At 62.8% G+C, this 446,755-nt stretch carries 438 protein-coding genes, 3 tRNA genes and 1 pseudogene (1 of these 442 cut by a window edge); 195 read left to right on the top strand and 247 right to left on the bottom strand.

Annotation, left to right across the window (positions count from 1 at the left end):
• The first annotated feature begins 161 nt into the window (after positions 1-161).
• Positions 162-935: a histidinol-phosphatase gene (hisN, locus tag AC3EML_RS29120; protein WP_023671197.1), complete on the top strand. Its 774-nt coding sequence runs from the start codon at positions 162-164 to the stop codon at positions 933-935.
• 12 nt (positions 936-947) lie between these two features.
• Here hisN and AC3EML_RS29115 read toward each other — a convergent pair whose 3' ends face one another.
• The 4 genes from AC3EML_RS29115 to AC3EML_RS29100 all read right to left on the bottom strand — a co-directional run bounded on the left by AC3EML_RS29115 (position 948) and on the right by AC3EML_RS29100 (position 3,439).
• Entirely contained in the window at positions 948-1,778 is an 831-nt protein-coding gene (locus AC3EML_RS29115; protein ID WP_352521469.1) for a helix-turn-helix transcriptional regulator, read from the bottom strand.
• Between the two features lie 126 nt (positions 1,779-1,904).
• Positions 1,905-2,144: a DUF1127 domain-containing protein gene (locus tag AC3EML_RS29110; RefSeq protein WP_352521420.1), complete on the bottom strand. Its 240-nt coding sequence runs from the start codon at positions 2,142-2,144 to the stop codon at positions 1,905-1,907.
• A gap of 3 nt (positions 2,145-2,147) precedes the next feature.
• On the bottom strand, positions 2,148-2,318 hold the full coding sequence (locus AC3EML_RS29105) for a hypothetical protein (RefSeq protein ID WP_023683236.1): 171 nt from the start codon (positions 2,316-2,318) through the stop codon (positions 2,148-2,150).
• Between the two features lie 161 nt (positions 2,319-2,479).
• The gene (locus AC3EML_RS29100; RefSeq protein ID WP_023704020.1) at positions 2,480-3,439 is read right to left on the bottom strand and encodes an alpha/beta fold hydrolase; all 960 of its coding nucleotides are present in this window, start codon (positions 3,437-3,439) and stop codon (positions 2,480-2,482) included.
• Positions 3,440-3,897: 458 nt separating this feature from the next.
• Here AC3EML_RS29100 and AC3EML_RS29095 point away from each other — a divergent pair, with 458 nt between their 5' ends.
• Positions 3,898-4,365 carry an Hsp20 family protein gene (locus tag AC3EML_RS29095; RefSeq protein ID WP_023671202.1) on the top strand — a complete coding sequence of 156 codons (468 nt, stop codon included), beginning with the start codon at positions 3,898-3,900 and terminating at the stop codon, positions 4,363-4,365.
• Positions 4,366-4,522: 157 nt separating this feature from the next.
• On the top strand, positions 4,523-5,287 hold the full coding sequence (locus AC3EML_RS29090; RefSeq protein WP_023686418.1) for a sulfite exporter TauE/SafE family protein: 765 nt from the start codon (positions 4,523-4,525) through the stop codon (positions 5,285-5,287).
• Here the strand turns inward: AC3EML_RS29090 and AC3EML_RS29085 are convergent.
• Both AC3EML_RS29085 and AC3EML_RS29080 read right to left on the bottom strand, forming a co-directional pair.
• Positions 5,284-6,180 (bottom strand): MBL fold metallo-hydrolase, encoded by an 897-nt coding sequence (locus AC3EML_RS29085; RefSeq protein ID WP_023747133.1) that lies wholly within the window; start codon positions 6,178-6,180, stop codon positions 5,284-5,286. The two genes, AC3EML_RS29090 and AC3EML_RS29085, sit on opposite strands and share 4 nt — an antisense overlap.
• An 18-nt stretch (positions 6,181-6,198) precedes the next feature.
• On the bottom strand, positions 6,199-7,248 hold the full coding sequence (locus AC3EML_RS29080; RefSeq protein ID WP_023686416.1) for a threonine aldolase family protein: 1,050 nt from the start codon (positions 7,246-7,248) through the stop codon (positions 6,199-6,201).
• A 508-nt stretch (positions 7,249-7,756) separates the two neighbouring features.
• Between AC3EML_RS29080 and gltB the strand changes: the two genes are divergently transcribed.
• Both gltB and AC3EML_RS29070 read left to right on the top strand, forming a co-directional pair.
• On the top strand, positions 7,757-12,508 hold the full coding sequence (gene gltB / locus AC3EML_RS29075) for a glutamate synthase large subunit (RefSeq protein ID WP_488505371.1): 4,752 nt from the start codon (positions 7,757-7,759) through the stop codon (positions 12,506-12,508).
• Positions 12,509-12,648: 140 nt separating this feature from the next.
• Positions 12,649-14,103: a glutamate synthase subunit beta gene (locus AC3EML_RS29070; RefSeq protein ID WP_023671207.1), complete on the top strand. Its 1,455-nt coding sequence runs from the start codon at positions 12,649-12,651 to the stop codon at positions 14,101-14,103.
• On the opposite strand, the gene AC3EML_RS29065 is transcribed toward AC3EML_RS29070, so the two are convergent.
• Complete coding sequence (locus tag AC3EML_RS29065; RefSeq protein ID WP_023714037.1) at positions 14,100-15,305, bottom strand: SGNH/GDSL hydrolase family protein; 1,206 nt, start codon at positions 15,303-15,305, stop codon at positions 14,100-14,102. The genes AC3EML_RS29070 and AC3EML_RS29065 overlap by 4 nt on opposite strands.
• A gap of 103 nt (positions 15,306-15,408) precedes the next feature.
• On the bottom strand, positions 15,409-16,632 hold the full coding sequence (locus AC3EML_RS29060; RefSeq protein WP_023714036.1) for a lytic murein transglycosylase: 1,224 nt from the start codon (positions 16,630-16,632) through the stop codon (positions 15,409-15,411).
• Positions 16,633-16,839: 207 nt separating this feature from the next.
• Here AC3EML_RS29060 and galU point away from each other — a divergent pair, with 207 nt between their 5' ends.
• Complete coding sequence (gene galU, locus AC3EML_RS29055) at positions 16,840-17,745, top strand: UTP--glucose-1-phosphate uridylyltransferase GalU (RefSeq protein ID WP_023714035.1); 906 nt, start codon at positions 16,840-16,842, stop codon at positions 17,743-17,745.
• Here galU and AC3EML_RS29050 read toward each other — a convergent pair whose 3' ends face one another.
• Positions 17,746-19,530, bottom strand: coding sequence for an outer membrane beta-barrel protein (locus AC3EML_RS29050; protein WP_488505370.1), 1,785 nt, complete (start codon positions 19,528-19,530; stop codon positions 17,746-17,748).
• A 150-nt stretch (positions 19,531-19,680) separates the two neighbouring features.
• On the opposite strand from AC3EML_RS29050, the gene AC3EML_RS29045 reads away from it, so the two are divergent.
• Positions 19,681-20,676 (top strand): KpsF/GutQ family sugar-phosphate isomerase, encoded by a 996-nt coding sequence (locus tag AC3EML_RS29045; RefSeq protein WP_023683246.1) that lies wholly within the window; start codon positions 19,681-19,683, stop codon positions 20,674-20,676.
• Between the two features lie 87 nt (positions 20,677-20,763).
• On the opposite strand, the gene AC3EML_RS29040 is transcribed toward AC3EML_RS29045, so the two are convergent.
• The 12 genes from AC3EML_RS29040 to AC3EML_RS28985 all read right to left on the bottom strand — a co-directional run bounded on the left by AC3EML_RS29040 (position 20,764) and on the right by AC3EML_RS28985 (position 35,062).
• Positions 20,764-21,228, bottom strand: a complete 465-nt coding sequence (locus AC3EML_RS29040; RefSeq protein WP_023671953.1) for an NfeD family protein — start codon at positions 21,226-21,228, stop codon at positions 20,764-20,766.
• A 37-nt stretch (positions 21,229-21,265) separates the two neighbouring features.
• Complete coding sequence (locus AC3EML_RS29035) at positions 21,266-22,216, bottom strand: SPFH domain-containing protein (protein WP_023671952.1); 951 nt, start codon at positions 22,214-22,216, stop codon at positions 21,266-21,268.
• Positions 22,217-22,373: 157 nt separating this feature from the next.
• Positions 22,374-23,438 (bottom strand): ferrochelatase, encoded by a 1,065-nt coding sequence (gene hemH / locus AC3EML_RS29030; RefSeq protein ID WP_023714032.1) that lies wholly within the window; start codon positions 23,436-23,438, stop codon positions 22,374-22,376.
• 154 nt (positions 23,439-23,592) lie between these two features.
• A complete protein-coding gene (locus AC3EML_RS29025) occupies positions 23,593-25,620 on the bottom strand; it encodes a 5'-nucleotidase C-terminal domain-containing protein (RefSeq protein WP_352521419.1) in 2,028 nt (675 codons plus the stop codon).
• Between the two features lie 197 nt (positions 25,621-25,817).
• Entirely contained in the window at positions 25,818-26,195 is a 378-nt protein-coding gene (locus AC3EML_RS29020; RefSeq protein WP_023683250.1) for an Omp10 family outer membrane lipoprotein, read from the bottom strand.
• Positions 26,196-26,383: 188 nt separating this feature from the next.
• On the bottom strand, positions 26,384-27,829 hold the full coding sequence (locus tag AC3EML_RS29015; protein WP_352521417.1) for a homospermidine synthase: 1,446 nt from the start codon (positions 27,827-27,829) through the stop codon (positions 26,384-26,386).
• Between the two features lie 127 nt (positions 27,830-27,956).
• Positions 27,957-29,195 carry a hypothetical protein gene (locus AC3EML_RS29010; RefSeq protein ID WP_352521416.1) on the bottom strand — a complete coding sequence of 413 codons (1,239 nt, stop codon included), beginning with the start codon at positions 29,193-29,195 and terminating at the stop codon, positions 27,957-27,959.
• Positions 29,196-29,197: 2 nt separating this feature from the next.
• A complete protein-coding gene (locus AC3EML_RS29005; RefSeq protein ID WP_023725182.1) occupies positions 29,198-30,121 on the bottom strand; it encodes a heme-dependent oxidative N-demethylase family protein in 924 nt (307 codons plus the stop codon).
• Between the two features lie 52 nt (positions 30,122-30,173).
• Positions 30,174-30,836 carry an aminotransferase class IV family protein gene (locus AC3EML_RS29000; protein WP_352521415.1) on the bottom strand — a complete coding sequence of 221 codons (663 nt, stop codon included), beginning with the start codon at positions 30,834-30,836 and terminating at the stop codon, positions 30,174-30,176.
• Entirely contained in the window at positions 30,785-31,930 is a 1,146-nt protein-coding gene (locus AC3EML_RS28995) for an aminodeoxychorismate synthase component I (protein ID WP_352521414.1), read from the bottom strand. Before AC3EML_RS28995 ends, AC3EML_RS29000 begins: the two co-directional genes overlap by 52 nt.
• Before the next feature lie 163 nt (positions 31,931-32,093).
• Positions 32,094-32,810, bottom strand: coding sequence for a protein in NADH-ubiquinone oxidoreductase complex (locus AC3EML_RS28990; RefSeq protein ID WP_023820661.1), 717 nt, complete (start codon positions 32,808-32,810; stop codon positions 32,094-32,096).
• A 413-nt stretch (positions 32,811-33,223) separates the two neighbouring features.
• Positions 33,224-35,062, bottom strand: a complete 1,839-nt coding sequence (locus tag AC3EML_RS28985; protein ID WP_488505367.1) for a M3 family oligoendopeptidase — start codon at positions 35,060-35,062, stop codon at positions 33,224-33,226.
• Positions 35,063-35,207: 145 nt separating this feature from the next.
• Here AC3EML_RS28985 and AC3EML_RS28980 point away from each other — a divergent pair, with 145 nt between their 5' ends.
• From AC3EML_RS28980 to AC3EML_RS28970, 3 genes are all read left to right on the top strand, one after another.
• On the top strand, positions 35,208-36,746 hold the full coding sequence (locus AC3EML_RS28980; RefSeq protein ID WP_023686396.1) for a sigma-54-dependent transcriptional regulator: 1,539 nt from the start codon (positions 35,208-35,210) through the stop codon (positions 36,744-36,746).
• Between the two features lie 389 nt (positions 36,747-37,135).
• Positions 37,136-38,962: a peptidoglycan L,D-endopeptidase MepK gene (gene mepK, locus AC3EML_RS28975; protein WP_023671939.1), complete on the top strand. Its 1,827-nt coding sequence runs from the start codon at positions 37,136-37,138 to the stop codon at positions 38,960-38,962.
• A 120-nt stretch (positions 38,963-39,082) separates the two neighbouring features.
• Positions 39,083-39,156: transfer RNA gene (locus tag AC3EML_RS28970), tRNA-Gln, on the top strand.
• A 137-nt stretch (positions 39,157-39,293) separates the two neighbouring features.
• Here the strand turns inward: AC3EML_RS28970 and AC3EML_RS28965 are convergent.
• Complete coding sequence (locus AC3EML_RS28965; protein ID WP_023747148.1) at positions 39,294-39,932, bottom strand: 2-dehydro-3-deoxy-phosphogluconate aldolase; 639 nt, start codon at positions 39,930-39,932, stop codon at positions 39,294-39,296.
• 174 nt (positions 39,933-40,106) lie between these two features.
• Between AC3EML_RS28965 and trhO the strand changes: the two genes are divergently transcribed.
• Positions 40,107-41,033 carry an oxygen-dependent tRNA uridine(34) hydroxylase TrhO gene (trhO, locus tag AC3EML_RS28960; RefSeq protein WP_352521413.1) on the top strand — a complete coding sequence of 309 codons (927 nt, stop codon included), beginning with the start codon at positions 40,107-40,109 and terminating at the stop codon, positions 41,031-41,033.
• Between the two features lie 23 nt (positions 41,034-41,056).
• Here the strand turns inward: trhO and AC3EML_RS28955 are convergent, their stop codons facing one another.
• Positions 41,057-41,485 (bottom strand): YybH family protein, encoded by a 429-nt coding sequence (locus AC3EML_RS28955; RefSeq protein ID WP_280940046.1) that lies wholly within the window; start codon positions 41,483-41,485, stop codon positions 41,057-41,059.
• A gap of 137 nt (positions 41,486-41,622) precedes the next feature.
• Here AC3EML_RS28955 and AC3EML_RS28950 point away from each other — a divergent pair, with 137 nt between their 5' ends.
• Positions 41,623-42,360, top strand: coding sequence for a tellurite resistance TerB family protein (locus AC3EML_RS28950; RefSeq protein ID WP_023671935.1), 738 nt, complete (start codon positions 41,623-41,625; stop codon positions 42,358-42,360).
• A 333-nt stretch (positions 42,361-42,693) separates the two neighbouring features.
• A complete protein-coding gene (locus AC3EML_RS28945) occupies positions 42,694-43,455 on the top strand; it encodes an SDR family oxidoreductase (RefSeq protein WP_352521412.1) in 762 nt (253 codons plus the stop codon).
• Positions 43,456-43,467: 12 nt separating this feature from the next.
• On the opposite strand, the gene AC3EML_RS28940 is transcribed toward AC3EML_RS28945, so the two are convergent.
• Positions 43,468-44,652, bottom strand: coding sequence for a pyridoxal phosphate-dependent aminotransferase (locus tag AC3EML_RS28940; protein WP_352521411.1), 1,185 nt, complete (start codon positions 44,650-44,652; stop codon positions 43,468-43,470).
• A gap of 83 nt (positions 44,653-44,735) precedes the next feature.
• Between AC3EML_RS28940 and AC3EML_RS28935 the strand changes: the two genes are divergently transcribed.
• The 4 genes from AC3EML_RS28935 to denD are packed head-to-tail and all read left to right on the top strand — an operon-like array spanning position 44,736 to position 47,669.
• On the top strand, positions 44,736-45,422 hold the full coding sequence (locus tag AC3EML_RS28935) for a GNAT family N-acetyltransferase (protein WP_023701049.1): 687 nt from the start codon (positions 44,736-44,738) through the stop codon (positions 45,420-45,422).
• A 15-nt stretch (positions 45,423-45,437) separates the two neighbouring features.
• Positions 45,438-46,409 (top strand): cation diffusion facilitator family transporter, encoded by a 972-nt coding sequence (locus AC3EML_RS28930; protein ID WP_023714027.1) that lies wholly within the window; start codon positions 45,438-45,440, stop codon positions 46,407-46,409.
• A gap of 58 nt (positions 46,410-46,467) precedes the next feature.
• Complete coding sequence (locus tag AC3EML_RS28925) at positions 46,468-46,674, top strand: hypothetical protein (protein WP_023686390.1); 207 nt, start codon at positions 46,468-46,470, stop codon at positions 46,672-46,674.
• A gap of 11 nt (positions 46,675-46,685) precedes the next feature.
• Positions 46,686-47,669 carry a D-erythronate dehydrogenase gene (denD, locus tag AC3EML_RS28920; RefSeq protein ID WP_352521410.1) on the top strand — a complete coding sequence of 328 codons (984 nt, stop codon included), beginning with the start codon at positions 46,686-46,688 and terminating at the stop codon, positions 47,667-47,669.
• A gap of 10 nt (positions 47,670-47,679) precedes the next feature.
• On the opposite strand, the gene AC3EML_RS28915 is transcribed toward denD, so the two are convergent.
• The 4 genes from AC3EML_RS28915 to AC3EML_RS28900 all read right to left on the bottom strand — a co-directional run bounded on the left by AC3EML_RS28915 (position 47,680) and on the right by AC3EML_RS28900 (position 51,699).
• Positions 47,680-48,831: a nickel/cobalt transporter gene (locus tag AC3EML_RS28915; RefSeq protein ID WP_488505366.1), complete on the bottom strand. Its 1,152-nt coding sequence runs from the start codon at positions 48,829-48,831 to the stop codon at positions 47,680-47,682.
• 8 nt (positions 48,832-48,839) lie between these two features.
• Positions 48,840-49,508: a DUF1007 family protein gene (locus tag AC3EML_RS28910; protein WP_023671926.1), complete on the bottom strand. Its 669-nt coding sequence runs from the start codon at positions 49,506-49,508 to the stop codon at positions 48,840-48,842.
• Between the two features lie 89 nt (positions 49,509-49,597).
• A complete protein-coding gene (locus AC3EML_RS28905; RefSeq protein WP_023671925.1) occupies positions 49,598-50,497 on the bottom strand; it encodes a LysR family transcriptional regulator in 900 nt (299 codons plus the stop codon).
• 2 nt (positions 50,498-50,499) lie between these two features.
• Complete coding sequence (locus tag AC3EML_RS28900) at positions 50,500-51,699, bottom strand: amidase (RefSeq protein WP_023820666.1); 1,200 nt, start codon at positions 51,697-51,699, stop codon at positions 50,500-50,502.
• Between the two features lie 539 nt (positions 51,700-52,238).
• Between AC3EML_RS28900 and odc2 the strand changes: the two genes are divergently transcribed.
• Together odc2 and AC3EML_RS28890 are read left to right on the top strand one after the other, a co-directional pair.
• On the top strand, positions 52,239-53,372 hold the full coding sequence (gene odc2, locus AC3EML_RS28895; RefSeq protein WP_023671923.1) for an ornithine/lysine decarboxylase: 1,134 nt from the start codon (positions 52,239-52,241) through the stop codon (positions 53,370-53,372).
• Between the two features lie 90 nt (positions 53,373-53,462).
• Complete coding sequence (locus tag AC3EML_RS28890; protein WP_023701057.1) at positions 53,463-54,059, top strand: GNAT family N-acetyltransferase; 597 nt, start codon at positions 53,463-53,465, stop codon at positions 54,057-54,059.
• 69 nt (positions 54,060-54,128) lie between these two features.
• Here the strand turns inward: AC3EML_RS28890 and AC3EML_RS28885 are convergent, their stop codons facing one another.
• The 7 genes from AC3EML_RS28885 to flhA all read right to left on the bottom strand — a co-directional run bounded on the left by AC3EML_RS28885 (position 54,129) and on the right by flhA (position 59,700).
• The gene (locus AC3EML_RS28885; protein WP_023671921.1) at positions 54,129-54,413 is read right to left on the bottom strand and encodes an SCP2 sterol-binding domain-containing protein; all 285 of its coding nucleotides are present in this window, start codon (positions 54,411-54,413) and stop codon (positions 54,129-54,131) included.
• 195 nt (positions 54,414-54,608) lie between these two features.
• The gene (locus AC3EML_RS28880; protein WP_023683275.1) at positions 54,609-55,157 is read right to left on the bottom strand and encodes a hypothetical protein; all 549 of its coding nucleotides are present in this window, start codon (positions 55,155-55,157) and stop codon (positions 54,609-54,611) included.
• A 28-nt stretch (positions 55,158-55,185) separates the two neighbouring features.
• On the bottom strand, positions 55,186-55,602 hold the full coding sequence (locus AC3EML_RS28875) for a hypothetical protein (RefSeq protein WP_023671919.1): 417 nt from the start codon (positions 55,600-55,602) through the stop codon (positions 55,186-55,188).
• A gap of 13 nt (positions 55,603-55,615) precedes the next feature.
• On the bottom strand, positions 55,616-56,188 hold the full coding sequence (locus AC3EML_RS28870; RefSeq protein ID WP_023701058.1) for a rod-binding protein: 573 nt from the start codon (positions 56,186-56,188) through the stop codon (positions 55,616-55,618).
• A gap of 290 nt (positions 56,189-56,478) precedes the next feature.
• Entirely contained in the window at positions 56,479-56,862 is a 384-nt protein-coding gene (locus AC3EML_RS28865) for a hypothetical protein (RefSeq protein ID WP_023701060.1), read from the bottom strand.
• 1 nt (position 56,863) lies between these two features.
• Positions 56,864-57,616 (bottom strand): flagellar biosynthetic protein FliR, encoded by a 753-nt coding sequence (gene fliR / locus AC3EML_RS28860; RefSeq protein WP_023686374.1) that lies wholly within the window; start codon positions 57,614-57,616, stop codon positions 56,864-56,866.
• Positions 57,613-59,700, bottom strand: a complete 2,088-nt coding sequence (gene flhA / locus AC3EML_RS28855) for a flagellar biosynthesis protein FlhA (protein ID WP_023671908.1) — start codon at positions 59,698-59,700, stop codon at positions 57,613-57,615. Before flhA ends, fliR begins: the two co-directional genes overlap by 4 nt.
• Positions 59,701-59,823: 123 nt before the next feature.
• Here flhA and AC3EML_RS28850 point away from each other — a divergent pair, with 123 nt between their 5' ends.
• Positions 59,824-60,123, top strand: coding sequence for a putative quinol monooxygenase (locus AC3EML_RS28850; protein WP_023671907.1), 300 nt, complete (start codon positions 59,824-59,826; stop codon positions 60,121-60,123).
• A gap of 39 nt (positions 60,124-60,162) precedes the next feature.
• Here AC3EML_RS28850 and AC3EML_RS28845 read toward each other — a convergent pair whose 3' ends face one another.
• Entirely contained in the window at positions 60,163-60,477 is a 315-nt protein-coding gene (locus tag AC3EML_RS28845) for a hypothetical protein (RefSeq protein ID WP_155921527.1), read from the bottom strand.
• A 170-nt stretch (positions 60,478-60,647) separates the two neighbouring features.
• Between AC3EML_RS28845 and AC3EML_RS28840 the strand changes: the two genes are divergently transcribed.
• The 8 genes from AC3EML_RS28840 (at position 60,648) to AC3EML_RS28805 (ending at position 67,423) form a co-directional block, all read left to right on the top strand.
• Entirely contained in the window at positions 60,648-60,932 is a 285-nt protein-coding gene (locus AC3EML_RS28840) for a hypothetical protein (RefSeq protein ID WP_023671906.1), read from the top strand.
• Between the two features lie 71 nt (positions 60,933-61,003).
• Positions 61,004-61,657 carry a helix-turn-helix domain-containing protein gene (locus AC3EML_RS28835; protein ID WP_027049833.1) on the top strand — a complete coding sequence of 218 codons (654 nt, stop codon included), beginning with the start codon at positions 61,004-61,006 and terminating at the stop codon, positions 61,655-61,657.
• Positions 61,658-61,694: 37 nt separating this feature from the next.
• Positions 61,695-62,771, top strand: coding sequence for an extracellular solute-binding protein (locus AC3EML_RS28830; protein ID WP_488505365.1), 1,077 nt, complete (start codon positions 61,695-61,697; stop codon positions 62,769-62,771).
• Positions 62,772-62,793: 22 nt separating this feature from the next.
• Complete coding sequence (locus tag AC3EML_RS28825; protein WP_023671903.1) at positions 62,794-63,666, top strand: ABC transporter permease; 873 nt, start codon at positions 62,794-62,796, stop codon at positions 63,664-63,666.
• On the top strand, positions 63,666-64,463 hold the full coding sequence (locus AC3EML_RS28820) for an ABC transporter permease (protein ID WP_023671902.1): 798 nt from the start codon (positions 63,666-63,668) through the stop codon (positions 64,461-64,463). Before AC3EML_RS28825 ends, AC3EML_RS28820 begins: the two co-directional genes overlap by 1 nt.
• Positions 64,460-65,575, top strand: a complete 1,116-nt coding sequence (locus tag AC3EML_RS28815) for an ABC transporter ATP-binding protein (protein WP_023671901.1) — start codon at positions 64,460-64,462, stop codon at positions 65,573-65,575. Before AC3EML_RS28820 ends, AC3EML_RS28815 begins: the two co-directional genes overlap by 4 nt.
• 35 nt (positions 65,576-65,610) lie before the next feature.
• Positions 65,611-66,996, top strand: coding sequence for an NAD(P)/FAD-dependent oxidoreductase (locus AC3EML_RS28810; RefSeq protein WP_023710965.1), 1,386 nt, complete (start codon positions 65,611-65,613; stop codon positions 66,994-66,996).
• 58 nt (positions 66,997-67,054) lie between these two features.
• On the top strand, positions 67,055-67,423 hold the full coding sequence (locus AC3EML_RS28805) for a cupin domain-containing protein (protein ID WP_081725355.1): 369 nt from the start codon (positions 67,055-67,057) through the stop codon (positions 67,421-67,423).
• A 23-nt stretch (positions 67,424-67,446) separates the two neighbouring features.
• Here the strand turns inward: AC3EML_RS28805 and AC3EML_RS28800 are convergent, their stop codons facing one another.
• The 12 genes from AC3EML_RS28800 to fliK form a co-directional block, all read right to left on the bottom strand.
• Positions 67,447-69,090 (bottom strand): MFS transporter, encoded by a 1,644-nt coding sequence (locus AC3EML_RS28800; RefSeq protein WP_023671898.1) that lies wholly within the window; start codon positions 69,088-69,090, stop codon positions 67,447-67,449.
• Between the two features lie 223 nt (positions 69,091-69,313).
• Positions 69,314-71,182: an asparagine synthase (glutamine-hydrolyzing) gene (gene asnB / locus AC3EML_RS28795; protein ID WP_352521409.1), complete on the bottom strand. Its 1,869-nt coding sequence runs from the start codon at positions 71,180-71,182 to the stop codon at positions 69,314-69,316.
• A gap of 71 nt (positions 71,183-71,253) precedes the next feature.
• Positions 71,254-71,520: a flagellar biosynthesis protein FliQ gene (gene fliQ / locus AC3EML_RS28790; protein ID WP_023671896.1), complete on the bottom strand. Its 267-nt coding sequence runs from the start codon at positions 71,518-71,520 to the stop codon at positions 71,254-71,256.
• A 24-nt stretch (positions 71,521-71,544) separates the two neighbouring features.
• Positions 71,545-71,952, bottom strand: a complete 408-nt coding sequence (flgD, locus tag AC3EML_RS28785; RefSeq protein WP_023671895.1) for a flagellar hook assembly protein FlgD — start codon at positions 71,950-71,952, stop codon at positions 71,545-71,547.
• Entirely contained in the window at positions 71,952-72,395 is a 444-nt protein-coding gene (gene flbT, locus AC3EML_RS28780; RefSeq protein WP_023683290.1) for a flagellar biosynthesis repressor FlbT, read from the bottom strand. The genes flgD and flbT overlap by 1 nt, the downstream gene beginning before the upstream one ends.
• Complete coding sequence (gene flaF / locus AC3EML_RS28775) at positions 72,392-72,739, bottom strand: flagellar biosynthesis regulator FlaF (RefSeq protein WP_023671893.1); 348 nt, start codon at positions 72,737-72,739, stop codon at positions 72,392-72,394. Before flaF ends, flbT begins: the two co-directional genes overlap by 4 nt.
• 30 nt (positions 72,740-72,769) lie before the next feature.
• Complete coding sequence (locus AC3EML_RS28770; protein WP_488505363.1) at positions 72,770-73,813, bottom strand: flagellar hook-associated family protein; 1,044 nt, start codon at positions 73,811-73,813, stop codon at positions 72,770-72,772.
• A 3-nt stretch (positions 73,814-73,816) separates the two neighbouring features.
• On the bottom strand, positions 73,817-75,271 hold the full coding sequence (gene flgK, locus AC3EML_RS28765; protein WP_352521407.1) for a flagellar hook-associated protein FlgK: 1,455 nt from the start codon (positions 75,269-75,271) through the stop codon (positions 73,817-73,819).
• Between the two features lie 176 nt (positions 75,272-75,447).
• Entirely contained in the window at positions 75,448-76,701 is a 1,254-nt protein-coding gene (locus tag AC3EML_RS28760; RefSeq protein ID WP_023671890.1) for a flagellar hook protein FlgE, read from the bottom strand.
• 94 nt (positions 76,702-76,795) lie between these two features.
• The gene (locus AC3EML_RS28755) at positions 76,796-77,464 is read right to left on the bottom strand and encodes a response regulator transcription factor (protein ID WP_023683295.1); all 669 of its coding nucleotides are present in this window, start codon (positions 77,462-77,464) and stop codon (positions 76,796-76,798) included.
• A gap of 221 nt (positions 77,465-77,685) precedes the next feature.
• Entirely contained in the window at positions 77,686-78,228 is a 543-nt protein-coding gene (locus AC3EML_RS28750; protein ID WP_352521406.1) for a transglycosylase SLT domain-containing protein, read from the bottom strand.
• Entirely contained in the window at positions 78,206-78,619 is a 414-nt protein-coding gene (gene fliK, locus AC3EML_RS28745) for a flagellar hook-length control protein FliK (RefSeq protein WP_352557248.1), read from the bottom strand. The genes AC3EML_RS28750 and fliK overlap by 23 nt, the downstream gene beginning before the upstream one ends.
• 576 nt (positions 78,620-79,195) lie before the next feature.
• On the opposite strand from fliK, the gene AC3EML_RS28740 reads away from it, so the two are divergent.
• Positions 79,196-79,528: a hypothetical protein gene (locus AC3EML_RS28740; RefSeq protein WP_352557250.1), complete on the top strand. Its 333-nt coding sequence runs from the start codon at positions 79,196-79,198 to the stop codon at positions 79,526-79,528.
• A 59-nt stretch (positions 79,529-79,587) separates the two neighbouring features.
• On the opposite strand, the gene AC3EML_RS28735 is transcribed toward AC3EML_RS28740, so the two are convergent.
• The 20 genes from AC3EML_RS28735 to AC3EML_RS28640 all read right to left on the bottom strand — a co-directional run bounded on the left by AC3EML_RS28735 (position 79,588) and on the right by AC3EML_RS28640 (position 98,265).
• Positions 79,588-81,018 (bottom strand): chemotaxis protein MotC, encoded by a 1,431-nt coding sequence (locus AC3EML_RS28735; RefSeq protein ID WP_352521404.1) that lies wholly within the window; start codon positions 81,016-81,018, stop codon positions 79,588-79,590.
• Positions 81,015-82,361, bottom strand: coding sequence for a MotB family protein (locus tag AC3EML_RS28730; protein WP_352521403.1), 1,347 nt, complete (start codon positions 82,359-82,361; stop codon positions 81,015-81,017). Before AC3EML_RS28730 ends, AC3EML_RS28735 begins: the two co-directional genes overlap by 4 nt.
• A 31-nt stretch (positions 82,362-82,392) precedes the next feature.
• Positions 82,393-83,019, bottom strand: a complete 627-nt coding sequence (locus AC3EML_RS28725; protein WP_352499083.1) for a hypothetical protein — start codon at positions 83,017-83,019, stop codon at positions 82,393-82,395.
• A 3-nt stretch (positions 83,020-83,022) separates the two neighbouring features.
• The gene (gene fliF, locus AC3EML_RS28720; RefSeq protein ID WP_352521402.1) at positions 83,023-84,663 is read right to left on the bottom strand and encodes a flagellar basal-body MS-ring/collar protein FliF; all 1,641 of its coding nucleotides are present in this window, start codon (positions 84,661-84,663) and stop codon (positions 83,023-83,025) included.
• A 192-nt stretch (positions 84,664-84,855) separates the two neighbouring features.
• Complete coding sequence (locus AC3EML_RS28715; RefSeq protein WP_023683302.1) at positions 84,856-85,740, bottom strand: flagellin N-terminal helical domain-containing protein; 885 nt, start codon at positions 85,738-85,740, stop codon at positions 84,856-84,858.
• Positions 85,741-86,022: 282 nt separating this feature from the next.
• On the bottom strand, positions 86,023-86,907 hold the full coding sequence (locus AC3EML_RS28710) for a flagellin N-terminal helical domain-containing protein (protein WP_023683303.1): 885 nt from the start codon (positions 86,905-86,907) through the stop codon (positions 86,023-86,025).
• 210 nt (positions 86,908-87,117) lie between these two features.
• The gene (fliP, locus tag AC3EML_RS28705; RefSeq protein ID WP_023686348.1) at positions 87,118-87,849 is read right to left on the bottom strand and encodes a flagellar type III secretion system pore protein FliP; all 732 of its coding nucleotides are present in this window, start codon (positions 87,847-87,849) and stop codon (positions 87,118-87,120) included.
• Positions 87,846-88,346, bottom strand: a complete 501-nt coding sequence (locus tag AC3EML_RS28700; protein WP_023673655.1) for a flagellar basal body-associated FliL family protein — start codon at positions 88,344-88,346, stop codon at positions 87,846-87,848. The genes fliP and AC3EML_RS28700 overlap by 4 nt, the downstream gene beginning before the upstream one ends.
• A gap of 17 nt (positions 88,347-88,363) precedes the next feature.
• Complete coding sequence (gene flgH / locus AC3EML_RS28695) at positions 88,364-89,068, bottom strand: flagellar basal body L-ring protein FlgH (protein WP_023691727.1); 705 nt, start codon at positions 89,066-89,068, stop codon at positions 88,364-88,366.
• Positions 89,065-89,646 carry a MotE family protein gene (locus tag AC3EML_RS28690; RefSeq protein ID WP_027049841.1) on the bottom strand — a complete coding sequence of 194 codons (582 nt, stop codon included), beginning with the start codon at positions 89,644-89,646 and terminating at the stop codon, positions 89,065-89,067. Before AC3EML_RS28690 ends, flgH begins: the two co-directional genes overlap by 4 nt.
• A gap of 3 nt (positions 89,647-89,649) precedes the next feature.
• Positions 89,650-90,891 (bottom strand): flagellar basal body P-ring protein FlgI, encoded by a 1,242-nt coding sequence (locus AC3EML_RS28685; RefSeq protein WP_023695751.1) that lies wholly within the window; start codon positions 90,889-90,891, stop codon positions 89,650-89,652.
• Positions 90,888-91,415, bottom strand: coding sequence for a flagellar basal body P-ring formation chaperone FlgA (gene flgA, locus AC3EML_RS28680; protein ID WP_023686344.1), 528 nt, complete (start codon positions 91,413-91,415; stop codon positions 90,888-90,890). The genes AC3EML_RS28685 and flgA overlap by 4 nt, the downstream gene beginning before the upstream one ends.
• A 6-nt stretch (positions 91,416-91,421) precedes the next feature.
• Entirely contained in the window at positions 91,422-92,210 is a 789-nt protein-coding gene (flgG, locus tag AC3EML_RS28675; RefSeq protein ID WP_023686343.1) for a flagellar basal-body rod protein FlgG, read from the bottom strand.
• A gap of 11 nt (positions 92,211-92,221) precedes the next feature.
• Positions 92,222-92,557, bottom strand: a complete 336-nt coding sequence (gene fliE, locus AC3EML_RS28670) for a flagellar hook-basal body complex protein FliE (RefSeq protein ID WP_023701074.1) — start codon at positions 92,555-92,557, stop codon at positions 92,222-92,224.
• Entirely contained in the window at positions 92,557-92,973 is a 417-nt protein-coding gene (gene flgC, locus AC3EML_RS28665) for a flagellar basal body rod protein FlgC (protein WP_023686341.1), read from the bottom strand. Before flgC ends, fliE begins: the two co-directional genes overlap by 1 nt.
• A gap of 2 nt (positions 92,974-92,975) precedes the next feature.
• Positions 92,976-93,356, bottom strand: coding sequence for a flagellar basal body rod protein FlgB (flgB, locus tag AC3EML_RS28660; RefSeq protein WP_023683310.1), 381 nt, complete (start codon positions 93,354-93,356; stop codon positions 92,976-92,978).
• 85 nt (positions 93,357-93,441) lie between these two features.
• Positions 93,442-94,308, bottom strand: a complete 867-nt coding sequence (locus tag AC3EML_RS28655) for a hypothetical protein (RefSeq protein ID WP_031205100.1) — start codon at positions 94,306-94,308, stop codon at positions 93,442-93,444.
• Positions 94,295-95,716 (bottom strand): flagellar protein export ATPase FliI, encoded by a 1,422-nt coding sequence (gene fliI, locus AC3EML_RS28650; RefSeq protein ID WP_352521401.1) that lies wholly within the window; start codon positions 95,714-95,716, stop codon positions 94,295-94,297. Before fliI ends, AC3EML_RS28655 begins: the two co-directional genes overlap by 14 nt.
• 4 nt (positions 95,717-95,720) lie before the next feature.
• Complete coding sequence (gene flgF / locus AC3EML_RS28645) at positions 95,721-96,446, bottom strand: flagellar basal-body rod protein FlgF (RefSeq protein ID WP_023671749.1); 726 nt, start codon at positions 96,444-96,446, stop codon at positions 95,721-95,723.
• A gap of 7 nt (positions 96,447-96,453) precedes the next feature.
• Complete coding sequence (locus AC3EML_RS28640) at positions 96,454-98,265, bottom strand: DUF1217 domain-containing protein (protein WP_352521400.1); 1,812 nt, start codon at positions 98,263-98,265, stop codon at positions 96,454-96,456.
• Between the two features lie 144 nt (positions 98,266-98,409).
• Between AC3EML_RS28640 and motA the strand changes: the two genes are divergently transcribed.
• Genes motA through AC3EML_RS28610 form a run of 6 tightly spaced genes read left to right on the top strand, consistent with a single transcriptional unit; the run spans position 98,410 to position 103,261 of the window.
• Positions 98,410-99,285 carry a flagellar motor stator protein MotA gene (motA, locus tag AC3EML_RS28635; RefSeq protein ID WP_023671751.1) on the top strand — a complete coding sequence of 292 codons (876 nt, stop codon included), beginning with the start codon at positions 98,410-98,412 and terminating at the stop codon, positions 99,283-99,285.
• Between the two features lie 35 nt (positions 99,286-99,320).
• Positions 99,321-100,253 carry a FliM/FliN family flagellar motor switch protein gene (locus tag AC3EML_RS28630; RefSeq protein WP_023817298.1) on the top strand — a complete coding sequence of 311 codons (933 nt, stop codon included), beginning with the start codon at positions 99,321-99,323 and terminating at the stop codon, positions 100,251-100,253.
• A gap of 33 nt (positions 100,254-100,286) precedes the next feature.
• Positions 100,287-100,676, top strand: a complete 390-nt coding sequence (gene fliN / locus AC3EML_RS28625) for a flagellar motor switch protein FliN (RefSeq protein WP_023714014.1) — start codon at positions 100,287-100,289, stop codon at positions 100,674-100,676.
• A gap of 38 nt (positions 100,677-100,714) precedes the next feature.
• Positions 100,715-101,731 (top strand): flagellar motor switch protein FliG, encoded by a 1,017-nt coding sequence (locus tag AC3EML_RS28620; RefSeq protein WP_023725152.1) that lies wholly within the window; start codon positions 100,715-100,717, stop codon positions 101,729-101,731.
• Between the two features lie 13 nt (positions 101,732-101,744).
• Positions 101,745-102,827, top strand: coding sequence for a flagellar biosynthesis protein FlhB (gene flhB / locus AC3EML_RS28615; protein WP_023755000.1), 1,083 nt, complete (start codon positions 101,745-101,747; stop codon positions 102,825-102,827).
• A complete protein-coding gene (locus AC3EML_RS28610; RefSeq protein ID WP_023671756.1) occupies positions 102,824-103,261 on the top strand; it encodes a hypothetical protein in 438 nt (145 codons plus the stop codon). The genes flhB and AC3EML_RS28610 overlap by 4 nt, the downstream gene beginning before the upstream one ends.
• Before the next feature lie 37 nt (positions 103,262-103,298).
• On the opposite strand, the gene AC3EML_RS28605 is transcribed toward AC3EML_RS28610, so the two are convergent.
• Together AC3EML_RS28605 and AC3EML_RS28600 are read right to left on the bottom strand one after the other, a co-directional pair.
• Positions 103,299-104,069 carry a helix-turn-helix transcriptional regulator gene (locus tag AC3EML_RS28605; protein ID WP_352521399.1) on the bottom strand — a complete coding sequence of 257 codons (771 nt, stop codon included), beginning with the start codon at positions 104,067-104,069 and terminating at the stop codon, positions 103,299-103,301.
• Positions 104,066-104,776, bottom strand: coding sequence for a helix-turn-helix transcriptional regulator (locus tag AC3EML_RS28600; protein WP_023671758.1), 711 nt, complete (start codon positions 104,774-104,776; stop codon positions 104,066-104,068). Before AC3EML_RS28600 ends, AC3EML_RS28605 begins: the two co-directional genes overlap by 4 nt.
• A gap of 510 nt (positions 104,777-105,286) precedes the next feature.
• Here AC3EML_RS28600 and AC3EML_RS28595 point away from each other — a divergent pair.
• On the top strand, positions 105,287-108,190 hold the full coding sequence (locus AC3EML_RS28595; protein WP_488505362.1) for a M16 family metallopeptidase: 2,904 nt from the start codon (positions 105,287-105,289) through the stop codon (positions 108,188-108,190).
• Positions 108,191-108,254: 64 nt separating this feature from the next.
• On the top strand, positions 108,255-109,448 hold the full coding sequence (locus tag AC3EML_RS28590) for a TMEM43 family protein (protein ID WP_352521397.1): 1,194 nt from the start codon (positions 108,255-108,257) through the stop codon (positions 109,446-109,448).
• Between the two features lie 90 nt (positions 109,449-109,538).
• On the opposite strand, the gene AC3EML_RS28585 is transcribed toward AC3EML_RS28590, so the two are convergent.
• Both AC3EML_RS28585 and AC3EML_RS28580 read right to left on the bottom strand, forming a co-directional pair.
• Positions 109,539-110,570, bottom strand: a complete 1,032-nt coding sequence (locus AC3EML_RS28585) for a histone deacetylase family protein (RefSeq protein WP_352521396.1) — start codon at positions 110,568-110,570, stop codon at positions 109,539-109,541.
• Positions 110,571-110,594: 24 nt separating this feature from the next.
• Positions 110,595-111,248, bottom strand: coding sequence for a TetR/AcrR family transcriptional regulator (locus AC3EML_RS28580; protein ID WP_023686329.1), 654 nt, complete (start codon positions 111,246-111,248; stop codon positions 110,595-110,597).
• A gap of 277 nt (positions 111,249-111,525) precedes the next feature.
• Between AC3EML_RS28580 and AC3EML_RS28575 the strand changes: the two genes are divergently transcribed.
• The 9 genes from AC3EML_RS28575 to AC3EML_RS28535 all read left to right on the top strand — a co-directional run bounded on the left by AC3EML_RS28575 (position 111,526) and on the right by AC3EML_RS28535 (position 122,394).
• The gene (locus AC3EML_RS28575; protein WP_352521395.1) at positions 111,526-113,205 is read left to right on the top strand and encodes an amidohydrolase; all 1,680 of its coding nucleotides are present in this window, start codon (positions 111,526-111,528) and stop codon (positions 113,203-113,205) included.
• 156 nt (positions 113,206-113,361) lie between these two features.
• Entirely contained in the window at positions 113,362-114,462 is a 1,101-nt protein-coding gene (locus AC3EML_RS28570) for an ABC transporter ATP-binding protein (RefSeq protein WP_488500335.1), read from the top strand.
• A gap of 2 nt (positions 114,463-114,464) precedes the next feature.
• Entirely contained in the window at positions 114,465-115,385 is a 921-nt protein-coding gene (locus tag AC3EML_RS28565) for an ABC transporter permease (protein ID WP_023691712.1), read from the top strand.
• A complete protein-coding gene (locus AC3EML_RS28560; protein ID WP_023671766.1) occupies positions 115,378-116,178 on the top strand; it encodes an ABC transporter permease in 801 nt (266 codons plus the stop codon). The genes AC3EML_RS28565 and AC3EML_RS28560 overlap by 8 nt, the downstream gene beginning before the upstream one ends.
• Before the next feature lie 23 nt (positions 116,179-116,201).
• Complete coding sequence (locus tag AC3EML_RS28555; RefSeq protein WP_023804756.1) at positions 116,202-117,236, top strand: ABC transporter substrate-binding protein; 1,035 nt, start codon at positions 116,202-116,204, stop codon at positions 117,234-117,236.
• Between the two features lie 62 nt (positions 117,237-117,298).
• Positions 117,299-118,495 (top strand): serine hydrolase domain-containing protein, encoded by a 1,197-nt coding sequence (locus tag AC3EML_RS28550; protein WP_352521394.1) that lies wholly within the window; start codon positions 117,299-117,301, stop codon positions 118,493-118,495.
• Positions 118,496-118,528: 33 nt separating this feature from the next.
• Positions 118,529-119,710, top strand: coding sequence for a serine hydrolase domain-containing protein (locus AC3EML_RS28545; RefSeq protein ID WP_023686323.1), 1,182 nt, complete (start codon positions 118,529-118,531; stop codon positions 119,708-119,710).
• A 114-nt stretch (positions 119,711-119,824) separates the two neighbouring features.
• Positions 119,825-122,146, top strand: a complete 2,322-nt coding sequence (locus AC3EML_RS28540; RefSeq protein WP_352521393.1) for a Tex family protein — start codon at positions 119,825-119,827, stop codon at positions 122,144-122,146.
• A gap of 65 nt (positions 122,147-122,211) precedes the next feature.
• Positions 122,212-122,394, top strand: a complete 183-nt coding sequence (locus AC3EML_RS28535; protein WP_023714001.1) for a hypothetical protein — start codon at positions 122,212-122,214, stop codon at positions 122,392-122,394.
• 11 nt (positions 122,395-122,405) lie between these two features.
• Here AC3EML_RS28535 and AC3EML_RS28530 read toward each other — a convergent pair whose 3' ends face one another.
• Positions 122,406-123,317, bottom strand: coding sequence for a LysR family transcriptional regulator (locus AC3EML_RS28530; protein ID WP_352518370.1), 912 nt, complete (start codon positions 123,315-123,317; stop codon positions 122,406-122,408).
• Between the two features lie 106 nt (positions 123,318-123,423).
• Between AC3EML_RS28530 and AC3EML_RS28525 the strand changes: the two genes are divergently transcribed.
• The 11 genes from AC3EML_RS28525 (at position 123,424) to amaB (ending at position 138,780) form a co-directional block, all read left to right on the top strand.
• Complete coding sequence (locus AC3EML_RS28525; protein ID WP_352521391.1) at positions 123,424-124,620, top strand: acyl-CoA dehydrogenase; 1,197 nt, start codon at positions 123,424-123,426, stop codon at positions 124,618-124,620.
• A 248-nt stretch (positions 124,621-124,868) separates the two neighbouring features.
• Positions 124,869-128,228: a transglutaminase family protein gene (locus AC3EML_RS28520; protein ID WP_488505361.1), complete on the top strand. Its 3,360-nt coding sequence runs from the start codon at positions 124,869-124,871 to the stop codon at positions 128,226-128,228.
• 6 nt (positions 128,229-128,234) lie between these two features.
• A complete protein-coding gene (locus AC3EML_RS28515; protein ID WP_023696879.1) occupies positions 128,235-130,646 on the top strand; it encodes a circularly permuted type 2 ATP-grasp protein in 2,412 nt (803 codons plus the stop codon).
• A 1-nt stretch (position 130,647) separates the two neighbouring features.
• The gene (locus tag AC3EML_RS28510; protein ID WP_023683456.1) at positions 130,648-131,532 is read left to right on the top strand and encodes a transglutaminase family protein; all 885 of its coding nucleotides are present in this window, start codon (positions 130,648-130,650) and stop codon (positions 131,530-131,532) included.
• 101 nt (positions 131,533-131,633) lie between these two features.
• Positions 131,634-132,569: a glycosyltransferase family 2 protein gene (locus AC3EML_RS28505; protein ID WP_023686317.1), complete on the top strand. Its 936-nt coding sequence runs from the start codon at positions 131,634-131,636 to the stop codon at positions 132,567-132,569.
• Complete coding sequence (locus AC3EML_RS28500; RefSeq protein WP_023833549.1) at positions 132,562-133,440, top strand: glycosyltransferase family 2 protein; 879 nt, start codon at positions 132,562-132,564, stop codon at positions 133,438-133,440. Before AC3EML_RS28505 ends, AC3EML_RS28500 begins: the two co-directional genes overlap by 8 nt.
• Positions 133,437-134,198: a hypothetical protein gene (locus AC3EML_RS28495; protein WP_023686315.1), complete on the top strand. Its 762-nt coding sequence runs from the start codon at positions 133,437-133,439 to the stop codon at positions 134,196-134,198. The genes AC3EML_RS28500 and AC3EML_RS28495 overlap by 4 nt, the downstream gene beginning before the upstream one ends.
• A 63-nt stretch (positions 134,199-134,261) precedes the next feature.
• Positions 134,262-135,362 carry a DNA topoisomerase IB gene (locus tag AC3EML_RS28490; RefSeq protein WP_352521388.1) on the top strand — a complete coding sequence of 367 codons (1,101 nt, stop codon included), beginning with the start codon at positions 134,262-134,264 and terminating at the stop codon, positions 135,360-135,362.
• An 82-nt stretch (positions 135,363-135,444) separates the two neighbouring features.
• On the top strand, positions 135,445-135,819 hold the full coding sequence (locus tag AC3EML_RS28485) for a YciI family protein (protein ID WP_023671781.1): 375 nt from the start codon (positions 135,445-135,447) through the stop codon (positions 135,817-135,819).
• The gene (locus tag AC3EML_RS28480; RefSeq protein ID WP_023683451.1) at positions 135,816-137,090 is read left to right on the top strand and encodes an RNA polymerase sigma factor; all 1,275 of its coding nucleotides are present in this window, start codon (positions 135,816-135,818) and stop codon (positions 137,088-137,090) included. Before AC3EML_RS28485 ends, AC3EML_RS28480 begins: the two co-directional genes overlap by 4 nt.
• Before the next feature lie 175 nt (positions 137,091-137,265).
• Positions 137,266-138,780 carry an L-piperidine-6-carboxylate dehydrogenase gene (gene amaB, locus AC3EML_RS28475; protein WP_023671784.1) on the top strand — a complete coding sequence of 505 codons (1,515 nt, stop codon included), beginning with the start codon at positions 137,266-137,268 and terminating at the stop codon, positions 138,778-138,780.
• A 207-nt stretch (positions 138,781-138,987) separates the two neighbouring features.
• Here amaB and AC3EML_RS28470 read toward each other — a convergent pair whose 3' ends face one another.
• A complete protein-coding gene (locus AC3EML_RS28470; RefSeq protein ID WP_023683449.1) occupies positions 138,988-139,857 on the bottom strand; it encodes a hypothetical protein in 870 nt (289 codons plus the stop codon).
• 628 nt (positions 139,858-140,485) lie between these two features.
• Between AC3EML_RS28470 and asnB (AC3EML_RS28465) the strand changes: the two genes are divergently transcribed.
• The 4 genes from asnB (AC3EML_RS28465) to nadE are packed head-to-tail and all read left to right on the top strand — an operon-like array spanning position 140,486 to position 145,281.
• A complete protein-coding gene (gene asnB, locus AC3EML_RS28465; RefSeq protein WP_488505360.1) occupies positions 140,486-142,423 on the top strand; it encodes an asparagine synthase (glutamine-hydrolyzing) in 1,938 nt (645 codons plus the stop codon).
• A 22-nt stretch (positions 142,424-142,445) separates the two neighbouring features.
• On the top strand, positions 142,446-142,709 hold the full coding sequence (locus AC3EML_RS28460) for an acyl carrier protein (protein ID WP_023671787.1): 264 nt from the start codon (positions 142,446-142,448) through the stop codon (positions 142,707-142,709).
• A gap of 23 nt (positions 142,710-142,732) precedes the next feature.
• Positions 142,733-144,280 carry a class I adenylate-forming enzyme family protein gene (locus AC3EML_RS28455; RefSeq protein WP_023683447.1) on the top strand — a complete coding sequence of 516 codons (1,548 nt, stop codon included), beginning with the start codon at positions 142,733-142,735 and terminating at the stop codon, positions 144,278-144,280.
• Positions 144,277-145,281, top strand: a complete 1,005-nt coding sequence (nadE, locus tag AC3EML_RS28450) for an NAD(+) synthase (RefSeq protein ID WP_023751291.1) — start codon at positions 144,277-144,279, stop codon at positions 145,279-145,281. Before AC3EML_RS28455 ends, nadE begins: the two co-directional genes overlap by 4 nt.
• A 134-nt stretch (positions 145,282-145,415) precedes the next feature.
• Here nadE and AC3EML_RS28445 read toward each other — a convergent pair whose 3' ends face one another.
• The 5 genes from AC3EML_RS28445 to AC3EML_RS28425 all read right to left on the bottom strand — a co-directional run bounded on the left by AC3EML_RS28445 (position 145,416) and on the right by AC3EML_RS28425 (position 151,614).
• The gene (locus tag AC3EML_RS28445; RefSeq protein WP_023671790.1) at positions 145,416-146,531 is read right to left on the bottom strand and encodes a hypothetical protein; all 1,116 of its coding nucleotides are present in this window, start codon (positions 146,529-146,531) and stop codon (positions 145,416-145,418) included.
• Positions 146,528-147,256 carry a N5-glutamine methyltransferase family protein gene (locus AC3EML_RS28440; RefSeq protein WP_023671791.1) on the bottom strand — a complete coding sequence of 243 codons (729 nt, stop codon included), beginning with the start codon at positions 147,254-147,256 and terminating at the stop codon, positions 146,528-146,530. Before AC3EML_RS28440 ends, AC3EML_RS28445 begins: the two co-directional genes overlap by 4 nt.
• A 169-nt stretch (positions 147,257-147,425) precedes the next feature.
• Complete coding sequence (locus AC3EML_RS28435) at positions 147,426-148,532, bottom strand: glycosyltransferase (RefSeq protein ID WP_352521387.1); 1,107 nt, start codon at positions 148,530-148,532, stop codon at positions 147,426-147,428.
• A gap of 1 nt (position 148,533) precedes the next feature.
• Positions 148,534-150,132: a GumC family protein gene (locus AC3EML_RS28430; RefSeq protein ID WP_352521386.1), complete on the bottom strand. Its 1,599-nt coding sequence runs from the start codon at positions 150,130-150,132 to the stop codon at positions 148,534-148,536.
• A 219-nt stretch (positions 150,133-150,351) separates the two neighbouring features.
• Positions 150,352-151,614: a VpsF family polysaccharide biosynthesis protein gene (locus AC3EML_RS28425; protein WP_352521385.1), complete on the bottom strand. Its 1,263-nt coding sequence runs from the start codon at positions 151,612-151,614 to the stop codon at positions 150,352-150,354.
• Between the two features lie 381 nt (positions 151,615-151,995).
• Between AC3EML_RS28425 and AC3EML_RS28420 the strand changes: the two genes are divergently transcribed.
• Positions 151,996-153,099: an acyltransferase family protein gene (locus AC3EML_RS28420; RefSeq protein WP_352521384.1), complete on the top strand. Its 1,104-nt coding sequence runs from the start codon at positions 151,996-151,998 to the stop codon at positions 153,097-153,099.
• Positions 153,100-153,141: 42 nt separating this feature from the next.
• On the opposite strand, the gene AC3EML_RS28415 is transcribed toward AC3EML_RS28420, so the two are convergent.
• Entirely contained in the window at positions 153,142-154,182 is a 1,041-nt protein-coding gene (locus AC3EML_RS28415) for a glucosamine inositolphosphorylceramide transferase family protein (RefSeq protein WP_023686303.1), read from the bottom strand.
• Between the two features lie 609 nt (positions 154,183-154,791).
• Between AC3EML_RS28415 and wecB the strand changes: the two genes are divergently transcribed.
• Genes wecB through AC3EML_RS28400 form a run of 3 tightly spaced genes read left to right on the top strand, consistent with a single transcriptional unit; the run spans position 154,792 to position 158,076 of the window.
• On the top strand, positions 154,792-155,946 hold the full coding sequence (gene wecB / locus AC3EML_RS28410) for a non-hydrolyzing UDP-N-acetylglucosamine 2-epimerase (RefSeq protein ID WP_023737705.1): 1,155 nt from the start codon (positions 154,792-154,794) through the stop codon (positions 155,944-155,946).
• The gene (wecC, locus tag AC3EML_RS28405; RefSeq protein ID WP_023686301.1) at positions 155,939-157,276 is read left to right on the top strand and encodes a UDP-N-acetyl-D-mannosamine dehydrogenase; all 1,338 of its coding nucleotides are present in this window, start codon (positions 155,939-155,941) and stop codon (positions 157,274-157,276) included. Before wecB ends, wecC begins: the two co-directional genes overlap by 8 nt.
• Positions 157,273-158,076 carry a WecB/TagA/CpsF family glycosyltransferase gene (locus AC3EML_RS28400; protein WP_023725122.1) on the top strand — a complete coding sequence of 268 codons (804 nt, stop codon included), beginning with the start codon at positions 157,273-157,275 and terminating at the stop codon, positions 158,074-158,076. Before wecC ends, AC3EML_RS28400 begins: the two co-directional genes overlap by 4 nt.
• A gap of 40 nt (positions 158,077-158,116) precedes the next feature.
• Here AC3EML_RS28400 and AC3EML_RS28395 read toward each other — a convergent pair whose 3' ends face one another.
• Positions 158,117-159,556 carry a lipopolysaccharide biosynthesis protein gene (locus tag AC3EML_RS28395; RefSeq protein WP_027049859.1) on the bottom strand — a complete coding sequence of 480 codons (1,440 nt, stop codon included), beginning with the start codon at positions 159,554-159,556 and terminating at the stop codon, positions 158,117-158,119.
• A 167-nt stretch (positions 159,557-159,723) separates the two neighbouring features.
• Here AC3EML_RS28395 and AC3EML_RS28390 point away from each other — a divergent pair, with 167 nt between their 5' ends.
• Positions 159,724-160,842, top strand: coding sequence for a glycosyltransferase family 4 protein (locus AC3EML_RS28390; protein WP_023833543.1), 1,119 nt, complete (start codon positions 159,724-159,726; stop codon positions 160,840-160,842).
• An 18-nt stretch (positions 160,843-160,860) separates the two neighbouring features.
• On the opposite strand, the gene asnB (AC3EML_RS28385) is transcribed toward AC3EML_RS28390, so the two are convergent.
• Positions 160,861-162,750 (bottom strand): asparagine synthase (glutamine-hydrolyzing), encoded by a 1,890-nt coding sequence (gene asnB, locus AC3EML_RS28385; RefSeq protein WP_027049860.1) that lies wholly within the window; start codon positions 162,748-162,750, stop codon positions 160,861-160,863.
• Between the two features lie 223 nt (positions 162,751-162,973).
• Positions 162,974-164,215 (bottom strand): glycoside hydrolase family 5 protein, encoded by a 1,242-nt coding sequence (locus AC3EML_RS28380; RefSeq protein ID WP_352521383.1) that lies wholly within the window; start codon positions 164,213-164,215, stop codon positions 162,974-162,976.
• A 16-nt stretch (positions 164,216-164,231) separates the two neighbouring features.
• Here AC3EML_RS28380 and AC3EML_RS28375 point away from each other — a divergent pair, with 16 nt between their 5' ends.
• From AC3EML_RS28375 to AC3EML_RS28365, 3 genes are all read left to right on the top strand, one after another.
• The gene (locus AC3EML_RS28375) at positions 164,232-166,238 is read left to right on the top strand and encodes a heparinase II/III family protein (protein ID WP_023671805.1); all 2,007 of its coding nucleotides are present in this window, start codon (positions 164,232-164,234) and stop codon (positions 166,236-166,238) included.
• 203 nt (positions 166,239-166,441) lie between these two features.
• On the top strand, positions 166,442-167,434 hold the full coding sequence (locus AC3EML_RS28370; protein ID WP_023686296.1) for a sterol desaturase family protein: 993 nt from the start codon (positions 166,442-166,444) through the stop codon (positions 167,432-167,434).
• A complete protein-coding gene (locus tag AC3EML_RS28365) occupies positions 167,431-168,585 on the top strand; it encodes a GNAT family N-acetyltransferase (RefSeq protein WP_023696861.1) in 1,155 nt (384 codons plus the stop codon). The genes AC3EML_RS28370 and AC3EML_RS28365 overlap by 4 nt, the downstream gene beginning before the upstream one ends.
• Positions 168,586-168,895: 310 nt before the next feature.
• On the opposite strand, the gene AC3EML_RS28360 is transcribed toward AC3EML_RS28365, so the two are convergent.
• Positions 168,896-168,972: transfer RNA gene (locus AC3EML_RS28360), tRNA-Met, on the bottom strand.
• Between the two features lie 235 nt (positions 168,973-169,207).
• Between AC3EML_RS28360 and AC3EML_RS28355 the strand changes: the two genes are divergently transcribed.
• Positions 169,208-170,167, top strand: a complete 960-nt coding sequence (locus tag AC3EML_RS28355; protein ID WP_352521467.1) for a Gfo/Idh/MocA family protein — start codon at positions 169,208-169,210, stop codon at positions 170,165-170,167.
• A gap of 65 nt (positions 170,168-170,232) precedes the next feature.
• On the opposite strand, the gene mnmA is transcribed toward AC3EML_RS28355, so the two are convergent.
• Positions 170,233-171,423, bottom strand: a complete 1,191-nt coding sequence (mnmA, locus tag AC3EML_RS28350; RefSeq protein WP_023683624.1) for a tRNA 2-thiouridine(34) synthase MnmA — start codon at positions 171,421-171,423, stop codon at positions 170,233-170,235.
• 257 nt (positions 171,424-171,680) lie between these two features.
• On the opposite strand from mnmA, the gene sciP reads away from it, so the two are divergent.
• The gene (sciP, locus tag AC3EML_RS28345; protein ID WP_013529904.1) at positions 171,681-171,956 is read left to right on the top strand and encodes a CtrA inhibitor SciP; all 276 of its coding nucleotides are present in this window, start codon (positions 171,681-171,683) and stop codon (positions 171,954-171,956) included.
• A 67-nt stretch (positions 171,957-172,023) separates the two neighbouring features.
• On the opposite strand, the gene AC3EML_RS28340 is transcribed toward sciP, so the two are convergent.
• Complete coding sequence (locus AC3EML_RS28340; RefSeq protein ID WP_352521382.1) at positions 172,024-172,953, bottom strand: NADP-dependent oxidoreductase; 930 nt, start codon at positions 172,951-172,953, stop codon at positions 172,024-172,026.
• A 91-nt stretch (positions 172,954-173,044) separates the two neighbouring features.
• Between AC3EML_RS28340 and AC3EML_RS28335 the strand changes: the two genes are divergently transcribed.
• Positions 173,045-173,446: a winged helix-turn-helix transcriptional regulator gene (locus tag AC3EML_RS28335; RefSeq protein WP_027049865.1), complete on the top strand. Its 402-nt coding sequence runs from the start codon at positions 173,045-173,047 to the stop codon at positions 173,444-173,446.
• A 109-nt stretch (positions 173,447-173,555) separates the two neighbouring features.
• Here AC3EML_RS28335 and AC3EML_RS28330 read toward each other — a convergent pair whose 3' ends face one another.
• Entirely contained in the window at positions 173,556-173,933 is a 378-nt protein-coding gene (locus tag AC3EML_RS28330) for a flagellar export protein FliJ (RefSeq protein ID WP_023669945.1), read from the bottom strand.
• A gap of 449 nt (positions 173,934-174,382) precedes the next feature.
• Here AC3EML_RS28330 and ctrA point away from each other — a divergent pair, with 449 nt between their 5' ends.
• Complete coding sequence (gene ctrA, locus AC3EML_RS28325; RefSeq protein WP_006203583.1) at positions 174,383-175,078, top strand: response regulator transcription factor CtrA; 696 nt, start codon at positions 174,383-174,385, stop codon at positions 175,076-175,078.
• Positions 175,079-175,163: 85 nt separating this feature from the next.
• On the opposite strand, the gene AC3EML_RS28320 is transcribed toward ctrA, so the two are convergent.
• Positions 175,164-175,532 (bottom strand): response regulator transcription factor, encoded by a 369-nt coding sequence (locus tag AC3EML_RS28320; protein ID WP_023669946.1) that lies wholly within the window; start codon positions 175,530-175,532, stop codon positions 175,164-175,166.
• Positions 175,533-175,776: 244 nt separating this feature from the next.
• On the bottom strand, positions 175,777-176,406 hold the full coding sequence (chpT, locus tag AC3EML_RS28315; protein ID WP_023669947.1) for a histidine phosphotransferase ChpT: 630 nt from the start codon (positions 176,404-176,406) through the stop codon (positions 175,777-175,779).
• Positions 176,407-176,797: 391 nt separating this feature from the next.
• On the opposite strand from chpT, the gene AC3EML_RS28310 reads away from it, so the two are divergent.
• Together AC3EML_RS28310 and AC3EML_RS28305 are read left to right on the top strand one after the other, a co-directional pair.
• Complete coding sequence (locus AC3EML_RS28310; RefSeq protein ID WP_245259859.1) at positions 176,798-177,334, top strand: DUF1134 domain-containing protein; 537 nt, start codon at positions 176,798-176,800, stop codon at positions 177,332-177,334.
• 155 nt (positions 177,335-177,489) lie between these two features.
• Complete coding sequence (locus AC3EML_RS28305; RefSeq protein ID WP_352521381.1) at positions 177,490-178,650, top strand: coiled-coil domain-containing protein; 1,161 nt, start codon at positions 177,490-177,492, stop codon at positions 178,648-178,650.
• A 3-nt stretch (positions 178,651-178,653) separates the two neighbouring features.
• Here AC3EML_RS28305 and AC3EML_RS28300 read toward each other — a convergent pair whose 3' ends face one another.
• The 6 genes from AC3EML_RS28300 to AC3EML_RS28275 all read right to left on the bottom strand — a co-directional run bounded on the left by AC3EML_RS28300 (position 178,654) and on the right by AC3EML_RS28275 (position 183,428).
• The gene (locus AC3EML_RS28300; RefSeq protein ID WP_352521380.1) at positions 178,654-179,481 is read right to left on the bottom strand and encodes a TrmH family RNA methyltransferase; all 828 of its coding nucleotides are present in this window, start codon (positions 179,479-179,481) and stop codon (positions 178,654-178,656) included.
• Positions 179,482-179,552: 71 nt separating this feature from the next.
• Positions 179,553-179,891 carry an ArsR/SmtB family transcription factor gene (locus AC3EML_RS28295; protein ID WP_023669951.1) on the bottom strand — a complete coding sequence of 113 codons (339 nt, stop codon included), beginning with the start codon at positions 179,889-179,891 and terminating at the stop codon, positions 179,553-179,555.
• Between the two features lie 153 nt (positions 179,892-180,044).
• On the bottom strand, positions 180,045-180,815 hold the full coding sequence (locus AC3EML_RS28290) for a HugZ family pyridoxamine 5'-phosphate oxidase (RefSeq protein WP_023823373.1): 771 nt from the start codon (positions 180,813-180,815) through the stop codon (positions 180,045-180,047).
• A gap of 35 nt (positions 180,816-180,850) precedes the next feature.
• Positions 180,851-182,017, bottom strand: coding sequence for a CaiB/BaiF CoA transferase family protein (locus AC3EML_RS28285; RefSeq protein ID WP_352521379.1), 1,167 nt, complete (start codon positions 182,015-182,017; stop codon positions 180,851-180,853).
• A gap of 6 nt (positions 182,018-182,023) precedes the next feature.
• Complete coding sequence (locus AC3EML_RS28280; RefSeq protein ID WP_352521378.1) at positions 182,024-182,785, bottom strand: 3-hydroxyacyl-CoA dehydrogenase; 762 nt, start codon at positions 182,783-182,785, stop codon at positions 182,024-182,026.
• A 106-nt stretch (positions 182,786-182,891) separates the two neighbouring features.
• Entirely contained in the window at positions 182,892-183,428 is a 537-nt protein-coding gene (locus AC3EML_RS28275) for a GNAT family N-acetyltransferase (RefSeq protein ID WP_023669955.1), read from the bottom strand.
• 271 nt (positions 183,429-183,699) lie between these two features.
• Between AC3EML_RS28275 and AC3EML_RS28270 the strand changes: the two genes are divergently transcribed.
• Positions 183,700-184,686, top strand: a complete 987-nt coding sequence (locus AC3EML_RS28270; RefSeq protein ID WP_352521377.1) for a glutathione S-transferase family protein — start codon at positions 183,700-183,702, stop codon at positions 184,684-184,686.
• A 16-nt stretch (positions 184,687-184,702) separates the two neighbouring features.
• Here the strand turns inward: AC3EML_RS28270 and AC3EML_RS28265 are convergent, their stop codons facing one another.
• Complete coding sequence (locus tag AC3EML_RS28265; RefSeq protein WP_031195394.1) at positions 184,703-185,203, bottom strand: NUDIX domain-containing protein; 501 nt, start codon at positions 185,201-185,203, stop codon at positions 184,703-184,705.
• Between the two features lie 71 nt (positions 185,204-185,274).
• Here AC3EML_RS28265 and AC3EML_RS28260 point away from each other — a divergent pair, with 71 nt between their 5' ends.
• Positions 185,275-186,201, top strand: a complete 927-nt coding sequence (locus AC3EML_RS28260) for a metallophosphoesterase family protein (protein ID WP_023695843.1) — start codon at positions 185,275-185,277, stop codon at positions 186,199-186,201.
• Here AC3EML_RS28260 and AC3EML_RS28255 read toward each other — a convergent pair whose 3' ends face one another.
• The 4 genes from AC3EML_RS28255 to leuA all read right to left on the bottom strand — a co-directional run bounded on the left by AC3EML_RS28255 (position 186,202) and on the right by leuA (position 191,450).
• A complete protein-coding gene (locus AC3EML_RS28255) occupies positions 186,202-186,819 on the bottom strand; it encodes a hypothetical protein (RefSeq protein WP_023686189.1) in 618 nt (205 codons plus the stop codon).
• An 84-nt stretch (positions 186,820-186,903) separates the two neighbouring features.
• Positions 186,904-187,707 (bottom strand): alpha/beta fold hydrolase, encoded by an 804-nt coding sequence (locus AC3EML_RS28250; protein ID WP_023686188.1) that lies wholly within the window; start codon positions 187,705-187,707, stop codon positions 186,904-186,906.
• Between the two features lie 103 nt (positions 187,708-187,810).
• Positions 187,811-189,580, bottom strand: a complete 1,770-nt coding sequence (locus tag AC3EML_RS28245) for a tetratricopeptide repeat protein (protein WP_023669961.1) — start codon at positions 189,578-189,580, stop codon at positions 187,811-187,813.
• Between the two features lie 193 nt (positions 189,581-189,773).
• Positions 189,774-191,450 (bottom strand): 2-isopropylmalate synthase, encoded by a 1,677-nt coding sequence (gene leuA, locus AC3EML_RS28240; protein ID WP_352521466.1) that lies wholly within the window; start codon positions 191,448-191,450, stop codon positions 189,774-189,776.
• Positions 191,451-191,932: 482 nt separating this feature from the next.
• Here leuA and AC3EML_RS28235 point away from each other — a divergent pair, with 482 nt between their 5' ends.
• The 3 genes from AC3EML_RS28235 to AC3EML_RS28225 are packed head-to-tail and all read left to right on the top strand — an operon-like array spanning position 191,933 to position 194,195.
• Positions 191,933-193,099 (top strand): ATP-grasp domain-containing protein, encoded by a 1,167-nt coding sequence (locus tag AC3EML_RS28235; protein WP_023711108.1) that lies wholly within the window; start codon positions 191,933-191,935, stop codon positions 193,097-193,099.
• Between the two features lie 5 nt (positions 193,100-193,104).
• A complete protein-coding gene (locus AC3EML_RS28230) occupies positions 193,105-193,881 on the top strand; it encodes an esterase family protein (protein WP_352521465.1) in 777 nt (258 codons plus the stop codon).
• Entirely contained in the window at positions 193,881-194,195 is a 315-nt protein-coding gene (locus tag AC3EML_RS28225) for a nuclear transport factor 2 family protein (protein WP_031199220.1), read from the top strand. The genes AC3EML_RS28230 and AC3EML_RS28225 overlap by 1 nt, the downstream gene beginning before the upstream one ends.
• 10 nt (positions 194,196-194,205) lie before the next feature.
• Here the strand turns inward: AC3EML_RS28225 and AC3EML_RS28220 are convergent, their stop codons facing one another.
• On the bottom strand, positions 194,206-195,741 hold the full coding sequence (locus tag AC3EML_RS28220; RefSeq protein ID WP_023686183.1) for an MFS transporter: 1,536 nt from the start codon (positions 195,739-195,741) through the stop codon (positions 194,206-194,208).
• A 146-nt stretch (positions 195,742-195,887) separates the two neighbouring features.
• On the opposite strand from AC3EML_RS28220, the gene AC3EML_RS28215 reads away from it, so the two are divergent.
• Positions 195,888-196,784, top strand: coding sequence for a LysR family transcriptional regulator (locus AC3EML_RS28215; RefSeq protein WP_023669967.1), 897 nt, complete (start codon positions 195,888-195,890; stop codon positions 196,782-196,784).
• 53 nt (positions 196,785-196,837) lie between these two features.
• Here the strand turns inward: AC3EML_RS28215 and AC3EML_RS28210 are convergent, their stop codons facing one another.
• The 5 genes from AC3EML_RS28210 to AC3EML_RS28190 form a co-directional block, all read right to left on the bottom strand.
• Complete coding sequence (locus AC3EML_RS28210; RefSeq protein WP_023669968.1) at positions 196,838-197,590, bottom strand: SDR family NAD(P)-dependent oxidoreductase; 753 nt, start codon at positions 197,588-197,590, stop codon at positions 196,838-196,840.
• A gap of 45 nt (positions 197,591-197,635) precedes the next feature.
• Complete coding sequence (locus AC3EML_RS28205) at positions 197,636-198,724, bottom strand: AbrB family transcriptional regulator (RefSeq protein WP_023711109.1); 1,089 nt, start codon at positions 198,722-198,724, stop codon at positions 197,636-197,638.
• Positions 198,725-198,804: 80 nt separating this feature from the next.
• A complete protein-coding gene (locus AC3EML_RS28200) occupies positions 198,805-199,113 on the bottom strand; it encodes a putative quinol monooxygenase (protein ID WP_023691624.1) in 309 nt (102 codons plus the stop codon).
• A 79-nt stretch (positions 199,114-199,192) separates the two neighbouring features.
• The gene (locus tag AC3EML_RS28195) at positions 199,193-199,972 is read right to left on the bottom strand and encodes an SDR family NAD(P)-dependent oxidoreductase (protein ID WP_023686180.1); all 780 of its coding nucleotides are present in this window, start codon (positions 199,970-199,972) and stop codon (positions 199,193-199,195) included.
• Positions 199,973-200,045: 73 nt separating this feature from the next.
• Positions 200,046-200,474, bottom strand: coding sequence for a DsrE family protein (locus AC3EML_RS28190; RefSeq protein WP_023711111.1), 429 nt, complete (start codon positions 200,472-200,474; stop codon positions 200,046-200,048).
• A 100-nt stretch (positions 200,475-200,574) separates the two neighbouring features.
• Here AC3EML_RS28190 and AC3EML_RS28185 point away from each other — a divergent pair, with 100 nt between their 5' ends.
• The gene (locus tag AC3EML_RS28185; RefSeq protein WP_352521376.1) at positions 200,575-201,672 is read left to right on the top strand and encodes a hypothetical protein; all 1,098 of its coding nucleotides are present in this window, start codon (positions 200,575-200,577) and stop codon (positions 201,670-201,672) included.
• Positions 201,673-201,695: 23 nt separating this feature from the next.
• Positions 201,696-202,406, top strand: a complete 711-nt coding sequence (locus AC3EML_RS28180; protein ID WP_352521375.1) for a DUF4272 domain-containing protein — start codon at positions 201,696-201,698, stop codon at positions 202,404-202,406.
• 258 nt (positions 202,407-202,664) lie between these two features.
• On the opposite strand, the gene AC3EML_RS28175 is transcribed toward AC3EML_RS28180, so the two are convergent.
• Both AC3EML_RS28175 and AC3EML_RS28170 read right to left on the bottom strand, forming a co-directional pair.
• Positions 202,665-203,612, bottom strand: a complete 948-nt coding sequence (locus AC3EML_RS28175) for a cation diffusion facilitator family transporter (protein ID WP_352521374.1) — start codon at positions 203,610-203,612, stop codon at positions 202,665-202,667.
• Between the two features lie 5 nt (positions 203,613-203,617).
• Entirely contained in the window at positions 203,618-205,807 is a 2,190-nt protein-coding gene (locus AC3EML_RS28170) for an anthranilate synthase (protein ID WP_023669977.1), read from the bottom strand.
• Positions 205,808-206,128: 321 nt separating this feature from the next.
• Here AC3EML_RS28170 and AC3EML_RS28165 point away from each other — a divergent pair, with 321 nt between their 5' ends.
• Entirely contained in the window at positions 206,129-206,899 is a 771-nt protein-coding gene (locus AC3EML_RS28165) for an isocitrate lyase/PEP mutase family protein (protein ID WP_352521373.1), read from the top strand.
• 1 nt (position 206,900) lies between these two features.
• Here AC3EML_RS28165 and AC3EML_RS28160 read toward each other — a convergent pair whose 3' ends face one another.
• From AC3EML_RS28160 to AC3EML_RS28145, 4 genes are all read right to left on the bottom strand, one after another.
• On the bottom strand, positions 206,901-207,956 hold the full coding sequence (locus AC3EML_RS28160) for a succinylglutamate desuccinylase/aspartoacylase family protein (protein WP_352521372.1): 1,056 nt from the start codon (positions 207,954-207,956) through the stop codon (positions 206,901-206,903).
• Between the two features lie 91 nt (positions 207,957-208,047).
• The gene (locus tag AC3EML_RS28155; protein WP_023737782.1) at positions 208,048-209,226 is read right to left on the bottom strand and encodes an MFS transporter; all 1,179 of its coding nucleotides are present in this window, start codon (positions 209,224-209,226) and stop codon (positions 208,048-208,050) included.
• A 116-nt stretch (positions 209,227-209,342) separates the two neighbouring features.
• Positions 209,343-210,734 carry an FAD-containing oxidoreductase gene (locus AC3EML_RS28150; protein WP_352521371.1) on the bottom strand — a complete coding sequence of 464 codons (1,392 nt, stop codon included), beginning with the start codon at positions 210,732-210,734 and terminating at the stop codon, positions 209,343-209,345.
• On the bottom strand, positions 210,731-211,192 hold the full coding sequence (locus tag AC3EML_RS28145) for a membrane protein (protein WP_023669981.1): 462 nt from the start codon (positions 211,190-211,192) through the stop codon (positions 210,731-210,733). Before AC3EML_RS28145 ends, AC3EML_RS28150 begins: the two co-directional genes overlap by 4 nt.
• A 153-nt stretch (positions 211,193-211,345) precedes the next feature.
• On the opposite strand from AC3EML_RS28145, the gene AC3EML_RS28140 reads away from it, so the two are divergent.
• On the top strand, positions 211,346-211,903 hold the full coding sequence (locus AC3EML_RS28140) for a sugar O-acetyltransferase (protein WP_352521370.1): 558 nt from the start codon (positions 211,346-211,348) through the stop codon (positions 211,901-211,903).
• Positions 211,904-211,918: 15 nt separating this feature from the next.
• Here the strand turns inward: AC3EML_RS28140 and AC3EML_RS28135 are convergent, their stop codons facing one another.
• Entirely contained in the window at positions 211,919-212,914 is a 996-nt protein-coding gene (locus AC3EML_RS28135) for a helix-turn-helix domain-containing protein (RefSeq protein ID WP_352521369.1), read from the bottom strand.
• A gap of 127 nt (positions 212,915-213,041) precedes the next feature.
• On the opposite strand from AC3EML_RS28135, the gene AC3EML_RS28130 reads away from it, so the two are divergent.
• A complete protein-coding gene (locus AC3EML_RS28130) occupies positions 213,042-213,680 on the top strand; it encodes an isochorismatase family protein (protein ID WP_352521368.1) in 639 nt (212 codons plus the stop codon).
• A 520-nt stretch (positions 213,681-214,200) separates the two neighbouring features.
• A complete protein-coding gene (locus AC3EML_RS28125) occupies positions 214,201-215,517 on the top strand; it encodes a hypothetical protein (protein ID WP_352521367.1) in 1,317 nt (438 codons plus the stop codon).
• Positions 215,518-215,578: 61 nt separating this feature from the next.
• On the opposite strand, the gene AC3EML_RS28120 is transcribed toward AC3EML_RS28125, so the two are convergent.
• The 3 genes from AC3EML_RS28120 to AC3EML_RS28110 all read right to left on the bottom strand — a co-directional run bounded on the left by AC3EML_RS28120 (position 215,579) and on the right by AC3EML_RS28110 (position 220,016).
• Positions 215,579-217,258 carry a formate--tetrahydrofolate ligase gene (locus AC3EML_RS28120; RefSeq protein ID WP_023686166.1) on the bottom strand — a complete coding sequence of 560 codons (1,680 nt, stop codon included), beginning with the start codon at positions 217,256-217,258 and terminating at the stop codon, positions 215,579-215,581.
• A gap of 312 nt (positions 217,259-217,570) precedes the next feature.
• Positions 217,571-218,695, bottom strand: coding sequence for a DUF2333 family protein (locus tag AC3EML_RS28115; RefSeq protein ID WP_023686165.1), 1,125 nt, complete (start codon positions 218,693-218,695; stop codon positions 217,571-217,573).
• A 16-nt stretch (positions 218,696-218,711) separates the two neighbouring features.
• Positions 218,712-220,016 (bottom strand): DUF6638 family protein, encoded by a 1,305-nt coding sequence (locus AC3EML_RS28110; protein WP_023683664.1) that lies wholly within the window; start codon positions 220,014-220,016, stop codon positions 218,712-218,714.
• A 127-nt stretch (positions 220,017-220,143) separates the two neighbouring features.
• Here AC3EML_RS28110 and AC3EML_RS28105 point away from each other — a divergent pair, with 127 nt between their 5' ends.
• Positions 220,144-220,281: a hypothetical protein gene (locus AC3EML_RS28105; protein ID WP_023701543.1), complete on the top strand. Its 138-nt coding sequence runs from the start codon at positions 220,144-220,146 to the stop codon at positions 220,279-220,281.
• Between the two features lie 68 nt (positions 220,282-220,349).
• Here AC3EML_RS28105 and AC3EML_RS28100 read toward each other — a convergent pair whose 3' ends face one another.
• The 7 genes from AC3EML_RS28100 to AC3EML_RS28070 all read right to left on the bottom strand — a co-directional run bounded on the left by AC3EML_RS28100 (position 220,350) and on the right by AC3EML_RS28070 (position 228,062).
• Complete coding sequence (locus AC3EML_RS28100; RefSeq protein WP_352521366.1) at positions 220,350-222,260, bottom strand: AAA family ATPase; 1,911 nt, start codon at positions 222,258-222,260, stop codon at positions 220,350-220,352.
• A gap of 21 nt (positions 222,261-222,281) precedes the next feature.
• Positions 222,282-223,148, bottom strand: coding sequence for a hypothetical protein (locus AC3EML_RS28095; RefSeq protein ID WP_352521365.1), 867 nt, complete (start codon positions 223,146-223,148; stop codon positions 222,282-222,284).
• 59 nt (positions 223,149-223,207) lie between these two features.
• Entirely contained in the window at positions 223,208-224,353 is a 1,146-nt protein-coding gene (locus tag AC3EML_RS28090; RefSeq protein WP_023686161.1) for a hypothetical protein, read from the bottom strand.
• Positions 224,354-224,380: 27 nt separating this feature from the next.
• The gene (locus AC3EML_RS28085) at positions 224,381-225,469 is read right to left on the bottom strand and encodes a hypothetical protein (protein WP_023669990.1); all 1,089 of its coding nucleotides are present in this window, start codon (positions 225,467-225,469) and stop codon (positions 224,381-224,383) included.
• A 320-nt stretch (positions 225,470-225,789) separates the two neighbouring features.
• Entirely contained in the window at positions 225,790-226,173 is a 384-nt protein-coding gene (locus tag AC3EML_RS28080) for a c-type cytochrome (RefSeq protein ID WP_023817400.1), read from the bottom strand.
• Positions 226,174-226,257: 84 nt separating this feature from the next.
• On the bottom strand, positions 226,258-227,436 hold the full coding sequence (locus AC3EML_RS28075) for a glycosyltransferase (RefSeq protein WP_352521364.1): 1,179 nt from the start codon (positions 227,434-227,436) through the stop codon (positions 226,258-226,260).
• Between the two features lie 14 nt (positions 227,437-227,450).
• On the bottom strand, positions 227,451-228,062 hold the full coding sequence (locus AC3EML_RS28070) for a thymidine kinase (RefSeq protein WP_023683669.1): 612 nt from the start codon (positions 228,060-228,062) through the stop codon (positions 227,451-227,453).
• 237 nt (positions 228,063-228,299) lie between these two features.
• On the opposite strand from AC3EML_RS28070, the gene AC3EML_RS28065 reads away from it, so the two are divergent.
• The 3 genes from AC3EML_RS28065 (at position 228,300) to choV (ending at position 231,404) form a co-directional block, all read left to right on the top strand.
• Positions 228,300-229,235, top strand: a complete 936-nt coding sequence (locus tag AC3EML_RS28065) for a choline ABC transporter substrate-binding protein (protein ID WP_023686157.1) — start codon at positions 228,300-228,302, stop codon at positions 229,233-229,235.
• Between the two features lie 136 nt (positions 229,236-229,371).
• Positions 229,372-230,226, top strand: coding sequence for a choline ABC transporter permease subunit (choW, locus tag AC3EML_RS28060; protein WP_023669995.1), 855 nt, complete (start codon positions 229,372-229,374; stop codon positions 230,224-230,226).
• The gene (gene choV / locus AC3EML_RS28055) at positions 230,223-231,404 is read left to right on the top strand and encodes a choline ABC transporter ATP-binding protein (RefSeq protein WP_023669996.1); all 1,182 of its coding nucleotides are present in this window, start codon (positions 230,223-230,225) and stop codon (positions 231,402-231,404) included. Before choW ends, choV begins: the two co-directional genes overlap by 4 nt.
• A gap of 25 nt (positions 231,405-231,429) precedes the next feature.
• Here the strand turns inward: choV and AC3EML_RS28050 are convergent, their stop codons facing one another.
• On the bottom strand, positions 231,430-233,457 hold the full coding sequence (locus AC3EML_RS28050; protein ID WP_352521362.1) for a transcriptional regulator: 2,028 nt from the start codon (positions 233,455-233,457) through the stop codon (positions 231,430-231,432).
• A gap of 202 nt (positions 233,458-233,659) precedes the next feature.
• Here AC3EML_RS28050 and AC3EML_RS28045 point away from each other — a divergent pair, with 202 nt between their 5' ends.
• Both AC3EML_RS28045 and AC3EML_RS28040 read left to right on the top strand, forming a co-directional pair.
• Positions 233,660-234,745 carry a PLP-dependent cysteine synthase family protein gene (locus AC3EML_RS28045; protein WP_023724977.1) on the top strand — a complete coding sequence of 362 codons (1,086 nt, stop codon included), beginning with the start codon at positions 233,660-233,662 and terminating at the stop codon, positions 234,743-234,745.
• 19 nt (positions 234,746-234,764) lie between these two features.
• Positions 234,765-236,240, top strand: a complete 1,476-nt coding sequence (locus tag AC3EML_RS28040; protein ID WP_352521360.1) for a pyridoxal phosphate-dependent decarboxylase family protein — start codon at positions 234,765-234,767, stop codon at positions 236,238-236,240.
• A gap of 18 nt (positions 236,241-236,258) precedes the next feature.
• Here the strand turns inward: AC3EML_RS28040 and AC3EML_RS28035 are convergent, their stop codons facing one another.
• From AC3EML_RS28035 to AC3EML_RS28025, 3 genes are all read right to left on the bottom strand, one after another.
• Positions 236,259-236,663 carry a YciI family protein gene (locus tag AC3EML_RS28035; protein WP_352521359.1) on the bottom strand — a complete coding sequence of 135 codons (405 nt, stop codon included), beginning with the start codon at positions 236,661-236,663 and terminating at the stop codon, positions 236,259-236,261.
• A 93-nt stretch (positions 236,664-236,756) separates the two neighbouring features.
• Complete coding sequence (locus AC3EML_RS28030) at positions 236,757-238,166, bottom strand: ATP-binding protein (RefSeq protein ID WP_023751261.1); 1,410 nt, start codon at positions 238,164-238,166, stop codon at positions 236,757-236,759.
• Positions 238,163-238,879 (bottom strand): response regulator, encoded by a 717-nt coding sequence (locus AC3EML_RS28025; protein WP_023670002.1) that lies wholly within the window; start codon positions 238,877-238,879, stop codon positions 238,163-238,165. The genes AC3EML_RS28030 and AC3EML_RS28025 overlap by 4 nt, the downstream gene beginning before the upstream one ends.
• A 258-nt stretch (positions 238,880-239,137) precedes the next feature.
• On the opposite strand from AC3EML_RS28025, the gene AC3EML_RS28020 reads away from it, so the two are divergent.
• From AC3EML_RS28020 to clpS, 4 genes are all read left to right on the top strand, one after another.
• Entirely contained in the window at positions 239,138-239,440 is a 303-nt protein-coding gene (locus tag AC3EML_RS28020) for a hypothetical protein (protein ID WP_023683677.1), read from the top strand.
• Positions 239,441-239,479: 39 nt separating this feature from the next.
• Entirely contained in the window at positions 239,480-239,710 is a 231-nt protein-coding gene (locus AC3EML_RS28015; protein WP_023670004.1) for a hypothetical protein, read from the top strand.
• Between the two features lie 153 nt (positions 239,711-239,863).
• Positions 239,864-240,211 (top strand): hypothetical protein, encoded by a 348-nt coding sequence (locus AC3EML_RS28010; protein ID WP_023713954.1) that lies wholly within the window; start codon positions 239,864-239,866, stop codon positions 240,209-240,211.
• Positions 240,212-240,344: 133 nt separating this feature from the next.
• Positions 240,345-240,650, top strand: a complete 306-nt coding sequence (clpS, locus tag AC3EML_RS28005; RefSeq protein WP_023670006.1) for an ATP-dependent Clp protease adapter ClpS — start codon at positions 240,345-240,347, stop codon at positions 240,648-240,650.
• Between the two features lie 44 nt (positions 240,651-240,694).
• Here the strand turns inward: clpS and AC3EML_RS28000 are convergent, their stop codons facing one another.
• The 4 genes from AC3EML_RS28000 to AC3EML_RS27985 are packed head-to-tail and all read right to left on the bottom strand — an operon-like array spanning position 240,695 to position 247,524.
• Positions 240,695-242,779 (bottom strand): hypothetical protein, encoded by a 2,085-nt coding sequence (locus AC3EML_RS28000; protein ID WP_352521358.1) that lies wholly within the window; start codon positions 242,777-242,779, stop codon positions 240,695-240,697.
• 4 nt (positions 242,780-242,783) lie between these two features.
• A complete protein-coding gene (locus AC3EML_RS27995; RefSeq protein WP_352521357.1) occupies positions 242,784-245,609 on the bottom strand; it encodes a DUF4159 domain-containing protein in 2,826 nt (941 codons plus the stop codon).
• Positions 245,606-246,520, bottom strand: a complete 915-nt coding sequence (locus AC3EML_RS27990; RefSeq protein ID WP_023683683.1) for a DUF58 domain-containing protein — start codon at positions 246,518-246,520, stop codon at positions 245,606-245,608. The genes AC3EML_RS27995 and AC3EML_RS27990 overlap by 4 nt, the downstream gene beginning before the upstream one ends.
• Complete coding sequence (locus AC3EML_RS27985) at positions 246,520-247,524, bottom strand: AAA family ATPase (RefSeq protein WP_023754586.1); 1,005 nt, start codon at positions 247,522-247,524, stop codon at positions 246,520-246,522. Before AC3EML_RS27985 ends, AC3EML_RS27990 begins: the two co-directional genes overlap by 1 nt.
• Before the next feature lie 144 nt (positions 247,525-247,668).
• On the opposite strand from AC3EML_RS27985, the gene AC3EML_RS27980 reads away from it, so the two are divergent.
• Genes AC3EML_RS27980 through AC3EML_RS27970 form a run of 3 tightly spaced genes read left to right on the top strand, consistent with a single transcriptional unit; the run spans position 247,669 to position 250,198 of the window.
• Positions 247,669-248,298 (top strand): DUF1285 domain-containing protein, encoded by a 630-nt coding sequence (locus tag AC3EML_RS27980; RefSeq protein WP_023670010.1) that lies wholly within the window; start codon positions 247,669-247,671, stop codon positions 248,296-248,298.
• Positions 248,298-248,930, top strand: a complete 633-nt coding sequence (locus tag AC3EML_RS27975) for a CoA pyrophosphatase (RefSeq protein ID WP_023683684.1) — start codon at positions 248,298-248,300, stop codon at positions 248,928-248,930. The genes AC3EML_RS27980 and AC3EML_RS27975 overlap by 1 nt, the downstream gene beginning before the upstream one ends.
• Entirely contained in the window at positions 248,927-250,198 is a 1,272-nt protein-coding gene (locus AC3EML_RS27970; protein ID WP_352521356.1) for a CCA tRNA nucleotidyltransferase, read from the top strand. Before AC3EML_RS27975 ends, AC3EML_RS27970 begins: the two co-directional genes overlap by 4 nt.
• A gap of 6 nt (positions 250,199-250,204) precedes the next feature.
• Here the strand turns inward: AC3EML_RS27970 and AC3EML_RS27965 are convergent, their stop codons facing one another.
• From AC3EML_RS27965 to hemF, 3 genes are all read right to left on the bottom strand, one after another.
• Positions 250,205-250,390, bottom strand: coding sequence for a DUF1059 domain-containing protein (locus tag AC3EML_RS27965; protein ID WP_023670013.1), 186 nt, complete (start codon positions 250,388-250,390; stop codon positions 250,205-250,207).
• Positions 250,391-250,621: 231 nt separating this feature from the next.
• Entirely contained in the window at positions 250,622-250,882 is a 261-nt protein-coding gene (locus AC3EML_RS27960) for a DUF1344 domain-containing protein (protein WP_023683686.1), read from the bottom strand.
• 255 nt (positions 250,883-251,137) lie between these two features.
• Positions 251,138-252,052 carry an oxygen-dependent coproporphyrinogen oxidase gene (hemF, locus tag AC3EML_RS27955; RefSeq protein ID WP_352521355.1) on the bottom strand — a complete coding sequence of 305 codons (915 nt, stop codon included), beginning with the start codon at positions 252,050-252,052 and terminating at the stop codon, positions 251,138-251,140.
• Positions 252,053-252,327: 275 nt separating this feature from the next.
• On the opposite strand from hemF, the gene AC3EML_RS27950 reads away from it, so the two are divergent.
• Entirely contained in the window at positions 252,328-252,585 is a 258-nt protein-coding gene (locus tag AC3EML_RS27950; protein ID WP_023683688.1) for a hypothetical protein, read from the top strand.
• Here AC3EML_RS27950 and soxR read toward each other — a convergent pair.
• Complete coding sequence (soxR, locus tag AC3EML_RS27945; protein WP_023683689.1) at positions 252,582-253,028, bottom strand: redox-sensitive transcriptional activator SoxR; 447 nt, start codon at positions 253,026-253,028, stop codon at positions 252,582-252,584. The two genes, AC3EML_RS27950 and soxR, sit on opposite strands and share 4 nt — an antisense overlap.
• A gap of 146 nt (positions 253,029-253,174) precedes the next feature.
• On the bottom strand, positions 253,175-253,633 hold the full coding sequence (locus AC3EML_RS27940) for a tRNA (cytidine(34)-2'-O)-methyltransferase (RefSeq protein WP_023814986.1): 459 nt from the start codon (positions 253,631-253,633) through the stop codon (positions 253,175-253,177).
• Between the two features lie 445 nt (positions 253,634-254,078).
• On the opposite strand from AC3EML_RS27940, the gene AC3EML_RS27935 reads away from it, so the two are divergent.
• The 5 genes from AC3EML_RS27935 to AC3EML_RS27915 are packed head-to-tail and all read left to right on the top strand — an operon-like array spanning position 254,079 to position 259,093.
• Positions 254,079-254,486, top strand: a complete 408-nt coding sequence (locus AC3EML_RS27935; protein WP_352521354.1) for a hypothetical protein — start codon at positions 254,079-254,081, stop codon at positions 254,484-254,486.
• Positions 254,487-254,513: 27 nt separating this feature from the next.
• Positions 254,514-256,409, top strand: a complete 1,896-nt coding sequence (locus tag AC3EML_RS27930; protein ID WP_023825365.1) for an ABC transporter ATP-binding protein — start codon at positions 254,514-254,516, stop codon at positions 256,407-256,409.
• A gap of 10 nt (positions 256,410-256,419) precedes the next feature.
• Entirely contained in the window at positions 256,420-258,303 is a 1,884-nt protein-coding gene (locus AC3EML_RS27925) for an ABC transporter ATP-binding protein (RefSeq protein ID WP_352521353.1), read from the top strand.
• A 3-nt stretch (positions 258,304-258,306) separates the two neighbouring features.
• Positions 258,307-258,783 carry a GNAT family N-acetyltransferase gene (locus AC3EML_RS27920; RefSeq protein ID WP_023814988.1) on the top strand — a complete coding sequence of 159 codons (477 nt, stop codon included), beginning with the start codon at positions 258,307-258,309 and terminating at the stop codon, positions 258,781-258,783.
• Position 258,784: 1 nt separating this feature from the next.
• Positions 258,785-259,093: a DUF6665 family protein gene (locus AC3EML_RS27915; protein WP_023683695.1), complete on the top strand. Its 309-nt coding sequence runs from the start codon at positions 258,785-258,787 to the stop codon at positions 259,091-259,093.
• Positions 259,094-259,113: 20 nt separating this feature from the next.
• Here AC3EML_RS27915 and AC3EML_RS27910 read toward each other — a convergent pair whose 3' ends face one another.
• Genes AC3EML_RS27910 through AC3EML_RS27900 form a run of 3 tightly spaced genes read right to left on the bottom strand, consistent with a single transcriptional unit; the run spans position 259,114 to position 260,161 of the window.
• Complete coding sequence (locus AC3EML_RS27910; protein ID WP_023683696.1) at positions 259,114-259,458, bottom strand: cupin domain-containing protein; 345 nt, start codon at positions 259,456-259,458, stop codon at positions 259,114-259,116.
• A gap of 5 nt (positions 259,459-259,463) precedes the next feature.
• The gene (locus AC3EML_RS27905) at positions 259,464-259,886 is read right to left on the bottom strand and encodes a type II toxin-antitoxin system VapC family toxin (RefSeq protein ID WP_352521352.1); all 423 of its coding nucleotides are present in this window, start codon (positions 259,884-259,886) and stop codon (positions 259,464-259,466) included.
• Positions 259,886-260,161: a type II toxin-antitoxin system Phd/YefM family antitoxin gene (locus AC3EML_RS27900; RefSeq protein WP_023701566.1), complete on the bottom strand. Its 276-nt coding sequence runs from the start codon at positions 260,159-260,161 to the stop codon at positions 259,886-259,888. Before AC3EML_RS27900 ends, AC3EML_RS27905 begins: the two co-directional genes overlap by 1 nt.
• 259 nt (positions 260,162-260,420) lie before the next feature.
• Between AC3EML_RS27900 and petA the strand changes: the two genes are divergently transcribed.
• The 5 genes from petA (at position 260,421) to AC3EML_RS27875 (ending at position 265,124) form a co-directional block, all read left to right on the top strand.
• On the top strand, positions 260,421-260,981 hold the full coding sequence (petA, locus tag AC3EML_RS27895; protein WP_023670027.1) for a ubiquinol-cytochrome c reductase iron-sulfur subunit: 561 nt from the start codon (positions 260,421-260,423) through the stop codon (positions 260,979-260,981).
• Between the two features lie 16 nt (positions 260,982-260,997).
• A complete protein-coding gene (locus AC3EML_RS27890) occupies positions 260,998-262,341 on the top strand; it encodes a cytochrome b (protein WP_023724963.1) in 1,344 nt (447 codons plus the stop codon).
• A 23-nt stretch (positions 262,342-262,364) separates the two neighbouring features.
• A complete protein-coding gene (locus AC3EML_RS27885; RefSeq protein ID WP_023670029.1) occupies positions 262,365-263,237 on the top strand; it encodes a cytochrome c1 in 873 nt (290 codons plus the stop codon).
• 186 nt (positions 263,238-263,423) lie between these two features.
• A complete protein-coding gene (locus tag AC3EML_RS27880) occupies positions 263,424-264,569 on the top strand; it encodes an alpha-hydroxy acid oxidase (RefSeq protein ID WP_023691587.1) in 1,146 nt (381 codons plus the stop codon).
• 9 nt (positions 264,570-264,578) lie between these two features.
• Positions 264,579-265,124 carry an adenine phosphoribosyltransferase gene (locus AC3EML_RS27875; RefSeq protein ID WP_013529989.1) on the top strand — a complete coding sequence of 182 codons (546 nt, stop codon included), beginning with the start codon at positions 264,579-264,581 and terminating at the stop codon, positions 265,122-265,124.
• 151 nt (positions 265,125-265,275) lie between these two features.
• Here the strand turns inward: AC3EML_RS27875 and AC3EML_RS27870 are convergent, their stop codons facing one another.
• The 7 genes from AC3EML_RS27870 to AC3EML_RS27840 form a co-directional block, all read right to left on the bottom strand.
• Positions 265,276-265,740: a MaoC family dehydratase gene (locus AC3EML_RS27870; RefSeq protein WP_023814991.1), complete on the bottom strand. Its 465-nt coding sequence runs from the start codon at positions 265,738-265,740 to the stop codon at positions 265,276-265,278.
• Entirely contained in the window at positions 265,737-266,198 is a 462-nt protein-coding gene (locus AC3EML_RS27865; RefSeq protein ID WP_023670033.1) for a MaoC family dehydratase, read from the bottom strand. Before AC3EML_RS27865 ends, AC3EML_RS27870 begins: the two co-directional genes overlap by 4 nt.
• A 78-nt stretch (positions 266,199-266,276) precedes the next feature.
• Positions 266,277-267,251, bottom strand: coding sequence for a magnesium/cobalt transporter CorA (gene corA / locus AC3EML_RS27860; RefSeq protein ID WP_023683700.1), 975 nt, complete (start codon positions 267,249-267,251; stop codon positions 266,277-266,279).
• A 202-nt stretch (positions 267,252-267,453) separates the two neighbouring features.
• A complete protein-coding gene (gene ychF, locus AC3EML_RS27855; RefSeq protein ID WP_352521351.1) occupies positions 267,454-268,557 on the bottom strand; it encodes a redox-regulated ATPase YchF in 1,104 nt (367 codons plus the stop codon).
• 95 nt (positions 268,558-268,652) lie between these two features.
• The gene (gene pth / locus AC3EML_RS27850) at positions 268,653-269,393 is read right to left on the bottom strand and encodes an aminoacyl-tRNA hydrolase (protein ID WP_023711142.1); all 741 of its coding nucleotides are present in this window, start codon (positions 269,391-269,393) and stop codon (positions 268,653-268,655) included.
• Between the two features lie 21 nt (positions 269,394-269,414).
• A complete protein-coding gene (locus tag AC3EML_RS27845; RefSeq protein WP_488505357.1) occupies positions 269,415-270,059 on the bottom strand; it encodes a 50S ribosomal protein L25/general stress protein Ctc in 645 nt (214 codons plus the stop codon).
• A gap of 262 nt (positions 270,060-270,321) precedes the next feature.
• Complete coding sequence (locus AC3EML_RS27840) at positions 270,322-271,554, bottom strand: ROK family transcriptional regulator (protein WP_352521350.1); 1,233 nt, start codon at positions 271,552-271,554, stop codon at positions 270,322-270,324.
• A gap of 242 nt (positions 271,555-271,796) precedes the next feature.
• Here AC3EML_RS27840 and AC3EML_RS27835 point away from each other — a divergent pair, with 242 nt between their 5' ends.
• From AC3EML_RS27835 to AC3EML_RS27820, 4 genes are all read left to right on the top strand, one after another.
• On the top strand, positions 271,797-274,358 hold the full coding sequence (locus AC3EML_RS27835; protein ID WP_352521349.1) for an ATP-binding cassette domain-containing protein: 2,562 nt from the start codon (positions 271,797-271,799) through the stop codon (positions 274,356-274,358).
• Positions 274,355-275,344: an ABC transporter permease gene (locus AC3EML_RS27830; protein WP_352521348.1), complete on the top strand. Its 990-nt coding sequence runs from the start codon at positions 274,355-274,357 to the stop codon at positions 275,342-275,344. The genes AC3EML_RS27835 and AC3EML_RS27830 overlap by 4 nt, the downstream gene beginning before the upstream one ends.
• Before the next feature lie 46 nt (positions 275,345-275,390).
• Positions 275,391-276,392, top strand: coding sequence for a rhamnose ABC transporter substrate-binding protein (locus AC3EML_RS27825; RefSeq protein WP_023701576.1), 1,002 nt, complete (start codon positions 275,391-275,393; stop codon positions 276,390-276,392).
• Positions 276,393-276,460: 68 nt separating this feature from the next.
• A complete protein-coding gene (locus AC3EML_RS27820) occupies positions 276,461-277,222 on the top strand; it encodes a glutamine amidotransferase (RefSeq protein ID WP_352521347.1) in 762 nt (253 codons plus the stop codon).
• Between the two features lie 22 nt (positions 277,223-277,244).
• Here the strand turns inward: AC3EML_RS27820 and AC3EML_RS27815 are convergent, their stop codons facing one another.
• Positions 277,245-277,676 (bottom strand): MarR family winged helix-turn-helix transcriptional regulator, encoded by a 432-nt coding sequence (locus AC3EML_RS27815; RefSeq protein ID WP_023828119.1) that lies wholly within the window; start codon positions 277,674-277,676, stop codon positions 277,245-277,247.
• A gap of 149 nt (positions 277,677-277,825) precedes the next feature.
• Here AC3EML_RS27815 and AC3EML_RS27810 point away from each other — a divergent pair, with 149 nt between their 5' ends.
• On the top strand, positions 277,826-278,668 hold the full coding sequence (locus AC3EML_RS27810; RefSeq protein ID WP_155923731.1) for an alpha/beta fold hydrolase: 843 nt from the start codon (positions 277,826-277,828) through the stop codon (positions 278,666-278,668).
• 98 nt (positions 278,669-278,766) lie between these two features.
• On the opposite strand, the gene AC3EML_RS27805 is transcribed toward AC3EML_RS27810, so the two are convergent.
• Both AC3EML_RS27805 and AC3EML_RS27800 read right to left on the bottom strand, forming a co-directional pair.
• A complete protein-coding gene (locus AC3EML_RS27805; protein WP_352497571.1) occupies positions 278,767-279,681 on the bottom strand; it encodes an alpha/beta fold hydrolase in 915 nt (304 codons plus the stop codon).
• Between the two features lie 141 nt (positions 279,682-279,822).
• A complete protein-coding gene (locus AC3EML_RS27800) occupies positions 279,823-281,067 on the bottom strand; it encodes an MFS transporter (protein WP_023670046.1) in 1,245 nt (414 codons plus the stop codon).
• A 203-nt stretch (positions 281,068-281,270) separates the two neighbouring features.
• Between AC3EML_RS27800 and AC3EML_RS27795 the strand changes: the two genes are divergently transcribed.
• A complete protein-coding gene (locus AC3EML_RS27795; protein ID WP_023711149.1) occupies positions 281,271-282,143 on the top strand; it encodes an AraC family transcriptional regulator in 873 nt (290 codons plus the stop codon).
• A gap of 36 nt (positions 282,144-282,179) precedes the next feature.
• On the opposite strand, the gene AC3EML_RS27790 is transcribed toward AC3EML_RS27795, so the two are convergent.
• From AC3EML_RS27790 to AC3EML_RS27750, 9 genes are all read right to left on the bottom strand, one after another.
• On the bottom strand, positions 282,180-283,151 hold the full coding sequence (locus tag AC3EML_RS27790; protein WP_023691573.1) for a Bug family tripartite tricarboxylate transporter substrate binding protein: 972 nt from the start codon (positions 283,149-283,151) through the stop codon (positions 282,180-282,182).
• A 146-nt stretch (positions 283,152-283,297) separates the two neighbouring features.
• The gene (locus AC3EML_RS27785) at positions 283,298-283,813 is read right to left on the bottom strand and encodes a hypothetical protein (RefSeq protein WP_352521346.1); all 516 of its coding nucleotides are present in this window, start codon (positions 283,811-283,813) and stop codon (positions 283,298-283,300) included.
• Between the two features lie 92 nt (positions 283,814-283,905).
• Complete coding sequence (locus tag AC3EML_RS27780; protein WP_023686119.1) at positions 283,906-284,841, bottom strand: ribose-phosphate pyrophosphokinase; 936 nt, start codon at positions 284,839-284,841, stop codon at positions 283,906-283,908.
• A gap of 141 nt (positions 284,842-284,982) precedes the next feature.
• Complete coding sequence (locus AC3EML_RS27775) at positions 284,983-285,579, bottom strand: hypothetical protein (protein ID WP_023686118.1); 597 nt, start codon at positions 285,577-285,579, stop codon at positions 284,983-284,985.
• A 55-nt stretch (positions 285,580-285,634) separates the two neighbouring features.
• On the bottom strand, positions 285,635-286,786 hold the full coding sequence (locus tag AC3EML_RS27770) for a M24 family metallopeptidase (RefSeq protein WP_286488110.1): 1,152 nt from the start codon (positions 286,784-286,786) through the stop codon (positions 285,635-285,637).
• On the bottom strand, positions 286,786-287,580 hold the full coding sequence (pgeF, locus tag AC3EML_RS27765; protein WP_023695793.1) for a peptidoglycan editing factor PgeF: 795 nt from the start codon (positions 287,578-287,580) through the stop codon (positions 286,786-286,788). The genes AC3EML_RS27770 and pgeF overlap by 1 nt, the downstream gene beginning before the upstream one ends.
• 151 nt (positions 287,581-287,731) lie before the next feature.
• The gene (locus AC3EML_RS27760; RefSeq protein ID WP_352521345.1) at positions 287,732-288,796 is read right to left on the bottom strand and encodes a class I SAM-dependent methyltransferase; all 1,065 of its coding nucleotides are present in this window, start codon (positions 288,794-288,796) and stop codon (positions 287,732-287,734) included.
• A complete protein-coding gene (gene lgt / locus AC3EML_RS27755; RefSeq protein WP_352521344.1) occupies positions 288,793-289,677 on the bottom strand; it encodes a prolipoprotein diacylglyceryl transferase in 885 nt (294 codons plus the stop codon). The genes AC3EML_RS27760 and lgt overlap by 4 nt, the downstream gene beginning before the upstream one ends.
• 103 nt (positions 289,678-289,780) lie before the next feature.
• On the bottom strand, positions 289,781-290,020 hold the full coding sequence (locus AC3EML_RS27750) for a BrnA antitoxin family protein (protein ID WP_023683720.1): 240 nt from the start codon (positions 290,018-290,020) through the stop codon (positions 289,781-289,783).
• Positions 290,021-290,417: 397 nt separating this feature from the next.
• On the opposite strand from AC3EML_RS27750, the gene AC3EML_RS27745 reads away from it, so the two are divergent.
• The 3 genes from AC3EML_RS27745 (at position 290,418) to AC3EML_RS27735 (ending at position 291,903) form a co-directional block, all read left to right on the top strand.
• Positions 290,418-290,720 carry an accessory factor UbiK family protein gene (locus AC3EML_RS27745; RefSeq protein WP_023672029.1) on the top strand — a complete coding sequence of 101 codons (303 nt, stop codon included), beginning with the start codon at positions 290,418-290,420 and terminating at the stop codon, positions 290,718-290,720.
• 316 nt (positions 290,721-291,036) lie between these two features.
• Positions 291,037-291,537: a type III secretion system chaperone family protein gene (locus tag AC3EML_RS27740; protein WP_006202532.1), complete on the top strand. Its 501-nt coding sequence runs from the start codon at positions 291,037-291,039 to the stop codon at positions 291,535-291,537.
• Between the two features lie 6 nt (positions 291,538-291,543).
• On the top strand, positions 291,544-291,903 hold the full coding sequence (locus AC3EML_RS27735) for a tRNA-binding protein (protein ID WP_023672028.1): 360 nt from the start codon (positions 291,544-291,546) through the stop codon (positions 291,901-291,903).
• Positions 291,904-291,913: 10 nt separating this feature from the next.
• On the opposite strand, the gene AC3EML_RS27730 is transcribed toward AC3EML_RS27735, so the two are convergent.
• From AC3EML_RS27730 to AC3EML_RS27715, 4 genes are all read right to left on the bottom strand, one after another.
• A complete protein-coding gene (locus AC3EML_RS27730) occupies positions 291,914-292,936 on the bottom strand; it encodes a glycosyltransferase family 4 protein (RefSeq protein WP_023672027.1) in 1,023 nt (340 codons plus the stop codon).
• A gap of 221 nt (positions 292,937-293,157) precedes the next feature.
• On the bottom strand, positions 293,158-294,573 hold the full coding sequence (locus tag AC3EML_RS27725; RefSeq protein WP_352521343.1) for an ATP-binding protein: 1,416 nt from the start codon (positions 294,571-294,573) through the stop codon (positions 293,158-293,160).
• Positions 294,574-294,649: 76 nt separating this feature from the next.
• Positions 294,650-295,369 (bottom strand): response regulator, encoded by a 720-nt coding sequence (locus tag AC3EML_RS27720; RefSeq protein WP_023672025.1) that lies wholly within the window; start codon positions 295,367-295,369, stop codon positions 294,650-294,652.
• Complete coding sequence (locus AC3EML_RS27715) at positions 295,356-295,889, bottom strand: MarR family winged helix-turn-helix transcriptional regulator (protein WP_023734975.1); 534 nt, start codon at positions 295,887-295,889, stop codon at positions 295,356-295,358. The genes AC3EML_RS27720 and AC3EML_RS27715 overlap by 14 nt, the downstream gene beginning before the upstream one ends.
• Before the next feature lie 245 nt (positions 295,890-296,134).
• Here AC3EML_RS27715 and AC3EML_RS27710 point away from each other — a divergent pair, with 245 nt between their 5' ends.
• The 3 genes from AC3EML_RS27710 (at position 296,135) to AC3EML_RS27700 (ending at position 298,358) form a co-directional block, all read left to right on the top strand.
• Positions 296,135-297,028 (top strand): branched-chain amino acid aminotransferase, encoded by an 894-nt coding sequence (locus tag AC3EML_RS27710; protein ID WP_488505355.1) that lies wholly within the window; start codon positions 296,135-296,137, stop codon positions 297,026-297,028.
• Positions 297,029-297,173: 145 nt separating this feature from the next.
• Positions 297,174-297,488 carry a hypothetical protein gene (locus AC3EML_RS27705; RefSeq protein ID WP_023686110.1) on the top strand — a complete coding sequence of 105 codons (315 nt, stop codon included), beginning with the start codon at positions 297,174-297,176 and terminating at the stop codon, positions 297,486-297,488.
• Positions 297,489-297,719: 231 nt separating this feature from the next.
• Positions 297,720-298,358: an MBL fold metallo-hydrolase gene (locus tag AC3EML_RS27700; protein ID WP_352461946.1), complete on the top strand. Its 639-nt coding sequence runs from the start codon at positions 297,720-297,722 to the stop codon at positions 298,356-298,358.
• Between the two features lie 69 nt (positions 298,359-298,427).
• Here AC3EML_RS27700 and AC3EML_RS27695 read toward each other — a convergent pair whose 3' ends face one another.
• The 3 genes from AC3EML_RS27695 to AC3EML_RS27685 form a co-directional block, all read right to left on the bottom strand.
• Positions 298,428-298,853: a BA14K family protein gene (locus AC3EML_RS27695; protein ID WP_352461944.1), complete on the bottom strand. Its 426-nt coding sequence runs from the start codon at positions 298,851-298,853 to the stop codon at positions 298,428-298,430.
• A gap of 192 nt (positions 298,854-299,045) precedes the next feature.
• On the bottom strand, positions 299,046-299,258 hold the full coding sequence (locus AC3EML_RS27690) for a cold-shock protein (protein ID WP_023672019.1): 213 nt from the start codon (positions 299,256-299,258) through the stop codon (positions 299,046-299,048).
• Positions 299,259-299,610: 352 nt separating this feature from the next.
• Positions 299,611-299,823 (bottom strand): cold-shock protein, encoded by a 213-nt coding sequence (locus AC3EML_RS27685; RefSeq protein ID WP_006202520.1) that lies wholly within the window; start codon positions 299,821-299,823, stop codon positions 299,611-299,613.
• Positions 299,824-300,297: 474 nt separating this feature from the next.
• On the opposite strand from AC3EML_RS27685, the gene AC3EML_RS27680 reads away from it, so the two are divergent.
• Positions 300,298-300,714 (top strand): Kazal-type serine protease inhibitor domain-containing protein, encoded by a 417-nt coding sequence (locus tag AC3EML_RS27680; protein ID WP_023711155.1) that lies wholly within the window; start codon positions 300,298-300,300, stop codon positions 300,712-300,714.
• Between the two features lie 364 nt (positions 300,715-301,078).
• On the opposite strand, the gene AC3EML_RS27675 is transcribed toward AC3EML_RS27680, so the two are convergent.
• Genes AC3EML_RS27675 through AC3EML_RS27665 form a run of 3 tightly spaced genes read right to left on the bottom strand, consistent with a single transcriptional unit; the run spans position 301,079 to position 301,786 of the window.
• A complete protein-coding gene (locus AC3EML_RS27675; RefSeq protein WP_023683725.1) occupies positions 301,079-301,216 on the bottom strand; it encodes a hypothetical protein in 138 nt (45 codons plus the stop codon).
• 37 nt (positions 301,217-301,253) lie between these two features.
• Complete coding sequence (locus AC3EML_RS27670) at positions 301,254-301,520, bottom strand: hypothetical protein (protein ID WP_023711156.1); 267 nt, start codon at positions 301,518-301,520, stop codon at positions 301,254-301,256.
• The gene (locus tag AC3EML_RS27665) at positions 301,517-301,786 is read right to left on the bottom strand and encodes a hypothetical protein (protein WP_352521342.1); all 270 of its coding nucleotides are present in this window, start codon (positions 301,784-301,786) and stop codon (positions 301,517-301,519) included. Before AC3EML_RS27665 ends, AC3EML_RS27670 begins: the two co-directional genes overlap by 4 nt.
• A 320-nt stretch (positions 301,787-302,106) precedes the next feature.
• On the opposite strand from AC3EML_RS27665, the gene AC3EML_RS27660 reads away from it, so the two are divergent.
• Complete coding sequence (locus tag AC3EML_RS27660) at positions 302,107-302,289, top strand: hypothetical protein (protein ID WP_023695784.1); 183 nt, start codon at positions 302,107-302,109, stop codon at positions 302,287-302,289.
• Positions 302,290-302,492: 203 nt separating this feature from the next.
• On the top strand, positions 302,493-304,127 hold the full coding sequence (locus AC3EML_RS27655) for a tetratricopeptide repeat-containing sulfotransferase family protein (protein WP_352521341.1): 1,635 nt from the start codon (positions 302,493-302,495) through the stop codon (positions 304,125-304,127).
• 7 nt (positions 304,128-304,134) lie between these two features.
• Here AC3EML_RS27655 and AC3EML_RS27650 read toward each other — a convergent pair.
• Together AC3EML_RS27650 and AC3EML_RS27645 are read right to left on the bottom strand one after the other, a co-directional pair.
• A pseudogene (locus tag AC3EML_RS27650) lies at positions 304,135-304,486 on the bottom strand (DUF1428 domain-containing protein).
• A 71-nt stretch (positions 304,487-304,557) separates the two neighbouring features.
• Positions 304,558-304,986: a VOC family protein gene (locus AC3EML_RS27645; RefSeq protein ID WP_023691563.1), complete on the bottom strand. Its 429-nt coding sequence runs from the start codon at positions 304,984-304,986 to the stop codon at positions 304,558-304,560.
• A gap of 216 nt (positions 304,987-305,202) precedes the next feature.
• Here AC3EML_RS27645 and AC3EML_RS27640 point away from each other — a divergent pair, with 216 nt between their 5' ends.
• Positions 305,203-305,817 (top strand): glutathione S-transferase family protein, encoded by a 615-nt coding sequence (locus tag AC3EML_RS27640; protein ID WP_023691562.1) that lies wholly within the window; start codon positions 305,203-305,205, stop codon positions 305,815-305,817.
• Between the two features lie 49 nt (positions 305,818-305,866).
• Here the strand turns inward: AC3EML_RS27640 and AC3EML_RS27635 are convergent, their stop codons facing one another.
• From AC3EML_RS27635 to AC3EML_RS27615, 5 genes are all read right to left on the bottom strand, one after another.
• On the bottom strand, positions 305,867-306,040 hold the full coding sequence (locus AC3EML_RS27635; RefSeq protein WP_023672009.1) for a hypothetical protein: 174 nt from the start codon (positions 306,038-306,040) through the stop codon (positions 305,867-305,869).
• Positions 306,041-306,187: 147 nt separating this feature from the next.
• Positions 306,188-307,714: an ABC-F family ATP-binding cassette domain-containing protein gene (locus tag AC3EML_RS27630; protein ID WP_488505354.1), complete on the bottom strand. Its 1,527-nt coding sequence runs from the start codon at positions 307,712-307,714 to the stop codon at positions 306,188-306,190.
• A gap of 313 nt (positions 307,715-308,027) precedes the next feature.
• Positions 308,028-308,363, bottom strand: coding sequence for a hypothetical protein (locus tag AC3EML_RS27625; protein WP_023728225.1), 336 nt, complete (start codon positions 308,361-308,363; stop codon positions 308,028-308,030).
• A 215-nt stretch (positions 308,364-308,578) separates the two neighbouring features.
• Entirely contained in the window at positions 308,579-311,749 is a 3,171-nt protein-coding gene (gene uvrB / locus AC3EML_RS27620; protein ID WP_352521339.1) for an excinuclease ABC subunit UvrB, read from the bottom strand.
• A gap of 122 nt (positions 311,750-311,871) precedes the next feature.
• Entirely contained in the window at positions 311,872-313,137 is a 1,266-nt protein-coding gene (locus AC3EML_RS27615; RefSeq protein ID WP_352521338.1) for a hypothetical protein, read from the bottom strand.
• A gap of 147 nt (positions 313,138-313,284) precedes the next feature.
• On the opposite strand from AC3EML_RS27615, the gene AC3EML_RS27610 reads away from it, so the two are divergent.
• Entirely contained in the window at positions 313,285-314,331 is a 1,047-nt protein-coding gene (locus tag AC3EML_RS27610) for a CapA family protein (RefSeq protein ID WP_023672005.1), read from the top strand.
• Between the two features lie 46 nt (positions 314,332-314,377).
• The gene (locus AC3EML_RS27605) at positions 314,378-315,346 is read left to right on the top strand and encodes a DUF3137 domain-containing protein (RefSeq protein ID WP_023672004.1); all 969 of its coding nucleotides are present in this window, start codon (positions 314,378-314,380) and stop codon (positions 315,344-315,346) included.
• A gap of 117 nt (positions 315,347-315,463) precedes the next feature.
• On the opposite strand, the gene AC3EML_RS27600 is transcribed toward AC3EML_RS27605, so the two are convergent.
• Both AC3EML_RS27600 and AC3EML_RS27595 read right to left on the bottom strand, forming a co-directional pair.
• A complete protein-coding gene (locus AC3EML_RS27600) occupies positions 315,464-315,997 on the bottom strand; it encodes a YegJ family protein (RefSeq protein ID WP_023672003.1) in 534 nt (177 codons plus the stop codon).
• Between the two features lie 62 nt (positions 315,998-316,059).
• Positions 316,060-316,575, bottom strand: coding sequence for a hypothetical protein (locus AC3EML_RS27595; protein ID WP_023672002.1), 516 nt, complete (start codon positions 316,573-316,575; stop codon positions 316,060-316,062).
• A gap of 286 nt (positions 316,576-316,861) precedes the next feature.
• On the opposite strand from AC3EML_RS27595, the gene AC3EML_RS27590 reads away from it, so the two are divergent.
• Positions 316,862-317,494, top strand: a complete 633-nt coding sequence (locus tag AC3EML_RS27590) for a hypothetical protein (protein ID WP_023807272.1) — start codon at positions 316,862-316,864, stop codon at positions 317,492-317,494.
• A 37-nt stretch (positions 317,495-317,531) separates the two neighbouring features.
• Here AC3EML_RS27590 and AC3EML_RS27585 read toward each other — a convergent pair whose 3' ends face one another.
• Positions 317,532-317,732: a hypothetical protein gene (locus tag AC3EML_RS27585; protein ID WP_023672000.1), complete on the bottom strand. Its 201-nt coding sequence runs from the start codon at positions 317,730-317,732 to the stop codon at positions 317,532-317,534.
• A 774-nt stretch (positions 317,733-318,506) separates the two neighbouring features.
• On the opposite strand from AC3EML_RS27585, the gene AC3EML_RS27580 reads away from it, so the two are divergent.
• Positions 318,507-319,445 carry a diacylglycerol/lipid kinase family protein gene (locus AC3EML_RS27580; protein WP_023683740.1) on the top strand — a complete coding sequence of 313 codons (939 nt, stop codon included), beginning with the start codon at positions 318,507-318,509 and terminating at the stop codon, positions 319,443-319,445.
• 92 nt (positions 319,446-319,537) lie between these two features.
• Here the strand turns inward: AC3EML_RS27580 and AC3EML_RS27575 are convergent, their stop codons facing one another.
• From AC3EML_RS27575 to AC3EML_RS27565, 3 genes are read right to left on the bottom strand one after another with little or no spacing between them, the layout of a single operon-like run.
• Positions 319,538-320,455, bottom strand: a complete 918-nt coding sequence (locus tag AC3EML_RS27575) for an NAD(P)-dependent oxidoreductase (protein ID WP_023683741.1) — start codon at positions 320,453-320,455, stop codon at positions 319,538-319,540.
• Positions 320,452-321,666, bottom strand: a complete 1,215-nt coding sequence (locus tag AC3EML_RS27570; protein WP_023671997.1) for a mandelate racemase/muconate lactonizing enzyme family protein — start codon at positions 321,664-321,666, stop codon at positions 320,452-320,454. Before AC3EML_RS27570 ends, AC3EML_RS27575 begins: the two co-directional genes overlap by 4 nt.
• Positions 321,663-323,279, bottom strand: coding sequence for a GMC family oxidoreductase (locus AC3EML_RS27565; protein WP_023701603.1), 1,617 nt, complete (start codon positions 323,277-323,279; stop codon positions 321,663-321,665). The genes AC3EML_RS27570 and AC3EML_RS27565 overlap by 4 nt, the downstream gene beginning before the upstream one ends.
• Positions 323,280-323,502: 223 nt before the next feature.
• Here AC3EML_RS27565 and AC3EML_RS27560 point away from each other — a divergent pair, with 223 nt between their 5' ends.
• Positions 323,503-323,898 carry an acyl-CoA thioesterase gene (locus tag AC3EML_RS27560; protein ID WP_023671995.1) on the top strand — a complete coding sequence of 132 codons (396 nt, stop codon included), beginning with the start codon at positions 323,503-323,505 and terminating at the stop codon, positions 323,896-323,898.
• 500 nt (positions 323,899-324,398) lie between these two features.
• Here AC3EML_RS27560 and AC3EML_RS27555 read toward each other — a convergent pair whose 3' ends face one another.
• Positions 324,399-324,767, bottom strand: coding sequence for a winged helix-turn-helix transcriptional regulator (locus AC3EML_RS27555; RefSeq protein WP_023683744.1), 369 nt, complete (start codon positions 324,765-324,767; stop codon positions 324,399-324,401).
• Between the two features lie 90 nt (positions 324,768-324,857).
• Between AC3EML_RS27555 and AC3EML_RS27550 the strand changes: the two genes are divergently transcribed.
• The gene (locus tag AC3EML_RS27550; RefSeq protein ID WP_023671992.1) at positions 324,858-325,463 is read left to right on the top strand and encodes an NADPH-dependent FMN reductase; all 606 of its coding nucleotides are present in this window, start codon (positions 324,858-324,860) and stop codon (positions 325,461-325,463) included.
• Positions 325,464-325,628: 165 nt separating this feature from the next.
• Here AC3EML_RS27550 and AC3EML_RS27545 read toward each other — a convergent pair whose 3' ends face one another.
• Positions 325,629-326,924: a glucoamylase family protein gene (locus tag AC3EML_RS27545; RefSeq protein ID WP_352521337.1), complete on the bottom strand. Its 1,296-nt coding sequence runs from the start codon at positions 326,922-326,924 to the stop codon at positions 325,629-325,631.
• 258 nt (positions 326,925-327,182) lie between these two features.
• Here AC3EML_RS27545 and AC3EML_RS27540 point away from each other — a divergent pair, with 258 nt between their 5' ends.
• A complete protein-coding gene (locus AC3EML_RS27540; RefSeq protein ID WP_050588054.1) occupies positions 327,183-328,061 on the top strand; it encodes a DMT family transporter in 879 nt (292 codons plus the stop codon).
• Between the two features lie 28 nt (positions 328,062-328,089).
• Here AC3EML_RS27540 and AC3EML_RS27535 read toward each other — a convergent pair whose 3' ends face one another.
• Entirely contained in the window at positions 328,090-329,400 is a 1,311-nt protein-coding gene (locus AC3EML_RS27535; protein WP_023683747.1) for a hemolysin family protein, read from the bottom strand.
• 70 nt (positions 329,401-329,470) lie between these two features.
• Positions 329,471-330,178: an LssY C-terminal domain-containing protein gene (locus AC3EML_RS27530; protein WP_023711169.1), complete on the bottom strand. Its 708-nt coding sequence runs from the start codon at positions 330,176-330,178 to the stop codon at positions 329,471-329,473.
• A gap of 112 nt (positions 330,179-330,290) precedes the next feature.
• On the opposite strand from AC3EML_RS27530, the gene AC3EML_RS27525 reads away from it, so the two are divergent.
• On the top strand, positions 330,291-331,010 hold the full coding sequence (locus AC3EML_RS27525) for a gamma-glutamylcyclotransferase (RefSeq protein ID WP_023705875.1): 720 nt from the start codon (positions 330,291-330,293) through the stop codon (positions 331,008-331,010).
• A 20-nt stretch (positions 331,011-331,030) separates the two neighbouring features.
• On the opposite strand, the gene AC3EML_RS27520 is transcribed toward AC3EML_RS27525, so the two are convergent.
• From AC3EML_RS27520 to AC3EML_RS27510, 3 genes are all read right to left on the bottom strand, one after another.
• Positions 331,031-331,822 carry an extensin-like domain-containing protein gene (locus AC3EML_RS27520; RefSeq protein WP_023701608.1) on the bottom strand — a complete coding sequence of 264 codons (792 nt, stop codon included), beginning with the start codon at positions 331,820-331,822 and terminating at the stop codon, positions 331,031-331,033.
• A gap of 132 nt (positions 331,823-331,954) precedes the next feature.
• Positions 331,955-333,031 (bottom strand): extensin-like domain-containing protein, encoded by a 1,077-nt coding sequence (locus tag AC3EML_RS27515; RefSeq protein ID WP_352521464.1) that lies wholly within the window; start codon positions 333,029-333,031, stop codon positions 331,955-331,957.
• A gap of 198 nt (positions 333,032-333,229) precedes the next feature.
• Positions 333,230-333,655: a DUF3775 domain-containing protein gene (locus AC3EML_RS27510; protein WP_023683751.1), complete on the bottom strand. Its 426-nt coding sequence runs from the start codon at positions 333,653-333,655 to the stop codon at positions 333,230-333,232.
• 229 nt (positions 333,656-333,884) lie between these two features.
• Here AC3EML_RS27510 and AC3EML_RS27505 point away from each other — a divergent pair, with 229 nt between their 5' ends.
• Positions 333,885-334,421 carry a tetratricopeptide repeat protein gene (locus AC3EML_RS27505; protein WP_023683752.1) on the top strand — a complete coding sequence of 179 codons (537 nt, stop codon included), beginning with the start codon at positions 333,885-333,887 and terminating at the stop codon, positions 334,419-334,421.
• 288 nt (positions 334,422-334,709) lie between these two features.
• Positions 334,710-335,183, top strand: a complete 474-nt coding sequence (gene greA, locus AC3EML_RS27500) for a transcription elongation factor GreA (protein WP_023683753.1) — start codon at positions 334,710-334,712, stop codon at positions 335,181-335,183.
• 23 nt (positions 335,184-335,206) lie between these two features.
• On the opposite strand, the gene waaC is transcribed toward greA, so the two are convergent.
• From waaC to rfaD, 3 genes are read right to left on the bottom strand one after another with little or no spacing between them, the layout of a single operon-like run.
• The gene (waaC, locus tag AC3EML_RS27495; RefSeq protein WP_352521336.1) at positions 335,207-336,181 is read right to left on the bottom strand and encodes a lipopolysaccharide heptosyltransferase I; all 975 of its coding nucleotides are present in this window, start codon (positions 336,179-336,181) and stop codon (positions 335,207-335,209) included.
• Positions 336,178-337,185 carry a lipopolysaccharide heptosyltransferase II gene (waaF, locus tag AC3EML_RS27490; RefSeq protein ID WP_352521335.1) on the bottom strand — a complete coding sequence of 336 codons (1,008 nt, stop codon included), beginning with the start codon at positions 337,183-337,185 and terminating at the stop codon, positions 336,178-336,180. The genes waaC and waaF overlap by 4 nt, the downstream gene beginning before the upstream one ends.
• Entirely contained in the window at positions 337,158-338,108 is a 951-nt protein-coding gene (rfaD, locus tag AC3EML_RS27485) for an ADP-glyceromanno-heptose 6-epimerase (RefSeq protein ID WP_023683756.1), read from the bottom strand. The genes waaF and rfaD overlap by 28 nt, the downstream gene beginning before the upstream one ends.
• 134 nt (positions 338,109-338,242) lie before the next feature.
• Here rfaD and AC3EML_RS27480 point away from each other — a divergent pair, with 134 nt between their 5' ends.
• From AC3EML_RS27480 to AC3EML_RS27460, 5 genes are all read left to right on the top strand, one after another.
• The gene (locus AC3EML_RS27480; RefSeq protein ID WP_023671977.1) at positions 338,243-338,875 is read left to right on the top strand and encodes a LysE family translocator; all 633 of its coding nucleotides are present in this window, start codon (positions 338,243-338,245) and stop codon (positions 338,873-338,875) included.
• Positions 338,876-338,999: 124 nt separating this feature from the next.
• The gene (gene rfaE1 / locus AC3EML_RS27475) at positions 339,000-340,493 is read left to right on the top strand and encodes a D-glycero-beta-D-manno-heptose-7-phosphate kinase (protein WP_023671976.1); all 1,494 of its coding nucleotides are present in this window, start codon (positions 339,000-339,002) and stop codon (positions 340,491-340,493) included.
• 8 nt (positions 340,494-340,501) lie between these two features.
• Positions 340,502-341,074, top strand: coding sequence for a D-sedoheptulose-7-phosphate isomerase (locus tag AC3EML_RS27470; RefSeq protein ID WP_023671975.1), 573 nt, complete (start codon positions 340,502-340,504; stop codon positions 341,072-341,074).
• Positions 341,067-341,720 (top strand): D-glycero-alpha-D-manno-heptose-1,7-bisphosphate 7-phosphatase, encoded by a 654-nt coding sequence (locus AC3EML_RS27465; RefSeq protein ID WP_488505353.1) that lies wholly within the window; start codon positions 341,067-341,069, stop codon positions 341,718-341,720. The genes AC3EML_RS27470 and AC3EML_RS27465 overlap by 8 nt, the downstream gene beginning before the upstream one ends.
• A 116-nt stretch (positions 341,721-341,836) precedes the next feature.
• Positions 341,837-342,907 carry a phosphodiester glycosidase family protein gene (locus AC3EML_RS27460; protein ID WP_352521334.1) on the top strand — a complete coding sequence of 357 codons (1,071 nt, stop codon included), beginning with the start codon at positions 341,837-341,839 and terminating at the stop codon, positions 342,905-342,907.
• A gap of 422 nt (positions 342,908-343,329) precedes the next feature.
• Here the strand turns inward: AC3EML_RS27460 and AC3EML_RS27455 are convergent, their stop codons facing one another.
• Positions 343,330-343,806 carry an Lrp/AsnC family transcriptional regulator gene (locus tag AC3EML_RS27455; protein WP_023689719.1) on the bottom strand — a complete coding sequence of 159 codons (477 nt, stop codon included), beginning with the start codon at positions 343,804-343,806 and terminating at the stop codon, positions 343,330-343,332.
• 256 nt (positions 343,807-344,062) lie between these two features.
• Between AC3EML_RS27455 and trxB the strand changes: the two genes are divergently transcribed.
• A complete protein-coding gene (trxB, locus tag AC3EML_RS27450) occupies positions 344,063-345,037 on the top strand; it encodes a thioredoxin-disulfide reductase (RefSeq protein WP_023689720.1) in 975 nt (324 codons plus the stop codon).
• Positions 345,038-345,117: 80 nt separating this feature from the next.
• The gene (locus AC3EML_RS27445) at positions 345,118-346,014 is read left to right on the top strand and encodes a LysR family transcriptional regulator (RefSeq protein WP_023671970.1); all 897 of its coding nucleotides are present in this window, start codon (positions 345,118-345,120) and stop codon (positions 346,012-346,014) included.
• Positions 346,015-346,036: 22 nt separating this feature from the next.
• Here the strand turns inward: AC3EML_RS27445 and AC3EML_RS27440 are convergent, their stop codons facing one another.
• The 3 genes from AC3EML_RS27440 to AC3EML_RS27430 form a co-directional block, all read right to left on the bottom strand.
• Positions 346,037-346,534 carry a methyltransferase family protein gene (locus AC3EML_RS27440; RefSeq protein ID WP_023711177.1) on the bottom strand — a complete coding sequence of 166 codons (498 nt, stop codon included), beginning with the start codon at positions 346,532-346,534 and terminating at the stop codon, positions 346,037-346,039.
• A 725-nt stretch (positions 346,535-347,259) separates the two neighbouring features.
• Positions 347,260-349,311 (bottom strand): elongation factor G, encoded by a 2,052-nt coding sequence (locus AC3EML_RS27435; protein ID WP_023711178.1) that lies wholly within the window; start codon positions 349,309-349,311, stop codon positions 347,260-347,262.
• A 245-nt stretch (positions 349,312-349,556) separates the two neighbouring features.
• Positions 349,557-350,417 (bottom strand): alpha/beta fold hydrolase, encoded by an 861-nt coding sequence (locus AC3EML_RS27430; protein WP_023711179.1) that lies wholly within the window; start codon positions 350,415-350,417, stop codon positions 349,557-349,559.
• Between the two features lie 147 nt (positions 350,418-350,564).
• Between AC3EML_RS27430 and AC3EML_RS27425 the strand changes: the two genes are divergently transcribed.
• Positions 350,565-351,116 carry a methyltransferase family protein gene (locus AC3EML_RS27425; protein WP_023683763.1) on the top strand — a complete coding sequence of 184 codons (552 nt, stop codon included), beginning with the start codon at positions 350,565-350,567 and terminating at the stop codon, positions 351,114-351,116.
• 48 nt (positions 351,117-351,164) lie between these two features.
• Positions 351,165-351,560 (top strand): (R)-mandelonitrile lyase, encoded by a 396-nt coding sequence (locus AC3EML_RS27420; RefSeq protein WP_023711180.1) that lies wholly within the window; start codon positions 351,165-351,167, stop codon positions 351,558-351,560.
• Between the two features lie 60 nt (positions 351,561-351,620).
• Here the strand turns inward: AC3EML_RS27420 and AC3EML_RS27415 are convergent, their stop codons facing one another.
• Positions 351,621-352,823: a pyridoxal phosphate-dependent aminotransferase gene (locus AC3EML_RS27415; protein ID WP_352521332.1), complete on the bottom strand. Its 1,203-nt coding sequence runs from the start codon at positions 352,821-352,823 to the stop codon at positions 351,621-351,623.
• Between the two features lie 275 nt (positions 352,824-353,098).
• On the opposite strand from AC3EML_RS27415, the gene AC3EML_RS27410 reads away from it, so the two are divergent.
• Both AC3EML_RS27410 and AC3EML_RS27405 read left to right on the top strand, forming a co-directional pair.
• On the top strand, positions 353,099-353,998 hold the full coding sequence (locus tag AC3EML_RS27410; protein ID WP_352521331.1) for an EAL domain-containing protein: 900 nt from the start codon (positions 353,099-353,101) through the stop codon (positions 353,996-353,998).
• The gene (locus AC3EML_RS27405) at positions 353,995-354,855 is read left to right on the top strand and encodes an EAL domain-containing protein (RefSeq protein ID WP_352521330.1); all 861 of its coding nucleotides are present in this window, start codon (positions 353,995-353,997) and stop codon (positions 354,853-354,855) included. The genes AC3EML_RS27410 and AC3EML_RS27405 overlap by 4 nt, the downstream gene beginning before the upstream one ends.
• 100 nt (positions 354,856-354,955) lie before the next feature.
• On the opposite strand, the gene AC3EML_RS27400 is transcribed toward AC3EML_RS27405, so the two are convergent.
• Positions 354,956-355,156, bottom strand: a complete 201-nt coding sequence (locus tag AC3EML_RS27400; protein WP_352521329.1) for a hypothetical protein — start codon at positions 355,154-355,156, stop codon at positions 354,956-354,958.
• A gap of 230 nt (positions 355,157-355,386) precedes the next feature.
• Positions 355,387-355,599 carry a cold-shock protein gene (locus tag AC3EML_RS27395; RefSeq protein ID WP_015316174.1) on the bottom strand — a complete coding sequence of 71 codons (213 nt, stop codon included), beginning with the start codon at positions 355,597-355,599 and terminating at the stop codon, positions 355,387-355,389.
• Positions 355,600-355,897: 298 nt separating this feature from the next.
• Between AC3EML_RS27395 and AC3EML_RS27390 the strand changes: the two genes are divergently transcribed.
• Complete coding sequence (locus tag AC3EML_RS27390) at positions 355,898-356,224, top strand: hypothetical protein (RefSeq protein ID WP_023823440.1); 327 nt, start codon at positions 355,898-355,900, stop codon at positions 356,222-356,224.
• A 162-nt stretch (positions 356,225-356,386) separates the two neighbouring features.
• Here the strand turns inward: AC3EML_RS27390 and AC3EML_RS27385 are convergent, their stop codons facing one another.
• Entirely contained in the window at positions 356,387-356,965 is a 579-nt protein-coding gene (locus tag AC3EML_RS27385) for a methylated-DNA--[protein]-cysteine S-methyltransferase (RefSeq protein WP_352521328.1), read from the bottom strand.
• A 177-nt stretch (positions 356,966-357,142) separates the two neighbouring features.
• Between AC3EML_RS27385 and AC3EML_RS27380 the strand changes: the two genes are divergently transcribed.
• The gene (locus AC3EML_RS27380) at positions 357,143-358,072 is read left to right on the top strand and encodes a lytic transglycosylase domain-containing protein (protein WP_023713917.1); all 930 of its coding nucleotides are present in this window, start codon (positions 357,143-357,145) and stop codon (positions 358,070-358,072) included.
• A 5-nt stretch (positions 358,073-358,077) separates the two neighbouring features.
• Positions 358,078-358,566, top strand: a complete 489-nt coding sequence (locus AC3EML_RS27375) for a GNAT family N-acetyltransferase (RefSeq protein ID WP_352521327.1) — start codon at positions 358,078-358,080, stop codon at positions 358,564-358,566.
• Positions 358,567-358,853: 287 nt separating this feature from the next.
• On the opposite strand, the gene AC3EML_RS27370 is transcribed toward AC3EML_RS27375, so the two are convergent.
• On the bottom strand, positions 358,854-359,192 hold the full coding sequence (locus AC3EML_RS27370; protein WP_023697061.1) for a hypothetical protein: 339 nt from the start codon (positions 359,190-359,192) through the stop codon (positions 358,854-358,856).
• Between the two features lie 332 nt (positions 359,193-359,524).
• Between AC3EML_RS27370 and AC3EML_RS27365 the strand changes: the two genes are divergently transcribed.
• The 6 genes from AC3EML_RS27365 (at position 359,525) to AC3EML_RS27340 (ending at position 364,171) form a co-directional block, all read left to right on the top strand.
• Positions 359,525-360,076 carry a DUF4142 domain-containing protein gene (locus tag AC3EML_RS27365; RefSeq protein ID WP_023691533.1) on the top strand — a complete coding sequence of 184 codons (552 nt, stop codon included), beginning with the start codon at positions 359,525-359,527 and terminating at the stop codon, positions 360,074-360,076.
• Positions 360,077-360,375: 299 nt separating this feature from the next.
• The gene (locus AC3EML_RS27360; RefSeq protein ID WP_352521325.1) at positions 360,376-360,840 is read left to right on the top strand and encodes a cupin domain-containing protein; all 465 of its coding nucleotides are present in this window, start codon (positions 360,376-360,378) and stop codon (positions 360,838-360,840) included.
• A 238-nt stretch (positions 360,841-361,078) separates the two neighbouring features.
• A complete protein-coding gene (locus AC3EML_RS27355; protein WP_352521324.1) occupies positions 361,079-361,471 on the top strand; it encodes a RidA family protein in 393 nt (130 codons plus the stop codon).
• An 89-nt stretch (positions 361,472-361,560) separates the two neighbouring features.
• Positions 361,561-362,349 carry a hypothetical protein gene (locus tag AC3EML_RS27350; protein ID WP_352521323.1) on the top strand — a complete coding sequence of 263 codons (789 nt, stop codon included), beginning with the start codon at positions 361,561-361,563 and terminating at the stop codon, positions 362,347-362,349.
• A gap of 51 nt (positions 362,350-362,400) precedes the next feature.
• Positions 362,401-363,225, top strand: a complete 825-nt coding sequence (locus AC3EML_RS27345; protein ID WP_488505352.1) for a DUF2971 domain-containing protein — start codon at positions 362,401-362,403, stop codon at positions 363,223-363,225.
• A 469-nt stretch (positions 363,226-363,694) separates the two neighbouring features.
• Positions 363,695-364,171, top strand: coding sequence for a hypothetical protein (locus AC3EML_RS27340; protein ID WP_352521321.1), 477 nt, complete (start codon positions 363,695-363,697; stop codon positions 364,169-364,171).
• 156 nt (positions 364,172-364,327) lie between these two features.
• Here AC3EML_RS27340 and carB read toward each other — a convergent pair whose 3' ends face one another.
• The 3 genes from carB to AC3EML_RS27325 all read right to left on the bottom strand — a co-directional run bounded on the left by carB (position 364,328) and on the right by AC3EML_RS27325 (position 370,126).
• Positions 364,328-367,831 carry a carbamoyl-phosphate synthase large subunit gene (gene carB / locus AC3EML_RS27335; RefSeq protein WP_352521320.1) on the bottom strand — a complete coding sequence of 1,168 codons (3,504 nt, stop codon included), beginning with the start codon at positions 367,829-367,831 and terminating at the stop codon, positions 364,328-364,330.
• Between the two features lie 220 nt (positions 367,832-368,051).
• Positions 368,052-369,134, bottom strand: a complete 1,083-nt coding sequence (locus AC3EML_RS27330) for an SH3 domain-containing protein (RefSeq protein WP_352499849.1) — start codon at positions 369,132-369,134, stop codon at positions 368,052-368,054.
• A gap of 215 nt (positions 369,135-369,349) precedes the next feature.
• Positions 369,350-370,126: a metallophosphoesterase family protein gene (locus tag AC3EML_RS27325; protein WP_352499850.1), complete on the bottom strand. Its 777-nt coding sequence runs from the start codon at positions 370,124-370,126 to the stop codon at positions 369,350-369,352.
• A gap of 176 nt (positions 370,127-370,302) precedes the next feature.
• On the opposite strand from AC3EML_RS27325, the gene AC3EML_RS27320 reads away from it, so the two are divergent.
• Positions 370,303-370,773 carry a nucleoside deaminase gene (locus tag AC3EML_RS27320; RefSeq protein ID WP_352499851.1) on the top strand — a complete coding sequence of 157 codons (471 nt, stop codon included), beginning with the start codon at positions 370,303-370,305 and terminating at the stop codon, positions 370,771-370,773.
• A gap of 23 nt (positions 370,774-370,796) precedes the next feature.
• Here AC3EML_RS27320 and AC3EML_RS27315 read toward each other — a convergent pair whose 3' ends face one another.
• Positions 370,797-371,153, bottom strand: coding sequence for an ArsR/SmtB family transcription factor (locus AC3EML_RS27315; protein ID WP_023672424.1), 357 nt, complete (start codon positions 371,151-371,153; stop codon positions 370,797-370,799).
• A 199-nt stretch (positions 371,154-371,352) separates the two neighbouring features.
• Between AC3EML_RS27315 and AC3EML_RS27310 the strand changes: the two genes are divergently transcribed.
• Positions 371,353-372,531, top strand: a complete 1,179-nt coding sequence (locus AC3EML_RS27310) for an MFS transporter (RefSeq protein WP_023744337.1) — start codon at positions 371,353-371,355, stop codon at positions 372,529-372,531.
• Between the two features lie 29 nt (positions 372,532-372,560).
• Here AC3EML_RS27310 and AC3EML_RS27305 read toward each other — a convergent pair whose 3' ends face one another.
• On the bottom strand, positions 372,561-373,025 hold the full coding sequence (locus tag AC3EML_RS27305; RefSeq protein ID WP_023689742.1) for a MarR family winged helix-turn-helix transcriptional regulator: 465 nt from the start codon (positions 373,023-373,025) through the stop codon (positions 372,561-372,563).
• Positions 373,026-373,206: 181 nt separating this feature from the next.
• Here AC3EML_RS27305 and AC3EML_RS27300 point away from each other — a divergent pair, with 181 nt between their 5' ends.
• On the top strand, positions 373,207-374,001 hold the full coding sequence (locus AC3EML_RS27300) for an SDR family NAD(P)-dependent oxidoreductase (RefSeq protein WP_023689743.1): 795 nt from the start codon (positions 373,207-373,209) through the stop codon (positions 373,999-374,001).
• A 161-nt stretch (positions 374,002-374,162) separates the two neighbouring features.
• Here the strand turns inward: AC3EML_RS27300 and AC3EML_RS27295 are convergent, their stop codons facing one another.
• Positions 374,163-374,762: a LysE family translocator gene (locus AC3EML_RS27295; protein ID WP_023689744.1), complete on the bottom strand. Its 600-nt coding sequence runs from the start codon at positions 374,760-374,762 to the stop codon at positions 374,163-374,165.
• An 87-nt stretch (positions 374,763-374,849) separates the two neighbouring features.
• On the opposite strand from AC3EML_RS27295, the gene AC3EML_RS27290 reads away from it, so the two are divergent.
• Complete coding sequence (locus AC3EML_RS27290) at positions 374,850-375,728, top strand: LysR family transcriptional regulator (protein ID WP_373420136.1); 879 nt, start codon at positions 374,850-374,852, stop codon at positions 375,726-375,728.
• 63 nt (positions 375,729-375,791) lie between these two features.
• Here the strand turns inward: AC3EML_RS27290 and AC3EML_RS27285 are convergent, their stop codons facing one another.
• From AC3EML_RS27285 to AC3EML_RS27275, 3 genes are all read right to left on the bottom strand, one after another.
• Positions 375,792-376,442 (bottom strand): dihydrofolate reductase family protein, encoded by a 651-nt coding sequence (locus AC3EML_RS27285; protein ID WP_023731609.1) that lies wholly within the window; start codon positions 376,440-376,442, stop codon positions 375,792-375,794.
• Between the two features lie 116 nt (positions 376,443-376,558).
• A complete protein-coding gene (locus AC3EML_RS27280; RefSeq protein WP_352521319.1) occupies positions 376,559-377,416 on the bottom strand; it encodes a protein-L-isoaspartate O-methyltransferase family protein in 858 nt (285 codons plus the stop codon).
• Between the two features lie 53 nt (positions 377,417-377,469).
• Positions 377,470-378,828, bottom strand: a complete 1,359-nt coding sequence (locus AC3EML_RS27275; protein ID WP_023672432.1) for an Nramp family divalent metal transporter — start codon at positions 378,826-378,828, stop codon at positions 377,470-377,472.
• Between the two features lie 257 nt (positions 378,829-379,085).
• Here AC3EML_RS27275 and mntR point away from each other — a divergent pair, with 257 nt between their 5' ends.
• Together mntR and AC3EML_RS27265 are read left to right on the top strand one after the other, a co-directional pair.
• Positions 379,086-379,541, top strand: a complete 456-nt coding sequence (mntR, locus tag AC3EML_RS27270) for a manganese-binding transcriptional regulator MntR (protein WP_023672433.1) — start codon at positions 379,086-379,088, stop codon at positions 379,539-379,541.
• A gap of 91 nt (positions 379,542-379,632) precedes the next feature.
• On the top strand, positions 379,633-379,821 hold the full coding sequence (locus tag AC3EML_RS27265) for a hypothetical protein (RefSeq protein WP_023672434.1): 189 nt from the start codon (positions 379,633-379,635) through the stop codon (positions 379,819-379,821).
• Positions 379,822-379,849: 28 nt separating this feature from the next.
• Here AC3EML_RS27265 and AC3EML_RS27260 read toward each other — a convergent pair whose 3' ends face one another.
• Positions 379,850-381,916, bottom strand: coding sequence for a hypothetical protein (locus AC3EML_RS27260; RefSeq protein ID WP_031203825.1), 2,067 nt, complete (start codon positions 381,914-381,916; stop codon positions 379,850-379,852).
• A gap of 186 nt (positions 381,917-382,102) precedes the next feature.
• On the opposite strand from AC3EML_RS27260, the gene ypfJ reads away from it, so the two are divergent.
• The 3 genes from ypfJ to AC3EML_RS27245 all read left to right on the top strand — a co-directional run bounded on the left by ypfJ (position 382,103) and on the right by AC3EML_RS27245 (position 385,397).
• Positions 382,103-383,038 (top strand): KPN_02809 family neutral zinc metallopeptidase, encoded by a 936-nt coding sequence (gene ypfJ, locus AC3EML_RS27255; RefSeq protein WP_023828078.1) that lies wholly within the window; start codon positions 382,103-382,105, stop codon positions 383,036-383,038.
• Between the two features lie 176 nt (positions 383,039-383,214).
• Positions 383,215-384,480: a TCR/Tet family MFS transporter gene (locus AC3EML_RS27250; protein WP_352521318.1), complete on the top strand. Its 1,266-nt coding sequence runs from the start codon at positions 383,215-383,217 to the stop codon at positions 384,478-384,480.
• The gene (locus AC3EML_RS27245; protein ID WP_352521317.1) at positions 384,477-385,397 is read left to right on the top strand and encodes an aldo/keto reductase; all 921 of its coding nucleotides are present in this window, start codon (positions 384,477-384,479) and stop codon (positions 385,395-385,397) included. The genes AC3EML_RS27250 and AC3EML_RS27245 overlap by 4 nt, the downstream gene beginning before the upstream one ends.
• A 14-nt stretch (positions 385,398-385,411) precedes the next feature.
• Here AC3EML_RS27245 and AC3EML_RS27240 read toward each other — a convergent pair whose 3' ends face one another.
• The 3 genes from AC3EML_RS27240 to carA all read right to left on the bottom strand — a co-directional run bounded on the left by AC3EML_RS27240 (position 385,412) and on the right by carA (position 387,344).
• Positions 385,412-385,795: a helix-turn-helix domain-containing protein gene (locus AC3EML_RS27240; RefSeq protein ID WP_352521316.1), complete on the bottom strand. Its 384-nt coding sequence runs from the start codon at positions 385,793-385,795 to the stop codon at positions 385,412-385,414.
• A gap of 11 nt (positions 385,796-385,806) precedes the next feature.
• Positions 385,807-386,058, bottom strand: a complete 252-nt coding sequence (locus tag AC3EML_RS27235; RefSeq protein ID WP_352521315.1) for a type II toxin-antitoxin system RelE family toxin — start codon at positions 386,056-386,058, stop codon at positions 385,807-385,809.
• Positions 386,059-386,126: 68 nt separating this feature from the next.
• Positions 386,127-387,344 (bottom strand): glutamine-hydrolyzing carbamoyl-phosphate synthase small subunit, encoded by a 1,218-nt coding sequence (carA, locus tag AC3EML_RS27230; RefSeq protein WP_352521313.1) that lies wholly within the window; start codon positions 387,342-387,344, stop codon positions 386,127-386,129.
• A gap of 258 nt (positions 387,345-387,602) precedes the next feature.
• Between carA and AC3EML_RS27225 the strand changes: the two genes are divergently transcribed.
• Entirely contained in the window at positions 387,603-388,052 is a 450-nt protein-coding gene (locus tag AC3EML_RS27225) for a GatB/YqeY domain-containing protein (protein WP_031195862.1), read from the top strand.
• A 112-nt stretch (positions 388,053-388,164) separates the two neighbouring features.
• Positions 388,165-388,722: a GNAT family N-acetyltransferase gene (locus tag AC3EML_RS27220; RefSeq protein ID WP_023683792.1), complete on the top strand. Its 558-nt coding sequence runs from the start codon at positions 388,165-388,167 to the stop codon at positions 388,720-388,722.
• Between the two features lie 7 nt (positions 388,723-388,729).
• On the opposite strand, the gene AC3EML_RS27215 is transcribed toward AC3EML_RS27220, so the two are convergent.
• Together AC3EML_RS27215 and AC3EML_RS27210 are read right to left on the bottom strand one after the other, a co-directional pair.
• Positions 388,730-389,911, bottom strand: coding sequence for an MFS transporter (locus tag AC3EML_RS27215; protein ID WP_352521312.1), 1,182 nt, complete (start codon positions 389,909-389,911; stop codon positions 388,730-388,732).
• 95 nt (positions 389,912-390,006) lie between these two features.
• Entirely contained in the window at positions 390,007-391,671 is a 1,665-nt protein-coding gene (locus AC3EML_RS27210; RefSeq protein ID WP_352497543.1) for a Na/Pi cotransporter family protein, read from the bottom strand.
• 388 nt (positions 391,672-392,059) lie between these two features.
• Here AC3EML_RS27210 and AC3EML_RS27205 point away from each other — a divergent pair, with 388 nt between their 5' ends.
• From AC3EML_RS27205 to AC3EML_RS27185, 5 genes are all read left to right on the top strand, one after another.
• On the top strand, positions 392,060-392,428 hold the full coding sequence (locus AC3EML_RS27205) for an RcnB family protein (RefSeq protein WP_023697079.1): 369 nt from the start codon (positions 392,060-392,062) through the stop codon (positions 392,426-392,428).
• Positions 392,429-392,599: 171 nt separating this feature from the next.
• Positions 392,600-394,540, top strand: coding sequence for a DNA primase (gene dnaG / locus AC3EML_RS27200; protein WP_023683795.1), 1,941 nt, complete (start codon positions 392,600-392,602; stop codon positions 394,538-394,540).
• Positions 394,541-394,952: 412 nt separating this feature from the next.
• Entirely contained in the window at positions 394,953-396,977 is a 2,025-nt protein-coding gene (gene rpoD / locus AC3EML_RS27195) for an RNA polymerase sigma factor RpoD (RefSeq protein ID WP_023672446.1), read from the top strand.
• 190 nt (positions 396,978-397,167) lie between these two features.
• Complete coding sequence (locus AC3EML_RS27190) at positions 397,168-397,461, top strand: GYD domain-containing protein (RefSeq protein ID WP_023733294.1); 294 nt, start codon at positions 397,168-397,170, stop codon at positions 397,459-397,461.
• Positions 397,462-397,530: 69 nt separating this feature from the next.
• Positions 397,531-397,911, top strand: a complete 381-nt coding sequence (locus AC3EML_RS27185; protein ID WP_023733293.1) for a thiol-disulfide oxidoreductase DCC family protein — start codon at positions 397,531-397,533, stop codon at positions 397,909-397,911.
• Positions 397,912-397,956: 45 nt separating this feature from the next.
• On the opposite strand, the gene AC3EML_RS27180 is transcribed toward AC3EML_RS27185, so the two are convergent.
• On the bottom strand, positions 397,957-398,214 hold the full coding sequence (locus tag AC3EML_RS27180) for a DUF2798 domain-containing protein (RefSeq protein WP_023683797.1): 258 nt from the start codon (positions 398,212-398,214) through the stop codon (positions 397,957-397,959).
• Positions 398,215-398,486: 272 nt separating this feature from the next.
• Here AC3EML_RS27180 and AC3EML_RS27175 point away from each other — a divergent pair, with 272 nt between their 5' ends.
• Entirely contained in the window at positions 398,487-399,164 is a 678-nt protein-coding gene (locus AC3EML_RS27175) for a PadR family transcriptional regulator (RefSeq protein ID WP_023683798.1), read from the top strand.
• Between the two features lie 101 nt (positions 399,165-399,265).
• A complete protein-coding gene (locus AC3EML_RS27170) occupies positions 399,266-399,562 on the top strand; it encodes an HlyU family transcriptional regulator (RefSeq protein WP_352497542.1) in 297 nt (98 codons plus the stop codon).
• A 1-nt stretch (position 399,563) separates the two neighbouring features.
• Here AC3EML_RS27170 and AC3EML_RS27165 read toward each other — a convergent pair whose 3' ends face one another.
• The 3 genes from AC3EML_RS27165 to AC3EML_RS27155 all read right to left on the bottom strand — a co-directional run bounded on the left by AC3EML_RS27165 (position 399,564) and on the right by AC3EML_RS27155 (position 404,316).
• On the bottom strand, positions 399,564-402,140 hold the full coding sequence (locus AC3EML_RS27165; protein WP_023733291.1) for a polynucleotide kinase-phosphatase: 2,577 nt from the start codon (positions 402,138-402,140) through the stop codon (positions 399,564-399,566).
• Positions 402,137-403,570, bottom strand: coding sequence for a 3' terminal RNA ribose 2'-O-methyltransferase Hen1 (locus AC3EML_RS27160; RefSeq protein WP_245260775.1), 1,434 nt, complete (start codon positions 403,568-403,570; stop codon positions 402,137-402,139). The genes AC3EML_RS27165 and AC3EML_RS27160 overlap by 4 nt, the downstream gene beginning before the upstream one ends.
• Positions 403,571-403,680: 110 nt before the next feature.
• Complete coding sequence (locus tag AC3EML_RS27155) at positions 403,681-404,316, bottom strand: FMN-dependent NADH-azoreductase (protein WP_023672454.1); 636 nt, start codon at positions 404,314-404,316, stop codon at positions 403,681-403,683.
• Between the two features lie 109 nt (positions 404,317-404,425).
• Between AC3EML_RS27155 and AC3EML_RS27150 the strand changes: the two genes are divergently transcribed.
• Positions 404,426-405,382, top strand: coding sequence for a LysR family transcriptional regulator (locus AC3EML_RS27150; RefSeq protein WP_023748198.1), 957 nt, complete (start codon positions 404,426-404,428; stop codon positions 405,380-405,382).
• Here AC3EML_RS27150 and AC3EML_RS27145 read toward each other — a convergent pair.
• The gene (locus AC3EML_RS27145) at positions 405,315-405,941 is read right to left on the bottom strand and encodes a TetR/AcrR family transcriptional regulator (protein WP_023748199.1); all 627 of its coding nucleotides are present in this window, start codon (positions 405,939-405,941) and stop codon (positions 405,315-405,317) included. The genes AC3EML_RS27150 and AC3EML_RS27145 overlap by 68 nt on opposite strands.
• 66 nt (positions 405,942-406,007) lie before the next feature.
• On the opposite strand from AC3EML_RS27145, the gene AC3EML_RS27140 reads away from it, so the two are divergent.
• The gene (locus tag AC3EML_RS27140; RefSeq protein ID WP_352521310.1) at positions 406,008-406,433 is read left to right on the top strand and encodes a VOC family protein; all 426 of its coding nucleotides are present in this window, start codon (positions 406,008-406,010) and stop codon (positions 406,431-406,433) included.
• Positions 406,434-406,593: 160 nt separating this feature from the next.
• A complete protein-coding gene (locus AC3EML_RS27135) occupies positions 406,594-407,439 on the top strand; it encodes an arginase family protein (RefSeq protein ID WP_352521309.1) in 846 nt (281 codons plus the stop codon).
• Positions 407,440-407,442: 3 nt separating this feature from the next.
• On the opposite strand, the gene AC3EML_RS27130 is transcribed toward AC3EML_RS27135, so the two are convergent.
• Complete coding sequence (locus AC3EML_RS27130) at positions 407,443-408,393, bottom strand: S1C family serine protease (protein WP_023672459.1); 951 nt, start codon at positions 408,391-408,393, stop codon at positions 407,443-407,445.
• Between the two features lie 169 nt (positions 408,394-408,562).
• Here AC3EML_RS27130 and AC3EML_RS27125 point away from each other — a divergent pair, with 169 nt between their 5' ends.
• From AC3EML_RS27125 to AC3EML_RS27110, 4 genes are all read left to right on the top strand, one after another.
• A complete protein-coding gene (locus AC3EML_RS27125; RefSeq protein ID WP_352521308.1) occupies positions 408,563-409,435 on the top strand; it encodes a S1C family serine protease in 873 nt (290 codons plus the stop codon).
• A gap of 8 nt (positions 409,436-409,443) precedes the next feature.
• Positions 409,444-410,154: a helix-turn-helix transcriptional regulator gene (locus AC3EML_RS27120; RefSeq protein WP_196813812.1), complete on the top strand. Its 711-nt coding sequence runs from the start codon at positions 409,444-409,446 to the stop codon at positions 410,152-410,154.
• A 118-nt stretch (positions 410,155-410,272) separates the two neighbouring features.
• A complete protein-coding gene (locus AC3EML_RS27115; RefSeq protein WP_023744356.1) occupies positions 410,273-411,139 on the top strand; it encodes an SDR family oxidoreductase in 867 nt (288 codons plus the stop codon).
• A gap of 169 nt (positions 411,140-411,308) precedes the next feature.
• Positions 411,309-412,391 (top strand): transposase, encoded by a 1,083-nt coding sequence (locus tag AC3EML_RS27110; RefSeq protein WP_286459149.1) that lies wholly within the window; start codon positions 411,309-411,311, stop codon positions 412,389-412,391.
• A 209-nt stretch (positions 412,392-412,600) separates the two neighbouring features.
• On the opposite strand, the gene AC3EML_RS27105 is transcribed toward AC3EML_RS27110, so the two are convergent.
• Complete coding sequence (locus AC3EML_RS27105; protein WP_023672463.1) at positions 412,601-413,116, bottom strand: TIGR00645 family protein; 516 nt, start codon at positions 413,114-413,116, stop codon at positions 412,601-412,603.
• 326 nt (positions 413,117-413,442) lie between these two features.
• A complete protein-coding gene (locus AC3EML_RS27100; protein ID WP_023691506.1) occupies positions 413,443-415,638 on the bottom strand; it encodes an OmpA family protein in 2,196 nt (731 codons plus the stop codon).
• A gap of 202 nt (positions 415,639-415,840) precedes the next feature.
• Here AC3EML_RS27100 and AC3EML_RS27095 point away from each other — a divergent pair, with 202 nt between their 5' ends.
• Together AC3EML_RS27095 and AC3EML_RS27090 are read left to right on the top strand one after the other, a co-directional pair.
• Positions 415,841-416,287: a YcgN family cysteine cluster protein gene (locus AC3EML_RS27095; protein ID WP_023672465.1), complete on the top strand. Its 447-nt coding sequence runs from the start codon at positions 415,841-415,843 to the stop codon at positions 416,285-416,287.
• Between the two features lie 220 nt (positions 416,288-416,507).
• Positions 416,508-416,852, top strand: a complete 345-nt coding sequence (locus tag AC3EML_RS27090) for a hypothetical protein (protein ID WP_023672466.1) — start codon at positions 416,508-416,510, stop codon at positions 416,850-416,852.
• Between the two features lie 268 nt (positions 416,853-417,120).
• Here AC3EML_RS27090 and AC3EML_RS27085 read toward each other — a convergent pair whose 3' ends face one another.
• On the bottom strand, positions 417,121-417,831 hold the full coding sequence (locus AC3EML_RS27085) for an SIMPL domain-containing protein (protein WP_023672467.1): 711 nt from the start codon (positions 417,829-417,831) through the stop codon (positions 417,121-417,123).
• A 134-nt stretch (positions 417,832-417,965) separates the two neighbouring features.
• Between AC3EML_RS27085 and AC3EML_RS27080 the strand changes: the two genes are divergently transcribed.
• Positions 417,966-418,041, top strand: a tRNA-Ile gene (locus tag AC3EML_RS27080).
• A 170-nt stretch (positions 418,042-418,211) separates the two neighbouring features.
• On the opposite strand, the gene AC3EML_RS27075 is transcribed toward AC3EML_RS27080, so the two are convergent.
• The gene (locus AC3EML_RS27075) at positions 418,212-418,859 is read right to left on the bottom strand and encodes a helix-turn-helix domain-containing protein (protein ID WP_352521913.1); all 648 of its coding nucleotides are present in this window, start codon (positions 418,857-418,859) and stop codon (positions 418,212-418,214) included.
• Between the two features lie 148 nt (positions 418,860-419,007).
• Positions 419,008-419,454 carry a pyridoxamine 5'-phosphate oxidase family protein gene (locus tag AC3EML_RS27070; RefSeq protein WP_352521956.1) on the bottom strand — a complete coding sequence of 149 codons (447 nt, stop codon included), beginning with the start codon at positions 419,452-419,454 and terminating at the stop codon, positions 419,008-419,010.
• A 135-nt stretch (positions 419,455-419,589) separates the two neighbouring features.
• Here AC3EML_RS27070 and AC3EML_RS27065 point away from each other — a divergent pair, with 135 nt between their 5' ends.
• Positions 419,590-419,862 (top strand): hypothetical protein, encoded by a 273-nt coding sequence (locus tag AC3EML_RS27065; protein WP_023673739.1) that lies wholly within the window; start codon positions 419,590-419,592, stop codon positions 419,860-419,862.
• Here the strand turns inward: AC3EML_RS27065 and fixJ are convergent.
• Together fixJ and AC3EML_RS27055 are read right to left on the bottom strand one after the other, a co-directional pair.
• Complete coding sequence (gene fixJ / locus AC3EML_RS27060) at positions 419,859-420,473, bottom strand: response regulator FixJ (RefSeq protein WP_023673740.1); 615 nt, start codon at positions 420,471-420,473, stop codon at positions 419,859-419,861. The two genes, AC3EML_RS27065 and fixJ, sit on opposite strands and share 4 nt — an antisense overlap.
• Positions 420,463-422,016, bottom strand: a complete 1,554-nt coding sequence (locus AC3EML_RS27055; protein ID WP_352521914.1) for a PAS domain S-box protein — start codon at positions 422,014-422,016, stop codon at positions 420,463-420,465. The genes fixJ and AC3EML_RS27055 overlap by 11 nt, the downstream gene beginning before the upstream one ends.
• Positions 422,017-422,215: 199 nt before the next feature.
• On the opposite strand from AC3EML_RS27055, the gene AC3EML_RS27050 reads away from it, so the two are divergent.
• From AC3EML_RS27050 to AC3EML_RS27040, 3 genes are all read left to right on the top strand, one after another.
• Positions 422,216-423,028 (top strand): universal stress protein, encoded by an 813-nt coding sequence (locus AC3EML_RS27050; protein WP_352521915.1) that lies wholly within the window; start codon positions 422,216-422,218, stop codon positions 423,026-423,028.
• Between the two features lie 353 nt (positions 423,029-423,381).
• Positions 423,382-423,651 (top strand): DUF6455 family protein, encoded by a 270-nt coding sequence (locus AC3EML_RS27045; RefSeq protein ID WP_023806646.1) that lies wholly within the window; start codon positions 423,382-423,384, stop codon positions 423,649-423,651.
• A 112-nt stretch (positions 423,652-423,763) separates the two neighbouring features.
• Positions 423,764-424,312 carry a hypothetical protein gene (locus AC3EML_RS27040; protein ID WP_352521916.1) on the top strand — a complete coding sequence of 183 codons (549 nt, stop codon included), beginning with the start codon at positions 423,764-423,766 and terminating at the stop codon, positions 424,310-424,312.
• A 71-nt stretch (positions 424,313-424,383) separates the two neighbouring features.
• Here AC3EML_RS27040 and AC3EML_RS27035 read toward each other — a convergent pair whose 3' ends face one another.
• Positions 424,384-425,082: a CBS domain-containing protein gene (locus tag AC3EML_RS27035; RefSeq protein WP_023689274.1), complete on the bottom strand. Its 699-nt coding sequence runs from the start codon at positions 425,080-425,082 to the stop codon at positions 424,384-424,386.
• A gap of 148 nt (positions 425,083-425,230) precedes the next feature.
• On the opposite strand from AC3EML_RS27035, the gene AC3EML_RS27030 reads away from it, so the two are divergent.
• Entirely contained in the window at positions 425,231-425,446 is a 216-nt protein-coding gene (locus AC3EML_RS27030) for a DUF1858 domain-containing protein (protein WP_352521917.1), read from the top strand.
• A gap of 3 nt (positions 425,447-425,449) precedes the next feature.
• On the opposite strand, the gene AC3EML_RS27025 is transcribed toward AC3EML_RS27030, so the two are convergent.
• Positions 425,450-426,151: a Crp/Fnr family transcriptional regulator gene (locus tag AC3EML_RS27025; protein ID WP_352521918.1), complete on the bottom strand. Its 702-nt coding sequence runs from the start codon at positions 426,149-426,151 to the stop codon at positions 425,450-425,452.
• A gap of 150 nt (positions 426,152-426,301) precedes the next feature.
• On the opposite strand from AC3EML_RS27025, the gene AC3EML_RS27020 reads away from it, so the two are divergent.
• The 3 genes from AC3EML_RS27020 to AC3EML_RS27010 all read left to right on the top strand — a co-directional run bounded on the left by AC3EML_RS27020 (position 426,302) and on the right by AC3EML_RS27010 (position 428,710).
• On the top strand, positions 426,302-426,739 hold the full coding sequence (locus tag AC3EML_RS27020; RefSeq protein ID WP_352521919.1) for a pseudoazurin: 438 nt from the start codon (positions 426,302-426,304) through the stop codon (positions 426,737-426,739).
• 102 nt (positions 426,740-426,841) lie between these two features.
• A complete protein-coding gene (locus tag AC3EML_RS27015; protein WP_352521920.1) occupies positions 426,842-428,023 on the top strand; it encodes an NnrS family protein in 1,182 nt (393 codons plus the stop codon).
• A 189-nt stretch (positions 428,024-428,212) separates the two neighbouring features.
• On the top strand, positions 428,213-428,710 hold the full coding sequence (locus AC3EML_RS27010; RefSeq protein WP_352521921.1) for a cytochrome b: 498 nt from the start codon (positions 428,213-428,215) through the stop codon (positions 428,708-428,710).
• 71 nt (positions 428,711-428,781) lie between these two features.
• On the opposite strand, the gene AC3EML_RS27005 is transcribed toward AC3EML_RS27010, so the two are convergent.
• The 11 genes from AC3EML_RS27005 to ccoN form a co-directional block, all read right to left on the bottom strand.
• Positions 428,782-429,651 carry an SUMF1/EgtB/PvdO family nonheme iron enzyme gene (locus AC3EML_RS27005; protein WP_352521922.1) on the bottom strand — a complete coding sequence of 290 codons (870 nt, stop codon included), beginning with the start codon at positions 429,649-429,651 and terminating at the stop codon, positions 428,782-428,784.
• Between the two features lie 52 nt (positions 429,652-429,703).
• Entirely contained in the window at positions 429,704-430,810 is a 1,107-nt protein-coding gene (gene nirK / locus AC3EML_RS27000; protein WP_352521923.1) for a copper-containing nitrite reductase, read from the bottom strand.
• Positions 430,811-431,138: 328 nt separating this feature from the next.
• Positions 431,139-431,837 (bottom strand): CBS domain-containing protein, encoded by a 699-nt coding sequence (locus tag AC3EML_RS26995; RefSeq protein ID WP_352521924.1) that lies wholly within the window; start codon positions 431,835-431,837, stop codon positions 431,139-431,141.
• 66 nt (positions 431,838-431,903) lie between these two features.
• Positions 431,904-432,074: a cbb3-type cytochrome oxidase assembly protein CcoS gene (ccoS, locus tag AC3EML_RS26990; RefSeq protein WP_023835431.1), complete on the bottom strand. Its 171-nt coding sequence runs from the start codon at positions 432,072-432,074 to the stop codon at positions 431,904-431,906.
• Positions 432,071-434,359, bottom strand: coding sequence for a heavy metal translocating P-type ATPase (locus AC3EML_RS26985; RefSeq protein WP_352521925.1), 2,289 nt, complete (start codon positions 434,357-434,359; stop codon positions 432,071-432,073). Before AC3EML_RS26985 ends, ccoS begins: the two co-directional genes overlap by 4 nt.
• Positions 434,356-434,853, bottom strand: a complete 498-nt coding sequence (locus AC3EML_RS26980; protein ID WP_023673911.1) for a FixH family protein — start codon at positions 434,851-434,853, stop codon at positions 434,356-434,358. The genes AC3EML_RS26985 and AC3EML_RS26980 overlap by 4 nt, the downstream gene beginning before the upstream one ends.
• Positions 434,850-436,409: a cytochrome c oxidase accessory protein CcoG gene (ccoG, locus tag AC3EML_RS26975; protein ID WP_352521926.1), complete on the bottom strand. Its 1,560-nt coding sequence runs from the start codon at positions 436,407-436,409 to the stop codon at positions 434,850-434,852. Before ccoG ends, AC3EML_RS26980 begins: the two co-directional genes overlap by 4 nt.
• Positions 436,410-436,625: 216 nt before the next feature.
• The gene (gene ccoP / locus AC3EML_RS26970) at positions 436,626-437,489 is read right to left on the bottom strand and encodes a cytochrome-c oxidase, cbb3-type subunit III (RefSeq protein WP_031239774.1); all 864 of its coding nucleotides are present in this window, start codon (positions 437,487-437,489) and stop codon (positions 436,626-436,628) included.
• A 2-nt stretch (positions 437,490-437,491) separates the two neighbouring features.
• Positions 437,492-437,641, bottom strand: coding sequence for a CcoQ/FixQ family Cbb3-type cytochrome c oxidase assembly chaperone (locus tag AC3EML_RS26965; RefSeq protein WP_023673929.1), 150 nt, complete (start codon positions 437,639-437,641; stop codon positions 437,492-437,494).
• 12 nt (positions 437,642-437,653) lie between these two features.
• Entirely contained in the window at positions 437,654-438,385 is a 732-nt protein-coding gene (ccoO, locus tag AC3EML_RS26960) for a cytochrome-c oxidase, cbb3-type subunit II (RefSeq protein ID WP_031215651.1), read from the bottom strand.
• Between the two features lie 11 nt (positions 438,386-438,396).
• Positions 438,397-440,007, bottom strand: a complete 1,611-nt coding sequence (ccoN, locus tag AC3EML_RS26955) for a cytochrome-c oxidase, cbb3-type subunit I (protein ID WP_352521927.1) — start codon at positions 440,005-440,007, stop codon at positions 438,397-438,399.
• A 252-nt stretch (positions 440,008-440,259) separates the two neighbouring features.
• Between ccoN and AC3EML_RS26950 the strand changes: the two genes are divergently transcribed.
• Positions 440,260-440,676, top strand: coding sequence for a hemerythrin domain-containing protein (locus AC3EML_RS26950; RefSeq protein ID WP_023670842.1), 417 nt, complete (start codon positions 440,260-440,262; stop codon positions 440,674-440,676).
• Here the strand turns inward: AC3EML_RS26950 and AC3EML_RS26945 are convergent.
• Positions 440,673-441,401, bottom strand: a complete 729-nt coding sequence (locus tag AC3EML_RS26945; protein ID WP_023729591.1) for a Crp/Fnr family transcriptional regulator — start codon at positions 441,399-441,401, stop codon at positions 440,673-440,675. The two genes, AC3EML_RS26950 and AC3EML_RS26945, sit on opposite strands and share 4 nt — an antisense overlap.
• A gap of 156 nt (positions 441,402-441,557) precedes the next feature.
• Here AC3EML_RS26945 and hemN point away from each other — a divergent pair, with 156 nt between their 5' ends.
• Entirely contained in the window at positions 441,558-442,907 is a 1,350-nt protein-coding gene (hemN, locus tag AC3EML_RS26940) for an oxygen-independent coproporphyrinogen III oxidase (RefSeq protein WP_352521957.1), read from the top strand.
• A 13-nt stretch (positions 442,908-442,920) separates the two neighbouring features.
• On the opposite strand, the gene AC3EML_RS26935 is transcribed toward hemN, so the two are convergent.
• The 5 genes from AC3EML_RS26935 to AC3EML_RS26915 all read right to left on the bottom strand — a co-directional run.
• Positions 442,921-443,055, bottom strand: coding sequence for a hypothetical protein (locus AC3EML_RS26935; RefSeq protein ID WP_023670845.1), 135 nt, complete (start codon positions 443,053-443,055; stop codon positions 442,921-442,923).
• A gap of 148 nt (positions 443,056-443,203) precedes the next feature.
• On the bottom strand, positions 443,204-443,476 hold the full coding sequence (locus AC3EML_RS26930; protein WP_023670846.1) for a hypothetical protein: 273 nt from the start codon (positions 443,474-443,476) through the stop codon (positions 443,204-443,206).
• A 68-nt stretch (positions 443,477-443,544) separates the two neighbouring features.
• Complete coding sequence (gene adh / locus AC3EML_RS26925; RefSeq protein ID WP_023729590.1) at positions 443,545-445,062, bottom strand: aldehyde dehydrogenase; 1,518 nt, start codon at positions 445,060-445,062, stop codon at positions 443,545-443,547.
• A 145-nt stretch (positions 445,063-445,207) separates the two neighbouring features.
• A complete protein-coding gene (locus AC3EML_RS26920) occupies positions 445,208-446,176 on the bottom strand; it encodes a helix-turn-helix domain-containing protein (protein ID WP_023729589.1) in 969 nt (322 codons plus the stop codon).
• Positions 446,177-446,640: 464 nt separating this feature from the next.
• A protein-coding gene (locus AC3EML_RS26915) for a hypothetical protein (protein WP_023670849.1) crosses the window boundary here: on the bottom strand, positions 446,641-446,755 show its final stretch. It continues 185 nt past the right edge of the window; only the last 115 of its 300 coding nucleotides appear in the window; the start codon falls outside the window, past its right edge; its stop codon occupies positions 446,641-446,643.

Below are 446,755 nucleotides of genomic sequence, written 5' to 3'. Positions count from 1 at the left end.
TCCCACGCTTTTTTAATTCACTCTGATGTGAAAATGCGTTTCGATGGCGCCGATGTGTGACATTTCGGCAACGCTGATGTCTCTAAAATCGATAAACCGGCTTGTTTTGGCGGGAAAGTGCCTGCAGACCGGGTTGGCACTCTGCAATGCGGGAGAATCACGTGGACATCAGCATCGATTTCATGCGCCGGATCGCGCAAGCGGCGGCGGCTGAAACCTTGCCGCGTTTCCGCGCACAGGGCGCGGTGGCCAACAAGGAAAAAGGCAGTTTCGACCCGGTCACCGAGGCCGACCGCGAGGCCGAGCGCGCCATCCGGGCGCTGATCTCGGCTGAGTATCCCGATCACGGTATCCTTGGCGAAGAACATGGCAGCGAAAACATCTCCTCAAGGCATGTCTGGGTGATCGATCCGATCGATGGTACCCGCGCCTTCATCTCAGGCCTGCCGGTGTGGGGAACGCTGGTCGGATTGACGGTCGACGGTGACGCCGTCGCCGGTATGATGGCGCAGCCGTTCACCGGCGAGCTGTTCTACGCCAACGCTTCCGGCTCCCACTACGAAGGCCCCGGTGGGCCGCGGAAGCTGTCGACCCGCAAGAGGACGAAGCTTGACGAGGCGACCTTGTTCACCACCACGCCGGCGCTTTTCAAGGGCGAGGCGCGCACCCGCTACGACGCGTTCGAGAAACAGATCCAGCTCGCCCGCTACGGAGCCGATTGCTACGCCTTTGCCATGATCGCGTCCGGCAGCGTCGACATCGTCGCCGATCCCGGATTGAAACCCTACGACATCGTGGCGCTGATCCCGATCATCGAAAAGGCCGGCGGCGTCGTCACCACATTCGAGGGCGGTCCGGCGGAAAAGGGCGGCGACATCCTGGCCGCCGCAACGCCGGAGCTTCACGCGGCTGCAATGGCAGCCTTGCGCGGCTGATAGTCGACCCGATCAGCGCGGCTTGATCGAGCGTTGGAATTCCGCCGGCGTTCGCCCGTAGACCTGCCTGAACGCTGAGCTGAAATGACTGTGGCTGGAGAAGCCGAGGTCCAGGCCGAGCGTGGTCAGATTGTCGTAGCAGCCAAGCAGGTCCAGCGCGCGCGCCAGCCGCAGGCGCAGATGGTAGCGATAGAGCGGCATCGCCTCGACGTGCTGGAAAACCTGCGTGAGATAAACCGGTGATACCCCGACTTCAGCGGCGATCTCGGCCAGCGTCCAGCGCCGCGAAAGATCCGAGGACAGGACGAGCTTGGCGCGATCGACCAGCTTCTGCCGGCCAGCGCTGGCGCCGGCGGCATGCGAGGTGCGCTCGCCGAGGGAGCGCCGCACTAGCGTCAGCGCCAGGGTTTCGGCCTCCAGCGTTTCGGCAATGTTGCGGCTCAGGCTGTGGCGCAGCACCGCCACCAGCGCCTGAGCCCGCGGGTCGATGCGGCGGCGCTGACGACGAAACGCCACAGCGCTGCCCGAGCACAACTTCTCCTTCGGCGTCAGCTCCTGCAGTTGCGCCTCCTCGACAACGAGATCGAGGCAGGAATCGCCACCCTCGACGGGATGGCTGATCCGGTAGCCTTCGGCGTTGTTGAAGAACAACAACTGGTTGGCTTCGGCGACCGCATCGTTGCGGCCGACATGGCGCACGAAGACGCCGCGATAGGGAAACACAAGATGCGTGGCAGCGGTGCACTCTTCTTCGCTCTTGTGCCGGCATTCGCCGCTGCAGAGGACATCCCTCACCATGACGGTGCCGGTGTCCAGAAGCGTCTGTACCGTGAACTGCGACATGGTGAGCTGAGACATGGCCGTGGCATTCTACCCTTGCACCGAAAGCTGCTCCGGCACATTAGGCGATTGGCCTGTCCAAACCTGTCAGGAGACTTCACCTGTCGGGCCCTTCGTAACGGCCATGGCTCACTCCCACAAACGGCGCATGTATTCGCGGTGAGCTTGGCTGCGCGACAGGCCGATGTCCTTGAGCTGTTCGTCGGTCATTTCGAGCAAGGCAAGGCGGCTTCGGCGCCTTTCCAGTTGACGGCCGATCCAGTTGGCCGCCGCGATGCCTTGTGTCCGCAAGGACCGCCGGAACGTCGCGGTTTGAGTTGTCGGCTGATGTGCGAGGCATTGCGCCGCCGCTGCATGATCGGGGCGCATCGCTCAGGCTTCCCCGTTGCCGGCCACTGATGCGCCGGCCACTGAGGCGCCGGCTTCGTTCAGCGCAATCGCGCATTCCTCGCAGCAGACCTCGACGGTCTTGCCGCCGACCTTGACGCGGATCGGGTTGGCGTCCAGCTGGCAATCGCAGGCAGCGCAGGTTTTCTCGGTCATGATGTCATCTCCTTGGCGTTCAGTACGCGGAGAGATGAGCATTCCGGGGCGGCACCGGCTGTCAGAATCTTTAGCTGTTTGTGCGCTGCCGGCGCTGCTCCTGACAGAAGGCTGTCAGCAGGCGCAAGCTCAAGGCGCCGCAACATGCAGCGCCGGCGGCATCAGGCTGTGGGGTCGTCGTTGCCGGGGATGAAGGCGTCGAAGGCGGCGAGCAACTGCTCGCGATAGACATCGGCCTCCTGCAGGATCTCGTGTTTCGAGCCATCGATCATCAGCAGCGAGCCGAGGCGCAGACGCCTGGCGTAGGCTTCCACGGCCTTGGTCGAGACGACCTGATCGGCGCCGGCGGCGATCATCAGCAGCGGCACCTGGATCCTGGCCATGAAGTCGGGCTCGCTGATGGCTTCGCCTGCCTTGATTGCCGCCTGCAGCCAGCGGATCGTCGGCCCGCCGAGCGCCAGTTGCGGATAGTGCTCGTAGATTTTCGTGTTGCGCTGATAGCGCCCGGGGTCCGATGTCACCTTGTTGAGGGCAAAGGGCAGGGTTTCCCTGGGACGCGGACCCCAGGCGGCGTAGAGCCGACCGAGGCCGAGAAAGCACAATACCGAGCAGACGCGGCGCGCCGTTTTTGCCGACACGGGCGAGTCGGGCACCGTCAGGAAAGGCGCAATCAGCACCATTCGACGCACCCGGTTGACCATCGACGGCGCCGCGAGCAGCGCGATCACGGCGCCCATCGAATGGGCGAGGATGTAATACGGGCCGCGGCAGTCGGGCAGCACGATATCCTCGAAGAACTGTTCGAGGTCGCCGGTGTAATCGTAGAAAGAGCGGACATAGCCGCGTTGCGGATCGGCGATCAGCCGGTCGGAATCGCCCTGGCCGCGCCAGTCGAGCGTGGCGACGCCGAGGCCGCGGTCGGTCAGGTTGCGGATGGTTTCGAAATACTTCTCGATGCACTCGTTGCGGCCGGGCAGCAGCACGACGGTGCCTTTCAGCGGCCGGGTGACCGCGGCAAACAGGCCGTAGCGGATCTTCTTGCCGTCGCGCGTGGTGAAAAAGCCGCCGGCGACATTTTGCGGCGGCGGATTGCCTGGCGTGGGATGGAAGAGATCCGTCATTAGGCGCTTGCGTCTTCGTGGTGTCTCACCCGGCAGGGCGTCGGCATGGTGATAGACGCCAATGGATGAAAAGCAAAGGGAGGACGCCAAGGGGGCGGACGAACGACAAGCAAGGCCGGAAGCAGCCTGCGGCGGCGTGCTTCCGGCCTCTGTCGATCCGGGAGGAAGGGACGTTACACCCGGTCGGCCTCGTCGCGGCGCTTTCATCCGGCGCCGCCTGGTTCTTTATCCTGGGGGCACTCTAGCGCCGGCCGGCTGAACGGGCGCCGAAGCAGCGGTTCATCTGCCGTTCATCGACGCCTCGATTGGCGCTCTTCAAAAATCCTTGAAATGCGCTTTTGCGCTCCCCAAATGTCGGATGCAGCCGCCGATGTCGGGGCTGCTGGTCCACCCGAAACGCCTTTCCAGGGTTTCGCACCGGCCACACGCAAACATGTTGCTCAACAGGAGAACACCTCATGCGTCACGTTGATTTTTCCCCGCTCTATCGCTCGACCGTCGGCTTCGACCGCCTGTTCACCATGCTCGACTCGCTGGCCCAGCCCGATGGCGCGCAGACCTATCCGCCCTACAACATCGAGCGCACCGGCGAGGACGCCTATCGCATCTCGATGGCGGTTGCCGGCTTCTCGGACGAAGAGATTTCGATCGAAGCCCACCGCAACGTGCTGACCGTCAAGGGTGAGCGCAAGGAAGAGGGCAATGGCGAAGGCTCCGAGCTGCTCTACCGCGGCATTGCCTCGCGTTCGTTCGAGCGCCGCTTCCAGCTTGCCGACCATGTCGAGGTCGTCGGCGCCACCCTGAAGAACGGCCTGCTTTTCGTCGACCTTAAGCGCAACATCCCCGAGGAGCTGAAGCCGCGCAAGATCGCGATTACCGCCTCTTCGGCCAACGCCAAGCAGATCGAGGCCAAGAACGCCGCGTGATCAAGACGGCGGCGTCACAACGCCCAAGGTTGAAAGCGTCTCCTCCCGAGACGAAAGCGGCGCCGCGAGGCGCCGCTTTTTTTCGCCGCAGCCTCTGTCACCCCAACCGAAGAGTTCTGGCTCTTTTGCGGCGGGCGCCGTCTTCCCATGAAGGGCGATGTCTGATCTTTCGGCTGATTTTTCCCTGGCCCTAACGGCAACCATTGCGGTGACCTTCCTGCTGGCCGGCATCGTCAAGGGCGTTACCGGTATGGGACTGCCGACGTTGGCGATGGGGCTGCTGGGCACAATCATGCCGCCGGTCGCCGCGGCTTCGCTGCTGATCGTGCCGTCCTTCGTCACCAATATCTGGCAGCTGTTTGCCGGCCCGAGCTTCGGATGGATCCTCAGGCGGCTGTGGCTGATGATGGTCGGCATCGTCGCCGGCACGCTGGCCGGCTCATGGCTGCTGGCCAGCGACAATGTCAAATGGACGACGGCCGGCCTCGGGGCGGCGCTGATCGTCTATGCCGTCTATACGCTGCTGGCGCGGCAGTTGACGGTTCCCGCGTCAGCCGAGCGCTGGTCGTCGCCCATCGTCGGTTTCCTTACCGGCATCGTCACCGGCGGCACCGGCGTGTTCGTCGTGCCCGCTGTACCTTACATTCAGGCGCTGGGCTTGAGCCGTGACGATCTGATCCAGGCGCTCGGCCTGTCCTTCACCGTGTCGACGATCGCGCTCGCTGCCGGCCTTGCCTCGCACGGCGCGTTCCAGGTCGGGCATGTCGCCATGTCGTCGCTGGCGGTTGCGCCGGCCTTGCTCGGCATGTGGCTCGGACAGTTGCTCCGGCAGCGGATCAGCCCGGCGACCTTCCGGCGCTGGTTTCTTGTTTTCCTGATCTTGCTTGGCCTCGAGCTTTTGGCGCGGCCTTTCCTTGCTTAGCGATCGGTGCCGGTTGCGAGAACGGCCTCGACGTTTTGCCGGTGGACGGGCTCGTACAGCGCGAAGTACTCGACCGCGCCCGTGGCGAATATGTCGGCGCCGCAGGTTTTCAGATCCTGCTTCGCAAGATCAGGCTCACGCCGGCAGCGAAGCAGTTTTTGAACGTAGGCTTGCGTCGCGGCGATGAGGCCTTTGTCGTAGCCGCCTCGCTCAATCGCTTCGAGCGAGCCGTGATTGGGCAAGATGCGGTCTATCGACCAGCCGGCCATGCGTTCGAGATCGACCAGATGTTGCGCCAGCCGATCCGCCTCGCTGACATAGGTGATCGGATCCTCGAGCGTGTCGCCCGCCAGGAGCAGGCCGGTTTCGGGCATGAACAGCACCGTGCCGTCATGGCTGTGGATTTCGACCTGACGCAGTTCGACGGCGATCGATCCAACGGCGAGGTCAAGACTGCCTGCGAAGGTCCTGTTCGGCAGCACGAGAGGCTTGATCGGTGGAACACCGCTTTCGATCTCAGCCCGGTTGTTCGCGAGCGCCGAGGCGGTGAGCGTGTTGGCGATAATCTCGCAATCCTGAAACACCTCATTGCCGGCAATATGATCGTCATGCCAGTGGCTGAGCACGACCCGGATCGATGTTGCGCCCATGTCTTCGAGCGTCTGCCTGATGAAGCGCGCGTGAGGCAGCGAAATATGCGTGTCGTAGACAAGCGCCTGCGAACCATCGACGATCGCATAGGTGCAGATGCCGAGGGCATAGGCGCCGTCGTCCAGCCAGTTCGGCTCGTCCGACCAGGCGCGAACGCCGTCAACGCGGCCATCGTAGAAGCCGAGCACGTTTGGCGCCGGGCGAACCAGCCGCATGGTTGAGCCGAGAGGTGGCTTTGTCATTGGCGCGGTCTCGCGGGTTCAGGCGATCATCTGGCCGAAGCGATCGACCTCATCTGAAGTCGTGGCAAAGCTGGTGACGAAGCGATAGAGCAACTCGTCCTCGCCGACATGGCCGTCGAAGCCGTGCGGCCTGTGCCAGTCGTAAAAGGCTGCGCCGACGGATTGCAGCCTTTCGGCTTCCGCCTTTTTCATCACCGCGAACACCTCGTTGGCCTGCGGCAACCAGGCGAGCTTCGCCGTTGCCGAATCCTCGATCGCAGCCGCCAGGCGCGCGGCCATGGCATTGGCATGACGGGCCGTGTCCAGCCACAGGCCGTCTGTGAAGTAGGCGTCGAACTGCGCTGCGATGAAGCGCGACTTGGAGAACAGCTGTGCGGCGCGCTTGCGCAGGAAGGACAACTCCTTGGCGCGGTCTAGATCGAACAGCACCACCGCTTCGGCGCACCAGCAGCCGTTCTTGGTGCCGCCGAACGAGACGATGTCGACGCCGCGCTTCCAGGTCATTTCGGCCGGCGTCGTCTCAAGCGCGACCAATGCGTTGGCAAAACGGGCGCCGTCCATATGCAGCGGCAGGGAAAAGCGTTTGGCGATCTCCGAAATGGTGGAAATGTCGTCGAGCCCGTACACTGTGCCGACTTCGGTCGATTGGGTGATCGAGACGGCCGTCGGGCGTCCCCAATGGACGATTTCGGGTGCGAAACGGGCGACGGCGCGTTCAAGATTGTGCGGATCGATCTTGCCCAGGGCGCCGTCGACAGCATGGAGACGCGAGCCGCCGCTGAAATATTCCGGCGCGCCGCATTCGTCCTCGATGATGTGCGATTCGCGGTGCGCAAAGGAAATGCCGCCGGGCTTGTTGTAAGCGGCCAGGGACAGCGAGTTGGCCGCCGTGCCGGTAGCGACGAAGAACACCGCGACCTCGCGTTCGAAGATCTCGCTGAAACGCTGGTAGACGGCGCGGTCGAGATCGCCATCGCCATAGGCGGTCGAAAAGCCGCCGGCATTGGCTGACAGCCCGGCGGCAATGTTGGAATGGACGCCCGCCCAGTTGTCGGATGCAAAGAACATCAGGAAAGTCCCTGTCTGGTTGAGAAAGTCTGGTTGCGACAAGAGCGCGACCATGGCCGTTTCGGGGTTTGACGCGCAAGGGCCAAGGGCTGAAAAAGCGGTAAAGCCAAAGGCGATCACGAAGGAGCGCCGGGACCGAAATTTCGTTTCAACAGCGCCTGACGTAATTTTCTGTCGCCAAACGTCCAAGAATTGGTGAATCGGTCTTGTGTGCGCCCAGGATTTCTGCCATAAAAATTTAGGACAGTAGTGCTGTCTTATTTTGTCGCACAAGTCAGGCTGGATTGGCGTATCATTTGGGCCACTCCGGCCGTTGCCGCGAGCGACGGGTAGACGGCTCGGCTGTGGCCTGTACGATACCGGATACGAACCGGCGGTGCACCGCACGGTCCGCCAAGGATTTCGAAAAGACGTGCCGCAAGAATGAGAGCGGAAGCCAGTCGCTTCCCAAGGTAGACCAGCGCCCCAAATGCTAGACGTGCAAGGGGCCGGATCGGAGGACAGGACGATGACGGAACTGACGCCCTCTGCGATTATCGGCCAGGCCGCGCAGACGAAAGCGGCAGCCGTTAAAAATACCGTTCTGACCAAAGAAGGCCAGACCACCAACGGCCTGACCACCAATGGCATGGCCGCGCAGGGTCTCTATGATCCGCGCAACGAGCATGACGCGTGCGGCGTCGGCTTCATCGTCAACATGAAGAACGTGAAGTCGCACCAGATCGTCAAGGACGGGCTCTTCGTGCTCGAAAACCTGACGCATCGCGGCGCTGTCGGCGCCGATCCGCTGATGGGCGACGGCGCCGGCGTGCTGGTGCAGGTTCCCGATCATTTCTTCCGCGAAGAGATGGCGGCCCAGGGCGTCGAACTGCCGGCGGCAGGCCAATACGGCGTCGGCCACTGGTTCATGCCGCAGGATGCGGCACTGCGCGCCCATATCGAAGAGATCATCGCCGAATCGGCGCAGTCAGAAGGGCTGCCGCTGCTCGGCTTTCGCGACGTGCCAGTCGACAATTCATCGCTGTCGAAGGCGCCCGATATTGCGGCCTCCGAACCGTTCCATCGCCAGGTCTTCATCGGCCGCACATCGGACATTCCAGATGACGAGGAATACGAGGCCAGGCTGTACCTGCTGCGCAAGGTGATTTCCGGCCGTATCTACGCCGAGAACAACAACAAGGATATCGGCGCCTACTGTGTGTCGCTATCGGCGCGTACCATTGTCTACAAGGGCATGTTCCTGGCCTACCAGGTCGGCGCCTATTACAAGGATTTGTCGGATCCGCGTTTCGAGACCGCGCTGATCCTCGTCCACCAGCGCTTCTCGACCAACACCTTCCCGTCATGGAAGCTCGCGCACCCCTACCGCATGGTCGCGCATAATGGCGAGATCAACACGGTGCGCGGCAACAACAACTGGATGGCGGCGCGCCAAGCCTCGGTCGATTCCGAACTGTTCGGCAACAACATCTCCAAGCTGTGGCCGATCTCCTATGACGGCCAGTCCGACACGGCGTGCTTCGACAATGCGCTCGAATTCCTGTTCCAGGGCGGCTACAGCCTCAGCCACGCCATGATGATGCTGATCCCGGAAGCCTGGGCCGGCAACAAGCTGATGGATGCCGATCGCAAGGCTTTCTACGAATACCATGCAGCGCTTATGGAGCCGTGGGACGGGCCGGCCGCGGTCGCCTTCACCGACGGCCGCCAGATCGGCGCCACGCTCGACCGCAACGGGCTGCGCCCGGCGCGCTACATCGTCACCGACGACGACCGCGTCATCATGGCGTCAGAGGCCGGCGTGCTGCCGGTGCCGGAGGAGAGGATCGTCAAGAAGTGGCGGCTGCAGCCCGGCCGCATGCTTCTGATCGACCTCGCCAAGGGCCGCATCATTTCCGACGAGGAGATCAAGTCGGAGATCGCCACCAGGCATCCCTACAAGACCTGGCTCAACAACACGCAGCTGATCCTCGAGGATCTGAAGCCGGTCGAGCCGCGCGCGCTGCGCAAGGATGTCAGCCTGCTCGATCGCCAGCAGGCTTTCGGCTACACGCAGGAAGACACCAAGCTGTTGATGTCGCCGATGGCGACCACCGGCCAGGAAGCCGTGGGTTCGATGGGCACCGACACGCCGATCTCGGCGATGTCGGACAAGTCGAAGCTGCTCTACACCTATTTCAAACAGAATTTCGCCCAGGTCACCAACCCGCCGATCGACCCGATCCGCGAGGAGCTGGTGATGAGCCTTGTCTCGTTCATCGGGCCGCGGCCCAACATCTTCGACCTGGTCGGCAATTCGCGCCGCAAGCGGCTCGAAGTGCGCCAGCCGATCCTGACCAATGGCGATCTGGAAAAGATCCGCTCGATCGGCCACACCGAGGACCGTTTCGACACCAAGACCATCGACATCACCTACGGGTCGAGCGAGGGCGCGGCCGGCATGCAGGGCGCCGTCGAGCGTCTGTGCGAGCGGGCGGAAGCCGCTGTCGCCGGCGGCTACAACATCATCATCCTGTCCGACCGCCAGGTCGGTCCCGACCGTATCGCCATTCCGGCACTGCTGGCGACGGCTGCCGTGCACCACCATCTGATCCGCAAGGGTCTGCGCACCGCGGTCGGCCTGGTCGTGGAATCCGGCGAGCCACGCGAAGTGCATCATTTCTGCTGTCTCGCCGGCTACGGCGCCGAGGCGATCAACCCCTACCTTGCCTTCGATACGCTGCTCGACATGCACAAGCGTGGCGAACTGCCGGCTGAGGTTGACGCCTACGAGGTGGTCTCGCGCTACATCAAGTCGATCGGCAAGGGCATCCTCAAGGTGATGTCGAAGATGGGCATCTCCACCTATCAGTCCTATTGCGGCGCGCAGATATTCGACGCCATCGGGCTGAAGTCGGATTTCGTCGAGAAGTACTTCACCGGCACAGCGACGCTGATCGAAGGTGTCGGCCTGGACGAGGTCGCGGCCGAGACGCTCAGCCGCCACACCGACGGTTTCGGCAACGATCCGGTGCTGCGCAACAGCCTCGAGGTCGGCGGCGAGTACATGTACCGCATGCGCGGCGAAGCCCATATGTGGTCGCCCGACGCCGTCGCCACCTTGCAGCACGCCGTGCGTCAGGGCTCGTGGGAGACGTTCAAGGAGTATTCCGCGCAGATCGACAGCGAGACGGCCCGTGCTCAGACCATACGCGGCCTGTTCAGGATCAAGCTTGCGGAAGAGACCGGCCGCAAGAAGGTGGCGATAGAGGACGTGATGTCGGCGGCCGATATCGTCAAGCGCTTCTCGACCGGGGCGATGTCGTTCGGCTCGATCTCGCGCGAGGCACACACGACGCTGGCGCGCGCCATGAACCAGATCGGCGGCAAGTCGAACACCGGCGAGGGCGGCGAAGAGGCCGACCGCTATCTGCCGCTGCCCGGCGGCAGCAAGAATCCCGAACGTTCGGCGATCAAGCAGGTCGCCTCGGGGCGGTTTGGCGTCACCGCCGAGTATCTCGTCAATTCCGATGTCATGCAGATCAAGGTCGCGCAGGGCGCCAAGCCCGGTGAGGGCGGCCAGCTGCCCGGCCACAAGGTCGACGCCACCATCGCCAAGGTCCGGCACTCGACGCCTGGCGTCGGCCTGATCTCGCCGCCGCCGCATCACGACATCTATTCGATCGAGGATCTGGCGCAGCTGATCTATGATCTGAAGAACGTCAACCCGGCGGCCGACGTATCGGTCAAGCTGGTGTCGGAAGTCGGTGTCGGTACGGTTGCGGCCGGCGTCGCCAAGGCACGCGCCGACCACATCACCATATCGGGCTATGATGGCGGCACCGGCGCGTCGCCGCTGACCTCGCTCAAGCATGCCGGCAGCCCGTGGGAAATGGGCCTAGCCGAGACGCACCAGACGCTGGTGCTGAACGGGCTGCGCTCGCGCGTTGCGCTGCAGGTCGATGGTGGCTTGCGCACGGGGCGCGACGTCATCATCGGTGCGCTGCTCGGTGCCGACGAGTTCGGCTTCTCGACCGCGCCGCTGATCGCGGCCGGCTGCATCATGATGCGCAAGTGCCACTTGAACACCTGCCCGGTCGGCGTCGCGACGCAGGACCCGGTTCTGCGCAAGCGTTTCAAGGGCACGCCCGAGCATGTCATCAACTTCTTCTTCTATGTTGCGGAAGAGGTGAGGGGGCTGCTGGCCGAGATGGGCTACACCCATATCGACCAGATCATCGGCGACAGCGACCTGCTGGAAAAGCGCGAGATGATCCAGCATTGGAAGGCGCGTGGGCTCGATTTCGGCAAGATGTTCTTCAAGCCGGACGCGCCGCATGAGGCGGTGCACTGGACCGAACGGCAGAAACACCCGATCGACGATGTACTCGATCGCAAGCTGATCGAACTGGCGAAGCCCGCGCTCGAAAGCAAGCAGCCGGTCAAGATCGAGGTCGACATCCGCAATGTCGATCGCTCCACGGGCGCCATGCTGTCGGGCGAAGTCGCCAAGCGCTTCAGGCACAAGGGCCTGCGCGAGGACACGATCCAGGTGAAGCTGACCGGCACAGCCGGCCAGTCGTTCGGCGCCTTCCTGGCGCGCGGCATCTCGTTCGAACTCGTGGGTGCGGCCAACGACTATGTCGGCAAGGGCCTGTCGGGCGGACGCATCGTCATCCGGCCGCCGGAGGAGTCCAGGATCGTCGCGGCGGAATTGATCATCGTCGGCAACACCGTCCTCTATGGCGCGACCGAGGGCGAGGCCTATTTCGCCGGTGTCGCCGGCGAGCGCTTCGCGGTGCGCAATTCGGGCGTCGCCGCCGTCGTGGAAGGCGTCGGCGATCATGGCTGCGAATACATGACCGGCGGCATCGTCGTCGTCATCGGCCAGACCGGTCGCAACTTCGCTGCCGGCATGTCGGGCGGCGTGGCCTATGTTCTGGATGAGGCCGGCGATTTCGCCGCGCGCTGCAACATGGCGATGGTCGAGCTGGAGCCGGTTCCGGAAGAAGACGATCTGATGGAAAGGCTGCTGCATCATGGCGGTGACCTCGACCACAAGGGTCGCGTCGACGTCTCGGGCGACATGACCACCCATGACGAGGAACGGCTTTACCAGCTTATCTCGAACCACGTCCATTTCACCGGTTCGGTACGCGGCCGCGAGATACTCGACGACTGGACGATCTTCAGGCCGAAATTCCGCAAGATCATGCCGGTCGAATACCGCCGCGCGCTGATCGAGATGGAACGCATGCGCATGGGCGTGGCGGCGGAATAGGTTTTTCGACTTGCCGGGAGGCGCAGGCTTCCCGGCGGAACTTTCAGCGACAGTTTGACCTCGGATGCAAGGTTGCCATGGCTGCCTCAAGGGGTTAACGGGTGCGAAAACCGCACCATCTGGACAGCAGGAACTGGACTATGGGCAAGGTAACAGGCTTTCTCGAAATCGACCGGCAGGTGCACAAGTACCAGCCGGCCTCCGACCGCATCCGGCATTTCCGCGAATTCACGCTGCCGATGTCGGACAAGGAGGTCGAGAAACAGGCCGCGCGCTGCATGGATTGCGGCATCCCGTTCTGCCACGGGCCGACCGGGTGCCCGATCCACAACCAGATCCCGGACTGGAACGACCTCGTCTACAATGGCGACTGGGACAATGCGATCCGCAACCTGCATTCGACCAACAATTTCCCCGAGTTCACCGGCCGCATCTGCCCCGCGCCCTGCGAGGAAGCCTGCACGCTGAACCTCGAGGACATTCCGGTTGCCATCAAGACCGTTGAACAGGCAATCGCCGACAAGGCTTATGAAACCGGCCATATCCGGCCTTATCCGCCGGAGAAGAAGACGGGCAAGCGGGTCGCTGTCATCGGCTCCGGCCCGGCAGGGATGGCGGCGGCGCAGCAGCTTGGCCGCGCCGGCCACGAGGTCAGCGTCTATGAGCGTGAGAGCCGTCCCGGCGGGCTGATGCGCTACGGCATTCCCGACTTCAAGATCGAGAAGCACTATATCGACCGCCGCATCGAGCAGATGCAGGGCGAGGGCGTGACCTTCCATTGCGGCGTCAATGTCGGCGTCGACAAGCCGGTGGCAGAGTTGCTCGCCGGATACGATGCGGTGCTCTATTGCGGCGGTTCGGAATCGCCGCGTCCGGCCAACATTCCGGGCGACGATCTCGGCGGCGTCTATGACGCCATGCCCTATCTGGTGCAGCAGAACCGTCGCGTCGGCGGCGAGCCGATCCAGTCGGTGGCCTGGCCGTCGCATCCGATCATCGCCGGCGGCCAGCATGTCGTCGTCGTCGGCGGCGGCGATACCGCGTCCGACTGCGTCGGCACCGCCTTCCGCCAGGGCGCGGTGCGCGTCACCCAGCTCGACATCCGCCCGCAGCCGCCGGAGAAGGAAGACAAGCTTTCAGTCTGGCCCTACTGGGCGACCAAGATGCGCACCTCGTCCTCACAGGCCGAAGGTGCGGAGCGCGAATTCCAGGTGGCGACGCTCGAATTCATCGGCGAGGACGGCCAGCTGACCGGCGTCAAATGCTGCGAAGTCGACGAGAAGCGCAAGCCGATCGCCGGCACCGAATTCGTCATCCGTGCAGACCTCGCCTTCATCGCCATCGGCTTTGCCGGACCGGCTGCCGCCGGCGTGGCGAAAGAGTTGGACGGTGAGATGAAAATCACCACCGACAGCCGCCGTTCCCGCAATGTCGAAGCCAACGATCGCGACTACAAGACCAGCGTCGACAAGCTCTACGCCGCAGGTGATGTGCGCCGCGGCCAGTCGCTGGTTGTGTGGGCGATCCGCGAAGGCCGCCAGGCCGCGCGCTCGATCGATGAAGCGCTGATGGGGTCGACGGTACTCCCCCGTTAACGGTTGATCGCCGTCGTCGTATCCGTCGCGGCAGCGGCCTTGGGCGGCCAGGAGAAGTCGTCGGCGCGACCGGGCGAGGCCTCGGGCGCCTTGCCTTCGAGGATTAGTTTTTCGCCGGGCAGATCCGGATTGGCTTTCGGCGCCGCCGCCGCACCGAGAAGCTCGGTCCCGCCGTCGAGCGCCGGATCGTTGAGCAGCATCGGAACGGTGCGGTCGACCACGATCGGGGCGGCGGGCAGCGACGGCGCCTCGACCGGGGCGCCGGCCGGTGCGGCAGCCGTCACCACGCTTCCTGGCGCTGCCAGGCCGAGGATCTTGGCCAGCGGCTTTTCGGTGTAGAAGGCGAGCTTTCGCTTGCCGGCTTTCGAGACGTTGATGCCGTCGTCGGAGCGCAGCCGCACGGCCTGGCCGTTAATGTCGGGGCCGGTCGAGACAAAGGCGCCGTTCTCGTCGACGAACCCATCCCAGACATCGACGAATTCGCCGCCGTTCTTCTCGGCAGCAGAGTGGTAGATGTCGTTGAAGGCGAGCATGTCGGAGGTCATCTTCGGCGTCTTGAAGGCTGGCATGCCGACCCACAGATAAGGCACCTTGGTCGCCGCCAGTGCCTTTCCCAAGGCTTCGGTCCGGCGTTCGTATTCCTTGGTCCAGTTCTCGGAGCGCGGCTGCTCGCGCACATCGTTGACGCGCATCTGCTGGCGGTCGTTGGAGCCGAGCATGACGACGACCACGGAGGGTTTTTCGGTCTCGACCAGCGATTTGACCTGTTCGGGCCAATTGTAGACATCATCGCGCACGAAACCCGAAGAACCGTTGGCGCGCTCGACGATCCTGACGTTGGCATTGTCGGCAAAGGCTGTTTCGAGGCCTTCGGCCAGGCCGTTGGCCATGAAATCGCCGATCACCAGAACGACGCGGGCATCCGGTGTCTTCTCGACAATCGGAGCGGAAGGTTCAAGGGGTGCACGGGGCTTCTTCTTGACCTTCGGCTTTGCCTTGCGGACGTCGAGCGGCGGCTCGATGCGTTCGCTGCGGCGCGGGAACAGAAGGTCGCGCAGCGACCAGCCGCGGTTCTGCGGTTGTTCCTGCGCCAAAGCCGGTGTGTGGAAACTGCCGGCGACCCCCGTCGCCAGGACAACGATGGCCAGAACGAGGATCGGCAAGCGGAAAACGATCACACGGATACGCGCTGCCGAAACCAAGCACCCTCTCCATCCCTTGGTGCATGGCCCTCGCAGAGGATCGTGCACACATCAATGCTACGGCATCCCTTGTGCGCCGCAATGCGCGGCGCTGCCGATGGCTCTATTTCTTTCTGAGCCATTTGAGCACTTCCATGCTCGGATACCCGTCCTGGGTCAAGCCGACCGTTGCCTGATAGGTCATGATGGCGGTTTTCGTGCCGTCACCGATCTTGCCGTCGAACTTGCCGTCGTAAAGTCCGTGCTGCGAAAGCCGCTTCTGCAACTCCTGCCTTTCCTCGAAGGACAGTTTGGTGAAAGGCCGCTTCCAGTCCTGCACCAGACCATTAGAGCCGGCGATTTCGTCGGCAAGAAGGCCGACGGCCAGGGCATATTTGTCGGCGTTGTTGTAGGCCTTGATGACGGAGAAGTTCTTGATCATCAGGAAGGCCGGTCCGCCGCGGCCGTCCGGCACTTTCAGCGTCGCCTTGTCGGTTGCGTTCTTGAACGGCTTGCCATTGGCCCTGGCGACGCCGAGCGCCTGCCACTGCGCCAATGTCTTCGAGCCGGCCGGCAGTTTGCCCGCCGGAATGGTGACCTCGTAGCCCCAGGTCTTGCCGCCCTGCCAGCCATTCTTCTTCAGCAGATTGGCTGATGTCGCCAACGCATCGGGGATCGAATTCCAGATGTCGCGCTTGCCGTTGCCGTCCATGTCGACGGCATAATGCTGGTAGCTGGTCGGGATGAACTGGGTCTGGCCCATGGCGCCGGCCCAGGAGCCCATCAGGTGGCTTTCGTCGATGTCGCCGGTCTGCAGGATTTTCAGCGCGGCGACCAATTGGGTGCGGGCGAATTTCGAACGCTTCGGGTCGCCATAGGCGAGGGTTGCCAGCGAGCGGATGACATTGCGCATGATGTCGTCGCGCTTGAGGATCTCGCCATAATTCGATTCCATCGACCAGATGGCGAGCAGGATGTAGCGGTCGACGCCGAACCTCGCCTCGATCCGTTCCAGCCACGGCTTCCATTTCCTGGCCATCTGCTGGCCGACGGCAACGGACTGGTCGTGGACGCGGTTGTCGAAATAGTCCCAGGCAGGTGCGGTGAATTCGGGCTGGGTGCGTGCCTTTTCCAGCACCACCGGGTCGGGTTCATTGATGCCCCGGAACGCCCGGTCGTAGACCGCGCCGGAAACGCCGCCCGCCACGGCGGTGGCGCGGAAGCCGGCGACCCATTGCCGAAACCCGGCATCGGCGAAGGCCGGTCCGGCCGGCATCAGCAAGGCGAGCGAGAGGCTGGCCGCCGTCAGCACGCTGGTAAAGAGTTTTGCGGCACTGCGAACGGACATATTTTCCCCTTTCTTTATCTCAGGAAAGACCATTCATCGCCGAACCGGGTTAGCAATTGGTTTACCATAGGCGGCGCCTGGAACGAAAAGACACCTGGATGCTTTACCGGTTGATGTTTCCCTCAATGGCCCGATAATCCACAATTCCGGCGCGAAAATGTCGCGAGGCGGGATTGCCGGGCACGCCCTCAAACGGATAATTGACGCATGAAGCGAGTTCGCAAGGCAGTTTTCCCGGTCGCCGGTCTCGGCACACGGTTTCTCCCGGCCACAAAGGCCATCCCCAAGGAGATGCTGACCGTCGTCGACCGGCCCGTCATCCAGTATGTCGTTGATGAGGCGCGCGAGGCCGGCATCGAACATTTCATCTTTGTCACCGGCCGCAACAAGGCGGTCATAGAAGACCATTTCGATATCCAGTTCGAGCTCTATGATACGCTGGCACAGCGCGGCAAGGACGAGCAGTTGGCCCGCCTGCAGCGGCTGCAGCCGGCGCCTGGGCAGACCTCCTTCACCCGCCAGCAGGTGCCGATGGGGCTTGGCCATGCCGTCTGGTGCGCCCGTGAACTGGTCGGCGACGAACCCTTCGCGCTGTTGCTGCCCGACATGATCATGCAGTCGGAGAAGAGCTGCACGAAGGCCATGGTCGAGCTCTACGAGGAGACGGGCAACAACATCATCGCCGTGCAGGAATGCGATCCGGCCGAGACCCACAAATATGGCATTGTCGGCCGGGGCGAGGACACGCATCACGGCTTCCGCATCACCGAGATGGTCGAAAAGCCGAAGACCGGCACCGCACCGTCCAATCTCTACATCAACGGCCGCTACATCCTGCAGCCCGAGATTTTCAAGATCCTGGAAAGCCAGGAAAAGGGCGCCGGCAACGAGATCCAGCTCACCGACGCGATGCTGAAGCTGGAAAAGCAGCAGCCCTTCTTTGGCTACCACTTTCAGGGCCGCACCTTCGATTGCGGCTCGCCGGAAGGGTTCGTCGAGGCCAATGTCGCCTTCGCGCTGTGGCGCAGCGACATGAACGAGAACATGGCCGGCGTCATCCGCACGCTGCTCGATGAGATGAAGCCGTCCGAGCGTCGCGGCGCTGCTTTTTAGCTACCGCTGCAGCTTCAGCCCCAAATAGATGCTGTTGGCGGTGTAGTTGCGCCCGGGCAGATTGCTGGTCAGCTTTTCGGTGCGGGCGCGGCTGGTGAGACCGACGTAACGGTTCAGCCACCAGGTCAGCCCGGCCTCTGCACTCAGTGTCATGTCATGGCCGTCGGAGCCGGTGTAATTGCGCCAGTCGAGCCCAAGGGCTGCGTTGCCGGTCAGGTCGGCGCGGATCTGCCGCTCGCCGGTGAGGCGGCCGGAATAGAGGATGTCGCCGCTCTCACCGGCATTCGTTGTGCCTTCGACCGTGGTTCGCCCGGTGAGGCCGATGATGGTGCCGCGCTCGGGCGACCATTTGAGGTCGGCATTGATGGTGGCTCCCGAAATCGCCTCCAGGTTCTTGTCGTCGATCGCTTCCCGCAGCCAGCCGGCCGAGAACTCACCTTTGAGCTTCTCGCCCATGTCGACTTCGATACCGGCGCGTGCGCCAAGCCGGGTCGAAGAGCGCTCGAAGCCCTTGTTGTCGATCCGTTGGTCATATACCCGGCGGCCGAGCTCAATCTCGGCAAAGGGCGTCAGAGCCGGGGAAATTTCATAGCCGGTCCGCAACGTTGCGGTATAGAGCGTGTTGTCCTGGTCCTTCTGCGACAGCGAGGTGCCATCGGTAAGTTCGGCATCGCCATAGATGTCGTGGGTGACTGCGCCGGTCAGCGCAAAGCGCATCTTGCCAACGTCCTTCTCGACGCCGAGGCTGCCGTCGACCGTCTGGCGGATCGGCTGCGATTTGACGCCGGCAATGGCGTCGGGCGCGGAGGCCGATTCCGGCGCAATCTCGTAGCCGAGCTTGGCGATGGCGCGCAGTTCATTGTCGAGGTCGACATTGTACGTGCCTTGGATACGGCCGCGTGCCTCATTGATCTTCTGGCCCGAAATGGTGTTGCGGAAATTGCCGTAGCCGTCGATGACCGCCGAATTCTCGCGCCAATCGGAGGCGGCGGAGAAACGCAGCGCCGTTTCGGACAGCACCGCCGACTTGCCGCCAGCGCTGGAATCGGCGTTCGACGTGACGGCAACGCCCTGCTCGAGCGTCGGCCGCAGCAGGAACGAGCCGACCTTGATGCCGGTTGCCGCGTACGGGTCGTCCTCGAGCTTCTTCTTCTGGCCCTCGATGGCGTTGGTGCGCTCGGCGCCGGGGTCGAGCTTTCGTCGGTCGACGCCGTCGACGGTGAGGACACGGCGGTTAGCTGTGTCCTGATCGGCGTCGCCTGCCGCAGTGCCGTCCGGGGTCGTTCCGGTGGTGGTCTGGTCCGTGGCTTTGCCAGGCTTCTTCTTGTCGGCAGCCTTGGTTTTGTCCTTGGCCTTGTCTGCATCCGCGGCGGCGCGTTGCTTTGCCGTCGACGGACGGCGTGGCTGGACGGTTGGCGGCTTGTCGGCGAACGAATTGTCGATGGTCGCCGGCGGGTCGAAAATGCTGTTTGCGCCGGCCTGTGACGGGTCGGTGTCGTCAGGCAAGGCGCCATCGCTGGCCGGCACATAGGCGGTTGGCGTGTTTCCCGTGGGGGCGGTGTCGGCAGGGGCGGGCTTGACCTGCGTGTTGGCCTTGCTCAATTGCCTGGCCCGGCGCTGCTGGTCGGACAGGATCGCCGATTCCGAAACTTCACCCCGCAGCTCCGTCTCCTGGGCATGAAGCGCAGTTGGCCGCAGCAAAGCGAGCACGCTCGTCGCCAGAAGCAGAGCGCAAAAGGCTCTGCCCGTTCGACCTTTTTTCTCTTGAGGCTGGGCCCGCGACATCGTCACCACTGCTTGCGCGGCGCAAGCGCGCCATACTTACCGAACCGTAAACGGGGATGGTTAACGGAGGGTTGAAGGGCGGCCTGTCGGACATGGCTGGACGGCAATTCTGTTGGACAGGCGAACGGCAAAGCGCTAATCGCATCAGCCATGCATGCGGGATCCCAAGAAAAGAAGCCTTTGGAGGCTTCGATCGCCTCGGCGCTGAGAACGGTAGCCACGGAACAGGCCGGCGTGGCGGCATTGGCCGCCGCGCTGGAGAACGAACTGGCCGAACCTTTCGCCCGCGCCGTCGACATGGTGTCGCGCATCAATGGCCGCGTCATAGTCACCGGCGTCGGCAAAAGCGGCCATATCGGCACTAAGATCGCGGCTAGTCTGGCTTCGACCGGCACGCCTGCCTTCTTCGTCCATCCGGCGGAGGCCAATCATGGCGACCTTGGCATGATCGCCAGAGACGATGCCATCATCGCCATGTCATGGTCCGGCGAGAGCAAAGAATTGATGGGCATCGTCGCCTATTCCAGGCGCTTCTCGATCCCGCTGATTGCGATTACCGCGGGCGCGGCCTCGGCGCTGGCGCGCGCGGCCGACGTGGTGGTGCTCCTGCCGTCCGCGCCGGAAGCCTGCCCGCACGGTCTGGCGCCGACGACATCGACCCTGCTGCAACTGGTGGTCGGCGATGCGCTGGCCATAGCGCTGCTCGAAGCGCGCGGCTTCACGCCCGACCATTTCCGCACGTTCCACCCCGGCGGCCAGCTCGGCGCCAATCTCACGCAGATCCACGAGATCATGCATGTCGGCGAAAGGCTGCCGCTGGTGGCTTCCGGCACGGGCATGCGCGAGGCGATCCTCGAATTGTCGAACAAGGGCTTCGGCTGCGTGGCGATCGCGACGGCGGATGGCGCGTTGGTGGGCATCATCACCGATGGCGACATCAGGCGTCACATCGGCAGCAATCTCATGGAAATGAGCGTCGATCAGGTGATGACGAAAAAGCCGAAGACGGCCACACCGGACACGCTGGTGGCGACGGCGCTGCAGATTATCAACAATTCGGCCATTACGAGCCTGATGGTGGTCGAAGGCAGGCGGCTCGTGGGACTGGTTCATCTGCACGACCTGCTGCGCATCGGCGCCGCCTGAAAAAATCAAAGGACGCGTCGCGTTCGGGAAGCCCTAGACGACGCGGCCTGATTTTCCGGATCGAAAGCGCCATGCGCTTTCGAAATGTCAAACAGCCTCGACGGTCAGTTCCAGATCCGTGTCGGCCGAACTGACGACGCGCACCTGCGTGCCGGCCGGCAGGTCGGGACCGGAGACGCGCCACAGTGTGTCGCCGAGTTTGATGCGGCCGCGACCGTCCTTGATCGGCTCGGCCAGCGTTGCCATCCTGCCGACCAACTGCGCGCCGCGCCGGTTGAGCAGCGGCTGGTCGCTAGGGGTATTACGCCCACCAACCAGCTTCTTTCCGGCAAAGGCCGAGACCAGCGACAGGGCCAGGAAGGCGAGGACCTGGACTTCCCAGGCCCAGAAGCTTGCGTCCCAGACGAGCAGGGAAATCACACCGATCACCAATGCGGCGATGCCGATCCACAGCATGAATATTCCTGGCGCGATGACCTCCATCACCAGGAGGACGAAGCCCAGAACCATCCAATTCCACGGACCAAGTTCGGAAATGATGCGGTCGAACATGGGAGTGCGCTCCTATGATCTCAGTTCTCAGCTAGCCTCAATTCTCGCTTGGGCGAACCACCGGAGGGCGGGCGGCCTGCCTGGCGGCGCCGGCAGTGCCTTCGCTGCGGAACACCTCCCTGGCGATCTCGCTTATGCCACCGAGCGTGCCGATCAGCGCCGAGGCTTCCATCGGCATCAGCACGACCTTGCTGTTGTTGGCGGTGCCGATCTTGCCCATCGCTTCAGTGTATTTCAGCGCCACGAAGTAGTTGAGTGCCTGCACGTCGCCCTTGGAGATGGCTTCCGATACAACCTGGGTGGCTCGCGCTTCGGCTTCGGCCGAGCGTTCGCGCGCCTCGGCGTCGCGGAAGGCGGCTTCCTTGCGGCCCTCGGCCTCGAGGATCTGCGACTGCTTGAGGCCTTCGGCGGCGAGGATCTGCGCACGCTTGTTGCGTTCGGCGGTCATCTGACGGCCCATCGATTCGATGAGGTTGGCCGGCGGATTGATGTCCTTGATCTCGACGCGGGTGATCTTGATGCCCCACGGATGCGCCGCTTCGTCGACGACGCGCAGCAGCCGTTCGTTAATGGCGTCGCGGTTCGACAGCAGTTCGTCGAGGTCCATCGAACCCATGACGGTACGGATGTTGGTCATCGTCAAATTGAGGATGGCGTTCTCCAGGCCGGCGACCTGGTAGGCGGCCTGGGCCGCATTGAGGATCTGGTAGAAGGCGATGCCGTCGACGCCCACAATGGCGTTGTCGCGCGTGATGATTTCCTGGCTCGGAACGTCGAGCACCTGCTCCATCATGTTCATCTTGGCGCCGATTCGGTCGACGAACGGCACGATGAGGTTGAGGCCGGGGCTTAGTGTTTTGGTGTAACGACCAAAGCGCTCCACCGTATAATTATAGCCTTGCGGGATTGTCCGGATGCCTTTGATAAGAAGCACCAACACCAGAAAGGCAAGCGCACCAATCGCAATACCGAAACCACTGAAGTCCATTTGTATCTCCCTCAGATGCCGGCCATGGCGTTGATTCCATGCAACCGACTTCACCAAACACTTAGGTGTGTTTCAATAATGTTACAATCAGGTGATCGTTGATTATTAGTGCATGGAATAGCGCAACTGCGCGATCGATCGCCGCAACGTGGCGGCCTCAGACCCAGCCCGACAGTTCGCGCCGCACCATCGCCTCGATCACCGCCATGCCTTCTGCACTGTCGTTGAGGCACGGGATGTGGGCGAATTTCTCGCCGCCGGCGTGATGGAAGGTCTCGGCCGCCTCGCGGCCGATTTCGTCCAGCGTCTCGATGCAGTCGACGGAAAAGCCTGGGTTGACGATGGCGATCGATTGCACGCCGTCCTTCGCCAGTTTCTCGACCGTCTTGTCGGTGTAGGGCTGCAGCCATTCCTGGGCGCCGAAGCGCGACTGGAAGGTGATGATCACCTTCTTTTCATCCCACCCCAGTCGTTCACGCAACAGCCGTGTCGTCTTCTGGCAGTGGCAGTGATAGGGATCGCCCTTCTCGAAATAGGGCTTCGGGATGCCGTGATAGGAGGTGATGACCACCTCGGGCTCGAAGTCTAGCGTTGCCAGATGCCGTTCGATCGAACGGGCGAGCGCCTCGATGTAGACCGGCTCGTCATAGTAGGGCGGAACACTGCGCACGGCAGGCGCGCGGCGCATCTTCATCAAGGCGCGAAACAGCTGGTCGTTGGCGGTCGCGGTGGTGGTCGCGGAGTATTGCGGGTAGAGTGGGAACGACAGGATGCGGTCGCAGCCTTGTTCGACCAGCCTTTGAGCGACGCTCGCGGTCGAGGGGTTGCCGTAGCGCATCGCCCAGTCGACCACGACATCGGGTAGGTCGATGAGCGCTGCGGCCAGCTTTTCGCCCTGCGCGCGGGTGTAGGTGCGCAGCGGCGACTCGTTCCTCTCGCGGTTCCATATCCTGGCGTAATTGGCGCCGGACTTCTTCGGTCTGGTGGTCAGCACCAAGCCGTAGAGGATCGGATACCAGATCGCCTTGTTGAGTTCGATGACGCGCGGATCGGACAGGAATTCGCGGAGATAGCGCCACATCGGCTTGAAATCGGTACCGTCGGGCGTGCCGAGATTGACCAGCATGACGCCGATCTTGCCTGCCTTTACCGGCGGATGTCGGGCCGGTAGCGGGTCGAGCGCTTTCGCAGCTTTGGGGTCGACAGGCGTGGAAAGCGTCATGAAGGTCTCCCGACACCGCGAAACCGACGATGTCGGGCGAACCTAGCGATGTGGCGCGAGTTTTCAATGCTGCGTCTGGCCGCACCTTACCTTGAAGCCAAAAACCCGTCCGGTTACCCGGACGGGTTTTGCTGGTCGTGAGTGCGAAGCGAGGTTACTTCGCCGGAATGGTCAAGGTCGCGCCGACCGGAAGCCGGCGTGGCTCGTAGCCTTTGTTGGCCTCGGAGATCACCTTCCACTTGGCGCCGTCGCCATAGGCCTTCTTGGCGAGATCCCAATAGGTATCGCCGGCGACGATGACATGGCTGGCTTCGGCCCGGGCGGCGTCAGCCGGCTTTGCCGGAGCAGGTGCGGCTTCGGCCGGTTTTGCCGGTTCGGCCGGTGCCGGCGTTGCCGGGGCGGTTTCCGCCGGGACAGTCGGCGGCGTGGTGGTGATGTCGCCGGAGCCTGCCGGCAATGCGGGCATCGCCGGCTCCGCCGGTGCAGCCTCGGCCGGTTTTGCCGGTTCGGCTGGAGCAGGTGCCGGTTCGGCTGGTTTTGCCGGCTCGGCGGCCGGGGCAGCCGCTACGGTTGCGGCAACCTCGGTGATGCGGCCGTCGAGCTTGGGCGTGTAGGGCCGGTGCGCGGCGAGATAGTCGGCGACCACCTGTTCGAGGCCCGGGCCGTAATCATAGGCGTTCTTGGCCTTCTCGGCGAAGACCTTGTAGCCGTCGCCGCCCTGGCGGACGTAATTGTTGGTGGCGACCAGATAGTCCTTGTCCGGATTGATCGGCGCCCAGGCACCGTTCTGCATCACCTCGACCGACTTGACTCGGCCGGCATTGGGCGCGACCGACTTGTCGAAGGAGTATTTGAGACCTGCCACCTGCGGGAAGCGGCCGCCGCCGTCCTCGACCTGGCTGACGCCGTTTTCCAGCCCGGCAACCAGATCCTTGCCGGAAATCTGGAAGGTCGCCAGCGTGTTCTGGAACGGCAGCACGGTCAGCACCTCGCCCATGGTCACGGTGCCCTTGTCGATCGAAGCACGCAAGCCGCCGCCATTCGAGACGACGATCTCGACGCCCTGTCCCTTGACGCGGTCGAGGATGGCGTCGGAGACGAGGTTGCCCATCGCGCATTCCTTGGTGCGGCAGCTTTCGCGGCTGCCGTCAATGGCCTCGGTGGTCTCGGCCACTTCCTTGTTCTTCAGCGCCTCGATCGGCGCACCGAGTTCCTTGATGCGGGCAAGAACGGCCGGATCGGGAGTGATCGACTTGTCGAGGAAGATCGGGTCGCCGCTGGCTTCCTTGACGTTGCCATTGTCGTCGAACACGACCTTGAATTCGCCGAGATATTTCGAATAGGACGCGGCCTGCACGACAGGCACCTTGGAGCCGTCGGGGTTGTCGACCATCGTCGGATAGGGGCCTTCCGCCTTCGGGTCGGTGTTGGACAGAAGCGAATGGCTGTGGCCGCCGACCACCACATCGATGCCCGGGATCTTGGCGATGACATCGCGCTCGCGCCTGTAGCCGATATGGGTGACGGCAATGATCTTGTTGACGCCTTGCGCCTTCAGCTTCTCGACCTCGGCGGTGATCGACTTGACGTCGTCGGCGATGGTGATGTTGGGGCCGGGAGAGGCGAGTTCCGGCGTGTCGTTGGTCACGGCGCCGACAATGCCGATCTTCTGGCCGCCGACCTCAAGCACAATCGACGGCTTGATCTTGCCTGCGGCGCCGGACTTGTCGTTGGGCACGACATTGGCGCTGACGATCGGGAACTTCGCCTTGTCGAGATAAGGCACCAGCGCGCTCTCGCCATCGTCGAATTCGTGGTTGCCGAGCGTCACCGCGTCGGGCTTGATCTGATTGAGGAATTCCTCCTCCGCCGTGCCCTTGTAGGTGATGTAGAACAGCGATCCCTGAAAGCTGTCGCCGGCATTGAGCAGCAGCACGTTCTGGCCTTCGAGCTTCTTGCGCTCCTGTGCGATCGCGGTGACCAGCCGGCCGGCGCCGCCGATGCACTCACCCTTGGTCTCTTCCTCGGCCGAGCAGGTCGACTCGTATTTGTTGTTGCCTTCGATGCGGCTGTGCCAATCGTTGAAATGCAGGATGTTCAACGTGTAGTCGGCAAAGGATGGTGCGGCCGACAGGCCGAGTGTCGAGGCAGAGAGGGCGGCAATGGCGGCGAGCTTCTTCATCTTCGTCTCCCGGATATGATCAAAGGCGTTTAACGCTCTTGCCCGACTGCAGGATAACAGCCAGCATTTCGGGTATGTTCACATCGCGGTTGTGGCGATGCAAGAAGAATCAGGGCGGATAACCGGCATCGGTTTGCCGGCATAAAAAAGGCGGCGGCATCGCGCCGCCGCCATCCGCAAAGCCGCATGGGAAAGGTTCAGCCGCGCCTGGTCAGCACGAAGTTCTGCCCGGCGGAGCTGGTGCAATTCAGCTGGTTTATGGACACCAGCAGGCAGTTGAAAGCGATTGGCTGCTGCCGGATAAGCGAGGTTCCGTTGATCTCGACCGAGGTGGCGCCGGTCTTGGTGTAGCTGCCGTCAGCGAATTTCTCACCGGTCTCCGCCGAAACGGTGGTGAAGACGCCGCCGTTCAATGTCGAGACCGCCTTGCCTTCGGCGTTCAGCCATGAGCCTTCGACGCCTCGCGCCTGCGATGAGATCGGTGGCCCGTCGGAGCCGCCGGTGGTGCAGGCGGCAAGCATCGTCGCAAGAGCGCCCGCCGCGCCCGCAGAAAGAATTTTGCGCGCAATCGTCATATCAAATCCTCTCCTGACGCATCGGCCCAATCGTCAAACGACGTTTTGGAGAACACGATGTGCGTGGCCTCGAGTTTCCAGAGCCGTCCCTCGTGCGTCCAAATGGATGCACACTGCTCTCGTCCGCATCCCTTCAATCGCCCGATTTCCGGGCGATTGCAAGGCAGTGAGGCAGGGGTATGGAACCGCTATCGAACGAGGATGTTGCGGAATTGCCACGGGTCGCTTTTGTCGAGGTCCTCGGGAAACAGGCCCGGACGGTTATCGAGCGGCGTCCAGTCGGTGTAGTAGCCCTTGACTGGTCCGAGATACTGGGACTGCACTTCCAGGCAGCGCTTGTAGTCCATCTCGTCGGCCTCGACGATGCCGGCTTCCGGGTTTTCCAGCGCCCAGACCATGCCGGCGAGCACGGCCGAGGTGACCTGCATGCCGGTAGCGTTCTGGTAGGGCGCCAGCTTGCGGGCTTCGGCCAGCGACAGCTGCGAACCGTACCAGTAGGCGTTCTTGGCATGGCCGTAGAGCAGCACGCCAAGCTCGTCGACGCCGTCGACCAGTTCGTTTTCGTCAAGCACATGGTGGACCGGCTGCGGCTTGCCGGCAGCGCCGAACATTTCGTGCAGCGACAGCACGGCGTCGTTGCAGGGGTGATAGGCATAGTGGCAGGTCGGGCGGTATTGCACCTTGCCCTTCTTACCGCGCACGGTGAAGAAGTCGGCGATCGAGATCGCCTCATTGTGCGTCACCAGGAAACCGTATTGCGCGCCCGGCGTCGGGCACCAGGAGCGCACGCGGGTGTTGGCGCCGGGCTGTTCGAGATAGATCGCAGCCTTGGAGCCATGCTTGTGCTCCTTGCCGTTCTTCGGCATCCATCTCTCATGCGTGCCCCAGCCGAGCTCGGCCGGCTGCAGCCCTTCCGAGATGAAACCCTCGACCGACCAGGTGTTCCAGAACACGTTCATCGGCTTCGGCTTCTTGGTGCGCTGGGTGTCGCGCTCGGCGATGTGGATGCCCTTGACGCCGGCCTTTTTCATCAGCTTGGCCCAGCCGTCACGGTCGTCCTGCGCGGATTCGGAAAACTCGAGGCCGAGGTCGCCGGCAAGGTTCAGCAGCGCCTGCTTGACGAGCCACGAGACCATGCCCGGATTGGCGCCACAGGTCGAAACCGCGGTAGCGCCGCCGGGCTTGTCGTGCTTCTCCTTGATCAAGGCTTCGCGCAGCGCGTAGTTGGTGCGGCTGGCATTGTCGGCCCTGGCGTCGAAATAGAAGCCGAGCCACGGCTCGACGACGGTGTCGATGTAGAGCACGCCGAGCTTGCGGCAGAGCCGCATCAGGTCGACCGAGCCGGTATCGACCGACAGATTGATGCAAAAGCCCTGGCCGCCGCCATTGGTCAAAAGCGGCGTCAGCAGTTTCTTGTAGTTTTTCTCGGTCACGTGCTCCTGGACGAAGGCGATGCCGCGCTCGTCGAGCAGCTTGCGGTCGGTGTCGAGCGGGTCGATGACCGTCATGCGCGACTTGTCGAATTTGAAATGGCGCTCGATCAGAGGCAGCGTTCCCCGTCCGATCGAACCAAAGCCGATCATCACGACAGGGCCGGTGATTTCACCGTAAACGGGCCAGTTTTCATTCGCCATTTTATCGAGCACTCCTTCAAGCAACGCGCCAAAACGGCCGTTCGACCGCCGCGCGACAAACCATAGATCATTGTCACAATAAAGCGAAAAGCAGGGATAAGGTTAGTTCCCGACGGCGCAGATGCGCCTACGGTTCGAGCAGTTTCGCGAATTCCGGCGTGAGCAGCGCTTGTGCTTCGGAGTCCGGGATTTCAACGAGATCGCCGCCGCAAGCCTGGATGACGTTGGGCAAACCTTGCAGGCCGAAGACCAGAACCTGCCTGTCGCCATCGCGCTTCAGGCTGGCGCCGAGATAGTCGCCGATCAAATCGTCGATGCCGCATTCGGCCTCGTAATCCACCTCGGTCTGGTCGCTTGGCTTCTTGCGCTTCTCCTTGACGAAGGTGGCCAGCGAGGGGCCTGGCTTGCCGTCGACCGTATCGGAAAACATGTCCTGAAGGGTAAGCAAGGCGCCACGGCGCACGTCCATGACATAGGCGTCGGAATAGTTGTTCGGATGCGCACCGCCGCAATAGAGGCTGCCGGATTCCGACCAGCTCATCAGCTTCGGCGTCAATGACGTAACTTTGGACGTCGTGTCTTCATAGCCGCCAAGCGAATCGTCGTCCATGCCCTCCATCGGCGGCCCGTCGTGGAAACCGGCATATTGCAGCGCCGCGCACGTCAAGGCGCTGAGGCTGTCATGCCAATGGCGGTTCTGCAGCAAGGCATTGGCGGCTTCGATCGGCGCACTGCAGGCGAGATCGACGATGCGCGGCCTGGCGAATTTGGTGCGCGGATCGGTGACATAGTTGTAGGCTGCATCCGGCCAACCTTCCTTGGCGTCTGCCTTGGGCGCGAAATCCAGCTTGAGATAGTCGTAGGGCGATGCCGCCATGGTGATCGGCGCATCGTCACCCGAGAATGTCATGTCGGTGAAATCATAGAGATCGCGTGGCGTCGTCGCCGGCGTCTCCGTCTGGGCACGGCTGGCGATCCTTGTCAGCTTCAGCGGCAGGGTCTTTTTGGCCGTCCAGGTGCCTTCCAGCGTCTTGCCCTTGTCGGCGGAACTCAACCGCCAGACGGCGCCGATGGGTGGAGCCTGGCCGTCGCCGCACTTCTTGGCATCGCAGGCTTCTTCCTCGGCCAATTGAAAGGTGGCGCCCTTGCTCGACTTCGCCTGCAGAGGAATATCGACGCCCTTGGAGCGGTAAAAATAGCGGCCCGCCAGTGCCTCTCCAGCCGTCGCCGGATCACCGGTAAACTCGACGACGATGTCGATGTTGCCGAGCTTCCCCGCATAGGTCACCGGTTCCGCATGCGCTGTTGCCGGCAACGCCAGCAATGCACCGAGCAGGACGGCTAGCTTCAGAACATGTCGGATCATCGTCACTCCTGAGCCATGGTTTGCAGGCGTTGCACCAGCCGGTCACGGTCTGATGTCATCCCCTTATAGTCGAGTTGAGCCTCATCCAGCGCCTGCAATTGCGCCGCGAAAGAGGCGGCAAGCGTTGCCCGGTCGGGATGCCGCGCCAGCACTTTCAGCGGGTCGAGATGGATGCGGATGGTGAACAGGATGTCGCGCGACAGAGGCAGTTTGCGCAGCGTCTGGCGCTCCACGCGGATGAAGGCGTGGGTGTTGACGTCGCCGTCGGGAAATCGCGAGGGGCGCCTGGTGGCGCGGTCGATGCGCTCGACATTGGAGAGCGGGTGATAGAGCGCGTCGCCGGCCTGGATCGACCAGTTGAAGCGTTCGACAGCCTGACCCTGCAGGCCGTCGAACATGCGGTTGATGAGCTCGGCCGGCCTGGTGCCCGGACCGAAGCCCGGCACCGGTGCGTGGATCTGCTGCAGCGGCCGGCCGAATTTTTCGACCAGCGACCAGGATGACGGGAAGCACAGCGAGCCGGCGGCGAGTCGCCAGCCGGTGTCGTCACGGCGCATCAGGATCAGGTCTTCCTGGACGAGCAGCGACGCTGCGACCAGCGGGGCATCGGGGAAGGTGGCGTCAGAGTCGGCTTTGGCGCCAATGACCTCAACCCCGGCATTGGTGCGCCGGTACATCCCGGGAAATGTCGACAGCAGATGTGCTTCGATGAGGCCGCGCACTTCACGCTGGGTGTCGCGCGTGCCGTCTTCCTCGACAAACACCTTGTCGGGAATTTCGGCATAGAGCCGGCGCTTTTCGGCGAGATGGTCGAAGAGATACCGGTCGACCTCGATCCACTTGTCGAGCTCGAGCGGCTTCAGCCCGATGGTGAAGAGCTTTGAGGAGCCATCATAGGGCGTGTGCGTGGGCTGACGAGAATTCATGCTTCGCTAGAAAGTGTCCAATGCCGGCGGTTATTCTCGCAGCCGCTTCGTATCAGGCCAATGTTGCCGGGATCAAGCCGCGCAGAGAATTGCCGACGAACAGTGTTTTGGCGGATTTCAACTCGTCATAGCTGTAGATCGCCTCCTGGGCGCGGCCTTCGTCCAGCAGCTCGGCCCGCAATACGCCAGGCAGCAGGCCGCAGTCGAGCCTGGGTGTCATCAGCATGCCATCACCGAAATCGGCGAAGACGTTGGTGATGGTGCCTTCGCAGATTTCACTGCGCTCATTTGCGAGCAACACTTCGTCGGCCTGGGTGATCAGATATTCGGAGCGGGCGTGAGTGTAGACTTGCCGCCGGCCGGTCTTGTGGCGCAGCAGCGTGTCGGTGGAGGAGAGCCGCACCCGTGCCAGCTGCAGCCGCCAGACCTTGTCGGCGGCGAACGGCTCATAGGGCTGGACCGAGGCGGTGACTTCGCCATTGCGCTGCAGGACGAGCCGGGTGCGCAGCGCCGTCTGCTGCGCCCCGATAGTATTCGCCAGCACCTCGCCGATCCGCTGCGGATCGCAGGCAAAGCCGAGTTCTTCCGCCGAGCCGTAAAGGCGTGCGAGATGGCGTTCGAAGCGCAGAAAGCCCTGGCCGGGCTCCCAGCGCATCGTCTCGATCAGCTCGAAATCGGCGGTGTCCCCGTCGCGAAGCGCGCCTTCAGCAGACACTCCTGATACTCCCCTTGCGCCGTCGAATCGAAGACGACGCCGCCGCCGACATTGTAAACGGCCTCGCCACTGGAAAAGAGCGATATAGTGCGGATCGCCACCGAAAAGCGCATCATGCCGCCAGGCGCGATCCAGCCGATGGCGCCGCAATAGACGTCGCGCGGTGTGTCTTCCAGCTCGTGCAGGATTTCCATCGCGCGGATTTTCGGCGCACCGGTGATCGAGCCGCAGGGAAACAGCGCGCCAAAGATTTGGCGGATGCCGAGATCAGGCAGAAGCTTCGCCCGCACACGGCTCACCATCTGATGGACGGTCGGGTAGCTCTCGATGCGGAACAGTTCCGGCACTTCCAGCGTGCCGACCTCGCTGATCAGCGAGATGTCATTGCGCAGGAGATCGACGATCATTCGGTTCTCGGCCTGGTTCTTTTCGTCGCTGCGCAAGAAGGACTTCAACCGCGCGTCCTCGGCCTTGGTCGCGCCGCGCGGTGCGGTACCCTTCATCGGATGGGTTTCGATCATGCCTTCGGCATTGATCTCGAAGAACAGCTCGGGCGAACGCGACAAGACGATGGGATCGCCGAGCGAAATCAGCGCGCCATACTTAACCGGCTGGCGTCCTGTCAGTGCGTCGAAGGCAGCAAGCGGATCGCCCGACCATTGGGCACGGACCGGAAAGGTCAGGTTGCCTTGGTAGCAATCGCCCTTGCGGATGTGGTCGTGAAGGCGCGCGAAGCGTTTGGCGTAGTCCTGAGCGGACCAACTGGCCTTGGCGTCGAAGATGGGGCCATTGGTGGCCGGCGCATCGTTGCGCGGCACGGCCTCTTCGGCCGGAGCATCGAAGACACCCAGACAAACCAGTGGCGCGCGCCGGCCTTCAGGCAACAGCGGCACGAGTTTCGGTTCGAGCAGATAGCCCGCTTCGTAGGAGAAATAGCCGGCCAGCCATTTGCCGGCATCGCTCGCCGCCTGCGCGGCCGCGAGCGCCGGCAGAAAATCCTTGGCATCATAGGCAATGATGATGTCGGCCGGGTGGTCGAAGACCAACTGACGGCCGCTTTCATCGTTGCGGAAAATGGCAGAGGGCAGGGGCATGGGGCTCGGGTACTGCGGTCGATGACGCCAGAACCGCTCTATATGGGGGCCGGGCGGCGTGCAATCGAGGGAGCGGCGTCGCAGGGCGCAAAGACAGTGGCGAATGCAAAAACAAAGACGGCGCCCGAAAGCGCCGCCTTCTGGTTATGTTGCCGATGACGGATCAGCTGTTGTTGGCGGTCCCGGCGCTCGGGAATTGGCGTGCGAACTCCTTTTCGTCGCCGGTGGCAAGCAGCTTGGCCTGCTCGACCCACTTTTCGCGGGCGATGCGGCCGTCGAAATTCAGCGTGTCCTCGATGCGCTTGACGTCGGCCGCGGTCCAGCCGGCGATCTGCGCGTAGGTCGTGACGCCAAGGCCCTTGAGCAGTTTGTCGTTGACCGGGCCGATACCGATCAGGCGGCGCAGATTATCGGCCTTCCCAGCTGCCGGGGCGGCCTTCTTCGGGACGGCAGCGGGCTTTGAAGCAGCGGCTTTGGGCGCGGCCTTGGCGGCGGCAGGTTTGCTGGCCGCTGGTTTTGCGGCCGCGGATTTGGCCGCAGCTGGTTTGGCCGCGGCGGGTTTGGCGGGGGCCGGTTTCGCGGCCGGGGCGGACTTGGCCTTTGCCGCTGTCGATACCAGCGCCGCCGGCGCCGAACTGGAAGGCTTGGCGGATGGAGCCGATGTTTCACGCAGCCGGCGTTCGAGATCGGCGCGGGTCTTGCCGCAGGCGTCGAGTTCGCCAGTCAGACGATCGGCGTCGGCGCGCAGTCTGTCCCGCTCGCTGCGGGTGCGGTCGAGATCGCCGCGCAGGCTGTCAAGTTCGCCGCGCAGCCGGCCCCAGATAAACCAGCCAACCAACACACCTACAAGGAACGCCAGGACAATGTAAAAGAAGGTCATCGTCTCTCTCCAGTCGGATCCGTCCGCCGCCGTCCCAAGTCATGACCTTGGCAGATCGGATCATCCAATGTGGTTCGGCGGCTCAGGGAACAGCCGGTCTGTCGTCGAGTGTCGGCGTTCGGCTTTGCCGCCCATTGCCAACCGTCGCTGTCGCATTCGTCAGACCGCTGCCATGGGCCGGGATGCTGTCCGGCCTTAAGCCGCGCGCCCGGCTGAGCTTCGATCGGAAAGCTATCATACGGCTTCGGGAAAGCTAACGGAAATTTCGCCGGAGAGTTATTCAAGAACAGGTATTTAGAACAACAACAGCGCTGCCGTCACATGCATTCCGGCTAAACTGTTCTGCAATTCCGCAAAGTCGAGGCCGCTCCTGAACCTGTCACTCTGCGCCATCGGTCCAATGGGTGCGCGCATTAACTGTCGAGCGCTTCCAACTCGTCGATCAGGCCGCCGATCACGCCAAGCCCGATCTGCCAGAAGGCGGGGTCGGTGGCGTCGAGGCCGAAGGGGGCGAGAAGCTCCGAGTGATGCTTGGTGCCGCCGGCGCGCAACATCTCGAAATACTTGTCCTGGAAGCCATGCTCGGCGTTCTGGTAGACCGCGTAGAGCGAGTTCACCAGGCAGTCGCCAAAGGCATAGGCGTAGACGTAGAAGGGGGAGTGGACGAAGTGCGGGATGTAGGTCCAGAAGACCTCATAGCCCTCGCGCAGCTTGATCGCCGGCCCCAGGCTTTCTGCCTGCACCTCGAGCCAGAACTGGCCGAGCTTGTCGGAGGTCAGTTCGCCGTTCTTGCGCTCTGCATGCACCTTGCGCTCGAACTCGTAGAAGGCGATCTGGCGCACGACCGTGTTGATCATGTCCTCGACCTTCTGGGCGAGCATCGCCTTGCGCTCGCGCTTGTCGGTGGTCTGGTCGAGCAGCGAACGGAAGGTCAGCATCTCGCCGAATACCGAGGCCGTCTCGGCCAACGTCAGCGGCGTCGAAGCCATCAGGGCGCCCTGGCCGCCGGCCAGCACCTGATGCACGCCGTGGCCGAGTTCATGCGCCAGCGTCATCACGTCGCGCGGCTTTCCCATGTAGTTTAGCAGCACGTAAGGGTGCGCCGAAGGCACGGTCGGATGCGCGAAGGCGCCGGGCGACTTGCCGGGCCTGACCGGCGCGTCGATCCAGTTGCGGTCGAAGAAGACGCGGGCGATCTCCGCCATATCGGGGGAAAAGCGCTGATAGGCCGACAGCACGGTGTTCCTGGCGTCGTCCCAAGGGATCACGGCCTGCGGCGTCTCGGGCAAGGGGGCGTTGCGGTCCCAGTGGTTCATCACCTCCATGCCGAGCCAGCGCGCCTTCATCGCGTAGTAGCGATGCGACAGGCGCGGATAGGCTTCGCGCACGGCCGACGCCAGCGCATCGACCACGCTGCGCTCGACGCGGTTGGCGAGATGGCGTAAATCGGCGATGTCCTCGAAGCCGCGCCAGCGGTCGGAAATCTCCTTGTCCTTGGCCAGCGTGTTGGTGATCAGCGTGAAGGTGCGCAGGCTCTTGCGGAAGGTTGCGGCCAGCGCTTCGGAGGCGCGGCGGCGGACCTCCCCATCGGCGTCCTGCAGGCGGTTCAGCGCCGGCTCCAGCGTCAGTTCCTCGCCGTCTATGTCGAAGCGCAGATCGGTCATCGTCTCGTCGAACAGCCGGTTCCAGGCACCGCGTCCGGTGATCGATTTCTCATGGAACAGCTGCTCGACCCGGTCCTCGAGCTGGTAGGGCTTGTCCATTCTGAGGTCGAGCACCCAGGGGCGGTAATGGGCAAAGCCGGCGTCGGCGGCGAGGGCTGCTTCGAGCGCCTTGTCGTCGATCAGGTTCAGCTCCAGCGCGAAGAACAAAAGATGCGCGCTGGCGTCGGTCATCTTCTCCTGGATGTCGCCATAGAGCTTTGCGCGCTGCGGATCGGCGGTGTTGCCGGCATAGATCAGGCCGGCATAGGAGACGATGCGGCCGATCAGTTCCTCCAGCGCCTCATAGGCTGTCAGCGCCTCGCCAAGCCTGCCGGCGCTGCCGCGCTCGGCCTCCGCAGCCAGCGTGCCCTTCCAGCGGTTCTCGAAGGCGACGGCATCGGCCGCCGCCTTGGCAAGGTCGCGCTTCAGTTCGGGTGCTTCCATGCCGGAATAGAGGTCGGCGAGATTCCATTCCGGCAGGTCGCCGAGTTCCGCCGCGCCCTGACCGGACGCTACCGCCGCAAGCTGCCGACCGAGAATCCTGCTCATCAACAATTACCTTCTGGAATCAAGGGGAAAGGACAAGCCGGTCAAATCCTAAGGAATTCGTTCACCGGGTTTTTTGAAACCTTGTTTAGAACCCTGTGCCAAGATGATCCATGGGAATTTCCCAGGCGGGCAACTCAAATCAGTCATGACAGGTTCCATTCTTATAGTCGATGACGATCCCGTGCAGCGCCGGCTGCTCGAGGCGGCGGTGACGAAATTCGGCCACAGCGCCATCGTTGCCGATGGCGGCGAGGCCGGTCTGAGCGCGCTTGACGGACCCAATGCGAGGGATATTTCGGCAGTCATCCTCGACCTTGTCATGCCGGGCCTCGACGGCATCGGCGTGCTGAAGGCGATGCGCGAGCGCGGCATCACTGTTCCCGTCATCGTGCAGACTGCGCAGGGCGGCATCGAAACGGTGGTTTCGGCGATGCGCCACGGCGCTTTCGATTTTGTCGTCAAGCCGGCGTCTCCCGACCGGCTGCAGACCGCGATCGGCAACGCGCTCAAGGTCGAGGCCGTCGAGGACGAGGTCAAGCGCACGTCGCGGCGTCGCGGCGGCCACCTGACATTCAAGGACATGATTACGCACAGCCCGGCGATGGACCGGGTTATCCGCCTCGGCCAGAAGGCTGCGGCCTCCAACATCCCGATCCTGATCGAGGGCGAATCGGGCGTCGGCAAGGAATTGGTGGCGCGCGCCATCCAGGGCAGCGGCGAACGCCGCACAAAGCCGTTCGTCACCGTCAATTGCGGCGCCATCCCCGACAATCTGGTCGAATCGATCCTGTTCGGTCACGAAAAAGGTTCGTTCACCGGCGCCACCGAAAAGCACACCGGCAAGTTCGTCGAGGCGCATTCGGGCACCCTGTTCCTGGATGAGATCGGCGACCTGCCGCTCGACGTGCAGGTCAAGCTGTTGCGCGCCGTGCAGGATGGCGAGGTCGATCCGGTCGGCGGCCGTTCCACCGTCAGGGTCGACATCAGGCTGATCTCGGCCACGCACCGCAACCTTCTGCAGCAGGTCAAGGACGGCAAGTTTCGCGAGGACCTGTTCTACCGGCTCAACGTTTACCCGATCGTCGTGCCGCCGCTGCGCGACCGCCGCGACGACATCCCCTATCTGGTCAAGCATTTCATGGACAAGGTGGCGCCGGCGGGCAATCGCCTGCACGGCATCTCGGATGCCGCACTGGCCATGCTGCAGGCCTATGATTGGCCGGGAAACATCAGGCAGCTGGAAAACGCCGTGTTCAGGGCCTCGGTGCTTGCCGAAGGCGATGTGCTCACGACTGACGAATTTCCGCAGATCCGGGCGCAGGTCGACGGCACCGTCAATCTCGACGCCGATGCGTCCTTGTCGGACCCCGGCATGGCCTTGAGCACCGGATCGCAAGGCGATGGCGCGCAGACTGATGATGCCGGTACTGCAGCTGCCGAGCTCGCCCCTCCGGCCAGGTTGCTTCAGCGTTTCGGCACATTGAGGGCGCTGGACGAGCGTGGCAATGTGCGTGCGCTGGCCGATGTCGAACTCGAAATGATCAAGCTCGCCATCGACCATTACAACGGCCAGATGAGCGAGGTCGCACGGCGTCTCGGCATCGGCCGCTCGACGCTCTACCGCAAGCTCAAGGAATACGGCATCGACCCGGAAACCGGCCGCCTCGACCGCCTTGCCTCCTGAACGCCGAATTCCACAGCTTGCCAACGCAAGGCCGGGACCAGCTTGCCATGCCACATCCGGCGCTGCATAAGGGTTGGGGCGGGAATATGGCTGATGCGGACAGCGTTGTTCACGCATTAAGGCCAGCGGTAACAGATCGTGTAGCGGGAAAAGGCTAAATCTTGATCTAAACCAGCAGTTTACCAAGAAATCCTGTGTATTATTTTTGACGGGATATCGCCACGGTGTTACCGCATTTCGGCTTCAATAAGCGATGATTAACCATTAGGATCGATATTCGGATGTGAGAACCACGCATCCGTTTGGACAAATCCGGGGACAAACGGCAGCCTGCAAGGCCTTTTGATTTGAACAAAGTCGAACGACACAGAAACGGGCGGCGCGATCACATGGGCGTCTGGCCGAGATGGCTGGCAGCGTTGATCGTTGCGTTCGCTTTCCTCGCCGCAACTGCTGCCGGCGCCAGCGCTGAAACGCGCTCGCTCAAGCTCTATCACCTCCACACGCACGAAAAGGCCGAGATCGTCTACAAGCGCAATGGCCGCTACGATCCGGCAGGCCTCAGGAAGATCAACATCATCCTGCGCGACTGGCGTCGCAACGAACCAACCAAGATGGATCCGCGCCTGCTCGATCTGGTGTGGGAAGCTTACCGGCAGGCCGGCGCCACCGACTACATCCAGGTCGTTTGCGGCTATCGCTCGCCGTCGACCAATTCGATGCTGCGCAGCCGCAGCCGCGGTGTCGCCAAGGAAAGCCAGCATATGCTGGGCAAGGCGATGGACTTCTACATTCCGGGTGTGCCGCTGAAAAAGCTGCGCAACATCGGCCTGAAGATGCAGGGCGGCGGCGTCGGCTACTATCCGTCGTCGGGTTCGCCCTTCGTCCACATGGACGTCGGCAATGTGCGGCATTGGCCAGGCATCAGCCGCCAGGAACTGGTCAGCCTGTTCCCCAATGGCAAGACGCTGCATGTGCCGAGCGACGGCAGGCCGTTGCCGGGTTATGACCAAGCGCTCGCCTCCTACAAGGCGCGCAAGGGCGCCGGTTCTCCTGCCATCATGATGGCCAGCGCAGGCGGCAGCACCAAGAAATCCGGTGGCTTCCTGTCCGCGTTCTTTGGCGGTGGCGGTGAAGACGAAGCCGACGACAGCGCCGATGTCGCTACCGCCGCGCCGCCGCCGAGAAGCGTGAAGCCGGTGCTGGCTGCCACGAGCAACAACAACAGCAATCTGCCTGGCATCGCGATCGTGTCGCCGCAGAACGCCAAGCGCGCCAACATTCCGCAGCTTGCCGACGACAGCGCTGACGATTCGGAGCCGCAGGACACGCCGGAGACGATCATCGCCGCGCTGCCCGCCAAGGAAGTGCCGCTGCCCGCTTTCGCACCGCGGCCGAAGGCCGATGTCGGCGCGCAACAACCTGAGACCGTGCCGTTCGGCGTGGCCGATGCCACCACCGAACAGACGGTGGCGACGGCGCAGGCGCCGGCCAATGTGCCGTTCGGCACGGCCGATGCGAGCAATGCCGACCAGGGGGCCGATCAAGCTGCCGCTCCGGCGCAGGTCGCGGTCAACGTCCCGTTGCCGACCTGGCGTCCCGACCGCTCTTCGCCGCCGGCTGAGCTTGCGCCGCAGGACAAGGGCGTTCTGCTGGCGCTGGCCGATACGGCTGCCCACAAGCAGACCGCAACCGACGCGTTCTCGGTGCTGCCGTCGCAGCGTCCGGACGAGGTCAAGGCGGTTCTCGAACAGGCCAGCGCCGCCGATACAGCCGGTGCTACCGACGACTATCAGGTTGCGTCGCTCGAGCCTCGCTCGGCGTTCAACGATCCGTCAGGTGTCGATGCCGCATCGCCGCGCGGTGCTATTGCTGCCCGTCCCGCCGGTACCGATCCAGCCTCGGTGATCGGCGCCGGCGTCAAGACGACACGCAAGGAAGCAAGGGCTTCGGCTCGCGACCTGAAGCCAGGACCGAAGGCAGTGGTGGTGGCGGCCGAACCGCAGGCGACGCGCTGGGCGCTGAGCAGCGGCGACAACATCGCCACCGTTTCCAGCCCGACGACTGCGCCGCGCTATGCCTACAACATCGTGCATACGCCGCCGAGCGAGGTCTACACCGCAGGCTTCCAGGCGGACAACCAGATGGCCGATGCCAACCGCTTCACCGGCAATGCCGTAAAATTCCTTTCGGTCGCCCGCTTCCAGACGAAGTAAGGGCGTGACCGGGGCGTTATCGACTCGAAGCCGCGCTGGGCAACCCGTGCGGCTTTTGTTTTTAGCGAGATCTCGAGCACTGGCTTCCATCGCCACAGAATGCTAACCACCAAGCTGCATTCCCGCTTCGTCTAATGGTAGGACAGCGCCCTTTGAAGGCGTGAATCGAGGTTCGAGCCCTTGAGCGGGAACCAAAATCTCAACGCGTAGCAAACCCGGTCGGCGCAGCTGGCGGGTTTTTGTGCCGAGTGCAATTCCGGGAACACTGTGATTTTCCCGGGAAAGCGCGGAGCGCTTCCCTTGGGATTGCGCAAAGATAAAGTAGCGGAGGTTATTTTCCGAGCTTGCTCGCGGTCTGTGCGAGCGCCTCGATCTCATCCCACTTGCCGGCCTTGACCAACTCGTCCGGCGCCACCCACGAGCCGCCGACGCAGATAACGTTGGACAGGCTGAGATAGTCGGCGGCGTTCTTGGCCGAGATGCCGCCGGTCGGGCAGAATTTCACGTCGGCCAGCGGCGAGGCAAAGGCCTTCAGCGAGGCGATGCCGCCGGATTGTTCGGCCGGGAAGAATTTCAGGAACCGCAGGCCGGCCTCGCGGGCAGCCATGATCTCGCCGGGCGTGATGGCGCCGGGCAGCAAGGGAACGTCGCTGTCCTTGGCCGCCGCCAGCAACTCGCGCGTGATGCCGGGGCTGACGATGAACTTCGAGCCAGCCGCCGCTGCCTGGTCGAACTGCTTGGCATCGAGAATTGTGCCGGCGCCGACAATGGCGCCCTCGACCTCACCGGCCACGCGGCGGATCGCTTCCAGCGCATCGGCGGTTCTCAACGTGATCTCGATCGCCGGCAGGCCGCCGGCGGCCAGCGCCCGGGCGAGCGGGACGGCGTCCGCGACATTGGCGATCTTCAGCACCGGAATGACCGGCTGGCCATTGAGCAGCGACAGGAGCTTTTCGGTCTTGCTGGGCATTGGCTTTTCTCTCCCTGGGTGATTTCAACCGATTAGCAGAAGGCCGATTCCGAGTCCACGAAACTCGGCCTGCCGCGATGTCACATGTCGGCCAACGAGCCTGCGGGCGAATACCGACGAAGTGTCTTTAGCTCTGCCTTGAATCCGCTTTGACCACGGTCTAGTGGCTTGGCGATGACCAACCATGAACCCGTGCGCGTCGCCGCGCTCTACAAATTTGCGAGGCTGGGCGACTTCGACGCGCTGCGGGTCTTGCGCACGCCGCTTGCCGCCTTCTGCTGCGGGCGCGGCATCAAGGGCACGCTGCTTCTGGCGCAGGAGGGCATTAACGGCACGGTCGCCGGCAGCGAAACCGACATAGCCGACCTGATCGCTTATCTCGAGGCCATCGAGGGTCTTGCCGATCTCGAGGTCAAATACAGCACTGCCGCCGAAATGCCGTTCCATCGCATGAAGGTGCGGCTGAAGCGCGAGATCGTCACCATGGGCGTCGAAGACCTCGACCCGGCGACGGGTGCGGGGACCTATGTCGCGCCGGCCGACTGGAACGCGCTGATCTCGGACCCCGGCACCATCGTCATCGACACACGCAACGCGTACGAAGTGTCGATCGGCACGTTCGAGGGCGCGGTGGACCCGCGCACGTCGAGCTTTCGCGAATTCCCGGCCTGGGTGGAAAAACACCGCGACCAACTCGACGGCCGCAAGGTTGCGATGTTCTGCACCGGCGGCATCCGCTGCGAAAAGGCGACGGCCTATGTGAAGTCGCTCGGCTTGGAGGATGTGTTCCATCTCAAGGGCGGCATCCTCAGATATCTCGAAGAGGTGCCGGCCGAAGACAGCCTGTGGCAGGGCGAGTGTTTCGTCTTCGACGAGCGGGTCTCGGTGTCGCATGGGTTGACCGAAGGCGAGGCCGAACTCTGCCGCGCCTGCCGGCATCCGCTGACGCCGGAGAACCGGCTGTCGCCGCATTTTTCCACCGGCGTGTCATGCCCGCATTGCTACGAGGCACGCTCGGATGAGGATCGCACCCGCTATGCCGAGCGCCAGCGCCAGGTCGAACTTGCGCAGGCGCAGGGCAGGGGACATATCGGCAGTTAAGTGCCGCCGACGCCCTGACTGAATCACCACACGACAGAATAGCGGTCGATCACCCACAGCCATGTGCCGTCGGCCTGCCGGCGCGCGACCTCTGAGGTTATCGAGCCGTCGGCAAGCCTGGTCGACGTCAACGCGAGTTCGCCGTTAATGGCCGCCGGGCGCTGCTCGCCGCGCTGGAATTTTCGCCAGCTCGCGGCAAAGGCTTCGAACAAAGCGCGGATCGCCTCATGGCCACGCGTCAATTCGGCTGCTCCGGTGTCGATGACGGCATCGGGTTCGAACAGCGCTACCATGCCCTCAATGTCTCCCGCCCATTGCCGATCAATTAGCAGGCGCTCCAGATCCTGGGGATCTCGTGCTTGGTCGCGGTCTGGCTGATCGGTCACGGCAAAACTCCTCCCTCGCCGACGTTGCGGCGACACTAACCGAAGCCGAGGCGGGTTTCGACACATCGAATTTGATTTGCGGCATTGCCGGCGCCGATAGCAAAGCGCCGGTCCGTCATTGTAATGTCAACAATCGGGACCTACGTCTGCAACGTCCAAAACCTGCCCGTCCACGTTGGCGCGGGCCCTTTTCTGGAGGCACCATGTTCGACCCCAAGAAGCTTCTCGACGATCTGCTCGGCTCGCAAGTTCCCGGCACAACCGGCACCGTTCGCGACAAGGCCGGGCAGGCTGTGCAGATGGCCAAGGACAATCCGCTGGCCGCCGGTGCGCTGGCCGCGGTGCTGCTTGGAACCGGCACGGGACGGCAGGTCACCGGCACGGCCGTGAAGCTCGGCGGACTGGCTGCGATCGGCGGTCTCGCCTACAAGGCCTACCAGAATTACAAGGCCGGCAATGCACCCGAGCAGGCGCCGGCGGCCGGCCAGCCGGAATTGCTGCCGCCGCCCGCCGACACCGGCTTTCATCCTTCACAGGCGCCACAGGGGGAGGACGAGTTCACGCTGACCCTGGTGCGGGCGATGATCTCGGCGGCCAAGGCCGATGGCCATGTCGATGACGCGGAACGCCAAAAGATCGCCGGCAAGCTCAGTCTGGCCGGCATCGGCACGGAAGCGGAAAAGTTTCTGATGGCCGAGCTGGACAGCCCGCTCGACCTCGATACGCTGGTCGCAGGCGCCAAGACCGATGAGCAGAGGCTCGAGCTCTACACGGCGTCCCGACTGACGATCGACCCCGATACGCGCGCCGAACGCGGCTATCTCGACCTGCTCGCCGGCCGGCTCGGCCTGCCGGATGCGCTCGTCGATCATGTCGAGGCGACGGTGTCGGCGGCCAAGGTGCCGGTTCCGTCAGGCACGGCGCCGAACCCGCGCTGGTAGACAACGCAGCCGCGGCGGGAAGAGCGTTAACTTCTCGTTTACCGAGGAAGCGCATGATTTTAGTTAGTCGGATCGGCTTTTCCTCCTCCCAAGCCCGGTTCAGATCAGGGGGCGGTCGCCAATGACCGCCCTTTTTGTCGGACCGATCACATAAAGCGCGTGGCGCTTCATGTTTTTGTCCGGATGCATGTCGTTCTCTCAGAACCGGGGCCACTTTTGAGCGACATGCATTAGTGTCCGGCTTGCCATGATCGCCCTCATTTGCGATGGGTCGGTGCATTCGGATGCACCCCGATCTGTGCCGGGGATGCGCGGCGCGCAGGAGCAAAATCCATGACAGCCCTCACAGAGAAAACCGCCATCGTCACCGGCGCCGGCACCGGCATCGGCAAGAGCGTCGCCACGGCGCTGCTCAAGGCGGGCTGGAACACGGTGTTTTGCGGCCGCCGCAAAGCGGTGCTCGACGGCGCCATTACCGAAGCCGGGAAAGCGGACGCCAAGGCGCTGGCAGTTGCCTGCGACATCAGCAAGGCCGGCGAAGTCGATGACCTGTTCGAGACGGTGGCCGCAGCCTTCGGCCGCGTCGACCTGCTCTTCAACAATGCCGGCATGAGCTACAAGTCGACGCCGATTGACGAGATACCGGTCGAGGTTTGGAACGATATTGTCGGCGTCAATCTCACCGGATCCTTCCTGTGCGCCCGCGCCGCCTTCGGCGCCATGCGCAAGCAAAAGCCGATGGGCGGCCGCATCATCAACAACGGTTCGGTCTCGGCCTATGCGCCGCGGCCGGGCTCGGTGCCCTATACCGCGACCAAGCACGCCATATCGGGGCTGACCAAGACGCTGGCGCTCGACGGCCGGCCCTATGATATCGCCTGCGGCCAGATCGACATAGGCAACGCGCTGACCGATATGGCGCATGCCATGACGGTCGGCGTGCCGCAGGCCAATGGCACCATCGCCGCCGAGGCGGTGATGGACGTCCAGCGCGTCGCCGACGCCGTCGTCCACATGGCCAGCCTGCCGCTCGACGCCAACGTGCTGTTCATGACGGTGATGGCGACCAAGATGCCGTTCGTGGGGCGTGGGTGAACAGCCGAAGGCCTACTTCTTCAAAAACGCCTCGATCCGCTCCAGCGCGTGCAAGATGTTCTCTTCGGAATTGGCGTAGGAAAGCCTGATGTAGCCTTCGCCGAGAATGCCGAAATCGGGGCCGCCGATCAGCGCCACGCCGGCCTCCTCGAGCAGTGCCGAGGCGAGCTTCTTGGCCTTCCAGCCGGTCTTCGAAACATTCGGGAAGGCATAGAATGCGCCCTTGGGCGTAATGCAGGAGACGCCGGGCAGCGCGTTCAGCCCCTCGACCACGATCTTCCTGCGGTTGTCGAAGGCGCGCATCATCTTGTCGACATCGTCCTGCGGGCCGTCGATGGCGGCGATGCCGGCGAACTGGCTCGGCGCGTTGACGCAGGACCAGCAATTGACCGCCAGCTTGCGGACCTTGTCGTAGAGATGCCCGCCCTTGTCGCCATTCGGCCAGATCGACCAGCCCATGCGCCAGCCGGTCATCGCCCATGTCTTCGACCAGCCGTTGAGCACGATCAGCCGGTCGCGAATTTCCGGAAAATTGAGCAGCGAAAAATGCGTCTCGCCGTCATAGGTCATGACGTCGTAGATTTCGTCGGAGAGGATAGCGACCTGCGGATGCGCTTGCAGTCCCTTCACCAGCTTCTCGATCTCGGCGCGCGGCGTGACGCCGCCGGTCGGGTTGGCCGGTGAGTTGAGGATTAGCAGTCTGGTCTTCGACGTGATCAGCGCCAGCGTCTCTTCTGCCGAGAAGGCAAAGCCGTTCTCCTCGCGGATCGGCACCGGAATGGGCGCGGCGCCGGTGAACTCGATCATCGAGCGGTAGATCGGAAAGCCTGGGTCTGGATAGAGGATCTCGGCGCCGGGTTCGCCGAACATCAAGATGGCCGCGAACATGGTCGGCTTGCCGCCGGGCAGGATCACTACATTCTCGGGCGAGACCTCGACGCCGGTGGTGGTCAGCGTGCGCCGCACCACCGCTTCGCGCGTCGCCAGCAGGCCATTGGCCGGGGTGTAGCCATGGTGGCCGTCGCGCAGCGCCTTGATCGCGGCCTCGACAATGTGCTGCGGCGTTTTGAAGTCGGGCTGGCCGATGCCGAGATTGACGATGTCGCGGCCCTGTTGAGCCAGTGCGGTCGCCCGCGCCAGCACGGCAAAGGCGTTTTCCTCGCCGAGACGGTCGAAGGCCGAAATCGTGTGGAGCATTTTTCCCGTCCGTGTGGTTCTTGCTGTTAGGTCGCGTTTTTGTGAGCGTCTGCTCACAAAAGTCAAACGGATTGGAGTTTTGCGTGTCGGAAAATCTCAAAGATTGGCAAGCGCGTCCGCGGCCCGAGCGCAAGCCCATTGACGGCCGCTATGTCCGGCTCGAACCGCTGAGCGCCGAAAAGCACGGCGATGGGTTGTACGAGGCGTCGTCCGTGCCCGACATCGATGGACGCTTTGCCTGGCTGCCCGACTACCCGCCGCAAACCCGCGCCGATTTCCAGCCATGGCTGGACAAGGTCGAGGCGAGCGAGGATCCGCTGTTCTTCACCGTCATCGACAAGGCCAGCGGCAAGGTCGCCGGGCGACAGACGCTGATGCGCATCGATCCCACCTATGGCGTCATCGAGATCGGCAACATCTATTGGGGGCCGCTGATCTCGCGCAAGCCGGCAGCGACCGAGGCGCAGTTCCTGTTCATGAAGTACATTTTCGACGGGCTCGGCTATCGCCGCTACGAGTGGAAATGCAACAACCGCAACGAGCCGTCAAAGCGCGCGGCGGAACGGTTCGGCTTCAAGTTCGAGGGCATTTTCCGCCAGCATCTTGTGGTCAAGGGTGAAAACCGCGATACCGCATGGTACTCGATCATCGACAAGGAATGGCCGGCGCTGCGCAAAGCCTATGAGGCATGGCTCGATCCCGCCAATTTCGATGGCGAAGGCCGGCAGAAGCGGCGGCTCGAGGATTTCCGCGCCGAGTTCGGCGCGTAACAGGAGTTTTTTCCGATGGCGCACAGCCATGATCATGGTTCGCATGCTGGGCATGGCGCCGGCCACGTGCATGGCTCGACCGACAAGAAGCGTGTGCTGATCGCAGCCTGCCTGACCGCCGGCTTCATGGTGGCCGAAGTGCTTGGCGGCCTTTTGACGGGATCACTGGCGCTGCTGGCCGACGCCGGCCACATGCTCGCCGACTCGATCGCGCTTGGCCTTGCCTGGTACGCCTTCCATCTTGGCGGACGGCCGGCGACAGTGCGCCTGACCTATGGTTTCGGCCGGGTCAAGACGCTGGTCGCCTACACCAACGGCATCGCCATCTTCGCCATTGCTTTGTGGATCGTCTACGAAGCCTGGGGCCGGCTGATGACGCCGGCGCCGGTGCTGGGCGGGCCGATGCTGGTGGTGGCGATCGCCGGCCTTCTGGTAAACTTCGCCTCGTTCTTCGTGCTGCATGGCGGCGACCACGACAGCCTCAACATGCGCGGCGCCATCCTGCATGTGCTGGGCGACCTGCTCGGTTCGGCGGCGGCGATCGTGGCGGCGCTGGTCATCCTGGCCACCGGCTGGACGCCGATCGACCCGATTCTGTCGGTGCTGGTCTCGGTGCTGATCCTGTCCACCGCATGGTCGTTGATGCGCGAAGCCGCCCACGTCCTTCTCGAAGGCGTACCGGCAAGCCTCGACCGCGACCTCATCGCCAAGGACATTGCCGGCACCGTCAACGGCGTGCGCGAAGTGCATCACATGCATGTCTGGTCGCTCGACGGGTCCAGCAACATGGCGACGCTGCATGCCTGCCTCAACGATGGCGTCGATCCGCACCAGGCGGTCAGCGCCATCAAGAAGCGGCTCGCCGCCGAACACGGCATCAGCCACGCCACGGTTGAACCGGAATTCGGCCAGTGCGCCGACAGCCGTGACGAGCACGATCATGACCACGACCATGGTGCGCCACCGCATCACGGCCATTATCACTGACAGGGAATTTCATGGCATTGGCATCCGAGTTGACGAGTTCCCGCTGTGGTGGGACGGCATGATGGACCGCGACACGCGAAACGCGCTGATTGCCGCAGCCTGGATCATGCTGCTGTTCGGCATCGCGGCGTTCTATCTGCCGACCGTGATGCTGGCCGTCGGCAATGTCTCGACCGTACTTGCCGGCATCGTCGGCATCGCCTTCGTGCTGGCATTCTTTCTGGTGTTCTGGTTGCGGGGTCGCAGCCAGAACAAGGGCAAATAAGAGGCTTTGAAATGCGCATCCTGATTACTGGCGCCGCCGGCATGGTCGGCCGCAAACTTGTCGATCGGCTGGCTAAGGACGGCACGCTCAACGGCCGCAAGATCACCGGGCTCGACCTGCACGACATCGTGCCGCCGCAGGCGCCGGCGATGGACGGCGTCAGCATCGCCACGCATACCGGCGACCTTGCCGACGCCGGTGCTGCCGAGAGCCTGGTCGCCTCACGCCCTGATGTCATGTTCCATCTCGCCGGCATCGTGTCGGGTGAGGCGGAAGCCAATTTCGATCTCGGCTACCGCGTCAATCTCGACGGCACACGAGCGCTGTTCGACGCGGTGCGGCTGGCAGGCTTTGCGCCGCGTCTGGTCTTCACCTCGTCGATTGCGGTGTTCGGCGCGCCGTTCCCGGATGTGATCCCGGACGATTTCCACCCGACGCCGCTGACCTCCTACGGCACCCAGAAGCAGATGAGCGAGGCGCTGCTGGCCGACTATTCCAGGCGCGGCTTCTTCGACGGCATCGGCATAAGGCTGCCGACCATCTGTGTGCGGCCGGGCAAGCCGAACAAGGCGGCTTCGGGCTTTTTCTCCGGCATCATCCGCGAGCCGCTCGCCGGGCAGGAGGCGATCCTGCCGGTGCCTCGCTCGGTGCTACACACCCATGCCAGTCCGCGCTCGGCGGTCGGTTTCCTGATCCATGCCGCCGGGCTCGACGGTGCCGCTGTCGGGCCGCGCCGCAACCTCACAATGCCCGGCGTTGCCGTCACCGTCGGCGAGCAGATCGAGGCGCTGGAACGCATTGCAGGCGCCGAGGTGGCGAGCCTGATCCGTGAGGAGCCCGACGAAACGATTTGGGCGATCGTCAAGGGTTGGCCGACGCGCTTCGAGGCGCGCCGTGCAAGGGACCTCGGCTTCAGCGCCGAAAACAGTTTCGATGAAATCATCCGCGCTCATATCGAGGATGAGCTGGGCGGAATGATCGCGGGTCAGGCCTGACCCGCCGAGGTCACACAGCTCCGGACAGGCTCGCCGACAACAGCAACAGCCCGAACAGGAAGACGAAGGCGGCGCCGCCGATTTCGACGACTGTGTGGATGCGGTTGCCCATGCGGCCATCGCCGGCGAAATAGACCGCCCAGTTCTTGGCTGTCACCGCGATCGTCGCCAGCGCCGAGACTGTGATGGCGGTGCCGATCGACATCGCCAGCACCGAGAGCAGGCCGCCGAGCCACAGGCCGTTGAGCAGCGCGAAGCTGAGCACAATCAGCGCGCCGGAGCAGGGACGGATGCCGACGGCGGCTACTGCCGACCAGGCCGTGCGCCAGTCGAAGCGATCGCCCGACAGCAGCGCCGGATCGGGCGCATGCGAATGGCCGCATGTGTCGCAGACCTCGCCGGCTGGGTGATCGTGATGAGCGTGGTCGTGATGGGAATGATCGTGCGTGTCGTCGTCGTGCGCTGCGTGATGATCATGCGAATGGTCGTGATGCACATGCAAGGCGTGCGAATGCGCCTGCGCCGCGTGGCTGTGACCGGCATGCGAATGGCCGCTATGGGAATGACCGGCGTGGGCTGCCGACAGGCTGTAGGCGGGCGCCCTGCCGAACCAGCGCTGGACCGTGGGCCCAAGCTTGCGCCACAGCAGCCAGGCGCCGAACAAAGTGACGAAGACATAGCTCATGATCTCCATGAACCAGGCTGCGTCGGTCATCGAGATGGCGGTGCCGCGCAGGACGAAATAGGCAAGCAGCATCACCAGGATCGCGGTCAGGCCCTGCAGCAGCGCCGAGACGAAGGACAGCAGGATACCGCGCCTGAGCGCCACTTCGTTGGCCACCATGTAGGACGAGATGACCGCCTTGCCGTGGCCGGGGCCTGCGGCGTGGAAAATGCCATAGGCGAAGGACAGGCCGATCAGCAGCCACATCTTGCTGCCGTCCTCGCGCATCGCCTTCATCGCGGTGGCCAGTGCGCGGTAGAATTCCTGCTGGCGCAGATTGATCCACATCAGGATGTGGGCGAACGGGCCGGTGGTGGGCGCCATGCCGTCATTGACACCGATGCCGAGTGAACTCTGGGCATGGGCCTGCCCGAGAAAGTGCGTCATCAGCAGGGCAGCGGCCACGAGGCCGAATGCCAAACGCAGGGACGTTTTCATCACCGGATCTATCCTTCTGGCGGGCAATTCAGTTCGAGCTTGGTGGCGAAGATCTTGCTCATGTCGGTGCCTGTCGGGTCGTTGAAGAACGCGTCCGTCAGGGTCTTCTGGTTTTCCTTGATCGCCTCGTCTGGATCCGGTCGGATGACGCTCTTGGTGCAGTTCGAGGGCAGGCCTTCCACCGTGATGTTGCTATCCTCGGTGAAGTCGATCGCTGTGTAGAAGGTTGGATCGTACACGCCGAAATCGATCTTGCCGGCGAGCTTGATCGGCACCTTGGGTTCGGATTCGAACAGGATGATCAACTGGTCGTTGTCGAAATTGGCCATCAGATGCGGTGGCGGCGTCATAGGCACGTCCTTGCCGTCGACGGTGACGAGCTGGAAATAGTTGAATTCGGCCAGCGAGGCATGAACGGTGTCGGCGACATCCTTCAGCTCCTTGTCGTCAAGCTTCAGGTCGGAGTTCTTGTCGAACTCCATCATCACCGTACTCGAAAACAGATCATCGAAACGCCAGAGGTGACGCAGCGCTTTCACACTTTGGTGATCCGGCGAGAGGATCACGTCGAGGCGGGCCTCGGCGAAGACATGAGGATGCGCGCCAGCCGCTCCGACGGAGGCAAAAGTCGTCGCCAGGGCCGAAGCCAGCATGATTGCGTGCCGTTTCAGATGCATTCTCGGTCGCTGTTCCATCGGCCTCGGAGAGATTTCGAGAGGTTACCAGAAACGGGGCGAAATTGGGACCGCGGCACGGCAGGACCGGCTCAAGCGCTCTCGCGGTTCTTGAACCATTGCACCAGGAAATCGACGAAGACACGGACCTTGGCCGGCAGATAGCGGCGGTGCGGGTAGACGGCGAAAATGCCGCTGCCCGACTGGATGCGGTCGTCGAGCAACGACACCAGCAGCCCGGATGCGAGGTCGGGCGCGGCGATGAAATCCGGCAGGATGGTGAAGCCCAGACCGGACACGGCGGCGGCTCGCGCGGCCATCGGGCTGTTGACCTCGATCGGACCCGATACGTTGACACTGACTGACTCCTCGCCATCGCCCCTGAAGCGCCAGTTGGCAAGCGAGCGGCCATTGGTGTCGACGATGCAGGGCAAGTTGGCGAGATCCTGCGGGCGCGTCGGCTTGCCGTGCTTGGCGATCAGCTCCGGCGAGGCGCAAAGCTTGATCGAAAACGGCCCCAGGCGGCGGGCGATCAGCGATGAGTTCTCCAGCCGCGAGATGCGCACGGCAAGATCGAAACCTTCCTCGACCAGATCGACAAAGCGGTCGTCGAGATGGATGTCGAGGACGATGTCGGGATGCTGCTTGGCGAAGTCGATGAGCGACTGGCCAATCGGCGCATCGGCGAAGGTGCGCGCCGCCGACAGCTTGATCCTGCCGCGCACGTCGCCGGAGGATTCGCGCACGGCGTCAGCCAGGCTGTCGACCTCGCGCACGATTTCCGAAGCGCGGCTGTAATAGGTATGGCCGGCCTCGGTTAACGAGAACTGCCGCGTGGTGCGGTTGAGCAGCAGCGCGCCGAGTTCGTCCTCGAGTTCGCGCACATATTTCGACAGCAGCGCCTTGGAGCGACCGATCTTGCGCGCGGCCGCCGAAAAGCCTTCGGCCTCGACGACGTCGATGAAGGCGCGCATGCGGGTCAGTGTATCCATCATCAGGCCTTTCGTGCCGCATCGAGAATTCGCCGGCCGAGCCGTATCAGGGCAATGTCGCTGCCGGGAGGGCCGAGCAGCGAGAGGCCGAAAGGGGCACCGTCAACCGAGCCCAGCGGCAGGGTGATTTGCGGAAAGCCTGAAAGACCCGAAAGGCACAAAAGATGCAAGGCCCTTTCGCGGTAGGCCTGGAGCTGCTGCGGCTCGCTTTTGACCAGAGGTGCGGGGCCTGGAACGGTGGGCAGGACAAGAAACCCGTCCTGGCCGAGCAGCGCGGCTAGCTCGGAGCGGAAGGTCAGGCGGCGCACCGCCTCGGCCCGCGCGGTCTTTTCGTCGATCGTGCGGCCAAAACCAAAGCGCTCCTCGACGCCCGGCCCGAGATCGCGCTCGCCAGAAATGATCCAGGCGCCATGCTGCTGCCAGGCCTCGGCGGCCTGGAGGCGGCGAAAGCACCAGTAGAGCTCGTCGGGGAAGGAAGCGAAGCTGTACTCCACCGGCGCCGGCTCACCGACAAGACTGGCGGCCAGCGCTCTCATCCTGGCGTATTCGGCTGCCTCGGCGGGGCCGGCCACGAAAGCGTCCAGCCAGCGGATCGAAAGCGGCCGGGTGAGCGGATACGGATGCGGGTCGCGGCCGAGCAGCAATTTGCCGATCGTCTCATAGGTCTCGATGTCGTCGGCGAACCAGCCGAATGTGTCGAAGCTCGGCGCCAGCTTCATCGTGCCTTCAAGCGAAATGCGGCCATGCGTGGTGCGCAGCCCGATCAACCCGCAAAAGCTCGCCGGGGCACGGATCGAGCCGCCGGTGTCGGAGCCGGTGGCGATATCGGCAAGCTTGCCGGCCACCGCCGCCGCCGATCCGGAGGACGAGCCGCCGGTGACGCGATCGGGAGCGGCCGGGTTCACCGGAAACGGAAAATGCGCGTTCTGGCCCATCAGCGAGAAAGCGAACTCGTCGGTCTGCGTCTTGCCGATGAAGCGCGCGCCGGCGTCGAGAATCATCTGCACGGCCGGTGCCGTGCTGGACGCGGCATGCGCCTCGTCGAACTTCACCGGATTGCCGCAACCGGTGCGGTAGCCGGCGACGTCGTAAATGTCCTTTACCGCCAGCCTGAGCCCGGCCAGCGGCCCCAGTTCCGCATTGGCGACCGGCATGCGGCGCAGGTCGAGAAAGGCGTTGAGCGGGCCGTGCGTGCCTGGCATCGTTCGATATCCGTACACAGTAGGCCCAGCATTGTTCGATGCCGGAAATTTTACAACCTGGGATACGATTTTTATTGATTGTGAAATCTTTCGATCTTATATCGCGCTTGCCCAAAGTCGCACGTGCCTGTGGGTGTCCGCCGATCCTCGAATGGTGAGGGAAATCGGTAAGGTAACTGGAGCTAACCCCTCCAGTCGGTCTAGCGGCCAACCGCCAGCCCGAGGACACCTTGAAGCAACGACGGTGCGGGCCTTTCTGGTGTTCTGCCGGTCGTCCAAAGACCGGGGTTACTGAAGAGGCACACCTTCATTGCCGGCAGTGCGGACGGGTCTCCCATCCAAGCCAAGGCAGACAAAGCGAACCGAGGCCGGGCAAGGCCAAGGTTCACCGCCGCGAGACGGCGTTTCATGGTTCCGGGGTCTCCACCGGCTGGTTCCATGAATTTCCGTCCCGCCTTTGTTTGACCGCGCGTCGCGAGGCCGAAAGCCCCGCGTCCGCAGCCTTATTGCGCGCCGCAAGGCGTATATGGAGAGACCCCATGGCCACCCAGCGCATCCTTGACTTCCTCGCCACCCGACGTCCGTCCGGCCCCTGCCTCGTCGTCGACCTCGATGTCGTGCGCGACAATTTTCGCGCCTTCGAAAAGGCGCTGCCCGATTCCCGGATCTACTATGCGGTGAAAGCAAATCCGGCGCCGGAAATCCTGCGCCTGCTTGCTGCGATGGGCTCGTCCTTCGACACCGCTTCCGTTGCCGAGGTCGAGATGGCGATGGACGCCGGTGCGCCGGCGGACCGTATCTCCTTCGGCAACACTATCAAGAAGGAGCGTGACATTGCACGCGCCTACCAGCTCGGCATTCGGCTGTTTGCCGTCGACTGCGTCGAGGAAGTCGACAAGATCGCCCGCGTCGCTCCCGGCGCGCGCGTGTTTTGCCGCGTTTTGACCGATGGCGAAGGCGCCGAGTGGCCGCTGTCGCGCAAGTTCGGCTGCGTGCCGGCGATGGCCGTCGATGTGCTGCGCCACGCCAGGACGCTCGGCCTCGACGCCTATGGCGTGTCGTTCCATGTCGGCTCGCAGCAGACCGACCTGACGGCGTGGGACCGTGCGCTGGCCGACGCCAAGAAGGTGTTCGCCACGCTCGCCGACGAAGGCATCGTCCTCAAGATGGTCAATATGGGCGGCGGTTTCCCGACGCGCTATCTGCGTGACGTGCCGGCGGCCCAGGCCTATGGCCAGGCGATCTTCTCGGCGCTGCGCAAGCATTTCGGCAATGCGATCCCTGAGACCATCATCGAGCCGGGTCGCGGCATGGTCGGCAATGCCGGCGTCATCAAGTCGGAAGTCGTGCTGATCTCGAAGAAGGCCGAAAACGACAATGTGCGCTGGGTGTTCCTCGACATCGGCAAGTTCGGCGGTCTGGCCGAGACGATGGACGAGGCGATCCGCTATCCGATCGTCACCCGCCATGACGGTTCGGAGACCGCACCTTGCGTGCTCGCCGGCCCGACCTGCGATTCGGCCGACGTGATGTACGAGAAGACGCCGTATCCGCTGCCTCTGTCGCTGACCATCGGCGACGATGTGCTGATCGAAGGCACCGGCGCCTACACGACCACCTACTCGGCGGTCGCCTTCAACGGCTTCGAGCCTCTCCGATCCTACGTGATCTGACGGCTTCGGCCTTCAGATCACCTCAGGTGGACGTTTGCGTCCGCTCGGGTTCGCCTGTGGAACAAGCTCCGCTCGTGAAGGATCGCGGAAATGGACATTGTAAATTACATTGATGGCATTGGATTCTCCCCCTCGACGGGGGAGATTGCCGGCGCCATTCCCATCGTCGCCGAAACTGCGGCAGACATTGCATCGCGTGAAGCGTTGCTCGATCGCGCCATGGGGCCGATGCGGCGCAAGAAATCGTCGGAGAAGCTGCGGCGTGGCCGCCGGCCTTCCGAAGGCCTCGCCTTCGTGGCGCGTGATGCGGCGGGCGCGGTGATCGGCACTGTGCGGCTGTGGGATGTAAGGCTGGGCGAGGGCGGCCCGGCGGCGCTCCTGCTCGGGCCGCTCGCCGTCGATCCGGCGCTGAAGAACGCCGGCATCGGCTCGGCGCTGATGCGCCATGCTTTGGCCGAGGCCGCGCGTCTCGGCCATGCCGCGATGCTGCTAGTCGGCGATGCGCCTTACTATGGCCGCTTCGGCTTTTCGGCGGAGAAGACAGGCGCGCTCGCCATGCCTGGACCTTACGAGCGGCGCCGCTTGCTGGCGTTGGAGCTGATCGAGGGTGCGCTCGACGGCGCGCATGGCACGCTGAAGGCTGCAGGTCGCAAGCTCAAGGCACAGAGGCTGTCGCTGGCCGCCTGATTGTCCAAAAACAAACGCCGCCGGTCGTTTGCATTTCAGCGAGGGCGGCGTTTTGTTTTTGCGAAGGGCTCAGCCGATCAGTTGGCTGAGCGCCATGGCGACCGACATATCGCCTTCGACCTTTATCTTGCCGGACATGAACGCCATGGTCGGGTTGAGGTCGCCGGCGATCAGCGAATCCAGATCGTCGAGCGACAGCTTTATGGTGCAGTCGGTCGGCGCGTCGGTGGTCGAGACGGTTGCACCGTCGATGACGATGACGCCGTCACTGCCGGTATCGAACTTCACGGAATGTTCGAACCCGGCGCTCGCCACGCGCGACCTCATCTTCTCGGCAATGTCCTGAACGCTCATGACTGTTCTCCTGGTCTCGTTGCGTTTTGCCGCGCTTCAGTGACCGGCCTCCGCCGAAGTCGCTGTCTCGCGCGTGCCGCGATCCTGGTCGCTTGGCGCATATAGCTTCGAGTTGACGTAAACGTCAACGCGCGATGCGTCATCTCGTTTCAGTCGGAAGGAATGCGGCAGAGAACATTCACCCTGCGACGAAGGTTAGTGTTCAGCAGCGGGCTTCGCCGCCTCGGCCTGGGCCGATTCCGCCGGGGCCGGTTCGGTCGGCGTGGCCGGATCCTTGCGGCGGCGCATGGCGTTGTCGCGGATTTCATCCTTGGTCAGGAAGTTGACTTGGTCTATCAGCACTTCATGCACCAGGTCGGCGCCGACGCGGGCGTTGACGGTGTCGCGTATGGCCTTGCGGAAGGCATCGAGATCGATGGTTTCCTTCTTGGTGAAGTCGATCTGAGGATTGGAGTAGAGATAGGAATAGACCTGATCGGTCATCAGCGCTTCGGCCGGGATCGACATCTTCTTTATCTCGGCCGGCTCGACCGTGTAGACGAGCTTGGTGAGGAAATAGCCGTCGATCTTGGAATCGCGGATCAGCGGCACCGAGATGATGTCGGTCTTGACGTAGTCGAGGCCACCCAGCATCGGTTTCGGCGTCTCGCCGACGCCGCGCTCACCGGCCGCCTGGAACGAATAGAACACCGCGCCAAGCGTGGCGGCGCAGATCCAGATCGCGGCGGCGATGAATTTGATCACCGGTTGTTCCCGCCTGTTGCCGAGATCATCAGCTCGCCCAACCGAATTCACCGGCCGAATAGGTGCCGTCGGCTTCGGCGCGCTGAATGGCGTTCTTCAACAGCGTGGCGACTTCGTTGACCGCGTTGAGGTGGGCGAGGATTGCAGCCTCGTTTTTCGCGAGCTTCTGGCGCAGCCGCGCCAGACTGTCGCGATGCTGTTCCAGGAATTCGATCTCGTTGGCGCCCTTCATGGCGCGGGTCAGCTCATAGAGGTAGCGGCTCTTGCGGGCGTTGGAGGCCTTGAGGTCATAGCTGGTGTCGTTCTTCAAACCGGCCGTCTCTTCCTCGACCGCTTCCTCGATGCGGCCGATGATGGCGGCAAGGTTGCCCGGCCGTGCAAACGGGATCGGCGCTTCGGACGTACGCGCCGGCAGGTTGGAAGAGTATTTTGAAAAATCGGCCATTGAAAATCCTGGTCTAGATCTTGATTTCGGTTTTGATGGTCGTCTCGTCGCCGGTCATCGACCGTGCGGCCTTGCGCTGCAATTCCTCGACCAGCGAGGTGGACAGCCGCGCCTGCTGGTCGATCTCGGTCTTGTGCGGCCCGGTTGACACCGGGCCGATCGGCACGGTGCGCTTGCCGTCCTTGTAGTGGTCGGCGAGCAGCGATTTGGCAATGCCGATCCCTCCGCGCTCGGCCATGACGTCGGCGACACGCTCGGCAAGCTGCGATTTCCACATGTCGCCGGCCAGCCCCTTGCCGTAGACGCCCTCTGTGTCCTTGGGCAGCATGTTCTGGATGAAGGTCTGCAAGACCATGGCCTCGAACTTCTTGAATTTTCCCGCGGGATCGGCGCCTGCCGCGGCCTTGTCGGCCGTGGCACGCGACAAGATCGAGCCGGTATCCACCGAAGCCGCCATGTCGACCAAAAAGGCGCCGCCAACGCCGTTGGCCCGCTTGGCCAGCGCGGCACGGGCAGCCTCGATATCCGTCGGGTCGACGGCTCGGGCAACATCGAGAACGATGTCGCTGGGTGGAGAAATCGCCAAGAAAGTCCGCCTCTTTGCCGGGTTTCCTGAGCGACCATGCCGCAGCAAGCTTGTGGCAGGCTTGCCGGCTCGAAATCCTTCGCCGGATGCTAGGCATTGCTATCAGCAGCGGCAACTCCGGCTGGGTCGATGCGATCTGGTCGTTTGCGGTGGGCGCTGCCGGCGTCGCCATGGTCAGATCGTAGGTGGCGTAGGCGCAGAGGCCGAACACGGCGCCGTACACCCAACACAGCCCGCCGCACGGAACGAAACCGAACGCCGTCCGCAGGTGACCCGGCTCTAACTTCCGATTATTCCTGCCCTCGCCTCTGCGCGATCAGATCGAGCCGGTCGCGGTCGGAGCGTTCGCGTTCGTCCTGTCGGCGCACGTCCTTGTAGGCGCGCTCGACCATGTTGGTGCGCGCCGTCGCAGTGGCGATGAGCGTGACCTCCTGCCTGGCGCTTTCCAAGCTCGCTTCCTGCCGGACCAGCGCATTCGCGATGCGGCGATGGTAGAGGTCAGGGAACAGCACCGCCATCGACTGGTCGGCGTCGAAATGCTGGACTAGTTCCTTGGCCTCGGTTTCGGCGGTTGCCGCTGCCGCCAGGAAGGCCGCATGGCGCGTCTCGTGCAGGGCCTTCAGCTGCTCCTGCACCTTGACCAGTTTCTTCAGCCGTTCCTTGCGCGTGCTCATCTCACCTCGCCAGCGTCAGGTCGACAAAGCCGTCGACGAACAGCGACAGCATGGTCCCGATGGCGAAATAGAAGATGATCATGCCGCCGGCGATGACGAAAGGCAGCGAGATGAAGTAGACCGGGATTTGCGGCGTCAGCTTGTTGACGAAGCCGATCGTCAAATTGACCAGGATGGCATAGGCGATGAACGGGCTGCCGAGCCGGATGACCAGGAAGAAGGCGTCCGACACCGTGTCGGTGAGATCGACCAGGGCGGCCTGCGGATTGAAGAAGACGTTGACCGGCGCCACCGTGTAGGAGGCGACCAGAGCGCGGATGATCTCGTGGTCGAAATCGAAAACGAAGAGCAGCAGCAGCGCCGAAAACGAGATGATGGCGGCGAGCGCCGCCTGCGGTTCCGGCTCCTCGATCGCCGGTCCGCCTGTGCCGCCATAGCCGATCAGCATGGCGATGGCCGAACCCATGAAGCGCAGCGCCTCCATGTAAAGCCTGGTCATCGCGCCGATCAGCCCGCCGACCAAAAGTTCGGAGATGATCATCGGCGCCAGCACCTGCGGACGCGCATCGACGAAGGGAAAGATCTTGTCCCACAGGAAGGCGAGCAGGCCACCGGTTGCGGCGATCGACGCGAACAGCCGAACCTGGATCGGCACGCGGGCGCTGGACAGGCCCGGCATCAGCATGAAGCAGGCGCCGATGCGACAGAAGGCGAGGAAGGCGGCGATGACGACGCCTTGCGACAGTATGTTCACGAGATCGTCCCGAGCACCTTGATCTCGACGCCCTTGGCGATTTCGACATGGGAGAGAACGGGAAGCGTCGTGAACAGGCGCTCGATGATCATGCGCACATAAGGCCGCGCATCGGGCGCGGTGACGAGGACAAAACGCTCGCCGGCCTCGAGATGCTTGCGGATCGCCTTGGTCGCGTCCTGGCCGAATTCCTCCAGCTGGCGCGGGTCGATGTCGAATTCGCGCACCTCGCCCTTGGCGTCGCGCTTGAGGCTCTGGTGGAAGGCGAGGTCCCAGCGGTTGCCGAGGCGCAGCACCTTGAGCATGCCGCCCTCGGAGAGATCGCCGCAGATCTGTTGGGCCATGCGGATGCGGACATGCTCGACGATCTGCTCGGTGCGGCGCACATGCGGCGCGATCTCGGCGATGGCCTCGATGATCAAATGCAGGTTGCGGATCGATACGCGTTCGGCCAGCAGCAATTTCAGCACCGCCTGCAGGCCGGGATAGGAGATGTGCGAGGTGCAGATCTCGTCGGCGAGCTTGCGGTATTCCGGATCCTGGCGCTCGAGCAGCGCCTTCATGTCCTTGTAGGACAGAAGCTGCGGCAGGTTGTTGCGGATCACCTCGGACAAATGGGTGAGCAGCACCGACATGTTGTCGGCAAAGGTGTAGTTCTCGCGCTTCAGATCCTCGGCGAAGGTTTCGAGCACCGAGAAGGCGCGCATGCCGAAGGCCGGCTCGCGGATTTCCTCGCCGGGAACGTCGGGCAAATCCCGGTTGCCGAGCAGCACCATGATCTCGCCGACGCGCATCTGGTATTCGGCGACGACGGTGCCGTGGACCTTGATCTGGTAGCTTTTCGGCGGGATGCCGAAATCGTCGGCGACGCGCACTTCCGGCACGACGAAGCCATATTGCGTGGCAAATTTCTTGCGCATCTTGGCCATGCGGAACACCAGTTCCTGATGCGACACCAGCAGCCGCGTCGACAGCTGTTTGCCGATCAGAAGCTCGATCTCGGCGGTGGTCAGCGAAGCCTTGACCGAGTTCTTCTCTTCCTCGACCTTGTTCGCCTTCTCCAGATCCTTGATCGCTTCGGCGGCGGCAGCCTCGCGGTTGGCGCGCATCGGGATGACGTAGCCAAGGCCGGCCATGCCGGCGGCTAGCGTGAAGAACGGGAAGAACGGCAGGCCGGGCATCAGGCCGAGCAGGACGAGCAGCGAGGCCGCGACATAGAGCGCGCGCGGATGCGCACCGAGCTGGCCGAACACCGCCTGGTTGGTCGAGCCGCGCGTGCCGCCCTTGGACACAAGCAGGCCGGCGGCGAGCGAAACGATAAGCGCCGGGATCTGGGTGACGAGGCCGTCGCCGACCGACAGTTTGATGAAGACATCGGCGGCTTCGCCCATGCCCATGCCGTGCCTGATGTAACCGATGGCGATGCCGCCGACGATGTTGATGGCGGTGATGATGAGGCCGGCAATGGCGTCGCCGCGGACGAATTTCGAGGCGCCGTCCATCGAGCCGAAGAAGGAGGATTCCTCTTCCAGCTCGCGGCGGCGCAGTTGCGCTGTCTTGTCGTCGATCATGCCGGCGGACAGGTCGGCGTCGATCGACATCTGCTTGCCGGGGATCGCGTCGAGGGTGAAGCGGGCGCCGACTTCGGCAATACGGGTGGCGCCTTTGGTGATGACGATGAAGTTGACCACAATCAGGATCATGAAGACGATCAGGCCGATGACGAAATCGCTGGCCATCACAAGTTTGGAGAAGCCGGCGATGACATAGCCGGCGGCGTGCGTGCCCTCATTGCCGTGCGACAGGATCATGCGCGTGGTGGCGATGTTGAGCGATAGCCGTAGCATGGTGGCGATCAGCAGCACGGTCGGGAAGGACGAGAAATCGAGCGGCCGCTGGATCCACAGCGCCACCATCAGGATCAGCACCGACAGTGCGATCGAGAAGGCGAGGCCGATGTCGATGAGGAAGGCCGGGATCGGGAGGAACAGCACGGCCAGGATGATGACGATGCCGATGGCGAAGAAGACATCGCGGCCGTTCTTGGCCACTGTTCCTGTCGCTAAGCTTTCGCTGACGGCCATATCGTCCCCAATCACAAGCCTGCCGAGCACGCGACAGCCCTTCGAGCCTAACCGGTCAAGCTTGCGCGAGGGTGGGAGGACTGGTTACTTGCCAGGACGACAGAGGCCTTGAGGAGAGAGATCATGCTGGTGATCATCGGCACCATTCGCCTGCCTGCGCAACTGCTCGACGAGGCAAGGCCGGCCATGCGGCGCATGATACTGGGCAGCCGTGCGGAGCCCGGCTGCATCGAATACTCCTACGCGCAGGACGTGCTCGACGTCGGGCTCATCCATGTAACCGAGGTGTGGAGCGACAGGGCCGCGCTCGACGCGCATTTCCGCTCGCCTCACATCGCCGATTGGCGGGCGAGCTGGGCATCGCTCGGCATAGGCGAGCGCAACCTCATGCTCTATGAGGCCGGCGAGCCGAAGCCGATCTGAGGACCGGGCACAGTCAAGAAGGCGTGGGCCCAAGAAAATCTAGCAGGCGTTGACCTGTCTGCAGGACCATCCGCCGCCATCGGTATCGTGGCAGTCTTCATAGCTGCCGTAGCAGGTGTTCGTCGAATTGCGATACCAAGGGTAGCCGCCGGGACAGCAAACATCTTGTTGTGCAGTCTGGATAAATTCCTTTGCCGGCCGGCTTTGGTTTTCCGGATTGCCTCCCGCCAAAAAAAGAGACATCGGGTGTGACACAACAGACCTAACCGGCATATCCATGCTTGAATTGCTCACCGCAGACGAGCTCAAAAAAATCATGCCAACAGCTAATGAAAAAAATCCCCGCGCACTCATCTTCTCCTCCTTGAGGGAAATAGAGACGGCCAAAAATAACACAGCTGCGTCGATTGCGTAAGCGATCGCTCATATACCTCGACACGCTCGCGGGGAATTGAAGCGGGGCGGCAAGCCTGACTGCGCCTCAGCGCCAGAATGGCGCCGCAAGCAGCCGGCATTATGTCGGCGTGCTGATCGTCGCCGAACTGCACAGCGATCCGTCCGATGGTGAGACGCCGGTGCTGGCGCCGGCCAAATTCCGGCATGCGGTGCTGGTGCCGACCATGAACGTCCGGTCCACCGCCGAAACCATCCAGCGCGCCGTCGCCGAGGAACTGGCGGTGGTCGAGAATTTCGACAACCGGGCCGTTGTCGGGCTTTTGACCGAGGGCCATCTGATGCGGCGCTACGCGGAGGAACTCGACAAGGCGCGGCGCGACCGGGCGAAGACTAGGCCTCGGCCGGCATCTTAAATGTCCCTACTCGGCGCTTGCCACGTGTACAGTGTCACTGTACAAATTGTTCAGTGGGAGAAAAAGACGGGATGAGCACCGACCAGGCTCCGGTCAAGAATGGCGTCGCCTCGACGGCGACGCATGCCCATCAGATGCTGGGCCAGCGGCTGAAGAGCCTGCGTCTCGGCCGGCGGCTTTCGCTGCGCGAACTCGCCGAGCTGACCGGGACCAGCGCCAGCTTCATCAGCCAGCTCGAGCGCGGCCTGACCGGCGCCAGCACCGCCTCGCTCAACCAGATGGCCTCGGCGCTGGGTGTAAGCGTGGCGATGCTGTTCGAGGATAGTGCCGCCGGGCAGCGCGGGGTCTTGCTGCGCAGCGAGCGGCCGAGCCTGCCGCCCAGCGACGGCTGCCGCAAGATGCTGCTCTCGCGTCCCCCTTTAAGCGACATGGAAGTCTATGTCGGCGAGTTCGAAATCGGCGGCTCGACCGGCCCAGCGCTCTACACCCATGGCGACGCGCACGAGATGCTCGTCGTGCTGCGCGGCATCGTCGAGGTTTCGCTCGGCGATGTCAGGCATGTGCTGGAAGAGGGCGACAGCATCGAATACGCGACATCGACAGCACATCGCTCAGAGAACATCGGCAGTGGCCGAGCCGAGGTGATGTGGATCATTGCGCCACCGACTTCGGTGCGCGCCGAACTCGATCAATACAGGGCCTGGAAACCGCTCGCAGCCAGGTAGGTTCAATCCATGCGGGTCAAATGGGAGAACAATAATCATGCTGAAAACAAGACATCTTGGCCTTGGCGCCGTGCTGGCGCTCGGCGTTCTGGCAACCGCAGCGTTCGCGCAGGAAAAGCCTGTCGCGGGTGAGGTCAAGGAAGGCTCGCTCAAGGGCAAGACGCTGACGCTCGTCTCTTATGGCGGCATCTACCAGGACGGCCAGGCCGCCGCGCTCAAGGAGTTCGTCGAAAAGTCCGGCGCCACGCTGCTCAATGACGGGCCGACAGAGATCGCCAAGCTGCAGGCGCAGGTCGAATCCGGCAACGTCACCTGGGACGTCGTCGACACCGCCGACCTGCCGCCTTACGTCTATTGCGGCAAGCTGTTCCAGAAGCTTGATTTCAGCAAGCTCGACGTCTCCAAGGTGCCCGAGGGCCAGGTCGGCGAATGCTCGGTGCCGGCCATGAACTACGGCGTCGTGCTGATGTACAACAAGGAGAAGTATGGGGATAACCCGCCCAAGAACTGGGCCGATTTCTTCGACACGGCAAAATTCCCCGGCACGCGCGCGCTCGACGGTTCGGGCGACCCGACGGGCGGCCTGCTGGAGCAGGCGTTGAAGGCCTCTGGCGGCGACCCGAAGGCGATGACGGTGGCCGACATCGACAAGGCCATCGATGTCATCCGCAAGCTCGGTCCCGACACGATCTATTGGAAGACCGGCGCTGAATCGCAGCAGCTTGCCGAATTTGGCGAAGCCGACATGCTGATGATGTGGACCGGACGTGCCATGACGGCGGTGAAGAACGGCGCCAAATATGCGCCGGCCTGGCAGGACTGGCTGGTGGTGATGGACCAGATGACCATTCCGGTCGGCGTCAAGGATACGGATGCGGCTTATGCGCTGCTCAATGCCTATCTCGGCAAGGGGGCGCAGGAGATCCTGGCGCAGCAGACCTCCTATACGCCGATCAACAATGACGCGCAGCCCAAGGTCGATGCGTCGGTCGCCGCCTTCCTGACCAACACGCCCGAGCGCCAGAAGCAGGGTTACAAGCAGAACATCAAGTTCTGGGTCGAGAACTTCCCGGTGGCGCAGGAGAAGTGGTCGGCGCTGATGGCCGGCAACTGAACAGCCAAGTGAGAGCCAGGCCGTGAGCGCGTCCGAACCCATCGCCCAACCCGCCGCCCATGCGCGGTCGGGTCGGGCATGGCGGCCGTTCGCGCTCACGGCGCCGGCGCTCATCCTGCTCGTCGCGGTGATCGGGTATCCGCTGCTCACCATCGTGCTGCGCAGCCTGTCGGAACCTGAGTGGGGGCTGCAGAACTATGCCTGGTTCTTCGGCGCGCCGGTCAACCTGACAGTGCTGCAGCGGACTTTCGTCATTTCGGCCTGGGTGACGCTGGTCTGCGTCATCGCGGCCTATCCCTATGCCTATCTGATGACCGCGGTCGGGCCGCGCGTCCGGCTGGTGCTTGTGCTTTGCGTGCTGATCCCGTTCTGGGTGAGTGGTGTGGTGCGAACGCTGTCATGGGTGATCCTGCTGCAGGATTCGGGCGTCATCAATTCGTTGCTGCGCTCGGTCGGGTTCGGCGCGGTCAAGCTGATCCGCACCCAGACCGGCGTGGTCATCGGCATGGCGCAGGTGCTGTTGCCGTTCATGATCCTGCCGCTCTATTCCGTGATGCAAGGCATCGACCTCAGGCTGATGCGTGCGGCGCAAAGCCTCGGTGCGCGGCCGTCGCGCGCGTTCTTCACCGTCTATCTGCCGCTGTCGCTGCCCGGCGTCTATGCCGGCGCGGTCATCGTCTTCATCCTGTCGCTCGGCTTCTACATCACGCCGGCTTTGCTCGGCGGCCCGCGCTCGACCATGCTGTCGACGCTGGTGCAGACGCAGGTGCTGAGCCTGCTGCAATGGGGCAGGGGCGGCGCCATGGGCGTCGTTCTGCTGGTCACCACCTTCGTGCTGCTGGCGCTGGCAGCACCTGTGATGCGGTCCAGGCATCGGGAAGCGGGGCGGCGCTGATGGAGATGAAGCCGCTCACCCGCGTTCTTCTCGGGCTCGTCTGCCTGCTGGTGGCGATATGGCTGGTGGCGCCGACGCTGGTCGTGGTGCCGATGTCGTTCAACGAAAACAAATCGCTGGCGTTTCCGCCGCAAGGCTTTTCCTGGCAGTGGTACCAGAATTTCGCCACCAATCCGGACTGGTCGAACAGCTTCCTGAATTCGCTGAAGGTCGCCTCGATCGTGGCGGTGCTGGCGACGGTGCTCGGCACGCTTGCCACCTTCGGCCTCGACCGCATGAAGGCGCGGCCGGCGAACCTTTTGCGTATGCTGATGCTGACGCCGATGGTGGTGCCGGGCGTGGTGCTGGCGATCGGCATCTATGCCGTCTATCTCGACACGCAGCTCGTCGGGACGCTGCTCGGCTTCGTGCTGGCCCACACCATCCTTGCGCTGCCCTTCGTGCTGATCGCGGTCTCGGCCAGTCTCGAAGTGTTCGACCGCCGGCTGGAGACAGCCGCAGCCAGCCTGGGCGCCGGCGCACTGACCACGTTTCGCACGGTGACGCTGCCGCTGATCGCGCCGGGCGTGCTCTCGGGCCTGCTGTTCGCCTTCGCCACCTCGTTCGACGAGATTGTCGTGTCGCTGTTCATCACGAACCCCTATCTCAAGACATTGCCGGTGCAGATCTTCGCCTCGATTACGCGCGATGCCGACCCGACGGTGGCGGCCGTCGGCACGATCCTGCTTTTCGCGACCACGATCCTGATCGCCGGCGGCATGCTCCTTCTTGGCCGCGAGCGGAAAGGACGCCAATGAATCCGAAGCCGACAAGCAAGGGCGCCTCGATCGATCTCGAAGCGATCAGCAAGGCCTATGGCGGCTTCAAGGCGCTGGACGGCGTGTCGCTGCGCATCGAGCCCGGCGAGTTCATGACGCTGCTTGGCCCCAGTGGTTCGGGCAAGACGACGACGCTCAACGTGATCGCCGGTTTTACCGACGTCACCAGCGGCAAGCTTTTGGTTGGGGAAAAGAGCGTCGTCGGCGTGCCGGCGCACAAGCGCAACATCGGCGTCGTCTTCCAGCACTACGCGCTGTTCCCGCATATGAGCGTCGGCCGCAACGTCGCCTATCCGCTGACGCTGCGCGGCGTCGACCAGGCGACGCGGCAGACACGCGTGGCAAGGGCGCTCGACATGGTCAAGATGGGCGATTTTGCGCATCGCTATCCCAGCGAATTGTCGGGAGGCCAGCAGCAGCGCGTGGCGTTGGCCCGCGCCATCGTCTTCGACCCGCCGCTGCTCTTGATGGACGAGCCGCTCGGCGCGCTCGACAAGAAGCTGCGCGAATGGCTGCAGCTCGAGATCAAGCGCATCCACCGCGAGCTCGGCACCACCTTCGTCTATGTCACGCATGATCAGGAAGAGGCGCTGGTGCTGTCCGACCGCATCGCCGTGTTCAACCGCGGGCGCATCGAGCAGGTCGGCACCGGCCGTCAGCTCTATGACGAGCCGGCAACGCTGTTCGTCGGCCGCTTCATCGGCGATTCCACCGTGCTGCGCGGCAAGGCGCGCAGCGATGGCAACAGCACCGCGCTGAGCATCGCCGGCGAGACGGTGACGGTACCGCGTAAGCTGTCGGGAGAAGCCAGTCCGGTGATGCTGCTGCGTCCCGAAAAGCTCGCGATCCAAAGAGCCGGCCAAAGTGCTGCCAATGGCGCCAACCGCCTGTCGGGGACGATCGCGGAAGCCATCTATCTCGGCTCGGAATCGAAATACGAAGTTAAGCTCGCCGACGGCTCGGCCGCGATCGTGCGCTCACCGGTGACCGGCGAGAGTTTTGGCCTCGGCGACAAGGTCGAGCTCTGCTTCGACGGCAGCGACGCCAAGCTGCTGGCGGACGACGCAAGCGCCGACACCACACTCACCTGATCCCATCTGGCCTGATCCCATCTGAAAGTCATTCCATGCAAGCCAAGCGCAACGGCGACATATCGTTCTGGTATGCGGATCTGGGGGCGGTTCCCGTTCCGCGCCCGCCCTTGCCTGGAAACATCGAGGCCGATGTCGCCATTGTCGGCGCCGGCTATACCGGCCTGTGGACCGCCTACTATCTGAAAAAGGCGAAGCCATCGCTGCGCGTCGTGATCGTCGAGCGCGAAATTGCCGGCTTCGGCGCTTCGGGGCGCAATGGCGGCTGGCTGTCGGGCGGCTTCAGCTGGTCGCGCGAAAAATATCTCAAGACATCGAGCCGCCAAGGCGTGATGGCGATGCAGGCGGCGATGGCAGGCTGCGTTGATGAAGTGATCCGGGTCGCGACCGAGGAAGGCATCGACGCCGACATTCGCCGCGTCGACAATCTGACGGTGGCCACCAACGCAGCGCAGTTGGAGCGCGTGCGCGAAGAATGCGAGACGATCCGTTCCTGGGATGTCGACCCGAACCGCGTCGAGATGCTGGACGCCGCCTCAACGCGCACGCGCATCAACATCCGTAACGTCATGGGCGGCTTCGTCGTCCATGGCCAGGCGCGGGTGCAGCCGGCCAAGCTGGTGCGTGGGCTTGCCGATGCCGTCGAGCGGCTGGGCGTGCCGATCTATGAGAAGACGACGGTGACAAGCATCGCCAAGGGCAGCGTGACGACAGACCGCGGTACGGTGCAGGCGGAGACGATCATCCGCGCGACCGAGGGTTTTACATCAGGCATCCCCGGCGAGGAGCGGACCTGGCTGGCGCTCAACAGCGCGCAGATCGTGACTGAGCCGCTGCCGCCCGACCTGTGGCGCGACATCGGTTGGGAAGGGCACGAACTGCTCGGCAATGCGGCGCATGCCTATTGCTATGCCCAGCGCACGCGTGAGGGACGCATCACGATGGGCGGACGCGGCGTGCCTTATCGCTACGGCTCGCGCACCGACGTCAACGGCCAGACGCAGCAGGCCACGATCGACCAGCTGCACACGATCCTGACGACGCTCTTGCCGCAGACCAAGGGATGCCGCATCGATCACGCCTGGTGCGGCGTGCTCGGCGTGCCGCGCGACTGGTGCACCACGGTCGGCCTCGATCCCGCGACCCGCATCGGCTGGGCCGGCGGCTATGTCGGCCTCGGCGTGTCCAGCTCCAACCTTTCGGGGCGCACGCTGGCTGACCTTGTTCTCGGGGCAAACACCGAGCTGACGAAGCTGCCCTGGGTCAACCGCAAGGTCAGGCCATGGGAACCGGAGCCCTTCCGCTGGCTGGGCGTGCATTCGATGTACCAGCTTTATCGCATTGCCGATGGCCGCGAGGCGGCAGGGCTTGCGCGCACCTCGAAGCTGGCCGCGTTGGCCGACAGCATCACCGGCCACTAAAGCCATTTGTTCTCACGCAATTCCGGGGCAGACCCCTTTCCTGGAATTGCTCTTATCCATGGAGCTAGACTTGATCGATCTTTCGACCTTCCACGATCTCGCCAAGGCCGAGATCGGCGCGTTCTCTCCTAAGCCAAGCTCGATTGAAGGCGATCAGGTCGAGGCCGTGCGCTCGTTCTTTCAATCGCCTGACGGGACTGTCGATGTCGGCATCTGGGAATGCACGCCCGGCCGCTTCACCGCCGATCGTTCGGACTCGTCGGAGATCTGCCACATCATTTCGGGGCGCGTGGAACTGAGCCGCATCGATGGCGAGGTGCGGGAACTCGGTCCGGGCGATCTCCTCGTCCTGCCGCAGGGCTGGAAGGGCGAGTGGCTGATACGCGAGACCACGCGCAAGCTCTACATGATCCAGAGCGCCGGCTGACCGGCGCTACGGCTATGGCGAGCTCAGTGATCGATCGGCCCCTTCGGCGAGACCAGCGCGGTGCCGGCGGTCGTCGGGCGCTCGATCAGGCGGCGCACGCGCGGCGGTTCGTCGCCGCTGTGCAGCGCCCGCACCCGCTCGCCGACGACGGCGTCGGCATGGGTGGCGCGCCGGTTGTGGCGGATGTATTCCAGCCAGGTCGGCGTGTGGTAGTGTTCGATCCAGACTGCGGGATTTTCTAGGTCCCGAGCCAGCGTCCAGTTGCGGGCGCCGTCGCGGCGGCGGATGCGCCCGCGCTCGGCCATGGTGGCGAGGAATTCGGGTACATCTTCGTCGCGGATAATGTACTCTATCATGATGGCGATGGGGCCGCTGCGCGGCTTCAGGTCGAGGCCGAGATGCGGCTCCTTGAAGCGGTTGAGCGGGTCGAGGTTGAGAGTCGTCTGCTGCGGCAGCGGCAGGAACAGGCCGATGGCGCCGCCAACAAGCATCGCGATGGCCGCCGCAATCAGCGCGGTTTCGGCGCCATGCGCATCGGCAACGACGCCCCAGATCCAGCTGCCCAGCGCAATGCCGCCGAAGGTCGCCGTCTGGTAGACCGACAGCACCCGGCCGACGACCCAGCGCGGCGTCGACATCTGCACCGTGACGTTGAAATGCGACAGCGCGATCACCCAGCAGGCGCCGCCGATGAGCAAACCCGCCGCAGTCTGCCAGGCATTGAGGCTGATGGCGGCATTGAAGGCGCAGACGGCAAAGCCGGCGAAGGCCATCCGCACCATCGTCTCGCTGGACAGCAATTGTCTGAGACGCACGCTTATCAGCGCGCCGCCGACGGCGCCGATGCCGAAGGCGCCGAGCATGATGCCGTAGGTCAAGGCATCGCCCTTGACGACGTCGCGCGCCACCAGCGGCAGCAGCGCCAAAACCGCGCCGGCACTGAAGCCGAAGGCGGAGCCCCTGACCAGCACCTTGCCGATGTTGGGCGACATGGCGACATAGCGCAGGCCGGCGCCCATGGCGGCGCCCAGCGTCTCGCGCGGTAGCGTCGAGACCGGCAGCTCCGGCTTCCAGCGGAATAGCACGATGATGAGACCTATATAGCTCAGCGCATTGGCGGCGAACGCGGCAGCCGCACCAGCGGCGGCAACGATGATGCCGCCGATCGCCGGGCCGACGCTGCGTGTCAGGTTGAAGCCCAGTGAATTGAGTGCAACCGCGGCCGGCAGCTTGTTGCGCGGCACCATGTCGCCGACCGATGCCTGCCAGGACGGGTTGTTGAGCGCCGTGCCGCTGTCGATCAGGAAGGTGAAGGCAAGCAGCGTCCACGGCGTCATCCAGCCGTTCCAGGTGAACAGCGTTAGAAGTGCAGAGACGACCAGCATGAAGATTTGGGCGATCAGCATCACCTTGCGCCGGTTGAAGCTGTCGGCGATGGCGCCGGCGACGAGTGCAAACAGCATGATCGGCAGAGTGGCCGAGGCCTGGACCAGCGCAACCTGATAGGGCGACGTGGCGATGGTGGTCATCATCCAGGCGGCGCCGACGCCCTGGATCAGGCCACCGAAATTCGACACCAGGCTGGCCGACCAGACGGCGCGGAAGATGCCGTGCCGGAACGGCGCCAGCGCCGAAACGCGTTCGCTGTCCGGCTCGTCATCGATCATCAGACCTGTCCCACCTTAACGTGCTGGTTTCGTCCGCCGGGACGACAATCATGGCATCCGTTTGAAATAGAGCACGACATCCAAAAGGGCGAACGCGTCTTCGAAAAAGATCATGGTCCAACAACAGGATAGCAAGGCGAAAATACGTCAGCCGGGAAGGGTTCGCTACCCAGAGCGATGTTCTCATTGGTCCACTGCTCGGGACTGTCGGCCGCGCGCGAAGTCAGCTTCTGTCCCGGGCAGCGGTATGCAAGGCTTCGGTCAGCGTGCCTGTCGTCTCGCCGCCGGCGTGAAGGCGCAGGAAAAGCTCCATGCCGACAAGCCGCAGCCTGGACGGTTGCTCGCGCCGCGCCAACTGGACCATGTCCTCCAAATTCGCGGCGGGCCATTTCAAGGCATCGCGCAGGAAACCGCCGCGTAGCAAAGTCTCCGTGCCGGCCGAAAATTGCGACGACATCTCGAAGCCGATCTTGCGCGCCTGGACGTTCTGGCGCGGAATATGCTTTTCAGCGACCTTTCGCAAAAGCCATTTTCCTGTTTTGTCGCGGTATTTCTGCCGCCTCGGCAAATGGATGGCGAAGTCGATCAGGCGGTTTTCCAGGAACGGGACCCGCAGTTCCACGGACGCCGCCATGCTCAGCCGGTCGTGCCGGTGCAGTATGTCCTGCAGATGCGAATAGAGGTCGTAGAGGCAACTACCGAGAAAGGCGCGATCCGCGGGCGGCATAACCGGCTCCAGGCGGTCGAAGATCTCGGTTTGCAGGAAATTCAGCTCCGGCGACAAAGCACGCAGGACCATGCTGCGATCCATTTGTGAGTGGCTTCCAGCCGAGACCTTGTAGGGGGCATGACGCTGTTGCTCGAATCTCCGGTCGAGCGAGCGCTTCGAATGGACCAAGCGCCGGGGCCACGACCAGGAACGCCACTTCTTCATGCTCAAGGCCTGCAAGGGGTAGCCGCCAAACAATTCGTCTGCGCCTTCGCCGGTGAGCAGCACCTTGACGCCATCGGCCCGGCATCGTTCGGCAAGTGCCAGCAGTGCGACATGGCTGGCGTGCCAGCCATCGCTTTCAAGATGCCAGATTACCCTTGGCCAAAGTTCGAAAAACCGGTTCCTGTCGACCGGCACCCGGCGCAAGGGCACGCCGACATGGCGGCCGGTGCGTTCGGCGTCTTCGGCCTCGCTGTTGCCGAGCTGCGGGTCGACGACATAACCGTGGACTTCCGGCCTGAACCGCTTTGCCAGCGCCGTTATCAGGCCGGAATCGACACCGCTGCTGCAGGCGGTGGCAACGCTGGTATCGGCGATGCAGTGAAGTCCGACGCTGTCCTTGAGCAACGCCTCGAGCGTCGCCATGTGTTCAGCATCAGCGGATGCATCGCCGGTAATGCGCGCGGTCTCCAGCACGTCCAGCACATGCCAGAAGCGGCGCTTCTCGATAACGCCATCGGTGATCTTCCACAGGCCGGCGGGCGGCAGGCGCTCGATGCGGTCGAACAGGCTGTAGCTGGAATCGCGGCTCTGCCAGGCAAGCCGCAAGGTGATCTCGCGGCTGTCGATGTCGCGCGGAAAACCGTCGCAGGCGAGGATCGCCTTGTCCTCCGAGGCGAACAGGATTCGCTCCGGCGTGTCGGCCACCGACATCGGCTTGATTCCAAGACGGTCACGCGCAAGCCACAGCGCACTGCTGCGAGCGTCGAAATAGGCGAAGGAAAACATCCCGTCGAACAGCGGCACGGCTTTTTTGGGACCCCAGTGATGCAAGGCTTCGAGAACCACTTCGGCATCGCAGATGGTTCGAAAGACGACGCCTTGCGCCTGCAGCGTTTCGCGCAGCGAGCGGTAATTGTAGACCTCGCCATTGTAGACGAGAACGCCATCGCCGGAAGAAGTCAGCATCGGCTCACGGGCGGCGGGCGAGGGATCGATGATGGTCAGTCGGCGGTGACCGAGGGCCAGCCGATTGTTGTGCCAGCTGTCATGATCGTCGGGGCCGCGATGTTCCAGCGCCTGCATCATGCTGGCGACATCCGACAGGTCGTTGGCGTCGATCGGGTTTCGTTTGCGCCAGACGCCGGCTATTCCGCACATGGCCTGCCGGTGAGTTCTGCCTGAGTCATGGCCTGCAATCTAGCCGGAACACAGCCGCCCGCAAGCGCTGCCTAGAACCCGTTTTCGATGCGCTCGAAGATGACGTTGGTGAAGGCCGAGATCTGGCTGCCGATGAACGGACCGGTCAGCGCCACGACCAGCATGATGGCGACGATCTTGGGCACGAAGGTCAGGGTGATTTCCTGGATCTGGGTCAGGGCCTGGATCAGCGCGATGCCGATGCCGACTACCATGGCGACCAGCACCACCGGCGCGGACGCGACGAGCACCGTCCATACCGCGTACTGGACGATGTCGAGTGCGTCGGCCTCGTTCATGTGAGCGCGCCTCTATGGAACTGTCTAGCTGGCCGGCTTTATCGAAACGCCCGCGCCGACCGGCACTTCGGTGCCGTTCTGCAGCACGGCGATCACGCCGTTGCTTGCAAGCTTGACCGAGGCCACGACGCCGGTCGTCTTGCCGTCGGCCGAGGTGATCGAGCGGCCGATCAAGGCATCGGCCTGCGACAGCGCCGAGGACTGCATGATCTGGTCGAGCTTGGTGTTGGTCTGCACCGATTGCTCTACCTGCGAGAAGGTGGCGAGCTGGGCGACATACTGTGTCGAATCCATCGGTTTCGTCGGATCCTGGTTCTTCATCTCGGCGATCAACAGCTTCAGGAACGACTGGTAGTCGACCGCTGTCTTCGACGTCTGCTGGGTACCCTGGTTGGCGCCCGTGGGGATCGTCGTCGTCATGTCCACATTCATCAGTATTGTGCTCCCACGGCCAGCGGGCGCTTCGCACCCTGAACATCGTCATTGCCGCCAAGTGCGCGGCGTTCGAGCGGATAAAGCGCGCGGATAGCCTTCAGCGCTTCATAGATATGGTCTTCGCCGACCATGCGGTCGATCTGCTTCAGCGCGCCACTGATCTGCTCATCCTCGAAGCTTGCCAAAAGCAAGGGCAGCGAGCGGCGGAACATGGCGCGCGCCTCGATGGCGCCGGCCGGGTTCATCAGCATCACCTGCAGGATGAAATAGAGCTGCTTGAGCGGCGTCGAGGCATCGTCGGCCTGGATGACATGGTTCTCGAGCAGGAACTGTACGTCGTTCATCAGCTCGACGGTGACCTTGCGGTCGACGCGGATGACGGCGCCGTTGATGTAGATCTTCTCGTTCGGCTTCAGCGATATCTTCAGCGTGTTGGTCATTGAATGCCGTCCCGGATGATCTGGGACACTTCGATCAGCCCTTCGAAATTGTCGGTGCGGCCCTGGCGGATGTCCTCGGCCTCGCGCAGCAGCCACAGGCCGATGGAGATGAGGTTGGCGCGCAGTTCCTTGGGCAGGACATTGTCGCTGGAACCGAGATCCTCGACGAAGGTGGTCCAGACCCGGTTGGTGAAGTGCAGCGCCTCGACCGCTTCCATCGAGGTGTGGCCGACCGCCGCCGCCGCCGCCAGCATTTCGATCGAGCGGGTCAAAAGCTGCCGCTCGCGATCTTTCGCATCGGCAACGGAGTCGGTCTGGATGTCGGCGTAGGAGAATTGGTACATCGTTTGGCTCTACCGTTGCGGTTGAGATTGTCAGGTCAGGTAGTTCAGCAGGCTCATCTGCTGCAGGCGCGCGGTCAGCGCAAAGGACGTCTCGATATGCTGCGTCAGATCCGCGACGCGGGTGGCGGCCTCGGCCGGATCGACGCCCTCCAGATCGAGAATATGGCGCTCGAACAGGTCGACCTGCGTCTTCATGCGGTCGCTGGCGTCGGAGACCCGCTTCTCGGCAAGGCCGGTCTCGGCCTGCAACTGGCCGAGTCCGCCCAGCGCCTCGCCGACCATCGCCTGGGCGCGACCGACGACGGTGGTCTTCGCCGCCTGGCTGATGTTGCCGGAGAGCAGGCCGGTGATCAGGGCGGAAGCCATGGCGAGCTTGCGGATGCTGTCTTCATTGGCGCTGGCCGAGGTCTGGGTGGTTTCGCCCAGCGAAATGCGGCTGACGATCTGCTGGTCGGTGGCGTTCGACCAGTTGGCCTGCCAGCCGGCGCCCATGAACTGCGGCACGACATTGCTGGTGATGAAGCCGTCCATCTGGGCGGCGGTGATGTTGGCGGCGAGCGGATCGGTCTGCGTGAAGCCGAAATACGACGAGAAGGAAGCGTCGAACGCCGCCTTGGCCGGCGAGCCGGCGGCAGTGAAGTCATCGATCGGCTTGACGTCGGTGTTGGTGCCGGCAAACAGATATTCGCCGTTGACGCTGGCGTTGAGGATAGAGGTCATCTGCTGCACGGCGGCCTTGCCGGCTTGCTGCGTGATGGTGCTCGAGGAATTGCCGGCGGCGGTCAGTGCGGTCAGCAAATTCTGCGCAGTGTCGGAAAGCTGGCCAAGCGCAGCCTGCGTCGAGGACAGCCGAGCGGTGACCAGCGAATTGGAATCGATGATGACGTTCAACCGGTCGAGGTCGCGCGAGAAGGTGACCGCCTGCGAGGTGCGCGCGCCGAGCGCCAGACCGACATCGGCGACGGTGCCGGTCGTCAATTCCTTGGTGGCTTTGACCAGTTCGCCCTGCATGCGCATCTGCTGATAGCGCGCGGCGTTGGAGAGAGCGGCTGAGGAGACGGATGTGGCTTTCATGGCTTATCCCACGGCATCGAGCAGGGCCGACAGCATGTCGTCGACGGTTTTCATCATGCGCGCCGAGGCCTGATAGGTGTGTTCGAGGTCGAGCAGCAGCGACATCTCCTGGTCGACATTGACGCCGGTGTCGTTGGACAGCGCCTCGGCGGTGCGCGATGCCAGCGCTTCCTTGGCGTCGGCGTTGCTCGAGGCCTGCTGGCGCTGGCCTTCGAACCAGCCAATGGCATTGGCGGCGTAGTCGGACACGCTGGACGTGACGGTGATGCCGGCCGCAGCGTCGAAAGGCATCGGCTTGTCGAGCTTGTCGCCATAGCCGATCAAGAGCTGCGAATAGGAGGCGTTGCCGGCAGTGTTGGCGATATAGGCCGCACCATTGGCGCCGCCGTCGCGCAGCAGCACCGGATTGCCGCCGACGCTCGGGTCCATTGCGGCGTTGACCTTGATCGAGCCGGCAAGGCCGTCGATCAGCGTGCCGGCGGCCGGAATGGCGGGCGCACCCGACCAGGTGAACAGGCCGGTTCGGTCGGGCTGCGAAGGTGCTGTTTCGGCAAAGGCGGTGATGAGGCCGCGCGCGACTTCGTCGAGCTGGCTCTGCATCGTCGCCGCGACGCCGTCGCGCAAGGTGATGAGCCCGGCGAGCTTGCCGTCGGCGCTGGTGTTGCCGCCAGCCCCGGCGCTGACCGGCACATTGTCGATGTAGATGGTGTTGCCTGGTGTGCCGGCCGTGTAGCCCGCCGACGGGGTGAAACTTACCGAGCGCGGAATGGTCTCGAACAGTGTCGTGCCATCCCTGGTGGTGATGACCATGTCGTTGTCGCCACGCGTGAAGGTCGACACCGGCACATAGTCCGCGATCTTCTTCAGCAAAGCGTCGCGCTGGTCGAGCGCGTCGGATGCGTCGGTACCCGAACGGGTTGCGGAGATGACCGCCTTGTTGGCGTCCTGGAACTGACTAAGCAGCGAGTTGAGATCGTTAACCGCCGTTGATATCTCGCCATCGGCCTGGGTGCGGAAATCCTGGATCGCGTTGGTGCCGTCGTTCAGAGCGCGCACCACCTGCTGGGCCGCGTCGATGACGCTGGAGCCGAGGTTCTGGTTGGATGGCGTAGCGGCGTAAAGCTGCAGCGCGTTCTGCAGCTTGCCGATCGCGGTCGAGGCAGAGGAGGCGTTGTCGACGCCGTTGACTGCAACGGCGAGGCGGTCAATTCCGCTGTAAAGCGTGCTCTGGCCGCTCCATGCCGATTGCGCGCTAAGGTTCTGGCGAAACAGCAGGGCGTTGGTGGCGCGCTGGATCTCGACCGAGCGGGCGCCGGGCGCGCTGCTGACGACGACCGCCGTGCGGCGGGCATAGTCGGGGTTGCTGGCGTCGGCAATATTGCGGGAAAGGACGCTGGTCTGCTTCGATGTGGTCTGAAGCGACTGTTGGGCTATGGTCAATGCGGAAGTCAGCGACATGCGGGTCTTTCACGAGGCCAGTGGGGAGGGGATGACGTCTCTGCCCTGTCGGCGGCGTCGGCGTTCGGAAACCTGCAATTCCAGACCACCCCGGCCGGTTTGCCGGTGTGGCCTTGAATTCGAAATCCGCGCACCGCGCTGCTCTGGTTTGGGTTCATTCCCCTGGCGCCCGTCGTTTATCTCTTCAGGTTGACAAGGACATCCATGAGGTCGGAACCGGTCTGGAACACTTTCGAGTTAGCGGTGTAGCTGCGCTGCGCCGCGATCATGTTGGTCAATTCCTCGGCGATATCGACGTTGGAATTTTCCAACGCGCCGGAGATGATGCTGCCGAGCTTGCCTTCATTGGCGAAGCCGATGCGCACGGTGCCGGAGTCGGTGGACTGCGCATAGACATTGCCAGGCAGTGCGGTGAGGTTGTCGGCGCTCTGGACGTCGGCCAGTGGGATCTTGAACAGCGGCTTGGTCGAGCCGTCCTGATACTGGGCGTAAATGACTCCGTCCTCGCCGATCTGGATCTTTTCGATCGTGCTGGGCGCGTTGCCGTTGACCTTGGCTTCGGAGACCGTGAAGCCGGTGCCGAGCTGAGTCAGCTTGGACAAATCGAGGTCGAGCGACGCACCGCCCGGTACGGGGATCGTTATGCTGTCGACCGCGCCGGTTAGCTTGCCGGTGGTGGTGTCGAAGGTCAGGTTGGCCGTGGCCAGCGCGCCGCCCGTATAGGGGAAGGATGTGCCCGGCGTCGCCTGGGACTGGTCGAACACAGAGACCGACCAGGCGCCGGTGCCGGTGTTGGTGAAATAGACGTCGAGCAGCTTCTTGTTGCCGAGATTGTCGTAGGTGACCATCGAGGACTTCGACGTGTATTCGGCGGTCGGGCTGTTGGTGGAAGGCAGCGGACCGGCGGGCGGCGTGGCGCCAGCCGGCAGATTGGCATTGAAATTGCCCGTGGTGCTGGGCGTCGCGGTCATTTCCTGGTCGGAGATCTGGACCGGCACCAGCCCTTCGAAACCGTTGGCGGTGGCAGCCGGTGTGCCGTTGGCGTAGCTGTAGGCCATCAGCTGGTAGCCGGCGGCGTTGACCAGTCTGCCCTGAGCGTCGGGAACGAATGCGCCGGCGCGGGTGAGGAAAGGCGTTCCGCTGGGGTCCTGGACGACGAAGAAACCGTTGCCGTTGACCGCAAGGTCGGAAACCGAGGTCGTGTACTGCAGCACGCCCTGGGCGCTGATGGCCGAGCGGATGGTGGTGTTGACGCCGCCGGAATTATAGGCGCCGCCGACCTGCGGCATGATCAGCGTCGAAAACTCGGCCGAGGATCGCTTGTAGCCGGTGGTGTCGGAATTGGCGATGTTGTCGGCTGTCGCGGACAGGCGGTTGGCCTGGGCGTTCATGCCGGAAACGCCGGTCCGCATCATTCCGTAAAGGCTCATCGAAACGTCTCCTCAATGCCCAAGATCGTTGGGCCTATGTCTGTGGTCGCGAGGATATAATTTTTGTCTTGCGCGAGGCTGGCGCAGACCGGCATCAGAACACCAGCCGGTAGCCGAGGAAGCGCTTGGAATCTATTGGGTCCTGACCAAGCTTTTCGCGCAGTTTCTTGCGCAATTTGGAGATGTGGCTCTCGACGACGTTCTCCTCGACCTCTTCGTCGAAGATGCCGTAGATGGCGTTGAAGACCTGGGTCTTGGTGACGCGGCGTCCGCGGTTGCTCGCCAGATATTCGAGGATGCGGCGTTCGCGGCGCGGCAGAGGCAGCGGCTGGCCATCGATCTCGGGATCGCGGCCATCCATGAAGATGCGCATGGCGCCGATCTCGGTGTAGCTGACGTCCTCATGGGCGCGGCGGCGGATGGCGGTGATGCGGGCCAGGATCTCCCGAATATGGACCGGCTTGCGGATGACGTCGTCGACACCGCTCTCGAACAGCCGCAGCGTATTCTCGAGCGAGTGCTGTTCGCTCAGCGCAATGACCGGAGCGCCGGTGCGGTCGCGGATCTGGCGTGGCGAGATGGCGCCTTCGCGGCAGTCGCCGATGAGGAAGGCTCGGACTGATCGCAAATCCGTGTCGGCGGCCGATGTCACCCACTCGCCGAATTCACCGGACGCGAAGCCTGCACAGGCAACGCCCTCACGATCGAAAAGTGAATTATAGCCTTCAGTTACGAGCTCTCGCTCGTCAACGATTACAATCATCGGCCCCGCCTCCGAATCAGATCATCTGCCCCGTGGGAAGAGGCGTAACCGGTGCAGGGAATCCTGAACAACCGTCATTTCTTGTAGCTATTTTCTTGGGAGTTATTTCGAGTTTCGAAATAACCGCAATCACGAGGTTGTATCGTTGGTTGCCGAAACGGGTGACGTGGAACGTCACCCGCCGGGCATGGATTTGCAGCCGTCCGCAAAAGCTGATTCCCCTACGGGTTGCAAAAGTTGCGGGCATTCGGGGTCCATTTGCCGAAGCGGGTGGCGACCATATTGGCGATGACGCGGCAGACGTAGAATTTCTGTGCGGGGTCATTGTCGGGGCCGGCGTGGTAGCGGGCGACGGCCATCGACCAGCTGACATGACGCGCATGCAGGCTGGCCAGGAAGCGCGCGGCATAGTCGACATTCTGGCGCGGGTCGAGCATGTCGTCGACGCTGCGGAAATGCGCGGCGTGATAGTGATGGTTGATCTGCATGCAGCCGAGATCGATGAGCGTCTTACCCTCGCGCCGGGCTGCTTCGAAGGTGGCCAGGGCCTCGGTGCGGTTCCTCGGAAATACCGCTTTCCCCTCTATATTCAACGCATTAGGCTGCAGGCTTCCCTTCTTGCCGGTCTCGGTCAGTCCGACCGCATAGAGGATGCCGGCCGGCACGCCATAGCGATCGGCCGCGCGCAGGATCTCGGGCTCGCAAGGGTTGGTGGCGGCGTTGGCAGGCCCGGCGATGAGGCTAGATAAACATATCGTCGCCATCGCGCTCGCGAGCAGGCGCGCCAGCGCGGCCGAATTCCTGGGCATCGTCATTGCGGTTTCTTCCCGACTGGTGGCCGCCCGAACCCGTATTGTTGCCGCTCGAGTTTCCGGGCTGAAAAGCGGACTGGTCGCGGCCTTGCGGCATTGGCTGCGAGTTCGCTGCATCGCTGCGAACCCCTGCGTGGACTGCTATCGAAGGTTGCAGGATGGTGACCTTGTCGACATCGAAGCCGAGCCCGCGCAACGACTTCACGATGGCGTCGCTATCGGTGGCGAGACGGCGGTAAGCCTCATGGGTTTCGGGCTTCAATTCTATCGAAAGTTGTTCTCCGGAAAGCCTCAGACTGGCGGTGACCATGCCGAGCTCTGCCGGGTGAAGCTCGATCTTCAATATATGTGTCGGAACGGCAACAGAACCGGCCGTCTGGGCGGTCGTCGACGGCGTCGAAACCGCTTGCCGCAGACCGTTATCCGAAGCCAGCGCGTCGATAAGCGCCGAAGTCGTTTGGTTTATCGGACTATGCGCCGGCGCGGGGAAGCTCTGTTCGGCGACAATGTCGACGCGCGCAGCGAATGGCGGCTGTTTTCCCTGTGTGGACGATGCCGCGGAATGGGCTCCATCGACGGACTTCGCCGACGGCGCGGACCGTTTTGCCTCGGGTGCCGAAACGTCGCTTGCCGTCTGGTCCGCCGGTAGAGGAGGCGTCGGACCATCCTGGTGCGGCAGTTTGCCGGACTGGAGCCCGATCGCGGGCAGCTTTTGCCCCTGATCCTGTGCGGAAACGCTGGTACCGGGCTTGGCCCGTTCCGATCGCGTCGTCGTGTCGAGTCTGTTGTCAATGCCGGACGCTGCGCGGTGTCTCTTCAGAGGCGACGTCTGTGCAGAAATGGCCTCGCCAGCGGGCGCCGGTTGCCCAGTCTGTCCATTCGTCGCGATGCCGTTCCCGCTTGTCCGGACCGTTGAGAAATGCCTGATATCGTGCAGCGCCAGCACCAGTGGCAAATGATCCTGCAGCGATCCTGCATCCGCGTCTCGTCCGGCCACCTCAGCGTCCTTGGATGGTTTGTCCGGGCCACTATCGGCATGTTCTTTTGCGGCCTTGCCGGCAGCGGATTTCGTCCCCGTTTTGCCAGACTGGGTGTGTGGGATTTCGCTTTTGCCGGGACCGGCAGGGCTGCGTTTGGCCCAATGCAGCTCGTGCGACGCGGCCTCAATTGCTCCCTGGCCTATCGGTGTCGGCGCATCGTCGTCGCCGCGCACCATGTCGCCGAAGCTTTTGTCGCCACCTTTGGCGTTTGAGGCCGACTGCTTCGATCCGGCGTGCGCGGGAGCCGGCAGGGCCTGGCCAACATTGGTGGTCATTTCGGGGCTGCTCCAAGCATCTGGTCGATCAAATCGAGCTGGTGACGCGTCCTCGCCATGGCGGCGTCGGTGGGATCGGTAGGCTCTACTGCGGCGGGGGCCGGCACCGATGCCGGCACGACCGGAGCCGCATCGCTGGCCGAGGCGACTGCAGGCGTTTCCGCCGCCTTTGCCTCTGGCGTGCTCGGTGCCTGCGCGGCCGGCTCACTTGCCGCCTTCGGTTGGTCGGTTGCGGGCTGTTCACTCGACGTTGTGGCGGCTGGCTGTTCCGGCATCGCGCCTTCGACCGGCGGCAGCTCTGGCTCGTCGGGTCTTTCCACTGCCGCGGTCTTGACCGGCTCCTGCCTGGCCGCGGCAGGTGCGGGCTTTTCGGCAGGCAACGGCGCCGGCGGGGCGATGACTTCACCGGCCACGGCCTTCGCGGCATCGAGCAGGTCGCGGTCGCTTTGCGAAAGCTGGTTGCGATCGATCTTGTCCAGCTTGGCGCGGACCTCGCCGATGGTGCCGGACGTTACCGTGGACAGGCTGGAATAGAGCTGGGCGCGCGGATCGTCCTGATTGTGGATGCCGTCGCGGCCCCGTTCAGCCCTGGCCGAGGCAAAGGCGGAGAGATCGGCAAAGCCGTCGATCGCGGCGCGGCGGGCGATGCGCAGATAGATCACCTTCTCGCGTTCTGGATCCATCATTGCGGTGATGTCGGCGAGCTTGTCCTGGCTGATTGCCATGTGCAGCGTAATGACGCCGGAGACGAAGGCGTCGGCGAACTGGCTGGCATAGGGCGAATAGAGGTAGTCTTCGACATATTGGGTTGAGGCAAGCGCGAAACGCGCACCGTCGCCTTGCGCGGCGGCGATGCCGACCGAACGGCGCAGCGCTGCTTCCTCGACCAGCGTGCCTGGGCTGAGCAGGCGAGCATCGTCGAGCAGCGCAAGCGCGCTGACCGGTTGCTCGGTGGCGAGAAGCGAGCCCTTGACCAGCGCCAGAAAGGCACCGAGATCGGGGGGCAGGGTCATCGGATCGATCGGCTTCAGCGCCTCGATCGCAGCCGCCGGCCGGCCGTTCAGATAATCGACAATGCCCTTGGCGATGGCCAGGCTTTGCGGGTCGGCCTTGGCGCGCGACACCGCCGCCTCGACGGTGACGGGGTTGCCGCCACTCATGCCATAGACCAGCAAGGCGCGAAAATTCTTCGGGTCGCTGAAATCATCTGCGTCGGCCGCGCGCAGCCTTGTGTCGGCCATTTCGAGCAGCTTGGCCTGCATCGGCAGCGCGGCGTGATCGCCGGCGGCTATGCGGTCCTGCACAAGCTGCAGCGAGCGCACCAGCTGATAGGGCTGCAATGCGTCCTCGGCGAAGGCCGATGGCGGATGGACAGCGCTCAGCAGCAGCAGCCCGACGGCGCGGCCGATGATGGCGGCGCGCCTCATCCGTCGGTCGCCATCAGGATTTCGATGCGGCGGTTCGCTGCAGCCATCGGGTCGGCCGCGATTTTCGGCTCGCGGTCGGCGAAGCCGGCGACCTCGGTGATGCGGCGCTCGTCGACGCCGCCGCGCACCAGCATGTAGTAGGCGGAATGGGCGCGCGCCGTGGACAGCCGCCAATTGTCATAAGTGTCGCTGCGGAACGGCCGCGCGTCGGTGTGGCCGTTGATGCTGATCGTGCCTTTCTGCTCGTTGACGATGCGGCCGATCTTTTCCATCGCCAGCACCAGTTCACGCCTAGGCACCGCCGATCCGATCTCGAACATGCCGAAATCGAACTGGTCCGTGATCGAAATGACGACACCCTTGTCGGTGGCTTCGACGGAGACGCCATTATGCAATTTGTCGCCTGGCTTGAAGGCCTCGGCCAGTTCCTGCTTGACCTGCGCCGCGGCTTTAACAGTGGCGGCCGTCGGCGCCTTTTCCGCGGCTTCGGGTTTGGGTGCGGGTTGTGCTTCGGCGGCTTCGGCCTTTGCAATCTGGGCCTTCGCTGCTTCAGCCTTGGCCTCTGCCTTGGCTTCAGCCTTGGTCAGTGGCTTATCGGAAACGGATTTCGCCAGCGGCTCGAGCGGCGCCGCGGTCACTGGCGGCGCGGCCGGCACGGCCTTCACTTCCGCCACTTGCGTCTGTGCCGCCTTGGCACCCGGCTTCAGCGGATCGCCTTCGATCTTGGTGCGTTCGGCGGTGGCTTCGGCGCCTGGTGCAGCCACCTGCTGCGACCAGAAATCCGGCGCGAACGGGTCGCGGTAGGATTGGCCGCCGGATGCGCCGGTAGCCGGGCCGGACGCCTGCGCGCCGCCATCGCCCTTCTCGCTGACATTTTGCATGACGCCGGTGTCGGTGGCGATTTCCGACAGCACCGCATAGGGATCGGCAAACAGATGCTCGTCGGAAAGATCGGTCTTCGGCGCCGATTCCTTCGATTGCTTCTTGTCGGAAGTACCGGCGCCGCCGATGCCGTCCTGTCCGGCCTTGCTGGTCTTGTCCCGCGGGTCGTCGGCCGTCAGCCCGACCTTGCTCGGACCATCGCCGAGGTCTTCAAGGCCCTTGCGGCTGGCGTTGCGATCGACCAGCTTGACCGGGTTGAAATAGCTGGCAACGGCGGCCTTGGTCTGCTCGTTGGCGGCGTTGATCAGCCACATGACGAGGAAGAAGCACATCATGGCAGTCATGAAATCGGCAAAAGCAATCTTCCAGACGCCGCCGTGGTGGGCGTCGTCGTGGTCGTCGTGATTGCGCCGCACGATGATGATCTCATGCCTGGCGTCTGCGGCCTCGACAACGCTCATGACGTCCACTCGTTCGTAAGAGGGCCCTCGCTCATGACAGGGCCTCCGACAAGGCGGCCGACCATTCGGCAATGCGGGTTTCGAACACCGCCTCGTCAATGGCGACGGTAAGGTCGAAGCCGGGCGCCTCGACGAAATCGAGATTGGCCGCGCGTGGGCCGAGCGAAGCCTTCAGCGTCTCGAACAATGACAGCGGTCCGCGCACGGCGATGCGCACCGCCTCGCTGTCGCCGACGGCTTCGCGGATCGTGCCGGCAAGGGCTTCCAGCGAACGCTTCTGCAGATCGTCGCTGACAAGGCCGCCAATGATGCGCGCAATGGTGGCGCCGACGAGGTCGCTGACCTTCGCCTCCATGATCTCGATACGGGCAGTGACGACCGCGCCGAGATCGCCGCCGAAACTTTCCAGAAAGGCCTTTGCTTCATCGGCGTTGGCTTGGCTCTGCGCCTCGAGCGCTGCCTGGTGGGCGATGGCAAGGCGGGCTTCAAGGGCGGCTTCGGCATCGATGACCGCTTCGGCGATCAGCGCGCCGATGTCGGCCTGCGGCGCCGACGTCTCCGGCCTTGGCTCGGCCATGGCCGCGAGCGAGGGCTGGCCGGCACGCTGGCTGCGTGCGCCGAAATCCGGCAAAAGGTCGAAAAGCGCTGCCGAGGCCATGGTCTATACCGCTGCTTCCTGGGCCGCCCATTTGCGCAGGATCTGCGCGGTGCGCTCCTCATTGATGTCGACCATGCGGGCAAGCCGCTCCTGCGGCGCCGGCCTGATCTTCTGGCGAAGATCATCGAGTGGAGTCGGGCCGGGGCGGCTGCCGGGCAAGGCAGCCGGCGCCGGTTCGGCCCTGGCGGCTTCGGGTGTCGGCAGTGAACGCTGGACGTCGTCGAAGCTCGGACCGGCAAGTGCCGGCGTCGGCCGCGCGCTCAGCGCGGTGGCCATCGGCCTCAGGCCGAAGAAGGCGACCAGGAACACCACGACGATGAACGCGCCGGCATTGATCATCGTACCGGCATGGGTTCCGATCGACGCCATTATGCCCGGCTGCTCAACCGCCTCGCCGTCGAGCCCGTCGATGAACTCGACCGCCGAGACATCGATGATATCGCCGCGCTTGTCGTCGAAGCCGGTGGCCGAAGCCACCATCTTCTGGATGTCGGCAACGCGCTTGGCGATCTGCTCGGGCGTTGCGTCCTTGCCGAGGATGGTCATCAGCCGCTGCTGGTTGACGACGACGGCGATCGACATCTTGGTAACGGAATAGCCGTTCGATACTGTAGCGATCTTCTTGGAGTTGATCTCGTAATTGGTGATCTCCTCCTTGCGGTCGTTCGCCGATGACGTCTGCGGACCGTCGGTGCTGGTCGCCTGGGTCTCGGGCAGGTTCTGCTCGACGGTGGCCGGGGTCGAGGCCTGCCTCTGGTTGCTGTTCTCGTTGGCGCGCACCGACTGCACGGAACGCTCCACGCGCGACTCCGGATCGAAGATCGTCTCTTCGGTCTGGCGGGTGTCGGTATTGACGTTGGCTTTGACGCTGGCGCGGAAATTGTCGGGGCCGAGATAAGGCGTCAGCGCGCGGCGGATGTTGTCGCCGATCTGCGCCTCGACGGTCTGCTCGACGCCGAGCGTGCGGGCAGCACTTGTGTTGGAGGGATCGTCGCCGGCGGCGAGAAGATTGCCGTTGGAATCGAGCACGGTAACCTTGTCGGCCGACAGGCCCGGCACGGCGGCGGCGACGAGATGGCGGATCGACATGGCGCTCTTTTCAGCATCGATGCCGGAGTAGCGGATGACCACCGAGGCGGAGGGCTGCTGTTCGTCGCGGCGGAAATTGGCGCGCTCGGACATGACGATGTGAACGCGGGCGGCCTTGATGCCGGATATCGACTGGATGGTGCGGGCGATCTCGCCTTCCAGGGCGCGCACGCGGGTGATCTGCTGCATGAAGGAGGTCAGGCCAAGAGAACCGACATTGTCGAACAGTTCGTAGCCGGCATTGGCGCTGGTCGGCAGGCCCTTTTCGGCGAGCAGCATGCGCGCCTGCGCGGTGGTGCCGGCCGGCACCAGCACCGAGGTGCCGTCGGAGCCGACGTCGAAGCCGATGCCGGCTTCGCCGAGCACCAGGCCGATCTGGTTCACGTCGGAGCGATCGAGCCCGACATAGAGCGTCTCATAGGCCGGGCGGTTGAGATAGACCGAGCCGATGCCGATGACGGCCATCACCAATGCGGCAATGCCGGCCAGCATGGCAAGGCGCCTGACGCCAAATGCCCTGAGATTCGAGATGATGCTCTGGATCTGTTGCGGCACGATTCAAGCGCTCCCAGCATGATATTCCGTGGGAACACTAGACCGCGAAGCTTGTGCGAAGATGATAGAGCATGTCGCCCGGAAGTGCAGCGGTTCCGGGTCAACGACATGCGTCAAAACACAGCCACAAAGCGAAAGGGCCGCGCTGTCGGCGCGGCCCTTCAATTCAAGAAGGAGAAAGCCGGGTCAGGCTTACTGCTTGAACAGCGCCAGGATCGACTGCGAGTTGCCGTTGGCGATCGACAGCGACTGGATGCCGAGCTGCTGCTGGACCTGCAGGGCCTGCAGCCGCGTCGATTCCTTGTTCATGTCGGCGTCGACCAGCGCGCCGACGCCCTTGTCGATCGAGTCCGACAGGTTCGACAGGAAGCTCTTCTGGGTATCGATGCGCGACTTGGCGGCGCCGAGATAGGCAGCGCCCGTGGACAGCTTGGCAAGCGCCGTTTCAACGGCGCCAAGTGCGGTGTCGATGGCTGCCGGAAGGACCTGGGTTGTGCTGGGATCGAAGAAGGTCGTCGCCAGCAGAGCGCCGACGATGCCGCCGGTGCCGGGAAGATCGAGGACCTGCGTGTCGGCCGCCTTGACGTCGATGGTGTCGATGGCGACGGTCGTGCCGGTGCGGTTATAGGACGCGACGATCTTCAGGTCGGAGGTCGCGGCAGCGTCGTTCTGCAGCAGGTTCGAGCCGGCATAGGAGGCGTTGGTGACCGACGACTTGATCTGGTCCTGGATAGCCTTGATCTCAGTGGCGATCTTCTGCTGGTCGTCCTTGCTGGCGCTGCGTGCAGTGACCAGCTTGGCCTTGATCAGGTCGACCTGGTCCTTGATGTCGGTGATGGCGGTGTAGGCGGTGTCGACCTTGCCGGCGCCGAGGCCAAGCGCGTCCTGAACGGCCGAAAGCGCCTTGTTGTCGGACTTCATCGTGGTGGCGATCGACCAGTAGGCGGCGTTGTCGCTGGCGGTGGCGACGCGGTAGCCGGTCGAAATGCGTGACTGGGTGGTTTCAAGCTGCTTGTTGGTGTTGTTCAGGCTCTGCAGCGCGGTCAGAGCCGAAGCGTTCGTCATGATGCTAGCCAAGATATTTACCCCTTTTCAAACACTGGCGTGTCCCGAACACGCCGGATCAACTTCATCAAGGGGGTAGGCATAAGCCCATCGACCGTATGGTCTGCCCGCCATGGAATGGTTAACCATGACTACCGGGATATGGTTAACGGCCTGTTAAACCAAGCCATTCAGGGCGCTGGCCAAGAGCAAAAATCGGCAGCCATTTAGCAAGACAATCAACAGCCGCAAAAAGAAATCGGGCCGCGCTGTTGGCGCGGCCCGACGGATGGTGTCAGTCGTAATGTCGAGAGATCAGCCGCGGAAGAGCGACAGGATCGACTGCGAGTTGCCGTTGGCGATCGACAGCGCCTGGATGCCGAGCTGCTGCTGGACCTGCAGGGCCTGCAGACGGGTCGATTCCTTGTTCATGTCGGCGTCGACCAGCGCGCCGACGCCCTTGTCGATCGAGTCCGACAGGTTCGACAGGAAGCTCTTCTGGGTGTCAATGCGCGACTTGGCGGCGCCGAGCGAGGCAGCGCCGGTGGACAGCTTGGCAAGCGCGGTTTCAACAGTGCCGAGCGCGGTGTCGATGGCGGCGGGGGTAACCGCCGTGGTGCTCGGGTCGAAGAAGGCAGCGGCGAGCAGGCCGCCGACGATGCCGCCCGTGCCGGCGACATCGAGAACCTGCGTATCGGCTGCCTTGACGTCGATGGTGTCGATGGTGACGGTCGCGCCGGTACGGTTGTAAGCCGCAACGATCTTCAGGTCGGACGCAGCGGCAGCGTCGTTCTGCAGCAGGTTCGAGCCGGCGAAGTTGGCGTTGGCGACCGAGGACTTGATCTGCGCCTGGATGGCGTTGATTTCGGTCGCGATCTTCTGCTGGTCTTCCTTCGAGGCGCTACGGGCAGTGACCAGCTTGGTCTTGATCAGGTCGACCTGGTCCTTGACGTCGTTGATGGCGGTGTAGGCGGTGTCGACCTTGCCGGCGCCGAGGCCGAGGGCGTCCTGCACGGCCGAGTTGGCCTTGTTGTCGGACTTCATCGAGGTCGCGATCGACCAGTAAGCGGCGTTGTCGGAAGCGGTGGCAACGCGGTAGCCGGTCGAGATGCGGGCCTGCGTCTGCTCGAGGGATTTGTTGGTGTTGTTCAGGCTCTGCAGCGCGGTCAGCGCCGAGGCGTTTGTCATGATACTGGACATGGCTACTCGTACCTTGATTTTTACAGGGTGTTTTTGACATACCGGCTTTTCCGGTATGACGGAGCGGCATCATGCCAATGATCGTGAGACCCGATCACCCGCCATCTGCGAGCAATATGCGGGCAAGTCCCTACCAAAGGGCTAAACGGGACGGTTAACCGGAAATATATTGCATAAAACTTTAGCAAGGCGCCAAGGGCGCGCGGACGGTCAGGTGAAGGAGCGCACCAGGCTGCCGACAAGCAGGTTCCAGCCGTCGATGAGGACGAAGAACAGGATCTTGAAGGGCAGCGAAACGACGGTCGGCGGCAGCATCATCATGCCCATGGCCATGGTGATGGTGGCGACGATCAGGTCGATGACGAGGAACGGCAGCACGATCAGGAAGCCGATCTCGAAGCCGCGGCGGATTTCGGAGATCATGAAGGCCGGCACCAGGATGCGCAGGTCGACGGTGTCCCTGGCAACGACCTGGCCGCGTTCGCGGGCGAGATCGGCGAACAGGTCGAAGTCCTTGTCGCGGACATTGTGCAGCATGAAGGTGCGGAACGGGTCCGAAATCTTTTCGAACGCCTCGGTCTGGCTGATCTGGTTGTCCATCAGCGGCTTGACGCCGGTGTTCCAGGCCTGGTCGAAGGTCGGCGCCATGACGTAGAAGGTCATGAACAGCGACAGCGAGATCAGGATCAGATTGGCCGGCGTCGACTGCAGGCCGATGCCGGCGCGCAGGATCGAGAAGGCGATGACGAAGCGGGTGAAGCTCGTCACCATGATCAACAGGCCCGGCGCCACCGACAGCACGGTGATCAGACCGAACATCTGGATGATATAGCCGACGGTGGCGCCGTCGGCCTTGCCGATGCCGCCGAGATCGAGCTGCTGGGCGGCGGCGACAGAGGTGGCGGCGACGACGATCGCGGCGGCGAGGACGAGTTTTCTCATTCGAGCAGCAATGTCCTGATCAGAACCTGTTTGGCATGGCCACCGCTGCGGATTGCGGCGCGCTCCTCGAGATCGGCTTTCAAATGCTGGTAGCCGCTGGCGCCTTCGATCTGATGCATCTTCAGGGTGCGGACCATGGCAAGCAGGTCCTGGTGAATGCTTTCGGTAAGTTCCGGCGGCTGCGGCGCATCGTAGACCACCGACGCTTCCAGCCTTATCCAGGTGTCAGCAGGCGAAGCCAGATTGGTGGTGATCGGCGCCAGCTGGACAAGCGTCGGCCCGGTGCCGGGAGCATGTTCGGCCGCCTTGCTCGGTTGCTCGGCATTGGACTGGTTCTCCGGTGCGGCGGGCACAGGCACCGGTCCCCCGACGCCCTTCAGATAGCCGCCGGACATCCAGCCCATGCCAATCGCGGCGCCCGTCACCGCCAGCAGCATCGCAAGCTGGATGACAAGCGACGGGCCCTTTTTTTGCTGAACCTGTTCGACATTTGCCACGGCGCCGTTCTCCAGTCCTAAAAGGGGAGGACTTGGTCGAGGATCTGCTGACCGTAAGCGGGCTGCTGGATTTCGCTGACGCGGCCGCGGCCGCCATAGGAGATGCGCGCCTCGGCGATGCGTTCATAAGAGATGGTGTTTTCAGCGCCGATATCGGATGGACGCACCATGCCGGCGATGGTCAGCACCCTGAGCTCGTAATTGACGCGCACTTCCTGCGAGCCGCGGATCATCAAATTGCCGTTGGGCAGGACTTCGGTGACGACGGCGGCGACGTTGAGCTCGAGGTTCTCCGAGCGCTTGATTTCGCCGTCCGCATTGGTTTCGGTGGTGGAACTCAAGCCGGCGTCGCCCTTGCCGCTGGTGGTGGCACCTTCCCATCCGAGGTTGACGTCATAGCCGAGCTTGCGACCGGCGGTGCGGCTGCGGTCGTTCTGGTTCTTGAAGTTGGCCTTGTCGTTGAGCTTGATCCTGACGGTGAGGATGTCGCCGTCGCGCAGCGCGCGTGGGTCGGTGAACAACCGGCTCTGGCGATCATCCCACAGCGAGAATTTCTTCACCGGCGCGGCTGGCGTTTCGGGATAGGAGTAGGGCGCATTGACGCTGCCGGTGATGCCGGTGCCAACCGGCGACAGCGCCGGCTCCCTGCCGATCTCCCTGGGGTCGGAGGCGCAGCCGGCAAGTGAAGCCGTGGCGACCAGGGCGAGAATATGCGACTTCATGACGGATCTACCCTTCGGGCCGCGCTGGCCATGATGCCGGTGAGTGTGGCCGCTGCCTTCTGGTCCATCTCGTTGAGAATGACGCCGGCTTTGCGCGAATCGAGTTTCATCAGGATGGCGGCGGCGAGATCGGCGTTGACCATGGCCAGGCGCTCGGCCGCGGCATCCGGTTTCATGCCGGCATAGATCTTGACGACGCCATCCTCGGCGCGGGCCAGGAAGACTTCACGCCGCTTCAGCCATTGCTCGTATTCGGCGCGCTTGTCGTCCAGCGCCTTCATGCGGAGGTCGATGCCGGCCTGCAGCTGCTTCAGCTCTTCGGCCTGCAGCGCGTAACGGCGGTCGCGGGCGGCGTCGGCGATGTTGGAGCAGAAGCGCTGGATCTCGCTTTCATCGGGCACCTTCTCGCGGACCAGCTGCTGCACTGCCGCCGGCTGTTGCCCGCCAGGCAGAACCTGCCGCACCGCTTCTTCCGCGCGGACAGTGCCGCCGGCAAGGACGGTGGCGGCGATGACGCAAGCTGCCAAGGCTGCGCTGCGTCGGTGCTGCTTTTGGGAAAAGAAATCGATCATCGGCATGGCCTATTGGAGAACCAGATCGGCCTGCAAAGCGCCGGCCGACTTGATGGCTTGCAAAATGGCAATGATGCCGTCCGGCTTGACGCCGAGACGGTTGAGGCCCGACACCAGCGTTTCGAGGTTCGGTCCGTCGAGCACATTGACGCGGGCGTCAGGCCGCGTGGCATCGATGGTGGTGAAGGGTTCCTCCGCTGTCACGCCCTTGGAGAACGGTTCCGGCTGGACGATCTTCGGCTGTTCGGTGATGCGCACGGTGAGCGTGCCGTGGCTGATCGCCACCCGCGAGATCTTGACCTCGTTGCCGATGACGATGGTGCCGGTGCGTTCGTCGATGACGACGCGTGCCGGCGTGTCGGTCTCGACCACCAAATTCTCGATCTCGGCGTAGAAGCGCGCCGCCGAAACATTCTTCGGCCGCCTGATCTGCACGGTACGTGCATCGCGCTCCGCCGCCACGCGCATGCCGAAGCGTTGCGAGGTGTAGCCGTTGATGGCGTCGGCGATGCGAACGGCAGTGGAGAAATCGGGGTTGCGCAATTGCAAGGTGAGCAGCGCCTGGTCCTCGAATTCGGCGCGCACCGTGCGCTCGACGATGGCGCCGTTGGGCACGCGGCCGGCCGTCGGCACGCCCTGCGTCAGCTTTTCGGCATCGCCCTGGGCAGTGAAGCCGGAAACGATGACCGAGCCTTGCCCGACAGCATAGATTTCGCCATCGGCCGCCTTCAGTGGCGTCATTATCAGCGTGCCGCCGGCAAGCGATGTGGCGTCGCCCATCGAGGAGACGTCGATGTCGATGCGGGCGCCCGACTGCACGTAAGGCGGCATGTTGGCGGTGACGATGACGGCGGCGACGTTCTTGGCCCGCGCGCTGCCGCCTTCGGTGGCGATGCCGAGATTTTCGAGCATGGCGCGGATCGACTGTTCGGTGAAGGGCGAATTGCGCAGGCTGTCGCCCGATCCGGCGAGGCCGATGACGAGGCCGTAGCCGACGAGCTGGTTGTCGCGCGAAGCCTGCAGCTGCGCAATGTCCTTGATGCGCGATGCGACCTGGCCGGGTGGCAGAGAGCTTGGGCCGTTGGAGACCCTGAACATGCGGTTGGTGGTGGCCGGATCATATTCGGGATCGACAAAGGCGCCGCCATTCTGGCCGGCAAGATCGCGCTTTTGCTTCGGCGTAAGACCGTCGGCCAGCGCCGGCTGCAGGCCGACAACGGTCGCGAGCAGAAGGGCAGCTCCGCGTCTCATGACGCGCTGACCCGGACGGTGCCGTCCGCCATCACCGTGCCGGAAAAGATCTTGCCGCTGTCTGTGTTGCGGACCTTGATCAAATCGCCGGCGGCACCCGGCTGCAGCGACACCGCCGTAGCCGAAATGGTGAGGTCGCCGGCGATGAAATAGACCTGCACGGCGGCGCCCTGTTCGACCAGCCAGGCGTCGCGGATGGCGGCGGCCGGGATGTAGCGGCCGGGCAGCAGCGTGCGCTTGGCGACCTTGCCCTGGAGTTCCATGGCCTGCGTGGCGACCGCATCCGGCCTGTGCTTTCCGGGGAGCAGCGTCACCGGTTTCAGCACGCCGGTGTCGATCATCTCGCCGGGATAAATGACCCGGTTGGGGATCAGAACGATCTCGCCGGTTGCCTGACTGCTCGCGACGTGGGTGCTGGTCTGCTGGTCTGCGCTCTCCTGGGCAAACGCCGGCACACCGCCGGCTACCAGCGCGAGCATCAGCGCGGTGCGGCAAAGCGCGGAGCGGGAGGCCGGAGAGAGCATCAAACCTTACCTGATGTTCTTGGACACGACGGAGGCCATGTCGTCGGCGGCCTGGATGACCTTGGAGTTCATCTCATAGGCGCGCTGCGCCGAGATCAGCTCGGTGATTTCCTTGACAGGATCGACGTTGGAGGCCTCGAGATAACCCTGCTCGACCGAGGCGAAGCCGGGATCGCCGGGCACGCCGACATTGGCCGGGCCCGAGGCCGGCGTTTCCTGGAACAGATTATCGCCGAGCGGCGCCAGGCCGGCTTCATTGGCGAAGTTGGCGAGTTGCAGCTGGCCGAGCAGCTGGAGGTCGGTCTGGCCGTCGATGCGGGCAAAGACCTGGCCGGTCTTGTTGACCACGACTTCGATGGCATCGGTCGGCACGGTGATGGCCGGGATGACATTGGCGCCGTCGACGGTCACCAGCTGGCCGGTGGCGTTGGTGTTGAAGGCGCCGGCGCGGCTGTAGAGTGTGCCGCCGTCGGCGCCCTCGATCTGGAACCAGCCTCGGCCGGTCAGCGCCATGTCGAAACTGTTGCCGGTCGAGGTCAGTTCGCCCTGGGTATGGACGTTGCGCACCGCCGTCGTCTTGACGCCAAGGCCAATCGACACGCCTTCCGGCACCAGCGATGAATTGGAGCGGTTGGGCACGCCCTGCGTGCGGTCGACCTGGTAGAGCAGGTCGGAGAATTCGGCGCGCGCGCGCTTGTAGCCGGTGGTGTTGATGTTGGCGATGTTGTTGGCGATCACTTCCAGATTGGTCTGCTGGGCATTCATGCCGGTCGCTGCGATGGCGAGTGCTTTCACGGCAAGTCTCCTCAGATGCCCATACGGCTGATTTCGAGATAGGCGGAGACGACCTTGTCGCGGATGGCGATCGTGGTCTGCAGGGCCTGCTGGGCGCTCATGACGGCGTCGACGACCTGACGGGTATCGGCGTCGCCCTTGAGCGCCTGGATCGAGACCTGCTCGGCGTTCTGCAAGGTGTTGACGGTCTTTGAAGCAGCCTGGCTCAGCGCTTCGGCGAAGGTGGCGCCGATTTCGCTGCCGGCCATCGGCGCCCTGGTGCCCTGGAACAGGTCGGTCGTGGTATCGGCGCCACCGATCTCCGGCTTGAGGGGAAGCGATCCGATACCGCCAATGCCGCTGATCATTACTGGTTCCTCATCAGGTCGATGGTCATGGAGATCAGATCACGCGCCTGCTTGATGACCTGAAGGTTGGCTTCGTAGGAGCGGTTGGCCTCGCTCATGTCGGCCATCTCGACCAGCACGTTGACATTGGGCATCTTGACGTAGCCCTTGTCGTCGGCGGCCTCGTTGCCGGGCTGGAATTCGACGGGAAAGTCGCTGGGGTCGCGGTCGATGGAGTTGACCTCAACTGTCGTGCCACCGGAGGCACGGTCGAGTTCCGAGACGAAACTGATGGTCTTGCGGCGATAGGGGTCAGCGCCCGGGGTGTTGCCGGTCGACTGCGCGTTGGCGAGATTTTCCGAGACGACGCGCAAGCGGTCCGACTGGGCGCTGAGGCCGGACGCGGCGATCTTGAGGGCTGAGGTCAAGGCGTCCATGGTCAGCTCTTCACCGCCATCATCATCATCGAATGGAAGGCCTTGACGATCGCGGTGTTGAGTTCAAACGAGCGGCGGACCTCGCCGGCCTTCATCAGTTCGTTCTCGACCACGACCGTGTTCTTCGAGGGCATGATGGCGCCGGTCGTCTCTTCTGGCTTGACCGTGAAGCCGGCATTAGTGGCGGCAGTGCCGAGGTGGCCTGCCTGGGTGGCGGTCAGCGACACTGCCGTGCGGTCGAGCACCTTCTCAAACGGCTCGACATCGCCGGCGGTGTAGCCCGGCGTGTTGACGTTGGCGATGTTGCCGGCAATGGCCGACTGGCGCACCGACAGCCATTGCGACTGCTTGGCGGCGAGATCGAAAAGATTGACGGGCTCCATGGGGATCTCCGGGCTGGTACGTACAAGACTAGGCTGCCAGTCTTGCGCGGACCTTGCGCGGCTCGGGGGTAAATCCGGTGTGCCGCTATTTGGAGAGTTCGATCACCTGGTCGGTGCTGGTGACCATGACCCACTTGCCGCCCCGTTGCTCGATCGACGAGACGACGCTGGTATCGGGCAGCTTCGAGCCGCGCTGGACGATCCACAGGCCGGCATCGTCCTCGATCATGGCGCGGCCATTGGCGACATGAACCATGCGAAATTTGGCGTCCGCCGGGAAGGGCTGCTGGTCGACGCCGGGAGGCTGGGTCTTGTCCTCGGGGTCCTGCAGCGTGCCGGTGGCGAACAGGTCGACATCGGGAACATCGTTTGCCGTCAGCGGCTGACCGCTGTTCTCCATCTGCGAGCCGCCGCTGACCCGCCCTGCATTGGTGCCGCTGCCGCCGAACTTGATCGCCTGCACGCCGAACTGGTCCTGATTGAAGAAGATATACCAGGGAAACAGCGCGCAGATCAGGCCAAGCGTGATGCCGAGCGCGGCAAAGACGATATCGCTGCGGCGGTCGGATTTCTTGTCGAGCCTGGGATATTGCGGCCTTGGCGGCTGCGGCCATTCGGTGACCGGGAACAGCCCGTCGAGAAGCGAGCCACGACTGGTCTCGATCGCTTCTTTGGGGCCGGCGCGAGGGGTCCTTGGCAATTCAGGCTTGACGACGCTGGGCAAGGCAGGCTCGGCCAAGCGAGGCACAGTGGACTCGACTACGCTGGCTACCCTGGGCAAGAATGGCCTGGCGGCCCTGGCCAGAATGGCCTCAGCCTTGGCGGCCTTGTCGAGATCGGCCTTTGCCCTGACAGCTCTCGCTTCGTTGGCCCGGGCTTCCTCGGCGGCACTGGCCTCTGCGATCATCTCGCGCAAAAGCCGCTCGGTGTACTGAAGCTCAGTCTCCTGCATCGACACTTTGCTTGCCTTTCAGATGACGGGCGAGGTCGGAGAATGCGTCGCTCGAGGCGCGATCCCTGGGCGACTGCGTCAGCGCCTCGTAGATCAGCGGCACCTGGCGCACGGCAATATCGAGCTCGGCATCGGCGCCGCCCTGATAGGCGCCGAGCAGGCGGATGTCGCGCGTGTCCTCGAAGCGCGAGATCATCGACTTCAGCCTGGTCACCAGCATGCGTTGCTCGGGGCTCCATGCCTTGTCGGCGAGGCGCGAGATCGACGACAGCGGATTGACCGGGGGGTAGCGGCCCTGTTCGGCAATGGCGCGGTCGAGCACGACATGGCCGTCGAGAATGCCGCGTACCGAATCGGCGACCGGGTCGTTGTGGTCGTCGCCGTCGACCAGCACCGAGATGATGGCAGTGATTGATCCCTGTCCTTTGATACCGGGGCCTTCAGCGCCCGGGCCAGCGCGTTCGAGCAGCTTGGGCAGGTCGGTGAAAACCGAAGCGGGATAGCCGCGGGCGACCGGCGGCTCGCCGGTGCCGGTCGCTACCTCGCGCAGCGCATGGGCAAAGCGGGTAATCGAATCCAGCACCAGCAGCACGCGATGGCCCTGGTCGCGAAAATGTTCGGCAACGCGCATGGCGGTATCCGGCGCGCGCCGGCGCATCATGGCGCTCTCGTCGCTGGTAGCGACGACGGCGACCGTCTTGGCCATGCTCTCTGCGCCGATCGTGTCTTCGAGGAATTCGCGTACCTCGCGGCCGCGCTCGCCGATCAGCGCCACGACCACGGTGTCGAAGGCGTCGGCGCCGGCCAGCATGGCGAGCAGCGTCGACTTGCCGACGCCGGAACCGGCAAAGACGCCGAGGCGCTGGCCGAGGCAGAGCGGCGTGAAGATGTCGATGACCTTGACCCCGGTCGTGAAGGCGGTGCCGACGCGCTGCCGCGCCATGGCGCCGGGCGTTGTGCCGTCGCCGCTCGCAGCCTCGCCGATCCTGATCAGCGGCGGGCCGCCGTCGATGACGCGGGTCAGCGCGTCGATGGCGCGCCCACGCCACGAAGCATGCGGCGTTACCGTCAGCGGGCCGCGGCGAAACACGGCGTCGCCGATGCCGGCGTCGGCGCTGCGTTCGAAAGGGGCGATGACGACTTCGTCGCGGCCGATCCTGACGATCTCGCCGCGGCGCGTGCCGGCATTGCCGCGCTGTTCGACGAGGTCGCCAAGCCTGGCGACTTCAGACAGGCCGCGCACCTTGTAATGCGTTGGCGAAACCTCCGAAACACGGCCGCCGCGCCGCAGCAACGTCTCGGTGTCATCGAAGCGGCGCCAGATCCGCTCCAGCGAAGCCAGCCGGTTTTCCGGTGCTGTCTCCGGTTGCCGTTCAAGCGCGCGTATCGATGATTTGCTGCTCGACATGCTGCTACGACTTGGAGCCGAGCGTCTTGATGGCGTCGTCGGTCGAGGCATCGGTCTGGCGCATCAGCGCCGCCGTGTTCTCGAAGGCGCGCTGGACCATGATCAGGCGCGTCATCTCCAGCACCGGATTGACGTTGGATTCCTCGACATAGCCCTGCGCGACGCCGAGATCGGAACGGTCGGTGACCGGCTCCGGCGCACGCGCGGGCACGATGCCAGAATTGCCGTAGCGGACGAAATTCGGGCCGGGATCGAAATTGAACAGGCCGATGGCGCCGACGAGCTTGTCGCCCTGGCGCAGCGAGCCGTCGGCGCCCGCCTTGGGTGGGCCGTCGCGCGGGTCGAGCTGGATCGGCGCACCGCCGGCGTCGAGCACCGGATGGCCTTCGAGCGACATCAACTCGCCGTTCTCGTTCATCGAAAAGCGTCCGTCGCGCGTCATCACGGTGCCGGCCGGGGTGTCGATGCCGAACCAGGCATCGCCCTGGACGGCGAAGTCGAACGGGTTGCCGGTCTGCGTCATCGCGCCATGCGCGCCGGACAAATAGGTCTTGCCGGAGGAGGCGAAGGACACCGATTTGGGGCCGCTGCCGGAGACGACATCCTCGAACTTCACGCCGGTGGCGCGAAAGCCGATGGTCGAGGCGTTGGCGACATTATCGGCGATGGTGTCGAGACGGCGCTCAAGCGCGATCTGCGAGGAAAGGGCGACGTAAAGGCTGTCCTGCATGGTGTTCTCAGAATCTCAGTTTCTGCATGGCCATCATCAGATCGGTCGAGATGCCGACGGTGGTCGGCTGCGCAAACAGCACACCGATCGATGTCTGGGCGGTCGAGGTCGGATGATTGATTTCCCAAAGGCTGGTGAAGCGGGTGAGGAATTTCTCGAGCTTGGCCGGGTCGGTGAAATCGGTGAGGTCGAGCTTTGCGTCGAAGGCCTGCGCCTGCTTGTCGATATCTGCGGCAGCGAAGGAATCGGGCAGGCCGATGGCGGTGCGTACCACGCTGGCCAGGGCCGTGTCGGCCAGCACGTCGTACCAGTTGGTGATGGTCGAGGCCTTGCGCTCGAAATAGAGCGCCAACCGCACGCCCTCATTGGTCTTGCCGGCGTCTTCTTCCAGGGTCTGGCGCATGTATTTGTCGACCACCGGCTGCTGCGACGGGCTGCGGGTCGTTGCCGCTTCGCCGTAGGCCTCGAAATTCAACGAGGTGGCGAGCCTGGCATAGGCCTTGTTGGAGAGCTTGTTGGCGACACTGGCGGGATCGCGGACACCGCCCTCAAGGACATCACGGACGAGATCCTTGTTGGTGGTCGCCGGATCGAGCCCGCTTGCGGACAGAGCATAGTTATAAAGGCGGCTGTCGGCCATCAGGTCGTCGACCGATTTCACCTTGGTGATGTTGGCGAGGTAGTAGCTGGTCTCGGCCTGGACGGCGTCCGCATTCGGCTTGATGAGGCCAAGACTGGACTCGGTCGTGTAGAGCTTCGGCGTGGTCTTCAGCACCGCGTCGCGCGTGATCGTCTGATCGCCATACTGGGCAAAATCAAAGGCGGTGACGAAGTTGGCGTAGCTCTTGTCGGTCAACAGGTTGGCGGGACTCAACGGATCGGTGACGCCGCCATTGACCATGGTGCGGATCTGCTTCGTCGTCTGGGTCGATGCATCAAGCCCATAGGCAGCCATGGCGAAGGTCAGCAGGCGCTTGTCCTTCAGCAGGTCTTCGATGGACTTCACCTTGGAGATGTTGGCTGCGTAGTAGTCGGCCTCGCCCTTGATGTATTGCGCGGTCGGCTTGACGAGCAACAGTCCGGTTCCGCCGATCACAGCCTTCGGCACCGCCTGCTGGACGGCGTCGCGCGCCGTAGCCTGGTCGCCATATTGGGCAAAGTCGAAAGCCGCGACGAAAGCCGCATAGCCCTTGTTTGTCGACGTGTTTGCGGGGCTGTTCGGGTCGGTGACGCCGCCTTCCAGCATGGCCCGCACGGTCGCAGCCGGCTCGGCGTCGGCGTCCAGGCCGAACGCGGCCATCGCATAGGTGAGCAGGCGATCGTTGCCCATCAGGTCGTCGATCGATTTTACGTTGGAAATGTTGCTCAGGTAGTACGAGGTTTCGCCCTTGTAGTAGGTGAAGCCGTTCTGCGAAGGGCCGACCGAGACCTGGAGACCATAATTGTTGGTCACGCCCTGCTGTGCCGAATTGTAGCTCGTGGCATTAGCGCCAAGTGCGGCGAAATTGAAGGCCGACACGAACTCGGCATAACGCTTGTCGCTCAGTTTGTTGGCGAAGCTGTCGGAATCCGACACCCCTTCCTTCAGGGCTTTGACCATGAAGGCCTTGGCGTAAGCCATGTCGCCGAGACCGAAGGCTTTCATGGCATATTTGAACAGCCGGTCGTTCTTGACGAAATCGTCGATCGATTTCACGCTGCCGATGTTCGCGAGATAGTAGTCGGTGTCGCGCTTGGTGATCGGCTCCGCCTCGATGCGGTCGATCGCCTTGGGGATGTCCCTGGCGATGAGCTGGTAGCTGGTAAAAGTGCTCAACACGACATGCCTCCGGTCGCAGCTTCAAAAGCAAGACTATGCGGACTTGCTTGCGCGAGGCTGAATCGCCTCACCTTGCATGATTCAAGCCTCACACAAGGCACGGGGGCTATCGGTTAGGCCTGACGTGATGCGGAAGGATCTGGCGTGGGCATTCTGATCGGACTTGTGGTGACGCTCGGCTGTGTTCTCGGCGGCTTCATGGCGATGGGCGGCCATCTGCATGTGCTGATGCAGCCTTGGGAAGCGGTGGTCATCTGTGGCGCCGCACTTGGAACCTTTCTCGTCGCCAACCCGATGAAGACGGTCAAGGACACCGGCAGGGGTATCCTCGAAGCGTTCAAGCAGGCGGTGCCGAAAGAACGCGACTATCTGGAGACGCTGGGCGTGCTGCACAGCCTGATGCGCGAACTGCGCTCGAAGTCGCGCAGCGAGGTCGAGGCGCACATCGACAATCCGGAGGAGTCGGCGATCTTCCAGGCGTTCCCGACCGTGCTCAAGAACCACGACCTGACGAATTTCATCTGCGACTACTGCCGCATCATCATCATCGGCAATGCCCGCTCGCATGAGATCGAGGCGCTGATGGACGAGGAAATCCAGACCATCAAGTCCGACAAGATGAAGGCCTACCACGCGCTGGTGGCGGTGGGTGACGGTCTGCCGGCGCTCGGCATCGTCGCCGCCGTGCTCGGCGTGGTCAAGGCGATGGGCGCGCTCGACCAGTCGCCCGAAATCCTCGGCGGCCTGATCGGCGCCGCCCTTGTCGGAACCTTCCTCGGCATCTTCCTGTCTTATGCGGTGGTCGGACCGGTTGCCACCAAGATCAAGACGGTGCGCGAGAAGAAGAATCGCCTCTATATCATCGTCAAGCAGACGCTGCTTGCCTATATGAACGGCGCTCTGCCGCAGGTGGCGATCGAGTTCGGCCGCAAGACCATCTCGTCCTATGAGCGGCCGACGATCGACGCCGTCGAGCAAAGCACGATGAACACAGCTTCCGCCGAGAAGAAAGCGGCTTGAGCCATGCATGACGACAGACAGGACCGCACGCCGTCATGACAAGTCCTGGCAGCCCCTCGCAAGCCCGCTCGCTGATCATTGAGCGTCTGGTCGGTGACAGCGGTGAGGCCGCTCATGTCATCGGCACCGGGCGCTCGATGGGCGAGCGCGCGCTGCCGCTGCTGCAGAAGAGCCTGGCCGGCGAACTCGGCGCACCGGTCACCGTCGACCTGCGCGCGGTCGAGATCAGCCGTGTTCCCGATGCCCGCACGAATGCCGGCGATGCCTTTGCCATGGCCATCATAGCATCGCCGACGTCTTCGGATGCGATGACGCTGGTGGCAGATGCGCCGGCCATCGCCGTGATGGTGTGCGCGCTGTTCGGCGGCGATCCGGATCAGCCGGTTTCGCCGATCGAGCGCGCTCTGTCGCAGATCGAGACCGATGTTGCGACCACGGTCTTCCAGGAAGTTGCGCAGGCGTTGAACGGATCGGGCCGGCGCTCGCTCGAGCTGCGGCTGCCGGTGCCGCGGGCGCTTTCGGGCAGCGAAGCCAAGCGCCGCGTGCTGCGCGATGGCGCGGCGGTGCGCATCGTCTTCGGCATCTCGACGCCGACCGACAGCGGAACGGTCACGGTGATGATCCCGCAGCGCATCCTGCTGGCCACACGCGGTATCGCCGATGTCCACGACAGCGAAGGCACGACCTCCGACTGGCGGGCACGTTTTTCCGAAGAGGTCATGCGCTCGACGGTGACGCTCGAAGCGACCATGCCGCTGGCCCGCCTGACGCTCGGCGATCTCGCCGGTTTCGAGCCGGGCCAGATCATCGAGTTCGAGGAAACCGCGCAGTCGCACGCCAAGCTGAGCGCGCGCGACAAGACGCTGTTTGTCTGCGAGTTCGGCAAACTCGGGCAGAACTACACCGTCCGGATTAGGCATCCTTACGATGCCGGTCAGGATTTTATCGATGGGCTCATGCCGGGCTGACGCCGGGCAAGCTCAAGCATTTGGAGACGACTTATGGCCAAGACCAAGGTGGAAGCCAACATCGACCAGCCGGACGAGCAGCTCGACCGCGCCATCGAGGAATTGCGCGGCGTCCTCCAGGAGGAGGAAAAGCGCCCCGACGCCGCCTTGCGGGCTGCCACGTCCGGCGCCAATTCGAACATCATCATGAGCATCCCCGTCGATGTGCAGATCATCCTCGGCAGCACGGAAATGTCGGTGTCGGACCTGATGGCGCTGCAGAAGGGCTCGACGGTGGCGCTCAACCGGCGCATCGGCGAACCGGTCGATGTCGTGGTCAACGGCCGCAAGATCGCGCGCGGCGAAATCACCGTGCTGGAAAGCGATCCGTCGCGCTTTGGCATCAGGCTGACCGAAATTATCGCGGCGACCAAGGGCGCTTGAGCAATGAATGACATGCGGTCTCAGCAGGAGCGGATGCCATGACGACGCCGGTGACGCTCACGCGCCCGCAAAAGGCCGCCGCCATCCTGGTGGCGATGGGCAAGCCTTCGGCCAGCCGGCTGCTGAAATTCTTCAAGCAGGAAGAACTGAAGGCACTGATCGAAGGGGCGCGGCTGCTGCGCACCATTCCGCAAAGCGACCTCGAACGCATCGTTGCCGAATTCGAGGCCGAGTTCACCGAAGGTGCGGGCCTGCTCGATTCCGCCGACCGGATGGACACGATCCTCAATGAATCGCTGTCGCCCGAAGAGATGAGCGCCATCATGGGCGACAAGCGCTTCGAGGTTGCGCCGGAAGGACCACCGCCGATCTGGCCGGAGCTGGAAAAGCTCGAGCCGACGCGTCTGGGCACGTTCCTTGCCGCCGAGCATCCCCAGACCGCGGCCATGGTGCTGTCGAAGCTTGCGCCGCAAGCCGCCGCCAACATTTTGCTGACCATGGAGAAGCCGATGCGCAGCGAGATCATCAAGCGCATGGTGACGATGGCGACCATTCCGGACGCGGCCACCAGGATCATCGAGAACCAGCTGCGCGCGAGCGTGCTGGCGCAGACCGCGACCAAGGATATCTCGGCGGGACAGGCGCGCGTCGCCAGTATGCTCAACGAGATGGACAAGCCTCAGTTGGAAGAGGTCATGCAGGATCTGGAAGAGGCCGGCACGCCGGACCTCGGCGGTGTCCGCTCCAGGTTGTTTGCCTTCGACGATCTGCCGCTTTTGACGCAGAAGGCGCGGGTGCTTCTGTTCGACGGGCTGTCGACCGAACTGATTACGCTGGCGCTGCGCGGTGCACCACCCGCATTGACGGAATCGGCGCTCTCGGCGATCGGCGCACGGTCGCGGCGCATGATCGAGTCCGAGCTCGGACAGGGCTCGGAAGGCATTCAGCTTGCCGACATCATGACGGCGCGCAAGAACATCGCGGTGGCGACAATCCGGCTTTCGCGCGAGGGGGCTTTCGAACTGCCCTCATCGCAGCAGAGCGAAGCGGCTTAACGCCGAGCGCTGAATGGCTGAAGCGGCGGACAAAGACTCCAAAACCGAAGACGCGACCGAAAAGAAGATCCGCGACACCGTCGAACAGGGCAAGCTGCCCCATTCGCGAGAGGCCGCACTTCTGGCGTCCTTCATCGCCATACTGGTGTTCACCGTCTTCTACGCCAAGGACGCGGTCGTTGATCTCGGCATGTTCCTGTCGATGTTCCTGGAAAAGCCCGAGGCGTGGCCGATGGACACCGAGACCGACGTCATCGCGCTCTACAAGACCGTGATGATGGAGATCGGCCATGCCGTTGTCAGCCTGCTGGCGCTGCTGGTGGTGGCCGGCATCGGCGCCTCGGTGCTGCAGAACATGCCGCAATTCGTCGGCGAGCGGATCCGGCCGCAGCTGTCGCGCATCTCGATAGCCAAAGGCTGGACCAGGATGTTCGGCATTCAGGGCTGGGTCGAGTTCCTGAAATCGCTGGGCAAGCTCGGCTTCGCCAGTATCGTGCTCTACTTCACGCTGTCGCAGGACTACCGCCAGCTCCTGGCCGGCATGATCACCAACCCCGTCGCTTTCGGCCTCGTCATCAAAAGCATCACCGTCGACATATTGGTGGCGATCGTCTTCGTCATGGGGCTGATCGCGGCGGTCGACGTCGTCTGGTCGCGCTTCCACTGGAAGCAGGATCTGCGGATGACCAAGCAGGAGGTCAAGGACGAGTTCAAACAGTCCGAGGGCGACCCGATCATTAAGTCCCGGCTGCGCTCGCTGGCGCGTGACCGGGCGCGCAAGCGGATGATGACGGCGGTGCCGCGCGCGACGCTGATCATCGCCAATCCGACGCACTTTTCCATCGCGCTCAGATATGTCCGCGACGAGGATTCAGCACCCCTGGTGCTGGCCAAGGGCCAGGACCTGGTTGCGCTCAAGATTCGCGAGATCGCCAAGGAGCACAACATCCCGATCTTCGAGGACGTGGCGCTCGCCCGCTCCATGTACAAGCAAGTTTCGGTTGATAGCGTGATCCCGTCGCAATTCTACCAGGCCGTCGCCGAACTGGTGCGGATCGTCTACTCCAAAAAGGCTGAGCGGAGACAAATTTCATGAACCGCCAACCGCACGCAAAATCCCGCGAACTCATCGTTGCCAAGGCCATCGAGCAGGTGGTCGACGAGTTGCGGCTGATCGATGTCGCCGACTACATCGCCTTCATCCGGCTTGAGCATTTCGCTTGCCTGTCGGATCTGGTGGATTCGGCGGTGGAGCTGTTCTTCCTGCCGGGCACGCTCAGGCTCGGCCATGGCGGAGAGGCACATGTCGACTGGAGCGGCAGCCCGCGCATCGTGCTCGATCTCGAGCTTCGGCCGCCGGGCGTCACCGTCTATTTCCAGCTGACGCTGAGCGAGGAGAGGTCTTCGGTCGCGGTCAACTATGTGTCGTTCGAGAAGCCCGGCGAAGACCCCGAGCACAACACCGCCTTGCTGGAGACGGTCATCGAAGAGGCGCGCATTCGCCGGACCGAGCCGCTCGCCTATCGATGATCTTTTGTCTTATCCCAATCGCCGGACGCGGCTTTGATCACTCGATCAGACCCAGGCGCAGCGCCTTGGCCACCGCCTGGTTGCGGTTGACCGCGTTGAGCTTCTGCGTCGACTGGGTGAGATACTGGTTGGCGGTGTGGACCGACAGCTTCAGCAGCCTGGCGATCTCTTCGCTGGTGTTGCCGTTGGCGGTCAGCTTCAGGCACTCCAGTTCACGCTTGGAGATCGACCGCATCCGGCCGGCATCGTTCGGACGAATGCGGGTGACGGCGGCGAACAGCGAAAAACAGCGGGCGTGGATTTCGTAGAGCGTGTCCTCCGGCAGAGCGATCGTCGAGCCGAGGAACACCACCAGCCCGCAATGGCCGCGATCGGCATGGACGGGAAAGGCAATGCCGTTGGTGCCCGGCGCCAGCGGCGCCGTCCGCTCCGCCCAGGCGAGGTTCTGGAAGACGGCGTCCGAGCCGGCGATGCCGTCATCGGCCCACCAGCGCGGCGCTGTCGAGGCGCCGCTGTGGCGCACCATCTCCTCGCCATTGGCGCCGGCGATGAATTTGGTCGCAACAGCAGTGGCTGGATAGTCGGAATCGAAGCTCGGCACCAGGCGCGCCCGTTCCGGCGAGGGGCTGACGAAATAGAGGCCAAACGCCGACGCGTTGATGTCGACGGCGATCCAGCGGCAGCGGCGCACCGCGTCCGGGATGGTGACGGCATGGTGCGTCTCGGAACCGATGGAGAAGGCGCCGAACGGATTGCGCTGCTCGTTGAAAAGGGCTTCGGCCGCCGCCTTGATGTCAGCGTGTTTCAAATGATGCCGCTCCTGATCGCCGTGGCGATGGCCATAGCGCGGTTCGAGGCCGCGAATTTCTGGATGGCGTGGGTGATGTAGCTGTTGACGGTGTTGGACGAGACCCCGAGGATCACCGCGACCTCATCGGTGGTCTTACCTTCAGACACCCAGAACAGGCATTCGCGCTCGCGGTCGGACAGCGGGTCCTGCATGGCGGCGGCGGCGATCAATTGCGGGATGGCGGACAGCGCGTAGCAGCACTTCAACTGAGCCTTCATCAGCGCCGGCTGGTCGATACTGCCGGCCTCGGCCGCGGAGAAAAGCGCAAACAGCCGCTGGCGGCCGACATTGAGCCGCAATGAATAGACTTCGGCATGGCCAAGCACATCGAGCAGGCGCGCCTCTTCGCCGGTGAGCAGTCCGCCGGCGTCGGGCGCCGCGGCGGCGACCAGCGGCCTCGGGCGGATGCCAGGTGCAACGGTCAGCGGTCCCTGGGCAAGGCCGGCGATCAGCCGCTTGCCGATCAGTTCAATGGCGTCGAAGATCCAGTTGGATGAGACGATGCGGGCGTCGTTGCGATCCTGGTCGTGGACGATGGCGACGAGCATGTAGCTGTCGGCGCCGATCTCGGCGGCAAGCTGCATGAAAAAGGAGGTGAGATCGCCGCGCGATTCGAGGCGCGAGCCTAACGTATCGGATTGGAGAAGCGCGGCGGAACTGCTCATTGGATGCTTTGGTTGTATGTCATGGCCGGAGTCTTTTCTTGAGCCCGGACGCTGGGGTTAGCAGCGGCCGAACTTGAAGACGCATCACGTTTACGAAGCACTCACACGGCGCGGCGGTCGCGCTGATCGCCGAATCCATTCAGGGAACGCGAAGCCGTCCGCGTCTGGTGCCGGTCATTGGCCGGAACTTGAGACTTTGGGTGGTCGCCGCGCCCCCCAAGGACCGGCTGATTCGGGTCTAATCTACCCGCAGATGAATCCGACATCAAACGCGATTTGACAAAATCAATATTATTGGACTCAAGCGACTCAGGGGCGGCTTTCGCGGCCTTTTCCGCCGCAAAAGGCCTGAAACGCCGACACGAAAAAGCCAGAGGGTGTTGCGATACTGCCGTATCGAGGGCCGATCGATTCCGATAGGGTCTCGGCAGCCGGCAGGGGTGGGCATCCCTTCGGTCATACGGCGGATTTGGCGGCGCTTGCTCGCGGCCATCAGCATCGGGGGTCATGATGAAGCAGGTTTTCCTGGCGTTCACGGTGGTGCTTGCGGTTCTTGCCGGCATGGCAGCGCCCGCCAAGGCTGAGCCGACCGTTACCTATGCGCTCGACAACGGGCTGCAGGTGGTGCTGGTGCCCGACCATCGCGTGCCGAAGGTGGTGATGAACCTGCGCTACCGCGTCGGGTCGATGAATGAACCCGCGGGACGCTCGGGCTTTGCGCATCTGTTCGAACATCTGATGTTTTCCGGCACGCCGGCCTGGCCGAACGTGTTCGGTGCGCATGCCGCGCTCGGCAACGAGATCAATGCCTGGACCACCGAAGACGGCACGGTATATTACGTCGACGGGCTGTCGTCGTCACTGCCGATGATCCTGTCGCTGGAGGCCGACCGCATGGCCAATATCGGCCGCTCGGTGACTCAGGCCAAGCTCGATCTGCAGCGCTCGGTGGTCAAGAACGAGATGCGCCAGAACGTGCTCGACAAGGCCGGCGCATCCGGCTGGGAAGCTTTCTGGTCCGGGCTGTTCCCGAAGCCGCATCCCTATAGCCGCATGGTTATCGGCTCGGTCGCCGATCTCGATGCGGCGACGCTCGACGATGTCAGGGGTTTCTTCAACAGCTACTATCTGCCCAACAATGCGGTGCTGGTGCTGGTCGGCGACTTGGAGATCGACGACACCAAGGCGCTGATTGCCGACACGTTCGGCCGCGTGGCGCGCGGCGCCGATGTGGCGCGGCCCGCCGTGCCGGCACCGACGCAGGCCCGGCTCAAGCTGGTGCTCGAGGATCGCGTGCCAAGCCCCATCGTCGTGGTCGGCTTCAGTGGCCCGGTGGCGCAGTCGCCCGACAATGGTGCGCTCAGCATTGCCGCCGAACTGCTCGGCAACGGCGAATATGGGTTTTTGCGCAACCGGCTGGTTTCGCAGTTGGGCATTGCCACCTATGCCAGCGCGAGCTGGACCGGCGGTCTGCTCGGTGGCCGCTTTACCTTCGAGGCGGGTGCCGCCGAAGGTGTGGCGCCGGAAGCGCTGGAAAGCGCGATGAAAACGGCGTTTGCGGATTTCCTGAAGACCCCGCTCGATCCGGTCGATGTCGAGCGTGCGCGCACCGGCATCTTGCAGGCAGCGCGGCTCGGCAGCGAAGCACTGAAGGATCGCGCCGGCGTCGTCTCCTACAATGCCGACGTGCTCGGCGGTGCGCAGAGCGCGCTGGTCGACGACCCGCGGGTGAAGGACGCCAGCGTGGCGGATGTCGAGGCAACGATGAAGCGGCTGTTGAAACCGGAAGACGCCAGCGTGCTGGTGCTGAAGCCCGGCCCGCGCGGCGGCTATCCCGATGCACTGATCGGCTCGTCCGGCACACCGCAGCCGTTCACCGCGCCGGAGCGAGCGGCGATCGACATTCCGAAGCATGCGGCCGGGCAAGCGCCTTCGGCAACACTGCCCGCCATGGAAACGGCGACGCTCTCGAATGGCATCAAACTCGTCCACTACACAATGCCGGAAGCGCCGATGGTCTATGTCGCGGCCAGTGCCGCCGGCGGCTGGAACAGCGTGCCGGAAGGCAAGGAGGGATTGCTGGAGCTTGCAGCAAGCATGGCGACACGCGGGGCCGCCGATCGCGGCTCGGCTGATTTCGCCAAGGCGGCCAGCGACATCGGCGCCGGCGTCAGCCACCAGGCCGGAACGCTGACCACGATGATGACGCTTGGCGTGCCGCCGGAAAAGCTCGACCAGGGTATTGGCCTGCTCGCCGACGCGGTACTGAAGCCTCGTTTCGACAAGACCGAATGGACGGTGCTGATGGCGCAGACAGTCGACTGGCTAAACGGCCGCGAGGCGGATCTGCCCGACGTTGCCGGCCGCATGGCAAAGGCGACGCTGATCCCGCAGGTGCCGGGCAAGGCAGCGGTGGACTGGTCGGCAAAGGCGCTGGCCTCGATCTCGCTCGACGAGGCGAGGGACGCATTCAAGGCGGAGTTCACGCCGAAGGCGGTGACCTTCTACAGCGTCGGCCCGATGCCGGTCGCGACCGTCGCCGCCAGCCTTGAAAAAGCATTCGGCGCGTGGACAAGCGACACCGCCGGCTATGCCGTCGAGCCGTCGCCGGCGGCGCATTTCAACGGGGGACAGAAAGTGCTGCTGGTGCCCGAACCCGGCGCCAGCCAGTCGGCGCTGTTCGTGGCGCGGCCGGCGCCCGGCACCGACGAGAGCGAGCGCGCTGAATTGACCGCGGTCTCCAACCTGCTTGGCGCCGATTTCTCCAGCCGGCTGAATTCGGTGATCCGCGAGGAGAAGGGCTACTCCTATGGCGTGTCGAGCTATCTGATGAGCCCGATGAAGGCCGGCTCGGGATTGGTCGTGGCAACCACCGTCGAGCGCGCCAACACCGGGCCGGCGATTACCGAAATCCTGAAAGGATTTGCCGGCCTGACCACCTTGCCGGTGGCGCAGGACGAAGTCGACCGCACGGTGACTGTCTATCGCCGGGCGCTGGCTGGATCGGCCGAGACGTCGGCTGGTCTGTTCTCCTCGCTGATTGGCGCGGTCGGCAGCGGATCGACGCTGGAGGACCAGCAAACCCGCATGGCGGGGCGCACAAAGCTGACGCTCGATGCGGTTCAGAAACAGGCGCTGGCCCTGGCGTCGCTCGATCCGTCGCTGATCGTGGTGGCGGGCGACCCCGATGTGGTGATGCCGCAGCTTGCCGCGATCGGCCTCAAGGACGTCGAGATCGTCAAGCGTGACGAGGCTGGCGAAGAGACGGCGATGCGGGCGCTCGATCTTCTCGGGGGCAATCGGCAGGCGCCGCTGTCTGCCTCGCCGTGGCGGGTTGGCGATGGCGGCACGACACGGGCGGTGCACGCCTGCGCCGGCGACAGGGATTGCGGCGCGCAGATCCACGCCGATTGACGGGTTAAACACGCGGCCGCCGGCCGCGTTGTAATTCTGGGGTAACTTTGTTTCGGGGGAAACGATGAGCGATTCATTTCGGGAAGTCACATCCGTCTCGTGGTTCGGGCGGATCAAGCGCGCGGTCGGCGGGGTCATCTTCGGCCTTATCCTGATCGTGCTGATGGTGATCGGGCTGTTCTGGAACGAAGGCCGCGCCGTGCAGACGGCGCGCTCGCTGGCCGAAGGTTCTGGAGCGGTGGTTTCGGTCGGCGCCGACAGCGTCGATACCGCCAATGACGGCAAGCTGGTTCATGTCAGCGGACTGGTGACGGCGGACAGCGGCCTGGCGGATCCGGATTTCGGCATCGCCACGCAAGGGCTGCGGCTGTCGCGCAGTGTCGAGATGTATCAGTGGAAGGAAGAGTCCAAGTCGGAGACGACCAAGAAGCTCGGCGGTGGCGAAGAGACGGTGACCACCTACAGCTATTCCAAGGTGTGGGACGACAGCCAGATCGACTCGTCGGACTTCAAGAAGCCGGACGGCCACCAGAATCCGCCGATGGAAATCCACGGCCGGACCTTCCAGATTCCTGAGGGCAAGCTTGTCGCCTTCGATCTCAATACGCCAGTGCTGGACCGTATCGAGGGTGACAAGGACTATTCGCTCTCAGCCGACCAGTCGGCGGCGATAAAGGCTGCCTATACCGGAACGAAACCGCTCAGCATCGTCGATGGCAAGATTTTTCTCGGCAATGACAACACGACGCCCGCTTTGGGTGACTATCGAATCGGCTACGAACTGGCGCCGCTGGGCGTGATCAGTATCATCGCGCGCCAGGCCGGCAGCCGCTTCGAGCCCTACCAGACGCAAGCCGGCGATGCGCTGCTGATGGTCGATACCGGCAACGTCCCGGCCGAAAAGATGTTCGCCGACGCGGTCAGCGCCAACACGCTGATCACCTGGCTGCTGCGCGGCGCCGGCTTGCTGTTGCTGACCATAGGCTTTGCGCTGTTCCTCAGCCCGATCGGGGTGATCCTCGACGTCATACCCTTCCTCGGCAGCATGGCGCGGATGGGCACCGGCATCATCGCCTTCGTCCTGGCGATCCTGGTCGGCACGGTGACGATTGCGATTGCCTGGTTCTGGTACCGACCGTTGCTGGCGCTCGCCATCCTGGCGGCAGGCGTGATTGCGGCGGTGATTGTCTACCGTATCGGTCGGTCGCGAAGGCCAGCCGTTCCGGTGGTTGCGCCCAACCCGGCGGCGGCCGCCTAGATAGAGGTCGGGGCGGCCGGAGCCGCCCCATATCTCTTTGGCGCAATTCCGGCCGGAAAACCGCTTCACACTTGTCCTGGAATTGCTTTCCTATTTGTCCTCGAAGCCGGTGAGCACGCCGACGGCGTTGATGCCGATCTCCTCGACGGCGTAGCCGCCTTCCATCACGAACAGCGTCGGCAGGCCGAGCTTGGCGATGCGATGGCCGATCTTCGGATAGTCCGGGCTTTTCAGCTTGAACCGGCTGATCGGGTCCTTCTCGAAGGTGTCGACGCCGAGCGACACGATGACGATATCGGGGGCGTAGGCGGCGAGCTTGGCGCAAGCGTCCTCGAGCGAGGCGTTCCAGGCGTCCCAATTGGTGCCGAAGGGCATGGGATAATTGACGTTGAAACCTTCGCCGGCGCTGGCGCCGCGTTCATCGGCATGGCCGAGGAAGAACGGATACTCCACCATGGGATCGCCATGCAGGTTGAGAACCTGCACGTCGGCGCGTTCATAGAAGATCTCCTGCGTGCCATTGCCGTGGTGATAGTCGACGTCGAGGATCGAGACGCGTTTTGCGCCCTGATCGAGGAACCACTGCGCGGCGACCGCGGCATTGTTGATGTAGCAGTAGCCGCCCATGAACCCGGCACCGGCGTGATGGCCGGGCGGGCGGCAGAGCGCGAAGGCCGACCGCTCGCCACCCTTGACCAAGGCCGCCGCCGTCAGCGCCACGTCATAGGACGATTTGATCGCGGTCCATGTGCCTTCGACGAAGGTGGCGCCGGCGTCGAAGGAATAGTAGCCGAGCAAGGCGTCGACGCGCTTGGGTGGCACGTCGCCGCGCAGGCCGCGCGTCGGCCAGGTGAAGGGCATCGCCGTGCCCTCGAAGCCGGCGGCCTTCCACGCCGGCCAGACGGTCGGCAGGAAGTCGATATAGTCGGCCTTGTGGATGCGCTTGGCGGCTGTGAGATCGTGCTCGACCGGTCCGATGATCGGCCCCAGATTCTCGCTCTCGACCCGCGCCTTGATGAACTCGGCCCGCGATGGCTTTTCGAAACCCGGCACGATTGCCGACGTGACCAGTTCCATCTGGCCGGCATGGCCGGCATGAAGCGGCGAATAGACAGTCTTCATGAATTTCCTCTCGAAATAGCGAAATCAGTCAAGGTTGAGATAGGGGGTGACCAGAGCGAGCCACATTCTTTCCACATCGTCCTCGATGAGGTCGTATGTCTTGCGATCCCGCTTCAACCCCACAAGCCGGCAGGCGTGCCCGACATCCATCATCAGCACGCCGAGTCGGCTGGCGATCTTGTCTTCAAGGGCCGGGTTCACGTGCTGCAGCCACGCGGCGTAAAGCGCGATGATCTGCTCGTCATATTCGTCCTGGATCGGCCTGAGGTCGGCATTGCCGGATATCGCCTCGATCACCGGCATCAGGGTGGCGTTTTCGAGATATATTCTGGAGGTATCGATGAAGAGCTTGCGCACCTCCTGCCGAAACTCGTCGCGGTTGGTGGGTGGGGTGACCTCGATGCGCCTGGCGATCACCTCGGGAAACGACGACAGCCAGCGCCGGGCGAGGTCGAGGAGAATGGCTTCCTTGTTGGGAAAGTACTGGTAGACCGAACCGACCGACAGGCCCGCGCGCCGGGCAATGGCGAGCGTCGTCGGCGTCTTGGTTCCCTGCTCCCGCGTCAGGATCAAAGCCGCGTCGAGTATCCGGTCGACCACCTTGCTCGACCGTTCCTGCCGCGGCTGCTTGCGCGGTTCGAGCGCCATCCTGGTTTCGCGGCTGAGACTGCGCTTCACGGATTGATGCCTTCGTTCCCTGCCGGTTTCAACACAGGTCCCGGTCTCAACATTGGCGTGGTGTGTTGTCCACAATACATTCGAAATTCGGCACGTTGACAAACGCGAATAATTAGTCGCATTCTTTTATCCACGCTGTTTTGAGAGATCACAAGGGGAATTTCGAAACAGCGCACTGGCATCAGTTTTCGTCCGATAACGCCGCTCCTGCGGAGTGGCAGCTTGTCGGACAAGAGGGTTGTCGGTCTCAGCCAGTCGTCAAAAGCGCGGAGTCGCGATGTCTGTCACGGGTGCGGGTCAAAATGCTGATCTGATCGTCATCAATGGTCGCGTGCGGACCATGGACGATGACAATCCCGCCGCCGAGGCGATTGCCGTCAAGGACGGCGCCATCATCGCCATCGGCAACCACGCCGCCATCGAAAAACTCAAGGGAACGACCACAGACGTGATCGACGCCAAGGGCGGTTCGGTCCTGCCCGGTTTCATCGAAGCCCACATGCATCTGTTCTCGGGAGGGGCTGAGCTCGCGCACCTTCAACTCGGCGGTATCCATGGCTTCGAGGCGCTTCAAAGCGCCATCCGCGACTACGCCACGACGTGGCCCGAGGCGAAGATGCTTGTGGGACAGGGCGTCGACTACACCGTGCTCGGCGACGAGCGGGTGACACGCCATCATCTCGACGCCATCCTGCCCGACCGCCCCTTCTGCATGGCGGCACCCGACCACCATACGATGTGGGCCAACACCAAGGCGTTGGAGATGGCCGGCATCCTGAAGGGACGCACGCTCGGTCCGGGCAACGAGATCGTGATGGGTGACGACGGCCTGGCCGCGGGCGAATTGCGCGAGGGCGAGGCCTTCGGTCCGGTGCTCGACCTTGCCGGCGAAAGCCAGGTGCGGTTGGGGCTGTCGACCGGCGGCGAGCCGGACCCAATGCCGTCGGCCGCCGAGCGGGCCGCTGACCGTGACATCATGCGGCGCGGACTTGCCTGGTGCGCGCGCCACGGCATCACCTCGATCCAGAACATGGACGGCAATCTCTACCAACTCGAATTGCTTTCCGAGATCGAGGCCGAGGAAGGCCTGCCCTGCCGCGTCAAGATCCCGTTCCACTACAAGAATTTCATGACGCTCGACATGCTCGAGAAGGCGTCCGTCATGGCCGAGCGCTACGACAGCGAGTGGCTATCATCGGGCATGGTCAAGGTGTTCTATGACGGCGTGCTCGATTCCTGGACCGCGGTTATGGTCGAACCCTATGCGGATCGTCCCGACTGGGTCGGCGAGCCGCTGTTCACGCCGCAGCAATTTATCGATCTCGCCGTGGCTATCGACAAACGCGGGCTGCAGATCGCCGTGCACTCGATCGGTGACGGCGCCGTGCGCGCAGTGCTCGACGGTTACGAGGCGGCGCAGAAGGTCAATGGCAAGCGCGACAGCCGGCACAGGGTTGAGCACATCGAGGTCACCACAGCAGCCGACGTGCCGCGTTTTGCCGAACTCGGCGTCATCGCCTCGATGCAGCCGTCGCATCCGCCCGGCGCCATGGATTTTCCGCTGGAGCCGACGGTGTCACGCATCGGGCCGGCCCGCTGGCCGCTGAGCTATGCCTGGCGCACCCTGAAAAGCGCCGGCGCCCATGTCGTGTTCGCCTCGGACTGGCCGGTGGCAGCGATCGACCCGATCCTGAGCATTCAGGCGGCAGTGCAGCGCAAACCATGGGCAGAAGGCGATCCTGACCAGAGTTTCTCGCTGCAGGAAGCGATTGCCGCCTACACGGTCGAGGGCGCCTATGCCGAATTCGCCGAGCATCGCAAAGGCGTTCTGAAACCCGGCTACATGGCGGATCTGGTGGTTTTGTCGGCCGATATCGAGAAGACGGCGCCGGCCGATCTGCACAAGCTGCGACCGGTGACGACGGTCTGCGGTGGCAAGGTAACCTACCAGGCCTGACAATGGCATGCGGCTTGCACAGCTTGCCGCTTGCAAGACGAAATGACCGACTGAACTGTGGTTCAATGCCGGACTTGCCAACCAACCGGCCGTGTGGTCACATCGAACAGGGGAAAAACTCCGCCAGCAAGAGCGGGGTCAACAGTGAGGCGTATCGTGCCGGAAAAACCGGATCGGAATGCAATTGAAGTCGTAAACGTCAGTAAAATTTTCGGATCGGGTGAGGGGCAGGTTGCTGCCCTCGATACGGTCTCGGTATCCATCCGCGAGAATGAGTTCTTCACCCTGCTGGGACCATCCGGCTGCGGCAAGACCACGTTGCTGCGGCTGATTGCCGGCTTCGACTTTCCAACCGCCGGCGAAATCCTCCTCTACGGTCAGGACATCGCGCCGTTGCCGCCCTTCAAGCGGCCGGTCAACACCGTCTTCCAATCCTACGCGCTGTTCCCGCATATGACGGTCGCCGACAATATCGGCTTTGGCCTGGAAATGCTGGGCAAGCCGAAGGCCGAGATCAAGGCGCGCGTCGCCGAGATGCTGAAACTGGTGAAGATGGAGGCGCTGGCGGGTCGCCGAACCAGCCAGATCTCCGGCGGCCAGCAGCAGCGCGTGGCGCTCGCCCGGGCGCTGGCGCCGCAGCCCAAGGTGCTCCTGCTCGACGAACCGCTCTCGGCGCTCGACTACAAGCTGCGCAAGGAAATGCAGATCGAATTGAAGCGGCTGCAGCACGAGACCGGAATTACCTTCATCTTCGTCACCCACGACCAGGAGGAAGCGCTGACCATGTCGGACCGCATCGCGGTGATGTCGTCGGGCAAAATCCTGCAGGTCGGCTCGCCGCGCGACATCTACGACCGGCCGGCCGAGCGTTTCGTCGCCGACTTCATCGGCGAGTTGAACTTCCTCAAGGCGGATGTGGTTAGCGCGACTGGTGGCCGGGCGACGGTGAAGCTGCCGTCTGGTGTGGAAATCCCAGCCTCGCTGCCGGAAGGCTTCAGCCCCAGCGGCAAGGTCACCATCGTCGTGCGTCCAGAGCATGCGCAGTTGGGCACGGCCAGCCCGAGCGCTTCGCTGTCCGGCACCGTCGAAAACATCGTCTATCTCGGCACCGACACGCACTTCCATCTGCGCCTTGCCGGTGGCGAGCCGTTCATCGTGCGGCGTCAGAACAGCCGCGGCGCCGGTGACGGCTTCGTGCAGGGCGGCCAGATCGGCATCATGATCGGCAACGACGCCGCGCAAGTGCTGAAGGACTGATCATGGCGACCGCGGAACAAGTCGCCAAGGCAGCGGAGCGACGCGATGTGCGCGACCGGTGGCTGCTGTCAGCGCCAGCCTTGCTGGTGATCTTCCTCGCCGCGACCGGCCCCTTGCTGATCGTGCTGATCTACTCGTTCCTGACGCCTGGCCCCTATGGCGATGTGAAGTGGCAGTTTTCGCCCGATGCCTGGCTGTCGGTGTTCATGGAACGCGACATTTTCGACGATACGCTTTCGCTTGCGGCAGCGCATGTCACCATCTTCTGGCGCTCGATCAAGCTGGCGGTGATAACGACGATCGCCACTTTGGCATTGGGGTTTCCAACCGCCTATTTCATGGCGACGCGCAGCGAGAAAACCAGGGATCTCTGGCTGTTCCTGATCACCATTCCGTTCTGGACCAACCTTCTGATCCGCACCTTCGCCGTGCTGCAGATCATCCGCAACGAAGGCATCATCAACACCATCCTTATCAAGCTTGGTATCGTCTCAGCGCCGGTGCAGATCCTCTTCACCGACACGGCGATTCTGATCGGCATGGCCTATGTCTATCTGCCGCTGATGGTGCTGCCGATCTATGCCAGCATGGAGAAGCTTGATTTTCGCCTCGTCGAGGCGGGCTACGACCTCTACGCGACCCGATTCAAGGTATTGCGGAAGATCATTTTCCCGCTGGTCAAACCCGGCGTCATTGCCGGCTCCATCCTGGTCTTCATTCCAGCCCTTGGCGCCTATGTGACGCCGAGCGTGCTTGGCGGCGGCAAGAATATGATGCTGTCCAACCTGATCGAATTGCAGTTCGGCCAAGGCCGCAACTGGCCGCTCGGCTCGGCGCTGTCGATCACGGTGATGATCATCGTCATGGTGGCGCTGCTTGCCTATGTGCGCAATGCCGGCAAGTCGGGGGCGCGGCATGGCTAAGAACTTTTCCATCAAGCACCAGACCGGCTTCACGGTGATCGCTGCGACCTGTTTTATCGTGCTCTATCTGCCGATCATCGTGCTGGTCGCCTATGCCTTCAACGCGGCGAACTCGACGTCCGAATGGGGCGGCTTTTCGATGCGCTGGTTCCAGTCGGCTTGGCAGAACGTGCAAGTTATCGACGCGACGCTACGCTCGTTCCAGATCGGCGCCGTCGCTGCGGTGCTGTCGACAATCTTTGCCACCATGGCCGCGCTCGCCACCACGCGCACCGCGTCCTATCCGGGCCTCACCTTCAAATATGCGGCGATCAACCAGCCGCTGATGGTGCCCGAGATCGTCACGGGCGTGGCGCTGCTGATCTTCTTCTCGCGCATCAAGATCTTCACCGGCTATTCCGGCATTGGCTATCTGATCGCCGCGCACACGGCGTTCTGCATCCCGTTCGCCTATCTGCCGATCCGGGCGCGGCTGGAAAACATGGACCTGACGCTGGAGCGCGCGGCCGCCGATCTGTACGCGACGCCTTGGAAGACCTTCCGCCGCATCACGCTGCCGCTTTTGTGGCCCGGCATACTGGCCGGACTGATGCTGGCCTTCGTCATCTCGCTCGATGACGTCGTCATCACCGAGTTTGTCAAATCGGGCGGCCAGGATACGCTGCCCACCTACATGCTCGGCCAGATCCGCCGCGGCATCACGCCTGAGATCAACGCGATATCGACCGCCTTCCTGCTGCTTTCGGTCGCGATCGTCACGTTGTTTTTCTTCGTCAGCAGGAAAAGAGACTGAACCGACAAATGGGAGCTAAAACCATGAACTGGAAAACAACGACAGCCGCCATGGGGTTGGCGCTGCTCGCAACGACGAGCCTGGCCCGCGCCGATGGCGAGCTGAACATCTACAATTGGGGCAACTATACCAGCCCCGACGTGATCAAAAAGTTCGAAGCCAAATACAACGTCAAGGTGACCATCACCGATTACGATTCCAACGATACGGCGCTCGCCAAGGTACGCCAGGGCGGCACCGGCTTCGACATCGCCGTTCCGTCGCAAACCTACGTGCCGATCTGGATCAAGGAGGGCCTCGTGCAGGAGACCGATCCGGGCAAGATGGAGAACTTCAAGAACGTGGCGCCGGAATGGGCCAATCCAGACTTCGACCCCGGCCGCAAATATTCCGTGCCGTGGGCGCTGGGCACCGTCGGCGTCGTCGTCAACACCGATGCCTACAAGGGACCAGCCGACAGCTGGGGCATCATCTTCAACACGCCGGACGAGCTGAAGGGCAAGACCAATGTCGTTCCCGAGATGAATGACGTTATCTTCGCGGCGATCAAATATGTCGGCGGCCAGCAGTGCACCGACGACAAGACGGTGCTGAAGAAGGTGCGCGACACGCTTGTCGCGGCCAAGCCGAACTGGATCGCCATGGAATACAACACCATCGAAAAGATGGGCGCCGGCGACTTCAAGGCGACCAGCGACTGGAACGGTTCGGCGCTGCGTCAGCGGCTGGCCAATCCGGCCATCCATTACAATTATCCGAAGGAAGGCTACGGCCTGTGGAGCGATAACGTCGTCGTTCTCAAGGAAGCCAAAAATGTCGAGAACGCCAAGCTGTTCCAGAACTTCATCATGGATCCGGAAAACGCGGCCGGCCTCTCGGCCTTCCACCGTTACGCAAACGCCATTACCGGCTCGGACAAATACATGCCGGCCGATATGAAGGATGCCCCGGAAGTCGTCATTCCGGAGGCTGCGAAGGCACAAGGCGAATTCCAGAAGATGTGCGCGCCTGAGATCCAGGACATCTACACCAAGATCTGGACCGAACTGCAGAAATAACCGCAGTCTGACAGACCCGGCGGCATGCGCCGCCGGGTCTTTTCTTTTCCGGAATGGCTTTCATGGACTCCTATCGCAACAGCGATCCGCGGCCGTCGATCATGCAGGGCTCGCCGCCTCAAATGGTGCTGCCGAAGCTCGACTGGGACCGGCCGCCATGGAATCGCTGGGCCTTCCAACACATCCGCGAATTCCTGCCGACCATCGAGGTCTGGCGCGGTAATGGCCATCGCCATCGTCTTGAGCGCGCAGAGACCGATCTCGACGCGCTGCCGGTGGAAGACAGCAAGGGCCGTCCGACGACGCTCGTTGGCCTGCTCGACGAGACCTACGCGGACGGCTTCCTGGTGCTCAAAGACGGCAAGGTCGCCTATGAGCGCTATTTCAACGGCATGGCCGAGCGCACGCTGCATCTGTCGCAGTCGATGGCGAAGTCGGTAACAGGCACCGTGTTCGGTATTCTGGTTGGGCGCGGCTTGATCGACCCGGCCAAACCGGTGAGCGCCTATCTGCCGGAGCTCGGCGCGACCGGCTGGGACGGCGCCAGCGTGCAGCATGTGCTGGATATGACCACCGGCGTGCGGTTTTCCGAGGAATACACCGACCGTTACTCCGACATCGGCCAGGTTGATGTCGCCACGGGCTGGAAGCCGGTGCCGCCGGACAGCGATCCGGATTTCCAATGGCCGCCGCATCTGTTCGAGTTGATCCTGCAGCTGAAGGACAAGGTGCGGCCGCATGGCGCCGCGTTCGAGTACCGCTCGATCGAGACCGACGTGCTTGCCTTCATCATGGAGCGGGTCACCGGTAAACGTCTGGCGCAGCTGGTGTCCGAGGAGCTGTGGCAGAAGCTCGGCGCCGACGAAAGCGCTTGCTTCACGGTCGACAGCGCCGGCTATGCGCTGGCCGATGGCGGCTTCAACGCGACGCTGCGCGATTACGCCCGCTTCGGCCAGCTGATCCTCGACAAGGGCCGCGGCATCGTGCCGGCCGACTGGATCGAGGCGACGCGCAACGGCAAGCATGGGCCGGACTTCAATCCGAGCCTGCCGGAGGGCAGCTATCGCAACCAGTTCTGGATCGAGAATCCGCGCACGCGCGCTTTGATGTGCCGAGGCGTGTTCGGGCAGATGATCCATATCGACTGGGACACCGGCATGGTCGTGGTCAAGCTTTCAAGCTATCCGGATTTCAGCAATGTCGCCTATTCGGTGGCAACGCTGAAGGCGGTGCACGCCATCGCCAAGGCGCTTGGTTGACCCACAACAAACCATCCCTCTGAGGAAACGTTCATGACCGGCAAGACTGCGTTCGAGACCCGCTACGGCTTTGCCCGCAATGAGGTGCTGCTCTCCAACTGGCGCGAAAGCCCGTTCAACCGCTGGTCGTTCCAGAACCTTGGCGAGCTGGTGCCGACCGCTCCCGTGGCGGCGACGCCGGGAAGCGTCGAAGCGCCGGTGCGGGACCTGAGCGGCCTGCTCGGCGAAAAGGTTTCGATCGCCAGCGCCCCGGAAACGGTGGCCGAATTCCTCACACGTTCGAGCAGCGACGCGCTGACGGTGATGAAGGCTGGCAAGGTCATCGGCGACTGGTTCGCGCCCAATATGGATTTCGGCGCCCGTCACATCATCTTTTCGATCAGCAAATCGGTCACCGCGATCATCGCCGGAATACTGGAAGGCGAGGGCGTGTTCGACCCGGAAGCGCCGGTGACCCAGTACATTCCGGAAGCCGCCGGTTCGGCCTATGCCGATGCAAGCTGCCGGCATGTGCTCGATATGAGCGTCAGCCTCGACTTCGAGGAGGCCTATCTCGATCCCGAAAGCGCCTTTGCCCGTTACCGTCGCGCTACGCTGTGGAATCCGGGCGGCGGCACTGAAAGCTTGCGCGAATTCATTCTGACCTTGCAGCGGCTCGAAGAACCGCACGGCAAAACCTTCCGCTACCGTTCGCCCAATTCCGATCTGCTCGGCCTGTTGCTCGAACGAGCTTCCGGCCAGCGCTTCCCGGACCTCATGCGCGAGAAACTGTGGCTACCGCTGGGTGCTGTCAGCGAGGCTTCGATCGGCGTCGACATGGAAGGTACGGCGCGCACCGCCGGCGGCATTTCGGTGACGCCGCGCGACCTGGCGCGTATCGGCGAGATGATGCGGCAGGGCGGCACGGCCAATGGCCGCGGCATCGTGCCAGAAGGCTGGGTGCGCGATACGACCGTTGCCGGCGGCAGCGCGGAGGCCTGGCAGCGCGGCACAATGGTGCATCTGTTCCCAAAGGGCCGTTACCGTAACAAATGGTACCAGACGGGGGCGGCAAACGGCGCCTTCTGCGGCATCGGCATCCACGGCCAATGGCTCTACGTCAACCCGAAGACGGAAGTGGTGATTGCAAAAATGGGGTCGCAGCCGGTGCCTGAAGATTATCCGCTCGAACGCGAGATCGTTGCCTTTTTCGAGGCGCTGAGCGGGATGGTCTGAGGACGAGCCAAAGCAAGGCGCTTTCCTGTGGACCTCTTTGACGCTTGAGAACACTGCGGTTGGCGGGACGGACATCAGCGCCTATGGTCGCCGCTCTTTGCGACAGGGACCAGCATGGCAGCAGACAGCAAACGCATCGCATCCATCATCGCGGCAGAGATCGGGGCGCGGTCGGAGCAGGCATCGGCAGCTATAGGGCTGCTCGATGAGGGCGCGACGGTGCCGTTCGTGGCGCGCTACCGCAAGGAGGTCACCGGCGGGCTCGACGACACGCAATTGCGCGACCTTGCCGAGCGGCTGGCCTATCTGCGCGAGCTCGATGCGCGGCGCGATACGATCCTTGGTTCGATTCGCGAGCAGGGCAAGCTGACCGACGAACTTGAGGCCAAAATTGTGGCTGCCGCCACCAAGGCTGAACTGGAAGACATCTACCTGCCCTACAAGCCCAAGCGCCGCACCAAGGCCGAGATCGCCCGGGAGCGCAGGCTGGGGCCATTGGCGGAGGCTATTTTGGCCAACCGGTCGTTGGTGCCCGCCGAGGCGGCGCTGGCTTATGTGACCGAGGATGTGGCCGACGCCAAGGCCGCACTGGAAGGCGCACGCGACATCCTGTCGGAACAGTTTGCGGAAAATGCCGATCTGGTCGGCAAATTGCGAACCTACATGAAGGAGCGCGCTTTCATGCGTGCCCGTGTCGTCGACGGCAAGCAGGAGGCCGGGGCGAAATTCTCCGACTATTTCGACCATGTCGAGCGTTGGGCAAATGTTCCGAGCCACCGTGCGCTGGCCATGCTGCGCGGCCGCAACGAAGAGGTGTTGTCGCTCGACATCGAGGTCGATGCCGACCATGCCTCGCCGGTGAAGCCGGTCGAGCGGATGATCGCCAATGCCTACGCCATCGGCGGCAGCCTGCCGGGCGACCGCTGGCTGATGGAAGTCGCCGGCTGGACCTGGCGGATCAAGCTTTCGCTGCACCTGACGCTCGATTTGATGCGTGACCTGCGCGAGCGGGCGGAGGAAGAGGCGATCCATGTCTTTGCACGCAACCTCAAGGATTTGCTGCTGGCAGCGCCCGCAGGATCGCGTCCGACCATGGGGCTCGATCCCGGCATCCGCACCGGCGTCAAGGTCGCGGTGGTAGATGGCACCGGCAAGGTGCTGGCGACGACGACGGTCTATCCATTTCCGCCGCGGAACGATGTGCGCGGCACACAGGCGGAGCTCGCCAAGCTCATCCGCCTGCACAAGGTCGAGCTGATCTCGATTGGCAACGGCACCGGCAGCCGCGAGACTGAAAAGCTGGTCGCCGACATGCTGTCCGACATGCCTTCAGATGGTGGGCCAAAGCCGCTCAAGGTGATCGTCAGCGAAGCCGGCGCCTCGGTCTATTCGGCCTCCGCGACAGCGGCGGCTGAGTTTCCCGGGCTCGACGTGTCGCTGCGCGGTGCGGTGTCGATCGCCAGGCGCCTGCAGGACCCGCTCGCCGAACTGGTCAAGATCGAGCCGAAATCGATCGGCGTTGGCCAGTACCAGCATGATGTCGACCAGTACCGGCTTGGCCGCTCGCTGGAGGCGGTGGTGGAGGACGCGGTGAATGCTGTCGGCGTCGATCTCAACACCGCCTCGGCGCCGCTCTTGGCCCGCGTGTCAGGCCTGGGCGCGTCGCTTGCCGATGCCATTGTCGCGCATCGCGATGCGACCGGGCCGTTCGCCAGCCGCAAGGAACTGCTCAAGGTAGCGCGGCTCGGCCCGCGCGCGTTCGAACAGTCCGCAGGCTTCCTCCGCATTGCCAATGGCAGCGAGCCGCTCGACGCCTCGTCCGTCCATCCGGAAGCCTATGGCGTGGCCAAGAAGATCGTCGCTGCCTGCGGTCGCGATGTGCGCTCGCTGATGGGAGACAGTGCCGCGCTCAAGGCGCTCGATCCGCGCGTCTTCGTTGACGAACGGTTCGGCCTGCCGACGGTGCGCGACATCATTGCGGAGCTGGAAAAGCCCGGCCGCGACCCGCGCCCCGGCTTCAAGACGGCGACCTTTGCCGACGGCGTCGACGATATCAAGGATCTGAAGCCCGGCATGCTTCTCGAAGGCACCGTCACCAATGTCGCGGCCTTCGGCGCCTTCGTCGATATCGGCGTGCACCAGGACGGGCTGGTGCATGTCTCGCAACTGGCCGATCGTTTCATCAAGGACGCGCATGAGGTGGTGAAGGCGGGCGATGTGGTGAAGGTGCGGGTCGTCGATGTCGACATCAAGCGCAAGCGCATCGCGCTGTCCATGCGCAAGGACGGCGGCGAGGGCGGGACGCCGAAGGGGCCGCGCGACAATGGCGGCGGCAAGCCGGCGCAACCTTCGCCGATGCCGCAGCGTCAGCCGGAAGGACCGGCACAGCAAGGCGCGTTTGGTGCGGCGCTGGCCGATGCCTTGAAGCGGAAGTAGCCTCGAATGGTTCCTTGCAATCGCTAGAGCGTTATCTACCATCCTTGTGTGGAGATACGCGCGATATGGCAAGTTTCGAGAAAGTGAGTGTCCAAGAGTTGGGGCGTCTTTGGGACGGGGGCATGGCGAGTGGCAGTTCGGTCGATGGAGACCAGGCTTTCGCCCGGATCAAAAGCAAGCTCGATGCGAAAGTTGCCGAACGCAAGTCGCAAAAACGCTGCGCTTCCAGCCGGAAACCGAGCCGATGAAGCGGAAGTAGCTACCAGGCCAGAACGGCCGGTTCCTTCTCAACCTGGCCCAGCAGCCAGTCGCGAAAGCTGACGACGGGCGGGTGGCCGCGCTTGTCGTTCGGGACGACGAGGTAGTAGGCGCTGCGGCTTTGCATCGGCTGTCCCGGCGCCTGCACGAGCTGACCGCGCTGCAATTCGCCGGCGATAAGAACTTGCGGCAGGAGCGCGACGCCAAGCCCCGCCATGCAGGCTTGGGCAACGGTGCCGAATTGCTCGAACTGCATGCCGGGTCCGATCGGTGCGCTCAAGCCCTGTTCCTCGAACCATTCGCCCCAGGCCCCGGGACGCGTCGCCATGTGCAGCAGCGGCAGGCGGCTGATGTCGGCCGCCGTGGTGATATCGCGGCTGGCAAGGAAGTCTGGCGAGACCACCGGCATTACGGTCTCGCGCATCAGAAGCGTGGAGTCGGCGTCCGGCCAGTCGGGCTGGCCATGATGGATGGCGGCGTCGAGCCGCTCGCGGGCGAAGTCGAAGCGGCCGATGCGGGTGACAAAGTTGATGGTGATGTCAGGGTTTTCTGCGACGAAATCCGGGATCAGCGGCATCAGCCAGCGCGTGCCGAAGGTCGGCAGTATGGCGAGGTTCAGCATGCCGCTATGCCGATTGCTCATCAATCCGAGCGCGGCGTCGCGCAATTGCCCGAGTGCCGCCCGCACGGCTTCGGCATAGATTTCGCCCGCCGTGGACATCCGAACATTGCGGCTGTCGCGCTCGAACAGCCGGCGGCCGAACTGTTCCTCCAGAAGGGCTATCTGGCGGCTGACGGCCCCTTGGGTCAAATCGAGTTCCTGGGCGGCAGCGGTGAAGGAGCCAAGGCGGGCCACGGCCTCGAAGGCGGCAAGGGCGCTGGTGCTGGGCAAAAGCCGGCGTTGGACGTTCATGATCCATTACTAAACCTCATTGATCGGTGATGCAATTTTGTTTGATTTTTCCGAAGCGAAGGCGGATAAGCCCGAGCACTTCAAGATTTTGGGAGAGAGCGAAGCCATGGCCGCCGACAAGAACGCGTTCGTTTGGGAAGACCCCTTCCTGATCGAGAACCAGCTTTCCGAGGATGAGCGCATGGTGCGCGATGGCGCGGCCGCCTTTGCCGCCGACAAGCTCGCGCCGCGCATCGAGGAGGCCTATCTCGAGGAAAAGACCGATGCCGGCATCTTTCGCGAGATGGGCGAGGCCGGCCTGCTCGGCATCACCATCCCTGAGGAATATGGCGGGCTCGGCGCCAATTACGTCACCTACGGGTTGGTGGCGCGCGAGGTCGAGCGGGTCGATTCCGGCTACCGCTCGATGATGTCGGTGCAATCGTCGCTGGTGATGTACCCCATCCATGCCTATGGCACGGAAGAGCAGCGCAAGAGATACCTGCCGAAGCTGGCCTCCGGCGAATGGATCGGCTGCTTCGGCCTGACCGAACCGGATGCGGGTTCCGATCCCGGCGGTATGAAGACGCGGGCCGAGAAGACCGCGAACGGGTACAGGATTTCCGGCTCGAAAATGTGGATCTCCAACGCGCCGATCGCCGATGTGTTCGTCGTCTGGGCGAAGCTCAAGGGCGACAACGGCAAGGACGAAATCCGCGGCTTCGTGCTGGAAAAGGGCATGAAGGGGCTTTCGGCACCGAAGATCGGCGGCAAGCTCAGCCTTCGCGCGTCGATCACCGGCGAAGTGGTGATGGAAGGCGTCGAGGTTGGCGAAGATGCGCTGCTGCCCAACGCCAGGGGCCTCGGCGGTCCGTTCGGCTGCCTCAACCGCGCGCGCTACGGCATTTCCTGGGGCGCGATGGGCGCGGCCGACGATTGCTGGCGCCGGGCGCGGCAATATGGCCTCGACCGCAAGCAGTTCGGCAAGCCGCTCGCCGGCACGCAGCTGTTCCAGAAGAAGCTCGCCGACATGCAGACCGAGATCGCGCTGGGCCTGCAGGCCAGCTTGCGGGTCGGAAGGCTGATGGACGAGGGCAAGATGGCACCGGAGATGATCTCGATCGTCAAGCGCAACAATTGCGGCAAGGCGCTCGACATCGCCCGCCAGGCCCGCGACATGCATGGCGGCAACGGCATCCAGATCGGCTACCACGTCATGCGCCACGCGCAGAACCTGGAGACGGTCAACACCTATGAAGGCACGCATGACGTGCATGCGCTGATCCTTGGCAGGGCTCAGACGGGGATACAGGCGTTTTTCTAAGCTGTGCCGAATTCAAGTGAGGCCGGCCTGCAAATGGCCGATACCTGCGCTTCCGGTGCTCGCGTACCAAAAGTACGCTCTGCTCCGGTTCTCGGTATCAGCCATTTTCGACTCGGCCTGACCTGAATCTCGACACAGCGTAGCCGGCTTCGGCTGCTTAATTTAGGTGCAGCGCAACATCTCTGCTTGGAGAATGGCCAATAGATGTGTCAGGGTTCGGCTGAAGAAACGCCGATCTCCGGGGCCCCATGGCAATACTGGCAGCCGTCTACCACCTGACCCATTACAAATACGACCGGCCGGTGGTTCTCGGGCCCCAGGTCATCAGGCTGCAGCCGGCACCGCATTCCCGCACCAAGGTGCTCAGCCATTCGCTGAAGGTCGGGCCGGCGAACCACTTCGTCAATCTGCAGCAGGACCCCTACGGCAATTTCCTGGCCCGCTTCGTCTTCCCGGAGCCGGTGACGGAATTGAAGATCGAGGTCGACCTCGTCGCCGACATGACGGTCTACAATCCGTTCGATTTCTTCGTCGAGCCATCGGCCGAGACCCTCCCGTTCGAGTACCCCGAAGACATCAGGGACGATCTCGCCATCTACCGCACGCCGGAGCCGGCGGGGCCGCTGCTGTCTGCTTTCCTCGCAACCATCGACCGTAGCGCCACCAACACCGTCAATTTCGTCGTCGACCTCAATGCGCGGCTGCAGCGGGAGATCGCTTATATCGTGCGGATGGAAACCGGCGTGTTCTCGCCGGAGGAAACGCTGGCCGCGAAAAAGGGATCGTGCCGGGATTCGAGCTGGCTGCTGGTGCAAATCCTCAGGAATCTAGGCCTCGCCGCGCGTTTCGTCTCAGGCTATCTGATCCAGCTGAAGCCCGATCTGGTCGCGCTCGATGGCCCAGCCGGAACCGCCGTCGACTTCACCGACCTGCACGCCTGGTGCGAGGTCTATCTGCCGGGCGCCGGCTGGATCGGCTTCGATCCGACGTCCGGCCTGCTCACCGGCGAAAGCCATGTGCCGCTGGCGGCCACGCCGCATTTCCGCAACGCCGCGCCCATTTCCGGCATTGCGAGCTTTGCCAATGTCGAGTTCGGCTTCGACATGCGTGTCGACCGCATTGCCGAACATCCGCGCATCACCAAGCCGTTTTCGGATGAGAGTTGGCAGGCGCTGGATGCGCTGGGCAACAAGGTCGACGCCGCACTTCAAGCGGGTGATGTCAGGCTGACAATGGGCGGCGAGCCGACCTTTGTGTCGATCGACGATTTCGAGTCCGCCGAGTGGAACACCGCCGCCGTCGGCCCGACCAAGCGCGAAAAGGCCGATGCGCTGATCCGTAAATTGCGCGAACGCTTCGCGCCGGGCGGCTTCCTCCACTACGGCCAGGGCAAATGGTATCCGGGCGAAAGCCTGCCGCGCTGGACCTTTTCGCTCTATTGGCGCACCGACGGCCAGCCGGTGTGGAGCGATCCGTCGCTGATCGCACGCGAAAAGAGCGACGCAAAGGTGGGGCCGCAGCAGGCCGAGAGCTTGCTGACGGCAATCGCCGGCGAACTCGGCATCGACAAGGCGATGGTCAGCGAGGCCTATGAGGACCCGGCCGAATGGCTGCTGAAAGAAGGCAAGCTGCCCGACAATGTCGATCCGTCCAACTCCAAGCTGGAAGACCCGGAAGAGCGCAGCCGCATGGCGAAAGTGTTCGAGCGCGGGCTGACCAAGCCGTCGGGCTACGTGCTGCCGGTGCAGCGCTGGAACAGCCAGGCTTCGGACCCGCGCTGGCGCTCGGAGAAGTGGAAGACCCGGCGCGGGCGGCTGTTCCTGGTGCCGGGCGATTCCCCTGTCGGTTACCGCCTGCCGCTGGGCACGCTGCCCTATGTGCCGCCGGCGCAGTTCCCCTATATTGTGCCGGTCGATCCGTCGCTGCCGCGTGGACCGCTGCCGGCGCGGGAAGCCATACTGCCAGAACCGGCTCCGGCCGAGCTGGAAGGCGCCGACGAGATGGCACGACGCCAGCAGGCGATTTCTTTCACGGCGACGACCGGCCAGCAGGATAGGGTCGAACAGGAGATCACCGAGATCGGCGGCGCGGTGCGTACAGCACTTTCGGTCGAGCCACGCGACGGGCGGCTGTGCGTGTTCATGCCGCCGGTCGAGGCGCTGGAAGACTATCTCGAACTCGTCGCAGCCGCCGAAAACGCGGCCAAGGCGATCGGCCTTCCCGTGCATATCGAAGGCTATGGACCGCCGCACGATCCGCGCCTCAACGTCATCAGGGTGGCACCCGATCCCGGCGTCATCGAGGTCAACATCCATCCGGCTGCCAACTGGCAGGACTGCTTGGCGACGACGACGGCGATCTACGAGGAAGCACGGCAGACGCGGCTTGGCGCCGACAAGTTCATGATCGACGGCCGCCACACCGGTACCGGCGGGGGCAACCATGTCGTCGTCGGCGGCGCGACGCCCAATGACAGCCCGTTCCTGCGCCGGCCCGATCTGTTGAAGAGCCTGGTGCTGCAATGGCAGCGGCGCCCGTCGCTGTCCTATCTATTCTCCGGCCTGTTCATCGGCCCGACCAGCCAGGCGCCGCGCTTCGACGAGGCGCGGCACGATTCGCTTTACGAACTCGAGATCGCGATGGCGCAGGTGCCGCACCCGGGCCAGGGCAACCCACCGCTGCCTTGGCTGGTCGACCGACTGTTTCGCAACCTGTTGACCGATGTCACCGGCAATACGCACCGCTCGGAAATCTGCATCGACAAGCTGTTTTCGCCCGATGGCCCGACCGGCCGGCTTGGGCTTGTTGAGTTCCGCGGTTTCGAGATGCCGCCCAATGCGCGCATGTCGCTGGCGCAGCAATTGCTGGTACGCGCCATCATCGCCCGTGCGTGGAACAACCCGCTTGATGGCCGCTTCGTGCGCTGGGGCACCTCGCTCCATGACCGTTTCATGCTGCCGCATTATGTCTGGGCGGATTTCCTCGACATGCTCGACGACCTCAAGCTCAACGGTTTCGAATTCCGGCCGGAATGGTTCGATGCCCAGCTGGAGTTCCGCTTTCCGTTCTGCGGCGAAGTCCAGCATGCCGGCATCAAGCTGGAACTGCGGCAGGCGCTGGAGCCGTGGCATGTGATGGGTGAGCAAGGCGCCATCGGCGGCACCGTGCGCTTCGTCAATTCCTCGGTCGAACGGCTGCAGGTCAGGACCGAAGGCCTCAACCCGGAACGTCATGCCATTGTCTGCAATGGCCGAGTCGTGCCGATGAAGGTCACCGACAATCGCGAGGTCGCGGTGGCCGGTGTGCGCTTCAAGGCCTGGCAGCCTTCGTCGGGCCTGCATCCGGCGCTGCCGGTCAACACGCCTTTGGTCTTCGACATTTACGACCGTTGGTCGGGGCGGGCGGTGGGCGGCTGCGTCTACCATGTCGCGCATCCAGGTGGGCGCAGCTACGACACGTTCCCGGTCAACGGCAATGAGGCCGAGGCGAGGCGTCTCGCCCGCTTCGAGCCGCGCGGCCATACGCCGTCGGCCTATGTGCTGCGCAATGAAGAAGCCTCTGAAGACTTCCCCATGACCCTTGACCTCAGGCGGCCAGCAAGAGTCTGATCAGCGATGGCAAAGGGGAATCAGAAAAAGGTCCGCGGCAAGCCGCTGAGGCACAGTCTGCTGGAGCACTACCAGCCGATTGACGGCGTCGTCGACGAGATGGTCGATGCTTCGGGCCATCCGCGTCCGGCCTGGGCGCCCTTCATCGAGGCGCTGGAGGAGCTGGGTCCCGAAAAGCTGGGCCAGCGCTTTGCCCGCGCCGACCAGTATCTGCGCGACGCCGGCGTTTATTATCGCGTCTACGACAAGGCCGGCGCCAACGAGCGCGAATGGCCACTGGCGCATATCCCGCTGCTGATCGAAGACAAGGAATGGGCCGGGATCAGCGCCGGTCTCGTCCAGCGCGCCGAGCTTTTCGAGGAGATAGTCGCTGATATTTACGGGCCGAACCGGCTGATCGAGAAGGGAATCCTGCCGGCAGGCCTGATTGCCGCGAGCCCCGAATATTTGCGCCCCGTCGTCGGCACCATGCCGGCCAGCGGTCATTTCCTGCATTTTTGCGCCTTCGAGCTCGGCCGTGGACCGGATGGAAGCTGGTGGGTGCTGGGCGACCGCACGCAGGCACCGTCGGGCGCCGGCTTTGCGCTGGAAAACCGCGTCGCCACGACGCGGGCTTTGTCCGACATCTATGGCGAGATGCATGTGCATCGCCTGGCCGGTTTCTTCCGTCGCTTTCGCGATGCTCTGATCGGCATGGCGAAGGAGAATGACGGCCGCGTCGCCATTCTGACGCCGGGGCCGCTCAACGAGACCTATTACGAGCACGCCTATATCGCCCGCTATCTCGGCATCATGCTGCTCGAGGGCGAGGATCTGACCGTCGCCGGCGGCAAGCTGATGGTGCGCACGGTTTCGGGGCTGATGCCGATCAGCGTGCTGTGGCGGCGGCTCGATGCCGCCTTCGCCGATCCGCTGGAACTGCGGCCAGACTCGCATATCGGCACCCCGGGGCTGGTCGAGGCGATCCGCCGCGGCACGGTTTCGACGGTCAATGCGCTGGGTTCGGGCTTGATGGAAACCCGGGCGCTGCTCGCTTTCCTGCCGAAGATTTCGCGCGCATTGCGCGGCGAAGAACTTCTGTTGCCAAGCGTGGCGACCTGGTGGTGCGGGCAAGCAACCGAACGGGCCCATGTGCTTGCCAATATCGATCGCATGGTGATCGGTCCGGCGCTGTCGACGCGGCTGGCCTTTGAGGATGACGGCCAGACCAGGCTCGGTTCGGCACTGACGCCGGAGGAACGCATCGCGCTGATCGCGCGCATCGAGAGCGATGGCAGCGGTTTCGTCGGCCAGGAAGCGGTGACGCTGTCGACGACGCCGGTCTATGTCGGCGGCTGGCTGGAGCCACGGCCGGCAAGCCTGCGCGTTTATCTCGCGCGCACGCCCGATGGCTGGACGGTAATGCCCGGCGGTTTCGCCCGTGTCGGCCTTTCGCTCGACCCGACGGCCATCGCCATGCAGCGCGGCGGCCAGGCGGCCGACGTCTGGGTGGTCAGCGACCGGTCGGTCGAGCGCGAGACGCTGCTGCCGCAGGAGCATGACAGCTTCGTCCGCACCATGCCGGGCAGCCTGCCCAGCCGCGCGGCGGAAAACCTGACCTGGCTCGGCCGCTATATCGAGCGTTCGGAAGATACGGTGCGTATCCTGCGCGCCTATCATGTGCGGCTGGCCGAGACGTCCGATCCTGACATGCTGCTGCTCGCCGATATCAGGGACTATCTCGAACCCTTCGGCATCGATCTCGAAGCGGCCATTCCGCCCGGATTGATCGGCACGCTGGACAGCGCCGTCTACAGCGCCGGACAGATCCGCGACCGCTTTTCGCCCGATGGCTGGCTGGCGCTGAAGGACCTGTCGAAGACCATTCATCAGTTCGCCACCACGGTGGCGCCGGGTGACGACGCGACACGGGCGATGACGGTCATGCTGCGCAAGCTCGCCGGTTTCTCTGGCCTGTTGCACGAGAATATGTACCGTTTCACCGGCTGGCGTTTCCTCGAGATCGGCCGGCGGATCGAGCGCGGCATCCAGATCGCCCGTACGCTAGCCCGACTGACAAGGTCCGGTGCGCCGGACGGCTCGCTCGACATGATGCTGGAGATCGGCGACAGCGTCATGACCCACCGCCGGCAATATCCGGTGCGGGCCGGACGGCGCACGGTGATCGACCTCTTGGCGCTCGACCCACTCAACCCGCGCTCGATCCTGTTCCAGCTCGAACGGCTGAAGGCGGAGATCGGCCTGTTGCCATCGGTTGGGCCGGAGGGGCATATGTCGGTCGCGGCCAAGGAAATCCTGCAGCTCAACACGGCAATTGCCGTCATGGAGCCATCGGAGATGTCGGCGGAGGTGCTGGACGATCTCGCAACTGAGATCGGCAACCTCTATAGCAGCCTGGCTAAAGCGTATTTCGGTTAACATGCTGTACGATATCAGGCTTCATCTCAGCTACGATTATGACGCCGCGGCCGGTGGCAGCCGGCATCAGGTGCGTGTATTGCCGCCGACCATTGCCGGCGTGCAGCGCGTGATCGCGGCCTCGCTTTCGTTTGTGCCGACCCCATCGGAGCGCACGGATTTTGCCGATTTCTTCGGCAACAATGTCACCGCGATCGCCTTTCGCGACGTCCATGACGGGCTCGACATCAGAATGAGCGCGCGCGTGTCGGTGTCACGGCCGGAGCCTGGGCTCGACGTGTCGCCCGATCTGCAGCGCCTGCGGGAAGAACTCGGCGCCGTACGGTCACTGGCGCCGGATGCACCGCATCACTTTCTCGCCGCCAGCGATCATGCCGGCATCGATGCGGCGATCACCGCCTATGCCCGCGACAGCGCCGGCGGCTCGACGGTCGGCATGGCCATCGATCTGTGCAACCGCATCCACCGCGACTTCACCTATGACGGGGAAGCGACCACGGTGCGTACCGGGGCCAGCGATGCCTTCCGTTTGAAGCGGGGCGTGTGCCAGGACTTCTCCCACATCATGATCGCCGGCCTGCGCGGGCTAGGTATTCCTGCGGGTTATGTCAGCGGCTTCCTGCGCACCATTCCCCCGAAAGGGAAGCCGCGGCTCGAAGGCGCCGATGCCATGCATGCCTGGGTCAAGGTGTGGTGTGGGCGCGATGCCGGCTGGCAGGAATTCGACCCGACCAATGGCATGCGGGCCAGCAACGACCACATCACCGTTGGCTATGGCCGCGACTATTCCGACGTGGCTCCGATCGTCGGCGTGCTGAAAACCACCGGCGGCCAGGTCGGCGACCAGGCCGTCGACGTCATCCCGGTCGCGCTCGAGAAGGCCTGACAGCCTCGAAGCACAGCTTCTCAACAACGGCCATGCCCGTTATGCTCGGTCGAAACTTCGGGGAGGATCGGTCGGCAGGCATGCTGATGCGGAGTTCGGTATTGACGGCAATCAGTGTCATCATCCCGGCGCACAATGCGGCGGCAACCATTGCGGCCACGCTGGCCTCGCTTCGTTCCGAAGCCGAGGTTATCGGCGAGGTGCTGCTGGTCGACGATTCCTCCTCGGACGGGACGGCAGAAGCCGCGCTGAATGCCGCCACGCAATTCTCGTTGCCGTTGCGCGTGCTCAAGAGCAGCTGCCGGGACGCGGGCGGCTCCCGCAATGTGGCGCTGGCGCAGGCGCAATGCTCCTGGATCTACCTGATCGACGCCGACGACTTGCATCTGGAGGGCGGGCTGCGGTCGATGCTGGTCCGGGCGGGGGAGCAACCGGCCGCCGACATGGTGATCGGCGCCTACCGTCGGCGCACCGATGGCGAGAACCGGAACCTCAAGCTTCCAGCCGGCTACATAGAAGACGGTATAGCCAATGCCTCGGCCTATCTGGAAGGTCACATTCGCTCGATCGCCGTGGGCAGTGCGCTGGTTTCCCGGCGCGTCGTCGGCGACACGCGCTTCCCGACCGGGCTTGCCTATGACGAGGACACGCTGTTCTGGTCCAGGCTGATGGGCAGGGCGTCGCTTGCCCTGATCGTGCATCCCGTCATGATCTACCACGTTTCGGCAGTGCGTTCCGATGATCGCTTCATCACCAGGCCGGTGCGCCGCTTTCTCGACTGGCGGCTGGCGCTGCGCGAGCTGACTGACTGTGGCATCCCACTGTCGTCGCTAAAGACCAGGGAGGGGCTGGTCGCCCTCAAGATCGCCCGGGTTCACTATGCGCGCGGCGATCTGGAGACGGCGGCGCGGTTCCTGAGGATCGCGGCGGCGGCGCCGAAGGTGCGGTCGAACACCTGGCGTTGCAGGCGCTACCAGCTGAAGCTGGCGCTGCGGCGCTGGTTTTCCTCTCCGCGCGTCCAGTTGCAACGTGCCTGAATCAGCCCCGCCGCAGCTTGCCGTCATTGTCATCGGCTATCGCGCGCCGGCTCAAATCGTCGAGGCGGTGACATCCCTGCTGGATCAGGATGAGCCGCTCGAGATCATGGTGGTCAACTCGGGCGGAGGCGAGGTCCTGGCGCTGCTGACCGGCGCCGGGGTCAAGGTGCCAGTGATCGAGGTCGGTCGAAGGCTGTTTGTAGGCGCAGCCCGCAACCTCGGCATTGCGGCCACCAAAGCGCCTTTCGTTGCCTTTCTTGCCGATGATTGCCTCGCCTGTTCGGGCTGGGCCGAGGCACGGATGCAGCGGCATCTGGCTGGCGACCGCGCCGTGGCGAGCGCGATGGTGAATAGCCATCCGCGCAATCTGATCGCCTGTGCGGCTCATCTGATCATGTTCATGCGACGGCTTCCCGGTCTGCCGTCGGATCGTGCGCTGCGTTACGGCGTGTCGTTCGATCGGCGGCTGTTCGATGAATTTGGCTTGTTCGATGAAACCATGCCTGCTGCCGAAGACACCGAATTCCTGGGGCGGCTGCCGCAGGAACTGCAGCCGGTGTGGGAGTCTAAGGTGCAAACCGTTCATCGCAACGAAACCCGGCTGTCCAGATTGCTTGCCGATCAGTACAGGCGCGGCTGTCGCCGCGGCGATTACCTCGCAGCGTCCGCCCTGAACACTCCGTTTCGGTGTTTTCGCGACACGTTTCGCGATCGGCGGAATGCCCGCAAGCTGGCGAAGATCGGGCTTTCCGATCGGGATCGAACTTTCGCGATGATGTCGATGCCAATTGTCTGGCTTGCCCTGCTGGTCAAATCCGTGGGTGTCTATATTGGCGTGCGAAATCGCGTGAAAGCGGCAACAAGAAAATGATAACGAGCCAAATCAAGCCTCGACGCTGGCGACGGAGCCGACTGTTCTGGACGCGGCAGAGAACGGTCGCAGTTTTCAGCTATCGTTATGACGCGCATCTGGTTGCCGATCTGATCACCAATATCGATCCGGTAGTTGACGGCTGGATTGCCTATGACGATCGCGGGGCGACCGGCGTGTTCAGCAGCGAGCCGCAGCGGCGGCGGATCTTGCTCGACGCAGCGCATGAAGCTGCCGCCGACTGGATCCTGGCTATTGATCCCGATGAGCGGCTGGAACGCGGTACCGCGGAGCGGATCGGACAGCTGACGGGGGATTACAGGCGCATGGCCTGGGGGTTCCGGCTCCGCGAATTGTATTCGCCGACCGAGTACCGGGTCGACGGGCTGTGGGCCGAAAAGTTCCAGTATCGTCTGTTCAGAGCCTACGATCCGGCGAAGTACCGACCAGAGGACCTGCACGGGCTCTGGTATCCTCCCGATCTTGGTTTCAAGGCCCGCAACAGCGGGCTCAACCTCTATCATTTAAAGATGATGGAGCCGAAGCGGCGGATCGCCCGCCGCAATCTCTACCACCACCTGGATCCAAAGGGGCTCCTGCAGGATGTGGGCTATGACTACCTTGCCGATGAGGCAGGGGCCGTGTTCGAACAGATTCCGCCCGGGCGCGACTACCATCCGCCTCACGTCGACGATGGCGGCCTCTGGATGGCCGTGCCGGCTGGTGCCACCATTGGTGGACCCGACCACATTCCATAGCAACGGGGTGGAACCAGCAGTCGGCCTGGCGCTTATCTACGAGAAAAATTTCGTGGAGCGGGCATGCTTGACAAATCTGGGACGCCATCCGGCCGGTCGGCTGCCGGACGGGGGGACGATGGAGCGCCGAAGAACGGCGCGCAGACCACTGCCGAACAGGCCTCGCTCACCTATATCAGCGACAGCGAGCCGGGGATCCGGCGCCTGAAGGCGGGCGAAGGCTTTTCCTACAAGGGCGCGAAAGGACAGGCCGTCGGCGCGGCAGCCATTGCCCGCATCAAGGCGCTGGCCATTCCGCCGGCATGGACGGATGTGTGGATCTCGCCCGATCCCGCCGGCCACATCCAGGCGACCGGCCGCGACCAGCGCGGGCGCAAACAGTACCGCTACCATCCGCTGTGGGCCGCCGAGCGCGACGGCGCCAAATACTCCAGCCTTGTCGCCTTTGCCGAAAGCCTGCCGGAGCTGCGCCGCCGGATCGATGCCGATCTGCGCCGCCGTGGCCTGCCGGCCGAGCGCGTCGTGGCGGCAATTGTCTGGCTGCTCGACAACACGATGATCCGGGTCGGCAATGCCGCCTATGCCCGCGACAACAAGAGCTTTGGGCTGACGACGCTACGCGACCGCCACGTCGACATCAAGGGATCGAGCCTGCGCTTTGCCTTCAAGGGCAAGTCCGGCAAGGAATGGAAATTGAAGCTGGTCGACCGCCGCATCGCCCGGGTCGTGCGCGGCGCGCAGGATATTCCGGGGCAGCAACTGTTCCAATATCTCGACGAGGATGGCGAAAGGCATGGAGTGCGCTCCGACGATGTCAACCGCTATATCCGCGACGCGATCGGCGCCAATTTCAGCTCCAAGCATTTCCGCACCTGGGGCGGCACCATCCATGCCGCGTCGCTGTTTGCGCGGACGGAGCTTCCCGAAAGCCAGGCGCAGACCAAGCGTGTAATGAACGCCGTCATCGACAAGGTGGCCGAGCGGCTCGGCAACACACGCGCCGTCTGCCGCAAATGCTACATCCATCCACAGGTTTTCGAAGCCTGGGTGGAAGGGCGGCTGCTTAGCGAAATGACCGAGGCCAACAAGCGCAAGCGATCGATAGACGGTCTCGATGATGAAGAGGCTCTTGTGCTGAGATGGTTGAAGGCAAGCGAAGGCTGACAAAAATGGCGTAACTTTTTTGTCGACGCCATGTCGGCATAGGCCCTACTGTTTCGTCCTTTGAGACAGAAAAGGACGTCCCATGCTCTACGCTATCCTCTGCTATGCCTCCGAAGATGTCGTCTCCTCCTGGAGCAAGGCACAGGATGACGAGGTCATGGCAAAGCTCATGCATGTGCAGGAAAAATACGCTCAAGCCGGCCGGCTTGGGCCGGTGGCGCGGCTTTTGCCCACCACCGCCGCGACGACGCTGCGCAAGGTCAAGGGCGAATCGGTCGTCATCGACGGCCCGTTTGCCGAGACCAAGGAACAGTTCCTCGGCTTCTACACGCTGGAATGCGCCGATCTCGACGAAGCCGTCGACTTCGCGCGCGAGCTTTCCGAGGTCAATCCCAGCGGCGGATCCTATGAGATCCGACCGGTTTCCGTCTTCAACCCAACCAGAGTAGCCACATGACAGACCTCGCCTGGATAAGCTCGGCGATCAGCGCTGCCCGCCCGCAGGCTATGGGTGCGCTGCTGCGCTATTTCCGCAATCTCGATACGGCGGAGGAAGCTTTCCAGGACGCGTGCCTGAGGGCACTCAAGAACTGGCCGCAGAACGGGCCGCCGCGCGATCCTGCGGCCTGGCTGATCTTTGTCGGCCGCAACACCGGCATCGACGCGGTGCGCAAGCGCGCCAAGCAGGCGCCGATGCCGGAAGAGGACCAGATCTCGGACCTGGAAGATGCCGAGAGCGATATCGCCGAACGGCTGGACGGCGCGCACTACCGCGATGACATATTGCGGCTCTTGTTCATCTGCTGCCATCCGGATCTGCCGCCTACGCAGCAGATCGCGGTGGCGCTGCGCATCGTCTCCGGTCTCACCGTCAAGCAGATCGCGCGTGCGTTCCTGGTCGGCGAAAGCGCCATGGAACAGCGCATCACGCGCGCCAAGGCGCGCATTGCCGATGCCGGCGTGCCGTTCGAGACGCCCGGCGCGGTCGAGCGCTCGGAGCGGCTCGGCGCCGTTGCCGCCATGGTCTATCTGATCTTCAACGAAGGTTATTCCACCAACAGCGGCGAGGCGCCGGCGCGTGCGCCGCTTTGCGAGGAGGCGATCCGGCTGGCGCGCCTGTTGCTGCGGCTGTTCCAGACCGAGCCGGAGATCATGGGCCTGACGGCATTGCTTTTGCTGCAGCATGCGCGCGCGCCGGCCCGCTTCGACGAGAATGGCGAGATCGTGCTGCTCGACGACCAGGACCGCTCGCTGTGGAGCCGCAAGATGATCGACGAAGGCCTGGCGCTGGTCGACAAGGCCCTGCGCCACCAGAAGCCCGGACCCTACCAGGTGCAGGCGGCGATCGCCGCCCTTCATGCGCGGGCGGCAACCCCCGAGGAGACCGACTGGACAGAGATCGACCTGCTCTACAGCCTGCTGGAGGCGATGCAACCTTCGCCGGTGGTGACGCTGAACCGTGCGGTTGCGGTCGCCAAGGTGCGCGGGCCGGAAGCTGCCCTTGCCATGATCGAGCCGCTTGGCGAGAGGCTGTCCGGCTATTTCCACTTCTTCGGCCTCAAGGGCGGTCTGTTGATGCAGCTCGGCCGTGGCGAAGAGGCGCGTGTCGCCTTCGATCGCGCCATTGCGTTGGCCAACACGGCAGCGGAAGCCGCCCATATCCGCATGCATATCGACCGGCTGATGCGAGACGGAGCCGTGAAGGCGCCGGCGAAGACAGCGCACTAAGCCTGTTTCTCCTCTGGCTCAATCGTGCAATCCCGGCTTGGACCATGCCGGGGTGGCGATTTTCCCCTGAAACGAGTAATGGCACGCCATGACAGCGCCTGCGGCATGCGGGCGATAATGGCGCCAAGGCTCGACCGCCGCCCTATGACGGCGAGCGGATCTGAAAGGGATAAAAATGACGATAGCGAAGGAAACGGCCGAACTTCTGGCGAAACTGGGTGTGGCCAAGGACGCGCTGACCGGCGGCGACCTCGTCGTGCGCAGCCCGGTGACGGGTGAACAGATCGCGGCGCTGAAGACGATTTCGCCGGCCGATGCGGCCAAGACCATCGATGCCGCGCACACGGCGTTCCAGGCCTGGCGGATGGTGCCGGGTCCCCGGCGCGGCGAACTGGTGCGGCTGCTCGGCGAGGAGTTGCGCGCGCACAAAACCGAGCTTGGCCGGCTGGTGTCGATCGAGGTCGGCAAGATCCCGTCGGAAGGCCTCGGCGAAGTCCAGGAAATGATCGACATCTGCGATTTCGCCGTCGGCCTTTCCCGCCAGCTCTACGGTCTGACCATCGCCACCGAGCGTCCGGGACATCGCATGATGGAGACCTGGCATCCGCTCGGCGTCGTCGGCGTCATTTCGGCCTTCAACTTCCCGGTCGCGGTGTGGTCGTGGAACGCGGCGCTGGCGCTGGTCTGCGGCGATGCCGTGGTGTGGAAGCCCTCGGAAAAGACGCCGCTGACGGCGCTCGCCTGCGAGGCGATTTTTGCCGGCGCGGTCAAGCGCTTCGGCGCGGATGCGCCGCAGGGCCTGGCACCGGTGCTGATTGGCGACCGCTCCGTCGGCGAGATCCTGGTCGACCACCCGAAGGTGGCGCTGGTTTCGGCCACCGGCTCGACCCGCATGGGCCGGGATGTCGGCCCGCGTCTGGCCAAGCGCTTTGCCCGCGCCGTGCTCGAACTCGGCGGCAACAATGCCGGCATCGTCTGCCCGACCGCCGATCTCGACATGGCGCTGCGCGCCATCGCCTTTGGCGCCATGGGCACCGCCGGCCAGCGCTGCACGACGCTGCGGCGCCTGTTCGTGCATGACAGCGTCTATGACGCGCTGCTGCCGCGGCTGAAGAAGGCCTATGAGAGCGTCTCGGTCGGCAATCCGCTGGAGACGTCTTCGCTCGTCGGGCCGCTGATCGACAAGGCGGCCTTCGACGCCATGCAGAAGGCGCTCAAGGAAGCCACCGCTCACGGTGGCAAGCTGACCGGCGGTTCGCGGGTCGAGAATGGCCATCCCGATGCCTATTACGTGCATCCGGCGCTGGTCGAAATGCCGAAGCAGGTGGCTCCCGTCACCGAAGAAACCTTCGCGCCGATCCTCTACGTGATGAAATATTCCGATTTCGATGCCGTGCTCGACGAGCACAATGCGGTCGGCGCCGGACTGTCGTCGTCGATCTTCACCCGCGACCTGCAGGAATCCGAGCGCTTCCTCGGCGTCGATGGTTCGGATTGCGGCATCGCCAACGTCAACATCGGCACGTCGGGCGCCGAGATCGGCGGCGCGTTCGGCGGCGAGAAGGAAACCGGCGGCGGGCGCGAGAGCGGCTCCGATGCCTGGAAGGCCTATATGCGCCGCGCCACCAACACGGTGAACTATTCCAAGGCGCTGCCGCTGGCGCAGGGCGTGTCATTCGACATCGATTGAGATGCTGCGCCCGGCTTTTGACCAGTTGATCCACCCGAACCCGTCGGGCGGATCGCTGCCGCTCGCGCGGATCGTTCCGCTTTAAGGCTTCGCCCCCGCTGTCCAGATGTCCGTATCCCGACGGCGGAAAGGCCACCTCGGCCATGCGCCCGGACGGGTCCTCGCGGTCGGCACGATCGGCTGCGCAACAGCGTCTGCGCCGAACGTTCAGCCAGCGTGCGGCGACGCCGGTCGGCAGGCTTCGAACGCGGCATCGATGACGGCAAGTTTGGCGGCCTGCACGGTCATGTATTCCTGGTAGAAGCTGTTCGAGACCCACATTACGGAATGCCCGCGCCGGCCCAGCCAGCCGACGCTGCCGAGCTTTTCGGCGTCGCGCAATTTGCGCGCAAGATGGGTGCGCGAGAGTTTTAGCCAACTGGCGAATTCGCCGATCGAAACCACGCTGGTCGGGATCCGGTCGAGGGCGGCATTGTCGGGATCGATGCCGGACATCAGCCAATCCATGACGATGCCGCCATTGTTGAGCCAGATGAACAGCGAAAACGTCTGCTTGGGCTCACGCACAGGGTTGGAGGAGAGCAGGCCTTCCGCCACCATCGGCTGCAGCCTGGCAATCATGCCGTGCTGCTCGAGAAACGCGGCGAGGCGGTTGCCGCTGTCGAGACCGTCGAGCGTGCGCAGATGCGCAACCACCCAGCCATCGAATTCCTTCAGCGTCGCTGCCGTCACCTGAAAGGGATGGGCTCGTCCATCACCGGTGTGCGGCAGGTATTCGATGATGTGATAGTGCAGCATCTCCTTGATGAAGGCTTCAGCCGTGTTGCGGCTGGCGACGGAATAGTGAAGCACTGCATCGATGAAGCGGGCCAGTGTCAGTTCCGTGCGGGGATCGCGCGGGTCGCGGGCGAAATGCAGGGCTAGGCCGGTGTGAGCCAGCAGCCAGCGCTGTTGCGTGGCGAATACGGCGGCCAAGCGTGGGCTCGTTTCATAGATATGCAGCAGCGCCTTCGACTGCGCCTCGACATGACGGTGCAGCGCCGGATGGCCGGCAATATATTCGAAATTCAGCGCCATCCTCCTCGTCCTCCGGCCAGCCCCCCGGCAGCGAAGACGTGCAATCACATTTCCAGCCTTAGCCGCCCGCGTCCAGCCATGCCAACCCGGACAAAAGGCCTAGAGCGATCAACCGTTCCACAGACACGTTGAAACCCCCGTCATCTCTTGATTTCGAGGCAAATTGCTTGAGAAGCGCCGCGCGCTTCTGCAGAGAAAACCGTGTCACACTTTTTTGGAAACGCTCTGGTCCGTTCGCGCCTAGGGCGTGTCGGAAAACGCTAAGCCATTGCAACCGTTGAAAAACCTACCGCAATAATAGTCAGCCCGGCAGCCTGCGGTTGAATTTGCCTCAAGATCGCCAGCACGTTGCGCGCGGTCCGTTTGTATCCAGGGCGGTTCGCCACGTTGGAGCGCCTGGGCTATCGTTCCGGCTATTACGGCCGCACGCCCTGGAAGGGCTCGGCCTCAAAATTGTTTTCCACACACGCAACGCGAGGTGATGGAGAGCCATCGTGTCCTAGCCACGGGAGACCACATCGTGGCAAACTTCTTGTTAACCACATGCTCGGTGAAATTATCGGATTAACCTCAGATGCCACTATCGAGGTTATGTTCCGTACCTTAGCGTTCAATATGAGTTCAAGGGATGTGTGGATTCGGGGGTTATTTCGGGTCAATCCGGGATGCGGAAGCTTTGCTCACGCACATGGTAGCCGCAATTGCCCATCGTGGGCCGGATGAGCAAGGGAAATTCGTAGCACCCGATGCCGGGCTCGGGCATGCGCGGCTGTCGGTGATCGGCATCGGAGACGGCCAGCAACCGATGTCCGACGAGGCCGGCAATTTGACGATTGCGTTCAACGGCGAGATTTTCAACTACATAGAACTGCGCGAAGGGCTGATCGCCAAGGGCCGACACTTTCGGACGTCGAGCGACACAGAGGTCATCCTTCAGCTCTATGAGGAGATGGGCGAACACTGCTTGTCTCTCCTGAACGGTGATTTCGCCTTGGCGATATGGGACAATCGGCAGCGACGAATGGTGCTTGCACGAGACCGGATGGGTGTCCGGCCGCTCTTCTACACAAGTAAGGACGGGGTGCTTTACTTTGCCTCGGAGATCAAAGCTCTGTTGAAGGTCCCGGGCGTCTCCGCTGAAATTGATCCGATTGCGCTGGATCAGATCTTTACGCTGTGGGCGCCGATCGCTCCGCGCACGGCGTTCCGCAATATCCACGAGTTGGAACCGGCAAGTGTGATGATCGCGACGCAGGGGCAGGTCACGGTCAGACGGTACTGGCACCTGGACTATCCGCATCGTGATGAGCCGTCGAAGATCACGAACGAGGACCACGCGGCAGAGGAATTGCAAGCCCTTCTGACCGATGCGGTGAGGCTTCGCATGCGGGCCGACGTGCCGGTCGGTTCCTATCTTTCCGGAGGGCTCAATTCGTCGCTCGTTTCGGCGCTTGCCGCCGGCATGACTCCTCGGAGACTGGAGACATTTTCCGTAACCTTCGACAGCGCCGAGCATGACGAAAGCGCCTTTCAGACCGAAATGGCCTCGGCGCTCGGCACGCGCCACCACGCCATAGAATGCGGCGCCCGCGATATCGCCAGCGTCTTTCCTGACGTCATCCGCTTTGCCGAGCGGCCGATCATCCGCACGGCGCCAGCGCCACTCTACAAATTGTCCGCCCTGGTTCGCCAGGCCGGCCTGAAGGTGGTGCTGACGGGTGAAGGCGCCGACGAGGTCTTCGCCGGTTACGACGTCTTCAAGGAGGCGCGTGTCCGCCGGTTCTGCGGGCGGCAGCCCACATCGCGCATAAGGCCGCAGCTGTTCCGCCGGCTTTACCCGTATCTGCCGGGCCTGCAACAGCAATCGGTGGAGTATCTGGCTGCCTTCTTCGGCACCAGCAACGCTGCCCTCGACGATCCGCTGTTCTCGCATCGGCCACGCTTCAAGACCACGGCGGCGGCGAAAATCTTCTTTTCCGGCGACCTGCGCGCGACGTTGAAGGGTTATGACGCAGCTGAAGAGCTGACCAGCCGCCTACCCGAGGCGTTTTCCCTATGGCATCCGCTGCATCAGGCGCAATATCTCGAAACCCGCTTCCTCCTGCCCGGCTACATCCTCTCCAGCCAAGGCGATCGGATGGCCATGGCGCACGGCATCGAAGGGCGGTTTCCTTTCCTGGATCATCGCGTGGTAGAGTTCGCGGCAAGACTTCCGCCGGAGATGAAACTGAAAGGCTTGATGGAGAAGCACATATTGCGCAAGGTGGCCAGGCACCACCTTCCGGCGGCGATCGGTAAACGCACCAAGCAACCTTACCGCGCCCCGGAGGCCCGCTCCTTCGTCGGGGCGGAGGAACTAGACTATGTTCGTGACTGCCTGGGCGAGGCGAGCATTACCGCCGGCGGCCTGTTCAACGCCAAGGCGGTGGCCAAGCTCCACGAGAAATGCCGCATTGAGACCGCGACCGGATTTCGCGACAACGCCGCCTTCGTCGGCATTCTGTCGACGCAGCTGTGGCAGAAGAATTTCGCCGGCCAAGCGGCCGGCGCGGCAAGAGCGGCCTGAGACGGCGAGGAAAAGGAAAGACATGATGACGGCAATCAAGGACAGGGTCAGAAGCTTTATCGTCGACAACTTCCTGTTCGGCGACACCTCCTACAAACTGTCGGATTCAGCCTCGCTGATCGAGAACGACATTATCGACTCGACTGCGGTACTTGAGCTGGTGGCCTTCATCGAGGACAATTTCGGCATCGCGATGGTGGATGCCGACATCGTTCCGGCCAACCTGGACTCGCTTGACCGCATCTCGTCCTTCATCGAGGCGAGAGCACAAACGCTGGCAGCGTAAGCGCCAACGGCGAGGAACGTCCCGTGCGGATCGAGCATTTTCTGGTGGCGAAGGCTGCTGCCCACCCGGCCAAGACGGCATTGGTCACCAAGGGCAAAAGGCTGAGCTACGAAGAACTCGACGACCTTTCGAGCCGGCTGGCCACCGCTCTCTTCATGAATGGGATCAGGCGCGACGACCGCGTTCTGATCTTCATGGACAATTGCTGGGAGGCCGCCGTATCGATCTTTGCCGCACTCAAGGCAGGTGCGACCTTCAGTCCGATCAACCCCTCCACAAAGGCCGACAAGCTCGGTTACGTCATCGCCGATTGCGACGCCAGGGCGGTCCTGACGCAGGCGAAGCTGATGCCCGTGGTCACCGAAGCCTGCGCATCGCAAGGCAAGCCCGGCATCTTCGTGGCTTCCACCCCTGGGGCCGACGGGCAATGCCCGGCAGGGGCCGCGTCCCTGACTGACTGCCTGACGTTCGATGGCGCGGAGGTAAACCATCGCGGCATCGACGTCGACCTTGCGATGCTGATCTACACGTCAGGTTCGACCGGCCGGCCCAAGGGTGTGATGATGACGCATCGCAATTGCGACGCCGCCGCGGGGTCGATCGCCACCTATCTGCGCAACGCGCCGGACGACATCATCCTGAACGTCCTCCCGCTTGCCTTCGACTATGGCCTCTACCAGTTGCTGATGGCAGTCAGGCTCGGGGCCACGCTGGTGCTCGAGAAGTCCTTCGCCTTCCCGCACGAGATCTTCGAACGCATCCGCAAAGAGGGCGTCACCGGCCTTCCGCTGGTGCCTACCATGGCGGCGATGATCCTGCAGATGCGTGATCTGGCGCCGGGTTTCCTGCCCAGCCTCCGCTATATTTCCAACACCGCGGCCGCCTTGCCGCCAGCCCACATAGAACGCCTGCGCTCGCTGCTGCCCGGCGTCCGGATCTATTCGATGTATGGGCTGACCGAATGCAAGCGCTGCACCTATTTGCCACCCGAGGAACTTGACCGCCGGCCAGGGTCGGTCGGCATAGCCATCCCCAACACGGAAGCCTTTGTCGTCGACGACCTTGGACAACGCGTGCCGGCGGGCGTGGCAGGTGAGCTAGTCATCCGCGGTCCGCACGTGATGCAGGGCTATTGGCGCAACAAGGCCGCGACGGAACGAGCGCTCCGGCCGGGGCCTAACCCTTGGGAAAAGGTGCTCTATACGGGCGACCTGTTCCAGACCGACGAGGACGGCTTTCTCTATTTTGTCGGGCGTAAGGACGACATCATCAAGACGCGTGGCGAGAAGGTCGCCCCCAAGGAAGTGGAGGCCGTGCTCCACGCCCATCCAGGTATCGCGGAAGCGGTGGTCGTCGGCGTGCCGGATCCGGTGCTGGGGCATGCGATTGGCGCGCTCGTCGTGCGGTCCGATCCGGCGCTTGGCGGAAAGGACATCATTCGTCACTGCGCGCGCCACCTGGAGGATTTCATGGTCCCCAAAATCATAGAGTTCCGGAGCGAATTACCGAAGACGGAGTCGGGCAAGGTCAGCCGCCGGCTCGCGGCTGAGATGATGGAGGCCGAGCAATGAACATCGGCTCAACCCAGGATGCGCCGGCCTTCACGCAAGCCCTGGCCATCGATCCCGCCGCCGAAACGGACAGGATCGTGGCGGCCCTGCGCGAGCAGTTGCGCGGCATTCGCAAGCGCGGACTCGTGCTCGGTCTTTCGGGCGGTGTAGATTCCAGCGTTTCGGCTGCATTGGCCGCGCGGGCCGTCGGCCACCAGAATGTGCTGTGCGTCCTCATGCCGGAAAGCGATTCCGACCCCGAAAGCCTGCGGCTCGGCCATCTGGTCGCCGACACTTTCGGCGTCGAGGCCGTTGTGGAGGATATCGGGCCGACCCTGCGGGCAATGGGCTGCTATGAACGCCGCGACGCCTTCATCCGCGAATTGGTCCCGGACTATGGCAAGGGCTGGGCCTCGAAGATCGTGATCGCGAACGTGCTCGAAGGCGAGGGCTACAACATCTCGTCGCTGGTGGTGCAGGACCCGCAAGGCAAGCAGACGAAATTGCGGATGCCGGTGGCTGTCTATCTCGGCATCGTTGCCGCCACCAACATGAAGCAGCGCACCCGCAAGCAGCTCGAATATTATCATGCCGACCGGCTGAACTTCGCCGTGCTCGGCACACCGAACCGGCTGGAATACGACCAGGGGTTCTTCGTCAAGAACGGCGACGGCGCCGCCGACGTCAAGCCGATCGCGCATCTCTACAAGACGCAGGTCTATGCGCTAGCCGCCTATCTCGGCATTCCGGAAGAGGTCCGCAACCGGCCGCCGACCACCGACACCTACTCGCTGGCGCAGACGCAGGAAGAATTCTACTTCTCCCTGCCTTACGATCGGATGGATCTGTGTCTCTACGGCCTCAACAACGGCGTGTCCGCCGAGGTGGTAGGGCAAGCGGCGGGATTGACCGCCTCACAGATCGAACGCGTCTGGGCCGACATCGCCGCCAAGCGAAAGGCAACGCGCTATCTGCACCTGCGCCCGCAGCTCGTTGACGGCGTGGACGAAGTCGGCTCCTGACCTATGCATATCGAGCAAAAGTGATCCGGTCTTGCGATACGACATGCATGAAAGAAATACTAAGCTCTTGTCTTTACGCAATTCCGGACGGAAAGCCGCGCACCCTTTCCTGGAATTGCTGTAGGCGGAACGCTTCAGGTGAAGCGGCCGCCGATCAACTGGCTCCACTGCTCGCCCGCAAGCCCGTTCAGAAAGACCTGCGCGTTCTTCATGGCATCGAGAAGCTCGGGATCGCGTGAATGCACGACGGTCGAGGCGACCGGTATGAAGGCTATGCGTCTTACAAGCATGGCGTCCAGAAGCGCGGGCTGGACGCGGCCGCGCAAGCCGGAGACACCGCGCCGGGCGGCATGCTCGACCAGGCAATCGATCACCGGCCCGGCCTGGCCGGGAAGAGCGAGGACCTGCAGCACGCGGCCGATCCCGTCCGGTCGCGCGTAATAGGCGAAAGCGCCGACATTGGCGCCGTTCGGCGATGCCACCGACACGTAGACAAGCTCTCCGAAATCCGGCTTTTGCGCCGCATCGCCCAGAATATGGTTGAGCTGACCTTCCGCCCACTGCGGACGTAGCGGAAATTGGGCGCAAAGCGGCTCCAGCAGCCCCGCAAAGCTGCCGCTGTCGATCTCGGAGGCCCGAAATGCCCCCCGGCTCGATGCGTTGGCGACGACGCCGGTCCAGCGTCGTTGACTGCCCTTCATTTTGCGAAGGTAGAGCCGGTCGACGATCCGGGCGAGCGGGTTGAACATCCAGGCAAGCTTCATGTGATTGGCAAAAAGGCTGAGCATGAAGGTCGCCGGCCGCATCACGCGAACCCAGTCAAGGCTGTATTGCGGCAGCACAACGCCGCGAAGCCGCGTCCACAGTTTCACGGACGTATCATTGGCGGTTTCGCTGAAGGAGATGTCCTGCGGACCATCGAGGAAGGCCTTCAACAGGCGGGCACCGGCCATCGGATCGGTCTCGTGATCCTCGACCATCAGCGAGCTGCAGATGGCAGCGTAGAGCTGCCGGCCGTTGAATTTCATTGGCAGCGCATGAACGCCGACGAACCCGGAAACCTGGCCGGCGTCATTGACATGGACAAGCGAACGGAGCCCGCTGCCCCAGTCGGGTGCGTCCAGATAAAACCGCCTCATGTAATCGACGAGGGAGGCCGGCGCTGGCCCCCGCTTCTTGCGCAGCATGCGTTGAAACATGCCCGCGACGGCCGCAAGGTCGGCCTGATCGAGGGCGCGGACGACGCTCACGCCGGGCTCCCGGTTCCGGGAACCCGGCCACCATGTTTGCGCGCCATGGCGACACGGGGCTGGCCGTCGGCCGTCACGGCAAAGGTTGGGGTTTCGTAGGATTTCGTTCTCGATAAAAGGGTTGCTATCTGCCGATCTTGACCTTCGCCGAACTCAAATAGCAGCCATCCGCCTGGCTTGAGGAAAGCTGCGGCATCCCGGACCAGCCTTTGGAGGATCGAAATACCGTAAGGGCCGCCGTCGAAAGCTTCCCGAGGTTCGTTCTCCAACAGATGCGCGCTTTCGCTATCGAGACGGGATGAGGAAATATAGGGCGGGTTGCACACAACCATGTCGGCAGCGCCGCGGAGGCCGTCACCCTCGATCGCGGCAAATAGGTCGCCTTGCCGGACCTTGATCCTGTCCTGCAGGGCGAGGCGCACAACATTGCGGCGGGCAAGCGAAACCGTGCTGTCGGTCAGGTCCGCCGCCCATGCCCGAGCCCGAGGACATTCGCTGACGATGCCCACGGCAAGATTGCCGCTGCCGCAGCACATGTCGATCAGGATCGTTTCGTGCGCCTGTTCGCCAAGAATGGCCGCGGCCGTCCGGCCAAGCAGTTCCGTTTCGGCTCGCGGCACCAGGACGTCAGGCGCGAGTTCCAGCTCAACCCGCATGAAGCGGTGCAATCGCGGCCAATTGCGATCGTTTGCACGGCCGGCAGGAAGGCTGTGATGCTGCGGCAAGGAAAATCCCTATCCTGAGGATAAAACGCGGGTTCCCTGTTGTTACCAACTCCGGGTAAATTGATGTTAAAGATCATGATTGGATTGGGAGTAACCGGCCTATGTTGGCGGCGTCCTGTCCCATCAATGGCGAATTCCTGTGCCGCCGCAAGCCGATCCATGCGCTAATTCAGAGCAACGCCTCGTACCGGTCTCCGATCTTTTCAATTTCGAAATCCGCCGCCCTGCTTTTCAGGATCGCGGCGGTTGTCGGCTGGTCGAGCATTCCGGCCATCGCCACTGCCAGGGCCGCGGCATCGCCGACCGGCACCAGGGCGCCGAAGCGGCCGTCATCAAGTATTTCGCGCGGGCCGTGCGGCGCGTCCGTGGAGACCACCGGAATCCCCGCTGCCATGGCCTCGACCAGAACATTGCCGAAGCCCTCGCTGGTCGATGATAGGACGAACAAGTCAGCTACCGCGTAGCACGCCGCCGGATCATTGACATAGCCCGCAAACAGAACGTCTGCGCCGATACCGGATTCTTCGGCATAGGCGCGCAGCTCGTCGGCCAGCGGACCCTCGCCGAAGATGACAAGCCGAGCCCGGCGGCCGGCGCGCAGCATAGCGAAGGCCCGCAGCAACGTCCAATGATCCTTAACCGGCACCAGGCGTCCGGCGGTGATGATGACGGGGCCGTCGCCCAGCGCCGCGAGCTCTGCCTGCCAGGCGTAGGAGCGTTGCTGGGATGCCGCAACCGGCGGCAGCGGGTTGTTGATGACCACGACCTTGGATTTCGGGAAGCCTCGGGCCACAAGATCGCCGCCGACACCCTCAGAAACCGCGATGGCCCTGGTGGCGCGGGCCGCAACCAGGGCCGAAAGCCAGACCGCCATTTTCGCGCCAAGGCTGCCGGAAGGCAGTGAGGCGGCGGCGTGGAAACTCGGGAAGAACCGCGCCCTGCTTCGCGCGAGGGAAAGCGCCAGCGCCACGACCAGATTGGCGAATTCCGGGGCGCTGTAGATCGCGTCGGGAGAAAGGCGGCCAAGCAGGCCCGCGCTTCTCACGATACCTTTCAGTGTCGCCCACTTGCCATAACCCTCGCCGCGAATGAGGAGGCCGAAATCGACCAGATGTACGGCAGGCGAAAGCAGGGCGGCATTGGGCCCCTGCGCGTTCCAGGTAAAAAGCGTGACGTTGTGGCCGCGCGATGCCAGTTCATTCGCCATCAGGACGAATACACGCTCGGCGCCACCGCCCCTGAGGCTGGCAATGTGAAAGACAATCCGCTTCGCCATTTCAGGCGCGGCTGGCAATGACGTCCGGGCGGTTCGGCGGAAGACGCATGTCGCGCACGATACCCAGGGTAATGGCGAGCAACATGCCAAGGATCATGCCGCCAATTGCCCCCAGGCCGATCATCACGACGGTGCGCGGGGGCCATGAACGGCCCTTTGGCGGCACTGCGGTGGAAATCACCTGCACATTGGTGCTGTCGATCTGTTCGCGCTCGGTTATCTGGCGTGCCCGCGACAGGAAGCTCTCATAGATAGCCGTCTTCGACGCGGCGTCACGTTCAAGCTCACGCAAGGCGACCTCGGAATCGCTATCCGAGAACACGTTGCCCTTCAAGTCATTCATCTTGGCATTGAGGGAGGCCGACGAGGTTTTGGCGGCATCGAGATTGACCTTCGCCAGGCGCAGGGTGCGCGCGTATTCGGCGCTGAGTTGCGCGCTGACCGTGTTGTACTCCGTCTTCAGCCTGACGATCGACGGATGACGGGGGCCAAAGGTCATCGACTGCGAATCGATCTGCTGGCGCAGGCCGTTGGCCGTTGAGCGCAGCGCCACAAGCGCCTCCGACGTGGCGGGACCGGAATTGGTGCCGTTTGCGCCGGCGGCAAGCAGGGCGTCGTAACTTGCCTGCGCGGCGATGACGCGCGATTGCGTCTCCACGATCTGGCCGTTGAGCTGGGTCATGGTTTGCGAGGAAACAAGCTGCCCATTGCTGGTGGCCAGATTGTGGCTGCGCCTATAGGCCTCGACCTTCTCTTCGGCCGCCTGCACATCGCTCTTGAGCTGGCCCAGCCGCCCGTCCAGCGCGGCCGCGGCACGGCTGGCGCCGGAAGCCTCGGCGCTGGCCAGCTCTTCCTGGAAAGTCTTGACGATATCCTGCGAAATCAGGATCGCCTTAGCGGGGGTTTCCGCCGATACCATCAAGGTCGTGACAAACGACTTTTCATCCGCGATGCTGCTAACCCGTTCCGCCAGGTTCTTCAGGGCGGTAAGCTTTGGATCGGGTTTGGCGCCGTCCGTCCCTGTGCGGCTTCGGTCCGCGTCGAAGAACTCAGGGTCACTGGCCAGGTCAAGATCGTCTACAACACGTGAAAGCACGCTGCCCGAGGTCAAGATGCGCTCTTTGCTGCGCGCGCTGAGCAGCTGTCCATCGACCTGGGCCGATTGCGGGTAAAGATCGTTCGGAACAACCTGAAGATTGGCGGGATTGATGAGGATGTCCGTGGTCACGGTGTAGCGCTGCTTGCTCAGCAGAGCGTAGGCACCGCCGATGATCCCGCCGGCGATTGCCAGCAGGCATACCAGAGCAAGGCCGGCGCGCAGCCAGACAAACAGACGCCCGAAATCGAGTTCGAGAAAGGTTCCGATCTTGTTGAGCGTCACCGTCGTGACGGGCTCGGCTACAGGCGGCGCCACGGGTGCAGGCGACACAGGGGCCGACGTTACAGGGGCCGACGTTACAGCGGGTGCCGCCGCATGTGCCACGATCGGCGCGGTTTGTTGCGGCTTTGGCCTGCTGGCGCGCCGCGCATTTTCGATCCGTTCATAGGGGCTAATGCCGGCGGCGGCCGCGGTTGGAGGAGGACCGGAAGCGGCGGACATCATGCTAACCCTTTAATATTCAATACGCACAGCCTGCTTTACGGAAACATCGTTAACATTTCATTTTCCAGGCGTGTCAGGCGCGTTCCGGAACAGCGATCTATCCACCCTTCGTCGGTATTCTGCCACGCCCGTCGTAGCCTGGCAAAGCGTGCAGGCGTTTCAAATGGAAATACAAGAGGTCGTTGCGAGGGCACCCACAAGGAACGGGCTTTGGCGTCATGTCGATGTTGATGCTGGTTGGCCTTGAAGGGGCGTGCCGGTTTGGCGCCCATCCGGCTTTCGATAAGCGAGCAACAAGATGACGAGCAGCATGATATCCGGCGCCTTCGAAGAAAGGGCATTGTTTGACAATGCCGCGAGAATGGACGCGGCCGCTGCGATATGGGCGGCCCGAGGCGTATTGCGCAGGAGCTTGAAAAGGAACCGGAAGAAAGCAAAGGCGAAGAGCAGGGCGATCGGCAGGCCGAACAAAAGCGTAAGAACGACCGGCGTGCTTTCGATGAAGGGGAGGTTGAGCTTTTCGTTGACGATCTTCAACAACTCGTTGGGATTCATGCCAAGCAGGATGTCCCTCCATTCAACAAACTTGAATACATCGTAGATCTTGACGCGCGCGTCGTAATTTTGATCAAAGAGCGTGTTGCTGAAGCGGTTCAGCAGCCCCGCCGAAAAGAGTATCGCAATCATTATGGCGCCACCGGCCAGCGTCAGCATCAGCACCAGGAGTTTGGCCTGGCGTTGATGTCTGGGTGACAAGTCCGGCCAAGGCAGGAACACGAGCAGGAACAGGATCTCGCCGCAAGCGAGCAGCAGGGCGGTGCGCGCGCCCGAAGCGGCCGTGCCGATGAAGAGAATGAAGATGCAAAGCGCACACACCCAGATGCGCCACCGCGTCAATGCAACGAAACCTATGGCGGTGGTGCAAAGCGCGCCCAGCGCCAGCGGATGGGCCGACAGTCCGATCGGCCGAAAGTCCAGCTCAACGAGGGGATAGGGCAGGAATCGATGCTGGGTGACGGCCTCGATCGTTCCGATGATGGCGCTGAGGACAATCATGCCGACGATGACATTGCCAAGCGCCCTGCGCACATGGTCACCCAGGGCAAGCATGATCATCGCCGCGGCACAAGAGACCAGATAGGAATCGATTATGAAGCCGGCCGAGCCGGCACGGCCTATCACGAAGAGATAAGGCACCAGCCACAACAGCAGCAGCGAATATAACAATGTCGCCTTGAACAGCCTGACTTCATCGCCTTCGAGCCGAATTGGCCGGGTCGTGGCGATGACGACAAGCAGCAGAAAGATCGCATAGGTCCCGATATGCAGCTTTTCGGGAAACGACCCTCCCTCCGTCGAATAGGACATCACCATATTCATCAATTGCGGAGAGATGGTCGAGCGGAGCAGGAAAGCGAAGGCCGCGAGGAGAAAGAACAGGAGTGTGAGGGCGTCTTGGCGGCTGGCCTGCGCGGTCACGAACTGTTGCTCTGTGGGGGTGACACTCACGATTATCTGACCAGCGTTGCGGCTTGCGATTGAGATGGCAGGGGACGAACGCACCCCCGGGTACATTTTCCTGCACGAACGTAAAGGAATATGGATAACCCGATCTTAACAGTGGCGATGCCCGGCATGGGCCGCCACATGTCAGCTTTGTCGAAAAGCCGGACACCGCTCATTGAAATCTCACCAAAGTGCGCCGAGAGGGAACGAATGCACGCAATGCACTTGTTGCGCGACATGCATCGGCAGCCGAATTTACGCTATTCATGAAGTCGGTAACTCACACTTAATTGGCCGGTCGTATTGATGGCGATGCTTTGCACGGCGCCCGACGCGCTGCCTGTGGACGGCACAATGGCATCAGGCGCCGGCAAAGCGCAGGAGATCAAGGTGAAGAAATTCTATTCGATTCAGTATCTTCGCGCCTGCGCCGCCTTGCTGGTTCTGTTCGCACACGCCTTTTCCTATCAGATTGGCGTGGACAATCTGATTATTGTGACGGCGGGCCGCCTGGGCGTCGTTCTGTTCTTTGTCATCAGCGGTTTCATAATGGTCCATATTACGGGAGATGGTCCGTTTTCCGCTGCCACCTTCCTGAAACGCCGCGCAATCCGGATCATCCCCCTTTACTGGCTTTTCACCAGCCTCGCCGCGGTTCTGGCGGCGCTCGCGCCAAGTCTCTTCCAGAAGACCGTCTTTACATGGCCCCACTATCTTCAGTCGCTCCTCTTCATTGTTCACGAAGCGCCTGGACGGGATAGCGCGAGTCCAATTCTCTCACTCGGCTGGACGCTCAATTACGAGGTATTTTTCTATATCGCTTTTGCGGTGTTCGCATTCCTGTCCGTGACCTCGCGCGTATTTGTGCTGACGGTCTTTTTCATTGCGATGTGGATAGCCGGGCTGTGGCTGGCTCCCACCAACCCTGTTATCCAGTTCTATCTCAACCCTTCTCCGGTGGCATTCGTCATCGGCATGTGGATAGGGCGGCGCTATTTGGACGGTGATTTCACTTCCGACATACGCCATGCCTGGATATTCGGCGTAATGACCGCTGCAGGCGTGGTGCTTTCATTCGTCGATGACGGTACGCCGCTCTTGGGTCAGATCAGCTTCGCGGGACAAGCAATGTGGGCGGCGGGCCTGCTTCATCTCAGCCTCATTCTGGAGCCGAAACACAAGCACTGGAGCCTTCTCGAGCAGTTGGGCGACGCTTCCTACGCGCTTTATCTGTCGCATATCTTCGTGATCGGCGCTGTGGCGTACCTGGCCAGACGCACCGTCGGATACGAGCATCCGACAACGGTATTGTTGGTGTCGGTGGTCAGCATCGTGGCAGCCTGCCTCGTCAGTCTGGTGATTTACGAGATGATCGAGAAGCCGATTCTTCAGACCCTGAACGGCAAAAGGAAGACGAGAAACACACCGCTTCCTCATATTGCCACGGAGAACAAATAAGCAGGCCAAGCAACGGGACGGTCACGGCTTTCAGCGCTTCAGTCAGCCCGCGCTGTCCACGACCTCGACATTGCCGGCGCGGTTAAGCGTATGAATGCCCGTGCGTGCCCATGCCGGACCCGCGCCGATCGGCCGGGGCGAGGCAAAACGGACATCGGACGCGTCGAGTCGCTCAAGCCGCATCAGCCCCAGACCACCGCCATAGGCCCTCGATCCGTTCTGCACCGGCAGCACCAGGGCATCGTCGTGGCGGATAAAGGCGCCGCCCGGCCGGGTGGCCGAATGATCGACGGCAATGGGATTGAGCGGATGGGCGACCCATGGCCCGCGCAGCGAGGGTGCGCAATAGACCGCCATCGTGTCCGACGCGCTGCCGTAGCCGAACCGCTCCGTTCCAACCAGCCAGAAGCGACCGTCGGATTCGAGCAGCGTCGCGTCGTTGAAATCCCTGTCCGCCATCAGCACCGTGTCGCGGACCCAGCGGTCGGGAAACTGCGCGGCGCGATAGAGCACAAGTTCGCGAGCCGAACCACTTTCGGGGATCATGAAAATCTCGCCATCGTGTGCGAACACCTGCGGATAAGACAGGTGGTGCGCTTCCTCCAATACAACCCTTGGAACACCGAAAGTGCCATCGTCACCGAGCTCGGCGACGGAAATCACGCCGCGACTCGTCGCGTAGGGGAATTCCTCGACAAACAGATGATGGCGGCGGTCGGCCTCGAAGACGAACGGGTCGGCATAGAAGCGTTGGCCATCGTCCGGCAGGACTGTGAACGGTTTGCCGTCGAGTTGCCCGGTTTCGGCGATGCCTGGTCCGTCGATCACCCGATAGGCAACCTGCCAATAGAAGGGGCGTCGTCCCCGCCTGATTTTTTGCACGGCGCGATCGATCAAAGCCCTGCCGAAAAAGGGCACATAGTGTCGAACAAAACTGTCGTTCTTCAGGATCGGCACCGGGTTGTCGCTTACCGGCACAAGCTTGCCCGCAAAGAAGCGGGCGACGGTTTGCATGATCAGCGACATGGCGCCGGCGAGCAGGTCGTTGCAGCTTCGAGATAGCCAGAGCCTGTCTGCCAGCATCGGTCTAGCCTGGGCCACGACAACGCCATCGAGGCGAGCGCCAAGTTCAGGCAATTGTCCGCTCGCCAACATTGCGGCAACGCCGGCTGGAAAGCTGTTGCGACCGCAAAATTCGAGCCTCAGGACTGGCGCGTCTTGCCCCGTTGCGCTGGCAGTGAGATCTATGACGAGGTCCGGAGGGCCGCGATCGATGGGCGGCAACGGCTCGGACCGGCCCGCCAGCGAGGGACCGAAACGCCGGCTCTCGATCGCCAAGACAGTGTCCAGCCCCCGAGCGGTTGGCGCCGGCGCCGGCGCGTGGCAACTCGAGACCACATAACCTGCCGCACCCAACCGCATGAAAAGCTCATTTTCCCAGCGCCGGGATGCGACGGCGTGGCCGATGATTAAAATATTAGTCAACCCAAGTTATTCTCGTTAAAGCAAAAAATGGCTTTGCTCTGGTATCTTTCCCCACAGTTCCTGGCAAGGGTTGCCCAAGGGGGGCTGCGGACTCTAGCGTTAATCATACGTTAATTTTTTTGAATACGAAGGCGGTTCAGGGCGCTATTGTTAGGCTGAAAGCACATGTCAGCCGGGCGCCCACGCTTTCGGTGACCAGGGTCAACCATGAACGCCGTTTCACATCCGAACTTGCCCTCAAGGCGAAAACTGCTGATCGTGTTCGGCACGAGGCCGGAGGCGCTCAAATGTTTTCCGGTGGCGCGGGCCGCGCTCGCCCATCCAGGCTTCACCACGGAAATATGTGTGACGGGCCAGCATCGCGAGATGGTCAATCAGGTCATCGAACTGACGGGCCTGCCGGTGCACTACGATCTCAACATCATGCAGCCAGGTCAGACGTTGTTCGACGTGACCTCGCGCGTGCTCCTCGGAATGGCGGGGGTGCTGGAGAAGGCGAAGCCGGACATCGTCATCGTCCAGGGCGACACAACCACCGCGATGACCGCGGCTCTAGCTGCCTTCTACAAGCGCATTCCGGTTGCCCATATCGAGGCGGGATTGCGCAGCCACAACATCAACTCTCCCTTTCCGGAGGAACTGAACCGCAAGATTGCCGGCAACATCGCCACCTGGCATTTTGCGCCGACCACCGAGGCGCGCGACAATCTCATCGCCGAAGGAAAGGCTGCGAACACCATCTTCGTAACCGGCAATACCGTGATCGACACGCTGCTGCATTTCTCCAGCGAGATCGATGCCGACAAGTTGATGAACGCCAAGCTCGCCGCTCGTTTCCCCTTCATCGATCCGACCAAGAAAATGATACTCGTCACCGGTCATCGCCGTGAGAATTTCGATGGCGGCATCCAGAGAATCTGCACCGCGCTGAAGGCATTGTCGGCGCGCAGGGATGTGCAGATCATCTACCCGGTCCATCCCAACCCGAATGTGCGCTCCGTGGTCGAGGCCGAAATCGGGACGGTGCCGAACATCCACCTGATCGACCCGCAGGACTATTTGCCGTTCCTGTACCTGCAGAAACAGAGCTACCTGGTGTTGACCGACAGCGGCGGCGTGCAGGAAGAGGCGCCTTCACTCGGCAAGCCGGTGCTGGTGATGCGGGAAAACACGGAGCGACCCGAAGGGATCGCCGCTGGTACTGCCCGGCTGGTCGGCACCGATATCGAAAAAATTCTGGCCAATGCCAATAGCCTGCTCGATGATGAGAGCGTCTATCGCGGCATGGCGGAGAGGCACAATCCATACGGCAATGGCCAAGCTGCGAGCCGGATCGTTGAGGAATTGCTGAATCATGGCTGAAATCAAAACCGTTTCTGTTATCGGCATGGGCTATATCGGCCTGCCGACCTGTGCCATTTTTGCCAGCCGCGGACTCGATGTCATCGGTGTCGATATCAACGAGGCGGTGGTCGCGAAGGTCAACCGCGGCGAAATCCACATCATCGAACCGGACCTGGATGGTTTGATCCAGAAAGTTGTCGCCAATGGCAAGCTCAAGGCATTCAGCACGCCTCAGCCGGCCGATGCCTATATTATCGCCGTTCCAACTCCGATCACCCCGGACCGCAAGCCGGATGTCAGCTACGTGCTTGCGGCAGCGCGAAGCATCGCTCCGGTGCTAAAACGGGACGACCTGGTGGTGCTGGAATCAACATCGCCGGTCGGTACGACGCGTGTCATGACAGCGCTGCTCGCGGAACTGCGACCCGATCTCAAATTTCCCGTTGCGCATGGCGAGGAAGCTGACGTCCTGGTCGCCTACTCTCCCGAGCGCGTGCTGCCGGGAAAGGTGCTGACCGAGCTGATCAACAATGATCGCTCGATCGGCGGACTGTCCCGAAAGTCTTCGGAGCGGACAGCGGCACTCTATTCAAGCTTCGTCGCCGGCGACCTGTTCATAACCCAGGCCGAAAGCGCGGAACTGGTTAAGCTGACTGAAAATGCGTTCCGCGATGTCAATATCGCCTTCGCCAATGAGCTTGCGGCGGTGTGCCAGGATCTGTCGCTCAACGTCTGGGAGGTAATCGATCTCGCCAACCGGCATCCTCGCGTGAACATCCTGCAGCCGAGCCCGGGCGTGGGCGGCCACTGCATTGCGATCGATCCGTATTTTATCATCGACGCCGCACCGAACAATACGCGGCTGATCAGTTCGGCACGGCGCATCAATTCCGAGCGACCCTTGTCGGTGGTCAGGGACATCGAGGCATTGCTCGACCCGACCCGCAAGCAGACGATCGCCTGTCTTGGCCTCAGCTTCAAACCCAATATCGACGATATGCGCGAGAGCCCGGCTGTCGAGGTTGTTAAGCTTCTGTCCAAGATTCCCAATATCAAGATCGTCGCTGCCGAGCCCAATGCGCGTCAGTTGCCACACGAGCTCGAGGGCAGCGGCGTCATGTTCACCGATGCACTTTCCGCTATTGACCAATCCGATATCGTCGTCCTGCTGGTCGACCATAGACAATTCAATCTGATCGATCCCGAAGCGCTCAAGGACAAGAAGCTCGTCGACACACGGGGCCTGTGGACCTGGCGCAAGGCGCGCAAGCCCGACGCCCGCATCGAAGGCAAGAAATCCGAAATGGAACGCTCGCAGTCTCTCGCTCGCACCGGAGAAGCGGCATGAACTCGCATGACCCGGCATGGGCGCAACACTCTCTATTGGCATCACGCCGCCGCGAGTTTCTCGGTGCGACCATCCATGCGCTGACCATGGCCGAGACGCTGGCCATCGCAGACGAGGCGATGGCGACGCGGCGACCGCTTCATCATGTTGTCGTGAACGTCGCCAAGCTTGTGAACATGCGCAAGAATGCCGAACTGCGCGAGGATGTCGTCGGGGCGGATATGGTCAATGTCGACGGCAAAGGCGTGCTTTGGGGCGCGCGGCTCTGCGGCGTCGAGTTGCCGGAGCGTGTGACCGGCGTCGACGTCATGATCAACCTGCTTGCGCTGTGCGCCAAGCGTGGCTATCGCCCCTACCTTTTGGGCGCTGAACAGCACATTCTCGACGCAGTTGAAAGCCGACTTGCCAGAGATCATCCGAGCCTGGCCATTGCCGGCCGGCGCAATGGGTATTTCAAGGCGGAGGAAGAGGCCGCGATCGTCGAGGCCATCAACGCTTCAGGTGCCGACTGCCTGTTTGTGGCGATGCCGACGCCGAGCAAGGAGCGCTTTCTCAAGCGCTATCGCGACGTACTCGCTCCGAGTTTCGTCATGGGCGTGGGCGGCAGCTTCGACGTCTATGGTGGAAAGGTCGCCCGGGCACCGAAACTGGTTCAGGCGGCCGGCCTGGAGTGGCTGTTCCGCGTGGCGCAGGAGCCGCGACGCTTGTGGCGCCGCTACTACGATACCAACACCGCCTATGCACTGCTGCTGTGGCGTGAGTTCTGGTCTCGCCGGGGACGCCGAAACGTCAATCCGTAAGCTCGCGACTTTCAGACAAGCATGCCTCATAGCGCGGGATTTATGCGATCCGGAGCCGTGCCCTTAGCTTGCCGATGAAATGCGTCACGGCCGCGGGGTGAAACAACCAGGTCAGTCCCAGGAAAGCCGCAGCGCCGGCGACGCCGCCCGCCGCGAGCGGAAAGATCGCCGGCATATAGCCCAGCGCAGTGCTGGCGAGGCTGGCGGCCAATCCGGTGCAGATAGAAATTATGATTGAGACAGCGATGTCGCGCCAGGGCACCGGCACCGGCGTGAGCCTCTCGGCGATGACGATGCAGGCTGCAAGACCTGCCAGCGATCCGCCCGCCAACGCCAACGCCGCGCCAACCTCCGCCATGGTGGGAATCAACAGAAAAGACAGTGAAATCGTTGCCACCGAGCCGAAGGAATTGGCGATGATCAGCAACCACGGCCGCTTATGTGCGTGCACCACGACGCCATAAACGAAGCTTGTGAGATTGGCACAAAGAACGCTGAAGGCGATGATCGGGAACAGCAGGCCGAAGCGACCATGATATTCCGCGGGCAGCAGGAGTCGCGTGATGTCGCCGCTGAGCGCGATAAGCATTGCTGCGACCGGCAGGCAAAGGCGTATCATCAAGGCCATGAGTTGCGACAACAACCGCCCGGACGCCTCGGATCCCTCTTCGTCGAAGCGGCTGACCACTTCTGGAAATGCGCCCATGTTGATTGCGTTGGCGACCATATCGATCGGCTGCCGAGCCAATGCGTAGGCGGCTGCGAAGACGGCCACCGCGCCGGCATCGTAGTAGAGCTTGAGGAAGACGCGTTCAGCGCTGTTGAGACCGAAACCGACCAGCGCCATGATGACCAGGGGCACGCCGAGGGCAAAAAACTCCTTGTGGGTGAAGCGCGGCGGGCCGCCAATAACGCGCCCGGATGCCACCACGCACGCCACGATGCCGGCAATCAGCACGGCGAGGCTCGAGCCGAGCGATACCGTCAGAAACGAGCGTTGGAAGATAAGGATGGCGGCGATCGGCAAGGCCAGTTGCAGCAGGCCGCGCAGATATTCAAGCATCGAATAGAGGGAATGACGCTGCTGCATTTGCAGCACCGTCAACGCGAACCGGCTGATGGAGCCGGCAATCAGATAGCTGCAGACGGCGATTGCAAATTCGATCCAGCGCTCCGGCACGATCACCGCCGAGGCGATCACGGATATGATCAGGGCCAGCACCGTGGTGGCAAGCAATACCTGTCCGGCAAGCATCAGGCTGCCACGGCTGACGTCGCCTTTTCCACCAAGCCGCAGCAAGGCAATGCGCAGCCAGTTGGTAACGGCAACATCCGTCATTTCGCCCACGGTGACCACCAGGGTCAGCAGGCCATACTCGGTCTGGTCGATCAACCGCGTCATGACGACCAGCAGGAGCAGAGCGGAAACCCGCGTCAGCAGAATAGCTGGGCCATAGATGAGTGTGGAACGGAGCAGCAAAGGGTTGTCCCGGAAAATTTGCCGTCGATTAACCGTTGACCGACGGGTATTCCAGCATGATGACGGCAAAGGGTGAACGGATACAGTTTGAACCAAAAGATTTGTCGTAAACCTTTTTTGGAACCTTTGCTTTACGGTCACCCGGCATCCGCAATCCAAATGGTGTCATGTTGCAGCGTCTCGCCCACAATAGAAAAATACATGTCCTGGTCGCAACGCCCTCGGGCGTTTCGGGACAAGGCGGCATCGACCGGATCATGGGGGCGCTGAAGCAGGAGTTCGAACGGCAAGAGATCGCCGACATCGATCTGCGCTTTCTTTCCAGCCGTGGCCCGGGACATGTCGGGCTTTCGATCTTCTACATGCTTGGTTTTTGCGCGCGGATGCTTGGGGCCCGCCTCGACAGACGCGCCGACGTCATTCACATCAATATATCGGTCTCCGGCAGCACCTATCGCAAGATGATGATCGCCGCCTGCGCCAGGCTGTTGTCGATACCATATGTCCTTCATCTGCATGGGGCGCAGTATCAGACATTCTGGAAAGATGATCATAGTTTCATGAGCCGCCGTATCAGGGCTCTGTTCGAGCATGCCGGCCGGGTGATTGTCCTGGGCGGGCTTTGGCGCGATTTCGTCGCCAGCCGGGCACCGGCGAACGGCGGCAATATTGTCATCGTTCCCAACGCCACGGCAGTTCCTTCCCTGGCGCATGTCGGCGGAGGCGATCACGTGCACATCCTGTTCCTCGGCCGCATCGGCGAGCGAAAGGGCGTGCCGCAGTTGGGCGAGGCGCTGGAGCGGATGAAACATCTCAGGGGTTGGCGTGCCACGATCGCCGGCGATGGTGAGGTCGAGCCGGCACGAGCGAGGTCGGTCGCTCTAGGGATTGCCGACCGTATTGCTTTTCCGGGCTGGGTGGGACCTGACGAGGTCGCATCACTGATCGCTTCGGCCGATATTCTGGTGCTCCCCTCGTTCGCCGAAAATCTGCCAATGTCGGTGATCGAAGGCATGGCGGCCGGCCTGGCTGTCGTGGCCACCCCGGTTGGCGCGGTCGAGGACATCATCACCCACGAACAATCCGGTCTGTTGGTGCCGCCCGGCGATGTGGCGGCGTTGACCGAGGCGTTAACTCGGCTGGTCGAGGATACGGCGCTGCGCGCGCGGCTTGGCGCCGCCGCCATGGCGGTGCACCGGGAAAGGCTTGAGCTTGCACCGTTTGTCGACGCGATCTGCGATGTCTGGAGATCGGTCGCGTCCGAGGCGCGATCGGTCAAGCGCTGACGCTGTCCTTCATTGTCGTCACTGCGGCGGGCCAAGCGCGAATTCGCGGTGGAATATCTCCAGGTTCAAAAGCGCCCATATCAGTTTTTCGTGGTCCGCGGCGCGCTCGGCGTGCTCCGTGACAATCTGGTCCAGCTTCTTGGCGCTCAAATAGCTACGGATGACCGAATGGGACGAACACAGATGGTCTCGTACATAATCGCTCATCGACCCGCGGAACCATTCGGCGACGGGCACCTTGAAGCCGATCTTTGGCCGGTTGAGGGCCTCGTCGGGAACCATGCCGGCCATGCAGTCGCGCAGGATCTGTTTGCTGCCCAGGAGACCGAGCCTGTAACGATCGGGCAGCTGGCTGACGAAGGAAACCAGATCGCGATCAAGGAATGGCATTCGCCCCTCGATTGAACCGGCCATCATCATCCGGTCGCCCCGTTCCAAGAGGTTGTCGGGCAACCACGATGTCTGATCAAAAAACAACACACGGCGCAGATGGGATTCCGTCACACTCGAAGAGAACGGGAAATCGTTGCGGTCATGGCCGCAAGTGGCCAACCCACCGAGGAGCGAATCGCGTTCCCGCGCCGTCATGGCTCCAAACCAGGAGATCATCCGGGTTGCAAAGTCCCGTTCACCCGCGCTTCGGGCAAATATGTCGAACTTGGCCGATGCGCCGGGCAATGCGCGCATCAAAGGGGCGAGGAGATTGTTGTGAAGCGACGCTGGAACAAGTGACCGGTAGACACCCGCCAGAGACTCTGCGCGATGTTTGGGGTAGCCGCCGAGAATCTCGTCCGCCCCTTCGCCCGTAAGCACCATCTTGACGTCCCGCGAGGCTCGAACCGACATCAGGTAAATTGGAATGTCCGTACTTTGTGAAACAGGTGCCCCCCGATGGCGGACCATCTTAGGCAGATGATTCATCAGGTCATCCGCCTGGATGACGATTTCGCAATGATCGGTCTTGAAATGATCGGCGACGCGCCGGGCGAATGGAAGCTCGCTGTAAGCCTGTTCGCTGAAACCGACCGAAAACGTACGAATCGGGTTGTCGCTGTGCCTGGTCATCAGGGCAACGATTGCCGACGAGTCGAGCCCCCCGGATAGAAAGGCGCCAAACCGCGCATCACTGCGCATCCTGATCTCGACAGAACGGTCGAGCAATTCCAGAAATCGTCGCTTGGCGGTTCCTGGATCGATATCCGCTGTCAGATCGGTCTGATCCGGGGGCGCATAATAGCGCGTTTCCGTTACTTCCCCTTGCGACCACACAGCGTAGCTTCCCGGGTTGAGCTTACGGATCTGTTTGAAAAGCGTCCGCGGTCCAGGCACGTAACGCCAGGTCAGATACTCGCGCACTCCATCCAGATCGAGCTGCTGGCCATCTGGCTGCGCAGACAACAACGCGCTGATCTCCGAGGCAAACGACAGCAAATTTCTGCCTTGCATGAGGTAAAGGGGTTTTTTTCCAAAGGGGTCGCGAGCGAGGATCAATTCGCGCCGTTGAGCGTCCCACAGCGCAAAAGCGAACATCCCGCTCAATCGGTCGAACATGGCCAGGCGCCACTGGTCATAAGCCCTGAGCAGCACTTCCGTGTCGGAGCGTGTGCGAAAACGGTGACCGAGACCGATCAACTCCTCACGCAGCTCGATGTAGTTGTATATTTCGCCGTTGAAAATAATCCGGAGCCGTCCGTCCTCGGTCTGCATCGGCTGATTTGAATCGGCGTTTAAGTCAATAATCGCCAGGCGGCGATGCACCAATGCCAACTGGTCCCCGCCTGTATTCAGGTCCAGGAGTTCGATGCCTTCGGCATCGGGACCACGATGCTGCAAGGCATTCGACATCCCGACGGCCCGATCTTGTGGCTTCTCGACCCTGCGCCCAATCCAGCCGGCAATTCCGCACATTCTTTCCCTTGGCCCTCTTTCCCTTGTTTGCGTATGATCGAGGACACCAATCTACAGCGAATATATTAAATAGCTGCTCGGTGGAGTGATTTTAAAACTGAGCCTGATTTGGTTCGATCAGGCCCTCTCGGCTGCAACTGGAGACGACAGTCCTTGGGTTTCCACGCGATTGATCGCCAGCAACCAGGCAGACCGCTCGAACCGATCCTGACCCGATGACGAGTTATCGCAGGCCTAGTGCCCGCAACATCTCCCGGTCCGGGATCGCAGGCCCCTTGGGTTGGATAACACTCATTCCGTAAGGATTGGAGAATTCCCAGGCCGACCACGGCATCGCGAAACGTTCCGCCTCTCTGCGCACTGCCATGAGATAGCGCAGGCGATCAGCATCGAAAGCTCCCATGCGGCCATCCGCAGACATCAGGATAACGCCGAATTCGCCCACGAACAGGCGTCGGCTCGCTATGCCATGGGCTTCAGCCCAGTCGACCGCCTGACGGAAACCCGCTTCGAGCTGGCTCTGCCCCCAATTCTGCTCAAAGTATCGGGCGATCGTTTCACGCGCCGAGGCCATGTTCATCACCTCTTCGATCTGGCTCAAGCCGGCGGCGTCCATCTGCGCCTTGAGGGTTTCGGCGACCACTTCGGGCGTGCTGGCGTCGGCAGGCCAGGGAAGGCCGGAGGAGAAAGCGTTCTTGTCATCGGCCCGCTGGTGCGTGAAGCTGTGCGGATCATACATGTGGAAGCTGTAATAGACGTTGGGGTCGTCGAAGTTGGGGTCCAGGTTGACCAGTCCCGCGATGCTCCCGCCGCAGGCGCCGGTCGCGACGATGGTGAGTTCGCTGCTGACGGCGCGAATATCGCGAACCGTGCCTGCCATGATCCGCTGCCAGTCATCGCTGCCGCTTGAATCGCAAGGGTAGTAGGCGGGCTCGTTATAGGGCTCGAGGGCGACCTTGTCGGCGCCAATTTTGATCAGCATGGCAGCCACCGCCACTACCATTTTGCGATAGCGGGCAACACCCTCGCTGTCGGCCCCGCCATGGATCATTTCCATGCTGTAGGCCGGAACCTGGCTGACGCCATGCAGATCGAAAACCACCTTGAGCCCGCTTGAAACCACCCGCTGCACCGCAGCGGCAAGCATGTCCAGCGCCTGTTGTCGTTTGGCGCCCTCGCTGGCAAGCAGAGGGCCAGGGTCGACACTCAGCCGGACAAAGTCGAAGCCCATGGATCGAATGCGACCAAACTGGTCGCCGTCCGGCCAATCGGTGAGCGGCCTGCCGCCCGCAAGCCATTCCTTCTCGCTGCGATAGGGCGGCCATTTGTAGGAACCATCTTTCTCCACCGGCGACCAGTTGAGCCATTCATGGACGCCAACGCCGCGCTCAAGCGGGATCGGCGCCGCCTCGGCTGACAAAGCCATGCCAAGCGCGCACGCTATGACGTAGACAACTTTTCTCATCGCAAAACTCCGCGTCATGGCCGAAGATATTAACCGCGGGAACGGAAAAGAGGATGCCGCCACACGCTTTTTCGACGGGATGGTGTATGAGGATCAAAATCTTGGCGGAGCGCGGATGAGGGTCGGGTGGTATTTCAACCGATTGCGCAGCATGGAGTTGGCCGAGATATTGCATCGGTTGGACGAGCAGCGCCGGAGGACCGTTTCGCGCCGCCGCGACAACGGCTGGCAGCGCTATGCGTCGCCGCAGTTGCACCCGGTGCTGCACGGATTGCGGAATGCTGTGCCGGCCGCTGCGACACCAGCCCAGCGGCAAGCTATCGAGGCGGCTGCGCAAAACACTCTTCGGGGCCAGTTTTCAGCACTTGGGCAGACCTGGCCACAGCGAGACCCCTATACTCTCTTTCCACCCGAGCTCTGGCGCCTTGATCCGGTGACCGGCCGGCTTTGGCCAGGCCCCAAGACCCATACTTTCGATATCGATTTTCGCCATGCCACCGGCCGTGGCGATGTAAAATATGTCTGGGAAATCAACCGGCTGCAGCAACTGCCGCCACTGGCTGCCCATCTGCTTCTCACCGGCGATGATCAATCCCGTGCGGCCATCGAGGCGGCGATCGAGAGCTGGCATTTCGCCAACCCACCATTTCGGGGCGTTGGCTGGGCCTCGGGCATCGAGGTCGCGCTACGAGCCATCAGCCTGATTGTCACGCTCGACCTCGTCGGCGACCGGCTTGGCGCGGCGACGCGAGAAAAAGTCGGTGAAATACTGGCGGCAAGCGCCTATTGGCTGCCGCGGTTTCCCTCCCGTTTTTCGTCCGCCAACAACCATCTCGTCGCGGAATTGGCTGGCGAATATTTGATCGGTCTGGCTTTCGGGGCCGAGGTGGCTCGCGAGTCGCTCCTGGCTGAGGTGCTCAAACAGATCCTGGCCGATGGCGCCGGGGCCGAGCAGACCCCGACCTACGCCGCCTTCAGTGCCGAACTTTTCCTGCTGTGCGCTGCGGCGGCGCGCCAGGCCGGACTGCCTTTTCCCCAGCCCGTCGAAGCGCGTTTGGCCGCTTTCGCCAATTTCGCAGGCTGGCTCCCGCCGAAAACCAGCGGCTTCGGCGACAATGATGAAGGCCGCGTGATCACGCTGGGGGGCGAAACCGATTATGTCGGATCGGTCGCGGCCGCCATCCGTGGTTTTCTACGGATGCCGGGCAGCGCACCGGAGCCTGGCGATTTTCGTGCGCTTTTCTTCGGTGCGCCACCGCGGCCGGCGCCGGTGCCGAATGGATTGCATACATTCACGCAAGGCGGGCTCTCCGTCTGGCGCGGCGAGATGAATGGTCGCAACGTCCATCTGACATACGACCACGGCCCGCTGGGCTACCTTTCGATAGCGGCGCACGGTCATGCCGACGCGCTGTCGCTCACCCTGTGCATTGACGGCGATCCGGTGCTGGTCGACCCCGGCACATGGCTCTATGGTTCGGGGGGAGGCTGGCGCGACTGGTTCCGCTCGACGCCGGCGCACAACACGCTGAACCTAGAGGGTAAAAGCCAAAGCATCATCTCCGGGGCGTTCAACTGGTCGCACAAGGCGGTTGCGACATTGGTGGAGAGCGAGCCGGGGCCGCACTGGAGGCTGTGTGCCCGACATGACGGGTACAAAGGCCGCTTCGGCGTTGTGCATCAACGCGCCGTGACACGCGATGGCGACGGCATCCTCGTGACCGACCAACTGCTCGGCGGCAGCCGCGTCGCTGAGATCGTCTTCCAACTCGCCGCCGACCTCCACGCCAACAGGGATGGAAACATTGTCACGATATTGCGCGGCGCTGAACCTTTGATGACTATCCACTTTCCAGACGCAGCGATCCACATCCGTTCCGGCGGCGACACACCGGGCCAGGGCGGCTGGGTTTCGCCGCGTTTTGGTGCAAGGCAGCCAGCCGAACGCCTCGCATGGCGTGGCCAAGTAGGCGAAAAGGGAGTAGTCATCCGGCTCGCGCCAAGTCCGCCGCAGACCCGATAACGGGCAGGTTGCAGGCGCAGCGTTCGACATTAATTACGTTCAGATATTTAGCGGTTTTGACACCGTTGATCTGCTAATTTGGCCATGATTGTTCTGCCAGTCGCATCCCGATACACAGTTGCGGGCAGCATATGATAGGCCTGGCAATATGTGCTTCGCGACGAGCCGGATCACCATTTCACCACCTAGGAGCCACTGCATCGATGTTTTCGGAATTCGCCAGAGTGATCGTGGAAAAACTCTCACACATCGATCTGCTGACACTCGGTCTCCTGTTGCTCACGGCGCTGGGGAGCGCGGTGGTCGCCTACTGGCGAACGGTCGAACAGAAATCCTTCCGGGACTTTTTCGACTTCGCCTTTCCCGCGGAAGTCATCATGCACCCATCGGCGCGAGCGGACGCATTGTTCTGGATCACGAAAAGGCTGGTGATGCCCTTCCTGCTCATTCCCGCCGGTGTCACCTTCGTTGCCGCCACGGGATATGCAACAAACCAGGCAGTCGGCTGGCTCTTCAGCATCTCGCAACCGCTGATACCCGGCCCCGCCGGCCCAGTGACGATCATCCTCTTCACCGCAACCATGCTCGTTGCTTACGATATCTCCTACTACCTATATCACGTTGCCCAGCACCGTTTCCCGTTCCTGTGGGAATTGCACAAGGTGCATCATTCGGCCGAAGTGATGGTTGGGATCACCAAGGACCGGGTTCACCCCCTGGACGATCTGATGAACCGGATCTGGGACGGCGTCATACCGGGGATCAGTTTCGGCTTGTGGAGCCTGATTGCGCTTGATCCGGTCGAGATCGCCATATTTGGCATCAACGTCTATGTCATTCGCAACATTCTCATGATGGACTTTGTTCGCCACACGCATCTGAAGATTTCCTTCGGCCGGTTGAACGGCGTCATCTTGTGTCCGCACTGGCACCAGGTGCATCACAGTGTCGACCCTCGCCACTACGACAAGAATTTCGGGCTGCTTTTTTCATTCTGGGATCGCATATTCGGAACGCAGTTCATCCCGGATCCGGACGAAGACCTCAAGTTTGGACTGATAGATCGCGACGTACGCGACTATCAGTCGCTTTTCGGACTTTACGTGCTGCCGCTCAAGAAAATGGCAAACCATATCATGCGACTTTTTCAAAAGCGCATCGATGTCGCGCAGCCGCAGGACCGTCTCCAACCATGAACAAAATGGCTTCGATTGACGCTGTTGGTGCGGAGCGACTGGAAATCGTCAGTTCGACGGATCGCCTGGCCGCCATCGAAGCCGAATGGGTAGACCTATGGCATCGTACCCATGCACTGATCTTTCAGAGCCATGCCTGGGTTTCGGCATGGTGGAGCACCGTGCGTGACCGCGACCGGCGCTCGCTGCGGATCGGCCTGGTATGGAGCGATGACAGGCTGGTCGCTGTCATTCCCCTGGCGATCGGCAGACGAAAAGGACTTCGGCTCCTCGAATGGGCCGCCAATAGCTATACGGACTATGGTGATATTCTTGTCGCGCCGGAATGCTCCCTATCGGCCCTCCAGAACCTCTGGAACCGGATCTGTTCGGCGGGTGGCTTCGATCTTGCTTTTATCAATCGTCTGTCGCCGGATGCGGCAGCCCGCAGGATTTTTACACCGGGCTCTTCCAGCGGCGTCAAGCTTCGCGCCAATCACCGGGAGGAAGTCAGTTATCGCGTCGCTGGACAGTGGGCCAGCGGAGCAGCATGGCTGGCGGACCAGCCGAAAAAGATGCGCCAGAACTATCGGCGCGGCATCAAGATACTGGAAGAAACAGGCGAAGTGAAATTCCGCCTCCTGTCGGCCGACGAGCCGCTGCAGCCATTGCTGGAGCGACTGTCGGCGCTGAAGCGCAGATGGCTGGAAAAGCACACGCGTGAATCCGACCTTTTCGAAGAGGGCGAGCCGGTTCTTGCCGCCCTGGTGGACGCGCTGTCACGCGCCGGTGTGCTGCGCATTTTCGTACTTGAATGCAATGGTGCGATGGTCGCGGTTTCCATCAACATCGTCCAGCACAACGTCATGATGGCATTCGTTACCACCTACGACCCTGATTTTAGCCGAGCGTCGCCGGGTGCGGTCCTGATTACGGAGTATATACAGTGGTCGTTTGATCACGGCTTGGGATTGGTCGATTTCCTCTGTGGCGGAGAGGCCTTCAAACATAGGTTTGCAACACAGGCCGTTACCCTCCAATCCGTTCTTGGGGCACGCACTGTGCAGGGCGCGCTCGCTTCTCTCGCTGATCGTATCTGTCAGACGATCCGCGTACGCTCACGCGGATTGGCGTCGGCGAATCCAGAGCGCCCGCCCGATGAGACTGCTTAATTTAGCTGGATAACTTGGGCATAAGCCGCCGAGCGTTGAGGGCTGGCGTGCGACATGGGCGCGCCATTCGAAAATCCGCGTCGATTGCGCCTCGGAATCGGGACCGAATGGGTCCGCAGGTGCAGACTTCAGCCAATTCCCGCAAATCACGTCTCTCGAGGCGCAGTTTGTCGTCTGCGAAGCGTTGCAACACGTTCGTTGGCGTCACAACGGTAGCAGGCTAGGTCCTGAAAATCATTGAAGATTTTTTCGGACAGGGCGCTACCATAGGTCGGCGTTTTTTCTATAATTTCAGTAGCTTAAGGTAGGCTGGTAGCGGGAGAGGGACTTGAACCCCCGACCCCAGGATTATGATTCCCGTGCTCTAACCAACTGAGCTACCCCGCCAGGGCGGCGAAAGGCCCGAAATCCGCCTTAAATCGAAAGGCATTTCGAGGCGTTCGCCAAGGTCGCGCGGATATAAGGTTGGGAGGGCGAGCCTGTCAAGCATCGATGCGCGAGGGCGCCGGCATATTGTCGCCGGTAAAAGCTTTGCCGGGCTGGCATCTCCGGTAAGCCACCGGGGTTGAGTTCGACGGGGCACGCCGCTATGTCTCGGCCAAGAAATTAGAGTTTGAAGCTGATGAAGCCGCGCATTGCAGTCCTCGGTTGCGGATACTGGGGCAGCAACCACATCCGCACCCTCAAGGCGCTCGGCGCGCTACATGCGGTTTCCGATGCCAATCGGGCGCGGGCCGAAGGCTTTGCCAGCGAGCAGGACTGCCTGGCGATCGAGCCCGACCAGCTGTTCGTGCGTGATGATATCGACGCCATCGTCATGGCGCTGCCGCCGCAATTCCATGCCGATCTTGCCGTGCGCGCCGCTGAGGCCGGCAAGGACGTGCTGGTGGAAAAGCCGATTGCGTTGACCGTGCCCGACGCCGAGCGCGCCGTGCTGGCGGCCAGGGACAACGGCCGCGTGTTCATGGTCGGCCATGTCTTGCGATTCCATCCCGCCTTCGAGACGCTGAAGGCGCTGATCGACAATGGCGAGCTCGGCGAGGTTCGCTACATCCACTCGCACCGGCTCGGCCTCGGCAAATTCCACACCGAGAACGACGCACTGTGGGATCTGGCGCCGCACGATCTGTCGATGATCCTGGCCATCACCGGCACCGAGCCGATCGACGTCAGGGGCGAGGGGGCCGCACTCCTCGACAATCTCAGCGATTTCGCGCATCTGCACATGCGTTTTCCCAATGGCTTGCGCAGCCATCTCTTCACCTCGCGGCTCAATCCCTATCGCGAGCGGCGGCTGACCGTGGTCGGCACCAAGGCAATGGCGGTGTTCGACGATGTCGAGCCATGGGAGCGCAAGCTGGCCGTCTACCGCCACGCGGTGTGGCAGGACAGCGGCCAGTGGGCCTTCACCACCAACGAGCCGTCCTATGTCGCGGTCGGCCAGGGCATGCCGCTGACGCGCGAGCTCGAGCACTTCATCCAGTGTATCGAGACGCGGGCCGAGCCGCGCACCAGCGGCGAGGAAGCCATCAGGGTGCTCCGCATCCTGACGGCGGGTACAGTCACGCACACAAAGTCCTGAGACCGTTTCGAAACTCTGCCCTTAAGGCAGATCGAAACTAAAACTGTCTCCGAGAGGGGTAGTGTTTACTCTGCGGGAATCTGCGCCGGCCTGGCTGCGAGCCGGCTGAGCATGGCTTCGGCCTCGGCGCCGCGCTCGGAGCGCTCGATGAAGCCGCCGCCGAAGACGCGGGCTTCGTTGCCGTCGTCGGAATAGAGCACGCAGGCCTGTCCGGGCGCGATGCCGGACTCGCCGTCGACCAGTTCGACAAAGGTGCTGCCGGCGCGGTGATGCAGCACGGCCGGGCGCGGCGGCCGCGTCGAGCGGACCTTGGCGAACAGCTCCATGCCGGCGGCCGGAATGTCGGACAGCGCGCGATCGCCCAGCCAGTTCATGTTGCGCAGATAGATCTTGTGGGTCTCCAGCGCCTCGCGCGGGCCGACGATGACACGGGCCCGGTCGGCGTCGAGATGGACGACGTAAAGCGGCTCGCCCGAGGCGATGCCGATGCCGCGGCGCTGGCCGATCGTATAGCGCAGGATGCCGTCATGGCGACCGAGCACGCGGCCGTCGATATGGACGATGTCGCCTGGGTTGGCGGCAGCTGGCTTCAGCTTGGCGATGATGTCGGAATATTTGCCCTGCGGCACGAAGCAGATGTCCTGACTGTCCTGCTTGGCGGCAACGGTCAGCCCCATTTCTTCGGCGATGGCCCGCACCGCAGGCTTGGACAGCCCACCCAGCGGAAAGCGCAGATAGTCGATCTGCGCCTGCGTGGTGGCAAACAGGAAATAGCTCTGGTCGCGGTCGGCATCGACGGGCCGGAACAGCGCGCGGTGGGCGCCATTGGCCCCGGAGCGGATATAGTGGCCGGTGGCGAGCGCATCGGCGCCAAGGTCCTTGGCGGTGGCCAAAAGGTCGGCGAACTTCACCGTCTGATTGCAAGAGACGCACGGAATGGGCGTTTCGCCGGCGACGTAGCTTTCGGCAAACGGGTCGATGACCGCCTTACGGAAGCGCTCCTCATAGTCGAGCACGTAATGCGGAATGCCCAGTGTCTCGGAAACGCGGCGGGCATCGTCAATGTCCTGGCCGGCGCAGCACGACCCGGCCCGGTGCGTTGCGGCGCCATGGTCGTAGAGCTGCAGCGTGACGCCGACGACATCATAGCCTTCGCGCTTCAAAAGGCCGGCAACGACAGACGAATCCACACCGCCCGACATGGCGACGACGATGCGGGTGTTTTGCGGGCTGGCGGGAAGGTCGAGGCTGTTCATGGTTCTTTCGTTCTGCGCGGCGCTTCAATGGCAGTGGCGCGAATATAGGTCAACCACACCAGCGGCGCCAGCTTTGCGGCGGTGCCGATTTTGCGGGAAAATTGCGCGCCTGCCCGCCGTTGCCTCAAATGCCGACGAAAAGACTAACGCGGCGTTCATGATCCTTACCTACTCATTAGGGTTCGCTTAGGCAATTTTTAAAGCTGTGGCGGTAATGTGGTGGGGATTGGGTCTTTGAGTTTTTAGTAGAGAGTACGATGACCGATCTTGTTAGACCGCGAGTCAAATATGTTATTGGGCCTGACGGCAGCCCTCTTACGATTGCCGATCTTCCGCCGACGAATACACGTCGCTGGGTTATCCGGCGCAAGGCGGAAGTGGTTGCTGCGGTGCGCGGCGGGCTTTTGAGCCTCGACGAGGCATGCCAGCGCTACAAGCTGACCACCGAGGAATTCCTGTCCTGGCAAGCGTCGATCGACGAATACGGCCTTGCCGGGCTGCGCACGACGCGCATCCAGCAATACCGGCACTAGAGCCAGGACCACAATAGAAAAGGGCGCGGTAACCGCGCCCTTTTGCCTGTCGGTGATGCCTGCTGCTTCAGACCGTCAGCACCACCTTGCCGATCGGCCTGGTGGCGAGAAAAGCGTGCGCGGCGCCCGCCTGTTCGAGCGGAAAGCTCTTTGCCACATGGACCGCAAGCTTTCCCGCATCGACCAGTTTGCCAAGTTCGACGAGGCCTTCACGGTCGGGCACGACGGACATGCGCTCGACGCGGATCCCACGCGCAGCAGCCTTGGCTCGGGTGGTGTCGTGGACATTGAGCAGCGACACCAAGGCGCCACCGTCCTTCAGGACTGTCAGCGATTGGTCGGCATGGTCGCCGCCCATCGGCTCCAGCACCAGGTCGACGTCGCTGACCTCGGCGGTGAAATCTCGCTTGGTGTAGTCGACCACTTCATCGGCGCCGAGCGAGCGGACGAAATCGAGTTTCTTCGGGCTGGCGGTGGCGATGACATAAGCGCCGTGCGCCTTGGCGATCTGCACCGCCAGATGCCCGACGCCGCCGGCCGCAGCATGGATCAACACGCGCTGGCCGCGCTTCAGGCCGCCATGGCGGACAAGACCTTGCCAGGCGGTCAGACCGGCCAGCGGCAGCGCGCCGGCATGATTGTGGTCAATGCCTTGCGGCTTCGGTGCGATTTCATCGGCCGGGGTGACAGCGAGCTCCGCATAGGCCGCGGCCTGCTTGGGAAAATGCGGCATGCCGAACACGGCGTCACCGACCTTGAGGCCGCCATCGACGCCTGGGCCTACCGCCTCGACCGTGCCTGAAATATCCCAGCCCAAAGTGAAGGGCGGTTCGCCCAGCAAAGGATAGTAACCGGCGCGCACCGAGCCATCGACCGGATTGATGCCGGCGGCATGCACGCGCACGAGCACTTCGCCTGACTTGGGCGAGGGCGCAGGGCGATCGGCGATGACGAGGACGTCGGGTCCGCCGACGGAATTCTGGACAACGGCACGCATGGGAGGCTCCTGCTGGGGTTTCTGTGCCACTATCATTTGGATAGTAATACTCCCTTGTCCAGTATGTACCTTTTCCATATATAGGCACCTCATGGATAGTGATAATGATTGCGGCTCCGGCTATGACGCCTTCCAGCGGACGTGTCCTTCGCACGCCGTGCTCGAGATGCTGGCCAGCAAATGGGTCTATCTGACGGTTTGTGCGCTGCGCCGTGGCCGGATGCGCAACGGCGAACTGGCGCGTAAGCTCGAAGGCATCACGCCTAAAATGCTGACGCAGACGCTGCGCGTCCTCGAGCGCGACGGGCTTGTGCGGCGCGAAATCTTTCCGGTGATCCCGCCGCGGGTCGAATATGAATTGACCGAACTTGGCCAGAACCTGGCGGGGCTGCTCACCCAGATACGGTCCTGGTCGGAAGAGCATATGCCTGACATCAAGCAAGCGCGGGCGAGGGCAGCGGCGAACCTGGACAGGGATTTGGCACGGGCCTGAAGCTGCGGCCGCCTTACGGTCCGGATCAGCAGCGCCGGAGCCTTTTGGCGCGCTACACGCAAAGCAAAGCGCGGCGTCAGGCGGCGCCGGTCGGGTTAAAACCCTGCCGTCAGCCGATCATGGCGCTGCGACCGCCGAGTTCCGCGTCGCGGATCTTGGTGTCGCGCGATTCCAGCATCTCGGCCTTGGAAAGCTCCGCTTCAGCTTCGCCGAGTAATGATTCGGCAGCGCTTCGCTGCTGGGCGAGGTCGCTTTGAGAGTTTCTGAGGTTATCACGGCGCAGACGCGCCGCCTTGGCGAAGGTCGGATAGGCAAAATGATTGATGTCGGTGATGCCGGCCTTCTTCTCCTCGGCGGTGATCTGAAGCTCCAGTTCAACGGCCATGCGCTCGAACTCGGCGATCATCATGTCGAGCTGCAGCAGCTGCCGCCGCTTCTCATTCACCTGAAATTGCTTCAGCCGAACGAGGTTTTCACGTGACTTCATGATTCGGTACTCCCGGAAACGCACACCTGCACATATCGTCCAATCCGCCCGCCAGGGCCTGGCGTCGCCCGTATCCACCGGCATTCCCCGAACTATGGGAAACAAATCCCTAAAGTTTTTTGCCGGCGGTAACCATTCGTTTACGCGCATTGTTAATCATAAGGGCGAGGACTTAAGGCCGGGTAAAAATTCCGGCTCCCGATACGGAAGCCGGCCAGCGAGTCCCTTGAGTCACTTAGTCCGACTTATTAATGTGTTGCATTAGCGATTTGGTTCTGTGATTCATCATTAGATTCAAGAGGGTGTAGAAAGGGGTTAAAAAATCTGGTACCGTCCTTGGTGCGGAATTAGGTTTTGTTAACCATTCGATGGCAGCCTCTGTTCAGGCAATCACTGCTCCGGTCCCGGATGGGTCGTGACATGGTCCGGCGGCAGAAAAGGGGAATGAAATGCGCGTTCTGCTGATAGAAGACGACAGTGCAACCGCTCAGAGCATCGAGCTGATGCTCAAATCTGAAAGTTTTAATGTTTACACGACCGACCTCGGCGAAGAAGGTGTCGATCTCGGTAAACTTTATGATTACGATATCATTCTTCTCGACCTCAACCTTCCCGATATGTCCGGCTACGAAGTCTTGCGGACACTTCGCCTGTCCAAGGTGAAGACGCCGATCCTGATCCTGTCCGGCATGGCCGGTATAGAGGACAAGGTGCGCGGCCTGGGCTTCGGCGCCGACGACTATATGACCAAGCCGTTCCACAAGGACGAGCTGGTCGCCCGCATTCATGCCATCGTGCGCCGTTCCAAGGGCCATGCCCAGTCGGTCATCACCACCGGCGATCTGGTGGTCAATCTCGACGCCAAGACCGTCGAAGTCGGCGGTCAACGCGTGCATCTGACCGGCAAGGAATACCAGATGCTGGAGTTGCTCTCGCTGCGCAAGGGCACCACGCTGACCAAGGAAATGTTCCTCAACCACCTTTATGGCGGCATGGACGAACCGGAACTGAAGATCATCGACGTCTTCATTTGCAAGCTGCGCAAGAAGCTCGACGCAGCATCCGGTGGCCAGAACTACATCGAGACGGTCTGGGGTCGCGGCTATGTGCTGCGCGAGCCGGAAGACATCCGCGTCAGCGCCTGAGCGAACACCATCCGATTGAACCAATGCAAAAAACCCGGCTCAGGCCGGGTTTTTTGCTGTCCTTTTTGGCCCAAAACGAGCCGAATCAGGCGGCAACCTTCAAGGTACGAAATCGTTCGAGCAGTTGCGGCCGGTTGAACGGCTTCAACAGATAACCCTGGGCGCCGGCGCGCTTTGCCTTCATGATCGAGGCAACATCGACCTCGACCAGTGAGATCAGAATCTGCGGTTTGATCGTGCTCTCCATGGCGCGAACCTGGCGAATGACGTCGACCGCTTGCATGTCCGGCAGGGCGCCGTCGACGACAATCACATCAGGCATCTCGGCAGCGCACATCTCGACAGCATCAAGTCCAGTTGCCGCTTCGATGACCACCATGTCGGAGCCGCCAAGAATCCGTTTTGCAACCTTTCTGATGACGCTCGAATCGTCGACAAACATGCAGCGCTTCATTTCCGGGTCCTCTTTGCCATGGTGCGAACCGGCGGCATCCGGGTATCGGGATGCACACTAGGCCAATCTGGTAAAGAAGCAGAAAAGCCGTTAGGTAAAGTTTTTACAAACATGTCGTTTGCAGCCCCATTCGGCAGGGGCGTTGCCGGCAATGAAACTTGCCTGTTCTGAATTGCCGCAAATATCAGCGGGAAAAGATACTTGATTGTTCTTGATGCTCGGACGTCCTGCCGAGCGGCTTCGCTCAGGCCGCGGACAGCACGATCTCTTCGGCGGTCGCGTGAATCGAGATCGTCATGTTGGCCTCACGCGCCAGCAGCAGCGTGTAGTAGGGCTGGACGGTATGGGCGTCGATAGGCTCCTCGGGCTTGTTGCCGGAATGGAGTTCGAGGAATTTCGGCGGCACGCGCAGCATCGGGCCGCTTGCGGCAAGCGCAAAGCGCGGCTCGGTGTCGAGGTTTTCCAGCGTGACCACCAATCTGCCACCGCGCGGGATGGCGGCATTGGCGACGAGCAGCAAATTGAGCAGCAGCTTGACCTTGTTCTTGGGCAGCAGGGCGCGAACCCCGTTCCAGATCAATTCCGGCTTCTCGTTCTTCAGGAAGGCGATGGCGACGGACTCGGCATCGCCGGTGTCGATCATCATGCCCGCCGAACCGGCGGCACCGAAGGCGATGCGGGCGAATTGCAGGCGGGCCGAAGCGTTTCTGGCGCTCTGCCGGATCAGTTTCATGGCGTCTTCGTCGGCGCCGCCCTCGTCCAGGAGTTCGAGGCCGTTGTTGATGGCGCCGACCGGCGAAATGATGTCGTGGCAGACTCGGCTGCACAACAAGGCTGCGAGATCGGGTGCGGAGAGAGAGAAAAGCTCAGCCATCGGCGAAAAATCCCTGCTAAAATTCACTTCCTGGTGGCCGCGCGGCCGACAGCCACGCTCACCACCCGAATCACGCTCTCTCCCCCCAGGCATTCTGAATACACAGCGCCCGAGCGTGCAGCAACAATCCACAATTCTCGTGAAAAAAACGGCATCTTTGCACAGGATGGGAGCCCGTGCAGACAGTCAGAAACAGCCTTCGAACCGCCATGTTCATGTGGGAGGTTAATGGTTGAAAAAGGATTACGGCATAGTTTGCCCGTAACAGTCATCCTTAACGGCCGCCTAAAGAGCCGGACGGGGTGCGAGGCGTCGGCGAAGGTGCTCCCTGACGGAGATTGGAAGCATGGTTTCCCGATTCTACGACCGGACGTTTGTCCGCGTCTTCTTCATGGCGATTGCCCTCATGGGCGCTCTCGCTTTCTCAACCTCTGCGTCGCGGGCACAGGAATACACCGCTCAGGAGATCGTCGATTCCGGCCACAAGTTCTTCGGCGCGACGTCGGGCGGTCTCGCAACCGTCGTCGAGAAGATTTTTGCCTCCTACGGCCTGCCCAATGGCTATCTGCTCGGCGAAGAGGGCTCCGGCGCGCTGATCGGCGGCCTGACCTATGGCGAAGGCACGCTCTACACCAAGAATGCCGGCGACCATAAGGTGTTCTGGCAAGGGCCTTCGCTCGGCTGGGATTTCGGCGGCGAGGGATCGCGGGTGATGATGCTCGTCTATAACCTCGACGACGTCAGCAATCTCTACAATCGGTTCGGCGGCGTTGCCGGTTCGGCCTATGTCGTGGCCGGCGTCGGCTTCAACGTGCTGCAGAACAACAGGGTGCTGCTGGTGCCGATCCGCACCGGCGTCGGCGCGCGGCTTGGCGTCAATCTCGGCTATCTGAAGCTGACGCAGAGGCCGACCTGGAATCCTTTCTGAGCGATTCCGACCACACTTCGACCCGATCAACAGATTCTGACCCGGTGCAGCTGCGGCAAACCCTTGCCGCAGCGCTGGATTTGCGTCATGCGAACATGGCAAAGTCCAGACTTGGCGGTTGCCGGATAGCGGCCCGCCCGTAACGGGTAATCACCTTGGTTCAGTCGATCCTGTTCTTCGCCCTCGGCTTTCTGTGCGCAGGCTTTCTGGCGCTGCTGGTCGCGCCGGCCATCTGGCGGCGGGCGGTTGTGCTGACACGCAAGCGTGTCGAGGCGTCGGTGCCGCGAACGCTGGCCGAGATCCAGGCCGACAAGGACAGCTTGCGGGCCGAGTTCGCCATGACGACGCGCCGGCTCGAAATCAGCATCAAGACGCTGCGTGAGCAGGCGAATGAGCAACTCGTCGAAATCAATCGCGGCCGCGAGGCGCTGAAGGGCCTGGCGGTCGAGCGCAAGGACAAGAAGCAGGCGCTTTCGGAGCTCGGGGAAAAAAACGAATTGCTCCTGCATCGCGAGCAGCAGATACAACAGCTGTCTGACAGGCTTGCACAAACAGAGCGCACGATGGAAAAGCGCGCGCTCGAGCTGGAAAAGCTCGAGCATATGTACGACGACGCGTCCTTCTCCTCCAGCAATCGTCAGATCGAACTGGTGGCTCGCGAATCCGAGCTGGAAAAACTTGCCAACGACATTTCAGTGCTGCGCGGCCAGCGCAAGGAGGCCGACAGGCGCCATCAGGAAGTCGTCACCGAGGCCAAGGCCACGCGCGATGCCTTGAAGGCCGAAAAGAAAAGAACCGCCGACCTCGACAGAAAGCTCGAGCGCCTGCTTGCCACGCTTGCCGATCGCGAGGACAAGCTCGATCGCCGCGAAAAGGAACTGGCCCGGCTTCGCGAACGGGTGAAGGGCGAGGCTGCGGGAGGCGCCGCGGCTGCTGGCCTGGTTGGTGCGCAAGACAGTGCCCGCGCCAGGAACGAGGACATGGACAAGACGCTCGCCAAGCTCGAAGGCGACCGAGAGCGGCTCGAAGCCAGGCTGACGACGCTGGCCCGCGAAAACAAGCGGATGAAGGCGGAGCTTGGCGGTTCTGGATCCGCGATGCCCGGGAATGGCCCCGGCAATGGCAATGATGCCGGTTCTGCCTTGCGCGAACAGATGAACAATCTGGCGGCTGAGGTCGTCCATTTGACGGCCAAGCTCGAAGGACCTGATTCACCGATCGCCAAGGCGCTGGCGGCGCCGCAGGAAACGCGGTCGGGAACCACCAGCCTCGCCGATCGCGTGCGGGCGTTGCAGAAGGCAGATTTGCCGAGCTGAGTTTCAAGCCCCGGCTTGGAATTGCCTGACTACGCCTATCAGGGCGAAATGGTGCAGCGCAATGGCTGACGCGGCAGCAACATTCAGGCTGTCGAACCCTTCCGACATCGCGATCCGCACCGTCCGCAGGCGGGCAAGCAGGCTCTCCGGGAGGCCCTCGCCTTCGGTGCCGAGATAGAGCGCCAGTCGTTTCGGTCGCGCGGCATCACGAATGTCAGCCTCACCACGCGGCGACAAAGCGACCTGGCCGAAGCCCAACTCGCCGAGCTTCGCGATGAAAGCTTCAGTGTCGCCGAAGGACGCAAAGGGCACCTTCAACGCGGCGCCGACGGAGACGCGGATCGCCTTGCGATACAGTGGGTCGCAACAGGTGGCGTCGACGAAGACGGCATCGGCGCCGAAGGCGGCGGCATTGCGGAAGATCGATCCGATATTGTCATGGTTGGCGATGCCGATGAGAACGACGATCAACGCTTCGGCAGGCAAGGTGTCGAGCAAGGCCTCGGCGGGCTGTGGCGTGCCCTTGCTGCCGATCGCCAATATACCGCGATGCATGTGGAAGCCGGCGATCCTGTCGATGACGGCGCTTGCCGCAACGTAGACCGGCAGGTCGGCAGGGGCCTTGCGCAGGATGTCGTCGAGCCCGGCCAGCCGGTTTTCGAGGACCAGGACCGACTCCGCAGCAAAGCGTCCGGCTGACAGCAGGACGTCCAGCACCACCTTGCCTTCGGCAACGAACCGGCCATGGCGGCCGGTGAGATCGCGCTCGCGGATGTCGAGATAGGCGGCGACCCGCGGATCGCGCGCGTCGTCGATCTGGATCGGATCCATCAATACCTCGGCCGGCGAAAAATCGTCAGCGAGGTAAGGAGCGATCGGAGCCGCAGGTCAAGCCCTGCAGGTCAAGTCCCGGCGCGGCGCAGACGCGTTGCCATTTGGGACAAGTCGCCTATCCCGAAAATGCCGTCCAGCATGCGCAACAGTTCGCGCACGGCTTCGGACTTGCAGGAATAGTAGATCATCTGCCGGTCGCGGCGGGTCTCGACAAGATCGAGCGCCCTGAGCTTGGCCAGATGTTGCGACAAAGCGGACTGGCTGAGCATCACCTTTTCGGCGATGGCGCCGACCGACATTTCACCGTCGGCCAGATAGCTCATGATCAAGAGCCGCTTTTCGTTGCCCATAAGGGTCAGAAATGTCGCCGCCGATTCGGCATTGGCGATTAGTTTGGTCGAGACCATCGATGCCCCATGTTTTCCTGCTCATCCAAACGCTATGGGGGCAAATAGCGTTGGCTGCTATAATTCAGCTATGGATCACGCTGCTGATTCAGCGTCGCCTGAATCGTAGATCATTTCGCCCAAATCTCAAGACGTGCTTTTGATTCATGACGATTATCCTTGCGTAGCTGGCGCACGACCGGCTTTGGCCATGTCGACCAGAACCGGCCGCAGGTCGCGCGCGGTCTTCAATGGCTGTGGAAAATAGACCCTGCAAACGGTGTCGCCCGATGCCAGGTCGATGCCATCGGCATCGAAGCCGGTCATGGTCCAACCATCACCTTCAACCCTGGCGAAATGATGGGCATAGACGGCGATGGCGTCGAGATGGTCGGCATTCATGTGGTCGAGAGCGGATTGTTCGCTGGCGGCCAGCTCGTCGACGATCAACCCCTCGGTGATGAGATCGGCACGGTCGAGCAGGTAGGCCTTACCGAAGCCGCCATTCAGGCTGGCGCGCTCCGGCTCGAGGCGAAAGATCGAGAAATCGCCGAGCCCGGCATAGAGCTTTGCCTTGGGATTGCGGTTGAGATAGCGCCGCTCGGCGCGGGCATGCGCGCTCGACCCGCGTTCCAGCGGCTGCGCCCGGCAGACCAGCGTTATCCTGGGATGCGCCAGCGGATCGCCCTTGCCGGGTTCGCCGACAAGCAGCGAGCAGCGCGGCTCGGCAAGGATGGCGCCGGTATGGGCTGACAGCGCCGAGACAAGGATCAGAGGCGTGCCATCGATGTCGGTGGCGACTCCGACCCTGGAGGCCAGCGGTGCGCCGGTCGAAGGCTCGATCACCGCGAGGGCGCCGAAACGGGCGCTGCGGATCAGCGTTGCGGCCAGCCTGATCGCCTCGGCGTCCGTCGCGCGAATGACGTCCTTCTTCGGCTGGTCCAAAATGCCCACCAGGTAAGTTGATTTTCTAAATCCAGTTATTGGCCAATCATGCCGGCTTTGACAAGCGCTTTGATCTCGGCTGTCGAAAAGCCGAAGCGCGCCAGCACGGTCTGAGGTCGCTGATCGTCATCTTCAGGCATGCCGGCAAGCGCCGGCTGCGAGGTCGAGAAGCGTGGCGCGGGTGCGGGCCGCTCGAGCGCACCGGCTTTCACAAATGCGTGACGCGCCCGGTTGTGCGGATGATCCCTGGCTTCGGCCAGCGACAGAACCGGCGCCACGCAGGCATCGCTTGCGGCAAACAGCGCGTCCCAGCCGTCGCGTGTCTTCTGCCGGAACCGGTCGGCAATGGCCGCGCGCATGTCCGGCCACAACGCCTTGTCGTATTGGCCGCGGACAAAATCCTCGCCGAGCGGCAGCAGCCTTGCGAATGCGGCGAAGAAGCGCGGCTCAAGGCAGCCGACCGCAACGTGGCGTGCGTCCGCCGTCTCATAGGTGTCGTAGAAGGGCGCACCGGAATCGAGCAGGTTGGCGCCGCGCCGGTCGCTCCACAGACCTGCCGACATGAAGGCGTGTATGGGGGCCGCCAGCATCGAAGCGCCCTCGACCATCGCCGCGTCGATCACCTGGCCTTTGCCGGAGCGCGAGCGCTCGAACAGCGCTGCAAGCACCCCGGCGATCAGCATCATGGCGCCGCCGCCATTGTCGGCGATCAGATTCAGCGGCGGCACCGGCCGGCCTTCCTCCCGACCGATGGCATGCAACACACCGGAATAGGCGAGGTAGGTGATGTCGTGGCCGGCGCGACCTGCGAGCGGCCCGTCCTGGCCGAAGCCGGTCATGCGGCCGTAAATCAGCGCCGGATTGCGCGCCAATGCAGCATCCGGGCCGAGACCAAGCCTCTCCATCACACCGGGGCGAAAGCCTTCGACAAACAGATCGGCCTTTTCGGCAAGGCGCAGCAGCAGTTCCGTTCCTTTGGCCTGCTTGAGGTCGACGCGCAGGATGGAGCGGCCGTGACGGTCGAGATTGTACGCATCGGAGAGCGGCAGCAGGGGTTGGTCCGAACCGGTGCGCTCGATGCGCAGCACCTCGGCGCCCATCTCCGACAGCATCAGCCCGGCCAGAGGCACCGGGCCGAGCCCAGCCATCTCGATGACTTTCAGGCCGGCCAGCGGACCGGTCTTCACTGCGCCGGCCGCCATGGCCGTCTATTTCGGCGCCATGCGGATTGCCCCATCGAGGCGGATGGTTTCGCCGTTCAGCATCTGGTTTTCGACGATATGCAGGGCGAGCGCGGCATATTCGGACGGCTCGCCGAGGCGGGACGGGAAGGGCACGGCCGCGCCGAGCGAATCCTGCACCTCCTGCGGCATGCCGGCCATCATTGGCGTCTTGAAGATGCCGGGCGCGATGGTGCAGACGCGAATGCCGGAGCGCGCCAGGTCGCGGGCAACCGGCAGCGTCATGCCGACGACGCCGCCCTTGGATGCGGCATAGGCGGCCTGGCCGATCTGGCCATCATAAGCGGCCACCGACGCGGTGTTGACGATGACGCCGCGCTCGCCGCCCTGCAGCGGTTCGAGTTTGGCGGCACGGTCGGCGACGAGGCGGATCATGTTGAAGGTGCCGATCAAATTGATCTCGATCACCTTGCGGTACTGGTCGAGCGGATGTGGACCATCCTTGCCGATCGTCTTCACGCCGATGGCAATGCCCGCGCAATTGACCAGGATGCGCGCTGGCCCAAGTCTCTTTTCCACCTCGGCGACCGCGGCCGCACCGCTGTCGGCGCTGCTCACATCGCACTGGATGGCGGCGCCGCCAATGTCGCCCGCCACCTTCGATGCCCGGTCGATGCCGATATCGAGAATGGCGACGCGCGCGCCCTTGTCGGCCAGCGCGCGGGCGGTTGCCTCGCCGAGGCCGGAGCCGCCGCCGGTTACGATCGCAATCTGGCCGTTCGGGTTCATGCTGCATGCTCCGTGCTGTTCCGGGTCATGCTACGGAGGTCGCCGCCATGGTGCAACCTGACCAATGGGGATCCATCGCGACCGGTGCCGCGACCGATCCTGGAGCTCAGGCCATCACTGGTGCCTGCTCCGCGATCCTGGCAAGGCTGGCATGGCCGACCTCGCCGGAGAGCCGCGCCACGGCACCGGGCACGATCTCGTGCGACAGCAGCCGGTCGAGGTCGACCGGGCGCGGCATGGAGATCTGGCCGCGGGGGATCTTTCTGAAGCCGAGCGGGCCGTAATAAGGCTCGTCGCCGACAAGGATCACCGCCGGCGCGCCGGCCTTGGCGGCCGCCTCCAGCGCGATCGCCACGAGCCGGCGGCCGATACCGAGATTCTTGAAGGCGGGCCGCACGGCGAGCGGCCCGAGCATCAGCGCGCGTCCGGCGCCGGCGGCGATGCGGGTCATGCGCACCGAAGCAATGACAATGTCGCCATCCATGGCGACAAAGGATAGCGAGCGCTCGTGGCCGCCGGTCTCGCGGATCTTGTAGGCGGCCAGCACGAAACGGCCGGGGCCAAAGGCTTCGTCGTTGATGGCTTCGATTTCGGGATCATGCGCCGGAGTTTCCGGCAGGTATTTCACGTCGGCAAGGCTCATGGTCTTCGCGGTCCGATAAAGAGGAAAGGTTGCTGCAAGCGGCAGCGTTCGCCAGTCAGCGCTTTCTAAGCGCGGGCGCCCTTTCGTCGTCGGTCAAACCGGATCAAGCCAAGATCGAACATGCGGAGTGTCCGCTAGCATCAATTTCCGGCGGCTGCAATCGGCTGTTTTCATCCGGCGTTTCATACGAGTGACGCTCTGTTCAGCAGATGACGGCTTCGGCATTGCCGCCTTGCGACTACATTGGCCAAGGCACGCAAGGAGATTTCGTATGGGATTGCTGGTCGAAGGCAAATGGCAGGACCGTCCGGCCAATGTCGATAGCAGCGGCAGGTTCATCCGCGCCGAGACGCAGTGGCGTGACTGGATCACGCGCGACGGCGCGCCGGCGCAAGGTCGTACGCGCGGCTTCAAGGCCGAGCCCGGACGCTACCATCTTTATGTCTCGCTCGCCTGTCCGTGGGCGCACCGCACGCTGATCTTTCGCGCGCTGAAGAAGCTAGAAGACATCATCCCGGTTTCAGTCGTGCATCATTTCCTCGGTGCTGAGGGCTGGACGTTTTTGGCCGAGGATGGCGCCACCGGCGACACGCTCTACGGCCTCGAGTTCCTGCACCAAATCTACACCAAGGCCGATCCAGCCTATTCGGGCCGGGTTTCGGTGCCGGTGCTGTGGGACAAGAAGGAAGAGACCATCGTCTCCAACGAATCCGCCGAAATCATCCGCATGCTCAATTCGGCCTTCGACGAGTGGGGCGATGCCGCTCTCGATTCCTATCCGCCAGGCCTGCGCGGCGAGATCGACAAGGTCAATGCGCTGGTCTTTCCCGCCGTCAACAACGGCGTCTACCGCGCCGGCTTTGCCACCACGCAAGCGGCCTATGAAGAGGCGTTCGGCGAGCTGTTCGCGGCGCTCGACACGCTGGAGGGCCGACTGTCAAAACAGCGCTATCTCACTGGCGAGCGTGTCACCGAGGCCGATTGGCGGCTGTTCACCACGCTGGTGCGTTTCGACCCGGTCTATGTCGGCCATTTCAAATGCAATCTGCGCCGCATCGCCGACTATCCGAACCTTTCGAACTATCTGCGCGACCTCTACCAGGTGCCCGGTATCGCCGGCACGGTGAACCTGCACCACATCAAAATGCACTATTACGGCAGCCACGAGAGCATCAACCCGACGCGCATCGTGCCGGTCGGGCCTGGGCTCGACTATGGCGCGCCGCACGACCGGGCGCGGTTCAGGCAGGCGGCGTGAGCATCGGATTGACAGCCTACCAGTACGGCGATACCGGCTCGCCTTCAAAAACCTCGGCAAGCCGCCGCAGCGTCGCCGGCGTCGTGCCATGCGGCAAGCGGTCGAGCGGAAAGAAGCCTGCTTCGGCGATCTCGTGGTCCGGCAGTTTCGGCGCGGTCTGGTTGAAGGTTTCGATGAGATAGAGGCCGACATGGTCGCGGCGGCTGGAGCGGCGGTTGAAATGCATCGATTTCAGCACCGGCTGGGCTGTCAGCGCGATGTTGCCTTCCTCGGCCAGTTCGCGCACCAGCGCCTCACCGAGCGTCTCGCCGACTTCGACGCCCCCGCCCGGCAATTGCCAGCCGGGAACGTAGGTGTGGCGGATGAGGAAGACAGTGTTCGAGGCGCGATCGTGGATCAGGCCGCGCACGCCCAGCGTCATCGGCCGCCGCAGCAGGAAATAGAGATGGAACAGCCTTGCCCTGAGGCCTGCCCAGCCGGTCTGGCGAAACGCCTGCTCCGGGTCCGATATAGCCATGACTAGCGAAACCGTGGATGGGCAGGAAACAGTGAGTGGAAAGCGGGGAGCGCGTCGCCTATGAAGGAAGGATGTTCAGGCTCGCGCATATTTCCGATGTCCATCTGGGGCCGCTTCCCGGTGTAACCTATCGCGAACTCGCGTCCAAGCGCGTCGTCGGCTACGTCAACTGGCAGCGCAACCGCCGCCGCCATATGCACGATGCCGTCATCGACACCATCGTCGCCGACATGAAGGCGAGCACCCCCGACCACCTCACCGTTACCGGCGATCTGGTCAATCTGGCGCTCGACGGCGAGATCGAGATGGCCAAGCACTGGCTTGAGACGCTGGGTTCGCCGGAGGATGTCTCGGTGGTGCCGGGCAACCACGACGCCTATGTGCCGGGCGCCTTCGACAAGGTCTGCCGCTCCTGGGCGGCGTGGATGAGCGGCGACGGCGTGACTGCGCCGATCGACCGCAACGCTTTTCCCTATCTGCGCGTACGCGGCAATGTCGCGCTGATCGGCGTTTCGACGGCGCGCGCCACGGCGCCGTTCATGGCCAACGGCTTCTTCCTCGAAGGTCAGGCGCAAAGGCTGGCGACAGTGCTCGACGCAACGAACAAACGCGGCCTGTTGCGGGTGATCATGATCCATCATCCGCCGGTGCGCGGCGCCGTCGCCCAGCAAAAGCGCCTGTTCGGCATCTCCCGCTTCCACAAGACCGTTCATAGGCATGGCGCCGAACTCGTGCTGCACGGCCATTCGCATCTGCCGTCGCTGTTCTTCATCGGCGGGCGCGGCGCCAGGATTCCTGTCGTCGGCGTCGCCGCCGCCGGGCAGTCGCCAGGCAGCAAGAACCCGGCGGCACAGTACAATCTGCTCGATATTGACGGGGAGAAGGGCAATTGGCTGATTCGCCTGACGCGGCGCGGCCTGACCGGGCCGGCCTTGCCGCCATCGGACCTGCAGGTCATTGAACTCGGCGCGCAGACACCGAGGCCTTCAGATCGTTGATCAGAAGCTGATCTTCATCGCCATCAGGCGATCCCAAAACAGCGCGGCCGCCACCGCCAGGCCAACAAGCGCGCCGGCGGCGACGAAGCCCAGGCCTGCAAAGAAGGTCGACCAGCTCTTGCCTGGCGCGGCTGCTTGCAAGGGCGGCTCCGCTTCGACCACCGCAGGGCGTTTCAGGTCGGCGACGGCCGGCTCGACACCGCCCTCCATCATGCGCTGGCGCTCGACGATACGCTCCGCCACATAGCGCGTGACCTGATCGGCGACCGGTTTCATATCGGTCGATTCGGCGAGCACGACGCGGCCGATGCGGGTATCCCTGAGAAAGCGGTAGGTGCGGCGGTCGCGCCCCATGGCGACATGGCTGACGGCGTCGATCCACAGGCGGGGCTGCAGGCCGGAGGAGACGACGAAGTCGAAATTGTCCATGTCGGCGGGCACGTCGGCAAAGACCGGGGCGAGCTCGGCGGCGAGCAGATCAAGCCGCATCCGGTGCGCCTCGCGCATGTCGACCACGACATCGTCGCGATCGGCGAAGGCATTTTTCACATCGCGAACGGCGTCGGACAGTTTGCGGGAGGTGTCGATGGGGGTGATGTTTTCGCCAGTGTCCTTCATCGGCGTCGCCTCGCTGATATGGTTAATTGCGAGTTAACACAGGCGGCGGCAAAATGCACTGGCGAGATGCGGGGCGCAAGTAAGTTAGCTCGCCGCGGCCTCGAATGTCGGACGCAGGCGCCTGCCGCGGCGTGCCATGTTTCGGCGCACGGCCTGGGCGACCACATCAGGCACTTCCTCGACCAGCATATGGCCGGCATCGAGCACGTGATGAATATGAAAATGCGCCGGCAGACAATCAGCCTGGGTAAAGGGCAGCACCGGATCGTCCGTTCCCCAAACCACCATCACCGGCATGTCGAGGGTGTCCAGCTGTTCGCGGGGTATGACCCCCTGCCGCTCGTTCCTGGTCATGACGGCCGATATCTCAATCAGCTTGCGCAACTGGCCGGGGCGACGGCGTAGGTCCGCCAGGACGCCAACGATGCGTTCGGGCGGCGGGCTTCGCGGTCCCGACATGGCGGCAAGGCAGGCGCGGATTTCCCGTCTGTCGGCGGCCGCGGCGTAGCGGCGCAACAGCGGTCCGTTGATCTCGGGGCCAACACCGCCCGGCGCCAGAAGCGTCAGCGAGCCTATCCTTTCAGGCTCGGCAAGCGCCATCAGGGAGGCGACCGCGCCGCCCATCGAATGACCGGCGACATGCACCCTTGCTATCCCGCGTGCGGCGATATCGGCGAGAACCGCTCGCGCCGCTGTTTTGGCCGGGCCGCTGCCAGGAAATTCGAGAGACAGTCCGTGTCCCGGAAGATCGTAGGCCAAGGTCCTGACATCGGGCCCTAGCGACGCGGTCACCTCGCGCCAGATATCATGGCAACCACCGAAGCCATGCAGCAGGACGACCGTCTTCGGCCCGGCGCCCCGCTCGGCAACATAGAGGGATGAGACCATGAAAATGTGCGATTATTGCAAGACTGGAGAGGAAATTCGAATCGAGGCTGGATTGCTCCCAGTCCAGACCGATGGCCAGTAAAGTTTTCGCGATCCGGAAAGACTAGCTGGCGTTGCCGAGGCCCGCGGCGCGCAGCGCCTCAACCAGCCGGTCGGTCAGATCGGCGGGATATTTGCGCTCGGCGAAGGCCGCGCGCGGATCGGCGGCGAATTTCGGGAATTTGGTGGTCAGCTCATCCAGAAGCTTGGCTGCCAGCTGTTCGCGGCCGGCAGCCTTGGCGCCGATCAGCCGCGCCGCCAGATAATGCGATTTCATCGCCGTCGTGCGCAGCGACTCGCTGGCTATCGCGGCCTTGTTCATGTCGCCCAGCATGAATTGCCCGGCGAAAAGCCCAAAATCCCACCATGTCGGATGGCCGCTGAACGTCTCGACGGCATGGGTCAGGATGGGTGTTCCCTCGGCATATTTGCCGGCAAAGATCAGGCCATAGCCGTAAGCGGCAGCCATGCCGAGGTCGTAGGGGTTGAGCTCATAGGCCTTGCGCATCCAGCGGATCGATTCCTCGGTGTTGCCGAGGCGCGAATTGAGGTAGCCATAGGCGCGGTGCGCATAGGGGCTGGTCGGTCCCATCTGGATGGCGCGATGGGCGAAAGACATTGCTTGTTCGACCGTCGCGCCAGGCGGATAGGCGTAATGATCGGTGGCGGCCTCAAGGGTCAGGGAGGCCAGTTCCGAATAGACCAACGACGATTTCGCACCCTGGCCGGCGAGGTTGTCCAGGCAGCGATAGGCGGCCTCGTGCGTCCTGGTGCTCTGGTCGAGATAGTATCTGTCGTTGAGGATCAGGCAGCTCGTCAGCCCGGTCTGAATGCCGTTCTGTTCGATGTAGCTGTAGAGCGGGCCGGAGGCGGGAACGGTCGAGCTGAGGATGGCGGCGATACGATCCTCGACGGTGCCAGGTGCGCTGTCGGCGGCCGTCAGACTGCGGGACAAAAGCACGCGGCCGGTCGCCACGCTCTGCAGTTCGAGCGTCACGTCACCTGCCATTGGTCCCGGCAGGACATCGAAAACGAAGCTGGTCGGGTCGGTGCTCGGATCGCGCTTGCTGTCGGCGTCGCGGCCGATGAAGTCGATCGTGTCGAAACCGGCAAGGCCGGCGCGCAGCGAAGCGGCGACGCGGCCGGCCTCGGGGCCGGTGGCCTTCACCGCGATGTAGACGAGGGGCAGGGCCTCCATCGACGGCGATGCGATGCTGCTCGTTACGCCTGCGGTCTCGACCACCGCGGTAGGATCGCTGCTGGCAAGCAATGCGCCGCTGCCCTGGCGCAGGATGAGCACGCCCAGCATGAGAATGACCAGCGTCATGGCGACCCAGAAGAACTGGAGATGGCGCGCCAGCGAAGGCCCAGGTTCTGTAACCCCCGAAGCTGTCGCGGCAGCGGGAACGGCGTCAAGAGCCGCCTGGTCGGGCGATCCGGGCAAGGCGGCTACCGCCGCCGCAAGCGGCTCCTGCCCAACCGGCAGGCGTATGGCGTTGAGCTCATAGGACGGCACGTAGCCGCCGCGCGGAATGGCAATGCGAACCGGTTCGGCTATGCCTTCATTGGCGAAATAATGCTGGAGAAGTTCGCGCAGCCGGCCTGCCTGCACCCGGACAACGGCGTCGGTCGACGAATCGAAATCGCCGTCCTTGCCGAAGACGTCCATGGCGATGGAGAAACCCTTGAGCCTGTCGGCTTCGCCGGCCTGCTCGCGCTCAACAAGATAGCGCAGCAACTTGCGCGCGCGCTCGGAACGTCCGAACGTTTCGCTGGCGAGCAGTCGCTCCAGTGTCTCGCGCACTGCGGGGGCGGCAGGCGTGGCATGCTGCAAGTGTCGATCCTCTCGAAGTCGGCACAGGTTGAGGCGCAATCATATAGAGCCTGCACTTCCATACAAGCATGCTTATGTTATGCGATCGCGTAACACACCGGATAGTTGCCGGTGGTTGACACAAAAGACCGGAATTTCCCTCGGCAAATGGGGGATTTCCGGGCGCCGCGGACATTCGGCGCCCGGGAAAATATCAGCCGGCCTTGCGGCCGATTATCCGGTTGGCGGCCGAAACAATGGCTTCCAGCGAGGCGGCGACGATGTTGGTGTTGATGCCGGCGCCGAACAGCTTGCCGCCGGGATATTCCATCTCGACATAGGAAATCGCCGAGGCGTTCGAGCCGCGCTGGAGCGAATGTTCGGAATAATCAAGCACCGACATGTCGACGCCAACATGACGCGACAGCGCATCGACGAAGCCGTCGATCGGGCCGGTGCCGGAGCCGGCGATGGTCGTCTCCTTGCCGTTGTCGAGGATCACCGCCTCGACCACGCGCCGGCCCTTTTTCTCGGTATCGGGATAGGTGTGATGGTCGAGGAACTTCAGTCGTGCGCCGGGCTGGTCGACATAGGTTTCGATAAAGCGGTCATGGATGCGTTTTGCCGGCACTTCCTTGCCTTCGGCGTCGGTGATCGCCTGGATCTCCTGGCTGAACTCGATCTGCAGGTTGCGCGGCAGATTGAGGCCGTAATCGGCCTGCAGTACATAGGCGATGCCGCCTTTGCCTGACTGTGAGTTGATGCGGATGATCGCCTCGTAGCTGCGCCCGACATCGGCCGGATCGATCGGCAGATAGGGCACTTCCCAGACCGGCGTGTTGGCCTTCTTCAAGGCCTTCATGCCCTTGTTGATGGCGTCCTGGTGCGAGCCGGAAAAGGCGGTGTAGACCAGTTCACCGACATAAGGATGGCGTTCGGATATCTTCAGCTGGTTGGAATATTCGTAGACGTCCTTCATCCGGTTGATGTCGGAGCAATCCAGATGGGGATCGACGCCTTGCGTGTACATGTTGAGCGCCAGCGTCACGATGTCGACATTTCCGGTGCGCTCGCCATTGCCGAACAGCGTGCCTTCGACGCGGTCCGCACCCGCCATCAGGCCGAGCTCGGTGGTGGCGATGCCGGTGCCGCGATCGTTGTGGGGGTGCAGCGAGATCAGCAGGTTCTCGCGGTCGTCCAGGTTGCGGCACATCCATTCGATCCGGTCGGCATAGATGTTGGGCGTCGACATCTCGACCGTCGACGGCAGGTTGATGATCAGTCTGTTGTCGGCTGTCGGCTTCACGATCTCGGTGACGGCGTTGCATATCTCCAGCGCGACTTCGAGCTCGGTGCCGGTAAAGCTTTCGGGCGAATATTCGAAGCGATAACCGCCGCCGGCCTTGGCCGCCATGTCGGTGATCATCTTGGCCGCGTCGGTGGCGATGCGCTTGATACCGCCGACATCCTTCTCGAAGACGACGCGACGCTGCAACTCGCTGGTCGAATTGTAGAAATGCACGATCGGATTGGTAGCGCCCTTCAGCGCCTCGAAGGTGCGGGTGATCAGTTCGGGACGGCACTGCACCAGCACCTGCAGCGAGACATCGGCCGGCACATTGCCTTCCTCGATGCACCAGCGGGCGAAATCGAAATCGGTCTGCGAGGCCGAGGGGAAACCGATCTCGATCTCCTTGAAACCCATGTCGAGCAGCAGGGCGAACATGCGCGCCTTGCGCTCATGACCCATCGGATCGATCAGCGCCTGGTTGCCGTCGCGCAAATCGACCGAGCACCAGACCGGTGCCTTGTCGATGACCTTGTTGGGCCAGGTGCGGTCGGTGAGACCGACCGTCGGGTAGGGCTGGTATTTTCGGGCCGCACCCGGCATGTGGCCGGTCGCGCGTTTTACGCTTTCGGCTTCGCCGGCGCGGATGTCTTCTCGTGCGTTCATCGTCTTGTTCTCCCGGCGGCTCGCGGATCGGTCTTCGGACGGATTCCAGGGCGAGCAGCGCCTTATCAGATTTTCGTTCGCTTGATGTGAATTGCCAATTTCTGAACTGGCCAAGGAGCGTGCGCGTAAGCGGCGGTTCGACCGCCGGGCGCTCCTTCAGCGAACCCGGCGATCGCCGATAAGGCCGAGAAGAAGCAGGGTCGATGCCAGCGCGCGCACGGTCTCGCCGGCAAAGCCGGTCGGACGGGAAGCGACGGAGGAGACGCGCGTGTTCATGGCGGGGTTCATACAGGAGCCGCCATGGACAGGCAAGTGGGCTGCCATTCCACCACTCGCGAGCACTCTTCCCCATGCGCGGCAAATGCGCCAGACTTGCGTGTAGCCGAGGCCGCAATGCTTCGCCGTCGGAGGGATCATCCGTGAATTTTGTTTTCTTCTCGCCGCATTTTCCCGCCAACGGCGCCGATTTCTGCGACCGGCTGAAAAAGGCCGGCGCTACGGTGCTGGGCATTGGCGATGCGCCTTATGAGGCGCTGGACGGGAAGCTGAAGGTGGCCCTGTCGGAATATTACCGCATCGCCGACATGGAGGACTACGATCCGGTGTTCCGGGCCATGGGTCATTTCATCCACAAATGGGGCCGGATCGAGCGCTTCGAGTCACTCAACGAGCATTGGCTGGAGCTGGAAGCCAACATCCGCACCGACTTCAACATCTACGGCACCAAGCTCGATTTCGTGAAGAATTTGAAGCGCAAGAGCCGCATGCGTGCATTCTTCCGCAAGAGCGGCGTCGACACCATCGCCCAGCGCAAATGCTCCGACCGGGCCGGCGCCATGACCTTCATCCGCCGCGTCGGCTATCCCGTGGTGGTGAAGCCCGATTCCGGGTCCGGCGCCTCGAACACCTTCAAGATTTCCAACGCCAGGGAGCTTGACCAGTTTTTCAGAGACAAGCCCGAGGACGTGACCTTCGTCATGGAGCAGTTCATCGAGGGGCTCGTGGTGACCTTCGATGGGCTGGTCAACCGTGACGGCGAGGTGGTGCTGGCGGCCAGCCACCGCTACGACCAGAGCATCATGGAAGTGGTCAACAAGGACCGCCACATGAGCTACACCTGCTTTCCCAAGGTCCGACCGGCGATCGAAGAAGCCGGCCGCAAGATCCTCAAAGCGTTCGACGTGCGCGAGCGCTTCTTCCACATCGAGCTGTTCGAAACCAAGGACGACCGCGTCATCGCGCTTGAGGTCAACATGCGGCCGCCCGGCGCCTGGATGACCGATGCGATCAACTACACGTTCGACATCGACGTCTACGCGGCCTGGGCGGACATGGTGGTGAAGGATGCCGCCGGCGGGCCTTACGAGGGCAAATATTTCACCGCTTATGCCAGCCGCAAGCAGCACCTCCACTATTTGCACAGCCATGAGGACGTGCTAGCCGCGCATCGCGACAAGATCGTCCATCATCAGCCGATAGAAAAGGTTTTCAGCCGCGCCATGGGAAATTACGCCTACCAGATGCGCTCGAAGGACGAAGCAGCACTGCGCGCGGCCGTCGCCTACATCCACGCGGAAAAGGCTTGAACGCGATGGACATCTCCTATCACAAGCATTTCTCCGGCAATCTCGACCGCGACATGGAATACAAGCGCTACGGCCATGCCGGCCGGCCGGTGGTGGTGTTCCCGACGTCGCAGGGGCGGTTCTACCAATTCGAGGATTCCGGAGGGGTTGGAGCGCTGGCCGAATTCATCGATACCGGCCGCATCCAGCTGTTTGCGGTCGACGGCGTCGATTCGGAATCGTTCTTCAACAAGCATGCCGGCGCCGCCCACCGTATCGGTCGCCACGAGGCTTATTTCCGATATGTGCGCGAGGAGGCGCTGCCGGAGTTTCTGGCGACCGCCGAGCAAGCCAATGGCGGGCGCAAATTAAAGCCGCTGTTCACCGGCTGTTCGATGGGCGGTTATCATTCCACGAACTTCGTCTTTCGCTTTCCCGAACTCGCCAGCGGCGTCATCGCGCTGTCGGGCGTCTATTCGGCGGGCGACTTCTTCGGCAAGGCGCTGGAAGGTGATATCTTCTACAATTCACCGCTCGACTATCTGCCCGGCATCGTAGACCCAAAACTGCTTGCCCGGCTGAAGGCGCTGAGGATGATCTTCTGCTGCGGGCAGGGCGCCTGGGAAGAGCGGATGCTGGTCGAGACCCGCAGGCTGGAACAGATCCTGCGCGACAAATCCATTCCCGCCTGGGTCGACTATTGGGGCGGCGATGTCAGTCATGACTGGCCATGGTGGCACAAGCAACTGGTCTATTTCTTCGGCCGCTGGCTGGATGATGATCTGATGCACCGGCTCGATTGATGACCACACCCGAACCTATCCGCCGCTTTATCGAGGCCACCAATGCGGGTGATAGCGAAGCCGTTCTCCACACGTTCACAGCCGACGCGTCCCTGACCGACTGGGGGCGGTCCTTCCAAGGCCGCCAGCAGATCGCGCGCTGGAACCAGTCGGACAATATCGGCGTGAAGTCCAATCTTCGCATTGTCCGCATCGCCGAGGTCGAGGGCAGCTACCGCGTCCGCATTGCCGTGAAAGGCAATGGCCTCAACGGCGAGGGTGACATGACCTTCGTGCTGGACGGCCACCGCATAGCGAGCCTCGTCATCTCCTGACGCGGCTCAGCTACCCTTCCTGGCAAACCGGCAGAGCAATGGTCTCGTGTTCCACCGCCGATCCACGGCGCAAGCCGAGAAAGACGACAAGGGCGGTGACGATGGTGATTGCCGCCAGCACGATCAGCAGCCTGTCGAACGCGATCTCATAGGCTTGGACCAGGACCGTGGCTCCGGCACCCGGCAAGCGGGCTGCCGCTTCGCCGATGTTGCCGGTCACCAGCAGCTGCGCGGCGGCGGTTGCATCCAGGGAAGACGCCGTTCCCTGAGCCGCCAGTTGGGCTGCCGTGAAACCCGACAGGACTGCCATGACGATCGCCAGCGCCACGCCTTCGCAAGCGACGCGGGTGGTGTTGAAGATGCCGACCGCCATGCCGGCACGCTCTTTCGGCACGACGCCGACGGCAAGTCCGTCCATCAGCCCCCAGGGCAAGGCGATGCCGACGCCGATGAGGATCAGCGGCGCCACCAGCGCTGCGACGACAGGCGGTGTCAGGCTCAGCCAGACAAGGCCGCCGGCGGCCACAAGCAGGCCGACACCGCAGATCGTTGCCGGAGCGATCCAGCGCGCTACCTGGCCGGCGAGCAGTGGCAGGATCAACAGCGGTCCCGACAGGCAGATCATCAACTGCCCCGCCTTGATCTCGCTCATCCCCTCGATGCCGATGAAGCGGATAGGCAACAGCACCAGCAGGACGACGAAGCCATAGGCGGGAGCGGCCGCCAGGAACTGGACGCCGACGAAGCGGGGAAAGCGGAACAGCGAGAGATCGAGCATCGGCCGGCGCACGCGCCGCTCGACGACGACGAAAGCGGCAAAGCAAAGGGCGGCCGCCACGAGAAGCCCGATCACCAGGGGATCGGTCCAGCCGCTCTGCGGCGCTTGCAGCACGCCGTAGGTCAGCGATGCCAGCGCGATCGTAAAGGTGCCGGCTCCCGCCCAGTCGAGGCCGGTCGCATCCGGATCGCGCGATTCCCTGATGGTGCGCAGGCCGAGCAAAGCGGCTGCAATCGCGAGCACTGCCACCAAGACGAAGATCGATCGCCAGCCGAAAGCATCTATGAGCAGGCCCGACGCGATCGGCCCAAAAGCGAGGCCGATGCCGAAACTGGTGCCGAGGAAGGAGAAGGCGCGCAGCCGCAATGGCCCATCGAATTCCTGGGCAAGAGCGGAGGCGCCGCCGGCAAAGGCGGCGGCACTGCCGAGCCCTTGCGCAGCCCTGAGCACATCGAACCAGACGATATCAGGGGCAAACATCGATCCCAGCGATGCCAGCACATAGGTGGCGAGGCCAACAAGGAAGAGCCGCTTGCGGCCATGATTGTCGGCCAGCGCGCCTGATGCCATCAAGGTGGCGGCGAAGGTCAGCATGAAGGCGTTGGTCACCCAGTTGAGCGCGATCGGGCTGCCGCCGAGGTCGGCCGCAATGCGGGAAAGCGCGACGGCCGGGCCGGTGAAGGTCAAGGGCATTGTCATGGCGGCAAGGCATACCGACAACAGGACAAGCCATGGCGCGACCGCGCCGTTTGTGGTCTTCGAGGTCATGGATTTCCTATCTGAACCAGGATCCGCCGGCCTGCCGCAAGCTTGCTGCGCCGGTCGTAACGGGAAGATAGGCTCGCGACACTTCGAGAAAAATAGTGTTAAATCTCCAGATATACCGGACTGAAACGCTCGAATGGAGAGATGCGATGGAACGCCTCAATGGGCTCCTGGCCTTTGCCCGCACGGCTGAGTTCGGCAGCTTCATCGCTGCGGGCCGCACGCTCGGCATCTCGGCATCGGCCGTCGGCAAGAGCGTCGCCAGGCTCGAGCAGGATCTCGGCGTCAGGTTGCTTCAGCGCAGCACGCGCCGCATCGGCCTGACCGAAGAGGGCAAGCTGTTCAACGAGCGGGTGCGGCGCATCCTCGACGACATCGACGATGCCGAGGCGATGCTGTCGCGGAGCCGCGAAACACCGCATGGGCGGCTGCGCGTTTCGACGCCGATCGTGACCTATCATTTGCTGTTCCCGGTGCTGTCCGAGTTCATGGCGCGCTATCCCGAAATCGAACTCGACATCGACTTTAACGACCGCATCGTCGACCTCATCGACGAAGGCGTCGACATCGCGATCCGCAGCGGCGACCTGCCGGATTCGCGCCTGGTGGCGCGGCCGCTTGCACCCTTCCGGCTGCTGTTGTGTGCGGCACCCTCCTATATCGAGCAGCACGGCAACCCGAGCCGCCCGGACGATCTCGTGAACCATTACGGCATCCGCTTCCGCTTTCCCAACAGCGGCAAGCTGCAAGGCTGGCCGTTCATCGGCGGCAGCGCCGAGCCGCAGGTCCGCTCGATGCTGACCTGCAACAACACGGAGGCGCTGAAGGGCGCCACGATGGCCGGGCTCGGCATCAGCTCGATGCCCGATTTCCTGGTCCGCGAGGCGCTGCGTGACGGCCTGCTGCGCACGGTGCTGGACGATCATGTCGACGGCCGCGGCCAGTTCCGGTTGCTTTGGCCGTCCAATCGCCATTTGTCGCCAAAGGTTCGCGCCTTCGTCGACTTTCTTCCCGACCGGCTTGCCGCGACGCTGAGCGGCTCTTGAATTAGTCCTTCGCGGCCGACAGCGACGGCGACAGCAAGGAACAGCGGCGCTTCTCAGTAGGTGGCGCGGCCGCCGGAGAGATCGAACGTTGCGCCGGTGGTGAAGGAATTTTCGTCCGATAGCATGAAGGCGATCATCGCAGCCGCCTCTTCGACTTCGACGAACCGGCCTCGCGGCACCTTGCCCAGCATGTAGGCGACCTGGGCCTCAGTGAGCTGTTCGAGGATGCGGGTGCGGGCGGGCGATGGGGTCAGCGCGTTGACGGCGATGTCGTGGCCAGCCAACTCCTTACCGAGCGATTTTGTCAGCGCGAGCACGCCGGCCTTGGCGGCGGAATAGGCGGCGGCATTCGGATTGCCTTCCTTGCCTGCGACCGAGGCGATGTTGACGATGCGGCCGTAGCTGCGCGCGATCATGCCGGGCACCAGGCGCTTGCAGCAGTAGAAGACGCCGTTGAGGTCGATGTCGATTATCTGGCGCCAGGCGGCAGGATCATAATCCGCCACCGTCGCTGCCGGTCCGGCGATGCCGGCATTGTTTACCAGCAGATCGACCGGACCAAGCGAGCGCTCGGTTTCGGTCGCGGCGCTGTCGACGGCCTCCATCAGCGATTGATCGCACAGCAAACCCTCGACCCGGCCGAGCGGGGCGAGTTCGGAAACGGCCTTCGCCATGGCGGTCTCGTCCACATCCCAGATGGCGACGCTGGCACCCGATGACAGCAGTCGCCGGGCGACGGCAAGGCCGATGCCTTGCGCGCCGCCGGTCACCACGGCGACCCGGCCTGAGAGATCGACGGCATTCACACGACGTTTCATGGGCACTTTTCCTCTTCCCTGGATATTTGAATCTCAGTCCCTGACGGCTCTCGCCACCAGCCGCGCTATGCTCGGCCCGGCGATGAGCACGACCAGGAAGCGGGTCGACTGCAAGGCCATGACGAAGGATATGTCGACGTTCTGCGCGGCGGCGGCAATGATGGCGACGCTGTCCATGCCGCCGGGGCTGGTCGCGAGATAGGCGGTCAGCGGATCGATACCAAGGACGTGGCTGATCAGCCAGGCTAGCCCGCCGCAAAAGGCGATCAGCACGACGATAGAGCCGACGATCTGCGGCAGCGCCCGTGTCGCATGACGCAGGATCGCCCGGGTAAAATTCAGCCCTATCGACCAGCCGACCATCGCATAGGAGAGCGCCAGCAGCCATGGCGGCAATTGCATCGCCACGCCGAAGCCGAGATGGACGATGGTGCCGATGATGAAGGTGCCGAGGAAGAAGGGTGACGGCAGCCGGCACAACCGGCCGAGCAGGCCGCCGACCAGCGCCACGCCGAGCGTGGCGGCAAAGGCTGCCGGTTCGATCGGCGGGAACCAGACGATGGCTGGTACCTCGATGCCGGAAGTGTCGACCCACATCTTGGCGACGAGTGCTGCCGTCATCGAGACGAAGATGACGCGCAGATACTGCATGAAGGCGACGAGGCGCTGATCGGCGCCGAAGGCACCGGCCATCAGCACCATGGCAGTGGCAGCACCCGGCGACGAGCCCCAGACCGCGGTGGTGCCGGGCAGGATGCGCCAGCGGCTGATCAACCAGCCAAGCAGGCTGGACGCCGCAAGGGTCGCCAGCACCACGACAAGGACCAGCGGCCATTCCTTGTAGAACACCGAAAAAATGTCGGTGGAGATCGACGCCGCGACCAGACAGCCGACCAAGGCCTGGGCGGCGGCGAACAGCGGCCGCGGCACGCGCACCGTGGCGCCATTGGTGCCGGCAAGGATCGCCGCCAGCATCGGGCCGATCAGCAGCGCCGCCGGCAGTGCGGCGTATTCCAGCGCGCCGGCGAACAGCAGCGAGACGATCAGCAGCACCAGCCACTGCCGAACCGGACGCATGCGCGCCATGCGTTCGACGGCCGGTTGGTCTGGCGAAGAGTCCATGTTTGGGTCTTAGACCTGGAAGAGAAAAATGCGAACGCTGTCTCGGACGAAATTCACGACCCCGACCCCGCGTTGGGATGTCACTCGTTCTTGATGGCGGGCAGGCCGAAACCGCCGGCCGGATGGGTCTCGACCTGGAATTCGAAGCCGGCGATGATCGGCCGGGCCTTGGCGATCGCTGCCTGGACCTCCGGCAGCTGCAGCGAAGCCTTGTGGCTTGCGGCGTCGGTCCACACTTCGGTCACCCAGATCGCGTCGGCATCGGCCGGGTCGCGGGCGATGACATAACTCAGGCAACCCGGCATGGCGCCGGTCGAGGCGAGCAGCACATCCATGATCGCGTCGCGCTGGCCGCGCGCCGCCCGCATCTTTCCGATCAATCCGTACATTGCCTCTCCCCTTTCTTCCAACCTCAGCAAACGTGCGCACGACATGCATGGTTGCGAGACGCAGTATGCAATTGCCGGCTCACGGCATCAACTGGCCACCGTTCACCTCGATGACCTGACCGGTGATGTAGCCGCTCAAAAGATCGGAGGACAGAAACAGATAAGCGCCGACGCAGTCTTCGGCCGTGCCGGCACGCCCTTGAGGAATGGTGGCGACCATGCCCTTCATCTGCTCGTCGGTGGAATAGCGCTCATGGAAGGGTGTCGCGATGGTGCCCGGCGCCACCGCGTTGACGCGGATGCCGAAGCCGATCAGTTCCTTGGCCATGCCGCGCGTCACATTGGAGACAAAGGCCTTGGCCGAACCGTACAGCCCGGCGCCGCCGCCGGCGCCGTTGCGCGCCGCGATCGACGAGGTGTTGACGATGAAGCCGCCCTGCTTCTTCAGCCATGGCATCGCCTTGCGCGAGGCCGTCAGCACCGAGCGGGCGTTGAGGTCCATCACCGCGTCGTAGTGCGCCTCGGTCTGCTCCGCATAGGGCACGCGGCCGAGCATGCCGCCGGCATTGTTGATCAGCCCGTCGAGCCGCCCGAATGTTTCGGCGCTCTCCTCGACTACCCGCTCGACATCGGCTGCCTGTGAGAAGTCGCCCTGTGTCAGGAACACCTCACCGCCGCTGTCGCGGATGTTTTTGGCCAGCGTTTCTGCGGCCTCCCGGCTCGAATTGTAGTGCAGGGCGACCCGGCATTTCTGGGCGGCGTAGGCCAGTGCAAGGGCGGCACCGATGCCGGTCGAAGCGCCGGTGACCAGCACCGCTTTGCCGGCAAGATCGGGGATGACGAGGGTGGTCGCGGTCATGAGCACTTTCCTTCGGGCTGTTTGGCCACCCTTCGTAGGCTCTCATGGCCTTCACGTTCAAGCCCGTGGCGGCTCAGGGCCGGAGATAGGCGTAGCCCTGGCGCTGCAGTTCGGCGAGCTTGACGACGCCGCCCTTGTCGGCGGCGTGGAAGCCCTCGAGCAGGTCGGCAAGCGTGATCTCCATGCCTTGCATGGTGTTGCCGCAGGCATGCGGCTCAAGGCCCTGTTGGACAAGGCCGGCAAAGCGTCCCGAGATCGCCGCCGATATGCCTTTCGACTTGAAGCCGGCGAGGGCCGGACCATGCACGACCAACACGATGTCGACATTGCCGCCGGTGCCTTCATAGTGGTTCTTGATGTTGCCGAGCACGAAGTTGACCTTATCGAGGTCGCTGAGGTGATAGGCGACCTTCGGTCTGTCTTCAACGGCGGCGGCCCGGCTCAGCCCGAACAGGCCGGCGGCACCGGCAAGGCTGGCCCGGAACATGTCGCGTCGACGCATGGCATCCTCTCGGCTTGGCGCTCCCCGCAAATTGCGTGGCTGCGGCCATGATACTAGCATAAATTCACGTTACGTCCTGTCGATGCGAGGAGGGGGTCACATGGCGTTCAGGAAGTGGAAGGTTGTTGCCAGCGCTGGATTTGGCTGCGTGCTGCTCGGCGCGCTTGCAAGTTCGGCCCTTGCCGGCGATGCGCTTAAATTACCCGAACTCAGCCCGAATGGCGCCGATGCGTGTTTCGGCCGCGTCTATGATGCGGCGCACCTCAAGGCGCATCCAAAGCAGAAGGTGGCGCGGATCTTCTTCCTCTATGGCCATGATCCGGTGAGCCATCCGAACGAAGAGCCGATGGCAAACGCCGACACCTCCTACAACGGTTTTCTCACCACCACGGTGCGCGGCGCCAAGGCGCCGCAATGGGCCGGCGGCTGGTGCAATCACGAGTCCGAGGACGGCAAGTCAGGTCCGATCCGCTGCGGCATGGACTGCGACCGCACCATGGCGTCGCTGAAGCTCGATGACAAAGGCCGCCTGATCCTCACCGACGTCTCGTCCGATCTCTATCTCGACGCCGGATCGGAAGACGAACTGGGCGAAGCCGAATATGACCGGCAGGCGCTGGGCTCGGAGGACGATAATTTCCGCCTCGACCCGATGCCGGCCGCAACCTGCCAGGCTGAGTTCGCCAAGATCGACCCGATCGATCCGGCTCTCGGCGCGCCACTGCGCGAGCAGCTGAAGTCGGACCAGCCATTCTGCTATGGGCGCGACTACGATGCTGCGCATCTCTCCTCGCATCCCGACCAGGTGACTCAGTCGATCCGTGTCTTTCGCGGGCCGGTGGAACTGGCCTCCTTTGCCTCAGGCGGCGATGTCGCCAACTGGCCCGACGGCGCCGACATCGGCGTTTCCGTGACAACCAGGGAGAACGGGGCCAAGGTCACGCAGACCTATTCCTGCCAGGGCGAGGCGGACCAGTGGCGTTGTGCGGCGAGTTCCAAGATGAGCAACTTTGCCTGCGACATCAGCCAGAAGGAAATCTACCTCAAGCGCGGCGCCAATGGCACCATGATGCTCGCCAACCCCAACAGCAGCCTGGCCATCGTTGATCTGTGCTCGAAGGAAGCTGGCGGCAAGACGGAGTCGGATGATAAGATCTACAGGCTGGAGCCAATGCCGCAATCGGCTTGTGCGCCTTAGTCACTCTTAGCAGCCATTTGACAATGAATATGATGCGTCGCAGCTTTCTTGGTTTTCTGACTTCCTTGGCCTTCATCGGTTCCGCCAACGCTGAAGGCGAGGCTGAGGCTCGCAAGGCTGCCTCAATAGCACAGTTGAAGAAGGAGGGCGTGCCGTTCATCGACCATTTGCCGGCGATCGAAACCGCAGCCGAAAGTCGGCGACGAACGAAGGACGAGGTGGTTAAACGCGCCATCGCACTGGTAATCGTGGCCGTCACAGCGGAGACCAATGATCGAAATCTTGTAAGCAACTTGATCAGCCAGTTTGGAGCCGAAGGGTTTTTTACGCCCAAAGAGCAAGCGTTTGTCGGTAACGCCGTTGCAACCGAGCAAGATCGCGCAAATTTTAGCTGGCGCTATGAAGGGGCTTTCGTAATGTTGTGGGCGTTGCAAGTCTTCAAAAACCTTGGGCGTCCAGACAAGCCTTGCGATGTGTCACAATTGGTTTCGATGTTGCGTGACCTCGACACGGAAGGGCTGCTCAAGCGGGCCAATTTGCGCCCGCAAAGCGAGCTTCTCGATGCTGCCGATCTGATCTATCGGTACAATTGGGCTGTGATGGATGCGCGGGTGAATGGGAAAGCCGCGCCGGCAGGATTGGAACGAGACGTGGTTGTCGAACGTCATTACGCGCTCAATTGGCTGATTGGGTATATGGGGCAGGAATGGGATGACATCTCGACCGACACATGATGAGCCGATCGCAAGCGGGTGCTACCTTGGATCGGACTTCGCTTGCCGAGTTTGGATTTGACGACTTAGACGGTTCGCCTGACTACGCTTTTGCCGAGGCCGAGCTGGCGCGCGCTTGAGCAGCAGGCGCTGCCCGATTTGGAGGCAATCAACGCCTGGATGTAGCCATTGGCGGGCTACCCCACATGGCGGTAATGGCGCAATCGATCCGGCGAGGTCGGCAGATCCTCGCCCGAGGATGATGCCCTGAGTTTTTCCTCAAGCAAACGGCACAGCAGTGGTGCCTTTCGGCAGCTTCGCCTCGTCGTCCGGTTCGACATGGATGGTGACGCGCACCGAGGGGATTTCGGCCTTCAGCGCGTCCTCGATGCGGTCGCAAATGACGTGGCTGGCGCCGACCGTCATGTCGGCGTCGACGACCAGGTGGAACTCGATGAAGGTGGCGCGGCCGGCGATGCGGGTCTTGAGGTCATGAACCTCCAGCGCGCCCTTGCAATTGGCCGAGATGATGTCGCGAATGTGCATGTGTTCGGTCGTGTCCACTGCGCGGTCCATCAGCCCGTTCATCGACGAGCCGATGACGTGCCAGCCCTGCCACAGGATGTTGAGCGCGACGATGACGGCAAGCGCCGGATCAAGGATCTGCCAACCGGTCAGGATAGCGCCGACGAGGCCGCCGAAGACGCCGACCGAGGTCACGACGTCGGTCATGATGTGCCGGCCGTCGGCGACCAGCGCCGGTGATTTTGCGCTGCGCCCGGCGCGGATCAGCGTCCAGGCCCAGAAGGCGTTGATGACGGTGGCGACGCCGTTGATCGCCAAGCCCTCCCAGGGTTGTTCGAGCGGGGTCGGCGTCTGCCAGGAGCGCCAGACCTCGTTGAGGATCAAAAGCGCGGCGAGCACGATCAGCACGCCTTCCAGCACCGCCGAAAAATACTCGGCCTTGTGGTGGCCGAACGGATGGTCCTGGTCGGCCGGCTTGTAGCTGACCAGGACCGCCCAATAGGCGGCGGCCGAGGCTATGACGTTGACGATCGACTCCAGCGCATCCGAATAGAGCGCAACGGAGCCGGTGACGTACCATGCGGCAAGCTTGAGCGCGAGCACCACGCAGGCGATGACAATCGACCAGAAGGCAAGGCTGGCGATCCTTTGCCTGGCCGCTGCCTTCGCTGCGATCGCCGCCGTGTTGTCCGTTGCCGCCATCGTTTCTAAGCGGCCTTTTCCTTGGCCTTGCGCGGCAGATGCGCAACGATGTTTTCGATGATGCGCATGCCGGCATTGTGGCCGAGCGTCATGATCGATTCCGGATGGAACTGGACGGCGGCGATCGGCTCCTTGCGGTGTTCGAAGGCCATGATGATGCCATCCTCGGTCTCGGCGGTGACGATGAAATCGTCGGGCAGCCGCACCGGATCGGCGAAGATCGAGTGGTAGCGGCCGACGGTCACTTCCTTGGGCAGGCCGGAGAAGATGATTCCAGGCTTGGAGACGCGGATGCGCGACGGCTTGCCGTGCATCGGCACGTGCAACTGCCTGAGTTCGCCGCCATAGGCCTCCGCCAGCGCCTGCAGGCCAAGGCAGACACCGAAGATCGGCAGGTCGCGGGCGCGGGCGTTCTTGATGGTCGCGGCGCAGTCGAAATCCTTCGGCGTGCCCGGTCCGGGCGACAGCACGACGAGATCGGGCTTCAGCCGTTCGAAGACTTCTTCCGGCACCGGCGAACGCACGGTCGAGACATTGGCACCGGTCTGGCGGAAATAGTTGGCCAGTGTGTGGACAAAGGAGTCTTCGTGGTCGACGAGCAGGATGTTGACGCCGTCGCCGACGCGCGCGGTGGTGCGTTCGGCGCCTGCGGCATTGCCCAATTTGGCGTCGCGAATGGCGGAGAGCATGGCGGATGCCTTCAGTTCGGTTTCGGCTTCTTCTTCCTCGGGGATGCTGTCGAAGAGCAATGTGGCGCCGGCTCGCACCTCGGCAATGCCGTCCTTGATGCGGATGGTGCGGAGCGTCAGGCCGGTGTTCATGTCGCCGTTGAAATTGACCATGCCGATGGCGCCGCCATACCAGGCACGCGGGCTCTTTTCGTTCTGCTCGATGAAGCGCATGGCCCACAGTTTCGGCGCGCCGGTGACGGTGACCGCCCAGGCATGCGACAGGAAGGCGTCGAAGGCATCCATGCCTTCGCGCAGGCGCCCTTCGATGTGATCGACGGTGTGGATCAGGCGCGAATACATTTCGATCTGGCGGCGGCCGATGACGCGCACCGAGCCCGGATCGCAGACCCTGGACTTGTCGTTGCGGTCGACGTCCGAGCACATTGTCAGCTCGGATTCATCCTTCTTGGAGTTGAGCAGCTTCAGGATCTGCTCGCTATCGGAAATGGCGTCGTCGCCGCGCTTGATGGTGCCGGATATCGGGCAGGTCTCGACGCGGCGGCCATTGACGCGCACGAACATTTCGGGCGAGGCGCCGATCAGATACTCGTTTTCGCCGAGATTGATGAAGAAGGAATAGGGCGACGGGTTGATCGACTTCAGCTTGCGCGAGATTTCGGAAGGCTGCGTCTCGCAGCGTTCGTAGAACATCTGCCCGGGCACGACCTCGAACAGGTCGCCGCGCTTGAAACTGTCCATCGCCTTGCGCACCAGATTGGCATATTCGCCCGGCTCATGGTCGCCGCGCGGCGGGATGCGGTCGGCGGTCTTGAACGGTTCGGCAATTTCGTCGCGCGGCAGCCCCTCGGTTGAAAAACCGTCGCCGGAATAGTCGTAGCGGTCGGTCCAGGCCTTGGTCGAATAATGGTCGACGACCAGGATCTCGTCAGGCAGGAACAGCACGAGATCGCGCTGGCTCTGTTTGCGCTCAAGCTTGTAGTCGACTGGATCGAACTGGAAGGCGAGGTCGTAACCGAAGGCGCCGTAAAGGCCGAGATTGGCGTCTTCATCGGTCTTGAACAGAGCGGTGATGGCGCGCAGCACAGTAAACACAGAGGGGACGCGGCTGCGCTCTTCCTCTGTGAAGACGCGGCCGGGCTTGGCGACATCGAGGCGGATCAGCTTTTTCGAGGTTTCAGCAATCGTCACCTCGGCAACGCCGGCCAGCGTCTTGCCGATCACCGGCAGCAGCACTTCGCCACGGCCATTCAGCGCCTCGATGCGCATGGCGCGGCCACGCGCGGAAATCACCAGCGGCGGATCGATGATGGCCGTATCCCAGCGTGTGTAGCGGCCCGGATATTCGTAATTCGAGGAAAACACCGCACCACGGCGCGAGTTCAAGCCATCGACATAGGCATCGATCGCACCGGCGTAAGGCTTGTCGTGGCGTTCGCGGGTGATGGTGACACCACCTGCGGTCACGAAGCTTTCCGCGCCGTTTTCCAGAGCCTTCATCGTCATTGCCGTCTCCATATGGCTTGTTGGGGCAACGGACCCGGGAATGGCTTTGAAAAAACAAATGGCCGCCCGGACATTCCGTTGCGGCCACCCTCTATTTTCACGCGCACGCGTTCGAACAGGCCGCTGTCAGCGAGCCCACCACCAAATGGTCTTGATCGAGCGCATGTTCATGGGCGAAATCCATAGCGGCGAAAAGCCGGATGCGCAACAGGTTTGAAAGGCCTGTTTGTGGCCGCCGCTTCTGCAGCCCATGGCACATCGCCAAGGCTTGGGGTCCTGCCTAGACTGTTCGTCCAACATCGGAAAGACGGGAAGACAGCAATGACCGAGCAGATCGAGCGCGCACGCACGTTCCATGCCCTTCATGTCAAGGGCAACCCGATCGTTCTCTACAATGCCTGGGATCCGGGCTCGGCCAAGATCGTCGAGAGGGCGGGCGCCAAGGCGATCGCCACCGGAAGCTGGCCGGTCGCGGCTGCTTTTGGTTATGCCGATGGCGAGAAAATTCCGCTGGAGCTAGCGCTGGACAACATCAGGCGCATCGTGGCGGCAGTCGACCTGCCGGTGACCATGGACCTCGAAGGCGGCTACGGCGTCGAGCCGGAGACTGTCGCCCGGACGGTGACACGTGCCCTGCAGGCCGGCGCCATCGGTTTCAATTTCGAGGACCAGATCGTCGGCGGCGCTGGTCTGCACGACATCGCGGTACAGGTGAAGCGGATCGAGGCGGCAGCGGCGGCGGTGAAGGCTTCCGGCATTCCCGCCTACATCAACGCCCGTACCGACATTTTCCTCAAGGCCAAGCCGAATGCGCATGACAGCGTGCTGCTCGACCAGGCCATCGAGCGGGCGCACGCTTATGAAAAGGCAGGAGCTAGCGGCTTCTTTGCGCCGGGGCTCGGCAACGAGGGTCTGATCGAGGCGCTGTGCAAGGCGACGGCATTGCCGGTCAACATCATCGCGCTGGCGCATGTGCCGCCGCGCCAGCGCCTGGCCGAGCTTGGTGTCGCCCGTGTCAGCCACGGCCCGGTGCCGTACCGGCAGATGGCCGAATGGCTGGAGGCCAAGGCGCGGCTGGCGATTTCGGGTTAGCTCAGTCCTCCAGCGTGCCTGACCTCGCGTCGGCGCTCTTCTTGTCGCCGACCAGCTTCAAGAGATCCTCGCCGGCGCGGATGATGCGGCGCGACCGGCGTGTCAGGATGACGCCGTCCTGCGGTGCCAGCACTTCGGTGCGGCCGCCGGCCTCGCCCGGTGTGTGGACGATGGTGGCGAGGCGCGCGCCCTTGGCGACGCGGTCACCGGGCTTGACGTCGTAGAGGATGGCGCCGGCCCTGGGCGCCGGCATCATGTCGATGTTTTCGAGCGGCGCGACGAGGCCCTTGAACGGGCTGGGCGGGGGAAGGGCCGTGTCGGCGATGACGCCGCGCGCCACCAGCAGCCGGTAGAGGCCTGCGGCATCGGAATTTGCCAGCGTGCCGTCGACATCCAGCATGCCACGGTATTCTACCGTGGTGGCAACGCGGCGGTCGAGCTTCGCCACGTTGGCGGGGACGTTCTGGTAGGGCATGATCGTGGCGCCCTCGAAGGTGCCGTCGGTGTCCTCGCTCCACAACACCACGGCGTCGATACCCATGGCGGCGGCGCAATCGGCCATCGCCGGCCACAGGCTGGCGTGGACGTAGAGATAGGCAAGGCCCTCGTCGTCGCAATGCAGGTCGAGCACGATGTCGTGGCCGAGCGACAGCTGCACCAGACGGGTCTTCAATCGCTGGTCGGGGGTGCCAAGCGTGGTGTCGGGCAAAAGCTTGGCGTCCGGTGCTGCGAGCAACGGAAAGCCGCGGTTGAAATTGTTGCGGGTGCCGAGATGGAAGCGGCCCTGGTGCTCGCCGAAATGATATTGCGCGCGGCCGATCGGATTGGCCCAGGGCACGACCGTGATGTTGCCCTTGATGCGGCCTTCGGCTTCGGCCTTGTTCAGCGCCGGCATCAGCGCGTCGATGGCGACGACACCAGGCAATTCACCGGCGTGGAGTGCTGCCTGCAGATAGGCCGAAGGTGCTGCCTTGTCGGCGCCGGCGAAGCGGAACACCGGGAATTCGTAGGAAACGCCTTCGGTATCGCCGGCGATGCGTTCGATCGATTTCTGCATGGGATGCCTCCAGGATAAGAGGCAGAACACATGCACTTTTGCCGAGGGGCTGTCGATTGGTCCAGTTCGCGCCGCCATGGGCGCAATGGAATTATTCGGCGGCGGCCGGAACCGTCGTTATCGGCGCCGATCCTTCGAGCGCCTGCGAGACAACGGCTACGCTGACCGCCAGCAGGGCCAGCACCGCGCCGACCAGCGGCAAATGAGCATAGGAAACGCCGGCCGACAGAGCCACGCCGCCGATCCAGGCGCCGCTGGCATTGCCGATATTGAATGCGCCCTGGTTGAGCGTGGCGGCGAGGTTCGGCCCTTCCGAAGCCGCTTCGACGACGCGGATCTGCAGCGGCGGCACGACGACGAAGATCAGCAGTCCCCACAAGAAGACGACGCCGATGGCGACGCTGGCGATAGCGCCGAACTGCATGAAGCCGACAAACAGAACTGCCATCAAAAGCAGCGTGCCGATGACCGTCGGCATCAATTTCCAGTCGGCCAGCCGGCCGCCGATGATGTTGCCTATGGTCATGCCGGCGCCGAACAGCAGCAGGACCCAGGTGACCGCGGAGGTCGACAGGCCGGAGACATCGGTAAGGTAGGGCTTGATGTAGGTGAAGACGGCAAACAGGCTGGCCGAGGCCAGCGAGGCGATCAGCATGGCGAGCCAGACCTGCAGCTTGCCCAGCACGCGCAGTTCGCTGCGCAGGCCGCCGCCGCTCGGTTCGACGACATTGGATGGCACCAGCCAGGCGATGGCGGCAACAGAGATCAGGCCGATGCCGACGACGGCAAAGAAGGTGGAGCGCCAGCCGAAGGCTTCGCCAAGCGCGGTGCCGGCAGGAACGCCGAGAATGTTGGAGAGCGTCAATCCCGCGAACATCATCGCCATGGCGCTGGCGCGCTTGTTGCGCGGCACCAGGCTGGCGGCAACGACGGAACCAATGCCGAAAAAGGCGCCATGACCGAACGCGGTGAAGACGCGCGCGGCCATCAGAAGCCAGTAATTGGGCGCAATGGCGCAGAGCAGATTGCCGACGACGAACATCGCCGTCAGCGCGACCAGCACCGGCTTGCGCGGCAGATGCGCGGTGGCCATGGCGACGATGGGCGCGCCGAAGACGACGCCCAGCGCATAGCCGGTGACCAGCAGGCCGGCCGAGGGGATCGACACTCCGAGATCGGCCGCAACCTCCGGCAACAGGCCCATGATGACGAATTCGGTGGTGCCGATGCAAAAGGACGCAATGGCAAGCGCAAGGATCGGCAAAGGCATGGAAAATCCAGACTGAATCGGTTCAATTTCAGACTGAACGAGAAGCCTTGCCGCGCGCAATGCACATTGCTGCAACGCACCAATGCAGAAAGCGCTGAGCTTGACGCGGAGTCATGTCAGGCGAGCGGCTTCAGCTCCTGGGCGATGGTTGGCAACAGCTCCGAGACGTTGGGGTGGATATGCACGGCGCGCGCCAGCGTATCGACCGGCGCCTTGGCGTACATCAGGTCGAGCACGCAGTGCACCGCCTCGTCGCCGCCGGGGCCGAGCACGGAGCAGCCGAGGATTTGCCTGGTGTCGGCATCGACCAGGATCTTCATGAAACCTTGCGTCTCGCCCTTTTCGATGGCGCGGCCGACGCGGGTCATTGGCCGCTGGCCGACCAGCGCATTGCGGCCGGATTTCTTCACCGCAGCCTCGGTCATGCCGCAGCGGCCGAGCGGCGGATCGATGTAGAGCGCATAGGCCTCGATGCGGTCGCTGACCTTGCGCGGATCGTCGTCGAGCAGATTGGCGGCGACGATCTCGTAATCGTTGTAGGAGGTGTGGGTGAAGGCGCCCTTGCCGTTGCAGTCGCCCATCGCCCAGACGCCGGGCACGCTGGTGCGCAACTGGTCGTCGACGGTGACGAAGCCGCGCAGGTCGACCGCGACACCGGCCTTGTCGAGACCGAGATCGTCGGTGTTGGGGGTGCGGCCGAGCGCCAGGAGCACGTGCGAGCCGACAGCCGGCGGCTTGCCGTTCGAGAAGGTCACGGCGATGTCCTCGCCCTGTTGGGCAAAGCCGATGTTGTCGGCGCCGACATGGACCGCTACGCCTTCATTCTCGAGGACCGACAGGATGGCCGCTGAGACGTCCTCGTCCTCGCGGCCGGTCAGGCGCGGGCTCTTCTCGATGACGGTGACTTCCGAACCGAAGCGGCGGAACATCTGCGCGAATTCGAGCGAGATATAGCTGCCGCCGACGATGACGAGGTGGCGCGGCAGAATTTCGAGGTCCATCATTGAGGAGTTGGTGAGGTAGTCGACGTCGTTGACGCCGGGCAGGTCGGGCACCGAGGCGCGGCCGCCGGTGTTGAGGAAGATCTTTTCGGCAGTCAGAAGCTCGTCGCCGACGCGCACCGTGTTGGCGGATTCGAAGCGGGCATGGCCGCGATAGAGCGTGCAGCCCTTCATGCCGGCGATCCAGGTCTCCAGATTGCTGCGGGAGTCATTGGTGACCTTGTCCTTGCGCGCCTTGATCCTCTTGTAGTCCACGCCGACAGGGCCTGAGAACGTCACGCCATAGTCCGCGGCACGCCGCGCCAGATGCGCGGCATAGGCGCTGGCGACCATGGTCTTCGTCGGCATGCAGCCGGTGTTGACGCAGGTGCCGCCGACCAGCTTGCGCTCGATCAGCGCCACGCTCATGCCGGCTGACGTCAGCCGGCCGGCGAGAGGAGGGCCGGCCTGTCCGGCGCCGATGATGATGGCGTCGTATGTCTTGGCGTCTGAGGCTTGGGCAGTCATACCACCGCCGCCACGATCAGCAGGCCGCCGATGATCGCCACCGCGTCCTCGATGAGGGCGGCAGGCAAATCCTTGCCGAAGGCGGCGGCCAACCGGCCGCGCGCTTCGGCGCCGCCATAGGTGCCGATGACGGCACCGATGGCGCCGGCAATCAGGCCGCCAATGGTGGAACCGGCAGTGGCGCCGATCACCGCGCCGCTGAAGGCGCCAAGCAGGATGCGGGCGCCGAATTGCTGCGGCACCTTGCGGCTCGGCGTCGAGGGCAGCTGGTCGGTGACCAGTTCGACGATGGCGAGGATGGTGAAGATACCGACGGCGGCCCAATGGCCCATGAAACTTGCCCAGGTGCCGGCCACCGGCAGCCATCCGAGATACGCGCCCCAGGCGATCGCGCCCGGCGCGGTCATGGCGCGAAGACCGGCAATGACGCCGATCAGAAGTGCAAGCAAATAGAGCATTTAGATCCCCTCGAAAGCAGGCCCGGGACTGGCCCACGAGGCAAGCTAGCATAGGTCCTACGTTTGACGAGAGTAGGCGATGGTGCTTCTTCCATCAGTGAGCATTGTACTTTGGTAACCAGTCGAACACGACGAAGGGACGGAGTCGCTGTGATGGCCGGAAGCGAACGCACAAGGATGATTGCAGGCGAATGGTACACCTGCATCGACGACGAACTGGAGGCGCTCCGCGTGATCGCGCGAGATGCGGTGTTCGAGCACAATGCGCTGCCGCCCCAGCAACGCGGCAATATCGGCCCGACGCTATTGGCGCTGCTCGGCAGCGCGGGCGCAGGCTCCCGGATCGAGGCGCCGTTCCACTGCGCCTACGGTTTCAACATCCATCTCGGCGACGGCGCCTTCCTCAATGCCGGCTGCACCATCCTCGACCCCGCGCCGGTGCGTATCGGCAGGCGGACGCTTCTCGGCCCCAATGTGCAGATCTACTGCGCCGAGCACCACAAGGAGGCCGCGGGCCGTGAGGCGGGACTGGAGATTGCCCGGCCGGTCACCATCGGCAATGACGCCTGGATCGGCGGCAGCGCCATCATCCTCGGCGGCATCAGCATCGGCGATGGCGCCATAGTCGGCGCCGGCGCGGTGGTGACGCGCGACGTCCCTGACAACACCACGGTGGTCGGCAATCCGGCGCGGGCCGTCAAGCGGGGCTGAACTCGTCGTGGGCGGTCAGTATGAAGGCGTGCGTGCCATGCGCTCGTCCGGACCGGCTCGCCGCGAGAATTCACGCCGGTATTGGGCCGGTGACGTCTTGAGCCGTGCGGCGAAATGCTGGCGCAGCGAGGTGGCGCTGCCGAAGCCGGCTTCGAAGGCCACCATGTCCATCGATTTTTCCGTCGCCTCCAGCAGCCGTTGCGCCAGTTCGATGCGTTGGCCGGCCAACCATTCGCCAAAGCTGGTGCCGTTCGATTTCTGGAAACGGCGGGTGAAAGTGCGCCGGGTCAGGCCCGCGGCCTCCGCGACGCGGTCGAGGTTGTGCGTTTGTCCGAGCGTTGCCCGCACCGTGTCGAGCGCCAGGGTGAAGCGGTCGGTGGCCGGGGTTTTCGCCAGCGGGCGCTCGATGAACTGCGCTTGCCCACCCTGCCGGTGCGGCGACAGCACGATGTGCCTTGCCAGCCGCAGCGCTACCTCTGCGCCATAGCGCGCGCGCACAATGTGCAGGCAGCAGTCGAGCCCGGCGGCGACGCCGGCCGAGGTGACGATGTCGCCGTCGTCGACATAGAGCACGTCGGCGTCGACTTCGATGTCCGGGTACAATGCCTGCAACCGGTCGGTGGAGGCCCAATGTGTCGTCGCCCGCCGGCCCGCAAGCAGCCCGGCGGCGGCAATGGCGAAGGTGCCGAGACAGAGGCCCACGATCACCGCACCGCGCCGGTGCGCGTGGGTGAGCGCTGCCAGGAGCGGCGGCGGAAGTGGGGCCTCGAGATCCTTCCAGCTCGGAATGATGACAATGTCGGCATCGTCGAATGCGGAAAGGCCATACGGCACCGCGATGGTCAGCCCGGCATCGGTGTGGATCGCTCCATCGTCGAGCGCGCAGACGCGAAAGTCGAAACGCGGCAGGCCAAGCTTGGTGCGGTCGGTGCCGAACACCACGCACGGCACGGAGAGGTGGAACGGGCTGATGCCGTCAAAGGCGAGAACGGCAATGATCGGGTCGGCCATGCGTGTTTCCAGCAAGCGAAAAGCGGATTGTCCCAATTCTTTCGAATGATGTCAATCGGGCCACTTTTGGCAGTCGGGGGATTCGCCTATTTTCGACCTGTCCCATTCAAGCCCGAAGGAGAACACCATGTCCGCCAATATCACGCCGCGCCGCGCACTCATCGTCATCGATGTCCAGAACGATTATGATGGCGGCAACCTCGCCATCCAGTATCCGCCGTTCCGCGACAGCGTCGTCAATGTCGCGCGCGCTATGGATGCCGCCGCTGCGGCTGGCGTGAAGGTGGTGGTCGTCAAGCAGATGGCGCCCGAGACCTCGCCAGTCTTCGTCAAGGGCAGCCATGGCGGCGAACTGCATCCCGAGATCGCCCGGCGAAGCCGCGACCACTATGTCGAGAAGTCACTGCCTAGCGCCTTTGCCGGCACCGACCTCGAGGCGTGGCTGCGCGCCAATACCATCGATACGATAACGGTGATCGGCTACATGACGCATAATTGCGACCTGTCGAGCATCATCCACGCCGCGCATGTCGGCTTTGCGGTCGAGTTCCTGTCCGACGCCACCGGTTCGCTGCCTTACGCCAACAGCGCCGGCTACGCCTCGGCCGAGGAGATCCACCGCGTGGTGTCCATCATCCTGCAGTCGCGCTTTGCGGCCGTGCTCAAGACCGCCGAATGGATCGATTGCCTGAAGACCGGTGCTTTGCCCGAACGCGACACGCCCTATGCGTCCAACCAGCGCGCGCTGGCGCGCAACGCTGCATAGGCAAATTGCCGCGAAGGAACAGGGGCGCCGCAGTCTGCGGCGCCCCTTGGCGTTCCTGATCACGAACACCGGGGCGTGGCCTCGTTTGGAAGTCTTTTCGGCTGAGCCCATTCACTTTCGGGATGATGAGCCGGCCAAACGCAAGAAACTCAGATCGGGCTCTATCTCAGGATGGGGAACTGGAGAACAGAGTGAAGTCTTTCACAGACGAAGGCCTCTCTCCGAGGAACGGTATATCTGGATCAAGGGGTGGGACGGGTAGACTTCCTCGGGAGAAACAAGTGAAAGCGCGAATTGCACGAACTACAGTCGTTCTCGCCTTGGCTGGTGCCGCGGCACTCTTGCCATGGCCCGCTTTCGCCCAGGTCCCTTCGCACGCGCCGGGGACGATCTGCTTCACTCAATCCTTCTGGTGCTGGGCGCAGCCGCCCGGCCCGCCCGGATATCCGTGCGGGTGCCCGTCGCAATACGGCTATGTGCCGGGCTATCTAGGGTAGTCGTCAGGCGGGGGGATTTCACGATGACGACGACACCGGCCGACCCTCTCGTTTCTGGACTCATCGCGGACGCCAAGCTGGTCGCCAACTACGGCCGCTACGGTGTGTTCAAGGACAGTTCCCTGTTTGCGGCCATCGGCAATGCCGAAGAGCTCGACGATGCGACGGCCAGCCAGCCTGAGGTCGTCAATCTTCAGACGGTTTTCAACGATTGTTCCGGCACCGTGCCATTTGCCACCCTGGCGGCACTGCGATCGGGCTGGTCGCCCGGTGACATGTCGCGCAAGACCGCGCTGGCGACGTACTTTCTCGTGGCTCTTTCCGTGCTTTTCATGGTTGTAACCGGAAGATTGACGTACATTTACAACAAGGGAGTCGCGATAAACTCCGAACTCATAGAAATCGACAACAATGATTTCAGCGCACGGTTCGGACAGGCGATACGCCAGGTTTGGGCGACGAAGAAACAACTGAGCTCGGCATCGTCCGAGCAGGCTTCGACCACGGATCTGACGCTTCTGAAGGACGCCTATTACAATTCGGAAGATAGCCTTCACGCTCTCGACCAGCGCTTTTCCTCCCTGGTGAGAAGAGCGCAAGGGTTCATGACTGAGGACGCGCAATTCCCGATCTGGGGAATGCAATGGATGTACTGCAAGTTTTATTCAACCTCCACGGCAGATGGCGTAGCGGCGGGCCAGGCTCAGTATTCCCAGCAAGGTGCCATAGACCAGTTCTGTGACCAGCCGCTGGGGGTGAGTAAATCTACGCCTCCAGACAAGCTCAAGGAGCTCCCCAATCAGCCGGATGCCTATTGCGCGCAGATAAACATCGAAAAGAAAAACCCGAACAATCTTGAAGGTACGTCTTCGGAAAAAGTGACGGACGTGAATGCCGATTTCGACGAGGCAACGCGCAGCCTGCAGTGCGACGGAGTGATCACGATCGCGCCGAACTCGATCTACACGCTGACCGCGCAGATAAAGACGCTGGACGAGGTTCTCAGCCCATATGCCTTGTGGATACTCCCGGCCTTCTACGGCGCGCTCGGAGCCATCATGTTTCACATGCGGATGATCCTCAATCCGCTGCTGCCCAATCCACCGCTGTCGCGGCTGATCCACAGGATCGCACTGGGGGCGCTGGCCGGCATGGTGCTTGCCTGGTTTGTAGCACCGGGCACCAAGCTTGGAGAGGAGGCTTCGGGAATAGGCTTCAGCCTCTTCACCTTCTCCTTCCTGTTTGGGTTCAGTCTGGATATCTTCTTCACCATTCTCGACCAGTTCGTCAGCATGTCGGTCGCCGGGATCAAGAAGTTCGGGTCCTCGACAGTGGCGTGAGAAGCCCGGCAAGCAAAAGGGCGCCGCGTCGCTGCGGCGCCCTTGGTTTTCGAGACAAATCTCAAAACAGGCCTTCGATCTGGCCGATCTCGTTGAGGAAGATTTTTTCCGAGGACGGCGCCTTGGGCAGGCCGGGCATGGTCATGACCTCACCGCAGATGACGACGACGAAGCCGGCGCCCGCCGAAAGCCTGACCTCGCGTACCGGCACGGTGTGCCCGGTCGGCGCGCCGCGCAGGTTCGGGTCGGTCGAGAAGGAATATTGGGTCTTGGCCATGCAGACCGGCAGGTGCCCGTAGCCGGCCTGCTCCCAGGCATGCAGCTGGTCGCGCACCGACTTGTCGGCGATCGCCTCGTCGCCGCGATAGATGCGCTGGACGATGGTGTTGATCTTCTCGAACAGCGGCATTGCGTCTGGATAGAGCGGCGCGAACTGCGAGGCGCCGGATTCGGCGATCTCGACGACCTTGCGCGCCAACTCCTCAATGCCGGCAGAGCCATTGGCCCAATGCTTGCACAGGATCGCCTCGGCGCCGAGCGAGGCGACGAAATCCTTCATCGCCTGGATTTCCACCTCGGTATCGGTGGTGAAATGATTGATCGCCACGATCGCAGGCACGCCGAACTGTTTCACATTCTCGATGTGGCGGCCCAGATTGAGGCAGCCCTTCTTGACTGCCTCGATGTTTTCCTTGCCGAGGTCTTCCTTCTTGACGCCGCCATTCATCTTCATGGCGCGCACCGTGGCGACGATGACGGCAGCCGCCGGCTTCAAACCCGCCTTGCGGCACTTGATGTCGAAGAATTTTTCAGCACCGAGGTCGGCGCCGAAGCCGGCTTCGGTGACGACGTAGTCGGCGAGCTTCAGCGCCGTCGTGGTGGCGACGACCGAGTTGCAGCCATGGGCGATGTTGGCGAACGGACCGCCATGGACGAAGGCCGGGTTGTTTTCCAGCGTCTGCACCAGGTTTGGCTGCATGGCGTCCTTCAGCAGCACCGCCATGGCGCCGTCGGCCTTGAGGTCGCGGGCATAGACCGGCGTCTTGTCGCGGCGGTAGGCGACGATGATGTCGCCAAGGCGCTTTTCCAGATCCTTGAGGTCGGTGGAAAGGCACAGGATAGCCATGACTTCCGAGGCGACGGTGATGTCGAAGCCGGCCTCGCGCGGATAGCCGTTGGCGACGCCGCCGAGCGAGCAGATGATTTCGCGCAGCGCCCGGTCGTTCATGTCCATGACGCGGCGCCAGGCGACGCGGCGGGTGTCGATGCCGAGCTCATTGCCCCAGTAGATGTGGTTGTCGATCAGCGCTGACAGAAGGTTGTGCGCCGTGGTGATGGCGTGGAAGTCGCCGGTGAAGTGGAGGTTCATGTCCTCCATCGGCACGACCTGCGCGTAGCCGCCGCCGGCGGCACCGCCCTTGACGCCGAAATTCGGGCCGAGCGAAGCCTCGCGGATGCAGACGATCGCCTTCTTGCCGATGCGGTTGAGGCCATCACCGAGGCCGACGGTGGTGGTCGTCTTGCCTTCGCCGGCCGGCGTCGGGTTGATGGCGGTGACGAGGATCAGCTTGCCGTCCTTGTTGCCCTTCACCGATTTGATGAATTCGGCCGAAATCTTCGCCTTGTCGTGGCCGTAGGGCAAAAGGTGCTCGGTCGGGATGCCGATCTTGGCGCCGATCTCCTGGATCTGCTTTTTCTTGGCGCCGCGCGCGATCTCGATGTCGGACTTCACTTCGGCCATGACGGCTTTCCTTCGGATTGGACGGTGGAGGGGACGGGTTTGATCTCACTCGCAGGCATGTTGAACCAGGGCGCGGGCATGTTCTAACCCTGTCGCTCCCGCGGCGTCAACTTGCATGCAACTATGTTTCCTATGAAGAAAGTGTCTCCGCGGCCGGCCGACCTGTCGCCGGTTCTTCCTGGCTCCGTTGCCGCGCCGTATAGAAGCCAGAGGACGCGACGTTCCGCCGTCTCAAAACAGCCGCCCAATGCACGGAATGCGACAGAGGCGACGGCGCAAATTCGCCATCGCTCGCCGGGAAAGCTGTGGACGCTACTGAGTCAGGACGTTGCTGATCTCGACCATGTTGGAGCGCACGCGAAGCACGTAGAAACCCATCGTCGTCAGGTGCGTCGGCATGATCCAGCCATCCTCGCGGCCATTGGCGATGATGAAGGGCTGGATGCGCAGGGCCGAGACGAATTGCGCATCCATCGTGTCCCACAGATTGCCGAGATGCTTTTCCTTGATGACGTCCTCGAAGTCGGCCTGGGCGCCCTTCATCAGGCCGTAATAGGCATAGAGCTGGCCATAGGCGAACCAGAAGCGGTCGTCGGCGCGGAAGTCGAACCAGCCATTGTTATGGTTTTCGGCGCGCTCCTTGAGGATCGCGGAGGTGGAACCGATGTCGGAGGAGATGCGGTCGATATACTGCTTCAGATTGTCGGCGCGGGCATCGAACGTCGCCTGGCAGCTGCCGAGGCGGGCGTTGAAGGAGCGTAGCTTGGTGACGGCATCGCGATAATAGCTCGGCGTCGGCGTCTTGGGGCCGAACGGGTTGAGGCCGAAATACCAGGTCTCCTCGTCGAACTGCAGATTGCCGCGCGCATCCTGCAGGTCGCCGTCGATCTGCGATGTGGTGCGAACACGGCCGAGATTGTCGGCAAGCTCGGTGGCGGTACGCCGCACCGCCTGGTTGATGCCGCGCTGGAACGAGGCCTTGTTGTCCATGAACGGCGTGTTGTCCCAGTCGATGCCGAACAGGCCGAGTTTGTAGAGGATCATCGACGAGATCCAGGCATTCTGGTTGACGTTGAAGTCCGTCAGGTCGGCCGCCACCTGGGCGATGCCCGAATTGCCGCAGGTCTTGGCGGTGTCGGTGCCGGCGCCGGCGGCGACCTGTTCGCCGGCGGAAATGTTGCGGTTCTCGAAGGTGTATTTGTCGACGTAGTTGGGATCGAACTTGTTCCACCACTGGGTGGCGTAGAAGAAATTGGCGTAGAGGCCGATCAATACCAGAAGCGCGAGGCCGACCACAGCCTTCAGGATCCAGCCGCGCTGCGTATACCAGCGCCCAGCCCAGAGGAACGGCCACAGGATCGCGCCGATGACGAGGCCGATGCCGCGGCCGATCCATTGGAAGATGCGGGTGAAGAAATTCACGATCGGATCAAGCATGGCTCTCGTTCACCCCTCAGTCAGTCAGGCCGTAAAGGCGCGTGCGAAACGCCACTTTGTCTTTCAAATATGTGGTTTTCAGAACGTCCACAACATGCGACCGCCAGGCGTCGCTGTAGCCGTCATAGTCCTTGTAGAAGCCCGGCTTGTTGAAGACGTAACGCGAGACAAAGTCCTGCGGCACGAAATCCGAGATCAGCTGGTTGGTCAGCCAGGCGTCGGGATGGTCGGGCTTGCCACGCACGACCAGGAAGCGCTGTTGCGGAAACACATCCTCGATCTTGAGATGGCCGAGCTGGGCGATCTCACGCTTGGCGGCGTTGAGAAAGGGGAAATTGCCGTCCTTGGTGATCAGATCGGCATGGCCATGGATCCAGGTCTGCAGCCAGACCTTGTCGACCTCGGTCAAATTGCGGTTCGGCTCTGTGTCGCGGATGAGAGAGCGCACCACCATCTCGGCGCGATGCTCGAGATAGCCCGAGCTTTCGACCCATGACGCGCGCGGCAATTCGATGCGGCCGGTGCTGGCCAGGAACTTGAACACCTTGTCGGCATCGTTGATCGAGAGATAGCTGACCTGCCAGGGCCGCGAACGGCGAAAGCCGGGGGCGGCCGGGTCGCCGATGACGGTGGTCATATCAGGATCGACGAAGACGTAGACGCCGCCGAAATGGCTGGTCCAGTAGGCGTTGTGGCGGAAGATCACCTGGTCGGGCACCAGCGCATTCTCACGGATATCGCCGCAGACCTTCGCCAGCTCCACCATACGGCTCAGCATGGTGTTGTCGCGCCAGGCATCGGGCTCCTGCTTCAGCCGGTCGACTAGCTTGCCGAGTTCGGCGGCCTTGCCCAGCACGTCCTCGGCCGAAAGCACCCGGAACTCGACCTGGCTGATCGACAGCAGATCCTCGATGTCGTTGACCAGGGGAACGGAATCCTCGATCTCGCCGTAGATGACATCCTTGATGGTCAGCGCATCGATGGCGCGCTGGTTCTTGGACATGAACTCGAACATCAGCTGCGAGGTGTTGGAAAAGGCGGTGTGCACCACCGGCAGATCGATCTGCGAAGGCGTCAGGATGATGAAGCGGCGGTTGACCTCATTGGGGTCGAGATAATCGTAATCGCCGCATTCCTCGGCCACTTCGGGCGAGAAGCCGGTGCGGTCGATCTGGAAGCTCTTCAGCTTGGTGGGCTTGAGGCCGAAGGCAACAAGCGCCTTGTTGTAGCGCTGGATGAGGTGCGACTCGTCGACGGTGAGCAAGCGGCCGTAGATCAGCTCATTGTCGCGGAGAAGGTCGGGTTTTTTGGCGTGGCTCATGCAGAACGTTCCGAGCGGCGTTGCCTGTTGTGGCGAAGCGCCAACGCTGACGCCTCCCTCTCCCCGTTCTTCACGGGGAGAGGGTAAGGGTGAGGGGCAGCGCTAGCATTCAAGGACATGTCTCCCCATGGCCTTTGGCGTCAATAAATCGAAGATCATTGGTCCGGATGTCCCGATCGAGGCGCTGTTCGATAGCTGCCAGTATGGTCGGAGCGATCTCTGGTCCACGCATGCGCCGCCCCTCACCCTTGCCCTCGCCGCGTGAAGGACGGGGAGAGGGGGGCGTCAGCGTTAGCGCCAAGCCTTTCAGCACCCGCGGGCAGCGAAGGAAGTTCACGCATTCCAGAGCCCCTTCTTCTTCATCTCCTCCATCTCGCGCCCCGCCCGTTCGCGCAGGCGTGCGTCGCGCAGCAGCTTCTCCACCGCGGCGTCGTCGGATTTGTCGGAATAGCGGAACTCCGAGTCGGCGTAGCGGTTGATCTCCTGCATGACCATGTCCATCGAGAACGGCCCCCGCAGTTCCTCGATCATGGCCTTCTTTTCGTCGTAGCCCTTGTGCATGAAGACTTCCGGCTTCTCGAACCAGTCGTCGGGCAGCTCGATGTCCATGGCGCGCATCTTGATGGCGTCGGTGACGTTCTTGATGGCTCGGCCGGTGAAGCGCGGCTCGGCATCCTTGATCAGGTGCAGATAAGTGCCGATGTCGGCCATCGATTTCGGCGCGCCATTCTCCTTCATGTAGCGCTCATAGACCTTCATCAGCCCGTCTTCCTGAGGCTTCTCGTGCTCCTCATAGGCTTCGGTCACCGCGCGCTGGATCTCCTGCGCGGCGTAGAGCTTGTGGTCGCCGAGTGGGATCTTGTGGTTCTTGCCGGCAAGCAGGACGAAGATGTCGATATAGTCGTCGCGGCTCTGTGGGCCGTCGACCAGCCAGCGGGCCCCGGCGCGCTGGCGCAGCGCATCGTCGACATTTTCGGGATAGTTGGAAAACATGCCGAACGAGCAATTGCCGCGCACCACCGTGCCGGCGCCGGCAAAGGCGTCCATCAAGACGCCGGTGATTTCCTGTTGGCCGGCCGAGGCGCGGTCGTCGGAGCGGCGGGCCGCCACCTGGTCGATGTCGTCGACGGTGCCGAAACCGATGACGCGTGGGTTCAAGACATTGTTGATGAACTGGCGGCAATTCTGGCCAGATTTGCCCTGGTAGGACGAGATCTGGTCGACGCCGAAATTCTCATAGGCGAAGGGATAGCCGGCAACCTGGCAATAATTGTTGACGAGGCCGGCGATCATCTGGATCAGCGTCGTCTTGCCGGTGCCCGGCGCGCCGTCGCCGATGAAGGTGAAGAGGAAGCCCCCGAGTTCGACGAACGGGTTCAACTCGCGCTCGAAATCGTAGGCCATCAGCATCTTGGCGAGCTTGACCGACTGGTATTTGGCAATGTGGTTGCCGACGACCTCTTCCGGCTTCTTGAAGGTCATCACCAGCGGCTTGGAGCGCTTGCCGGGCGCGACGTCGAAGCCGTCGAGGGTGAAATCGTCGGCGTCGATGCGGATATGGGCGTTCTCGAACGGACCGATGCCGTCGAAGCGGCCTTTGCGGGCCAGCAGCCCATCAATGGCGACCCGTGCAAAAGCTCGCGCGCGCGTCGTCAGGTCGCCATCGTCCTTGGAGCCTGCAATCGCCTTGTCCAACCCGGCGACGATCGACTTCACCGCGTCCTGCGGCGTGTCGAACAGGAAGTCCGGTTCGGGGATATCGTTGGGCGCCTCGCCGTCGCTGTCGATCAGCTGGAACAGGTAAGAGGCGAGGCTGAAGGCTGAAACGTAAGCCGAGGCTGACAGAAGCTTCTTGAAGGTCGCCGCCTCATCGCCCTCAAGAGGCGCGCGGGTGTTCTTGGCCTGGAGGCTTTCGAGGTCGGAGCCCTCGGCGAAGACGTCGGAGATGGCGAGCGCAATCGCCAGGCCGCGGCGGGCGCGGAACAACAGCGTGTGCTGCGGGATGCTCATCAGCTGGTCGTCGGGATGGATTGCGGCGACGGTCTTGACCAGCTCGACCTCGCGTGTGCGCCGCACCGAGCCGACCGAGACTGTCGAGACAAAGCGGCGATTGGTGCCGGCAAGTGCTGTGCCGGATTCGCGCGCAGGGTCTTCCAGAACCACGACGCGGGTGATGAAGCTCTGCGCCGTGGCGCGGTGCTTTTCGATTGCGGCTTCCGGGATGGTGGTCAGGCCGGTGTCCATCGTATCAATCCTCCTCGCGACTCACTCTTGTGCCTGCCCTCGCGTGAGCAAAATTGAAAACATCCCGTCAAAGGGTTCGTGATCGGGAAAGCGTTCGGCTTGAAAGATGGCCTCTCCCGGCCCTCCAAGCTTGAAACGGCAACGCTCAGTCCGTGCAAGACAATAAGCGACAGCCTGGTACTCAGTTAGGTCCGCTAACATCGCGCTAACGCAAATCTGATTCGGTTTTCCGTTGTTAGATGGCGGTCCGAATTCAACACGGTCTTCTGGCTCAAATGCATATCTTTTCATCAATCTTGGCCAGTGATATTCGATAAGTCTTTGTCTATTGTCGCAAAAGAACTGAATCACGATTTTTACATCGTAGCTATATCTTGGTTGCCGACTCTGTCTTATTCCAACTATCGGACGGGATGAATTACGTGTTCGGACAGGTAATTTTTCGACCAGAATTAGCATGACGCCTCCGGATCGAATGTGACGGTATGCTTCATATTGATCCAATTCGTACCAATAGAAAGTACAGATCGTGTCACCGTCTGTATTTTCATCTTCAGACCGCGAAGTAACCGGTCTGTAGCCGAACCCGGAAAACCATTCGGATAAGCCGGAAATTTGTTGAAGAACAAAAAACGCGGCAAGCGCCGGGTCTGCAACATCGATGTAATTGAAAGCTTCAAGCTTCCGCACCCCATCCGGTAATCCTCGATGACGCCACCGACTTTCAACGTGAACCCGGTGTCCGAGAATGCGCTCAAGGTTACGCAATGGTCGGGCGGTCAGTTTGTGTTTCTTGTAAGCACCGAAATGCATATCGACATCCCACCAAGCGAGAACCCGGTAGGGCGATTCATTACTGCGGGAAGCAAGGTTATCCGTTTCGATCACAATCGCCTTCTGCCCCTGACCGCGCCCCGGAGATTGTCAGGCCCACCAAAAATGCCACCTCACACATCGCTGATCACCTGTCCGTTGGACAGAATATGGACCTTGTAGCCGGAAAAGATCTTTTGAGCTTCGCCGGCGGCGTAGAGTGCTTGATAGGCTTCGTGCGGGATCAGGGCGTGGTTCTCGTAGCTCGACACACCCTGGCGCGCGGCTTCGAGATCGTCGGTGTTGATAAAGAATTCCTGCGTCGTCTTATCGCTCGAAAACAGCCCCTTGCGGCCGGGTTTCTCGCCCTTGGAGTAGACCTCCTGGATGGTCCAGGTGAGCAGCCAGGCATTTTCCGGTTTGCGCACCTTGGCCAGCACCTCGGTCACGGTCGAATTGTTGTCCGTAATGCCTGCGGAATAAAAGGGGCCGAGCACGACGCGGCGCAGCTGCTTAGGGTGCAGCGGCTCGAAATCCTTGTCGAGATTGACCGCAATCGTTGCGGGCGAAAGCGTGTAGGCGGAATTCTTCTCGGTGAAATCGTCGAAGCGATGGGCGAGTTCGGGGTTGAGCAGGCCGTCCACCGGCAGCGGGATGTCGACCCGTTCATTGAGCTTGCCGCTGCTGTCAACGAGCTGCCGGATCATGCTTTCGGAGGAATCCTCCACCGTCACCATGTAGACCAGCGGCAGGTTGGCGCTGCCGTCGAAGCTCGCCCAGTGCACGAGGTAATAGGGGCGCCCGGTCTTTGGATTGACCGAGACCTTGGCCGTCTGCGCCAGCGAGAACGGGCCAAAAGTCTGTTCGCTCTTGACGTCCTCGAGATAGAGCCGCTCGGCCATCGACTTCTGCAGTGCTTCGGGGAATTCCTTGTGGCGCAGGATGAAGTCGGCCATTTCCTCGCGCAATTCGCCGGCCAGCGGAATGTTGGCCAGCCGCGCCTCGGCCTGGCGGCGGTCATTTTCCAGTTCGAGCAGGTTCTGGAAGACGGGATAGCCGCTGTCGGCGCGCGAAATGCGGAACGTGTCCATGAAGCCGAGCCGGTTGCGCCAGCAGGAAAACGATTTGTCCAGCCGGGCAATGTATTCGGCGACGATCTTGGCAACGATGCCGTGCCGGTAAAGCGGCGAGCGGTCGTCGCGCATGAACACTTCAAGGCCGCTGAGTGCCGCCGTGATGGCGGAAAAATAGCGCGCCGCCGCTTCGTTTTCGGGAGTCATGCCGGTGTGCCCGCGTGCAGCCGCTCCTTACGACTGCACGTAGTTGGCCGAATTGTGCTTCTTCATCACGTCGTCGAAACGGCGGGCGAAGGCGTCGTCGGCGAGCTTCTTGCGGCGCTGGATGTCGGAGCTGGCGACCATGTTCTTCTCGTGCATTTCGAGAAGATCGCCGATGTGCTTTTGCGAGGCGGCGCCAATGCCGGCCATGGTCTCTTCGGCGGTGTTGTCGACCTGGCTGCCCAGCGTGTTGATCTTGTGGGCGACATCCTGCTGGGCGGCGGTCTTCAAGGAATCTTCCAGTGCCTTGTAGAGCACGATGCGCTGCTCGGTATCGATGGTCAGCTTGTTGATAAGCGTCGACTGCGCTGCGATCTGATTGTTGAGCGAATCGACGAAGGTCTGGAACATCGAGGTGTAGCGTTCCAGCGTCTGGCTCTCGGCCAGAAGCTCCTGCTCCTTGGCTTGCTTTTCATTGTATTCGGTCGCCAGTTTCGAGCGCTCGCCCTCAAGCTGCGTGCGCTCCTTCTGACTGGTAGAAGCGGCGATCTTGTTTTCGATGTCGAGCAGCAGCGGATTGACCTCCTCGATGCGCTTCTGCACCGCCTCGAGGTTGGTCATGGTGACCTTGCGGCGCTCGATCACCTGCGACAGGCTGTTTTCCGAGGTCTTGTAGCGCTGGTCGAGGACCTCTTTCTGCGCTTTCAGGATGCCGACGATGGTGTCGGACTTGACCAGAAGCTCCTGCAGATTGCCGGCCAGCGACATGTTGCGGACGCGGTCGGTGCGCATACGCTGCTTGCGTTGCGCCGAGAAGACGCCGACGAAGCTTTCCCAGCCGGTGTAGTTCTTCATGCTCTCGAATTCGGTGCCGAAGACGTTGGTGGCGTCTTCCAGCCCGATGATCAGGTCGGCAATGTTGCCTTCCATCACCTTCTGCTGCTTCAGCACGTCCTCGATGCGGGCATTCTCGATGTCGAAATTGGCGTCGCCGATCTTCTTGTCGGCGGTGGCCAGCGTATCAAGCACCGTGCCCGACTGCTCGATCTTGGAGCGCATGTCCTGCACGACCTGCCTGGTCTTGGCAATTTCGGCATCGAAATTCTGCAATGTCGCCATAGGGGCCTCCCGCTTCGGCTTCCGGTCGCTGGCTGCGAACAGCGGCGAATATATGTGGGGTATCAGGGGATTGAAAGACGCAAGACAAGACCCGCCCCGAAAACAAAAAATGCCTAGTCGTCTTGAAAGGCAATGAAGGCGGGGTCATGGCGTGATTAACCAGCCGGCCAAGTATTGTTCAATTGTCATTGAACTTTGACGGCTGCGAAGAAGTCGATCTCGGACAGTGTGGGTGTGCTGAATTCGACAGAGGGCTCAATGAGTTGCAAGCGCGAGACAGCTGGCGGAAGCCGTCGCCATCAGGCTACGCATCGCGCCGTTCAAGGCTTCGGATCGGCCTTCAGATAGGCGATGACGTTGGCGATGTCCTCGTCGCTGCTCAGGCCGGAGAAGCCCATCCTGTTGCCGGGTACTTTCAGCTTGGGAGCGCCGAGATAGGCTTTGAGGTTGGCTTCGTCCCAAACGAGGCCGGCCGCGCCGGCGTCCTTCATGGCCTGCGAATAGTTGAAGTTCTGGGCGGTGCCGGCGGTGCGGCCGACGATACCGAGGAGATGCGGGCCGACCTTGTCGCGGTCGCTTGCCGCCTCGTGACAGGCCATGCAGCGGTAGAACACTTTCTTGCCAAGTGCTGCATCGCCGTCGGCCTGCGCGGCGAGGATACCGGCCAAGTAAATGACAAGGCCTGATGAAATGGCTCGAAGCATGGCGGTTCCCGGCTGGCTCTGGCTGAGGGCAAAATAGGCTGCAGGCCTTAACAAACGCCGTATGCCGGTGGATAGCAGCCGGGCTCAATCCGTGCGCGGGATCGCCGCGACCGCCTGCTTGACCTGCTTTTCAATCGCCGCCGACGAATGATTGTCGCGCACGAAAGCGCGGCCGATCTCCGCCATCTCGGCGGCCGCTTGCGGGCGTGTCGCGAGATCGATGATTTTCAATGCCAACTTGCCGGCATCGTCGCTGGACAGGAAATGCCTGCCCGCCTGCAGGCCAAGCCCTTCGACGGCCTTTTCGGTGGCGGCGACGACAAGGCCCGCCGCCATCGCCTCCAGCACCTTGATGCGGGTTCCGCCGCCGAAGCGCAGCGGGATCGGCGCATAGCCGGCACGCCCAAGCAATTCCGGCAGATGCGGTGGGTTCTCGATCAACCGCAGACCATGCCTGGTGCATAGACCGCGCACGACATCGCGCGGGTTTCTGCCGGCGACGGTGATCGACCAGGGCCGGCCGGAGGCGGCGAGGCGCGGCGCCATCGCGCGGCCGATCTGCTTGACGGCGTCGATGTTTGGGAAGTAGCCGAGATGCCCGATGAAGCACAGGCTGAGCTCACTGAAGCGCTCGGCAGCAATCGGCAGGGAAAGCACGCTCTCGTCTGGAATGGGGTTGGCGACGAACCTGACGTCGTTGAGGGGGCCGAGAGCGGACAGAAGCGCTTCGTCGGCCCGCGAACAAACCCAGACCTGGTCGGCCAGGGCAGCCGCACACCTGTCGGCTTCGCGCGCCTCTGCCTTCCTTCGCCTGTTTTGGCGCCAGTCTCGAATTTGCTGCCACAGCGTCAGGCCGGCGATCCGGTCGGACACCGTCCGGGAATCAATGTTGTGCTGGTCAAGGACGGTGCGCGCGCGATGCTTCGGCGCCAGCGTCAGCAGCTGCGAAAGCACGATCTCCTCGATTACCACGAGATCGGGCGCGAATTCCCTCCAGATGGCGTCGGCTTCGGCCAGCTCGTCGTCCGGCATCATATGCACGGTCGGGTGCGGGCTGCGCCTGCCCCAGGGCGCCCTGCCGCGCGCTGCCTCGATGATCCGGTGACGGATGTTCGGCGGTGTGGAGGGTGCCGGGGCGCCAGTCAGGCTTACCGTCAGGACCTCGCCCATCGATGCCAGGGCGCGTGCATTGGCGGCGTTCCGGATCTCTCCGCCGGAGACCGGCGGAAACGGGCAATCAACTGTGAACTGCAGAATTTTCATGTTGTCCCGGCCGTTCAGCCTCTGGTGAAGCCAATGAAATCGTCGGGCGCGGCGCGGCCCATTTCCTCTTCCCAGTGGCGGCGGCAGAGCGAGATATAGACGTCCTTGCCGATCGCCACCTGTTCGCCTTGTCTGGCCACCTTGCCGTCAGCGCCGAGACGCACGACCATCGTCGCCTTGCGGCCGCAGCGGCAGATGGTGCGCACTTCGCGCAGATCGTCTGCGATGGCGAGAAGCGCTCGCGAACCGGAAAACAGATTGCCCTGGAAATCGGTGCGCAGGCCGTAGCACATCACCGGGATGTTCAGCCGGTCGGCGATACGGGCGAGCTGCCAGACCTGCTCTTCCTCGAGAAATTGCGCCTCGTCGACAAAGATGCAATGCACCGTCGTATGTTCGTGATGCTCGGCGACGCGAGCGTAGAGATCGTCGCCGTCGCGGAACATCTCGGCCTCCGTCTCCAGGCCGATGCGCGACGAGATCAGCCCGGTGTCGCCCTTTCTGTAGTGGCCGGCGACGAACAGCATCGTCGTCATACCGCGTTCGCGATAATTGTAGGACGCCTGCAGCAGCATTGTCGTTTTGCCGGCATTCATCGTCGCATAGTGGAAGTAGAGCTTGGCCATGCCGTCCTTTTAAGCCGAGTTGGCGCGGCGCGGGGAGAGGGCACCGCTGCATTTGATGGGAAAAGCCGTCTGCAATCGAAAAAGCGGCGGGCGTGTCGCTGTTTGGCCAGTCCGCGCCGTTGATCGTGATTGTCTTAGCGCTTGAAACCACACCAGAATGGTGTTTGGCTGACGAAACAAGGCGGGCAGAGAAACCGTAACTACGCTTCGCCAAAGAATCACAATGGGAGACTGCCAATGTCGCGTATGAACACCTTCGTCGCCGGCCTCGGCCTGGCGACTTTTCTGTCCACGAGCGCTGCACTTGCCGGCGATCCGGAGAGCTGCAAGGCGGTGCGCCTTTCCGATGTCGGCTGGACCGACATCCAGGCAACCACCGGCGTCGCTTCGGTGCTGCTCACCGCGCTCGGCTACGAGCCGCAGACGATCCAGCTATCGGTACCGGTGACCATGGCGTCGCTGAAAAACAAGGATCTCGACGTCTTCCTCGGCAACTGGATGCCGTCGATGACCAACGACATCAAGGACTACACCGCCGATGGTTCGGTCGAGACGATCGGCACCAACCTGACCGGCGCCGGCTACGGCATCGTCGTACCGACCTATGTCGCGGAGGCCGGCGTCAAGTCGCTGACCGACATCGGCAAGTTCAAGGACAAGTTCAACGGCAAGATTTACGGCATCGAGGCGGGCAATGACGGCAACCGCATCATCCTCGACATGATCAAGAACCCGAAGGACAATCTCGAAGGCTTCGAGCTGGTCGAGTCCTCGGAAGCCGGCATGCTGACGCAGGCCGAGCAGTCGATCAAGAACAATGAGTGGATCGCGTTCCTCGGCTGGACGCCGCATCCGGTGATGGGCGCCATGAAGCTCACCTATCTCGACGGCATGGGCGACAGCGGCTTCGGCGCCGCCACCGTCTACACCAATGTGCGCAAGGGCTACACCACCGAATGCCCGAATGCCGGCAAGTTCATCGCCAACCTGAAATTCAACCTGGACATGGAAGGCGAGATGATGGACGCGATCCTGAAGGGCGGCGACGCCAACACGGTCGCAGCCGACTGGCTGAAGAAGCACCCTGACGCGGTTGCGCCGTGGATTGCCGGCGTCACCACCTTCGATGGCGGCGATGCGGCAGCGGCGGTCAAGACCGCGCTCGGAAGCTGAGCCGACTAATTCGGCCAAGCCGAACCAGGAAGGGCAGCCAATCTAGAAAAGGCTGCCCTTTTTCATATCCTGTGAGAAGATGACCTAATGAGAGCGGAGGCCGGAAGCAGGCGGTCTCTCGCATGAGAGGGGCGATATGGATCCGATTTCGAAATTCATGGTCGATCACAAGATACCGATCGGCGCCTGGGGAAAGGCGTTCTTCGGTTTCCTCACCGACAATTTCGACACCGTGTTCAGGGCCTTCTCGAATGGCCTCAATTTCCTGCTCGACGGGCTGGTTGGCATCCTTTTGATGGTGCCGCCGGTGCTGCTGGCGCTGATCATCGCCATCATCGCCTGGCTGCTGCAGCGCTCGCGCCCGCTGGCCATAGGCGTCTTTCTCGGCCTGATCTTCATCATCAACCAGAACCTCTGGAAGCAGACGGTGCAGACGCTGGTGCTGGTCGTGGCCGCCGCCGCCATGGCGATGGCCATCGGCGTGCCGCTCGGCATCTGGGCCGCGCACAAGCCGAAGGTCTACCGCATCATGCTGCCGGTGCTCGACCTGATGCAAACGCTGCCGACCTTCGTCTACCTGATCCCGGTTCTGACCCTGTTCGGTCTCGGCAACGCGCCCGGCCTCATCGTCACCATCATCTTTGTCATCCCGACCGCGGTCCGGCTCACCCATCTCGGCGTCGTCTCGGTGCCGAAGTCAATCATCGAGGCCGGCGAGGCGTTCGGCGCCACCAAGCAGCAGCTGCTGTGGAAGGTCGAGCTGCCCTCGGCCTTGCCGACCATCATGGCCGGGCTGACGCAATCGATCATGCTGTCGCTGTCGATGGTGGTGTTTGCAGCACTGATCGGCGCCGGCGGCCTCGGCACTGAAATCAACCGCGCGCTCGGCTCGCGCCGCATCGATCTCGGGCTCGAGGCGGGCCTGGCGATTGTCGTACTCGCCATCGTGCTCGACCGGATGACGCGTATCGGCGTTGGAGGCAAGAAATGACCGTCGCCGTCGATTTCAAAAATGTCGATATCGTCTTCGGGTCCGACCAGGCCGGTTCGCTAGCGCTGATCGATGGCGGCGCCACGCGCGCCGAAATCCTTGAAAAGACCGGCAATGTGCTGGGTTGCGCCGGCGCCAGCCTGACCGTGCATGAGGGCGAAATCTCGGTGCTGATGGGCCTGTCCGGCTCGGGCAAGTCGACGCTGCTGCGGGCGGTCAACCGGCTCAACGTGGTGTCGCGCGGCCAGGTGCTGGTCAAGGACGGCGACAATATCGTCGATGTCGTGACCTGCGATCAGGCGACGCTGCGGCGGCTGCGCCAGAAGCAGGTGGCGATGGTGTTCCAGCAGTTCGGCCTGCTGCCCTGGCGTACGGTGGAGGAGAATGTCGGCCTCGGCCTCGAACTCGCCGGCGTGCCGGAGCAAGAGCGCAAGGAGCGCGTGCAACGCCAGCTGAAACTGGTCAATCTCGACCAGTGGTCGAAGAAATACGCGCATGAGCTGTCCGGCGGCATGCAGCAGCGCGTCGGCCTGGCCCGTGCCTTCGCCACCGAGGCGCCGATCCTGCTGATGGACGAGCCGTTCTCGGCGCTCGATCCGCTGATCCGCACCAAGCTGCAGGACGAATTGCTGCAGCTGCAGGCGGAGCTGAAGAAGACCATCATCTTCGTCAGCCATGATCTGGAAGAGGCGCTGAAGATCGGCACCCACATCACCATCATGGAGGGCGGTCGCATCGTGCAGACCGGGGCGCCGGAAGACATCGTGCTCAAGCCCGCCAACGACTATGTCCGCGACTTCATCGCCAATGTGAATCCGTTGTCGGTGCTGACCGCCTGGAACGTCATGCGCGACAGCCGCGACCTCGAGCACGGCGATAATGGCTGGGTGTGGCTCGACCGGCGCAAGACGACGCGCTTCAAGATCGACGAGCACGGGCTGGTGGCGGCGGCGGAACGCGACGGCAAACCGGCGGTATGGGTTTCATGCGCCGATGTCGAGGCGCAGCCGGAGGAGACGGCGCAGGTGTTCTGGGCCAACCCCGGCACGTCGCTGAAGACGGTGATGCTGGCCATGCACCGCTCGCAGACGGCACCCGTGGCGCTGTTCGACGACCAGTCCCGCTTTGTCGGCGCCATCGGCATACGCGATGTGCTGAGCGCAGTGTTGCGGCGCTAGGGTTCCTACCAGGCATCGGGCTGAATTAGCTCAGCCCGATGCGCTTGGCGCCGAGCTTGAACAGGGCTGTGGCATCCGGATCGAAGCGGAAGGCGTCGATGAAGTCGTCGGTGCGGTAGCCCGGAAGCGTCTTGCGGATGGCTGCAGCGAAGTTTTTCCCCTCGTCAAGCCGTCCGGCCAGCGCCAGGCAGTGGGCGGCGATCGACAAGATGATGACATGGGCGTTGGGGCGGGCGGCCGCCTTCAGTGCCCAATCGGCTGCCTCGTCGAACTGGCCGAGGCGGACATGGGCCATGGCGCGCGCGCCCAACATGCCGAACAGCATCGGATCGAACGGTGACAAATGGCGCGAATGATCCGACGATCCGATCGCCGCTTGCGGATCGCCCGACTGCGACTGCACGAAAGACAGCGCATAGTGGCCGAGGGCGAAGTTGGGGCTGAGGTCGACGGCTCTCTCCAGTTCGAGCAGGGATTGGTCGCCTTCGCCGCGCAGCCACAGCGCCCGGCCCATCGCCCAGTGCGCGGCCGGATTGTGGTCGTCGACCAGCAGGCTTTGGCCGGCCGCCTCAAAGGCGAGCGCGCTGTCCTGGTCGCGGTCGCCCCAGCGCTGGAAAGCACTTTGCCAATGGGTGAAGGACAGGCCGGCATAGGCGCGGGTGAAGGTCGGATCCTGCCTGACAGCAATGTCGAAGAAATGCCGTGCGAGGTAGTTCTCGCTGCGGGTGAAGCGATACATGTGCCAGAGGCCGCGATGGTAAGCCTCCCAGGCGTTGAGCGAATTGGGCGCCTTCAGCATGGCGCGGTTGCGCTCGACCATCTCTATCTCGGATGAGATAGAGGCCACGATGCTGTTGCCGATGTCGTCGAGGACAATGAAGATGTCCTCGGGCTTGCGCTCGAAGGTCTCGGCCCAGACGATCCTGGCCGTGCGAACCTCGACAAGCTCGACGGTGACGGTCAGCCGGCCCGCCAGACTGCGCACCGAGCCGGTGGCGACATAGTCGACATTCAGCCGGCGGCCGGCATCCTCCGGCGCGATGTTCTTTTCCGCCAGGGCAAAGACCGAGCCGCGGGCAATGACGAAAAAATCCCTGAGCTTGGCGAGGCGGGTAATGATGTCATGGGTCAAGCCGTCGGCCAGCCCACCACGAACGCCGCCGGCATCTTCGGCGAACGGCATGACGGCAAGCGAAGCCTTGTGCGGTGTCGCGGCTTCGGTGGGGGCACGCGCGATCGGGCTGTGGCCCGCCACCGGCGCCACCGCAGGCTGTGCCGGCAAAGTCGCGCAGTGACGTTCCGCGCGAATGGCAAGCCACGCCTGGCGCACAGGGCCGAAATCCAGCTCTTCCGATTGGAAGAGCGATGCCGTAGCGGCAAGATGGTCTTCGCAGGCGCCGAACTGGCCGCGCCGCGCCAGCCTCACCAGGAGTGCGACATGGGCGCTGCTGTCGAACGGGGTCAATTCCAGCCATTTTTCGAGATGGGCGGAGACGTCTTCGGAATCGGCCGGCAGCGTCTTGACCAGATGTTCCAGTATAGCAGCTTGGCAGGAACCGAAACGGCGGCGCTGCGCGGTCAGCCAGCTGTTGAAGAGAGGGCTGCGGTCGATCTCCAGCCCTTCGAGGAAGTCGCCGACGAACAGGCCGGAGAGCAACTGCAGTCGCGTCGGCTCGAGCGTTTCGATGCCTGCGGCAGTTGCCGCGCCAACATCCAGCACGTCGACCGAGATACCGTCGAGATCAAGCACGATCGTATCATGCACGGTTACGATCCGGCCGCGGCCCGGTTCGTCGAGCGCGGCCCGCAGCTTGCTCAGGCACCAGCGAAGCTCACCCCTGGGATCATTTGGAACGTCCCACAGCAACTCGCAGAGCTTGCCACGTCCGACCGGATGGGGCGCCAGCGCCAGATAGGCCAGCAGCGCGCGCAGCTTGCGCGATGCCGGCAAGACCACCGGGACGCCGTCGCGCGCAATCGTCGGCGGCCCAAACAGGCGCACGACAACACCTTGATGGCTGCTCGCCAGGCTCGATTCCACGCCAGATACCACGCCTGCTCCCACGCTGACCTGCCGGCCCCTGCTTTACCACCGAGCACGACAAAGTGCACCCGGCTCGCAAAATTTGTGCGCCGAATGTGGTGTTTACCACACTGCCGCACGTCAAGGACCTGTAGTGCGGCAAGGTGTCGAAATCTCGCCGCCCAAACCGCCGGTGTGTAACCGGCCCGTGAGCAAGAACCAGGAGTCTACCATGTTGCATCAGCAGAAAATCAGAACCACGGCCGGCCGCGGCCGCCTGTTCGACAGCATTCTCGACACCATCGGCGACACGCCGGTCATCCGCGTCAATAATCTCGGACCGGCGCACGCCACCATCTACGTCAAGGCCGAGTTCTTCAATCCGGCGGCGTCGGTGAAGGACCGGCTGGCGCTCAACATCATCGAGGAAGGTGAACGCACCGGCGCGCTCAAGCCGGGACAGACCATCGTCGAGGCGACCAGCGGCAACACCGGCATCGGTCTTGCCATGGTCTGTGCGCAGAAGGGCTACAAGCTGGTGGTGACGATGGCCGACAGTTTCTCGGTCGAGCGCCGCAAGCTGATGCGGATGCTGGGCGCCAAGGTGGTGCTGACGCCGCGCGCCGAGAAAGGCTTCGGCATGTACAAGAAGGCGGTGGAACTGGCCGAAGCCAATGGCTGGTTCCTGGCCCGCCAGTTCGAGACCAAGGCCAACGCCGACATCCATGAAGCAACTACGGGACGCGAGATCGTCAACGATTTCGCCGGCTCGCGGCTCGACTATTTCGTCACCGGCTACGGCACCGGCGGCACCGTCGCCGGCGTGGCGCGGGTGCTGCGCCGCGAGCGGCCTGAGACCCGGATCGTGCTCACCGAACCGGCCAACGCGCAGCTTGTCGGCAGCGGCAAGCCGCAGATGCGTGGCGCCGGCGGAGCGCCGGCCGCCAGCCATCCGGCTTTCGAACCGCACCCGATCCAGGGCTGGACGCCGGATTTCATCCCGCACGTCCTGCAGGAGGCCATCGATGGCAACTTCTATGACGAGGTGATGCCGATCGCCGGGCCGGAGGGCATGAAATGGGCCAAGGCGCTGGCGCAGCAGGAAGGCATCTTCACCGGCATTTCCGGCGGTTCGGCTTTTGCCGTGGCGCGCCAGATCGCCGGCACGGCACCGGCCGGATCGGTGATCCTGTGCATGCTTCCCGATACCGGTGAACGCTACATGACCACGCCTTTGTTCGACGGCATCGAGGCCGAGATGAATGCGGAAGAGCTTGCTCTCTCGCTCTCGACGCCCGGTTGCCAGTTCCCGGCATGATGACGCGGGAGCAAATTGCATGGACGCGATGCCTGGACACTCGGCTACCAGTACCGAGGAAACGCTTGACCCCTCGGACTGGGCCGATATGCAAAGCCTGTCGCATCGGATCGTTGACGATGCCGTCGCTTACCTGCGCGATGTCAGGCAACGGCCGGTGTGGCAGGAGATGCCTGGAGATGTGAGGGATTTCTTCACCGCCTCGCTGCCGCAATCGCCGACCCCGCTTGCCGACATCTATGGCGATGTCGTGGACAAGGTGATGCCCTATCCGATGGGCAACATCCATCCGCGCTTCTGGTCCTGGTATATGGGGTCGAGCAATTTTACCGGCGCGATCGGCGATTTCCTGGCGGCAATCCAGGGCTCCAATCTCGGCGGCGGCAACCATGCCGCCGCCCTGATGGACGGCCAGGTGGTCGACTGGTGCAAGCAGATGATGGGCATGCCGGCTTCGGCCAGCGGCACGCTGGTCAGCGGCGGTTCGATGGCCAACATCATCGGGCTGACCGTGGCGCGCAACACCAAGGCCGGCATCAACGTGCGCGAGCACGGCGTTGCCGCCATCGAAAAGCCGTTGCGTTTCTATGGCTCGGACCAGGTCCATTCCTGTCACCGCAAGGGGATGGAAGCGCTCGGTCTCGGCAACAAGGCGCTGCGCCGCATTGCCAGCGACACCGGCCTGCGCATCGACATTGAAGGTTTGAGGACTGCGATATCGGAAGATCGCGCGGCCGGGTTCAAGCCGGCCTGCATCATCGGCAATGCCGGCACTGTCAACACCGGCGCCATCGACGATCTGCAGGCACTGGCCAAGCTGGCGCATGAGGAGGATCTCTGGTTCCATGTCGACGGCTGCATCGGCGCGCTGATCGCGATCGCGCCCGAGAATGCGCGTCGTGTCGCCGGCATCGAATGGGCCGATTCCATCGCGCTCGACCCCCACAAATGGCTGCATGCGCCTTTCGAGGCAGGCTGCGCGCTGGTGCGGGATGCCTTGGCGCATCGCAAGACCTTCGCGGTGACGCCGGAATATCTGGAGTCGACACCGCGCGGCCTCGCCTCCGGCCAATGGCTGCACGACTATGGCCTGCAGACGACACGTGGCTTCAAGGCACTCAAAGTGTGGATGGCGTTGCGAGAACACGGTGTCGAAAAATTCGGCCGCCTGATCGACCAGAACATTGCGCAGGGGCAGTATCTCTCAGGGCTGATCGCGGCCGAGCCAGCGCTCGAACTGACGGCGCCGACCAGCATCAACATCGTCTGCTTCCGCTATCGCGCGGATGGTCTCGATGGCGAGCGCGCGAAAGCGCTCAACACCGAGATCATGCTGAGGCTGCAGGAAGACGGAACCGCCGCCATTTCCGATACCACGGTGCAAGGCCGGCATTGCCTCAGGGTGGCGATCAACAACCACCGGACCCGGCGCGAGGATCTCGACCTTCTCGTCGCCGAAACGGTCCGCCTCGGCAACGAGATCGCTTCTGCCTGACCGGCCATGGGGTAGTTCTCAGCCGCTGGCGGCCTCCTTTAAATCGCCCTCCGTAGCGGGAAACGTCACGCCGGGAAGGTAAAATGTGATCGGCCGGATCTCGTACACTGCCGAGGGGTTCACGCGGCGCAAGTCGCGCGCGGCTGCAATCGCCGCCTCCTGCGTGGCGCAGTCGAGGACATAAAGACCCAGCAATTGTTCCTTGGTCTCGGCAAACGGCCCGTCGATGACGATGCCTTCGCCCGGACCGCGCAGCGTGACGGCCTCGGCGGTCGCGCCCAGTCTTGCCGCCGGCCCAAGCTTGCCTTCGCGGGTCAATCTGGCATTGACCTCGAGCAGGTCGTGCATCAGCGCCGCGTCCTGCTGCGGCGTCAGGGACTGGATGGTCTGTTCGACGTGATAGGCCAGGATGGCGTAAAGCATGCGGCGATCTCCTCCTGTTCGAGCGGCCGCACTATTGCAAGGTTGGGTTGGTTGATCCACCCCCGGTGCCCATCGAGACGCTAGTCTGCTGCCTTATGCCGCCAGCGGCAGGCTGAGCTCCGTCAGCAGGCCGCCGCGAGGATGGTTGGACAGGTTGACATCGCCGCCGGCGGCACGCGCAATGTTGCGGGCAATGGTCAGGCCTAGCCCGAGACCGCCGGTCTGGCGGTTGCGCGATTGCTCCAGCCGCACGAAGGAACCGAACACCTGGTCGAGCTGCGCCTGCGGTATGCCCGGCCCCTCGTCGCGGATAACCAGCGTGACCGCGCCGTCCGACTGCCGCAGGCTGACATGGGCTTTCTTGCCGTAGGTCACGGCATTCTGGACCAGATTGTTGACGCAGCGCTTGAGCGCCACCGGCCGCGCCATGCAGATCATGCCACGCGGCCTGGCGCCGTCATGGTCGAACGTGACGTCCTCGAAACTGTCGGCGATCGATTCCACCAGCGACCAGAAATCGATCCGCTCGCTCTTCTCCTCGGTGACTTCGAAGGTGGCGAAGTCGATGACGGAGCTGGCGATGCTCTCGATGTCGGCGAGGTCGTGGGCGAGCGCCTCGCGCGCCGTCGATCTGCGCAACAGCTCGAGGCGCAGCCGCATGCGGGTCAGCGGCGTGCGCAGATCGTGGGCGAGCGCGGCGGCCAGATGTTCGCGGTCCTCGACATAGTCGCGCAGCCGGACCTGCATGGCGTTCACGGCTTTGGCCGCGGCGCGGATTTCGCGGCTGCCGGTCTCGGCGATCGGCGGGCTCTTCAGGTCCGTGCCGATCCGGTTGACCGCCGTTTCCATCATCCGATAGGGCGCCGTCAGCCGGCGCAGCGACCAGATCGACATGATCACCACCAGGGCCGCGATCAGCGAATAGAGCGGCAGGCTGTCGAAGCTCAATATCGGTCCGACCGGCGTGTTGGGCTCGGTGAAATTCAGCCATTGGCCGTCGGCGAAGCGGACAGATGCCGTCAGCTTGTCGCTCTGGGCGAAGCTGGCCGCCAGCGATAACAGGTCACGCTCCACCGCGCCGACATCCTTGGTCACGGCCACACCGCCAGGCGCGTTGGCTGCCTGGGTTGCCGGATCGCGCCGGACGCGGGCGTCGGTGATGCCGAATTTCGACAGCCGCCCGACCAGGATGTCCTCGAGTTCGGCCAGTTCGTCGTCGCCGGCGATCGACGAGGTGACCGCGGGCGTGTCCGAAACGGTGAGCGCATAGGTGGCGTTGAACAGACCGGAGGCCGTCAGCTTGCGCTGCTCCGGCGTGTCGTCATGCATCAGCTGCACCAGCGAATAGGCGCGGTCGTTAAGCCGGTAGAGATCGACCTCGTCATTGGCGACGGCACGATCGCGCGAGACGATGTAGAGCGTGGCGACCTGGCTGATCAGCAGGCCGGCAATGACGATGAGCAAAACCCAGACCGGCAGGGTTTGCGGCAGGAAACGTCTCATTCGGAGGTGGTCTCGGGCAGGAACTGGTAGCCGCCGCTGCGCACAGTCAGGATCAGTTTCGGCGTCTTGGGGTCGTCTTCCATCTTGCGCCTGAGACGGCTGACCAGGATGTCGATGCTGCGGTCGAAGGAATAGTCGCTGTCACCGCCGGAAAGCTCGATGAGCTGGTCACGGGTGAGGACGCGCTGCGCGCTTTTGACGAAGGTCTGCAACAGGTTGAACTCCGCCATCGTCAGTTCGACCCTGACGTCGCCCGGCGCCATCAGCCGGCGGCGCGAGCAGTCCATCGTCCAGCCGGCAAAATGATAGATCTGCTTGGTGGTGGCCCGCTTCGGCTCGGCAGCACCATTGCGCCTCAAAACGGCGCGGATACGGGCCAGCAGCTCGCGCGGATCGAAGGGTTTGGGCACATAATCGTCGGCGCCCATTTCCAGGCCGACGACGCGGTCGGTGGTCTCGGTGACCGCCGTCAGCATGATGATCGGCGTCGAGTAGCTGGCGCGCAGGTCGCGGCAGAGCTCCAGCCCGCTCTTTCCCGGCAGCATCACATCAAGCACGATCAGGTCTACCTGCGTGCGGCGCAGTATGTCTTCCATCTCGACGCCGTCGGCGGCAACCGTGGTGCGCAGGCCGCGCTTCTGGAAGAATTCCTGAAGCAGGTCGCGAATGCCCTTGTCGTCGTCGACGATCAGTATGTGCGCATCGGATTTCACGGCGATCCTGTCATTGCTGGCGGCCGGTCGGCGGCTGCCTTCTGAGTCTGCTTCTGTGGCGTCACCCACACGATAGAATTCTGGCCACATGTTGGCCAGCGGCGATGATCGCCCGCAAAGCCGATTTGCCAGAAACAATTCAGAAACAAAATTCTATAGTCCGGAAAAACTCCCGAAAAAAATCAAGGGCATAAAGGGTGCCGTGGCGGTCAGGACATCGGCTGCGACGCGAAGTCTCCGGAGTAACGGACATCACCAATGCACAGGTTCACGATCAGCTTGATGGGTGCGCTGCTCAGCATTCCGCTCGTCACAGCCGCGGTCGGAGCCACAACCGCAAAGGTGACGCCGATCACAAGGAGCGAGCGCTGCATCGATCTCAATCGCCAGGTAGACGAAGCCCTTGAGACCCATGCCGCGGCAACGCAGGTCACCGCGGCGAAAGCACTGCAAAGAAAGGGAAACCGGTTCTGCGCCAACAAGAAACAGGCACAGGGTATCCGGATGCTCGCGAACGCTTTGAAGCTGCTTGGAGTGACACCGATCGACCCGGTTCAGTGACACTCGAAACACGACCCGCACAAAGAAGGAAATGAAGCCATGAAAAAGTCCATCCTCTCCGCCACCGGTCTCGCCGTCGCTCTCGCTTTCGCAATGCCGGCTCTGGGCAATGCCGCTGCCACCACGACCGCTGCTCCGGCTGCTTCCACGACCACCGCTCCGGCGACCACGACCGCCAAGCCCCCGGTGAAGAAGGTCGTCGCCAAGAAGCCCGTCAAGAAGCACAAGAAGGCGAAGAAGGTCGTCAAGACGGACGCCCCGAAGGCCTGATCCAGACAGCCAACAGGCTTGTCTGTAACAAGGCCGCTCCAGCACCCCCCCGGCTGGAGCGGCCTTGTCGTGTGAGCATGATTACCCGTTGATGGGTGCCGGCCACCCAGGACTTTAACCCGTTTGCAATGCCGGTCCGGTAGGATAGCCCGCATGAAGAAGCGGCTTTCATCCATTCTGCGCTCGATGGCCATCGGCGGCCTTGTGGCCTCGGCAATGGTCAGGGTGCTGATCCAGTTCACCGCCAGCCCGGTGCCCGATCCGGTGAGCGGGCGCACAGAGCCGTCGCTGTTTGCACCGGCAATCTCCAGCAGCTGGCAATACATCACACCATGGCAAAGCCTGCTGCTTACCGTGATCACCGGCGCGGCGCTGGCCTGCTTCTTCGGCTGGCTCGCGGTCGCCTGGGTCGAATACAAGGCGGCCGGATCAAGGCCGGATGCGGCATCCAGCGCACGGCAATTCCAGGCTCGTCGCGTCGCCAATCGCCAGGGCCGTTGAACCGCAGCATACACTTCCTAAATTTGTGAACGGCAGCACTTCCGGGAAGCCGGTTTGGCGCGCCGATCAAAATGGACGACGGCTTTCCCCCATGACAAAGTGAGAGCGACCCCTCGCGCGATACCGGTTCCCGATGCCTGAAATCAGTTCCAAACCCCGCACCAAGACCAAGCCGCGGACCGAGCGGCCGAAGCTCTACAAGGTCATCCTCATCAATGACGATTTTACGCCGCGCGAATTCGTGGTGACGGTGCTGAAGGGCGAGTTCAAGCTCAGCGAAGACCAGGCTAACCGGGTGATGATCACCGCGCACCGGCTCGGCGTTTGCGTCGTTGCCGTCTTCACCAGGGATGTCGCCGAGACCAAGGCGACACGGGCCGTCGACGCGGCCAAGGCCAAGGGGTACCCGCTGCTGTTTACGACGGAGCCGGAGGAGTAGGTTGAGCGTCTTTCTCCCCGTATAGTGACGGGGAGAAGGGATCCTTACCTTCCCTCTCTGTACCACATCGCGCCCATGGCCAGCAGCAGCAGGCAAAGGCCGAGGAAGCCGCCGAACAGGGGTACGCGCGAGACGGCTTTGAGCACGCTGTCGTCGGTGCTGCGCAGGCCGATCCAGTCTGCGCCCGAGGCCGCACCGGAGGCGCGGACCGGGACGATGGAGGGCAGGGTGACGCTGCCGGTGAGCTGGCCAAGGGTGGAGGAGGCCGCCAGCCGGCGCACGCTGCCGCCGGTGGCCTCAGTCGCAGCCTTCAACCGGTCCTCGGTAGAGACGACGTCGGAGAATTCCGGCGCGTTGACCGGGCCGACATGGGCGAGTGCGGTCAGGTCACCATTGCCGATCTGGTAGAGGCCGATCTCCTTGGTCTCGATGCTGCCCAGGAAAACGCCGGGTTCGGACTTCTCCAGCTTGACGATCAGCGCCTTGCCCGAAGGGGTGATCACCTGCGCCGGGCCGGGATCGTCGCTCATCGTCTGGCGGCGGATTTCCAGCATCATGCCGCGGCCGTCGGCGGTCAGCCGCTCTTCCTCGAGTTCAGGTTCCTTCATCAGCCAGTGGGCGATGCGGCGGTAAAGCTGGACATGCGGCCCGCCACCCTCGAAGCCGCGCGCCCATAGCCAGCCCTGATCGGACAGAAGCATGCCGACGCGGCCTTCGCCCTTATGATCGAGCAGAAGCAGCGGGCGGTTGTCGGCGCCCTTCATCACCACTTCGCCTTCGGGGTTCTGCACGCCGATGGTGCGGAACCAGCGGCTCCAGCGCGGCGGCTCGGTCGCCGAGCCGTCGAGGCCGCGCGTCACCGGATGGCGCTGGCCGAGATCGGTGAGGCGCGGATAGAAGGCCTTGTCGATGACTTCGCCGGTCGGCATTGCCGGCAGCGACGACATTAGCGGGGTGCGGGCGATCGAGGAGTCGCCGGCATATTCCGGCCCGGCGGCGATCAGCAGCGCGCCGCCCTTTTCGACGTATTCGGAGATGTAGTCGTAATAGAGGATCGGCAGCACGTCGCGGTGCTGGTAGCGGTCGAAGATGATGAGATCGAAATCCTTGATCTTCTCGACGAACAACTCGCGGGTCGGGAAGGCGATCAGCGACAGTTCGTTGATCGGCGTGCCGTCCTGCTTTTCCGGCGGCCGCAGAATGGTGAAATGGACGAGATCGACCGAGGCGTCGGATTTCAGCAGATTGCGCCACGTGCGCTCGCCGGCATGCGGTTCGCCGGAAACCAAAAGCACGCGCAAGTTCTCGCGGATGCCGTCGATCAGCGCGATGGCGCGGTTGTTGGCGTCGGTCAGTTCGCCCGGCTCGCGGTCAATAGAGAGTTCGACGATGTTGCGGCCGGCGCCGGGGATGGTCACCTGCAGCGGCATCGCCTGGCCGATGGTCGCTTCTTCGACCGCGACCTGCTCTCCATTGACCGAGACGCGGACATCGACCGGGCCGGTTTCGCCGTCGGTGGCGATGACGCGGTAGGTCATGTCGAGCGGCTTGCCGACGAGGCCGAAGCGTGGCGCGTTCTCGAAGCGGATGCGGCGGTCCTTCTCGTGCTCGTTGCCGGTGATCAGCGCGTGCAGCGGCGCATTGAAGTCGGGGGCGGCCGGTGCGTCATGCACCTCGCCATCGGTGATCATGATGGCGCCACCGATGCGCGAGGGCGGCACGTCGCGGAAAGCGCCTTCAAGCGCTGCAAAAAGCTTGGTCTCGGTGCGCTCGTCGGCGGCTTCCGACTTGCCGGCCTCGACGACGCGGACGTCGAACTGCTTGAAGCGGCCAAGGCGCTGCTGCAAACCGGCAAGCGCTTCGTCGGTCTGTTTGGTCCGGTCGCCGATATCCTGGCTCTGGCTGCGGTCGACGATGACGGCAACGACGCTCTTCAGCGCCTCGCGCTCCTCATCGAGGAAGACCGGATTGAGGAGTGCTGCGCCCAGCGCAATCAGCGCCGCGAAGCGGAAGATCGCGCCGCGCTGGCGAAACCACAAGCCGACAGCCGCCAGCACCAGCAGCGGTGCGAGCACCAAAGCCAGCAAGGGCCAGGACAGCAGCGGTTCGAAGGAAATCGACCAGTTCATAGGCTTACTGCCCCAGCCGTTCGAGCAGGATCGGCACGTGCACCTGGTCGGATTTGTAGTTGCCGGTCAGCATGTACATCATGATGTTGACGCCGGCGCGCAGCGCATAGATGCGCTGCATCGGATCCGATGGCACGGTCGGCAAAAGCGGGTCACCATTCTCGTCGACGGCCCAGGCGCCGGCAAAATCATTGGCGGTGATCAGGATCGGCGAGACGCCGTCGCCGACGCGTACCGGCCGATTCTCGGCATTGCTGGCCTCGAGCGAGGCTTCCACCCAGAGCGGGCTGCCGGAGAAGCGGCCGGGAAATTCGGGCAGGATGAAGAAGGATTTGGTCAGCACATGGTCGGCGGGCACCGGCTCCAGCGGCGGCACGTTGAGATTGCCGAGAATGTCGCGCAACCGTTCCGTCGCCGGGCTCGCCGAATCCGCACCGATGCCGTTGGCGAACTGGTCGCGCGTGTCGAACAGCACCGTGCCGCCCTGCTGCATATAGGCGTCGATGCGGGCGATCGCGGCTTGACTCGGCATCGGCGCGGAGGGATCGATCGGCCAGTAGATCAGCGGATAGAAGGAAAGCTCGTCCTTCGAGATATCGACGCCCGCCGGCGCGCCCGGCTCGAGCGCGGTCTTCTCGATCAGGAAGCGGGTCAAGCCTTCGAGCCCTGCGCGGCTGATCGAATCGTCACCGGGCACACCGGTCAGCACATAGGCGATGCGGGTCTTGGCAATGTCCTCGATAGCGGCGGCATCGCCGGGCTTGGCGTCGTCGGCGCGGGCGAGGTCGGCATGGCCAAACAGCATGCCGAGGCCAAGCAGCAGCGCAGCCGTCGTTGCCGCGGCCGATCGGGCGCGGCGCGGTCGGCGCGACATCAGCCCGCCCACCCAGAACACCGCCAGCGTGTCGAGCAGCATAAGCACAAGTGCCGCTGTGACCAGCGATCCCTTGAGGTCGCGCGATTCATCGAAAGCGTACTGGATATTGGTCACCGGCACTGTGAATTGCGGGCGCACCAGCGGCGCGAAGGCGGTGGCCGGGTCGAGCAGATTGTGGGCGAAAACGCCGGTTTCCGAGCCATAGAGGCCGGGCGGGTTCTCGAACGTCACCGGCAGCGAGCCGGCGCCAGGGACCAGCGGTCGTGCGTCCGGCGTCGGCGGCACCAAAGTGCCGTCGGCGGCTATCATGCGATAAGGCGCCAGCGACGTAGCAGCGGCTTCGGCGTTGGCAACCGCCGCACCCTGGTTGCGCGACAGCTGCACGATGCGCCGCAGCATCTCGACGAAGCTGCCGGAGATCGGCAGCGTCGACCATGTCGCTTCCGGGGTGATATGGAACAGCACCAGCGTGCCCTTGCCCTTCTTCAACCCGGTCACCAGCGGGGTGCCATCGGCAAGGGTTGCCCAGGTGCGCTCGACGATGTCCGGCGTCGGTTCGGCCAACACCTGCCGGCTCACCGTGACTTCGGCCGGCGGTGCGAGGTCGGCGAACGGGCCGTTCTTCGGGAATTCGGTCACCGCTTGCGGCGTCGTCCATGACAGCGCGCCGCCAAGCGAGCGCTCGCCGGTGCGCAGCCTGACCGGCAACAGATCATCGTCATTGCCGGCGGCGGCCAGCCGCGAACCGGCAAAGCGCACCAGCGTGCCGCCATTGTCGACCCAGTCGACCAGCCGCTGATGGACCTGCGGCGGAATGGTACCGATATCGGCCATGACGATCATCGCCGGCTTCTGGTCGAGAAGCTGCGGGATGGCGTCGGCGAGATCGACGCTCGACGGTTCGACCAGATCGGCGAAAGGCTGCAGCGCGCGCCTGATGTAATAGAGCGGCGACAGAAGCGGCTGCGCCTGGTCGGCCTCGGCCTGCGATAAAAGTCCGACGCGGCGGCGCTTGGAGCTTTCGTCGAGCACGCGCACAGCACCTGCCTGGCGTTCGCCGTCGAGCGCGATCGAGGCGAAGTCGTTGCGCAGTTCGAACGGCACCGCCATCGTGCCGGTGGCGGTAGTCTCACCCGGCGCGAAGGTCAGCGTCGCGTCGGCGATGCGGCGGCCCTTGTCGTCGAAGGCGCCGGCGGTGACTTGTGCCGGCGCCGGATCGCCGGGCGCGCGGATGGCGGTCAGGGCGAAGCCGTCGACCTGATTTTCGGCGCCAGTGAGCCCAGTCAGCGCCAGCCGGTCGGAATAGGCCCAGACGACACGGGCGGCGTTTTTCGACAGCAGTGTGTTGAAGGCGGCCTCGTCGCCCTTTGCCGCAAGGCCGTCGGCGAGAACGGCAACGCTGGCGCCGGGCAAGGTTTCCAGCACGCCGGCGACGCGGGCATAGACAGCGGGTCGGTCGGTCGGGATCGGCCTCGGCTTGGCGGCGCGCAGCCGGTCGAGGGCAGCCGCCGCATCGAAGGGGCCGATCTCGGCGTTCGGCTTTTCGGCGGTGAAGGCGATGACGACCGGTACGCCGTTCGAACCGGCATCGGCGATCAGCCGCTGGGCGGTGGCGACGCGCTTGCCCCAGTCGGCAGCACTCGCCCAGTCATTGTCGATGACGAGCGCCAGGGCGGCGCCCTCGGCCGGCAATTTTTCGCGCGGATTGAAAACGGGTTCGGCTAATGCCGCGACGACAAGGGCTGCCATCAACAGCCGCAGCAGCGTCAGCCACCACGGGCTCTGCTGCGGCGTTTCCTCGCGCTTCAGCACGCGAGCGAGGATCTTCAGCGGCGGAAACATTTCGGACTGCGGCTTGGGCGGTGTGAGCCTGAGCAGCCACCAGATCACCGGCAGCGCGAGCAGGCCCCACAACACCATGGGAGCGCCAAAGGAGAGCGGCAGCCAGCTCATGCGCCGGCCCTTCCCACGAATGCGCCATCGGCGGTCATCGCCATGTGGATGCGCACCAGCGCCTCGGAAGCGAGGCGATCGGTGTGGTTGACGGTGTAGCTCCAGCCGAGGCGCTTGCACCAGCTGGCCATCTCCTGGCGGCGGGCGGTGTAGAGCAGGCGGTATTCGTCGCCGAGCATTTCGGCGCGGCCGGCGGTCAACTTGTCGCCGGTCTCGGGATCGGTGAATTCGGTGCGGCCGGCATAAGGAAAGGTCTCCTCCGCCGGATCGGCAACCTCGATCAGATGCGCACGCACGCCATGCCGCGCCAGCACATCGAGCCATTCCATGGTCTCCTCGACCGGGTCGAGGAAATCGCTCACGACGACGATGTCGCAGAAGCGGCGGATGGCGGACAGGTCAGGCTTTGCTGGCAGGTCCGCGGCGTGCATCAACTGCGCTGCGATGCGCTCGGCGCCGTTGCGGGCGGTGAACGGATCTGTCAGGCCGGGCCATGCGATGCGCTCGCCGCTGCGCGACAAAAGTTCGGCCATGGCCAGTGCCAGCACCAGCGCGCGCGATTCCTTGGAAACGCTGGCGCCAGTCGATTTGTAGAGCATGGAGGGCGATGGGTCGGCCCAAAGCCACACCGTGTGGGCTGCTTCCCATTCGCGGTCGCGCACATAGGTGTGGTCGTCGCGGGCCGAACGGCGCCAGTCGATGCGCGAGGAATCGCCTTCGACATAGGGGCGGAACTGCCAGAAATTCTCGCCGATGCCGCGCTTGCGGCGGCCATGCCAGCCGGCAATTACCGTATTGACGATACGGCGTGCCTCGACCAGCAGGTCCGGCACCAGCGAAGCCCGCAACCGGCCCCTGGCGAGCGCGTCGCGCGTCGCTGCCGGTGCCTGGACTTCGCCGATACGCGCCATCAGATTCCTTTGGCCAGTTTCGCTACCACGTCGCGCACGGTCGTGCCCTCGGCGCGGGCGGCAAAGGTCAGCGCCATGCGGTGCTGCAGCACCGGTTCGGCCAGCGCGCGGATATCGTCCACCGACGGCGCCAGCCGCCCGTCATAAAGCGCGCGCGCACGGGCGCACAGCGTCAGCGCCTGGCTGGCGCGCGGGCCGGGACCCCAGGCGACATGCTTGTCGGTCTCGGCATTGCCCTGGCCGGGACGCGCCGAACGCACCAGTTTGAGGATGGCGTCGACGACGGTTTCGGGCACCGGCATACGGCGGATCAGCGTCTGGATTTCCCTCAGCCGCGCCGGCTGCAGCACGTTTTGCGCCTTGGCGTCCTCGATGCCGGTGGTTTCGAGCAGGATGCGCCGCTCGGCCTCGATTTCGGGATAAAGGATGTCGACCTGCATCAGGAAGCGGTCGAGCTGCGCTTCGGGCAGGGGATAGGTGCCTTCCTGCTCCAGCGGGTTTTGCGTCGCCAGTACATGGAAGGGCGCGGGCAGGTCGTGGCGAATGCCGGCGATGGTGACGTGATATTCCTGCATCGCCTGCAGCAGCGCCGACTGGGTGCGCGGCGAGGCGCGGTTGATCTCGTCGGCCATCAGCAATTGCGCGAAGATCGGGCCAGAGATGAAGCGGAAGGAGCGCTTGCCGGCCTCGTCCTGTTCCATCACCTCTGAGCCGAGAATGTCCGACGGCATCAGGTCGGGTGTGAACTGGATGCGGCGCGAATCGAGGCCGAGCACGACACCGAGCGTTTCGACCAGCTTGGTCTTGGCAAGGCCGGGCACGCCGACCAGCAGCGCATGGCCGCCGGCAAGCAGCGCCACCAGCGTGCGCTCGACCACCACTTCCTGGCCGAAAATGACACGGCCGACGCCGTCGCGCACCCTGGAAATATCGGCCAGCGCCGTCTCGGCCTGGGCGATCATGTCCTTTTCGCTGATTGGGCTTTCCTTGACCATTACGCTCATGCCGCATCGATCCTTGTGCTGGAAGTACCGGCTTGCACTGTAGTGCCTTAGAATGCCGCGATTCGGCTTCGCCTGGCGCCTACGAATGAATTTAAATCACAGACTTAGGCTGACAAGCGGAACAACAGTGACTATTTCGTGACCATGACGGAACGCTCCGAACATCGCGAACACAGCCTTGCTGCCGCAACCGAGGCGCGCGGTCTCGAAGCGTTGATCTCGCGTGCGGCTCGCGCCGGCAAGGGCGCGGCGCCGGTGGAGCGCTGGAATCCCGACTTCTGCGGCGATCTCGACATGGAGATCAAACAGGACGGAACGTGGTTCTATCTCGGTACGCCGATCGGCCGCATGCCGCTGGTGCAGCTGTTTTCCAGCGTGCTGCGCAAGGACGAGGATGGCAGGACCTATCTGGTGACGCCGGTCGAACGGGTCGGCATCCGCGTCGTGGACGCGCCTTTCATCGCGGTTGAAATGGATGTTTCCGGCGCCGGCGCCGAGCAGACCATCACTTTCCGCACTAATGTCGGCGATGTCGTCGAGGCCGGGCCTGGCCATCCGCTGCGCTTCGTCGACGAGAACGAGACCGGCGGGCTAAAACCCTATGTGCTGGTGCGCGGGCGGCTGGAAGCGCTGGTGGCGCGGCCGGTGATGTACGAACTGGTCGAGCATGGCGAGGAGATCGATATCGGCGGCAAGACGATGTTTGCCGTGCGCTCGAAAGGCGAAATCTATCCGATCATGCCGGCGGAAAAACTGAAGCGGCTGAGCGCATGATGGATCAGGTGAGGCCGCCGCCGTTTTCCACAGCGGATTTTCGCGCGCGGGTCGCGGCGCAAGCTGAAGCCCATGCCGGCGACGATTATGGCGATCATCGCTTCAACCCCGGCCATCCACGGTTGACGCAGCTCAAAGCGCTGCGCGACGCCGCGGTGCTGATCCCGGTCGTCGATCATGGACGCGATGCGACCGTGCTTTTGACCAAGCGGGCGGAAAAACTGCGCAGCCATTCCGGGCAGGTGGCTTTTCCTGGCGGCACCATTGATCCCACCGATGCGACCCCGGAAGCAGCGGCCTTGCGCGAGACCTTCGAGGAGATCGGCCTCGGCCATGACCGCATCGAGATCATCGGCCGCATGCCCGATTATGTCGCCGGCAGCGGCTATCGCATCGCGCCGGTGCTGGCGATCGTCGAGCCCGGTTTTACGCTGTCGCTCAATTCCGACGAGGTCGACGCCGCCTTCGAAGTGCCGCTTTCGTTCCTGATGGATCCGGCCAACCACACCAGGGACAGCCGCATGTGGAACGATCTGGAATGGTTCTTCTACGATATGCCCTATGGCGGCCAGCGCATCTGGGGCGTCACCGCCGGCATCATCCGCACGCTCTATGAAAGGCTCTATGCTTGAGTGATCCGATATCGCTGGCGGGCAGAGCCGACTGGCTGGGTGAAAAGCATCTGCAGCGGCTGCTTGCCGTGCTGGCGCAGGGCGGCGAGGAAGCCCGCATCGCGGGCGGCGCGGTGCGCAATGCGCTGATTGGGCAGCCGGTCGCCGATATCGACGTTGCTACCACTTGCCTGCCCGAGGAAACCGTTCGCCGCGCCGAGGCGGCGGGCTTCAAGGCGGTGCCGACCGGCATCGAGCACGGCACGATCACGGTGATTGCCGGCGGCGCGCCCTATGAGGTCACCACGCTGCGCGCCGACATCGAGACCGATGGCCGCCGCGCCAAAGTGTCGTTCGGCCGCGACTGGAAGGCCGACGCCGAACGGCGCGATTTCACCATCAACGCGCTCTATGCGGAGGCTGACGGGACGGTCGTGGACCTGGTCGGCGGCGCCGGCGATATCGAGGCACGAAGGCTGCGCTTCATTGGCGATGCCGAGCAGCGGATCCGCGAAGACTATCTGCGCATCCTGCGTTTCTTCCGCTTTTTCGCCTGGTATGGCGAGGGTCGGCCCGATGCCGAGGGATTGAAGGCCTGCGCCCGGCTCAAGGACGGTCTCGCCTATCTCTCGGCCGAACGCATCTGGTCCGAGCTGAAGAAGTTGTTATCGGCCCCAGATCCGTCGCGCGCCTTGCTGTGGATGCGCCAGGCCGGCGTGCTCACCAGCGCCCTGCCGGAAAGCGAGAAATGGGGCATCGATGCCATTCATGGGCTGACCAAGACAGAGAAGGATCTGGGCTGGGCGCCGGAGCCGCTGCTCAGGCTGGAGGCGATCGTGCCGCCCGATGCGGCGCGGATGAAGACACTGGCCGAGCGGCTGAAACTTTCGACCACTGAGGCGGAGCGCCTGCGCCACTGGGCGCTGACGGCTGCCGTCGAGCCCAAGACAAGCGAAGCGGAACTGGCCAAGAAACTCTATTCCGGCGAGCGCCAGGGTTTTCTCGATCGCCTGCGGCTGTCGCTGGCGTCGGCGCGAGCGCGGGCTCTCGAGGACAATGACGCGCTGGTTCAGGCCGGCGGGTTTTCGCGCCTGCTCGCTTTTGCGCTGAAATGGGAAAAACCGGTGTTCCCAGTCAAGGGCGGCGATCTGACGGCGCTTGGCGCGTCGCCGGGGCCAATACTCGGTGCGATCCTGAAAAACCTGGAAAAGGAATGGATCGGGTCCGGCTTTGCGCTCGATCGCGACGCGCTGCTGGAGCGCGCCGCGGAAGCCTTGAAGGCCAGATAGGACTGCTCAGGCCGCGTCGCGAACTTTCTCGATGCGCGAGCGGATCGCCTCGATCATCGTCTCGCGAATGACCGTTTCGCCATGTGTCTCGCGCATATGGTCGACGGCGCGGCGCATGACCTCGGCTTCCTCACCGGCACGGGTGTGCCACTCACAGCCGGGAACCAGCGAGCCGCAATGGAATTCCTTCATGGGGTTTTCTCCTTTTCCTCCTTGGAGCCTGTGCCTCTCATGGGCACACGAAGCTCCGCCATCTCTGTTCCGCGCCCTGTCACAGCAGTCGGTTTCGGGGGCACGCACGGGGGAGCTAGCATAACACGGTTCGACGGTTTTGGTTGCCGTGGGTGCGAAAAGGCGGAGCAGCGCTGCTCCGCCCCCTCTTGTCAGGCTAAGCCAAGGCAAGACCGTTCGGTCTTGTCCCCATCACTTCACGATCTTGACGGACTCGGCAACCTTGTTCTTGCCGCTCATGTCCCAGGAAACGCGGACCTTTTCGCCGGCCTTCAAGCCTGGATCCTTGAAGGTCTGGGGCAGCGTGAAGGTGGATCCATCGTCCAGAACAAGGCTCATGGCCGTGCCATCATAGGTCTTGACCGTGCCCGTGGTGTGCTTGACCGCGGCAAAGGCAATCGAGCCGGAAGCGAGAAGTGCAGCGGCGGTTGCCGATACAATGAGCTTTCGCATGGTAAGTACTCCTGGAGAATGCGGGCATTCGTTTGGGAAAATGCTCCGCCTTGTTCAGGGCCGTCCGGTAGCGTCGTGTCGCGACACCCTTCATTGCTCTCAAGGGAACCGCCGGCGCTTCCCGGCCCGGAAACGACAAATAGTCGTTTTATTCCAACTGCCTATTAGACGAAAAAGATAGTCGCTGCGCCACATTCCATCCCAAGATTCGGCGAATGGGACGCCATTGTGGCTCACGTTGCGCTCACCGATAGTTTACGGCCACCTGACCTCCGGCGGCAGGCTGGACAGGATCGAGGCGACATTGCCCCCGGTCTTCAGGCCGAAAATGGTGCCGCGATCGTGAAGCAAGTTGAATTCTGCGTAACGGCCGCGGCGAATGAGCTGCTCGTCGCGGTCGTCGTCGGTCCAGTTCTCGTTGAAATGGGCGCGAACCAGGTGTCCGTAGACGACAAGGAAAGAACGCCCGACATCCTGGACGAAGTTCAAATCGGCATTCCAGCCGCCTTTCTCCTCCCCCGAATGCAGCCAGTCGAAAAAGATGCCGCCGACGCCGCGCGGCTCGTGGCGGTGCGGCAGATAGAAATACTCGTCGCACCAGGCCTTGAATTTGGGGTGGTCGGCGATCGCAGCGTTCTTCTCGCAGGCGAACTGCATGGCTCGATGGAAGGCGACCGTGTCGGGGTGATCTTCCGTGCGGTTGCGGTCGAGCACCGGCGTCAGATCGGCGCCGCCGCCAAACCAGTGGCGCGACGTCACGACCATGCGGGTGTTCATGTGCACGGCCGGCACGTTGGGGTTCCAGGGATGCGCGATCAACGAAATGCCTGATGCCCAGAAGCTCGGGTCTTCCTCGGCGCCGGGCATCTGCTTCCTGAATTCGGGCGAGAATTCGCCATAGACGGTCGAAGTATGGACGCCGACCTTCTCGAAGACGCGGCCGCGCATCATCGACATGGCGCCGCCGCCGCCCTTGCCATGGTCTCGTTCCCACGGCGTCTTTTCGAAGCGGCCGGGCGACCATTCGGCCAGCGGACCGGTCAAGTCCTGCTCGATCTGCTCGAAGGTGGTGCAGATGCGCTCCCGCAGCGTCTCGAACCAGAGCCTGGCCTTCATTTTCTTCTGTTCGATGTCGGGTGGCAGGCCTGCCGGTATTTCTGGTCGTTCCAAAATGCTGTCTCCGGTCGCGGCCGACAAAGGACCTAGTGGAGTGAATTTGACATTTGCACACAGCGTGGCGCAGGGCACGATGCAAATGTCAAATTCGAAAACTCCACCAGAAACATAAACTTGCTAGCGGTCCTTGTGATTCCAACATTCGCAACGGCGCCTGGGGATTAGGGAGGCGAATGTTGGAATCGGACCACTAGCCTTTTCCGGGCGCGATCCCTAATCTCTTAGGGGCAAGGGTCAAGTGTCATCTGGTTCGGCCCAGGAGTTCTTTCATGCGCACGCCGGCAAGACCGCCGCTGCATGGCCTGAAGAAAAGGCTCGATCGTTCACGCGCCGAGCGCGAGCGCATGCCGCGTGACGGGTTTTTGCGCGAGACCTTCGTCCTGCCGCGCCCGGATGCGCGGCTCAAGGCCAAGGAATGGTTCGAGCGTTTTCCCAAGCAGGCCTACTGGACCGAGATCGAAAGCTGGTTCGAGCGGCCGGGCGATGTCATAGAATTCACCATACGGCGGCTGCCGGCGGCGGATTAGGATCCCACCAGCAGTCGCCTTGCGCCCGGCCCTTGCGCACTCAAGCGATCTTCCCTGTTTCGCAGCGGGCATTTGTCGATCGACATGCAGCCGCAGCCGATGCAGTCGGTCAGGCCGTCGCGCAGCTTCTTTAGCTGAGTGATCTTGCGATCGAGGTCGTCGCGCCAGCCGGTCGACAACAGGTTCCAGTCCTCGCGCGTCGGGGTGCGGCCTTCTGGGAGCGATTCAAGTGCGGCGCCGATCTCGGCCAGCGAAATGCCGACCTCCTGGGCGATCCGGATGATCGCCACCCGCCGCAGCACGTCGCGGCCATAGCGCCGCTGGTTGCCCGACGTGCGGTGGCTGCGGATCAGCCCGCGCGCCTCGTAGAAATGCAGCGCCGACACCGCCACGCCGCTGCGCATCGCCACCTGGCCGACCGTCAATTCCTTTACCGGAGCCATCTCGATTTTCCGCTTGACCTCAACTTAAGTTGAGCTTGTAGCCAGGAAACGTCGATAGGGCAATTGAGGAGAAGGCGATGTGCGCCTGGGTGAGAATGATGCAAGACGCAACGGCCGTTGGCGATGACGACAACGCGCTGAAGGGTCTAGCCGAGCTGCCGGATGGCTTCACCGGCGACCATGGCGACCGACAGCGCGACGTTGATGCTGCGCGTGCCCGGCTGCATCGGGATCGTCAGCCGCGCATCCGCCGCCTGATGGACAGGATCCGGCACGCCGGCGGATTCGCGGCCGAACAGCAGGATGTCGCCTTGGGCGAAGCTGAAGCCCGCATAGGGGGTCGCGGCTTTGGTGGTGAGCAGCACCAGCCGGCAGGCTTCGCCCTTGCGCCAATCCTCGAAGGCGTTCCAGTCGACATGGCGGGTCAGGGCAGCCATTTCGAGGTAGTCCATCCCGGCACGCTTGAGCGCTTTGTCGGAGAGCGGAAACCCGGCTGGTTCGATGATGTCGACGCCAAGGCCGAGGCAGGCGGCGAAGCGCAGGATAGTTCCGGTGTTGCCGGCGATGTCAGGCTGGTAGAGGGCGATGCGGAGACGGTGGTTCATTTCCGCGTCTTTCTAATAAGTGGCAGATCGGCCACAGCGGGTGGCTGGTTTTGGAAATTGCTGGACCTGCGGGTGGCCATTTTCTGCGAAGTCGATTATACCGCACGCATTGTCAACCCGAACCGATGGAGGGGTATTTCATGATGACCATGCACATCCAGCGCCCCTCCCGTGGGCTTACCTGCCTTCCGGCGGTTTCGGTACGACGATTTACCTGATTTCTTAGATCTGATCGCACCGATTCCCGCCGAACCCAATTTTCGGCTCTCGAAGGAATCCTGCGATGTTTTTCAACCGGTTAAAGGGGCCAAGCGCCCCAGCTGAGCATGTCGCGACCGAGGCCTATCCTCGTGTCCCGACGGATGCAATCCGTGCCTCCGGCCGAACGCCGGCGCACGACATTGCTTCGCCTTTTTATGTCTATTTTCACACGGAGGACGGACCGATGTTCGATCCCTATAAGATACCGGGTTCAAGAAGCCTGCACGAACGCAAGACGGCGACCTGGGCGTTGCTGGTCGGCGAGACCTATTCGTCGGCGGTTCACGCCCAGACGCGCCGGCGTCCGCATCGCGGCATGTTGCCGGATGTCGGTTTCTCGCGTGCGGTTCCCGACCACAGCCGGCCGTCGCTGGTGCGCCGGATCATCCGGCTGATCCGGCCGGGCGCGAAAAACCGGACTGGCGGCGGCGTGCCGTCAGCTCAGTCGAAGGCTTCTGTCGGTGAAAAGCCCGCAAGTCCCTATATTGCGCGAAGCAGGACCGATGGCCCGGGTGATTCCGGGCCGTCGGTCCCCGCCGACGTACGGTCTGGGGACGCGGAGCGCCCCGGGGATTTTTCCCGCGCCGCATGAGCGGACAAAAGTTTTGTGAGCATCACTATGTTTAGCTGGTTTGAAAGAAGGCTCGATCCGTTCCCCGCAGCGGAACCGGTCGAGCCGCCGAAGACGCTGGTTGCCTTCTGCGTGCATTATACCCGCGGCGCCTGGCCATACATCATCCTCGACGCGGTGCTGGTGACGGCGATTGCCATCGCGGAAGTGTGGATGTTCGGCTTCATGGGCCACATCGTCGACTGGCTGTCCGGGCAGAACCGCGAAACCTTCCTGCAGACCGAGAGCTGGAAGCTCGCCGGCATGGCCTTCGTCGTGCTGTTCGCGCTGCCAGGTACAGTATGGCTGCATTCTTTGCTCAACCAGCAGACGCTGATGGGCAACTACCCCATGCGCATCCGATGGCAGGTGCATCGTTATCTCTTGAAGCAGTCGATGAGCTTCTACCAGGACGAATTCGCCGGCCGCATCGCCACCAAGCTGATGCAGACGGCACTCGCCGTGCGCGAATGCGTCATCAAGGTGATCGAGGTGCTCAATTACGTAATCGTCTATTTCCTCGGCATGCTGTTCATCGTCGGCTCGGCCGACTTGCGGCTGGCGGCACCTCTCGGCGTCTGGCTGCTCGGCTATATCGGGTTGTTGCGCTATATCATCCCGAAGCTGGGCAAGGTCGGGGAGGCGCAGGCCAATGCGCGCTCGACTATGACCGGCCGCGTCGTTGACAGCTACACCAACATCCAGACGGTCAAGTTGTTTTCCCATGCACGGCGCGAAGCAACGTTCGCGAGAGAAGGCATGGCAGGCTTCCTCGACACGGTCTACCGGTCGATGCGGCTGGTGACGGTGCTTTACGGCCTGCTCTATATCCTCAACGCGCTGCTCCTGTTTTCGGTGACGGCGACGGCGCTGTGGCTGTGGCTCGGCCAGGCGGTGACGATCGGCGCCGTCGCCGTGGTCATCGGCCTCGTGCTCCGTATGTGGGGCATGTCGCAGTGGATCATGTGGGAAATGTCGAGCCTGTTCGAAAACATCGGCACGGTGCAAGACGGCATCGCCTCGATCTCGCTGCCGCGCCTGGTCGAAGACCGGCCGGGGGCGAAGGACATTGCCGTCACCAAGGGCGAGATCCGCTTCGACGACATTCGTTTCCACTATGGCAAGCAGAAGGGCGTCATCGAGAACCTGTCGCTGACGGTGAAGCCCGGCGAGAAAGTCGGCATTGTCGGGCGCTCGGGTGCGGGCAAGTCGACGCTGGTCAATCTCCTGTTGCGGTTCTACGACCTCGAGAACGGCCGGATTCTGATCGACGACCAGGAGATCGCCTCGGTGACGCAGGATTCGCTGCGCGCGCAGATCGGCATGGTGACGCAGGACACCTCGCTGCTGCATCGTTCGGTGCGCGACAACATTCTTTACGGGCGGCCCGATGCCACGGAGGAAATGCTTGTCGAGGCAGCCGGGCGGGCCGAGGCGCTGGAGTTTATCGGCAGGCTTTCGGATCACACAGGACGTAAAGGGCTCGACGCTCATGTCGGCGACCGCGGCGTCAAATTGTCCGGCGGCCAGCGGCAACGCATCGCCATTGCTCGCGTTATGTTGAAGGACGCACCGATACTTATCCTTGACGAAGCGACGTCGGCGCTGGATTCCGAAGCCGAGGCCGCCATCCAGGAGAATCTCTACAAGCTCATGCAAGGCAAGACCGTCATCGCCATTGCGCACCGGCTGTCGACCATCGCGGCGATGGACAGGCTCGTCGTCCTCGACAAGGGCCGTGTCATCGAGGAGGGGTCGCACGAGGAACTCGTCGCCAGCGGCGGGCTCTACGCGCAGCTCTGGCAGCGCCAGTCGGGCGGGTTCCTGCTCGATGACGGTCCGGTCGATGCCGCCAATGACGCTGTTGCCAACGACATCGGCGTGAAGGGTGAAGCCGCAGAGTGATGGCGTCAGCATGATGACAGCCGTCTATCGCTGGTTCGAGGACTGGGTCTATCCGTTCAGGGAGCCGGCGGACCTTCGGCCACCGTCAAGCGTCGGCGGCTTCCTCTGGCACTATGTCGGCCAGGCGAAGTTCGCCTTCTTCGCCATGCTTGTCATCGGCGGCATCGCGCCGCTGATCGAGGCCGGGCTTTTCTACTTCGTCGGGCGGCTGGTCGATATTCTCGATCAGCTTCCCGGTGAACGCAGCTGGGACGCGCTGTGGACCGCCGCCGGGCCTGAGCTTGTCTTCATGATCGCAGTGGTGCTGGTCATCCGCACCATCGTCGTCGGCCTGTCGGCGCTGGTCAACGAACAGACGATCACGCCGGGGTTCTACAATCTGGTGCGCTGGCAGGCGCACCGGCACGTATCGCGCCAGTCCTACACCTTCTTCCAGAACGATTTCGCCGGCCGTATCGCGACAAAAGTCTGGCAGGCGGGGCAGGCGACCGGCGACCTGATGGAGAGCTTCATCGAGGTCATCTGGTTCATGCTCATCTATACGGTGACGACCTTGGCGCTGGTCGCCGGGCTGGATCTGCGCCTGGCCGTGCTGGTGGTGATCTGGATCCTCGCGTTCGCCTGGCTGGCCAAGCTCTATCTGCCCTCGATCCGCAGGCATGCCGAGGCCACGGCTGAAGCTGGCTCGATGATCAATGGGCGCATCATCGATTCCTATTCCAACGTGCAGACGCTGAAGCTGTTCTCGGCCGACGGCGACGACCGCTACATCAAGAACGGCTTCGACATCTATCTCGATGCACTACGGCCCTTCACCCGCCGGCTGACCGGCGTGCGCATGGCGCTGACGACGCTGTCGGGCATCATGATCACCGCGATTGGCTGCTTTGCCGTCTATCTCTGGGTCGAAGGGTCGATCACCGTCGGCGCCGTCGCGTTCACGCTGTCTCTGGTCTTGCGGCTCAACATGCTGCTCGGGCGCGTGATGATGCAGCTCAACGGCATATTGCGAAATCTCGGCGTGCTGGAGAACTCCAAGGCGCTGATCTCGCAGCCGCTTGGCCTTGTCGATGCGCCGGATGCGAAGGAGCTTGTCGTCGCCGGCGGCCGCATCGAGGTGAAGAATGTCGAGTTCCACTACGGCAAGGGTTTTGGCGTGCTGAATGGCATCGACCTTGTGGTCAAGCCTGGCGAGAAGGTCGGGCTGGTCGGGCCGTCCGGTGCGGGCAAGACGACCTTAGCCAATCTCATCCTGCGCCTCTACGACCTCGAGAGCGGGAAAATCCTGATCGACGGGCAAGACGTCGCCGAGGTGACGCAGAACTCGCTGCGCGCCAATATCGGCGTGGTCAGCCAGGACACGGCGCTGTTCCACCGCTCGCTACGCGACAACATCAAGCTCGGCATGCCGGATGCAACTGACGCCGAGGTGATCGCGGCGGCGAAGAAGGCCGAGGCGCACGTGTTCATATTGGGCCTGCGCGACAACCGGGACCGTACCGGCTACGAGGCTTTTGTCGGCGAGCGCGGCGTGAAACTGTCGGGCGGCCAGCGCCAGCGCGTCGCGATCGCCCGCGTCTTCCTCAAGGATGCGCCGATCCTGATCCTCGACGAGGCGACCTCGGCGCTCGATTCCGACATCGAGGCGGCGATCCAGGAGAACCTGGCCAGGCTGATGGAGAACAAGACGGTCATCGCCATAGCGCACCGGCTGTCGACCATCGCCGCGCTCGACCGTCTTGTGGTGCTGGACGGAGGCCGCATCGTCGAACAGGGCACGCATGACGAGCTGGTGGCGCTCGACGGGCTCTATGCGCGGCTGTGGAAGCGGCAGTCCGGCGGCTTCCTCTACCACGAGGAAAGCGTGCTGGAAGAGACACGGCCGGCGGAGTAGGGCATGGCAGTGTCGCCTGATGTCGGCTACGTCCTCAAGCGGCTGCGGCCAACCGCGCCGGCCTTCGACGCGCTGAAGGAGGAGAGCCGGCTGGAGGGCTACTGGATGCTGGTGCGGCTGGCGGATGGCTGGGCAGGCGGCTGCAACAAGTTCCTGAAACGAGGCGAGGCGCTGTTTGGCGCATGGCATGGCCGAGAACTCGCTGGTGTGTGCGGGTTGAACATCGATCCCTATTTCGAAGGCAGGGACCACGGCCGGGTCAGGCACCTGTTCGTCAGCGCGCGTCATCGCCGCAGCGGCGTTGGCCGCATGCTGGTCGAGACCGTCATTGACAGGGCACGTCAGCATTTTGCCGTGCTGAACACCCGCGCGCCACAAGGAGCCTTTGGGTTCTATGAACGGCTTGGCTTCCAGCCGGTGGTGGGCGAAGAATTCGTCACGCACCGCATGATGCTCTCTCAAGACAGAAAAGGAGGCTGAGATGTCACTGCGTCCGCCATCCCTAGGCGCCTCGGCTGCCGAAGCCGCGTTCGACGCCCTCGGCCATGAGATACTGGCTGAAAAGGCCGCAGCGCTCGGCCGTGCCGGCCAACGGGTCGAGGAAACGCTGGCCAAGCTCCGTCAGAACAACGACGACGAGGAGCAGCGACCGCGGCTGCTCAAGGAGGCTGCCGCAGCGGTGCACGCCTATTTCATCCAGCGTGAACTCTGCGGCCTGCGCCGGCATGAGTCGGTCATCCGCGAATACGATATCCCAAGGGCCGTGCTGGTCAGGCTCGGTGCAAGCTAGAGGTCACCAGCCGGCAACAATCATTCCAGCCATTCGGTGATGAAGCTGCCGTTTTCGTGGATGTCGGTCGTTTCGAGCGGGCCTGGGCCAAGATTGGTGAATTTGTGCGGCGTATCGGGCGGCACGATCAGGATCTGGCCGGCCGTGGCCTCGATCTGCTGGTCGCCGATCGTGAACAGGCCGGTGCCTTGCCGGATGATGAAGATTTCACAATAGGGATGCGTGTGCAGGCGCGGGCCGCCGCCAATCTCTTCCTGATAGTTGAAAATCAGGCAGGAGTTGGAGTCGTAGGCGCCGCATTGCAGTTCGCCCTGCCAGCGGCCGGGCGTCCTGGTCCAGGTCTCGCGGTCGATAATATGTGCCATAGCCTCTAACCCTTCGTCGATATCCAGGGGTTGAAAAGCTTCACGCCGGTGCCTTCAAAATCCTTGGTGTTGCGGGTCACGACTGTCAAGTTTTTGACGAGCGCGGTAGCGGCTATGAGGGCGTCGCGCTCCGGCTTTGGATCGGGAACGTGGAGGTTTGCGCAACGCACGACAACAGCCGTGTCTATGCTCAATATCCGGTCGTCAAACTGTGGAATGAGTGTCTGATCCAACCACTCACGGTACATGGTGGCCTGGCGAGTATCCTTCCTCGACAAGAGCAATGTTCCGATTTCGAGTTCCAGGATCGAAATGACCGACATGAAAAAGCTGGCGATGTCGTGGGTCTCTGACCAGGCCAAAACGTTGCGATCGGCCTTGTCCCGACGACGCAGATTCGAAACGACATTGGTGTCAAGAATGAACATCAGTCGAGTTCGGGAATCTTGAAAAACGGTCCTTCCAGGCGAGGTGGTTCCCAGTCGAAATCTGCTTCCGGGCGATCATCGGCAATCGCGTCCGCGAGGCTTCTCGGCTTCTTCTCTAAACGCTGATATTCCTCCATCGACATCAGCACATGGGAGGGCTTGCCGCGGTCGGTAATGATGACCGGCCCGTTCTTGGCTGCCCGTTTGGCATGCGCCGTGTCCTGGTTGAATTCACGGCTCGACATGATGGTTATCGTCTTCGTCGAGATATTCATATCAACACCTCCATCCGGAAGATGTAGACATATTGCTACATTCGGCCAAGCTCGTCAAATTTCTCTTCGTGCGGAACGCCCGCGACAATCTGCCCTTGTGGCCTCAGCCCGCTGGACAAAAACGGGCTTCACGCATAAACCGAAATCCAAATGCCGGAGGAATTCGCTAGCTTGTTCGCCATGCGCTGTCGGGCCGGCGCGATGGAGCGGGGACAAAGCTCGGCCGCCGGCTCGGAAGAGGCGAAAGGATCAGGCACCCGTGAGCGCAACCGACACCCAGGATCCCAACCGTCGTGATTTTCTCTACGTCGCCACCGGCATGGCCGCAGTGGTTGGCGCAGGCGCCGTTGCCTGGCCGTTCATCGACCAGATGCGCCCCGATGCCTCGACGCTTGCGCTGGCCTCGGTCGAGGTCGATGTCGCCTCGCTGACGCCTGGCATGTCCCTGATCGTCAAATGGCGCGGCAAGCCGGTCGTGGTGCGCAATCGCACCGAGCAGGAGATGAAGGACGGCGAGGCCGTGAACCTTGCCGACCTCAAGGATCCTATTGCCCGCAACGCCAATCTGCCCGCCGATGCGCCGGCGACCGACGCCAACCGCACCACGCCCGGCAAGGAAGCCTGGATGGTGATGGTGCAGGTCTGCACGCATCTGGGGTGCATTCCGCTTGGCCAGGAAGGCGATTTCGGCGGCTGGTTCTGCCCGTGCCACGGTTCGGTGTACGATACCGCCGGCCGCATCCGCAAAGGCCCGGCGCCGGAAAACATGGCCGTGCCGGTATTCAAGTTCATTTCCGATACCAAAATCCTTATCGGTTGAGGCAGGGGATAATTCGATGAGCGAGGGACACTCGACCTATACGCCCAAGACCGGTATCGAACGCTGGTTCGACGCCCGCATGCCGCTGCCGCGCATGGTCTATGACAGCTTCATCGCCTATCCGGTGCCGCGCAACCTCAACTATGCGTGGACCTTCGGCGGCATCCTCACGATCATGCTGGTGGCGCAGATCCTGACCGGTATCGTGCTCGCCATGCACTATACCGCCGACACCAATCTCGCCTTCAATTCGGTCGAGAAGATCATGCGCGACGTCAATTCCGGTTGGCTGTTGCGCTACATGCATTCCAACGGCGCCTCGTTCTTCTTCGTCGCTGTCTACATCCACATCTTCCGCGGGCTTTATTACGGCTCCTACAAGGCGCCGCGCGAGTTGCTGTGGATCCTCGGCTGCATCATCTACCTGCTGATGATGGCGACCGGCTTCATGGGCTATGTGCTGCCTTGGGGTCAGATGAGCTTCTGGGGCGCCACCGTCATCACCGGCTTCTTCAGCGCCATTCCGCTGGTCGGAAACTGGATCCAGGAACTGCTGCTCGGCGGTTTCGCCGTCGACAACCCGACGCTCAACCGCTTCTTTGCGCTGCACTATTTGCTGCCGTTCATGATAGCCGGCGTTGTCGTGCTGCACATCTGGGCGCTGCATGTGGTCGGCCAGTCGAACCCGACCGGCATCGAGGTGAAATCGAAGACCGACACCGTTGCCTTTACGCCCTATGCGACCATCAAGGATGCATTCGGCATGATCGTGTTCCTGTTCTTCTTCGCCTATTTCGTCTTCTACCTGCCGAACTTTCTCGGCCATCCGGACAATTACACGATCGCCAACCCGCTGAAGACGCCGGCCCACATCGTGCCGGAATGGTACTTCCTGCCGTTCTACGCGATCCTGCGCGCCATCACCTTCAACATCGGGCCGATCAACTCCAAGCTCGGTGGCGTGCTGTGCATGTTCGGCGCCATCGTCATGCTGTTCCTGGTGCCGTGGCTCGACACCTCCAAGGTGCGCTCGGCGGTCTACCGGCCCTGGTACAAGCTGTTCTTCTGGCTGTTCGTCGCAGACGCTGTCCTGCTTGGCTGGCTTGGCTCGCAGCCGGCGGAAGGCGGCGGTCTGTTGACCCTCCTGATAGGTGAGGTCTCGGGCAACTATGTTGGCTACGCTCAAGCGGCGACACTGTTCTACTTCGCCTTCTTCCTCGTCATCCTGCCGGTGCTTGGCCTGATCGAGACGCCACGCAGACTGCCGAATTCGATCACCGAGGCGGTGCTGGAGAAGAACAAGGGTGCCGGAGGGGGACATCCGGCCGGTGCGACCGCGGCGCCGGAAACCAAAGGCTGAATGAGAATCTAAGGGGATTTGGCATGAAAAAGATTCTCACCTCGCTCGCCCTGCTAGGCGTGTTTGCCGCTGGCATCGGAGCCGTCGGCAGTGTGGCGATCGCCGCTGAAGAGGCGCACAACGCGGCGGCACCGACGCATTTCCCGATCCACGAGCCGAAGGAGATGGACTGGACTTTTGCCGGTCCGTTCGGCACCTACGACAAGGCGCAGCTGCAGCGTGGCCTGAAGGTCTACAAGGAAGTCTGCTCGGCCTGCCACTCGATGAATTTGGTGGCGTTCCGCACGCTGGAGGACCTCGGCTATTCGGAAGCGCAGATCAAGTCGCTGTCGGCCGAGTACACCATCCATGATGGACCCAACGATGCCGGCGACATGTTCGACCGGCCGGGCAAGCCGTCAGACCATTTCCCGGCGCCGTTCGCCAATGAGGAGGCGGCTGCCGCTTCCAACGGCGGCGCTGCCCCACCGGATATGTCGCTGCTGGCCAAGGCGCGCGGCGTCGAGCGCGGCTTCCCGCGCTTCGTCTTCGACATCTTCACGCAATATGCGCAGGGCGGCCCGGACTACATCCATTCGCTGCTGACCGGCTACGACGAGACGCCACCTGCCGGCATGGTGATCCCCGAAGGCACCCACTATAATCCATACTTCATGTCCGGCGTGTCGCTGAAGATGCCCAAGCCGCTCTCCGACGGCCAGGTGACCTACGATGACGGTTCGCCGCAGACGATCGACCAGTATTCGCGCGACGTCTCGGCGTTCCTGATGTGGGCGGCCGAGCCGCATATGGAAGACCGCAAGAAGACCGGCTTCCGCGTGCTGGTGTTTCTGCTTCTGTTCGGGGCGCTGATGTATCTGACCAAGCGCAAGGTGTGGGAAGGCGTGGCGCACTAAGCCGCATCTTATTCCTCGGAAATGGAAAGGGCGTCTTCGGACGCCCTTTTTGCTTGCCAAACCGGACATGGTTCGCATCTTGGCGCAGCAGCCGTCCAGTAAGAAGTCCGTTGGCACGCCGCCATGCGATTGGTATTGCACGCGCGCCCGGCGGATCGCCGGCTAAAGGGGCATTTGGGATCGATGATGCGGCTACGCGACTGTCACAACTTTTCCGATTTCCGGCGCATGGCCCAGCAGCGGTTGCCGGGGCCAATCTTCAACTACATCGATGGCGCGGCCGACGATGAGGTCACCTACCGCCGCAACACCGAGAGCTTCGAGCGCTGCGACCTCGTTCCCAACGTGCTGCGCGGGGTAAGCGAGATCGACATGTCGGTGACGGTGATGGGCCAGAAGCTGGCCATGCCCGTCTATTGCTCGCCGACCGCCTTGCAGCGGCTGTTCCATCATCAAGGCGAGCGCGCGGTGGCCAAGGCTTCGGCCAAATTCGGCACGATGTTCGGCGTGTCCTCGCTCGGCACTGTCAGTCTTGAGGAAGCGCGCAAGATCAGCAGCAGCCCGCAGGTCTACCAGTTCTATTTCCACCGGGATCGCGGCCTCAACCGGGCGATGATGCAGCGGGCGAAAGCGGTTGGAGTCGAAGTGATGATGCTGACCGTCGACAGCATCACCGGAGGCAACCGCGAGCGCGACAAGCGCACCGGCTTTGCCATCCCCTTCAAGCTCAACCTTGCCGGCATGCTGCAGTTCGCGCTGAAGCCGGGCTGGGCGATCAACTATTTCACCCATGAGGGGTTCAAGCTGCCGCAGCTCGACGAGCATGTCGACATGGGCGGCGGCACGATGTCGATCAGCCGCTACTTCACCGAGATGCTCGATCCGTCGATGACCTGGGACGATGTTGCCGAGATGGTCAGACTGTGGGGAGGTCCGTTCTGTCTCAAGGGCGTCATGTCCGTGGAGGATGCCAAGCGCGCCGTCGAGATCGGCTGCAGCGGCATTGTGCTGTCCAACCATGGCGGCCGGCAGCTGGACGGCTCGCGGGCGGCGTTCGACCAACTGGCCGAGATCGTCGATGCCGTCGGCGACAGAATAGACGTCATCATGGATGGCGGCGTGCAGCGCGGCACCCATGTGCTGAAGGCGCTGTCGCTCGGCGCCAAGGCTGTTGGCGTCGGCCGCTACTATCTGTTCCCCTTGGCGGCGGCCGGACAGCCGGGCGTCGAGCGGGCGCTGGAGCAGATGCGGGTCGAGATCGAGCGCGGCATGAAGCTGATGGGCTGCAGTTCGATCGAACAATTGTCGCGCAACAACCTCCGTTTCAGGTAATCTCGACCCATGAAATCCTCGCTCGAAGACACGCTGCTCGCCGCGATCCGCACCATTCCGGACTACCCCAAGCCCGGCATCCTGTTTCGCGACATCACCACTTTGCTCGGCAATGCGCGCGCCTTCCGCCGCGCCATCGACGAGCTGGTGCATCCCTATGCCGGGCAGAAGATCGACAAGATCGCCGGCATCGAGGCACGCGGCTTCATCCTCGGCGGTGCGGTCGCGCACCAGCTTTCGGCCGGTTTCGTGCCGATCCGGAAGAAGGGCAAGCTGCCTTACGAGACGGTACGCGTCGCCTACAGCCTGGAGTACGGGCTGGACGAGATGGAGATGCACAAGGACGGCGTTGCGCCGGGCGAGAAGGTGATCCTGGTTGACGACCTGATAGCGACCGGCGGCACGGCGGAGGCGGCGGTCAAGCTGCTGAGGCAGATCGGCGCCGATATTCTTGCCGCGTGCTTCGTCATCGACCTGCCGGATCTCGGCGGACGGGCGAAGCTCGAAGCGCTGGGCGTGCCGGTGCGGACGTTGATCGGGTTTGAGGGGCATTAGGGAGTAGGGAGTAGGGAGTAGGGAGTAGGGAGTAGGGAGTAGGGAGTAGGGAGTAGGGAGTAGGGAGTAGGGAGTAGGGAGGGAAGCTCCGCATTCCGTGCAAGGCGCAGCACCCACTGCTGCCTAATCCCTACTGCCTAAAACCTACCCCCTACCCAGCCTTCACCAGCACGGCGCTGTCGAACTCCAGCACCTTGTCGCCTGCCGAATCGGAACCTTCCGAGCGCAGCGCCAGCAGGCGCCAGCCGGGGCGGGTGGCAAGCGGGCGGTGGGACAGGGCCGTGCGCATGAAGGTGACGGTTTCTCCGGCATAGACCGGCTTTGGCCATTTCAGGTTCCTGAAGCCGGGGGAGGGGCCGAATTCTGGTACCGGGCCGGGTCCGGTCCATTGAGAAGCGTCCATAGGATTTTTGAGATTGAGCTTCATCCAGGTGGCCGCGGTGTGCCAGCCTGAGGCGCAGAGGCGGCCGAACACGCTTTTCTTCGCCGCCTCCTCGTCGACATGAAAGACCTGTGGATCGTATTTGCAGGCGAACGCCTTGATCGCCTCGGTTTCGAATGTGTGCGAACCGAGGTTGATGGTATCGCCGATGCGGAAGAACGCGTCGAGGCTCATGCGCCGGCCTCGCGGGTCAAGAACATGACAGTGTTCTCAAGTTCGAAGACGCTTTCACCGCGCTGGTTGAACAGTTCGCTGCGCAAGGTGACGAGGCCGAGTTGAGGCCTGGATTTCGACAGGCGCCTGGCAAGCACGCTGGTGCTGCCGGCCAGTGTGTCGCCGGCCAGCACCGGCTTCTTCCATTTGACCTGGTCGATGCCGGGCGCGCCTTGCGCGGTCGAGTCGAGCAGGAAGGCGTCGCACAGCATGCGCATGAAGATCGCGCAGGTGTGCCAGCCGGAGGCGGCCAAGCCGCCAAGGATGCTGGCCTTGCCGGCGGCTTCGTCGAGATGCATCGGCTGCGGGTCGAATTCGGTGGCGAATTCGATGATTTCGGCCGCACTCACCTGCTTGGCGCCGAGGTCGATCGATGCGCCCTCGGTGAAATCCTCGTAGGCCCAGCTTTTTGCGGTCATGATCCCAATCCGGTTGTACGATCACCGGGCATCCGGATGCCGTCCGGGCGGCGTTTGGTCAAGCAAATTCTATTGGGCCTACAACCAGCCGCGGCGGCGGAAATACCAGAACGGCAGGATCGCCGACAGGATCATCAGGCCGATGGCGAAGGGATAGCCGAGCTCCCATTTCAGCTCCGGGATGACGTCGAAATTCATGCCGTAGATCGAAGCCACCAGCGTCGGCGGCAGGAAGATGACGGCGGCGACCGAGAAGATCTTGATTATGGCGTTCTGCTCGATCGAGATCATGCCGAGCGTCGCGTCGAGCAGGAACGAGATCTTCTGCGACAGGAAGGTGGCGTGGTCGGCGAGCGACAGCACGTCGCGCGATACTGTCTTGATGCGGGCGCGGACGTCCTTGCTCATCTTGATCTGGGTCGCGACATGGGCAAGGAAGCCGGTGAGGCGCTGCAGCGAGATAAGGCTGTCGCGGATCGAGGAGGCAATGTCCTCCTTGCGGCCGATGGCCTTGAGCAGTTCCTGGAAGTCGCGATTGCGCTTGTTCACCTTGGTCGACCGCGCTTCGAAGATATCGCGCGAGATCGTCTCGATGTCACGGCCAGCGCGTTCGAGAATATCGGCTAGGCGATCGACGATCGCCTCCAGCAGGCCGATCAGGATGGTGTTGCCGGTGGTGCAGCCTGTCGCCACCTTCTCGGCGCGCAGGGGAAAGGTCTTGAACGCCTTCGGCTCATGATAGCGGATGGTGACCAGTCTCGGGCCGGCAAGCACAAAGGTAACCGGTGACATCAAGGGATCATCGATTTCGGTCTGCGCCGGCAAGGTGGCGGTCATGAAGTAGGCGCCGTCCTCGATGTAGAGGCGGCTCGAAATCTCGATCTCCTCCATCTCCTCGCGCGTCGGGATGGCAACGCCGAGCCAGGTCTCGATCGCTGTTTCTTCTTCCTTGGTCGGGTTGAGAAGGTCGGCCCAGACGACGTGATCGCCATTGGCCACGAGATCGTCGGCGAGGCGCAGGCGATCATTGTCGACGACGAAGGCCTTGATCATCGCCGAATCTCCGTTGGTTGAGCCCAAGAGGTTTCGTTTGATAGCGATGGGTCTTGCACGCTCCGCCGCTCCCACGGGGACGGCCAAGTCGCATGCAAACGGCCATAGACCCGGTGCCAAGGGCAGTCAAGCGACGCGGCATGCCGGCTCTCCACTTGACGAAGCCGTGATCGGCCGCGGTCAGCGCGCCAGCCGCGGCGCCTCAGGTATTGAACTTGAACAGCAGGACATCGCCGTCCTGGACGACATATTCCTTGCCTTCGTCGCGCGCCTTGCCGGCTTCCTTGGCCGCCACTTCGCCGCCCAGTGTGACGTAGTCGTTATAGGCGATGGTCTGGGCGCGGATGAAGCCGCGCTCGAAATCGGTGTGGATGACGCCGGCCGCCTGCGGGGCCTTGTCGCCCTTGTGGATCGTCCAGGCGCGCGTCTCCTTCGGCCCGGCGGTGAAATAGGTGATGAGATGCAACAGATCGTAGCCGGCGCGGATGACCTTGTTGAGGCCAGGTTCGTCGAGGCCGAGCGAGGACAGGAACTCCATCTCTTCCTCGTCGGAGAGCTGGGCGACTTCGGCCTCGATCGCGGCTGAGATCACCACGGTGCCGGCGCCCTGCGCGGTCGCCATCTTTTCCACGGCCCTGGTGTGCTCGTTGCCGGTGGCGGCGTCGGCTTCGGCGACGTTGCATACATAGAGCACGGGGTGCGAGGTCAAGAGGTTCAGTCCCTGCAGGATGCGCAGGTCTTCCGCTGAAATGCCCTTGAGCAGGATGCGGGTCGGCTTGCCGGTCTGGAGGAGCTCGAGTGCTGCCTCCATCATCGGCAGCACGGTGGTTGCTTCCTTGTCCTTGCTGCCGGCGCGCTTGCGGATCTGCACGATGCGGCGCTCGAGGCTGTCGAGGTCGGCGAGCATCAGCTCGGTCTCGACCGTATCGGCGTCGGCGACAGGGTCGATCTTGCCCTCGACATGGGTGATGTCGTCATCCTCGAAACAGCGCAGCACATGCACGATGGCGTCGACCTCACGGATGTTGGCGAGGAACTGGTTGCCCAGCCCTTCGCCCTTGGAGGCGCCGCGCACCAGGCCGGCAATGTCGACGAAGGAGATGCGGGTCGGGATGATCTCTTTCGACTTGGCGATCGCGGCGATCTTCTGCAGCCGCGGATCGGGCACCGCCACCTCGCCGGTGTTCGGTTCGATGGTGCAGAACGGATAGTTGGCGGCCTGCGCCGCCGCCGTCCTGGTCAACGCGTTGAAAAGCGTCGACTTGCCGACGTTGGGCAAGCCAACGATGCCGCATTTGAAACCCATGTGTCCGGTCCTATCGGGAAACTAGAAATTTGATGAGGGCTATGGGCGATAGGGGTGAGCAACGTCAAGCCCCGCAGTCCCGATCCTATCGACGCTCAGTCCTTCTTGCCGAACAGTTTCTTCAGCATGGCGGCCATCGGGCCGCTTTCCGGCAGCTTGGCCGGCGCCTGCTGTGGCCGTGCTTGGCGGATGTGGCTTTGAGCCTTTGGACCTTCAGCCTTCGGCGCCTTGGGCGGCGGCCGGTCGTCGTCGCTGGTCGGCACCAGCTTGTCACGCAGGGCCAGAGTAATGCGGTTCATGAAGGAACTGTCGTCGCCCTTGGCCAGCAGCCCGGCATCGTCGGCGATGGTGTCGAGCAGCACGTCCAGCCATTCGCGGTCGGCCTTGGCGAAATCGCCGAGCACATGGGACTGCACCATTTCCCGGACGCCGGGATGGCCGACGCCGATGCGCACGCGGCGAAAGTTCTTGCCGACATGCTGGTCGAGCGAACGGATGCCGTTGTGTCCGCCGGCGCCACCGCCGACCTTGACCCGCAATTTGCCGGCCGGCAGGTCGATCTCGTCGTAAAAGACGGTCAGCGCCTCGGGGCCGAGCTTGTAGAAGCGCAGGGCTTCGCCGACCGGCTGTCCCGACAGGTTCATGAAGGTCTGCGGCTTGATCAGAAGAATCTTTTCGCCGGCAATCGTGCCTTCGGCGATCAGGCCCTGGAACTTCTTCGACCAGGGCGAAAACGAATGGCGGCGGGCAATTGCGTCCGCCGCCATGAAGCCGACATTGTGCCGGTTATCAGCGTATTTCGCGCCCGGATTGCCGAGGCCTGCAAAGACAAGCATCGTGAACTCCGGGCCCGAAAATTACTTCTCTTCGGCAGCAGGAGCCGCCGCTTCGGGGGCTGCCGCTTCCGCCGTCTCTTCCGTCTCCGGCTTCATCGCCGAGGAGCCGGCAATGGTCGCGATGGTGAAATCGCGATCGGAGATCACCGGCTTGACGCCGGCCGGCAAGGTAACCGCCGAGATGTGGATCGAATTGCCAATGTCGGCGCCGGTGAGATCGACGGTGATGAATTCCGGGATCGCATTGGCCGGGCAGTGGAACTCGACTTCGTGACGCACGATGTTGAGCACGCCGCCGCGTTTGATGCCGGGCGACTTGTCTTCATTGATGAAGTGGACAGGCACGTCGACGTTGACCTCGGTGTCCTTGCCGATGCGCAGGAAGTCGACATGGACCGGGAAATCCTTGACCGGGTCGAGCTGGAAATCCTTGGGCAGAACCTGGATTTTCTTGCCGTCGACATCGATCGTGGCGATCGTGGTCAAAAACCCGCCGCCATGGATTTTGTAGAAGACGTCCTTGTAGTTCAGCGCAATCGCCAGGGGAGGCTGTCTGTCGCCGTAAATAACTGCAGGCACTTTACCGTTGCGGCGAACTGCACGGGCGGACCCCTTACCGACCTGTTCGCGCGCTTCGGCCTTGAGCTCGTAAGTATCGTGGCTCATGGCATTTCCTTTCGCGTTTTATGGAGCGTTTGCGGTGGCAGTGTGCCTGGACCGTAAACGTCGAAAGCCGCCAGGCCTGGATGTCCGAATGCCAGAAACCGCATACGCGGAACTTTGTTCGGGATCACAAGGGAAGGCAGCCTTCCGCCGCGTTGCCTCCAAGGGTGTCTACGCGGGTGGCGGCTCTATAGCGGAAGGCGGGAAAGGGTGCAAGCCACGGCGGGCAAGGGCGGCCGATCCTGCGTTGGGCGCCGCATTGCGCTCAGGCCGGCAGGTCGGCGGGCGGATTTGATCCGTTTCCCTTGGCGCCACCGAGCGTGGACAGAGCGCTCAGCAGTTTCGTCCGGTCCTTGCCGATCATGAGCACGCCGCTGTCGGGCGCCAGCAGCGCCGAGAACGGAAGCATGGCAGCGCCGATCGAGGAGGCCTCAGGGCCGAATTGCCCCGACACGATCTCCGGCGCCACGATGCCGATTGCGCTGGCCTGGTTGAACTGGGTCTGCACCCTTGCCAGCAGTTCGAGATGGATCGGCCTGGGCAGGATCGAGTCGAGAACGATGGCCTCGATGTCGATGATGGAGGTGATGGCGATGATCGCCTCGACCAGCGCGCTCGCACAATCGTCGATCCATTCGAACAGCGGCACGCGCGCTTCGGCTGGCAACGGATCGAGTTCCCGCACACGATTGATCACCACGCCGCGCGACCTCAGGTGATTGACCAGCACATAGATCGAGGCGCGATGCAGCAGGCTCTGGTAGCGCGCAGGCTTCGCCGCCACCGAATCGAGGCTTGAGGGCGAGACCGGCAAGGGTCCGAGGGCAGCGCTGTTGCCATGCGGCCCGGTATGGACCCTGCCGCCTTGCACCAGGCCGCCGCCGACAAAAGTGTCGATCGAGATGTGCATGAAATCGCGAAAGCGGGCGCCGGCGCCCTGGACAAGTTCGGCCAGCGCCGCCGACGTGGCGTCGTTTTCCACGAACACCGGCGTCTTCGCCGGCGTGGCAAAGCATGTCGTCAGGTCGATCGCCTCCCAGCGGCTGCCGAGATCGTCGGGAAAGCCGAGTTCCTCGCTCCAGCCGCCGAGGAAATAGGGTGAGGCAATGCCGACGCCGACTATGCTGGCATCGCCAAGCCCATCCACCAGCTTTTCGAAGGTGGCCAGCGCCATGTTGCCGGCCTTCAGCACCAAATCAGGATCGGGGAAGCGGTATTCGTGCGACTCTCTTGCGCGGATTTCACCGGCGAAGTCGACCAGAACGGCTTCAAGCGCACGCCGGCCGATCTTGATGCCGACGCTGTAGATGCGCTCCGGCGTCAGCCGGTACAGCGTGGAGGGCGAACCGCGCTGCCCGAACCTTTTTCCCACTTGCTTTACGAATCCGGAAGATTCCAGGCCGTCGACGATGGCAGCGACGGCCGCCGGCGTCAGGCTTGCCGCGCGCGCCAGATCGGACTTGGAGGCTTCCTTGAGGCGACGGATGGCGTCGAGCACGAAACGCTCATTATAGTGCCGAACTTTGACAGAATTGCTGCCTTTCCCTGACAAAACCCGCACACTCCCCAAATGTCCCGTTCCCGGCGCGAAGCCCGCAAACCACCTGCGGCCGAGCGCACCCTGCGGTGCCTATGTTGGCGGCGACAGTGCGCGTCGGAACCATGGAAGTCAATTTTGCCGTTGCGCCTTTGCGCTATTTAATATAGCAAATTGAAAAAATAACTAGTCAGGGAGGAGACGTGCTGCACTCGGGCACACAAAGCGAAGCCGACGCTGCGGTGGTGCGGGCTGTTCCTGTTGCCCTGGTTCAGGCGACGAAGGCTTTCGGCGGCACGATTGCGCTCAAGGACGCCTCCTTCGAATTGCGCTCCGGCGAGGTGCTGGCGCTGCTTGGCGAAAACGGCGCCGGCAAGAGCACCTGCGTGAAGCTTCTGGCCGGTGTGCATTCTCCCACCAGCGGTCATGTCGAGGTTGACGGCAAATCAGCCGTCTTCCATTCGCCGCATGACGCGCAGGCGGCCGGCATTGCGGTCATGCACCAGCATCCTGGCCTGTTTCCCGATCTGTCGGTGGCGGAGAACATCTATCTCGGCCACATGCCGCGCGACCGCTTTGGCGGCATCGACAATGCCGCCATGCTGGCCGGCGCCCGCAAGGTGCTGGCGACCGTCGGCCTCCGCGTTCCGGCGGCAACGCGGCTGGGAACACTGCGCACCTCAGAACAGCAACTGGTCGAGATTGCCCGGGCGCTATCGCTGGATGCGCGCGTGCTGGTCATGGACGAACCGACGGCGGCGCTGTCGCAGCGCGAGGTCGAGCGGCTGTTTTCCGTCGTTGCCGATCTCAGGCTGCACGGCGTGGCGATGATGTTCGTCGGCCACCGTATGGACGAGATCTTCCGCATCGCCGACCGCATCGCGGTGCTGCGCGACGGGCGCCTGATCGGCGTCAAGCCGAAGGCCGAGCTTGGCCGTGCTGCCGCCATCAGCATGATGGTCGGGCGTGAAGTCACCGACCTCTATCCCGAACGGCGCCATGCCTCAAGCGCGCTGGTGCTGGAGGGGAAGGGACTTTCGCGCGCCGGCGGCTTTACCGGCATCGACCTCAAGCTTCACGCAGGTGAGGTGCTCGGCCTTGGCGGTCTGGTCGGCAGCGGACGCACCGAGATTGCGCGCGTGCTGTTCGGTATCGACCGGCCCGACGCCGGCGAAATCCTGATCGACGGCAAGCCCGTGCAGTTCGCCTCGGCGCGCGACGCCATGGATGCGCGCATCGCCTATGTGTCGGAAGATCGCATGGGCCAGAGCCTGGTGATGGATTTCTCCATCCTCGACAATGCGGTGCTACCTGTTCTCGACAAGGCCGCACAACGCGGTCTCTACGGCACCGACCGCGCCATCGGTCTGGTAGCGGACTGGCTGAAGCGCATGAAGCTGCGCTTTTCCGGTTATGGGCAGCCGGTGAAAGAGTTATCCGGCGGCAACCAGCAGAAGGTGGTGCTGGCCAAATGGCTGCGCACCGAGCCGCGCGTGCTCATCCTCGACGAGCCGACGCAAGGCATCGATGTCGGTACCAAGGCGGAAGTGCATGCAATGATTGCTGACCTTGCCGCGCAAGGCATGGCGATCCTGCTGATCTCGTCAGAGATGCCCGAACTGATCGGCATGTGCGACCGCATTATCGTGCTGCGCGAAGGCCGCCAGACTGCCGAGTTTTCGCGCGGGCAAGCCACGCAGGAAAAAGTACTGGAAGCGGCGACCAGGACCGATGAACGTGCCGGCCAGGCAGCGCAGATAGAACGCGCCGCCGAGGAGGAAAAGGCAAAAGAACCGTTCGATTTTCTGAAGCGGCGGGAATTCGGCCTGCTTGCGGCAATGCTCGCCGTCGCCATTCCGGTCACCATCATCAACCCGCGCATGGTGAGCGCGGCGAACCTCACCGCTGTGTCGATGGACGCGGCCTTGCTGATTGTCGCCGCACTGGCGCAGATGCTGGTGCTGATCACCCGCAACATCGACCTGTCGATCGCAGCTGTGATCGGCCTCTCCGCCTATATGGCGGCCAGCATGGTTCAGGCCTATCCCGGATTGGACATCGGCATCGGCCTGATCACCGCCTGCGCGGTCGGCGGCTTTGCCGGACTGCTCAACGGCCTTGTCGTTACCAGGGGAAAGATCCCGGCCATCGTCGTGACGCTGGCTTCGATGTCGATCATCCGCGGTTTCAACTCGATCTGGGCGGCGGGCGACCAGGTCAGCGCCGACGAAGTCACGCAAGCCTGGCTCGACATGACCGGGCTGAAGATCGCAGGCGTGCCGCTGATCGTCATCATCGCTATTGTCATCCTGTGCGCCGGCTATGTGCTGCTCTATCGCACCGCAACCGGGCGCGAGCTGTTTGCCACCGGTTCCAACCCGGACGGCGCAAGGCTGATCGGCATTCCGGTCGACCGGCGCATCCTGCTGGCCTTCGGCATGGCCGGCCTGCTAGGCGGCCTGTGCGGCGCCCTGTGGGCTTCGCGCTACGCCACCATCGATGCCCGCGTCGCGCTCGGCTTCGAACTCACGGTGATCGCCTCTGCGGTGGTCGGCGGCGTCGCCATCCGCGGCGGCTCGGGCACGCTGCTCGGCATCATCCTTGGCGCGCTCACGCTCTTGGTCATCAAGAACGGGCTGACGCTGGTGCGCGTCGACCCGCTCTGGCTGCAGGGCGTCTATGGCCTGGTGATCCTGGTTGCCATCGGCATCGACACCTTCATCGCGCGGCGTGCCGAACAGGCAAGACAGGCGAGGGCGAGATGAGAAAGTTTATCCGCTCGATCGACTTCTGGGATCTGCTGCTGGCGACCGCCTGCCTCGCTGTCTTCGTCTATGCGGCGGTCTTCGTGCCGAATTTCGTCTCCGGCTTCAACCTCTCGCAATTGGCCGCAAGCGCCTCGGAAAAGGCGTTGCTGATCCTGCCGATGACGCTGCTCATCATCACCCGTGAGATCGACCTGTCGATCGCCTCGGTGCTGGCGTTGACATCCGTGATTTTTGGCCTGCTTGTCCAGGCTGGCGTGCCGACGCTGGCCGCCATTCCGCTGACGCTCGTCTTCGGCGGCCTGCTCGGCGCCTTCAACGGCTATCTGGTGTCGGGCCTCGGGTTGCAGTCGCTGGTGGTGACGCTCGGCACCATGGCGCTCTATCGGGGCATTGGCTACATCCTGCTCGGCACCGGTTCGGTCAACATATTGCCGCCGGCGGTCGTCGATTTCGGCATCAGCAATCTGCCGGGCACACAAATCCCGTGGACCATCGTGCCGTTCCTGCTGCTGGCGCCGATCTTCGCGGTGGTGCTGCAGAAGACGCCGACCGGCAAGCGCATCTATGCGCTCGGCGGCAGCCCCGAAGTGGCGCGTTATTCCGGCATCGATACGCGCAAAATGGTGCTGAAGCTGTTCGTCGTTTCGGGCATGGTCGCAGCCATCGCCGGCATCGTCTATACCGCGCGCCTCTCCAACGCCCGCGCCAACAATGCGCTCGGCATGGAGCTCGATGTCATCACCATCGTGCTGCTCGGCGGCGTCAGCGTCTTCGGTGGTAAGGGGCGGCTCACGGGGGTCATGCTGGCGCTGCTGTTGATCGCCATCATCCGAAATGTGCTGGCGCTCAACCAGATCGGCGGCGACGCTCAAGGCATGATCATCGGCCTGCTTCTGATCGGCTCGCTGCTGGTCGGCAATTACTGGCGCTCCCTGGAGGAGCGGCTGTCAAGATCGCGCGTCCTGCGCGAAACCAAGGGGTGATCTCGGGCCCCTTTCTTCAAGCCCGAATTCTGACGGAGGAGACACAATGAAAGCGTTTAGAATAGCCCTGCTCGCATCCGCGGTTCTGCTTGCGCCGGCCTCGCTGGCCTACAGCCAGGAATGCGCCAAGGAACCGGTGACCGTCGGCTTCCTGCCCAAGCTCGACACCGATCCCTACTTCAAGGTGGCTTTCGGCGGCGCCGAAGAGGCGGCGAAGGAAATTGGCGGCACCGCCACCCAGGTCGCCCCGTCGCAGGCGACGGCCGAGGCACAGATCGAATTCATCAACAGCCTTGTGTCGCAGAAGGTCGGCGTCATCGCTATCGCCGGCAACGACGCCAATGCCGTTGCGCCTGCGCTGAAGCGCGCCGTTCAGCAAGGCGTCCGGGTGATCTCGTACGATTCCGACGTCGCGGCCGATGCGCGCGCGGTGTTCGTGAACCAGGTGAAGGGCGACAGTCTGGCCGAAATGATGCTGGAAAGCGCATTCAACCTCAGCGGCGGCGAAGGCGAGTTCGCCATCCTGTCGTCGACGCCGACGGCGACCAACCAGAACGCCTGGATCGACTTCATGAAGGCGAAGATGGCGGCAGAGCCGAAATACGCCAAGATGAAACTGGTGCAGGTCGCCTATGGCGAGGAGAGCGAGCAGGTCAACCAGCAGCAGGCCTTGGCGCTGGTGCAGGCGTTTCCGGATCTCAAGGTGATCATCGTGCCGGCAGGCATAGGCCTTCCGGCGGCCGCGCGCGCACTCGAGGAAGCCGGTATGATCGGCAAGGTCAAGCTGACCGGCCTTGCGCCGGCCACTTTGATTTCGAAATACATCAAGGATGGCGCTGCCCAGGATATCTGGTGGAATGTCACCGATCTCGGCTACCTGACCTATCAGGCGGCCCAGGCGCTGGCGCAGTGCAAGATCACCGGCAAGGAAGGTGAGAAGTTCACGGCAGGCAGGCTCGGCGAGTACACGATCGGCGCCAGCGGCGAACTGATCCTCGGCCCGGCCAAGATCGTGACGCCGGAAAACCTGGCCGAGTTCAAGTTCTAAGCCTCCCAAGGCCCGGCGGGCGCCGGTTCAAGCCGGCGCCCGCTCAGTCGAAAAGCGTGAGGGCGACGATGAAACTCTTGCTGGCAGGCGAGACCTTCGCGGCGACGACGTCGGTCGCTGTCGGCGGCGACGTTCTGACAAGTGCGACATGGGTGAATGGCGCGACGGCCTTCAATGCCGCACTTGCGGCAGAGGGCATAGCGGTGACGCAGATCGGTGGCGATCGCTGCGCGGCCGAATTTCCGTATGACCTCGACGCGCTGGCCGAATACCAGGCGGTGGTGATCTCCGATGTCGGCGCGCTGACCTTGCTGGTCACGCCGGAGGCCCGCGCCGGGCGCATTGGCGTCAACCGCCTCGAGGTCCTCAAGGCCTATGTCGAAAGCGGCGGCGGGCTGATGCTGGCCGGAGGCTATATGGGGTTCCAAGGCATGTTCGGCACGGCGCGTTTCCACGACACCCCGGTCGAGGACGTGCTGCCCGTGCGCTGCCTGCCATTCTCGGACGGGCTGGAAGTGCCGCAAGGCCTGCAGCCGTCGATCCTTCAGGCGTCGCATCCGATCCTTGCCGGTGTCGCGGGTCCGTTGCCGCCGATCCTCGGCATGAACAAACTCGATTTCAGGCGCGACGGCTCGTCCCAGCTTCTGGCGACCTGCCAGTATCGCGGCACGGACTGGCCGCTGCTTGCGGTTCGTGAGCATGGCCGTGGCCGCACCGTCGCGTGGGCGACCGACATCGGCCCACACTGGCTGTCGCAGGATTTTTTGGGATGGCCGCTCTACGGCATATTGATGGCCAACATCATGCGCTGGCTGGCCGGCAAGGATTAAGCCTGGCGTGTTTGTAGGGCAGCTAGTCCGGCTTGCTGCTCAACGCTTCGCGCAGCGCCTGGATCCGCCGATTCAAGGCATCGAGATCAGCCATCGTCATGCCCGAGCGTTCGATCAGGGTTTCGTTGAGGCAGTTGCACTGGACGAGCAGCGCGCGGCCGGCAGGCGTCAGGTCGACCTGCACTTGGCGCTCGTCCGTCTGGCTGCGCTGGCGGGTGACGAGACCGGCCTGTTCCATGCGCTTCAACAGCGGCGTGATGGTGCTCGATTCCAAAGCGAGCCTGTGCGCAATCGAGCCGACCGACATCCCGCCGGCTTCGGCAAGTGCGTTCAGCACGAGATATTGCGGATAGGTGATGCCCATCTCGTCCAGCATGGGCTTGTAGGTGCGATTGATTGCCATGCTGGTGGCGTAAAGCGTGAAGCAGAGCTGGTTGTCCAACGGGAGAGGCACGAGGCATTCCTTTGCCGACTGAGCACATCAATATGTACCACGAAAAATGATATCGCGATATATTTTTCTGTAGACAAGGATTTGGACCTGCGCTAGTCTTATGGTTATCGCGATATTGATTATCGCGGAAGCAATCAATGGAGAGCGAGATGACCAAGCCCGGCAGCAGCACGATCACCACCAAGGACGGCACCGAAATTTTCTACAAGGATTGGGGAACGGGACAACCCATCGTCTTCCATCACGGCTGGCCGCTGAGCAGCGACGACTGGGACGCCCAGATGCTGTTCTTCCTGTCCAAGGGCTACCGCGTCATTGCCCATGACCGGCGCGGCCATGGCCGCTCGACCCAGACCGATACCGGCAACGAGATGGATACGTATGCCGCCGATGTCGCGGAACTTGCGGCGCATCTCGACCTCAGAGACGCCATCCATGTCGGCCATTCCACCGGTGGCGGCGAAGTGGCCCGTTATGTCGCGAAGTACGGCTCCGGTGGCCGTGTCGCCAAGGCCGCATTGCTCGGCGCGGTGCCGCCGATCATGCTGAAGACGGCGGCCAATCCGGGTGGCCTGCCGATCGAGGTGTTCGATGGTTTCCGCTCCGCCCAGGCAGCCAACCGCGCCCAGTTTTTCCACGATGTTGCGGCCGGCCCGTTCTACGGCTTCAACCGCCCCGGCGCCCAGGTGTCGCAGGCTGTCGTCGAGAATTGGTGGCGCCAGGGCATGATGGGCGGCACCAAGGCGCATTACGATTGCATCAAGGCGTTCTCGGAAACCGACTTCACCGACGATCTGAAGGCCATCGAGGTGCCGGTGCTGGTGATGCATGGCGACGACGACCAGATCGTTCCGATCGCCGACTCCGCGCTGCTGGCTGTCAAGCTGCTCAAAAAGGGCGAGCTCAAGGTCTACAAGGGCTTCCCGCACGGCATGGCGACGACCCATGCCGATGTCATCAATGCCGACCTGCTGGCGTTCTTCAAGGCGTAGAATCGTTCAGTTGAATAGACATCGTCCAGTTGGATAGGCAAGGCACCCGCCGCCGGGCGGGTGCATTTGCTTTCGTCGAAATGTCAGCGGGACAGTGCCTATTTATCGAGAAAACCAGTGATCAGTTTGACGGTGTCGTCGGGGTTTTCCTCCATGATCCAGTGTCCGGAAGCGGGCACGATGCCGCCCGTGACATCGGTCGCAACAAGCCGCAGGAGATCGGCCTGCGTGGTGCCGGCGGATTTTTCACCGCCGACAGCCAGCACCGGCATGGTCAGTTTGCCGCCGGCGGCAAGCATCGCCTGGTTGTCGATCGCGTCCTGGTCAAACGCCTTGAACTGCTCGAAAGCGTCATGCATCGCATGCGGGCGGGCATAGAGTCTGGCGTAGTGCTTGCGCGTGGCCTCGTCGATCTTCTTGGGGTCTGCCGACAGTTCGTTGTAGAAGCGATCGAGATAGATGCGCTCGCGCCCTGCGACCAGCCGCTCCATATCCGGGCCGCGGAAGTTGAAGTGCCAAAGCAGCGGGCTTTGCTTGATCTTTTCCCAATCGCCGATGCCGGGCAGCGGCGCATCGATGATGACCCATTTGGTGATGCGCTTGGGATACTGAGCGGCGAGCGCATAGCCGACCATGTTGCCGATGTCGTGGGTGACGAGATCTGCCTTGTCGATCTTCAGGGCATCCAACACGCCGGCGATGTCGACGGCCTGGTTCTTCTTGGCGTAGCCCGCTTCCGGGTGGGCCGACAGACCCATGCCGCGCAGGTCCGGCACGATGACGGTGTGGTCCTTTGCGAGGGCGATGGCCGCGGCGCCCCACATGTCTCCGGTATCGGCAAAGCCGTGCAGCAGCACGACGGCGGGACCCTTGCCGCCAACGCGCACATAGAGTTTGGTGCCGTTGGTTCCGACGGACTGCGTCTTGAAACCCGGCGGAAAGGGAACGATGCGTGCCGTCGCCGGCAAGGTAACAAGAAGCACACCCAATACGGCCAATACGATCTTGCGCATGTCATCCCCCAGAGACGTCGAAGGCCCCAAGCCTTCGTTGATGACTATCTCTAGCAGGCTTTTCAACCAGCGCATGGTGAAAGAATCACAGAGGGCGCAGCAATGCCGCGCCCTGCGTCAAATCCGCAAAATCGACCGGTTTTATCTGGCCGCCGCTTGCGCCTTCCTGGCTTCCTTCATGTTGGGCAGGAACACCGTCAGCAGGCCGAGCAGCGGCAGATACGAGCAGATCTGGAAGACGAAATCGATGCCCTTCATGTCGGCGACGACGCCGAGCACGGCGGCTGCAATGCCGCCCATGCCGAAGGCGAAGCCGAAGAAGATCCCGGCGATGGTGCCGACACGTCCCGGCACCAACTCCTGCGCAAACACGACGATGTTGGAGAAGGCCGAGGACAGGATCAGGCCGATCAGCACCGTCAGCACCATCGTCCATTCGAAATTGGCGTAGGGCAGCGCCAGCGTGAACGGCAGCACGCCGACGATCGAGAACCAGATCATCGCCTTCTGGCCGTAGCGGTCGCCGAACGGTCCGCCGAGCAGGATGCCCAGCGCCGAGGCGCCGAGGAACAGGAACAGCATGACCTGGCTCATCTGCACCGACACGCCGAACTTATGGATGGAATAAAAGGTGTAGTAGCTGGAGAGCGAGGCGATGTAGGCGTTCTTGGTCAGCACCAGCAGCGTCAGCACCGCCAGCGCTCCCATCACCTTCTTGCGCGGGAAGGGGGAGACGAAGCTTGCCGCCTTGCGATTGCCCTGCGCGGCGCGCATCCGGCTGTACCAGCCGCCGACCCGCGACAAAACGATGATGCCGATCAGAGACCCGACGGCGAACCATGAAATGCTGGTCTGGCCGAAGGGCACAACGATGAAGGCAGCGAGCAGCGGCCCCATCGACTGGCCGAAATTGCCGCCGACCTGGAACAAAGATTGCGCCAGGCCAAAGCGGCCGCCGGAGGCAAAGCGGGCAATGCGCGAGGATTCCGGATGGAAGATCGCCGAGCCGATTCCGATCAGCGAGGCGCCGACCAGAAGCAGCGCATAGTGGCCGGCATAGGCCAGAACGATCAGGCCAATCAGCGAGGACGCCATGCCGTAGGGCAGCGAATAGGGCATTGGCCGCTTGTCGGTGATCATGCCGATGACCGGCTGCAGCAGCGACGCCGTGACCTGGAAGGTGAAGGTCAGAAGACCGATCTGCCAGAAATCGAGACCGTAATTCTCTTTCAGCAGCGGATAGATCGCCGGCAGCAGCGATTGCATGATGTCGTTGATGCCGTGGCAAAAGCTCACCGCCAGAATGACGGTGAAGGCGGTCGCCTGGGCTGAAGGGAGGCTGGCGCTTGGCTGCGGTGCAATGCTGGTGGCTGTCGTATCGGTCAAGGCAGGCTCCGAGGTCTTTTTGGCGGGTGTTTGCCCGCGGGCAGGCTTGGCGGCCGCTCCCGCGGACCGCCTTAAGGACGCTCGTCTGAAGCGCTTGGGCGACGCCCCTGCGGAGCGCCTTGGGGATGGCTGCCTTATAAGCCGCTTGCGAGGCGACTTCTTTCGTGGTTTGGTCCAATAGTTTCGCAAGTGGGCCATAGCCGATGCCACATGGCAGGGACATCTTCCGCGCCGGCAATGCCGATCTCGGCCGATTGCACGAAAGCCGCTGGCAGTGGCTGGAGGAGGTTTCCGGGCCGGCGGTGGCTTTGCCGACCGAATATCCGGACGGTTACCTCGTGCCGCAACACCGCCACAGCCGCAGCCAACTGCTGCATGCGCTGGTCGGTGTCGTGCTGGTGACGACCAGGTACGGGCGCTGGATGGTGCCGCCCGACCACGCAATGTGGATACCGGCCGGCACCGAGCATTCTGTCGAAATGCTGGGCGACGTCTCGATGCGCTCGGTCTATGTCATGCCGGGCGCTATCCCCGGCCTGCCGGAAGGCTTGCGTGTCGTCGGCGTCACCGAGCTGATGCACAGCCTGATCGTAGAATCGGAAAAGCTGCCGCAAGGTGGCGAACTGGAAGGCCGCGGCGGGTTGATCATGAACCTCTTGCTGCACGAGATCCCGACCTTGCCGGAACGGCCGCTCGGCCTGCCGTTCCCGTCTGATCCCAGGCTGGCGGCGCTCTGCCGACGCTTCGTGGCGGCACCGTCGCCGCATGCCACGATCGACGAGTGGGCCGATGCCGCGGGGATGAGCCGGCGCTCCTTCACCCGCGCCTTCCAGCGCCAGACCGGACTGTCCTTGTCGACTTGGCGCCAGCAGGCCTGCCTGTTTGCGGCACTTCCCAGGCTCGCCGATGGCGAGCCGATCACCAGGGTGGCGCTCGACCTCGGTTATGACAGCGTGCCGGCATTCATAACCATGTTCAAGCGCATGCTCGGGGCCTCGCCGCGCGGCTATATGCGCGGCGCCCGCGACGAAGGCATGCGGCGGGCTCAGCCTCGACTTGAGGCCCCGGCGCCGTAGCGCCAGGAAAAAGCCCGCAGCACTTTGTCGTAGGCCCTAGTCCAGCTGAACGCCGCTGGCCTTGACGATCGGTTCCCATTTGGCGAGTTCGGCCTTCACATGCGCTCCAAGCTCTTCCGGGGTGGAGGCCACTATCGAGGCGCTGAACTGGGCCATGCGGGCGATCACATCAGGGTCTTTCAGGGCTTCAACTGCCGCCTTCTGAAGAACGGCGACGACCTCCGGCGGCGTGCCTGCGGGCGCGAACAGAGCGTTCCAGCTGTAGGTTTCATAGCCGGGAATGGTTTCGGCAATGGCCGGTATGTCGGGGAAGGAGGGAACGCGCTCCTTGGTGGTGACGCCAAGCGCTCTCAGCGTCCCGCTCTTGATATGGCCCGATGAAGAGGGGAGGTTGTCGAACATCATCGGCACCTGATTGCCGATAACGTCGTTCAAGGCCGGTCCGGCGCCCTTGTAGGGAATGTGCTGCATACTGACGCCGGCCATCGTCTTGAAAAGCTCGCCGGAGAGATGCAGCGGGGTGCCATTGCCTGATGAGGCGTAGGCATATTTGTCCGGGTCCTTCTTCAGCATCTCGATCAGTTCCTTGACGTCCTTGGCGGGGAATTCAGGGTTTACGACCAGGACGTTTGGCACCAGCACGAGCAACGATATCGGCGCAAAATCCTTCTCCGCGTCGTAGGGCTTTGTCTTCAGGATCAGCGGGTTGAGCGCGTGGGTTGCGACCGTGCCCATCAGGATCGTGTAGCCGTCCGGTTCGGCTCGGGCGACCTGGGCAGCGCCGATGCTGCCCCCGGCGCCGCCGACATTTTCGACGACAATCTGCTGGCCCAGCTTTTCGGACATCTTGTTGGCGACTAGGCGCGCGACCAGATCCGTCGAGCCACCGGCGGAAAAGGGGACAACCATGGTGATGGTCCGGTCCGGAAAATCGGCGGCCCAAGCCGCCGGTGCTGAAAGGGTGGCTGCGATGGAAACCGCGAGCCCGAGCAAAGTCCTACGCCGCATCTGCTACTCCTCCGTTGATTGGAGGGGCAGTATGGCCATGGTGAACTCCTCGCACAATGCAACCATGGACTGACTGCCCGCCTCAGGAGATCGGGCTTGACACCGATGCTTCGGTTGGCGTGCGCGAGAACGCCTCACCCCTCAGTTCAATCAGCCTTGGTCCAGCTGAAAACAAGCCATTTGTATCGTGACGTCTCTTCAGGCTCGGCCGTGTAGGTCATCTGCATGTCGCCGCCCTCGGCGTAGATGTCGAGCCTGGGCGCCGTGTCCAGTTCGAGCCACAGGGATTCGTTCTTGAACGACCATGTCCCGCACCAGACGCAAGGCCCCGATGCCGGGTCACCCGGTTGGTGAAAATCGTAGCGGCCGTCCGCCGTGATCTCCAGATAGTCGAAGGCGCCATAAAAGGCGGTCACAGTCTGCTGAAATTCTGTCGCAGCCGCTTCCTGGTCGGGCTTCGCCGGCTCTTTCAGATCACGCGGTGGCCGGATTGCGGACCCTGCGATGCTCCATTTGCCGATGAAATCCTTTTCGGTGGGAAGATATTCCGTTTGCGCCTGCGCGGTCGAAACCGGAGCGATTGTCGGCGCATAGGCCGCGCTCGCGATGCCGATTGCGAGAAGCATTCCTGCGATGCCTGCAGCCTTGATTCGATTGCGCATCAGTTGCGCTCCTTTCACGACGGTTTGGGGCAGATTCCAAAACGAGATTACCCCCGAGCTAGGCCCGTGGGCACGCTTTTGGGCAACATGGATTAATCGAACAGGCTCGACACGGACTCTTCGGTCGCTGTGCGCGAAATCGCCTCGCCCATCAGGTCGGCGATGGAGATGACGCGGATATTCGGGGCGTCGAGCACGCCTTGCGTCGGCTGGATGGAATCGGTGATCACCAGTTCCTGCAGCTTCGAGCCGCTGATCCGGGCGACCGCACCGCCCGACAGCACGCCGTGGGTGATATAGGCGGTGACGCTGGTAGCGCCGTTGGCGAGCAGCGCATCGGCGGCGTTGCACAGCGTGCCGCCGGAATCGACGATGTCGTCGATCAGCAGGCAATCCTTGCCGGCGACCGCGCCGATGATGTTCATCACTTCGGATTCACCGGGACGTTCGCGGCGCTTGTCGACGATGGCCAGTTGTGCGTCGAAGCGTTTGGCGAGCGCGCGGGCGCGCACCACGCCGCCAATATCGGGCGAGACGACGACGACATTGGCAAGCTGTTTGTATTTTGCCTTCACGTCGCGGGCCATCACCGGCACCGAGAACAGATTGTCGGTCGGAATGTCGAAAAAACCCTGGATCTGGCCGGCATGGAGGTCGAGCGTCAAAACGCGGTCGACGCCAGCGCGGGTGATCATGTTGGCGACCAGCTTGGCCGAGATCGGTGTGCGGCCCGAGGCCCGGCGATCCTGCCTGGCGTAACCGAAATAGGGGATGACCGCGGTGATGCGCTTGGCCGAGGAGCGCATGAAGGCATCGATCATGATGAGCAGTTCCATCAGATGATCGTTGGTCGGGAACGAGGTCGACTGCAGGATGAAGACATCCTCGCCGCGCACGTTTTCCTGGATTTCGACGAAGATTTCCTGATCGGCGAAGCGTCTGACGCTGGCCTTGCCCAGCGGGACATTGAGATAGCGGGCGACCGCTTCGGCCAGCACCCGGTTGGAATTGCCCGCGAAAAGCTTCATGCACCGTTCCTGGCGAAGGATGGGGAGGTCCTCTTAATCGGGCTTGTAGCGAGCCGTGCCGGTATTGCAAGCCTCGTTGACGGGAATCCGCCGGCTAATCTCAAAAACGTCAACAGTGAACGGAAGCCGGTAACAGGCGGATCAGCCGGCGCTGCCGCCGAGCCAGGCCGCGAACTGGTCGATCGTCTGGTCGGCGATCGCCTGCATGGTAGCGGGTGCAACCGCGGGCCAGCCTTCGGCGGCATTGACCGAGGGCGCCTTCTGCTGGCCATTGATGCGGTGTAGACGGTTGCCAGCGGGGTCATAGACGTCCCAGACATAGATAACGGTGGTATCCTTGCCTTCCGTCATGGTCGAGAAGTAGCCCTTCAGCACATGGGTGGCGGCCTGGTCGGCGCTGCCGGCAAGGGTGATGCCGCGCTGCTTGGCGCGTGTCTGCAGTTCGGCCGTCAGCGGCGTTGCCGCTTCCACGGAGGCGCCGACGATCGGCGCGATCTGCAGCCGGGTCTTCGACAAAGCGGCGGCGCTCTGCGCGGGGTTGGCGGGTGTCGTGGCGCCGACGGCCGGCGCTGGTGTGGCGGCGGGCGCGATGCCCGGGGCAGCCAAGGGCTGAGCCGGTTGGGCCGAGGCTGCCGGCGGCGTGATGGCGGACGGCTCAAGGACGTCCTTGGCATTGGTGCAAGCGGCCAGCACAAGCGCTGCGAGCAATGACACGGTCGTCACATGCGATCGTCTCATCTGCCCGAAAACTCCTTAGTCGCGAACGCCCCCGCGTGGACCAACCATTATGGATTCACTGTACGATCAAGTCGAGATCATGGCGTGAAAGCGGCTTCGGCTGGGATTCGGTGGTCAGGTAGGTGCGGCCAAGCGTCATCGCCGTCTCGGTTTCGGAGTCCATGATGATCATGTGCGCGAACAATGTCATGTTGGGCGCGATCGGCTCGGGATTGCCCTGGTAGAACATCGGCATATCCATCCAGGACGGGGTGAAGCGGGCGCCGACGGAATAGCCGCAGGCGTTCAACCGATGCTTGGTCAGGCTGTGCGCCTCCAGCGTGCGGGCATGCGCGTCGAAGACGTCGCCGAAGGTGTTGCCGGGCGTCATCGCCTTCTCGACCGCCAGAAGAGCCGCGCGGGCGGCGTCGAACAGCTCCTGATGGCGCTTCGACGCCTTGCCGGTCAGCACGGTGCGCATCATCGGCGCGTGATAGTGATGGAACACGCCGGCCCATTCGAGCGTCAGCTGATCGTTCTTGGTCAGCTTGCGGCGCCCGGCCTTGTAGCGGCAGAGCAGCGCGTCGATGCCCGAGCCGATGATGAATTCATTGGCCGGATAGTCGCCGCCGCCGGCAAACACCGCGCCCTGCATGGCGGCAAGGATCAGCGCTTCGTCGCCGCCCTGCTTGATCAGCGGCAGGGCCGCGTCGAGCGCGTCGTCGGAAAGGTTGGCGGCCTTTTCGGCCTTGGCGATTTCAGCCGGGCTCTTGAACAGGCGCAGACGGCCGACAATACCGGAGGCGTCGGCGATCTGGCCGAAGGTCTGCAGCTGCTCGTCGACGCGGCGGCCATTGAAGGCGGTCAGGCCATGGGTGTCGTATTCGACGCCGATGCGGGCGCCGAGGAGATTGAGGTCGTTGAGCAGGTTGCGCAGGTCGACCGCCGGGTTGGCGCCGTCGCGGTCGGTCCACAGCACGATGTTGTCGATGATCGATGTGTGGCGCGCCTGGCGCAAATCGGCCGAGCGGGTGAGCAGCACCATCGAGCCGTCAGCCTTCACAACCAGGCACTGGAAGAAACAGAAGCCGAACGTGTCGTAGCCGGTTAGCCAGTACATGCTCTCCTGGGCGAAAAGCAGTACAGCATCGAGCCTCTTTTCCGTCATCTCGATCATCAACCGGTCACGCCGGGCGTCAAATTCCGACCGTTCGAAATGCAGCGCCATTATCCGTTCTCCAAAACAATTGCCGAAACCTGCCGACCGTAGTCCGGTTCCTTGCGATGCGTCGCGCGCCGGTAGGAAAAGAAGAGATCCTCCTCGGCATAGGTGCAGCGGCCAAGCCCCTGCGCGGTCACGCCAGCCTTCTTCAGCCGGTCGACCGTATAGAGGTTGAGATCGAACATTGCATGCGCCGGATTGGCCGAAGGCGCGAAATAGCCGATGTTTTCGGCATCGGCTTCGACGAAACGGGCGACGAATTCCGGCCCGACCTCGTAATTGTCGGGGCCGATCGAAGGACCGAGAACCGCAATGATGCGCTCACGGCGGGCGCCGAGGCTTTCCATCGCGGCAATGGTGTTTTCAAGCACACCGGTGAAAGCGCCCTTCCAGCCGGCGTGTGCAGCGCCAATGATGCGCGCTTGCGCATCGGCGAACAGCACCGGGCCGCAATCGGCCGTCGAGGCGCCGATGGCGATGCCCGGCCGGTCGGTGACGATGGCGTCGGCCTTGGGCCGCGGGCCGGGAAAGGGTTCCCTGGCAATAACGACATCGGGCGAGTGGACCTGATGCGCGGTCAGGAGATGGCTGGCCGGCACACCCATCCAGGCAGCGACGCGGCGGCGGTTCTCGGCGACCAGCATCTGATCGTCATCCGACCCGGTGCCGATGTTAAGTCCCTGATAGATGCCGCCGGAGACGCCGCCGATACGGGTGAAATAGCCATGGCGGATACCTCGCGGCTTGGCCGCTTCCAGCAGCGGCGAGCGAACAGGATCCGGTTTGGTCTGATTCAGCATGGATGGGTTTGTTGTCCGCGCCGGCGTTTTCGTCAAGGCGAAGTTCGGCCGAGTGATTGCGACAGTGCTGCTGCGTCGACTTTGCATTGGCCAAAAGCAGGCATGCGACCACAAGCGACATGGCGGGACGGCTTGTAACGATCTCTGAGGGTCAGACTGGCTGATGCGGCAGGATTTTCAGGATTTTGAACAGCGTGCCCATGCCGTCGGGTCCGGCCAGGCGCTCGACGGCATCGGCAATGGTTTGTCGTGCCTCTTGGCTTGCCTGGCTGCCCAACTGGCCAGCTCGCTCAAGCAATCCCATGCCAAGCAGAAAGTCGCCCTGCGTCGCCAATTCCACATCGAGGCCATGCGCCCGCACGACGGCGGCCAGTGCCGCGAAGTCGACATGGGCGGTGAGATCGGCTTCGCCGGGATTGGCCAGCACATCTTCTGGGGCGTGCCTGCGCACAGCCTGCAATGTGTCGCCGAAACCGGGCTGGAGATGGCCGTAATCAGGGAACAGCCCGGCGCCGCCGTGGTCGGCTATGCGTTCGGCAATGGTCGCCATCAGTGCCGCGCGGGCCGGTGCTATTTCGAAAATAGAGCCTTGTGGCGCCTCGGCGGCGTCTTCCGGCAGCAGCATCGCCTCGACCGAGCCGGCGCCGGCGAAGAAGCTCAACTCGTCTGAGACATCGAGGCCGATCACCCGTTCGCGCCAGCCGGCGCCGGCGCGGATGAACTGGCGGATCGGCACAGCGTCGAACAATTCGTTGCCGACAATCAGCAACGGCGCCTGCGGTAGTGTGGCGATGGTTTCGTGCCAGCCGAGCTCAACCGAAGTTTCGGCAAGCGTCTGCTTCTGGATTTCGGTCAGCCGCGGACTGGTCTCGACCAGAGCGAAGGAGGCTCCGGCGGCGATAGCCGGATCGAGCCGCGTCAGGGTGCGAAGCATGTCCTTCATCAGCGTGCCGCGGCCAGGCCCGATCTCCGCGATGGTGACCGGCAGGGGTCGGCCGATCGCCAGCCAGGCCTGATAGAGCCAGACGGCGACGAGTTCGCCGAACATCTGGCTGATCTCGGGTGCGGTGACGAAGTCGCCGGCGGCGCCGAACGGCTCGCGCGTGGTGTAGTAGCCGTCGCTGGGATCGAACAGGCAGAGCGCCATGTACTCGTTGACGGGGAGGGGGCCGAGCGCGCCGATCAGGTCGACGATGCGGGTCTTCAGCCGTGTCATGCCGGCTGTGGTTGCGGCGCCGGTTTGGCTGTGGCCATCGCCCAGATGCCGGCCAGCACCATCGGCAGCGACAGCACCATGCCCATGGTGAGCCAGCCGCCGAGGAGGTAGCCGAGCTGCTGGTCGGGCTCGCGGAAGAACTCGACGAAGATGCGTGACAGGCCGTAGCCGCAAATGAAGGCGCCGCCGACAAAGCGCGGCGTCTTCAGCTTCAGCCGCGAATGGGTGAGGAAGCGCAGGACCAGGAACAGCACCGCGCCCTCGAGCAGCGCTTCGTAGAGCTGGCTCGGATGGCGAGGCTCCAGGCCCGCGACACAACCCGCCACGGTCTGCTGGAGACGCTCGTTGCAGAAGACGACGCCCCACGACACGTCGGTCACGCGACCCCAGAGTTCGGCATTGACGAAGTTCGCGATGCGGACGAGGCCGAGCCCGACCGGCACGCCGGCTGCCACCACGTCGAACAGCGTCCAGGTGCGGATGCCGCGCTTGAGGGAAAACAGCGTCATGGCGAGGATGACGCCAAGCAGGCCGCCATGGAACGACATGCCGCCCTGCCAGACGGCGAAGATGTCGAGCGGGTGGTCGATATAGCGCTTTAAATCGTAGAAAAGCACATAGCCGGTGCGTCCGCCGAGCACGACGCCGACGGCGGCCCAGACGATGAAATCGTCGAGGTCGATCGGCTTCATCGGCAAGACGCCATCAGGCCACAGCCTTGTGTTGGTGACGAGCCGCTTGGCGTACCACGAGGCGAACAGGATGCCGACGATATAGCCGATGCCGTACCAGTGCACAGCCAGCGGGCCGATCTGAACCAGGATCGGGTCGATGTTGGGGAAGGACAGCGACGCCATCGGCAGCGGGAAATAGTCGTTCAACAGGATCTCCTGGGAGGGCTCGCGTTAGGGCGCGGACCATGCGGCAGGGTTTTGGCGGGGTCAAGGCAAGGTGACGACAGCCTGATCGTCAGAGATAATGGGCTCAACCCTGCGGCTTGCCGGCGACCAATTGCCTCAGCGCATCGTTGATCCTGTCTTGCCAGCCGGGGCCATCTTCCTGGAAATGGTCGAGCACGGCGCGATCGATCCTGATCGAGACAAGCTCGCGAACGTTTGGTGCGGCGGAGGGTTCGCGAATGGGAGGCGCGGGTTTCTTGACCGGCTTGAAGGCCGCTTCAGCGGCTTCCATCGGATTGGTCGGTCGGCGCGGGGGCGTTGCCATTGGTTGATCCTGAATGAGAGTGACTCTTGCCTGGAGCAAGTCGTGAGGAAAACTAGGCCGCTGGTCTGTGAAGACCAGTAACTTCACTTGGTTCTCTCTGCCATTGCCCTGTATTTGGCTTCAAGCCTGTCCAGCACCTCGTCGCCAGGCTAGACCCGGCCCGCACTGGCATCCGAAATGCCCTTTGCGAGTGCTGCATCGAGTGCTGCAAAGCGCTTCTCCAAGTCCGCACTGTCCGTCACGGCAACCGTCGTTCCAAGAATCCATTTGCGATAATAGCAATCTGTCGGCCGGACCGTGAGCCAAATCGCGTCCGACATGAAGCCGCACCAGCTTCAACGTTCTTGCATTCCGCAGGCAGTGCCACTACGTCAATTCCAGCAAGCGAGGATTTGCCATGTCGACCGGACCGAACCGCATTCTCGATGAATTCGCCAAGCTGATGACCGATGCCGCGGGTGCCGCACAAGGCGTGCGCCGCGAGGTGGAGACTGCCTTCAAGGGGCAGGCCGAGCGCATCCTCAACACCATGGATGTGGTGCAGCGCGAGGAGTTCGAGGCTGCCCGCGACATGGCTGCCAAGGCCCGCGAAGAAAACACCAGGCTGGCCGCCCGCATCGATGCGCTCGAGGCCAGGCTTGCCGAATTGACCGGACAGGCCGCACCTGTGGCTGCGGCAAAGCCCAAAGCAAAAAAATAAAATTTGAACTTTTCCACAAAGCACAATCCGAAAAAATGCTTTGCCGTGAATCGTTTACCGGCAATGCATGAATCTTTGTGACAGCGCCTTTCCACATGCTGATGACGCAGTGCGAAAAATTAGGCTGTTCACGCGACTCCCGATCAATAGACTGAATTTGTTGCATGATTCGGAGCAGGGTCATGCGGCCGGGCGGTGGGGTCCGGTCCGGGGTCTTTGTGTCGTGAAGTCCTGGCCGTCCGAGTTCAAGACAAGATTGTTCGTCGTGTGTGCCCCGCGGAGCGTGTGGCGCTCCCCTGAACACAGGAAGCATTCCATGGAACTTCTCGAACTCGAATTCTCCCGCGAAATCCATCCGGTGGATGTCATCGAGCAGGTCGCCCATAACAATGACTGGTCCTTCGAACGGGCCGGCGATGACGAAATCTCGATCTCGGTTGCCGGCAGCTGGACCGACTATCACGTCTCCTTCTCATGGATGGAGGACTTCGAGGCGCTGCATCTGGCCTGTGCTTTCGACATCAAGGTGCCGGAAGCCCGCGCGCTGGAAGTGATGCGGCTTTTGTCGCTGATCAACGAGCAGATGCTGTTTGGCCATTTCGATCTCTGGGAGCAGGAGGGCGCGATCATGTTTCGCCAGTCACTGCTGCTCGCCGGCGGGGTCGAACCGTCGAGCCAGCAGGTCGAGGTGCTTTTGTCGTCGGCGCTTGAAGCCTGCGAATGCTATTTCCAGGCCTTCCAGTTCGTTGTCTGGTCGGGAACCTCGGCCAAGGATGCGCTGGCCGGTGTCCTGTTCGAGACCTATGGCAACGCTTGAGCTTCCATGAGTTCGAGCAGCGCGCGCAAGCCCGAGATCAGCTTTGCCGATTTTGATCGTGTCGACATCCGTGCCGGCACGATCGTCGAGGCCGAGCCTTTCCCCGAGGCGCGCAAACCCGCCTTCAAGCTGAAGATCGATTTCGGCCCTGAGATCGGCGTGAAGAAATCCTCGGCACAGATCACGAAATACTATGCGCCGGAAACGCTGGTGGGACGGCAGGTGTTTGCGGTGGTGAATTTCCCGCCGCGCCAGATCGGTCCGTTCATGTCGGAAGTGCTCACGCTCGGCTTCCCTGATGAGGAAGGCGCCGTGGTCCTTGGCGCCATCGAGCGCAAGGTGCCGGACGGCGGCAGGTTGTTTTAGGAAGATTGCGTCAGGCCGCCAGCTTGCGCTTCGTTCCCAGCGCCTCTTCGACCGTGTCCATGAACATTTCGGCGCAGGCTTTCCAGCTGTAGCGCATGGCGCGTTCGCGCGCCTCGGCGCGGTCGACATTGAGCGCTGCGAGCGAGGCCTCGCGCAGATCGGTCGACACCGCGCCGCCGATGCCGTCGCCGACAATGTCGATCGGTCCGGTGACCGGATAGGCGGCCACCGGCGTGCCGCTGGCCAGCGCCTCGATGATGACGTTGCCGAACGTGTCGGTGCGGCTGGGGAAAACGAAGACATCGGCCGAAGCGTAAATCTCGGCCAGCTCATCATTCGGCCGGTGGCCGAGGAAATGCGCCTGCGGGTATTTCGCCCTGAGCCTGGCCAGTTCCGGTCCTTCGCCGACGATCACCTTGCTGCCGGGCAGGTCGAGATCGAGGAAGGCGCTCAGGTTCTTCTCGATGGCGACGCGGCCGACGCACAGGAATACCGGGCCGGGAAAGCCGAGGTCCTTCTTCTTGTCCGGGCGGAAGTGATCGGTGTCGACGCCCCGCGTCCACGGCCTGAGCTTGGTGAAGCCTCGCGACGCAAGGTCCTCCGCCAGCGACTGGGTGGCGACCAGCGTGCCTTGTCCCGAATTGTGGAAATCGCGCAGCCAGCGATAGGCCCAGCTCTCCGGCACTGGCAGGCGGGCGCTCAGATATTCGGGAAAGCGGGTGTGATAGCTGGTGGTAAAGGGGCGGCCGGCATTGCGGCAATAGCGCCGCGCCATGATGCCGAGCGGGCCTTCGGTGACGATATGGATATGGTCGGCCTTGCGAGCCTCGATCAGCCGCGCGACATGGCCGGGCGTGGTCAGCGCCAGCCTGATGTCGGGGTAGGTCGGCAACGGCAAGGTGCGAAAGATGTTCGGGGTCAGGAAGTCGACCGCAACGTCGAAGGTTTTCAGCGTTTCGGTGAGCCGCTCCAGCGTGTGGACGACGCCGTTGACTTGCGGCCGCCAGGCGTCGGTGACCATCAGGATGCGCATGGCGGTCCTTTGCTCGGGTCGACGGTTGCCTTGATGCGATAGCGGTACGGCCCGGCTGCCCTCGCTTCGCTCCAGCGCACCCGGGCAGGCACGAGGTCGAAGTGAGGCGGCTGAGCTGAATCAACTGAGGTCGCGCGCTTCATGCGCGCTCTTGACCATGGTTTCATGACGGGCGGATGAAGGTGGTTTTGGCTGAACCCGCCTTTCAGATCATGCTTTGGTCAGGCGGGCACCTTGATCACCGCCCGCAGGCCGCCGAGCGGGCTGTCTTCCAGCGTGATGTCGCCGCCATGGCTGCGGGCGATGTCGCGGGCGATGGAGAGGCCAAGGCCGGTGCCGCTGGCGTCGAGGTTGCGCGCCTCGTCGAGCCGCACGAACGGTTTGAACACGTCCTCGCGCTTTTCCAGCGGAATGCCCGGACCGTCATCGTCGATGGTGACGACGAGCGAGCCGCGGCCGTGATCGGCGCTGATCTCCACCGTCTTGGCATAGCGCAAGGCATTGCCGGCGACATTGGACAACAGCCGGGCGAAAGCGTGCGGGCGCACATGCACGTCCGGATCACCGGCGAGCACCGTCGATAGCTTGCGCTTGTGCAGCGACGCCTCCTCGCCGAGCTTTTGGAAATAGGCCTCGAGATCGAAATGGCCGGCATCTTCCGACGCTTCGCCGCGGGCAAAGGCGATATAGCCTTCCAGCATCGACTGCATGTCGTCGATGTCCTGGTTGAGCGCGGCCTTGGTCTCGGGCTTGCCGCCGGCCAGCGCCAGCTGCAGCTTGAAGCGGGTGAGGATGGTTCTGAGATCGTGGCTGACGCCGGTCAGCATGGCGGTGCGCTGTTCCAGCTGGCGTTCGATGCGCTCGCGCATCTGGATGAAGGCAAAGCCGGCCCGGCGGACCTCCTCGGCGCCGCGTGGGCGGAAATCGCGCGGCATCGGCCGGCCCTTGCCGAAGCTTTCGGCGGCCTCGGCCAGAGACAGGATCGGCCGGATCTGGTTGCGAAGGAAGGGGATGGCAATCGTCAGCAGCACCAGTGACGTCCCGACCATCCAGATCAGGAAGATGTGGGTGTTGGAGGCATAGGCCTGGCTGCGGCGCACGAAGACGCGCAGCACCTTGCCCTCGAGCTGGATGCGGACCTCGACGATGTTGGAATTGCCGACCGTGTCGATCCAGAACGGGCGGTTGATCTGGCGGGTGATCTCGGTGGAAAGGACGTCGTCAAGGATCGAGAAGAAGGGCTTGGGTCCAGGCGCCGGCAACGGGTCGGGCGGCAAGAGGTCGACCTTCAACTGCATGCGGTCCTGGGCGATGCGGATGATGTTCGCGTAGTCGCCATCGTGCGGATAGGTCTCGATCATGTCGATGATCGCGGCGATGTCGCGCACGGTGGCCTGCGACAGGCGCTGCGTCACGGTTGCCCAGTGGCGTTCCATGAAGTCGAAGGCGACGACCGACTGCAGAAGGATCATCGGCGCGATGACGATGATCAGCGAGCGGGCATAAAGCCGCTTGGGCATATAGAACGCAACCAGCCGCCAGAACCGCTTCCAGGCACGCGGCATTGCTTTCAGCGCGCGTGATACGCGCGCGCCAAAGCCGCCTTGTTCCGGCCGTTCCAGTTGCGTGGTCGCCATTTATCCTTCCGCTGGGTCAATGGCCGCTGGTCGATGGCCACATATCTATGGCCAAAGGACGGCCGTCAGCGGCATTCTATTCCACGCTGAGCCGATACCCAATACCGCGCACCGTCTGCAGCCAGACCGGATTGGACGGATCGCGCTCGATCTTGCGGCGCAGCCGGTTGATCTGAACGTCGATGGTGCGCTCGCCGACTTCCGAATCGTCGCCGACAAGCTCATGGCGCGGGATGGTTTCGCCGGCCCGCGCGGCAAAGATCGCCAGGATCTCCTGCTCGCGGTCGGTCAGCTTCAGCGCCTCGCCGCCCCGCTTCAGCTCGCGCCTGGCGATCTGGAAGGTGTAGGGGCCGAAGACCAGCTGCTCGACCTTGGGCGTCGTCGCCGGGCCGCCGCGGCGCAGGATGTTGTTGATGCGCAGGATCAGTTCGCGCGGGTCGAAGGGCTTGGGCAGATAGTCGTCGGCGCCGGCCTCGAGCCCGGTGATGCGGCTGTCGGTTTCCGATAGCGCGGTGAGCATCAGGATCGGCACGTTCTTCTCCGCCCGCAGCGCCTTGGTGAGGTCGACGCCGGTCTCTCCGGGCATCATGACGTCGAGGACAAGGAGGTCGAAGTCGAGCCCGGCGAGCTTGCGCCTGGCCTCGCCGGCATTTCCGGCGACAGTGACGCGAAAGCCATTTTCGGTCAGATACTGCTTGAGCAAATTGCGGATGCGGGTGTCGTCGTCGACCACAAGCAGATGCGGCGCGTCATCGTCCGGCGCCGTCGGCTGGTCCACCCTCTCAATGGTCTCCATGGCTTTTCCCTGACATGTTTGCAGGCACAATGTCGATCTGCGCCCTTAGTTCCGGATTGACCATGGCTTCCAGGAATCGTTCGATCAAGGGACGCTCGCTGGCTCCGGAATCTTCCAATGCAGCACGGATGCGGCGTGACTGTGGCCGCGCCAGGGCCAGCGCCAAGGCGCGGCCCTTGGCTGTCGGATAGAGCTCCCGCTGGCGGCGGTCGCGCGGACCCTGCAATTGGACGACATGGTCGGTGTCGATCAGCTGCTTGAGCACCCGCGCCAGGCTCTGCTTGGTGATCTTGAGCACGTCGAGCAGTTCGGCGACCGTCAGTCCCGGCCGGCGGTTGACGAAATGCAGCACACGGTGATGGGCGCGGCCAAAGCCGTAATCGGCCAGGATTTGGTCCGGATCGGAAGTGAAATCGCGATACGCAAAGAAGAACAGTTCGATGATGGCGAAGTCGATGCCGTCCTCGTCGGTGATCGGCGTCTTGATCGGTTTTCCGGCAGCTGGGCTTCGATCCGTCATCATTTCTCCGTCCATAGAGGGAAATTATGTCAGTACTATTGACGTAATTTCCCCGCAATGGTAATTTTTGACAAGCTTTTCGGGTGAATGCGAACGAAAAGGCAAGGGAGTGCGGTTTTTCCGGAACTTCCTGAGTTTGCCAGAGTTCGATTCTCCGCTTACGCTTCAAGGGCCGCCCGACGCGGCTGTCGCGCAACAAAAAACAACACTAATGATGTGCGGGTCGCCGCCCGCGGGAGGTTTCCATGGCATCCGTTCCCTTCGACCAACTGGACGGCTTCATCTGGATCAACGGCGAGTTCGTCAAATGGGCCGACGCCAAGATCCACGTGCTGACCCACGGCCTGCACTATGCCAGCGCCGTCTTCGAGGGCGAGCGCGCCTATGGCGGCGCCATCTTCAAGCTCAACGAGCACACCGAGCGTCTGCATGAATTGGCGCGCCTGCTCGGCTTCAATATTCCCTATTCCGTGGCCGAGCTCAATGACGCCTCGACCACGCTTCTGAAGAAGCAGGGTTTCCAGGACGCCTATGTCAGGCCGATCGCCTGGCGCGGCAGCGAACAGATGGGGGTGTCGGCGCAGAACAGCCGCATCAACTGCGCCATCGCCATCTGGCAATGGCCGAGCTATTTCGACCCGGCGCAGAAGCTCAAGGGCATCCGTCTCGATCTGGCGGAATGGCGCCGGCCCGATCCGCGCACCGCGCCGTCGAAGTCGAAGGCCGCCGGCCTCTACATGATCTGCACCATGTCCAAGCATGCCGCCGAGGCCAAGGGCTATGCCGATGCCATGATGCTCGACTGGCGCGGCCAGGTCGCCGAAGCAACGGGCGCCAACATCTTCTTCGTCAAGGATGGCAAGATCCACACGCCGAAGGCCGATTGCTTCCTCGACGGCATCACCCGCCGCACCGTCATCGGCCTCGCGAAAGACCGCGGCCTTGAAGTCGTCGAGCGCGCCATCATGCCTGAGGAACTCGCAGGCTTCGAACAGTGCTTCCTCACCGGAACGGCAGCGGAAGTGACGCCGGTCTCCGAGATCGGTCCGTACCGATTCGAGGTCGGCGAGATCGCCAAGACTTTGATGAACGACTATTCTGCTGCGGTGCAACCTAAGCATGCGATAGCCGCAGAATAACGAAAGTCACAGCTTTTTTCGCAAGCAGGGGCGGTTTTGAGGCCGGCCTCTTTATTTCAGCATCTGTGCATTTGACTTTCGTACAATTCAGCGTCTCATGATGGTGTCGGCCCGGGAGGCTGGCAGCTATGGAGGGACTAGGTACATGGATACGAATACGCTCATTGCGCTCGTTGTACAGGTAATTGCAGGTGTTGTCGGTGGTCAGGCGGTCGGCGTTGCGCTGAAGAATGCGGCGATGGGCCAGCTGACCAAAATCATCGGTGGCGCCGTTGGCGGCGTCGGCGGCGCGGCGATCCTCGGCAGCCTGCTCGGCGGCACGGCCGACCCGGCAGCGGCTGCCACGGCAGCGGGCGGATTGGGTGATACGCTGAACCTCAAAAACCTGCTCGGCGGCGCCGGCGGCGGCGCCATCCTGACCGGCATCATCGGTGCGGTCATGGGCGCGATGAAGAAGTAAGCCTCTAGATCATTCACCGTTTCACGGCGAATGATCTAGTTTGTTGTTTTACGCAATTCCGGACGGAAAACCGCTTTACAGTTTTCCTGGAATTGCTCGAGACTCAGGCTTCGTCAAATGGGCGGCCGTTGGGCCGCCCATTTTCTGTTTTGGGACGGACTGTTTGCCTTTCAGCAGTGGACGGCCTTCGCCCGCGCCTCTACATCACGCTTGAACAGCGAAAGGACAATCATGGGTCAGCTCAATGCCGGCATCGTGCCGGTCACGCCTTTCCAGCAGAACTGCACCATCCTGTTCGACATGGATGACAAGCATGGCGTCGTCATCGATCCGGGCGGCGACATCGACAAGGTGCTGGCGGTGCTGAAGGACAATGCGATCACCGCCGCTGCGATCTGGATCACCCATGGCCACATCGATCACGCCGGCGGCGCCATGGAGCTGAAGGAGGCACTCGGCATCGAGATCATCGGCCCGCACGAAGCCGACAAGCTATTGCTCGACAATCTCGAGAACCAGGGCCAGCGCTACGGCATTGCCGGGGCGCGCAACTGCGTGCCCGACCGGTTTCTCGCAGAGGACGAGACGGTTTCGTTCGGCTCACATATGTTCGAGGTGCTGCACTGCCCCGGCCATGCGCCCGGCCATGTCGTATACTACAATCGCGCGGCGAAGTTCGCTCATGTCGGCGACGTGCTGTTTCGCGGCTCGGTCGGGCGCACCGACCTGCCGGGCGGCGACCATGCGGCGCTGATCGCCTCGATTAAGAACAAGCTTTTGCCGCTCGGTGACGAGATCGGCTTCATCTGCGGCCACGGCCCGGGTGGCCGCTTTGGCGAGGAAAGGCGGACCAATCCCTTCCTGACTTAGCGATGTCTTTCTGCCAACGAAAAAAGCGCTGGCCTTGCGGTCAGCGCTTTTTTTTGGGGCAGGGAAGCCTCAATTCGCGACGCAGAAATGCTGCTCACCGTCATTGCCGGTGAACGTGCCGCTGCGGGCATTGAAGCTCCGGTAGCGGTCCGAGCAGTATTCGTACCAGTCGCGGGTCCACGGCTCGGCATAGCGGTCGGCATAGACGACCCGCGGTTCGGCATAGTAACGGCGCACCGGCGCCGGCCGCACTTCGCGATAGTCATAGTCGTCGTCATAGCTGCTGTAGCGCGGCTGCGGGTTGCTCAGCGCACCGGCGATCAGAGCGCCGGCCGCAAGGCCGACGACACCGGCCGCAAGCGCGTCGCCATTATGATGACGACCATGGCCATGATGCCAGCGGCTCCAGTCCTTGGCATTGGCGGCAGGCAAGGTGGCGAGGGTGGTCGCGGCGAGAGCGGCGCCCAGGATGGCGGTCTTGAAAATGCGATTCATTTTGGTCTCCTTCGTGCCGGCCCGGACAGTTTTCGGGGATGCGGTCCAGCCTAGGGGACGATTAATAGAAGACCGTGGCTGAACGGGGGCTGAACGGAATTGGCTGATACGATCCAGTTCTTGCGGCAAAACCAAGCGCGTACGCAAGGCGCTCCGCCTCGTCAATCTCCGTCCGGACTGTCTTGAGCCGGCTTAGCCGACCGACAGGTTGACGGCCTTCGGACCCTTGCCGCGCTTGTCCGGCTCGGTGTCGAATGTCACTTTCTGTCCATCCTCCAGACCGGAAAGACCCGAAGCCTGCACGGCCGAAATATGAACGAAGACATCCTTCTGCCCGTCGTCGGGCGTAATGAAGCCGAAGCCTTTGGCATGATTGAAGAATTTGACGGTGCCGGTCTGCGGCATGGGAAGCTCCCTTTGATCCCACAAAGTCCAGTTTCGGGCCGGCAAATGCCCGAAGGGAAATTTGTCCTTTATTTTAGCGCTATCGGCAAGAGAAAGTTTTGGCGACGGCGGCAACGCTGAAGGCTGCTCAAATAGATCGTGGCACCGAAGGCAATTCGCGCCAGACGATTGCTCCGGCGATCAGCCACGGCATTGACCGGAAAAGCGTCCTTTGCCTGCGGCGACGGCGGACATGAAAAAGGCGCAACGGGAAACGTCGCGCCTTCGAAACTCTGGACGGCTGACAACGCCGGTTCAAGCACGCTTGAGGTGCTTTTTCGAGCGCCCTGACGGGCGCGCGGGCACCGCCGGTTCAGGCCGCGCGGAGGTTGACCGCCTTCGGACCCTTGCCCATGCGGTCGGGTTCAACGTCGAAGGTGACCTTCTGGCCGTCGACGAGGGTACGCAGGCCCGAGGCCTCGATCGCAGAAATGTGGACGAACACATCCTTGGCGCCGCCGTCGGGCGTGATGAAGCCGAAGCCTTTGGTCGCGTTGAAGAATTTAACGGTGCCGGTCTGGGCCATTGGGGAAACTCCTTCACCCGTGTCAGTCTTGTGGTTTGCCCGCCGCCTGGCATCGTGGGCAAGTCCCGGTGGTTGCTTCGGCAGTCCTGCATTTGCGCATGGTAAAACCCCCCGCCGAAAACGGGGCCGTCAGAGATTCACAGTATCGGGGAAAGGTCGTCCAAAACGTTCCGCTCTCCGGGTCGCAAATGCCCGAACACAAAATTTATCGCACGGAAACGTGATCGTTGCAAGATAGCGCCGCGGGCCGCGTCCATCGACGCATCCCAACGCAGGCGCTTCGATAAACCTGGGTTCTTAAGAGTTCATCAGCCAGAGCCCGGCCACGCATGGTCCAGCGGTCTGGTCCAGGGCCAAACCAATGCGCGGGCCGGGCATCGCATGGCTCCCGCGCCGCAAACGGGGGTTGCATTTGGCAAGGGAATGGCGAGGATCGACAGGCGCGTTTTGCGCCGGCTCGAGGGAGGCATATTCATGAGATTTCTTGCGACGATCTTCTCGCGCCAGGGTTTTACCATTCTCTTCCTGTCGGGGCTTCTTGCGGCCTGCACCGTCGTCGTCGATGACGGGCCGGGACCACGTCCGCGCCCGCCACGGCCGGAACCGGAATTCTGCACCAGGCAATACGAGCCGGTCTGCGCGCGGCGCGGCGGTGACCGCCAGACCTTCGCCAATGCCTGCCTTGCCGAACGGGAAGGCTACCGCATCGTTCGCGACGGCCCTTGCCGCGACGGCGGCGGTGGTGGCGGTGGTGGCGGCGAAGAGCCGACATTCTGCACGCGCGAATACGCCCCGGTCTGCGCCCGCCGCCATGGCGAGCTGCGCACCTTTCCCAACGCCTGCGAGGCCCGTGCCGCCGATTACCGCGTCGTCGAGGACGGCCCCTGCTGATTTTTCCTTCTCCCCTGTCGGGTGAGTCCGCCGGAGGCGAATTCACCGTCCCACTGGCACGACAAAAAAGGCGGCGAATGCCGGGACCCTGCGAAGCAGCGGGGACCGGGCGGGTGCACCGGACCACCCTTGGTCCTTCGCAGGCTCAGGGCGTTCGAAACTCGAAAAGCCAACAATTGGCTTTTCGTCTGCTGCGCGGACCGGCTTCTCACCTCCAAGGGAAGAAGGATACCTTGTCGAGCGTGGCTTCGTCGACGTCGCGCGAGCGGCTCGACGAAGAACGTCAAGCAAGCCTCCGTTGCAGAGTTTTGCGCGAGATCGTCAGTCCATTGCTGGCAGGTACGCCAGGCGCGCCCCTGCCTTGTCAGCCCTTCGACTTCGGCTTCAGGCTGCTCTCGGCTTGCTTGACCGAGGAACCGAACGGGGAGGCGGCCTTGGCCACCACCTTGTCTTTCTTGGGCTTGCGAGTTTCGCGATTGCTGCGCTGCTGACCCTTGGCCATCTGTCTGCTCCTTCGTACGTGCTGGGTGGGTGCGGTGTCAGACGGCCGGGCTGTCGGGGACAGCCGGGGCGTCCGCCACTTCGAGGTTGTCTTCCGTGGTGACCCGCTCATAGGTCTCCTGCTCGCTGCGGATGCGATATTGCGGCGAGCCATCCTTGACCGGCAATCTGCTCTTGATCTGAAACAGCTCGGCGGTCTTCTGGGCGAGCCCGCTGCGGCTCTTCATGCGCACGGTCTGGCCGATGGCGAAGAGGTGCGAGGGCGTGTCGGTGCGCGGACGCGCATTCTGCTGGAAGCGGATCATGCTGCGTTCTCCTGGTCGCGCCTCAGCGCTGTTTCGAGTTCAAGGTAGTCGATGGCGACAAGCTGGCTGGTGGCCGGGTTCTTCACCGCCCTTGTCGGCAAATGGATGAAGGTGGCGACGCGACGCCAGGCAAGCCGCGACATGCCCTCGATCAGCTCTTCGTCGTGATCGATGTCATAGTCGCCGGCCGGCAGTTGCCCTTCCAGCCCGCCAAGCACGAAGGGTGCCGCGAAATGGGCGATGGAACGGGTGGTGCGATCCGGCATTGGCTTGGCTCTGGTTCGTCGATGCTTTCCGGCATCAACAGGGAACTCAACCATCGGCGATTGGAATGAGTTTGGCGGGTCGAGTATCTCCGACGCCGCTATATGCCAAGCTTGGCCCAAAAAACGATCTCAGACCAATAATCCGAAATTGCTGATTATTCAAGCTGATTTCCGCCACGGCTCGACCGATATAAAAATTTCTCGTATAAACCTCTAATAAATCTGCTATCCTGGAACAATATCAACCAGTTTCTTATTTAGAGAGCATCGGAATAATTATTCCAGTGCCTAAGATTATTTTTTACGAAAGGGCAAAATATATGAGAATCATGAAAACGCCGGATCGTCCGACCGCAACAATCGAGCCAATCGTCCTCTTCCCCAAGGCAATGTCAGTGCGCCTGACGATAAGAAGCGACGAAGCGGCACGGCGCAAGATTGCCGACACCGACGGCACGCAGCGGCGGGAGCGCCGGCTCGCCGAAAGCAACCGGTTGATTTGACCGGGCTGCGCTGCTTTGGGTTCAACCGCAGCAACACCTTGTCCGGACCGAAGAGGATATCCGGCGGCACCCTTGAATCTGTCTCTTCCATGCCTTAGGTCCGGCAAGCGGACAAACACGGCAGGTTTCCCATCAACAGAGATCAGAGAAGAGCGGCGGGTGCTGGAGCTGGCGGACAGCCGCCGCTGGGCCTCGACCAATATGTGCAGCAGGCGCTGCAGCTGCATCAGGGCGGGCGCCGGCAGGATGCCGAGACGCTGTACCGGCAGGTGCTGGCGCGCAAGGCCAATCACCCGGCAGCGGCGCATTTCCTGGGCCTGCTGCTGCACCAGACCGGGCGCAGCCCCGAAGGGCTGGAGCTGATCGAGCAGTCGGTGCATCTGCAGCCGAAGAATCCCGATTTCCTCAACAATCTCGGCACGGTGATGCGCGATCTCGGCAGCATCGCAGCGGCCGCCGATTTCTTCCGCGGCGCGGTAGATCTCAAGCCCGACCAGCTCGCGGCACGCGACAATCTGGGTTCGGCGTTGAAACAGCTCGGCCAGTTCGAGGCTGCGGAGGACATCTATCGCGGCACAATCGGGCGCAATCCCTTCCATGTCCGCGCCCGTATCGGGCTTGCCGAAACGTTGCAGGAAGCCGGTCGTCTGGACGAGGCGCTGGCGACCTTTCGCGAGGCGCTGACGATCCGGCCCAGGGATGCCGACCTGTTGCACGGGCTCGGCGTCGGGCTGATGGAAAAAGGCAAGCTCGATGAGGCGGCCGACCTGTTCCGGCAGGCGTTGGCGATCACGCCAGGCATGGCAAAAGCCTGGCTGATGCTGACGCAGGTCAAGCGCCAGAAGGAGCGCGACGCCGAACTCGCCGGCATGGAGGCCCAGCATGCCAAGGCGCCGGCCGACAGCCTGGCACGCATGCAGCTGTCCTTCGGTCTCGGCAAGGCCAATGACGATTTGAAGGACTACAACAGGGCCTTCGACTATTTCGCTGAAGGCAATGCGATCCGCCGCAAGGGCATCGATTATGATCCGGTCAGGACGCGGGCCGAATTCGAGGCGATGAAGACGGTGTTCAACGCCGGCTTTTTCGAAAAGCACAAGCCAAGTGCAATCTCCGACGACACGCCGATTTTCGTCGTCGGCATGCCGCGCTCCGGCACCACGCTGGTCGAACAGATCATCGCCAGCCATCCACAAGTCTATGGCGCGGGCGAGCTCAGCATGTTGAAAACCGCGGTCGGCAAGCAATTTCCGCTGACCATGCCGGGAGGTTTCCCCTGGGGACTGGTCGATGTATCCGACGCGGAGTTTGCGGAGGCGGGCCAAGCCTATCTCGACATGCTGCATGAGCGCTATCCCAACTTCAGGCATGTCACAGACAAGATGCCAGGCAACTTCCTGCTCATCGGCTTCATCCATATGATGCTGCCGAAAGCCAAGATCATCCATTGCGCGCGCGATGCGGCGGCGACCTGCCTTTCGATCTACAAGGTGCATTTCCGCGGCGACAACCACCGCTACGGCTATGATCTGGGCGAGCTCGCCGACTTCCACAACATCTACACCGACATCATGGCGCATTGGCACGATGTTCTGCCGGGCGTCGTCCATGACGTGCGTTACGAGGATTTCGTGGCCGACCAAGAGGGACAGACGCGGGCGCTGATCGCGCATCTCGGCCTGTCCTGGGACGACAAGGCGCTGTCGTTCCACGAGACCGACCGTCCGGTGCGCACGGCCTCGGCCGCGCAGGTGCGCCAGCCGATGTATCAGGGTTCGGTCGATCTCTGGAAGCGCTATGGCGACAGGTTGAAGCCGCTGCTGGACAAGCTGGCCTGAGCAGCGGCTAAAGCTCGATGAAGGGCTGGAAGCCGCCGAAGATCATGCGCTTCATATCGAAGGGCATAGGCCCCGAATCGGGCGTCAAACGCGGATCGGCCATAACCTTGGCCATTACCGCGTCGCGGCTTTGCCTGGACGAATAGACGGCCCAGGCGAAGACGACGATCTCGTCGTCTTTTGCCTGAACGGCACGCGGAAACGAGGTCAACTCGCCATAGGGCACGTCGTCGGCGGTACATTCGACATAGGCGAGCGCTCCGTGTTCCTTCCATATCGGGCCTGCGAGGTTGGCCAGCTTCTTGTACATCGATATTTGCCTTCGGCACGGCGAGCACGAAACCATCGACATAGGACATTGGGTTTTCCTTGGAGTATCTCACAAAGCTCCTTACCGGCGTCAGCCGGTGAGGAGCTTTGTCAGCGGTGGTCAGTCTTTCTTCGCCGGCGCGTTCATCGCCCATTCGACCCCGAAGGGGTCGCGCATGTTGCCCCACTGGTCGCCCCAGAACATCAGCTGCAGCGGCACTGCGACTTCGCAGCCGGCACCGACTGCGCGCTTCCACCAGCCATCGATCTCGTCGGCGCCGAGATGGAGCTGCATGGTATAGCCCTGCGGCTTGACGGCAGGCATGCCGTTTTCGGGGTAGAAATCGGAAATCATCAGCGTCGAGCCGTTGATGTGGAGATGAATGTGCATGGTGCGGCCCTGCTCATCGGGCGGATAGAAGAACACCTGTTCGGCGCCGAAAGCCTTCTTGTAGAATTCGGCGGCCTTGAAGGCGCCGTCCAGCTGCAGATAGGGGGTCAATCCACCGAGAACTTTCGCGGCCGGCTGAATGGGGGTCTGGTCGGTCATGTCTTGTTCCTCTTTGGGTTTGGTCTGGGCGCTTGGTTGGCCTTGCGAACCCTAGGACGAACGAGGCGGCGGCGATCCTACATGTCTGATGCGATTTTCTGGGCCGATGCGATTTTCTGGCGAAACGAACTTGCGTCGGCGGCGCCCAATCAGAGCGCAATCCTCGCTGTCAGCAGGCTAGAAAGGTGACCGCTTCTCCAACCCGCTGAGACGACAATGATCCTCTATTACCAGACCCATTCGCCCTTTGCGCGCAAGGCGCTCGTCTTCGCCCATGAGGTCGGGCTTGCCGACCGGCTCGAGGTCATTCATCACGAGACCAGCCCGACCTTGCGCAATGCCCGTGTCTACGCCGAAAACCCGCTCGGCAAGGTGCCGGTGCTGCTGCGGCCGGATGCGCCGCCGCTCTTCGATTCCGATGTCATCTGCGCCTATCTGGATACGCTGCATGACGGCCGCAAATTGCTGCCGCAGGACGGCGAAGCGCGCTGGCAGGCGTTGCGGCTGCAGGCGGTCGCCCAAGGCCTGGCGCAGACGGGCATAGGCCTGCGCTGGGAGACGGAAAGGCGGCCCGAACAGTTGCGCTATGCAGCGCTTGCCGAAGGCTACCGGGAAAAAATCGAGGCCAGCTATGACTGGATCGAAAGCGCGCTGGACGCCGAGACATCGCTCCATGTCGGCCATATAGCGCTTGCCACCACGCTGTCCTGGATGGCGTTCCGCCAGCTGCCGTCCTTTCGCGCGCGGGCGCGGCTGACGCGCTGGTTCGAGGCGTTCGAAAAGCGTCGATCGATGCAGGCGACGCCGCTGTCTGGCGATACGCATGACTGAGCAACGGTCGCCCCGCGGCGGCCTGCATCGATCTTTCCCGACCGCATGGTCAGGGCGCCCTGCAGATCCGCGGGCCGTTTTGCGCGTCGATGAGGATTTCCGGCCAGCCGATATCCTTGCGCAGTTCGATCGGCAGGGCCAGAAGCTCGCGCTCGCTTCGATAGCGGGCGCGGTTCTGTGCGTAACGGGCGGCGACGCGGCCTATGGATGACAGGATGGACATGATGCGTTCTCCTCAGATGAAGCCGGCATCATCGTGTCGGCATCCCAAGGACGCAGCAGGTTCAGGCGATCCGACAGAGCGCTGAAAATATTCTGGGAGATGTGAAACCATGGGCCGCAACACAGTGCGGCCCATGGTGGTAGTTCCTCAGCCCGCCGTTTCAGCCACTGAGCGGAAGAAATCCTCGGGGTCTTCGACTTCGGTCAGCTTCCGCTTGTCGATCAGCCAGAAGCGGTTGCCGATGGCGCGGATGAAGGAACGGTCGTGCGAGGCGAGCACACAGCTCGCCTGGTGCTTGAGCAGTTCCTCCTCCAGCGCTTCCTGGCCGTCGATGTCGAGATGGTTGGTCGGCTCGTCGAGCAGGTAGAAGTTGGGGTTGGCGAGTTTCAGCGCCAGCATCATCAGCCGCGCCTTCTGGCCGCCGGACAGCACGCCGATCTTCTTCTCCTGCATCTCAATGACAACGCCGGCGCCGGCAAGCAGCGAACGGGCGCGCTGCTCGCCGACATCGTAGCGGCGCGAGACCATGGCCAGCGGCGTGTCGTCGCCACTGATGCCGGCCAGCGCCTGGTCGCTGTAACCGAGCGCCGTCGACGGCGTCACCTTGACGTTCGGCACCGTGTCAGGCTCGGAGATGGCATTGCGGATCAGGTTGACGAAACGCGACTTGCCGACGCCGTTGCGGCCGAGCAGCACGATGCGATCGCCCTGGCAGATGTGGCGCTTGCCGGTCTTGAACAGCAGCATGCCGTCCCGCGTTTCCACCGTGGCGTCGTCCAGCGTAATCAGCACCTTGGCATGGGTGCCGCGGTTGGCCAGCCGGATCGCGCCGGCTGATTTCTCGCGATGCGCCGATACCGCGGCGTCTTCCAGCTTCTCCGCCCGTTCCCTGAGTTGCTTGGTCTTCACCGTCAAAAGGTCGCTGCCGGAATTGATGCCGATGTTGTTGAGCTTGGCGGCCTGCTTGCGCAGTTGCTGCGCCACCTTCATGTCGCGCTCGAACCGGCGCGCCGTCGAAGCGTCCAGGTCGTCGAGCGCTTGCCTCGCCCTGGAATAGGGCAGTGCAAACACCGGCGAGTCCTCCGGGCGCAAGAACAGCGTGCGGTTGGTGACGGCGTCGAGAAAGGCGCGGTCGTGACTGGCGATGACCACCGGCACCTCGCGAGGCAGGGCGTTCAGCCAGCTTTCCAGCTGGCTGATCTTGGCGAGGTCGAGATGGTTGGTGGGCTCGTCGAGCAAAAGCACATCGGGGTCGGTGACCCAGACGCGGGCAATCAGCGCCAGCCGCTGCCATCCGCCGCTCAGCGCCTGCATCGGCCGTTCGCGCATCGGCTCGGGCACGTCGAGCGAATCCAGCGCCACGTCGACCCGCCACATCTCGCTGTCGGCCTGCCCCGCCGGCAAGGCGTCGGCCACCACCTGGTGGAAGGTGCGGCCGAGAAGGGCAGGAGGAACGGATTGTTCGACATGGCCGACGCGCAGGCCGCGCGTGCGGGAAATGTCGCCGGAGGTCGGCTCCATTGCGCCGGTCAGGCACTTCAGCAAGGTCGACTTGCCACGGCCATTGGCGGCAACGATGCCGAGCCGGTCGCCGGTGCCGATGGTGAGGTCGAGGTTGGAAAACAGCGGCGCACTCATGGTGACGCCGAGGGATTTGAGGCTGATCAGGGCCATTGTGATTTCTCTGGTCTTGCCGGTGTCCGGCTCAATGCACTTTGACGGTGCGCGTGCCGGCCATCAGGCTCAGCTTTGCTCACCACGAAGGGCAGACCAAAAAAAATCGAAGCGGGAAAAAACCCGTGATGTCCCTGGTCAGCCCTGCAAGCGAACTCGCAGGGCAGAAATCGGGCCACGCTGACGATGGTGACGATGAAACGTAAACACGTGAGCCCTCCTTTCAAGACAAGACGTTGAGTGTGCGGAGCGATTACACCAAAGGCGGGGGTGGTGGCAAGTGGGCGGGTCGGTTGGCAATCGGCCGCTACTGTCACACGGGCCTCAGATGGCCTCCGCTCACTCCGTATTCCCTGTTTGGATCCAGCAGGAAATGTCCGAACACTGCGCTCCTGTGAAGATCAACAACGATCACAAGCAGGGCGTTGAACCTGCCGGTGCCAATCAGAACTTGATCGAACCGGTTTTGGGCATCCCGGTAGACATAGTGGACGTCGTTCAAATAGGGCAGGCCGATCTCATCGAGATCCAGCGCCTCGACATACGGCCATATGTCCACGGCAGCCTCTGCCTTGGCGGTGACGTTCGTCATGGGCTCGGCGAAGCAAGCCTTGAACTCGTCTTCCTGAAGTCTGCGCGTGACGATCATCACGCATTCTAGTGGCCGGCGTCGAAAATTCGCAACGGTGCAGCGGGTCGGTTCTTACCTTCTCCCCTTGTGGGAGAAGGTGGCCGAGCGAAGCTCGGTCGGACGAGGGGTGTTCCAGAAAACACCAACGTCTCACTCCGCTGGAACACCCCTCAACCGTCTCGGCGCTGCTCGCCGATCCACCTTCTCCCACAAGGGGAGAAGGGGAAGGGCGCTTACTTTCCTGGCCGTCCCGTCTTCCCCGGCCGCCGCTTATCACGACGCGCATCGCCTGGGTCCTCGTAGGAGCCGATGCCAGCACGCTGGCGAATGATTGGCTTGGGGGAATCGTCGCGATCCTTCGCGCCCCCCTCTGCCCTGCCGGGCATCTCCCCCACTCGGGGGGAGATTGGCTGGGGCTTGGCCGGCACTTTCCCTTCGACCGGCTTTTCCGTGCGCCGCACGGTCATCTCGTCGAGCGAATTCTTCTTGAACAGTGGCTTGGTGGCGCCGCCCGGAATGCCGAAGTCGGAGCCGTGCGCTTCCTGCGCCGACTGTTTCTTGAACAGCGAGCGCGACACCGCGCCTGACGGTGTCGGCATGTCGGTACCAGGCCCCATATCGTCGATCGACGGCTTGGCAAACAGCGGTTTCTTCACCGGCACGGCGCCGTCGGCGCCCATTTCGTCGAGCGCCGGCTTGCGGAAGAGGTTGGACCGGGCAGCCCTGGCCGCCTCTTCGGCGGCACGTGCCTCATCGAACTTGCGGAACCGCTCCTGTTCCTCAGCCGTACGGTGCTTGGCCACGCCCTTGTTGTGCTTGCCCTTCTCGCGGCCCGAAACCGGGCTTTCCATGTCGGCATATTTGGCCAGCGGGTCTTCCGCGATCGACAGTTCCATTTCGCGCAGCCGCTTGATCTCGTCACGGATGCGGGCGGCCTTCTCGAAGTCGAGATTGGCGGCGGCGTCGCGCATCTGCTTTTCCATGGCGTCGAGATGAGCCTTGAGATTGTTGCCCATCATCGCACCGGCGCCGTCGGTGAACTGCGAGATATCGGCGCGGACATGGTCCTTCTCGTAGACCGAGTCCAGAATGTCGGAGATGCGCGACTTCACCGATTCCGGGGTGATGCCGTTGGCCGCGTTCCATTCCATCTGCTTTTCGCGGCGGCGGTTGGTCTCGGCCATCGCCCGCTCCATCGAGCCGGTGACCTGGTCGGCATAGAGGATGACCTTGCCGTCGACGTTGCGGGCGGCGCGACCGATGGTCTGGATCAGCGACGTCTCGGAGCGCAGGAAGCCCTCCTTGTCGGCGTCGAGGATGGCGACGAAACCGCATTCAGGAATGTCGAGGCCTTCGCGCAGCAGGTTGATGCCGACCAGCACGTCGAAAGCGCCGAGGCGGAGATCGCGCAGAATTTCGATGCGCTCCAGCGTGTCGATGTCGGAGTGCATGTAGCGAACGCGCACGCCTTGCTCATGCAAATATTCGGTCAGGTCTTCGGCCATGCGCTTGGTCAAAACGGTGACCAGCGTGCGGTAGCCGGCGGCCGTGGTGTCGCGGATTTCGCCGACGACATCGTCGACCTGGCTTTTCGCCGGGCGGACTTCGACCGGCGGATCGATCAGGCCGGTCGGGCGGATGACCTGCTCGGCGAACACGCCGCCGGCCTGTTCCATCTCCCAGGCGCCGGGTGTCGCAGAAACCGCGACGGAGAGCGGTCGCATGGCGTCCCATTCCTCGAAGCGCAGCGGACGGTTGTCCATGCAGGAGGGCAGGCGAAAACCATACTCCGCCAGCGTCGCCTTGCGCCGAAAGTCGCCACGATACATGCCGCCGATCTGCGGCACGGTGACGTGGCTTTCGTCGATGAAGACCAGCGCATTGTCGGGGATATATTCGAACAAAGTTGGCGGCGGATCGCCCGGCTGGCGTCCCGTGAGATAGCGCGAATAGTTCTCGATGCCGGCGCAGGAGCCGGTGGCTTCCAGCATCTCAAGATCGAAGCGGCAGCGCTGTTCGAGCCGCTGTGCCTCCAGCAGGCGGCCGGCGCGCTCGAGCTCGACCAGCCGGTACTTGAGCTCCTCCTTGATCGACTTGATCGCCTGGTTGAGCGTTGGACGCGGCGTCACGTAGTGCGAGTTGGCGTAGATCTTGACGCTCTTCAGCTCGCCGGTCTTCTGGCCGGTGAGCGGATCGAATTCGGTGATTGCCTCGATCTCGTCGCCGAACATCGAGATGCGCCAGGCGCGGTCTTCAAGGTGAGCCGGGAAGATTTCGATCGTGTCGCCGCGCACGCGGAACGAGCCGCGCACGAAATTGATGTCCTGGCGCTTGTACTGCTGGGCGACCAGATCCGCGAGCAGAGCCCGCTGGTCGAGCCGGTCGCCGATCTGCATCTGGAAGGTCATCGCAGTATAGGTCTCGACCGAGCCGATACCGTAAATGCAAGACACCGAGGCGACGATGATGACGTCGTCGCGCTCGAGCAGCGAGCGGGTCGCCGAATGGCGCATCCGGTCGATCTGCTCGTTAATCGAGGATTCCTTCTCGATGAAGGTGTCGGTACGCGGGACGTAGGCTTCGGGCTGGTAGTAGTCGTAATAGGAGACGAAATACTCGACCGCATTGTCGGGGAAGAATTTCTTGAACTCGGAATAGAGCTGCGCGGCCAGCGTTTTGTTGGGCGCCAGGATCAAGGCAGGGCGCTGCGTCTGCTCGATCACCTTGGCCATGGTGAAGGTTTTGCCGGAGCCGGTGACGCCGAGCAGCACCTGAGTGCGGTCATTGTTGTCGACGCCCTCGACAAGATCCTTGATGGCGGTCGGCTGGTCGCCGGCCGGCTCGAAATCCGACACCATCTTAATGGCGATGCCGCCTTCGGATTTTTCCGGGCGGGCAGGGCGGTGCGGCGTCCACAGCACGCCGTCCTTGTGCAAGGGGTTGCCGGATTCGATCAGCGCCGACAGCGCCGCGACCGTCGCGGTGACGCTGCCCGAGGCCATCGTCTCGGCGTCTTCCAGAGAGATGTCGAGACCGGCGACCGGGTTGAGGCCGGCGGCGGTGCGCTCGCGGGCCGTGGCCGCGCCGCCCATCGAGGTGCCGCGCGAACTGCGGCCGGGGGAGGTTGAGCGTTCCGGAATCTTCTTCGCCACCTTCGGCGGCTTGGCGCCGCCGGAACTACGCCCTTCCTTCTCGGCCTCCTGCTCTATCTGCTCTGCCCAGTCGGCAATCGAGCCGCTCAGCGGCGTGCCGGTGAAGTCGGCCTGCGGCGCCTCGGCGAAGCCGCCTCTGTGCAGAGGCTCCGAGGCATCGAGGAAATCGGTCAGCGGGCTGCGCCGCTTCGGCGGCGAAGCGCCGTTGTCACCCGCCGGAGACGGTGTCTTTTTGTCAGGGAGTTTGGCCATGCCCCAAATATGGGCAGAGTCCGCCAAAATGGAAAGAGTGCAGTGGCGAAGGGCGCTAAGCGGGTCGAAGCTCCTGACACAAGGGTGTCAGGAGCTGTGTTACGCGAAGCCAGGCCGCCTGCTCAATTGAACCACAGCGCGAAGGTCAAAAACCCACCGCCACCGAACTGGCGCTGGATCTGGTCGAACTCGCCGCTGGTTACGATCTCACCGCTCTCGAGGTAGGGCGCGATGGCCGGGCCGGTAATCGACAGCACTAGGTCGAAAGGCTTCGGTTCTTCGAAGAAACGCTTCATGTTGATGCCCTGGCCGGTGCTGACCGTGATGCGGAAATGCGGCAGCAGCTTGCGGCCTTCCAAAAGGTCTTCGGCCATGGTCAGAGTGGCGAGCCAGGCCTCGACCTGCTCCTCGCCGACTTCGAGCCCGGTGAGCGGGTTCTCGCCCTTCTGCTGCGGTCCCGGCAGCCATTCGCGGTCATTGTCGGTCTCGGCGCGGATCGCCTTCCAGTCCTGGCGCGACAGCCGGATCATTTCGAGCAGATGGCGGCGCGCCGCTTGACGTCGCTCGGGCTCGACCACCGGCCAGTTGACGAGGTGAACCATGGAGATGAAATCCGCGATGCGCCATTCCGATGAGAAGATGCTGCTGCCCATGTCCCCGGCGGGAGGCACCAGAACGTCCTGCAGCGGCAGTTTGGCGCGCGGGAACAGCATGTGGAACGAGCCGTCGAACATGGTCCTGAAATCATGCGCCAGCCAGAAATCGGCCTGCGCCATCAGGAATTCGGCATAGCCCTGCAGCCAGAAACCGTCGGCCCGGTCGAAGCGGAATGTGAGCGAGGGAGCGGCGCCGTCCGACGAGATACCGCCGCGCGACAGCGAGGCCATGATCGCGGCCATGCTTTCATCCGGCGCGATGGCACCGTCTTCGTTGAGATCGATGCCGGCATGGGTGAGGTCGACGACCATGCCGATATCGGCATCGGCGGGTACCGAGCCCAGAGTGGCCGCGGATGTCTCCAGCCGGTCGCGGAAGGCGACCAGAATGGCGCGGAACTGCTCATACGTCAGCGGTTCGGGATTGGGATTGTCCGGAATCGGCAGCCGCATCAGCGGCAGCATGAAGGATTGCGGGCTTTCGAACCCGTGGCGGTGCAGGCCGCCGGCCAGGATTTCCAGGGCGGTGAAGAATTCGCCGGCGCCGGCGGCGTAGGCTGACGCCGGATCGCCTTTCGCTGCAGACTCAAGCGTTGTGAGCGCACGGTTGCGCTCAGCCACCGTTTTGGCCTCGAACAGCGCGGTCGCCGCTTCGGGCGCGGCGGCGCGGGCCGACGATAAAGGCAGCAACAGGAGGAAGGCGGACGCCAGCAGGCCTGCAAAACGTGTCATCTCATTCCTCCACTGTGCCATTGCGCAGACATTACACGCATTTGGCGCCGTGTCTGCCGGCGGCAGTGTTTCAAGGACTGACGGTCGACACTCCCCGGGCAGACCGTCTACACAAGCTAACCGATTGGGCAAACGATTGGGCGTCGCGTGTCGAACTATCCGCTTTCCTACACACTGTCATGGCTGCCGCGCTTCCTGAAACCGTCGCTTGGCGGCGATGTCAGGGATTTTGCGCCGATCGCGGCAACGACACTCATCGATCCACCGCCAGGGCGGAAGGTGCGGCTGGCCTTTGTCGGCGATATTTCGGCGGTGGCCAACCATAGTGCGCCGGAATGCGATCCGGAGATCGCAAAGCTCTTGGGCTCCGCCGATCTGGTGATCGGCAATTGCGAAAGTCCGGTCGTCGAGCGGCCGAGCGTGGCGTTTGGCACGCGGCTTGGCACTCACCATGCGATGAGCGAGCGGTTTCTTGCCGCGGCGCTTGCCGCCGTAGGCATCGCGCGCGAAAGGCTCGTGCTGTCGCTGGCCAACAACCATGTGCTCGACCAGGGCGTCGCCGGTTTCGACGAGACGGCTGCGGCGCTGAAGCGGCTTGGCATCCGCACCATCGGCACCGCGAAAAAAGGACCGGTCGAGCAGGTCAAGGCCGGGCCGCTGACGATCGGCTTTGCCGCCTTCACACTGTGGCGCAATGCCGACGCCGCAGTTTTCAATGAGCGTGTGTCGATGCAAAGCGATCCGGCGGCATGGCCGAGAGGCGCGGCCGACAAGAACATCGACCTCACCTGTGCGGTGCCGCACTGGGACTGGGAGTTCCGGCATTTTCCGCAGCCGCAAACGCAAACGCTGGCGAGGTTGCTGGCCGGTCACGGCGTGGGGCTGATTGCCGGGCACCACGCCCATGTCGTGCAGCCGGTGCAATGGGTCGGCAAGACGCTCGTGGCTTACGGGCTTGGCGACTTCCTCGGCACGGCGCTGGCGCGGCAGCCCTGGCCCGGCCGCATCGCCGGCATTTTCGTCGTCGATGTCAGCGCAGATCTCGGCAAGCGCGGCGCGATCGGCGGCTACCGGATGCATGCCTTCATGCGGTTGCGCGCAGGCGGGCATGAGCGGCTGGTTCCGGTCGAGGCGCTGACTGGCCGGATGAAGGGCAAGGTCGAAGCCAGGCTGAAGGCGATCTTTGGCGACTGACCACTTTCCCGCTATTATAGGCATAAACGGACTTTGCGAGGGGGCGATGGAAGCAGCTGAGTTCATGCCTGATGAAGCGGTGGTCGCCGGCATCAGGAAGAATATCGAGATCTATGAGGCTGGACGGGCTTCGGCCTACCGCCAGGTGCGCTGGCGGGTGCCGGTGTTTCTGGGGCTGCTGCTGGTTTTTGTCGTGCTGGTGGCCTGGCTGTTCAACAAGGTCGCCGACTTGAACGAGCAATGGTTCTCGACGCCGCATGTGTTCCTCTATGTCGGCGGTTTCTTCGCGGCGCTGCTGCTGTACTTCCTGGCGATCAGGCCGGCGACGCGGCTGCAGCAATCGTTCCGTGACACGCTGCTGCCGATCATCTTCGGCTTCATCAGGGATGTGCGCTATCAGCACAGCGTGACGCCGAATTCCTTCGACCGGCTGCCGCGCGCCGTGGTCGGCGCCTTCAACCGGCAGAGCTTCGACGACATCGTATCAGGCCGCTACGAGGATTTTCCGTTCGAGCTCTACGAGGCGGAGTTGCGCCAAGGGTCGGGCAAAGGCTCGTCGACGGTCTTCAAGGGCGTCGTCGTCGCCTTCGAGACCATTGCGCCGTTCCCCGGCATATTGGTCGCGACGCGCCGCAGCAACGCGGTGGTCGGTTTCTTCCGCGGCATCTTCGCCGGCAAGATGGAGGAACTGTCCAGCGGCGATCCGCTGCTCGACGGCGACTACGAATTTCGCACCGACAATGTCGCCGCCGCGCAGCCGCTGGTGAGCGGCCGGCTGGCGCAGGCGCTGAAATGGCTGCACGAGACATGGCGCGATGATCCGGCGCGGGTGGCACTTAATGGCAGCGATGGTTTCCTGCTCTTGCCGCAGCCGAAGAATTTCTTCGAACTGCCCGCCATTTCCGTGCCGCTCGATTACACCAAGCACATCGCGCCGATGATCGCCGATATGGGCGCGATCTTGGCGACCGCGGCGCTGGTGCGCAAGATCGGCGCGACGGATGGCGAGGCCTAAAGCGCCGCGCGTCGAAACGAATTCATGCGACGCGCTTCAGGTCTTGTTTTCATGCATATCGTTGCCCCAAAAACGGCGGTCCTGTTTGGGCGCATGCATTAGCCAGGCTGCCGCGCCTCAGCAGTCGAAGCCGTAGTTCTGGCGGTAATATTCGACGTCTTCTTGCGCCATCGTCTTGAACATCACGCAGACGGTGAAGCTGCCTACCTGGCGACCGTTTCTGGTGTAGCCCCAGTCGGAAATATCGTCCCGGTTGAATTCGAGTTCCTGGCCGGCCACGACATTGTGCACCGCTTGCGGCTCATTGGCCAATGTTCCTGCAAAGCCGGTCGCGGTCTTGTGGAAGGGGATGATCCAGAAATGCTCCGAGGCGTCTCCGTCCCTGACCTCGACTTTCAATTTGTAGCTGGTTGTCCCGGCTGGCGGCGCATCCGACAAGGACAGGAATTCATCGAGGCTGGCGCGCGCCTGCGCAATGGCCGCCGCCATGTCCGGATCGTCCCTGGCGACGCCTACAACCTTGTCGCCGCCCTGGCCGGAATCCTGCGCACCGGCCGGAATCGGCGCCAAGGCCAGCACCAGGGACAGCACGGTTCGAACTGCATGCTTCATGAAATGGCGCTCCTGCGTGTCGATGCCTGACACCATCATGCATCTATCTGGAGTTTTCAACGGCAGTGCGACAGCGTGGTATGGTCCGAACGGCAGGCCGCTCACAACCCGCTCGGCACCAGCCCCGCCAGCCAGTTCGCGGACCGCTTGGCAATGCCGACCGTTGCCGACGCGACGCGGCCGAGATCTGTCTTGACCACGGCGTAGCCGTTCCTGGTGCGGTAGAGCACGCCTGTTCCGCCATCGACCACTTGCTCGTAGGCGACGGGCCGTACCGCTGCTGCCTCCATGGCCGTCGTCGGGGAGCCGACGGGAACGCTCGGCCGATGGCTCAGTTCCGGCGGCAACGGGGTTTGGACATTCCGGCTGGCCGGCTTCAGTTCCGGGCGGGATGCGGCCGCCGCCAGTTGCGAAGAAGACGCCGACCCCTTGCTGCGGCAGATGCCAGAGACCAGCGGATAGTCGAAGTTCTTCTGGTGCAGCATCTGGCTTTTCATCGCCGCTTCGCAGTCGGCGATAGTCGCCCACTTCGCCGGCGTCTCGCCGATATATTCGCAAAGCTTGGCGTCGCAGTCGCAGCCGACAATGGTCATGGCGACAAGGGCGGTCTTGATCACGGTCTTGTCCTTCGGATTGCCCCCCGGCAGCCAGTCCTTCCATCGCGCGCGAACAAGGCGGGATTTTGGCCGCGATCACGCGATGAGCCGGGGGATGCGTTTTTCGGGTACGGCTCACTATAGGTGGATTTCGAGACACCCGGTAGCAGATAGGGCGGGAGCGTGATGCATTTGCAGGAAGAAGCCTGAATAAATCTTGTCGGCTATGGCCGCGACAACTGTTTCTTGGCCCGGTTTTCTACTACGATACTCACGGGGCGATACAACAATATAGGAGGGGTTTGTCATGGGAAGAATTGTCCGGTCCGCCGAGCCTGTGCCGAAAAGGGATTCAACGCTCGAGGGCATTCCAGGCGATGCTCCGCTCGGCGTCGACGATGACAAGCAAGAAGATCAAGGATCGAAAGGCGGCGACGGCTATCTCGACCGGGTTGCGAAGTACGTGCCTGCCGAAGTCGTGGCATTTTTCATCTTCGTCAACTCCATCCTGGTCAATGCCACTGAGCAGCCGGTTGCCAAGGCGTTGACCGATGCGGTGGCGGAAGAGACCAAAGGCGATCCGGGGGACATTCCGGGTAAGGTGCAGGCAGCCATCTATAAGATTGAAATGGCCGGTATCAGCGTCTGGACCATTTCATGGATCATGTTGATCGTCGCGCTGGCGATGACGCCGGTGTATCTGAAATCGGTCAGCGATTCAGCCGACAATGCGGAGGCTCCGGGAGCCAACATCGTCATGTCGATGCTCGCCTTCCCATTCTGGGCCTATGCCGTCAACGCGCTGGCCCTCAGGCCATGGCATGACGGTGCGCTGGCCAGCATCATGCTCGCCACCTTCACGCTCATCAGCGGCGCCATACGGCCGGAATATATAAACGCTGGCCTCAATTTGATCCCGGGCATCGGCCCGAAGAAGTAGCTCGGCCCGCCGGGCAGGCCGCGTGCAGGGCGCGTCTTCAGTCGGAGAGGTGTTCCAGCCTGGCGCCTGCTTCGAACAGCGCCGGCAGCACGATGTGCAGCTTGCGCACGGCGACGATCAGCCGGTGCGACGGGTGGCCGGATCGATCGGAACCGGTTGGCTGAACGGCGTGCGGGAGCCTTTGGGCGGAGCGAAGTCCGCCGCCGAAACACGGTGAGGATGATCGCGTCGTTGCCACCGATCTCGACGAAGGACACGCCTCTGTCGATCAGGCGCGGGATCATGTCGGTGAATTGCTGACCGCGCCTGGTGATGAAGTGGTGCCGTCAGCGCCGAAATCGCGTTCCAGCAAAGTATCGGCTTCTTACGCGTCGCTTCGCCGACCGGACCCTTGGCCCAAAAGACAGTCGGCGCCGGGATTTCTCCCAGCGCCTCCCTGTCAGATCAGGACACGGTCGCGGCAGCAACTTCCGTAAAGTCGTCGCGCCATGCCGGCCTTGATTTTGACGGTCCTGCCAGTCACCGCCCGAGGGCAGTGCCCGTTCCAGACCACGCCGTTCTCCACCCTTGCGAGCTTCGTTCGGCGCGCCATCGAAGGTTTTCGCCGTCCTTCATGGCAGCATCGGTCCGCCGTTGGCGTTCGCACGCTTTCCGCGGCCCCGTAGGTCTCGGCATCCGTCCCTCGAACAAGCAAGCCTGCTCTCGCTTCGGGCCGTACGGGCCTCAGGAAATCCGCCTTTTCGCTTTGCCTTTCGGCGTGGCGATCGGTAGCCGCCTGAGATGAGTTAAACTTACGCCGGGTAAGGGTTTTGGGGAATGGGCGTGAGCCTGTGGATAACGGGATTATCGGGGACGGTTTGCCACAAAGCTCGGAATTTCGACTCCAGCTGCATTAGACAGCCCGCCCGCTTTTTGGCGCCTGATCGGCTGTGCCCCTTGCTCCGCCGGCTGGCGCGGGCTTCAATGCAGGCAAAGCATCGAGCCTATCGGCTCGGTGCGGGGAGGGTGCGCATTGAAAGTCGGGGTGGTGCTCAATCCGATTGCCGGCGGCGGCCGGCTGAAACGGCATTGGCCGGAGGTGGCTGCTTCGCTGAAAAAGCATTTCGGCGAATTCGAGCTGCGCGAGACGCAGGCCGAGGGCGACGCCGAAAGGCTGGCGCTCGACCTCGCGGCAAGCGGCTTCGAGCTGGTGATCGCGGCCGGCGGCGACGGCACCGCCAGCGAAGTGGCCGACGGATTGCTGCAGGCTTTCGATGAGAGCGGCCGGACAACCGAACTTGCCTTGCTGCCTTGCGGCACCGGCATCGATTTCGCGCGCGGGCTCGGGCTGCCGAAAGAGGTGGATGCGGTGCTGAAGCGGATCGCCGAAGCCAAGGCGCGCAAGGTCGATGCAGGGCGCATCTGCTACATCGACGACCATGGCGCGCTGGCCAGCCGGCACTTCATCAATATCGCCAGCCTCGGCCTATCCGGCGCCACGGACCGTGCGGTCAATGCCGACAAGCGCAAGGGCAGGATGTCGGCCAAGGCGCTGTTTTTCTGGCGCACCGTGGTCGAGTTCATCCGCTACCGCTTCCAGGACGTCAGGATCACCGTCGACGATGGCACCCCGGTCGAGGCGCGCATGGCGCTGGTGGCGGTCGCCAACGGAAAGTTCTTCGGCGGCGGCATGATGATCGCCCCGGACGCCGAACTCGCCGACGGCCAGTTCGACATCGTCATCCTGCGCGCGGCCGGCAAGCTGAAGCTGATCTGGGATATTCGGCTGCTCTATGGCGGCCGGCACCGCAACCATCCGGCCATCACCATATTGCGTGGCCGGAAAGTGGTGGTCGAACCTATCGGCGATGTCGAGAAGAACGGCGCGCTGGTCGACATAGATGGCGAGTCGCCGGGGCGTATACCCGCGACGTTTGAGATCCTGCCCGGAGCGCTGACGCTGAGATATTGAATCAAGGCGTTGAGGGATTGATTCAGGTGGTTTGAGCGGCGATTCCGGCGAACCGGCCAAAGGCCTGAAATCGCAGGACATATTTACCCGGCTTAGCTTTCCAGCTTGGCTGGGAAACCGGGCGCGCGCAGATCCATGTCGACGGCATCCTCGAGCAGTTTGACGATCTGGGTCGACCAGGCGCCGCCGCCATATTCCTGTTTGCCCATCAGGAAAATCTCACTCACAAGCGGCGCCAGTTGGAGTGGCAGTCTGAACTCTCTGCCCATCGCAAGCGCAAAGCCGAGGTCCTTCAGTGCCAGGTCCATGGTGAAGCCAATGTCGTAGGAGCCGTTGAGGATGAGCTGGCTTTCGGTCTCATGGACGAAGCTGTTGCCGGAGGAGGCGACGATGGCGTGGTAGGATTGCGCGAGGTCGAGGCCGCCTTGCTTGGCCAACATCAGCGCCTCGCCGGCGGCGACGAGATGGATGAAGGCCAGCATGTTGGTGATCACCTTGATCACCGCCGCGGAGCCGACCGGACCCATCAGGAACGACTTTGCGCACATCGCTTCGATGGCCGGACGATGGCGCTCGTAAAGCGCAGCATCGCCGCCGACAAGCGCGGTGATCTTTCCGACCGCGGCCAGATGCACGCCGCCGGTGACCGGGCACTCCAGCGTCTCGATGCCTTTGGCCGCGGCGAGGGCGGCGAGGCGCAGGATCTCGTCGCGGCCGTTGGTCGACATCTCGATCCAGGAGCCGCCCCTGGGCAGACCCTCGAGCAGGCCGCCGGCATTAGCCAGCACCGCTTCGCTGACCTTGGGCGAGGGCAGGCAAGTAATGGCATTGCCGGCCTGTGCCGCCGCTTCGGCCGGGCTGGTCGCGGCCGTGGCGCCGAGCGCCACGAGGCGCTCGACGGCGGCGGGGTCGCGGTCGAAGACGATGACGACAAAACCGTTGCGCAACAGGCTGGCGGCAAGGTTGCCGCCGAGATGGCCAAGGCCGATGAAGGCGTAGCGTTCGCTCACGGCATCAGCGGCGTTTGCATCATCTGCAAATGCAGGTCCTTGCCGGTGTAGGGATGCGCGTCGCAGACCGCTTCGTCCAGCTCGACGCCGAGGCCCGGCTCCTTCGATGGAATGACATTGCCGTCCTGCCATTCGATCTTCTTCTTGAGCAGTGTCGCGTGGAAGCCGTCCCACTGCTTCAGCGATTCCAGGATGAGGAAATTGGGCAACGTCACCGCCAGCTGGATGTTGGCGGCCCCAACGATCGGCCCACAATAGCAGTGCGGCGCGATCTGGATGTGGTATGCCTCGGCCATGGCGGCGATCTTCTTGGTTTCGAGAATGCCGCCGGAACGGCCAAGGTCCGGTTGCAGGATGGTGGCGGCGCGGTTCTCGATGATTCGGGCGAATTCGAACTTGGTCGTCAACCGCTCGCCGGTGGCGATCGGGATCGACGTGCCTCGCGCCACCTGAGCCATCACTTCGGGCATGTCGGGCGGCACCGGCTCTTCGAACCACAAGGGATCGTAGGGCTCGATGGCGCGTGCCATGCGCAGCGCACCCGATGCGGTGAACTGGCCATGCGTGCCGAACAGAATATCGGCGCGGGTGCCGACGGCTTCGCGGATCGCCTTGACCATGCGGGTGGAGACATCGATGTCGATCAGGCGCGGCTGGTGGCCGTCGAAGGCGGTGTAGGGGCCTGCCGGGTCGAGCTTGACGGCGTTGAACCCCTGCTCGACATATTCGAGCGCGCAGGCGGCCGCCAATTCGGGGTCATTGTAGACGTTCCGGCCGTCCGGCGCGTCCTCCGAATGGACGCTGCCGGTGTGCGGATAGAGATAGGTGTAGGAGCGCAGCGTCTCGTGCACCTGGCCGCCGAGCAGTTTGTAGACCGGCTTGTCGGCTTCCTTGCCGACAATGTCCCAGCAGGCCATTTCCAGCGCCGAGAAACAGCCCATGCCGGTAACGTCGGGGCGCTGGGTAAATCCTGAGGAATAGGCGCGGCGGAAGAAGGTCTCGATGTCATGCGGATCGTGGCCGATCAGGTAACGCTCGGCCATGTCCTCGACCAGCTTCGCTGTTATGTGAGCCGAGAAGGTGGCGTTGTAGGCCTCGCCGTAACCGACGACGCCGCCATCGGTGGTCAGCTTGACGAAGATGAAATACTTGCCGCCGATGCCGGGCGGCGGGTTGCCGACTACCCAGGTCTTGACGTCGGTGATCTTCATTTTTGGTCCTCCAGAACCAGTTCGGCGCCCTTCCATCCGGTCATGACCGAGGCGGCGTTGGTGTTGCCGGTGATGTTGGCGGGAAAGATCGAGGCGTCGATGACACGCAGACCTGCGAGCCCGTGCACTTTCAGGCGCGGGTCGACGACGGCGGCCCCGGCGCCCGGCCCCATGCGGCACGTCGAGACCGGGTGATAGACGGTGCCTGAGCGCTTCCTGAAATCCTGGATCAGATCGGCATCCGATTGGATCGATGGGCCCGGCAAAACCTCCTCAGTGATGATCTCGGCCATGGCGGGCATCGAGGCTATCTTGCGCACGAATTTCACCGCCGCCAGCATCTCGTCGACATCGGCGTTGGTGGAATAGGCGTTGGCGACGATCCTGGGATAGTCCAGCGGATTGCTGGAGCGGATCATGATCTCGCCGCGGCTGGACGGGCGGCAGTTGGAGAGGCCGATGGAAAAGCCCGGCCACGGATCCGGCGTCAGGATCGGCCGCTCGCCGCTCTTCGGAATGACGGTCGAGAAAGCCTGGAAATAAAGCTGCATGTTGGGGCGCGAAAACGCCAGGTCGGTTCGGAAGAAGCCGCCGCCATGGTTCATCGACAGCGACAGCGGGCCGGAGCGGGTGAGGATGTACCGCATGCCGACCAGCAGCTTGCCCCACCAGGGCCGCAGGATTTGGTTGAGCGTCGGCACGTTTCCCTTGAAGGTATAGTTGATGCCGACATGGTCCTGCAGATGCGCGCCGACATTTTCGTTGCCGTGGACGACCGGGATGCCAAGCCCCTTGAGCAGTGACGAGGGGCCGACGCCGGACAGTTGCAGCAGCTGCGGCGAGTTGATCGAACCGGCGGACAGGATCACCTCGCGGCCGGCCCGCGCCGTCTTGGTCTCGCCGTTCTGCAGATATTCGATGCCGACGGCTCGCTTGCCCTCGAACAGGATTCTGGTCGCCAGCGCATTGGCTTCGACGCGCACATTCGCGCGCTTCATCGCCGGGCGCAGGAAGGCGCGCGCGGCCGACATGCGGCGGCCATTCCTGGTCGAGATCTGGTAGACGCCGACGCCTTCCTGGGCGGCGCCGTTGAAGTCAGGGTTGAGCGGCAGCCCAGCCTGCTGGCCGGCTGCGAGGTAGCGCCTGGTCAGCGGATGGACGGCGTTCGTCGTGTCGGTGATATGCAGCGGCCCGCCGGTGCCGCGCCATCTGTCGGCGCCGGCCTCATTGTCCTCAAGCGCCTTGAAGCCCGGCAACAGATCGTCATAGCCCCAACCGGGATTTCCGGCATCGCGCCAGTCGTCAAAGTCCTCGCGCGCGCCACGGATCCAGACCATGGCGTTGATCGAGCTGGAGCCGCCAAGCAGCTTGCCGCGCGGCCAATGGTCGACATTGCCGGCAAGGCCGGGGTCCGGCTCGGGCTTGTAGTTCCAGTTGACCGCCGGATCGAAGAAGGTCTTGCCGTAGCCGAGCGGCATCTGGACATAAAAGCGGCGGTCGCTGCCGCCGGCCTCCAGCACCAGCACGGAGAAGCGGCCCGAAATCGACAGCCTGTCGGCCAGAACCGAGCCGGCCGAGCCGGAGCCGACGATGATGAAGTCATAAGTCTGCATGATTGGTGTTGGCGGCTCCGCAAAACTGAGCGCAGCCTATCCGCGACGGCTTGGCCGCGCCCCTGCGGCTTCCGGCATGGCTTGTGAAAAAAGCGACCGTGAGACGCCTGGTCGGAAAAGCCACCATGGAACCGACATTGCGCCGGGAGCCTCGCCCGTCGCGTTGACCTCTTGGGCCCGTGACGCTACGGGATCAAGGGCTATCGCTTTAGGGGAATCTCGGATGGTGCATTACGCGGACGGACGGCCGATCGGCGATCTGACCTTGCGTACGCTCGCCATGCCGGCCGATGCAAATGCGGCCGGCGACATCTTTGGCGGCTGGGTGATGGCGCAGATGGATCTTGCCTGCGGCATCCGTGCGGCCGAGCGGGCCAAGGGCCGCGTGGTGACGGCGGCGGTCAAGGAAATGTCCTTCGCCAAGGCGATGAAGATCGGCGACACGCTGTGCATCTACACCCATGTCGAGCGCGTCGGCCGCACCTCCATGACGCTCAAGGTCGAGGCCTGGGCGCAACGCTACCTCTCCGACCTGATGGAGAAGGTCACCCACGCCGATTTCGTCATGGTGGCGCTGGATAGCGACGGCAAGCCGAAGCCGATTCCAACCGAAAGTTGACATCGTCGATTCTGCCAAGCTTGCGCTTATGTAACATCCCCCGCGCGGGCGATGCGCTGCGCGACATCCAATGGTTGCCTTCACATCCGATTCTGCGGGCGGCGGAGGGAAGACAATGCGTCAACACATGCTGAACGGCTGGCTCGTGGCGGCCCTCGTCGCGGTGATCTGCCTGCTTGGCACGACCGCTTATACCGAGATCAGGAAAGAGCTTCCAAGCGTTGCCTGCACGCACGACCGGACCGTTGGCAACGAGCGGACTGCCCAGCGGTCTGCAAGGGTAGAGACGTGCGGCGCAGTGTGTTGCAGCAACCCTGCGTCAAAGGCCTGAGGGCCCGTCAGCGGAAGACCTCGTCAGCCTCAAAATGATCATGCGCCGGCGAACGAAACGCTGCAGCTATGTCGCGATGGCGCGACCAACGATGCCAGGGCGGATCCAGTTAAACCCGGGTACGCGTCGTCGACGGCAAAATCCGTAAACTATTGCTGGGCAACGGTTTTCAGGCGTGCACGCCATCGAATCTTTCACGCGCCGCCTGGACCCGCGAGGTGTTCTTCCGCGCCCATTCGCCGAGCGCGCCGACCGGCACCAGCAGCTCATGGCCGAGCTCCGTCAGCTCATAGTCGACGCGTGGCGGGATGGTCGGGAACACGGTTCGGGTGACGAAGCCGTCGCGCTCAAGACCGCGCAAGGTGGTGGTCAGCATCTTCTGCGAAATGCCGCCGACAGCGGCGCGCAACTCATTGAAACGCAGCGGTCCGCCGCCCAGCTTGCCGACGACCAGAACGGTCCATTTGTCGCCGACGCGCTGCAGGATTTCCGAGACGGCGCGGCAGTCTTCGGTGTTGTGCGGGTGCCTCAGTAACATAACGGTGCCTCCTTGCGCTGCCATTTGTCAGTATCTCATATAGCGCCGGTATCCAAACGATACCAGCTTTTTGCATATATGGAGAGCCCCATGTCCAAGCCCAAAATCGCCATCGTCGTCGGTTCGACACGCGCCGCGCGTTTCGCCGATGTGCCCGCCCAGTGGATCGCCAAGATCGCGAAATCTCATGCCGACATCGACGTCGAGACCGTCGACCTGCGCGACTGGCCGCTGCCCTTCTTCGACGAGGTCGCCTCGTCCGCCTGGGCGCCGTCGCAGAACGAAGTTGCCCAGCGCTGGCAAAAGAAGGTCGCCGAATTCGACGGCTTCATCTTCACCGCCGCCGAATACAATCATGGCCCGACGGCCGTGCTGAAGAACGCCATCGATTACGCCGCCAATGAATGGAACAAGAAGCCGGCCGGTTTCGTCGGCTATGGCAGCGTCGGCGGCTCGCGCGCTGTCGAACATTTGCGTCTTGCCGCGGTCGAATTGCAGATGGCGCCGGTCAAATCCGCCGTTCACATTGCCTGGAGCGATTTCCTGGCGGTGCGCCAGGGCGAGAAGAAGCTCGAGGAGATCGAGCATCTGAACCAGGCTGCCACGGCGCTGGTCAACGACGTTGCCTGGTGGGCCCGCGTGCTCAAGGCAGCGCGTCAGGCCGACGCGATTGCCGGCGAAGCCCAGGCGGCCTGAGCCTTATCCTCCCAAGGACCGATGATTTTTCCAAAGGGCGGCGTTTGCGCCGCCCTTTTTCATTCACGTGAAGAGGCGCTCTCGGCTCCCTTGGCCGGATGGTGGAGTCGGACCGGCAAGGTCGCGCTGATGCCTTGACGATCCCGCGCGAAGGATCGCCGCCTGTCACAGCCAACCGCCGGAAAACCCGGCCCGGCGCAGTCCTGTGGTGATGGCCGGCACGCGGCGCATCAATCGCCACAGGAAGTCGGACCGGTAGTTCTCGATCATCAGGGCGATCGGCCCCTGGTTGATGCCGACATGGTCCGGCGATACCCAACCGCAGGCGCGGCCGTCGTCGGCAGCGATCGTCGGGTTGAAGCTCGCGGTGAAGCCGTAAGGGTTGCCGTCGCGCAGGTCCATCTCGTGGAAATGGCGCAGCGCCGGCAGCACGATTTCCGGCGCAAAAGGCAAGGAGGCGATTGCCGCCCATGGCGACAGCGTGCCGTCATCGGGGCCAAACGGTGCGCCGCGGGCGAGATAACCGAAGAAGCGGCGTCCATCGGCTCGCCGCGCGATCGGACCTGGGCCGTCGCTGGCGGTGACGCCCCAGCAATTCTCGCCATAGCCCGCGAACCCCCTCGGATTGCGGATTGCGTAATCGCGCTGCAGATACGTCGCCTGGCGGCTGTTTTCGAAATAGTCCCGGTCGTGATCGCGCATGAAGGCATCGCGGATGTCGCGAAAATCGATCCAGATATGCGAGAACTGGTGGATGAAAAGCGGGCCGGCATAGACCACCTCGCGGCCGTAGATGGTCTTCCATTTGTAAGTGGACAGCCAGGCCGCGTAGCTCTCGGGAGTTAGCGAGTGGGTCGGCGAACCGAGACCCAGGACGTACAGGATCAGCGCCTCGTCAAATCCTTCCCAGCGGTAGCGGAGAAAGCCTTTTCCAGGCCGCCAGCCATGGGTGACGGTGGCGCCGCCGTTCTGCGCCCAGCGCCAGTCGGCACGGCGGTAGAGCGCATCGGCAAGCTGGCGGATTTCCAGTTCGAGCTCATCGTCCTCGTCGAAATAAGCGCCGGCGGCCAGAACACCGGCAAGCAAAAGGGCGGTATCGATCGTGGACAGTTCGCAATTCCAGACGCGGCGGCCGGTCTTCATGTCGAGGAAATGATAGTAGAAACCTTTGTAGCCGGTGGCATCGGGCTCCGGCCCGTGCGGGGCGTTCCAGAAGAAGCGAAGCGTGGCGAGCGTCCGCTCGATTGCGGCATCGCGCGTCATGAAACCGCGCTCGACACCGACGGGATAGGACGACAAAGCGAGCCCGACGGCGGCTATGCTGGCAGGCGACGTTGGCGTGTTGCGGTCGGCGACTAGGCCGTTGGCAGGGTTGGCCTCGTTGAGAAAATACTCGAAGGACAGGCGCTGGATATCTTGGAGAAGCTCGTCGTTTAGCGCGTGTTCGTTCGATGCATCCATGACAATCGATATAGAGGCTTTGGCTGCTTTTGCCATTCGTCCAGCGGATCAATCATGGGTGAGGGCAGGCTGGGGCCGATAGCGAAAGGCGCTGCCGACGCACCGAATTCAAATCGAGGGGCTGCGAAGATCGGTTGGACCGCCATATGCACGGCCCTGCCATCTGGCCTGGCCGTCCTCCCCTGATATATCCGGCTGCGATCCATCACATGAGCATGCCCCGTGAAGTTACCCAGCCCGTCAGGCGTCGTTTCCCCCATGACCCCGGTGCTGGTCTGTGCACTTGCGATCTTCCTTCTGTCCGCCATGGATGCGGCGATGAAAATCCTGGTGATCGCCGTCGGTGTCTACAACACGGTGCTGTGGCGAAGCATGCTTGCGAGCGTGGTCGCGGGCACGGCCTGGGCGGCGGGGCCGCGTTCCCTTCCCACGCCTTCCGTGCTGCGGCTACACGCGCTGCGCGCCGTGGTCGTGGGCATCGTTCTGCTGTCGTTCTTCTGGGGCCTTGCCAGATTGCCGCTGGCGGATGGGATCGGGCTTAGTTTCGTCGCGCCGCTGTTCGCTCTCCTGCTGGCGGCGCTGCTTTTGGGCGAACGCATACAGCGCCAGGCGATCTGGGCGTCGCTGGCGGGCATCGCCGGCGTCGTCATCATCATGGCCGGACAGTTCGGGCAAGGGAATTATACCGGGGATGCCCTGCTTGGCACGGTGGCGGTGCTCGCATCGACGGTGTTCTACGCCTACAATCTGATCCTCTCGCGGCGGCAGGCGCTGGTGGCCAAGCCAGTCGAGATCATGCTGTTCCAGAACCTGTGCGTTGCCGCCGTCCTTCTCCCCGCCGCTCCCTGGCTCGCGGTTGCCCTGCCGGGCAATCTCTGGCTTCCGCTGGCCGGGGTGACGGCGCTGTCGCTCTCCGGCCAGTTCCTGATGAGCTGGTCCTACGCGCGGGCCGAAGCGCAATATCTGATCCCGACGGAGTATTCTGCCTTCATCTGGGCGATCGTGTTTGGCTGGCTGTTCTTCGACGAGGCGGCGACCTGGACCACGCTGGCTGGAGCGGCCCTGATCGTGGCCAGTTGCCTGATCGCCTCGCGCTCCAATCCGAAGCTTGCCGAACCGATCGAAGCCGCGGTCTGAGCGCGCTATTCGCTTTGACGGCAGAGCGTCAACGCACCACTTCGCGATGGCCGCTGGGCAGCCGGGTGGCGATCAGCTTGTCGATGCGGCGGCCGTCGAGGTCGACGACCTCGAAACGCCAGCCTTGCGCGTCGACGCATTCGCCGGTCGCCGGCAGATGGTGCATGTGCGACAGCACATAACCGGCGACGGTCTCGTAATCCCGATTTTCCGGCAGGTCGATACCGAGAACGTCAGCCATCTCGTCGGCTTGCATGTATCCCGCGAGCAGCCATGAGCCGTCCTCGCGCTTGACGGCGTTTTCCTCGTCGCCGGCGTCGGTATCGGCCCGGAAGACGCCGGTGATGGCCTCGAGAATGTCGGCAGGTGTGACGATCCCTTCGAAATGGCCGTATTCGTCATGCACCAGCGCCATCGGCACGTCGGATTCCTTCAGCTTCTGCAGCACATCCAGCGCGTCGGCCTGGTCGTAGACGATGGGGGCGGCGCGCACATGCTTGCGCGGATCGAGTGCGCGGCCGGCGAGCAGGGCGGCCAGCACGTCGCGCGTCTGAACAACGCCAACCATGACGTCGACCCCGCCATCGCCGGCCGGGAGGCGCGAATGCTGGGTCTCCATCAAGAGCTTGCGGATGGCGCCCTCATCGGACTGCAAATTGATCCAGTCGACCTCGGTGCGCGGCGTCATCACGGCGCGCACGGCGCGATCGCCGAGCCGCATGACGCCGGCGATCATGCGCCGCTCGTCGGATTCGATGGTGCCGTGATGCTCGGCCTCGGCGACCAGCATCTTGATCTCTTCGTCGGTGACCTTCTCCTCGCTCTCGCCGCGCTGGCCAAGCAGCCACAATATGGCGCGGCCGGAAATGTCGAGCAGGAACACCAGCGGCGCGGAGACGGTGGCTAGGATGGTCATTGCAGGCGCCGCGCGGGCGGCAACGCGCTCGGGATCGCGCAGCGCGATCTGCTTGGGCACCAGCTCGCCGACGATCAGCGAGAAATAGGTGATGATGGCGACGACGATCCCGACGCCGAGCGGGTCGGCGATGTTTTCGCGCATGCCGGTCGAGGCCAGGTACACCGAAAGCCTGTCGCCCAGCGTGGCGCCGGAGAAGGCGCCCGACAGCACGCCGACCAGAGTGATGCCGATCTGCACCGACGACAGGAATTTGCCGGGATTGGAGCCGAGCGTCAGCGCACGCCCGGCGCCATTGACGCCGCGGTCGATCATCGCCTTGAGCCGCGCCGGGCGCGACGACACGATGGCGAGCTCGGACATCGACAGAAGGCCGTTCACACAGATGAGGACGACCACGGTGGCGATTTCGACGTATAGCATCAGGGCTCAATAGCATTGCGGCGGGCCGCAGGAAAATAGTCCGCGATGATTTTTGGAAAATGACAGTGGTTCAGGGGAATTGCCTGAGCACCCCGACAACAGCCTTGCCGTCGGTGAAATAGGGATCGCCGCCGCCGTTGCGTCCGGTCCTGGTGGCGCCGATGCCCGGGATGTCGCTCGCCGAGGTCACCATGCCGGCCGCCGACAGGTCGTGGATCACGAGATCGCGCTCGGCGTCGATGTCAGGGGCGATATGGTGGGTGATGGCGCCGGTATCGCGGCTGAGACCAACGCCGCGGTCGAAGCTGGCCGAGCCCATCCAGAGCGTTCGGCCGTCGTCGCCGGTCGCATCGCTGCGCCAGAAGCGGACATGATGGCGCCGGTCGGCGCTCCCGCCGACCGGCTTTTCGAAGGCGAGATCCTGGGCGCGGCCTTCGAACAGCAGCCGGCTGACCGGGGCGTCAGGATAGGGATGGTCGAACAGCACGCTCTCACCGATTTCGATCGCGGTCTTTAGCGTCACGCCATCGGCCGTATCCCATCCGGTCATGGCGAAGGCATGGACCATCTCTTTTTCGGTACCGACAAGGCCGATATTGATCGGGTCGCCCGGAATGCCTTGCGGCGTGTGTGTCACCATCTCGAAAGTCTGCGTGCGAAAGCCGCGGTCGCGAACCGTCCAGAATTCCGGCGCAGCGACATAGGCGAGGGCCAGCCAGACCGCCAGAAGAGCGGCGAGCCAGGTCAATGCGCGTCGTTGCAGGCTTCGTCGGCTCATGAAAGCGGCTCGATCCGTGCGGTATCTGTGCCTGACGGACCCTGGAAATCAATGGCCAGCGGCGAGCAGCCGTTCTATCGTCGGCCATCGTTTTTGCGGGGGGTGAGCAGGAATGGATAAGAAGCCGGTGGGTCGCAGCTCGATGGCATTGACCGCGGACCTTGTCGCAAGGGTCGAGCGTGTCGAACCGGATCCGGGTCCCGAGCCCGGAACAACCGAGCATACAGACGCGGAGTTCGATAGTCTTGTCGAGCAACTTCTGTCGGAGCATCGGCCTGAAGCGCTATGGGTCTTTGCCTACGGGTCGCTGATCTGGAACCCCGAATTTGCCCATGTCGAGCAGCGCCCGGCCACGGCGCCAGGATGGCACCGCTCGTTCTGCCTGACGCTGACCCGTTGGCGCGGAACCCGTGATTTGCCGGCGCTGATGCTGGCGCTCGATCGAGGCGGCAGCTGCAACGGCATCGTCTATCGGCTGCCCGCGGAAGACCATGTCGGGCAACTTGGACAGTTGATGCGCCGCGAGATCGATGCCAATCCGCCGACTAACGTGCCATGCTGGATCAAGGTCAAGACCAAGGATGGGCCGTTGCGGGCCTTGGCTTTCGTCGCCGCGCCAGACGGCAGGGCCTATGCCGGCCGGCTGCCATTGGAGCAGGTTGCCGACACGCTGGCGCGGGCTGCCGGGCATTGGGGCTCGTCGGCTCAATACCTGTTCCGAACCGTCAGCAAGTTGGAAGAGAGCGGTATCCGCGACAGGAACCTTTGGCGCATCCAGGATCTGGTGGCCCAGCAAATCATCGCTTCCACCAGGAACGCCAATCCCGACTGATTTCTGAACGGTGAAACGCCTTAGCGGCAGGCGCGGTAGCCGCTTTTGCGGTTCTTGATGTCGAAATGGAAATGGTTGCGGTGATCGTAATTGTAGCCGGGACCGAGCACGGTGGTGAAATACTGGCAGCCGTCGGCACGCACATTGTTGAGGAAGCCGCGGGTGCGGAAGGCAAACAGGCCGGGCTTGCGCACGTCGATGTCGTCGCCGTTGTTGAGCTCGATGCTCATGACGTCGAGGGCGTTGCCCTTGCCGTGCTCGGACAGGACACCTTCGCCGGCGATGTTGCGGCAGGAATAGCTTGAGCCCTGGTGGATGGTCTTGACGCCCGAGAAATAGCGCCAGCGGGCGGAGGGAACCAGTTCGTTGCTGGTCCAGGCGGCGAAACTTGCGGCCATGTCGCAGGTCAATGTCGCGGCGGGCTTCATCTGGATGCCGCCGATGGCGGAGACCTTGACCGGCCAGTCTATGCCGCACTGTCCCTCATGGATCGGCTGCACATCGGTGTAGACGACGCGAAGGCGCTTCAGTTCGCCACGGCAATCGGTTTCGCTGGCCGGCATCTGCTGCGGCTCCGACTCCGACATCGGCTCGTCCATGTGCGGATAGGCGGCAGTCATATAGGGATTGGACGGGACGAGCTTCTGCATGCCTTCATATTGCGGCACGGCCGCGGTCTGCGAGCCGACATCGACGGCCGGCTGCAGCGACAGCACGCTGCCAGTGTTGCAAGCCGAAACGGCGGCCAGCGCAAGACCGGTGGCCAGTATCGCTGCGCTTTTTGCCTTCGCGGCGCGAAATATTGCGGCCATGGGCGGGATCCTGTCCTTGATCGGTGGGATTTTAACGATCAAGGGTAAAGGAAAACTCAGCGTTCCCGTTCATGCCTGCGGCCGAAATGCGGCAGCCATACCATCACCGGCATGACGATCACTGAAGGGCCATCACTGGCAGAAAGTGCCACCATTCCGGCGCGGTTCGAGATCGAGATGGAAATGCAGGGAATGGTCCGGGTCCGCGCCCGGTCCAAGCACGGTCTTGAACGGTCCGCAGGCGGCCTTGCGCACCGCATTGAGGAATTTGCCGTCCTTCTCGGGCGGCGTTGGACCGACTTCGACCTTTCTGCCATCTGACAACGTGAAGCTGGCAATATCGAGCGCGTTGCCGAAGGCATGTTCCGACAGATGGCGCGTGCCGTTGCGCGGCCGGCAGACAAAGGCCGATGCCTGGTTGATCGATTTCAGGTCGGCTCCGAACTCGGCTTTCGCCGCCGGCTGTATGATTTCGGCGGCAAAGCGGGCTGCAGCCTCGGCCATTGGGCAGTTGAGTTCGGTCGCGGGGCCGATGGCGATGGATTTTCCGAGCGACTTCAGCACCAGGGGATAGGGGATCGAGCAGCCGATGTCGGGATTGCTTTCCGCCTTATGCTCCTCGAATTCGACACCAAGGGCCGTCAGCCGCTCGCGACAGGCGACTTCCGCCGCCGGCATTTTTGCATCGGGCAAATCGGCCGAGCGCGCATCGGGCAGCATCTTCTTGTCGCCGGCATCGGGTTTTTCAGGTGGTTGCGGAGCAACGGCCGGCGGCTGAGCTTCAGGTTCCGAAGTGTCTGGCTTTTGTGTCGGAATCGGCGCCGCGGCCGGCGGCTCGGGCTCGCTTTGCCTATCGGTCGATGGCTTCGGGGCTGACGGTCCGGGCCGCGCCTGCTTTTTAAAACCGGATTTTTCTTCGTTGAATCGATCGTCATTGGACCGGTTGGGCGCGCCAAGGGGGTTCGGACCTTCGGCCTTTTGCTTTTCGATCGGTGCCGCGCCGGTCTTCGGCGCCTCTGAAGGACGCGCCTCGGGCAGCGGGACAACGCGCGAGGGCTGCACCGGAACATCGGCGGGCGAGGGCTCTTTATCCGGGGTCTTTTGTTCCACCTGCTTTGGCGTGATGTGCCGCTGTGGCCTGGGCTTCTGGCGGTGTTTGCTGCGCGGCTTAGGATGCGAGTCGACCCGCGGTGAAAACAGCTGCTCCAACCGCTGTGACAGCGGCGTGTAATGCTTTTTGCGCTGTTTGGCGTCAGCTTGCGTCAGCAGGGGCGCCAGCAGCAGAGCCGTGACGACCATGACCAGTGCAACCCTGCATGTTCGGGAAAGTACAACAGACCCCATCGTCCTCAACGGCGCGAACGCCCGGAGGTTGCCTGCGGCCCATCACGAACGGTAACGACGTCGTTACGCGCCAATCGCTTCCAGCCCTTCTTCCAGCCAGTCGGCCAAAAGCGGCATGCCGAGCAGGTATTTCGCCGTGCGCTTGTTGGCGCGGTCGCGCGCGGCGGCAACCGCATCGGACCATTCCGCTGCGTCATAGTCGCCGCGGCCGACCCAGGCCAGCGCGATCAACTCGGCCGCTTCGTCGACGTTGAGGTCGTTGATCAGCTCGCGCAGCTCTTCCTCGGTGAGGTCTTCCGCGCTTTCCTCCGCCAGACCGTCATGGTGGTGATTGGCATGTGATTCACCATCGAGCTCGACCTCATGCTCGGCACCGTCGGCATAGTCTTCGTTGACGGCAGCACTCAGTCCCTTTGCCTTGAGAATGAACAGGCGCACGGTGTCCGGGCCGATCGATAGCTCCCATTCCCGCTCACGGCGCTGTTGCACTCTCGGGCACCCCCGCTGATCATTTCCCGAATGATAGCGGATTTGCAGCGCGCGTCACGTCATGTTCTGATCCCTGGCTCCCGCCTTTGACCGAATTCAGGTTAGGCACGGCCGCACAAATAGTTTCGGCGGCTGCGGGTTTCCGGGATGAAAAGTCTGCATCCCGGCGTTAGCTTTTCATTATCGTCATTTTCCCTCAAGATCGTCATTATCCCTCAAGGAGGCTTCGATGCATAAAAGAGTGTTGATCCAGGCGGCTGCGGCGCTTGTGGCGCTGCAGTTCTTTGCGGTTCCGGTGTTTGCGGCCGGCGGCGGTGGCGGTGGTACCGAGACCACCACCCAGTGCAAGAAGGGGCAGGTCTGGGACAAGAAAAAGCAGAAATGCGTCGCGCCGAAGTACGGCATGCTGGACGACGACAACATCTACGATGCTGGTCACGACCTGGCCATGGCCGGGCGTTATGATGAGGCGATCGCCGTGCTCAGCCTTGCCGCCAACAAGCAGGATCCACGCATCCTCAACTATCTCGGCTATTCGCATCGCCATTCCGGCCGTGTCACCGTCGGCCTCGGCTATTACGAGGAAGCGCTCCGCATCAACCCGGATTACACGCTGGTGCGCGAATATCTCGGCGAGGCCCATCTGCAGATCGGCGATCTGGCCGGCGCCCAGGCGCAGCTGGCCGAGATCGAGAAGCGGACGGGCAAAGATTCGCGCGAATACGGCATGCTGGCCGAACAGATCTACCATTTCATGAGAAGCTGACCCCACCCCAACGGCTTCTCTGGGCCGGCTGCGAGCAATCGCAGCCGGTTTTTGTTGTCGCAACTGCAACACGCTGCACATGCCGTGACGGCAATTGCGCAAGTCGGCTCATGATTTTTCAAAAAGCCTGCTTTTTCAGCGTGAAAAACGCGCGAGGATCGCTATATTGGGGAAAATTGCGGTGAAACGGTTCCGTTAGCCCGAGGCTGCCGGACCCGTTTTCTTTTTATACCCATCGACAAGGCTTTCCCCGAAATGCGGGGGTGGCGGCAGGAAAGGTCAGGCATCATGAACAAGGTCCCGATGACAGGCGAGGGGTTCGCGTCATTGAAGGAAGAACTGCGCTGGCGCCAGCAGCAAGAGCGGCCGCGTATCATCGAGGCGATCTCCGAAGCGCGCTCGCATGGCGACCTGTCCGAAAATGCCGAATATCATGCCGCCAAAGAGGCGCAGAGCCTCAATGAGGGCCGTGTCAACGAACTGGAAGACTATATTGCTCGGGCCGAGGTGATCGACGTCACCAAGCTTAGCGGCGACAAGGTCAAGTTCGGCGCCACGGTGGTGCTGGTCGACGAGGACACCGAGGAAAAGAAGACCTACCAGATTGTCGGCGACCAGGAAGCGGATGTGAAATCGGGCCGTATTTCGATCTCCTCGCCGATCGCGCGCGCGCTGATCGGCAAGGAAGTCGGCGACGCCATCGAGGTCAACGCCCCCGGCGGCGCCAGGGGTTATGAGATCGTCCAGGTGCAATTTATCTAGCACCTCAGAATTGCTGGAAGGTCCTATGCCGAAGCTTGGAGCTTAAGGGCTAATAGCTTTTCTGCTTCCGGCACCACCTGTGCCGGCATGAGGCGCTCCCCCGCTGCGGCCAGCAACGTTGAGGCATATTGCCCGCGCGGGCCGGTCAAACCCGGCTCGGTCGCCAGGAACACCGCGACCGTCGGCAGGCCGAAGGCGCTGGCGAGGTGGGTCAGACCGGTGTCGGCGCCGATAACCAGCGTCGAGCGGCCAAGGATCGCGGCAATGTCTGCCAGCGGCGATCTCGGCACCACGATCGTTGACGGCACAGCTTTCGAGATCGCCTTGGCCACCGCCTTCTCACGCTCGTTCGACCAGGTGGTGACCGGCGTCATTCCGCTACCAACCAGCAGGCGAGCCGTTTCGATCCAGTCTTCGGCGGGCCATTTCTTGTCCTCGCGGCTGGTGCCGTGCAGCAGGAAGGCCGTCTTGCCGTCAATGCCGGCCAGGCCGCCGGGAGGCGGCACAATCCCGGATGCGAGCGCCGAAAGATCGGGCTCGTAGCCGAGCGCCAGCCCGAACAGCCGGCGCGTGCGTTCGATGGCGTGCAGGTTGCGCGGCACGGCGTATTTGCGCTGGTAAAACAACGTTGCCGAGGGCTCCCGCGCGCTTGCGCGTTCGAAACCTGCGATTGGTGCCGCTGCCTGTTTCGCAACCAGGGCCGATTTCAGCAGCCCCTGCGCATCGATGACGAGGTCGTACTCGCCTGCTTGCAGAGCGCGGCGCAAGCTTGTCGCCTCCCGCCATGTGCCGGCGTTGAACAGATGCTTGCGCCAGCGCCGGATGGCGACGGTATGGATCTTTGCTATCGCCGGATGCAGCGCGACGATGCCGGCAAAGGCCTCTTCGACGCACCAGTCGAAGGCGATATCGGGGCGCTTGCGGCGTGCATCTTCGACGGCGGGGAAGGTGTGGATGACGTCGCCCATCGAGGAGGTCTTGACGATCAACACCTTCATGCGGCGGCCGGGAGTTCCAGCAACCTGTCCGCCGCCGCTGCCACTCGGGCAACGTCCAGCGTCTTCAGGCAGTTGAGGTGGCCGAGCGGACAGACCTTCCGGTGGCAGGGCGAACAGGACAGATGCAACCAGATCAGTTCGCGCTGTTCAGCCAACGGCGGCGTGTTTTCCGGCGAGGTCGAACCGTAGACGGCAACGACCGGCGTGCCGACGGCGGCCGCGACATGCATCAGCCCGCTGTCGTTGGACACCGCCAGCCTGGCCGCGGCGATCAGGTCGATGGCGTCCTCCAGCCGTGTCTTTCCTGCCAGATCGACGACACCGGGCGCGAGTGCTGCGATCTCGGCGGTGACGTCGCGATCGTTCTTCGAGCCGAACAACGCGACCTTGAATCCTTTCGCCATCATCTCTCCGGCGAGGCCGGCATAGCTTTCGCTAGGCCAGCGTTTGGCCGGACCGAATTCGGCGCCGGGCATCATGGCGACGAATTTTCCCGGCTGCACTGCGAAGCGAGCGAGCAGATCTTTCTGATTGCCGGCGTCGACGGTGAGCCGCGGCGGCCGGAAATGTCCGCCTTGGGCGAGGCCAAAATAGGCCTGCGCGGTGCGCCGTTTGACGGCATCGGGCAGCGGCACGATGTCGGTCAGCAGGCCGTAGCGCATTTCCCGGAGATTGCCGAAGCGGCGGGGGATGCGGGCAAAGAACGGGATCAGCGCCGATTTCCAGCTGCCCGGCAGGACGTAGGCCGTGTCGTAGCGGCCGCGCAGCAGGCGGCCGAAGCGGCGGCGAATGGTGAATTCGAGCGCGCCCGGTTGCAGCGGGAAATCGATCTGCTGGCGAATCTCGGGCATGCGCTTGACCAGCGGGGCCGCCCAGGCCGGGGCCAGCACGTCGATGGCGGCGTTGGGATGGACGTCCTTCAGCGCTGAAAACAGGCACTGCGCCATGACCATATCGCCCACCCAGCGTGGGCCGATCACGAGGATCGTTGGGCTTTCAGCCATTCGACATAGTCTCTGACGCCGGTTTCCACGCTGCGGAATTGCCCATTATAGCCGGCTGCGCGCAAGCGGGACATATCAGCTTGGGTAAAACTCTGGTAGCTGCCCTTGAGGTGATCGGGGAATTCGATGAACTCGATCTCGCCCTGGCCCAGCGTATCGATCACGGTCTCGGCAATGGCGCGGAACGGCTGGGCGCGGCCGGTGCCGCAGTTGAAGATGCCGCTCGAGCCGCGCTTCCACAGCCACAGATTGACGTCGGCGACATCGCCGACGTGAATGAAGTCGCGGCTTTGTTCGCCGGGGCCGAAGCCGTCATGGGCGCCGAACAGCTTTGGGTTTTCGCCGCGCCCGACCTGATTGAACAGATGGAAGGCGACCGAGGCCATGGCGCCCTTGTGCGCCTCGCGCGGGCCATAGACGTTGAAGTAGCGCAGGCCCGCGACCTGCGAATGATCGGTGTCGAACACGGTGCGCCTGACATAGTCGTCGAATAGTTTCTTCGAATAGGCGTAGACGTTGAGCGGCCGCTCAAGTGCGGGATCCTCGCGAAACTCCGAACCGCCGCCGTAGACGGAAGCCGAGGAGGCATAGAGGAACGGTATGCGCAGCGAAAGACAGCCATGCAGCAAGCGCTTTGAGAAGGCGTAGTTCACGTCCATCATGAACTTGCCGTTCCATTCCGTGGTGGTCGAGCAGGCGCCCTGGTGGAAGACGGCCTCGACGCGGCCTAGGTCGCCGGCTTCCAAGGTGGCCAAGAATTCGTCCTTGTCGAGATAGTCGGCTATCTGCAAATCGGCCAGGTTGGCGATCTTGTGGCCGTCGGTGAGGTCGTCGACGACGAGGATGTCATCATGGCCTTCGGCATTGAGTGCGGCGACGATGTTGGAGCCGATCATGCCGGCCCCGCCCGTGACGATGATCATGAAGGCCTCTGGTTGCTTGCGATTCCGGTCCTTATAAGGGAGGCCAAGCGTACTGTCGATGAAGCACCACGACGCCACAGTGAGACCGCGAAGCGGCCCGCTTTATTCGAGGCCCGCAAGCTAGGGGACAAAAAATGCCGTCGACCGAACTGCTCATTGCGTTTTTCGCCACCACGGCGATCTTTGCCTATATTCCAGGACCGGCGATGCTCTATGCCGCCGCGCAGACCATGGCGCGCGGGCGCTGGTCGGGGCTGACGGCGGCACTTGGCATCCATCTTGGCGGTTATTTCCATGTCTTTGCGGCTGCCGCCGGGCTGTCGGTGCTCTTCCATGCGGTGCCGCCGCTCTACATGGCGGTCAAGCTCATCGGCGCGCTCTATCTGATCTGGCTTGGCGTGTCCTTGTTCCGCAAGCGCGGGGACGGTGACACGGCGCTGCCGGCGATCGAGCGCAAATCGGCGCGCCGGGCATTTTTCGAGAGCATCACCGTCGAAGTGCTCAATCCGAAGACGGCGATCTTCTTCATGGCGTTCCTGCCACAGTTCATCGATGCCTCGGCGGGTTTCCCGGTGTGGCTGCAATTCGTCGTGCTGGGCACCATCGTCAATTTAATGTTCTCTTCGGCAGATATTGTCTGCGTGTTGCTGGCAGGCATGGTGATCGCCCGGCTGAAGCGCTCCAGCCGTGCGCAGCGCATCATGCAGAGGGCGGGCGGGGCGGTGCTGGTCGGACTGGGCGTCCACGTCGCGTTGCAGAAGAGCTGACGGCCGCCCTGACGTTGCGCTGCGCGGATTTGCGGTATATCGGCTTCGCCATGAACGATCCGGCCCGTAAATTGACAATTTTCAGCGTGATTGAGGTCGGCCTTTCCCTCGCATTGCCAGTGACATGATCAAGCACAATCCGCCTTCGCCCGAACCTTTGCACCGCGCCATTGCCCGCTTTGGCGACGTTGCCGTGCTGGTGGTCGGCGACTTCATCCTCGACCGTTTCGTCAACGGCGTCATCGAGCGCATCTCGCCGGAAGCGCCGATCCCGGTGCTGCACGGGCGCGGCGAGACCTCGACGATGGGCGGCGCAGGCAACGTTGTCGCCAACATCGTCTCGCTGGGTGCCAGCGCTATTCCCATATCGGTGATCGGCACCGATGTGGCCGGCGACAATCTGGTGCGCATGCTGCGCGAACTCGGCGCCGATACGGCTGATATGGCGCAGGAGCGCGGTCGCATGACGTCGTCGAAGAGCCGCTTCAGCGCGCTCAATCAGCAGGTGCTGCGCTTCGATGAGGAAGAGATCAAGCCGCTCGACGACAAGGAACGGGCGGACCTGGTCCGGCATTTTCGCGCCGCACTCACGCGCGCCGACATCGTCATTCTGTCCGACTATGGCAAGGGCATCTTGCTCGACGGCGTCGCCGCCGACCTGATCGCCATCTGCCGCGAGGCGGGAAAACCGGTGCTGGTCGATCCCAAGGGCCGCGACTATGCGCGCTATGCCGGCGCGACCGCCATCACGCCCAACCGCAAGGAGCTTGGCGAAGCTGTCGGTCGCCCGGTTTTCGCCGACGACGAGATCGTCGCGGCGGCACGCCAGCTGATTTCGGCACATGGCTTCGACTTCGTCGTCGCCACCCGCAGCGAAAAGGGCATGAGCGTCGTCGGCGCGGATGAGGCGCGCCACATCGCCACCCAGGCGCGCGAAGTGTTCGACGTTTCGGGCGCCGGCGATACGGTAATCGCGAGCTTCGCGCTGGCTCTGGCCGCGGGCGCCGATCGCGTCATGGCCGCCTCCATCGCCAATGCCGCCGGCGGTGTGGTGGTGGGCAAACGCGGCACCGCGCGGCTGACCGTGGAGGAACTCACCGGCGCGCTGTTCCGCTCGCACGGCCCCACCGCCCATAAGGACGCCATCCTCGATGCCGCATCGGCCGCGCGCATGGTGGCGGCGTGGAAGGACGAGGGCCTGAGCGTCGGCTTCACCAATGGCTGCTTCGATATATTGCATGCCGGCCATGTCAGTCTTCTCCACGCGGCGCGCAGCCAGTGCGACCGGCTGGTGCTCGGCCTCAACAGCGATGCCTCGGTGCGTCGGCTGAAAGGCGCAGGGCGCCCGGTCAACGATCAGCATGATCGTGCCTGCGTGCTCGCCGCCCTGGCCTCGGTCGATGCGGTCGTGGTGTTCGAAGAGGATACGCCGCTGGCGCTGATCGAGGCGCTTCTGCCCGACATTCTGGTCAAGGGCGCCGACTACACGGTCGAAACCGTTGTCGGCGCCGATGTGGTGCAGAAGGCGGGCGGGCGCGTCGTCCTGGTCGACCTTGTCGCCGGCAAGAGCACCACCGGCACGATCGGCAAATTGCGCGCCGGCGGCGGTACCAACTGAGGGATTTCATGTCCGGACTGAATGACTATCTGGTCCGCTCGGCGGCCGCGATCACCGCGACAGTCGAGCGTGACCTGACCGCCGAGATGGAACGTGCTGTGAGTGCGGTCGTCGCCGCGCTTTCCTCGGGCAAGGCGCTGCTGGTCTGCGGCAATGGCGGCTCGGCCAGCGACGCCATCCACATTGCCACCGAACTGGTCGGCCGCTTCCTTAAGGAGCGCAAGGCCTACAATGTGATTGCGCTGCCGGCCAACGCGGGCATGCTGACCGCCTGGGGCAATGACTATGGCTTCGACACCGTGTTTTCGCGCCAGGTCGAGGCGCATGGCGCGCCCGGCGGCGTGCTGCTTGCCATCTCGACCAGCGGCAATTCGCCGAGCATTCTGGCTGCCGCCGAACAGGCTCGGATGATGGGCATGACGGTGGTCAGCCTCACCGGCGACAGCGGTGGCAAACTCAAGCCGCTCACCGACATACTGCTCAACGTGCCCTCGACCTCGACGCCGATCATCCAGCAGGGACATCTCTGCCTCTACCACTATCTCTGCGAGGTGGTGGAAGACCGTCTGTCGAATGGCTGACACCGGGGCCTACGGTCCATACCCGCTGGCTGAGCCCGGCCTGTGGGTTGAGCGGGTGGGTTCGCGGGTGTTTCCAGCCAACGCGCCGGCGCTGTTCCTCGACCGCGACGGCACCATCAATGTCGACACCGGCTATCCCGACGATCCAGCCAAAATGGCGCTGCGCGACGGCATCGTGCCGGTCATCGCGGCGGCCAACCGGGGCAACATCCCGGTGGTCATCGTCACCAACCAGTCCGGCATCGCGCGCGGCTATTTCGGCTGGAAGGAATTTGCCGCGGTCAACGGCCGGGTTCTCAAGCTGCTTGCCGCCGGCGATGCCTTCGTCGACATGGTTCTGGCCTGCGCCTACCACGAGGCGGGCAGCGGGCCACTGGCGGTCGCCGACCATCCAATGCGCAAGCCCAATCCGGGCATGCTGCTACAGGCCCGGCAGCGTCTCGGCCTCGATCTCAAGCGCTCGCTGATAGTCGGCGACAAGGCCGCGGATATGCAGGCCGGACAACGTGCCGGCCTGCCGCGCGGCTGGCTGGTGGATGGCGAGGGAAGTAATGAGCCGGGCTTCGAGGTTCTGCCGCTGCGCAACCCCGATGATCTGGAACGGCTTTTGAGAGCTGTCGAGTTGCTCGGATCGAGACTGATTTAGCTTTCCGGATCTGTTGCGACGCAATCTCAATGGGTTAGCTTGAGCGTTTCACCGTTTCGCAGAAACGGCGAGCCGATCCATTTCTTTGCTTTGACGCTATTCCCCAGGAAAGCACCATGCTCTTTTGCGGAAAAACTGCAGAGATCAGACATCATTCAAGCAAGAAATTTGCAGATGTCATTCCATCGAAGAACGAGGGGAATTCATTGAAGAAAGCAATCTCTGTTGCCGTTGTCTTGTTGATATTGGCTGTGCTTTCAGCCGTGGGGTATGTCTGGCAAAAACACGGCGTGTATGGGCTCAATGCACTTCTTCGCCGCGGCGGAAGCTACTGGATCGCCGTTGCACCCGACGATGCGCGTCTCTCGCCTGCCATGCAGCTTGCGTTGAAATCGGAAATTCCTGATGTGACCGCTGGAGCCAGCTCATGGAATGAAACCGAGCCTGGATTCCAGGTCAGAGAAATCCCCGTCATGGCGGGCGACCGTGAAATTGACCGGCTCTATCTCAACCGTTTCGATCCAGCCAAATTCCGTTTCGTTGCCCGTAACGAGCCCAGTGGTGCCAAGGACATCGACCAGTGGGAAGCGGCACTCAATCCACAAGGCGCAGGCGGCACCGTTCTGATCGTCAATGGCAGTTATTTCGGACTGAAGGGCGAAGCCGACACGCCCTTTGTCAGCATGGGTGCGAGGCTCGGGCCGGATGAATACGATGCGAAGGCCGGCGCCTGGTTCGTGAATGCCTCCGGCACGCATGTGGTCGATCTCAATTCACGTGACTGGCGCGCAGTCACGGAGAATGCCGAAAACGCTATGGTTTCCTATCCATTGCTTGTCGGTGAGGACGGCCGCAACAATGTACGCGCCAAGAGCAACTGGTTGGCCAACCGCACCTTTATCGCGGAAGATCGTCAGGGCTGGATCATCGTCGGTTCGACCAAGGACGCTTTCTTCTCGCTGGACCGGCTAGCAAACTTCCTGTTGCAGACCGACCTCGATCTCAAGACGGCGCTAAACCTCGATGGCGGGCCTGTTGCCTGCCTCAGCGTCCGCTCCGGGAACTACCGGTTGAAACACTATGCCAAGTGGGAAGCCCAGGTCGCGGATGGCGACGTCTCACTGCTTCAAGCACCGCTAGATGTGCCCTGGGGATTGCCTGTTGTTCTCACGGTGGAGCGCAGGTAGCAGATCCTGCCCTTGGCAGGGTGGGTCAAAGTACTCCCGATTCCGTAGCTGAAACCGGATGGCATATTCAACCTTGGCCGCTCATGTTCACGCAATCTGACCCGGAATACCCTACGATTTCGGCGCCAGAATTCGCTTTCTGGCTCATATTCGTCGTCAACATGATTGTGATCGGCGCGGCGTTCTCGCGTCAAAAAACATTTTCCGTCTCAAATGGTTGCCGCATGTCATCACATTCGTCTGGCTTGCTTGCTCACCTATTTTGCTAGCCTTTTTAGCTTTGCCGGAGATGTCCCCTGGTGAGAGCCCCGGCCCTGGGGACGGCTTCATTCTTTTGCCAGTTGTCGGAGAGGTAGCAGTGTGTCTGTTGGGGTATGTCTTGGTCGGCGTCGCACATGCTTTTTCGAAGTTAATCTCGCTTATCAGGCGCTGAACGCCACCAGCCCTTCGTCCTTGACGCGGCGGATGGTCAGCGCGGTGCGCACCGTGTCGACATTCGGCGCCGAAGCCAGTTCTTCGATGACGAAGGTCTGGAAGGTGCCGAGATCACTCGCCACGCAATGCAGCAGGAAGTCGGATTCGCCCGAGACCATCCAGGCGTCGCGCACGATCGGCCAGCCGCGAGTGCGCTCGGCGAAAGCTTTGAGCTCCGCGTCGGCTTGGTGATGCAGGCCGATCAGGCAGAAGGCGACGACATCCATGCCGAGCGCCGGCGCGTTGAGCAAGGCGCGATAGCCTCTGATGATGCCGGTTTCCTCCAGCCGCCGGACACGGCGCAGGCAGGGCGGGGCGGAAATGCCGACACGGCTCGACAGTTCGACATTGGTCATGCGCCCGTCGGCCTGAAGCTCGCGCAGAATCTTCCAGTCGATGGCATCGAGGTCGGCTTTCAGGGGCATGGCGGTCTCGGCTTAGCGCAAGAATCTTTCGCGCTCTCGTCCTTAAACGACTTTTGTGTCGATGCCAGCCCTTTGGTCGGGCGATTTCGCAACCGTAACGAAAGCGGCCATTGCGCGAATAAGCCTGTAGGCCGAAGCTTTCCGGGGACGACGGCCTGATCGTCTTGCTGGTGTGGTTGGCAACCCTTACATTACCAGCAACATTTCACGTCGTTTTCCAAGGCACACTCGATTGTCTGCCCCGCAGAGGCTTTAGATGACCACCAAGCACGCGCCTGTCCTTATCATCGGTTCCGGCCCGGCCGGCTATACCGCCGCAGTCTACGCCGCGCGCGCCATGCTCAAGCCGATGCTCGTAGCAGGCTTGCAGCAGGGCGGGCAGCTGATGATCACCACCGATGTCGAAAACTATCCGGGCTTCGCCGATCCGATCCAGGGCCCGTGGCTGATGGAGCAGATGCTGAAGCAGGCCGAGCATGTCGGCACTGACATCGTCAACGACATCATCACCGAGGTTGACCTCAATGTGCGGCCGTTCCGCGCCACGGGCGATTCCGGCACCACCTACACGGCCGACGCGCTGATCATTGCCACCGGCGCGCAGGCGAAATGGCTGGGCATCCCCACCGAACAGACCTTCATGGGCTTCGGCGTGTCGGCCTGCGCCACCTGCGATGGTTTTTTCTATCGCGGCAAGGATGTCGCTGTCATCGGCGGCGGCAATTCGGCGGTGGAGGAGGCGCTCTATCTCTCCAATCTGGCGAAGAGCGTGACCGTCATCCACCGGCGCAACGATTTCCGCGCCGAGCGCATCCTGCGTGAGCGGCTGTTGAAAAAGGACAATGTCCGAGTCATCTGGGACACGATCGTCGACGAGATCACCGGCCGGCCCGGCAAGACGCCGCTGCCGCCTTCGGTCGAAGGGCTGAAGCTCAGAAATGCGGTGACCGGCGAGGTCACCCATCTCCAGGTGGACGGCGTGTTCGTGGCGATCGGCCATGCGCCGGCGGTGGAATTGTTTGTCGGCAAGCTGAAGCAGAAGCCGAACGGCTATCTGTGGACGGCGCCGAATTCGACCCGCACCGATGTGCCCGGCGTGTTCGCCGCCGGTGACGTAACCGACGACATCTACCGTCAGGCGGTGACCGCCGCCGGGCTCGGCTGCATGGCCGCGCTCGAGGCGGAAAAATACCTGGCCGGCATCGAGGTGCACCGCGAAGCGGCGGAATAAAATCTATCAAGACGGCGTCGCAAGCCGTTCAAAAGCCTGATTTTTCATTCAGACGCCAAGAACAGAACGAGGGGAATTCAATGGCGTTGGACTGGGACAAGCTTCGCGTGTTTCACGCAGCGGCGGAGGCTGGGTCGTTTACCCATGCCGCCGAGACTTTGCACCTGTCGCAATCGGCGATTTCACGCCAGGTCAGCGCGCTCGAGCATGACGTCGGGGTGCCGCTGTTCAATCGCCATGCCCGCGGCCTAGTGCTGACCGAGCAGGGCGAAATGCTGTTCCGCACGGCGCATGACGTGCTGATGAAGCTGGAGACCATCAAGTCGAAGCTGACCGAGGCAAAGGACCGTCCCTCAGGCGTGCTCAGGGTGACGACGACAGTCGGGCTTGGCGCCGGTTGGCTGACCGAACGGGTGCAGGAGTTCATCGAGCTCTATCCCGAAATCAGCCTGCAGTTGATCCTCGCCAATGAGGAACTCGACCTCACCATGCGCCAGGCGGATTGCGCGATCCGTCTGCGCCAGCCGCAGCAGCCGGACCTGATCCAGCGCCGCCTGTTCACTGTGCATTTCCACCTCTATGCCTCGCCGTCCTATGTCGGCAAGCACGGCAAGCCGACCTCGGTCGCCGATCTGAAGAACCATCGCATCGTCACTTTCGGTGTGCCGGTGCCGTCGCATCTGTCGGAGCTGAACTGGCTGGAAACGATCGGCGATTTCGACGGTGGGCAAAGGGTGCCGACGCTGCAGATCAACGACATCTTGTCGATCAAGCGCGCCGTGCAGGGCGGCGCCGGCATCGCCATGCTGCCCGACTACGTGATCTCCAAGGAATCGGATCTGGTGCAGCTTTTGCCGGAGACCGAGGTGCCGTCCTTCGACACCTATTTCGCCTATCCCGATGCAATGAAGAACCAGGCCAAGCTGCACGTCTTCCGCGACTTCATCATCGCCAAAGCGCGCAGCTGGTCATTTTAAACATGCCCTTGGGAGGTGCTGGTCACCCCCGCCAAGGCGTCAGCCGTGGCAGCCAGCCGGGAACATTGCGGCGGTAGGTCTCGTATTCGCCACCGTAGCGGCGGGCGAGAGTCGGCTCCTCATAGAACCTGACGAAAGAGCCCATGACGATCGCGCCGATGGCGGCATAGGCAGCGACGCTCCAGCTTGAAAACAGCAACGCCTGGCCGAGGATGATCGACAGCACGGCGACGTACATCGGGTTGCGGACATGGCGGTAGACGCCGCCGATCACCAGTCTCTCGGTGGGCGCGACAGGCGCCGGCGTGCCGAGGCCTTCGAGCGCGAAGCGGGCAAAGGACTGGACGAGCAGGGCGATGGCCGCGACAATCAGGATGGAGCCGGCCGGCACGAAGCCGGGCACCGTCGACAGCGGCAGACGGTAGCGGTCCGTGAGCAGCCAGGGCACCAGCCCGGCGACGACACAAGGTGCGGCGATGAAGAAGACCGCGCTGCCGGCGATCGCCTGGGGTGTCCGCATGTCAGGTCTCCCTTCTTCCGGCCGACCCTTCCCATCCCGCTGCCGCAAAAATAAACGCCTGGTGCCCGATTCAACGTCATTCGGCTTTTTGCCCGCGAGCGCGAGAATCAGCCCGACTTGCGGTTCTGCGAAGGCAACAGCATGGTCGCGCCATTCATTTGGCAACTTTTCGTGGTCCTATGGCCCCTAGACATGGGTTAGACCACAGCCTGTACCTTTTTGCATGCGTGTGTTGCAAAATAGATGCTTGTTTCTTGGGCATGAACAGCACATATATAGATCATCTCCTGGGTGCGTTCTCCTCCCATTAGCGCCCTCGAGTGTTCCCCTCTGGAGGTTAGCCTTAACAGGCACTTCCAATCAAACTCAGCCGGATCTTCATTGATCCGGCTTTTTTGTTTCCGGGCCTGCCGTAGCCAGCGAAAAATCGAGCAAAATCGCCGCGTAACAGTGACATGTAACCTCAGGTAACATGCCGCAGGCGTGATTCATCGTTTAAGCAGATCATAGGACGCGGTGTGGTTCGACCGGGAGATGGGGGCATCACTCGGAAGATCCGGGCTCAGGCGGCTACCGCGTCCGAACCTATTCGTCTGTCAGTGCCGTATGGCGCGGCGGATACGTGCGGCGGACCTGCCGTTTTCCTCCCAAGAAGACGGTCCGCAATAAGAGCGGCGTCCGGATCATCCGGGCGCCGTTTTTTGTGCGGATCATCCTTCGGCCTGTCAGGCAGCCTTGCCGTTGGCGTTCATCGCCTCGTCGGCCAACCGTCCGGTCAGCTCGGCCATGTGATCGAAGGCGCAACGATAGCTGGCGACGCCGGAGGTCGCCGAGCGCAGTTCGATGATCAGGTCGCCGATCTCGGCCTGCGGCATGGTCGCCTCCACGACATCCCATCCCGGCCAGTCAGGCCGCGCGTCGTAGCCAAGGATCTGACCGCGCCGTTGCGGGATCAGCGCGATGATCTTCGAAGTGGCTTCGTACGGCGTGACGATCTCGACCTTCATGACCGGCTCGAGCAGCACCGGCGAGCAGGCCGCCATGCCTTCCTTCATGGCCAGCTTGGCCGCCATCTGGAAAGCCATGTCGGAGGAATCGACGGCGTGGTAGGAGCCGTCGGAGAGGTTGACGGCGACATCGACCACAGGGAAGCCGAGCGGGCCGGATTTCAGATAATCGCGCACGCCGGTTTCGACCGACTGGATGTAGGTCTTGGGCACGACGCCGCCGGTGATGGTGTCCGAGAACTGAAAGCCGGAGCCGCGCGGCAGCGGCTTGATCTCGATCACCACATCGCCGAACTGGCCATGGCCGCCGGACTGCTTCTTGTGGCGGCCGCGCTGCTGCACCGTCTTTCGGATCGTCTCGCGATAGGGGACGGCAGGCGCATGGCCTTCGACCGGAATCTGATTCTTGCCTTCCAGCCGCTCGCGCACGACCCGCAGATGCATCTCGCCATGGCCGGACAGCACGGTCTCGGCCGAGTCCTGATTGTGGCGCAAGGTGAGCGAGGGATCTTCCTCGGCCAGGCGCTGGATGGCCGCCGACATTTTGACCTCGTCCTTGCGCTCCTTCGGCCGCAGGGCAAAGGCAAAGACCGGCTGCGGCGGCGTCAGCGTGACCAGCGGCTTGATACCGCCCTTCGTGGAGCTCAACGTCTGGCCGGTCTTGACCTCGTCCAGCTTGCCCAACGCCACCGTGTCGCCGGCCTTGGCAGCGGTGAGCTTGGACTGGTCCTTTCCGAGCATCTTGTAGATGCCGGAGACCTTCGCCGTCTCGCCATTCGACAAATAGAGTTCGGCTGCATCGGCGATCTGGCCGGAGAGTACGCGCGACACGGACAGCTTGCCGCCATGCGCGGTGTGGATGGTCTTCATCACCTGGACCACGGTGTGATTGCCGTCGGGGACGCCGAGCCGTTTGCGCGTCGCCTCGACATCCGGTGCGTCATGGCGGATCGCCTTCAAAAGGCGCAGCACGCCGTTGCCTTTTTCGGCGGTGCCGATCAGCACCGGCGTTATGGCGCCGGCGCGCAGGTCGGCGGACAGATCGTCGAAGACCGCGTCTTTCGGCGGCTCGATCTCCTCCAGCAACTGCTCCATCAACTGGTCGTCATGGTCGGCAAGCGTCTCCAGCATGGAGAAGCGAGCCTCCAGTTCGCGCGCCTTGTCGTCAGTTGGAATTTCGGCAACCTGGCTTTCGGCATATTCGCGGTAGATGTAGGCGCGCTCCAGCGCCAGGTCGATCGAACCGATCACCACATTGTCCTTGCGCAGCGGAATCTGGCGCAGCAACAGCGGCGCCGCGCTCGTCGGCTGCAGCATCTTCAGCGTATCGCGTACGCCGGCGATTGCCTTGTCGACCTTGTTGAGGAACAGGATGCGCGGCACGCCGAGATCGTCGAGCTTGCGCATGATGAGCTGCAAGGCTGGGATCTTCTTCTCGTCGGCCTCGGCGACGACCACCGCGAGATCGCAGGCTGCCAGCACCGGCTCGGCCTCGAAGGAGAATTCGATCGATCCGGGACAGTCGACGAAGGTGATCTGCTCGCCCATGAATTCGGTGGTGGCAAAGGTCGCCTCGACGCTCATGGCGTGCGCCCGCGCCTCGGGCGAATGATCGGAAACGGTGCTTCCCGATGAAACGGGATTTTGGCGGGGGATGGCGCCCGTACGGGCGAGGATGGCTTCGAGAAGTGTCGTCTTACCGCTTGCAAAGGGACCGACTATGGCAATGCATTTCGGTCCCGTGCGTCGTCCTCCGGCGCGAGTACCCATGGCTGACCTCCACTCAGGCGTTGCCCTTGGAGTGCGATCAGCAAAAGTGGAAACGGTTTTGCGCCGATCGCACCCTGTCGTGAGCGGCGGCCGGCCTGTTCGACCGTCGCGGGCGGGGTTGTTTTCATTTAGCCACCTGCCCAACCCATCGTCCCACGGGTTAGCCGGGAGGGCAAGGAAAATAGAAATCGCGCCGCCGTCAGGCGGCCGAGGCAAGACCCGGGGATCAGAACCGTCGGGCGATTTCAGCTTGCCTGAGTGCGGCGCGTGGGCGTGGCGGCTGCACTCTGCTTCACCACCATCTCGGCGTAGCGCGACAGCAACGGGTTGAACAGGTCCGGACGTTCCCAGAAGGGCGCATGGCCGGCGCCTGGTATGACATGGCACTGTTCCCACAGCGAGCTGTAGGCGACGGTCTCGAAATAGCTTAGCCGCACCAGCGGATCATGCTCGCCATTGATCACCGCGACGGGGAACGGAGCGTGCTCGACCACCTGTTTCTGGTCGGCGCCCTTGCCCGCAAACATGGAGCGCGCCACGCCGGCGCGAAGCCGACCGTCGGTGCGCCTGATGGCTTCGCGGAAAGACGGACTGGCGGTGTCGCCGTAGCACAGAGCCTCAAAACGCTCGATGTCGCGTTCGGAGTAGACCTTCTTGGAGGCGAGCAGCATGTCCCAGTTGGCGTGAAAGCCGCGCAGCATGCCAAGCGGCCCTCGCGACACCGGCGGCGCTCCGGTCAGCACCAGGCCGCTGACCGCATGGTGAAAGCTGGCCAGTTCGACCGCCACATGGCCGCCGAGCGACCAGCCGAAGATGATGGCGTGGCCGATGCCCAAAGCGTCGAGAAGCCGGGCTGTGGTCTGGGCAAGGCCGGTAATCGTATAGGCGGTCGCCGGGTCGCGGGCATCGGAGGACTCGCCGTGGCCGGGAAGGTCGAAGGCGATCAGCCGATGGCCGTCGGCAAGCGGGCTATCGAACTGACGGGCAAACACGGCGCGCGAACTGCCCGAGCCATGGATCATGACGATGGGCATGCCGGACCCAGACGACTGGCTGAGGCGCAAGTCGGCCTGCGGCGTGCGGATGGTGCGGTGAGTGATGCTCATGCTGGATTAGACCTTGAGATTTGCCTGACCGCCAACATCGCATCGCTGGCTCTATATGTTCTTTAAACATGTGGTTAAGAAAGGATTTCTAAAGAGATAGCCGGCACGATCGCTGGCTCCATGGCAATCACGCGCGGAATCCCGACAATGGAACCAGTCCTCGATCTTCTTGTCTCGATCTGCAGCATCGCGATGCTTGGCCAATATGTCTGGTCGATGCGGGCGCATTTCCAATCGCAGGCGATGTCTCCAGGCGCCATGGTGATTTCGGCGGCGGTCATCGCCACGGCGCTGTTCTTTCTCGCCACCCTTTGGATCCAATCGCAGCCGGGTTCGGCAAAGCTCACCGGACTTGCCGTCGAACTGGCGAGCTCTGCCCTGTTCTGGTGGGCGATCGTCACGTCGCGCAAGGTGCGGCTGCGCTTCGTCTTCGCACCCGACGATCCGCACAGCCTGCTGACCCACGGCCCCTACGGCCATGTCCGCCACCCCTTCTATACGTCCTACATCGTCTTCTGGATCGGCTGGGGGATCGCGACCTGGTCGGTCTGGGCGTTGGTGCCGGTCGCCGGGATCGCTATCCTCTATGTGTTTGCGGCGCTGGACGAAGAGAAGAAATTTTCGCGCACGCCGCTGGCCGGAGCCTACGCGGACTATCGCGTACGTGCCGGCCTGTTCTGGCCCCGGCTGGGGTGGTAGCCGGCACCGGGGCAGGGTAGGTTCTGCCAAACTTAGGGGTCACCAGAGATGAAGATCATTGCCTGCGGCAGCGTGCCGACCATCATCGCACCGGAGAAGTATTTCACTGGCCGCGTGCTGCAGACGCCCATCATCGAGAAGGAAGCGCCGGCGCGGCTGCGGGCCACGCTGGTCAGCTTCGAGCCTGGCGCGCGTACCCACTGGCACACGCATCCGCTCGGCCAAACGCTCTATGTCACGTCGGGCGCCGGCCTTGCGCAGACATGGGGCGGGCCGATCCAGCAGATCAAGGCGGGCGACGTGATCTCGTTCGAGCCCGGCGAGAAGCACTGGCACGGCGCGGGTCCAAAGACGACAATGACCCACGTCGCCATGCAGGAAGCGCTGGACGGCGTCCATGCCGATTGGATGGAAGCGGTCACCAGCGAGCAGTATGGCGGCTGAGGTCTGCTCCTGACATGAAACCCGGCTCGAAGCCGGGTTTCATGTCTCGGTGCCGCCAGTTCAGGTCAGCGATGCCGTGAACCGCTGGATGCGCGTGCAGGCTTCCTCCAGCAGCGTCTCCGACGTGGCGTAGGAGATGCGGAAGTTGGGGCCGAGGCCGAAGGCAGAGCCGAACACCACCGCGACACCCTCGCCTTCGAGCAATTCGGAGCAGAAAGTCTCGTCGGTGTCGATGACCTTGCCGGCTTTGGTCTTCTTGCCAATCAGCTGGGCGCAGGACGGGTAGACATAGAAGGCGCCTTCCGGCGACGGGCAGGTTATGCCGCGCGCCTGGTTGAGCATCGACACGACGAGGTCGCGACGGCCCTGAAAGGTCGCCTTGTTCCTGGCGACGAAATCCTGCGGGCCGTTGAGCGCCTCGACCGAGGCCCATTGCGCGATGGTGCAGGCGCCCGAGGTCTGCTGGCCCTGGATCATGTCCATCGCCTTGATCAGCTGGACGGGACCCGCGGCATAGCCGATGCGCCAGCCGGTCATGGCATAGGCTTTCGAGACGCCGTTCATGGTCAGCGTGCGCTCGTAGAGTTTCGGCTCGACCTCGGCGATCGTCCTGAAGACGAAGTCGCCATAGGTCAGGTGCTCGTACATGTCGTCGGTCAGTGTCCAGACATGCGGATGCTTCAAGAGCACGTCGGCCAGCGCGCGCAGCTCGGCTTCCGTGTATGCGGCGCCGGACGGGTTCGACGGCGAGTTCATCAGCAGCCATTTGGTCTTCGGCGTGATCGCCTTCTCCAGCGCGGCCGGAGTGAGCTTGAAACCATTGTCGATCGAGGTGTCGGCGAACACCGAGGTGCCGCCGCAGATCGCCACCATTTCGGGATAGCTGACCCAATAGGGGCGGGGGATGATGACCTCGTCGCCTGGGTTCAGCGTCGCCATGAAGGCGTTGAACAGGATCTGCTTGCCGCCGGTGCCGACAATGGTCTGCTCGGGCTTGTAGTCGAGATTGTTCTCGCGCTTGAATTTTTTCGCGATCGCCTCGCGCAGCGGCGCGATGCCCGAAACCGGCGGGTATTTGGTCTCGCCGCGGCGGATCGCCTCGATCGCCGCATTCTTGATGTTGTCGGGCGTGTCGAAATCCGGTTCGCCAGCGCCGAGGCCGATAATGTCGCGGCCGGCATTTTTCAGCTCGCGGGCTTTCTGCGTCACCGCGATGGTGGCGGAAGGCTTTACGCGGGCAAGGGCGTCGGCAAGAAAGGCCATGACCAGATATCTCCAGAGGGGTCGGCGCAACCGCAAACAGCTGCGGCGCTTCTCATGTCGCATCGACCCGGCAAGTGCAAGCATTGTCGGATGAGCCAGGGGTCAAGGACCTGTGAAGATCGCCTTTTTGGAGCGCGTGCATGACGGTTTCAGTCTGCGTTGCGGGCTCTGCAATCGACGCTTATCCCCGGCAAGAATAAATTCATCAACGGCCGCTAAAACCTTTGACGGCAGGATCGCCAGCCATTTCGCCTGTCTCGCGGAGCGAGGGACCCTTGTCGCGCAGCACCGGGCTTGCCCACATCATCCGTCACGATGACGGCACCGCTTCAGGTGTCTGGGGTCCCTACACGCTGCAGAGCGCCTTTCAGCCGATCTTCGCCTTCAAGGGGGGCAAGCTCTCGATCGCAGCGTTCGAGGGGCTGATCCGGCCGTTTCGTGACGGCGAGCCGCAATCGCCGATGAACTTCTTCCGCACCTGTCCGGCCGGCGACCGCCTGCATATCGAGGCGCTGACGCGCACGCTGCATTTGCTCAATGCCGGCGCCTGCCTGCCGCAAGAGGCTTCGATCTTCGTCAATTTCGATCCGTCGGTGTTTACCGAGCGCTCCATCGCCGACAACGCGTTGCGCGACATGCGGCTGGTGCTGCACGAAGCCGGGATCGATCCGCGCCGCATCGTGTGCGAGGTGACCGAGCAGAAGTCGGCGTCGCAGGAAACGCTCTACAGCTTTGTCGAGGCGCTGCGGGCCAATGGCTTTCGCATTGCCGTCGACGATTACGGCGCCGATGAATCCGACATCAACCGCATCAAGGAGCTCAAGCCCGACATCGTCAAATTCGATGCGCACTGGATCACGCAGCTCATGGAATCCGGCGCCGGCTTTGCCCTGCTGACTGCCATGGTGACGAACTTCGAACTACAGGGCATCCGCACGGTGTTCGAAGGCATCGAGGAAGGCTGGCAGCTTGAATTGGCCGAGAAATCCGGCGCATCGATGGTGCAGGGCTTCGTGCTGGCGAAGCCGGAACTGGCGCCGACCAGCTTTCGCGCTTTCGGCAAGGATGGGCAGCCGTCTGTCGCGGCGGCCGAGCCTGGCAAGACGCCTGCCGGCCCGACTGCAGCGCCTCCGGCGCGGCCGGGCAGGGTGTTCGGGCGCAGGACCGGGCCATGACCGGGCAGCGCGAGAGGCGTCGCGATATCGGCGAAGCGATCTTTGCCGACGAGGTCGGCATCGAATACGGCGTCTACGGCGCGTTCCGGCTGAAGAGCGCCTACCAGCCGATCTTTGCGCCACGCGGCGGCGCGTTGGCCGCGGTTGCCGTCGAGGCGCTGATCGAACCGCAGCGCGCTTCCATGCCGGTTGCACCGGCCATGTTCTTCGACAGTGTTGCGCCGGGCGACCGCCTGTTTGTCGAGACGATGTGCCGGATGCTGCATCTGAAAAACTTCCGCAACATCGGCATCGACGGGCTCGACCTGTTCTTCAATTACAACCCGATGATCAACGATCATCTCGGGCGGGCGCTGGCCGAGATCCGGCTGATGACGCGGCATCTTGGCGATCTCGACCTGCATGCCGCCATGCTGGTCTGCGAGATCACCGAACAGGCGGCCGACGATAATGTGCTGGCCCCGCTGGTGCGCGAGATGCGGCGCCACGGCATCCGCATCGCCATCGACGATTTCGGCACCGGCCACTCGACCGCGGAGCGGATGAGCCTGCTTCAACCGGATATTGTGAAGATCGACGGCGGCTGGTTCGCCGAATTCTGCCGCCACGCTGCCGCCGAGCGCTTCTTCCGGCCGCTCGTCTCGTCGCTGCACGATCGCGGCTCCAAGGTGCTGGTGGAAGGCATCGAGCAATCCGTGCATCTGCGCGTCGCGCTGGATGGCGGCGTCGACCTGCTACAGGGGTTCCATCTCGGCCGCCCGGCGCTGGCCGGCACGATCTTCAACCGGGAGCCGCTGTCGATCGAGGCGCTGCTTGGCGCCGACAACAAGGTGGTGCCGCTGCATCTGCGGCGCTGATTTGTGCTCGCGCTTGCCGCCGCTTCGCGGCTCGTTCCGGACCGGACGCCAACGGGCGCGATGCCCGGTTGGGCTTGCGGCCTTCGGCCGTAGCGCGCATTCAAAGAGGGCGAACTCGGCCCGCGTGAAGTTCAGCCAAAGCCTGCTCGGCAAACTTATCCAGCCCGCCAGCCTTGGCGTCCGCCTCGATCTGCATATCCCACACCTCTGCCTGATACGCTGCGAACCATTTGGTAAAGGCCTTTAGTTCTTTGGTGTTCAGGGCTGCGATGGATCTTTCAATCTGTTCGAGCTTGGTCATGGGGCGAAACTAGCATGGCCATCGTCCAATTCCAGACAAACAAAAAGGCGGGATAAATCCCGCCTTCCCATTTTCGGTAGCCTGATCGGAGCTTTAAGTCCGGGCCGGCAGCTATCTGCTGATCCAGCTTGTCGGGTCTTTCTGCTCCAGCGCGCTTCTCGCGCGACCGTCAGTACATCCGTGACTTGCCGCGCGCCCCGAACTCTCGTCCGGCGCGCGCTATCGCAAAATCAGGCTGCCTTGCTCAGAGAACCAGCGGACGACTTGCCTGTGCGGCGGTCCTGCTCGATCTCGAAGTTGATTTTCTGGCCTTCGACCAGGGTCGACAGTCCAGCGCGCTCGACAGCGGAGATGTGAACGAAAACGTCCGCACCGCCCGAATCAGGCTGAATGAAGCCGAAGCCCTTGGTGGCATTGAACCACTTGACCGTACCAGTTGCCATATGAATAGTCCTCGCATTTGCTTTGGTTTGACCGAACCGAGGTTCAGCCGGTTTGTATCGAGATTTTGGAGATAGACGTCAGCAAACGCGAAGATCGCGAGGCCCGGATCGATCGGCCGAAATATCAATGGAGCTGATATAGGCGGGTTTCGCACCAAAAACAAGATGGCTCGAAAAATGGCGTTGCGGTGGCGCCGCCCAAAGGCCGCCCCAATCGCATGAAAGCGTCGAGCAATCGGGAAGACCGGGACGCCCGACGGCGTTAGTCCGGTTTTGGGAGACTGTCATGAAAACGGTTGTGAAAACCATTCTGCTTGCCGCCTGCCTGACGCTGGCGGCCGCCGAGGCGCAGGCGATCTCGCGCTACGACCCCACTCGTATGAGCTGCGACAGGGTGCAAGGCACGATCGCCCGCCAGGGCGCGGTCATCCTGCGCTATCAGTCCAGGCGCGTGCCGGGGCTGCCGCTCTTCGACCGCTATGTGCAGAGCCAGCAATTCTGCAATATCGGCGAGGTCAGGAAGCGCGCCTATGTACCGAGCGCCGATACCGAGTCCTGCCCGGTCTATCTCTGCAAGCGGGTCGAGAACGACCATTTTCACCGCCGCTTCCTGCGCCGTCATTAGGCATATTGATATTCAGGTGAGGCCGGCCTGCGAACGATGGTCTTCTGCGCGTCCGGTGCCCACGTACATTAAGTACGCTCCGCTCCGGTTCTCGAAGACCATAGTTCTCGGTGCGGCCTGACCTGAATCTCAACATACCCAGCCGGCATACCATTCAAGCTCTTAGAACCCGAACGAGACCTGCGCCGCCGGCGGCGGGCCGACGCGCACGCCTTCCATGGCCAGCATCTTTGCCTTGGTGGCCGAGCCGCCGGGCGCCGAGAAGCCGCCGATCTTGCCGCCCGCGGCGAGAATCCGATGGCAGGGGATGACCAGCGGCACCGGGTTGGCGCCCAGCGCTGCCCCGGTTTCGCGCGGCAGGCCGGCTTGGCCGGCGCGCTTGGCCAGTTCGCCATAGGTGGTGGTTTCGCCGTAATGCAGTTTCCGCGCCGCGTCGTAGATGGCGAGACGGAAGTCGTCGACGCCGTCGAGATCGACCGGCACGCCGGAGAAATCGACGTCCTCGCCTGTGGCATACGCCTTGATCGAGGCGATCAGCTCGACCACCCATTGCGGCTGCCCAGTGTTCGCAGTCGTATTGGCAACACCGGCATGCCGCATCAGTCGGCGTTCCACCGCTTCGCGGCTCCTTTCGGGCAGGCAGAGCCGGATCAGGCCCTTTTCGCTCCAGGCGATGCCCATGAAGCCGATCACTGTTTCTAACACTGCGTGGCCGGCTGTGATCGAAGATGCCGTTTCCATGATGCGTTCCTTTCCGCAAAGCGGCGAAAACCGGGATACCGACCGGTACATATGCAGAACAATATGGCATCTGAGCCCGGCTCTCGCCACCCGAAAACCACCAGATGGTCCCGATTGCCCACCAGGAATCGCTGGTGTAAGGACTTCTTAACAACCGACAAATCGGACCCGCGCGGCTTGCCAGCAAAATTCAACCTTATCGCGATCTCTGTGATCGTCGGCGCAGCTGCCCTCAGCGGCTGCCAATCGACCTCGCAGATGAAGGCTACGCCTGCGCTGACCGAAACCGCGACCGCTGCCGGCAGCGATGCCGGCTTCACCGTGCCGCTGCCCGATACGGTTTCGGTGCTGCCGCAATCCTTGGGCATAACACCCGTTCAGTCGGCCGAAGCGACGCCGGCCACGCCAGCGCTCGATGCCGCTGCGCAGCCGGTTGCCGCGACCGCGGCCTTTGCCGGCGCGACGCCCACGGCCCCGGCCCTGCCTGCGGTGATGGCCGCCAACGCCTGGCAGGCGCCTGCGCCCGCCAAAGCCGGACAGCCGGTCGCGGCGCAATATACGACCGCCGGCCTTGTCATGCCGGTGACCGCCAAGGGCGGCCAGAACGCCATGCCCGGCGTGCAGCAGGTAGCCTATGTCGTGCCGCAGAACCCGGCTTCCCTGGGCCAGTTCCCCGCCGCGCCGCTCGGTCTCCCGGAAGAAGAGCATGCGACCGGCATGCGCGGCGACGTCGACCGGCTGATCCAGAAATACGCTGCTCTCTACGAGGTGCCGGTCGATCTGGTGCGCCACGTCGTCAACCGCGAAAGCACCTACAATCCCAAGGCTTACAATAACGGCCATTGGGGGCTGATGCAGATCAAGCACGCGACGGCGCGCGGCATGGGCTATGACGGGCCGGCCAAGGGCTTGTTCGACGCCGAAACCAATCTGAAATACGCGGTCAAATATCTGCGTGGCGCCTGGCTGGTAGCGGGTGGCAACGCCAAGAAGGCCGATTGGCTCTACCAGACCGGCTATTATTTCGACGCCAAGCGCAAAGGCCTGCTCGAGGCGACCGGCCTCGGTGTCGACCGCAAGCGCCGCCGGCTGCAGCCCGACGCCTGAGCGCGATGCCTGAACCGCGCCCGCCGGCTCCAAACGACATCCGGCTGCGCAAGATCCTCGACGAGACGCTCGTTGCACCGCACTGGCCGGACGGCTTTACCATGCGCTGCTTCGAACATGGTGACGCGCAGCCCTTGCATGCGCTTTTGACCGAGGTGTTCGAGGACGGCACCGACGGCCCGTTCGACGAATGGTGGCCGCGCATATCCAGCGATGCCGAATTCGACCCGGCGCTGTGTTTCCTGGTCATCGACGCCAAGGGACGGCTGGCGGCGGCAGCGCTGTGCTGGACCAGGGCCTTCGTCAAGGACCTCGCGGTCCATCCCGAAGCGCGCGGCACAGGCATTGGCGAAGCGCTGATGTGGCAGGCTTTCAACGCCTTTCGCGATCGAGGCGCGGCCCATGTCGACCTCAAGACCAACACGGTCGAGAACGCTGCCGCGCTCAGGCTCTACGAGCGGTTGGGAATGATGCCTGTCGCCTGGGAAGGGTAAGGGCTTTTTTCTTGCCGCAATTCCCTGGGGAAAACGCTACGCGCTTTTCCCGGGAAAACCGGTTCCCACCTTTCCTGGAATTGCTCGAGCGCTGTTGAAAACCTCCGGATTGTGAACTGCTTCACATTGGCCGCCGCAACCGGATGCTACCTCACCATCCATGCCTTTCGACCGATGGCGGATCGACGACTGGCAGATGTGGGGCGGCTGCACCGGCATGTGTTCAGCCACTCCTTGGCGGGTCCCAGGCGGGGGTTTGGGGCCCGCCAGTCGTTTTGCGGTAGCCCTCAGATATCGGGCGCATTGCCGATCTTCTTTTTGAGCTCAAGCGCCCAGGCGCGGCCCTCGTCGCCGCCCCACAGCAGCCAGGCGATATGGCCGGCCGATGGATTGTCTTCATTGCCGTAATTCTTGCCGCGCTTGTCGACCTCGTGGCGGGCGAAGTAGCTGACCATGCGGCGGATAGTGGATGGCGCCAGCTTTTCGCGGTTCTTGAGTTCCGTCGCCCGCGCCACGCCGATCTCGGTGCCGCCCCGGCCGAATTCTCTTCGCAGCCTCAACCCCTTGGCGGCATTGTCGGCCACCACTTGCGGGCAGCGCAGATCGATCTCTTCATCCTCTTGCATGTGTCTCCCCAGCTCCGGAAACCTAACCTGCAGACTCAATACAGGGAAGTGCAACCGGCTCCCAATGCAGCGCCGTCCATCAGGACCAGGATCAGCGCGCCATCGGCATCTGCGAGATCCTGTGGAACCTTATGGATTTCACGCCTGAGGGTCGGCCGAACTGGAACGAACAGCTGCAATATGGCGAGGCGTGCTGTCCTCAGGTTTGTCCGCCAGGGGCTCGGGACGGCCCTTCGGCAGATGGTCGCTGACGAATAGTTCTCCGGACGCAACCCTGCCGCCAATGCCGCGTTTGATTAGCCGAGGGAAATTTTCAAAATCGGAGACCTCAGATGAAAACGCTTCTCACCATTGCCGCCGTCGCCTTGTTCGCCGGTGCCCCTGCCGCCCTTGCGGCCAACTCGACCGCGGTCGCGCCTGCCATGGCCGCCAGCAAGGTCGATACCCCAACCTTCGTCAAGACCGTGCCCAGCTCCAACGAATTCGAAATCCAGTCGAGCAAGCTCGCGGAGGAGAAATCCAAGGCGGCTGACGTCAAGAAATTCGCCAAGCAGATGGTCAAGGACCACACCAAAGCCGGCAAGGAGTTCAAGGCGGCGCTGAGCCAGGGCCAGACCACCGGTTCGACCAAAGCCGCGGGACCGGCCCTGCAGCCGAAGGAGCAGGCAATGCTCGACGAGTTGAAGAGCGCAAGCGGCAAGGATTTTGACGCCAAGTACATCCAGATGCAGACGGACGCGCACAAGGAGGCAGTTGCCCTTTTCAGCAGCTATGCCAACTCGGGCGACGACCCGGCGATGAAGGAATTCGCCAAGAAGACGCTGCCGACGCTGCAGATGCACGAGAAGCACGTGAAGGAACTCGCGGCGGCGCATCAGGGTTGAGGGCTGGTGACTGGCCAGCAATAGCATTCTACGGCGCCCCCTCTGTCCTGCCAGACATCTCCCCCACGAGTGGGGAGATCAGCAGCGTCGGCGCCGTGCTTTTCTTGCGACGGTGAAAATTGGCGAAGGCTGAGGCGACAGCCAATCTCCCTCCTTGTGGGGAGATGTCCGGCAGGACAGAGGGGGCGCCGTAGAGTGCGACGGCCGATGCCTGCCGTTGGCAAGGCATTGCGGCAAAGTGGCTCTGTGGCTGCGCCGGCAGTGACATACACTGCCGCCACCAATTCAATGGAGCTCCCATGCCCAAGCTCGACCTGTCCACCGTGCCTGTCCGCAAGGGCTCCGGCTACCCCGCACCCTTCGACGCCCCTTGCGCCGAGCGCACACGCCACCGCCTCGGCGATGCCGGCGGCCTCACCGATTTCGGCGTCAACCTGATGACATTGCCATCAGGCGGCTGGTCCAGCCAGCGCCACTGGCACAGCCATGAGGACGAGCTTGTTTATGTGCTGGAAGGGGAACTGGTGCTGGTCGAGGATGGCGGCGAGACCCTGCTCAAGGCCGGCGACTGCGCGACCTTTGCCAAGAACAGCGGCAACGGCCACCACATGATCAACCGCTCGTCCACAACGGCGCGCTATCTCGAAGTCGGCTCGCGCAATTCGGATGATCTCATCACTTGCTCCGACATCGACATGATGAGCCCGAGTTCGGATGGCAGGTTCCTGCACAAGGACGGCATGCCCTATCCGGGGCAGGGGTGAGGGCTGGACCATGGTTCGGCGCTGGCGTTCGCTGGGCGGGGGGATAAGCTCCTCACGATCAAAGGTGGCGCAGGCCCCCTCATCCGACCGCTTCGCGGCCACCTTCTCCCCGCTGGGGAGAAGAGGGAAGCGCTGGCGCTGACCGGCTCCTCTCCCCTCGGGGAGAGGTCAGCCGAGCGAAGCGGAGGCTGGGTGAGGGGGCCTTGGCGCCAGCTTGGCAAACAAAGGGAGCATCACCATGAAAAAAGAAGTCATCGAAGTGCCCGTCATGTCGGCCAAGGTGCGGGCGCTCGGGCTGCCCTGCTCGACGGCGGTAAGGGCCAATGGCTTCGTGTTCATTTCGGCGACGCCGCCGGTGGACATGGTGACCGGCGAGATGGTGCGCGGCGACATCGAAACGCAGACCGAGGCGGCGCTGAAGGCGCTGAAGCACTGTCTGGAAGCGGCCGGCACCTCGCTGGAAAATGTGGTGATGGTGCGCATCTACGCCGTCAATTCCGGCTTCTACAACGCCATCAACCGCGTCTATGCAAGGCACTTTCCCGAAAACCCACCATCGCGAACCTTCGTGCCGGTGGCGTCATGGCCGATGGAGTTCGATATCGAGATCGAGTGCGTGGCGGTGGGGTGAGGGGCACTTCATCCCCTCATGAAATAATTTCCGCTTGTCTTTGAAGTAAAGTCGTCCTCAAATCTCTTCGGGGATATGGAGGGCGAGTCATGAGCAAATTACCGAAGAAATTCGGCGAACGCGTTGCGTCGAATCTAAAGAAGTACCAGCGGATTACGCTGGCTCAGCAAAAATCCGATGTCGCGGAGGCCGACACGGTTACCTTGGTCAAGGACATCCTGGCTGATGTTTTTGGCTATGATAAATATGACGAACTAACCTCTGAGCATCAGATCAAAGCCACATACTGCGATCTCGCGATTAAGATCGCGGGAAAACTGCGATTGCTTGTCGAGGTGAAATCAGCGGGCAGCAGCTTGGCCGATAATCACTTGAGGCAGGTTATCGACTACGGAGCCCACCAAGGCATTCACTGGGTGATCCTGACCAATGCGGTCGAATGGCGGCTCGTTCGCATCTATGTCGCAAATCAGATCAGCCATGAAGAAGTTTGTCGCATCGTCTTGGCGGACATGAATCCCAAGAATGAGGATCATCTGCAGTGCCTGTTCCTGTTCGCCAAGGAAGGGCTGACGACCGATGCGATGGACGCATTCCATCAGCAGGCCCAGTTGTTCAACAAGTTTACCGTCTCAGCAATCATCCGTTCCGAAGCAGTGATCTCGGTGGTGCGCCGGGAGATACGGAAGCTGTTTCCCGACATCAAGGTCGGCAACGAGAACCTGTCGCAGTTGGTCGAAAACGAAGTGATCAAGCGAGACACGATTGAAGGCGACAAGGCGAAGGAAGCTGTCGCTAGGATGCGGAGGGCTATGAGTAAATTGGAGCGGGCTAAGGCTAAGGTTGCGAAAACAGTTGTCACCGAAGTTCCGATCTGAAAAATAGAAGTTGAAAAAATGGCCAAAAAACAATCATAGGGAGAGAGCGTTTTGGTCAAAAAATTAAAGGTCCTAAAAACACCGCTATTTATTACGCACTATACGGATCTTAGTGGACTCTTGGGTTTATTGAAAACAGGAAAATTTTGGGCCTCAAACGTGTCTTTCCTTAATGATAGGCAAGAGCTTTTGCATGGCATATCACTTGCCCGCAGGGCGCTTAAATCATCTAAATTTTCAAACACCCCGGCTAAGTGGTCTCAAGCTTTCGAGGCCGCAGCCGAAAGGCTTGAAGCCGGTGAGATACCCGATACTTATGCAGTGTGCTTTTGTGAGCAGCGTGACATGCTAAGCTTATGGCGGGGTTATGGAGGAGATACGCAAGGTGTTTCTATAACTTTTCGTCGCTTGCAACTAGAGGAGCTTATGGAGCCTCACGGGGCTCACTTATTCAAAGTGATATATGGTAATACAAATGGAATGCCGAAGGTTACTTCGGAGCTTAAATCGTACTTGGTGGTCCTTGATGCTAGCCGAAGATCTCGGCCAAGCAGCGACTCCGTTGCCGTAGCCTATGAGATACTCTGTGAACTCATACCGCAATTTAAACATTTCGGTTTCAGAGACGAGCGAGAATGGCGCTTTGTGTTTAGAGATGAGTTGCCAATGGATGGCGTCGAGTTCCGCCAAAAAGCTGGAGTTCTTGTTCCTTTTATAAAAATAGGACCGGAAGCGGCAAGCATGTTGCCGATTTCAAAAATCACAGTTGGGCCCGGCCCTGAGTTTATGCTTACCGCCAAGAGCATAGAAAGATTCCTGCAGATCAAGGGTCTCAAAATCGCCGTTGAGCAGTCAACAGTTCCCTTTCGGGTATAAGCCCGGATCAGGCAGTGAGCAGGTCGCAATGTTCTTTACAAAGCGCGCCCTCGTCGCTGATAGACGCCACGATTCTACTGCGCGTTGCATGTGCAGATTAATTGGAACTTTGGTATGACTCTGGTTATGCTTTCCCTGCACGAAATACTCCAGCATCTGACTTCTAAGCTCTCCGCCTTGGCGCGATCCATGCGGATGCTGACACTCGGCCGAAATTTTATTACTTTCGAATGTCTGGTCTTTTCAACAACCCGGTTTCATGCATGTATGTAAACAGTTAAAATGGGGGGTGAAATTAATGAACTCGAAACACATTCTGTTTGCAGTTTTTTTTATTCTAATCGCACCCACTTTGTCGTGGGCCAGCTGTTCTGACGCTCGTCTTCAGGACGTAAAGAACGGTATCGCATGGTGTCGTGATCAATGTTCTTCTTCCGGACATCAACAGGAATGTAACGGGTCCGGATACATGGCGTCGCATGCCAGTTCTGGTGATTCCAACGGTGTCCGTGAAGGCTTTGAGCAGTGCCAAGATGGGAACGATGATGAAATTGGCAAGGTGCAAGAATGTGCCCGAGAGCGACCGCAGGATTTGTTACGAGTCGCTCGGGAGGTGTACGGGATAGCAGAGCCGAGCCCGCCACCGGCGCCAGAACCCAAATACAAACCCGTGACCATCAAGTTTGAGGAAGCAATGCAGGTTGGGGAAGGTAAGCATGAGCTTATTGCAAATTTTACAAAAGACATAAAAGGAAAGTTTGCAAATATCGAAATGCAGTTCTATCGAAACGAGAAGAAAACGTGGCGAGTTGCGACATATGATGTTTCAGTTAGCGAAGAAGGTGAAAAGACTCACTTCAAAATTTCGTCATGGGATCGATATCGAAAAGTGACAGGGCGCAAGTACGTTGTTACCGGTGAGATCACTATGCTCGTTCCCGAGTAGGGATACGCATCCCCTGAACGGGGGCCTATGCTGACCCATCAAGCCCGGCTCAACGTCACGGGCCAATGCGTGCGTCGGACGGAAGCCAGTTGATTGGCGTTCCGTCCGCTACGCGGACTAAGCCTTCACACGCACTTTGCGGAGGCCAGCCAGTCGTCACGCAAAATACTCCTGCAGCGGCCTGACCTCCAGGCTCCCTGCCTTCAGCGCCGCAATCGCTTCCGCCACCGCCGCCGCGCCCGATAGCGTCGTGTAGTACGGTACCTTCTGCATCAGCGTTGCCCGCCGCAGCGACTTGGAGTCCGACACCGCCTTCTGGCCGTCGGTGGTGTTGAAGACGATCTGGACCTGGCGGTTGCGGATGGCGTCTTCGATGTGGGGGCGGCCTTCCAGCACCTTGTTTATTTTCTCGGCGACGACGCCGTTCTCGGCGAGGAAGCGGGCGGTGCCTGATGTGGCCATCACTTTGAAGCCCTGGCCGGCGAGGCGCTTGACCGCCGGCAGGATGCCCTTCTTGTCCTCGTCGCGCACCGAGACGAACAGCGTGCCGGAGCGCGGCAGGTCGACGCCGGCGCCGAGCTGGCTCTTGGCGAAGGCCAGCGCAAAGTCGCGGTCGAGGCCCATCACTTCGCCGGTCGAGCGCATTTCCGGGCCGAGCAATATGTCGACGCCGGGGAAGCGGGCGAAGGGGAAGACGGCTTCCTTGACCGCGATGTGGCCGGGGTTTCTCGGGTCGGGCATGGCGCCGTAATGGGCGAAGGCGTCTTCCAGTTTTTCGCCGGCCATGATGCGGGCGGCGATCTTGGCGATCGGACGGCCGATGGTCTTGGCAACGAAGGGCACGGTGCGTGACGCCCGCGGGTTGACCTCCAGCACATAGACCGTGCCGTCCTTGATCGCATACTGCACGTTCATCAGGCCGCCGACGTTGAGCGCGCGGGCAAGCGCCGCCGTCTGGCGCTCCAGCTCGTCGACCAGTTCGGAAGGCAGCGAGTGAACGGGGAGCGAGCAGGCACTGTCGCCCGAATGGATGCCGGCCTCCTCGATGTGCTCCAGAATGCCTGAGACGAAGGTCGACGTGCCGTCGCACAGGCAGTCGACATCGACCTCGATGGCGCCCGAGAGATAGGTGTCGAACAGCAGCGGGTTCTTGCCCAGCAGCGTGTTGATCTGGCCGGTCTTGTCGTTGGGGTATTTCTGCTTGATGTCCTCCGGCACCAGGCCGGGCACGGTGTCGAGCAGGTAGCTCTGCAGCATGCCCTCGTCATGGATGATCTGCATGGCGCGGCCGCCGAGCACATAGGAGGGGCGCACCACCAGCGGGAAGCCGAGTTCGCCGGCGACAAGGCGGGCCTGCTCGACAGAATAGGCGATGCCGTTCTTCGGCTGGCTGAGGTTGAGCTTGTGAAGCAGCTTCTGGAAGCGGTCGCGGTCTTCGGCGAGATCGATCATGTCGGGCGACGTGCCCAGGATAGGGATGCCGGCCTTCTCCAGCGCATCGGCCAACTTCAGCGGCGTCTGGCCGCCGAACTGGACGATGACGCCGACGAGTTCGCCCGAGGCCTGTTCGGCGCGCAGGATCTCCAGCACGTCTTCGGCTGTCAGCGGCTCGAAGTAGAGCCGGTCGGAGGTATCGTAGTCGGTCGAGACCGTCTCGGGGTTGCAGTTGATCATGATCGCTTCATAGCCGGCGTCGCGCAGCGCGAAGGCGGCATGGCAGCAGCAATAGTCGAACTCAATGCCCTGGCCGATGCGGTTGGGACCGCCGCCGAGGATGACGACTTTTTTCCTCGACGACACTTGCGCCTCATTGGCCAGCGCGCCGGCGAAGGGCACTTCATAGGTCGAGTACATGTAGGCGGTGGGCGAGGCGAACTCGGCGGCGCACGTGTCGATGCGCTTATAAACCGGATGAACGTCGAGCTTTTCACGAATCTTCGCAATCACTTCGGCGTCGTTCTTCGTCAGCGAGGCGAGGCGGGCATCGGAGAAGCCCATCGCCTTCAGCATGCGCAGATTGACGGCGTCCTGTGGGATGCCGTGCTCGCGGATGCGGGCTTCCATGGATACGATGCCGGCGATCTGTTCGAGGAACCACGGGTCGATCTTGCACATTGCGTGCACGTCTTCCAGCGAGGTGCCCATGCGGATCGCCTGCGCCACCATGCGCAGCCGGTCGGGCGTCGGCGTGCCGAGTGCGGCGCGAATGGCGTTGCGGTCGTCGGCGTGGTTGGCAGCTACGGCGCCGTGGCCGAGGCCGGGGATTTCGATTTCGTCGAGACCAGTCAGGCCGGTTTCCAGTCCACGCAAAGCCTTCTGCAGGGACTCCTGGAAGGTGCGGCCGATGGCCATGACTTCGCCGACAGACTTCATGGCGGTGGTCAGCACCGGCTCGGCGCCGGGGAATTTCTCGAAGGCAAAGCGCGGGATCTTGGTGACGACGTAATCGATGCTCGGCTCGAAGGAGGCGGGCGTGGCGCCGCCGGTGATGTCGTTCTCCAGCTCGTCCAGTGTGTAGCCGACGGCGAGCTTGGCCGCGATCTTGGCGATGGGGAAGCCGGTCGCCTTCGAAGCCAAAGCGGAGCTGCGCGAGACGCGCGGGTTCATCTCGATGACGACGAGGCGGCCATCGGCCGGGTTGACGGCGAACTGCACGTTGGAGCCGCCGGTCTCGACGCCGATCTCGCGCAGCACCGCGATCGAGGCGTTGCGCATCATCTGGTATTCCTTGTCGGTCAAGGTCAGCGCGGGGGCGACGGTGATCGAGTCACCGGTGTGTACGCCCATCGGGTCGATGTTCTCGATCGAGCAGACGATGATGCAATTGTCCGCCTTGTCGCGGACGACCTCCATCTCATACTCCTTCCAGCCGAGCACGCTTTCCTCGATCAGCACTTCGGTGGTCGGCGAAGCGTCGAGGCCGGACTGGACGATGTCGTAGAATTCGGCGCGGTTGTAGGCGATGCCGCCGCCGGTGCCGCCCATGGTGAAGGACGGGCGGATGATGGCGGGCAGGCCGACATGGTCGAGCGCCTGCGCGGCGATCGCCATGCCGTGGCTGATGTAGCGCTGCTTGCGGTCGCCTTCGCCGAGATTCCAGCGGGTTTCCAGCGCGTCGAGCGCGGCGTCGAGATCGGCAGGGGCCTCGGCCTTGACGGCGGCGCGCTCGGCCTCATGCGTCTTGCGGTCGGCGTTCTTGACATCGGTGGCATTGGCCAGCATCGACTTCGGCGTTTCGAGGCCGATCTTCTTCATCGCCTCGCGAAACAGCGCCCGGTCCTCGGCCTTGTCGATGGCCGTGGCGTCGGCGCCGATCATCTCGACATTGTAGCGCTCGAGCACGCCCATGCGGCGCAGCGACAGAGCGGTGTTTAGCGCGGTCTGGCCGCCCATGGTTGGCAGCAGCGCGTCGGGCCGCTCCTTGGCGATGATCTTGGCGACGACTTCAGGCGTGATCGGCTCGATATAGGTGGCGTCGGCCAGTTCCGGGTCGGTCATGATGGTGGCCGGGTTGGAATTGACCAGGATGACGCGAAAGCCCTCTTCCTTCAGCGCCTTGCAGGCCTGTGTGCCGGAATAGTCGAACTCGCAGGCCTGGCCGATGACGATGGGGCCGGCCCCGATGATCAGGATCGACTTGATGTCGGTGCGTCTTGGCATCGTTGTGAGTTCCGTTCGGCGAGCGGCTTGCACGAAAAACCGGGACGGGAAGACCCGGCCGGTTGTGCTTGCGATTCTGGTATCAGGCTAGGAGGGCCTTATAGGGAAGAGTTTTGGGAGATGTAACCCCGAAAATGAGGCTATGCAGTAGGGATCAGGCAGCAGGGATCAGGCAGGAGCGAGGTTAAGCCGTCTATTGCCTATCCCTACTGCTTAACACCTAATCCCCCAGCGCGAGCTGATCCGTAATCTCAAACCGCTCGGCAGCGCCGATCCGGATCATGTTGAGGCTGCCTTCCCTTGTGAAGCGGAACTCGCTGGGCGAATCCGAGTTGGCCGGCATGCCGGCAGAGAAGGAGATGGCGCGCGTGCCGCCATCGGGCCAGGTCACGGTGATGTCTGCCTTGTCGGCGCCATTGTGGACGATGTTGACGGCGCAGCGGGTCATCGGCTGACCGACATAGCGCGCGCAGGGGATCTCGGCGGTGGCGCCGAGGGCGGGCGGGGGTTCCAGCCGTGCAACGGTTTGCGTAGCGGTCGCAGCTTTGGCCTGGTCCGGCCGTGGCGTCGGGGATGGTACCCTCGGCGCGGACGTCGCATCTGGTGCGACTTCCGCATTCGCGGCGGAATCCTGTACCGGCTTCCCTGTGGTCTCCGTCGCCGGAGCCTCCGTGGCCGCGATCTCGCCCGTCGTCGGGCTTTCATTGGCTGCGAAGGCGAGGCCATAAGCATCCTGCATGGCGGTCCTGCCGATCTCGGCGGCGGATTTCGGTGCGCCTGGATCCGTGCCGCCAAGGCGCTCCGTCAGGTCGAGTGGGGCCGGCGCGGGTGCAGCCGGGGTGGGTGGAGCCTGAGTGGGTGCAGCCGGAGCGGCAGAGGCGGCGGGTGCAGTTGTCGGGGGCGCTGCGGCCACGTCGGCCGGCTGCGTCGGCATGTCGGGCGCGAGCGCCGGGCCGCCGGCTTCAGCGCTGGCGGTCACTTGGGGCGGCGCGGCGTCAACTTCGACCACGGTCGGGTTGTCGGGGATAAGATAGCGCGCGGGCGCCCAGCCTTTGACCAGTGGATTGTCGATCTCCTCGACCTTGCACCAGCGGTGGCCGTCCACTTCGCTGCAGCCGAAATTCCTGACGCTCGAGCCGATCGGCAGGCGCGCCTGGGTTCTGCCGACCGGCGACGGCGTGGCGCGGATGTTGAGGAGATCGCCTGGGCCGAGCTCGGTCACTATGGAAACGATGTCGGCAGGCGCGTCCTCGGCATTCGCCGGCATGCTCACCAGCAACAGGCCCATGAGCAACAGCCCCATGAGCAACGGGGCCCGCAGGAGCGGAGCGCCAGTCAGTCGATGCAAAATGGTTCGGATTGTGCGCCTCATCATTTGGCCGTGCGCCGATTACCCTTGCGGCAGCAATCCTGCCGTATGCCAAGGCGGTTTTATAATGGACGATATGCGGCCATGTAAGTCTGAAAATGCGTCCGATGTTTGGTGCCGCGAGGCCGAGGCAGGGCGCAGCCGTGCGATCAAGCGGAGCCTTGCCAAGAGGGTTTGGGCATGAAGCCGGTCCTCAGCGCATGCGCCCATTCCGGTCGGCCCGCCTGTGCGGCCTGTCTCGCCGCCGCTTCGTGGTCGTAGTCGACGGCGATGGTCTCGAAACGGTCTGGACCATCGCCATCCAAGGTGAGGATGCCGTAGCGCGCATGCGGGCTGCCTTGCTCCGAAACATGCGCCGGGGACATGTCATCTTCATAGGCGGGGGCGCCGACGCTGCCGGGATTGAAGAGCAAGGGGCCGCCGGGGATACGGACCAGTTCCGCGCGGTGGCTGTGGCCGCACAGCACGACGCGGCAGGCCGGGTCCAGCGCCTGCAACCGCCGCTGAATAGCGGCAAGCGGCGCGCGCACCAGTTGGCCATCGACGATCGCGTCGAGCAGGTATTTCTCGTCATGGTCGGGCCGCGCATGGAACGCGACCACGCCGGGAATAATCTCCAGCGTGAAAGGCAGGGCGAACAGCGCCTCGCGCTGCGCTGATGTCAGCCGTTCCTGCGCATAGCGGTCTGAAGCCCACATCATATCGTCGGCCGGATCGACCGCGACGCGGCGGTCATGGTTGCCGCGCACCGTCGGCAGGTCGAGCGCTTCGAGCCGCTCGAACGTCTCGCGCGGCCACAGTGGGCCGGAGACGCAATCGCCCAGGTTGACGGTGAGATCGGCGCCGCCGCGTCTCTCGAGATCGGCGAGGACGGCATCTAGCGCCAGCACATTGCCATGGATATCGGCGAGAACGGCAATGCGCATGCGAGGGCTCCCTTGGTGCAGCCCGTTGAGGCTTGCGGCCCGGCTTCCTATCAAGCCGCTGCCTTCATTATCAAGCCCTTGAGGCCGTTCGAGACAGCCGGGAGCTGGCTATCGCGGAAGCACTCCATCTGCTAGCGTCCACGCCATTCCGAAGTTCATCCGGGGGAAGACAGGCGATGACCCGCGACCAGATGGTTGCCCACCTCCGCGCCGCCAATGATGTCGCGCGCGAGACTGCCGCGCACGGGCACCATCCTTTCGGCTGCGTGCTCGTCGGCCCCGACGATCGCATCCTGATGCGGCAAGGCAACATCAACACCGTGCGCCACGCCGAAACCGAGCTCTCCCGGCGTGCCGCGGACGCCTATGCGCAGGAATTCCTCTGGTCCTGCACGCTGGTCACAACCGGCGAGCCCTGTGCGATGTGCACGGGAACGCTCTACTGGGCCAATATCGGCCGGCTGGTCTACGGCTTCGAGGAAACCAAGCTTCTCGCGCTGACCGGCAATCACGCAGAGAACCCGACGATGAACCTCTCGTCGCGCACAGTCCTCGGCTCCGGGCAGAAGCCGGTCGAGGTCCACGGCCCTTTCCCCGAGATGGACGAGGAACTCCTCGCCCCGCATATCGGTTTTTGGCAGCGCTAGGAGCGGCCTGACTTCGGCACCAGCTACGCCGGAATTTCGATGTCGTGGCCGCCGACGATGGGTAGAGCCGGGTCATCTCCGGCCGCCGCAATCACGCTGTCGAGCAGGCCGGGGAAGCGGGCGTCGAGGTCGGCGCGGCGCAGCGTGATCATCCGGTTGGTGCCGGCCACTTCGGCGCGGGTGACGCCGGCCTCGCGCAGTTTGGCCAGGTGATAGCTGAGATTGGTCTTGGAGCCGAGGTCGAGGAACCGGCTGCAGTTCAGCGGCACGCCTTCCTTGCTGGCGAGATAGCGCACGATGGCGAGTCGGGTCGGGTCGCCAAGCACGCCGAGCACGACCGGCAGGCTGATCTGGTCTGTATTGGGGTGCGGCAAAGTCATGGCCCGAAACTAAGCACAGTCGGTGGCGATTTCAACGCGTCCATGTTTCGCGGGCATGCACAGTCCGCTTCGCGATTGGCCCAATGGCTGTCCTGACACAGGGCTGTCAGCAGGCTTCAGCTATTTTCGTCTGGCTTCATTGACATCACGCCCTGTTATGTCCAATTGTTCAATAACTTTTGAACTAAGGACACGCCCTATGGACAAGCGCCTCTTTTGGCTTGCGCTCGGATCGTTCACGATCTCGACCGAAGGCTTCGTCATCTCCAGCCTGCTGCCTGATATCGCCACCGACGCCCGCATTTCCATTCCGCTCGCCGGCACGCTGATCACCGCCTTCGCGCTGGCTTACGCCATCGGCACGCCGATCCTGGCAACGCTGACCGGCGAATGGGACCGGCGCCGCGTCATCTTGTGGACGCTGGCGTTCTTCGTCATCGGCAATGTGGTGGCGGCGCTGAGCTCGTCCTTCGAGCTGCTGCTCATTGCCCGCATCATCATGGCGCTGTCGTCAGGCCTGTTTGCCGCGACCGCTCAAGGCACGGCGGTGGCGCTGGTCGATGACCACCACCGGGCGCGGGCCATTGCAGTCGTCGTCGGCGGAACCACGGTGGCGGTTGCGCTGGGTGCACCGCTCGGCGCGCTGGTTGCCACGATAGCCGGCTGGCGCGGGACCTTCTTTGCCATTGCCGGGCTCGGCGCGCTGGTCGGCGCCATCCTGTGGTACCGGCTGCCGCGCGGAATTGTCGGCACCAAGCTGCCGCTCAGGCGGCGGCTGGCTGCGGCGCTGCGCCCCGGCGTCATGCCGATCCTGCTGACCACCGCTCTTGCCCTGATCGGCGCCTTCTCGGTGTTTTCCTATATCGCGCCGCTGGCCATCCAGAGCGGCGGCCTCAGCCCGATTGCGTTGCCCGGCATGCTGCTCGCCTTCGGTGTCGGCGCCGTCATCGGCAACATAGCCGGCGGCCAGGCGGCCGACCGTTTTGGTGCGACGCGCACCGTCGGCTGGTCGCTGGCGCTGAGCGCCGTCATGCTGGTGATGCTCTCGGTCATCCCGACCTTCCTGCCGCAGCATCTCGCCGGGCCGGCATTGATGGCCATGATGGTGCCGTGGGGCATGGTCGGCTGGGCATTTCCGCCGGCGCAGGCCAGCCGCATCATCAAGCTGGCGCCCGACGCCGCCCCGATCGTGCTGTCGCTCAACGCTTCGGCCCTCTATCTCGGCGTGGCGCTGGGCGCTGTGGCCGGCGGCGCCGTGCTTCGCTACGGCGTGCCGGCCGACCTCGGCCTAGTCGCCGCCATCTTCCCGCTGATCGGGCTTGGCGTGGTGCTGGCCGGCCGCTGGGCGGCCCGGCCGGTCGCCATGCCGGCCGAATAGATCTTTGCAAAGGACCGGCGGCCGCTCTTTCAGCTTGAAGGGGCGGCCGCCGGCACGTCGTACTCCAGCGCCGCGACTTCATCCAGCATAGCGCGCAGATCTGCCGCTCGCTGCTGGCCGACCAGCGCCTCGAAGCGCTGCTGGGCAATGGTCCACAATTTCGTCGTCTCCTCGAGCTTGGCCTGGCCTTGCGGCGTCAGCCGCACCCGCTTGACGCGGCGGTCGTCCTTGTCGGCGAAGGTGTCGACATAGCCGTCGCGGATCAGCGGCTTCAGCGTATGGCCGAGCGCCGACAGGTCCATGACCATCGCTTCGGCTATCGTGCCCATCGCCGGCTCGTTGCTGACATGGATCTGGTAGAGCAGGCCGTACTGTGTGCCCTTCAGACCCGAAGGCGAGATTACATCGTCATAAAAGCGGCCGAGCTTGCGCGCGGCGCGCCGCAGCGTGGCGTTGTTGCAAAGGCTGAATCCCGGCAGCGCGGTCTTGCTCATCACGACTCCTTGCCGGCAAAACCGCTGCCGGCCTGCCGCAGAAATAGTTTCTGCCGCCTCCGTTGACAAGATGGTGGTATATGCCTACTTCCCGGAAAGTGGTATATGCCACTAATTGGAGATCAGGGCGGGACAAGGGTTCATCGACCTGTCTCGCCGGGCAGAAAAAAGGAACAGGACAATGAGTGGACAGGACAACAAGGGTACCGCAGTCGTCACCGGCGCATCGGCCGGCATCGGCGCGGTCTATGCCGACCGGCTGGCCGGGCAAGGCTACGATCTGGTGCTGGTAGCGCGGCGCGCCGACCGGCTGGAGGAACTGGCTGAAAAGCTGCGATATGCTTACAAGCGCAAGGTCAGCGTGATATCAGCCGATCTTGCCGACGACAATGATGTGCGCCGCGTCGAGCAGGCGATCGCAGCCGACGACAGCGTCACGCTGCTGGTCAACAATGCCGGCATTGGTGGCCAGGCCGTGGTGGCAACGGCCGACGCCGACGAGGCCGAGCGCATGATCAAGGTCAACGTCATCGCCTTGACCCGCCTGACCCGCGCCGTTCTGCCGGGGCTTCTTGCGCGCAACCGCGGCGCCATCGTCAACATCGCCTCTGTGCTCGCCTATGATACCTCGTTCGGCGGCATCTACAGCGGCACCAAGGCCTATGTCGTCAACTTCACCGAGGCCCTGCACCGCGAAGTCGCCGGCACCAATGTGAAGGTCCAGGCGGTGCTGCCGGGCGCGACCCGCACCGATTTCTGGGAGCTCGCCGGTGGCGATATCGACAATCTGCCGAAGGAGATCATCATGTCCGCCGACGATATGGTCGATGCCGCGCTTGTGGGCCTATCCAGGGGCGAAGCCGTCACCGTGCCGGCACTTGCCGATGCGACCAAGCTCGACGCCTTCCTCGGCGCAAGGCAAGTCTTCTACGGCAGCCTGCACGCCGACAAGCCTGCTGCCCGCTACGCGGTCTGAGGAGAGAGCTGGTTCGCTTCGCGAACCAGGACCCCCACCCCGCTCACTTCGTTCGCGGCCCTCCCCACAAGGGGGGGGTAAAGTGCGCGCTCCCCTACCTCCCCTTTGTGGGGAGGTCGGACCGCAGGTCCGGGTGGGGGTACTGGCGCCGACCTCTGCGTTTACGCTCCCCGCCACATCGGTATGATCGATGCAGCCAGCACCAGCGCCAGCACGATGTTGAGCGCGCGCCATTGCCATTCGGTCTCGAGCAGCCGTGCCAGCACCATGCCCGCCACGCACCAGATCGACAGCGAGACGGCTGCAGTGAGGCCGAAGGTCGAGCCGAGCAGCAGCGCGAGTTGTCCCGGCCCGTCGGCAAGGGCCGCGAACGAGGCCGCCGCCCCCAGTCCCATCGCCCAGCCCTTCGGGTTCATCCATTGAATGCCGGCGCCGCCGAAGAAGCTGTTGGGTTTTGCCATCGCCACATCGAGATTGGGCGGCCCGGCGCGGCCGATCTTGATTGCCAGCCAGATGAGATAGAGCGAGCCGATGATTTTCATCGCCAGTTGCAGCGAAGGCATGGCCAGCAGCAGACCGGCGAGCCCGGCGGCGGCAGCAGCGGTCACGGTGGCGAGACCGGCGGCGCTGCCGACCAATAGGGGAACGGAACGGCGAAAACCGAACTGTGCACCTGAGGCAGTCGACAGGGTGGTGGCGATGCCGGGCGTGACGGTGGCCACGAAGGCAAACAGGATGAGCGGAAAGATGGGCTGCAACATGAGGCGTCCTTCATCAAAAGCCCAATGGTAGACTTCCGCATACTTCAGTAAATGCAATGTTTGCGATGGTTGGCATTAGCAGATATAATGCCAACCATGATCCGCAACCTCGACACAGCGCTGATCCGCACCTTCGTCACTGTCGCCGACAAGGCCAGCATGACGGCGGCGGCGAACGCGCTGCATCTGACGCAAGGCGCCGTAAGCCAGCAGATCAAGCGGCTGGAAGAAGCGCTCGGCTGCAGCCTGTTCGAGCGCGACCGGCGTGGCTTGCGGCTGACGCGGCCCGGCGAGCGGCTGTTCGGCAAGGGCAAACGGTTGCTTGGCCTCAATGACGAGATCTGGGCCGAGATGGCGGGCACCGAGGTCGCCGGCCAGGTGCGGCTCGGTGTTCCCTATGACCTTGTCGGCACTTTGCTGGCGCCGGTGCTGAAGGCCTATGCCGAGACCTATCCGCAGGTCGAGATTTCACTGCTCTGTGCGGCTTCGCCGGACCTTGCCGCGGCCCTCGCGGCCGGCACCATCGACCTTGCCGTCATCGAGGAACGGGTCGGCCCGTCGGCCGGTGAGTGCCTGGCCATTGACCGGCTGGTCTGGGTGGGGGCCAAGGGCGGCGTCGCCCGCGCCAAGCGGCCGCTGCCGGTGTCGATCGTCGCCGACACCTGCGCCTTCCGCCCGGTGGTGCTGTCGGCGCTGAACGAGCACGGGCTGGAATGGCGCACCGTGTTCGAGAACGGCAACATCGACGCGACGACCGCGACAGTGCGCTCCGACCTTGCCGTCACCGCCTGGCTGGCCTCCACCGTGCCTGCCGATCTTGACATCCTGGCTTTTGATGCCGGGCTGCCGCCGCTGCCGAATTTTTCCATCAATCTGCATTTGCCGAAGTACGGCACGGCGCCGGCAGCGCAGGAGTTCGCGCGGTATATCCGGGGTGGGTTGGCACGGCGGGCTGTGGCGGCTTGACAGAACTTGCATTTCCTCTCCCCCGTCGATCGGGGGAGAGGAAAGGTGCCAAGCCTGTCCCTGTTACTTCCAGTTCTTACGCCGCTCGAGCTCGGCCTCTGACGGCTTCTGCGTAGCGAACGACCCGACCTTGACCTCACCCCCGCGTTCGTAGGTCGCCATGATGACGCCTGTGGTAGTGGCCTGCGACTTGACCAGCTTGAAAGCGGCGGGCATCGCACCACCATCGAACAGCCGCTTGCCCTTGCCCAGCAGCAGCGGGAAGATCATCAACCGGATCTCGTCGATCAGCCCGTTGGCGAGCAAAGTCTGGATCAGCTCGCTCGAACCCTGGATGAGCAGGTCAGGCCCATCTTCCTTCTTGAGGCGGCGCAACGCCGCGACGATATCTTCTCCAAGCCATTGCGTATTTTCCCAGGTGAGCGAATCCGGCCGATGCGTCGCCACATATTTAGTCGCAGGGTTGAAGGCATCTCCGATGGCATCTTTCTGGTACGGCCAGTAAGCGGCGAAGATGTCGTAGGTTCTGCGGCCGAGCAGCAGGGCGAAGGGCTTAGAGAACAATTCCTCCATGGCCACGCCCGCCACCTCGTCGAAGTAGTGGAACGTCCAGCCGCCGAACTCGAAGCCGCCAACCGGGTCTTCTTCCGGGCCGCCCGGCGCCTGCATGACGCCGTCGAGGCTGACGAAGGTAGCGGCGATGATCTTTCGCATTGGATTTTCCTTTTCCAGGATCCGCGCCGTCAGGGCCGGATTTCGATCTAAGGACGGACAGGCCGGCGGCCGCCCGACAGGCGTTGGCAAAAAAACGCTGCGGCCGACAAGAGTACCTACCGCCGTCGCCCGCCGCCAAGCGCCTGCGACGAAAACCAGACATCGCCGATGATGGCGGTGGCGGTCCGGTCCGGCGCCCTGTCTGATGTCAGCCAGATCGAACGGCTGCGCGCGGCCTTCTGGAGGTCGGGGATTTTGGCCGCCGAACCGGCGACCGAGGCGCCGACGCAGGGGATGAACCACGAGCGCATGAAGGGGTCGCAGGCAAAACCTTGTTTGGTGCGGGTCACCATTACGGCCAGGCCGACGCCCTGGGACGGGCGCCAGGGAAAGATCATGCGGCCGCCCGCTTTCAGCGCCCTCAGCCAGGCAGCCGGCGGTGCGACGACACCGGCATTGACATAGATGATGTCGGACGGCGGCAGATCGCCGGTGACGGCATCGCCGTGGACGACGCTTACATTGCCGTAGGTTTCGAGATTCTTTGTTGCTCTGGCAGCAAGATCGGCCTCCATTTCGAAGGCGGTCACCGGGCCGGGCGCAACCAGCCGGGCCAGCAAGGCGGTGTAGTAGCCGGTGCCGGCGCCGATATGGGTGACGGCCTCGTCCGGCCTGGGAGCGATCCTGCCTATCCACATGGCGTGCAGGGAGGGTTCGCCATTGTTGATGCCCTTGTCGGCATCGAGCGCCACCAGCACGTCCTGATAGATGTGAACAGGATCGGCGCTCGGCGTCATGATCTTGCCGTTGCCGGTGGTGAGCGCCCTGCCGGCGACGACCGCCCAGGGTCCGTGACCGAGAAAGGCCTCGCGCGGCACGGTGGCAAACGCCTCTTCGAGGCGCGGGTCGGCCGAGCCGGCATTGGCCGCCATCAGTTGCGCGTAAAATTTCCTGGCGTCTTCGACACTTGTCATGATGGCGATCAAGATAGCGCAAGCGGCCGGTTTGTCGCGGTCGGGAATGAAACTCAGCCGACGCCGAAGACGGTGTCGTAGAGCAGCTTGAAGTTGAGCACCAGGATGACCGCCGCGACGACCCAGGCGAGGACCGCCACGCCGCGGGGAATGGCAAGGTTGCCCATCTTCTTCTTGTCGGAGACGAACTGCACCAGCGGGATGACTGCGAAGGGCAGCTGCATCGACAGTACCACCTGGCTGAAGACCAGCAACTGGCCGGTGCCCTTTTCGCCATAGAGCGCGGTGACGACCACCACCGGGACGATGGCGATGCCGCGCGTCAGCAGCCGGCGCGCCCATTGCGGAATGCGCAGGCGCAAAAAGCCTTCCATGACGATCTGGCCGGCAAGCGTTGCCGTAACCGTCGAGTTGAGGCCGGAGGCCAGCAGCGCCACCGCAAACAGGATGGAGGCGATGCCGAGGCCGAGCAGTGGCGACAAGAGCTCGAAGGCTTGGCCGATCTCGGCGACATCCTGATGGCCGGTGCCATGGAAGGCCACCGCCGAGACGATCAGGATCGAGGCGTTGACGAACAGCGCCAAGACGAGCGCGATGGTCGAGTCCGTCGTCGCCCATTTAATGGCGTCGCGCTTGCCTTTTTCGGTCCGTTCATAGGCGCGTGTCTGTACGATCGAGGAGTGCAGGTAGAGATTGTGCGGCATCACCGTGGCGCCGATGATGCCGATGGCGATGTAGAGCATCGCCGGATTGGTGACGATCTCCGTCGACGGCACGAACATCGAATGCAGGATCGAGCCGACCGGAGGGGCAGCGGCAAAGATCTGGATGGCGAAACAGCCGAAGATGATGATCAAAAGCGCGATGACGAAGGCTTCGAGATAGCGGAAACCCTTGTTCATCAAGAGCAGCACGATGAAGGCGTCGAGCGCCGTCAGCAACGCGCCGCCGATCAGCGGAATGCCGAACAGAAGCTGCAGCGCGATCGCCGTGCCGATCACCTCGGCGAGGTCGCAGGCGATGATGGCGAGTTCGCAGGCGATCCACAGCACGAAACTGACGGGACGCGGATAATAGGCGCGGCAGGCCTGGGCGAGGTCGCGGCCGGTGGCGATGCCAAGCCGGGCGGCAAGCGCCTGCAGCAGGATCGCCATCAGGTTGGACAGCATGATGATGAACAATAGCGTGTAGCCGAACTGGGCGCCGCCGGCGAGGTCGGTGGCCCAGTTGCCCGGATCCATATAGCCGACCGAGACCATGTAGCCCGGTCCCATGAAGGCGAACAGGCGACGGAACCAGACGCCGGACTGCGGCACCGCGATCGTGGAGTTCACCTCGCGCAGGCTGGGAGGATTGTCCTCCGGCCTGTCAAATCGCCAGGATGATCCCAAGGTAGCGTCAGCTTCGGACATGGAGGGCTTTCCACTGGGTGGATCGGTTGACGTCATCCTATCTATGCCAGGGCTCAACATTATGCAATAGGCTATATTTCATTGTATGTGCTTCCTGTTGCGCCGACCGGCAGGCCGGCCGGGGATCGCAAACGCCGGTTGCGCCTACCATGGAATGGAAATAAACGGCTGGAACAGTTAAGCCCGTGCTATGAATGGCAAAGGGCGATTGCTTTGCCCAAAGCCGATTCTTGTCAAAAGATAGGAAGGAGCGCGTGTTGGCGCTGAAGCACAGACCGGTTGGACGCGAGGAGCCGCTGCCTGACGCCGAGATTCATTCGAAAGGGTTCCGGCAGCAGCGCGAAGCGCGCCGCGGCGCGCTGGTCGAGGATTATGTCGAGCTGATCGCCGACCTGATCGAGGACGGCAATGAGGCGCGTCAGGTCGATATTGCTGCGCGGCTCGGTGTCGCCCAGCCGACGGTGGCCAAGATGCTGACCAGGCTGTGCGCCGACGGGCTCGTTTCCAGAAAACCCTATCGCGGTGTGTTCCTGACCGACGCCGGGCGCAAGGTGGCGGAAGAGAGCCGCATCCGCCACCAGACGGTAGAAGCGTTTTTGCGTTCGCTCGGTGTCAGCGCCGAGACGGCGCGCATCGATGCCGAGGGCATCGAGCATCATGTCAGCGCCGAGACGCTGGAAGCCTTTCGCAAGGCGATGATCGCGCCGCGCTGAGGGGTGCCGGGGCCGCACCACTGGAACCTCCGCACGTCAGGCTCGTTGCTCCTGACGTTGCGCGTGATTGTCGCGCGCCAAGGAGGAAAACATGGGCGTCGAACAGGCACCGACCGCGAAGGGCAAGCAGGCGGCCGAGGGTTTGAGGCAGGCAGCGGCAAAGGACGAACGCAAGACCGAGGTCGAAACCGGCCATGCGCTGAAAAAGGGCGCCGCGCGTTTCGAGGAACGCTCCAAAAGCTCGGACGGCAAAAGCGCCGGCACCAAGCAGAAGATCTGAGTTCTGTTCGCAAGCGGCAACCTGCCGCTCATTCCTCGGTGTCCTGCACCCAACTGCGCGGATGGCCGTCGACGCGGAACTGGAATATGAAATAGGGCGGAATGCAGGAGCCCTTGCCAGGCTTGGCTGCGGCCAGATCGTCGTAGCCGGCGGTGCAGATATAGTCCTCGCGGCAGGGATGCGCCTTGTCGCAGGCGCGCAGGCCGGCGGTCTTGGTGAATTCCTTGGTGCAGAATTTGTGGTCCTTGCCCGACGCGATGCAGTCGTTGAAACCGGTCTTGGCGAGGCGGCCGCAAGTCGCCTCGTCGGGAAGCTTGTCGCAGCTTGCCTTGCGCAGCATGCCCCCGGGAAAGCCACCGGTCTTCTGCTCGGGGTTGTCGTAGCGTTGGCGCGCCGCGCCATAGCCGGCGAGCTTGATTACCGGTTTCTTGTCGCGCGCCGGATCGATGGCGCAGGCTTTTGCGGTGGCCGGCGACAGGCGGCAATATTTGTCGCTGCCCCAGCTCGACATCTTAATCTCGCCGAACTCGACGGGGTCGCCGACTGCGGTGGCCGCCTCGCTGACGCAGGTGCCGAAGCCCGGATGGATGTCGCTTTCATGGACGCCGGCGCAGCGCAGGCTTTCGCCGCAGCTCCAGTCCTTGAAGCTGGCATCCTTGCCGCTGTAGCAGATCGAGCCCCAGCCATTGTAGAGATCAGTGCCTTTCAGCGCTTCGGCGAGTTTGGCGTCCGGACGGGCGGCGAAGCCGCGTGAGAAATCCGGATGGCCGCCGGCGGCGAAGTCCTCGACGATGGCGCGGCGGCGAGGCAGGTCGGCGAAGAACACCGCCGAGCCGGGGACGAAGACGGCGTTGCGGCGCGGCTCGCTGGCCGGATCGGCGCCGGTGTAATGGAAGCCGGCAATGCCGTGCGTCTGGTGGCAGCCGGTGCAGGTCATTTCGTTGAGACGCAGATTGAAGCCGGCCACCGATTTCACGCTGCGCAGCTCGTTGCCCTTGGCGACATAGTCCTGCAGTGCCTTGTCGATGTCGGCATCGTCGAGCAGCCCATAGGCGATGTTGTTTTGCGATCTGGCCATGCCGCCGGGTGCGACCGAGACGGCGCTGGTCGCCAGGAATTTGTCGTCGATGACCAGCCGGCCGCGGTCGAGATCGTAGATGTTGCGGTCGGTGAGCAGCCATTTGGCGAAGGCCGGCCGGTCGGCCAGAACCACTTTCCGGTCGATCTGGTTCTCCATCTTCGATTCCTGGAAGGTGGACGTCGTTGGGTCCCATTTGAAAATCTTGAGGAGATATTCGGCGTGGCCACCGAAGTCGCGGCGGCTCGAGGCCGACAGCCGGAGAACCTGCATGTTCAGCTCAAGCCGCATGATCTGCGACGAATTCAGCATGGCGTTGGAGAGCGGCCCTTCGTCGGAGCGCAGCCAGGCTGCCAGTTGCTCGGGCGCAAGGTTCTTCTGGCCGGCGGCGAGCCAGCGCTTGGCGATTTCGGCACAGGAAACGGCGGTGGCGCTTGGACGGTCTCTCGAAGCGCGGGGGCGAGCCTCGCCGGGCCTGGCGTTGAAGACCAGACTCATGGTCAGCGGCAGCCGCGACGAGATGCGTTGCGCTGTCTTTCCCTTCGTGGGCTTCTCCGCCACCGAATAGTGGAAGCGGTAGATCAGCCTGATCTCGCCGCATTCGGTGTGGCCGAGATAGCCGCGGTCCATGCGGTTGACGACGCCGGTCAGGTCGAGCGTCGAGCCGTCATCGTCGATGTATTTCGGGTTGAATTTCTGGCTGGGGTCCTTCGACTTCGCCAGCGCAGCGACATAGGGATCGGGGCTATTGGCAGGCTCGTCGGCGATCTGCTGCTTGACGGCGTTGCGGACAGGGGTCAGCGCGCGCACCGAAAACAGGCCGCGATTGTCGACCTCGCGCGTGAGACCCAGCGCCGGGCCGAGCAGGCGGCTGATCGAGAGGCCGCCACGCTCAAGCGCCTGCAATGTCTCGGGATCGGTCACGGCGACGCTGGAATCGAGCGTCACGGCGCGCGCCGGCAACGGGCCGAGGCATAGCACCACCGCCAGCAGCAGAAATCGACCGATCGTCCGCAAGTCCCGACACCCCCGTTCGAACCGGATGCTACAGCGCGCATGCCGCCTCGACCAGAGTGCGAACGCGATGCCGCTGCCACGAAAAATACTGTGACTTGGCGCAACCATTGCGATAATTGTCTGTTGGGTTGGACTGGGCCACGACATCGGCCAGGCCAGCCGAAAATTTGCATACGGGGAGTTGCCATGCTCTGGAAGGGCCGCCGTCAGAGTGACAATGTCGAGGACGAGCGCAGCGACAGCGGCGGCGGTGGTGGTTTGGGCGGCGGCAGCCCTGGCCAGTTCCGCATCCCGATCGGCGGCCGCACCGGCGGCGGCGGCAGCATATTGCTGGTCGTCCTCGTGGTGCTGGCCGGATGGTATTTCGGCTTCGACCCGTCGCAGATCCTGGGCAGCGGCGACGGCGGCGGCGTGCTGCCGGGTGGCGGTGGCCAGATTACCGACAACAGCGGCGGCCAGGACGACGGCGCCGGCACGCCTGCTTCCGACGAGATGAAGCAGTTCGTGGCGACCGTGCTGGCCGAGACCGAAGAGACCTGGACCGGCATCTTCCAGTCGCAGGGCCTGAAATACGAGGACCCGAAGCTTGTGCTGTTCAGCGGCCAGATCCGCTCGGCCTGCGGCTCCGCCTCGACGGCAGCCGGACCGTTCTATTGTCCCGGCGACCACAAGGTCTACCTCGACACCACCTTCTTCCAGCAGCTCGACCAGCAGTTCGGCGCCTCGGGGGATTTCGCCCAGGCATATGTGATCGCCCATGAAGTCGGTCACCATGTGCAGAACCTCACCGGCATCCTGCCCAAGTTCAACCAGATGCGGCAGTCGATGGGTGAGGCGGAAGCCAACCAGATGTCGGTGCGCATCGAGCTGCAGGCCGACTGCTTCGCCGGCGTTTGGGCGCATTTCACCGCGCAGAAGGGCATTCTGGAACAGGGCGACATCGAAGAGGCGCTCAACGCCGCCAAGCAGATCGGCGACGATACGCTGCAGAAGAAGATGCAGGGCTATGTCGTTCCGGAAAGCTTCAACCACGGGACGTCGCAGCAAAGGCAGAGCTGGCTGGCGCGCGGCTACAAGAGCGGCAAGCTGTCGGATTGCAACACGCTGACCGGTCCGGTTTGAGGCGCTCGCAAGTTCCAGCCGACCGCGGTCCAAAGCGCATCCGTCGGCGGGCCGATTCACCACCGGCAACAGATGTCAGGAGGAGAACGCCTGAGGCGTTCTCCTATTGTTCCAAAGTGGCGCCTCGCCTATAACGGGCGCCCGCCCAAGGGCGGTCCCAGGGAGCAGACGCCATCATGATCGACCCCAAAACCGCCAGGCGGGGCCTTGCGCTCGTCTTCACCACGCTGCTGCTCGACATTATCGGCTTCGGCATGATCATGCCGGTGTTGCCGGCCTTTCTCAGGGAGCTTTCCGGCGTCGGCATCAGCGAAGCGGCGATCGAAGGCGGCTGGCTGTTCTTCGTCTATGCGGCGATGCAGTTCTTCTTCGCGCCAATCATGGGTGGATTGAGCGACCGCTTCGGGCGGCGGCCGATCCTGCTTGCCTCGGTGCTTACATTCTCGATCGACAATCTGATCTGCGCCATCGCCTGGTCCTATCCGATGCTGTTCATCGGCCGCGTGCTGGCCGGCGTTTCGGGCGCCAGCTATTCGACGACGTCGGCCTTCATTGCCGACATCTCGAACGACGACAACCGGGCGAAGAATTTCGGTCTGCTCGGCATCGCCTTCGGCGTCGGCTTCGTCATTGGGCCGGTGCTGGGCGGGCTGCTCGGCACGTTCGGGCCGCGAGTGCCGTTTTACTTTGCCGCCGGGCTTGCCTTCGTGAACTTCCTCATCGCCATGTTCTTCCTGCCTGAAACGCTCGATGAAAAGCACCGCCGCCGCTTCGAGTGGAAACGCGCCAACCCGGTCGGCACGCTGCTGCAGATGCGCCAATATCAGGGCATCGGCTGGATCGGGCTCGCCTTCTTCCTGATGACGCTCGGCCACATGATGTATCCTGCGGTGTGGTCGTTCGTGTCCAATTATCGTTATGGCTGGAGCGAGCAGCAGATCGGCTTCTCGCTCGGCGCCTTCGGCCTGTGTGGGGCGATCGTCATGGCGACGGTGCTGCCGCGCGTGATCCCCAAACTTGGCGAATGGAGGACGGCGGTCATCGGCCTGACATTTACTGCGGCCAGCGCCTTCGGCTACGCCTTCGCCTCGCAAGGCTGGATGATCTATGCGGTGATCGTCGTCGGCTGCCTGGAAGCACTGGCCGATCCGCCGCTGAGAAGCCTTGCCGCCGCCAAGGTGCCGCCGTCGGCGCAAGGCGAATTGCAGGGCGCGATGACGTCGATCTTCTCGATCACCTCGATCATCACGCCGCTGCTGTACACCGCGATCTTTTCCTGGTTCACCGGGCCGAATGCGCCCGTGGTGTTCGGCGGCGCGCCCTATCTGGTTGGCGCGTGCTTCCTGACGCTTGCCGTCATTGTCTTTGTAACGAAAGTTGCGAGGCCGACGGCGGTGAAAAGCGTTGCCAACAGCGCTGCGGAAGATGGAGCCCAGATATGAGCCATGACAGCCGCATAGAGCTGACCAAGGACGGAGTGTCGCTGTCGCGGCTGGTGTTCGGCGCCTGGCGCCTGCTCGACAACGCCGCGCGCCCGGACGCCGATCAGGTCGCGCGGCTGATCGGCACTGCGGTCGATCTCGGCCTGACCAGCTTCGACCATGCCGACATTTACGGGCATTACCAGGTGGAAGCTGCCTTTGGCGCCGGCTTGTCGCGCTGGAAGGGCAAGCGCGACAGCATCGAGCTGATCTCGAAATGCGACATCATGCTGGCATCGGCCAACCGGCCTCAGAACCGGCTGAAGCATTACGACACCAGTGCCGCCCATATTGCGGCCTCGGTCGACCGTTCGCTCGCCAATCTCGGCACCGACTATCTCGACCTGTTGCTGCTGCACCGGCCGGATCCGCTGATGGATGCCGACGAGACGGCGGCGGCCCTTGCCGGGCTGGTCAAGTCGGGCAAGGTGAGAGCGGTCGGGGTCTCCAATTTCACGCCGTCGCAGTTCGACCTTCTGGCTTCGCGGCTGCCGTTTGCCTTGGCCACCAACCAGATCGAGATGTCGGTGCTGAAAACCAATGCGCTGGTGGATGGCAGCCTCGATCACGCGCAACGCCTCGGCTATGCGCCGATGATCTGGTCGCCGCTCGGCGGCGGCTTGCTGTTCACCGGCAAGGAAGGGCGCGAGGCGCGGGTCAGGGCGGCAATCGCGGCGGTGGCTGCCGAGATCGGCGCCGGCGATCTCGCCGCCGTCGCCATCGCCTGGCTGCTGCGTCATCCGGCGCGGCTGGCGCCGGTGCTCGGCACGATGAAGCCCGAGCGGCTGGCCGTCATGGTCAAGGCGCTGGAGATCGACCTCGACCGCCAGCAATGGTTCGCCATACTGGAGGCCAGCGAAGGCCGGCCGGTGGCGTAAGATCTGTAACTAATTTAGGCTTCGATCCATTCGCCGGGCACATCCAATGCCTTCGCTAGCATGGTACTGGTCTGCGCCGATGGCTTGCGACGATTGGATTCGAGGTCCGACAGAAAGCCCTGACTGACACCGATGGCATCAGCCAATTCGGCTTGCGTCAGCTTGCGCCAGTTGCGCAGCGCCTTGAGCCGGCTCGAGCCCCGCAAGATATCCATGGTCACCTCGGCGGGCAGGGGCTTTTCCGTTTTGAGTTCGGCCTTCCGCTCATCGTAGATCGCCACATCCGCAGCGTCTTCGACGGCTTCCTCGGCGGCATGCAGCAATGCCTCGTAATCGGCCTTCGGGATGACAACCAGTTCTTCCCCGGTTGAAGTCTTTATGATTTGCGGAGCGTTCATGATGTCCTGTCCTATGGCCGGCTGTAGGTCGTCGTTTCGCGCTTGCCGATGTAGATCGCGAGGATTGTCGTGCGATCTTCATCAAATATGACGCGGTAGCGACCGATCCGAAGTCTGTAACCGTCTCGGCCTGCAAGACGTTTCACATGTCCACGCCCGCTGATGGCGTAAGTGTTCAAGCCCTCGGTAACCTGCTCGCGGACATCGGCCGGCAGATTATCGAGATCGCGAGCTGCCGACGCCGAGAGGATGATCGTCTTCACGGCAGGAATATCGCAGATTTATCGCTTTATGTTAAGCGATATTATCGCTGAGTTCTGCTTGGCAGGGCTCAGGCCCGCTCGGCCAGCAATTCCTCGCCGCGCTTTTCGCGGATCAGGTTGACGAAGCGGCGGAACAGGTAGTGCGAATCCTGCGGGCCGGGCGAGGCCTCGGGGTGATGCTGGACCGAGAACACCGGACGGCCCGTGAGCGCAATACCGCAGTTGGAGCCATCGAACAGCGAGACATGGGTTTCCTCGACGCCCTCGGGCAAGGAGTCGGCATCGACGGCAAAGCCGTGGTTCATCGAGACGATCTCGACCTTGCCGGTGGTATGATCCTTGACCGGGTGGTTGGCGCCGTGATGGCCCTGGTGCATCTTGGCGGTCTTGCCGCCGAGCGCCAGGGCCAGCATCTGGTGGCCGAGGCAGATGCCGAATACCGGGATCTCGGTCTTGAGCAGGTCCTGGATGACCGGCACGGCGTAGTCGCCGGTGGCTTCCGGGTCGCCGGGCCCGTTGGAGAGGAAGATGCCGTCGGGCTGCATGGCCAGGATCTCTTCCGAGCCGGTGCCGGCCGGAACCACGGTGACCTTGGCGCCGAGGCCGGAAAGCAGGCGAAGGATGTTACGCTTGACGCCGTAGTCGATGGCGACGACGTGCATCGACGGCTCGGCCTGTTCGCCAAAGCCTTCGTTCCACACCCAGGGCGTTTCACGCCAGACCGAGGACTGGCCCGAGGTGACTTCCTTGGCGAGGTCAAGCCCGATCAGGCCCGACCAGGCGGCGGCGCGCCGCTTCAAATCGTCGATGTCGAAGATGCCGTCGGGCGCGTGCGCAATGACGGCATTGGGCATGCCCTTTTCGCGGATCAGCGCGGTCAGCGCCCGGGTGTCGATGCCCGACAGCGCGACGATGCCGCGCTTCTTCAGCCACTGGTCCAGCCCTGTGTCGGCGCGGTAGTTGGACGGGTTGGTGACATCGGCCTTGAACACCGCGCCAACGGCGCCTGCACGGGCGACCGGGTTCAAGTCCTCGATGTCCTCGTCATTGGTGCCGATGTTGCCGATATGCGGGAAGGTGAAGGTGACGATCTGGCCGGCATAGGACGGGTCGGTGAGAATTTCCTGGTAGCCGGTGAGCGCGGTGTTGAAGCAGACCTCGGCAACGGCGGAACCGGTGGCGCCGAGGCCGCGACCCTCGATGACGGTGCCGTCGGCCAGCACCAGGACGGCGGTCGGCTTTTCGGTTGCCCAAGGCGGGGTCAGTTCGGGGGTCATCTCGGCCATGGCGACGCTCCTGTCACGCTGCGCGCTTCGATGGCGGGCCATCTGCGCAGCAAACGGCGCGGCCGATCTCTCGAGCCTGCGCGCATCAATTCTTTGTCTTATGCAAGGCCGAGTACATAGGGGAAGGCGCCAGAGCGGTCAATGATGCCGTGCCAAAACGGCGAGCATTTGTTTCGTCAAACGATATCAGGGCTTTGGCGCGTTTGCTTTGCGGATGGGCCGCGGTTATTGTCCGCGCCGTTCGAAGGAGAAAGCATCATGCGCGCAAAAATCGCTGAATCCCTGAAAAGCGCGATGAAGGCGCAGGACAAGCACCGCCTGCCGACGCTCAGGCTGATCCAGGCCGCCATCCACGACCGCGACATCGCCAATCGCGGCTCGGCCAAGGACCCCGCCAGCGACGAGGAGATCCTGCAGATCCTGGCCAAGATGGTGAAGCAGCGCGAGGAATCGGCCAAGGCGTTCGAGGACGGCAAGCGCCCGGAACTGGCGGCGCAGGAGCGTGGCGAGATGGAGATCATCCGCGGCTTCCTGCCGACGCCGTTGGACGACGCCGCCGTAACAGCTGCGGCGCGCGAGGCGATCGTTGCGACTGGTGCCGCCAGCCAAAAGGACATGGGCAAGGTGATCGCCGCGCTGAAGCAGAAATATGCCGGCCAGATGGATTTCGGCAAGGCCAGCGGCATCGTCAAAGGCCTGCTGCAGTAGGAGCCGACACCGCTTCAATGGCGAAGGAGAGCAGGGGGGCATTACCTCTGGGCAAGAAACGGTCCGCACCGGCTTAAGCGAGCCAAGCCTTGACCTGCCGGAGAGCCCCACCATAATCGAAATCGTCAAACCCACGCTCGAACATCTGCCCTCCTACAAGGCGGCGCTCGAGCGTGGCTGGTCGCCGGACAATGTCCGGCTGATGGAAGCGACGCGCGAGCAACTTGCGGCGATCGACGAGGATCCCGCGGCGTTCCTTGCCAGCCTCGACGATCCCGAGGCCAAAGGAGGCCCGATTACCTTGCCGGACGGCACGACCGTGCCGCGGCTGCCGGGCTTCCGGCGCTGGATCTGGGACGGCGAGGCCGCCGGCTCGATCGGCTTTCGCTGGCAGCCGGGTACGGCCGCGCTGCCGTCGCATGTGCTCGGCCATATCGGCTATGCCGTGGTGCCGTGGAAGCGCGGACGAGGCTATGCGACCGAGGCGCTGCGGCTGATGCTGGACGAGGCGAGGGCTGTTGGTTTGCCATATGTCGAGATCACCACCGACCTCGACAATCCGGCCTCGCAGAAGGTGGTGCTGGCCAATGGCGGCCGTGTGGTCGGTCCGTTCATCAAGGACGCCGCGTATGGCGGCGCCGAGAGTTTGTTGTTCCGGATCGATTTGTAGTCCGACGCTATTCGGCCGGTGCCGGCAGCGGCGGCGCTGCCCGGCTGCGCCCCTCCCAGATGTAGGAGGCAAGTGCCACCACCACCGCCACCAGCATGGCGGCAGCGCCCACAACCGGCAGGCTGCGATAGCCGTAGCCGGCATTGAGCATGGCAGCGCCCAGCGACGCGGCGAGCGCGATGCCGACATTGAAGCCGGAGGGGATGAGCGAGGAGGCGAGGTTGGAGGCGTCCGCCGTCCAGGCCAGGATGCGGGTCTGGATCGGCGTGCCTATGGCGAAGTTGAGGCCACCCCAGATAACGATGGCGATGACCATCGGCACGGGGTAGGGGCTGACGGCATAGATCACGCCCAACATCACCGCCTGCAGCGCAAGCATGGTGATCAGCGACGGCATCAGCTTCCAATCGGAAAGCTTGCCGCCGAGAAACACACCGACGGTGGCGCCGACGCCGTTGAGCAGCAGCACCCAGGGGATCAGGCTCTCGTCGAGATGGGTCACCTCAAGCAGTGTCGGGGTGATGTAGGTGAACAGGCCGAACTGGCCGATCATCAACGTCAGCATCAGGATCAGCGAGGTCCAGACTTGCTGGCGCGCCAGCACGCGAACCTCGCTGCCAAGACTGGCGGATGGCCTTGATGCGCCTGTCGTGCGCGGCAAAAGCGCAGCCATGGCGGCAAAGGCTACCACGCCAAGCGCGCACATCACCCAGAAGGTGGCGCGCCAGCCCCAGAGATTGCCGATTGCGGTGCCGGCCGGGACGCCGATGACATTGGATACGGTGAGGCCGGAGAGGATGACGGCGACAGCCATGCCGCGCTTGTCCTCGGGCACGAGGCCGACAGCCACCACCATGGCGACGCCGAAATAGGCGCCGTGTGCGACGGCGACCGCAATGCGCAAGAGCAGCATCGAGGTAAAATCGGGCGCCAGCGCGCAAGCGGCCTGGCCGATGGTGAAGGCGACGGTCAGGCAAAGCAGCAGCGTCTTGCGGGAAATGCCCTTGGTGGCGAGCGCCAGCAATGGCCCGCCAATCGCGATGCCGCCGGCATAGCCTGAGACGAGATAGCCGGAGGTCGGGATCGAAACGCCAAGGCCGTCGGCCACTTGCGGCAGCACGCCGGCAATGACGAATTCGGTGGTGCCGAAAGCGAAGGCGGCGATGAACAGGGCAATGAGCGGAAGCATGGCGCGGAAGCGATCCTTGAATGAGTTGGCCTCAAATCATGGATGGCGCTTGCCGGCAATGCAGAAATTTTTGCGGCCGGTTTAGGTTTTCTTGATCAGCTCGCCTTCAACCTGGAGCCGCCGAGCAACCCGCGCTCTTCCAGCACCGGATAGGCCATCGACGCCAGCAGCGAGTTGATCTGCTTCAGGTCGCGGATGGTGTCGAGGTGGATGGAACTTGTCTCGACGCTCTTGGCGGTGCCGTCGCGCAGGCGCACGAAATGGCTGGCGCTGGTTTCCTTTTCGCGGTCGCGCAGCCGGTCCTTTTCCAGCACCAGCTGGCGGGCAGTCTCAGGGTCGCGCGACACCAGCACGTTGAAGGCAAGCCTGGCATTGGCCAGCACCGAGGTGTGAAAGGCGAGCAGCTCGCTCCAGCCCTCGGGCGTGAACTCCAGCCCGCGCTCGAACTTCTTCTTCACATGCACCAGCATGTTGCGCACGATGATGTCGCCGACCTGCTCGAGCTTGACGCAGGCGCCTATCAGCTCCTGGCAGCGCAGCGCCTCGTCCTCTGTGAGCGAGTTCCTGGTCAATTTGGCCAGATAGAGCTTGATCGCCGCGTGCTTCCTGTCGACGCGGTCGTCAAGGGCGGCCAGCGCCTTGATCTTGTCGCCGTCGGCGCTTTCATACAGCTCGATGATACGCTTGAGCATGATCTCGACCGTCTCGCAGACGCGGACCACCTCGCGGGTGGCGTTGGCCAGCGCCTGGCTCGGAACGTCGAGCGCGCCGTCGTTGAGGGCGGAGAGTTCGACCACATCGAGCTCTGTAGCCGGCGCCGGCTTGGTGCCCATTGCGACGATCTTCTCGGAAGCACGATAGATCAGGCTGGCAAGCGGCAGGCCGGCGAGCAGGATCAGCACATTGAACAGGATGTGGGCGTTGACGATCTGGTCGGGCACGGTGGCGCCGAGGAAGGCGACCGGTGGCTTCAGCGTCATGAACAGGATCAGCATCACCAGCGAGCCCATGCCGCGCATCAACAGATTGCCGATCGGCACGACGCGCACGCCAGGTTCGGCACTTCGGGTGAGCAGCGGCGCGATGATCGACGAGCCGAGATTGACGCCGAGCACCAGCACGATGCCGAGTTCGGGCGGGATGAAGCCGCGGCCGGCCAGCGTCACCATCAAAAGCACGGCGGCGATCGAGGAGTGGAAGAGCCAGGTAACGAGCGCGGCGAGCAGATAGGCGGTGACGTAGTCGCTGGAGAAATATTCGATGATGAGCGGCATCAGCGTGCTCTGGCGCAGCGGCTCCGAGGCCTGGCCGATCATCTCCAGCGACAGTACCAAAAGGCCGATGCCGACCAGGATGCGGCCGAACTGGCGCCAGTCGCGCCGCTCGGTGGCCATGAACATGACCGTGCCGGCGACGAGGCAGATCGGCACCAGCAGCGTCAGATCGAAGGTCAAGAGCTTGACCACCAGCGCCGAGCCGATCTCGGCGCCGCGCACAGCCAATTGGCCCGACATGCCCGAGACGATGCCGGCGCCGGCGAAGGAGCCGACGAGAAGCGTGACGGCGGTCGAGCTCTGCAGCGCGATGGACAGGCCGCAGCCGGCCAGCACCGCCATGATCGGATTGCGCATGGTGGAGCGCAGCCGGTGACGCAGCACGTCGCCATAGGCGCGCTCGACGCCTGTCTTGACCATGCGGGTGGCAAACAGCATCAGCGCCACCGAGCCCGCCAGATGCAGCAGGACGACGGAGCCGCTCATTTCGAAACCCGCACGCAGACAGCTACCGCGACGCGGAGGGCGCGCAGTGCAGGGATGAAAACGGGGCTGCGAATCATGGTCATGACAGTCTTGAACAATATCCGGAATATTTTAGCCGGGTAATAAAATCTTGTCGATTTCAAGAGCCGTCGCGGCGCGACAGGGCGTGTCGGAAAATGGACGGATGCGCAAATGGTTGCATGGCGGATCCCTGGTGATGGCAGCGGATCGTCCCGGTTTGCCGGACTCCCGGCAATCGCCTTTGCGATGATGTTCAAATATCCAGGATAAGCGCCGGATTTCATTGCGTAAATGTAATGCTAGTGTTCAGTTTCGGTTCATCCTTCGGGCGCTATTCCCTAGGCATCGACAACCAAGGAGCCCCGCTATGAAACGTATTGTTCTTTCCGCCCTCGCTTTCTCGATGCTGGCCGCCACTTCGCTTACCGGCCAGGCCGCACCGGTGAACGCACCGGTCGCACCGCAGTCGAATTACACGCAGGTCGACTGGCAGAGGCCCGGCAAGCATGTCGATATCAGGAAGCGCGTCGTGAAGAAGACGGTGGTCGTCAAGCGCAGCCATTGGCGCAATGGCCGGAAATATTCCAGCTGGAAGCGGCACCAGCCGATCCGCGATTATGGCCGCTATGGCCTGCATCGCCCCGGCCCCGGCCAGGAATGGATCCGCGTCGGCAACGACTATGTGCTGGTCAGCGTCCTGTCCGGCATCATCTTCGGCGCCATTGCCGCGCATTAAGCCCGGCCTCGCCGGCGCAATGCAGAGACTTGAAAGGAGGCGGCCCGAAACGGCCGCCTTTCTTTTGGCTGTAGAAACCGGGCTTTTTGGCTGTGGAAACCGGGTATGGTCCGCAATAAGGGTCGTCGGATTCCGCGAGCATGATTATATGAGGGACAAACGAGTTCCCCAATGCGCTTTCCGCCCGCCTTTCTCGATGAGATACGCGACCGTGTGCCGATTTCATCGGTCATCGGCCAGCGCGTCGCATGGGACAGGAAGAAGACCAACGCCTCGCGCGGCGACTATTGGGCCTGTTGTCCGTTCCATGGCGAAAAGAGCCCCTCCTTCCACTGCGAGGACAAGAAGGGCCGCTATCACTGTTTCGGCTGTTCGGTGTCGGGCGATCATTTCAAGTTCCTGACCGAGCTCGACGGATTAAGCTTTCCCGAAGCGGTCGAGAAGATCGCCGACATGGCCGGCGTGCCGATGCCGGTGCGCGACGAGCGGGAAGAACAGCGTGAGAAGGAACGCGCCAGTCTGACCGATGTCATGGAGATGGCGACTGCCTTCTTCCAGGAGCGGCTGCAAGGACCGGAGGGTGCAAAAGCCCGCGCCTATCTCAGGGATCGCGGGCTGACGCCGGCGACGCAGCAATCGTTCCGGCTGGGCTTTGCGCCCGACAGCCGCAATGCGCTGAAGGAGCATCTTGCCGCCAAGGGCGTGCCCAAGGCCGATATCGAAGCCTGCGGGCTTGTGCGTCATGGCGACGACATTCCGGTCTCCTATGACTGGTTCCGCGATCGCATCATGTTCCCGATCCCCGATTCGCGCGGCAAGATCATCGCCTTTGGCGGCCGCGCACTGGCGCCCGATGCGCTGGCCAAATACATGAATTCGCCCGACACGGAGCTCTTCCACAAGGGCAACGTGCTCTACAATTTCGCCCGCGCCCGCAAAGCGCTGGCGAAAGGCGGCACGGTGATTGCCGTCGAAGGCTATATGGACGTGATTGCGCTGGCGCAGGCCGGCTTCGAGAATGCCGTGGCGCCGCTCGGCACCGCGCTCACCGAAAACCAACTCGAACTTCTGTGGCGCATGGCGCCTGAGCCGATGCTGTGCTTCGACGGCGACCAGGCCGGGCTGAAGGCGGCGTGGCGCGCCGCGGATCTCGCGCTGCCGTCGGTGCAGGCCGGGCGGTCGGTGCGCTTTGCGCTGTTGCCGGAGGGCAAGGATCCCGACGATCTGGTCAAGGCAGAAGGGCCGGACGCGTTTCGTGCCGTGCTGGCGGAAGCGCGGCCTCTCGCTGATTTGTTGTGGATGCGTGAGACATCCGGTGGCGTCTTCGACACGCCGGAGCGGCGGGCGGGGCTGACAAAGACGCTGCGCGAACTGACCAGCCGCATCCGCGATGAGAGCCAGCGCTACCACTACCAGCAGTGGATGCGCGAGCGGGAGCTGACCTTCTTCAGCGCCCAGCGCGAAGTGCGGCAAGGTCGCCAGGACTGGAAACCGGGGCAGGGCAAAACGCCCGCACCCGGCGGACAGTTCGCCAAAGGCAGCGGGGCAGGCGCGCGCGCCGCGATCACCGAAAGCCTCGGCCGCTCCGCCATGGTCAAACGCGGTGGCGAGATGATGTCGGTGCGCGAGGCGACGATCATCGTAGCCCTCGTCAACCATCCGGCGCTGATCGACGAGAACTTCGCCCATGTCGAGTTCCTCGATCTCGCCAACACCGATCTGCAGCGGCTGCACGCCGCCATCCTCGATGCGATGGCGCACGACATGGCCAATGACCGTAGCGCGGTGATCGCCACCATCGAACGTGCCGGCTGCAGCGATATCTGGGGGCGCGCCGTGGCGCTCATCCAACGGGCCAGGCAATGGCCCGCGCTGGAAACCGCAGCGCTTGACGATGCCCGCGACGCCTTCAACCAGGCGCTGCACTTGCAGCGCAGCGCGCGCACCTTACATAAGGAGCTGAAACAGGCGGAAGCAGCGCTCGCCAGCGATCCCACTGACGAAAACTACCGGCACCTCATCGAGATTCAGGCGCAATTCCGTGATGTACAAGCAACGGAAGCGCTGATCGAAGGCTTCGGTGTATCCTCGGGCAGGGGTGGGCGCGTCTAGGTCGAAACCTGCGCAAGAATGAATGTTGTACGTGCTGCGCGTCGAATCGACGCCTCTAAGTCGGGTAATTGATTCGCTTTTTTGATGCGAATCATGCGAGAGGCGCTTGACCTTCTGGCAGAATGACGGAATCAGGACGATTCGAAACCTTAACCCGCGCCGGCGTCGATGGAAATGCACTGACGCGAGGTGCTGATCACTGGACAGGCTGTCAGCCTGCCACAGATATCAGGGTTAATCTGGACTTAATGCATATCGCCCAAAAGTGAAAACCGGTTTTGGGGGCACGATATGAACAAACAAAAGAGTTGATTCGGTTACCGGCCCGGTTAAGCGCCACCAGCGCATGTAGTTTGACCGGTGCGGCAGCTACGCGGCTTCGATGCTCGGCCGCTAGGAGAAGATAAAGACTATGGCGACAAAGGAAAAGGAAGAGGTCGAGACCGAACGTGAAGGCGCCACCGATGGGCCTCTGCTCGACCTTTCCGATGATGCTGTCAAGAAGATGATCAAGGCCGCCAAGAAGCGCGGCTATGTGACTCTCGACGAACTGAACGCGGTGCTGCCGTCGGAAGAGACCGATCCGGATCGCATCGAAGACATCAATGCGATGCTGTCCGACATGGGCATCAACGTGGTCGAGGACGACGATCAGAGCGAGGAGCCCGAGGCCGCCGACAGCAATGCCGACGCCGAGGAAGACGCCAACGAACTGGCCGAGCAGACCGGCACCGCCGTCGCCGCCACGACCACCAAGAAAGAGCCGACCGACCGCACCGATGACCCGGTGCGCATGTATCTGCGCGAGATGGGCTCGGTCGAGCTCCTGTCGCGCGAGGGCGAAATCGCGATCGCCAAGCGCATCGAGGCCGGCCGCGAGACGATGATCGCGGGCCTCTGCGAAAGCCCGCTGACCTTCCAGGCCATCATCATCTGGCGTGACGAGCTCAACGAATCCAAGATCCTGCTGCGCGAGATCATCGACCTCGAAGCCACCTATGCCGGCCCCGAAGCCAAGCAGGCGCCGGTGGTCGAGCGCATCGAGGAGGCGCCCAAGGCCGAGGACAAGCCGAGGCGTGGACGCGACGAGGAAGACGACATCACCAATGTCGGCGCCGACACGCGCGGCCTGGTCGATGACGACGAGGAAGACGAGGACGAGGCGAGCCTGTCGCTGGCGGCGATGGAAGCGGAGCTGCGCCCGCAGGTGATGGAGACGCTCGACGTCATCGCCGACACCTACAAGAAGCTGCGCAAGCTGCAGGACCAGCAGGTCGAGAACCGTCTGGCCGCGACCGGCACGCTGTCGCCAAGCCAGGACCGCCGCCTGAAGGAGCTGAAGGACCAGCTGATCAAGGCGGTGAAGTCGCTGTCGCTCAACACGGCGCGCATCGAGGCGCTGGTCGAGCAGCTCTACGACATCAACAAGCGGCTGGTGCAGAACGAAGGCAAGCTGCTGCGCCTGGCCGAAAGCTATGGCGTGCGCCGCGAGGAGTTCCTCAAGGAATATCAGGGCTCCGAGCTCGACCCGAACTGGACACGCTCGATCGGCAATCTCACCTCGCGCGGCTGGAAGGAATTCACCAAGAACGAGAAGGACGCGATCAAGGATCTGCGTTCGGAAATCCAGAACCTCGCCACCGAGACGGCGATCTCGATCCTGGAATTCCGCAAGATCGTCAACCAGGTGCAGAAGGGCGAGCGCGAAGCCGCTATCGCCAAGAAGGAAATGGTCGAGGCCAACCTGCGCCTCGTCATTTCCATCGCCAAGAAATACACCAATCGCGGCCTGCAGTTCCTCGACCTGATCCAGGAAGGCAATATTGGCTTGATGAAGGCGGTCGACAAATTCGAATACCGCCGCGGCTACAAGTTCTCGACCTATGCGACATGGTGGATCCGGCAGGCGATCACGCGTTCGATTGCCGACCAGGCGCGCACCATCCGCATCCCGGTGCACATGATCGAAACGATCAACAAGATCGTGCGCACGTCGCGCCAGATGCTGCATGAAATCGGCCGCGAGCCGACGCCGGAGGAACTGGCAGAAAAGCTCGCAATGCCGCTCGAAAAAGTGCGCAAGGTCTTGAAGATCGCCAAGGAGCCGATCTCGCTCGAAACCCCTGTGGGTGACGAAGAGGATTCGCATCTGGGCGATTTCATCGAGGACAAGATGGCGATCCTGCCGATCGATGCGGCGATCCAAGCCAATCTGCGCGAGACCACCACGCGGGTGCTCGCCTCGCTGACGCCGCGCGAGGAGCGGGTGCTGCGCATGCGCTTCGGCATCGGCATGAACACCGACCACACGCTGGAAGAAGTCGGCCAGCAGTTCTCGGTGACGCGCGAGCGTATCCGCCAGATCGAAGCCAAGGCGCTGCGCAAGCTCAAGCACCCGAGCCGGAGCCGCAAGCTGAGGAGCTTCCTCGACAGCTGATACCGGCAACAGACCAGAATTCGAAAAGGGCGCCGATGGCGCCCTTTTTGTTGCCGGGTGAAGGCTCTTGTCGCCCATCTCCGTCGGGAGGATACTTGCCTGGTCGGATGCATGTTCTGGGCGAAAAACCGGATGTCCGCCCCGGCTGATGTCCTCAGCCGTGCTCCGTGGCGCCGGAGGGAGGTGTGTGATGACAACCTACATCCTGCTGATGAACTGGACGGAACAGGGCGCCAGAAATATCCGAGAGTCGCCGAAGCGGCTCGATGCCGCCAAGAAGCAACTGGCCGACATGGGCGGCTCGTTCAAGGCGTTTTACCTGACTATGGGCGAATATGACATGGTGGCGATTATCGAGGCGCCCGACGATGCTGTGCTTGCTCGTTTCGCCCTGATGCTGGCAACGGGTGGCAGCGTCAAGACGCGAACGCTCAAGGCTTTCCCGGAATTTGCCTATCGCGAGATCGTCGCCTCGCTTGGATAGCGCTGGGCGCGGGTCCGTGCGGCTCGGCGTCATATTGCGGGGCCGTGCCGTCAGGGTGATAGTCGCGCCATGTCCAAGCCTGCGCTGACCGTCTGGTACAACACACGCTGCCCGGTTTGCGATGGCGGCATCACCCGGCAGAAACGGCGGCTGATCGAGGCGATCAAGGCCGGGCGGATCGAATTCCGCGACATCAACCTCGAACCGGCGGCGCTCTCTGGCTACAGCGCCTCGCTGGAGGACATACGCCGCCGGCTGCATGCCACCGATGCCGAAGGCAGGCTGCTGGTCGGCGCCGATGTCGCGGTTGCCGTCTGGCGGGCGACGCCGGGCGACGGCTGGCTGGCGACGCTCTTCGGCAATCCGGTCGCGCTGCCGCTGACGCGCTTGGCCTATGATCGTTTCGCCGATCTTCTCTATGCCTGGAACCGGCGCAAGGGCCGCTGGTAGCGAGGCAAGGCCCGCAGATATCTGCGGGCCTTACCGTCATGGGCGTTACCGGGACGCCGGCTCGCAAAGCCAGCCGACAATGCGGCGCACCGCCGGCAGCACCATGAGCAACGTTGGGAACGCTACCAGCCAGGACAGGCCCCAGGCAGTGAGCCAGACAGCCGGCAAATCAGGTTGCAGTCCAAGGCTTTTCAGCGTCGATATGAACGAGACGATGAAGGTCATCAGCAGCGACAGCACCAGCGGGCTGACGATCGCGGCATAGCGCGCCGGCAGCTTGCCGCGCTTACGGTTCGTGGTCATTTTTGGATTTTCCTGAAACATCCGGTCCGTCGCATTTGGCATCCATTGCGCCGGGTTTCCGGCGGAACTGCCCGGAAAGACCGGGGTGGATGCGTTGCTTGACGTCAGACGCTTACGGAGAGGTTTTGGCCCTCACGCGCTTTCTAGCTGCCGGCGGCGGCGAAATCAACCTTCTGGCGCCGCCTTTAGATACATCGTAAGATATATCTTGACTCGTCGGCGGGGCAAGCCTAATTAAGATGTATCGTAAGATATAACTCAAGGAGCAATTCATGCATAGACATCATCCCTTTGGCGAGCGCGCCGAGCGCGCATTCCTGCACATGGCAGGCAAATTTGGTGGAAGAGGGGGCAGCGGCTTTGGTCCGTTCGGCCACGGCGGACGTGGCGGTGGACGCGGCGGCCCGGGCGACATGTTTCGCGCCGGGCGCATGCTGGCCGACGGCGATCTCAAGCTGATCACGCTGTCGCTGCTGGCCGAGGCGCCTCGCCACGGCTACGACATCATCAAGGCGCTGGAAGAGCGCACCAGCGGCATCTACAGCCCGAGCCCGGGCGTCGTCTATCCGACGCTGACCTTCCTGGAAGAGGCCGGCTATGCGGCTTCAGCCGCCGACGGCAACAAGAAGGTGTTTTCGATCACCGAGGCGGGCCAGGCGCATCTCGCCGAGAACCGCGAGATGATCGACGGCGTGCTGGAGCATCTCGAGCGCTTCGGCCGCAAGATGGCGAAAGCGCGGGACTGGTTCGGCTGGAACGACGACGGCGAGGAAGGCGGACGGCGTGGTGGACGGGGTCGCTCGGAAGCCCGCGACGAGTTCCGCGCCGTGCGCCACCGGCTGCGTGCCGCGCTCGGCGATCTCGTCGACGCGCCGGCTGAAAAGCAGGCCGAGGCGATTGCAGTCCTGGAAGCCGCCGCTGAAGCCCTGGAAGCGCTATCGCGCGGTTGACCCCGGGCGAGAACCCTTGCCCGTTCGACTGAGGAACGGTACTGAAAATCATCCTGCACCGCGAGACATGGTGCAGGATGATTGCCGTTGGAGGAAGCCCCATGTCTTTTCTGAAACGTCTTTTCGGTGGTGGCGGCGGTGAGGCGGGCGGGTCCAAGAGCGCAGCACCGGCAAAGCAGGTTGAGCACAAGGGATTTTTGATCAGCGCCACGCCCTACAAGGCGGAGGGGGGCCAATACCAGACTTGCGGCGTGGTTTCGAAGGAAGTCGACGGCGTGATGAAGGAACACAAATTCATCCGCGCCGATCGCTTTGCTGGACTGGACGACGCCGTCGACATCTCGATCAAAAAGGGCATGCAACTGGTCGACGAGCAAGGCGAGAGGATGTTCGGGTAGCCTACAGCCTCGGATCGATTGGCTCGCTCTCCAGCGCCAGGACGCCGAAAACACACTCGTGAACACGTCGCAGCGGTTCCTTGGCGACAAACCGCTTCAGTGCCTCGTGACCGAGCGCGAACTCTCTGAGCGCCAGGCTGCGCTTGCCACCCAAGCCTCGTTCGCGCAGGCGCACGAGATTGTCCGGCGCATCGTATTCGGGGCCATAGATAATGCGAAGATACTCCTGGCCGCGCACTTTCAGCGCCGGTTGCATGAGCCCCTTCTTGTTTCGGCTGACGAAGTCGTGCGGCTTCACTACCATCCCTTCGCCGCCTGAGTCGGTCAGCGTCTCCCACCAGGCGACGGCCTCCGCACAAGAACCGGCATCGGCCAGGTCAACCATCCGCCATTGCGTTCGCGTTACCACGCCGCCCCCGGCAGCCAGACGGTCCGCAAGCGTCATGTGCCAAACGTGGTTCTGGTCGTACCAGACGCATCCCTCACTTGCCAGCAGGTGGAACGGCGCGACCTTCAGGTCGTCGACGCCCGAGACCGGCCACACGTAAGGCGCCCAGGCAGTGGCGTATCTGGCGGCACGCGCGGCGCGGTCCTCAATGCGAGCCTTGAGCGCGGCCGTATCCACGCCGCGTGCCATCGCACGGGCCAGCGCTTCGCGGCTGGCCTGGAGCCCAGCGGCCGCAGACGTTGCCACTGGGGCGTACTGGCTTTCAATCAGGCTGCTTGCCTTGGCCGACCATGGCATGATCTCGGTGTCCAGCAGCAACCAGTCGCTGTTCAATTCCTGCCATAGATCCGCAGCGTCGACGCTGGCGCGCAGGCGATTGAGCAGGCGCTCCGTCATGCCGCTGTCGCTGAAAAAGGAGCGTCCGGTCCGGGTCCAGATCGCGCCTGTCTCGTCGCCAGATACCCCGAACCGGTCGCGCGCCGTCTGCGCGTTTCGGCACAGAGCGATGACTGCCCGCGAACCCATGTGCTTCTCTTCGCACAGGATTTGGGTGACGCCACGCTCGCGGAAATGACTGAGAGCTTCCTCGGGGCGTTCCAGCCAGCCGGCTTGGCTGCTGGTCTCGGATGGCGACATTGTCGGCGGCAGATATACCAGCCACTGCGGCGACAGCGCGAAGCGGCTCATCACCTCAAGTGCCGCCGACGCGTTCTCCTCGGCCACGACAACCCTGCCTTTCAGTTCGGTCTCGATCCAGCGTCGCCCAGAGACATCCTGATAGTCGAGCACGCCGTCGGCATCGGCCTGTGCCGATTTGCCAAGGCCCGGTCCGCCGAGGGGACGCACGGGTTCGGACCAGGTCTCGACTGCCGGCACGTCGACCAGTTCGCGTTCCGGCCAGCGCAAGGCAGTCAGCTTGCCGCCGAACACGCAGCCGGTGTCGATGCAAAGCGTGTTGTTGACCCACTCCGCCAACAGCACCGGCGTGTGCCCGTATACTACGCTGGTTTTGCCCCGATAGGCGGCTGCCCAGTCGGCACGGACGGGCAGGCCAAATTCGTCGATTTCGCCCGTGGTTTCGCCATAGAGGGCGAACTCGCGCACCGCGCCGGAACCGCGCCCGATCATCTCTTCCTTGAGTCCGGCATGTGCCACGGCGAGGCGTCCGCCGTCCAGCCAGACGTGGCTGCGCAGGCTGTCGAGGAAGGCCGGCAAAGCCTCTCGCAGGCCGCGATCCTGAGCGTCCAACTGGTCGATGGTTTGCTGCAGGCCGTGGGCGATCGTGACCTTGCGGCCTTCCAGCCAGCGGCTGAGTTTGCGTTCGTGATTGCCCTGGACACAGTAGGCGGTTCCCGCCGCGACCATGCTCATGGCGATGCGCAAGACGTCGGGCACGTTGGGACCACGATCGACGAGGTCGCCGACAAAGACGATCTTGCGGCCTTCTGGCGGCGTTACAGTGACGGTCCGATCACCATGGCCGTCGGACCAGGCGATGCTGTAACCGAGCTGACAGAACAAGGTCTGAAGTTCGTCGGCGCAACCATGGACATCACCTATGACGTCGAAAGGACCGCAATCGTCGCGCTTGTCGGTCCATAATGGCTGACGCGAGACCTTGGCCGCGTCGATACTGGCCTCGCCGGTGAGCTTCCAGACCTGACGGAAACCTTCGCGTTGCAGGCCGCCGAGGCCCTTGCGAATTTCGTTCGTCATGCGCTGGGCAACGCCGGCGCCGAAGGGACGATCGGCTCGTAACGCGTTGCGGGCGACGCAAACATCAACACCCGGATCGATGACCACGGCGACCGGCAAAGCGTGCCATTTGCGCGCCAGCTCGACCCACGCCTTGCGATCAGCGGGTCGCACATTGGTCGCGTCGATGACGGCCAGCTTTCGATGCTTGAGCCGTTTGCCGGCGATTTCGCGCACCAAATCAAAAGCGTCGGCCGAGACATCCTGATCAGTCTCGTTGTCGCTGACGAACGCGCGGCAGCGATCCGACGAGATGATTTCGGTCGGCAGGAAGTGCCTGGCGGCGAAGGTCGACTTGCCCGATCCCGTCGAGCCGATCAGCACGACGAGGGCGAAGTCAGGGATGGTGAGGTCGGTCTTGTCTGGCTCTCTCATCGGGTGAACACCGCCATCTGCGTCGGCGCGCCGAGCACGGGGTCCACGGCTCCGATGCCACTTAAGGCGGCGCTATAGCCATAGATCTCGCCGATCCTGGCCGCCCAGGCTTCAAACCGAACCCGGCCCCATTCGAAACGGTGATCCGGATGGCGAAAAGCGCCGGCGGCCAGACTGGGGAACAAGGGGTTGTAGTCAGCGTTCGGCGTAGTCACGATCACGAATTTTGGCGCTGTCTCGCCGAAGATAATACGCTCGATCATTGGCAGCCGGTCTTCGTCGAGATGTTCGATGACCTCGACCAGCACCGCGACGTCGGCTTCCGCCCATCGGCTGTCGCGATATGTCAGCGATCCGTGCAGCAGCGTGACCCGGTCTTCAGGCGGTCCCCCGAACTCGTTCAGTTTGAGACGCTTGGCGGCCCATTCCAGTTCACGAATAGCGGGGTCGAGCCCGAACAGCTTGTGGACCCATTTTTCGCGCACGAGCCGATAGAGCAGCTTGCCTTCGCCACACCCCAAATCTGCAACACTGGTCCCTCCGGTCGCCCGAATGGCTTGCACCACGGCGTCCATGCGCAGGTCGTTCAGCCGGATGGGCGCCTCCAGCGCTTGCTCAGGTGCAGCCCAGGCCTCGGGGGGTAGGACCTCATTGGCCGTCTCCGGAGCCAGCCGCTCCAGGGCGATGCGGGCCAACGCACCTCGGTTGCGCAGATAACGGCGCACGATCAGGTCTTTGGCTGGGTGGTTTTCCAGCCAGCCCTCGCCCTTGGACAGCAGCTTGTCAATCTCGGCCTCGCCCACCCAGTAGTGCTTGGTGTCGTCCATCACCGGGATCAGGACATAAAGGTGGTTGAGCAGGCTGCTTAGGCGGCCGGTGCCAGTCAGCCTCAGATGACCGTATCGTGGTCCACCCGCGCCAGATCCGACAGTTTCGACCGGCGCCAGGTTGACGGTCCATCCCAGCGGTTCGAATAGATCTCGAACCAGGGCCTCGCCGCCACGCATCGGCAGCGGGGTCACCACAGCTTCGAGCGGGAGGTCGCTATCGGCCAGTTGCTGGCGCTCCTTCGAGATGCCGGTCATCGCTGTCCGCAGTACCTTGTTCAAAGCCACAGACAGAAATGACGATGCCGTATAAGGTCGGTCGTTTACATATTGATCCAGCAAGCCCTCTGCCTGGCCTTTGCCCCGAACGAGCCCTATCGGATCGACATCGAGCAGAAGCACAGCCTCACAACGCTCATCGGTCGCCTCCGGATAGAACAGCCAGGCCTTGCCGAAGGATAGGTCAGTCTCGTGCAGACGTTCGGGATGCTTGTGCAGCAAGAAGCCGAGATCTGTGGCTGGATGATGGGTTGTCGCGACGGAAAGGAACATCAGCGACCGATAACGCAGACAGGCCGAATAACCAATGGCGTTGCGCGGCAATCTAGTAACGCGATAGATCCGTTTTCGACACGCAACCTATCGCGCCGCCTGACAAGGAAAAAGGCAGGCGCCGAAGCGCCTGCCTTTTCAATGCGAATGACGGGGTGTGCTTACGCGGCGATTTGCGCGCTCGCGGTCTTGGCCACCACGGCATCGACCTTGGCCGTCGCATTGGCGAGCGCGGCGGTGACGGCATCAGGGCCCATGCCGACGCCTTCGATGCGGATGACGTCGACATCGGTCATGCCGAGAAAGCCGAGCACGCCGCGCAGATAGGGGATGGCGTGATCGAACTGCACGGCCGCACCTTCGGAATAGATGCCGCCCGAGGCGAGTACGATATAGACCTTCTTGCCGGTGACGAGGCCCTTGGGACCACCCTCGCCATAAGAGAAGCTCTTGCCGGAGCGGGAGATGTGATCGACCCAGGACTTCAGGGTCGAGGAGATGTTGAAGTTGATGAAGCCGGTGGCCAGGATCACGGTGTCGGCTGCGAACAGTTCGTCAAGCACGATGTCGGAGACGCCGACGACTTCGGCCTGGCGCGGCGTGCGGGCTTCAACGGGGGTGTAGATGCCGGTCGCATAATCGGTGTCGATATGCGGCAGCGGGTTGGCCACGAGGTCGCGTACGACGAGCGTATTCGACGGGTCGGCGGCGACGAGCTTTTCAGCGAATTCGGTAGCGATACGGGTCGAGTGCGAGGCAGCGCCGCGCGGGCTCGAGGTTACAAGCAGGATAGACATAGCGGTTCTCTCCAGTGGGAATTGATTTCTCCCGCCTGATATGGGCCTACCGACCCATTCAAAAAACTGGTATATTTTCTATACGATCCATCCATAAAGTAGGTATGCCGTGCAGCCCAATCCGACGCTCGACCAATTGCAGATCCTGGTTGCGGTCGCCGACACCGGCAGCTTCTCAGCCGCCGGCCGCAAGCTTAACCGCGCGCAGTCCGTCATCAGCTACGGCATCGCCAATCTTGAAGCGCAGCTTGGCCTGAAACTGTTCGAGCGCGAGGGCACGCGCGAGCCGCAGCTGACCGAAATCGGCCGGGCGATGCTGGAGGACGCCCGGCGCATGGTCGGCGTGCTGCAGCGCATCCGTTCGCGTGCCGACGGTCACCATCAGGGGCTGGAGGCTGAAGTTGCGCTATCGGTTGACGCGGCGCTGCCCTCGCCGGTGCTGGTGCGGGTGCTGAAGGCGTTCGAGGCGCAGTTCCCGACCGTGATGATGCGACTGCATATCGGCACGCTCGGTCTGATCCCCGACCATGTCGTCAGCGGACAGTCGGATCTTGGCATCGGTGGCTTGCTGGGCGAGGTCGACGTGCATCTCGTGCGCATCGGCTTCATGTCGATCGTGCTGGCTGCCGCCCCCACCCATCCTCTGGCACTGCTGCCGAAACCGGTGGCGCTCGAGGATACGCGAGAGCACACCCAGCTGGTTGTCAGCGACCAGTCGGAACGCACCAAGGGACGCGACTTCGGCGTCTTTGCCTATCGTACATGGCGGCTGACAGATGTGCGTATCAAGCATACGTTGATGCGCGAGGGGCTGGGCTGGGGCGGGTTGCCGCGCTGGCTGATCGCGGACGATTTGGCCAGCGGCAGGCTGGTCGAACTCGACCTTGAACCTTTTAGCGAGGTGCGCTCATCGCTCTACGCCATGCACCGCGCCGACCGCAGCCCGAAACCGGCGGCGGCCTGGCTGATCGACCAGTTCAAACGCCAGCTCGGCTGCTTCAACGAGTTCGACCCGGACGACCTGCCTGAGGGCGAGCCGGAGACAGCCCATCGATCAGAGCCATGAGCACGGCGCGATAGTCTTCGGCCGAGGCGCCGGCCTCGACGGCAAGTGCTGCGCGGTCGAAGGCGGCGGCGAGCAAAGCGGTCAGCGCATCGGCAGGCAGTCTGGTCATCGACTGTTCGCGCATCGCCGCAACCAGGCCTTCGCGCAGCGACCGGTTGCCGTGGTGATTGTCGATCGCATCCATGGCGGCGCGGCCAAGCACGGCCGGTCCGTCGAGCAGCAAAAGCCGCGTGCGGCCGGGCGCGCGCATGGCGGCGAGATAGGCGTCCGAGCCGGCAATCAGCGCATTGCGGGCAAACAAAGAAGGCGGCGAGGCGCGCTCGATCTCTTGCGCCACCGCCGCCGCCTCCTGCTCGACCACGGCGGCAAACAGCGCCTGCTTGTCGGCAAAGTGGTGATAGAGCGCGCCGCGGGTGACGCCGGCGGCCGCAACGATCTCCGGCGTGCCGGTCTCGGCATAGGACTTTTCGATGAACAGTTTGCGCGCCGCGGCGATCAGGTCGGCGCGCGTCGCTTCGGTGCGGTCGCGGTTGGAGCGGCGCGGGGTTTCTCGTTGCATACATGCAGCCTGTATGTTATTTCGAATTGCATGCAAACTGTATGTTGGCTGACGGGAGAAAGAAAGATGAAGACGACGAGCTATTATCCGGTGCTGATGACGGGCGACGTAGCCGGCACGAAAGCCTTCTATATCAATCACTTCCGCTTCAAGCCGCTGTTTGCGAGCGACTGGTATGTGCACCTGCAGTCTGCCGAGGATCGCAGCGTCAATCTCGGCATCGTCCAGGGCGACCACGAGACGATCCCCGAGGAGGGGCGCGGCCGCACATCGGGGCTGCTGATCAATTTCGAGGTGAGGGATCCTGATGCTGTCTATGAACGGATCGTTGCGGCCGGCCTGCCGATCCTGTGCCCGCTGCGCGACGAACCCTTCGGCCAGCGCCATTTCATCACCAGGGATCCCAATGGCGTGCTGATCGACGTCATCAAGCCGATCCCGCTCGGCCCGGAATTTCAGGCGCAATTCGCGGCGGGCGCGGCGGGCGCCTGAACGATGGCAGCAAATGTCGGCAGCGGCTCCGGCCGCTGTGGCCGGACCCGCACCATGCGGTCTATGTTGGTGACGTTGAAGCTGGGCCTGCCGCATGCGTGACATCTGCCTTGTTCGGGCGCCATCCAATCTCGGCCTTCGGCCCTTGGAGCCGGGCCATGTGCCCGGCACCTGGCGTGCGCCGCAGGCGCTGAGCCAAGCTGGTTTGATCGAGTCGCTGGCGCCGGGGCGGGTGGTCGATCTCGACAGACCCGCCTACAGTACCGAACCGCAACCGGGCACTAGGCTGCGTAATGGTCCGGCGATCCGCCGCTTCAACCTCGATCTTGCCGAGATCGTCACCGGTGCGCTTGGGCAAGGCGAGTTCCCGCTGATCATCGGCGGCGACTGCTCGATCCTGCTTGGCGCACTGGTCGCCGCGCGGCGCTCGGGCGCGGTCGCCCTGATCCATGTCGATGGCCACAGCGATTTCCGCCATCCCGGCAACTACGATGTCAATGCCTCACTCGGCTCGGTTGCCGGCATGGATCTGGCACTTGCCACCGGACGCGGCGAGGCTTTGCTGGCGCAATGGCCAGGTGTTGTCGGTCCGCTCGTCGCCGACGAGGCGGTGGTTCAGATCGGCGAACGCGAGAGCCGCGATGCCGATTTTGCCTGGCCCGACATCAATGCGACCGCCGTCACGCGCATCGACGTCTTTGCCGCGCAGGAACTCGGCGCGGCTGGAGTGTTGCAAAAGACAAGAGCGACGCTGGCGCGCGCCGGCTGTCCCTACTGGCTGCATCTCGATGTCGATGTGCTCGACCAGACGGTGATGCCGGCGGTGGATTCGCCCGGCAGCCCCGGCATCGATCCCGATGAACTCGTTGCCATTCTGTCGGCGCTGGCAGCGGACCAGCGCTGCACCGGCTTGGACATGACGATCTACGATCCCGACCTCGACCCGACCGGTGACCTTGCTCGACTGCTGGTGTCGCTGCTCGGGCGGGTGCTCAAGCCTCGATAAGGCTCAGCTCGCCCTTGCTACCGGCGTCACCGTCACCTGGCTGACGCCGGTGCGGCGCACCACTGTGCACAGCGTCTCGCGGCCGATGCGTTCGGCGTCGAGCATGCGCACGAGGTCGTCGACGCCGGTGACCGGGCGACCGTCTATTGACGCGATGATGTCGCCTTCCCTGAGGCCGGCCTTCGCCGCGGGTCCGTCTTTCTCGACGCTGCGCAGCCGTACCGCCGTACTGGTGGTCACCTGCGACAGAAGGGCGGCGCGGCGCGGCAGGTTGGTGGTGTCGGCCGAGATGCCGATGAAGGCACGGCGCACGCGGCCGAAGCGGATGATCTCCGAAATGACGAAATTGGCGGTGTTGGAAGCGACCGCGAAGGCGATGCCTTGCGCGCCGTGGATCATGGCGGTGTTCACGCCGATGACCTCGCCTGCCGACGACACCAGCGGTCCGCCGGAATTGCCGGGATTGAGCGCGGCATCGGTCTGGATGACATCGTCGATCAGCCGCCCGGTCGAGGCGCGCATCGAACGGCCAAGTGCGGAGACCACGCCTGACGTTACGGTCCATTCGAAGCCGAGCGGATTGCCGATGGCAATGGCGATCTGGCCGCGCCGCAGCCGCTTGGAATCGCCGAGCGGCGCGACTTCGGTGAAGCTGCCATCGGCGCGCACCAGCGCGATGTCGGTGTCGGGGTCGCGGCCTAGCACACGGCCTTCGCTGGAGGCGCCGTCGGGCATAGAGACGCGCACCGTTTTGGCATCGCCAACGACATGGAAATTGGTGACGACCAGCCCGTCCGGGGTGATGACGAAGCCGGAGCCATGGCCACCTTGGCCACCGACGCGCTCGATGCGGCAGACGGCTGGGCCGATGCGGTCGACGGCGTCGGCGACTGTCGTCGAATAGGCGTCGAGCAGTGTGTCGTCGGTTTCGAACTTGTGGGCGGCGAGGGCCATTGGCGGGGCTCCGTGTTTTCAGGCGCGATGATGACTATATGTGCGGAGCGGCTCGAACTGCCGCGACCTGACCAGATGGCCAGTCAAACCAGTAACTAGCCGTCAGACGAGTACCTCCGGGCGCACTGCCGAGCGATATCTGGGGCATGAGAAAACCCAGGAGATCATCATGAGTGACTTCAACCTTAATGCATTTTCCGAGGCCATCGCCGATCTCGCCGCCAAGGCTGCGCCGGCAACGGCAAGTTTCACCACCCATCACCATCGCACCGCCAGCGCCTTCCACTGGCGTGACGGCTATTTCGTCACCGCCGAGGAAGCTGTCGAGGCCGGTGAGGAGATCGAATTGACATTGGCTTCGGGCGAAGCGGTGAAGGCCGAACTGGTCGGTCGCGATCCGTCGACCGGCGTAGCGCTTCTGAAGCCGGCCGGCGCGGCCGCGGCGCCTGCGCTCGCCAAGGCTGATGGGGTGCGGCCGGGCAACGTCGCCATCGCTGTCGGCAGCAGTCAGGGCTCGGCGCTGGCCGTCTCGGGCTCGGTCGGCGAGGTCGGCCCCGCCTGGCGCTCGATGCGCGGCGGCAGCATCGATCGGCGCATCAATCTCGCCGTCAATGCCTGCGGCCGTTTCGAGGGCGGGCCGGTGCTTGACGCCAAGGGCGCGCTGATCGGCATGCTGCTGTTTGGGCCACGTGGTCGTGCGCTGGTCATGCCTTATGAGACGATCGAGCGGGCCGTGGCGACGCTGCGTGAAAAGGGCCATGTCGCGCGCGGCTATCTCGGCGCCGGCCTGCACCCGATCCGTGACGGCGCGGCGCGCGGCGCCATGGTCATGAGCCTCGACGACAATGGTCCGGCCAAAGCCGCCGGCCTTGCGCTGGGCGACATCATCGTGGCGTGGAATGGCGAGGCCGTGCACGGCCCGCGCGAACTGATCCGAAAGCTTGGGCCGGATAGCGCGGGCGCTGCGGTGACGCTCGGCGTGGTGCGCGGCGGCGAGCAGCGCGACGTCGCGCTGACCGTCGGTGAAAAACCGCTGAGCTGAGAGGGCCGATGGAAAGCGACACGCTGACAAGGCCGGAGGCGGGTGGGCCGGAGGTGGGTGGGCCGGAGGTGGCGGGCGGCGGACGCCAGCTCGTGGTGCTGATCGCGCTGCACGATGCCGCGCGTGCCGAGCGCCTGTCAGCTTCGCTTGCCATGGCGGACGATCTGCTTCCGGTCGTAGCCGGCAGCGGGATTGCCGACGTCGCTGTCTTCGATGACGCTGTTGCGAACAGTGCGGCCTGGCTCGATCGAGCCGATGGTGGCAACAGCGCAATCCCACGGGTGCTGCTATCCGCGAGCGCTGGCCGGCCGGAAAACCGGGTGCTTGCCGTGCTGCCTTTGGCGTCGGATGCGAATCTGGTCGCGGCTGCCGTCAGACTGGCGGCGGCCGGCTACCGGGTGTCCAGGGATGGGCGTTCGACGCCGGATCGTCATGGCGGTTTCGATCACATAGCGAGCGGAACTGAAACCGATAGCGGGCTGTTTGGCGAGGAATCTTTTGACGACGGCGCCGCCCTCCGACCAGCGCTGTCACCGCGCGAGACGGAAGTGCTGGCGCTGCTCGCCGAAGGCGCACCCAACAAGGTGATCGCCCGGCGGCTGAACATCTCCGTGCACACGGCGAAATTCCATGTCGCCGCGATCCTGATCAAGCTGGGTGCTGCGAACCGCACGGATGCCATCGCGATCGCAATGCGGCAGGGCCTGGTGCTGGTCTAACCCCCTTTTCCGTTTGAGCCTACGTTGCGTAACCCGTTGCAGGCTGCCGAGGCCTTGCGCAGTGCATTGCCGCCGCGCAATGGTTCGCGTCAGTGATGTAGCAGGGAGGTGCCAAGACATGTCGCTCAAGGGAAAGACGCTGTTCATCTCCGGCGGGTCGCGCGGCATCGGTCTTTCGATCGCGCTGCGCGCTGCGCGCGACGGCGCCAATGTGACGATCGCGGCCAAGACCGCCGAGCCGCATCCGAAGCTGCCGGGCACGATCTATTCGGCGGCTGAGGAGATCGAGCAGGCCGGCGGCAAGGCGCTGCCTGTTTTGTGCGACATCCGCGAGGAGGCGCAGGTGGCCGAGGCGGTTGCCAAGACCGTCGAAAAGTTCGGCGGCATCGATATCTGCGTCAACAATGCCAGCGCCATCCAGCTCACCGGCACGCTGGAGACCGACATGAAGCGCTACGATCTGATGCACCAGATCAACACGCGCGGCACCTTCCTGGTGTCGAAAATGTGCGTTCCGCACCTGAAGTTGGCTGAGAATCCTCACATTCTGAATCTGGCACCGCCGCTCGACATGAAGGCCAAATGGTTCAAGAACCATGTCGCCTACACCATGGCCAAGTTCGGCATGTCGATGTGCACGCTGGGGATGAGCGCCGAGTTTGCCAAGGACGGCATCGCGGTCAATTCGCTGTGGCCGATCTCGACCATCGACACGGCGGCGGTGCGCAATCTGCTCGGCGGCGCGACGGTCGCGGCGATGAGCCGCTTGCCCGACATCATGGCCGATGCCGCACACGCCATCTTCCTGCGGCCATCGCGCGAGACATCAGGCAATTTCTACATTGATGAAGAGGTGCTGCGGGCCGAGGGCGTGACCGATTTCGCGGTCTATGCGCCGGGCGCGACCGGGCCGCTGGCCGGCGACTTTTTCGTGCCGGACGCGGTATTTGCCAATTCGCCGACGAACGTCAAAAGCATCTACTGACGGAAATCACGGGCCGCCGGCGCTGCCCCCCATCCGCCTGCCGGCGTTTTTCGAAAAACCAAGCAATTGGCTTTTCGCCCGCTGTGCGGACCAGCCTCACCTCCCCATGAACGGCATAGGCGCTAAGATAGGTATTGCCTTGCGGAATCGGGTGTGATTCTACGCTGCGATGACACACGAATCGCTTGTTGATGACGGCTGGGCCGAGACGATTGAGCTTCTGGGCGGCGAAGAGTTGATCGCAGGAAGTGCCCGCGAGACGAAGGCGTTCCTGCGCCCGCGCGGCGTCAGGTCGGCGAGCGACCTGTTGCGCCTGACACTGGCTTACTGCCTTGGCAAGGTTGGCATGCGGGGCGTCGTGGCCTGGGCGGCGGCGAGCGGGATAGCCGACATTTCGGACGTGGCGCTGCTTGGCCGGCTGCGCAATGCAGGACCATGGCTGCAGCAGTTGATTGGGCACCTTTTGAAGCGCGAGGATGCAGGTTTGGCCAAAGGCCGACTGGTTCGCATCCTCGATGCGACAGCGGTTGCCAAGGCCGGTGCGTATGAGAAGAAGAACAATGGTCTTTGGCGCATGCACTGCGCCTTCGAGCTTGAGCGCGAGCAGTTCGACTTCATCGAGATCACCGATCAGAGCGAGGCCGAGTTGATCGACCGCGTGCCGGTGGTGCCGGGCGAGATCCGCATCGGTGACCGCGCCTATCTGCAGGCCGAGCGGATCGCCAAGGTGATGGCGCAAGGCGGCGATGTTGTTGTGCGCGCGTCGTGGAAAAACGCGCGATGGCTCGACGCCAACGGCAGGGCGTTCGATCTCATCGGCTACCTGGAGAGCTGCCGGGAGGAAGTCTGCGAAACGCCTGCCCGGCTGGCACTCAAGAAGGGCGAGCCTGTGAAGATGCGCCTGATCGCCTTGCGCAAATCCGAGGCCGCGGCACAAGAAGCGCGGCGCAAAATCAACAAGGAAGCCAGGGCCAAGGGCAACAAGGTTCAACCGCAGACGCTGATTGCGGCCGGCTTCGTCCTGCTTGTGACCTCGCTTGACCGGGAGGAGTTTCCCGCCGATACGGTCCTCAAGCTCTACCGCATGCGCTGGCGCATCGAACTCGCCTTCAAGCGCCTGAAGAGCCTGATCGGGCTGCGCTCTCCTCCCGCCAAGGACCCAAGGATCGCAAGGCCTTGGATTCTTGCACACTTCCTCATCGCGCTTGTGACCGAACCCCTCTCGCAGGAGTTGGGTGTCTCTCCCCCTTGAGCGACGGGCGCCCGCTGCTGTGGCGCGCAACCCGCCAGATCGTCGCCTCTCTGATCGCGACCATCTTTCCTCAACCTTCCTTGGCGGCCCTGCGCCAAAAACTCCATGCCTTGCGATATCGCTGGCGCGAACCACCACGAAAGCGCAAGTTTCAGTCCATGCCAAAGCTATCTTAGCGCCTATGCCATGAACGGGGAGAAAGGGGCTCATCACTCCTCGCCCTTCTTGCCTTTGCTCAGTCCCATCAGCCGGTCGATATAGGCCAGCATCAGCGCCGAGACGACGAAGGCGAGATGGATGATGGTCAGCCACATCAGCTGGTCGATCGTATAGGAAGACGAATTCAGGAACACCTGCAGCAGGTGGATCGAGGAAATGGCGACGATGGTCGAGGCGACCTTGACCTTCAGCGAGCCGACATCGATGGTACCCAGCCAGTGCACACCGCCATCCTGGTCGTCGAAACGGCTGACGAAATTCTCGTAGCCGGAGATGATCACCATCACCACCAGCGAGGCGACAAGTGCGGCGTCGATAAGGCCGAGCATCTTCAGGATGGTGTCGGTGTCGTCGAGTGTGAAGGCGACCATGACGAACTCGTAGAGTTTCTTGCCGAAGGACAGCGCATAGACGGCGAGCGCCAGGGCCAGCCCGATGTAGAAAACCACCAGCAGCCAGCGTGAGGCGAGGATGATCGATTCGATGGCGAGTTCGAGACGTTTCATGCAGCGGTTCCGGTGAGCTTTCTGAGGTCGACTGGGGTATTTCGGTCAGCTTGCCGCGGTTTGCAAGGCAAATTGCGGCGCAAAAAAACCCCGCCGGGAGGGCCGGCGGGGGTTCAATGCATCCCGCTGGAGTCGGGACGGGGCAGGGAACGCCCAGCCTTGAATCTGGGGAGGGCGGCCGCTCTATTCAATGAGCCGGTTCTAATACCAGTACAATTCTTGCTGACCGGGATTGCTGTCCGCAGCTCGACCCATCCCGGTCTGCCGGGATGGGTCCTTGTTGTCGATCTGATTCCAGAAAGCTGCTCAAGCCATTGGAAAGCAGATCAATTGTTACTCGCCACCGGTGCCACCAGCGAGGTGATGCGACGGATGCCGACACGGCGGTTCTCGCGGTTGGGCGCCGTGGTGTTGACCTTCAGGTATTCCTCGCCATAACCCTGAGTGGTCAGGTTTTCCGGCGGGATCCCGAAGGCATTGGTCAGCGCTTCGGCGACAGACTCAGCGCGCCGGTCGGACAGAGCAAGGTTTGCTTCCGGCGTGCCAACCGCATCGGTGTGGCCTTCGATCAGGAAGGTTTCGGCCGGGTTCTTCTTCAACAGTTTCTCCATGGCCGTGGCGACGCCTTCCAGTTTCTGCACTTCGGTGTCGGATATCGAGGCCGAGCCGAACTCGAAGTTCAATGTATCGAGGTCGACGCGACGGGCAATGTCGCGCACGCGCGCCGAACGCTTCACTTCGTCGATGGAATAGAGGCGCTGGACCTTCTCCACCGGCGGTTGTTCGAGGAACTCGTAATAATCGTCCGGGCTTTCGACATCTTCCGAATCGAGGATGTACTCGCGGCGCGGGATGGTGAGCCGCATCGGCGGCAGGTCGTCACCGGGATCGCGCCAGTCATTGTCGTCGTCATAGCTGCGCTCGTCGACATAGCTCAGCACATATTCGTGCCCATCCGGCGTGATGCGCGATCGCCTGATGACGTCGCCATTGCGGTTGCGGATGGTGACGATCTGGATGCCATTGTCGCGCTCGACGATTTCCCGAGAGCGATCGCCCGACAGTTCCTCATAGTAAACATTCCTGGCGCCGCGGTGCATGCGCGGAGCGTCATTGCTTTCCACGATCGTCTGGTTGTTGAACTGCAGGATGACGCGGTCGCCGAGTTCCTTGACGACGTCGACGCCTTTCGGACGCCGGCGGTCGCGGACGTTCTCATCGGGTGCACGCTCGACGCGTTTGCCTTTTTCCTCCGTCACCGGGGCGATCTTTTCTGGCTGAATTGCCTGCTGAGCTGACTTGTCGTCGGTGGGCGGCGGTCCCTGGTCGACCGGAGCCGGCTTCGGGGCTTGCGCCTCGGTGCCGCCCTGCGCGGGCTGCTCGCCCGTCTGGCCGCCAGCATTCTGGCCGTTCCCATTTTGGCCGTCGCCATTCTGGCTGTTGCCGCCCTGGTCCTTGCGGTGCTTGCGCCTGGCATCCTTCTGGCTGTCCAGGATGGGTGCTTCGTCGGGGTTGGCCGTGGCTTCGCCTTGCGCCGGCGTCTCACGTTGCGCGGGCTGCTCGGCATTGGCCGGTTGCTCCGCAGGCTGTGGTTCACCGGTCGCAGGCTGCTGTTCGCCCGTCACCGGCTGTTCGCCGACAGTTTTTTTGCCGTGCTTTTTCGCCTGATCCTTCGGCTGTTCACCTTCGGCGGGAGCCGCTTGCTGATCGGCCGGGGGCTGAATCGGCTCGGCCTGCGGCGCGGGCTCTCCGGCAGGCGCAACTTTGACGTCTGGCGCTTTGTCGGCAGGCGCGGCCTCAATCTGCTGATCCTGCTTGCGCTTTTTCTTGCCCGACTTGTTGTCGTTTGCCGGCGCCACCTGTTCGGTGGGCGCTGCCTGCTCGGCAGGCTGCTGGGCCGGCTGTTCAGCGGGCGCCGCTTCGATCTGCTGTTGGTCGCGCTTCTTCTTGCGTGGCTTTAGCGGCTGTTCTTCATTTGCCGGAGCTACCTGTTCGGCCGGTTGTTCAGCCGGTGCTGCCTCGATCTGCTGCTGGTCACGCTTCTTCTTGCGTGGCTTGAGCGGCTGCTCATCGGTCGCCGGCGCTGCCTGGGCGCCGCCCTCATCCGCAGGCGCCGCCTCGATCTGCTGCTGTTGATTGCGCTTCTTTTTGCGCGGCTGCTGTTCCTCGGCGGCAGGTGCGGCCTGTTCGGCCGGGGCCTGCTCGGTCTGCTGCTGATCCCGCTTCTTCCTGCGCGGCTGTTGTTCCTCGGCGGCAGGGGCGGGTTGCTCTGCAGCCGGTGCAGGCTGCTCGGCGGCCGGCGCTGCCTGTTCGGCCTGCTGGCGTTTCTTTTTGCGCGGCAGTTCCTGGTCGGTCTGCTGACCATCTGCAGCAGGGTCGTCCTGGACCAGGATCAGTGGCGCGGCCGTGTGCTGCAAGGGGCCGAAAACGGCGTTGCCCTGCAACGGGGATGCGCCCAACGGCGCGGATGCCATAAGCAGGCCAAGTGCCGTACCTGCCAGTACCCGTGGTTGGCGTTTCATCTTAAATTCTCCTTGTGGGGTCCCATCCCTGCCCAAACTGTCCTTGACCGGATTGGTTCCGGTTTGCAGGCATTACCCGCACCCAAGGACGATTGACCGGCGTTTTGAAGGCAACTTCATGTTTTTCCTATGGTGCGGCCGGAACTTGAAGTCACACAACAGCTTGACCTTGCCGCATGCGGAGGCCACATCTCGACCCATAATGGAAACGCCGTTCTGGAAGACCAAGACGCTGGAAGCGATGACGCCCACCGAGTGGGAATCGCTGTGCGACGGCTGCGGAAAATGCTGCCTGTCTAAACTCGAGGACGAGGATACCGGCGAGATCTACTGGACATCAGTCGGCTGCCGGCTGTTCGATGGGCAAAGCTGCCGCTGTTCGGACTATGCCAACCGGCTGGCGCGCGTGCCGGACTGTGTCGGGCTGACGCCGCAGAATGTGCGCACCATCACGTGGCTGCCGAAAACCTGTGCCTACCGGCTGGTTGCCGAGGGGCACGACCTCTATTGGTGGCACAGGCTGGTGTCGGGAAGTGCCGAGACCGTTCATGATGCCGGCATCTCCATGCGCGGCCGCGTCCGCGCCAGTGAGACCGATCTGGCCGAGCCGGACGATTATTTCGACTATATGCTCGACGACGAGCCCTGAGCATTCTGGAACGGACGTTGCCATAGGGCGTTCCGCGCCATTGGACGTTTTTGACGGTCAGGATCGTTTGCAGCGGTGGAAGGGGCGGTTGCTTTTGACCTGTCGGGCAGATTAACCGAAAATGAACGGCCGGTTCGCGAAGAGTTCAGATTGCAAGGAGCATTCTCCCCCCATCGGTTCGACCAAGACGGGCGCAAGCCCTCAACAAGGAGAGAAGACAATGTTCAACTCATTCAAGACGGCAGCCCTTTCGGGTCTCGTAGCTCTCGGCACCCTTGCCGCAGTGCCCGCCCAGGCGGACTCGATCTATCTCGGCTTCGGCAACAACCATGACCGCCGCGTCGGCGTCTACACCGGCGACGATGAGGACGGCTTTCGCCGTGACCGCAATTGGCGCCGCTGCTCGCCGGACCGCGCCCTCGACAAGGCCGAGCGCATGGGCCTGCACCGCGTCCGCATCGTCGATGTCAATCGCCGCGTGGTGAAGGTCGCCGGCCGCCAGTATGGCGATCGCGTAGTGGTCGTGTTCGCCAATGAGCGCGGCTGCCCGGTTATCTATCGCTAAGAGAACCAGACTGATCTTCTGCGAAGATCAGTCTGGGATACGACCTTCTGCGAAGGTCGATCCGGAGGCATGTTCCTCTGCCAGGATCAGCCTGGAGTACCTGGAGTAGCGGCATGACCCTTCTAGGGTCAGCCAGGAGCCCCTTTCCCTCCGCGGAAAGGTGCGGCTCGAAAAAACCCCGGAGGCCAGTCCTCCGGGGTTTTTCATGTCGGAAATCTGCGGTTCCGGCCGACGGGTTCAGCAGAACCGCGCCCAGCCCGGCGGCCTGCTACTTAAGCTCGAATGTCACTGTTACCTGCACGGCGTAGGCATTCTCGCCGGCCTGCACGGGAACCGCGGCGCCTGCCGCATCGAAGGCCTTTGCATTGATCGGCATCGGCGCCGGCGCAACGTTCTGGTCGGTGATTTCCAGCACCCGGCCTATGCTGACGCCGGCGGCTTCGGCCAGCGTCTTGGCCTTGGCCATGGCATCGGCGACCGCCTTCTTGCGGGCTTCGGTGACGGCAGCTTTCGGATCCTCGTTGGAGAACGAAATGCCTCCGCCCTGATTGACGCCGAGCGACACAGCCTTGTCGAGAATCTCACCTGTTTTGTCGATGTCGCGGATGCGCACCGAGAGTGTGTTGGTCACCTGGTAGGCGACAAGCTCGGCTTCCTGGCTGCCGTCCGGTTTGTTGGTGTAGTTGTAACGCGGGTTGATCTGGATGCCGGCGGTCTGCAGGTCGCGGTCCTTGATCCCTGCCGACTTCATTGCCGCGATCACGGCGGCCATGGCGTCGTTGTTGGCGTCGAGTGCCGCGCGTGCGGTCTTGGCCTCGCGCATGACGCTGAGCGTCAGCAGCGCCAGGTCAGGCGCCACGGTCGACTGGCCTTCACCCGACACGATGATGCGGGGCGGGGGCAGCGAATCGGCAGCGCTTGCCATCGCCGGAAAAGCGATCGCGGCGGCAAGTGCGAGCGGCAAAATATGTCTGGTCATGAAAATCTCCTCGGTGTGCGATCCAGTCGCGCCTGTCGACTAGGGCGCGAATATGGGCTGATTTGGGCGATCTCGGCCAGCTCGTCCGGAAAGCCTTGTGCCGCGCAAGGAAAAACACTAATCCAGCGCGCGTGGGGCCTGTAGCTCAATGGTTAGAGCCGGCGGCTCATAACCGCTTGGTTGGGGGTTCGAGTCCCTCCGGGCCCACCAAAATTCACATATAACTATTTGATTTCATTATATCTTTTCTAAGATGCCCACAACGTGGACTCGAACCCCACCGCCGAGGAGAATCATCCAGTCCGCAATCGGCCCTCGGCTGATCGCCGGTGATGCCGAGGGCTAGGCTATATTCCGCGTGGCCCGGAGCATGTTGTCATTCACTCGCTCATGTTCTGAAGCGCGTTGTGCCTGACGATTTCCACGCATCGCAGACTAGCCAAGCGGATGACGCCTTTCTCCTTCAGCCGGGTGAATATCCGCGATACCGTCTCGATGGTGAGGCCGAGATAGTCGCCGATGTCCATGCGCGACATCGGAAGTTCGACCTGCCGCAACCCCCCTTGCCGTTCGGCCATGTCAACCAGGAACGCGGCGACGCGTTCGATGGCGCTCTGGCGACCGAGGACCAACAGGTGTTCCTGGGCTCTGGTCAACCCCTGGAGCGCTAGGGGCAGCAACTGATGGGACATGTCCGTTCCAGCAGTGAGGCGGAAGACGCGGACACCGGTGGAGTTGATGGCTTCAGCAAAGAAATGGTGCGTCGTGTCGGCTTCGAAGCCGAATGTCTCTCCGGATAGGTGAAAGGCACTGATCTGCCGGCGGCCGTCAGCAAGCAGGCGATAGACGCGGACAGCGCCGAACTCCACCTGGTAGAAGGCTCCGGCCTTCTCGCCCTGGGCGTAGATTTCCGCACCTGCGGAATAGAAGCTGAGTGGTTGCAGCGGTGCGGGCTCGAAAGCCTCAGGCAGGTTGGGCAGGGTAGACGGTGACGGCAGCGAAATTCTGGAGGCGGTGTAGGCGTACATGGCTGTTTTCCCGGTTGATCCGTGACACAGCTATCGCGCGAATCGGCCGGCGCCGAAATTCGGTTTTGTCCCTACGGGAAACTACCTAGGACCGCTGCTCCTACACCGTCCAGCCATCGCTTTCGCAGGCCGCCGCAGTAGAAAACACCTATTCACTTGCTTCGCGGCCCGACACCTGCTCGATCAAGATACGGAAGAAAACGTGGGGCGCGCTGTCCGACACCGGAGGCGTGACCGGCTTGAGGGCGCCGGGCTCCCACCAGTCAGCGTGCTTGCTCAACACCGACCATGCATGGTCGCGCTCGCGCTTGTGGCCAACCCGGTCCGGCAGTTCCTCATAGCGGCCACCGACGACAACGCTTCGCCATCCTCGCCCTTGGCCGCGCTCATCGACCTGGACGGATACCAGCGGATTGCCTCGCATCCATTCGATCTTCTTGCCCGGCATGGCAAATACATAGAGGTGATTGTCCGCATGCGCGTAGTACAGGGGCACGATGTAGGGCTGCCCATTCTTTGCGCATGCGAGCCGGCCAACCCGATTGGCCGTCAGCAATCTCGTACATTCCAAGGCAGAAAGTGTGCGAACCATCATCGGTGCCATCTCCTATTTCCCACGGCCAGCGCAAGGTGTTGTTTGCCTTGCCGCGTTGAACCATGACCATGCGGGTGCTTTCGCCCCAGCTCACGGCGGCAAAGCGCACATTCGCGCATTCGGCAATTACGGAAAATGATTCAGATCAAGGCGCGAGCTGGCGCTTCTGCGGATCATGAGGAGATGTGGAAACCAATCCTCACCGCTCCGTTTGGGCGCAACCTCAAACTGGCCGTCTTCGACGAGGACGGTGAGCATGCGCTCGTGTTTCCCTGCAGGAAGGAGCGGGACGGCTGGAGGAACGTCGCCACCGGCGCATGGGTCGACATCCGTCCGACCCACTGGCGCGACTGGGAGCCTCACCGGGTGCCAACTCGCGACGGCAATCCCTTTGGAGACCATCCCTAGGGCTTGGATTCAACGATCAACGCCATGCGCACAAGATGTGACAGACTGCCGGCGCCCATCTTGCTCATGACATTGGCGCGATGGATCTCAACAGTGCGTGGGCTGATTCCAAGGTCATAGGCGATCGTCTTGTTCGGCAAACCCGACACAAGCCCGTCCAGCACCTGGCGCTCACGATCTGTCAACGTCGACAGACGCCCGCGAATATCCGCGGACTGAGGGTGGGATGCATTGACCTGGTTGCGGTTGGCCAACGCTGAGCGGATCGCCTCGATCAACATCTCATCGTCGAATGGCTTCTCGATGAAATCGCAAGCGCCTTCCTTCATTGCCTGAACGGCTAGCGCCACATCCGCATGGCCCGTCATGACGATGACCGGAATTCTATGCCCGCCTGCTCTGAGCTGGCGCAGAAACTCGATGCCGTCTATGCCCGGCATGCGCACATCGGTGACGATGCAGCCCTCGAGACTGCCAGACGCCGTCGACAGGAAGGCCGTGGCGGAATCATGCAGGCGGACCGCAAAGTCTGCCGTGCCCAACAGAAATCCAAGCGACTTGCGGACGTCCAGGTCATCGTCGACCACGTGCACCAGATCATTAGCGGCCATTGGTGACCTCATCCTTATCGACGATGCGCAATGTAAACCTGAAAGCGGTCCCGCCGGCCGGCATTGCCTCGGCCCATATGTGACCGCCATGCGATTCAACTATGGTGCGGCAAATAGACAGGCCGACGCCCATGCCCTGCTTTTTCGTGGTGACGAATGGCTGGAACAGTTGGGCCGAAACCTCCGGCGCGAGACCGGCCCCGGTGTCGATGACGCTCACCTCCGCCATCCCGTCGGCGCGCGCAATAGTCGTGACCAGCAGTTCGCGTCGCGGCGCGTCTTGCATGGCTTCGACCGCATTGCGCATCAGGTTCAGCAGAACCTGCTGGATCTGAATGCGATCGGTTAACACCAGTTCGGCAGCCGGATCGAGCTTGTAGCTGACAAGGACATTTATCTCCCTTGCCCCGACCAGGGCCAGCGACGAGGCCTCTTCGATGAGCGCCGGCAGCCGTTCGACCTGACGCTCGCTTTCGCCTCTTGCAACGAAGTCTCTGAGATGGCGAATGACGTTTCCAGCCCGCAGCGCCTGCTCAGCGGCCTTTTCCACGGCATCCCGCAGGATGGGCGCATTCTCTTCGGTGCTTTTCTCGAGCAGCCGACGACTGCCCTTCAGATAGTTGGTGATGGCCGTCAGCGGCTGATTGATCTCGTGAGCAAGGGTCGAGGCCATTTCGCCAAGTGCTGTAAACCGCGCCATATGGAGAAGCTCCTGCTGCTGCTCCTGGATTCTAGCTTCTGCCCGATGGCGTTCGGTCAGGTCGCGGCAAAAGCCGGTAAAGAAGCGTCCGGTTCCCGGATGCATCTCGCCGACGGAAAGCTCCATCGGGAAGGTCGAACCATCCTTGCGCATCCCGGTGACGGTGCGCCCGAGCCCGATAATCCGGCGCTCTCCGGTGGTCAGGTAGCGAAGCAGATAGGCATCATGCTCGTCGCGGTAGGGCGGGGGCATCAGCATTTTCACGTTTTGGCCAATGACCTCACCTGACTGATAGCCAAACAATGTTTCGGCGGCTGTGCTGAAGGATTGGATCCCGCCTTGCTCATCGATGACGACCATTGCATCCGGCACTGTTGCCAGGATCGATCGCAAATGGTCCTCACGCAGCCGAAGAGCTGCGTTTGCAAAGGAGAGTTCGCTGACATCCGTGCCTTCGATGAAGATCGCGGTGATACGGCCATCGTCGGACTTGATGGGCTGATAGACGAAATCAAGGATGCGCTCTTCGAGCGGCCCGTCGGCCTTGTTGCGAAGGCCGACCTTTACGCCCTGGCCTCTGTATGGCTCGCCGGTCGTGTAGACCTGGTCCAGATGTCCGAAAAACTCATCTCCTTCGAACTCGGCAAAGGCTTCCCTGACTGACTTTCCAATCACCTGCCTGTTGCCGATCAACCGCTGGTAGGCGGCATTGGTCAGTTCGAAAACGTGACCCGGCTCGCGCAGGAGCGCGATAAAGCCCGGAGCCTGATCGAACATCCGCGACAAGAGGGCTTTCAGCGTCGTCCCAGCGGGCGATAAGCTGAGCGCTTCGTCTTTGATCAAATCAAATTCCCAGGTTCGAGATGGTGCTACCGGGCTAACTATCACTTCTCGTCGCACAGGCAAAACAGATCGAGACACGTTTCCGCAAGAGATTTAGTTGGCGGGCGCAATTGGCGGGTCTTTGACGTGCATCAAGGCATCGGGCGCTGGCGCATGCGACCCATCACGCATAGCGCCGCTCCAGTGAAAGGCACCCGCAATGGCCTACAAGTCAATCATCGTGAACCTCGCCATCGATGCGGCTCCTGCGCCCATTGTTCAGGTGGGTATCGAACTTGCCAAGCGATTTGGAGCGCATCTTGTTGGCTTGGCGGCAGCCGATGTCCCACCTTTGGTCGCGACAGGCGAAGGGATGGTCTACGAAGGTGAGATCATGCAGATCCAACGAACTGAGATCGAAAAGCGGCTCGCCGAATTGCGTGCAGTGTTCGAAAGAATGGTGCCGGTTTCCGTTACAAGCGAATGGGCACAGTCCGTCTGCAGTCCGACCCGGTTCCTCAGCGTTATGGCCAGGGCGGCCGACCTTATCGTCACCGGCTGCGGCGATGGAGACAATGTCTTTCGTGCTGTTGATATCGGCAGCCTCACGCTCGGTGCCGGCCGGCCAGTCTTGGTCACGGCAGGTAATATGGAACATATCCGCGCAAAAACCGTGCTGGTTGCCTGGAAGGACACCAGGGAGGCACGGCGTGCGGTAGCCGATGCACTGCCTTTTCTGGAAAAGGCCAGCGACGTTATCGTCGCCACGATAGACACCAGCCGCAACGAAACCAGTCGAGACAGCCTCGACGATGTCGCCGTTTTCCTTGACCACCATGGCATCAAGGCGCGAACCGAGCTGATCGCCGGCAAGGCTGATGGCGACCGGTTGCTGAGTTTCGCGCGCTCGATCCATGCGGACCTGATCGTCTCGGGCGCCTATGGCCATAGCCGCTTGCGGGAATGGGCATTTGGCGGTGTCACTCGCACGCTCATCGAAGAGAGCGGCATCAGCCGTTTCATGTCGTATTGAAGGAGAAGTTGACCAGCAACCTGTCTCGGCCGGAGCAGGTTACCTCCTGCGGCGCGCCTGGAGACCCTCAGCCTCGGGACACCGCGACGGTGCTAGCAACATGTTCGAGGTGGGGGTGCCCACGACGCAGCGGCTGCGTTCATTTGTTTTCCGAAGCGAACAACGGCCAGATCTAGACCTGGCCCGAGCAACCGGCCTGCCGGTCAGCGGACGTCTTCGACCACCTGCCATTCCGTTTGGCTTCATGCTCCCCGTCACGGCCCAGGGTTGGCAATGATGCCGCCTGTTGATCGAGATCAACGCCACCCGCCGCCAACGGCGGCAAGGATGACCGGTAGGCAGGAGTGATCAACATGACCTTTCTCGATTACCTGATTTCGGTCGACGCCAGAACGGCGCTAATGGGTCGAATGATGCGGTCGCTCGGGGTCGACAGACATCTGAAAGTCGTGGCAGACCATGCGGCAGTCACCAATCGGGCGGTGGACCGCTGCCGTTCCTGCGGGCACCAGGATGAATGCTCAACCTGGCTCGACGAACATGAGCAATCCGAGAACCCGCCAGACTATTGCCGCAACAGCGACCTGATCGCTCGACTGCAGCATGCGGCCGGGCAACGCTAGGGCATCGAGCAGGCAGCCTCGACGAGAGGTCGTGCCGTCCGTGTTTTGACGAGGGCCAACGCAAACCAAGTTTTTGCGGTTGATAAGTCTGCATTCCACAGGACCAGGCAGCTTGGACAACTTACTTTTTCTCGAAGCATTTGTGCTCTTTGTCGCACCAGGGCCTACCAACGCTCTTTTGATGGCGGGGGCGGTCAAGCGAGAGAAAGTGGTCAAGCTTTTGGCCGCTCAGGCATGCGGATACGGGATCTCATCCGCGTGCTGGTTTTCCCTGCGCCCCTTCATGTCACCCGAGGCCATTCAAATACTTAGGCTGGTAGCAGCCGGATGGCTTGTAGTTCTTGGACTGCATCTGATAACCAGCGCGCGGATCAACGTTTCCAAAAATGGCGACGCCATTTCTGTTGCGGTGACCAGTGCCCTGAACCCGAAGGCCTTTATCTATTGCCTGGCTATCGTGCCGATGAACATCGAACCGCGCTCTCTGGGGATCTTCTGGGTTGTGCTTCTGGTGATAACAGCTGCCACCGGATCGGTGTGGCTTTTGCTTGGCCGGCGCTTCAGCGGAGGCAACAAAAAGACAGAAAGAATTGCGGGCGCGGCGCTCGTTGCATTCGCCCTGTTGCTCCTTCGGCCATTTATACTTCTAGTCGCGATCTGAACGCGGCGAAGCCTGGGGGAAAGCGGGCCTATCGTGGATGCAACCTTGAAATCAGCTGGCACGGCCGCTTGCTACGAAACAAGGAGGACGGACACTGGATCGGCGCAGAAGAGACCATCCTCGACAGCTTTGACCCCGGCGACGTTTTCGGCCGCAACAATGGCTGCCCGGCGCGCGCGTTCGTCGAAGATGGCGCCGCCCAGTTTCACCATGCCATTGTTCACAGTCACGTTGACCATGTCCTTGCCAGCCCATTTCTGTGTCCCTAGCTCGGCCATGATGTTCTGCCGGATCTGTTCGTCATCGATGGCTGCAGCGGCTGCAGCCGGAAGGGCGCTAATCAATGCCCGCAGAAGATCAGAGCGGGTGATGATGCCGACGACTTTCCCGGTGTCGATGACAGGGATGCGTTTGACATGGTGACGCGTCATGAGCTCGACGACCTCGTCGAGCGATGCGGTGGGGAATGCCGTGACGACATCTTGTGACATCACCTCCTCAACCCGTCGCCCATTGGCGTGGACATATTCATCGGCGGCCGTTCCGGGGCTGACCAGAAACTGCAGCCAGCGTGAGCGCTTGCGCTGCGTGCCCAGTTCCCCGCGACGCAGGAAATCGCCCTCGCTGACGATCCCGACCAGGGTGCCGTCGCCGCGAATGACGGGAAAGCCGCTAATCTTTTTGGTGAGCATCAACCAGGCAGCGTCGGCGATCGATGCGGTCGGGTCTATGCCGACGACCGGCTTGCTCATAATGGCTTCGGCTTGCATGCCAACCTCCTCATATGGTTACTCCTATCCATATCGAGGCCGCGCGAGCTGTGCCTTGATCTGAATCATTTCTAAATTGCGTAAGCGCAACGAAGGCAGTCCGAGCCGGATTTATGAAGAGGGCTTCGCAAATCGCGGAGACGTCATCATGAAACAGTGCAGCTCGATCAACCCCGATATGGTCGTCGACGAAATCATGAGGAAATGGCCGGCAACGGTCGCTGTGGTGTTGAGCCACAAGATGCTCTGCGTCGGCTGTCCGATAGGCACTTTCCATACGGTGACCGAGGCGTGCCGGGAACATCAAGTCGATGAGGGCGACTTTCTGGTCGAACTCGAATTGGCCATTCGAGGTGAACGATGACGGTCAGTCCTTTTCCCGGTTCTCGGCCAGAACCACAAGGCGATGCGCATCTTTGACCGTGACCCTCTGGCGCCCGCTGACAATTATTCCGTTCTCTTCCCATTTGCTGAGCAGCCGGCTGACGGTGTGCAGCGTCGTTCCCGTCATCTCGGCAATGTCCTGCCTCGAAATCGGGAAATCGATTTCGATGCCGCTGTCCGTTTTTCGGCCGGTCTGGTTCACCAGCCGCAGAAGCGCATGCGCAACCCGCTGCTCCACCTGTTCCGTGGACATCTCCACCACCCGCGTCTGCGTCTCCTCCAGCCTGCTTCCAACCGTCTTGTAGGTGGCTGCCCCAAACACGGGGAAGCGTCGGGACAGATCAGGCCACAGGGCTTTGGGCCAGGCCAGCACCACGCAGTCGACAGCCGCGACGGCACTTGCGGGATAGGTCGTCCGGCCAAGGGCTGCGGCGACGCCAAAGATCTCGCCTTCGCTGATGTATCTGGCGATGACCTGCTGTCCGTCCGGCGTGGTGCGGACCACCCGTATGTGCCCGGCGATCAGCACGAAGAAGGAATGGGCTTCGGCTTCCTGCGCGAAGATCGTTGAGTCTTTGGCATAGCGAGACGATCGTGCATTTCGCAGGATCTCGCTCTGCTCGTCCGGCGCCAGCCCCTGAAAGAGCGGCAGCGGCGAAATCAGCGATCGGTCCAGCGCGGCCAAGCGGATCCCTCACGGCTCTATGGTTCCGCATCAGTCTTGCGGAAGACCTTTCTTATCCCGAGTTTGCGCCAGCGCAAATTGTCCTGGGCCGCATCAGGCTAAATGGCATGGAACGGCGCAACGCCGGGAAGACGAAACAAGGACAAACCGATGAAACTCTCCATCCTCGCTGCCGCAATCTCGATCCTCGCGCTCGCCGGCGGTGCCAGGGCGGAAGAGCACGTGGTGCAAATGCTCAACAAGGGCGAAAAAGGCGCCATGGTTTTCCAGCCAGCTTTCGTCAAGGCGGCGCCCGGCGACACCGTCAAGTTCGTGCCGACCGACAAGACGCACGACGCCGAGTCGATCAAGGGCATGCTTCCGGATGGCGCTGAGCCTTTCAAGGGAAAGCCCAGCGAGGAAATCACCGTCACGCTGACAAAGGAGGGTGTCTACGGCGTCAAATGCGCGCCTCACTATGGCATGGGGATGGTCGCGCTGATCGTTGTCGGCAAGCCGGTCAATCTCGATACCGCCAAGGCGGTAAAGCATCCCGGGAAGGCAAAAACGGTGTTCGCCGACCTGTTCACCCAGGTTCCTGCCAACTGAGAGCAATCGATACAGGCATGCCTGCCGCATAAAGGGCGGGCACGGGCCGGACGGACCGAGGGCGGCGGTTCATCCGGCGCTGTTCATTTGGAGATACAAATCATGGGAATTCCACGCCTGCGGGCCTACGCCGGGCCTGCACTTCTTTCCTATGGGTTCAGGCCCTTCTTTTTGCTCGGGTCGCTGTATGCTGCGCTGTCCGTTCTGCTTTGGCTGCCGATCTATGCCGGCGAACTCGATGCCCACAGTGCGTTTCTCCCGGTCGACTGGCACATCCATGAAATGTTGTTCGGCTATCTGCCGGCGATCGTTACCGGGTTCTTGCTGACCGCCATCCCGAACTGGACCGGCCGGGTGCCGGTGCAAGGCCTGCCGCTGCTGGCGCTGGTTGTCCTGTGGCTCGCCGGTCGTGCCGCTGTCTTCTTCTCGGCCGATATTGGCTGGCAAGCAGCCGCGTTGATCGACGGTTCTTTTCTGCTTGCGGTCAGTGCTGCGGCGGCACGCGAAATCGTCGCGGGGCGGAACTGGCGCAATCTCAAGGTGCTGCTGCCGCTTGCCGTCCTGGCCGGCGCCAACGGCGCCTTCCACATCGAGGCGCACCTTCACGGCACATCGGACGTCAGCCGAAGGCTCGGCATGGCCGCGGCGATCATGCTCATTTCACTGATCGGGGGGCGCATCATTCCAAGCTTCACCCGCAACTGGCTCGTCCGCGAAAATCCTGGGCGGCTGCCTGCGTCGTTCGACCGTTTTGACGTCGCCTCGATAGCCATCTCGGCGATCGCCCTCGGAGCATGGACGTTCGCCCCCGGCAACAGCGCCTCAGGGATGCTCATGGCCGTCGCCGCAATCTGCCAAGCGTGGCGTGTGTCGCGGTGGGCAGGCGACCGCACATTCCGGGACCCGCTCGTGCTCATCCTTCACGTGGCTTATGCCTTCGTACCGCTCGGTCTTGCCCTGCTTTCGGCGTCGTTCTTTTTTCCTGGCATCGTGCCGGTCGCAGCTGGGCTCCACGCGTTGGGCGCCGGCGCGATCGGGTCGATGACGCTCGCCGTAATGGCCCGAGCGACGCTCGGACATACCGGCCGGCAATTGCGGGCTGGACGACTAACAACTTTTGTCTTTGCAGCTATTCTGGTCGCAGCCTTGTCGCGCGTCCTTGGCGTTTTTGTCCCCGATGAGGCCATCATTAATCTCGCCGGTGCTGCATGGGTACTGGCACACGCCGGCTTCCTTCTGACTTACGGCGTCGCATTGACGACGCCGAAGGCTCATGCCGTTTGACGGCTACTCCATGCCAAGCGAAGGCGGGATAGCGCCGCCATTCCCTTACGGCTGCGCATCGCCTGGCGCCTTACAAATCTGTAAGCTTTCGGCCGCAATTCCGGGAGCATTTGAGCCGAATAACGCCAAGGTTCCCTCGTTATTCAGTATCGCGACTGCGAGGCTGTTCGAATTGCAAGAGGAATCAAAATGGCAGAAACCAGATTTGGATATTCAGCTTATCAAATTGCGCTTCATTGGATCATAGCAGTGCTGGTGTTATTCCAGCTGTTCTTTGGCGAGAGCATGACCAACGTGGTTGACGCGGCCGAAGATGGAACCCTCGTCTCCCCAGTCGACCAGACATTGGGCTCTACCCACTACTGGGTTGGGGTTTCGATCCTGGCCCTCGTCACGGTCCGGCTGATAATGCGCTTGGTAACGGGTGCTCCCATTCGTGCGGAAGGCGGCACTGGCTGGATGCAGGTCGCCGCGCGGATCTCGCACGGCCTTTTCTATCTGCTCTTGCTCGCAACGCCCATTGTGGGACTTCTCGCCTTCTACGTTGGTGACCCATGGGGCGACATCCATTCGCTCAACAAGCCAGTATTTATGGTCCTGATTTCCGTCCATGCCTTCGCGGCACTGTTCCATCAGTACTGGCTTCGCGATGGCACACTTAGGCGGATGCTGTCGCCCCGCCGATAGGTCTGGCCTGTCAAACAAATCGCCGCCAACGCAGGCACATCGGGTTGCCAGAATCTGACGGGAGTTTCCCGTCAGATTACGCCCAAATGGGTGAGAACATCGTTCGCCCAGCCCGACGAGTCCCGGACCAGCCTGAACCCCAGGTTGTCGGGAGGGGTTCCGACGGCACAGCCGCCGCTTTTTCCGTCGCTGACGAAGTTCGACATGTAGGCTCGGTGAAGCCCTTCAAGGACGTGGACGCCGCAATTGTCGACCGAACTCGCAACGCCGCGCCCATCCGCAGCCAGCGTGGTGCGGACATAACAGGTCGAAGTCCACTCCCAGACGTTGCCGGAAAAGTCGGCGAGGCCCAGGGAATTGAAGCCAAAAGAGCCACGGCTCTTGGGCAGCGGGTCCGGTTTGCGATTGAGGTCCACCTCGGCCTTGTAGCTGGTGAGCCAACGTCTGGCGGGGTTGTTGGCGTCGTTTTCGACACCCTCGAACTCGCCTGCGAACCGTTCCGCCGCGGCAAATGCCCATTCCTCATCGGATGGCAGCCGCCATTGGTCGCCGGTCGCTGTCGAATACCACCGGGCGTATGCGTTGGCATCGAGATAGCTGACGCCGGTCACAGGAGCGCTGGCGGAGATCGTGCGCGCCTCCTGTGCCGGCTGGCAGTTGCCCGCAGCAACGCAGTCAGCATAGTCTTCCGCGCTGACCTGATAGGTCATGATTTCGAGCGGTTGGTCGAGCTGGTGTTTATGACGGGGATTGGCCTGCGGGTGGCCGTCCTTCAGGAACTCGCCGGGTATCGGATAGGTGATGGAGGCGGACAGCAAGGTCCTCGTGGCAGCTACGGCGTGAGGCTGCCGGTCCCAACTGGCCGCCTTTATCGACAGGCCCACCGGCACAGAAGTGGCCGCCATGGAGGCCGCGAAAACTTTCAGGATGTAAGGAGACATGTCTGTTGTCCGTGCCCGGACAGCGACGCTGTCCGGGCAATTTGGAGTGCCGTCAGTTGGTGGCGATGGGTTTAGGCGCCTCGACCTGCGTCATCAAATCATCATTCCACTCGCCCTCGACCATGAAGTGAGCGGTCGCCCCGAGTTCCACGGCTTCGATCAGATTGTGGTTGACGTACGCGTAGACACCGGGCTGCAGGAACGTATAGAGCGCTGACCCCGCGGAGCCGCCGCGGATGAACCAGGTTTCCAGATCCTTGGCCGGCGGATTGGCGAATTTGCCCTGTTCCCAGACATAGTCGCCGTGACCACCGATCAGATGCGGCCGCGTATCGCGGTTGGCCTGCGAATGGACGATCAACACGGTCTCGCCGACCTTCGCCTTCATGGCGTTGTCGCCGGTCAGCGAACCGACCTTGCCGTTGAACACCACGTGCGTCGGGATCAGCCCGCGCATGACCTTGACGATATCGTCATACCCATCACCGGCCGATTCGTAGCTCTTGAAGTTTCCCTTCTCATCGCGCGGAATATAGAAGTCGCTCTCGCCGATATAGAAGATCTTGTCGTATTTGACCGGCTCGCCCTTGTCGTTCCTGAGCCCGTCGCGCGGCAGCACCATGATGGCGCCATTCATGCCGGAGACGACATGCCACGGGATCATCGGTCCGCCGGGAGCACAGTGATAGACGAAAGTTCCCGTTCGGGTTGCCTTGAAGCGCAGCGTCACCTGTTCGCCGGGATTGATCAAGGTGAGGGCGCCGCCGCCCAGCGCACCCGTCGCTGCGTGAAAATCGATGTTGTGGGCTAGCGAGTTGGTGTCGGGATTGATGAGCGTCAGCTCGACATAATCGTCCTGGTGGACGACCATCAGCGGGCCCGGGATCGAGCCGTTATAAGTCATTGCATTGAGCTGCGTCCCGTCGGCGTCGATGACCATCGGTTTCTCCTCGATCGTCATAGTGAGTTCGACGACCTTCGGACCGCCTTTGGCGATCTGGTCGTGCGGATGCACAAAAGGCGGTGCCACGAGCTTGACCTTGTCGCGGGGAAGTCCTCGAATGTCGGCTTTCGTCACCGTTGCCGACAGTGCGGGCAGTGCCGCCACGGCGGCAGCGCCAATCGCTGCTCCGAAGAGGGCTTCGCGTCGCGTGATCATATCAATCTCCTATCTCAACCGTTGCGGATGAGCAGAAGCTAACTGACCTGACGCAGCGTTTCTTTGCGCTGGCGCAAATTGGTGAGTGTTAATTGGAGCAACAAACAGCCTCGACCGCGGCAATCTTGTGCGTCAAGAATGGTCGAGCAAGTCCCGCTCGGTTTCGAGCTTGGCGATGGACGGGCGTCTTCGCTGCCGACAGCGTGCTCGCCAACCATGACGGGCGCTATACGCTGGAGGAACTCGCCGACAGCCTCATGTCTAAGTGATGTGGGAAGGGAGCAGAACCCAAAGGGACGCTGCTTGGCGTCCCCGCTTTTTTCCGCAGCTATGAAACCATCACCGAGAGCGGATCTGTACGGAGGAAGAGGCTGTCCTTGACTTGTCCGACGCCGGCAACGTTCTCCGCCGCAACGATCGCGGCTTTCCGTTGACGCTCGTCGACAATCGCCCCGGTCAGTTCGACGACGCCGTCGCTGACCCTTACATCAATCAAGTCACCGCCGCCCCACGATTGTCCCTGCAGCTCGGCAAGTACGGCCTTGCGGATCAGGTCGTCATCGGGTGGCGTGGTGCCCTGTTTCGGCATGGCGCGGATCAGGACAGGCAGCAAATCAGTTCGCGTGATGATGCCGACGACCCTGGCCCGATCGACAATCGGCACATTGTTGATGCGGTGTTGCATCATCAAGTTGACAATCTGTGCAATTGAGGCGCCTGGAGACGCCGAAATGACGGCTGTGGTCATCACCTCATGGATGATCCGTCCGTTCGAGCGCGCATAGTCTTCGGCGACTGTGCCCGGGCCAAGATCAAACTCCAGCCAGCGCGGACGCACACGCTGGGTCCCAAGTTCTTCTCGGCGCAAGAAGTCGCTTTTGCTTACAATTCCAACGAGGGCACCGTCGCTGTCGGTTACCGGGAGGCAGCTGACTTTGTTTGAAAGCATGAGCTCGGCCGCTTCGGCGATCGTCGCGTTCGCATCCGTCGTGATAACTGACTTCGTCATGATGGCTTCGGCTCGCATCCTTACCCTCCTGATCTTACGTCGGCCGACGATGGGACATCCCGACCCGCAGCGCTTTGATCTGAGTCACTTGGAGCGAGGAGCATTCTCCGCCCCGTCGTCGCGGTCGATTAGAATGCGCTCCGCAGCGCCATCGAGATCATCGTACTGGCCGCTTCTCAACGCCCACAGGAACCCGCCCAGGCCTAGCGCGCCAAGGAAGAGGGCGACCGGGATGAGGTAGGCAAGGGTCGTCATGAGGATCGCGAGAATTCGTTGATGCCGGATCTTCTGGAGGTCCGAACCTCTTTCGCCGGCGAACCTGGCATGGAACGCCGCAAACGCATTGCATTGCCAATGACAAGCAGCGATGACGCCGACATGGCAATCGCCGCTATCAATGGCGTGACGTGCCCGAGAATGGCGATCGGCACGGCGACAGCATTGTAGACGATGGCGATCGCGATGTTCTGGCGGATCAGGTTTCCCGCGTTGCGCGAAACGTCCAGCGCCAGCGGAACCGCCATGAGGCTTTCGCGCAGGAAAACGAAGTCGGCTGCATTGCGGCCAATGTCGGCGGCGGTGGCCGGTGCGATCGAGACATGGGCCGCGCTCAGCGCCGGCGTGTCATTGAGGCCATCGCCGACCATCAAGACCTTATGCCCATCGCGTCTAAGGGACTCGATGCGTTCAACCTTGCCGGATGGCAGCAGACACGGAACGAAGTCGCCGACACCCAGCATTTTCGCAACATCCTGGCAGGCATGGGCGGTATCGCCTGACAGCATTTCCACCGCTATTCCAGCGTCGTTCAATTGCTGGACGGCAGCCCTGGCGTCGGCACGCAGCGCATCCTCGAAGGCGAAGGTAGCAACAATCAGCCCATTCCTGGTCAAAACCGTTCCGCCATAACCATGCTTGCCTTCGCCACCGGTCCGGGCTTTCCATCCCGCCCATCCGCGCCGACCCAGTCGCCAGGTGGTCCCGGCGTGGGTGGCTTCGATTCCGAACCCTGCATGCTCGCTGACGGTATCAAATGTGAGTTGCCCGCCAGAAGTGGCAAAACCGGAGATGGCCTTTGAAAACGGATGACGCGAATGTGCGGCCATGTTGGCCGCAATCATCAACATTGCCGGATCGATCGAGGCCGCGTTGACGAGCCGGGGCTGTCCGAGCGTGAGCGTGCCGGTCTTGTCGAACACAGCCGTATCAACCGTAGCCAGGCGCTCCATGGCCGACCCATCCTTGACCATGATGCCGTGGTCGAACAGGCGCCGCGCCGCGACCACCTGGACGATCGGCACGGCGAGGCCGAGCGCACATGGGCATGTGATGATCAGAACGGCAATAGCGATGGTGATCGCCCGGTGCCAGTCGCCAGTCACCGCCATCCAGCTTAGGAATGTCGCGAAGGCGGTGAGATGAACCACCGGGGCATAGAGCGCTGAAACACGATCGGCGATCCGGCGATAGTGGGCGCGACCGCCCTCCGCGGCTTCCATCAGCCGAACCATTTCTGCCAGGAACGAATCCTTCGCGGCGGCTGTGGCCTCTATCGTCAGCGGACCGGTAAGGTTGAGCACGCCGGCCTGCACGGTGTCTTCTGGCGCCACGCTTCTGGGCGTGCTCTCGCCGGAGACCAGGGAGCAGTCGACGTCGGATGTCCCACGCGCAATCCTGCCGTCGACGGGGATTGTTTCGCCGGCTGCAATAAGCAACTGCATCCCTGGTTCGATCTCGCCAACCGGCAAATAGTCGCTTGCGCCGTCGCCGCGCAACACCATGGCGCCGCGCGCGGCCAACTGCGACAGACTCTTCACCGCGGTGCGGGCGCGCTCGCGCATCACGTGATCGAGCGTGCGGCCGATCAACAGGAAGAACAGCAGCGATACCGACGCGTCGAAATAGGCGTGGTCGCCATGGGTGATCGTCTCATAGAGGCTCATGGCGTAGGCCAGCGACACGCCGACAGCGATCGGCACGTCCATGTTCATGCGGCCGTGGCGCAGCGCAGTCCACGCCGATTTCAAGAAGATCCCGCCGGCAAAGGCGAGGGCGGGAATGGCGATGAGCGCCGAGACCCAGTGGAACAAATCGCGCGTGGCGCCTTCGGCGCCGGACCAGACCGATACCGAGAGCAGCATGATGTTGCCCGCCGCAAAGCCGGCAACGGCGACGGCGCGGATGAGCTCCGATAACGTCCTGTCCTTCGCATCGGTGTCGGCTTCGAACAGATGTGCCTGGTAGCCCAGGCGCCCGAGCACTGCGACCAATGGTGGAACCTCATCGCCGCGCCACTGGACCGAGACCCGCTTCGTTGAAAGGTTGACGCGGGCGGCCTGGACGTGATTGAGCTTCCCCAACGCAGTCTCGATCATCTGGATGCAGGCGCCGCAGTGAACCGTCGGTACCGACAGGTCGGTCTGATGAAGGTCATCGCCCAGCGACCGGCTCGCCAGCCTGACCTCCTGGCTTGACGGCAGGACCGAAGCGGGGCTGACCAGATCCAGCGCCATTTCAGCGCCCGGCGCGCAGCAGCTCATTTCAGCACCCCTTGGGAAATCATGACCCTGCGCACGTCGCGATAAGGTCTTGCCAGGCCGGCATCGGCGTCTATTTCGATGATCCAGACACCATCCCTTGGCACGTGTTGTGCTGCAAACTCCTGGCCAGAGACCAGGGCGAGCGTGACGGACTCATCTTCTTTCTCGTAAGCGGGATGGCGAAACAGCACCTTCACGCCATGCAGGGAAACCGGTTTGCCCGCGGCGTCGATGATGCGATAGCGGACTTCGCCCCATGCGATGGTCAACTGGCCGGTCCAGCCAAGCGCTGCCTGCGCACGGCCTTCCTCGGCCTTCTTGTTGAATTGCTGGCTCGCCACATAGGTATTTTCGACGACAAGGCCGGTCCAGCTTGTGTTGGCAAGCGTCGCCATCGTGAGATTGACCGCGATGACCACGCCGAAAAAGGCAAGGATGGTGGCCAACATGTGCCTGCCGGTGAACTCGCGGGGATTTCGCGTGGTGGCGTTCATCTGGCGATCTCCGGCGAGTTGAAGGTGGCGGTGTATTCGTTGGACTCGAAGCTGACCTTGTCTTCGACCCGGAATGTGAAGGTCTGCGCCTGGCCATGAATCTGGTCGGCGGGCAGGCGCACGAAAACCTTCAACATCTTCAGCCGGTCGGGTTCGACCTGGACTGCAAAGGAGCGATCGGCGGGGAGATCGACGCCAACGATGCTCATCTCCGCGCCTGGCAAACCCCCGAGGGTGACGATAATCGTTCTCGGTTCGGGGATCATGTTCAAGAGCTTGACGGTATAGCCATTGCGGATCGAGCCGTCCGAGAGCGTCACGAATTGCGGGTTGCGGTCGTGCAGGACATTGATTTCGAGCCGGTCGCGCGTCAGCAGCGAAAAAAGCAGCCCCAGCCCGATCAGCGACCACATGGCCATGTAGACATAGGTTCGTGGCCGAAAGATCTTGCTGATATGGAAATGCGCCACCCTGTCCGAAAACAGGCCGTCATCCGTCCTGACCAGTGATGGGTTGACCGAGCTGGCGCCGCCGGCGGTGGCCAGGATCATGTTGGCGTTGTAGTCGGAGAGCGTCGCGTAGGAGATCAGTCCTCGCGCTTTGCCGAGCTTGTCCATGACGCCGTCACAGGCATCGATGCAGAGCGCGCAGGTGATGCATTCGAGTTGCTGACCGTCGCGTATGTCGATCCCCATCGGACAGACGGCGACACAGGCATTGCAGTCGACGCAATCGCCGACGGGATGCCCTGCAGCAAGAACCTTCTTGGCGTGACGGGTGCGCGGTTCGCCGCGCCAGTCATTGTAGGTGACGGTGAGCGAGCTCTCGTCGAGCATGGCTGCCTGGATGCGCGGCCAAGGGCACATATAGGTGCAGACCTGTTCGCGCATCAGCCCGCCAAACGTGTAGGTCGTCGCCGTCAGAACCGCGACGGTGATGTAGGCGACAGGCGCTGCCGTGCCGGTGAAGAGTTCGCCGAGCAGCGTCGGCGCATCGGCGAAATAGAAGATCCATGCGCCACCAGTCGCTGCGGCTATGACCAGCCAGATGACGTGTTTCGATGCCCGCAGCGCAAGCTTTCGAGTGGTCCAGGGACCGGCATCGAGCTTGATGCGTGCGTTGCGGTCGCCCTCGATCGCGCGCTCGACGACCAGGAACAGATCGACCCATACGGTCTGTGGGCATGTGTAGCCACACCAGGCACGGCCAACAGTCGACGTGATCAGGAAAAGACCGACGCCGGCCATGACCAGAAGGCCGGCGACATAGTAGAATTCCTGGGGCCATATCTCGATGAAGAAGAAATAGAAGCGCCGGTTGGCGACATCAAGCAGCACCGCCTGGTCGGGGGCAAACGGACCCCGATCCCAGCGCAGCCACGGTGTCAGATAGTAGATGCCCAGCGTGATCGCCATCACGATCCATTTAAATCGGCGAAAGCTGCCCGACGCCCGCTTCGGGAAGATCTTCCTGCGCGCGGCATACATTGGCTGGCGCACCTTGGCGGAGTTGACCGCCTCAGCCTTGAGCCGTTCTACCTGCGTATTGTCCAGCACTGGTTTCTCCCGTCGCGCAACTCGTGATTTCGCCAGGGTAAATGTCCTGGCTGGTGCAGTCAGGTCAGCGAAATGCAGCGTGGATCGGATTGTGCCGCCGACCGGATGGCGCCGCGTTGATGCAGGTCAATCGCGGGTACACGCAAACAGATCGAGGCCCGGCAGAGCCGGGCCTCGTCGCTTGGACGGTGAAGGGCAGGGAATAGGCCCCCGTTCCTATTCCCCACCGCCAAGCGAATGCACGTAAACCGCAAGTTCCTTGACCCTGGTTTCGCCCAGGCGCGCGCCCCAAGCCGGCATCACGCCCTGTTTCGGTGCGGTTACCTGGGCGGCGATGGCGGCTTCGCCCGATCCGTAGAGCCAGATGGCGTCGGTCAGATCAGGAGCGCCGAGTTCCTTGTTGCCCTTTGCATTGTCGCCATGACAGGCCACGCAGTTTTCGGCAAAGACCTTGGCGCCGGGCGCCACCAACACCTGATCGCTGACGGTTTGGGACAGGCTGGCAATATAGGCGCTGACCTGTTTGATCTGATCGGCAGTGATGATGTCGCCAAAGGCCGGCATTTCGGACAGGCGCGTATCCGGATCGGTAGCGAAGCGAATGCCATGTGTAACCGTCTGCTGGATCTGGTCCGCCTTGCCGCCCCACAGCCAGTCGTCGTCGTTGAGGTTGGGGAAGCCCTTGGAGCCCTGGGCGCCGGAACCATGGCACTGCACGCAATTGAGCTTGAACGCGGCACCGCCGGCGGCGACGGCGAATTCGCGCAGCGTGTCGTCCGCCGCGATCTCCGAAACACTTTTCGCTTCTATCGCGGCGACATATTTGCCCTTGGCTGCTTCAGCCTTGGACAACTCGTTCCCGACATCGTTGCGACTGGAATAGCCGAGCACACCCTTGGTTGCCGTGTGCAGCAGAGGCCATGCCGGATAGGCGATCGTGTACCCGATCGCCCAGACTATGGTGATGTAGAACGTCCAGACCCACCAGCGCGGAAGCGGGTTGTTGAGCTCCCGGATGCCGTCCCACTCATGACCCGTGGTTGAAACACCAGAGATTTCATCGATGTGCTCGTCGCTCATGATCACTCGTCCTCAAGGGGAATCCGGGCAGCTTCGTCGGCCAGCTTGCGGCTGCCGGGGCGCAGGGCAAAGATGATTGCGCCGACAAAAAACAGCGCCATGGCGACCAGACCCCAGCTGTCAGCGAACTCCCGCATCAAATTGTAATCCATGGACAAACCTCCTCAGCGGTAGCCGGCTGCTTCGTCGTAGTTCTTGAAATCGACCAACGTGCCGAGCATCTGGAGATAGGCGACCAGCGCGTCCATCTCGGTGACCTGTTGCGGGTTGCCGTCGAAGTCGCCGATCTTAGCCTTGGGGTAGCGGGCCTCGAGGCCGGATGTGTCGGCGTTGGGATCAGCCTGCGCCATCAAATCGGCATTGGCGTTGGCGATCATGTCGTCGGAGTAGGGGACGCCGACGCGCCTGTTGGCGACCAGATGCGTAGAGAAGTCCTTCACCGCGATCGGCTTGTCCTTCAGGAAGGCATAGCTCGGCATGATCGATTCCGGCACCACGGACCGTGGATCTGTCAGGTGATCCACGTGCCACAGGTTGGAATAGCGGTCGCCGACGCGGGCGAGATCAGGTCCGGTGCGCTTCGATCCCCACTGGAAGGGGTGGTCGTACATCGACTCGGCCGCCAGGCTGTAGTGGCCGTAGCGCTCGACCTCGTCGCGGAACGGGCGGATCATCTGGCTGTGGCAGAGGTAGCAGCCCTCGCGGACATAGATGTTTCGACCAGCAAGTTCGAGCGGCGAGTAAGGCCGCATGCCTTCCACCTTCTCGATCGTATTATCGAGATAGAAGAGCGGTGCGATCTCGACGATACCGCCCACGGTGACCACGAGAAGCGAACCGATGAGCAGAAGCGTGGCGTTCTTCTCGATCAGCGCGTGTTTGTCCATCAAGCCCATTGTCTGGCTCCTTATTCGGCAGGCTGCAGGACGGGCAGGGCGCCCGGCATAGGTTCTTCTTCGCGCTGGTAGCCGAGGATGGTCATGGCGATGTTCCAGGCCATGAGCAGGGCGCCGGCCAGATACATGGCGCCGCCGATGGCACGCATGATGTAGTAAGGATGCATGGCTGCCACGGTTTCGGCGAAGGAGTAGACCAGGAAGCCCTGTTCGTCGTATTCGCGCCACATCAGGCCCTGCATGATGCCGGACACCCACATCACCGCGGCGTAGACAACGATGCCGAGCGTCGCCAGCCAGAAATGCCAGGTGACGAGCCTGAGCGAATAGAGGCGTTCACGGTTCCAGAGTCTCGGCACCATGAAGTAGATTGCGCCAAACGAGATCATGCCGACCCAGCCGAGTGCGCCGGAATGGACGTGGCCAATGGTCCAGTCGGTATAATGCGACAGCGAGTTGACCGTCTTGATCGACATCATCGGGCCTTCGAAGGTCGACATGCCGTAGAAGGCGATGGCCATCACCATCATGCGGATGATGGGATCGGTGCGCAGCTTGTCCCAGGCGCCCGACAGCGTCATCAGGCCGTTGATCATGCCGCCCCATGACGGCATCCACAGCATGATCGAGAACACCATGCCGAGCGTCTGCGCCCAATCGGGCAGGGCGGTGTAGTGCAGGTGATGGGGCCCGGCCCAGATGTAGAGGAAGATGATTGCCCAGAAATGGACGATCGACAGGCGGTAGGAATAGACCGGCCGGTTGGCCTGCTTGGGCACGAAATAATACATCATGCCGAGGAAGCCGGCTGTGAGGAAGAACCCGACGGCATTGTGGCCGTACCACCATTGCGTCAGGGCGTCCTGAACTCCGGAAAATGCAGAATAGCTCTTGGAGCCGAGAAAGGAGGCCGGCATCGATAGGTTGTTGATCACATGCAGCATCGCGATGGTCACGATGAAGGAAAGGTAGAACCAGTTGGCGACGTAGATGTGCGGTTCCTTGCGCTTCAGGATGGTGCCCAGAAACAGGATCAGGTAGGCGACCCAGACGATGGTCAGCCAGATGTCGACATACCATTCGGGTTCCGCATATTCGCGGCTCTCGGTGATGCCGAGCAGATAACCGGTCGCGGCCATGACGATGAAGAGCTGGTAGCCCCAGAACACGAACCAGGCGAGATCGCCACCGAACAGCCGGGCGCGGCATGTGCGTTGGACGACATAGAGAGACGTGCAAAGCAACGCGTTGCCGCCGAAGGCGAAGACGACGCCCGAGGTGTGCAGAGGCCGCAAGCGGCCGAAGTTGAACCAGGGCTGGATGTTGAGATCGGGATAGGCAAGCTGCAGCGCGATGACCACCCCGACCAGCATGCCAACCACACCCCAGAACATGGTGGCGATGGCGCCGTAGCGGATTGGACCATCCATGTAGGCGGACGGGTCGATCGGAGCGGCAGCTTCGAAACTCGTGTTGCGGAGGAGGATGGCGACAAAACTGAGCAGCACAAGAAACAGCACCCACATATGCTGCCGGAAGGGCTCGTCCACTCCGAAACCGGCGGCCACCAGGGCGGCAAAGGTAAAAAGGGCCAAAGCGAAGACTTGCGTGCCGAACTTCATGACCTGTCCCCGACTTCGGATTCCTGTGCGCGGACGTCAATCCGCCTGACACCAATCCAGCAGTCACGCGGCTGGCGCCTTGATCCATGTCAAAGCCATTTGATTTTGGATTGGGCAGCGTTGGATTTGCAAAGGATCGGGAGGCTGTCATTGAACAGGGAGAGGGAGCTGCGATCGTCGCTGTTCGAAACGAGCCGCGACAGATCGATGCCGATAGTTCGATCTGGCAGAGAAGCAGTCCCGGTTGCGCTCATGAAACGTGCGCATCTGGAAAAGCTGCAGCTCTGCGATGCCTTGGAAAAAATAGCCGACACCCTGCCCAGGGTCGATAGCCTGGCATGCCTGGCTGCGGCAAACGCGATCGTTCCGCTGTTGCGCAACATTCATCAATATGAGGAGACGGTGATCTTTCCGGCCTACGAGGCTGCTTTGACCGGCAGGGATGCCAACCTTGCTTCAACTCGTCGACTGCGCGCCGAACACGTCGAGGACGAATGCTTTGCCGGCGAGGTGACTGAAATCCTGCTGGCGATCGGCCATGGAGAGACGGTTGAGAACGCCGAGGCTGTCGGCTTCATGCTGCGCGGCTTCTTCGAAAGCTTGCGCCGGCATATCGCCTTCGAACGCGAGCACGTCTTGCCGATGATCGGGGTCGTCGATGGCGGTTAGGCGCCGGAGCGGCGTTCCAGCCGGCCCATATTGTCCACCGTCACGTGCCGATTATTGTCGATCCGGATCACGCTGTCTGTTCGCAGCCTGGTCAGTTGGCGGCTGACCGTCTCGATCGTCAAGCCGAGAAAATCGGCGATATCGGCGCGTGTCAAAGGCAGGTCGAAGGTCGTCGACTGCGCCGCCGGGTCCAGCGTGGGATCGATGTTCCTGGCGATCATCAGGAGAAAGCTCGCCACCTTTTCCGAAGCACTCTTGCGCCCGAGCGTCACCATCCAGTCGCGGGCTTCGTCGAGTTCGTTGAGCGCCTGTTTGAGCAGACGATGCTCGAGTTCCGGAGATTCCTTCATCATCCGCTCGATGGCGGCCTTTGGAAACGAACACACGGAAACCGCGGTTGCGGCTTCAGCGTTGATCGCGCTTTCCACCTTGAAGGGCCTCCCCAGAAAATCGGGGGCGAACTGGAGGCCGACAATCTGCTGGCGCCCGTCCGAAAGGCTCTTGGTCAGCTTCACAACGCCGGAAAGCACGTTCGAATAACTGTCGACGGTCTCGGCGTCGCCAATCAGTTCTGTGCCCGGTTCAACGGTATGCCTCGAGGAGGTCTTGGCCAGGCTTACCAATTGGTCGGGATCAAGCGCACCGCAAACGCCTCGGTGCCGTGCCTCGCAAGACTGGCAAAGCACTGGAATGCTGGAACTGTGAACGTCTTGGCGCACCGTCATCTTAATCGTCCGAGAGATTCCATCTGTCCGGAAGGTAGCATTGGCGGACAAAAGAACCTTGCGGCAGTTTGTCCGCGGGCGGCCTTGACCGAAATCAAGGCCGCTCGCGCCCAATGTGATCAGTGTCGCGCCATGCAAAGGGGATCGGATAGCGACATGCGGCCAGAATTAGTAGCCAGGCTCGGTGAGAACGTTCCACGCTACACGAGCTACCCGACCGCGCCGCATTTCCATCCAGGCGTTGATGCTGCCGTTTGTCGTGGCTGGCTGCAAGCGCTCAACGAGGGCGACGAAATCTCGCTGTATCTGCACATCCCATACTGCGACAAGCTTTGCTGGTTCTGTGCCTGCCATACCAAGCAGACACGCCATTACGAACCGGTGAGGATCTATCTCCGCTCACTGCATGCCGAGATCGCTACCGTCGCCGGTCTTGTTGCAGGCAAAGGCCGTGTGCGTGCCGTCCATTTCGGCGGTGGTTCGCCGACGATGCTCAAGCCCGAAGATATGGTGGCGCTGGGAACCGCCCTGCGCAACAGCTTCGGCTTTCTTCCCGGCGCCACGATCAGCGTTGAAATCGAACCCAACGATATGGACGATGCCCGCCTCGATGCGCTTGCCGAAATCGGCATGACCCGTGCGAGCCTCGGCGTTCAGGATTTCGATCCGAAGGTGCAAAAGGCAATCAACCGCGAGCAGAGCTTTTTGCAGACCAAGTCTGTAGTCGACGGTGTTCGTTCGCGCGGGGTCGAGTCCGTGAATCTGGACCTGCTCTACGGCCTGCCGCACCAGACGAGGGAGAGCGTCTCCTCCACCGTCGCGCAGGCGCTGACCTTGGAACCCGACAGGATAGCGCTTTTTGGCTACGCCCATGTGCCGTGGTTCAAGAAACACCAGACGATGATCGACGAGGCCTGGTTGCCGGGTCCGGCGGAGCGCTTTGCCCAATCGCAGCTGGCAGCGCGGGCGATCGTGGACCAGGGATACGAAGCAATTGGGCTCGACCATTTCGCCAAGTCTAACGATGCGTTGGCCGTAGCGGCCCGAACCGGCACTCTGCACCGGAACTTTCAGGGCTATACCGAGGATCGCTGCGAGACATTGATCGGCCTCGGCCCGTCATCCATCGGCCAATTTCGGCAAGGCTATGCACAGAACATGCCATCGACCGCCGAGTATGGGCGCATGGTCGAAGACGGCGGGCTGGCCGCGGTCCGCGGTATCGCGCTTTCCCAGGACGACCGGGTTCGCGGCTGGATCATCGAGCGGCTGATGTGTGATTTCGCCTTCTCGGCGATCGAGCTGGTGGAGCGCTTTGGCGAAGCCGGCCAAAGTCTTCTCGGCAAGGCAAGTGCGACAGCCCTTCATGATCCTGCGCGGTTGCTCGAGCTTGATGGCGACAGTTTCGTCGTGCCGGCGGAAAGTCGGCCCTTTGTCAGAAGCATCGCGGCAAAGTTCGACAAATATTTCGAAACCGGCAAAGCCAGGCATTCGGCGGCGGTCTGAGCATTGGCTCCTGTCAGAAATGTTCGCCGGCCTTGAACGGGCCGATGCGGGTACCTGCCGCGATCAGATAGGCGGTCGACCAGCCGATCAGCAAGAACCCGTTTACGCCCTCCAGCGCCGCCAGGACACGCCACGCATGGGCGGGCACGATGTCGCCGTAGTGGACGGTCGAAAAGGTAATGGTCGAAAAATAGAGCCCAGTTCGAAATCAGCGAAGATATCAAGCAACCGGTAGAGGCCAGCCCAGAGCCAGACATCCGCGGTCATAACGGCAAAGAGCCCCATCACCACGCTGATTATGGCGGCGATACGGCTGCGGCGTCCGTGCATGCGAAACCGCGCGACCAGGTGTCCCGTCGCGTGCGTGACGCGATCAGACCAAACGTGCGGATCAAAACCGTCAGACTTATGACGAGTGCGATGAGGAGATTGAGGATCATCGTTGGAAGGTAGAGATTGCAGCGGCGCCTTCCTTGCTCGGACTGATGGAACAGCACCGGACCGTGCTCGGCAACGATCTGCGCGATCAGTTCAAGGGCTGCCGGTGCCGCCGCGACCTTAGCCTGCATTGTGTTTTCCGATTTCCAGCCTGTGGCGCGGCCCCTCGCGGAGCCGCGCCTGTAAGTCAAAGCCGCGATCAGAAGAAGCCCAGCTTCTTCGGGCTGTAGCTGACCAGCATGTTCTTGGTCTGCTGGTAGTGGTCGAGCATCATCTTGTGCGTCTCACGGCCGATGCCGGACTGCTTGTAGCCGCCGAAGGCCGCATGCGCGGGGTAGGCGTGGTAGCAGTTGGTCCAGACGCGGCCAGCCTGGATCGCGCGGCCGAACCGGTAGGCGCGGTTGCTGTCGCGTGTCCAGACACCGGCGCCGAGGCCGTACAGCGTGTCGTTGGCGATTGCCAGCGCTTCGGCGTCATCCTTGAAGGTCGTGACCGAAACCACCGGCCCGAAGATCTCTTCCTGGAAGATGCGCATCTTGTTGTGGCCCTTGAAGACCGTCGGCTTGACGTAGTAGCCGCCGGCCAGATCGCCGGGCAGAACATTGCGCTCGCCGCCGGTCAGCAGCTCGGCGCCTTCCTGGCGGCCGATGTCGATGTAGGACAGGATCTTTTCCAGCTGCTCGGACGAGGCTTGGGCGCCGATCATCGTTGCCGGGTCGAGCGGATCGCCCTGCACGATCGCCTCGACACGCTTCAGCGCACGTTCCATGAATCTGTCGTAGATCGATTCATGGACGAGCGCGCGGCTCGGGCAGGTGCAGACTTCGCCCTGGTTCAGCGCGAACATGACGAAGCCTTCGATCGCCTTGTCGAAGAAATCGTCGTCTTCAGCGACAACATCCTTGAAGAAGATGTTGGGCGACTTGCCGCCAAGTTCCAGCGTGACAGGGATCAGGTTCTGGCTGGCATACTGCATGATCAGCCGGCCGGTCGTGGTTTCGCCGGTGAAGGCGATCTTGGCAATGCGTGGCGAAGACGCGAGTGGCTTGCCGGCCTCGAGGCCGAAGCCGTTGACGACGTTGAGGACGCCTGGCGGCAACAGATCGCCGATAAGATCGGCCCAGAGCATGATGGCGGCCGGGGTCTGCTCGGCAGGCTTCAGGACGACGCAGTTTCCGGCCGCAAGGGCAGGCGCAAGCTTCCAGCAGGCCATCAGCAGCGGGAAGTTCCACGGGATGATCTGGCCGACCACGCCGAGCGGCTCGTGGAAATGGTAGGCGACGGTATCGTCGTCGATCTGCGAAAGGCTGCCCTCCTGGCCACGCACGGCGCCGGCGAAATAGCGGAAATGGTCGATGGCCAAAGGCAGGTCGGCGGCGGTCGTTTCGCGGATCGGTTTGCCGTTGTCCCAGGTTTCGGCGCATGCGAGCAGATCGAGATTTTCCTCCATGCGGTCGGCTATGCGGTTGAGGATAAGGGAGCGCTCGGCAACGCTGGTGCGCCCCCAGGCATCCTTGGCGGCATGGGCCGCGTCTAAAGCCGCCTCGATGTCCTGGGCATCCGAACGCGCCACCTCGCATAGCAACTGGCCGTTCACGGGCGAGAAGTTCTCGAAGTAACGGCCGGAACGTGGCTCGGCCCATTTGCCGCCGATGAAATTGCCGTAACGCTTGTCGAAGGGCGCCTTGACGGGGCGTGAGAACTCAACCTTGTTCATTATGTCTTCCTCCCAAAGCTGACGTCGCGGGATGCGACGCTTCGGAAGGAGACATGCGATCTCCCATCGCGATTGCCAATGCGCCGGGGACAGTGTGCGGGCGGGATGTGTCGCAGAATTGCGACAGTCATGCGACGTTCGAAGGTTAGTGTGACCTGTGGACGTCCAGGCGGTTGAGCTTACGGTGAAGCGTGGCGCGACTGATGCCGAGCGCATGGGCCGCGGCCGAGACATTTCCGTCTGCCCGCGCCAGCGCCCGCTGCAGAACGCCGCGCTCCGCCTCGGCCAGGACTTCGGGGCCGCTCTCGGCCCAACCGAGCAGATCGGCCGCAGGCATCGGCTTATCGAGACACTGTTGCGTAATTCCTAGCGCCAGGCGAGCCGAACGAGTGGCGCCAACCACGAGGTCGTCCGCATCGAGCGCGATCAACGCCCCGGACCCCTTGTCGGGCACCGGCGCCAGCAGAATGCGCGCCTTGGGGAATGCCATCTTGAAGTTCTCCGCCTCGATCCGACGCGCCGCGTCGACCACGGCCATGGAAATGAGATTGGAGAAGATTTCGGTCAGATCAGCACGGCAGGAAGACACGTCAAGCGCAGCCACAAGATCTCCACGGTGATCATAGATCGGAGCTGTGGTGCAACTCAGCCCGGTGTTGCGCGTGTGAAAGTGCTGATCACGGTGGATCGTCAGGACGCGCTGTTCCACCAGACAGGTGCCGATGCCATTGGTGCCCTCGCTCTGTTCGTTCCAGACGGAGCCAGTCCACAAGCCCCAGGAATGAAACGTCTCGTCGTCTACAGGCGCGCCGCGCCGTTCGACCGGCACGCCCTCGCGATCGGCGAGCAGGACGCAGCATCCGACGCCGCCCACCGCAAGATAGAGCCGGTCCAGGCTTGATCGAGCAACCCGGACGAGCGGCTCGATGCGTTGCCGGGCCTCTCCCAATTCCGCCTCTGTCAAATAACGGGGAGGGCTGCAATCGGCCGGATCGAGCCGGTGCAGACTGGAAGACCGTCGCCAGGAAGCGACCAGCGCGGACTTCGCCGCCGCGTTCGAAGCGATTGCGGCCTGAACGCGGTCGGCGTGATGGCCGGATAGATCCTCACCCATACATATCCTCCCAGAACCCGATCTCTCCCTTTCGGCTATAGTCGTCCTCGCCTGTGCATTCTCTCTTCCAGGCAACTGTTCGGCTGATCCCCCAAGGCTACCGTATAAACTGGGGGCATTCATTGATCCAAAGCAAAGACGACTGCCCATAATCAGCTGCGGGACGGTGCGGAACAATACGGGAAGGTTTTTGATTCTGGCCCGCTAAAAAATCAATAAAATCAACGATCTTTGTACGTCCTCCGGGCCCACCAGTTTATTATATATCAATACCTTACGCCTAATTATTTGAGTTTGAGTTGAGCGTTATCGGGTAAATCTATGGCTTCTGGCCAAATTGGTTTTGGGGCCCGTTCGTCAATTTTCTCCGTCTCGTTGATGGCACTGTCACACCTAGCTCAAGCCCCCTGGGTTCGAAATACCCTGCAAGGATGCCTGCGGCAATCGGCGGCAACGACGTGCAATTAGGCGGGTTCTGAACTCGGCCGCAGTCTCAAAATGCGCTTGCCAGTTCGGTTGATCTGTGCGGATCTGGCAGCCAATTCCGACAGAATTCTCTTACCCAGCCCGGACAGGTAA

It is taken from the genome of Mesorhizobium sp. P170090 (assembly GCF_057786115.1).
This window is presented reverse-complemented; position numbering and strand designations above follow the sequence as displayed.

Bases quoted from the DNA above. Each gene is read 5' to 3' on its own strand.
- AC3EML_RS29115 (WP_352521469.1), bottom strand. From the start codon at position 1,778: ATGTCGCAGTTCACGGTACAGACGCTTCTGGACACCGGCACCGTCATG.
- AC3EML_RS29110 (WP_352521420.1), bottom strand. From the start codon at position 2,144: ATGCGCCCCGATCATGCAGCGGCGGCGCAATGCCTCGCACATCAGCCG.
- AC3EML_RS29105 (WP_023683236.1), bottom strand. From the start codon at position 2,318: ATGACCGAGAAAACCTGCGCTGCCTGCGATTGCCAGCTGGACGCCAAC.
- AC3EML_RS29100 (WP_023704020.1), bottom strand. From the start codon at position 3,439: ATGACGGATCTCTTCCATCCCACGCCAGGCAATCCGCCGCCGCAAAAT.
- AC3EML_RS29095 (WP_023671202.1), top strand. From the start codon at position 3,898: ATGCGTCACGTTGATTTTTCCCCGCTCTATCGCTCGACCGTCGGCTTC.
- AC3EML_RS29090 (WP_023686418.1), top strand. From the start codon at position 4,523: ATGTCTGATCTTTCGGCTGATTTTTCCCTGGCCCTAACGGCAACCATT.
- AC3EML_RS29085 (WP_023747133.1), bottom strand. From the start codon at position 6,180: ATGACAAAGCCACCTCTCGGCTCAACCATGCGGCTGGTTCGCCCGGCG.
- AC3EML_RS29080 (WP_023686416.1), bottom strand. From the start codon at position 7,248: ATGTTCTTTGCATCCGACAACTGGGCGGGCGTCCATTCCAACATTGCC.
- gltB (WP_488505371.1), top strand. From the start codon at position 7,757: ATGACGGAACTGACGCCCTCTGCGATTATCGGCCAGGCCGCGCAGACG.
- AC3EML_RS29070 (WP_023671207.1), top strand. From the start codon at position 12,649: ATGGGCAAGGTAACAGGCTTTCTCGAAATCGACCGGCAGGTGCACAAG.
- AC3EML_RS29060 (WP_023714036.1), bottom strand. From the start codon at position 16,632: ATGTCCGTTCGCAGTGCCGCAAAACTCTTTACCAGCGTGCTGACGGCG.
- galU (WP_023714035.1), top strand. From the start codon at position 16,840: ATGAAGCGAGTTCGCAAGGCAGTTTTCCCGGTCGCCGGTCTCGGCACA.
- AC3EML_RS29050 (WP_488505370.1), bottom strand. From the start codon at position 19,530: ATGTCGCGGGCCCAGCCTCAAGAGAAAAAAGGTCGAACGGGCAGAGCC.
- AC3EML_RS29045 (WP_023683246.1), top strand. From the start codon at position 19,681: ATGCATGCGGGATCCCAAGAAAAGAAGCCTTTGGAGGCTTCGATCGCC.
- AC3EML_RS29040 (WP_023671953.1), bottom strand. From the start codon at position 21,228: ATGTTCGACCGCATCATTTCCGAACTTGGTCCGTGGAATTGGATGGTT.
- AC3EML_RS29035 (WP_023671952.1), bottom strand. From the start codon at position 22,216: ATGGACTTCAGTGGTTTCGGTATTGCGATTGGTGCGCTTGCCTTTCTG.
- hemH (WP_023714032.1), bottom strand. From the start codon at position 23,438: ATGACGCTTTCCACGCCTGTCGACCCCAAAGCTGCGAAAGCGCTCGAC.
- AC3EML_RS29025 (WP_352521419.1), bottom strand. From the start codon at position 25,620: ATGAAGAAGCTCGCCGCCATTGCCGCCCTCTCTGCCTCGACACTCGGC.
- AC3EML_RS29020 (WP_023683250.1), bottom strand. From the start codon at position 26,195: ATGACGATTGCGCGCAAAATTCTTTCTGCGGGCGCGGCGGGCGCTCTT.
- AC3EML_RS29015 (WP_352521417.1), bottom strand. From the start codon at position 27,829: ATGGCGAATGAAAACTGGCCCGTTTACGGTGAAATCACCGGCCCTGTC.
- AC3EML_RS29010 (WP_352521416.1), bottom strand. From the start codon at position 29,195: ATGATCCGACATGTTCTGAAGCTAGCCGTCCTGCTCGGTGCATTGCTG.
- AC3EML_RS29005 (WP_023725182.1), bottom strand. From the start codon at position 30,121: ATGAATTCTCGTCAGCCCACGCACACGCCCTATGATGGCTCCTCAAAG.
- AC3EML_RS28995 (WP_352521414.1), bottom strand. From the start codon at position 31,930: ATGCCCCTGCCCTCTGCCATTTTCCGCAACGATGAAAGCGGCCGTCAG.
- AC3EML_RS28990 (WP_023820661.1), bottom strand. From the start codon at position 32,810: ATGACCTTCTTTTACATTGTCCTGGCGTTCCTTGTAGGTGTGTTGGTT.
- AC3EML_RS28985 (WP_488505367.1), bottom strand. From the start codon at position 35,062: ATGAGCAGGATTCTCGGTCGGCAGCTTGCGGCGGTAGCGTCCGGTCAG.
- AC3EML_RS28980 (WP_023686396.1), top strand. From the start codon at position 35,208: ATGACAGGTTCCATTCTTATAGTCGATGACGATCCCGTGCAGCGCCGG.
- mepK (WP_023671939.1), top strand. From the start codon at position 37,136: ATGGGCGTCTGGCCGAGATGGCTGGCAGCGTTGATCGTTGCGTTCGCT.
- AC3EML_RS28965 (WP_023747148.1), bottom strand. From the start codon at position 39,932: ATGCCCAGCAAGACCGAAAAGCTCCTGTCGCTGCTCAATGGCCAGCCG.
- trhO (WP_352521413.1), top strand. From the start codon at position 40,107: ATGACCAACCATGAACCCGTGCGCGTCGCCGCGCTCTACAAATTTGCG.
- AC3EML_RS28955 (WP_280940046.1), bottom strand. From the start codon at position 41,485: ATGTGTCGAAACCCGCCTCGGCTTCGGTTAGTGTCGCCGCAACGTCGG.
- AC3EML_RS28950 (WP_023671935.1), top strand. From the start codon at position 41,623: ATGTTCGACCCCAAGAAGCTTCTCGACGATCTGCTCGGCTCGCAAGTT.
- AC3EML_RS28945 (WP_352521412.1), top strand. From the start codon at position 42,694: ATGACAGCCCTCACAGAGAAAACCGCCATCGTCACCGGCGCCGGCACC.
- AC3EML_RS28940 (WP_352521411.1), bottom strand. From the start codon at position 44,652: ATGCTCCACACGATTTCGGCCTTCGACCGTCTCGGCGAGGAAAACGCC.
- AC3EML_RS28930 (WP_023714027.1), top strand. From the start codon at position 45,438: ATGGCGCACAGCCATGATCATGGTTCGCATGCTGGGCATGGCGCCGGC.
- AC3EML_RS28925 (WP_023686390.1), top strand. From the start codon at position 46,468: ATGATGGACCGCGACACGCGAAACGCGCTGATTGCCGCAGCCTGGATC.
- denD (WP_352521410.1), top strand. From the start codon at position 46,686: ATGCGCATCCTGATTACTGGCGCCGCCGGCATGGTCGGCCGCAAACTT.
- AC3EML_RS28915 (WP_488505366.1), bottom strand. From the start codon at position 48,831: ATGAAAACGTCCCTGCGTTTGGCATTCGGCCTCGTGGCCGCTGCCCTG.
- AC3EML_RS28910 (WP_023671926.1), bottom strand. From the start codon at position 49,508: ATGCATCTGAAACGGCACGCAATCATGCTGGCTTCGGCCCTGGCGACG.
- AC3EML_RS28905 (WP_023671925.1), bottom strand. From the start codon at position 50,497: ATGGATACACTGACCCGCATGCGCGCCTTCATCGACGTCGTCGAGGCC.
- AC3EML_RS28900 (WP_023820666.1), bottom strand. From the start codon at position 51,699: ATGCCAGGCACGCACGGCCCGCTCAACGCCTTTCTCGACCTGCGCCGC.
- odc2 (WP_023671923.1), top strand. From the start codon at position 52,239: ATGGCCACCCAGCGCATCCTTGACTTCCTCGCCACCCGACGTCCGTCC.
- AC3EML_RS28890 (WP_023701057.1), top strand. From the start codon at position 53,463: ATGGACATTGTAAATTACATTGATGGCATTGGATTCTCCCCCTCGACG.
- AC3EML_RS28885 (WP_023671921.1), bottom strand. From the start codon at position 54,413: ATGAGCGTTCAGGACATTGCCGAGAAGATGAGGTCGCGCGTGGCGAGC.
- AC3EML_RS28875 (WP_023671919.1), bottom strand. From the start codon at position 55,602: ATGGCCGATTTTTCAAAATACTCTTCCAACCTGCCGGCGCGTACGTCC.
- AC3EML_RS28865 (WP_023701060.1), bottom strand. From the start codon at position 56,862: ATGAGCACGCGCAAGGAACGGCTGAAGAAACTGGTCAAGGTGCAGGAG.
- flhA (WP_023671908.1), bottom strand. From the start codon at position 59,700: ATGGCCGTCAGCGAAAGCTTAGCGACAGGAACAGTGGCCAAGAACGGC.
- AC3EML_RS28850 (WP_023671907.1), top strand. From the start codon at position 59,824: ATGCTGGTGATCATCGGCACCATTCGCCTGCCTGCGCAACTGCTCGAC.
- AC3EML_RS28845 (WP_155921527.1), bottom strand. From the start codon at position 60,477: ATGAGTGCGCGGGGATTTTTTTCATTAGCTGTTGGCATGATTTTTTTG.
- AC3EML_RS28835 (WP_027049833.1), top strand. From the start codon at position 61,004: ATGAGCACCGACCAGGCTCCGGTCAAGAATGGCGTCGCCTCGACGGCG.
- AC3EML_RS28830 (WP_488505365.1), top strand. From the start codon at position 61,695: ATGCTGAAAACAAGACATCTTGGCCTTGGCGCCGTGCTGGCGCTCGGC.
- AC3EML_RS28820 (WP_023671902.1), top strand. From the start codon at position 63,666: ATGGAGATGAAGCCGCTCACCCGCGTTCTTCTCGGGCTCGTCTGCCTG.
- AC3EML_RS28815 (WP_023671901.1), top strand. From the start codon at position 64,460: ATGAATCCGAAGCCGACAAGCAAGGGCGCCTCGATCGATCTCGAAGCG.
- AC3EML_RS28810 (WP_023710965.1), top strand. From the start codon at position 65,611: ATGCAAGCCAAGCGCAACGGCGACATATCGTTCTGGTATGCGGATCTG.
- AC3EML_RS28805 (WP_081725355.1), top strand. From the start codon at position 67,055: ATGGAGCTAGACTTGATCGATCTTTCGACCTTCCACGATCTCGCCAAG.
- AC3EML_RS28800 (WP_023671898.1), bottom strand. From the start codon at position 69,090: ATGATCGATGACGAGCCGGACAGCGAACGCGTTTCGGCGCTGGCGCCG.
- asnB (WP_352521409.1), bottom strand. From the start codon at position 71,182: ATGTGCGGAATAGCCGGCGTCTGGCGCAAACGAAACCCGATCGACGCC.
- fliQ (WP_023671896.1), bottom strand. From the start codon at position 71,520: ATGAACGAGGCCGACGCACTCGACATCGTCCAGTACGCGGTATGGACG.
- flgD (WP_023671895.1), bottom strand. From the start codon at position 71,952: ATGAATGTGGACATGACGACGACGATCCCCACGGGCGCCAACCAGGGT.
- flbT (WP_023683290.1), bottom strand. From the start codon at position 72,395: ATGACCAACACGCTGAAGATATCGCTGAAGCCGAACGAGAAGATCTAC.
- flaF (WP_023671893.1), bottom strand. From the start codon at position 72,739: ATGTACCAATTCTCCTACGCCGACATCCAGACCGACTCCGTTGCCGAT.
- AC3EML_RS28770 (WP_488505363.1), bottom strand. From the start codon at position 73,813: ATGAAAGCCACATCCGTCTCCTCAGCCGCTCTCTCCAACGCCGCGCGC.
- flgK (WP_352521407.1), bottom strand. From the start codon at position 75,271: ATGTCGCTGACTTCCGCATTGACCATAGCCCAACAGTCGCTTCAGACC.
- AC3EML_RS28760 (WP_023671890.1), bottom strand. From the start codon at position 76,701: ATGAGCCTTTACGGAATGATGCGGACCGGCGTTTCCGGCATGAACGCC.
- AC3EML_RS28755 (WP_023683295.1), bottom strand. From the start codon at position 77,464: ATGATTGTAATCGTTGACGAGCGAGAGCTCGTAACTGAAGGCTATAAT.
- AC3EML_RS28750 (WP_352521406.1), bottom strand. From the start codon at position 78,228: ATGGCGACGATATGTTTATCTAGCCTCATCGCCGGGCCTGCCAACGCC.
- AC3EML_RS28740 (WP_352557250.1), top strand. From the start codon at position 79,196: ATGCCTGATATCGTGCAGCGCCAGCACCAGTGGCAAATGATCCTGCAG.
- AC3EML_RS28735 (WP_352521404.1), bottom strand. From the start codon at position 81,018: ATGAGGCGCGCCGCCATCATCGGCCGCGCCGTCGGGCTGCTGCTGCTG.
- AC3EML_RS28730 (WP_352521403.1), bottom strand. From the start codon at position 82,361: ATGAGCGTTGTCGAGGCCGCAGACGCCAGGCATGAGATCATCATCGTG.
- AC3EML_RS28725 (WP_352499083.1), bottom strand. From the start codon at position 83,019: ATGGCCTCGGCAGCGCTTTTCGACCTTTTGCCGGATTTCGGCGCACGC.
- AC3EML_RS28710 (WP_023683303.1), bottom strand. From the start codon at position 86,907: ATGTCCAGTATCATGACAAACGCCTCGGCGCTGACCGCGCTGCAGAGC.
- fliP (WP_023686348.1), bottom strand. From the start codon at position 87,849: ATGAGAAAACTCGTCCTCGCCGCCGCGATCGTCGTCGCCGCCACCTCT.
- flgH (WP_023691727.1), bottom strand. From the start codon at position 89,068: ATGAAGTCGCATATTCTCGCCCTGGTCGCCACGGCTTCACTTGCCGGC.
- AC3EML_RS28690 (WP_027049841.1), bottom strand. From the start codon at position 89,646: ATGCCGATGATCGATTTCTTTTCCCAAAAGCAGCACCGACGCAGCGCA.
- AC3EML_RS28685 (WP_023695751.1), bottom strand. From the start codon at position 90,891: ATGAGACGCGGAGCTGCCCTTCTGCTCGCGACCGTTGTCGGCCTGCAG.
- flgA (WP_023686344.1), bottom strand. From the start codon at position 91,415: ATGCTCTCTCCGGCCTCCCGCTCCGCGCTTTGCCGCACCGCGCTGATG.
- fliE (WP_023701074.1), bottom strand. From the start codon at position 92,557: ATGATCAGCGGCATTGGCGGTATCGGATCGCTTCCCCTCAAGCCGGAG.
- flgC (WP_023686341.1), bottom strand. From the start codon at position 92,973: ATGGACGCCTTGACCTCAGCCCTCAAGATCGCCGCGTCCGGCCTCAGC.
- flgB (WP_023683310.1), bottom strand. From the start codon at position 93,356: ATGGAGCCCGTCAATCTTTTCGATCTCGCCGCCAAGCAGTCGCAATGG.
- AC3EML_RS28655 (WP_031205100.1), bottom strand. From the start codon at position 94,308: ATGCAGGAGACTGAGCTTCAGTACACCGAGCGGCTTTTGCGCGAGATG.
- fliI (WP_352521401.1), bottom strand. From the start codon at position 95,716: ATGTCGAGCAGCAAATCATCGATACGCGCGCTTGAACGGCAACCGGAG.
- flgF (WP_023671749.1), bottom strand. From the start codon at position 96,446: ATGCAGGACAGCCTTTACGTCGCCCTTTCCTCGCAGATCGCGCTTGAG.
- AC3EML_RS28630 (WP_023817298.1), top strand. From the start codon at position 99,321: ATGACAAGTCCTGGCAGCCCCTCGCAAGCCCGCTCGCTGATCATTGAG.
- fliN (WP_023714014.1), top strand. From the start codon at position 100,287: ATGGCCAAGACCAAGGTGGAAGCCAACATCGACCAGCCGGACGAGCAG.
- AC3EML_RS28620 (WP_023725152.1), top strand. From the start codon at position 100,715: ATGACGACGCCGGTGACGCTCACGCGCCCGCAAAAGGCCGCCGCCATC.
- flhB (WP_023755000.1), top strand. From the start codon at position 101,745: ATGGCTGAAGCGGCGGACAAAGACTCCAAAACCGAAGACGCGACCGAA.
- AC3EML_RS28610 (WP_023671756.1), top strand. From the start codon at position 102,824: ATGAACCGCCAACCGCACGCAAAATCCCGCGAACTCATCGTTGCCAAG.
- AC3EML_RS28600 (WP_023671758.1), bottom strand. From the start codon at position 104,776: ATGAGCAGTTCCGCCGCGCTTCTCCAATCCGATACGTTAGGCTCGCGC.
- AC3EML_RS28595 (WP_488505362.1), top strand. From the start codon at position 105,287: ATGAAGCAGGTTTTCCTGGCGTTCACGGTGGTGCTTGCGGTTCTTGCC.
- AC3EML_RS28590 (WP_352521397.1), top strand. From the start codon at position 108,255: ATGAGCGATTCATTTCGGGAAGTCACATCCGTCTCGTGGTTCGGGCGG.
- AC3EML_RS28585 (WP_352521396.1), bottom strand. From the start codon at position 110,570: ATGAAGACTGTCTATTCGCCGCTTCATGCCGGCCATGCCGGCCAGATG.
- AC3EML_RS28575 (WP_352521395.1), top strand. From the start codon at position 111,526: ATGTCTGTCACGGGTGCGGGTCAAAATGCTGATCTGATCGTCATCAAT.
- AC3EML_RS28565 (WP_023691712.1), top strand. From the start codon at position 114,465: ATGGCGACCGCGGAACAAGTCGCCAAGGCAGCGGAGCGACGCGATGTG.
- AC3EML_RS28560 (WP_023671766.1), top strand. From the start codon at position 115,378: ATGGCTAAGAACTTTTCCATCAAGCACCAGACCGGCTTCACGGTGATC.
- AC3EML_RS28555 (WP_023804756.1), top strand. From the start codon at position 116,202: ATGAACTGGAAAACAACGACAGCCGCCATGGGGTTGGCGCTGCTCGCA.
- AC3EML_RS28550 (WP_352521394.1), top strand. From the start codon at position 117,299: ATGGACTCCTATCGCAACAGCGATCCGCGGCCGTCGATCATGCAGGGC.
- AC3EML_RS28545 (WP_023686323.1), top strand. From the start codon at position 118,529: ATGACCGGCAAGACTGCGTTCGAGACCCGCTACGGCTTTGCCCGCAAT.
- AC3EML_RS28540 (WP_352521393.1), top strand. From the start codon at position 119,825: ATGGCAGCAGACAGCAAACGCATCGCATCCATCATCGCGGCAGAGATC.
- AC3EML_RS28535 (WP_023714001.1), top strand. From the start codon at position 122,212: ATGGCAAGTTTCGAGAAAGTGAGTGTCCAAGAGTTGGGGCGTCTTTGG.
- AC3EML_RS28530 (WP_352518370.1), bottom strand. From the start codon at position 123,317: ATGAACGTCCAACGCCGGCTTTTGCCCAGCACCAGCGCCCTTGCCGCC.
- AC3EML_RS28525 (WP_352521391.1), top strand. From the start codon at position 123,424: ATGGCCGCCGACAAGAACGCGTTCGTTTGGGAAGACCCCTTCCTGATC.
- AC3EML_RS28520 (WP_488505361.1), top strand. From the start codon at position 124,869: ATGGCAATACTGGCAGCCGTCTACCACCTGACCCATTACAAATACGAC.
- AC3EML_RS28515 (WP_023696879.1), top strand. From the start codon at position 128,235: ATGGCAAAGGGGAATCAGAAAAAGGTCCGCGGCAAGCCGCTGAGGCAC.
- AC3EML_RS28510 (WP_023683456.1), top strand. From the start codon at position 130,648: ATGCTGTACGATATCAGGCTTCATCTCAGCTACGATTATGACGCCGCG.
- AC3EML_RS28495 (WP_023686315.1), top strand. From the start codon at position 133,437: ATGATAACGAGCCAAATCAAGCCTCGACGCTGGCGACGGAGCCGACTG.
- AC3EML_RS28490 (WP_352521388.1), top strand. From the start codon at position 134,262: ATGCTTGACAAATCTGGGACGCCATCCGGCCGGTCGGCTGCCGGACGG.
- AC3EML_RS28485 (WP_023671781.1), top strand. From the start codon at position 135,445: ATGCTCTACGCTATCCTCTGCTATGCCTCCGAAGATGTCGTCTCCTCC.
- AC3EML_RS28480 (WP_023683451.1), top strand. From the start codon at position 135,816: ATGACAGACCTCGCCTGGATAAGCTCGGCGATCAGCGCTGCCCGCCCG.
- amaB (WP_023671784.1), top strand. From the start codon at position 137,266: ATGACGATAGCGAAGGAAACGGCCGAACTTCTGGCGAAACTGGGTGTG.
- AC3EML_RS28470 (WP_023683449.1), bottom strand. From the start codon at position 139,857: ATGGCGCTGAATTTCGAATATATTGCCGGCCATCCGGCGCTGCACCGT.
- asnB (WP_488505360.1), top strand. From the start codon at position 140,486: ATGTGTGGATTCGGGGGTTATTTCGGGTCAATCCGGGATGCGGAAGCT.
- AC3EML_RS28460 (WP_023671787.1), top strand. From the start codon at position 142,446: ATGATGACGGCAATCAAGGACAGGGTCAGAAGCTTTATCGTCGACAAC.
- nadE (WP_023751291.1), top strand. From the start codon at position 144,277: ATGAACATCGGCTCAACCCAGGATGCGCCGGCCTTCACGCAAGCCCTG.
- AC3EML_RS28435 (WP_352521387.1), bottom strand. From the start codon at position 148,532: ATGGCGAAGCGGATTGTCTTTCACATTGCCAGCCTCAGGGGCGGTGGC.
- AC3EML_RS28430 (WP_352521386.1), bottom strand. From the start codon at position 150,132: ATGTCCGCCGCTTCCGGTCCTCCTCCAACCGCGGCCGCCGCCGGCATT.
- AC3EML_RS28420 (WP_352521384.1), top strand. From the start codon at position 151,996: ATGGCATCAGGCGCCGGCAAAGCGCAGGAGATCAAGGTGAAGAAATTC.
- AC3EML_RS28415 (WP_023686303.1), bottom strand. From the start codon at position 154,182: ATGCTGGCAGACAGGCTCTGGCTATCTCGAAGCTGCAACGACCTGCTC.
- wecB (WP_023737705.1), top strand. From the start codon at position 154,792: ATGAACGCCGTTTCACATCCGAACTTGCCCTCAAGGCGAAAACTGCTG.
- wecC (WP_023686301.1), top strand. From the start codon at position 155,939: ATGGCTGAAATCAAAACCGTTTCTGTTATCGGCATGGGCTATATCGGC.
- AC3EML_RS28400 (WP_023725122.1), top strand. From the start codon at position 157,273: ATGAACTCGCATGACCCGGCATGGGCGCAACACTCTCTATTGGCATCA.
- AC3EML_RS28390 (WP_023833543.1), top strand. From the start codon at position 159,724: ATGTTGCAGCGTCTCGCCCACAATAGAAAAATACATGTCCTGGTCGCA.
- asnB (WP_027049860.1), bottom strand. From the start codon at position 162,750: ATGTGCGGAATTGCCGGCTGGATTGGGCGCAGGGTCGAGAAGCCACAA.
- AC3EML_RS28380 (WP_352521383.1), bottom strand. From the start codon at position 164,215: ATGAGAAAAGTTGTCTACGTCATAGCGTGCGCGCTTGGCATGGCTTTG.
- AC3EML_RS28375 (WP_023671805.1), top strand. From the start codon at position 164,232: ATGGCCGAAGATATTAACCGCGGGAACGGAAAAGAGGATGCCGCCACA.
- AC3EML_RS28370 (WP_023686296.1), top strand. From the start codon at position 166,442: ATGTTTTCGGAATTCGCCAGAGTGATCGTGGAAAAACTCTCACACATC.
- AC3EML_RS28365 (WP_023696861.1), top strand. From the start codon at position 167,431: ATGAACAAAATGGCTTCGATTGACGCTGTTGGTGCGGAGCGACTGGAA.
- AC3EML_RS28355 (WP_352521467.1), top strand. From the start codon at position 169,208: ATGAAGCCGCGCATTGCAGTCCTCGGTTGCGGATACTGGGGCAGCAAC.
- mnmA (WP_023683624.1), bottom strand. From the start codon at position 171,423: ATGAACAGCCTCGACCTTCCCGCCAGCCCGCAAAACACCCGCATCGTC.
- sciP (WP_013529904.1), top strand. From the start codon at position 171,681: ATGACCGATCTTGTTAGACCGCGAGTCAAATATGTTATTGGGCCTGAC.
- AC3EML_RS28340 (WP_352521382.1), bottom strand. From the start codon at position 172,953: ATGCGTGCCGTTGTCCAGAATTCCGTCGGCGGACCCGACGTCCTCGTC.
- AC3EML_RS28335 (WP_027049865.1), top strand. From the start codon at position 173,045: ATGGATAGTGATAATGATTGCGGCTCCGGCTATGACGCCTTCCAGCGG.
- AC3EML_RS28330 (WP_023669945.1), bottom strand. From the start codon at position 173,933: ATGAAGTCACGTGAAAACCTCGTTCGGCTGAAGCAATTTCAGGTGAAT.
- ctrA (WP_006203583.1), top strand. From the start codon at position 174,383: ATGCGCGTTCTGCTGATAGAAGACGACAGTGCAACCGCTCAGAGCATC.
- AC3EML_RS28320 (WP_023669946.1), bottom strand. From the start codon at position 175,532: ATGAAGCGCTGCATGTTTGTCGACGATTCGAGCGTCATCAGAAAGGTT.
- chpT (WP_023669947.1), bottom strand. From the start codon at position 176,406: ATGGCTGAGCTTTTCTCTCTCTCCGCACCCGATCTCGCAGCCTTGTTG.
- AC3EML_RS28310 (WP_245259859.1), top strand. From the start codon at position 176,798: ATGGCGATTGCCCTCATGGGCGCTCTCGCTTTCTCAACCTCTGCGTCG.
- AC3EML_RS28300 (WP_352521380.1), bottom strand. From the start codon at position 179,481: ATGGATCCGATCCAGATCGACGACGCGCGCGATCCGCGGGTCGCCGCC.
- AC3EML_RS28295 (WP_023669951.1), bottom strand. From the start codon at position 179,891: ATGGTCTCGACCAAACTAATCGCCAATGCCGAATCGGCGGCGACATTT.
- AC3EML_RS28285 (WP_352521379.1), bottom strand. From the start codon at position 182,017: ATGGCGGCCGGCGCAGTGAAGACCGGTCCGCTGGCCGGCCTGAAAGTC.
- AC3EML_RS28280 (WP_352521378.1), bottom strand. From the start codon at position 182,785: ATGAACCCGAACGGCCAGATTGCGATCGTAACCGGCGGCGGCTCCGGC.
- AC3EML_RS28275 (WP_023669955.1), bottom strand. From the start codon at position 183,428: ATGAGCCTTGCCGACGTGAAATACCTGCCGGAAACTCCGGCGCATGAT.
- AC3EML_RS28270 (WP_352521377.1), top strand. From the start codon at position 183,700: ATGGGATTGCTGGTCGAAGGCAAATGGCAGGACCGTCCGGCCAATGTC.
- AC3EML_RS28265 (WP_031195394.1), bottom strand. From the start codon at position 185,203: ATGGCTATATCGGACCCGGAGCAGGCGTTTCGCCAGACCGGCTGGGCA.
- AC3EML_RS28260 (WP_023695843.1), top strand. From the start codon at position 185,275: ATGTTCAGGCTCGCGCATATTTCCGATGTCCATCTGGGGCCGCTTCCC.
- AC3EML_RS28255 (WP_023686189.1), bottom strand. From the start codon at position 186,819: ATGAAGGACACTGGCGAAAACATCACCCCCATCGACACCTCCCGCAAA.
- AC3EML_RS28250 (WP_023686188.1), bottom strand. From the start codon at position 187,707: ATGGTCTCATCCCTCTATGTTGCCGAGCGGGGCGCCGGGCCGAAGACG.
- leuA (WP_352521466.1), bottom strand. From the start codon at position 191,450: ATGCCGGGTGCGGCCCGAAAATACCAGCCCTACCCGACGGTCGGTCTC.
- AC3EML_RS28230 (WP_352521465.1), top strand. From the start codon at position 193,105: ATGGACATCTCCTATCACAAGCATTTCTCCGGCAATCTCGACCGCGAC.
- AC3EML_RS28225 (WP_031199220.1), top strand. From the start codon at position 193,881: ATGACCACACCCGAACCTATCCGCCGCTTTATCGAGGCCACCAATGCG.
- AC3EML_RS28220 (WP_023686183.1), bottom strand. From the start codon at position 195,741: ATGACCTCGAAGACCACAAACGGCGCGGTCGCGCCATGGCTTGTCCTG.
- AC3EML_RS28215 (WP_023669967.1), top strand. From the start codon at position 195,888: ATGGAACGCCTCAATGGGCTCCTGGCCTTTGCCCGCACGGCTGAGTTC.
- AC3EML_RS28205 (WP_023711109.1), bottom strand. From the start codon at position 198,724: ATGGACTCTTCGCCAGACCAACCGGCCGTCGAACGCATGGCGCGCATG.
- AC3EML_RS28200 (WP_023691624.1), bottom strand. From the start codon at position 199,113: ATGTACGGATTGATCGGAAAGATGCGGGCGGCGCGCGGCCAGCGCGAC.
- AC3EML_RS28195 (WP_023686180.1), bottom strand. From the start codon at position 199,972: ATGACCGCGACCACCCTCGTCATCCCCGATCTTGCCGGCAAAGCGGTG.
- AC3EML_RS28190 (WP_023711111.1), bottom strand. From the start codon at position 200,474: ATGCGTCGACGCGACATGTTCCGGGCCAGCCTTGCCGGTGCCGCCGGC.
- AC3EML_RS28185 (WP_352521376.1), top strand. From the start codon at position 200,575: ATGGCGTTCAGGAAGTGGAAGGTTGTTGCCAGCGCTGGATTTGGCTGC.
- AC3EML_RS28180 (WP_352521375.1), top strand. From the start codon at position 201,696: ATGAATATGATGCGTCGCAGCTTTCTTGGTTTTCTGACTTCCTTGGCC.
- AC3EML_RS28175 (WP_352521374.1), bottom strand. From the start codon at position 203,612: ATGGCGGCAACGGACAACACGGCGGCGATCGCAGCGAAGGCAGCGGCC.
- AC3EML_RS28170 (WP_023669977.1), bottom strand. From the start codon at position 205,807: ATGACGATGAAGGCTCTGGAAAACGGCGCGGAAAGCTTCGTGACCGCA.
- AC3EML_RS28165 (WP_352521373.1), top strand. From the start codon at position 206,129: ATGACCGAGCAGATCGAGCGCGCACGCACGTTCCATGCCCTTCATGTC.
- AC3EML_RS28160 (WP_352521372.1), bottom strand. From the start codon at position 207,956: ATGCAGAAATCGATCGAACGCATCGCCGGCGATACCGAAGGCGTTTCC.
- AC3EML_RS28155 (WP_023737782.1), bottom strand. From the start codon at position 209,226: ATGCCTTTGCCGATCCTTGCGCTTGCCATTGCGTCCTTTTGCATCGGC.
- AC3EML_RS28150 (WP_352521371.1), bottom strand. From the start codon at position 210,734: ATGACTGCCCAAGCCTCAGACGCCAAGACATACGACGCCATCATCATC.
- AC3EML_RS28145 (WP_023669981.1), bottom strand. From the start codon at position 211,192: ATGCTCTATTTGCTTGCACTTCTGATCGGCGTCATTGCCGGTCTTCGC.
- AC3EML_RS28140 (WP_352521370.1), top strand. From the start codon at position 211,346: ATGGCCGGAAGCGAACGCACAAGGATGATTGCAGGCGAATGGTACACC.
- AC3EML_RS28135 (WP_352521369.1), bottom strand. From the start codon at position 212,914: ATGGCCGACCCGATCATTGCCGTTCTCGCCTTTGACGGCATCAGCCCG.
- AC3EML_RS28130 (WP_352521368.1), top strand. From the start codon at position 213,042: ATGTCCGCCAATATCACGCCGCGCCGCGCACTCATCGTCATCGATGTC.
- AC3EML_RS28125 (WP_352521367.1), top strand. From the start codon at position 214,201: ATGACGACGACACCGGCCGACCCTCTCGTTTCTGGACTCATCGCGGAC.
- AC3EML_RS28120 (WP_023686166.1), bottom strand. From the start codon at position 217,258: ATGGCCGAAGTGAAGTCCGACATCGAGATCGCGCGCGGCGCCAAGAAA.
- AC3EML_RS28115 (WP_023686165.1), bottom strand. From the start codon at position 218,695: ATGCTTGATCCGATCGTGAATTTCTTCACCCGCATCTTCCAATGGATC.
- AC3EML_RS28110 (WP_023683664.1), bottom strand. From the start codon at position 220,016: ATGAGCCACGCCAAAAAACCCGACCTTCTCCGCGACAATGAGCTGATC.
- AC3EML_RS28105 (WP_023701543.1), top strand. From the start codon at position 220,144: ATGGCCTTTGGCGTCAATAAATCGAAGATCATTGGTCCGGATGTCCCG.
- AC3EML_RS28100 (WP_352521366.1), bottom strand. From the start codon at position 222,260: ATGGACACCGGCCTGACCACCATCCCGGAAGCCGCAATCGAAAAGCAC.
- AC3EML_RS28090 (WP_023686161.1), bottom strand. From the start codon at position 224,353: ATGACTCCCGAAAACGAAGCGGCGGCGCGCTATTTTTCCGCCATCACG.
- AC3EML_RS28085 (WP_023669990.1), bottom strand. From the start codon at position 225,469: ATGGCGACATTGCAGAATTTCGATGCCGAAATTGCCAAGACCAGGCAG.
- AC3EML_RS28080 (WP_023817400.1), bottom strand. From the start codon at position 226,173: ATGCTTCGAGCCATTTCATCAGGCCTTGTCATTTACTTGGCCGGTATC.
- AC3EML_RS28075 (WP_352521364.1), bottom strand. From the start codon at position 227,436: ATGAAAATTCTGCAGTTCACAGTTGATTGCCCGTTTCCGCCGGTCTCC.
- AC3EML_RS28070 (WP_023683669.1), bottom strand. From the start codon at position 228,062: ATGGCCAAGCTCTACTTCCACTATGCGACGATGAATGCCGGCAAAACG.
- AC3EML_RS28065 (WP_023686157.1), top strand. From the start codon at position 228,300: ATGTCGCGTATGAACACCTTCGTCGCCGGCCTCGGCCTGGCGACTTTT.
- choW (WP_023669995.1), top strand. From the start codon at position 229,372: ATGGATCCGATTTCGAAATTCATGGTCGATCACAAGATACCGATCGGC.
- choV (WP_023669996.1), top strand. From the start codon at position 230,223: ATGACCGTCGCCGTCGATTTCAAAAATGTCGATATCGTCTTCGGGTCC.
- AC3EML_RS28045 (WP_023724977.1), top strand. From the start codon at position 233,660: ATGTTGCATCAGCAGAAAATCAGAACCACGGCCGGCCGCGGCCGCCTG.
- AC3EML_RS28040 (WP_352521360.1), top strand. From the start codon at position 234,765: ATGGACGCGATGCCTGGACACTCGGCTACCAGTACCGAGGAAACGCTT.
- AC3EML_RS28035 (WP_352521359.1), bottom strand. From the start codon at position 236,663: ATGCTTTACGCCATCCTGGCCTATCACGTCGAACAGACCATCCAGTCC.
- AC3EML_RS28030 (WP_023751261.1), bottom strand. From the start codon at position 238,166: ATGAGACGTTTCCTGCCGCAAACCCTGCCGGTCTGGGTTTTGCTCATC.
- AC3EML_RS28020 (WP_023683677.1), top strand. From the start codon at position 239,138: ATGCACAGGTTCACGATCAGCTTGATGGGTGCGCTGCTCAGCATTCCG.
- AC3EML_RS28015 (WP_023670004.1), top strand. From the start codon at position 239,480: ATGAAAAAGTCCATCCTCTCCGCCACCGGTCTCGCCGTCGCTCTCGCT.
- AC3EML_RS28010 (WP_023713954.1), top strand. From the start codon at position 239,864: ATGAAGAAGCGGCTTTCATCCATTCTGCGCTCGATGGCCATCGGCGGC.
- clpS (WP_023670006.1), top strand. From the start codon at position 240,345: ATGCCTGAAATCAGTTCCAAACCCCGCACCAAGACCAAGCCGCGGACC.
- AC3EML_RS28000 (WP_352521358.1), bottom strand. From the start codon at position 242,779: ATGAACTGGTCGATTTCCTTCGAACCGCTGCTGTCCTGGCCCTTGCTG.
- AC3EML_RS27995 (WP_352521357.1), bottom strand. From the start codon at position 245,609: ATGAGCTGGCTGCCGCTCTCCTTTGGCGCTCCCATGGTGTTGTGGGGC.
- AC3EML_RS27990 (WP_023683683.1), bottom strand. From the start codon at position 246,520: ATGGCGCGTATCGGCGAAGTCCAGGCACCGGCAGCGACGCGCGACGCG.
- AC3EML_RS27985 (WP_023754586.1), bottom strand. From the start codon at position 247,524: ATGAGCGTAATGGTCAAGGAAAGCCCAATCAGCGAAAAGGACATGATC.
- AC3EML_RS27980 (WP_023670010.1), top strand. From the start codon at position 247,669: ATGACGGAACGCTCCGAACATCGCGAACACAGCCTTGCTGCCGCAACC.
- AC3EML_RS27975 (WP_023683684.1), top strand. From the start codon at position 248,298: ATGGATCAGGTGAGGCCGCCGCCGTTTTCCACAGCGGATTTTCGCGCG.
- AC3EML_RS27965 (WP_023670013.1), bottom strand. From the start codon at position 250,390: ATGAAGGAATTCCATTGCGGCTCGCTGGTTCCCGGCTGTGAGTGGCAC.
- AC3EML_RS27960 (WP_023683686.1), bottom strand. From the start codon at position 250,882: ATGCGAAAGCTCATTGTATCGGCAACCGCCGCTGCACTTCTCGCTTCC.
- AC3EML_RS27950 (WP_023683688.1), top strand. From the start codon at position 252,328: ATGCGCACGCCGGCAAGACCGCCGCTGCATGGCCTGAAGAAAAGGCTC.
- soxR (WP_023683689.1), bottom strand. From the start codon at position 253,028: ATGGCTCCGGTAAAGGAATTGACGGTCGGCCAGGTGGCGATGCGCAGC.
- AC3EML_RS27940 (WP_023814986.1), bottom strand. From the start codon at position 253,633: ATGAACCACCGTCTCCGCATCGCCCTCTACCAGCCTGACATCGCCGGC.
- AC3EML_RS27935 (WP_352521354.1), top strand. From the start codon at position 254,079: ATGTTCGATCCCTATAAGATACCGGGTTCAAGAAGCCTGCACGAACGC.
- AC3EML_RS27930 (WP_023825365.1), top strand. From the start codon at position 254,514: ATGTTTAGCTGGTTTGAAAGAAGGCTCGATCCGTTCCCCGCAGCGGAA.
- AC3EML_RS27925 (WP_352521353.1), top strand. From the start codon at position 256,420: ATGATGACAGCCGTCTATCGCTGGTTCGAGGACTGGGTCTATCCGTTC.
- AC3EML_RS27920 (WP_023814988.1), top strand. From the start codon at position 258,307: ATGGCAGTGTCGCCTGATGTCGGCTACGTCCTCAAGCGGCTGCGGCCA.
- AC3EML_RS27915 (WP_023683695.1), top strand. From the start codon at position 258,785: ATGTCACTGCGTCCGCCATCCCTAGGCGCCTCGGCTGCCGAAGCCGCG.
- AC3EML_RS27910 (WP_023683696.1), bottom strand. From the start codon at position 259,458: ATGGCACATATTATCGACCGCGAGACCTGGACCAGGACGCCCGGCCGC.
- AC3EML_RS27905 (WP_352521352.1), bottom strand. From the start codon at position 259,886: ATGTTCATTCTTGACACCAATGTCGTTTCGAATCTGCGTCGTCGGGAC.
- AC3EML_RS27900 (WP_023701566.1), bottom strand. From the start codon at position 260,161: ATGAATATCTCGACGAAGACGATAACCATCATGTCGAGCCGTGAATTC.
- AC3EML_RS27890 (WP_023724963.1), top strand. From the start codon at position 260,998: ATGAGCGAGGGACACTCGACCTATACGCCCAAGACCGGTATCGAACGC.
- AC3EML_RS27885 (WP_023670029.1), top strand. From the start codon at position 262,365: ATGAAAAAGATTCTCACCTCGCTCGCCCTGCTAGGCGTGTTTGCCGCT.
- AC3EML_RS27880 (WP_023691587.1), top strand. From the start codon at position 263,424: ATGCGGCTACGCGACTGTCACAACTTTTCCGATTTCCGGCGCATGGCC.
- AC3EML_RS27875 (WP_013529989.1), top strand. From the start codon at position 264,579: ATGAAATCCTCGCTCGAAGACACGCTGCTCGCCGCGATCCGCACCATT.
- AC3EML_RS27870 (WP_023814991.1), bottom strand. From the start codon at position 265,740: ATGAGCCTCGACGCGTTCTTCCGCATCGGCGATACCATCAACCTCGGT.
- AC3EML_RS27865 (WP_023670033.1), bottom strand. From the start codon at position 266,198: ATGACCGCAAAAAGCTGGGCCTACGAGGATTTCACCGAGGGCGCATCG.
- corA (WP_023683700.1), bottom strand. From the start codon at position 267,251: ATGATCAAGGCCTTCGTCGTCGACAATGATCGCCTGCGCCTCGCCGAC.
- ychF (WP_352521351.1), bottom strand. From the start codon at position 268,557: ATGGGTTTCAAATGCGGCATCGTTGGCTTGCCCAACGTCGGCAAGTCG.
- pth (WP_023711142.1), bottom strand. From the start codon at position 269,393: ATGCTTGTCTTTGCAGGCCTCGGCAATCCGGGCGCGAAATACGCTGAT.
- AC3EML_RS27845 (WP_488505357.1), bottom strand. From the start codon at position 270,059: ATGAGCCACGATACTTACGAGCTCAAGGCCGAAGCGCGCGAACAGGTC.
- AC3EML_RS27830 (WP_352521348.1), top strand. From the start codon at position 274,355: ATGAGAAAGTTTATCCGCTCGATCGACTTCTGGGATCTGCTGCTGGCG.
- AC3EML_RS27825 (WP_023701576.1), top strand. From the start codon at position 275,391: ATGAAAGCGTTTAGAATAGCCCTGCTCGCATCCGCGGTTCTGCTTGCG.
- AC3EML_RS27820 (WP_352521347.1), top strand. From the start codon at position 276,461: ATGAAACTCTTGCTGGCAGGCGAGACCTTCGCGGCGACGACGTCGGTC.
- AC3EML_RS27810 (WP_155923731.1), top strand. From the start codon at position 277,826: ATGACCAAGCCCGGCAGCAGCACGATCACCACCAAGGACGGCACCGAA.
- AC3EML_RS27805 (WP_352497571.1), bottom strand. From the start codon at position 279,681: ATGCGCAAGATCGTATTGGCCGTATTGGGTGTGCTTCTTGTTACCTTG.
- AC3EML_RS27795 (WP_023711149.1), top strand. From the start codon at position 281,271: ATGCCACATGGCAGGGACATCTTCCGCGCCGGCAATGCCGATCTCGGC.
- AC3EML_RS27790 (WP_023691573.1), bottom strand. From the start codon at position 283,151: ATGCGGCGTAGGACTTTGCTCGGGCTCGCGGTTTCCATCGCAGCCACC.
- AC3EML_RS27785 (WP_352521346.1), bottom strand. From the start codon at position 283,813: ATGCGCAATCGAATCAAGGCTGCAGGCATCGCAGGAATGCTTCTCGCA.
- AC3EML_RS27780 (WP_023686119.1), bottom strand. From the start codon at position 284,841: ATGAAGCTTTTCGCGGGCAATTCCAACCGGGTGCTGGCCGAAGCGGTC.
- AC3EML_RS27775 (WP_023686118.1), bottom strand. From the start codon at position 285,579: ATGAGACGATCGCATGTGACGACCGTGTCATTGCTCGCAGCGCTTGTG.
- AC3EML_RS27770 (WP_286488110.1), bottom strand. From the start codon at position 286,786: ATGGCGCTGCATTTCGAACGGTCGGAATTTGACGCCCGGCGTGACCGG.
- pgeF (WP_023695793.1), bottom strand. From the start codon at position 287,580: ATGCTGAATCAGACCAAACCGGATCCTGTTCGCTCGCCGCTGCTGGAA.
- AC3EML_RS27760 (WP_352521345.1), bottom strand. From the start codon at position 288,796: ATGACACGGCTGAAGACCCGCATCGTCGACCTGATCGGCGCGCTCGGC.
- AC3EML_RS27750 (WP_023683720.1), bottom strand. From the start codon at position 290,020: ATGGCAACGCCCCCGCGCCGACCGACCAATCCGATGGAAGCCGCTGAA.
- AC3EML_RS27745 (WP_023672029.1), top strand. From the start codon at position 290,418: ATGTCGACCGGACCGAACCGCATTCTCGATGAATTCGCCAAGCTGATG.
- AC3EML_RS27740 (WP_006202532.1), top strand. From the start codon at position 291,037: ATGGAACTTCTCGAACTCGAATTCTCCCGCGAAATCCATCCGGTGGAT.
- AC3EML_RS27735 (WP_023672028.1), top strand. From the start codon at position 291,544: ATGAGTTCGAGCAGCGCGCGCAAGCCCGAGATCAGCTTTGCCGATTTT.
- AC3EML_RS27730 (WP_023672027.1), bottom strand. From the start codon at position 292,936: ATGCGCATCCTGATGGTCACCGACGCCTGGCGGCCGCAAGTCAACGGC.
- AC3EML_RS27725 (WP_352521343.1), bottom strand. From the start codon at position 294,573: ATGGCGACCACGCAACTGGAACGGCCGGAACAAGGCGGCTTTGGCGCG.
- AC3EML_RS27720 (WP_023672025.1), bottom strand. From the start codon at position 295,369: ATGGAGACCATTGAGAGGGTGGACCAGCCGACGGCGCCGGACGATGAC.
- AC3EML_RS27715 (WP_023734975.1), bottom strand. From the start codon at position 295,889: ATGACGGATCGAAGCCCAGCTGCCGGAAAACCGATCAAGACGCCGATC.
- AC3EML_RS27710 (WP_488505355.1), top strand. From the start codon at position 296,135: ATGGCATCCGTTCCCTTCGACCAACTGGACGGCTTCATCTGGATCAAC.
- AC3EML_RS27705 (WP_023686110.1), top strand. From the start codon at position 297,174: ATGGATACGAATACGCTCATTGCGCTCGTTGTACAGGTAATTGCAGGT.
- AC3EML_RS27700 (WP_352461946.1), top strand. From the start codon at position 297,720: ATGGGTCAGCTCAATGCCGGCATCGTGCCGGTCACGCCTTTCCAGCAG.
- AC3EML_RS27695 (WP_352461944.1), bottom strand. From the start codon at position 298,853: ATGAATCGCATTTTCAAGACCGCCATCCTGGGCGCCGCTCTCGCCGCG.
- AC3EML_RS27690 (WP_023672019.1), bottom strand. From the start codon at position 299,258: ATGCCGCAGACCGGCACCGTCAAATTCTTCAATCATGCCAAAGGCTTC.
- AC3EML_RS27685 (WP_006202520.1), bottom strand. From the start codon at position 299,823: ATGGCCCAGACCGGCACCGTTAAATTCTTCAACGCGACCAAAGGCTTC.
- AC3EML_RS27680 (WP_023711155.1), top strand. From the start codon at position 300,298: ATGAGATTTCTTGCGACGATCTTCTCGCGCCAGGGTTTTACCATTCTC.
- AC3EML_RS27675 (WP_023683725.1), bottom strand. From the start codon at position 301,216: ATGGCCAAGGGTCAGCAGCGCAGCAATCGCGAAACTCGCAAGCCCAAG.
- AC3EML_RS27670 (WP_023711156.1), bottom strand. From the start codon at position 301,520: ATGATCCGCTTCCAGCAGAATGCGCGTCCGCGCACCGACACGCCCTCG.
- AC3EML_RS27665 (WP_352521342.1), bottom strand. From the start codon at position 301,786: ATGCCGGATCGCACCACCCGTTCCATCGCCCATTTCGCGGCACCCTTC.
- AC3EML_RS27660 (WP_023695784.1), top strand. From the start codon at position 302,107: ATGAGAATCATGAAAACGCCGGATCGTCCGACCGCAACAATCGAGCCA.
- AC3EML_RS27645 (WP_023691563.1), bottom strand. From the start codon at position 304,986: ATGACCGACCAGACCCCCATTCAGCCGGCCGCGAAAGTTCTCGGTGGA.
- AC3EML_RS27640 (WP_023691562.1), top strand. From the start codon at position 305,203: ATGATCCTCTATTACCAGACCCATTCGCCCTTTGCGCGCAAGGCGCTC.
- AC3EML_RS27635 (WP_023672009.1), bottom strand. From the start codon at position 306,040: ATGTCCATCCTGTCATCCATAGGCCGCGTCGCCGCCCGTTACGCACAG.
- AC3EML_RS27630 (WP_488505354.1), bottom strand. From the start codon at position 307,714: ATGGCCCTGATCAGCCTCAAATCCCTCGGCGTCACCATGAGTGCGCCG.
- AC3EML_RS27625 (WP_023728225.1), bottom strand. From the start codon at position 308,363: ATGATCGTCACGCGCAGACTTCAGGAAGACGAGTTCAAGGCTTGCTTC.
- uvrB (WP_352521339.1), bottom strand. From the start codon at position 311,749: ATGGCCAAACTCCCTGACAAAAAGACACCGTCTCCGGCGGGTGACAAC.
- AC3EML_RS27615 (WP_352521338.1), bottom strand. From the start codon at position 313,137: ATGACACGTTTTGCAGGCCTGCTGGCGTCCGCCTTCCTCCTGTTGCTG.
- AC3EML_RS27605 (WP_023672004.1), top strand. From the start codon at position 314,378: ATGGAAGCAGCTGAGTTCATGCCTGATGAAGCGGTGGTCGCCGGCATC.
- AC3EML_RS27600 (WP_023672003.1), bottom strand. From the start codon at position 315,997: ATGATGGTGTCAGGCATCGACACGCAGGAGCGCCATTTCATGAAGCAT.
- AC3EML_RS27590 (WP_023807272.1), top strand. From the start codon at position 316,862: ATGGGAAGAATTGTCCGGTCCGCCGAGCCTGTGCCGAAAAGGGATTCA.
- AC3EML_RS27570 (WP_023671997.1), bottom strand. From the start codon at position 321,666: ATGAAGATCACCGACGTCAAGACCTGGGTAGTCGGCAACCCGCCGCCC.
- AC3EML_RS27565 (WP_023701603.1), bottom strand. From the start codon at position 323,279: ATGCAGACTTATGACTTCATCATCGTCGGCTCCGGCTCGGCCGGCTCG.
- AC3EML_RS27560 (WP_023671995.1), top strand. From the start codon at position 323,503: ATGGTGCATTACGCGGACGGACGGCCGATCGGCGATCTGACCTTGCGT.
- AC3EML_RS27555 (WP_023683744.1), bottom strand. From the start codon at position 324,767: ATGTTACTGAGGCACCCGCACAACACCGAAGACTGCCGCGCCGTCTCG.
- AC3EML_RS27550 (WP_023671992.1), top strand. From the start codon at position 324,858: ATGTCCAAGCCCAAAATCGCCATCGTCGTCGGTTCGACACGCGCCGCG.
- AC3EML_RS27545 (WP_352521337.1), bottom strand. From the start codon at position 326,924: ATGGATGCATCGAACGAACACGCGCTAAACGACGAGCTTCTCCAAGAT.
- AC3EML_RS27540 (WP_050588054.1), top strand. From the start codon at position 327,183: ATGACCCCGGTGCTGGTCTGTGCACTTGCGATCTTCCTTCTGTCCGCC.
- AC3EML_RS27535 (WP_023683747.1), bottom strand. From the start codon at position 329,400: ATGCTATACGTCGAAATCGCCACCGTGGTCGTCCTCATCTGTGTGAAC.
- AC3EML_RS27530 (WP_023711169.1), bottom strand. From the start codon at position 330,178: ATGAGCCGACGAAGCCTGCAACGACGCGCATTGACCTGGCTCGCCGCT.
- AC3EML_RS27525 (WP_023705875.1), top strand. From the start codon at position 330,291: ATGGATAAGAAGCCGGTGGGTCGCAGCTCGATGGCATTGACCGCGGAC.
- AC3EML_RS27520 (WP_023701608.1), bottom strand. From the start codon at position 331,822: ATGGCCGCAATATTTCGCGCCGCGAAGGCAAAAAGCGCAGCGATACTG.
- AC3EML_RS27505 (WP_023683752.1), top strand. From the start codon at position 333,885: ATGCATAAAAGAGTGTTGATCCAGGCGGCTGCGGCGCTTGTGGCGCTG.
- greA (WP_023683753.1), top strand. From the start codon at position 334,710: ATGAACAAGGTCCCGATGACAGGCGAGGGGTTCGCGTCATTGAAGGAA.
- waaC (WP_352521336.1), bottom strand. From the start codon at position 336,181: ATGAAGGTGTTGATCGTCAAGACCTCCTCGATGGGCGACGTCATCCAC.
- waaF (WP_352521335.1), bottom strand. From the start codon at position 337,185: ATGGCTGAAAGCCCAACGATCCTCGTGATCGGCCCACGCTGGGTGGGC.
- rfaD (WP_023683756.1), bottom strand. From the start codon at position 338,108: ATGATCATCGTCACGGGCGGGGCCGGCATGATCGGCTCCAACATCGTC.
- AC3EML_RS27480 (WP_023671977.1), top strand. From the start codon at position 338,243: ATGCCGTCGACCGAACTGCTCATTGCGTTTTTCGCCACCACGGCGATC.
- rfaE1 (WP_023671976.1), top strand. From the start codon at position 339,000: ATGATCAAGCACAATCCGCCTTCGCCCGAACCTTTGCACCGCGCCATT.
- AC3EML_RS27470 (WP_023671975.1), top strand. From the start codon at position 340,502: ATGTCCGGACTGAATGACTATCTGGTCCGCTCGGCGGCCGCGATCACC.
- AC3EML_RS27465 (WP_488505353.1), top strand. From the start codon at position 341,067: ATGGCTGACACCGGGGCCTACGGTCCATACCCGCTGGCTGAGCCCGGC.
- AC3EML_RS27460 (WP_352521334.1), top strand. From the start codon at position 341,837: ATGCTCTTTTGCGGAAAAACTGCAGAGATCAGACATCATTCAAGCAAG.
- AC3EML_RS27455 (WP_023689719.1), bottom strand. From the start codon at position 343,806: ATGCCCCTGAAAGCCGACCTCGATGCCATCGACTGGAAGATTCTGCGC.
- trxB (WP_023689720.1), top strand. From the start codon at position 344,063: ATGACCACCAAGCACGCGCCTGTCCTTATCATCGGTTCCGGCCCGGCC.
- AC3EML_RS27445 (WP_023671970.1), top strand. From the start codon at position 345,118: ATGGCGTTGGACTGGGACAAGCTTCGCGTGTTTCACGCAGCGGCGGAG.
- AC3EML_RS27440 (WP_023711177.1), bottom strand. From the start codon at position 346,534: ATGCGGACACCCCAGGCGATCGCCGGCAGCGCGGTCTTCTTCATCGCC.
- AC3EML_RS27435 (WP_023711178.1), bottom strand. From the start codon at position 349,311: ATGGGTACTCGCGCCGGAGGACGACGCACGGGACCGAAATGCATTGCC.
- AC3EML_RS27430 (WP_023711179.1), bottom strand. From the start codon at position 350,417: ATGAGCATCACTCACCGCACCATCCGCACGCCGCAGGCCGACTTGCGC.
- AC3EML_RS27425 (WP_023683763.1), top strand. From the start codon at position 350,565: ATGGAACCAGTCCTCGATCTTCTTGTCTCGATCTGCAGCATCGCGATG.
- AC3EML_RS27420 (WP_023711180.1), top strand. From the start codon at position 351,165: ATGAAGATCATTGCCTGCGGCAGCGTGCCGACCATCATCGCACCGGAG.
- AC3EML_RS27415 (WP_352521332.1), bottom strand. From the start codon at position 352,823: ATGGCCTTTCTTGCCGACGCCCTTGCCCGCGTAAAGCCTTCCGCCACC.
- AC3EML_RS27405 (WP_352521330.1), top strand. From the start codon at position 353,995: ATGACCGGGCAGCGCGAGAGGCGTCGCGATATCGGCGAAGCGATCTTT.
- AC3EML_RS27400 (WP_352521329.1), bottom strand. From the start codon at position 355,156: ATGACCAAGCTCGAACAGATTGAAAGATCCATCGCAGCCCTGAACACC.
- AC3EML_RS27395 (WP_015316174.1), bottom strand. From the start codon at position 355,599: ATGGCAACTGGTACGGTCAAGTGGTTCAATGCCACCAAGGGCTTCGGC.
- AC3EML_RS27385 (WP_352521328.1), bottom strand. From the start codon at position 356,965: ATGGAAACGGCATCTTCGATCACAGCCGGCCACGCAGTGTTAGAAACA.
- AC3EML_RS27375 (WP_352521327.1), top strand. From the start codon at position 358,078: ATGCCTGAACCGCGCCCGCCGGCTCCAAACGACATCCGGCTGCGCAAG.
- AC3EML_RS27370 (WP_023697061.1), bottom strand. From the start codon at position 359,192: ATGCAAGAGGATGAAGAGATCGATCTGCGCTGCCCGCAAGTGGTGGCC.
- AC3EML_RS27365 (WP_023691533.1), top strand. From the start codon at position 359,525: ATGAAAACGCTTCTCACCATTGCCGCCGTCGCCTTGTTCGCCGGTGCC.
- AC3EML_RS27360 (WP_352521325.1), top strand. From the start codon at position 360,376: ATGCCCAAGCTCGACCTGTCCACCGTGCCTGTCCGCAAGGGCTCCGGC.
- AC3EML_RS27355 (WP_352521324.1), top strand. From the start codon at position 361,079: ATGAAAAAAGAAGTCATCGAAGTGCCCGTCATGTCGGCCAAGGTGCGG.
- AC3EML_RS27350 (WP_352521323.1), top strand. From the start codon at position 361,561: ATGAGCAAATTACCGAAGAAATTCGGCGAACGCGTTGCGTCGAATCTA.
- AC3EML_RS27340 (WP_352521321.1), top strand. From the start codon at position 363,695: ATGGCGTCGCATGCCAGTTCTGGTGATTCCAACGGTGTCCGTGAAGGC.
- carB (WP_352521320.1), bottom strand. From the start codon at position 367,831: ATGCCAAGACGCACCGACATCAAGTCGATCCTGATCATCGGGGCCGGC.
- AC3EML_RS27330 (WP_352499849.1), bottom strand. From the start codon at position 369,134: ATGGGGCTGTTGCTCATGGGCCTGTTGCTGGTGAGCATGCCGGCGAAT.
- AC3EML_RS27325 (WP_352499850.1), bottom strand. From the start codon at position 370,126: ATGCGCATTGCCGTTCTCGCCGATATCCATGGCAATGTGCTGGCGCTA.
- AC3EML_RS27320 (WP_352499851.1), top strand. From the start codon at position 370,303: ATGACCCGCGACCAGATGGTTGCCCACCTCCGCGCCGCCAATGATGTC.
- AC3EML_RS27315 (WP_023672424.1), bottom strand. From the start codon at position 371,153: ATGACTTTGCCGCACCCCAATACAGACCAGATCAGCCTGCCGGTCGTG.
- AC3EML_RS27310 (WP_023744337.1), top strand. From the start codon at position 371,353: ATGGACAAGCGCCTCTTTTGGCTTGCGCTCGGATCGTTCACGATCTCG.
- AC3EML_RS27305 (WP_023689742.1), bottom strand. From the start codon at position 373,025: ATGAGCAAGACCGCGCTGCCGGGATTCAGCCTTTGCAACAACGCCACG.
- AC3EML_RS27300 (WP_023689743.1), top strand. From the start codon at position 373,207: ATGAGTGGACAGGACAACAAGGGTACCGCAGTCGTCACCGGCGCATCG.
- AC3EML_RS27295 (WP_023689744.1), bottom strand. From the start codon at position 374,762: ATGTTGCAGCCCATCTTTCCGCTCATCCTGTTTGCCTTCGTGGCCACC.
- AC3EML_RS27290 (WP_373420136.1), top strand. From the start codon at position 374,850: ATGCCAACCATGATCCGCAACCTCGACACAGCGCTGATCCGCACCTTC.
- AC3EML_RS27285 (WP_023731609.1), bottom strand. From the start codon at position 376,442: ATGCGAAAGATCATCGCCGCTACCTTCGTCAGCCTCGACGGCGTCATG.
- AC3EML_RS27280 (WP_352521319.1), bottom strand. From the start codon at position 377,416: ATGACAAGTGTCGAAGACGCCAGGAAATTTTACGCGCAACTGATGGCG.
- AC3EML_RS27275 (WP_023672432.1), bottom strand. From the start codon at position 378,828: ATGTCCGAAGCTGACGCTACCTTGGGATCATCCTGGCGATTTGACAGG.
- AC3EML_RS27265 (WP_023672434.1), top strand. From the start codon at position 379,633: ATGGGCGTCGAACAGGCACCGACCGCGAAGGGCAAGCAGGCGGCCGAG.
- ypfJ (WP_023828078.1), top strand. From the start codon at position 382,103: ATGCTCTGGAAGGGCCGCCGTCAGAGTGACAATGTCGAGGACGAGCGC.
- AC3EML_RS27250 (WP_352521318.1), top strand. From the start codon at position 383,215: ATGATCGACCCCAAAACCGCCAGGCGGGGCCTTGCGCTCGTCTTCACC.
- AC3EML_RS27245 (WP_352521317.1), top strand. From the start codon at position 384,477: ATGAGCCATGACAGCCGCATAGAGCTGACCAAGGACGGAGTGTCGCTG.
- AC3EML_RS27240 (WP_352521316.1), bottom strand. From the start codon at position 385,795: ATGAACGCTCCGCAAATCATAAAGACTTCAACCGGGGAAGAACTGGTT.
- carA (WP_352521313.1), bottom strand. From the start codon at position 387,344: ATGGCCGAGATGACCCCCGAACTGACCCCGCCTTGGGCAACCGAAAAG.
- AC3EML_RS27225 (WP_031195862.1), top strand. From the start codon at position 387,603: ATGCGCGCAAAAATCGCTGAATCCCTGAAAAGCGCGATGAAGGCGCAG.
- AC3EML_RS27215 (WP_352521312.1), bottom strand. From the start codon at position 389,911: ATGCTTCCGCTCATTGCCCTGTTCATCGCCGCCTTCGCTTTCGGCACC.
- AC3EML_RS27210 (WP_352497543.1), bottom strand. From the start codon at position 391,671: ATGAGCGGCTCCGTCGTCCTGCTGCATCTGGCGGGCTCGGTGGCGCTG.
- AC3EML_RS27205 (WP_023697079.1), top strand. From the start codon at position 392,060: ATGAAACGTATTGTTCTTTCCGCCCTCGCTTTCTCGATGCTGGCCGCC.
- dnaG (WP_023683795.1), top strand. From the start codon at position 392,600: ATGCGCTTTCCGCCCGCCTTTCTCGATGAGATACGCGACCGTGTGCCG.
- rpoD (WP_023672446.1), top strand. From the start codon at position 394,953: ATGGCGACAAAGGAAAAGGAAGAGGTCGAGACCGAACGTGAAGGCGCC.
- AC3EML_RS27190 (WP_023733294.1), top strand. From the start codon at position 397,168: ATGACAACCTACATCCTGCTGATGAACTGGACGGAACAGGGCGCCAGA.
- AC3EML_RS27185 (WP_023733293.1), top strand. From the start codon at position 397,531: ATGTCCAAGCCTGCGCTGACCGTCTGGTACAACACACGCTGCCCGGTT.
- AC3EML_RS27180 (WP_023683797.1), bottom strand. From the start codon at position 398,214: ATGACCACGAACCGTAAGCGCGGCAAGCTGCCGGCGCGCTATGCCGCG.
- AC3EML_RS27175 (WP_023683798.1), top strand. From the start codon at position 398,487: ATGCATAGACATCATCCCTTTGGCGAGCGCGCCGAGCGCGCATTCCTG.
- AC3EML_RS27170 (WP_352497542.1), top strand. From the start codon at position 399,266: ATGTCTTTTCTGAAACGTCTTTTCGGTGGTGGCGGCGGTGAGGCGGGC.
- AC3EML_RS27165 (WP_023733291.1), bottom strand. From the start codon at position 402,140: ATGAGAGAGCCAGACAAGACCGACCTCACCATCCCTGACTTCGCCCTC.
- AC3EML_RS27155 (WP_023672454.1), bottom strand. From the start codon at position 404,316: ATGTCTATCCTGCTTGTAACCTCGAGCCCGCGCGGCGCTGCCTCGCAC.
- AC3EML_RS27145 (WP_023748199.1), bottom strand. From the start codon at position 405,941: ATGCAACGAGAAACCCCGCGCCGCTCCAACCGCGACCGCACCGAAGCG.
- AC3EML_RS27140 (WP_352521310.1), top strand. From the start codon at position 406,008: ATGAAGACGACGAGCTATTATCCGGTGCTGATGACGGGCGACGTAGCC.
- AC3EML_RS27130 (WP_023672459.1), bottom strand. From the start codon at position 408,393: ATGGCCCTCGCCGCCCACAAGTTCGAAACCGACGACACACTGCTCGAC.
- AC3EML_RS27125 (WP_352521308.1), top strand. From the start codon at position 408,563: ATGAGTGACTTCAACCTTAATGCATTTTCCGAGGCCATCGCCGATCTC.
- AC3EML_RS27120 (WP_196813812.1), top strand. From the start codon at position 409,444: ATGGAAAGCGACACGCTGACAAGGCCGGAGGCGGGTGGGCCGGAGGTG.
- AC3EML_RS27115 (WP_023744356.1), top strand. From the start codon at position 410,273: ATGTCGCTCAAGGGAAAGACGCTGTTCATCTCCGGCGGGTCGCGCGGC.
- AC3EML_RS27110 (WP_286459149.1), top strand. From the start codon at position 411,309: ATGACACACGAATCGCTTGTTGATGACGGCTGGGCCGAGACGATTGAG.
- AC3EML_RS27105 (WP_023672463.1), bottom strand. From the start codon at position 413,116: ATGAAACGTCTCGAACTCGCCATCGAATCGATCATCCTCGCCTCACGC.
- AC3EML_RS27100 (WP_023691506.1), bottom strand. From the start codon at position 415,638: ATGAAACGCCAACCACGGGTACTGGCAGGTACGGCACTTGGCCTGCTT.
- AC3EML_RS27095 (WP_023672465.1), top strand. From the start codon at position 415,841: ATGGAAACGCCGTTCTGGAAGACCAAGACGCTGGAAGCGATGACGCCC.
- AC3EML_RS27090 (WP_023672466.1), top strand. From the start codon at position 416,508: ATGTTCAACTCATTCAAGACGGCAGCCCTTTCGGGTCTCGTAGCTCTC.
- AC3EML_RS27085 (WP_023672467.1), bottom strand. From the start codon at position 417,831: ATGACCAGACATATTTTGCCGCTCGCACTTGCCGCCGCGATCGCTTTT.
- AC3EML_RS27075 (WP_352521913.1), bottom strand. From the start codon at position 418,859: ATGTACGCCTACACCGCCTCCAGAATTTCGCTGCCGTCACCGTCTACC.
- AC3EML_RS27070 (WP_352521956.1), bottom strand. From the start codon at position 419,454: ATGATGGTTCGCACACTTTCTGCCTTGGAATGTACGAGATTGCTGACG.
- AC3EML_RS27065 (WP_023673739.1), top strand. From the start codon at position 419,590: ATGATTCAGATCAAGGCGCGAGCTGGCGCTTCTGCGGATCATGAGGAG.
- fixJ (WP_023673740.1), bottom strand. From the start codon at position 420,473: ATGGCCGCTAATGATCTGGTGCACGTGGTCGACGATGACCTGGACGTC.
- AC3EML_RS27050 (WP_352521915.1), top strand. From the start codon at position 422,216: ATGGCCTACAAGTCAATCATCGTGAACCTCGCCATCGATGCGGCTCCT.
- AC3EML_RS27045 (WP_023806646.1), top strand. From the start codon at position 423,382: ATGACCTTTCTCGATTACCTGATTTCGGTCGACGCCAGAACGGCGCTA.
- AC3EML_RS27035 (WP_023689274.1), bottom strand. From the start codon at position 425,082: ATGCAAGCCGAAGCCATTATGAGCAAGCCGGTCGTCGGCATAGACCCG.
- AC3EML_RS27030 (WP_352521917.1), top strand. From the start codon at position 425,231: ATGAAACAGTGCAGCTCGATCAACCCCGATATGGTCGTCGACGAAATC.
- AC3EML_RS27020 (WP_352521919.1), top strand. From the start codon at position 426,302: ATGAAACTCTCCATCCTCGCTGCCGCAATCTCGATCCTCGCGCTCGCC.
- AC3EML_RS27015 (WP_352521920.1), top strand. From the start codon at position 426,842: ATGGGAATTCCACGCCTGCGGGCCTACGCCGGGCCTGCACTTCTTTCC.
- AC3EML_RS27010 (WP_352521921.1), top strand. From the start codon at position 428,213: ATGGCAGAAACCAGATTTGGATATTCAGCTTATCAAATTGCGCTTCAT.
- AC3EML_RS27005 (WP_352521922.1), bottom strand. From the start codon at position 429,651: ATGTCTCCTTACATCCTGAAAGTTTTCGCGGCCTCCATGGCGGCCACT.
- nirK (WP_352521923.1), bottom strand. From the start codon at position 430,810: ATGATCACGCGACGCGAAGCCCTCTTCGGAGCAGCGATTGGCGCTGCC.
- AC3EML_RS26995 (WP_352521924.1), bottom strand. From the start codon at position 431,837: ATGCGAGCCGAAGCCATCATGACGAAGTCAGTTATCACGACGGATGCG.
- ccoS (WP_023835431.1), bottom strand. From the start codon at position 432,074: ATGACGACCCTTGCCTACCTCATCCCGGTCGCCCTCTTCCTTGGCGCG.
- AC3EML_RS26985 (WP_352521925.1), bottom strand. From the start codon at position 434,359: ATGAGCTGCTGCGCGCCGGGCGCTGAAATGGCGCTGGATCTGGTCAGC.
- AC3EML_RS26980 (WP_023673911.1), bottom strand. From the start codon at position 434,853: ATGAACGCCACCACGCGAAATCCCCGCGAGTTCACCGGCAGGCACATG.
- ccoP (WP_031239774.1), bottom strand. From the start codon at position 437,489: ATGAGCGACGAGCACATCGATGAAATCTCTGGTGTTTCAACCACGGGT.
- AC3EML_RS26965 (WP_023673929.1), bottom strand. From the start codon at position 437,641: ATGGATTACAATTTGATGCGGGAGTTCGCTGACAGCTGGGGTCTGGTC.
- ccoO (WP_031215651.1), bottom strand. From the start codon at position 438,385: ATGGGCTTGATGGACAAACACGCGCTGATCGAGAAGAACGCCACGCTT.
- ccoN (WP_352521927.1), bottom strand. From the start codon at position 440,007: ATGAAGTTCGGCACGCAAGTCTTCGCTTTGGCCCTTTTTACCTTTGCC.
- AC3EML_RS26950 (WP_023670842.1), top strand. From the start codon at position 440,260: ATGAAACGTGCGCATCTGGAAAAGCTGCAGCTCTGCGATGCCTTGGAA.
- AC3EML_RS26945 (WP_023729591.1), bottom strand. From the start codon at position 441,401: ATGACGGTGCGCCAAGACGTTCACAGTTCCAGCATTCCAGTGCTTTGC.
- hemN (WP_352521957.1), top strand. From the start codon at position 441,558: ATGCGGCCAGAATTAGTAGCCAGGCTCGGTGAGAACGTTCCACGCTAC.
- AC3EML_RS26930 (WP_023670846.1), bottom strand. From the start codon at position 443,476: ATGCAGGCTAAGGTCGCGGCGGCACCGGCAGCCCTTGAACTGATCGCG.
- adh (WP_023729590.1), bottom strand. From the start codon at position 445,062: ATGAACAAGGTTGAGTTCTCACGCCCCGTCAAGGCGCCCTTCGACAAG.
- AC3EML_RS26920 (WP_023729589.1), bottom strand. From the start codon at position 446,176: ATGGGTGAGGATCTATCCGGCCATCACGCCGACCGCGTTCAGGCCGCA.